The sequence below is a fragment of the Akkermansia muciniphila genome (assembly GCF_040616545.1).
Classification (GTDB): domain Bacteria; phylum Verrucomicrobiota; class Verrucomicrobiia; order Verrucomicrobiales; family Akkermansiaceae; genus Akkermansia; species Akkermansia muciniphila_E.
The window spans coordinates 230,545-691,917 of record NZ_CP156688.1 but is presented as its reverse complement, the minus strand read 5'-3'; the positions used below and the strand labels follow the sequence as shown (position 1 = coordinate 691,917).

Here is a 461,373-nt window from a genome sequence, read left to right as displayed (position 1 = left end):
AATCAGGTACGCGGCCAGCGCGTTCAGGCCGATGATGCGGAGGGGGAAGGCCCATGAGCCGCCCTTCCACACGTCCACGGCCAGGTGGAACAGGGACAGGGCGATCAGGGAAGCCCCGGCGGCGGCCAGAATGAAGGTGCCTGTCCACATGTTTTTGATGATGGGATAAACGCCGTCCAGCGCCAGGGCGGCGTAGAACAGCAGGCTGCCCGCGGCCAGCGTCAGAAGGCAGAAGCGCACGGGCCGTTCCCGGTTTTTCCGGAGCAGGCTGCCCGCCAGCCAGCCAGCCAGGCACAGCGCGGCGGCGGAGATGATGCAGAGCGGCCCTTCCGGATCAAAGGTTCCCCCGTGCAGGCGGCCGGGGAGCCAGTGTGTGTCCACCCATGAATTGACGGAGCCCCCTGGCGTGAAATTGCCGCCCGTGAATTGGAGAACGGCCACCAGGGCAAGCAGGGCGGCTCCCGCGGCGGCCACGGAGCCCTGCCGCCGGAGCAGCAGAATGCAGGTGCCCGCGATGGCGCAGGAAAAACCGATCAGCCCCAGCACGGAAGCATACCGCATGTCCTCCGTCCACGTGAGCGTTCCGTTGACCAGCATCCCCAGCAGGGCCAGGATGAGGGCGCGTTTCCATATCTTGAGCAGTCCCGGAGCGGCGGGGGCGTTCCCGTCCGTATGCCTCGCCAGGGAGAAGGACATGGAAACGCCGGAGATGAACACGAAGACGGGGAACACCAGGTCATACAGCCGCAGCCCGCCCCAGGCGGCGTGGGTCATCTGGTGTCCGGCTTCCTGAAGGAAGGCGCTTTCCGGGTTTCTGGAGGCCAGCAACAGGACCAGGGCGTCCAGTCCCAGGATGATGAGCATGTCCAGACCGCGCAGGGCGTCCAGGGAATGCAGCCTGGGGGGGTGGATGGGAGCTGAAGAAGGGGAATTCATGGTGGTGCGGAAGTAGAACGGCAAGAAGTACGGCAGGAAAAGGCCAGGTTTATCAGGATTCCTGAAAACATGCCGGAACGGAGGGGAATCGTGCTTGATTTCCACGGGGGAAGAAGGTAAAGCAGGCCGCATGCCGCGCGCCCCTCTCGCTTTTCTTCTTTTCCTCTGCGTCTCCCTGCTGCTGGCCGCCTGTTCCTCCACGCCGAAGACCCCGCATGGCAAGCCGCTGATGAAGGATGGCAGGTACGTTTCTTCCTATGACGCCTTTGTGGCGGACCCCCAGTACCGCTTTACGCGTGACATCTGGTACCATGACGGGCGCATCCGGCAGGCGCAGACGAAAAACAGCAAAATCGTGGTTCATCTGAAGGACCAGCGCGGCGTGCTGTGGGTGAACGGTGAACCCGCCATGAATTTTCCCGTGTGCACGGGCAAATCCACCCATGAAACGCCCCGCGGCAGGTTCTCCATCATCCAGAAGGATGCGGACTACCGCTCCCGGTCCTACGGCAGCGTGTTTGATGCAAGCGGCGTGTGCGTGAATTCGGACGCCACTTCTTCTTCCCGCGTTCCGTCCGGCGGCAAATTCATTGGCGCCAAGATGCCGCTGTGGATGCGCATTCACGGGGGAATAGGGCTGCATGTGGGCACCGTGTACCGGGACGCCAACTCCCACGGGTGCATCCGGGTGCCGGTGGAGGCATGCCGCATTTTGTTTGACAAATGCGGCATGGGAACAACCGTAATAATTCAGGAATAAGCGCGAGCGTGAATAATCGTTGATTCCTTACGGCGCATCTGTCACACTCCTGCAAGCTGATGAAAATGAAGGTTCTGATACGTTCCCTGGTATTGCTGGCCGGGTTGGCCGCGTGGACGGCGGATACGGCCTGGGGGCAGTCCTCGGCCCGCCATTCGTCTTCCCGTGGGGGGACGCCCGTGCGCCAGGCCGCCGGGGAACAGCGCGCAGAGGATGACGCCGTGGAAACGGTGGACCTGGGGGATAAGAAGAGGGAACCCGGCACGGCTTCCGGTGAACGTGAAGGCGTGGCCGACGCCCCGGAAATGCCCAGGGAGACGGACAAGGAGCAGAACGGCCTGGACTCCCTGTCCCTGATACCTTCCCTGAATGGAGGCCGGCTGGACGCGGCGCGGGAGGCGCATACCAGCACCCGGCCTTCCGCCCGGACCATGGCCCTGCTGATTCCGGCCCCGCGCGGCCCCATCCTGGACCGCCATGGAGAGCCACTGGCCGTGACCACTGTGGCCTACCAGCTGGCCCTGCGGTTTGAAATCTTTGAAGATCCCGACCGCTCCCGGGTGGTGGAGTTCGGACGCAACTGCCTGGAACAGGCCAAGAAAATTGCCGGAAAGGCGTGGTCCTTTTCCGATGACCAGCTCTGGAAGCACTATGAGCACCGTCGCTGGCTGCCTCTTCCCCTCACCAACGTCATTCGCGCGGAAGAAGCTGAAAAAATGAAGGACAAGGTGAAAGGGGTGCGCGGCCTCCAACTGCTGCCTATCTACATCCGTTCCTACCCGGAAAAGGCGATTGCCGGGCACATCATCGGTTATGTGGGGTCCAAGGGGAAACTACCCACCGGCCCCATCAACCACATGGACCCCCTCTGGGAACAGGTGGAAGGCCGTGCGGGGCTGGAAAAGGAATTCAACAAGGACCTTACAGGAACGCCTGGCGTGTGGCGCCTGATGTTTGACGAGGACGGCAACAAGATTCTGGACGAACTGCAAATACGGCCCAAGCCCGGCGGCGCGATCGTCACTACCCTGAACCTGAAATGGCAGCAGGACGCGGAACGCATTCTTTCCCGCGGCAAGAGGCGCGGCGCCATGGTGGTGCTGGACTGCGTGACGGGTGAAGTGCTGGTGATGGCCTCCACGCCGTCCTATGACCCGAACATGTTCATCCCGAACATTTCCCAGAAGGATTACGACGCCCTGCGCAACGACCCCGCCGGGCCCCTGGGCGCCCGTGCCTTCCAGGGGCGCTACCCCCCCGCCTCCACCTTCAAGGTGATGACCGTGGCCAGCGCGCTGAAGAACAACAAAATTACGGAAAATACGCAGATTTACTGCCCGGCGGCCATCACGATCGGTAACCACGTCTTCAACAACTGGAGCAAGACGCCTCTGGGGGACATCAACTGCATCCGCGCCCTGGCGATGTCCAACAACCCGTTCATGTACCAGATGGGCCTGAAGCTGGGGGCGGAAGCCCTGATGGATACGGCCCGCGCCTTCGGCCTGGGGGAACGGACGGGCCTCCCCATTCCGGATGATCCCGGCCTGGTGCCCACCAGTGAATACATGATCCGCAACTACAAGCGTGATTTCATGTCCGGAGACGCCGCCAACCTGTCCATCGGCCAGGGAACCCTGCTGGTCACGCCGCTCCAGGTGGCGCACATGATGTCCGGCGTGGCGAACGGCTACCTGCCCCGGCTCCAGCTCATCAAGCAGATTCAGGACGGCAACGCCAACGTCATATACGCCCCCAAGCCCCAGGAGGTCCAGCGCCCCCTGCCAGCTTATGAACGCGCCCTGGCCAGCGTGCGCAAGGGCATGAGGGAAGTGATTGAAAACGGCACGGGGGGCCGCGCGCGCCTGTCCTATTCCAGCATTGCCGGGAAGTCCGGAACGGCCCAGTGGGGGCCGGAACGGGAAGACAAGCGCCTGGCCTGGTTTGCCGGATTCATGCCTTGTGACAATCCCCGTTTCGCCTATGTGGTGCTGTATGAAGGCCGCGCCCACGAGCGGCTGGGCGGCGGCGCTGCCGCGGCTCCCATCGTGAAGGAATTTTTTGAGACGGAAAAGAAGGACATCAAGGCCATCATTGATCCTCCCAAGGATGACATTCCTGTAGCGGAACCGGTGGAGGAAACCCCTGAAACGGCCGCTGCGGCTCTCCGGGAACGCGGGGAATCCCCCGCCGTGGTGCCGGACAACCTGCCTCCCGGCCTGTATGATCCGGAAGGAATGGAGCCCATCAAGGTTCATGAAATACCCGCAGACCTGGATGATTCTTCCGATGCGGAAATCAAGGCTACTCCGGTAGGCGGTTCCCGCTCCGCCGCGCCGTCTGCGCCTCCCCTTTCGGAAGAACCTTCCGCCGCTCCCCTGAGGCCCCGCCGCGGTGATTCAGACTACATTCCGGGCCTTCCCCGGCAAATCCCCCGCAGTCTCAACCATTCTTCCCCTGTGACCGCCCCGGCGCCGAGGGCCCCCATGCCGGAGGATGACATCCCCATGGCGGAGCCGCTTTAAGACGGCTTCCGCTGGGAGCGCCTGCTCGGGAAGGGCGTTTTTCGTACGGTGTTTCCCGGGATGCCGCGGCGTCCCATGTCATTGCTGTTCTTCATTATGCTTGCGTGGTTGGGGAGAACTGCCTATATATGCGGATGATGCACGTCGATGAGACTGCTTCCGCAAGGAACGGCGCTTTTTGCCGGATGGCATCATGACCCCCCACGTTTCAAGATAATGAAAAAGCATTATTTCTACTCCATACCCTGTTTTGCGCTGACTTGCGCTCTTGCCGCCTGCTCTGACGACAATAAATCCTCTTCCGCCAAGGCCGGACAGGACGCCGCCGGCTTAACCCCCGCCGCCGCGCTTGATCCCTGCGCCCCCGTTGCCTCCGATCTGGTGGCGAAACGTGCCGAACGGCTCGGGCTGGCTGCCCTGTTCCCCAGGGACATGGGCATGGTGGCCGGTGTTTACGACATTCCCGGCATCATTAAAAGCGTTCAGAATCTGAACATGGTCAAAACCTGGGGGAATTGCTCCGCGGAACAGAACGCTGATGAATCCGTTGCCATTCCGGGAGAGGACGCTCCCAAGCCCGTCCGGGCCAAGTGCTCCGTCAACAGCCCCGTCATTGACGCGATGATCGGTTTCGGTCCGGAATGGGCTCCGTGGATGGACAGCGCCCAGTCCGCTTTTACAGGCATGGGCCTGAACCAGATGCAGGGGATGCTGTCAGCCTACAAACTTTACCAGGCCTCAGCGGATGGAGCCAAGAAAGACAATAGTGCGGAAATGGAGGCTATGGTCAACAGGTATGCTGAAATGCTTGTGCAGTGGGTTGACTCCATCGACTTGCGCCCCTCCCAGGCTGCGACGGCTCCCGTGATGGTAGCCGCCAAATTGACGCCGGAAGCCGTTGCCCAGGCGAAGGCTACCCTGAAGGATGCCAACCTCCCGGAGGACATGGAGCTGCACGGCATTGTTTCCCTGTATGACAAGACCTACAACGGCCTGGCCTGCAAGGTGGCGGAAGTAGACTGCAAAAAACTGCGGGCGAAGCTGGAGGAAGAACTGGAGAAAGCAAAAGACAATATTAAGGTTTCCCCGGAAAACATGAACCGCCTCAAGGCTGCTCTCCAGCGTCTGGACGAATCCAAGCTTTATGTAGCCGTTGGCTTTGTGGACGACACCCTGGTGGGCTTTGTGACCACCAATCCTGAAAAGCAGGTCCGTCTGGCCGCTTCCCCCCAGGACTCCGTTCTGGCGCGTCCGGATTTCTCCATGGCTGACGCCCAGCTCCAATATCCTGCCTATGGCCTGATATTTGCGGACAAGGCTTGCGCCAAGGGCCTTATTAACCTGGACATCGCCTACTACAAGGGCATGTTTACCGGGTTGAAGGACCTGATGCAGACGGTAGGCACTGACTGGAAGATTGCCGATCTGGCCCCTTCCATGGCCGCGCTTGATTCCATGAAGGGCAGCCTCCTCGGGCTGTATGAAAAGGTGGCGCAGAATGCCACGCCCGTTTCCTACTACGCGTGGCAGGACCAGGGGGTGCATGTGGAAGCCTGCACGTATCCGCTTGAATTCTACCTGCTGGATGCCCCCTCCTCCATGAACTCCGTCCGTCCCGGTGCGGATACGGTGCTGTATTCCTCCTTCCGCATCAATCCGCAGATTGTTGACATGGGCTGCACCCTGTATGAGAACATCGCGCAGATCGTCTGGGATTACGGCAATGCGTACATTTCCAACCCGAAGCATGACGTAAGCGACCAGATCCGCATGGTTGCCCCCATGCTCCAGATGGCCCGGCCCACCATTGAAGAACTCTGGAAGGCGTACAAGACCGCTCTTTCCGGCATCACGGACTCCGGCGCTTACATTGTGGACATGAAGGGCGCTCCCAGCCCCATGCTTAAGAATGTTCCGGCTCCGCGCTTCTCCCTGGTATATGAAGTGAAGAACCGCGCCGCTCTGGGTGAGGCCTGGCAGAAAGTGTCTGATGCCGCCAAGACCATCGTTACCCTGGCCAGCCAGGGCAAGATGACGGAACTCCCCGCTCCCAAATCCTCCGTGGAAGGGGATGTCACCACGTATGATTACGAGTGCCCGCTGGGCGCCGACCTGAATCCGGTGGTGGCCGTGACCGACACCCGCTGGGCCGTCAGCATGCCCAAGGCCTTCGGCATGGAAGTCATCAAGGAATCCATGAAAGCCCCGGGGCAGGTGGCTCCGCTGGAATTCCAGCTTAACCTGGTTCCGGTCCGGGACGCCCTGAAGACTGCCGCGGAAGGCAACAAGGATATTCAGAAAGCCGTGAAGACGCTGGACGTGATCACTTCCGACGTCACGGGCATGCACGCCACCGGCCGCAAGGGTGCGGACGGCAGGGACGTGTACCACATCCACGTGATTTCCGCCAAGTAACAGAGGCATCAAATTGAACTGACGGGCTTCCGGGAAGAAATTCCCGGAAGCCTTTTTGTTGGCTGGCTGGGCGTTCGTGCCGTTCCGGAACCCGGGCTTGAAAATTCCCTGGTGGCTGGAAGAAAATGCGAGGAGTGTCCTGGGAGCCCTTTAAGATTGTATACAAATGTTCATAATTTGCATGCGTGCCAAGTTTTGGACTTGCCAAGGGAACGGGGAGAGTACACAATTAACACCGTCAAATAAAGGGAAGTTTCCCCTTTTCCCGTATTTACAGGAGTTGGCGCGAGTAATGGTGAAAGACAGACGATGAGCAGATTTTTCCAGTTCCTGTGGTTGGCGGCGTTGGCGGTGCCCGGCATGATGGGCGGCAGCGCCTGTGCGGCGGAGGAAGGCGCGGGGCACGGACTGGAGCAGGCTGCCCCCCAGTTGTTTTCCATCCCGCTTCCCGGCGGCATTGAACTGCCGGTGTCCAACTCCATGCTGATGCTCTTTCTGGCGGTGCTCCTGATAGGCATTGTGGTATGGTCCGCCACCCGCGCCATGCGTATCCTGCCCTCCCGGCTGCAAAATGCGGTGGAATACTTTTTTGAGACCCTGTACAACTTTGTGGAGTCCCTGCTGGGGCCGCGCCTGACGCGCAAGTACTTCTGGTACTTCGGAACCATTTTCACCATCATCCTGGTCAGCAACTACATGGGGCTTCTCCCCGGGGTGGGCACCATTACCTACAACGGGGTGCTGCTCTTCCGCGGCGCGAACGCGGACATGAACGTGACGATGTTCCTGGGAATCTTTTATGCGCTGATGTGGCTTTACTGGTGCATCCGGGAGCAGGGGGTGAAAGGCTTCTTCATCCACTTGTTCGGGCCCAAGGGCAGGCTGCCCGGTTTCATGGGGTTTGTGCTGGTGCTTATCTTCCTGTTTGTGGGCCTGGTGGAGGTCCTGAGTATCACGATCCGCCCGATTGCCCTGGGCGCCCGTCTTTACGGCAACATTTACGCCGGGGAAACGATCATTGAGACCATGGCCAACATGTTCGGCCCCGTGCTCAGCTCCCTGTGCGTGCTGCCGTTCCTGGCCATTGAACTGCTGGTGGGCTTCATCCAGGCGCTGGTGTTCCTGCTCCTGACGGCCATTTTCCTGAAACTCCAGGTGGGGGACGGCGACTCCCACAGCCATGCGGACAAGAATGAACAAAAGGAGCCGCCTGTACCGGACAGCCTGCCGCCCGGAAAGACTTCATGAGCAGCACCGCCAACTTTCCGTTCCGGACCATGGGCAACCTGTGGGGGAACGTTCAACAAAAACATAAAACCATACAATAACATGATTGATCCTACTGCAATGACCTCCCTGGCCGAACTGTCCGGCAACGTGGGCTTTGGCCTCGTCACCATCGGCGCCGGCATCGGCATAGGCCTCATCGGCGCGAAAGCCGCGGAAGCCACCGGGCGCAACCCCGGCGCCTCCTCCCCCATCATGGTGATTGCCATTACGCTGGCCGCCCTGATTGAAGGCGTGGCCCTGATCTCCATCTTTGTGAAATAATCCGGACGCTCCGTTCCCGGAGGGAACTCCTTCCGCTCCGGGGCGGCGCAGCCGTTCCTGCCGGTCCGGAAAACTTCCGGCATGTTTCAACCCGTTCATTTTATGCTGAATCTCATAGCCGACCAGTCCTGGAATCCCTTTGCGCCCTTCGGGGTGACAAGCTGGGAGCCCTTTCTTGCCAACCTGATCGCCTTCATCCTGATGGTGGTGATCCTGCGCTACCTGGCGTTCAAGCCTATCCAGAACGTTCTGGAAAAAAGGCGCCAGCGCATTGAAGAAGGGGAGGAAATGCGTGAGGAAAGCGAACGCCAGCTTGCTTCCGTAAAGGAGCAGACGCATGAAATGCTGGTGGAGGCCGGGGAAAAGGGGCAGGAAAAAATAGAAGCCGCCAAGGAAGCCGCCTCCCGCCTGCTGGAGGAACAGGAAGCGGAGGCTGCCCGGAAGGCGGAGGAAATTGTCAAAAAAGCCCGGGAGCTTGCGGAACTGGAACAGCAGAAGGAACGCGACGCGCTGAAAGAGCAGTTCGGCCAGCTGGTGGCCTTGGCTACGGCCCAGGTCACCGGGAAAGTGCTGACGGAAGAAGACCAGCGGAGAATCAACCGGGAAGCAATCGACAGCCTGGATTCCTGAAATAATTTATGAAAATCGGAAAGGACACGCAAAATGCCGCCCGCAGGCTGTTCCGGCTCTGCCTGGACGGGAATGCCGTGGCGGAGGACCGCGTGCGCCTGATCGCCCGGAAAATTGCAGAGCGCAAGCCGCGCAATTACGAGGCCCTGCTGACAGCCTTCTCCCGCATGGTGGAATATGCGGTGAAAAGCCGTACGGCCACCATTCAAAGCGCCGTGCCGCTGACGGAGGAGGAACGCTCCCGGATTCAGACGAAACTGGCGGCCAAATACGGCGACGGACTTTACTACAACTGGGAAGTGGAGCCTGGCCTGCTGGGAGGCGTCCGCATCCAGGTGGGCGACGACGTGAAGGACGGCTCCGTGCGTTCCAAAATTGACCGCCTGGCCGACCTGGCCCGCACCCTTTCCAATTAACCAACGAACTTTTTTTCCATGAGCAACATACTTCAAGAACTCGAAGCAGAAATTAAAAAAGCCACGGCTACCGTCAGTCAGGAAAACGTGGGCGTCATTCGTTCCGTGGGGGACGGCGTCGCCAAGATCGAAGGGCTGAGCGACGTGATGCTCAATGAAATGATTGAATTCCCCGGCGGCGTGATGGGCCTGGCGATGAACCTGGAAGAACATGAGGTGGGCGCTGTGATTCTGGGGGATGATTCCAACTTGAAGGAAGGGGACCTGGTCAAATGCACGGGCCGCCTCCTCTCCGTGCCTGTGGGCCGTTCCCTGCTGGGCCGCGTGGTGAACACGCTGGGGGAACCGATTGACGGCAAGGGGCCGATCAAGGCGGAAGCCTACTACCCCGTGGAAAAGATCGCCTCCGGCATTATTTCCCGCCAGCCCGTCACCGTTCCCGTGCAGACGGGCATCCTCCCCATTGACGCCATGATCCCCATCGGCCGCGGCCAGCGTGAGCTCATCATCGGGGACCGCGCCACCGGGAAAACCGCCATTGCCATGGACACCATGATTGCCCAGGCGGAGCAGAACCGCATGGCGGAGGAAGGCAGGCTGCCGGACCACCGGCCGCTGTACAACATTTACGTGGCCATCGGCCAGAAGCGCGCTAACATCAGCCGCCTGGTGGCCAAGCTGGAGGAAACCGGGGCCATGAAATACTCCATCGTGGTGGCGGCTTCCGCCTCGGACCCCGCCGCCATGCTCTACCTGGCCCCGTATGCCGGCTGCGCCATGGGGGAATACTTCATGGACAAGGGGGAGGACGCCCTGATCGTTTACGATGACCTCTCCAAGCATGCCGTGGCCTACCGCCAGATTTCCCTGATTCTGCGCCGTCCGTCCGGGCGTGAGGCATACCCGGGGGACGTCTTTTACCTGCACAGCCGCCTGCTGGAACGCGCCGCGCGCATCAACAAGGAACACGGCGGCGGCTCCCTGACGGCCCTCCCCATCATTGAAACGCAGGCCGGGGACGTTTCCGCCTACATTCCCACCAACGTCATTTCCATCACGGACGGCCAGATCTTCCTGGAAACGGACCTGTTCTACCAGGGGGTGCGCCCCGCCATCAACGTGGGCATCTCCGTCTCCCGCGTGGGTTCCTCCGCCCAGACGAAAATCATCAAGAAGCTGGCCGGCTCCATCAAGCTGGACCTGGCCCAGTTCACGGAATTGCAGGCCTTCGCCCAGTTCGGGTCTGACCTGGATCCCAGCACCAAGGCCAAGCTGGCCCGCGGGGAGCGCATCGTGGAGCTTTTCAAACAGAACCAGTATGAGCCCAAGCTGCTGGGGCTGGAAGCCGCGGACCTGTACGCCATGCAGAAAGGCTACTTTGACGACGTTCCGGTGGACAGGATCAAGGAATGCCAGAATGCCTGGGAAGCCTACATGCAGGACCAGCATCCGGACCTGCTGGAAAGCATCCTGAAGGAAAAGGACCTGACGCCGGAAATAGACGCTGGGCTTAAAGCCGCCATTGAATCCTTCAAGCTCAGCTGGAACTAACCACTACGGGAGCACTGAACCATGGGCAACCTGAGAGACATCAGACGCCGGATCAAGTCCGTCAAAAACACGTCCCAGATCACCAGGGCGATGCAGATGGTGGCCTCCGCCAAGATGCGCCGTGCCCAGGACCAGGCCGTGAAGGGGCGCCCCTACATCCGCGCCCTGGCGGAAGTGCTCTACCACCTTCAGGATGAAATTGACACCAGCACCAGCCCGCTGATGCAGACCCACGGCGGCGCGGACCTGGTGCTGCTGGTGAATACGGACCGCGGCCTGTGCGGCGGCCTGAACGCCAACCTGATCAAAATGGTCAGGGAACACGCGCCGGAAAACGCCCACTACGTCACCATTGGCCGCAAGCTGAACGCCGCGCTGGCCAAATGGAATGAGCGGCTGGAAGCCACCTGGAGCCTGACGGACCCGCTCTCCTTGCTGGAATTGAAGCCGGTGTTCGACTTCATTGTGCAGAAATTCAAGGCGGAGGAATACGGGCGCGTCTTCATTGCCTTCTCCGGCTTTGTGAACACGATGGTGCAGAAACCCATCTTCCGCCAGCTCCTCCCCATTAAAGCGGAGCCGCTGATGAAAATGGCGAAAGCCGGAGGCGCGGCCCTGGACGGGGAAAACGCCCACAAGCAATTCCTGCTGGAACCCAGCCCCTCCGCCCTGTTGGATACCATCCTGCCCCTTTACGTCTTCCACGGCCTGGTCCAGATCGTGCTGGAAGCCCGCGCGTCCGAACACTCCGCCCGCATGGTGGCCATGAAGGGCGCCACGGAAAACGCCAAGAACATCATTGACGACCTCACCCTGGACTACAACAAGGCGCGCCAGACGCAGATCACCAATGAACTGCTGGAAATCACCACGGCCATGCGCGCCATGGAATAACGCCGGACTCCGCTTCTTCACCCACCTTTCAAACAGAACCCTCACCTCTTCTATTTCAACACCAAGTTTTTCTCATGATGAATAACACAGGCACTCTCGTTCAGATCATCGGCGCCGTGGTCGATGCGGATTTTTCCCGGGCTGAAACGCTTCCGGCCCTGCTCAATGCGCTGGAAGTGGACTATGAAGTTGACGGAAAGCGCAAAACCCTGGTGCTGGAAGTCCAGCAGCACATTGGTGACGGCTGGGTGCGCGCCGTGGCCATGAGCTCCACGGACGGCCTGCGCCGCGGCATGCCCGTGCGGGATATGGGGCACCCCATTGAAGTGCCGGTGGGGCAGTGCGTCTTGGGCCGCATCTTCAATGTGCTGGGTGACGCCGTGGACGAACGCGGCGCGCTTGACTGCGCCGGAAAAAAGAGCATCCACCGCAGCGCCCCCCCGCTGGAGGAACAATCCACCAGCACGGAAGTGCTTGAGACGGGCATCAAGGTGATCGACCTTATCTGCCCCTTCCTGAAAGGCGGCAAAATCGGCGCCTTCGGCGGTGCGGGGGTGGGCAAGACCGTGCTCATCATGGAACTCATCAACAACATTGCCAAGGCGCGCAGCGGCCTCTCCGTCTTTGCCGGGGTGGGGGAACGCACCCGTGAAGGGAACGACTTGTACAATGAAATGATAGAATCCGGCGTGATCAACCTGGAAAAACCGGAGGAATCCAAGGTGGCCCTGGTGTACGGCCAGATGAACGAGCCTCCCGGCGCCCGTCTGCGCGTGGCTTTGTCCGCCCTGACCATGGCGGAATACTTCCGCGACGAGGAGCACAAGGACGTCCTTCTCTTCATTGACAACATTTTCCGCTTCTCCCAGGCGGGGTCGGAAGTGTCCGCCCTGCTGGGCCGCACGCCGTCCGCCGTGGGCTACCAGCCGAACCTGGCGGAAGAAATGGCGGACCTTCAGGAACGCATCACTTCCACCAAGCACGGTTCCATCACCTCCATGCAGGCCGTCTACGTTCCTGCGGACGACCTGACGGACCCGGCCCCGGCTACCACCTTTGCCCACCTGGACTCCACGGTGGTGCTGGAACGTTCCCTGGCCGCCCAGGGCCTGTTCCCTGCGGTGGAGCCGTTGTCCTCCACCTCCAAGGCCCTGGCCCCGGAAATCGTGGGGAATGAGCACTATGAAGTGGCGCGCGGCGTGCAGATGGTGCTGCAGCGCTACAAGGACCTTCAGGACATGATTGCCATTCTGGGCATGGACGAGCTTTCGGAAGAAGACAAGCTCATCGTGAGCCGCGCCCGCAAGATCCAGCGCTTCCTGACGCAGCCTTTCCACGTGGCGGAAGTCTTCTCCAGCATTCCCGGCGCTTACGTGCCCGTCTCGGAAACCGTCCGCGGCTTCAAGGAAATCCTGGAAGGCAAGCTGGACATGGTTCCGGAAGACGCCTTCTTCATGCGCGGCGGCATAGATGACGTCCTCAAGGAGGCGAAGGATGCCAAATAACCCCTTTTCCCGCAGTTCCACACCATGAGCATGGAGTTCAAAGTCATTACCCCGGATGAAGTGGCCGTTGCCGCCACGGTGGAATACGTGTATCTGCCCGGCAGCCTCGGGGAGATGGGTGTGCTGGAACACCATACGGCCCTGATTACCTCCCTGGAACCGGGGGAACTCCGCTACAAGCCCCTGGACGGCCCGGAGGAAAGCATGGTGGTGGGAACGGGTTTTGTCCAGGTCAATGACGACCACGTCCTGATGGTGACGGACCTGGCCCTCAACTCCTCCCAGATTGATGAAGGCAGCGTGGAACGGGCCATTCAGGAAGCGCAGGAAGTGCTGAAGGCCCGCTCGGAAATGTCCCGCGAGGAACAGGCCCGGTTTGAGGCGAACCTGACCAAGCAGATCATGATGCTGAACTTCAAGCGCAAACACAAATCCCCCGGCAGATGATGGCGGAAGACTGGAACGACACGTTTTACGACCTTTTCCGCGAGGCGGTGGGGCGCTACCATGAAGGCCACAGGAATGTGGACGGCTTCTTTACGGACCAGGAAATCATCTTCCTGTCCTCCATCGGTTGCCGAACGCGGGAACTGTTTGACTTTGTGGAACTCTATGCCCGCACGGGAGAACCTTCCCCCACCACGGTGCTGTTGATAGCCGCGGCGCGCAGGGACTTCTTCCTGACCATCCAGCATGGGCAATTTTACCAAGGCAAGCCCGTCATCGGGTATGACCTGCCGGGCTTCGGGGATGAACTCAGCGGCCTTCCGTACCTTCCGCGCCTGATTGCCAAGGCGCGGGCCAAGTTGGTCGGCTCCATGGGGGATGACGTCATCTACTGCTGTGAGAACGACCGCCGCTTCCTCCGGGAACACGGTAACATCCATCCCGCCGATTTCCTGCGGGTAGTATGGGCCGCGGGCGACAGTGACCCCAAGGTGTACGACTACGTGCGCCAGTGCACGCTGAGTTCCACGGCCAAGCCGCTCGATGGTGAATGATGTTTCTGCATCGTGACTCCCTTTGGTGGGAGAAGGCTTGATGAAGCAGAGCGTCTGTAGAACTGGCGTTTGGTTAGACGGTGCTTCCAGGGAAATCTTATAGGAGGAAAGAAAGTTCGCTGACCGGCGGTATCTAGCGTCGTGGATAGGGATGATCAGATGTCTTGTGCTTTATTGGTACTTTAAAGCTGGTCGCTGGAAAAATCTGTATTGTCGCCTTGATTAATCAAGAGAATCAGAAGAAGCATTATGTATTTTATGAAATACCTATGTTGATAATATTATTGTGTATTTGAATATCATAACGTTCGCGGCGTGTTTACACTGGTAGTTTTTGTTTCATGGTAGGGGCAACCATTGAACCAACATCATTTCATTACCATGAACAACACTTTCAACATCGGTGCCATGGACACCGTCTACCCCTTCATTCCCATGTATCCCAACGGCCAGCCCCAGGGCAACTTCCTGGTCAACGGCCTCACCGCTCCCGTTCTCGTTCCCAAACGGATCGCTTCCTCCCCTACCCGCCACGAATGGTTCGGATACCTCAAGGTCATGGCTCCCGCCACCTGGTTTCTCCACCTTCACGCCCGCTCCTCCATTTCCCTTTCCATCCCCGCCAAGGAGCTGGAACTTGCCACGGAGGCCGGCTCTTCCACGCCTCTCTGCCGCCAGCTTCATTTCGAACAGGGCTATTACTGGTGCCACATCGTCCATCAATACCAGCCTTCCTTGGGGTCGGAAGAGGAGTTCTGCATTGCCTTAATGTGCGACAAGCAAGGAGAGCCCGACCTGGATTATTACCTGCTGGCGGAAAACACGCCTGCCGGCAAGGAAGGAGAAACCGTCCTGACGCTGGTCAACCTGTACCAGGAGGTGGAAGAAGGGGATTCGTCGAGCAGTTCGGCAGGGGGAGGAGATTCGTTTGAGTTTGATCCCAAGCCAAGCAGCAGTTCAAGCTCTTCCTCCTCGAGCAGTTCGTCTTCCAGTTTCCACAGCAGTTCCTTGGTGCCTGAGACTCCAACGTCCTCCAGCAGCGCTCCGTCTTCCAGCTCTTCCTCGAGCAGCTCCAGCAGTTCTTCTTCCAGCAGCTCGTCGTCGAGTTCCTCAAGTAGTTCCAGCTCCAGTTCCTCTTCCAGCAGTAGTTCCAGTTCCCTCTCTTCTTCCTCCAGCGAGCCGGAGGAAGGAGGTTGTCCATGCCCCTGTTCCTGTGATTGCGACGAAGACATCGAACAGTCCGATTGCAGCAAGAACACCTCCCATTTCTTCGGCGGCTATCCGGAAGGGGCTGACGACTGCGAAGGCTTACTGGAAGTAGGAACCGGAGACTCAGGAGGGGGAGGAGGAAATAATTCCCCCGTTCCCCGCACTCTTGCCGAACCTTCCTCCCCATGGCCCATCACTCTGCGCTACAAGCATCCCCTCGAATGGACCGCCTCCTGCAATCCCGCAACCGGACAGATCTCCGTTAAACGGCCCACGGGCAGTTCCATCTCCTTCCAGAGTTCTGACGGCCATGCCGGAGCCTCCGTCTCCGGAAGTTCGCGCAAGTTGAACTACAAGGTTCAGAAGCTGAATGCCGACAAGTCTCCCTGCACCGGCGGCTCTCCCGCCTATCTGGACATGGTCCAGAGCAATGGACGCACCCTGCGCTTCTCGGCAGCCACCGGAAAGGTCGTCTCCCTGGTCTCCGCCTCCGGCGTGGAAACCACGGCGGAAGATTATTCCCGGCAGATGAAGGTGAACCGCCATCCTTCCACGGGAGCTATCGAGAGCATTTGGTCCAAGTCCCAGGGTCTGCTGCAGGCGGTTCCGGAAGGCAGCAAGCTTACCCTGGAATGGTATGCTCCCTGCCAGGTGAGCAAGAATGCGCGCGGCTTTGCCGGCACGGGAACTCCCTACAAGACGGCCGTCTATGAACTGAGCTCCGACCAGGGCGTGCAGGTGATGAACATCACCGAGCAGAGGGAAGGAATGCCTGCCTTCCGGACGCAGCGAAGGACGGAAGGCAACAAGGTGACGACCATCCAGGGAGAGGGAGACGAGCGCACCGTGCGAACGGTAGAGAAAAACGTGCTGCCCGGTTCCAAGTGGGAGCGCATTGAAACTATTCAGGGCATCAACGAGGAAGAGCCTTCTTCCTGCACGCGTACAGTCAAGAAGTACACCGACGGGGGCTGGCTGACCATCAGCCGGACGGAGGGGTACAAGACCTCTCTGGCCAGGACCACCCTCTATACCTATAACGACCAGTTCCGGGTGTCCCTGGAGATCAAGCCCGACGGCGGTTACACGCGCTACGAGTACGACGAGCAGGGGCGGGTCATCTTGCAAGCCACTCCCTGGGCCGGAGGAGGTGAAAAGGGGACACGCACGACTTACGCCGACTTGCGCTTTAACGACTTCAGGCCAGCCACGGAAACTAAGGTGGTCATTGCCGAGAATGGAGAAGAAACCCAACTTCTCAAGCGCACTTACACGTATGAAGACAGTCCGCAGGTCAGCCGCACCACGGTGAAGGAAACCGCACTGGGCTCCGACCAGGTCCACACCAGTGTAGAGGAGACTTATGGAGAAATGGCGGAGTATCCCTACGCCCGGGGCAGGCGGAAGATGAGCCAGGGCGTCAATGGCGTTCAGACGGTCTATTCCTATGAAGCAGCCGCGGAATACGGGGCCGTCCACAAGGAGGCGGAGACCGTGCAGGCCAACGGAAGCATTGTTCCCGGACAAAGCACCCGAAACGTGGAATACATCGCTGAAAACGGCACCACCACTAGGAAAGAACAATACGTTCACACCGGAGAAGGCTGGTCGCTGATTGCCTCGGAGGACTACGAGTACGACGAGGAGCAAAGGCTCATCAAGACGACGAAGGGCAACGGGCGCACCAGCACGACGGAATGGATGTGTTGTGGCCCGTTGAGGGAAACCGACGAAGACGGCATCACCACCAGCTACGGCTACAACACGGCCAAGCAGCTGGTGGAAACCATCCGCTCGGCGACAGAAACCACACCAGAAACGATTACCTCCTACAGCTATGATGCTGCGGGAAGGACGATCGCCGTGCGGCGGGACGTGGGTCCCATGACGACGACGGAAAGCACGGAGTATGACGATCAGGGACGGGTCGTTTCCTCTACGGACATCCTGGGACGGGTCACCAGGAAGGAATACAGTGATGACGGACTCACCACCACCGTCACCACTCCTGCAGGGGCTACCCTGGTCACTCGAACCTACTACGACGGCACAACCACCTTACAAGGAGGAACGGGGCAAAGAGAGATGGAGACCCGGCTGGAACTAACCGAAGAAGGCATTCTGACCACGACCTTGTCCAAGGGAGTTGTGCTGTCGCGGTCTCTGGAAAACGGCTTTGGTCAAACCGTCCGGCAGGAACAGCCCAATACTCTGGGTAGCTTTATCGTTACCAGGAACACTTATAATGACAAAGGGCTACTCGCGCGTTCCCAGACGGAGGACCTTGCCCCTACCGTCACGGACTACAACGAACTGGGGCAAGTCGTAAAGCAAACTGTCCTGCTGGAGGAACTTCATCCCAATGACACTACCAGAAACAGGATATCGGAACACTCCTCCCGCTACCGGCTCCGAGAAGACGGCGTCTACCAGGTGCAGACTTCCACCGCCTACAATGCCGACGGTCTCCCCCTCACCCAGGCCACGGAGAGCCTGGTTTCCGAACTCAGTCCTGTATTGGAAAGCAAGTCGATTTCTCTAGACGTCTATGGTCAGGAAAGTATGCAGTGGACGGAGTACATTGCACCAACCAAGCGCACCCAGTTCAGCCGGATTCCCACTTCAAACATCGTAGCCGAGTCTCTTATTGTCGACGGCTTTACCGTAAGCCAGACCGACCACTCCGGAATCTGTTCCATCCAGCGGCATTCCTGCACCTCTACAGGGGTGATTCTGGAAAAAACCGATGGTCGCGGCAATACCACTATTGAAGAAACGGATCTTGCAGGACGCCCAGTTAAGACTACTGATCCTGCGGGCCATGTCACCACCACCAGCTACTCGTCCTGCTATGACAATCCTGCCTGCATCACCGACGCTTTGGGAGGAACAACCTGTTATTCCTATGACATCCGCGGCAGAAAGACGGCCGAGTACGGCACTGCCACCCAGCCGGCCTGCTTCGCCTACGACGAAGCCGATCGTATGGTCTCCCTGACTACCTTCCGGGCGGATGAGGGAGACATCACTTCCGATCCTTCCAACCGAACCGATGGAGACACCACCACCTGGCTCTACGATCCAGCCACCGGTCTGGAACTGAAAAAAGCCTATGCCGACGGTTCTTGTGTCTCCAAGACCTACGACGAGCTCAACCGTCTGGAGACATTGACCAAGGCTAGAGGGATCGTCACCAGCTATATCTACGCTCCATTGACCGGAGAACTTGTCTCCATTTCTCACAGTGATCAAACCATACCCTGGCTCTATTCTTATAACCATCTAGGTCAAGTGGTCTCTATCTCCGATGCCTCCGGCATCAGGGAATTTTCCTACGATTCCTATGGCCGCATGATCCAGGACACTTCCTTTGGAGGTGTGGAGAGCTGCATCCAGGAACAATACGATGCCTTGGGACGTTCTGAAGGCTACCGCCTGATGCTTGGAACCCGTACCGTGCAGCACTCCCATCTTGACTATGACCAGCAGAGTGGCATGATTGGGATGAATCTGGAAGGTTTAGCATCTTCCTTCACGTGGGAATACGATCCAGCCAGCGGCTTCATCAACTATCTCACCTACCCCAACGGCATGGTCCGCTGCAATACCTACCATTCCACACTGAACCTAGTAACTGCCATCGGTTACAGGAAGGGAGCGGACGGCGAATTGGCAGCCGGCCACGAATACGACTACGACGCTCTGGGGCGTCCCATTCAGCGACGGGACTCCTGGGATGTCGCCACTCCTGCCACGCTAAGAGATTTTACCTATAATGGCCGCAGCGAGCTGGTCGAAGACCGGATCAGCCGGGGAGGAAGCTTTATCTATTCCTACGACAACATCGGCAACCGCAAAACCGCCCGGGAACTGGAAGAAGAAGTATCCTACGATGCCAACTGTCTTAACCAGTACGCGGAGATTGCCGGGAGAGAAGAACATTTTACCCCCGCCTACGACGCCGACGGCAACCAGACCCGCATCATGACCTCAACGGGCATCTGGGAGGTGAGCTACGACGCCAACGACCGCCCCGTGATCTTCACTCAGGAAGACGGAAGAACCGTGATTACCTGCTCCTACGACTACCAGGGAAGGCGCTTCGAGAAGAAGGCCACCGTCAATGGGGCAGTATCCAGCCATTCTTGGTTCCTGTACCGGGACTATTTGCAGGTAGCCGAATTGGATTTGACGCATCCTGAACCCTTGCTGGTAAAGAGTTATTTGTGGGATCCAACGGAACCGACGGCAACGCGCGTCCTGATGATGACATGCTGGCAGGAAAACGGAATGAAAGTAAAAGAGCATCTCTACTTTATGCACGATGCCTTGAAGAACGTCACTTCCATCTTCGACGGTCAGCAGAAACAACAAGCACGCTACGAGTATGCTCCCTTCGGAAGTCCTATCACGGAAGAAGGGGGCATGGCCCGGGAGAACAAGTTCAGGTTTTCCTGCGAGTTCTCGGACGACGAACTGGGGCTTGTCTACTATAATTATCGGCACCTCAATCCCGCAACCGGCAGGTGGATTAACAGAGATCCCATTCAGGAACAGAGTGGATGGAATTTGTATTCTTATATCTATAATTCACCTACAATATCTAATGATATTATTGGATTATACACCGTCTCCTATGAAGTCAATCTAGGGATCATTGGTGCTCCATTTTATGCAAGAGTACAAGGAGAAATACAAACTGATCCCTACTTCAAAGTTTCAGGCGAATTTTATGCAGCTTGGCAGTGGACAATACCAAGCGTTAAAAAAATTGATAAACTTGCCTCCAAATATTTGGGTGTACATGTTGATGCAGGACTTAGGGTAGGAGGCAAAGCTAAAATTTCTCACGATAAATGTAAAAAATTATCTAATATTAAAGTATGTGTATCCGTAGAAGCCTTTGCTGTTGCAGAACACAGACGCAGCGGCTATAGAAATAAATCAACGGGACAGTTTAATCGACAACGTTTTGGTGCAAATGCTTCAGGCTCTGGAGATTTATGTCTTAATTTATGTAATGGTGATATTTCACTTCAGGCAAACATTTCATGGAGCGCCTATATCAATATAGGGGTCTTAGGATTCAATAAGACAATTTCCGCAGGAGGAAACTATAGTTATCCTGAAAAAAATCTTGCAACAGCTTCTTCATTGGCTATACTAAAAAAATACTGTAACTCATGATATTAATCATTAAAAAATAAGATGATTCAAGGACTTAATTTAAATGAAAATCTCATTAATAAAATAAATTACTCGCTTTCCTTTTCGTTAAATAATGGAATCCTATCAGTACAAAGAGTATCCTACGAACCCCTGTGGAGAAAAATAGTTCTTACAGGATTGTTTTTCATCCCTGCCACCGGGTTTTTATTGACAACGTTGTATTGTATTTATGCAATCACTGTAGATACGCAGTACGCGAACAATTGCTCGGAGGCACTTCCCTTTCTGATTCTCATCACTGTTATCTGTTTTACAGCAATACCATCTATAAATACCTTGTATTCCAGCAAGAGTAGCCTGGATAGCTCTCAATACTCCTTTATTGGATTTTTTGTCTCAAAAAGAATTCAATTGGAAAATAGAAAGCCCATTCTTACTCTCGAAATATACGATTCCACAATCGGAGGACTTTTGGAAGGTAAAATCAGAATACCAAGAAAAAGAAAGTTACTGCCTTGGGACATTCACGTTTTTTTGTTTCAGACAATAACATACCCATCTAAAGAAATAGCTTGTAACAATGCTTATATGATAAAAGAATATATTTCTAAAAACTCAAATTCACTATTTGCAGAAATAAAAATTGAAGACTAAAGAATCCATTTCCTTTCCTCTCAAAAAATATAATAAAAAAATTGTATTTCTCATGAAAAAATAAAAAATTATTTAAATACAATCTGACAATTATTTATTTCATCATCCGGCATGCTGTTTGCATGCCGGATGTTTTTTAGGACTACTAATCTCAATAACATCTGTTTTCTATTACTTATCCGTGAACGCACTGCTGTCATATCTGGTCTCTGTAGCTCTATCTGATGCACTGCGGTCTTTTACATGAGACTGGCGAAGATAGAATCCTGAAATTGCAAGACTATAACAGATCCTGTAAAAGTTAAAGGGAACCATTTGCTATATGATATAGCCCAGACACCATCTTGTCCCAAACGTTGAACAACGGCTTCGGGCAGACCGTCGTCCAGCCCCTCCGACGACCGTAGGATTCCTCTACTACCGCAGAGATCATAACGTCGGCACGCAACACGACACGGACAACAGCAGTTCTTCTGTCTCCATGGTGCCTACGTTCTATGAATACAACACCTTTGGTAACGTCACTAGGCAGACTCTTGCTCTGGCAGACTAACCTGCTCCGAAAAACATAATTATGTATTGTGGGAAGTCATTAAGGAAACAACTCCTACCTCTTATAGCTTGACTAGATTTATAATTAAGGTAGTATCTGAAGGGCAAACAACCTTATACCAAATAAATAATATGGGGCAAATAAGCCCGATTCTGGACCTAGAAATACCATCAGGACGATACAAATAATAAACCACAGCATCAATATCTGTAATTTATTGTTATTAATGGTATTAAAAATAATAAATAAATCCGTTAATTTTAATAATATTAAATTATTTTTTGATTATAATATTTATAGTTTTTATATCGATGGCTTCAGGCGCATGGTATAACTGAACATCATTGCTTATATTAATTTCATTATTTATTTTAAATATGTTATGTTTTTTATAAGTATTTATTATATGATGAGGAAAATCAAAATTTGAGTAAATATTATAGCTTGCACTCTTCTATTATTTTCATGATTATAGCATCTTCAATGTGCTGGGTGAAGCCGTGGACGAACGCGGCACGCTTGACTGCTCCGGCATGAAAAGCATTCACCGCAGCGCTCCCCCGCTGGAGGAACAATCCACCAGCACGGAAGTGCTGGAAACGGGCATCAAAGTAATCGATCTTATCTGCCCCTTCCTGAAAGGCGGTAAAATCGGCGCCTTTGGCGGTGCGGGGGTGGGCAAGACCGTGTTTATCATGGAGCTCATCCACAACATTGCCAAGGCGCGCAGCGGCCTCTCCGTCTTTGCCGGGGTGGGGGAACGCACCCGTGAAGGGACGACTTGTACAATGAAATGTTAGAATCCGGCGTGATTAATCTGGAAAAGCCGGAGGAATCCAAGGTGGACCTGGTCATTGATGGTTTTACAGTGAGCCAGACGAACCATGCGGGCATTCATTCCTCGCAGGAACGCTCCTATACCTCTGCAGGCATGATTCTGCATCAGACGGATGCCCAGGACAATGTCACAACGATTGGAACTGACTTAGACGGATGACCAGTCAAAACCACGGATGCAGCCGGCAACGTAACCACCACCAGCTACCTTCCCTGCTGCGATGCTGTGGCTTCCATCACCGATTCCATGGGAGGTACTACTTGCTATTCCTACGACATCCAGGGAAGAAAGATAGCCGAATACGGCACGTCCCTCCAGCCCGCATGCTTCGCCTACGACGAGGCCGATCATATGGTGACCCTGACCACCTTCAGGGTGGACGAAGGGGACATCACCACTGCTCCTTTTGGCCACGCCGACGGGGACACTACCACCTGGCTCTACGACGAGGCCACGGGAATGGAACTGAAGAAAACCTATGCCGACGGCTCCTGCGTTCTCAGAACCTACGACCAGTTCAATCGTCCGGAAACCGTCACCAAGGCCAGAGGCGTTGTCACGACGTACGCCTATGCTCCATTGACAAGAGAATTTGTCTCCGTCTCCCACAGCGACGATACTCCGGGATGGGAGTTCTCCTGCAACCATCTCGGGCAGATGACTTTTATCCGGGACGCCTCCGGCCTCCGGGAACTTTCCCATGACAGTTACGGCAGAATGGTTCGGGACACTTCCTTTGGAACGGTGGAAAGCAGCCTTCAGGAAGACTTCGACACGTTCGGACGTTCCGCCGGCTACCGCCTCATGACCGGGACCCGCACGGTGCAGCACTCCCATCTTGACTACGATCGGAAAGGTGGCATGAATGGGATGAATCTGGATGATTTGGCCTCTTCCTTCACTTGGGAATACGATGAAACCAGCGGCTTCCTCAACCGGCTCACCTACCCCAACGGCATGGTTCGCAGCAACATCTACCATCTCAGGCTCAACCTCGTGGCTTCCATTGGCTATGAGAAGCAGGGAAATGGAGGCATGGTCGCCGGCCGTGAATACCAGTATGATGCCCTGACGCGTCCAGTTCAACGCCGGGACTCCTGGGACGCTGCCATTCCTGCCATGGTAAGAGATTTTACCTCCAACAGCCGCAGTGAATTGACTGGAGATCAACTCAGGGAGAGAGGCATCTACAGCTACCAGTACGACAACATCGGCAACCGCAAGACTGCACGGGAACTGGAGGAAGAAGTATCCTACAATGCCAACCGGCTCAACCAGTACACGGACATTACCAGAAATACGGAACCATTCATTCCCACTTACGATGCAGACGGCAATCAGACCAGAATCAAGACTTCTACCGGCATTTGGAAAGTGAGCTGTGATGCCAATGACCGCCCTGTAATTTTTACCAGCAAAGACGGACGGACTGTCCTTACCTGCGGCTACGACTACCAGGGAAGACGCTTCAGCAAGAAGATCACCGTCAACGGCTTAACAGCCAGCCATTGCTGGTTCCTTTACCGGGGCTATTTGCAGGTGGCCCAACTGGATTTGATGAGCCCTTCTTTCAGGCTTGTGAAAACCTACCTGTGGGATCCGACGGAACCGATGGCCTCGCGTATCCTGATGATGACCAAATGGAAGGATAATAGTACGGGGATAAAGGAACATTTTTGCTTCATGCACGATGCTCTGAAGAACGTCACTTCCATCTTCGACTGTAAGCAGACGCGAAGGGCGCGCTATGAGTATGCTCCCCTTGGAGCCCTAATCACGGCGCAGGCGACAGGGCACAGGAAAACAAGTTCAGGTTTTCCTTCGAGTTCATGGACGACGAGCTTGGCCTGATCTACTACAATTACCGCCACCTGAATCCTACAGACGGCAGATGGATTAACAGGGATCCTATTGATGAACAGGGGGGAGCAAATTTATATGCATTTTCAGGAAATGCTGTGATAAATAAATTAGACTTATTAGGATTAAAGCCTGCTTTGGTGGATGATTATGATAATGAAACAAAATTCTTGAAAGAAGAAGTATCTAAGCATATTTTATGCTGCACTAAGTAAAATTATTAAAAAAGCAAATTTTAAGATGTTAAGTGGCAGGCAAACTGTCGAGCATGGAGGAGCTTTATTTAGAAAAAAACAGCTAATTCCTATTCATATAAAGTAAGTAATCACGAAGCAGAGAGTACAACATATCACCGCCAACCAGAAGTAGCTCCAAAAAATTATTGTGAAGTAGCGATTTGGCATTCTCACAATATCGTATTCAAACACGATGGTATAAATGAAAAAACAGGATTCGTTCTAGACGGAAGGTTGGAAGGCGTATTTGGACCTGGTTCCCTTTTTCCAGAAGATGAACGTACTGGATATGGATTTGTATGGGCTAATGGACATAGAGTTCCTAAAATGGACAATCCTGAAAGTGTCCCTGCATATGTTATTCAAAGTACTCCGAAACCAGCTCGTAAAACTCTCAGAATAAAAAAGTTGGATCAAGATATAAAAACACAATTCTCAGAAGAAGATTTCACAGCTATCTTGGTAGCGCGACAGATCGATGACACCCAATCAAATAAAGAAGCAAATATTGTTATTTTAGATGAACACGGAAAACCTTTACTACCGAAGCCACGTCTTCCGAAATCTGGGAAGACTAGGTACTAATATCTTAATAATATATTTATGTTTAGGTTCTTTTTCGTGGGGGGATGATCACCTGCGAGAGTCTTCTGTAAACTTAGATAATATATTTGTATCTTCTACAGATTCCAGCAGCAAGAGTCTTAACGATAGTGATATACAGATTTTTTACTTGGTGAGTGATCCATGCTGGGGAAATTTGGAAAAAGATAAGAACAACTTGTTGGAAGCAGAATTGCGGAAAATCTATCCTGAACCAGGTTCTCTCTCATGGCTGGAATTTCCCATATCACCGGATTTGCCCAGTAACCCGTATGGCATTAAGACATGGAGGATATGTCGCCAGCGACTCCTGTATCGGCATTATTACCCGTTCACGCATTTCTGGTATGAATACCTAAGTTTAATGCCCTGCTGGATGTACAGTTTGACTGATTATATCAATGCTCCTGAACTGCAAGCCATACAACTATTGCCATGTCTTTTGAAACAGCTTTCAGATACCATGAGTCTATTTCAACATTCACCGAGAAGACTTGGAATGGAGTGGGTAGATATAGGTTCCTTGAATATGCAGGAATACGGAGGAACCCTTTCCATGATCCAATACCAAAATATGCCATGGGTTGCCTTATGTTCATATTTCACCGGCAGAACTGATTTGAAAGACAAATCATGGCTTGTGTGGTGCAGCAAGTATATTAGTCGCGTAGTCAGAAAATATCAGTATTTATATAGATTGATTTATAATACGTCTGAGTTTGCTCATCTTGGGGTATACGAGCAATTATGGATTGCCCATCAATTCAAATCAAATAATGAATTAAAAAATAAAGATAATCATAATTATTTGGCTGATCAGTTTGATTCGAAGCGGTTATGGAATATATTATTCCCGAAAGATTATCCCGACAGCATCCGGATTTTATTTTTGGATTTCCAATATACAGCAGGGTTGTCAATTCGTGGGAAGTATATTTATTACGCCATGATCAAAAATGATAAAATGCACTTGTTCAATGATTTATTTTTTCATAAGACATTGCCGGTTCCAGCAGGTTACGAGCAACTGGAACATCAATATGGGATGCGTAAATTATCTCAACAAGAGTATTGGGAAATGGCTCTTAGTTTGGATGGTGTCACAAGAGGACTTATCATTTCAAATGATCTGTTTTCAAAAATGAAAACCTTGTTTTCCCAATTACGTTTTCAACGGAAAAAAGAAATATCGGATTCCGAACTATTTTATATCCGAATGCCCAATGATCTGGAATGGAAAAAAAGTTCGTCCATTGTGAATGATGAAAATTTGACCAAATTCCAGGATATGATCATGAATATTGCTCTTATTCTGCATTCGGAGTTTTTACATCAATTTGTGTATCCTGTTATATCGGATGAAAAGCCTGAAGTACAATAGATACTTTAAAGTAAAAGTAATGAAGAAATAATGTCTGTGGATAGAGGCGGCAAACCGCATGTGACAAGATCGGGGTTTTTCTTTTACCGGCTCTCCTATCCCAACGCCCTGCTTCGCAGTAATATCTACCATTCCAACTCAATCTTGTGACTGCCATCGGCAACGGTCAGGATGGAATGGTCAAACAATGGCCACATACGAATGCCGGTACAACTCCCTGATGACCCGCTGGAAGAATGCAGAAGGTGAGCTTTTATGATAATGACGTATCCTGTTTTTCGCTGGGAATCAATTCCAGTTGCCCCAGCGTGTCGGGGCGGCCTTTCAGGGCCATGCGCTTGAGGTGTTTGGCGAAGGCGGGACGGCGGTGGTACTTTCCCACAACCTCTCCCGTCGTTTTCAAGCGCAGGAGGTATTTGTACGTGGTGACGCGGATGGCGTCCGGTTTGGCAGCAGCGCACGGGACGGCCCCTATTTCCCGGCATATTTGTTTCCACCGCGCGCCGTGGGTGCGTTCTCCGTGCCGGGTCCATGCCAGGGCGTGGGCTATCTCATGCAGGATGGTGTCACGGATTTCATGGGGGACTTCCAGATTGGCGCGGACAAAGTGGACGGAGAGGGAGATGCTTTTTTCCAGAAGGCGGCATACGCCCAGCCGCCTGCGGGCACGGTCCCAGCCGAATTTCCAGTCATGGAGGCCCAGTTCATCCATTTTCAGCCGGGCGTAGATTTCAATGTCCCGGAAGCTGTCGCGGTTGCCGGATTGGAGGTTCCCGATGGTCATGCTGTGGGGGAAGCATAGCACGGAACGCAAGGAAGGAAATACGGAGAAGGACATCATGACGGAGTTGCCGCGGAGGGTATGGTTTTTTACGGAAACAGCCGTTTTTTTTGCAGGATCGTGGAAAAAGAAAGCGTGCGGAAAGGTTGGAGGGCAGGGCTCCGTAATAGGGGATATCGCCATGAGTTCAGCTTCCGGTACCAAGCCGCAGAGGATTGCGGCCATTGACGCCCTGCGGGGTTTTGACATGTTTTTCCTGACGGGAGGGCTGGCCCTGGTAGTGGCCGGCATTAATCTTTTTTATGACCAGAGCCCCGCATGGCTGTTGAAGCACAGCACGCACGTGAACTGGGAAGGGTTTGCGGCCTGGGACCTGGTGATGCCCCTCTTCCTGTTTATTGTGGGTACGGCCATGCCGTTTTCCTTTTCCAGGCGCATCGGCACGGAACCCATGTGGAAGATTTACCTGAAGGTGGCCAAGCGGGTGGTGGTGCTGTTTTTGCTGGGCATGGTGGTGCAGGGCAACCTGTTGAGTTTTGAACCGTCCAAAATGTCCTTGTACTGCAATACGCTCCAGGCCATCGCCTCCGGCTACCTGATAGCGGCCGTCTGCCTGCTTCATCTGTCCATCCGGTGGCAGGTGGTGGTCACGGGGCTGCTGCTGGCCGTTTACTGGCTGGTCATGAAGTTTGTTCCCTTTTCCGACCCCGTAGTGGGTTCATGTCCGGCGGGGATGCTGGAACCGGGGCGTAACCTGGCCCTGCTGCTGGACAAGTACCTGATGGGGGACTGGCAGGATGGAACGAATTATGCGTGGATTCTGGCCCAGTTCGGCTTTGGGGCCATGACCATGCTCGGGCTGCTGGGCGGCCAGATATTGAAACGGGTGGAGGGGCACGGGAAAAAACTGCTCTGGCTTCTGGGTTCAGGCGCGGGGTGCCTGGCTCTGGGATATGTCTGGAGCCTGGATTTTCCGATCATCAAGCATCTGTTTACCAGCTCCATGGTGCTGTGGGCGGCGGGCTGGTGCTATTTCCTGCTGGCCCTGTTCTACCTGCTGACGGACGTGCTGAAGCTGAACTGGCTGACGTTCTTTTTCTCCGTGATCGGGAGCAACGCCATTTTCGTCTACATCTGGGCGGAGTTGTGCCCCCCCACGCGCAATTTCTCCCGCGTGCTGTTCACCGGGTTCAGCGAGTGCTTCGGGGATGCGAACCGGTTTGTCTTTTATTTGTGCAATTACGCCCTGATTTGGGGTGTGCTGTATTACATGTACAAAAACCGGACCTTCATCAAGGTCTAGGCTTGTTTTCAGCACTCCGTTCATAGTAGGGTCTTTCGCATGCGGACGGCGTTGCTGCGGGAACGTTCTCCGCAGGACCGGCATGCCCGCGCCGGGCGTTCATCATGAGCCGGTCCTTTCTGGAAGCCATGGAGATTCCCTTCAACCAACCTCACAAACACGGTCCCGAACTGGATTATATCCGGGACGCCATCCAGCGTGCCCATTTATGCGGAGACGGCTATTATACGAAAAAATGCCATGAACTGCTCGTGGAGCGCACCGGAGCCGGGAAGGCCCTGCTGGTCCATTCCGGAACCGCGGCTCTGGAAATGGCCGCCCTGCTGATCGGCTGCCAGCCGGGGGACGAGATTATCATGCCTTCCTACACGTTCGTTTCCACGGCGAACGCGTTCGTCCTGCGCGGCGCCGTTCCCGTTTTCGTGGACATCAGGCCGGATACCCAGAACATTGATGAGACACTGATTGAAGCGGCCATTACGGACCGCACCCGCGCCATCTGCGTGGTTCATTACGCGGGAGTGGCGTGCGATATGGACGCCGTCATGGATATAGCCCGGCGGCACCGCCTGTACGTGATTGAAGATGCGGCCCAGGGCGTAGGTTCCTGCTATAAGGGGCGCAGGCTCGGTTCCATCGGCCATTTGGGGTGCTACAGCTTCCATGAGACCAAGAATGTTATTTCAGGTGAAGGGGGCGCCCTGCTGGTGAATGATCCGGAATTGATGGAACGTGCGGAGATTATCCGGGAAAAAGGGACCAACCGGGCCAAGTTTTTCCGCGGGCAGGTGGACAAGTACACCTGGGTGGACGTAGGCTCTTCCTATCTTCCCGGGGAAATGACGGCCGCCTATCTGTACGCCCAGCTTGAACACGGGCAGGAGATCAACGGGGAAAGGCTGAAGTGGTGGAACATGTACCACCGCGCGCTGGAACCTCTGGAAAAACGGGGCGTCCTGCGGCGTCCGTGCGTTCCGGAACACTGCTCGCACAACGCGCACATGTATTACATCCTGCTCAATTCTCTCGAGGAGCGCACCAGCCTGATTGGCAAGCTGGCGGAATGCGGAATCAAGGCCGTGTTCCATTACATTCCCCTTCATTCCTCCCCCGCCGGGGTGAGGTTCGGGCGTTGTGCCGGACCCATGCCGCATACGGACCGCACCAGTGAAACGCTGCTGAGGCTTCCCCTGTATTATGACCTGGGGGAAGAGGGCTGCCGGGAAGTGTTGCGGGCCGGGTTTGGCCTGGAAGAGATTGAAGCATGATGAAGATTCACCTGGTTAACGTGTCCGATGTGGACGAGTCCATGCGCATGCAGCTCCGCATGTGGCGCAATTCCGACGCGGTCAGCCCTTTTTTTCTGCTGGACCAGGTAACGGAGGACCAGCACGGGGCATGGCTGGAAAGGAATATCCGCGGGGATGATGCCCTTGCCTGCGTGATTTACGCGGACCGGATCCCGCTGGGGCTGGTGTACCTGCCGTGGTTTGACCGCGCCGCGCGCCGCGGGGAGATAGGCATTTACCTGTATGACCGGGGATTCAGGGAACTGCGTCCGGCTTCCGCCGCGTATGCGCGGATGATGGAGCTGGCCGCGGAGGAACTGGGGCTGGAAAAGCTGTGCGCCCGGATTCTGGATGACAACGCCGCGTCCATCCGCTTTCATGAGCGCATGGGGTTTGCCCATGCTCCGGAAGAGGATGGGGAATGCTGGAAAAACGGAGAGAAAAAACGCGTTCTGATGTACGTAAAAACGTTATGACTGATCCACAGGTTCAACTGTCCATCGTGGCTACCGTGTACTGCACGGGCTCCTATCTGGCGGAGTTCTGTTCCCGCAGCTTCGCCGCCGCGCTTGAGGCGGGTTACGATCCCTCCCGCACGGAGATAGTACTGGTCAATGACGGCTGCCCGCGGGGAGGACTGGAAGAAGCCCTGAAGGAACGGGAGAAGGATAGCCGCGTGCGCGTGGTGGATTTGTCCCGTAACTTTGGCCACCATCTGGCCATGTACGTGGCGTGCGAGGAAGCGCGTGGAGAACGCGTGTTCCTGATTGACAGTGATTTGGAGGAAGCTCCCGAATGGCTGGGGGATTTTTCCCGGGAAATGGTCGGCACCGGTGCGGATGTAGTTTACGGCGTGCAGGAGAAGAGGAAGGGCGGCTTGTTTGAAGCCGTCTCCGGAGAGTTGTTTTATACGGTGTTCAACCTGCTTTCCGACCAGCAGATTACAAAGAACATGGTCACGGCGCGGCTGATGAGCGCGCGTTTCCTGCGGGAAATGCTGAAGTTCCAGGACCGGGAACCGTTCTTTTTCGGCCTGTGCGTTTCCGCCGGCTTCCGGCAGGTGCCGTGCATGGTGAAGAAGGCCTCCACCTCCCCCACCACGTATACGTTCCGCAAGAAGATGGCGCTGGCGGTGAATTCCGTGGTCTCCTACAGCGCCAGGCCGCTGGTGTACATTTCGTACTTCGGCATGGGGGTGACGCTGGTGGCCATGCTGTACGTCGCGTGGGTGCTTGTCCGTCAGTTCCTTTATAACGTGGCCCCTCCGGGGTGGGCCTCCTCCGTGGCCTCCATCTGGCTGGTGGGCGGGTTGATCCTGATGTGCCTGGGGGTCATCGGCATTTATATCTCCAAGATTTACAATGAAACCAAGCACAGGCCCGCCGTGGTAGTGGCGCGCCGGTATGAGTGAGTTTCTCCCGGCTCTTTTCCCCTATGATCAACTACCTTGTCCTTCACCTTCTGTTCGTCGTTTACGCCCTGAATACCGTCCTGGGGCGCATGGCGGCCCCCTATGGCTGGACGGACTGGCGCAAGTACGCTTTTCTGGCCGGCGTGCTTTTCCTGCTGGGCATTTATGCGGCGGGGTGGCAGGTGATGCTGAAAAAATTCAATCTGGGCGTGGCTTACGCCAACCGTTCCGCCGTCGTCCTCTGGGGCATCCTGCTGGCGTGGCTCTGCCTGGGGGAAGCCCTCTCCTGGACACTGGCGGCAGGGGCGGTGTTGATCATCGGCGGCATTATTCTGGTTTCCACGGAGGAGGATGCGCATGAATGAGGAATTCTACATCGGCCTGAACCTGTTTTCCGTTTTCCTGGCGTCGTGCACGCAGGTGATTCTGAAAAAATCCGCCATGAACGAACGGCTGACGGGCATTTCCTACTTCGTGAATCCGGCCACCGTGACGGCCTATTCCATTTTCCTGGGCTGCTGCCTTCTGACGTTTTACTGCCTGTCCCACCTGCCGATGATTACGGTGAACGTGCTGGAGTGTTCCGCGTACGTGTACATCCTTTTCTTTGACCGGATTTTTTTCGGCAAGCCGATTACCTGGCGCAAGATAGGGGGAAACCTGATGATTATTGCGGGCATCATTATCTGCCTGAACCGCTGAGGCGGGTGTAATGGCCTTTTGACTTTCCCGCCGTGTGCGCCGGGATCGGCTCTTGACTTTCATTTTCCCCGTTTCTAGTATGCGGGCCCGGACAGGGAGAATAGCCCCCAAAGTCAGGGAATTTGCTTATGTTGAAACAGGTTTGGAGATGGACATCGCTTTTTCCGCTGCTCCATCCCGTATGGTTCAACCTCCTGCTGCTGGTACTGGCCTGGAGCATTGTGGGCGTGGCGTACCAATCCAATGATGATCTGGTGATTGCGTCCGTGCTTGACGGCTGGGGCGATCCTTCCTACGCGGATGCCCACGTCATTTTCGTCAATCCCCTGCTGACCGGGCTGCTGCTGAAAGCGGCCCCCGTGCTGGGCGGCCTGTCCGTTTGGCCCGTGTTTCTGGCGTTTGCCACGCTGTCCAGCGGCGCGGGCATTTTCACGATGTTGACGGCGCATGCCCGCAAGGCGCGCAAGTATGATTTCAATACGCTGGTCCTGCTGCTGGTGTGGCTGCTGATCATGCCCGGGTTTTACGCCGCCCTTCAATTCAGCCATGCCGCTTTTCTGGTAGGGTTCACCGGGGTGCTGATGTGCCTGAAATACGGTGTCTCCTCATGGAGGAAGCTATGCCTGGGGGGCTTCCTGTGCGTGCTGGGCAGCATGATCCGGCTGGACGCCGCCCTGGTGTGCGACGCCTTCTGGGGAGCCATCCTGCTGGCGGGAAGCCTGGACGGGTTTAAACCGTCCCGGGAGAAGTTGCTTGCCCGCGGGCGTCTCTGGCTTGCGCTGGCCTGCGTGCTGGCCGTCTCCTTCGGGCTGAATGAGTATAACAAGTACGCCCACCGGAATGTGCTGGAGGGGTGTGACGTGGCGGCATGGAACCAGGCCCGCGCGCAGCTCTCGGATACATGCCCCATCAGGCAGGAGAGCGAGTACCAGTGCGAGAAGTACGGCGTGTTTGCCAATGATATCAAAATGGTGCGGATGTTCACCAACTGCGATATGGGGGTGTTCAATACGGATTATCTGGAAAGGCTCCTGCTGGCGCGGGACGGCGCTGAATTCTGGCCCAGGATGTGGGCCCGTGCGGAAAAGGCCCTTCATCTGTTTTCCTGGAATTCCATCATGGACCTCCTTCCGTGCTGGATTCTGTTCGGCCTGGCCTGCCGCGTGTCTTTCCGGCGCGGGGATGCTCCTGCGCTGCGGTGGTGCGTGGGCGGCCTGCTGGTGCTGATCCTGATGTACATGTCCAGCATAGACCGCCTGTATTTCCGCGTGGTGTATCCCACCTTCCTGATTGCGGGGCTGTGCCTGCTGTGGTCTGAGAAGTACCGCCCCATCCGCGTCAAGTGGACGGGGCGCGGGGCTCTGGCGGGCGGCGTTCCCATGTTCTGCGCGTTTGCCGTCTCCCTGTCACAGGCGTGCGCCGCCGTGTGGGAGGCCAACCTGGAATCCTTTTCCCCGGATGCAGGGCGTTTGCTGTGTGAGCGGGTGGACCGTGAACCGGACTCCCTGTTCTGCGTCCAGATGTCCGGAGGCACCATTGATGACCTGGCTCCGGGGCAGTCCGTCTTCCGCAAGGCATGGAGCTGTTCCCGGAAGAACGTCGTGACGCTGGGCGGCTGGAATTTCCCCTTGAAGCCCGTGCAGCGGAAGCTGAAGGAAATGGGCTGGGAGGGCCAGTCTTCCCTGAACCTGTGCAGGGATAACGTTTACATCGTCTGCCTGACTCCGCAGGGAGACGATTCCGACATGGACAGCAAGTTCATGAGGATGCTCAGCCGCCATATCTGGGAGCAGCACGGCATACGTACGGCGTGGCATCTGGATGAAAACATCCATGGGCTGCGGGTTTACCGCCTGCGCAAGACGTGGTTCCAGCCCGGCAGGTAGGAGCCGCCTTTTTCCCGGCAATCACGCCGTTCCATAAAACAGCATCCCCGGTGCGCACGGCACACCGGGGATGGAAAGGAACATCGCTATTCAGGTTCCGTTAAAAACGCGGGCCGCGTCTGTTGTTCGTGCGTTCTTCCCGGAGTTTTGCCTGTTCCGCCGGGGTAAGGAGCAGGAATTCCAAGTCACGGATGGCGCGCTGCTTTTCCGCGGGGTCCTTGATGCCGGAAATCAGGCTCTTCATCTTTTCAAGAGCCGCCACCTGGTCGCCGAGCTCAAAGCAGGCTTTTTCCCGTTCCCACTGTCTCTTGATCAGGAAATTGTTTTTTTCCACTTCCGCCGTTTTTTTGTCGCTGGCGGAATTGTTCTGCAGCAGGGTGGCTTCCAGGCCAATGCGCTTGTTCCAGAGCTTCCGGAAGTTTTCCACATCCTTCTTCTCCTTGTAGGGGGCCAGCAGCACGCGGTCAAAAATGGTGTTGAGGTCCATCATGTTGTCCGGGAGCGTTTCCGAGCGGTAGTCGCTGATGTTCAGATAGGAACGGATCACCTCGCTGGCTCCGCCCACCATGGGGAGCTGTTCGCCCACATCCTTGGCGTTGGCGGCCATCTCATCCAGCATGGACAGGACGCTGGGTGAAACGTTGAATTCACGTTCGTTCTTCTCCGCATCCGCCTTTTTCAGACACAGGAGCATCCATTTGCACTGCATCTGAAGGGCCTTTTTAAAACCGGGGGCCACGTTGTTCCCCGTATTCTGCTTGCGCCAGTTGGAAAAGGCGGTGCTGGGGCTGTCGGGCTTGCTGTTGCCGCCGTTGTTGCCTCCCCTGCCTCCGGAACCCGGCATGCGCATCATCCGGAAGCCCCCGCCGCCGCCCCGGTTCAGCATGTGGGACATCATGCTGGTGGGGTTCAGGAAGCGGTCCTTCATGGCGTCCACGTAAAGTTTCATGGCGGCGTTTTCCGTGCTGATGGCCGTGGTGAGGGCGGACACGGCCTTCTGGATACGGGCGGAGCTGGTGTTCAGGTAGCCTGCTTTGACTTCCTTAAGCCACTCGGAGGCTTCCTTCCTTGCGGAGTCGGTAAGCATTTCCTGGGCCTGGCAGAAGCCGGAGCCCAGAATGAGGAGCATCAGCGCGGAAAGCGCCGGACGTTTGCGGAACGGGGTTAAATGTATCATGACGGTATGAGGTTACAGGGTATTTTTACAAACCCCTCCCGCGAAGAAAAGTTGCAGCTTTTCTTCAAAAAAAGGAACGGACATATTGTTGCGGGGGTATAAATGTTTACCCCAGCACCTTGCGGATGCAGGCCGCGCAGATGTCCACGGCCTCCTGCATTTCCTCTAGGGAGATGACGAGAGGCGGATTGAAGTACAGGACATCTCCCAGCGGACGCAGCAGAAGACCTTGTTTAAGCGCTTCCTTGTAAATCTGGTAGCCCAGCCGCCGTCCGGACGGGAAACTCTTTTTGGTCTCCCTGTCCTCCACCAGTTCAATGGCGTTCACCAGGCCCAGGCTGCGGATTTCCCCCACGTGGGGATGGTCCCCCAGGGCGTCCGCGATCATCCGGTGAAACACGGGTGCCTTTTCCTGCGCCCGGGGAATAATTTGTTCCTCATCCAGCACCTTCAGCACGGCCAGGGCGGCGGAGCATCCCAGGGGATTGCCGGAATAGGTATGGCTGTGCATGAAGGCCTTCCCCTCCCGGTAGTCCGCATAAAAGGCGTCGTAAATCTTCTGCGTGGTAACGGCGATGGACATGGGCATGTAACCGCCCGTCAGCCCCTTGGAGAGACACATGATGTCCGGGGAGATGCCGGCCTGGTCACAGGCGAACATGGTGCCCGTGCGGCCGAAGCCGGTGGCGATTTCATCCGCAATGAGATGCACGTTATAGGCGTCGCACAGGGAGTGGAGTTTCGCCAGATAGGCGGGGGGGTACATCCGCATGCCCGCGGAACCCTGGAGCAGGGGCTCCACCAGCAGGGCGGCGCATTCGTCCCCATGGCGCGCAAAGGCCTCCTGGGCCGCGTCAATGCATTCCGCCCGGCAGCATCCGCGTTTTTTTCCCCTGGGGCAGCGGTAGCAGTCCGGAGCGGGAATGCGCACGATGTCCAGCAGCAGGGGCTTGTAAAGTTCCGAGTAAAGGTCCAGCCCTCCCATGGAAAGGGCCCCCAGGGTTTCCCCGTGGTAGCCGTCGCTCAGGGACATAAAGCGCACCTTCTGGCGGTTTCCGGTCTGGTAATGGTACTGGAAGCTCATCTTCATGGAGGATTCGATGGCCCCCGAGCCGTTGTCGGAAAAATTGAACTTGCAGAGCCCCTGCGGCATCTTCTTCATCAGCTCCTCGCACAGGGTGATGGCAGGCTTGTGGGAGAAGTTGGCGAAGATGACGTGCTCCAGGGAATCAAGCTGGTTCTTGATGGCCTGGTTGATTCCGGGGTGGGAGTGCCCCAGCAGGTTGCACCACCAGGAACTGACCACGTCCAGATAGCGTTTCCCGTCCACGTCGTACAGGTTGATTCCCTGCCCGCGCTCAATCACGATGGGGGGCAGCGTTTCATAATCCTTCATCTGGGAACACGGGTGCCAGATGTATTCCAGATCTTTTTTTGACCAGTCTGAGTGATTCATGGTGAAAGGCGGCGGAAGCGGGACGGCCCTTACTTCATGCGGACTTCATAGCCCAGTTCCGCAAGCATGGCCAGATCTTCCCGGATGGTGACTCCGGAGGTGGTGAGCATATCCCCGGAGATGGCCGCATTGGCCCCGGACATGAAGATTTTCCTGCCGTGGTCCTTCATGGTGTTGCGCCCTGCGGCGATGCGGACGAAGCCGTCCGGCATGATGAACCGCACCAGGGCCACGATGCGCAGCTGGTCTTCCTCCCCCAGCGGGACCATGTCCGCATACGGCGTGCCGGGGATGGGCGTCAGGAAATTGATGGGGGCGGACTTGATGCCCAGCGCGGCGATGTCCATATACATGTCTATCCGGTCCTCCAGGGTTTCCCCCAGTCCCATGATGCCGCCGCTGCACACTTCCAGCCCGGCTTCCATGGCCCACTTGATGGTCTGTATCTTGTCGTCGTACGTATGGGTGGTGCACACGTTCGGGAAGTTGCGGCGGGAGGTTTCCAGGTTGTTGTGGTAGCGGGAGACGCCCGCGGCCTTCAACTGTTCGCAGTGCTTTTTGGAGATAAGCCCGTGGGAGGCGCAGAGGGAAATGCCGCACCGTTCCGCAATGTGCCTGTAGCTGGCGCAAAGCTGCTCCACGTCCGCATCCGTCAGCCTCTTGCCGGAGGTGACGATGGAATAGCGCAGGATGCCCCGTTCGTCATTATACCTGGCTCCCGCCAGCAGGGCTTCGCCGCTTAAAAGGGGGTACTCCTCCACGGCAGTGGAGTAGTGGGCGGACTGGGCGCAGTACTTGCAGTTTTCCGAACATTTGCCGCTGCGCCCGTTGATGATGGTGCAGAGGTCGAAGACATTTCCGCAGAAGTGCTCCCGGATGGCGTTGGCCGCCTGGCACAGTTCCTCCAGCGGCTCCCGGCTGAGGGCTATCAGTTCTTCTCTGGTGCAGGACGCCCCATGGAGCACCCTGGAAAGGAGGGAAGAGGTCAGACTCATGCGTGAAAGACTACCCCCGGCGCGCTTCACGTCAAGGGCAGAATGACGGGGTGCGCGGATCGCGGGGGCTCCATCTGTTTTTGGCCATTTGGCCGTCTGTTCGGGAGCCTTGTAGCGCAGGGCCGGGAAGCCGGGCGCGGGCTTGTATTCCGTGTCCAGGATAGCGATGGCCCTGTCAATGAGGTCGCTGTTTCCGGCGGAGATGTCGTTTTTCTCCGCAGGATCCTTCATGATGTCGTACACCTCCCAGTTGTCCGGCTTTTTACCGGGAAACAGGTTGCGGCGGATGACTTTCTTCGTGTCAAAGCGCACGGCCACCTGGCCGCCGTAGCCGCCTCCGGCCCAGACCAGGGGTTTCCGGTCTTTCAGGGCGGATTTTTTACCCAGCAGGACGGGAGAGAGGTCAACCCCCAGCGGGGTGCCGGCGTCCGCTCCCGCCAGGGCGCACAGCGTGGGCATCACGTCCGCATGAAAGGCCGGCTGTGAGATGGTTTTCCCCGGAGCGATTTTTCCGGGCCAGCGGATGATGCCGGGCACGCGGATGCCCCCTTCATAAAGCTGGCCTTTCAGCCCTTTCAGGTTGGCTACGGAATTGAAAAAGTTGTGGTCCACCCCGCCTACGTCGTGCGTGGTGCCGTTGTCGCTGGTGAAGATGACGATGGTGTTCTTTTCCAGACCGCAGGCTTTCAGCGTGTCCAGCAGGCGGCCCACATTGTAATCCATCTGGGAGATCATGCCGGCATACGCGGCGCGGGGGCGCGGATGGGGCAGGTAGCCCTGGTTGCCGCGGTAGGGCCGCTTGTCCCATTCACGGGGATAGCGGTCAATCCATTCCTGGAGGGGCTGCATGGCCACGTGGGGTTCCAGGGGCGCGTAATACAGGAAAAACGGCTTCTTCCCGTGGGCCTTTTCCTTTACGAATTCCAGCATTTTGTCTGCAATAAGATCGGAACTGTGCTGCTCGGCCCGGTAGGTATCCGCCAGCACTTCCCCTTCCGGCTGGGAGCCGTGTCCGATGGTGGCGGGAGTGAGCGAGGTGTTCAGGACTTCCTTCTTCCCGTCGTTCCAGAGGTGGGGCGGATAATAGGTGTGGCAGGCTTTCTGGTCCGTGTAGCCGTAGAACCTGTCCACTCCGTGCTTGTCGGGCGCTCCGGTGGAGCCGAAATCGCCGATGCCCCATTTGCCGAAAACCGCCGTGGCGTAACCGGCCTTTTTCATGGCTTCCGGCAGGGTGTAGGTTTCCTCCCGGATGGGCCAGTCTCCCTTGAGGTTGCGCCAGTTCTCGCCGGCGTCCACGCGCTTCAGGTCCTGCACGTCGCAGTTGCCTGTATGCTTGCCGGTCATCAGCACGTTGCGGGAGGGGGAGCAGACCGGGGCGCCGGAATAGAAATAAACCCACCGCTGCCCTTCGGAGGCCAGCTTGTCGATATTGGGGGTTTTAATCTTCTTCTGCCCGTAGCAGCCTACTTCCGCCCAGCCCAGGTCATCCGCATTGATCAGAACCACATTGGGCGGCGCAGCCTGTGCCGCATGAAGCGAGGCAACGGAAAGGACACAGTAAAAAACGCTTTTAAAAAATCTCATCCTATATAAAAACGCGGGCCGCTCCTTCAATATTTCAGGGAATGCGGCTTTCCGTCCATTTCATGAAAAGTTTCCTGGAATGGAAAGGAATATGAAGGCTGCGGATTCCGTGATTCCGGCGGAATGCGGGGGTGCGCCGCCCTGTGACGCCGCGTTTTTCAATGTGGGGCGGTAGGCTCCTTTTTCATGCGGCGCCACAGGTAGGCGCCGCAGATCAGAAGCAGCGTGGCGAGGATGATGCCGTAGTAGGTATTCTGGCGGTGGTCCCTGTACTGGAGGAAGACATGAACGGGTGCGTCCGTGGCGGCCAGCGGAACGGTGATGCCGTAGTTTTCCGAGCATTCCACGGGAAGGGGCTTTCCCCCGTTGATGCGTGCCGTCCAGCCGTCCGAGTAGCTTTCCAGAATATCCAGGGACGTGGTTCCCGGCGGAACGGTGAAATCCATTTGATTGTACGTCATCCGGTTGGGCTGCACGGGAACGCGTTCACCCGTGGCCTGGTTCGCGGCAAAGTACCTTCCCTTGTAATGGGGATTGGCCAGAAGGATGTACTGGGGGGTATTCTCCACCAGGTTCCAGCCCTTAACCTGCGGCGGGCTCTGGCGCGGATTGACGATGATATGGGAAATGCCGGCCCTGGCGGCGGCTTCCGGATGGGCCAGTTTGTCCTGGAGGGAGTGAAGCCGTCTGGGAGCGACGGTTTCATAGCCTTCAGCCAGCTTGATTCCGAAGGTGGAAAGATGGTTGGCGTGAAGGTAATCCTTGTCTCCCTGAGCGGAGTAAAAGGAGACGGAACCGTCACCCACCTGCTGTTTCAGGCGCGGCATCCATTCAGGTTCCTTGTACAGTCCGGAGGATTCAGGCTTGTCCGCATATTGCACCCAGGTGGCCTGCACCAGAAGCAGTTCCCCCAGGGAGCAGAGAATGACCAGGGAGGCCAGCAGCAGCTTGTGCCGTGCGTGGACGTGGATGCGGGAGGCGGCCCAGAGACCGCCCCACAGCAGCGCCAGCAGGGCAAGCGTGCGCGGGTACCAGATGCAGCTTTGCTCCAGCAGCCGTTCCGTCCGGAGCAGGTACCAGCTTTCCCTCCCCGCTTCAGCGGCGGAAAGGCGGGAAACCAGGTTCTTCTGGAGTATGGAGAGGATGTCCTGGTGGAAGATTTGAATCAGGACGGAGCAGAAAAGCCAGCCCAGCGTCAGAACCCCCAGGGCTATGAAGATTTTCTTCCAGACGGTTCTTGCAGGTTCCTGCGTGAGGGCGTGGAGCTGCCACGCCGCCAGCCAGGAAGCGCCCAGGGCATACACCGCGGTGGACCGGGAGTAAAAGTAGGTGATGAGAGGGGTGAAGACCAGCGCCAGGCTGATGACCATCAGGAATTTGGCCGTCAGCGGGGCTTTCCTGTTGAAGAGCCCCATCACGGAAAGGACAAAAATGACACCGCCGGTGAATTTCAGGTCAAAGAGGTCCTGCCCCATGAGCTTGAACAGGTCAATGGTTTCCGGAACGCCCAGAAGGGTGGGGAACAGGACGGTGACCAGGGAGGGCAGGTGGGTGACGCCCGTCAGGAAGGGAAGCTCTTTGACCCCTGCCATCAGAGGCGGAATGGTCTGGGCCAGCACGTCTATGGAGAGCAGGGCCCCTCCGATGCCGGATACCAGGTAGGGCAGGGAGACGCGCCAGAGGGTTTTAAGGCTCCAGCGTGAAGGGGAAGACCACCAGTCCGCCAGCCACACGCAGCCCGTAAGCAGGACGATGAACAGGCACGCCTGGAGGTGGCCGCCCCGGAACCCCAGGGCAATGAAGAGGATGGAGGGAAGGTCAATGATTCTCTTTTCCCTGTTGCGCATCAGCGCCCAGAGTATCCAGGGGGCCCAGCACATGGTTCCCAGCACCCAGCGGTGGTAGATCCACATGACGAATTGGGAGTAAAAACCATAGCCCGCCGCTCCCAGCAGGCAGTAGGGAGCCGGAACCTTCCTGTTCCGCAGGAGGACGATCATGCCCAGGCCCGCGATAAGGAATTGCAGGATGATGCCCGTGTCCCATGCCGTCCAGAAGGGCAGGAAAAAGTAAAGGGCGTGGTGCCAGTCTCCGGGGCACAGCATGGTGTTCTCCGCAATGGGGGTGCCGTTATGGGCGTATGGATTCCAGCCCATGTAGCCGTCCTGCCGGACGCTTTCCGCTACGGAATAGTTGTAGGGCAGGTACTGGGAAATGGCGTCCACCGTGAAGTGGTTGTGGACGTTTTCCATGGGCTGCGTGGCATACGGGGAGATGAGGCAGTCCATGATGTCCATGGGGGCCAGCACCTTCCCCCCGAAGATGGCCGGAGCAAAAAACGCGGCCACCATGGCGGTCCAGAGAAGGCAGCAGAACCAGAAAGAGCGCCTGGAGAGGGAGTCAGTGTTTTTCATGCTTAAGGTGGCGTTCGTCCCAGTGCATGAGGGAAAGGACATGGTCATACCGCTGGGAAGTGCGCAGGCCGTGGAGGATGAAGGCGATGGTCAGGGCAAGCGCGGACACGGTGAACAGCCCCATGGACAGGACGGCAAGGGGAAGATGGAAGACGTACTCATACCGGAAATAGTCCAGAACCGCCGGAAGGCCCGCCAGGATGGCGAGGATGAGCAGGATGGCGCTGATGATGGAGAAGAAGAACAGGGGACGGTGGTTCATCAGGACGGAAAAGATGGTCTTGATGACTTTCACCCCGTCCGACACCGTGGAAAGCTTGGAAACGGACCCTTCCGGACGGTCCATGTAGTTCGTGGGCACTTCCACGATGGAATAGCCGTTGTCCAGGGCGTGGATGCTGATTTCCGTTTCCAGTTCAAAGCCCGTGGAAAGAATGGGGAAGTTTTTGACGAACCGTTTGGAGAAGACGCGGTACCCCGTCAGGATGTCATGCAGGTTGCCCTGGAACAGCTTGTTGATGAGCATGCGGACGGCCTTGTTCCCCGTATCGTGCATGGGCCGCTTGTTTTCACGGCTGTAAATGCCGGCGTCATGGCGGTCTCCGCACACCATGTCCGCGTCTCCGCGGAGGACCGGTTCCAGCAGGCGGTTGAGGTCGGCGGCCGGATAGGTCAGGTCCGCGTCCACCATCACGTACACGTCCGCATCCACTTCCCGGAATGCCTTTTTAACGGCCATGGCTTTTCCCTTCCGCTTTTCTTGAAGCAACGTGCCGGAACAGCCTAAATCTTCATAAGTTTTTCTGGCTATTTCCGCAGTTTTATCGGAAGAATTATTGTCAATGACATAAATGGCGGCTTCCGGACAGTGGTTATAAAAATCTTCCATTACCTCCTTGATAGTCAATTCTTCATTGTAGGCAGGAATAATAATGGCGATAGAATTCATGTCAGATATCTCTAACGACGGCTCGAAAAAGAATACGGATTATAAATCCGGGAGTCAATGTATTTTTCTCATCTGAAGAGATTAACGATTTTTTTAATGGTAGAGATAAGAAGAATAAGAGATAAATAATAATTTTTGTTTATTTTTGATATTCAGATAGATAACAAGATTTATTTAACCAAAAACACACTGGCCGGATTTATAATCCGCTATATTTTTTATGTGCTGCATTTGTTTGTTTAACTGCACGGTTGAGCTATAGGCAACTTCATATGAAAATGGATTTCAAAAATTCGGATAAAACTTTACTATGCATTAACATAGCCGTTTGGGTAATATGTGTCGTGTTGTTTTTCAGCCCAGCTATCTTTGGAGGAAAAGTATTGGCTCCCTTGGACTGTTTGGAGTGTGTATTTAGACCTTTTGCTACGCACCCGATCGAACAAGTTCATAACCAGTACAATGTGGATGGGGCTTCCCAATATTTGCCTTATAGTTGGGCTATGCAGCAATCCTGGAAAGAGGATGGCTACATGGGCTGGAATCCTTATACGCATAATGGAACATCTTTGCCGGAAAATACCATGTTAAGCCCGGGAGACTGGCATCATTGGTTGTTTGCTTTTCTTCCATTTTGGACAGCGTGGGATACGGGAATAATTCTACAGTTTTTCCTAGCGGGACTTGGAATGATTATTTTATTAAGGAGTAGAAATGTTCCCTTTCTGTACACTCTGTTAGGTGCCGTCAGTTTCAGTTTTTATTCCCAGTTCATTATGTGGATGTATGATCGGTGGCTGGGTGCCATGATTTGGGCCCCGTGGATTGTCTGGGCCTTGTTGCGAGGAAGGGAGAAAAGGAGAGTGATTGACGTCCCTTCCGTCATTTTTATTTCTCTTGGATTCAGGGGGGGACACCTCCAATCCTGTACTTTTATTTTCCTGCTGGTGCTGTGCGTTTTTCTGGCGGACTGGTGGCGTCGTGAAAATCGATGGTCATGGAAGATTTTTGTCAATTCTGCCTGGCCTTATTTTATTTCCGGTGTACTGGCAGTCCTGCTGTCCTTGGATGTTTTTGTGGATACATTGCCGCGTATGGAAGGATGCAAATCATTGAGTTTTATTTGGAGTATAGGACATTTACCATCCTTGATTACTTCCATTATTCCTACTGTTTTAGGTGTTCCGCAGACAATTAGCCTGTTCAGGGTGATGGACGCTGATTTGTTCGACATTAAATTTGGGGGAGGAATCGTTTTTATTTTAGCGATTCTGGGACTTTTTAATTCTCGGGCTCCATTGACGGCTAAGTTCTGTTTTGTTATTAGTTTGGTAGCGTCTTTTTCCCCACTTGCCTCTTTTTTATATTCGCGATCTACGACTGTGATGGCTTTAGGGATGGCGTGGCTGGCTGCATGGCAGTTATATGATCTAAGTCTGCATTCGCAAAGACCCATCTGGCGCAAGATTACCTGGTGGGGAGTTTGGATATTGCTTGTTTGGTTTTTAGGATCTGTCGTTGTCCAACTTTTCCATGAACCATTGTTGGCGAAATTACAGGGCTTAATGGAACACAACATTATGACGGCTCAACAGGAAGGTCGCCGTTCCTGGTATTATATGAGGGTAGAGAAGTTGCTTGCTCAACTGATGATTTGGGATTGGCGCAACATGGCTTTTATTGTACTAATTGGCGCAGGTTTGTGGGCTTGTTCCCATTTAAATGTGTCCAGCCGCCAGCCTTGGGTATGGGCGGGATTAGTAGCACTATGTACGTTTGGAGAGCAATTGGTATTTTCATCTTCCTGGCTTGCCTATGCCGACAAGCCAGCCACCGTTTATCTTTATCCCGAACCGGAATGGTTGCCGGAACTCCGCCAGAATGTAAAAGACGGTTCTGTAGAGATCGTTAATCCGCATGGGGATTTGGATTTTTTATGTACAAATCATTTATCCACTTATGGCATCAGATTGGCCGGGGGCTATGAGACTGTTCAGCCAAAGTGGTTGAAACCTTTGGGGCAGGGGTATGATCCGGAAGATTATGCCAAGGCGGGAATTTCCCATTTATTGTATGATGCCCAAGCAAGAATCCCCATTCTTAAAGGATGGCGTCTAGTACAAAAAACATCAGGTTTCTATTTGCTGGCTAACACGGAATACCGAGGCCGCTATTTTATTCAAAGTGGGGCTGATGACGTATTCCGGAGTGTTAATTTGGATTGGCGCACGTGCAATAAGATGCATTTTACTGTCCCTGCCGGAACCAGGAAATTAATCGTATTAGAAAGTTATTCCAGAGGATGGAGCGCCAGGATGAAAGGAGGAGGGAAAATTCCCGTAGAACGCACGGAACGGAACGGTCTTCAGATTCCCGTGCCGGATACGGGACGAGAGACAGGCATTTTGCTGCAATACCATACTCCCTACCGTGCCTGGTATTATGGAATCATGGGAGGTACGGCGATTTTTCTGATTTTAACGATTCTTTATCAACGGTGGAAACGATACAGACAGGAATGTTGACCAATTTACATCATGAATCGTGTAAGAAAAATTAAGGTAAGATGATTCCTTCTACAGCGGTGCGGAGGGGCTCGTCACTGAATTGCTCCAGGGCATGCTTCAGGAAGCCCTGCGCAATCATTCTGCGCGCCGTCTGTTCCGGAATGCCGCGTGAAAGCAGGTAGAAGATTTCTTCCGGAGAGATGGAGGAGGTGGCGGACCCGTGTGAGCACTGCACCCTGTCCGCCAGGATTTCCAGGCCGGGAATGGAGTTGGCTTCCGCGCGGGGACTGAGGATCAGATTGCGGTTGCTCTGGTAGGCGCTGGTATCATGCGCCCCTTCCGCCACCAGGATCATGCCGCTGAAGATGCTGGTGGATTCATCATCCAGCACATTGGCGTAAAGCAGGTTGCTGGAGGCTCCGCGGTAGAGGTGCTTCTGGTAGGTTCTCTGGTCCAGTTCCTTGTTTTCCTTCAGGTGGTTGGCGGAAAGCAGGCGTACGTTCGCGCCGTCCCCGTTCAGGAGGCAGACCGTTTCCTGCCTGGCCCACGCCGCGCCGGGGTGGCTGGCCAGGTGTTCCATTTCCGCGGAATCGTCCGCCATGATGTGGCAGAGTTCCACCGCTCGGGAACGGCTGTTGAGCTCCTGGACCAGGGCGTATTTGACGGAGGAAGAGGAGGAAAGATGGTGCTGTTGCAGCGCCCCGCAGAATTGGCTGCCGTGGTCCGCGCTGATGTGTCGTTCCAGAATATGCAGGCGGCTTCCGGTTTCCGCAATGACTAGCGTGGCGGGGAAGACGGCCACCTTGTCCCCGGAGATGAAGTGGAAAATTTCCAGCGGCCGGGAGATTTCCTTTTCCGCCATAATGACCAGTCCGTTGTGCTGGAGGGCGGTATTCAGCGCGGCCAGCTTTTCAGACCCAAGCGTTTCCGGCGTTGTTTCCAGATGTTTGCGGGCGGCGTCCGGGTATTGCAGCACGAAGTCTTCCAGGTCCATCACGGAGAGCCCTTCCGGCAGTTCCTCCGGAATGGAGACGGGAAGCCCGTTGGCGTAAATGATGCGGATGGCGTCCGGCATGGAGGCGTGCTCCGTGATGATGGAGGCCAGGGCCTCCGGGGCGACGGGGTATGCCGCTTCAAAATCTTCCAGGGATTCGTTGCCGGGGGCACCGAAACGCCAGGATTCCATGCGGCGGGAGGGTTCCGGGAGCTGGTCCGCCTGTTCCAGGGCGCGGCGGTGCCTGGCTTCAAACCATGCGGGAAGGAAGCCTGCGGGGAATTGTTCTTCGTTGAGCAAGTGGTTCATCATTTCCTTCCTTATCCGATGCTGTCTTCCATTTCCAGGTCAATGAGCCTGCGCAGCTCCACGGAATATTCCATGGGGAATTCCTGGACGAGATCATTAATGAATCCATTGACGGCCAGGGACATGGCGGCCGCCTTCGGGATGCCGCGCTGCTGCATGTAAAAGAGCATTTCTTCAGAGACCTGGGAGACGGACGCTTCATGCTGCACCGTGTTTTTGTCCCCCTTCACCGTGATGGCGGGGTAGGTGTCCGTGCGGCTGTTGGCCGCCAGCAGGAGGGCGTCGCATTCCGTATTGTTCTTGCAGCCCTTGAGGCCTTTCCCCATGACCACCTGGCCCCGGTAGCTGGCGCGCCCTTCACCGATGCTGATGGATTTGGAGACGATGTTGGACGTGGTGTCGTCCGCCGCGTGAATCATTTTAGCCCCGGTATCCTGGTGCTGGCCCGTGTTCGCCAGGGCGATGGAGATGACCTCTCCCCTGGCGCGCCTGCCCTTGAGCACCACCGCCGGGTATTTCATGGTGAGGCCGGAGCCGATGTTGCAGTCTATCCAGCGGATTTCCGCATCTTCCATGGCAAGGCCGCGCTTGGTGACCATGTTGAAGACGTTGGAGGACCAGTTTTGAACGGTGACGTACTGGATTTTGGCGCCTTTCAGGGCTACCAGCTCCACCACGGCGGAGTGGAGGGTGGACGTTTCAAACTGGGGCGCGGTGCACCCTTCCATGTACATGAGTTCAGCCCCTTCATCCGCAATGATGAGGGTGCGTTCAAACTGGCCGAAGTTTTCCGAGTTGATGCGGAAGTACGCCTGAAGCGGGTGCTTGAGCTTCACGCCCTTGGGCACGTAAATAAAGGAGCCGCCGGAGAATACGGCGCTGTTCAGGGCGGAGAATTTGTTGTCTCCCGTGGGGATGACCTTTCCGAACCACGGGCGGAAGACGTCTTCATGGTATTTCAGGCCTTCCGCGGAGTTTACGAAGATGACGCCCTGGCTGCGGAGTTCCTCCTTCATGTTGGAGTAGGCGGACTCTGAATCATACTGGGCTTCCACGCCTGCCAGGAACTGGCGTTCCTGTTCCGGAACGCCCAGGCGTTCAAAGGTGCGCTTTACGTCTTCCGGCACGTCATCCCAGCTTCGCTTGGGTCGTTCCCCGTCGGAAAGATAGTAGCGTATCTTGGAGAAATCTATTTTTTCAATTTCCGGAGAAGCCCAGTGTGTGGGCATGGGCTTGCTTTCAAAAACGGCAAGGGCGTTCTTGCGGAACCGGCGCACCCATTCCGGATCGTCCTTGACGTCGCAAATATAGTCAATGGTGGCCTCCGTCAGGCCGTAGCCGGCGTCGAATTTATGGCGTTCCGGGAAGGAGAAGTCCCCCTTGCTCCGGTCAAAGTCAAACAGGTTCTGTGTGTTCCCGTCTTCTGACGTGTCAGGTTTATCGCTCATGAGATGACTGCCGGATTGGCGGCGTTAGGCCTCTTCCTTTTCTTCCGTTTCCTTCAGGAATTCATATCCCCTGCTTTCCAGCTCATCCACCAGCTCTCCTCCGCCGCTACGGACGATTTTGCCGTCCGCCAGCACGTGGACCACGTCCGGCCTGATGTAGTCCAGCAGACGCTTGTAGTGGGTAATGACCAGGAAACTGCGGAACGGGGAACGCATGGAGTTGACCCCTTCCGAGACGATGCGGAGGGCGTCTATGTCCAGGCCGGAGTCCGTTTCATCCAGAATGGCGTAAAGCGGGTCCAAAAGAAGCATTTGCAATACTTCATTACGCTTTTTCTCACCGCCGGAAAAGCCCTCGTTCACCGCGCGGGAGGTGAATTTGCGGGACATGCCGAGCTGGTCCATTTTTGCATACAGCGTCTTGTAGAACGTGACCGCATCCAGTTCCTCCCCTTGGGGCATGCGGGCCTGCATGGCCGCGCGCAGGAAGTTGGCGTTGGACACGCCGGGAACCTCCATGGGGTACTGGAACGCCAGGAACAGGCCTGCGCGGCTGCGCTCGTCAATGCTCATGTCCAGCAGGTTCTGTCCGTCCAGCCAGACTTCCCCTTCCGTCACCTCATAGTCCGGATGGCCGCAGAGGACTTTGGAGAGGGTGCTTTTTCCGGAGCCGTTGGGCCCCATGATCGCATGCACCTCTCCCTTGGGGATTTCAAGGTTGATGCCTTTAAGTATTTCCGTGCCTTGCACCTTGGCGTGCAAATTTTTAATGACCAGGCTCATGATGATAAAAAGGGGATTAGCCCTGCGGCGTGATGATGGAGCCTCTCAGGGTGATTTGGGCTTCCTCCACGCATACGTCGTCAGGCAGGTTGATGAATTCCTTCAGATCCACGCCCTCCTTGATGGTGATGTCATAAATGCAGCCGGTCCGGGTGTCCTGAAAGTGTCCGTGATCAACGAGGTTGGGACAGAAGCGGGAAGAACTGCGTTCAAAGTTGACCTGATTGACCAGGCCGTGTTCCACGAGCGCCTCCAGGCAGTTGTAAACGGTGGCCAGAGAGATGCTGGGCAGCTTTTTGCGCACCCGGTGGTACACTTCATTTGCCGTGGGGTGATCCCTCTGTTCCAGAAGCACCTGGTATACTTCCTGCCTTTGCTTGGTGAGCCTCAGACCGGAAATCACCGGGAGGGTGGAGGTGCTTCTAACGGCTTGCTTGGAATCTGTTTTGGGATTCATATCTTATTTTTCATGCTCTGCGTGGATAGTGGGGGAGGGGTAATTGTTTTGCAAGAACAATTCCGGTTATTTATTTGGGTAGCTGGGGAGGGGTAAAAGAAGGGCGGTCATCCCTGTGGATGGCCGCCCCTGCAGGGAGATGGAGTTTATCCGTAATTTAGTTGGCGGCGTCGGAAGCTTCCGGAGCCACGTTAACGCGGCGGCCTTCGCGGTCAAAGAACACGCGGCCGTCCACGAGGGAGAAGATGGTGTAGTCACGGCCCATGCCCACGCCCTTGCCGGGGTGCCACTTGGTGCCGCGCTGGCGGATGATGATGTTGCCCGCGATCACTTCCTGCCCGCCGAATTTTTTAACGCCGAGGCGCTTGCTGCGGGAGTCGCGACCGTTCTTGACAGAACCTTGACCTTTCTTGTGAGCCATAAGATGGAGATAAAATTAAGGGTTGAAATTAGGCGTTGATAGCGGTGATTTCCAGCTTCGTCAGGGAGCGGCGGGAACCTTTCTTCTTGTGGAAGCCCTTGCGGCGCTTGAATTTGAAAGCGATGATCTTCTTGTCGCGGAATTGGCTGACGACCTTGGCGGAAACCGTAGCGCCTGCCACCGTGGGGGTGCCGAGGGTCACGTTTCCGTCATTTTCCACCATAAGCACCTGATCAAAGCTTGCTTCAGCACCCTCTTCGAGGGTATTGATGCATTCAACGTCGATCACGTCGCCCGCCTGAACGCGGTACTGCTTGCCACCTGTTTTGAAAATTGCGTATGCCATTGCTATCACTGTTAAGGTTCACCCGCGGATGCGGGAGCCGCAATAAACCATATCACCTCCTTTTAGACAAGCAAAATTTCATGAAAAAATGAGCGAATGGCATAAAATTTTTAAAAATGGCCCCGTTTTAACTCATTCTCCGGAGGAAATGCGGGAACTGGGACGCCGGATAGGTAAAATTTTAATGCCGGGGGAAGTGCTGGGCGTGGTGGGAGAGCTGGGCGCAGGAAAGACGCACCTGACCCAGGGCGTCATGGAGGGGCTGGGAAGTTCCGATGCGGCGGCCAGCCCGACGTTTTCCCTGGTGCACGAGCATGCGGACGGGCGCCTGAGGGCGTGCCATTTTGATTTCTATCGGCTGAGGGATGAGTCCGAGCTCCTCGGCATCGGCTGGGACGAGTACCTGGACGGTGATGCGGTACTCATTGTGGAATGGGCCAACCTGTTTCCGGACGCCCTGCCGGAGGAAACCTCCTGGCTGCTGCTGGAGCATGAGGGGGAATGCCTGCGCCGGGTGTCCCTGGCTCCCGCGCATGGAGCGGATCAGTAGCTGATGCTTTTGGAAAACGCCTGGTCAAAGCCCGGGCTGAGCCAGATGGTATTATGCATGGCGCCGGGGAATTCCCGGTAGTTGACCGGCGTGGAGAAGCAGTCCCGGAGCCGTTTGGCGTGGTCCGGGGGAATGACTTCGTCCGCTCCCGCCGCCAGGATGCTCACGGGACAGGAGACCTTGGGCGCCGCCAGGTCAGACCGGAAGTGATCCGGCAGAAGAAGTTTCACGGGAAGGTAGGGGAAGAGCCCGCGGGCGGCTTCCAGCAGGCTGTCAAAGGGAACCAGCAGGACCAGTTTTTTCACGTTCCTGACGGAAGCGATCTGGGTGGCCACCCCGGAGCCGAGGCTTTGCCCCACCAGGATGACGTCATCCGGCGTTCTTCCGGTTTCCTTCAGCACGGAATCCAGAATCGCCAGGGAGTCCCCCATGATGTCCTGTTCCGTGGGGGAGCCTGTGCTGAGCCCGTAGCCGCGGTAGTTGACCAGGAGCTTGGCGTGGGGGAAGCGGTCCAGATACGGCAGCATCATTGAGATGTCCATGGCGTTCCCCCCGTAGTACACCAGCAGGGGCTGCCCCTTCTTTTCAATGAGCCAGCCGCTGAGTTTGGCCCCGTTATGGTGGAAGGTGCGCCGGTGCGGTTCCCAGGCGGCGCGTTTTTCCAGATAGGCGGTTTTGTCCTTGGGCTGCGGAGGCAGGTAAACCAGGGAACGGACGGAACATTGGGAACATGCCAGGGCCAGCGCTCCGGCCAGCAGGAGGGCTGCCCTTATTTTCCATTTTCCCGGTTTCAGCATCTGCATGAAGTTCATTGGTCGGGAGTTTCCGTGGTCATGGTTCCGGCTGTCCCGGTGCGGGGCAGGGGCGTTTTCCGGTCCTGGCAGCGCCAGTTGTCCAGGGAGGCTGTTTTGCCCTCCGTGTCCAGATGGCGCACGCCGTTGAGGATGATTTCACGCGTGGAAGTTTTAAAATGCAGCGCAGCGGCGGAGCTTCCCTTTTGGCTGGTCACGGCTGCCGTTTCAGGGAACGCTCCGTTGACTGACAGGGTTCCCCTGCCGTCCCCCAGGGAATGGTATAAGAGAGTCATGCCGGAAGCCCCGCGCTGGATTTCCCGTGCGGGGGCAGGTTCCGTTTCACCCTCCAGGACGATGGAGGTGCGGCTGCCGTTGGGGAACCACTCCGCCTGGACGTTATCCGTTTCAAGCGTGGCGCCCCCGCGCCCGCAGGCGGAAAGCGTCAGCAGAATGCCGGGCAGGAGGAGGAAAGCTGGTCGCATGGAAATAGTTTCCCTGAATTCGGGGGAGAAGGCAATCTCTCTTTTCCCTGGCGTGCGGCTTTCGGGAGCGTTGGTAATTTTCTGATAGAAGAAAAACGTAAAAAAGGTATAATAGAGGATATGTTCAACCGGATGTTTTCATGGAGTTTTGTGGCCGCAGCATGCGTTGCGGGGTCATTCCCGGCGCAATCCCGGGGGCAGGAAAGCGCGGGAAAGCCCGGAGCCGTGCCCGTGGAGGTGTCTGCCTCCAGTCTGCTGATGGCCCGCCAGGAGACGGGTGAAACCCGGCTGAACCGGTCTTTCAAGAATGAGGAATTGAGTGTGGGCGGTAAAAAATACGCCACGGGCATCGGCACCCACGCCACCTCCATGATTCCTCTCCCCGTGCCGGAGCGGAAGGGCGCAAGAGTGGTGAGCCTGGAAGGAGCGTGCGGCATTGACGACGGTACGGACGGGGACGGCAGCGTGGAATTCCGCGTGATGAGCGGCTCCGGAGTCCTGTGGAGCTCCGGCGTGATGAAGCGGGGCATGCCGGCGAAGAAGTTTTCCGTTCCGGTGGCGGAAAACGGCATACGGCATCTTTACCTGATGGCTGACCGGGTGGAAAATAATTCCTATGACCACGCGGACTGGGTGGACCTGGCCTGGAAGATGGGCGCGGAACAGCCGGGCATGAAGGGCGCTGTAGTGAATGCCGCCAAATTCGGCATGGTTCCCGGCGTCAGGAAAGATCAGGGTCCGGCGTTGCGGGCCGCTATCTCCGCGCTGCGGAAGCAGGGAGGGGGCGTTTTGAACATCCCCAGGGGGGTGTACCATTTTTATGCGGAGGGCGCCTTGAACATGAGCTTTAATATTTCCAACCATGACCAGCCCCTGATTCATCCGGTATGCGTGCCCCTGACTGATTTGAGGAATGTCCGCCTTGAAGGGAACGGTTCCCTGTTCCTGTTCCACGGCAGAACGATTCCCCTGCTGATTATGGACAGCGAGAATGTTTCCATCAACCGGCTGGCGGTTGATTACGAGCGGTCCATCTGTACGGAAGCCCGCGTGACAGGCGTGGACGACAAGTTTACGGACGTGGAGATTGACAAGAAGTCCTATCCCTATGAACTCAGGAATGGCAAGTTCGTTTTCCTGGGTGAAGGCTGGGAGGAAGGCATGGCCGGCTGCATGGCTTTTGAAAAGGGTACCGGACGTATCATTGCCAATACGGCGGACATAGGCTGGAACGGCCGCGTGCAGCCTATGGGCGGCAATAAACTGCGCCTGGAATGGGCGCTCAAGAACAAGGGAATCAAGCCGGGGGATACGCTGGTGCTCCGGAACTACCACCGTCCCCATCCGGGGTGCGTGGTGTACCGGGCGCAGAAAACGCGCCTGGAAGACGTGGCCGTGCACCAGAGCAGCGGCATGGCCCTGTTGGTTCAACGGTCTGAGGATTTTCTCATGAAGGGCGGCGGCGTGTTCATCAGGAAAGGCACGGGGAGAGTGCATACCGCCGGGGCGGATGCCACCCATTTTTCCAATACACGGGGTGAAATCATCGTGGAAAAGGCCCTGTTTGAAGGGATGATGGACGACGCCATCAACGTGCATTCCACCTGCCTGGGCATTACGGAAGTGGTGGACAGCCATACGATCAAATGCAGGTACATGCATCCCCAGGCTGTGGGATTTGAAGTGTTCCTTCCCGGAGAGACGGTGCGCTTTATCAACGGGCCTACGCTGGAGCCGGGGAGCACAGGCAAGGTGAAAAACGCCGTGAAAAAGAGCACGACGGAACTGGTAATCACGCTGGAAGAACCGCTGCCCGATTCCGTGAAGGCCGGAGATGCCATTGAGAATGCGGATTTTTATCCCTCCGTGGTGTTCCGAAACAACATCGTCCGCAACAACCGCGCCCGCGGCTCCCTGTTCACCACGCCCGAAAGAGTGCTGGTGGAAGGCAATCTGTTTGACCATTCCTCCGGCGCCGCCATTCTGCTGGCCGGGGACGCCCAGGGGTGGTATGAGAGCGGCGCCTGCCATGAAGTGGTAATCCGCAAGAATACGTTCATCAATAACCTGACCTCCCGCTACCAGTTCACGAACGCCATCATTTCCATTTACCCGGAAGTCAAGCAATTGAACAGGCAGAAAGATTATTATCACCGTAATGTGCTGATAGAAAACAACGTGTTCAAGACGTTCGATGTGCCGCTGTTGTTCGCCATTTCCACGGATAATCTGAAATTCATTAATAACAAAGTCATTTACAATGATGATTTCAAGGGCTGGGGACAGAAGCCCTTCCAGTTCAGGAGGTGCGCCAACATCCTGATAAAGAATAACAAGGTAGAGCCCCCCCGTACGTGGACCATCGCGGACTGCAAGCTGGAAAATACTCCGGCGGACCAGGTGCGCGTGGAGAATTGATGTCTGTGTCCGCACCGCGGTTTTACCGGAAACCCCGGTCTTTGCAGAAATTCCGTTCCGCAAAGACCGGGTAATACGGTGTGAAACAGTCTTCCCCGGAGGGAGGATGGCCCGGAGTTTTTTGCGGTTGTTTCAACGTATTGACGCAGAGCGGTGTCATTACCGGAATGATGGATATTCCCGCTGATCTGGTCAAACGCTGCAAAAAATTCATTGAGCCGTACCGGGTGACGGACGGAGAGGGCTTCAAGCTGTCCCATTACGACCCGGGCGACCTCGGCAAGCTGGACAAGGACAGCAAGAAAGAGGCCGTTGACAAGCTGGAGAAGGGAATCCAACTGCTGGAACAGCTTCAGGAGGTGTTGTATGCCAGTGAATCCTATGCGCTGCTGGTGGTTCTTCAGGCCATGGACAGTGCGGGCAAGGACGGCATCGTGAAGCATGTGATGGGGGGCATTAATCCCCAGGGCTGCGTGGTCAGCAGCTTCAAGCAGCCCACCACCCTGGAACGGGGCCATGACTTTCTGTGGCGGTGCGTGTGCCGTCTTCCCCGGCGCGGGATGATCGGCATTTTCAACCGTTCCTACTATGAGGAGGTGCTGAGCGTGCGCGTGCATCCGGAATTTCTGGACGGGGAGGGGTTTGAGCCCGCCCATGCCAAGCGGTCGTTCTGGAAGGAGAGATTCAAATCCATCAACAACCTGGAGCGCCACCTGCTTGCCAACAAGACGCGGATCGTGAAAATATTTCTTCACATTTCCCCGGAGGAGCAGAGGAAGCGCCTGCTGGCGCGGCTGGATACCCCGGACAAGAACTGGAAATTTTCAGAGGGGGACATCCATGAACGCGAGTTCTGGGACGAGTACCAGAAGGCTTACCAGGAAATGATACGGCACACGTCCTCCCCGGAAGCCCCGTGGTATGTGGTGCCGGCGGACAATAAATGGTTTTCCCGCCTTGTCTGCATGTGCGCCATGGTGGAAGCCCTGGCGGAAATGAAGCTGGAATATCCGAAGGTGCCCGGGGAATTGAAGGAGTTCTTCCCCACGTTCCGGAAGGAACTGGAACGCCCGCTGTCCAAGGGCAGGGATTAGGCGGCGGTCTTCCTGAACGGAGGTGGGGGAAAGCAAGTCATGAAACGGGAAAAGCGGCGCATCATGCGGGAACGGTCCCATGCGCTGCGCTGCCGTTCCGTGCCCGGCAAGGGCTTTGCCGCTTTTCCTTCCGGGGTCAGCGCCTGCGTTCCCAGGATTTCACCTTGCCATTGATGAACAGCACGTAGCCGGTATTCACCGGAACATAGGTGACGTCATTGTAATACGGGTAATAGGGGCTGTAGAACCCCGGTCCCCAATAGGGGCCGCCCCAGTACGGGCCGGCCCAGAAAGCGGGCGGCGGGGAGTAAACCGGCTGGAGGGAAGAATAAATCCAGCGGGTGGCGGGCTTCCCGTCAAGGTTGCCTTCAGCTACGGCGGAGGGATCCCCCCAGGCCAGGAAAACGGCGGGCGGAGACATGCCTTCAGCAATTTGCCCGGCTTCCACCAGCGTCTTCTGCGAGGATGGCAGGGAATTGAAAAGAACCGGATTTTTCTGGATGCGGGATGCGGGGGTGGACACGCAGGAAGCAAGGCTCAGAGCGGCGGCCAGAGTAGTGAAAAGTAACTTCCAATTCATGATGTACATACGGATAACACTCACTTTGACTCTTGCCAAGGGTCTTTTGTTGAGTAAAATGCACATATACGTTATGAAAGCGCTCCGCAATCTGGCTTTAATACTGATGGTCCCCGCTCTGGTTTCTTCCCTGTACGCAGCAGAAAAGCCGGAAATTATTGATGAATATCTTCCGGTAGGCAAAATGGTGGAGGCCTCCGCTGTCAGCGTTGTGCTTGATGAAAGCCTCCAGCCGTTCATGGAGAAAATTGACGGCGTTTTTGCCGCTTTGCCAGACAAGGACAAAAAAGAACTGGTCAGCCAAATCATTCCCGGACAGCCCGTCCCTTATGACGAACGCCTGGGCTGGACCAAGGATGAATATGCCAAGTACCTGGAATGCTGGAAGCTCAAGCAGGTGCAGGAAGTGGCCCCGGTGGCTCTGGGCGTTTTCCCCTCCGGGGAACGCGGCATCTGGAATTTGGCCGCCCTGGCCCAGCAGGGGCCGCTGCCCATGAGCACGCTGAAGTATGACTCCAATAACAAGACCTGGATTTCCCCCAACGGCGTCCTGACCCTGAAGGGGGATGTGTCCTATGATGACCTGAACGTATACGGCGCTTGGAGCGGCAAGGAATGGACCATGGAAAAGAAGACCATCCTTTCCACCCTTACGGAAACCATCATTGCGGGCAAGACCAAGGACGGCAAGTACGCCTATTTCGTCTACAACATGTCCGAGAAGAATCCGGATAATATTGCCATTGCCAACCAGTCCATCGTGCTGCGCGTTCCCATCACCCGCGTCACGGGAGACCCCCTGCTGGAAAAGGCCAAGGCCAAGGCCCGCCAGTAGGGCATGACGTTCCTTTCATTTCCGGTAAGAACATGCGTATCATCAGCGGAAAGGCCGGCGGCATAGCCCTGTCTGTCCCCAAGGGGGAAGTACGGCCCACGACCGACCGGGTCAGGGAAGCCCTTTTTTCCATCCTGCACCCGTTGATTGAGCATGCCGAGGTGCTGGATTTATTCACCGGTTCCGGGGCGTTCGGCCTGGAGGCCCTGAGCCGCGGGGCCAGAAGCTCCCGCATGGTGGACTTTTCCCGTCTCTCCTGCGCCACGGCCAAAGCCAACCTTGCCAAAACCGGGCTGGAAGGCGGAACCGTCATCCAGGGGGACGCCGTCCAGTTTGTGAAGAGGGAACTGCTGGCCGGCAGGAAGTACGACGTCATTTTTGCGGATCCCCCCTACTGCAAGGGCCCGGCGGACCGTGATTTTATTGTGGAGCTGGCGCAGGCCGGAATTTCCGGACTGCTGAAGGAGGGCGGCCTGTTTATCGCGGAAGTGCAGGAAGGCTGGGGAACCGGCAGGGAAGGCGCCGCGGAGTTTGACGGCCTGGAACTGGTGGATACGCGCCGGTACGGGAAAAATATGCTGCTGTTTTATCAATTGCCTGAAGAAGTAAAATGAAAGCCTTCCTGTTCTCTCTCTGTTACAACGTCCTGTACACCGTCGGGTGGCTGGTGACGCTTCCCTCCTACCTGCTCAAGCAGAAAAGGCGCGGCGGATTCGGCACGGGGCTGTTGGAACGCTTCGGCCTGTACCGGGTCTCCTACAACCGGGAACCCAAGGGAGTGCTGTACGTCCATGCCGTGAGCGTGGGTGAAGTGGTGCTGGCCCTCAAATTTCTCCGGGCGTGGCTCCGGGAGCGCGGCGGTTCCGCCGTGCTGGCCACGAGCACGGCTACGGGGCATGACACGGCGGTGAATGCCCAGGTGCCCGGTGTGCGCGTGATTTATGCGCCCTTTGACCTGCTGGGGCTGCCGGGGCGGTGCTTTGACCGTTTTGAACCGGAGGCCATCGTGCTTGTGGAAGCGGAACTATGGCCCAATTTTGCCCGTGCGGCCAAGGTGCGCGGCATCCCCATGGCGATGATTAATGCCCGCATGTCCGCGCGGTCTGAAAGCCGCTACCGCGCCTTCAAATGGATATCACGGTATTACTTCTCCGCGCTGGACGCCATGGGCGTGCAGGACAAGGGGGATGTGCGGCGCTTTGAATCCGTGGGGGTGCCCCCTTCCATCATTCATGTAACGGGCAGCATCAAGTTTGACCAGCAGATGGCGGACCGGAGGGAACCCAACCCGGAGTTTTCCGCCATTCTGGAAAAGCTGAAGCGCGGCAAGCCCGTGGTGCTGGCCGCCAGTACCCATGAGGGAGAGGAAGTCCTGATTGCGGAGGCGGTGCGCAAGGCGGGAGGCTTTCCCCTGATCGTCCCCCGGCATGCGGAACGCCGCCATGCGGTGGTGCGTGACCTGGAGGCCCATGGCTGGCAGTGCGTGCTGCGGACGGACGGCGAGCTTCCGGAAACCCTGAAGGAGCAGGTTTGCTACATTGCGGATACCACCGGGGAGCTGAGGGACTGGACCGCCCTGGCGGACGTGGCCGTGATCGGCAAGAGCTTTCTGGCGGACGGCGGCCAGAACCCGGCGGAGGCCGTGGCCTGCGGCGTGCCCGTGCTGACGGGGCCGCACATGGAGAATTTTGACGCGCTGGTCCAGTTGCTTGAAGGCGTGGACGGCATCACGCGGTGTGAGGAAGATCGCCTGGCGGACGTGCTTAAGGAGATGCTGGACAATCCGCTTCTGGCCCATGCCCAGTCCTCGCGCGCCCAGGTGGCGCTGAAGGCCCATTTCGGCGCTACGGCGCGCACCATCCGCATGATCTGCATCATGCTCAAGATTCCCGTTTGACGGCGGGAGCCTTTTTCCCGCGAGGCTCCGGTTTGGAGTGGGGAGGCAGGGCGAAGACTTCCCCCTGCGGAGCGTCAATGATGATGTCAAAGTGCTTGAGGGTATCCACGCCGATCTGGCATCTGCCGCCTGTTCCGGTCACGGCGAAGGAGAGTCCTTCCAACTGGAAGTCCGGCCCCATGCGGAGCGTGGAGGGAACGCCAAGTTTCATGACGTTGCGGTCTCCGCTGTGCCCGTTGATGTCGGACGCCTTCGCCGTAAGCTGGCTTCCGTCCGGGTTGGCGGGCCACTCTTCCAGCGGGGCCAGGGAAAGGGAGGAGCCGGAGTCCAGGGCCAGCAGGAAGGAATCTCCGCCGCGGGAGCAGCGGACATAGAAAATTCCGGAGGCATGGCGTTCCACGTCCAGGGGCTTCATGCGCTGAACCGGAAAACTGGAGCGTTCCAGGAATTGCAGGGAGGCATCCTTTACGGACAGCAGGAACGGGGAGAAGCCCAGGTAATTGATTCCCAGAATGCCGTCCACCTGTACCTGCATATCCTTTTGAAGGGGAGTCAGGTCCAGGGCGAAGCCGAAGAAGTTTTTAATCTGAAGCCCTCCGATGGAGAAAGACTGCACGGGAAACAGCTGGGGGACGGTATTGACGTTGGAGCCGGGGGCGATTTGAGCGTTCTGAAGAGGCAGGCCGGGAAAATTCTTCTTGATGAATTTAACGTCAAAGGTGGTGTGTGACGCCGCCGTATCTACAATGAGGCTGCATGGAACGCCGTTCACGGTGCACTGGGCCACCAGAAGATTGCTGTGGGCGTCCCGCGCCAGCCGGACAGGGGCCAGGCTGGTGATGGAAACCACGGGTTTGGCCTGGGCGGGGTCGGCTGGTTCCGCTGCGGAAAGAGGGAGCGCGCCAAGCGCCAGAACGGCGGCGGAAATACGGAAAATGCGGAGCGGCAGAGGCATCCCTTACAGGTAGGCGAACCCCTGTGGTTTGACAAGTCAATTTGACTTGGAATCAGTCATGGCTGCGGTGATTGGGCTTGTGGCGGCGTTCCAGGTCCACGCGGTCCTCGTAATTGCGGGCCTGCACCTTCCGGTCCCTCTTTCCGGCCCGTTCCACGTTCATCTGCCTCTTTTTCTGGCGTTTGGCCAGCCGGGCTATTTCATCTTCCAGATTCAGGAAGTTGAGATACCGCTCCTTGTCCAGCCGCCCTTCATCCACGGCTTTCCGGATGGCGCAGCCGGAATCCGTGCCATGGCTGCAATCCGCGAATTTGCACTCATGGGCCAGCTCCGTCAGATCCGCAAAGCTTTCCCGGAGGGTGTGTTCATCCGTCCACATCTGGATTTCCCGGATGCCGGGATTGTCAATCAGCAGGCCGCCGTGCTTGAGCAGCACCAGTTCCCGCGCCACGGTGGTGTGGCGTCCCTTGCCGGTTACCTCGTTCACTTCCCCCGTCCAGAGCCATTCATCCCCCAGCAGGGTGTTGACCAGCGTGGATTTCCCCACACCGGAGGAACCGACGATGGAGATGGTCTGCCCCTTGGAGAGGCATTTGCGGAATTCCTTGATTCCCTTATTGTGCAGGGCGCTGATGCTGATGATGGTGCATTCCGGGGACAGCTCCCGGAGGGTTTGCATGGCTTCCTTCACTTCCTCCTTGGAAAAAAGGTCCGCTTTGTTAAGCAGAATGAGGGGGGTGGCGCCGCTGCGCCGGATGAGGGTAAAATAGCGCTCCATGCGCCTGGGGTTGAAATCCGTGCCGGGTTCCGTCACCACGGCCACAATGTCTACGTTTGTTCCCAGTACCTGTTCTGCGCTGCTTTTCCCCGGCGCTTTACGGGAAAAACAGGTCTGGCGGGGAAGAATGGCGCGTATGACGGCTTCATCTCCGGCTTCTCCCGGATCAATCGCCACCCAGTCTCCCACGGCGGGAAGTTCCGCATCCGTGGCCGCGTCATGCCAGAGTTTTCCGCTGACGACGGCATCCACGTCTTCCCCCCCGTCCAGCAGGGCGGTAAAATTGATTTTCGTTTCCCGGATGAGGCGTCCCGGAATCCAGCCGGGCTTGGCGACGGCGTTGAAAGCGCGTTGAAAGTGGTCGTTCCAGCCTAAATCCTGAAGAGTGACGGGCATGAAAGGTAAAGCTGCGGTTCTGGGGAGGGGGGGGAAGGGCGTCCTGAGACGGTTAGTGCTTCATCATGGAAAAAACTCCGGCACGGTTCAAGCACGGAACGGGTATGCCGGTCAGCATGACGCCCCTTTTTCCTGCGCAAGACGGGAGGCACGTTCAATGATCCGGAGGGCGATCTGTGTTTTAGGCGCTTTTTCCAGCAGTTCCGTCCGGTCCGGATAGACGAGCATGACTTCATTTTCCGAGGAATCAAAGCCGATGTCACTGCGGGAAACGTCGTTGGCTACAACCATGTCGCACCGTTTGCGTTCCAGCTTGCCGCGGGCGTAATCCTCCACGTCGTGGGTTTCCGCCGCAAAGCCAATCAGGACGCCGCTGAAGCCGAATTCCGTGCGCATGGAGCCCAGGATGTCTCCGGTGCGTTCCAGCTCCAGAACCATGCGTTCCCCCGTTTTCTTGATCTTGCGATCCGGAACGAAGACGGGGCGGTAGTCCGCCACGGCGGCGCTGAGAATGGCGGCGTCCGCGTAGGGCGCCTGGTTCTTCACGGCGTCATACATTTCCTGCGCGCTCTCCACCGGCAGGAAGTCCACGCCGTGCGGAATATCCAGGGAGGTGGGGCCGGAAACCAGCAGGACGCTGTGGCCTTCATGCACTGCCGCTTCCGCCAGGCAATACCCCATTTTCCCGGAGGAACGGTTGGTGAGGTATCTGACGGGGTCAATCGCTTCCCTGGTGGGGCCTGCCGTGATGAGAAAACGCATGGGCGGCATTATGCGGAATCACGGGTAAAAGTGAAGAGTGATGTTGTGCAGCCGGGCATAATGTTCCGGCTTGACTCCTTCCCGCGATTGGGGGAGTTATGAAGGCATGATTTACTGGGACAACAACGCCACCACTCCGATGGACCCGGAGGTTTACGCGGCCATGGAGCCGTTTTTAAAGGAACGGTTTTTCAACCCTTCCGCCGGTTACGGCTGTGCCAGGCTGGTGCGTGAGGCGGTGGAAGAGGCCCGTGCGGACGTGGCCGCCCTCCTGGGGGCGTTTCCCTCGGAAATCGTGTTCACCTCCGGCGGCACGGAGGCTACCAATGCGGCCTTTCGCCAGATGGCCGGGGAGCGGGGCCGGGGCATAGGCGTGCTTTCTACGGATCATGACGCTTCCCTGAAAACGGCTCTGGCGCTGGGCCATGGCCGTGTTTGCCCCGTGGACCGGGAAGGCCGCGCCGTTCCGGAGGAGTGGGAGGCCGTTTGCGCGGATGGTGCGGCCGGGGTCTCCTTTGCCTGGGCCAATAACGAAACGGGCGCATTGCAGGATGCGGCGGCCCTGTGCTCCGCAGCACGGCGGCATGCTGTCCCCGTGCATCTGGACATGGTGCAGTGCGTGGGGAAAATTCCCGTGAACCTGCACGGGATGGAGGTGGATTACGCCTCCGTCTCCGCTCACAAGTTTCACGGCCCCAAGGGGGCGGGCTGCCTGTACAGGCGTTCCGGCTCTCCGCTAGCTCCCTCCCTGTTTGGCGGGGGGCAGGAGCACGGCGTGAGGTCGGGGACGGAGAATGTTCCGGGGATCATCGGCTTTGGCGCGGCGGCGCGCGCGGCGTTGCGGCATTTGGAGGCGGACGCCGGGCGTCTGGCCCGGATGCGGGATTCCTTTGAATCCCGCCTGAAGGCGGAGATCCCCGGCGTGACCGTGCACTCCGGCGGGATGGAGCGCATCCCGAATACCTCCAATCTGGCATTTGACGGCTGTACGGCGGAAGCGCTGATGCTCTTGCTGGAGCCTGCCGGGCTGCTCTGTTCCGCGGGGTCCGCCTGTCACACCCTCCAGCCCATGCCGTCCCACGTCCTGACGGCGATGGGGCTTTCTGACGCGGAGGTACGCGCCTCCCTGCGTTTTTCCCTGTCCTTCATGACCACGGAGGAGGAAGTGGCGCAGGCGGCGGCTCTGGTGGCCTCCGCCGTCCGGAAGGTGCGCGGCGTGCAGTCTTCCCGGACTGGCCCGGTGCTTGTTTACAAGCCGTAATGCGTACCCGTCTCCGGAAGGGGCGTTCGGCTGGAACGGGGGGCTCCGCATGGGCTCTTTTTCTGCCTGGAGACAGTATTTTCCTTCTTGAATCTGTAGGGTTCTTTTGTTAGCCTGTACAAACTGCGAAGGAATGTGCAGCGCACCTGTTTAAAATGTATGAAGATAGAACATTACCAGAGCAAGGATGAAACGGAGGTCCTGAATATTTGGATGAAAGCGTCCGAGCAGGCCCATGCTTTTGCAGGGGTGGGGTTCTGGTGCGGCCTGGTGGAGGAGATGAAACAGGTGTACCTGCCCAGGGCGCGCACGTGGGTATGCCGGGACGGAGGAGGCGTGGCCGGATTTGCCTGCCTGGTGGGGGAAGGGGAGCTGGCCGCCCTGTTTGTGGCTCCGGAGCGCCAGTGTGAGGGAATAGGCACGGCGCTGCTGGACTGGGTGAAAGAGCACAGCAAGGGAATGCTGACGGTGGGAGTATATGAGGAAAATCCCCGTGCCCGCGCGTTCTATGAACGCAGCGGCTTTGTGGAGATCGGCTCCAGGGATGATGAGCTGACAGGAAGCCGGGAGTACCGGATGGAATGGAAAAGAGACAGTAATCAATAGAAACAAAAAAGGCGGAGGTTCCAGTGAACCTCCGCCCCGGTGAAGCAGATAAGCGTCAGGCAAGTTCCACCTTGACGCCGCTCTTCTCAATCTGGTCAGCCATTTCAGGAGAAAGGGCTTCATCAGTGATGAGCATGGAAATCTGGGAGGGCGCAACGGTATAGAATGCCGGGTTGTTCGCCACGCTGGTGGAAGGCGTAGCGATGATCACCTTGGCATCCGGAGGGATAACGCTCTTGATGAATTCGGATTGCAGCATGTTCTTGTATCCGGCTCCATGCTTGGGGGAGTAGCAGTCCGGCGTCAGCACCACCATGTCAATGCTCAGGGAACCGGCGGCCTTGGCGGCTTCCTGTCCCACATAGACCAGGGCTTCACGGTCAAACCGTCCGCCTGTGCAGTAGAAGCTCAGGTTCGGAATGCCTTCAAGCCGGGTCAGCAGCGTGGGGTTGTTGGAAACCACATGCGTATCCCGGGAATTGATATGGTTGCAGATCTGGTAGCCCATGGTGCTGCTGTCAATGAACATGACCACGGAAGCGGGGATGTTCTGGACCGCTTTTTTTGCAATTCTTATGGAAACATCGTCCTGAGTGACTATGTCTTCATGGAGGGACTTATGGGTAAGCGCCAGGGCGCCGCCGTGGACACGCTTGAGAAAGCCGCGTTTTTCAAGGTTGATTAAATCATTGCGGACGGTTTCGTCCGTGACCTTCATCTGTTTGGCCAAGGCGATAGTTCTTGCGGCTCCATGCTCGGCCAGGGTTTTCAGAATGAACTCTTTACGTTGGGATGCTAAATACATTGCGTTCTGTTTTTCTATGTAGAATATTTACACATTCTATGTGTTAAGTCGTTTTCTAACAATTTTTCACTATATCAGTCAAGCGTTAGAAATTCTAAGTTTTGATTGTTATTGTGAATAATGCCGATTTTGTAATGATGGGACAATTGAATACCGAGAAATGTACAAAAATAATTTTATGATGCACAAACTAGTTATCGGTATGACAGAGTTTATCAATCGGGAATGGTGATGGAGGCCGGATCGAAGTTGGGAGTGGGGAACGTGAGCTGGAGATGGCGGAGTTTTTCCACCATCAGGCGGGCGACGACGAGGTTCCGGTACCATTTCCGGTCTGCCGGGATGATGTACCAGGGAGCGTCCGGAGTGGACGTTTTTTCAATGAGATCCTGGTAGGCCGTCTGGAATTCTTCCCAGCGGTTCCGGTCATCCAGGTCGTCCATGCAGAACTTCCAAAGTTTATCCGGGTCCTGGAGCCTGGATTCCAGCCTTCTTTTCTGTTCCGCCTTGGAGATATTCAGGAACAGTTTAATGATGACGGTGCCTTCTTCCGCGAGCATGGATTCAAAATCCAGAACGTGCTTGTAGCGGCGCTTCCAGACGGGGTCCGGAAAGATCTTTTTCACGCGCACGGCGATGATATCTTCATAATGGGAGCGGTTGAAGACGGCGATCTGCCCCTTGGACGGCACCTCCTTATGCACGCGCCACAGGAAGTCATGGTCCAGTTCTTCCATGGTGGGTTTTTTGAACGGGACTACGTGCAGCCCCTGCGGGTCCACACGGGAAAAGACGTGCTTGACGCAGCCGTCCTTGCCGCCCGCGTCCATGGCCTGGAGGATAAGCAGGACCCTGTGCTTGTGCTGGGCAAAGAGTTTTTTCTGCAATTCCTGCAATTCCTCCCTCAGCTTGTCGAATTCGATCATGGATTCCTCCTTGGTTCCGGAGAAGAGAGATTTGTCATCCGGGGAGTAATCCTTTAAACGCAGTTTTTTGCCCGGAGGCACCAGGTAACGGTTCATTGTATGCGAAGTTAATGTTGGAGAGGCGGTAGAGGCTGGGGAAGATGTTTTCACGGCGGAGGGTTTGGTTGACGGATCTAGGCCGAAGAATTGTTCAAGGGCGCCCTTAATGACTTTCCTTTTGAATTTGGGGAACATCTCCAGCTTGATATTCTGGAGCGGAATCCATTTCGTTTTGGAAAATTCAGGGCTGCGGTGCAGGTCCGTCTTGGGGCGGCGGGTCTTGCAGCGCACGAGGAAGTAGGTTTGTTCCTGGCCTACCCAGCGCGTGACTTTCCGGTTGCTGGACGGGTATTTGTAACGCAGTCCGGAGAGGCTGCTCACAATGGTGTAGTCAGAGGGGCGCAGGCCCACTTCCTCCCATACCTCCCGGGCCAGGGCGTGTTCAATACTTTCATTTTTAATGACGCCCCCCTGCGGGAAGTGCCAGTATGGGTTGCGGCCGCTGTCCTTGCCCAGCAGTACGTAGCCGTCCGTGTCCATGATGATGGCGGCGGCGTTGATTCTCCAGGTTTTGTCTGTGGGGGGAGTGTCCATGGCGGGAGGGAAAGGGGCTTACCTGCCTGTTTGCTCCGGCGTTTCCGGCTTGACGGCTTCCGGGGCGTCTTTTTCCGGATCATCCTGCCAGATAAAGTGTTCCAACTGGATGCGGCGCGCATAAGCCGCCGCCTCCCTGGCCCGGGGGCCGGACGTCTGCGCCAGTTTTTTAGCCAGCGCCAGCGCGCCGTCCCAGTCCTGGAGCTGGCCCATCAGGCGGATGGAGGCGAAGCCGGCATTGTAGAACCAGTGCCAGTCCCGGCGTTTGTTGGCGGAGCTGCCGCTGGGCGTGTGGGCCAGGATGGAGGCGTAGTCATCCAGCGCCTTTTTCTGCTCGTTCATCCGTTCATGGAACTGGGCGCGCTGGGTAAGGGCCTTGAATTTCCAGGCCAGGCCCAGGTTGGGCGTATCCAGGATTTCCGTGCACAGGTTGATGGCCTTGCGGAGGGTGTCCGAGTTGGTGTCCTCCTTCGTCACCCATGCGTCCGCCTGGATGGAGAGGGCCAGCAGGCGCATGTACCGCGGGAGCGGAGTGGAAAGCAGGTTTTCCAGGGTGGCGATGCTCTGGTCCGCCTTTCCCATGCGCAGCAGGACGGAAGCTTCTTCTATTCTGGCCGGCTGGGCGAACGGGGTGTCCCCTTCCCCCAGCGTTTTGAAAATATTCAGGGCCGCTTGAAGCGTGTTTCCGGTATTGCTCTGCTGGGCGGCTTTCCCGGCCAGGAAAAGGGCGGCGGCTTGCAGCGGGCTGTCCGGATACTTGGAGGGGAAGGGCTGGAGGACAAGCTGGGCTTCATGGAAGTCCCCGTTTTTATACAGGAGTTCCCCCAGCTTGAGATAAAGCAGGTCCGCCTGTTTGCCTTCCGCATCCAGGGAGATGGCCTGGCGGCAGGCCTGGATGGCGCTGGCCCATTCCTGCCGGTTTTCCGCTTCCAGGATTTTCAGCCGTGCAAGCTGCATGGTCTGGTCCGGCGTGAGCTGTTCCTTTTCCAGTAAGGGAAGAAGGGTCTGCACGGTTTCCAGGTCCGGAGGATTGAGGTTCAGGGCCACCTCCGCCTGGTCCAGCCGGGCCTGGGTTTTCAGGGCCGGATCTTCCGCCAGGGCCACGAAGCGGGCCAGCAGTTCGGGCGCCTGGGGGGCCATTCTTTTGGCAGCGTAATGGGCCTGTTCAAAGAGGATGTGCTCCCGGAGCCGTGCGGAGCCGGCGGCTTCCTTGGCCAGCGCGGCGGCCCCTGCGGCGTCATTGGCATTCAGCGCAGCCAGGTTTTCATTAAACAGGGCGTTCTCCGCCGTCTTTTCCGGGGCGCGGCGGGCCGCTTCATGGAACAGGCTCTGCGCGAGCTGGTAGTCTCCCTTGCGGAAGGCCAGGGCGCCCTGCTGGAAGACAAGGTCCGGGGCGGTGCCCGGATATTTGGAAATGAGGCGTTCCGCATCCTCCACGCGGTTATTGCCCAGCAGGGCCGTGATGGTATTCAGGCAAAGAGTCTGGACGGGAAGGCTCTGCGGGTATTTGGAAAGGCCCTCCTCCGCAATTTTTACGGCTCCGGACAGGTCATCCTTTGCCAGAAGCAGGCTGCCCATGGCGTACATGGCGGCCGGCTGGCGCGCGGCGTCCCGCGCATTTACCCAGCCGGTGAGTTTTTCCAGCGCCTGGGGATTGGTGCGGAAGGTGTCCTCCTCCAGCAGCATATTGAAGGCGTCCATCAGCAGGGAGGATTCCGATTTGCCGCCAATGAACGCCAGCAGGCGCTCCTCCGCCGTTCCGGCCGTGTGCGGCGCTTCCTCTGCTTGGGGCTGGGCGCGCGTTTCCTCTTCCGCCTGTTCCGGGTTGTTTTTCTCCCGGGTGATTTCCGTCCTGGCAAGGGCCAGGCGCCCAAGGTCCCGGATTTTTTCCGGATACGCCTTGTTATCCATCACGGAGGCAAAGATCTTCATGGCTTGTTCCGGATTTCCCTGTTTGTCCGCCAGTTTGCCTTCCACCAGCTCTGCGTACGAACGCATGGGCAGGTCTTTAGCCGCGTTGTCATCCATTCCCTCCTTGAGCTGTTTCAGAATGACGGAGGCTTCCGGGTAGCGTTCCGTGTTTGCCAGGGTATCGGCCAGCAGAACCTGCGCTGTCCGGGAAATGGCGGGCGAATCCGCCTGCTCCAGCCGGGAGAGGGCTTCCACCAGGAGCTGCCGGTCCTGAAGCTGGCGCGCCAGCTGGGCTTTCAACTGGAACCCGTAGAGAAAAAGGGGGTCCGCTTCCGGAATGGAGGATATCTTTTCCAGGGCCTTCGTGAAGGAGCCCTTGTTGAAGAGGCCCGTTGCCATCCAGTAGGCTTTCATGGGAGAATCCGGCAGTTCCTCCCAGGCTTTCAGCCCTTCTTCCGTTTTATTGGCGCGGATGAGCGCTTCCGCCAGGAAGGGGCGGATGATGGCTTTCTGGGCTTCCGGCAGGTTTTTGGAATTCAGGCATTCCTGAAAATGCTTGCTGGCCTCCAGGGGGAGGCGGTCTTCCAGGGCCTTCAGCCCCTGCTGGTATTTTTTATTTTTCAGGAGGGCCTGGCGTTCCGGTGAAAGGGCAGGCGCAGGGGGGGGAGTTGCCGCGGCTCCGGCGCCCGGGGACAGCAGGAAGACCGTGCAGGAGGCGAGGACGGCGTGAAGAAAACGGGAGGCGCTGGAAAAGGTTGGCATCATGTTAGGATTACGGTTCGGGCCCCATGAAGATGAGCCGGATGTAGCGTTTGCCGGAGGCGGTCAGCTTCGGCTCCTTGCTGGAACCGGAAACGCGGTTGCATGTCCTGTACAGTTGGGAGAACGGGTGCGGGACGGCCCGGATGACGGTGGGTTCCGTGCATGGCTGGCCGGAAGGCGTCACGGAAACGGGAACTCCCGTTCCCGTAAAGCTGATTTCCCAGGATTGGGGGTTGGCCGGGCCCGGTTTCAACATGAAGGGGTAGCGTGTGACAAGGTTGGGCGGGCTTCCCGTGGATGGTACGCGCACGACGTACTGGACGGGCAGGCTGGAGATGTGGCGGGAGAGGGAGAATTCCGCGCCGTCCTTGCACTGGATGAGAACGGGGGCCGGATCAAACCCGGCCAGGTTGAGGCCATTGTAGGCGCCGTGGCGGTTGGGAGTGCCCAGTTTCAGGCTGGAATACCAGGTTTCAAAATCGTCCTGGAGCTTGAGGCAGAGTTCCAGATGCACATGGGCGCGTGTTTTGTTCAGGCCCACGCCGGAGTATCCCAGCCTGCCGATGACGTTTCCCGTTCCTACCTGGTCCCCTTCCTTGCAGGAGACGGACGCCAGATGGGCGTACAGGCTGTAAAACGGGCCGTCCGCCGGACGGTGTTCAATGACCACGTAGCGGCCGTAATTGCTGTGCGTGGGGTTGGAGGAGGCGTGGACCACGGTTCCCCCGGCCACGGGGTGCACATCGTCCAGCGGTGTGCCGGAGGCATCCCGTTTGAGAGGCTTGATGTCAATGCCTTCATGGAATTTGACCGCCACGGGGCCGGCCTGGGTTCTGACGAGGGTCCGGGTGAAGCCGTAGGCTCCCGCCTGCCAGGGCTGTGATTTTACCCCTTCAAAGTTCCGGTCCACGTACATGTAAAAGTCCTGCGGGCGGTTGTCCAGCAGGGCCGTGTTTTCCGTGGGGAAGCGCACGACGGTATCCGCCATCAGGAATGGCATGCTCCAGGAGAGCAGGAGAATGCCGATCAGGAAAGGGAAGAACTTGCCGTGCATGCTCATACAGGGAGTGCTGGATCAGATCCGTCCCCGGCGGGTGCTGACCACGGTGCGGTCCTTATGTTCTTCAGGCTCCTTGACTTCCTTCTTTTCCTGCGTGGGGTCCTTGGCGGGAAGAAGGGGCTTGGTGACGGGGGCCAGCTTGTTGATGGGTTCCTCCCTCTTGGGGTCCGCCGGGGGGATGAATTCCGCCATGGCGGCCAGGTCCGCCGGGGAAAAGCCGCCCATGACGGCCAGCTTGCCGGAGGTGACGGGCTTGTTGTAAAGGCGCAGGGGTTGCATGGTGTGCCCGTTGACTACGGGAAGAATTTGCCTGCCCAGGTTCTGGGCCGTCATTCCTTCCACCCGGCTTTCAAGGCCTTTCTTGACGTTGACCACAATGCCGTAGGTATTGTCCTGCGCCGGGAAGGAATAATAGGATTCAATGTCTTTCTGGGAGATGAAGGGGGCCTTGCTGTAGTAATGCCCGTCATGCATGAAGGCGAATTTTTTGCTGTCCGTTGATCCCGTCTCCATGTGGAAGCTGACGGGGTATCTGTCCGGCCCGCAGGAACAGAGCATGAGAGTCCCAAGGAAGTAGAGGAGCATTTTCATAATGTCCATGATAAAAGATTTACTTCTCCCGGGGCAAACCAATAAACAGGCATGGAGGTAATTTTTGCGCAGCCGTTACGGCAGGAGGGAGAGCGTTTCTTGAACAATCCGGTCCACCGGCATCAGTTTTCCCGCTCCTTCCGCGCCGCAGGCCAGAACGCCGGACTCACAGGGGCCCAGGATGTGGTGGCCTTTCCGTTGCTTCAGGATGGCCGCATTCTGCTGCGTGGCCGTGTGTTCCCACATGTGGACGTTCATGGCCGGGCAGATGAGCACGGGAGCCTGGCAGGCCAGGTAAAGGGAACTGAGCATGTCTGGCGCGAAGCCGCGGGCGAGGTTGGCCATGGTGTTTGCCGTGGCGGGAGCCACCACCAGGAGGTCCGCCCGCTGGGCGAGCTGGATGTGGGGGGGGATCCATTCTCCCTTTTCATCCTCAAAGGAGGAGAAAACAGGGTTGCGGGAGATGGTGTGCAGCGTGAGGGCCGTGACGAATTCCAGGGCCTTGGCCGTACAGACGCAGTGTACCTCATGCCCGGCTTTAACCAGGGCGGAAGCGATGTCCGCCGCCTTGTACGCGGCAATGGAGCCGGTGATGCCCAGGATGATGCAGGCCATGGGGTCGGAATGGTCAGGATTTGGAGGCGTTTTTGCCTTCGTCAATGAGTTTCCAGAAGTGTTTGGACTGGCTCAGGATTTCGTCTTCCCCCGCAGAAGGGGAAATGTTGGTGCGGAACAGGAAATCATTCAGGCTGTTGGCGTGCAGGACTCGGTGGACGACTACCTTGCCCTCAATGACTTCAAAATAAATACGGTAGTCCCTGGCTACGTAACGGTAAAGAATTTTGCCGTCTTTTTCCATCTTGCCGAAGCGGGCGTCATCCAGGGTTTGCAGGGTGGATTCGGAAACCTGGAAGTCTCCGAGCAGGTCCAGTTGTTCCAAAGTGGGGATGCTGGATACTTCCGCAGCGCTGATTTTATTGAAGACGATTTGAAGCACGCCCTTTTTTAAGTGCGCCGGCGTCCGAGTTCAAGCCTGAAACAAGCCACGGACCGATTTTGAACCGGGCCGAGCGGGTTCCGCGGCATTTCCCCGGGAGGCGGGTTTCCGCATCACCGGGCATCCTGTGTGGGGATGATGCCCTTGCTTTTTACCACCTGGGTGCCGCGGATGACTTCAACAGTCAGGGGCTTGTCTCCCGTAAGGTAATAGGTGGCGTCCAGCATGTCGCCGTAGTTGCGGATGGGGGAGCCGTTGATGCTGATGAGGATGTCTCCGGTCTGGATGCCTCCCCGTGCCAGAGGGCCTCCGCTAATGAGGCCTTCAATGACGGGGGTGGAGGCATTGATGTCCAGAAGGCATCCCAGCCGCACCCTTTTGGCTTTCGGATGGTCCGCCAGGAAGGAGATGGCCTGGGCGGGCAGCAGGTGGCACGTTCCCCTGCGGGAAACTCCCAGCACGATGCCGACCAGGCGGTTTTCAGCATCATAGCAGGGCTGGCCGATGGGCGGAGCCGCCAGCTTGGGGAATTGGGCGCGGACAAGGCGCAGCGGGAAGCTGGTATCTCCTATGGAGTGCTCCATGCCCACATAAATTCCCAGCGTGGGTTCATTACGGTTGCTGGTAAAGGCAAGCCGCGCGCCGCGCCTGAGAGTGCCGGCGGGCACCAGGATGGCGGGATCTCCGCTGATCCGGGCGGCGTCCACCTTGAAGATGGTCAGGCCCGTGAGTTTTTCCTGGGCCCATACCTGCAGGGGCGGGGTGTCCTTGTCGCCAAGATAGTAGGCCACCTCTCCGTTTTTAAAAACCCTGTACGGAATCAGGGAGGCGATCAGGTCTTTTCCGACCTGTGCCGCCATGGCAGTGTACGGCACTCCTTCCGCCTGTTGCGGAATGGCTTCCACCTTAAAAGGGGCAGGCACGGCCGCCGCTTGATAAATCAAGCCTGCAACGGCTATGCCCGCCAATATCGGAGCCAGGTTCATCATGGATTGTTACATCTCAATGAGAACGCGGGATACCGGTTTTTTATCGGTATTGGAATCAGTGTTCAGCTGATTGTCTTTAGCCGATGTTTCATGTGAAGACGCTCCGGTGGTAAACTCAGGTTGTCCGGCGGAGACGGCTTCGGTTGAAGGTTGTTCAATAATTTCGTTACTTACGGGAACGGCTTTTTCCTTCAAGAGAATCTCTTCCTTCTCCTTGATGGAGGAAGCATAAGAATCAGCAGGTTCGTCCATATTCCCGGATGCGATGATAACGCCCACCGCAGCCAATGTCACGATGGACATGGAAGCGTAGACCCACTGCCAACCACGAAAGTTTTGCAGATAGTTGTCCAGGCGTTCGAGTAGCAATTTCCAAGCAGAATGGGTAGCCGGATCGGTTTCCTTTCTTAAATGAAAATTACGGAGGAAATCTTCCTCAAAGTTGTCATGGTAACAGGCTTCCTTGCGAAAAGATGCCAGCATGGCGACCAGAGTTTCCTCATTATGTTCTGTGGATTTTTTATCCATCGTCGTTGATTTTAAGTGTAATAAAGGTTTGGGGCTTTAGTCCTAAACCTAGGACTATGCATTTTGACATGGTCCGGGGAACCGTTGTTCAATATTTTTTTCACCGTTAACTCAGATATTCTGCCAGCAGTCCCTGCAGTTCTTTGTGGGCATAATGCAGACGTGATCTGAGCGTTCCTTCGGAGATACCCAGCAGGGCGGATATTTCCGTATGGTTAAGGCCCTTCACATCATGAAGGACAACGACTTCCCTGTGCTTGGTGGAAAGTTTTTTCAGAGCTTCATTGATCTTGAGCTGAAGTTCGTTCAAATGGGTGCGGCGTTCCGGGTCCGCTCCATCCGTTTCATCAGCCATGTTCATGTCCTTTTCCGTATGGTCGCCGTACTCGTCGTCGTCCAGGCTGTAGGTCATCCTGCGGTTCCTCTTTTTCAGGAAGTTCCTGGCGTGGTTGACGGCGATGGAATGCAGCCAGGTATAAAAGGCGCTTTGGCCGTTGAAATAGCGCAAGGCCCGGTAGGCTTTGGAAAACGCTTCCTGAGCGATGTCGTAAGCATCGTCATAGTTGTCCGTCATCTGGTATAAGGTGGCGTGGAGTTTGCGGCTGTGACGAATGACTAGTTCGTCAAAAGCACGCGAATCTCCTTCCCGCGCCCTGGCGACCAGTTCAGTGTCCTCCAGGGTCGTATATGCAATGGGTCCCGACATATTAGTAGCAGAATACCCAAAAATAGGTACCCCCTACAAGGGCAAATCGTATGCACGGCCCGCTTTACCCTCAAACCAGCGCATGTATGCCACATTAACTGTGGTGTATCCGCCCGGAGTCGGGTAGTCCCCGGTGAAATACCAGTCACCGCACGGGCCTTCTATGGAGGCGTGCAGGTTTTCAATGGTCTGGAAAATGACTTCCACGGGGCATGGAGCGTCGTGCGGAGTGACCAGGCGCGTGATTTCACGGGAGATTTCCGCTTCCGTGAGACCCTCGTAAATGGCCTTGACGCAGTTGCGGCGTTCTTCCCTGGGCTTGGTCAGTTCTTCCTTGCATGCCTTGTACACATCTTCCAGCAGCCGGGCCTGTCCGTGCTGCTTGAGCAGGGAGACCGCCGCCTGGAAGGCAATGAAGTTCCCCAGCTCGGACATGTCAATGCCGTAGCAGTCCGGATACCGGATTTGCGGAGCGGTGGAGGCGACGACGATTTTCCGGGGGTTGGTGCGTCCCAGGATGCGGAGGATGGACCTTCTCAGCGTGGTGCCGCGGACGATGGAGTCATCTATGGCGACGAGCACGTCTTCCGGACCCACGGCGCCGTAGGTGAGGTCGTACACGTGGGAGACCAGTTGGGCGCGGCTCTTCTCCTGCGTGATGAAGGTGCGCATCTTGATGTCCTTGTGGGCGATTTTTTCACCGCGCGGCCACCGTTTCAGGATGGCGCTGTCCAGCATCTTTTCATCAAGGGTTCCGTTTCTCAGGGCGTCCAGAAGCTGGGCGTGCACGCGCTTGCGGCGGTAGACGCGCAGGCCTTCCAGCAGGCCGTAGTAGGCGGTTTCCGCCGTGTTGGGGATGTAGGTGATGGCGGATTTGTCAAAGCGGTCTTCCAGGGAATCCACGATTTGCGGGGTCAGCGCCGCGCCCAGGGTCTTGCGCTCCCGGTACACGATGGGATCGTTCCCGCGGGAGAAGTAGATTTTTTCAAAGGAGCACGGCGTGGGCTTCAGCGGAGTGGTGAATTCCGTGATGTTATGCGTGCCGTCCGCCTTGATGGAGAGCATGTGGGCCGGGGGCAGTTCCTGCACCTGTTCGCTTTCCGCTTCAAAGACGGTCATCAGCGGAACGCGTTCGGAGGCCACGGCAATGTATTCATCCGTGATGAGGTAGTGGCAGGGGCGGATGCCGTGGGGGTCCCGCAGGCAGAAGTAGTCCCCGTTGCCGATGGCGCCCATGATGGCGTAGCCGCCGTCCCATTGTTTGGCGGAGTTATGAATGATTTCCTGGACATTGAGCCGGGAGGAGATGGCGTGGGGGATTTCCGGTCCGGGCATGCCGCCGTCACGCAGGGCGCGGTAAAGGTCCGTGTGGGCTTCATCCAGATGGTAGCCTATTTCTTCAAGGACGGTCTGCGTGTCCGTGCCGAAGACGGGGTGCTGCCCGCGCTCAATCATGCGCTGGTTCAGCTCCGGCGTGTTGGTCATGTTGAAGTTCCCCAGCACCATGAGGGTGCGCGTCGGCCAGTTGGTGCGGCGCAGGTAGGGATGGCAGGAGCCTTCGTCAAAGAGGCCGGAGGTGCCGTAGCGGAGGTGGCCCATCAGGATTTCCCCGCCGTAGTCAAAATTGTTCTTGATGTCTTCCGCGTCTTTCAGGTTGACCTGGCCGCGGCGGACTTTTTTGTTGAGCTTCTTGATTTGCCCGTTGAAGATGGTAGTCAGGGCGTCCTTGCTGGCGTCCCTGGTGCGGAACAGGTAGGGCTGCCCCAGGGGCATGTTCAGTTTAACGCAGCCGATACCCGCGCCGTCCTGCCCGCGGTTGTACTGCTTTTCCATCAGGATGAGCAGCTTGTTGAACGCCCAGAGGGTGGAGCCGTATTTGTCCTGAAAATAAGAGAGAGGCTTAAGCAGACGAATGGCGGCTACGCCGCACTCGTGTTTAAGAAAATCGCTCATGGGATTGTGATGAAAAGATTGTCCTGTGAAGTGTGGTGTATCCGCTGCAAGGAAATGGCTCCGTCTCTATTCGCCCTGTACCTTGACATGAATGCCGCGGCCTTCTCTCAGCGTGCCGATGACCGTGCCGCCGGGGCCTGCCTTCAACGCGGCTTCCACGTCCTCCGGCTTCACGATGGCTACCCAGCCGATGCCCATGTTGAAAGTGTTGAAGCGGTCCTGGGGGTCCGCGTGCTTCAGGATTTTCTGGGCTGCGGGGTTATCCCAGAAGGGGATGGTGAGGTCCGCGCCGTAGTCGCCCAGGAAACGTTCCAGGTTTTCCGGAAGGCCGCCCCCGGTGATGTGGGCGTAGGCCTTGGGGATGACGTTGGAGCTGCGCATGTCCGCCACCACGTCATGGTACAGGCGGGTGGGCTGCAGCAGGGAACGGAGTTCTTCTTCATCCACTACGTCCGGGTTTTCCTCCAGAATGCGGCGGATGAGGCTCCAGCCGTTGGCATGGAAGCTGTCGGATTTGTAGCCGATGAATACGTCCCCGGGCCGGACGGTCCTGGGATCAATCAGCTTGCTTTTTTCACAGCAGCCGATGCAGAAGCCGGAAAGCTCCACGATGGATTCCGGAACCACGCCGGGCATTTCAGCCGTTTCCCCGCCTGCCAGAATGCAGTTGCAGGATTCCAGATAGTCGCACATGCCGGCCACCAGGCGGGTGATGCGGGTGCGTTCCTGTTCCAGATTGGAGATGCCCAGGTAGTCCAGGAAGAGGAGGGGATCCCCGCCCGTGGTAAGGATGTCGTTGACGTTCATGGCCACCAGGTCCTTGCCGGCGGTTTCCACCATGTCCAGTTCAAACAGGATTTCCGTCTTGGTGCCTACGCCGTCGCATCCGGTGACGATAACCGGTTCCTTGTAGGAGCTGAGGTCATAAGCGGCGGCAAAAAGACCGAAGGCCTGGTGCAGGGAGCGCTGCTTTTGCGTTCTTTTAACGTGAGAGCTGATGTCGGATACGAAAGCGGCTGCTTCTTTGGTATCGACCCCCGATTGCTTGTAGGTTAATTTGCCGGACATTGAACGGATGGACTGGGTGTGCCAGCATCCTAGAGGAAGGCTCCTGCCGCGGCGAGTGAAAAAAGAAGTATTTTTGCCATAGGCCGGGCGGGAGGAGGCCTTTTTATTCCACTTCTATTTTGCAGTCGCGCCAGAGCCACCAGGCATCCAGGGAGAATTTGCCCGGGCCCGTGTAGAAGAGGGTCAGGTAAATCAGCAGGTAGATGGACGCGAGTTCCTGGGCGCCCCAGCCGGAGAGGCCCAGGACGAGGAAGAGCGCCACGCACATGTTAATGATCAGGATGAGGGCGGTCAGGCGGGTGAAGAGGCCCAGGAAGATCAGGATGGAACATCCGAATTCCGCGCCCACGCACAGGAGCAGGGACAGAAAGTTGCCGATTCCGAGCGGGTCCTGGAAAGCGGCCCAGTTTCCGCTGATGAGCATGCTCAGCTTGGGAATGCCGTGCACAAGCATCATTGCGCCTACGCCCAGGCGCAGCAGCAGGACGCCGAAGTCCATGCTGGTATTGGTGGCGAAAGAGCCAAGCAGGCAGCATGCGGGTGATTTGCATTTATTCTGTTCCATGCACTGTAGACCGTTCATGCGTCGGAATTGCTCAAATAAAATGGGATGAACTGGAATATCCGGGATGAAGGGGGCTGGACGGTCCGGCGAATCCGCCGTCTGAAGGGAAGCGGCAGGCTTTCCGGAGTCCCGGAACCGGCTGTCTGCCGCCGCCGTCCAGGGTGGGAAAAGGAGGGGGAATTTTTTAATTGAAGATGTTGAAAGCTAATATCTTCAATTGGAAAATCCAAAAATCGCGCTAACGGTTCCTTGGGGGAATCAGGCGGAAGGCGGCGGGGGATTTGGCGGATTTGATCTCCAGGGGCTTGGTCGGGTCCTTTTGGGTTTCCGTGCCGATGGTGATGATAAGCCGGTCCCCGGGATGAATGACGGTGGCGTTTTCAAAGACGAGCGTGCTGGACCCGTCCGTCAGCTTCCAGCCGTCCAGCAGGATGCCGGATTCTCCCGTGTTGTTGATAATCACGTTTCCGGTGCCCGGTTCCAGCTTGGGAGCAGGCTGCTTGAGCTTCATGCTTTTTGCCAGCTTGGCGAAGGTGATTTCCGCAATGCGGCGGGCTCCCGGTTCCGTGGGATGCAGGCCGTCCACATACCATTCCGGATGATCGGAGAGGGGATGGAGCGCGTCAAAAAGGCCTGCCTTGTGCTTGCGCGCCACGGTGGCGATCAGCTTTTCCGCTTCCGGGCGGTTGGCCGCGGAGCCGTTGTCGGAGCCCGAGTACTTGCGCACGTACGGGTAGCAGTTGCCGGGGAATGCCTTTTTGTTCAGCGGGCCGCGGTAGTCGGGGCCCAGCAGGCCCCAGGCGAAGAACCGGGCCTTGGGGCTGGCGGATTTCCAGGCGGTGAACAGGTCGTCATAACCCTTTAAGAACAGCTTGGGGTCCCACCAGCGGCCCGTATCATTGATGCCCAGGTTGCAGATGTAAACGTCTGCCTTGAAGTCCAGGGATTGCTTGAATTCCTTGGTGCTGCCGTACCAGCGGCCTACCTGGCCCGGATAGTCTCCGGCCGTTTTTCCGGGATTGCCGAAGCCCCTGACGTCAAAGTCCGGACCCATCAGCGTGGCAAGCACCTGGGGATAGCGGGCATCCCCGGGTTTGAGCCCGGAGCCGAAGGTGATGCTGTCCCCCACGCAGGCTATTTTAGCGGGGGCGCCCTGGGCCGCCATGCCCAGGGATAGGGTTGCGGCCAGGGAAGCGAAGAGAAGACGAAGGTTCATGGAATGGTGGAGTGGTGAGAGTTATTTTTTAGGAGCGGGCGCATCCGTCCGGAAGGGCCGGGCCGGGAGCTGGTCTCCGTTGACCAGGTTGGGGGTCACGAAGCGGTTCCAGCAGTACCGCGCGTTCTTGGGGGATTTGACCTCCGGGGAGGTGAGGCGGATGACGGCGGTGCTCCCTTTTTTGTTCACGATTTCCGCTGTGGCGGGATGGTAAACCCCGTCCGCTCCGGCAATTTCAAACTGGGCCGGTTCCTTGCCGTCCGTCGTGGCCAGTCCGGCGGCATGCTCCATCTGGACCAGGAGGCCGGAGCCGGAGGGCTTGAAGGCCTTGAAGGCGGGGCCTTCACAGGGAACCTTCTTGCCGTAGACCTTGTTCAGGGCGGTATTGCCCGCCCGTTCCCCCACGGGACGCTTGAACGGCGGGTGCACGTTGGAGTTCGTGGAACCCAGGTCGATCGTATTGACGCTGTAGGCATGGGGAACGGTTTTGGCCGTCATGTCCTGCATTTCACGGAATTCGGGCCAGCCTTCCCGGATTTTGGAAGGATCGTTGATGCGGGGGAGCTGAATCATTACGAACGGCATGTCCGGATTCCGGAAGGCTTTCCTCCAGGAGGCAATCATGGTTTTCAACTGCATTCCGTTCTGTTCATTGTTAATAATCTCCGCATCGGATTCCCCCTGGTACCAGAGGACGCCCGTGATGGGGAGGTCCGTCATCCACGCGATGCCGGATTCATACAGGAACGCCGGTTTGTAGGGGTGGTCGGGGGAGCCCTGGTTCAGCCGCGGAGAGATATTCTTTTTGGCGCGGCCCCTCACCCAGTCGGAAATGAGGGGGGAATCCAGCCAGCGGTTGCCGCGCAGGGAGCTGAAGCTCTTGTTGGTGTTGATGACCTGCTGGGGTATCCACGCCGCTATTTCCGAACCGCCGAGCGAGGAGTGGATGATGCCCACGGGCATGTCCAGGCCTTCCCGGAGCTTCTTGCCGAAGTAGTAGCCTACCGCCGTCATAGGGCCGGAGGTGGAAGGGGAGCTGACCTGCCACTGCCCCTTGTAGAAATTATCCGTGGTGACGGAGGTGAAGTCCTTGTCCGAATAGGGGGCGTTGTTGGTGTGGGCCTGGGGAACGTTGTTGAGCAGGCGCAGCTGTTCATCCCCGGAGGCCGCTATGTCCTCCCTGGCGGTATTGGTCTGGTTCAGGCGGAACAGCATGTTGGATTGTCCGGAGGCCAGCCACACCTCACCCACCAGAACATCTTCCAGCTTGGAGGAATCGCCATTCTGGGTGGCCGTCAGCGTCTGTCCCGTGCCGTTGGGCTGCATGGGGGGGAGCATGACGCGCCACTTGCCCCTGGCGTCTGCCCTGGTGTTCAGGGTAGAGCTTCCGAAGGTGACGGATACCTCCTTGTTGGGGTCCGCCGTTCCGGAGACGGGCACGTTTTTCCCGTGGGGAAGGACCATGTGGGAACCGTAAATTCGGTCGAATTGGGGAGCCGCCGCCCAAGCTGCGTTCAGGGCGACTGCGGCAATCAGGATGAATGGAGTATGGAGGTGCATGGTTTGAGCGGATTATCTGAGAAGGAGTTCATCCCGGGTGAGTCCGGTGAGCTGGCCGAGGCGTTTGATCAGGCGCAGCATGATGAAGACCAGGGCTGCCAGGATGGGGACGCCGATGATCAGGAAGCCCCACCAGGTGATGCTGCCGATGGCTACGTTGTAAGCCACCTGCTGTTCCGCCTCCGGCTGGCGCATGACGGAAGACATGAAGGAGAGGCTCAGGAAAAAGTTGCCGATGGAAGAGGCCACGAGCGTGCCCGCCAGCACCCAGGATGAGCTGGCCAGCAGCCGCTGGTAGGCCTGCTCTGCGTCGTTGGCGGCCACCTTCTGCTCTATTCTGGATATGTCAAACAGCTCCGGCGTATAAATGAACATGTTGAGCAGGGGGGAGCCCGTGGAACGGGAGACGATGACCGCGGCGGCCAGGATGAGGGGGATGAGGGCTTCCTTTCCGGCGAACAGCCAGGGCGTGGCGCTGTGGATGCGGCCTTCCGGCCCGATGACGAAGATGCTGATGACGCCGGTAAGCAGCACGCCGGCCATGCCCACGCCGGACATCAGGTCAAATTTCCGGGTGACGATCAGGGAGCGGACTCCGTAGACAAGAGGCAGGGAAAGGGCGATGACGAGCGCCCATACGGGCCCGAGGTGCCAGAAGCTTTCCCCTTCCGGGCGTTCCAGGGGATTGGCCGGACCCGCGCTGCAATAGTCCAGAATCAATACCGGCAGGAGGATGTTGATGAAAATTCCCAGGAGTGAGGAACGTGATGTGTTTGGCTTCTTGTCCATGAATTTGGAGGCAGGTACTTGTATCATACGCGGATATGCCACCGCAAGTTGCAACCCCGTGTGTGAATGTAAAGACCAGAAGCAGGAGAGAGGCGTTTTTTTCTCCGCCGGCAAGCCCTGTGGAAATCGTGGCATCCCACGGCATCTTCTGTTCTTTTGGCTGGACACAGGTGTGAATAATGTTCAGCTTCTCCCGTGACTTTGACAGATCATTTTTCCCCCATGACTCAAACATCTTCTTTTTCGACCCTTGGCATTTCGCCGGAGATTCTGGAAGCCGTTGAAGTGCTCGGCTTCGATACTCCCTCCGCCATTCAGGAACAGGCGATTCCCGCCGCCATCGGAGGGTCGGATATCGTTGGTCTGTCCCATACGGGTTCCGGCAAGACCCTTGCCTTTGCCATTCCGGCCCTGGAATGCATTGATCCGGATGAACGCAGCGTCCAGGTGCTGGCCCTGTGCCCCACACGGGAACTGGCCGTCCAGATTTGCCGGGAGGTGGACAAGCTGGCCCTGTTCATGGACGGCGTTTCCGCGGTACCCATTTACGGAGGCTCCTCCTTCCGCCCCCAGCTTGACGCCCTGCGCCGCGGCGTGCAGTTTGTGGTGGGGACGCCCGGACGCGTCATGGACCTGATGGAATCCGGAGCGCTGAAGCTGGACAATCTCCGCATGCTGATTCTGGATGAAGCGGACGAGATGCTGGATATGGGTTTCCTGGAAGATATTGAGCGCATTGCGGAGTCCATGCCTGAAACGAAGCAGACCCTGTTTTTCTCCGCCACCATGTCTCCGGAAATCAACCGCCTGGTGAGCCGGTTCATGAAGGATCCCGTCCAGATCACCATTGAGCGGCCTACGCTGACGGTGCCCACCATTGAACAGTCTTATTACGAGGTGTTGTTCTCTTCCCGGATTGAGGTGCTCAGCCGCCTGCTGGATACTGGAAAAATCAAGATGGGCCTGGTATTCGCCAATACCAAGAAAGTGGTGGATGACGTTGTGGACGGCCTGACGGCCCGGGGCTATCCCGTGGACCGCCTTCACGGGGATATGCCGCAAATCATGCGGGAACGCGTGATGGATTCCTTCCGCAAGGGAAGCCTGCGCCTGCTGGTAGCCACGGATATTGCCGCCCGCGGCCTGGACGTGGATGATGTGGATGCCGTAGTTAACTTTGAACTGCCCCGTGATCCGGAGGATTACGTGCACCGCATCGGCCGCACGGCGCGCGCCGGGCGCAAGGGGAAGGCCATCACCTTTGTAGGCCGCCGTGATTTTTCCCTGATGAGCCGCATTGAACGCTTCATCGGCGTCAAGCTGACTCCGGAACCCGTGCTGACCGCCGTGCAGGTGGACCAGCTCCGGACGGAATCCCTGGTGGATGACATTCTGGAACGCCTCAAGCCGGATGCCGTGCTGCCGGAAGAACTGAAGGACGTGGAGGCTGCCCCGGAATTCCTGGCCGCCGCCCTGTTTGATTTGCTCCGGGAACGCACCCACCGGGAAGTGCAGCCCATTCCGGAAGACAAGCCGGCCCGCAAATCCCGCCATGTGGCCCAGCCCGGAGAAGAAACGGAAAGCCCGCAGAAGGGGGATTCCTGGCAGCATAACGGTGATACGGTCACGCTGTTCATGAACGGTGGCCGGATGATCGGCCTGAGGCCCAAGGACATCGCCGGACTGTTCTACAATACGGTGGAAATGGAGAAGGGCGCCGTGGGGGACATCAGGATTTTCCCCAAGCATTCCCTCATTGAAGTGGACGCTTCCGTGGCCCCCCAGCTTCTGGAAGCCCTGGCTAACGCCACCGTCTGCGGGTATGAGGTCAATGTGCGCGAGGACAAGGGTACGCCGGAATATTCCGACGGGCCGCGTCCGCCCCGCCGCAGCGGAGGATTCCGCGGCGGTTACCGTGGAGACCGGGACCGCGGCGATCGCGGCGGATTCAGAGGCAGCCGCGGGGGATTCCGCAGTGACCGCGGTGAGCGCTGGGGCGACCGTCCCCGCAGGGACGACAGGAAGAAGCGGTTCTGACGTTTCTGCGGCTCGGGACACGTTGTTTGCGTTGCTCCGGAAATGGCTCTTGCCATGGGAGCAGCAGCTTTACTGCAGTTTTAGCTCCATGGAAATGGGCTTCAGATTCAGGAGGATCCTTTCCGGTAGGCGGCTCCCGCTTCCTCGCCGCCATTTTTGTACTGCTTCCGCAATGTATCCCGGTTGTCTGGGCTGGGGTGCGTAAGGAATCGGCGTGGCATTTTTGTGGCGTGTGTGGTTCTGAAAGCTTGGTAAATGACGCCGGAGGGCGTTGTCAGCACGCATAAAGTAGCTTTTTCCGGGAGTTCGCCGGACCACTTGACAGGGAGTTCTTCCGGTTTGGCGGTTCCGGGGACTGTGATATTAAAGGGGGAAAATACGTCGGCGGGAGATAGTCTGCCGGGTATTCCTGCTCCGCCAGGATAAAGCAGGATTGTGCCGCCTTTTTAAATAAATCAGAGGCGAGCAGGCGTTCCGGCACGCCGTATGCGTCCGGATTCCATGCGCTCTCCTTGTAAATGATGAACAGATTTTTGTTCTCTTTTCAGTTTATGCGGCGGCTTTTTTCAGGTCTGTCATCCGGACGTCCAGCCCGTAAAGCGTGCCTGACGGGAGGAGCAGGGCACATGCAATCAATAGAATATGGGGCAGTTCTATAGTTTCTTCACTATAGGTCTGACGAATCAGTCGTCAATTTCCTTTCCGTTTAATTCTCTTGAGAGATGGGAAAATTCATGTAAGATCACGCTCTGTTTTAACGTTCTCTTTAAAGTTTATTTTCACCTGAATCATGAAATTGGTATCTTTCCTATCCGTTCTTCTGACTGTCCTGGTTCCGTGCATGAGCGCTTCCGGGCAGGCTGCGAAGCCCGCTGCCAGTGCCGTCAAGAATGCAAAGCCCAATGTTATTTTCATTCTGGTGGACGATATGGGCTGGGGGGACCTGGATGCCAATTGGAGCCAGCAGAAGCTGAACGGACGGACGGTGGACAGGAAGAATGAGTTCAAGACTCCGGCCCTGTCCGCCATGGCCCGGGAGGGGATTCAGCTGCGCCGGCATTATTCCGCCGCTCCGGTCTGCGCTCCGGCGCGCGCCTCCCTGCTGCTAGGGGTGCACCAGGGGCATTCCCGCGTGGTGAGGAACAACCGCTTTGACTATCCCATTGAAGATTCCCATACGCTGGGCACCGTGATGCGGGATGCCGGATATGATACCGCCGCCATCGGCAAGTGGGGCGTGGGCGGCGGCGGGGAAAGCCATGGCCCGGTGACGGGCGGCCCCCACCAGCGCGGCTTCAATTACTTTTATGGAATCCTGGACCATCTGGCCGGGCATTTCCATTACCCTTCCGAATCCCGCAATATTTTTGAATATAACGGTTACGCCCCCAATCCCGAATGGAAGAATATCAAGGACCAGGTTCCGCAGACGGCCTATTCCACGGATTTGTTTGCCGCCCGCGCCAAGCAGTGGATTGTGGACCAGCGCAAGTCCGCCCGCAAGACCGGCAAGCCGTTTTTCCTGTACCTGGCTTTTCCGGCTCCTCATGGCAACCTGGTGGTTCCGGGAACGCCCTATCCTGCCGGAGGCGGTTTGAAGGGAGGCCTGCAATGGGTGAAGAAGAACGGAACGGAGTCCGTAAATACTGCTTTTGACGCCAAGGCTGAAAAAGACAAGGATACTTATATTCATCCGGACAATGCCCGTTTCCCCAATGACGTGGCCAAGCGGCATTCCACGATGATCCGCCGCGTGGACGACGCTGTGGCGGATTTGATCCATCTGCTGAAGGATTTGAAGATCGACAATGATACGATGATTGTCTTTACATCCGACAATGGCCCACACAATGAAGGAGGCGCCGATCCCAAGCACAGGCATGGAGCGCAGAATCCGCAGTTTTTCAAGAGTTACGGCATGATGGACGGCATCAAGCGCGACTGCTGGGAAGGCGGCATGCGCGTTCCCACGCTGGTACGCTGGCCCGCCCGCATTCCCAAGGGGCAGATCAGCCTGCACCCCGGCCAGTTCCATGACTGGCTGGCTACGCTGGCGGATGCCGCCGGAGTGCCGGTTCCCGCCCGCAGCGACGGCGTTTCCCTGCTGCCGACGCTGACAGGCCATGCGGACCAGCAGAAGCCGGGAGTTATTTACTCAGAATACAATGTTGCCGGCAAGACGCCTGGCTACAAGGATTTCCTGGGAGAACACAAGGGCGCGGAGCGGGGCCAGCAGCAGATTGTCTTTGTGGACGGTCTGAAAGGCTTGCGCATGGGCGTGAAGGATGCTGACAAGGATTTCATGATTTTTGATACCCTGAATGACCCGCAGGAGAGCAAGGACCTTGCTTCCTCCAAGCCGGAGCTCCAGGCCCGCATGAAGGCCGCCGCCCTGTCCAACCGCCGTGCCTTCCTTCCTGCCAAGACGGTGTTTGATACGGAGCTGGTCCCGGCAGTGGAGGTGACGGGGGCTGCCTCCCCCGGCTTGAAGTGGTCCGTTTATGAAGGTGAGTTCCCGTGGGTTCCGGATTTCCGCCAGCTGAAGAAGCAGCCTGCCGCGCACGGCGTGGTTCCGTCACCGTCCGTCAAGATGAACGGTCCCCGGAAGCGTGGGGTGGAGCTGGCCGGGTATGTAAAAATTCCGGCTGACGGAGAGTATACTTTTTACCTGTCCACGGACGCGAACAAGGGGAGCAAGGCGTTTGTCCGCCTGCACGGCATGGAACTGATTGACGCGGACAAGACTTACGAGCCGGGCACCGAAATTTCTTCCGATTTGGGCGACCGGAAGAATCCCGTTTATTTGAAGGCCGGGCTGCATCCCATCCGCATCAGCTACGTGGGTAATGCCGGTCCCGCCTCCAGGCTGACGTTGAAGTGGGAAGGCCCCGGCCTGCCCAAGCAGGAGATTCCCGCGTCCGCGTTCAGCCATGACGGAGCGGCCAAGTAAGAGCCTCCGATGAGTGATCTTTACGAGTACCAGGCGATTGACGGTTCCTCCAAGGGACCCGTCTCCCTGGTGCTTCTGATTCAGGCCCGCAACCATGGGCGGCTGTCCAACCGTACCCTGGTGAGGAAGCTTCCCGGCGGGGGCTGGCAGCCGCTGGCTTCCTTCATTCCCTCCATGACCGTCATGGATGACGATGGAGAGGCGTTTGAGATGCCGGGGCCTGGAGAGGAGTTCACGAGCGCCGTGCCTGTCTGGACCAGGAAGAAGTACTGGATGCGCATCATCAAGGCATGGTGCAGTTTTAAAGGCCGCGCCGGAAAGGGGGAGATGCGCGAGGTTTATGCCAGCGTGGGTATCGCATGGCTTGCTGCCGCCGGGTTTCCCTCTCTCGTGAAAAGCGGCTTTTTTTCTTCCCTCTCTCCATGGGTGGATCTGTTGTCTCCCGTATTTTACGTGGCTCTTATCGTGCTGTCTCTTCCCATGGCGGTCACCATGGTACGGCGCCTGCATGATGTGGGGAGGAGCGGCCTGTGCCTGGTGTGGCTGGCAGTACCCGTCCTGGGGTGGTGGCTGCTGTGGTATTTACGCTACGGGGAGAGCCAGCTGGGAGAGAATCAATATGGTGATCCTCCCTGGAATTGAAGGAACTGCAGGGCTGCCGCCGGGGATTCACAGTATTTGCACGCCGTTACCGCCATGATCAGGATAAACAGACTTTTTGCTGGTGTGGATTCTTGCTCAAGGGATCACCACCGGATTTTTCCAGACTGAGTTTTCCACTTGCAACCAGATTGGGGCGGTCAGGACGGAGGGACCACCCATAGTGGGATTGGGTGAGAAGGGGGAAACTGCATGAGTTGATTAACCGGCGTTTCCTTGCTGTCATCCAGTAATTCACGGATGACTGGTCGTACGCCTGTGGCGCATACGTTCCGGCTTCCGGGAATGAAAAGGGCTGCTCCATTCATATGGAACAGCCCTTTTCAGGTTAAGGTTGCGGAAGATTACGCTTCCACGGCTTTGGCGAATTCCTCCACCGTGTCACAGGTGCAGACCAGGTTGCGGTCTCCGTACACATTGTCCACGCGGCCGACGTACGGCCAGAATTTGTGGATGCGCAGGCCGGATACCGGATAGGCCGCCTCACTGCGGGAGTAGGGATGCCGCCATTCGTCGGCGGAGACCATTTCCGCGGTATGGGGGGAATTTTTCAGGACGTTGTCTTCCTTGTCCGCCGTGCCGTTGATGACGGCCGTGATTTCCGCATGGATGCGCTCCATGGCTTCAATGAAGCGGTCCAGCTCCTCCTTGGGTTCGGATTCCGTGGGTTCCACCATCAGGGTTCCCGGGACGGGGAAGGACATGGTGGGGCCGTGGAAGCCGTAGTCCATGAGGCGCTTGGCGATGTCATCCACGGTAAGGCCGGCGTCATGGGTGAGCTGGCGCGGGTCCAGAATGCATTCATGCGCCACGAGTCCCTTGTTGCCGGAGTAGAGAACCGGGAAGAGGTGGCCGAGCTTTCTGGCGATGTAGTTGGCGTTCAGGATGGCCATTTCCGTGGCTTCCTTGAGGCCTTCCGGGCCCATCATGGACAGGTACATCCAGCAGATGGCGGCGATGGAGGCACTGCCCCATGGCGCTGAGGCTACGGCTCCTTCTTCATGGCCCAGCGTGAGGTGGCCCGGCAGGAAGGGCACGAGGTGTTCCGCTACGCCGATGGGGCCGATGCCGGGGCCGCCGCCGCCGTGGGGCATGGCAAAGGTTTTGTGCAGGTTCAGGTGGCAGACGTCGGCGCCGATGCGGCCGGGGCAGGTCAGCCCCACCTGGGCGTTCATGTTGGCGCCGTCCATGTACACCTGGCCGCCGTTGGCATGGATGATGTCACAGAGTTCCCTGATGGTCTGTTCATACACCCCGTGCGTGGAGGGGTAGGTGACCATGATGCAGGAGAGGTTGTCCCGGTGGGCTTCCGCCTGGGTTTTCAGGTCCTCCATGTCAATATTGCCGCCTTCGTCGCATTTGACGGGTACCACCTTGAGTCCGGCCATGGCGGAGGAAGCGGGGTTCGTTCCGTGGGCGGAGGTGGGGATGAGGCACACGTCCCGGTGGCCTTCTCCGGCGTGCTTCTGGTAGCGGCGGATGGCCAGCAGGCCCGCGTATTCCCCTGCCGCGCCCGCATTGGGCTGGAGGGAGACGGCGGCGAAGCACGTGATTTTCGCCAGGCGGTCAGCCAGGATGGTGAGCATTTCCCGGATGCCTTCCGACTGGTCTGCCGGAACAAAGGGGTGCAGGGAGCTGGTTTCCGGCCACGTGATGGGGATCATCTCGGAGGCGGCGTTCAGCTTCATCGTGCAGGAGCCCAGCGGGATCATGGCCTCATTCAGGGCCAGGTCACGGGATTCCAGACGGCGGATGTAGCGCATCATTTCCGTTTCGGAATGGTAGGAGTTGAAGGCCGTTTCCGTGCAGAAGGGGGTTTGACGCGTATGGACGGGAGCCCATGCGGGGGCTTCGCAGCAGCAGGTGACGGAGGTTTCCGCTCCGGTGAGGGCGGAGGCCAGGGCCGCCACGTCTGCGCAGGTGGCAGTTTCATCCAGGGAGATGGTGACGTGGTCGGCATCCACCTTGCGGATGTTGTAGCCCGCTTCCAGGGCCTTCCGGACCATGGCGTCCGCCTGCCCGGGGACGTTCAGCAGCAGGGTGTCAAAGAAGTCCCTGCTTTCAATGGTGATTCCGGCGTCTGTCAGGGCTTTGAACAGGCTTTCCGTTTTCCGGTGGATTTCCGTGCCGATGCGCTTGAGGCCTTCCTGCCCGTGGTATACGGCGTAGAAGGCGGCCAGCACGGCCAGAAGCACCTGGGCGGTGCAGATGTTGGAGGTGGCCTTGTCACGGCGGATATGCTGTTCCCGCGTTTGCAGGGCCAGGCGGTAGGCCGGGCGTCCCTGGGTGTCTATGGACATGCCGATGAGGCGGCCGGGCATGCGGCGCTTCAGGGCATCCGTGCAGGACATGTAGGCGGCGTGGGGGCCTCCGAAGCCCATCGGAACGCCGAACCGCTGCGTGTTGCCGATGCAGATGTCAGCGCCGAAGGCGCCGGGTTCCCGGATGACGGTGAGGGCCATGAGGTCCGCCGCCACGACGCAGAGCGCGCCTGCGGCGTGCACGCGGGAGAAAAAGTCCGTGTAGTCGCAGATGTGGCCGAGCGTGTCCGGATATTGGACAAGCACCCCGGCCAGGTCCGCGCCGACGGATGCGGGGTCAAAGGTGGTCCAGTCCCCCACCAGGATGTTGACGCCCTGGAAGGCGGCGCGGGTGCGGATGACGCTGATGGTCTGGGGATGGCAGGTGACCGCCACAAAGAAGGTGTTTGCCTTGGGCCGGGCATTCCGGCACATGGTGACGGCTTCCGCCGCCGCGGTGCCTTCATCCAGCAGGGAGGCGTTTGCCACCGGGAGCCCCGTCAGGGAGGAAACCATGGTCTGGAAGTTCATGAGCATTTCCAGGCGCCCCTGGGCGATTTCCGGCTGATAGGGGGTGTAGGCCGTGTACCAGCCGGGGTTTTCCAGAACATTGCGCAGGATGACGGACGGCGTGATGGTGCCGTAGTACCCCTGGCCGATGAAGGTTTTCAGCAGTTTGTTTTTCCGGAGGATGGCACGGAGTTCCGCCAGGGCGTCCGTTTCCGATTTGGCCGCGGGCAGGTCCAGTGGGGCCTGCATCCGGATGTCTGCGGGAACGATGTCCGCAATGAGTTCGTCAAGCGTCTGGTACCCGAGGGCGTTGAGCATCTCGCGGCGTTCTTCCCCTTGGGGGCCGATGTGCCGGCTGGCAAAGTCTGAGTTGGTTTTCATGTGGTGTCTGGCAGGTATGGACCCGGCCGCGGAGGGCCGGGTTAAATCAAAAATGCCCCGGGATGGAATCACCGGGGCGGGGGAGGGAGGAATGGGTCAGGAGCAGTATTCCTCGTAGTCCGTGGCGTTCATCATGTCTTCCGTTTCCGTGGGAACGTCCAGGCGGATTTTGTACAGCCAGCCTGCGCCGTAGGGATCGGAGTTGATGAGGGAAGGATCATTGGAGAGTTCCTCATTCACTTCCAGAATCTCACCGGAGACGGGAGTGTATACGTCGCTGGCGGCCTTGACGGATTCCACAACGGCGACGGGGTCGCCGGCGGCAACGGTGGCGCCTACTTCGGGAAGGTCTACAAAGACTACATCGGAGAGTTCGGCCTGAGCATGGTCTGAAATACCGATGGTGCCGATGTCTCCGTCAATTTCAACCCATTCATGGTCTTTGGAATACAGCAGGTTTTCTGGTACGTCGTGCATAAGATGTAATTGTTTGAGATGAGAGTGTAGTAAAATACGGTGTTTGTCAGTTTATTTCTGCGCAGTAGTGTCAGCCTTTCTTATAGAAGGGTTTTTTAACTACCACGGCGGGGAATTTTCTTCCCCTTACGTCAATTTCCAGCTCCGTGCCGACCTTGGCATGGGCGACAGGCAGGTAGGCCAGGGCAATGCCCTTCATCAATGAAGGAGAGAGCACGCCGCTGGTAAGTTCTCCGATGGCTTCTCCTCCGGGAACGTGAACAGCATAGTGGGCGCGGGGGGGGGCTCCCTTGCCGGTGTATTCAATGGCCACCAGGCGCTTGCTGAGGCCATTGGCTTTTTGTTCACGAAGAATGCCGGCGCCGATGAAGTCCGTATCCAGCGCGCAGAAGAAGCCGAGCCCGGCTTCCAGGGGCGTCTTGTCCGGAGCGAGGTCGGAACCGTTCAGGGGGTAGCACATTTCCAGGCGCAGGCTGTCGCGCGCGCCCAGGCCGCAGGGCTTGGCTCCTGCGTCAAGAAAGGCTTCAAACCATTTGACACCTTCACTGGCCGGGCAGAAGAATTCAAAGCCGTCTTCCCCGGTATAGCCGGTGCGGCAGACGATAAGGTCCGTTCCGTCCACCGTGATGCGGGAGATGCCGTTGCGGGGGGGAAGTTCCACGCCGGGAATGACGCGGGAGAAGACTTCCCCGCATTTGGGACCCTGGACGGCCAGGCCCACGAACTCGTCGGAATGGTTTTCCAGAATCACGTCCGCGGGCTTGTGGGCGGAAAGCCACGCAAAGTCTTCATCAATCTTGGAGGCGTTCACCACCACGAAGAAGGTTTCCGGCTCCATCCGGTACAGGATGAGGTCATCAATGACGCCCGCCTGCTCATTGAGCATGATGGAATATTGCCCCTGGCTGATGTCCAGCTTGTTGATGTCATTGGTCAGCATGGAGTTCAGCCATGCCGCCGCGGCGGGACCGGCCACGGTGAACTGTCCCATGTGGGAGATGTCAAAGATGCCGCAGGCTTCGCGCACGGCTTTGTGTTCGTCCAGGATGCCGGTGTATTGAACCGGCATGTTCCAGCCGGCGAAGGGGACCATTCTGGCACCCAGTTCAACGTGCTTGGCGGCCAAAGGTGTGGATTTGACGTCGGAATCAGTCATGAGGCGATGTGAAGGTTATGAGCAATCTGCTCTCTGCATGATGAAAAGTCAATGGAATTCCGGGAAAGCTTTGGGCTAAACATTGAAGCGGAATTCGACCACGTCCCCGTCCTTGACGACGTATTCCTTTCCTTCAATGCGCAGCTTGCCGTGTTCCCTGGCCCCGGACTTGCCGCCGCAGGCTACCAGGTCGTCGTAATGCACCACTTCCGCGGCGATGAAGCCGCGTTCAAAGTCCGTGTGGATGACGCCCGCCGCCTGGGGGGCCTTGGCCCCGGCCGGGATCGTCCAGGCGCGCGTTTCCTTGACGCCGGTGGTGAGGTACGTGCGCAGTCCCAGCAAATGGTACACGGCGCGGATGAGGTCGGAAACGCCGGAGTCCTGCACGCCGAGGGATTCCAGGAATTCATGGGCTTCCTCCTCCGAGACGTCGATAAGTTCTTCTTCAATCCGGGCGGAGATGACAATGGCCTCCGCATTGTGGTGTTCCGCCACGTATTTTTTCACCTGGGAGACGTAGGGGTGCGCGTCCGGGTTGTTGATGGCGTCCGCCAGTTCGTCTTCATTCACGTTGCAGGCGAAAATGCTTTTTTTGCCGGAAAGGAGCTGGAAGGTCTGGAGAAGCTTGCGTTCGTCGTCATCCAGCTGGGTTTCAAAGGTGAGGGCCGGATTGCCTTCGTTCAGGTGGGGAAGCAGCTTGGTGATGAGGGCTACTTCCGCCTTGGCCTCCTTGTCCCCGCTGCGGGCCTTGCGTTCCCGGGAGGAGAGCCTCTTGTCCATGGTGGCGATGTCCGCCAGGATGAGTTCCGAGTTGATGATTTCAATGTCGCGCAGGGGATCCACGGAGCCGAGTTCGTGGATGATGTCGTCATTGTCAAAGCAGCGCACCACCTGCACGATAGCGTCCACTTCACGGATGTTCGCCAGGAACTGGTTGCCCAGGCCCGCGCCTTCCGAGGCGCCCTTCACGAGGCCGGCAATGTCCACGAATTCAATGAGCGTGGGAATAATCTTTTCAGAGCCGGACATGTTGGAGAGCACCTGCAGGCGCGCGTCCGGCACGGTCACCATGCCCACGTTCGGGTCAATGGTGCAGAAGGGGTAATTGGCCGCCTGGGCCTTGCGGGTCCTGGTGACCGCATTGAAGAGAGTGGATTTGCCGACGTTGGGGAGACCTACAATACCTGCCTGTAACATAGGCAGGACTGATAGCGGGTCACGCCGTGAAAGTCAAATACCAATTGCCGCCGGGTGCTTATGCGGCGTCCCCCAGGGCCCATTTAAGCAGGTTTTCCGATTCCGTCCAGATGCGGGATGGATGGCAGCCGAGGACCACGACGATGACATGGCGCCCATTGAAGCCGGCGGAGGATACCAGGCAGCGCCCTGCGGCGTTTGTGTAACCTGTTTTCATGCCGGTGACCCAGGGGTGCTGGGAGAGCAGTTTGTTGGTATTCCTCAGGAGAAGCGTCTTGCCGTTGGCGCGAGTAAAGGCGTACTGGCGTTTGCAGATGATGCTGCGAAGTTCCGGATTGCGGTAGACGTAATAGGCGCAGCGGGCCATGTCAATGGCGGTGGAGTACTGGTCTGCGGGAAGGCCGTTAGGGTTGACGAAGCGGGAATTGTACATGCCCATCTGGCGTGCCTTGGCGTTCATCAACTGGGCAAAACGCGGGACGGAACCGGCCGTGTCGCGGGCCAGGGCCACCGCTACGTCATTGAAACTGCGGACCATCAGGGCATTGAGCAGTTCCCGGCGTGAATAGACTTCTCCGGCGCGGAAGCCCAGCTTGGTGGGGTCTGCCTTGGTATCGGAAGGCTGGATGACCACTTTGCTGTCCAGGCTGCCGTGCTCCAGTACGACCATGGCCGTTACCAGTTTCTGGGTGCTGGCTACCTGGCGGTGCTGGAGGCCGTTGTGGGAAAAAAGCACCTTTCCGGTAAGGGCATCCATCACGCAGGCGCTGGCGCAGCGCGGTGTGCGCGGGGCGCTGGGCGGGATGGCCACGGGGCGTGTGGGGAAATTGGCGGGGCGGGGAAGAGCGTGGGCGACAGGCTGGGAAAGCTGTGGGGGGACAGGCGTTGCCAGGGGGATGTAATCACTTGAGTCCCCATACGATTGGCAGCTCGTTGAGCTCAGGCAAAGGGTGAATCCTGCGAGAAGGGCGAACAAACGCATGTCTTGTTGCTACAGTAAGAAGTTTCATTCATCAAGCCCAAACTCCGCATTTGAAAGGAGGATTGGGCAAAAAAAGGCCGCGGGTTGTTTGATCCGCGGCCTTTTCTCTCTATTAACTACCTATGGAACCAAAAACCACCCTGGACGGATTTTGAGTTACTTTTCCCACCCGTCGGATAGATCTTGTAAAGGATAAGACTTTCTCCCGTGAAAAGACGTTCAAAATATGTCCGGGAACAGTAATTTTTTTAGGAAGCATTCTGAAGTATTGTTATTTATGTATGAATATAAGTATGTTACATGTTTTCTTTGTGGACGTTTTGCCTGTTTGGCACATGAAGGCGCCCGGAAGGGCTCGGTTTCTTCCCTTTATGGTCTTCTTATTTCTGGAATAATAATTGTTAGGAATAGTAACAGCGGCTGTTTTGCGATGTTTAAGGGTGTTTGTTTTGCGTCAGGAACCGAATGTTTTCCGTGCCGGAAAGAACCTGGAACCAAAGAAAAAAGTCATTGCGGAACATGGGTGATTATGATTGTTTACCATAAATTCGCTTCATGATGAAAGTTCCTGTTTTACTCCTGTCTCTGGTGGCCGCCTGCGTGGCCGGCGCCGAAATTCTCCCGTTCAGTACGCCGTGTTTTGATACCAGGAGATGCGCAGACAAGGCCAAGTCTTCCTTGTCCATGGAGCAGAAGGAAACGTGCGTGGGGGTAAAGCTGGCGGACGGGAAAGAAAGCATGGATATCATGATTCCCTTCCGGGACAAGAATAATTACAGCAACCTGGCTGTCTTTGAAAAGGCGTTCGCCAAGGAGAACATTGCCAAGAAGCTTGATATCCTGAAGAAGGCGGAGCCCAGGCTGGTCAAGACCATCATCAGGGGCAAGGAAGTGAAATGCCCGGTGGTGCCGCTGGTTTCTCCCCTCAAGGGGGAGGATGGCCTGATGCTGGCGCTTTTCCTGGCGTCCTATGAGAAGATAGATTTCAAGGCGCAGCAGGAGGGGCGTTTCCAGAAGAAAAGGAATCCGGATGACATCAAATTTGTGTACGGAGTGATTTTTGAAGTTTCCGACCCTGTGTCCAAGAAGAAGGTGGCCTCCCCGATCAAGTGGGAGCAGGCGGAGACGGTATCCGCCTGGATTGACGCCGTGCGCAAGGAGGTCAAGCAGTAGGGGAACCTTACGGTTTTCAGGCTATTTTAACGCGGGCCGCCTCCGGAGGGGGATGGCCCGCGTGCTGTTTAGCGTTCCTTGCAGTTGATGGAAAAATATCCCCCGGCGTCCGGCGTGATTTGCCCTGTAATTTGCATTCTGGCCAGCAGCGGAGTGATGGCGCATGCCGGTTCCCCCAGGGAGGCGCAGAGGGTGTCAATGGTGTTGAAGCCCAGCCTTATGGCATGGAGGACTTTCTCTTCCTCCGGTGTGGGAGGGGACGGACGTGTAGCGGGGGAAGGCGGGTGCGGGGAGAAAAGGGGCAGGCCCTGTTCCGGAGCGGTCCATTTCATGTCATGCAGAATGTCGCAGGCGTTGGAGGCCAGTGTGGCGCCGTCCCGGATGAGGGCATGGCAGCCGTCGGAAGAATGGCGGTCCACCGGGCCGGGAATGCAGAAGACGTCCCGCCCCTGTTCGCCTGCCATCCGTGCCGTGATCAGGGCTCCGCTGCGTCCGGAGGCCTCCACTACCAGCGTGGCCCGGCTCCAGCCGCTCACGATGCGGTTGCGCATGGGAAAGGTGGTGCGGGAGGGGGGCGTATCCATGGGGAATTCAGAAACTACCGCTCCATGGTCTTCCGCGATGCGCCGTGCCAGGTTCCCGTTTTCCCGGGGATAGAGCCTGTTGAGGCCTGCTCCAATGACGGCGATGGTGCGGCCCCCTGCATCCAGGGCGCCCAAATGGGCCTCCGTATCCACGCCGCGCGCCAGGCCGGAGATGATAGTTACTCCGGCTTCCGCCAGGTCATGGGAGATGGTTTTGGCGCATAGCCTGCCGTAGTGGGTAGCCATCCGGGAGCCTACGACGGCAATGGAACGCTCCGAGTCCTTACCGGCCCAGGCTCCCCATGAGTAAAGGACAATGGGAGCGTCCGGAAGGTCGCGCAGGGCGGAGGGATAGGCGGCGTCAAAGACCGTGGTGACAGAGGCTCCCGCTTTGTCCGCCAGTTCCAGTTCCCGGTATGGATTGACCATGCTGCGCCAGGAGGAAATGAGGCGCGCCAGTTGCGGCCCAATCCCGGGAATTCCCTCCAGCATGGAGGCAGGGGCCTCCAGAATCAGTTCAGGAGATGCGAATACCTGCATGAGGCGCATGACCCTGACAGGGCCCAGCCCCGGGATCAGGTTCAGGGCGATGGCGGCTTCCTGCGGCGTCATGAATGGGGAGCCAGTTCCTTGTAAACGTCAAGATGACCCTGAATCATATCCTCTATATTATAAGGGGAGGGAATTTGCCGGGGCAGGGGCGGGGGCTGGGCATGCCACCGGGCCAGCAGGCCGGCCATGGCGGAGGTGTCCCCCACGCTGATGTTCCCTTCCGGCAGAAAGGCGTCCAGTTGTTCCTTGACGCCGCCGTGGGCGTATCCGGCTACGGGTTTTCCCAGGGCGAGGGCTTCCAGGGTTGATTTGCCGAAGGCCTCCGGGCTCTGGGTCAGGGAAAGGGTGGCGGAGCAGGCGGAAATGATGTCCCGCAGATCCTGGCGGTGTCCCGTCCACGTAAAGGCGTGGGAGACGCCGGCACGCTCAATTTCCCGGAGAACCTCGTTTTTATACTCTTCCTTCCCCTTTTTGGTTTCTCCCACGATGACGGCGTGGGCCGGGATCCCCTGTTCCAGAAGTTTTCTGATGATGGGAATCAGGTCCAGCTGGCCTTTCAGACGCGTGATGCGGCCCGGCAGGCAGAGGGTAAATTTTCCTTTGAGTTCCGGATAAGCCATGTACCAGCCCGTGAGCCATTCGCGGGAGGGGGAGTAGCCCGGATAGTGTTGCTCCGGAGAAATGGCGTTGGGGATGATTCTGATACGGTCCTCAGGGGTGGACGGGTAGTGAGTGAGAATATAGTCCCTGATGCAGTTGGAAACGGCAATCACCCGTTCCCCGCGGCTCATGATGGCGGAATACCTGTTGACGGAGTAGAAGCCATGCACGCTGGTGACGAGGCCGGGGCGGTCTTCCGGCGGCAGTTTTTTCCACGCCAGGTACCCCACCCAGGCGGGAACGCGGGAATGGAGATGCAGGATGTCCGGCCTGATGGCCTGGAGCAGGGCGCGGAGTGCGCCGATGCGGAAGAAGGTGGCGAGGCTTTTTTTGCCGATGGGCATCAGGATGTGGCGGGAGCCTTCCTTTTCCAATTGGGGAACCAGGCGGCCGCCTGCGGAGACGACGATGTTTTCCACGCCCCGCGCGGCGAGGCCGCTGCCCAGTTCCATGACGACTTGCTCCACGCCTCCGGATTCCATGGAGGGGACGAGATGCACTATTTTCATAAGGCGCGGTATTGGGGGAAGAATCTGGTGAGGATGTAGTCTGCGGCGCGGTCCGCCTCCAGGAGGGGGGCGCCGGGCGTTGCCAGGCGGAAGCCGTTCTTTTTCCATTCCCGGTATCCGGTGACCAGGCCCTCCTTTTCCAGCATTTCCAGACCGGACAGGATGCGGGATTTACGTTTGCCGCTGCGGCGCGGAACAGCCAGGACGCCTACGGGGGCGCCTGCGCCCAGCGCTTCATACACCATGGAGACGCTATCTTGGCTGACCCAGGTGGCGGAGGCGTGCGCCAGATGCCGCGCCACCCAGCCCGGCTGCGTTTCCTCCACGGGAACGACGGTGATTTCCGGAACGGCCGTCTGGATTTTTTCCGCAAAGCCCTCCGGCGTCCGACGCGAGGTGGTCAGCACGATGTTGCCCGGCGTCCGGATGCTGATGTCTGAAAGCTGGTTGAGCATGGCCTCGTCATCCCAGTCAAAATCCTTGCTTGGCCCTCCGATGAGGATCAGCGTAATATCCTTCGGGATGGAAGGGTCCGGCCTCATGGGGTGAAGCGCTCCCTGGGTAGGGAAGATGCCCGTGTCCGTATAGTCGCGTCCGGGGCGCAGGTCATGGCGCGGAATGAGGCAGAGGTCAAAAAAGGTGCAGGGAAGCGTGGGTTTCATGCACAGGACGGCCCGTGTCTTGAAATGGTGGCGGGCGCAGATAAGCGGGATGTGCGTGCCGTGCCCGGCGGAGATGAACAGGTCCGGCCGCGGCGTGTCGCTGCCGGAGACGGCTTTCCGGATTTTCCCCAGAAGGGAAAGGCCTTGCAGGTCCACCGTTTCCACGGTGCCCCCCGCCTTGGCGATCAGGGCCTGGGCCAGCCCCAGGGACTGGTTGAGGTGGCCCTGTTTCCCATCGCTCAGAATCCGGATGTTCATATAGGTTTATTATGAGACGGAGGAAGTGTGCAGGCAATCCAATTTCCACCGGGATGAAGAAAATTCTTGGTGGAAGGGGCGCTCTTGTCCATGATGCGGGGGTGCTGACGCCGGAACCCGCCGTGATTAAAGATTCCCTGTGCGCCGTATCCCGGCTGCTGGGGTTTTCCGGCTGCCGCGTGGCCCGTGCCGGAAAGAGCCCTCACGCGGAAAAATTATTCCAGTGGCTGGAACGCGGGTGGCATGCGGGAATGGAATGGATGGCGCGCTCCCCGGAAAGGCGGGCGGACCCTGCGGAAGTGCTTTCCGGCTGCCGTTCCGTCATTTGCCTGTCCTATGATTACGACAGCCCCCGGGGGCGGCCGGAGGGGCAGGGAAGCATCTGCCTGTACGCGCACGGAAAGGATTACCACGGCATCCTGGAAGAGAAGCTGGCGGATTTGCTGGAACTGCTTTCCATTTACGGCGGGGAGCACAAGGGGTATGTGGACGCGGGCCCGGTCATGGAACGGGACCATGCGGAGGCTTGCGGAGTGGGGTGGCGCGGGAGAAGCGGCCTCATCGTGCGCAGGAAGGGCGGCTCCCGTTTTTTTATCGCCACCGTGCTGACCACGCTGGAACTGGAGCCGGACGCTCCGGTCTCCCACGGGTGCGGAAGCTGCCGCCGCTGCGCGGACCTGTGTCCTGCGGGCGCGATTATGGAAAACGGGCAGGTGGATGCCGGGAGGTGCCTTTCCTACTGGACGATCGAACACCGGGGTTCCATTCCGGAGGAAATGCGCCCCCTGATAGGCTCGCGCCTGTACGGATGCGACACCTGCGTGACGGTCTGCCCCTGGAACGGAAAGCCCCTGCCGGATGCGGATGAACGGTTCCGCATGTCCCGCCGCCTGGCCTCCATACCTCTGCGCGACCTGCTTTCCCTGGATGCCGATGGTTTTGCGGCCCTGTTCCGGAATTCCCCCCTGAAAAGAATCAAAAGGGAGGGACTGCTGCGCAACGGATGCATTGTGCTGGGGAATACCGGGACGCCGGAGGACATTGATTTTTTAAAGGCGCTTTCCGGGGAGTCTCCCCTAGTGGCGGAACACGCCTCCTGGGCCGTGGAGCGCATCCTCCGCCGCCATGGGCCGGGCGCAGGATCAAGCGGCGCAAGAGATTAAAAATAGAAAAAATGACGTTTTGCTCTTGTCAAAACCTCAATTTATGGTATCCATCTTGCCCCAAGCAATAGCTCTGCGCGAGGCAGAGAAAAATAACAGCTAGCAAATCCAATCCATTATGGCACGCCTTTTCGGTACAGAAATACCCAACGAGAAGCGCATCGAGGCTTCCCTTCCGTACATTTACGGGATCGGTAGCTCGACTTCTAAGAGAATCCTGGAACAAGCAGGCATCAATCCCGACATCCGCACGGGACAGCTTACCGACGAACAACTCACGAAGATTGTTCAAGTGATCACCACCGACGGCATCCTGATTGAAGGTGACCTTCGTCGTGAAAAGCAATCCATTCTCAAGCGTCTGACTTCCATCAACTGCTATCGCGGTCAGCGCCACCGCCGCGGCCTTCCGGTCCGTGGACAGCGTACCCGCACGAATGCCCGCACCCGTAAAGGCAAGAAGAAGACTGTTGGCGCGCAGGCCAAGAAGAAGTAATCCGCCAACCTGAATTTTACTATATAGCTTTACTATGGCTAGCGAAGAAATCACCAACGAAACCGCTGAACAGCCCGTGGAAACGGCAGCTCCCGCTCCCGCCCCGGTCGCTGAAGCTCCGGCCGCCGCTGCTTCCGCTCCTGAAGAAACCCCCAAGAAGCCTGAACCCCGCAAGGACATTTTTGCGGAACTGGGCCTTGGCGGCGATGACGACAAGCCCAAAATCCTGAAGGCCAAGGGCAGCAAGAACGTTTCCTCCGGCGTGGTTCATGTTTCCTCCACGTTCAACAACACCGTCGTCACCGTGACCGACCAGCGCGGCAACGTGATCGGCTGGTCCTCCGCCGGCAAGATGGGCTTCAAGGGCTCCCGCAAGAGCACGGCTTACGCCGGCCAGGTGGTTTGCCAGGACGCTTGCCGCCAGGCCATGGGCCATGGCCTGCGTGAAGTTGAAGTGCGCGTGAAGGGACCGGGCTCCGGTCGTGAATCCGCCGTGCGTGCCGTGCAGACGATTGGCATTGAAATCACCTCCATCAAGGATGTGACCCCCATTCCCCACAACGGCTGCCGTCCTCCGAAGGCCCGCCGCGTCTAATTGAATCCTTTTACCTATAGATCTAATATATCATGGCTCGTTATACCGGTCCCCGCGATAAAGTGTCCCGCCGTTTTGGCGTTGCTCTTTTCGGTTCCACCAAGGCTCTTGAAAAGCGCCCCTTCCCCCCCGGCCAGCATGGCATGCGCGCCGGCCGCAAGAAGAAGTCTGACTATGGCGTGATGCTTGCAGAAAAGCAGAAGCTGCGTTTCCAGTACGGTGTGCTTGAAGGCCAGTTCCGCAAGTATTATGCAGAAGCTGCCCGCCGCCGCGGCATTACCGGCGACATCCTGCTTCAGCTCCTTGAACTCCGTCTGGACAATGTTGTGTACCGCCTCGGCTTCAGCAACACCCGCGCTGGAGCCCGCCAGCTCGTTTCCCACGGTCATATCACCGTGAACGGCAAGAAGACGAACGTTGCTTCCTACTCCTGCCGCCCCGGCGACGTGATCGCCGTTGGAGGCAAGGCCTCCTCCCAGCAGCTTGCCACCCGTTCCCTTGACCTGACCCAGGCCACGGTGGTTCCGGACTGGCTGGAATGCGACCGTGACAAGCTCACGGGCAAGGTTGCCCGCGTACCTTCCAAGGAAGAGATTGCTCCTATCGTCAACGAGCAGCTCATCGTGGAATTCTACTCCCGTTAATCTTATCTCCTTCTGGATTTGCTTCAAAACCCCGGTTGCCTTTTGGCGGCCGGGGTTTTGGGCGTTTAAGGGGAGAGTTGAGAGTTGAGAGTTGAGAGTTGAGAGTTGAGAGTTGAGAGTTGAGAGTTGAGAGTGTAGGATGGGCGGCATGATGGATGATTTGAACGGGAGGGGCGTGGCCCTCTTTGATATGGACGGAACGCTGCTGCCGTGGGATACGCAGTATGTTTTTTCCTGTTTCGTGGTAAGGCGCCATCCATGGCGTCGCCTGCTGGTATTGCTTTTCCTGGCCTGTATCCCTCTTTACATCCTGGGAATATGGGATGAGAACCGGATGAAGAGGGCTTACCTCATTTACCTGTGGGGACTGCCCGGGGAAACGGTAGCGCAGTATGGAAGGGAATTCGGGCTTCTGGCGCAGGAATGGATTTATCCGGAATTGAAGGAACGGCTGCAAGAACATCAGAGGAATGGAGACCTGTGCCTCATGGTTTCCGCCTCCCCCTCGTTTTATGCGGAACCCCTGGGGGATTTGCTGGGATTTGACGGCGTTCTGGGAACGGATGTCCTGCTGGAGGGCCGCATGCCGGCGATGCCGGAACTGCCTAACGGCAACAACAAGGGATATGTCAAGGTGGAGCGTTTGTGTGCGCAGGGCGTTCTGCCGGAACGCGGTGTGCTGCAAAACGCTGCCGCCTACAGTGACAGTTCCGCGGATATGCCCATGCTGCTTTCCTGCGGGCGGCGCGTGCTGGTGAATCCGTCTCCTTCCCTGAAGGGGGACGCCCGGCTGGCCGGGGCGGAATGCCTTTATCCTCCCACTCCATGGAATGGGAAGTGTGACAAGATATGGAAAATCTTTCTTTTTGTCATCGGGATGAATAATATAAGTGCTTGTAATAAAGGTGATAACTAAACATGCGGGAGAAAAGGCTTTACTTTTGTGACGGAAATGTTTCACTTTCCTTAACAAGGGGGAAAAAGGCATTTTTCTTTCCTTGTTAGCAAATCAACAATTAATACCCTAACCAAGTAATAGTCATGCAAACCAAGAACATCATCACTGTAGCAGCAGCTGTGGCATCTTTTGCCGGCGCTGCCTTTGCGGGTACTCCCGTTACGGTTGTTACCCCCACTCCGGTGCCGACTGTCAATCCGTGGTCCGGCGATATCTATGCCGGTTACGCTTCCAATTACACCAGCCGCGGCATCGTGGCTTCCCACGCTTTGGTGGGAGGGGATAGTGTTATCCCTGCCGGTGTAAATCTGAATTACAAGCTGAGCGACGCCAACTCCATTGTCGGCGCTGCTTCCTACACCTCCCTGACCTCCGGTCACGAGCTGCTTGGCAACAAGGATATTGCGTTCCACAATGAAACCAATTTCAACCTTGGCTGGAAGAACCAGGACGGCCTGCTGAAGAATCTGTCCACCACCCTTGGCTGGAATCTGATTCATGGAGGCCTGCTCGGCAACTTTGCCAAGTATGACTACAGCAACGTTCTTGCCAATGGCGCCGTTGGCCAGCGTCACGCTCATTCCGTAGCTCAGGAATTCTATCTGAACCTGAACTATGACTTGTGCAACAGCTGGTTCGCCGGTGTGACCACGAGCTATGGCTTCCAGGGCATGACCGGATGGTGGTTCCAGCCGTATGTTGGCTGGAAGGCTACCATCTGCCCCGCCACGGACATCGTGATCACTGGCGGCATGTCTGCTACCGCCGGTTACTTTGACAGCAAGTCTGCTTTCATGTCCAATGGCGCTCAGGCCTGGTGGGTGAAGGCTGAATTGCCGATCAAGCTGGGCGTGCAGAACCTGGCCGTCGTTCCCTTCATCAGCTGCAACTGGGCCGGCAGCGGCGCTCTGAAGGCTAATAAGGGTGTGGACGCTGGTTCCAAGCCTTACAAGAACTTCGGCGTGGTGGCTGGTGCCAACCTCGTTTATTCCTTCTAAGCCATCCGGCTTACGATTGAATCATGTTTCAGGAGCGGCGGAGCAATCCGCCGCTCTTTTTGTTCTGCGTTGGGTCCCGCAAGGAAGGATACAGGCAAATCCTGTAGGTATTCCGGCGTTGCAGCCGGTTCGGCCCTGTTTATTTCTTCCGGGATGAATGGCTCTTAGCTGGATGAAGTTCCTGATGCGGAGAATAATGTTCCCGCTTCTTTTTTTGCTTGTTGCCAGCGGGAGCATTTTTATTCAGAATGTTGCAGCACCGTAGTTCCGAGTTTATGCATTTTCCCTTTTTTTCTGCTCTTGGGGCGGTTCTGGCCGTTTCCATTTCAATTTCCCTGGCGGAGTCACGCATTCCGGATACGCCTTCCGATCCACCCCTGAGACCCGTGAGCGGCAGTTTGAAGGCGGGTTATTCCACCAACTACGAGTTCCGCGGATTGATTCCCGGAGGGTGCAATCCCACGGCCCCCCTGCGCCTGGACTGGAGGAGCGACCTGAATGACCGGTATTCCCTGATTCTGGCCCTGAAGGAGGAAATATTCCTGGGACATCCGGCGGTGGACATGGAGAATGAAACGGTGGCTGACCTCGGGATCCAGCGGAAGTTTGGAAAAGCCACTTACGCCGCGTTATCCCTGCGCATGACTGACGGCGGGATGGCGGGATTTGCTTCCGAACGCCTGTTCGGCAACGGCGGGACGACGTATGAGTCAGCTCTGATTCTGCGCCATGACCTGGGCTTCCTGCCCGGTTTTTATGCGCAGGGCAGCGCGGCTTATTCCTTTTACGGCATCACGGGATGGTGGTTTGACATGTGCACGGGATCGGATTTCCGGATGACGGAGAATCTTTACATGGGGTTCAAGTTCGGCGCGGTGCTGAGTGCCTCCTACTGGCCTTCCAGCGGCAATGGCTGGCAGTCCCTGTACGTCCGGGTGACGGCGAATTACCGTTTGTTCGGGAACGTTTTTGTGGAGCCGTTTGTGGGGCTTCACTGGCTTGGCAAGGGGGCCCACGGGGTGAACCGGGTATACGGAAGAACGCTGGTGAAAGGCAATAGCTGGGTGACGGGAGTCAGCCTGGTTTATTCCTTCTGAGCAGGAGGGGGCAGGGACAGCTCCGCACGCATGCAGATCATGTCAATGCACTGCACGCCGTTGTCCCACACGGGTTCCGGATAGTTCTCCGTAAAGTGGTTTTTGATGACGCCTGCCATCCGGAAACCGCAGCTTTCATACAGGGCCATGGGGCCGGGGGAGGCATCGGACGTCCCCAGTTCCGCGTAACGGGCTCCCTTGTCCCTGATGACGTTCAGCGCGTGCAGCACCAGCGCGGTTCCGCAGCCCTGCCTTCTATATTCAGGGGAGACGGAGCAGTTCATGATTTCCCAGGTGTCATCCGCCGTGGGGCGGATGACGACGGCTCCGGCGAGAGAGCCGCGGTTCCGTGCAACGTATAGTTCGCCGTGGGCCAGGTGGTCCGCCACCTGGCGTTCATCCGGATCAGCATCCAGCAGAAGTTCCATCAGGGGAGCGGGAAGGGGCCACGCGGCTGGTTCCTGTACCACGCGGAAGCGGGGAGATGTTTTCATCAAAGGGGCAGTTGGATGGAATTCGCAGGGAGAGGTAGTTCCGGATGTTTCCCGGCAGGGGATCATGGGAAGGCGGGAAGGGGGACAATTTCCACGGTCAGTGGAAACCCTTCAGGGAATGCCGCAGGCTTCTGCAGCTCCTGAAGGGACAGGAAGCCAAGACCTTTCTTCTTATTCCGCACGCATGAAGATGATGGAGTCCGCCAGCAGTTCCCCCTGGAGGCTGTCCCCCTGGATGACGACGGGCTGCCCGGAGATGATCAGCCCTTTTTCCTTCAGCAGGTCCAGTGCGGTGGAGATCATGCGCGCGGGGTCTTTCAGGAAGGGGGATTCAAAGGCGGTGACGTCGCGGGCCAGCGCCAGTTGACGGACGACGACGGGATCATTGCTGAATGCGAAGATTGCCGCCCGTTCCGGTCTGAGAACGGCCGCCTGCGTGGCGGCCAGGCCGCGGCGGGTAAAGATGACCATGCAGGCGTTTTCCACGGAGTCCGCCAGGGAGATGGCCGCCTTGGTGGCTTTCTGGCGGTCCCCGCTCAGGATGGCGGACGCGGCAAAGTTGAGATTGCCGGAACGTTCCATGCGGTGGGCGATGGAGTCCAGCACTTCCACGCAGCGCACGGGATAATTGCCCACGGAGGTTTCGCCGGAGAGCATGACGGCGTCCGCCTGTTCAAAGATGGCGTTGGATACGTCCGTTACTTCCGCACGGGTGGGGGTGGGCTGGGTGATCATGGATTCCAGCATGTGCGTGGCTACGATGCAGCGGCGGCCCAGCCTGTGGCAGTGGCGGATGATGCGGCGCTGGATGATGGGAAGTTCTTCAATGCTGACTTCAATGCCCAGGTCGCCGCGCGCGACCATGATGACGTCTGCGGCCAGAATGATGTCGTCAATATGGCGGATGGCCTGCTGGTCTTCGATTTTGGCGACAATCTGGGCCCTTCCGCCCAGGGTGTCAATGTGCTCCCGGAGCTGGGCGATGTGGGCGGCGTCCCGGACGAAGGACATGGCTACGTAGTCCGTCTCGCATTCTACGGCTACGGCCAGGTCCGCCAGGTCTTTTTCCGTAAGGGCCGGGAGGCGTAGCGCCACGCCGGGGAGGTTGATGTGGCGGCGGGAGCCGAAGACGCCTTCCGTAAGCACCTTGCAGATGAGCCTGTCCGGGCGCACTTCCTCAATGCGCATGAGGATGCCGCCGTTGTCCACCACCATGGTGTGTCCCACCTGGACGTCCTGCAGGAGCCCGTCATAGTTCACTGTGGTGGAGAAGGGAATTTCCGGCTTGGCGGTGCTCAGGCGGATTTCCAGCGTATCCCCCTTTTTCAGGTGATAGGGTTCAGCCAGGTCGCCGGTGCGGATGGAGGGGCCCTGGAGGTCAAAGAGGATGGCTACGTTCGCCTGAAGTTCAGCGGCTTTCCGGCGGATGCGGAAGACGACTTCCCGGACCCAGTCGTGTTTGGAGTGGCTCATGTTGAGCCGGAAGACGTTGGCTCCGGCTTCAATAAGCTGGCCCAGCATGTCGGAAGTGTCCGTTGCTGGTCCAATGGTGCAGATGATTTTGGTGGCGCGGGGCCGGGAAGGTGTGCTCATAGTCTTTGTCAGTGCCCATACTGTATCCCAAGGCGCATTCAAATGAAGTTTTTTGTGGTACATGGCAGGATTGTTGCATGTCACGGGGCGGGTGGGGGAGCATACTGGCGGCATGAATCAGATCAGGGTTGAATTGATCAACACCGGTACGGAGATTTTGCTGGGGAGCGTTGTGAATACGAATGCAGCCTGGCTGGGCAACAGGCTGTTTGAAGCAGGGTTCCGCGTGGAGAGGCAGACGGTGGTTCCCGACGGTTATGCCATTAATGAGGCCATGAGGGAGAGCGCCCGGCGCGCGGACATCGTGATCGTGAGCGGCGGCCTGGGACCGACGAGCGACGATGTGACCCGGGAGGCTCTGTGCGATGTGTGCGGCGTGGACATGCACCGTGACGAGCATGTGGCGGAAGGGCTGAAGAGCTATTTTGAACGCAGGGGGGGGTCCATTGCGGAGTGCAATTTCAGGCAGGCCATGGTTCCGGACGGTGCCGCGGTGCTGGAGAATGCCAACGGCACGGCTCCCGGCCTGGTGATGCCTGCCGGCGGCTCCCTCCCCATGTTTATTTTATTGCCCGGGCCTCCGGGGGAGTTAAGGCCGATGGTGGAGCATTCCGTGATGCCCATGCTGGAAGATTTGGCGGAGAAGGATATTCCCCATTTGCGCGTTTTCCGCCTGGTGGGCATTGGAGAGAGCGATCTTCAGGAGCTGGTGGATGGTTCCCTGCACCAGGTGCCGGGGCTGGAGGTGGCGTATTGCGCGCGCATCGGAGAAGTGGACGTGCGCCTGGTGGGTGATGAGGCGGCTTTGAAACAGGGGGAGGCGCGCCTGCGCATCCTGGCCGGGGCGTATGTGCTGACGCCCGCGGGGGCTTCCCTGGAGAAGGCCGTCGTGCTCCATCTGGCTGCCCAGGGGTTGAAGGTGGCCACGGCGGAGAGCTGTACTGGCGGCCTGATTGCCAAGAGGATTACGGACGTGCCGGGGTCCTCCGGGGTTTTTGAATTCGGCTGGGTGACTTATGCCGACCGGGCTAAGGAAAAGATGCTGGGCGTGCCGGAGGAAGTTTTGAAACTCCATGGGGCGGTGGGCGAACCCGTGGTGAAAGCGATGGCGGAGGGCGCCCTGGACCGTTCCGGGGCGGATGTGGCTGTGGCCGTCAGTGGCATTGCGGGACCGGGAGGAGGCACGCCGGAGAAACCCGTGGGCACCGTCTGGCTTGCCTGGGCTTTCCGGGGGGGAGAAACGCGGACGGAGATGATGCTTTATCCGCGGGACCGCGATTCCTTCCGGCAGATGGTTTCCCAGAAGGCCCTGGCCGGACTTCTGGACGCCAGAAGAAGGGAGACGGTCACGGAATGAGGAACCACACGGGGAGTATTCCCGCCTCATGCAGGCCGCTGATGAATTCAAAGATGCCGATGAACCAGATGAACCACAGGGCGTCCACGATGTTGTGCGTGAACGTCGCGGGATTGACGGAATAGGTGGCGGGCGGCGGTTTTAACCGTGAGAGGGAGGGAATGAAGGAAGGTACGTTCCGGCAGTAGTTCCGGTAAGCGTCTCCAAACAGGGAGATAAGCCGTTCCTGTTCCTTTTTAATGACGGACGGGTAATAGATTCCGAAGGCCAGCGCCGTCAGCAGCGGAATGGTGAAGGTCTCCGTGGCGCAGGCCACGCCTATGCCGCCGATGAAGCTGAAGAAGTAAAGCGGATTGCGGCACATGGAGTACGGGCCTTCAATGACCAGGACGTTGTTTTTATACCCTGCAATGTACAGGGAGCACCAGATGCGGCCGAAAGCGCCTATGCCGGCCATGAAGCAGGCCAGCAACATGAGGCTTTCTTCAATGAGCGGGGACATTTCCCAGCGGGATTCCCCGAAGAGGAGGGCGCAGCCGATGGCGAGACCGAAGAAAAGGGAGATGAGCGTGCGGAGACGTTCGTTGAGTGATTTGGCGCGGGCTTCCATGATTCTGAAGGAATGTAATGGATGCATCCTATGGCCCTGGAAAATGGCATGAAGCTGTTTTTCGTGAAGCTTCCGTCACACGGGCATGCAAAAAGGGCCGTGCGCCTTGAACGCACAGCCCTTGAGTAAAAGTAAAGGAGGGTTAAGAGATCAGGCGCGCCTGCGGCGCATCATCAGCGCAGCCAGCCCCAGCAGGCTGAGCGTGGCCGTGGCGGGTTCCGGAACGGCGCCTCCCACCACGTATTGCACCTTGATGGTGTTTCCATCCTTGTAAACGTAGTATTGGCCCTGGTGGTCAGCGGCGTTCCCTTCCATTTTGGCGGAAGCTTTGGTCAGGGAACTGCCGTCCGCGGCCAGGAAGTCCCCCAGGGAAACGTCGCCCCCGTCAAAGCCGCCGGAACTGATCAGCGTGCGCGTGACAAACTGAAATTCCCCAGCGGCTATATCCGTGGAGGTGGTTGCGAGAAGCCCGGAGACGGAAAAACTGCCCGCGCCCCACATTTTCTGGTCCACGTTCAGAATGCCGCCGATGCCGAAGACGAGCCTGGCGCCGTCGCCGCCTGAATCAATGCCGCAAACGTTGAGATGAAGAGTGCCGTCCAGGGTGATCAGGCTGCTTTTAAAGTCCACCTGCCCCAGGTTCAGGGTGGAGCCCGTGCCCACGGTGACATTGCCCGTCCAGCGGGTGCCGCCCACGGTAACGTTGCTGTTGCCTGTAACGGTGATGCTGCCGCCGTCGGAGGTGTCTACCAGGCTGCCGCTGACATTGATCGTGCCGGTGTTGGCAAAGATGACGTCAGGTCCGACATTGCCGTTGCGGTTTGGAACGCCGTTACTCCAGTTTCCGGCGTTGTTCACATCATAGGTATTGCCTTCCGTAGGACCGGCTGCGCCAGTCCATGTAGTGGCCATGCTGGCAGCATGGAGCCCGGTGCACAATCCGCAGAGCAGGGCGGCAATGGATAAGGTTTTTTTCATGCTGAAAAACAGAGAGTTTTTATTTGGAAAGAGTCCGGACGAAACCGCCGGAATCGTTCCGAACCTATCGGATTAACAATCCGGGAAAGATAGCTCTGACTTGAACCCGCCGTAAAATTCAAGCAACTGCGGGGTTTAAAGAAAAATTCCTATCCCGCACATATCCAAAGATTTTCTTCATTCGGGACATGCGTATTTTATATAAACTTCTGCAACCCAAATTTTACCATTGACTCCGGATTGTTAATCCGCAGAGAAAACGGCCAGGAAAATTTTAGTCTATTCGTTTTCCTGGTCGTGCTCGTCTGCTTCACGGGTGGAGAAGCGCATGAGCTCTGCTTCAAAGTGAAGCGGCACGTCCCCTGTGGGGCCGTTGCGGTTTTTGGCCAGATGAAGGTTGGCTCGTCCGGCCATCTGCTGGCGTTTTTCCTCATCTTCCGCATAGTAGGCGGAGCGGTAGAGCAGTCCGATCATGTCTGCGTCCTGTTCAATGGAGCCGGATTCACGAAGGTCGGAGATGCGGGGCACGCCCAGGCTGGCTCCCGTACGGCTTTCCGGGCCGCGGTTGAGCTGGGCCAGGACGATGACGGGTACCTTGAGTTCCTTGGCCAGGGCCTTGAGCCCGGCGGAGATTTCCGCAACTTCTCGTTCACGGCTGTTGGCGGCCTGTTTGGAATGGGAGCGCATGAGCTGGAGGTAGTCCACGCCGATGGCTGCCAGGCCCCCCTGGTCCCGCATGACGCGGCGGGCCTTGGCCCGGAGCTCGTTGATGGAAATGGCCGCCGTATCATCAATGACAAGCTGGGAGGCCCCCACTTCCTTGACCGCCTGCTTGAAGTGCTTCATTTCCAGCTGGGTAAGGTTGCCTCTCTTGATGATTTCCCGGCTGCGGACCCCGGAGCGGGCGAAGAGAAGGCGCTCCACGATCTGGACGGCGGGCATTTCACAGGAGAAGAGCAGCGTGGGCTTTTTCTCATTCAGTGAGATGTGCTCCACGATGTTGAGCAGGAAGGAGGTTTTGCCCATGGAGGGGCGGGCGGCGATGATGAACATGTCTCCCGGCTTGAGACCGTTGCTCTTTTTGTCCAGTTCTTCAAATCCGGTGGTCAGGCCCTGGATTTGTCCCTTGCTGGCAATGAATTTTTCAAAGTTGGTGACGGCTTGCTTGAGGATGTTCGCCAGGCTTTGTTCGTCCTTGGCGCTGTTGTACCGCTCCCGTATCTGGAAGATGTGCGTTTCCACGGAGTCCAGCAGTTCCGCTACGTCATCCGGGTTGTCAAAGGCTTGCGTGGTGGACTGGGTGGCGATGTCAATGATGGAGCGGAGGATGAATTTGTCCTTCAGTACGTTGAGGTAGTGTTCAAAGTACGCTCCGGTGGTGGTGAAGGTGTAGATTTCCGCCAGTCCCGCGCTTCCGCCCACGGCTTCCAGCTGGTGCATGTCTTCCAGGGCCTGGGTGATGGAGACGATGTCAATGGGTTCGTTTTTATTGTAGCGCCCCTGGAAGAGGCGCCACAGCAGCTTATGGGCGGGCAGATAGAAGTAGTCTTCCGTCATGCCGATGGTGACGCACTGCCCTACGTAGGTGGCGGGGTCCATGGCCATGAGGGCCAGCACGCCCTTTTCCGGACCGGGGGCCTGCGGAATGTCCCGTAGGTCCAGGGCCGGGGCTTTGCGGGGGGCCTTGGTCAGTTCCAGTGGGGAGGAGGATAGGGTGTCCGTAGTGTCCATGATGCGGCGGCGGGATGGGTGGCATCCGGCGGGAAAGGAATAGCATAACCGGAGACTCCGGGCAAAATAAATACTGCCCGCAGTTCAGGAAATTCGGAGAAAGGTTCAGGCGCGGCAGCCGGGGGAGCCTTCGTTGTTTTCCTGTTCCTTCCTCAGTCTCAACTGGCCGCAGGCGGCGTTGATGTCATGGCCTTTTTCATACCGCATGGTGACGGGGATACGCGCTTTGTGGACGGCGTCCCGGAAGGCGCGGCAGCGGCCTTCCGAGGGGCGTTCCCAGGGAAGCCCCTCCACGGTGTTGTACGGGATGAGGTTCACCTTGGCATGCAGCTTTTTGGCGATGCGGACAAGGTGGGACGCATCCTTCAGGGAGTCGTTCACGTCCTTGATGAGGATGTATTCCAGCGTGGGCATCTGGTTCCTGTCCCGCCCCCATTCCTCCAGCGCGGGAATGAGCTGGGAGAGGGGCCATTTTTTGTTGACCGGCATGATCTGGTCCCTTACCTCGTCCGTGGCTCCGTGCAGGGAGACGGCCAGGCGGATTTGCCGGGGATAGGCAGCCAGTTTTTTCAGTCCGGGAACGAATCCGGAGGTGGAGATGGTGATGTGGCGCGCTCCTATTTCCAGCCCCCGGTGGGAGGTGATGATTTCCAGGGCGTCCTCCAGGTTGTCAAAGTTGGAGAGCGGTTCCCCCATGCCCATGAAGACGAGGTTGTTGACCCGTTTCCCGGCGATGGTTTCCGCAGAGAGGATCTGGCCGATGATTTCTCCCGTAGTGAGGTTGCGTTTAAGCCCCAGCAGGCCGGAGGCGCAGAATTTGCAGCCGAAGGCGCAGCCTACCTGGGAGGAGACGCACAGGGTGATGCGGTCCGATTGCTCCCCGTCTTCCGCAGCGGCGGCGGGGATAATGACGGATTCCACCAGGCTGCCGTCTTCCATTCTGGTGAGGAATTTCCGGGTGGTGTCCGCGGAACCGTGGATTTCCACGATTTCAGGAGAGTGGAAGCGGAAGTTTTCCGCCAGCAGGGTTCTGAGCCCCGGGGAAAGGTTGGTCATGGCGTCAAAGGAGGTGACGCGCTTGCGCCAGACCCAGTCCATGACCTGCTGGACGCGGAATTTGGTATGGCCGTGTTCCGTCAGGAACGCGAGCAGCTTTTCCTCCGTCTGGGCGGTGATGAGGGGGAGCGGGAGCATGGGAGCGGAGGGCCCGTTACAGCAGGGAGTCTACGTAGCGGTCCCGGTTGAAGGGTTCAAAGTCTTCTGCGCCTTCGCCCGTCCCCAGGAAGGCCGGGGAGATGCGCATTTCATCCATGATGGCTACGGCCACGCCGCCTTTTCCGGAGCCGTCCATCTTGGTGATGATGACGGAGTCCAGAGGGGTGGCCTTATGGAATTCCCTGGCCTGGGCCAGAGCGTTCGCGCCCGTGGTGGCATCCACCACCAGCAGGGTGCGGTGGGGTGCGGACGCATCCTGCTTGGCAAGGGTACGGCGGATTTTGGAGAGTTCCTCCATGAGGTTGTGGCGCGTGTGGAGACGCCCCGCCGTGTCGCAGATGAGGTATTGGAATCCTTCACGGAGGGCCTGCGTGTGGGCTTCATAGCACACGGAGGCCGGGTCCTGGTTGTGGGCTCCCTTGTAGATGGGAATGCCCAGCTTGTCCGCCCAGCTCTGGAGCTGTTCCACGGCGGCGGCGCGGAAGGTGTCCGCCGCGGCCAGGAGGACGCGGGAACCCTGTTTTTGGAGCAGGTGGGCCAGTTTGGCGGCGGAGGTGGTTTTTCCCGTTCCGTTGACGCCCACTACCAGGATGACCAGCGGCCTTCCTTCCGGAGGGGCGGGCAGGGACGGAGCGGCGGCCGGAAAGGCCTGGCGGAGAACTTCACGGGTGGCTTCCACCAGGTTTTCCGCATCCAGGCCCTTGCTTTCCCTCAGTTGGTCCGCAATGGTCATGGCGCGCCTGATGCCGATGTCCGCTGTGACCAGGTCCGCTTCCAGTTCGTCCCAGTCTATCTTGGCGCCGCGGGAGAATTTGGTGAAGAGTTTTTTGAAGAATCCAGCCATGATGCAGGGGTGGGGTTACGCCGGGCGTTCCGTTTTTGAGATGCCGGCCAGCACGCCGTTGATGAAGCGGGGGGATTCCGCGGAGGAGAAGCGTTCCGCCAGCCGGATGGCTTCCGAGATGACGATGGGCGCCGGAAGGTCCTTGCGGTGCAGGAGTTCGTAGGCTCCCAGCCGCAGGATGGCGCGGTCAATGGCGCTGACGCGTTCCGGGGTGTAGTTTTCTAGCGTGGCGTTGATGGCGGCGTCCAGTTCGTCCCGGCGGCGCAGGATTTCCTCTCCCAGGGTTTTGGCTTCGCGGTAGAGCCCGTCCGCATCCTGTCCGGCTTCCACCACTTTTTTCATTTCCGCCAGGGAGGGGCGTCCGTCCGGGTGGATGAGGCAGTTGATGCGGTCGTTGATTTCCTGGAGCTTGTTGCAGGAGGAAATGAGGGCCCCCCAGACGCTGCCGTAAGCCGGGAAGTCCTTGAGGGCGTCCAGCAGGCGGCGGCGCATCTGCATGAGGGTGGTGTTAAGTTCCTGGGCGGCGTCACAGGCGGCGGAAAGCGTGCCCCTGTCATTGGAGGGGTCTTCATGCAGGGCCTTTTTCAACTGGAGCAGGGAGGCGTTGAATTCCCCTTCCTTGACCAGAAGGTCCTGGAGCTGGTCGCGCACGGGCAGGGTGAGGGGGTCATGCTGGAGCTTGTCTGCCGTTTCCCGGGCACGGGTGACGAAGAGGCGCAGTTTGTCCGGATAGTCCCGGGTGAGGTGGCCGGAGACGGCCTTGGCCTTGAGTTTGCAGTAGTCCCCCCGGAAGGGTTCCATCAGGATGTCCCAGATGCCCTCGTCCTGTTCCTGCTCCGTTTCCGGAGCCTGGGAGGCGGCATAGAGGTATTGGATGGCTGCTTGTCTGATTTGGTTGCGTGAGAGCATGGCGGTAGAGAAGAGATGGAGAGAACGGGCCTTATTGACGGGAGAGGGAGTTGAGGAAGAGTTCCGCCATGCGGGCCGCGGTGCGGGCCGCTTCCCGCCCGCGGTTAAGCTGGGAGGCGATGCAGCGGGCAAAGGCCTGCTTTTCATCATTCAGGAGCAGGACTTCATGAATGACGGGGGTGGTAAATTCCAGCGCCACCTGCATGAGGGCCTGGGTGATGGTGGAGCCGATGAGGTCCGCATGGTCCGTGCTGCCGCGCAGGATGACCCCCAGGGCCACGACGGCGTCAGGGCGTTTTTCCGGAGAGCGGGAGAGGACGGATTTGATGGTCACCGGGATTTCAAAGGCGCCCGGAACGCGGATGATTTCCAGCCGCACGGCCGGGAGCACGGCTTCCAGCTCTTCCGAGCAGTTGTTTACCAGGGCCTGGGTGTATTGCTCATTGTATTCCGAAGCGACGATGCAGATTTTGGCGCGCGTGCCTGTGGGACGCTGGCGGGGAGGAAGTTCCGTGGACATGAAGGGATGGGCGGGGATAAGGTTACAGGATATGGCCCAGCTTGCATTTCTTGGTAGCCAGGTATTTGCTGTTTTGCTCGTTGGGAGGGATGATGAGGGGGACCTGTTCCGTTATTTTAATGCCGAAGCCTTCCAGACCCACAATTTTCCGGGGGTTGTTGGTCAGCAGGCGGAGCTGGTCCGCTCCCAGGTCATGCAGGATCTGGGCGCCGATGCCGTAGTCGCGCAGGTCGTCCGGGTAGCCGAGCTTGAGGTTGGCCTCCACGGTGTCCAGCCCCTGTTCCTGGAGCTTGTAGGCATGGAGTTTTGCCGCCAGGCCAATGCCGCGGCCCTCCTGCCGGAGGTAGAGCAGCACGCCGCCTTCCTGCGCAATGCGGCGCATGGCGGTATGGAGCTGGCTGCCGCAGTCGCAGCGGCGGGAGCCGAAGACGTCCCCGGTAAGGCATTCGCTGTGCACGCGCACCAGCGTGGGCTTGTCCGGGGAGATTTCCCCGTGCACCAGGGCCAGGTGAAGGGCTCCGTCCAGATGGGATTCGTAAAGATGGCAGGTGAATTCTCCGTAGTCCGTAGGCATTTTGACGGTTTCCACCAGGCGTATCTGCTTTTCCTTGGCCCGGCGGTATTCAATGAGCTGGGCCACGGTGCAGGCTTTCAGGCCATGTTTTTTCTGGAAGCCGCCCAGGTCCCCCGTCCGGGCCATGGTGCCGTCTTCCTTCATGATTTCACAGCACACGCCGGCAGGCTGGAGGCCCGCCATGCGCACAAGGTCAATGGTGGCTTCCGTGTGGCCGGCGCGGCGCAGCACCCCGCCGGGAACGGCGCGCAGCGGGAAGGTGTGGCCGGGCTGCACGAAGTCGTTGACGGTGGCCCTGGGATCCGCCAGCGTGCGGATGGTCAGGGAGCGTTCCGCAGCGCTGATGCCCGTGGTGATGTCATGGGCCGCGTCTACGGAGACGGTGAAGGCCGTGGACATGTTTTCCCGGTTGACGGAGGTCATGAGCGGGAGCTGGAGAGCGTCCGCGCGTTCCGGGGAAAGCGGGGCGCAGACAAGGCCCCTGGCGTGGGTGACCATGAAGTTGATGGCTTCCGGAGTGGCGAACTCGGCGGCAATGATGAGGTCCGCTTCGTTTTCACGGCCGGGATCGTCCGTGACGATGATCATCCGTCCCTGCCGGATTTCTTCCACGGCTTCGTCAACAGTGCAGAATTGAAGTTGATTGTCCATATGAGGGAATAGAAAGGAGGTTATTTTTGCTTTTTGGCCCAGGAGTCCTTGAGGGCCACCGTGCGGTTGAAGACGGGGCGCTGGCCGGGCACGTGGTCCCTGCGGTCCGCCACAAAGTAGCCGAGGCGTTCAAACTGGCAGCGGAATTCCGGCTCCGCAGCGCCCAGGGAGGGTTCCAGCTTGGCATTTGTGATGACGGTCAGGGAGCCGGGATTCATCACGGAGAGGAAGCCTTCTTCCGCCGCATCCGGGTTTTCCTCCGTGAAGAGGCGGTCATAGATGCGGATTTCACCGTTCACGGCGTCCCTGGTGCTTACCCAGTGAATGGCCGCCCGGCACTGGATTCCTTCCGGAGGGTTGGAGCCGATGGTGCCGGGGATGTGCTCGCAGAGGATTTCCGTGATGTTGCCGTCCGCATCCTGCCTGTAGTCCGTGCAGGTAATGCAGTAGCCGCCGCGGAGGCGCACCGTGCGGCCCGGGGCCAGGCGGAAGTATTTCTTGGGAGGGTCCAGCATGAAGTCGTCCCGTTCAATCCAGACTTCCCGGGTGAGGGGAATCTGGCGGCTGCCTTCTTCCGGTTTTTCCGGGTTGTTCAGCACTTCCGCCATTTCCTCCGCGTCTTCCGGCAGGGTGGTGATAGTGACCTTGAGGGGGTTGAGGACGGCCATGCGGCGCGGCGCGTTGGCGTTCAGGTCTTCCCTGACGCTGTATTCCAGCAGGGCCACATCCGTGAAGCCGTTGAATTTGGTGATGCCTATGGTCTGGCAGAAGTTCCGGATGGCGGCGGGCGTGTAGCCCCGGCGGCGCATGCCGGAGACGGTGGGCATCCGGGGATCGTCCCAGCCGGTGACGTGGCCTTCCTGCACCAGCTGGAGCAGCTTGCGCTTGCTCATCACGGTGTAGGTGAGATTGAGCCGGGCGAATTCCGTCTGGCGCGGGCGCGCCGGCACGGGGCAGTTTTCAATCACCCAGTCGTACAGGGGGCGGTGGTTTTCAAATTCCAGCGTGCAGAGGGAGTGCGTGATGTGCTCGTAGGCGTCTTCCAGCGGGTGCGCAAAGTCGTACATGGGGTAGATGCACCAGGTGTTGCCCGTGTTGTGGTGTTCCGCAAACATGATGCGGTACAGCACGGGGTCACGCATGTTCATGTTGCTGGAGGCCATGTCTATTTTAGCGCGCAGAATGGCCTTTCCTTCCGGAATTTCCCCGTTTTTCATGGCCTGGAAGCGTTCCAGGTTTTCCTCTACGGAACGGTTGCGGTAGGGGGATTCCACGCCGGGCACGTTCACGTTGCCGCGCTGGGCGCGTATTTCCTCTACCGTCTGTTCATCCACGTAGGCCAGTCCCTTGTTGATGAGGGCCACGGCGCATTCATGGAAGAAGCCGAACATGTTGCTGGCAAAGAAGAGGTTCTTCCCCCAGTCAAAGCCCAGCCAGCGGATGTCTTCCTGGATGCTGTCCACATATTCCTGGTCTTCCTTGCTGGGGTTGGTGTCGTCAAAGCGCAGGTGGCAGCGCGCGCCCGGGAATTCCTGGGCGATGCCGAAGTTGAGGCAGATGGATTTGGCATGTCCGATATGGAGGTAACCATTGGGTTCCGGGGGGAAGCGGGTTACCGGTGCCTGATGCTTGCCGGAGGCAAGGTCATCAGAAATCATATCGCGGATGAAATCTCGGCGTTCGGCAGGCTGCAATGACATGGCGAAAATTCTACTACCAAAATCCATCTTCTGCAAGTGTGTTCACTCGGAATGACATGAGGCGGAACGGGACGGATAAAAAGTGTTTTTTATCTTTCGCCGGAGGGTTCCGGTCATAAAATTTAAATAATTTCCATGCAGGTATATTTGGGAATGTGCATTTTTCATGAAGATGGATAAAAAATCCCCAGTCTTTCGCTAGGAAAAGGCGCAAGCCCGTTCCGCGGGGTGTTTGCAGAATGCGGCGGACCGGTTTGCTCGCATGGAAAATATTGTTTTTAAGCGGCATGGCGGAAATTTAAAGTGGAGAATGCAAACGGCGGAAACCCTGCGGAGGAAGAAAGCTGTTGAAAGGGAGTTTAATGGAGCAACCTTGAAAATTTATGCAGATTATCCGGCAAAAGGAAAGTTTGGAAGAGAGGTATTGCAAAAGAATCAAAAACGTGCATATTTGGCTCACGTGAATCTGAATTGTCCACAGTGCAAACGACATATCAATGTTCCTTCCTCCGCGGAGGGTTCGATGGTGAATTGTAGCAAATGCGGCCATGAGTTTCTCTGCGACAGGGAAAAGCTGATCCCCAAAAAACCTTTCGCCAAGGCGAAGAAGGCCATTTCCGTCAGTACCCCGAGGGACCGGCGGGAAGTTATTCAGAGCGCGTTGATGGAGACGGGGCTGATTCAGCTGATGTGCCTTTGCGCGTCCCTGGTCATTGCCGCCGGCTGTCTCTGGCTTTTTTACAATGCGTCTTCCGAGATGGACGGAACCTCATTCCTTTCCATGCTGCAGCAGCCCCAGCAGAAGGCGTTCGCCCTGTTTTTCGCCTGTCTGGCCGGGGGGCTGATGGCATGTGCCGGGCGGAGGCACAAGATTGTTTTCATCCTGCTGGGCTTTCTGGTCGCCGGGGGCATCGCTTCCCTGCCTTTCGCTTATCCGGTGAAACTGAACCCCTCCCTGCGTACCGGCAGGGAACATATTCCCCAGCCTGAGGAGGAAGATGTTTCCGGCTTTACCGGCATGGGCTGGGAACAGGCGGCCGGTCCGGCCGCTTCCGTACAGAATTATGGGGAAGGGGACTTGAAACCGTTGTTTGCCGCCATTGACCGCAAGGAAGACCAGGGAGTGCTGGGCGCGTGGGTGGTCGGGGTGAACGGAGCCAACCGGGACATGGTGAAGGCGTATTTGAAGAGGATGACCCAGTCCGAGGACGAACCTATTTTTTACGACCGCAAGGGAACGGGAGGCGGGTTGTTCGTAATTACCCCCACTCCTATTACGTTCAAGGAGTTTGTAGATGTGGCCTCCAAGATGGGGAAAGTGACCTTGCAGGACAAGGAACGCTTTTTTGTGGAAGTGGTGCTGAACCGGGACAAGTTTGAAGCCCGGCCCGCTTCCGCCGCATTGCAGGATGAACGCCACCAGTATTTCGTGCTGGCTAATTTGAAGGAATTGTCCTGCCTGGATATCCGGCGCGTCATTGCCGCGGCCAAGCGCCTGGCGTCCGTGGAGCCTGACCGGATGAGCCCTGAAGTTTCCGCCAAGCTGGTGGAGCTTCTCCGGGAGCCGTGGGGCCGTGATGCGGAGTATGTGACCGCGCTGGCCTCCGCCCTGGTGGTGTGGGGCCGTCCGGAGGATGCGGAGGCCCAGCGTGTGGTTTATTATGTAGCCACGGAGCTGAAGAAGGCGGATTGTGATATTCCGGCTTCCCTGGTCAGGTTTTTGCTGCACGGTCCGGAAAAGAAAAACTTTGCGCTGCTTCTGGATGAGTGGAAAAAGGACCCGCAGAAGTGGGAGGAGGAGTGCAAGGCGGCAGGCCCCACGGGGGAAGCGGACATCATCCGCCTGATGAATGAGTCCGATGATTTTGTGCTGAAGCGCTCCGCCGCCCGCATTTTGGGAGAAATCGGTTCGGAAGCTTCCCTTTCCGCGCTCAAGGCCTTCACCAGGGATACGGATAATGAATTGCGCCTGTGCGCGGAGCTGTCCGTGAACCTGATTGAAAAGCGGCTGGGGATAGATTCTTCCGGCAGGGCCTCCCAATAGGGGAGCTGCTCCCTGAAGCCGGGATTCTCCGGATGAATACGGGTCAGCGTGTTTTTTATGCGCGGTCCGGTGTGTGGAAAACTCAAACGGGCCTTTTAGGTGTGCCCTTGGTGGGCGGCGGATGAAGAAGGTTTTTTCCGCTGTTTATCCATGAAAGGAAGAAGAGCTGATGGGAACTGGTTTAAATAATCGTTCTTTTTTTATCATGCCCGCCGGTTTTCCGTGTGGTATTTCCGCTGTTTGAATGCATTTCACGGGAAGAAAGTTGTTTTTGTCCCGGAAGCGTCTCTTTTTTGGTTGCGGAGAAAAGCCAATTTACTAGAATGCAACGACCATGACAGACCAAGAAAACATGAAGGCCGCCGTTCCGGATGCGGCCAGGCGATACATGCGCTACCTCCTTATCATGGCCGGTTTGGGCGGCCTTCTTTATGGTGTGGACGTCGGCGTGATTGCTGCGGCGCTCCCCTACATTGAGCAGACGGCTGGCTTTAATCCCTCCCAGCTTTCCCAGGTGGTGGCGGCCGTGCTGTTCGGCAGCGTGCTTTCTTCCCTGTTTGCCGGGTACCTGGCCGACAAGATGGGACGCAAGGCGTTGATTACCGTAGCCGCCGCCCTGTTCACGGTGAGTATTCCCGTGATCTGCCTGTCCCAGGAGGTGTTCGGCATCATGCTGCTGGGCCGTATTCTCCAGGGCGCCAGCGCCGGTATTGTAGGCGTGGTGGTTCCCCTGTACCTGGCTGAGTGTTTAAGCGCGGAGTCCCGTGGCAAAGGAACGGGGATGTTCCAGTTCCTGCTGACGGTGGGCCTGGTGTTTGCCGCTGTAGTCGGCTTGCTTGCCGCCAGTTATGTGGGCGGCGTGGAAAATTCCGGCGCGAGCGAAGAAACGCTGACTTCCGCCAAGATTTTTGCGTGGCAGGCCATTTTCTGGGTTTGCGCCGTTCCCGGCCTTTTCCTGTTCTTCGGTTCCTTCCGTTTGAGCGAATCCCCCCGTTACCTGTTCCGCCGCGGCCGCAAGGATGAAGCCATGGCCGTGCTGGTGCGCAGTTACGGAGATGTGCGCGCCAAGGAGGTATTTGATGAGATGGTCCATATTGAAGAGGAAGAGAAGCAGAAGGCTGAGGAGCTCAAGAAGCAGAGTTCTTCCGGTGAATCCCTTCTTCAGCGCAAGTATGTTTATCCCTTTGTTCTGGCAGTCCTCGTCCTGGCCTTTACGCAGGCTACGGGTATCAACTCCGTGCTGAACTACTCCGTTAAGGTGTTCCAGCAGGCTGGCCTGGAAGGCACTACCGCCAACTGGGCGGACTTCACCATCAAGGTGGTAAACTGCCTGATGACCATCGTCGCCATGGTTCTGGTGGACCGCAAGGGCCGCAAGTTCCTGCTCAAGATCGGCACCGCCGGCATTGTGGTGGGCCTTCTCGGCACCGGTTTCCTGTTCAATAATGTGGAAAAAGCCCGCAAGGACGTGACCACGGACGTGGCCGCCCTGCTGGCCGCCCAGAGCCCCTCCGTCCAGGAGGAGTTTGAACAGGGCAAGGACGTGAGCTCCATCCGCACGCTTCAGCTGGAACGCACGCCTGATTCCCCCTTCGTCAAGGACCTGCTCGCCAAGAACGACATGGGCGACAAGGACATCAACAGAATGCAGCTCATCATCACCTATGACCAGCCGGAAGCCAATCCCGCCTGGTACCAGTTCCTGATGGGGTCCTCCACTCAGCTTTCCGTGGTGGAATTTGTCGAGCTGACCAAGGATGCCAAGGACATCAAGAAGGAAGAGGACAAGGCTTCCCTGGCCCTGATCAAGGCCGTGCCGGATTCCACCAACAAGATGGTGGTGAACGGCAAGGACGGCTATGCCATGAAGCCTGTTTCCATCCTGAAGGCGGAACTGGGTGAAAAGCCGGATACCACCATGGGCTGGGGCGTGACCGCGTTCTTCATTATCTTCATTGCGTTTTACGCTACCGGTCCCGGCGTGTGCGTCTGGCTGGCCCTGTCCGAACTGATGCCCGCCCGCATCCGTTCCAACGGCATGGCGATTGCGCTGCTGATCAACCAGCTTGTTTCCACGATCATTGCCGGCTCCTTCCTTCCGTGGGTGGGAAGCTGCGGCTACTCCGGCGTGTTCTTCACGCTGGGTGGCATTACGGTGCTGTACTTCATTACGGTGACCTTCTTCCTGCCTGAAACCAAGGGGCGCTCCCTGGAAGAGATTGAAGGCTACTTCACGACAGGCAAGATGCCGGAAGATCTCAAGATGATCGGCGAAGGCATTGAAGCGGAGGAATAACGGCCTCCCGTGTTTTTCAAAGCCGCCTCCCATGGCCGGGGGCGGCTTTTTTCATGTCCCGGGATAATGGCGGCCGGTCTCCGGCGTTTCCCCTGGCGGATTATTGATGTAAGGGAACTGGCGTTTTCCCTTTTGAAGGGCGCGGGTCCGGGACGTGAATAGTGCGGTCAGCGTGCGCCGTCCGCCTTTTTCCGGTTGGCCTGCCAGTTTTTAATGGCTTCCGCAATGGGGGGATACCCGTTTTTCATGTGGAAGTCATAGGCCGTCTGCCCGTCATCGTTGCGGAGGGCGGGATTGGCGCCGTTGTCCATGAGGCAGACGGCTATTTCCGCAGAATTGCAGGCCATCAGCGGCGTCAGGCCGTCCACATCCGGCTGGTTGGGGTCCGCTCCCGCCTTAATGAGGAGTTCAATGAGGGGAATGAGGCGTTCCGCCGGTTTTTCCTTGGTGCAGACCAGGTGCAGGGGAGACTGCTTGCTTTCAAAGAAACGTTCGTTGACGTCAAATCCGGCCTTGATGAGGCGTTCATAAATGGCCGGGGAAAGACTGAGGAAGCCCACGCCGCGCGCCTGGGCGTTCAGCCTGCGCTTGAGGTCAGGGGAACCTGCGTCCAGCAGGGCCAGGGCTATTTTTTCCTGTCCGGGGTCGGAGTCATTGAGGGCGGCGGAGTACATGAACGGGGTGACTCCCCACGGTCCCGGCTGGTCCGGGTTGGCTCCGTGCTTGAGCAGGGCCTGCACCAGCGGCAGCCTGTCTTCCGCCGTGGAGTTCATGTAAAGGCCTGACAGGCATGCCCAGGTGAGGGGAGTGTCCCCCGGTTCCTTCATGCCGTCATGCATGAAGATGGATTGCGCATTGACGGGGGCCCCGGCTTCTATCATCCGGATGGCTAATGGGTTCAATCCCAGGGCAATGCAGAGATGGAGCGGGGTGTTGCGGTCCGGAGCCTGAAGCAGGAGGTTGCCCGTCTGCCGGAATTGCTCCAGCATCCGGTAGCAGTTGAGGATGGAGTGGAATTCTTCCTGCGCCTCCCCGGGGTACATGATTTCCAGGGGCCAGGAGTCATGCAGGAAACGGAGGGTGAGGCCCAGCAGGCTTTCACTCCCCGTTTTGATTTCCTGTTTTTCAGCCTCCGTGAGCTGGATGGTCCTTTCCTCCGCTTCCGCCAGGGGGGCGGCTGCGATGGCTGCTGCTGATACAAGCAGCATGGACCCCGTCATTTGTCTCATGGCATCCTTATAGGGCAAGGAAAGTGGCCTGTCACTTCAAATCAGGGGCATTATCCCAGTTTGGAGAGGCTGGCGCGGACGGCTTCCACCGTACGGTCAATGTCTTCCTCCGTATGGGCCGTGGAGATGAAGCCCGTTTCATATGGGGAGGGGGCGAAGTAGACGCCTTGTTCCAGCATGTTCCAGAAGAAGGGCTTGAAGAGTTCCTTGGAGGCCTTTTGCGCGGTGTCCAGGTCATAGACCTCTTCTTCCGTGAAGAAGAGGCAGAACATGGAGCCCGCGCGGTGGAAGGTGTAGTTTTTTCCGTGTCTCCGGAGAGCTTCCCTGATGCCTTCCTCCAGGCGCGCGCCGAGCTGTTCCAGGCGGTCATACGCGTTCCCGTTCAAGAGTTCCCGGAGCTGGGCCAGGCCCGCCGCCATGGCGACCGGGTTGCCGGAGAGGGTGCCCGCCTGGTACACCGGGCCGAGCGGGGAGAGGCAGTCCATGATTTCCGCCCTGCCGCCGAAGGCTCCCACAGGGAGGCCGCCGCCGATGACCTTCCCCATGCAGGTGAGGTCCGGCGTGATGCCGTAAAGCTGCTGTACGCCGCCGGGCGCGACGCGGAAGCCCGTCATGACTTCGTCAAAGATGAGCAGGGAGTCGTAGCGGAGCGTGATTTCCCGCAGGAAGTGGAGGAAGCCGTTCTGCGGGAAGTAAAGCCCGGCGTTGGCCGGGAAGGGCTCCAGGATGACGGCGGCGATGTCGTTCCCATGGAGCTCGAAGGCTTTCTTCACTGCTTCCCGGTCATTGTAGGGAACGGTGATGGTGAGCTGGGTCATCTCCCTGGGAACGCCTGCGCTGTCCGGCTCCCCGAAGGTGAGCGCGCCGGAGCCTGCCGCCACCAGCAGGGAGTCCACATGGCCGTGGTAGCACCCGATGAATTTGATGATTTTGCGGCGTCCGGTGTAGCCGCGCGCCAGCCTGATGGCGGACATGGTGGCTTCCGTGCCGGAGTTTACCATGCGCACTTTTTCCACGGAGGGCACCATTTCCGTGATCATTTCTGCCATATCCACTTCCGCCGGAGCGGGAATGCCGTAGCCCAGCCCCCTGTCCACGGCGGCATGGACGGCGTCCATGACGGGCTGCGGGGCGTGGCCCAGGATGGCCGGGCCCCACGTGCCGATGTAGTCAATGAGCTGGCGTCCGTCCGCGTCCGTGATGTACGCGCCTTTGGCGGACTGGACAAAGAAGGGGTCGCCGTCCACATTGCGGAAGGCTCGGACGGGGGAGTTGACGCCGCCGGGGATGACGGCGCGCGCGCGGGAGAAAAGCTGGGCGGACTGATTCATGTGCTGAGGGAAGCAAAAAGGGCAAACCTTGAGAAAGGGTTGCCCTCATTGAAATGGGTTCTATTCCCGAACCAATACTGATTTAAGCTTCAGGAGCGGAAACGGGAGTTTCAGTAGTTTCGGGAGCGGCTTCTTCGCTCCTGTTGCTGTAACGCCACTTTACTTTGTTGCGCTTGCTGGCGGAACGGGCCTTGCGGCGGCGTTCGTCCATCGGGGTTTCAAAGGCGCGGCGGCGGCGCATTTCATCCAGAATGCCTTCAACATCCAGCTTGGTTTTAAGGCGCTTGAGAGCGCGGTCGATAGGTTCACCTTTTCTTACGGTAACTTCACGCATGATTTGTTTTCCTTTTTCTATTCGTCCGGGAACGGGAGACAATACGTAGTGCTTTCCTGCTTACAGGTCAAGATTTTTATCATGGCTGACCCATTTTTTGTCTCTGAAGGAAGGGTTCCGGCGTCCGCAGCGGGGGCGGATGCCCGCATGATGCGTTTTCCTGCTCCGGAACGGGCTTCAACTGTCCTTGCCTTACGGTATGGGGCATGGTAGAAAAGAACGTCTCCCATGAACCGCCTGCACACATTGATTGACGGATTTCCCCGGGTGCGGATTCTCTGCATCGGGGACGTAATGCTGGACAAATTCCTGTACGGCAGCGTCAGCCGGATTTCCCCGGAGGCTCCGGTTCCCATCATGAAGATGGACCGGGAGACGCGCATGCTGGGCGGTGCGGGCAACGTGGTGAGCAACCTGTGCGCGCTGGGGTGCGGCACCACCTTTGTCAGCGTGGTGGGCAATGACGGCCACGGACGGCAGGTGCGGCGTTTTCTGGAAGAGACGTGCTGCGTTCCGGAGCTGGTGGAGTGCGAGGGGTATGAGACGACCGTGAAGATCCGTTTTGTGGCGGGCAAGCATCATTTGCTGCGGGCGGACCAGGAACAGCCGCTGCGGATGGTTCCTGAGCTTGCCGCCCGTTTTCTGGAACGGGTGGACGCCTGCCTGCCGGAGGCGGACCTTGTCCTTTTGTCCGATTACGGGAAGGGCCTGTTTGACGGGGAAACCACCCCCGCCGTGATTGCCCGGTGCCGGGCGGCGGGCAAGTCCGTGATCGTGGACCCGAAGGGGGCGGATTATTCCCGCTACAGGGGGGCCACGCTGGTGAAGCCGAATATGAAGGAGTTCCAGGAGGCGACGGGCGTGGCGCTGAATCCCTCCGTGCCGGGCTGGGAACAGGCGGCCATGGAAGGGGCGCAGCGGCTGTTCACGGAGTTCGGCATTGAGAACCTGCTCGTCACCCTGAGCGAGCACGGCATGATTTTCATTCCTTCCTCCCATCCCGCCGATTTTGTCTGCATTCCCACGGAGGCCCGCGAGGTGTTTGACGTGTCCGGAGCGGGGGATACCTCCCTGGCCAGCCTGGGCGCGGCGCTGGCCGCCGGGGCCACCGTGCCGGAGGCTCTGGTGGTGTCCAACGTGGCCGCCGGAATCGTGGTGGGCAAGTTCGGCACGGCCAGCGTGACCGGACCGGAACTGAAAAAGGCCCTGGAGGAGAAAGCCCGGAAGGCTCCCTCCTGGCACCACCGGAACAATATCCTGACGCCGGAGGCGGCAGCGGAGCTGGCGGACCGCTTCCGCCGGGAAAAGAAGGTGGTGGGTTTTACGAACGGCTGTTTTGACCTGCTGCATCTGGGGCACCTGCATTCCTTCATGAAGGCGCGGGAAGCGTGCGACGTGCTTTTTGTGGGGCTGAATACGGATGCTTCCATCAAGCGGCTGAAGGGGGAGGACAGGCCCATCAATAACGAGGAGATGCGTTCCCTGCTGCTGGCTTCCCTGGATTTCATTGATTACGTGGTGCCGTTTGACGAGGATACGGCCCTGCCGCTGATTGAAAAGCTGCGCCCGGACGTGATTGCCAAGGAGGGCTACCCGCTGGAACGCTGGCCGGAAGGGCAGTACGTGAAGTCTTACGGGGGGCAGGCGCTTGAATTGCCGCGCCTGGAGGGATTTTCCTCCACCAATATCATCAACCGCATGAAGAACAGTCCGGAATGAGCGAGTACATCAGGAATCAGATTTTAGGGATAGCGGATAATTTCAAGGCCCTGGCCTCCATGGCCGGGGAGATTGAACAGGTCGCCCGCGTCTGCGCGGATACCCTCAAGGCCGGGAACAAGATCATGTTCTGCGGCAACGGCGGGTCCGCGGCGGATTCCCAGCACCTGGCCGCCGAGCTGGTGGGCCGCTACAAGCTGAACCGTCCCGCCATGAATGCGCTGGCCCTGACGGTGGATACTTCCATCCTGACCGCCGTGGGGAATGATTACGGGTATGAAACGGTTTTTTCCAGGCAACTGGAGGGAGTGGGCCGTTCCGGTGATCTGCTGGTGGGGCTTTCCACGAGCGGCAACAGCCGGAACATCGTCCTGGCGATGGAGCTGGCGCGCCGCATGGGCGTCAGGACCGTGGCCCTGACGGGCCAGGGCGGCGGGGAGATGAAGGCCTGTGCGGATTTCTGCATTGCCGTTCCCTCCCACGCCACGAACAACATTCAGGAGATGCACATTGCCGTGGGCCATCTGGTTTGCGAGCTGGTGGAGCAGGAAATATATGGCGCCTAAAGCTCTGTTTCTGGACCGGGACGGCGTGGTGAACGTGGATGGCGGGTACGTTCACCGCAGGGAGGATTTCCAGCTGGTTCCCGGCATTCTGGACCTTTGCCGGAAGGCGCGGGAAAAGGGGTATCTGGTCATTGTGGTGACCAACCAGTCCGGCATAGGCCGCGGCATGTTTACGGAAGAGGATTTCTTCCGGCTGACGGAGCATATGAAAGGCGCGTTCAGCGCCGCCGGGGCGGAGATAGCGGGTGTGTTCCACTGTCCCAGCGTGGATGACGGCCATCCTGACCGGAAGCCGAATCCCGGCCTGTTTTTGAAAGCTGCCGCTGCATACGGACTGGATATGGCAGCCTGCGTATCCGTGGGCGACCGGGAGCGGGACATCCAGGCGGCCCTTTCCGCCGGGGTGGGACGGAATTTCCTGTTTTCCTCCGGGGATGCGCCGACTGGCGCCACGGCCCGCGTCAAGACCCTGGATGAAGTGGCTGCATGGCTGTAGGCGGGGATGGGCTGCTCCGGACATGACCCGTCAAGGAAGGTCCGTCCAGTTTTTTTCGTGGCTGGCCGCGTATTTATTCCCAAAGCGTTACGGCCATGCTTCATTCTTGAAAGAAAGCTTTACATGGGTGCGGATACCGTCTATAGGTCAAACAGTATGAAACCCTTGCTGCCCATCCTATCCATTGCATTGTGTTCCGGCGTATGCGCCGTTGTTCAGGCCGCAGATGCGGAATTGCCCCAGCGGCTGGAAAAAAGAGAGGCCCGTGCCCGCATTACTTATGAAGGAGGCGACGGCTCCAGCTTTGAAAAGGCCGTCGTCATTGTTGGCGCAAAGAATTCCATGGATGGAGTTCCTGCGGAGAGGAAATGGCTTGAGAAAAAATACAGGGATTATGAGAAGCTCAAGCAGGCGCTCATGGAGCATGAAGGCAAGTTCTTTGACGTGATTACGATCAAGACGAAAAAAGGCAGGGAAGTGGTCGTCTATTTCGATATTTCCGGTTTCTTCAGTAAAAATTAAAGAGAATAATATTATTCCCGTTATTTACTTATCCGGCCTTTCCGTTCCGCGGAACGCCGCCGGTTCTTTTTTCCCGCCTCAGGAATGGAGTTTTCCTGCGGCGGGTTTTATTGTCCGGAACCGGAGCGCCCATAAAAAACGGGAGAGGCAGACGGGATATCCGGAACTGTCCGGAAGGGCAGACGCCTGCGCAAACGGTTCATCAGCCGGGAGAAACCGGGGGAAGTAATTTGACATATGGGAGGGGCCCTGTTAGAAATGAAGCGATTGGTCCGTAGTTTCGTGGACTTGTCCTGCACAGGCTTTTTACTTTTGCATATATGAACCTGATTTCCTTCCGATCCATGGCGGCGGTCACAGCGCTTGGGGCCAGCCTTGCCCTTCCGGTGTTCGCCCAGTCTTCTTCCCCTGCCTCTTCCGCCGCGCCTGCGGCCTCCCGCGCCAAAAAGGCGGCCGGGATGCCGGTGTATCCCATTCCGCAGAAGATGACCCGGAGCGGCGGTTCCGTGACGGTTCCGGCCCTGAAGCTGTCGGGCGCGCGGGACGAGCCTACCGTGAATGCGCTGAAGAGCATGTTTTCCATCACTCCGAACGGGCTGCCCGTGCAGATGTCCATCATCAAGGGGGGCAAGAAGCCTGCCGGAAATGTTCCGCAGAAGGCCGGGGCCTATTCCCTGAGCGTAACCCCCCAGGGCATCCGGATGACGGGGTATGATGATGAAGGCCTGTTTTACGCGGCCCAGACGCTGCTTCAGCTGGCGGAGAAGACTCCTTCCGGCGTGACGGTGCCTGTGGTGGAGGTCCTGGACTGGCCGGACGTTCCTTTCCGCGGTACCATTGAAGGATTTTACGGGCTGCCCTGGGGGCAGGAAGGGCGCATCAGCCAGTTCAAGTTTTACGGGAAGTACAAGATGAATACGTACATCTACGGCCCGAAGGACGACGTGTTCCACGGTTTTTCCAAGCGCTGGCGCGAACCGTATCCCGCAGACATGGCCAAGGACCTGAAAGAGCTGGTGAAGGTCGCCAGGCAAAACAAGGTGAATTTTGTCTGGGCCGTGCACCCCGGCGCGGATATTCACTGGGGGGAGGCGGACCGGAAGGCCGCCGTGAAGAAGTTTGAGATGATGTATGACCTGGGGTTCCGTTCCTTTGCGGTGTTTTTTGACGACATCGGCGGGGAGGGAGCCAAGCCGGAGGGCCAGGTGGAGTTCCTGAATTACCTGAACAAGGAGTTTATTCACAAGAAGCCGGACGTGACTCCGCTGATTGTGTGCCCCACGGCGTATTCCGGCGGCGGGGGACGTTACCACGAGGTGATGGGGGAACATCTGGACAAGGACATCGGCATTATGTGGACGGGGTCCGGAATCGTGAGCGACATCAAGACTCCGGCGCTGAAAGGGATCAACAAGTACCTCCAGAGGCCCGCGTTCATCTGGTGGAATTTCCCGGTGACGGATTACGTGCGCCACGCCCTGTTCCTGGGACGCACTTATGGCGTGGACGCGGACGCGATGCCGTTCATGCAGGGGTTCGCCTCCAATCCGATGGACAAGCCGGAGGCCTCCAAGATTTCCCTGTTCAGCGTGGCGAACATGACCTGGAATGCCAAGGCGTACGATTCGGACAAGACGTGGAAGGACAGCATCCGCATCCTGTTTCCTGGCTGCGCCTCCGCCATGCAGACGTTTGCCGACCATAACAGCGACGGGGGGCCGAGCGGGCACAATTACCGCAAGGAGGAGTCCGTGGAGATCGCTCCCGTGGTGGAAGAGGTGCTGGAGCTGTGCCGCCGCGGCGGCAAGGTGTCCGAGAGCAAGGCCTTTGACCGCCTGAAGACGGAGTTTGCCAGGATGGCCCAGGCGCCGGACGTGATCCGGGCCAAGGCGAATAATGCCGCCTTCATCGCGGAAGTGGAGCCGTGGCTTGTCCAGTTTGAGTCCCTGGGGAAAGCCGGGGTGAACAGCATGCAGATGATTGAGGCCACGGAGGCGGGCAATGCCTCCGGAGCGCTGAATTACGCCATGGAGGCCGCGTGCCTGCTTGCAGAGATGCAGCGCTACAGCAAGGAGATCAGCAAGGCTATCAACAAGCACGTGACGGAGGTGACCAAGAAGAGCTCCCAGTGGCAGACTGCCGTGAAACCGTCTGAACTGGTGATGGCCCCCGCCGTGCGTGAGCTGCTGGACATGGGCTCCACTCCCGTGCTTTCCCGCGTGAGCGGGCAGTCCGTGGGCCGTGTGAAGCCGTATGTTTCCACCAAGTCCAAGGGAGGGATTGAGAAGATGCTGGATGACGATCCCGAGTCCTATTATTACTGCAAGGAGGTTCAGAAGAAGGGTGACTTTTTTGGCGTGGACCTGGGCGCGCCGCGGGAAATCCGCAACGTTTCCATTGTGATGGGCCGCAATGATTCCGATAAGGATGCGGTGAACAAGGGCCAGCTGGAGGTGTCCATGGACGGGCAGTCCTGGTCTCCCCTGATGCCGGAGTCCTCCGGGGTGCGCGTGGAGTACGAGGGCCGCGGCAAGAAAGGCCGCTTTGTGCGCTACCGTGCTACGGTGCAGGGCGTTCCGGGAGGAAAGCCTGACGTGTGGACGGCCATCCGGGATTTCAAGGTGAATGCCCCCGCCGCCCCTTCCGTGCTGACGGACGCGCCGGCGTTCAAGACCGCCGTGGTGGAAGCCGGGGACAAGGATATTTCCCTGAAGCGCATCATGGAGGTGCATCCCCTGCCGCCGAAGAAGTCCCTGGGGCTTCAAATTCCGGCGGGGGCGTCCGTGGAGTCCGCCTCCGTCAACCTGAAGACTCCGGACCTGAAGTGGGCCAGGATGTACATTTCCATGGACGGGAAGTCCTGGACGGAGGTGCCGCTGAAGGCGGACGGTTCCGCGGAGATCGGCGGCGTGATCAAGGGCATCCGGCTGGTGAACGCGGGTTCCTCCCCTCAGGAGGTGACCCTGGAAGAGTTCAAGCTGAATCTTGCCAACAAGGGCGGCAAGTCTGCGGATAACGGGGCGGCCGGGGATTTCAACCTGGCTACGTTCCTTCCGGTAGAATTGTCTCCGGAGAAGGTGGAGATTCCGTGTGATGCTCCGCGTGCGAATGCCGCCATTGTCCTGTCGGACGGGAAGGAAGCGTCCGTGCTGGCCTGCGGGGCTGACGGGCGGTGGGTGCCTGTGGGCAACCTGGGCAAGGGGAAGAAGGTGAGCACGTTCAGCCTGAAATCCGTCAAGAAGCCGGTGAAGGCCCTGGGCCTGACCGGGAAGAAGGGGAGCTCCGTCAATATCTTTGAAGTGATCTGGAAGTAACTGGTTCCGGGCGGGCCGCCGGGTATGGCGGCCTTCCGCGGGTTGATGCCCGCTGGCGCCGGGCGGCTGTTTCCTCCGTGGAATGGCCGCCTCCGGTTTTTTATGGGTCCGGGTTCAGGAGGCGCGTTTGGCCGCCAGGTGCATGCACCCCAGGATGAGGGCAATGATCACGAGCGGCCCAAGGATGTCCCCGTACCCCACCATGCCCGTGTTGACGGGGGCCAGGCACAGCAGGAACCACCATGCCAGGGCCAGCAGGCGCAGAAGGGGGGAAGAGCCGCTCCCGGAGAGGAAGACGTAAATGATGAGGGCCCAGAGCCGGGAGAAGCGCGGCAGCGTGACCAGCCATTCCCGGTGGTCCGCGCCGGGCCAGACAAGCGTGCCGTAAGAGCCGGAGGCGGGAAGGTCCCCCCACATGGTTTCTGCGGGAAGCGCCAGGTTCATCAGCAGGTTCAGGAGCAGTCCCGCGTAAACGGTAATCATCAGCGCTCTCCATTGGGCGGCCGTGCGCACGGCCAGGAGCAGGAACGCGGGAACCAGCAGGAAGGGTGTCAGCTCCAGCACGCCCATCCAGGCGGGAAGGAGGGAGCCTGTTTCCGCGTAGCGGTCCGCGCCCTGGGGGATGGCGGAGAGGATGGCCCAGTACAGGAGCAGCAGGAGGATGCAGCGGTATCTGACGGCGCGGCTCACGGGGCGTTCTTCATCCGGAGGAAGGCCCAGCCATGCTCCGGGGTGCGGCTGATTGGTGGAGTAAGGCATGGAGGGAACCGGCGCCTTTTGTAACGGGAACGTAGGGGTTTGTCAATAAAGCGCGGTTCCGGTCCGGAAAGCGGGGTTGTTTTTCAACAAAATGGACATTTCAGGTGTCCATTGTGACAAAGTTGTTGCCATCGGCTTCTTGCCGCGGGCGGTTCATTTTGATAGTCGGTGCCTGAAAGGGCGCGGAAAGTCGGCTGTGCCCAGTAACCCCTTCCTTTTGTTCATGTCCCATTCCATATTCCTGACGATTTTACCGGCCCTGTTTTTCTGCCTGCTGGCTGTTTCCTGCGGAGATAAAAGAAAGGAGGATCCGAATGTCATTGAATTGAACTTCGGCCATTTTCCGAATGTGACGCACGTGCAGGGGCTGGTGGCCCACCATTTTTCCCGGGAGGGGAAGGGGTGGTTTGAGGAACGCCTGAAGGAGGCCACGGGGAAAGACGTCAGGATCAACTGGTACGTTTATAATGCGGGGCCCAGCGCCATGGAGGCCGTGTTCGCCCAGTCCATAGAACTGGCGTACGTGGGCCCCAGCCCGGCCATCAACGCGTTTGTGCGTTCCCGCGGGGAGGACATACGCATGATAGCCGGAGCCGTGGAGGGGGGCGCCGCCCTGGTGATTCCGAAGGATTCCGTGCTGAAGGAGCCTGCGGATTTCCGCGGCAAGGTGATTGCCACTCCCCAGCTTGGCAATACGCAGGATGTTTCCGCCCGCGCGTGGTTTTCCCGCGGCGGCCTGCACGTGACGCAGCGGGGCGGGGACGTGACCATTCTGCCTACTCCCAATCCGGAACAGTTGAGCCTGTTCCGGCAGGGCAAACTGGACGGCGTATGGACGGTGGAGCCGTGGGTGAGCCGCCTGGTGATGACGGCGGGGGGGAAGGTGCTGGTGGATGAAAGGGAGTCCATCGCCACCGTGCTGGTGTGCGGGGCGGAGTTTCTTCAGGACAAGCCGGAGGTGGTGAAGGCCCTGGTGCAGGCGCATCAGGAGCTGAACGAATGGATACGCCGGAATCCGGAGGAGGCCCAGGCGATCGTGGTCAGGGAGCTGGAAGAGCTTACCCATTCCAAAATAGATCCTGCGCTGATTGCGCAGGCCTGGAAGAGCATCGTCATGAAGGACAGGGTTTCCCTTCCCAAACTCCAGCAGTTTGTGCAGGACGCCCATCACGCGGGGTTCATGAAGGAAGTGCCGGACGTGGCCGGACTGGTGGTTCCGGAAGCGGTGGAGGAACCGCTGGCTGAAGAGGAACGGCTAACCATGATGAAGGAGGCAGCCGGAAAATGATGATGGGTGAAGAACATTGCGGTCCCGGAGGGTGCAAGCTGCGCATTGTGGATGTGAGCAAGGTGTTTGAAGGGCGGCGCGGAAAGGTGGTGGCCCTGGAGGGGATCAATCTGAATATCAGGGGCGGCGAGTTCGTTTGCCTGGTGGGAGCCAGCGGGTGTGGAAAGACTTCCCTGCTGAATATCATCGCCGGGCTGGAATTCCCCTCTTCCGGGGTGGTGGAGCTGGACGGGGAACCCGTGACGGGGCCGGGCAGGGACCGCACCGTGATGTTCCAGGAGTCCGCTCTGTTTCCGTGGCTGGACGTGATGGGGAATGTGATGTTCGGCCTGAAGCTGACTCCCGGCCTGACGCGGGGGGACCGCCTCGCCATTGCGGAAAAGAATCTGGAGCTGGTGGGGCTGAAGGATTGTTCGCACTCCCATATTCATGAGCTTTCCGGAGGAATGAAGCAGCGCGTAGCGCTTGCCCGCGCCCTGGCTACCAGCCCGCGCATCCTGCTGATGGACGAGCCGTTTGCCGCTCTGGACGCCATGACCCGCGAACAGCTTTACCAGGATCTTCAGGATATTCATTTCCGCTGCGGCATGACGATCATCTTCGTCACGCACAATATGCGCGAGGCCGTTTGCCTGGGGGACCGCGTGGTGCTGTTTACTCCGCATCCCGGCCGCATCCGGGAAGAGTATTTTGTGAGCCTCCCCCATCCCAGGGACATTAATAACCGGGACCTGGCGCAGTTGTCCGCCCGCATCACCCAGGATTTGAAAGGAGCGATGGCATGAACAGGCACAAATGGTCCAAGTGGGCGGCCCATGGATGTTCGCTCGTATTCTTCATCCTCGTGATCTGGGTATGGCAGTATTTGAGCGACCAGAAGGTGTGGAAGCCCTATTTGTTTCCCTCTCCGCTTGAGGTGTGGGAGTATTTGCGCTCTTCCTTCATGGACGGGTCTCTGGAAGAGTCTTCCTGGATTACCGTGAAGAGGCTGGTCATGGGGTACGGAATAGGGCTTGTCATGGGTATTCCGCTGGGCATGCTGTGCTCCCGCTTCCAGTTGATTCAAAATACCCTGGGGCTGGTTTCTCTGGGGTTTCAGGCCCTTCCCAGCGTGTGCTGGGTTCCGCTGGCTACCCTGTGGTTCGGCCAGACGGAGGGGGCCATGCTGTTCGTGGTGATCATGGGGACGCTGTGGTCCGTGATTCTGGCGACGGCCAACGGCATGCGGAATGTGCCGCCCATTTACGCCCGGGCGGCGCGCACGATGGGCGCGGGGCCCTTTTACTGCCTGATTCACGTGACTCTGCCCGCTTCCGCCCCGTTTGTGGTGAGCGGCATGAAGCAGGGCTGGGCCTTTGCGTGGCGCTCCCTGATGGCGGCGGAAATCTTCGTGCCCATTCTGACCGGGTTCGGCCTGGGGCAGCTCCTGCATTATGGGCGTGAGCTGAACGCGATGAACCAGGTGGTGGGCATCATGTTCGTGATCGTAGTGATCGGCCTTTTATCTGACAAGATTCTGTTTTCCCCGCTGGAACGGTTCCTGCACCGCCGCTGGGGGACGGGGCAGGCGTAAAAAGGCGCGCCTTCCAGAGACGGGAGGCACGCAGGTTTTCCGGCGCCGGCAGGTCCGTTACTTGCCCGGGTTTTCCAGGCCCTTCTTGAGGGCATTGAATTCCTTGATCAGTGCCGGAAGCTTTCTGAGGCAGGCGTATTGCCGGCTGGCGTCCCTGAACGGGGATGCCGGGAAGCCCCAGTAGGTGACGTTTTCCGGAATGTCCGCGATGACTCCCGTTTTTGCGCCCATGATGGATTTTGAACCGATTTTAAGGTGGCCGGAGATGCCGACCTGTGCGGCGATGGTGGCATAGTCGCCAACCTTGGTGCTGCCCGCGATGCCTGTTTGGGCGGCAATGACGCAGTGTTTACCGACGACGACGTTGTGGCCGAGCTGGATCAGGTTGTCAATCTTGGTGCCTTCCCCCACGATGGTGCGGCCAAACCTGGCGCGGTCAATGGTGGTGTTGGCGCCTACGTCCACGTCATCCCCCAGTTCCACGATGCCCACCTGGTCAATGCCCACGTAGCGGCCATTGTCCCCCATCAGGAAGCCGAATCCGTCGGACCCGATGACGGCTCCGGGCTGGATGGTCACACGGCTGCCGAGCTTGCAGCGTTCACGGACGGTGACACGGGCGTACAGGCGGCAGTTTTCCCCCATCGTGACGCCGTCCCCGATGTCGCAGCCGTTGCCGATGTCCGTACCGTCCCCGATCACGCAGTGCGCGCCGATGCAGGTATAAGCCCCCACATGGATTTTATCCGGGTTGAAGCTGGCGGAGGGGTCAATGATGGCCGTGGGATGAATGCCGGGGGCGAACCGGTAGGCGGAGGCCATGAAGTATTTCACCAGGGCGTTGAACGCCATGGAAGGGTTGTCCACTTCCACAAAGGCGGTGTTTTCCGGGTAGGCGGGCAGACCCGGCGGCACCAGGACGATTCCTGCGGAGGTGTGCAGAAAGTCCTGGAAGTATTTCTCATTGCCGAGGAAGGAGGCTTCCTCACGGGTGGCGTCGAGAAGGGAAGCGACCCCGAACACAGCCAGTTCGGGGTCGCCTGAAAGGATTTTTCCCCCGGTAAGGGCGGCCACGGCTTCAAGTGTAAGCTTCATGGGAGTATGATTCCGCCTTCCCGGGGGTAATGTCAAGGGTTAGTTGGCCGGGGCCGCGGGAGCGGCAGGAACGGCCGGGGTCTTTTTCTTGGTGGGGTCAAAGCCCTTGGGGGCGTCCTTGTTGAGTTCCTTCATCACGGTGGGGGTGATGTCCATGCTGGGCTTCGTGTAGACGAAGACCTGGTTGGAACGGAGGGCCTGGGCGCTCTTGTCCAGAACAAGGTCATAATTTCCCTTGGTGGCGATGCCTTCCGTGATCTTGGTGATTTCACCCATGATCTTGGTGGAGCGCACCTTCATCTGTTCCTGGAGGGATTTGAGCTGGCGTTCCACGAAGCCGCGGCGTTCCTGTTCCAGCGCAATGACTTCCTGACGCTTGATCTGGGCTTTCTGTTCCAGTTCCTTTTTGTCCTTTTCATTCAGCATGGGGTCCTGAAGCTTCTTGACCATGTCATTGAAGTCCGCTTCCATCTTCTTGATGGTTTCCGCGCGGGTGTTGTTGGTTTCCTGCACGGTCTGGGCGGCCTTGTCCACTTCAGCTTGGGCTTCATGGGTTTTATAGTAATCGGCAAAGAGTTTCTGCACGTCCACCGTTGCTACTTTCAGCTCGGCGTTGGCAGTGGCGCTCAATGCCATTGCAGCGGATACACATAATGCTGTTTTGAAGAATCTCATAATTTTTAGCGTCTTCTGACTTTGCCAGTTTACATGCGGAAAAACATGCGTCAATCTTCTAGGTATATTTCAGGATTGAACTTTTGTCATCATGGGGCCACTTTAAGCGCATGCAAACATTTTCCACCAAGGCCCAGTTAAAGGGCGCCCTGCTGAAGCACCACCGCAAGCATGACCATGTGGTTCTGGTTCCCACGATGGGAGCCCTCCACGACGGGCACCGCGCCCTGCTGGAACAGGCCCGCAAGCTGGCGGGAGAAGACGGCGTGGTGGTGGCCAGCATTTTCGTCAACCCCATCCAGTTCAATAATTCCTCCGACCTCCAGACCTATCCCCGCACCCCTGAAAAGGATTTGGAAGTGTGCGAGGGCGCGGGCGTGGATTACGTGTTTTCCCCCGCTCCCGAGGAGATGTATGCCGGGGAGCGCAGCATCACCGTGGAGGAGGGCTGTTTATCCGCCACCCTGTGCGGAGCCTCCCGTCCCGGGCATTTTTCCGGCGTCTGTACGGTGCTTGCCAAGCTGTTCAACCTGGTGCAGCCTACGGATGCCATTTTCGGCAAAAAGGATTACCAGCAGCTGGCGATTATCCGCCGCATGGTGCGTGACCTGGATTTTCCGGTGCACATCCACGGGGCGGAGATCGTGAGGCACGGGAACGGCCTGGCCTATTCCTCCCGGAACGCCCGGCTGACGCCGGAGCAGAAGGAACAGGCCGTGGTGATACGGAAGGCCATGCTTCAGGCCCGGGAGGAGTTCCGCGCCGGAACGGATGTGCAAGCGGTGAAGGAGCATGCCGCCGCCATGATTGAGGCGGTGCCCGGCACGCGCATCGATTATCTGGAGATTGTGGATGCGGAGACCATGCAGCCGCTGGCGGAGAACCGGAATCCGGCCCTGATGGCCGCAGCCGTCTATTTCGGCGACGTGCGTCTTATTGACAACATAGAACTTTAATCCCGTACGGATTCCCTTATACTGCGCCCGTGATTACCGCCGCCAACCTCCACCGCAGCTATTCCATCGGCAAGAAGTCCATTGAAATTCTGCACGGGGTGGACCTGCACATCGCCGCCGGGGAAAAGGTGTTCCTGTGCGGCCCCAGCGGAGCCGGAAAGACCACGCTGATGTACACGCTGGCCGGGCTGGAAACGCCCCAGCAGGGGACCGTGACGATTGACGGCACGGATATTTACGCCTTGTCCGCCACGGCGCGGTCCGTGTTCCGGAACCGGAACATGGGGTTCATTTTCCAGAATTACCTGCTGATGCCGGAGCTGACGGCGCTGGAAAACGCTTGCCTGGCCTCCTCCATTGGCAGGAGGCCGCGCGTGGAATACGTGACGGAGCTGATGGAGCGCGTGGGCCTCTCCCACCGCCTGAACCATCTGCCCAGCGAGCTGAGCGGCGGGGAGCAGCAGCGCGTGGCAATCGCCCGCGCGCTGGCGAATGACGCCCCGATTATTTTTGCGGATGAACCTACCGGCAATCTGGACCGGAAGAACGGCGCGGAGGTGCTGGACCTGTTGTTCGGCCTGGCGGACGAGTCCCGCAAGACGCTGGTGATCGTGACGCATGACGAGCACCTGGCCCGCCGGGGAGACCGCATCATCACGATCATGGACGGAAACGCCGTTTGAGGCTGTCCGTTCCGGGGAGTTTTTTATCTCTCCGTTTTATTTGCCGTCTTGCGCCAGATGCAGCACGGCTTGGTGCACGCCCCGGACCACCTGCGCCATGCAGGCGTAGTCCAGCGTTTCCGGCAGGTCTCCGGGCTGGTGGTAGTTCGGGTTCCGGAAGAAGGAGGTGTCCGTAATCATGACGGCGGGCAGGTCTTTGGCCCAGAAGTTGCGGTGGTCGGAGAAGTCCATGCACATGCCCTTGATTTCCGGCAGGTTCAGGCGGACGGTGGGAAGGAAGGCCTGCATGTTTTTCTGGATGGTACGCGCCAGCCTGACGCTGTCCCAGTTGCCGACGATGGCGATGAAGTCCCCCTTGTCCGGATACAGGGCGCCCATGCCCGCGGCGGGGTAGGACTGGCTGTTTTCCTTGTCCGAGAAGTAGCCGATCATTTCCAGGCAGATCATGGCTTTCACCCCTATCTGCTCCGTATAGAGTTTCCGGGCGTGCTGTGCGCTGCCCATCTGTTCCGTGCCGAAGTAGGGTGGTTCCTCATTGGCATACGCGATAAGCTCAATGGTGCAGTGGGGGGAGACGCCCTTGAGCATGCGCCCCAGGGCCAGCAGGCCGGCCACGCCGCTGGCGTTGTCATCCGCTCCGGGCGTGTCTCCGCAGGTGTCGTAATGCGCGCCTACGATGATTCTTTTGGCGGATTTACCGGGGAAAACGGCGCTGACGTTGACGAAGGTGCGTTTGTCCGCCGTGAAAGGCTGGTACGTGACCGTGGCTCCCGAGCCCGCCAGGGACCGGGCGATGTATTGGACCGCCCTGGCCTGGTTCTTTTCATACCCCGCCGGGCGCGGGTGGCAGTCTTTGGACAGGTAGCGGACGTCCTTTTTCAGCTCCTGCTCCAGCCCCGGGCGGACGGCAGCGGCGGGAGCGCCGCCGTCCGCGGGGGTGGTGCAGTGGGAAATGATGCAACCCGTGGAGATGGTGAGAATGGCCAGGGCGGAAAATAGAGAGAGATAAACCCGGAGCTTCATGCTCCCTTTATAGCATTCTCCCCTGTGGTGACAACTTCAATGCGCCCGGCCGGGTTCTATTTGGTTTTGCGTCTGTCCATGAACAGGAAAGGACGCTTCTTCAACGGGCCTGGAACGATGGGCCAGCTTATGACCGGAGTTTTCGCTCAGCCGCGGCCACCAGTTCATCAATCAAACGAATTCCCTCCTCAATGTCATGCATGTCTTTTTGGGACTTAAAGAACCTGAATTCCATCCTCCGGACGTTTTCATCCGCTTCGAATAGATGTTCGATGTTGATTGCCTGATAATGCAGGGCGCAGTCAATACTGTCCAAGTAAGGGCCGAATTGTTTGCTGACGTCATGCTGGAACTGTGTCCAGGTAGGATGTTGAAATAACCATGCAGCGTGTTTCTCCCTGAATTGCTGGGGAGTCCTAACGCTGCTGCCGACATGTGAAAACCAGGAGGGGAAACGGTCTTCCATGTTGTCTTTCTTTGCCGTTGCCTCCCATGGTTTATTGGGCGTCGCTGTGGCTTGTATCCTGTTACTTGAAAGAAATGGATCCTTTTTGTCATTCCCGGAATCTATTAAAGGAGCATACCGGCTGTTGCCGTCGTGCAGCTCGCGGTACCTTTCTTCAGTTGCGATCAATGTATTGACGGCCAGCGGAAAGTTGTTGTTAAATCCCGTTTCGTAATCCACATTGATATGGCCGCCTCCGTCACCGGCCCGGAAACCGAGATCCGTCAATGCAGTGAATAAGGAGTCAAAATTATTACTCAGAGGACCGGTAATTTCCGGAAAGGTTACAGGCTGCGTCTGTATTTCAATGACTCCGGGGTCAAGGCTGGTGGTTATCCAGAAGGGAGCGGATTCATCCATAAAGTTCAACTGATAAATGGGTTCGCCGAATTTGCCGTTTTTTTCAGTTCCTTCATTCTGTAAGCCTAGACGTCCCACGAGTCCGTCTACGAAGGTCATGTATCTGCCCTTCAGCTCGTGTGTGATAGCTTCTTCGTTCTTAATGGACTGGGTCCAATTGCCATAGCTCCAGAGCTGGGGATTCCGAGGATCACATTCAAAGGTGAATTCAAATCCTATTTTAGCTGTTGTCAAAATATTGCTCATGAATATGTTTTTTTGTTTTTCCTACTCTGTTTATCTTGCGGATTTTCGGGTCCTCCGTGTTAAGCCCAGGAATGCTCCAGTTTTTGCTTCCGTAGGGCTTGCAACCTGAAGGTACCTGCGCCGTGCGGCCCTTTCCGTCTTTGCTTTCCCAAACGCCGGTATTTTTTCCCAAACGTCCTGCGCCGCATCCCCCGTGATTGTTTGCGGGAGAGGATCGGTATTGCAATCATGCGGGTTGTTGTGTAGCTTGTTGCGCATGTGGGACTGGATTATGATCAAGGATGCGCTCCGGGCGATCGTTGAAATTTTCATCCTGTGGGTATTCCTGTACCAGATTTACCGCGCTTTCCACGCGACGCGCGGCGCGCGCATCATGGTGGGGCTGTTCGCCTGCTTCCTGGCCCTGGTGGTGCTGGCCTTTTTCTTCCAGTTGAACGTGATTTCATGGATACTGACGCGCATTTTCGCCCCTGGCCTGGCGCTGGCGCTGGTGGTGATTTTCCAGCCGGAGCTGCGCGTGGGGCTGGCGAAGCTGGGCAGCCATCCGTTTTTCTCCTCCTTCGCCAAGCTCCAGCGGGTGGATTTCCTGGACAATTTCTGCAAGGCGGTGAGCAAGCTTTCCAACCAGCGGTTCGGCGCCCTGTTCGCCTTTGAGCGGAGCATCAGCATGAAGCCCATTGAAGATTCCGGCGTGAAGCTGGACGCCATTTTTTCTCCTGAACTGGCCCTGACGATTTTCCATACCAAGACGGCCCTGCACGACGGGGGCGTGGTGATTTCCGGCGACCGCATTTCCGCCGCCGCCTGCGTGTTCCCGGTCTCCCAGAAGGAGATGAGCGACCGCACCCTGGGGCTGCGCCACCGGGCGGGCGTAGGCATGTCCGAGGAGAGCGACTGCGTGGTGGTGGTGGTGTCCGAGGAAACGGGAGCCATCGCCCTGGCCGTGGGCGGCAAGCTGGAACGCAACCTGACGCCGGAACAGTTGAAGGGACGCCTTGAAGAACTGCTGAATATTTCTTCTTCCAATGAAAAAACTGCTATTGCTTAACTGGCCGGCCAAGCTGTTCTGCCTGGTGCTGGCCGTGATCATCTGGTCTTTTATCAATCACTGGGTGACCACTCCCGACGGCGTGTCCACACGGGGGCAGCTTGAGGAGATCAGAAGGTCCCATCCCTGAAATTGAATATTGATATGAGGAATTTCATTGTTACCGGAACGGATACGGAAGTAGGCAAGACTTACGTGAGCTGCCTGATTGTCAAGGCCCTGAGAGAAGCGGGAATTAATGCCGCAGGGTTCAAGCCTGTGGCCTGCGGAGACAGGCAGGATGCGCGCCTTTTGCGTGAAGCCGGACCGGAAGGCCTGACGCTGGACCAGCTGAATCCCGTTTTCCTGAAGAACGCCACGTGCCCTTATGTGGCCGCACGGCTGGAGAATACGGCGGTGGATGAGGACGCCATCCGCCGCGGCTATGAGGCCCTGGCCACGGCTCATGAGTGCGTGCTGGTGGAAGGGGTAGGCGGCTGGGAAGTCCCCATCGGCCCCGGACGTAATTTCAGCGACCTGGCGGCGGATTACAAGCTGCCCGTCCTGCTGGTGATCGGCAACAAGCTGGGGGCCATCAACCATGCCCTGCTGACGCTGAATGCGATCAAGGCGCGCGGCCTGGAATGCCTGGGCATTGTGTTCAATAACGTGAAGGATGAGTGGGATACCGCCTGCGTGACGAACAGGAGCATGGTGGAGGAGTTTTCCGATGCGCCCATTCTCGGAGAGCTGATCCATGGGCAGGATTTCATGGATATTGACGCCCTTCTGGAACGCCTGCGCTGAGGCTGTTTTACGGATGGACGGAGTTCCGGAGGCTTGACTGCGGGCCTGCCTGCCGCGGGGAGAGATTTTCCCGGAACTGGAAGATGGCCAGGGACGGGCCTCCCGCTGACCGGCTGCTCTTTTGCCGTCAATCCTCCGCGAAGGCGGAGAGAATGGCCTCATGCACATCCTGCGCGGAACGGATTTCCGGCAGGGAAGCAGGGCCGATGAATACGGGTTGCTGGTGTGCGGGCACCTTGTCCCGTCCGTGGGAGCCTTTTACCAGGTCTCCGTTGAGCGGAATGACTTTCATCAGGGCGCGGAAGCCCAGCTTTTTTTTCAGCAGGAAGGCGGCGGCATGAAGCATGGGGAAGGAGAGGGCGGGGTCAAAAAACATTTCCGCGGGGTCATAGCCCGGTTTGCGGTGGATGTCCACGCAGCGGGCGAAGTCCGGCGCCTTGGCGTCATCCTGCCAGTAGTAGTAGGTGAACCATGCGTCCGGCGCCGCGATGGCGGTGAAGTCCGGCAGGCGTTCCTGCGCCGCGGGATTCAGCCCGGAGAAGTCCGTTTCCCGGATTTCCTCCACGCCCGGGACGGCGGAGAGCAGGGCCCTTGCCTCCTCCTTCACGGAGGGATCGTTGATGTAAACCAGGGCCGTCTGGTGGTCCGCCACGGCAAAGGCGCGGGAGGCGCCGCAGTCCAGCATTTCCGTACCCATTTCCGGTTTCACGGTGATCCAGCCCCGTTCCCGGAAGAGGCGGTTGAGGGCAATGCTGCGGGAGACGTCGGAAATCCCGTATTCACTGAGGATAACGGGGGTGACGCCCTCCTGTTCCAGAAAGCCGATCAGGTCGCACAGGAGGCCGTCCATGGCCTCCGCCGCCCGTGCCGCCTGCATGGAGGAGGGACCGAATTTCTGAAGGTCATAGTCCAAATAGGGCAGGTAGATGAGGCTGAGGTGGGGGCGGTGCTTCCGTTCCACCCACCGGGCGGAGTCCGCTATCCAGCGGGAGGACTGGATGCCCGCCATCGGCCCCCAGAAGGTGGGGAAGGGGAATTCCCCCAGGTCCTTTTTAATGGTTTCCCGGAGTTCCATGGGCTGGGTGTAGATATCGAAGACCTTGCGGCCGTCCGCCGGGTACATGGGACGCGGCGTGATGGTCCAGTCTGCCGTGGAGTACATGTTGTACCACCAGAAGAGCTTGGCGCAGGTGAAGCCGGGGCCGTACCGTTCCCGTAGTTTTTCCCAGAGGCGCGGTCCCTGCACCAGCTTGTTGGACTGCTTCCAGAACTGGATTTCACTCATGTTCCGGTTGTACCATCCGTTGGCGGGAATGGCGTGCTCCCGCGGGGAAAGCCCCGTTACGTAGGTGCTCTGCGCCGTGCAGGTAAGGGCCGGGAAGGCGGGGGGGAAGGAGGAAACGCGCCGCCCCTCCGCCCACGCAGTGAGCCTGGGCATGTGTTCCATCATCTGGCGGGAAAGGGCCACCACGTCAATGACGGCCACGCGGGTGCTGGGGAGTTTCATGGAGGGGATATTAGCGGTTTGGCGCGGGAATTCCACTTTCCATTTGAAAAAACCGCCCGCATCCGTCATGATTCCGCGCATGGAACGTCAGGATAAACGACTTGTGGACCAGTTGCGCCCGATCAGCTTTGAAACGGGCATTGCCCCGAACGCCACGGCCTCCGTGCTGGTGACCTTCGGCCGCACCAAGGTGATTTGCGCCGTTACGATTGAGGAGGATGTGCCCCGCTGGATGAAGGTTCAGCGCGTGGAGGGCGGGTGGTTGACGGCGGAGTATTCCATGCTTCCCTATTCCACGCTTGACCGCAAGCGCCGTGATATTACGGCAGGGAAGCTGGACGGGCGTTCCAGCGAGATTCAGCGCCTGATCGGCCGCTCCCTGAGGGCCGCCGTGGATCTGGGCAAGATCGGCCAGCGCACGATCTGGGTGGACTGCGATGTGCTGCAGGCTGACGGCGGCACCCGAACCGCTTCCATCACCGGGGCTTCCGTGGCCCTGGCCATTGCCGTGAACAAGCTGATGGCCGCCGGGAAGCTGGCGGAATCCCCCCTGAAGAGGCTGGTTTCCGCCGTTTCCGTGGGCATGCTGGACGGGGAGGCCCTGCTGGACCTCTGCTATGTGGAGGACAAGGACGCGGAGGTGGACATGAACCTGGTGATGACGGATCACGGAGAGTTTGTGGAAGTGCAGGGTTCCGGGGAGGAGGCCGTGTTTACGGCGGACCAGATGAACCGGATGCTGGAACTGGGCCGCAAGGGCCTGGACGAGATTGCGGAGCTTCAGCGCCAGGTCATTGCCGAGGCGGACAAGCCGGAAGCCGGAGCGCTGGAGGACCTGAGCGCCTTTTTCGGCAGCGGCAGGTAGGCATGGATTTCCCATGGCGCGGGATTTTTCCGCCCCCCGGAAAACGGGGCGCGCGGAGGAAGTCCGGCGCCTTTCCAGGCCCAACATTTTTATGAGAATATGCTTGTCCTGACTGGGAAATCACGTTAATAGTAGAGACGAACATAGATAACCACGTACGGTTTTCTTAAACTGTAAACATTCCATCATATCCAACAATGAAAGTATCTTTTGCAACACGCCAGTTACGCAGGGGGTTCACCCTGATCGAACTTTTGGTTGTTATCGCCATTATCGCCCTGCTGGCTTCCGTGGCGTATGGTCCGATTCTGAACCAGATCAACAAGGGCGACCAGATGCAGGCCCTGACCAACATGAAGAACGTGGGCGTGGCGATGAACGAGTTCAAGTCCAACAGCAAGCTGGGCAACTTCCCGGATGACATCACCGCAGACCGCGTGGTGGCGCAGCACAACTACATGACAGGCCTGGGCGCTCTCCAGGGAGACACCTCCAATGACTACTTCCGCCAGCTTCTGGGCAACGAATCCGTTTCCGAAAGCAACTTCTACGCCAAGGTGCAGACTCCTTCCGGCGGTTCCACCGTCACCCCCGACGGTGAAATCTATGACGGCAAGGCCCTGACCCCCGGTGAAGTGGGCATTTCCTACGTCATGCGCAAGGGTGACAACAACAAGAAGGTGGGCATCGGCAGCTCCGTGGGTGAATACCCCCTAATGGTTACTTCCGTGCTTCCCGGTGAAGACGGCGGCACTGTCGTGGCCGGCAACGCCGTTCGCTTTGACCCGGAAAGCTTCCGCGGCAAGGTTCTGATCTTCACGACCGCCCAGAGCGCCAAGACCCTGGAACTGGACGACAACGACAACCTCCAGGACACCTTCATCCCCAAGAGAAGGGGCAAGGACGTCAGCGACCAGTTCCTGATTCTTACGCCTGATTTCAGCGGCCAGGAATAAGTTTTTCCACCAGCATGATTTGCACAGGGCGCATCCTCCGGGGTGCGCCCTTTTTAATGGAATTTTATTTGGAAACTGGCCCGCTTCCCACGGCCGGAAATCGCGGTATGACAGAGAGGGCCGGGAGGGGAAAAAGGAGAAAAAAAGTGTATACGCAGCGGTTTCCCGGAGGGAAAATATTGTTGGAGTTCTACCTTGTGATTTAACGGGAGGCTGATTGGCGCGTTTTTTGTTTTTCCGGACGCGCTTTCCCGGCGGAGCTGGGGGCCGGGTCTTCCTTCCGGGGCCAGTGTCATTTATGGGTCATCTGTTGTGCAATACGGAACCGCGGCGGTTTCAATACACTTATCATGACCAAGATTGCCATTGCCCTGTTATCATTGACCGCGCCGCTGGTGTACGCCGCCGTGCCTCCCGGTTCAAGTCCCGGAACCCCGGTTCCGGGTGATGAGGCGGTTATTAAAATGGATGCCGTGCTCCCCCTTTCCCGCGAGATGGTGAAGGCGGTTAATGACGGCGGAGCCCTGACCGTTTCTTCCCCCGCCTTTCCCTCCGGTTATTACATCCTTTACCGTTTTGTTTCTTCCCGCGGGGATGTGGTGCAAGCCTTCTCCGTGGTAGACGGAAAACCGCTTCAGGGGGTGGGAATGGCTTTGCCCGTGCAGGTGAAGGCCAGGGGGATTCTGAATGAGGATGTTTCCTGGAAGCTGGAACGGGAAATAGCGGCCATGTTTTCCTACGGCAAGTCCTATATGCCCCATAGCGAGGAGGTCATGGTCCGTGAGGCCGTGTACGGCCCCCTGTCCGGATCACTGGTATCCCGTGGCGGCGGTGGCGGTTTTTACGGCGGCCCTCCCAGAATAGCGGGTGGATTTGCCGCAGACCATGTCAAGCCTGAGGTGCCGGGAGTCAGTTCCAAACCGTCAGATGACAAGGGCAAGCCCTCTGTTCCGGATAAAAATCCGGGGGCCGGTCCTTCCGCTGATCCGGAACAGGATGAGAATGACGCCATCGTTGATTCCGGGGAGAAGGAACTTTCCCTGGAATCCCTGATCACGGGAGATGCCCTTGAGGCTCCATTCCTTGAACCCAAAAAACTTCGTCTGGCCAACAACTTGAAGGCGGAACCCGTACCGGAACCTTCTTCGGCCATGCTGGGGGCGTTTGGCATTGCCTGCCTGCTGATGCGGCGCAGGAGGAATTAACTGTTCCGTTCCGGTTGTCCGGTTCATTTTCCCATGCCCTTTATCCGGACGGTAAGGGCGGCATGGTTTCTCCCTTCTCCCATGCATGGGCAATGCAGGGTTACGGCCCGTAACAGGCAGGATCATGAAAAAGGCGTTCCGGCCTTGAAAAACCGGAACGCCTTGATGCGGAAAAGAGGCTGGATTTTATTTGCCTGCCGGAGCGCCGAAGACGTTGATTTCCGCGGCGGAAGCGCTGTTGCCGTCCAGAGAATTGGTGCCGGTGAAGCGGAAATAGCGCACGGGTTCGTTGACGTTCTTGAGGTTGACGGATTGTTCAATGGGATTGGCGCGGAGGTTGGAGAATTCCCCTTCCGCCGCCTTTGTCCAGGTTTTTCCGTCCGGGCTCACTTCAAACTGGTACTTGTCCGTCATTCCGGACGTTTTTCCGTCCTGCCTGGGCAGGTAGGAGAAGCTGGAGACCTGGTAGGGCCTGCCCATGTCCACAACAAAGGATTGAGGCGTTTCCGCTTTGGCGAACCAGGAGGTTTCCGGGTTGTCGTCAATGGCCGCCGCGGCGTTGCCGGAGGTGGCGTTTTTCACCTTCCAACCGGTTTTGCTGATGCCGAACTTGGCCTGGCTGACGGGACCCAGCTTGCCGTTGGAGAATTGGCAGCGTGCCTTGACGGTGCCGCTTTCCTCGAATTTGGCGCCCTGGCTGTAGACGGGGGAACCTGCCTTGGGTTCGCTGCCGTCCGTCGTGTACAGGATCTTGTTCTTGCCGTCCGCCAGGATGATGAGGTTGTCTCCGCGGCGGAAGATGGAGGGCCGCACCGCGCCTGCCGGCTGGCGGAAGAGGGAGAATTCAGAGATGCAGGGCGTCGCCTGGCTTCCCGTGATGCGCAGGCGCAGCTTCTGGGTGGTGATGGGGCGGTTCAAGCGGCGCATGACCTGGTTGCCGATGGTTTTCCCTTCATTGTCGATGCAGACCCATTTGCCGTTGATGAAGGCGTCAATGTTGAAGGAGTCTACACGCTGGCCCAGGCGGATTTGTTCGCGGAGGCGGATAACGTCAAAGGTGGCGGGCTTGGGCAGGGTAATGAAGGCGGTGGGCGTCAGGTTGTCGTCCTCCACGGCCCAGTAGGTCTCCATGTTGCCGTCCGTCATGTTGGAGGGGGCGAATTTCTTGTCATTGCCGCGCGTCTGGCTGGCCGTGACAGTGGCGCCCAGGGCGTAGTCCCTGGCATACAGCTTGTCGCGCAGTTCCTTGAATTCCATCAGGGATTTGACGTCCGCGGGGTCCAGCTTGCCGGTCTTGTCCGCCGCCACGTTCAGGATGAGGTTGGCTCCGCGGCCTACGGAGTCAAACCACACCTGCATGAGCTCTTCCGGGGATTTGACGCGGGACGCCTGTCCCTGGTGCCAGAACCAGCCGGAATGGTTGATGGTGGTATCCCCTTCCGCCGGCACCCAGCGTTCTCCGCCGCGCCTGCCGGTGCCTCCGCCTCCGCCGTTCAGTCCCACCGTGCTCCAGTGGGGATAGTTGACGTGGCCTTTTTCAGATCCCCCCCAGCGGGCGTCGCCGTAGTGGCCCGCGCCCCAGATGATGCAATTGGGCTGGATTTTGCGGATCATTTCCACGATTTTTTCAAAGTTGTAGTACTTTTCCGCATCGCCGATGTTGCGCTTTTCCCTGGCTCCGCCATAGTAGCCGTCCCCCCCGTTGGCTCCGTCAAACCAGATTTCAAAGACGGGGCCGTAATTGGTCAGCAGTTCGCGGATCTGCTTGTAGTAAACGTCCAGGTAGCCTTCCTTGCCGTAGTCCGCATTGTTGCGGTCCCACGGGCTGAGGTAAGTGCCGAATTTGATGCCGTTCTTCTTGCAGGCCTGGGCGAATTCCTTGACCACGTCCCCCTTGCCGTTTTTCCACGGGCTCTTGGTGATGTTGTGGTCCGTGGACTTGGTGGGCCATGCGCAGAAGCCGTCATGGTGCTTGGCCGTATAAATCATCCCCTTCATGCCGCCTTTCTTGAAGGTGGAGACGATGTCGGAGGCATTGAAGTCCGTCGGGTTGAAGATTTTCGGATTTTCGTCCCCATATCCCCATTCCCTGCCCGTGAAGGTGTTCAGGCCAAAGTGGATGAAGCCGTAGAATTCCATGCGCTGCCAGTTGACCTGTGCGGGAGTGGGCACCGCTCCGTAGGGCTTGGGAGGGTCCGCGGCCCATCCGGGCAGCATGGAAGAGGAGAGAATTGTTCCAAGGAAGAGGGAGGTAAGCTTGTTCATGCAGAAAAAAACGTGTGTTGCCAAATACGGGGAAAACTCATTCTTTCTTTCATACGGGGGGCTGGCTGTCAAGTTGAAAGGGTTTCGCGCAAAGGGGGCGGAAGGGGTTAGTAACTTCTAACTTCGACATACGGGGAATTCGGCTTGATCCGGGACTGGCGCCCGTTTAGCATACGGAGGACTTTTGCTCCTATGTCCTATTTCCGTTTTTTACTGCTGGCGCTGGTTCTTCTGACCGGGTCCGCATTTATCAGCGAGAGCGCTCCCGTCTACATGGCCCGGCGGGACAGCAAGTTCGCGCTCGTCCCCCTTTGCGACGGTTTTGATTTTCCGGTAGGCAAGCCTGACGGCAACGGCTATTACCGGTCCCGCGGCCTGCGCGTGAAAAGCCCCCGCCACATGGGCGAGGACTGGAACGGCAACAGCGGGGGCAATTCCGATCTGGGCGATCCCGTTTATTCCGTTGGCCACGGTGTGGTGACTTACGCGGCGGACGCCCGCGGCGCATGGGGGAAGGTGGTGATCGTCCGCCATGCCTTCCGGGAGCCCAAGTCCGGAAAGGTGCTCTGCTGCCAGACGCTTTACGCCCATTTGAACGATATTAACGTAGTGCTGGGCCAGCTGGTGCTGCGCGGCACGCAGGTGGGCACCATCGGCACGAACCGCGGGATGTATCCGGCCCACCTTCACATTGAATTGCATTACAATCCGGACGTGAACTGCGGCCAGCAGGGGATTCCCAAGACGGAGCGCAATTACGGGCGGCTGACGGATTTTATCACCCGTTTCCGCCGCCTGCCTCTGGAAAAGAGGATGGTGCGCGTGCCTATCGGCGGGTTCCTGCCTTACAAGGGCACGGAAGGTCTTTGATGTTTTTGATGAATGACGGACGGTGAAATTGTGCATTTTCGGCGGTTCGTTTGATCCCGTGCATGAGGGGCATGTTCGCGTGGCCGCCCATGCCCGTGACTATTGCGGGCTGGACCGCGTTCTGTTCATGCCGTGTTCCCTGTCTCCGTTGAAGGAGCAGGCTCCCGCCGTAACGGATGACCAGCGCTGCCGGATGATTGAGCTGGCGCTCCGGGGGCTGGACTGGGCTGTGCTGGACCGTACGGATTTGACTCTTCCCCCTCCCTCATGGTCGTGGAGGGTGGCTGAGTGCGCCGCGGAGCGTTATCCCGGAGCGGAGCTTTTCTGGCTTATGGGAAAGGACCAGTGGGATTCCCTGGAACAGTGGGGCCGCTGGGAGCATCTGGCCGGACTGGTAACGTTTATTGTGTACCACCGCGGCGGCGGGCCTCTCCCCAGGGAGGGGGTGCGCGCCGTTTTTATTGAGGGGGATGAACCCTCCTCCTCCACCCGCGTGCGGCATGACCTGCGCGCGGGCGTATGTCCGGTGCCTCATTTGAATCCGGAGGTGGAGGCGCTGATCCGGCGGGAGGGCCTGTACGGCGTGAAACGGAGATAGGGCTGCGGGCCGTCTTTGGCTTATTCAGGCCGGTTTTCCTGGGGTTCCGCCGGGTAGTGGACCCGCATCAGCGTGAGGCCGTCCGGCGGAGCGCAGAACGGGCTTTTATCCTGCGGGCGCGGAGAGTTGATGAGGCGCGCCAGCTCGTCCAGCGTGATTTTCCCCCTGGCCGCTTCATGGGCGGCGCCTGCCATGAGGCGCACCATCTTGTAGAGGAAGCCCGTTCCGGTGAAGGTGATGAAGACGTGGTCTCCTTTTTGCTCCACTTGCGCCTGCGTGATCGTGCGGCGGAAGTGGTCTTCCGGGATGGGGCGCGGTTCATTGCCGCGAAGGGCCGCGAAGGCCCTGAAGTCATGCGTTCCCGTAAAAAGGAGCACGGCTTGTTCCAGGGTTTCCACGCTCCAGGCCAGCGGACGGTGCCAGGCCAGCCCCGCGTCAAACGGGCTGAGGATGCGCGCGCGGGAGATGCAGTAGCGGTAGGTTTTTCCGGCGGCGCTGAACCTGGCATGGAAGCCGGGGGCTGCGTATTCCGCGTGCATGACCCGGATGGTATGGGGAAGGCGGGTGTTGAGGGCGGTGGGCCATTTGTCCGCCGGAATGCGGTGGGTATCCGGCGCGTCCACATGAAAAACCTGGCCCAGGGCATGCACGCCGGCATCCGTCCTGCCGGAACCGTGGATGCGGACTGGAGAGCCGAAGAGGGCGGAAAAGGCGCGTTCCAGGACATCCTGTACGGTACGGCCCCCCGGCTGGCTCTGCCAGCCCAGGTACGGGCGTCCATCGTACGCGGCGGTGAAACGGATGCGGGGCATGGGGCTGATTGTGTTGGAACGGTCCGGTTTTGGCAAGAGGCAAGTGCCGGACGGTAACGGTTTGGAATGGATGCCGGGCCTTCCGTCCCCTTCCTAGCTTGGAGGCCATTAAAGATGGCTATACGAATACAGGATTTTGGGATGCTGCATGTGGCGCCGGATTTGTCCGGCGTGGTTCCGTTGAACGCGTTTGAAGCGCAGGCCGCCGGAGTGCGGAACCTGGCTGCGGGCGTGATGGAACTGGCCGGAACGGCGGGAACCGCCGTGAAGGAGATGCAGGAGGTGAGGGACGCCGGACAGTGGGCGGAGGCCCGCGACGGCCTGTACCGTTTTGAACAGGACGTGATGAGGGAATTGGAGGCCGGCGGGGAGCCGGAGCACGTTCAGGAAAGATGGAAAAAGGCGCTCGCGGAGCGGCTTCCCTCCTATCTGCCCGGCAGGATGTCCGCTCCGGTACGGGAGAGGGTGGAGCTGGCGAGGGAGAATCTGGAGTCTGCCGGAAGCATTTATTTGCAGAAGATGTCCCGCCTGGGGCAGTTGGAGGAAGCGCGGCGGGCCTGGACCGGAGGGGTGGAATACGCCGTGGAGCAGGGAGAGGCCGGACTGGCTGAACGCAGGATTGAGGAAGGCCGCGGCGTTTTTGTGACCGGGGAGGAGGCCGCCCGCATGGTGGAGGATGCCCGCAGCCGCGTGGCCCTGAACCAGGCGGTGCAGGAGGTGCGGCGCGATCCGGTCCGGGCGGTTCGTCTTGTTTCCGGTGGCGGGGAACCGCCGCAGACCCCGGAGGAAAGGAAAGTGGCGCAGGAGGCCGTTACGGCGTATGGAGAGCTGAAGCGGCGTTATGCGGAATCCGTGGCGCGCACGGTGTCCGGGGGAGGCCTGCTCCGGGATGAAGGGCTGGCGAATGCGGAAAAGTACGGCTTGATCAGTTCCGGGCAATTGAGGCGTTATACGGAGTCCCGGGACCGGAGGCGGGAGGCGGAGTTTTCCGGCGTCAGCGTACCGGAGGACGATTTGCTGTTGTGCCGCATGACCTGCCTGGTTGATGAGGATTGCGGTGGGGAGGGGGATGCGGACGCCATGATTGAAGTGGCTACTTCCGGGCTGCCTGCTCCGCAGGTGGAAAGGCTCCTCCGGAGGCGGGAGGTGATGATGCAGGTTCCGCAGGAGACGCGCCGCGCGGCTTCCCGCCGCTTGTCCTCCCTGTTCCGCAGCGGAGCCTGGGGGCCATCGGAGGACGCGCGCGCCGTGGAGGAATGGAAGCGCGTCCAGATGGAATTGATGGAGGCGGTCAGAAGAGCCCCGCAGCAGCCTGAGGCGGAGCTTGAGAAAGTTTTTGAAAAGGAAAACCGGCTTCAGGATGAGGGCTGGGTGGGATTCAGGGATATGAACAAGGGAAAGGAAGGCAAGTAATGATGGAAAATGAGATGAATCGGGAAAAGGCAGGAACCCTGCCGCTGGAAGATGGAGCGCCGGAAAGGTCTCCCGTGCACAGGGAGGAAAGTTCCGCTCCGGCAGTGACCGGGCCCTCCGGAGAAGCTTACGGCACGCGGGAGAGCCCGGAGCGTGAGGCGGCGGCGCGTGAAGAATACTGGAACAGCGTGCTGACGGGGGACGTGATGACGATTCCCCTGGAAGTGAGGCGCAAGGCGGAAGCCGTGTATCCGGCGGGAACGGCTGACCGGGAGCGGGTGGCCGCGTGCGTGATGCAGTCCTGGGTGGCGGATTCAGGGGAGATTCCCCGTGAACGCATCCGGCGGGACTGGAAGGGGATCCGGGAGCAGGTGGCGCGGCAGTACGGCGCGTCCGGCAAGTCTGATGACGAGTTGTTTGTGGCCGTCTCCATGCACAACCAGGTGCGCCTTTCCCAGCGGGAAACGTTGTTTGAACTGTATCAGGAGGAGTATGACCGGACGCTGGCCGGAAACAGGGAGGCTCCGGATGAACGGCTCCGGGAGGCCGTTTCCGCCTGGCCGGAGGATTTGCAGGCCGTAGCGGAACAATTGAAGAACCGGGCCGTGTCCGATGCCCTGGATGACAGGAACCGTCTGGAAGATGCCGCCGGAATGATCCGGAAGGGGCTGGAGGGGCTGGTAGCCAATGAAGCTCCCGCCCCGGGAGATTTCCCCGCCGTGCAAGTGAACCGGAAGGTAGCCGCCGGCGTTCCGGATGTGGTGCGTGCCGTGGATTGCCTGGCGTCGCTGGAGGAGGGGGACCGGCAGAAGGTATACCGCATGATGGCTCCCAGCCTGCGCTCCCGCCCCGATTTCCGGGATGCCCTGGGAAGGGCGCTGAAGCGCGGCGCGGCGGAGATGGCGGAGAATGTGGTCCAGCTGGCCGTGAACGGTGCGGCCTGGACCCTCCCGGAAGGAAGTGAAAAGGAGACGCTGGACAGGTATTCCAGAAGCTTTGAGGAGCTGCGGAATTTTGCCAGGATGGAGTTCGCCCCCCTGCGCGGAGGAAAGGATGCCCCCTGGTTCCGGGAACTGCTGGTGGACATGGCCCAGCAGGGCGCGTCCACGGCGCTGGCGTTTGGCGGCCCGGCGGGGCTGGGCGTTCTGATGGCCGGGGAAACGGGGCGCCATATGGCGGATGCGCGCCGCATGAATCCGGAAGGCGTGTTTGACGCGCAGATGGGCGGGGCCGTGGCGTCCGGGGGGATAAATACCCTGCTTTCCTTCGGGATGACGAAGCTGGGCCAGCGTATGGTGGGGCAGGGAATGCGCGCCTTCCGGGCCGTGAGATCCGCCTCCGGCAGCATGGGGGCGGTTCTTTCCGGAACGGGCGCCATGGCGGCTGATGCCGTGAAGATGGCGGCGGAGAACAAGCTGATGGAGCTGACGCCCATGATGGTTCAGGAAGGCGTGGGCGCGGCTACAGGCAAGGAGTCCGGCGTGGATTGGGAAGGCTGGAAGGAAAGGCAGGTATCCTTGGACGACCAGTTGAGGGAGGCCGCCATGATGATGCCTTTCCTGCTGATCGGAGCCGGGAAGACTTCCCTGCATCATTTCCGCCATGCCGGAACGCTGCTGGGTGATGGCGCGCCGCTGAAGGCGTTCGGCATTCCGGATGAAGCGGCGGCCCGCATCCTGCGGGAGAAGGACGTACGCCGCGCCGGGGAACTGCTCCAAAAGTCCCTGCGTGATTCCCCCCTGTGGGGGTCCCTGTACATTTCCCGGAAGGCCATGGAATGGTCCCGTGTGCTGGATGAGGCCGGAGAACCCTTTTTAAGGACGGAGCAGGACGTGCGGGATTTTCTGGAAATGCCTTCCCCCGTCCGGACGAAGCCCTGGAAGATGAGGGATTTTCCGGAGTCGGAAGCGGTGTTGAAAAAACTCTTTCCGCACCCGGAACATGCGGAGGCCAGGACCAAATGGCTGCTGCGGGCCGGATTGCCGCGCGTGGGAGAGTCCGCCGTGGCGGACGGACGGCGCGTTTATGAGGCGGAACCCGCGCCCGGCGTGGAAATGAAGAGGACGCAGGGCCGCCATTCCGTGGAGGAGGCCCTTTCCTCCTGGTATGAGGCCCTGTGCCGTATGGAGGAGGAAGACCTGGGGCTGGCCCGGAACAGGAATGGCCGGGAAATTCCGTGGCGTTTGAGGAATGCGGCGGATTATGACGTGCATGCGGACGGCTTGCGCCGGGCGTTTGTGGAAGACAGGCTCAAGAGGCGCGCCTACCGTCCGTACAGGATGCTACTGCTGGCTTATCCGGAGGAAGCCGGCCGCGGCGTGGGCTTTTCCGGCACGGATTGGGATGCTCTTACGGTGGAGATGGACCGCCGGACGCGCGCGAATGTTTATGAGGGGGTGATGGAGCGGGTGCACGGCGCTTCCCATGAGGAGGTGTCCGCCCATGTGGCCCTTCGCTTGTGGGAGTCGTTCTGCCGTAACGGGGAGGCTTGCTCCAGGGCGCGCCGCTGGCTGGAGGAAGGCAGCGCCCTGCTGCGCGCTCCGGAGCTGCTGGAACAGGCTTCCGGACCGGACGGGCTTCCGTCCGCCCTGTCCCGGATGAGTTCCATGATGGCTTCCCTGGGGGACCGGGAGCGCCACGGGGTGAGTCCGGAACTGCGGGAAATGAACCGTTTTGTGTGGGGAACCCAGGCGGACGTGAACAGTTTGTTCCAGGTGCTTCCCAACATGAAGGAGTTTGATGTTCATGTGGGGCGCGGCTATACGCCGGTGGAGAGCTATGGCCGGCTGCTGTCCCGCTTTCTGGAAGTGGAGCCGGAGCATGTGGCCCGGTATGCCTCCGTTCTGGATGCTTCACGTCTGGATGCCGGGCCGGCGCAGGCCGCGCCGCGCGTCTATCCGGGTACGGAGAAGGCGGTGGAGAACCTGTCGCGCCTGACGCCGCGCCTGTTCCAATCATCGCGCGGAAACAGGGAAGGAGAAAGGCTGTGGAGGGTGAAATACCCCAACGGCAGGTGGTCGGACTGGCACCCTTCGCGGGAGGCCGCCGGGGCGGACCTGATGGCCCATGTCTCCATGATGTTTTCCCCGGCCTGCATGGCCAAGAGGGATTTGATCCGGAGCTGGGAGTGGCATGCCCGCAGCGGGCATCCGGAATGGGATACCAACTACCTGCGGCTGACTTCAGGGCTGGAAAACGCGCATGGGGAACGCCTCTCCTGCCTGTACGACAGCCTGTCGTCCATGGCGGTGGCGGATATGCTGAAAGCCGGTTACGGCGTGCGCGGGGCCGTGGGCTCCGGTGACCGTCTGGAGGTGACGGGCAGGGGACGCGTAGCCGCTGAAACGCTGATGAGCCCGGATGCCCTGAAGGAGCGCATGGACATTCACGGCAAGTATGTGGGCGAGGCGCAGCGGCTGGGGGTGGATGCGGACAATATGCCCGTTCCCACGGCCAAGGGGCTGGTGATGCACCGCCTGCGCCTCCATAACACGGACAACCCCCTGGCCCTGATTGAGGACAAGGCGGAGGTTGTCTGGGATCGGCTGATGCGCACGGACCAGCTCTCTCCGGAGGGCGCGTGGGAGATGCTGAAGCGCCTGGGCCGCGTGCCGCGGCGCCGGAAGCTGCCGGGAGAGACGGAACTGATTGAAGAACTGTCCCAGCTTTCCAAGGAGTATTTCTTTGCGCATCTGGATCATGACGCCGTTCCGGAAACGGTAGCTTCATGGGCGCGTTACGGGGCCGCGAGTCCGGACAGGGCTCCTGAACCCCTTGAGGGGCTGGTGCTCCGTGCCGCGGAATTGAAGGAAACGCTGAAGGAGGGGCCGGAGACTGCCGAGTTCATGGGCATGCTTCATGAAACGGTGGGGATGAACGACCGGATACGGGCGGAACGCGCCTGGAATGCCGGCGGCGCGGAGGTGCGCCTCCCCATGATGGAGAGGTATGCCCACAGCCTGATGACCGGGAGGCTTTTATCTACGGCCCCGGACCACGTGAAGGAGGACCTGGTGCGCGCCCTGGCTGCGCTGGATGGATACGGCGGCGGCTCAACGCGCCGGATGGAGCGGCTGGCGGAACACCGCATGGCGGAACTGGCCCGGGCGCTCCGGGAGTTTCCCCAGTTGAATTCATGGCGTGCGGATTCGGAGCATCCCGGCCTGTACCTCCATTTGGTGAAGCGCCCGCTCCGGGCCGGGCACGGAACTCTGCGGGCGAAAGGCGTTTCCCTGTCCGCCATGGGCGACTCCCTCCCGGAGCCTGTTCTGGATGCTCCCGCCTATGTGGAGGAGGAGTTTTCCGTCAGGCGCGGCGTGGCTGCCCCTGCCGCGTGGAGCAGCCGTCCGGACGTGGCTCGTGCGGTGGAGACGCTGGACGAGGTGAGGCGGAACTTTGCGGACCGCCCGGAAGCAGCGGAGTCCGGCATCGTCTGGCGGGGCAAAACTTACCGCATTGATTCCGCCGCGGTTCCCGAGGGGGTGCCCGCGTGGTGGAGCCGGGAGGTCCCCCTGGATGAAGCCGCCACCCTGATTGATGTCCTGGACCATCGGCAGGATGAAGTGAGGGGCGGCATGCTCCCCTTCCTGCCTGATCCGGAGGAGGCGCGCGCGATGTATGCCAATTGTGTGATTTACCGTGACCCGGACGATCCGGGGCATACCGTGCGCCTGATGCCGGGCATTCCGGAGAGCCCCGTGCGGCAGGCGCGCGCTCCGTACGTGGTGCATGCGTGGAACGGCGCCTATCTGGACAGGCACGGTCTGCCCGCGGGTGCCGGACGGGATTCCTATATTCCGCTGGAGTGCTTTACGGGGGCCGGAGAGGAGCCCACTCCGGAGACCGCGAGGGAGAGCCGGGCGCGGTCCCTGGGCCGTATTCTGGAAACGCTGGGGGATGCGGATGCGCAGGAACGCTTCTGGTGGAACAGGGAAGAGGCCGTGGGATGCTTTATGGAGGACGTCATCCGGCTGTATGAGGAGCTGGGCGTGCGGGAAAGTTATTTGCGCGGCAGGCTGGACCTGCTTGACCCCGTCATGGTGCAGGCCCTGCGCTTTGTCTCCCACGTGCTGAACGATCCTCTGGCGTACCGCCTGCCCCTGGACAAGGGGACGGAGGCCCTGAGGGGAATGACGGGCGAGGGCGCCCTGCTGAAGGAACTGGTGGACGAACATGGAAACTTCTGATCATCTGACGGAGTCCTGGAGCCTGCCGTGGCGGTCCGTGTTGTCCAGCCAGCTCTGGCGGCTGGAACACCTGTACTGGATTGAGAACAAGGCGGGGCAGCTCCAGCGTTTTTCCCTGAACAGGGCGCAGCGGCGGCTTCATGAGCGGCTGTGGTACAGGAACGACATCCTGAAGGCCCGCCAGCTTGGCATTTCCACGTATGTGGCCATGCTGATGCTGGATATGAGCCTGTTCCGGTCCAATTTCCACTGCGGCATCATTGACAAAAGCCTGCCGGACGCCCAGCAGAAGCTTGCCAAGCTGCACTTCGCCTGGGACCATCTGGATTACATTCCGCCCAATCCTTCCGCGATGGATGTGGCCCTGGCCCGGCTGGGAGAGAGAATCAAAAGCCTCTCCGGCGTGGAGAAAAAGGGGGTATGGCGTCCCTGTACGTCTGCGCGCACCCGTCTGGCTTTTGCCAACGGAAGCGATGTGCGCGTGGGAACGAACCTGCGCGGGGGCACCATGCAGTTCCTGCACGTCTCCGAGCTGGCGCACGTTTCCGTGCATGCCCCGTGGCGTGCCAGGGAAATACGTACGGGGGCGATCAATACGGTGCCCCCCGGCGGTTTTATCCTGAAGGAGAGCACCCATGAAGGGGGGCGGTACGGCGTGAATTACGAGCTGACGCGCCAGGCCATGGAGAACATGGGCAAGGGCGAATTGTCTCCGCTGGACTTCCGGTTTTTCTTTTTCAGCTGGTTTGACCAGGAGGAATACACCTTGCCCGGGCGCGGCAGGTGGAGCCGGGAGCTGGACGAGTATTTTCTTTCCCTGGAGCGGGACACCGGGGTGGTGCTGGACGCGGGGCAGAAAAGATGGTACGCCCGGATGGCCCGCGTGATGGGAGCCGCCATGAAGCAGGAGTACCCCGGAACGCCGCAGGAGGCGTTTGCTACCGGGGAGGAAGGCAGCATTTACGGCAGCCGCATCATGGCCCTCCGGGAACAGGGGCGCGTGGGGATGGAGTTTCAGGCGGACCCGGAGGCCCCCTCCTTCACGGCGTGGGACCTGGGCCTGAGCGACCATACGGCCATTTGGCTGGTGCAGGTGCTGGGGGACAGTTTCCACTGGCTGGACCATTATGCCGCCAGCCAGGAGCCCCTGGCCCATTACGTGGAAAAAATGAGGGAATGGGAGAAGCGGCACGGCGTGACGGTGACGGCCCACCTGCTGCCGCATGATGCCGCGCGGAGGGATGCCCACGGCGTTTCCTACGTGGAGAGCATGGCGCGGCTTGGATTGGCTAATGTGCGCGTCGTTCCCAGGACAACGGACGTCTGGCGCGGCATCAATACGCTGCGGGAACTGCTGGAGCGCAGTTTCTTCCATGCCCGCACCCAGGAAAGGATGCGCAACGGGCGCGGGGAAGAGGAACCGGGCGGGGTGGAGCATCTGGAGCTGTACCGGTCCAGGCCGCCCGGCGCGGGAGGCGCCGTGGCGGAAAGCCCCGTGCATGACGGACATTCCCATACGGCGGATGCCGCGCGCACCTTTGCGGAAGCGTGGTCCCACGGCCTGCTCCACGGCCCCGGGAATGGCGGCGGGCGCGGCAGACGAGCCCGGATGTGGTAGGGACGCGGAGCGGAAAAAGGAATTTTTTTGATTGATGGTTGACAGTTTTGTCAAAAAGCGGTTCTTTTTTCCGGCCCTCCGTTGTCTAACGCAGTGATGCGACTCCCCGAAATGAAGTTATCCCTTTTCCATTTGCTGGTTCCCTGCCTGTGCGTGCCCGTTCTGTTTTCTTCCTGCGGCACGACGGGCGGGGATGCCTCCCTGTCCTCCTCGTCCAGCGTTCCGGTGGAGGAACTGACCGGGTATTTTGAGGAAACGGGAACCATTCCGGGGCATCTGCTCAAGTGGGAGGATGACCCTTCACTGCCCGGAAAGCTGCTGGTTGTGGTGGATAAGAAAAAGCAGATGATGTACGTGTACCGTGGAACGCACCGCATTGGGTACGGCCCCATCAGTTCCGGCAGGAGCCCGGGCATGACGCCTGCGGGCTACTTCCGGATTTCCTCCAAGGACGCGGACCACCATTCCTATTACGGCGCTTTCATCAATGCCGCCGGAGAGCAGCGGGACGGGGATATACGGAAGGACGCCGCGCGTCCCGGAGAACGGTTTGAAGCGGCCAAGATGCCCTATTTCATGAGGGTGAACGGGGCTGTGGGCATTCATGAAGGTTACCTGCCCGGGCGCCCGTCCTCCCATGGCTGCATCCGCATCCCCCACCTGATTGCAAGGAATCTGTTTGAAGTGGCTCCCGTGGGAACCCGCGTGATTGTCCGGGACGGGAGCTGGAGCATTCATGAACTTCAGAAAAAGCCGTCCGGCATTTTCAGGACGGTGCACAGGCCGTCCCCTGCCCGGGCTGGCGCAAATTCCTCTTCCTCCGGGAAGAAGGAGCTTGTAGAGTCGGAGGCATCCGTGGGGAAGGATGCCGCGACCGTGCCGTCTGTTGAAGAACGGGAGATCATGCCGCTGCCTTCTTCCGGCGCGGATGCCGTGAACCCCTCTTCAACCAATGGCCTCGAAGGACTGGAATAACATGCTGGCCGGGCGTTTGTACAATGCCCAGGATTCCGAATTGACTGCCGGGCGCCTGAGGGCGCGCAAGCTTCTCTTCCGTTACAACCAGTCCGCTCCGGAGGAGGAAAGTCTGCGACGGGAAGTGGCGCGGGAGCTCTTCGGCCGCATGGGGGACAATTGCTATCTGGAGCCTCCCCTGCGGTGCGACTATGGAACGAATATCCGGCTGGGGGACCGCGTATATGCCAACTTCAACCTGGTGGTGCTGGACTGCGCCGCCGTCACGATCGGCAATGATGTGCTGATAGGCCCCAATGTGGGAATTTACACCGCTACGCATCCCGTGGACCCGGGGCTGAGGCGGGACGGGCTGGAATTTGCGCTGCCCGTCACCATTGAGGACGGCGTATGGATAGGCGGCCATACGGCCATTGGACCGGGCGTGCGTATCGGACGGAATTCCGTGATAGGCGCGGGAAGCGTGGTGACGAAGAACATTCCCGCCAACGTGGTGGCCGTAGGAAACCCCTGCCGCGTGATGAGGCCCGTGACGGAAAAGGACCGCGAGATATGGGGCACGGCGGGAAAAGATGATGAGGCTGCATCCTCAGGAACGGAGTCAAATTCTCCCGCATGATGAAATTTGAATTGCTTTTGGGAACGGATGGTGCATAGTTGGCGCCCTCACAGTGTCGATTAGCCGCTGCCACGAGCTAAATACATTCAAAGAAAACACTTATGAGTAACGAAATCAATTTGCAGGAATTCAAGATGCACGAAAAGGATTCCGGTAGCTCCAGCTACCAGATCGCCCACCTGACCCAGCGCATCGCCCACCTGACCGACCACCTGAGCACGAACAAGCATGATGTTTCTTCCCGCCGCGGGTTGTTGAAAATGGTGGCTCTGCGCCGCAAGCTTCTTGATTACGTCAAGCGTGAAGATCTGGCCCAGTATCAGAGCCTGATTCAGCGTCTTGGCCTTCGCCGCTAAACGGCGGAGCACGTTCCCGTTTGATACGGCCGTTGCGGTTTTCCGCAGCGGTCGTTTTTTATTCCTGCGGGAGAGTGGCTCTTCCTCCTTCATGTTCGGAAATAGGGGCTTGATCTTTAAAAAATGTCTGTTAGCCTGACAGACATCTATGGAGCAAATGACACGGGTCCAGCAGAACACGCTGAGAAAGATTGTAGAGGCGGCCATTGAGCTGATGAGCGAAAGGGGGTTCCACCGCGTCAGCGTTCAGGAGGTGGGGGCAAAGGCCGGTATTTGTGAAAAAACCGTCTTCCGCTATTTTGCCACCAAGAAGTCCCTGCTGGATGAAATCATCAGGTACCGGGAATATGCCAGTGAACTGAAAAGGGAATTCGAGAACAGGAAAACGTGGGACTTGGCGCATGACCTGAAACTGGCCGCGCGCCTGTACTTCCAGGAGACGAAGGCCAAGAGAAACGCCTTCCGTGCCTACTTGAGCGCGTTGGACTCCGTGGACACGAACGGGGATGATTTTTTGCGCGATCCGCGGGAGCTTCACTCCTTCCTGTGTGAGTACATGACCGCCATGCAGGAAAAAGGAAAAGTCAGGGAAGGGGACGTGCAGCTCATGGTGCGCGCTTTCATCAATACCCTGCACGGCTACATGCTGATGTACTGCCTGAATGATGACAGCAGGACGTGGCAGGACAAGGTAGCCTCCATGAAGCTGACCATTGGCCTGTTCATTCAGGGATTTTCCCGGCAATGCACATCCTGCGGAGCATGAGCAAACATTTGAAAGCCATTTCACTGGGCAGCATGGCCCTGGCAGCCGTGGGAGCCATCGGCTGGGGCGTCTGGCATTTCCGGGAGAACCATTCCATGAACACGGATGACTGCCGGGTGGAGGCGAGCATCGTTTCCGTGGGGTCAAAGCTGGCGGAGCGCATCATCAGCGTGGAGGTGGAGGAAGGGGACGCCGTGAGCCGTGGACAGACGCTGGCCCACCTGGACGGGCGCACCATGCAGGCGCGCCTGCTGGCCGCCCGTTCCCGTGTCAAGCTGATGCAGGCCAGGAATGATGAAATGCAGGCCGGTTTCCGCCCGCAGGAAATAGAATCCCAGAGGGCCAGGACGGCCCAGGCGTCCGCCAGCCTGGAACATGCCCGGCGGGATTATGAGCGCATTGAAAAGCTGGTGAGGGAGCAGGCGGGCATCAGCTCCGCGGACCGGGACGCCGTACGGGCCACCTACCTGGCGGCGCAGGCGGTGGAAAAGGCGGAACAGGAAACCCTGGCCCTCAGGCTGGAGGGTTACCGCGAGGAGGAAAAAAGGTCCGCACAGGCCCAGCTGGAAGCAGCTCGTGCGGAACTGGAAGAGCTGGAAGTACTGTGCGGGGAATGTGTGGTCAAGTCTCCCGTGGACGGGGTGATTGCCCGCAAGCTGGTGAATGAAGGGGAGATGGTCAGTTCCGGACAGAAGCTTTTTTCCATTGTGGACAGCAATGACATCTGGCTCAACGTCCGCGTGGAGGAAACCAAAATAGGCCGTATCCGCCAGGGGCAGGACGTGAGGTTTACCCTGGACGGTTATCACGGCAGGGTGTTCCACGGCATGGTTTATGAGATAGGGGCGGCCACTTACGCCACCTTTTCCCTGATATCCACGGAGAACGTCAGCGGTTATTTTACCAAGGTCATGCAGCGGTTCCCCGTCAAGGTGAGCCTGCCGGAGGCGGAGGAAGGCATCGTATTCCGTCCGGGGATGCAGGGAAAGGTTTCCATTGATTTTTAAGGGAAGGGCATGAGTGGTTCTGTTCAGCAAACAACGGTTCCGGCGTGGCGCCGCCGCCTGCTGGTAGGGATGGCCTGCGCCTGCACGATGCTGACGTTCCTGAATATGGGCTGCATCACGGCGGCCACGCCGGATTTGTCAGGCACGTTTGTGGTGGGCACGCTGGACGTTTCCTGGTCAGGTGGCGCATGCCCGCTGGGGACTGCCCTGTCCTTTACTGTGGCGGCGTATCTGTGGGCACGCATCGGGTTAAGAAGGTCCCTGCGCATGGCATTGCTGATGCTGCTGCTCGGGACGCTCCTTGGGCTGGCGGCCGATCATTTTTTCATGATGATTCTGGCCCGTTTCCTCCAGGGGGCCGGAGGAGGGCTGGCCCTCGTATACGGCACGGGCCTGGTGAATGCCGCCCTGCCGCCGGAGCGCCGCGGCGTGACAATGGGCGTGAAGCTTTGCTCCATTGGCCTGGCTTCCTGCGCCAGCCCGGTAGTGGGGTGCCTGCTGGTGCAATACTGGCACTGGCGGGGGCTGTTCGTCATTGTGGGCGCGGCGGCGCTTATCCTGGCTGTTCTGACGACGCTGTACGTTCCCAACCAGAAAATACCCAGGAGCGGAAAGTTTGACTGGTTTTCCTTTCTGGCGGTGGGGATGGGATGCGTGTGCCTGCTGATGGTCCTCATTTACGGGGAGACAGACGGCTGGACGGCACCCGGAGTGCTGGGGTGGATGTACGGGGGATTTTGTTCCTTTGCCCTGGCCTTCATTTCCTGCATGACTCACCGTTCCCCGCTGCTGAACGTCCGCGTGCTGGGCAACTGGCGGTTCCTGTGCGGCCTGCTGGCTTCCCTGTGCAACATCTTCTGCATTTGCTGGGTGCGCGTGGGGACGGTGCAGTTCATGCGTAATGTAATGAATTACGAGCCGGTGGGAATTGCCTATGTGTTTATGGTTCTGGTGGCGGGGTTCTGCGGCGGTGCAGTCCTTGTACTGCCCTTGATGCAGAAGGGTAAACTGGCCCTCAGGGTGGGCATGATGGCCGGGCTGCTGGCGCTGGGTTTCTCCGCTTTCCTCCTTTCCCGGCTGGATGCGGGCTGCTCCTGGCTGGATGTGGCATGGCCCCTGGGATTGTTCGGGATCGGGTATGCGTTCTGTTTGAACACGGCCACGCCGCTTGCCCTGAGAGGGGTGGAGAACCATGCCGCCGCCGCTTCCTCCCGGACGCTGAACACCGTGCGCTACATCTTCATTTCCTTGTATGTCAGCAGTGTGAGCACCGTACTGGCCCATATGAAAACAGGGTTCCGCTTCAGCATGGCGGAGCAGGTGAGGGAGGATGCACCGGGAACGGTGCATACGCTGGACCTGTGGCAGCGGCATTTTACGGAAACCGGAGGCACGGCACGGGAAATTCACGCGTCCGTGGAAGCGGTGCTCCGGAAGTCCGTGGCGCTGCAAAGCCAGATTTTTTCCGTGGATACTTTTTATCTCTGCACTGTAATCGTGGGGGCGGCGGGAGTTCTGTTTGCCCTGTTCTGCCTGAAATCCAGCCCGGAAAGGAAGTCCGCTTCATGAAACACCTCATGCTTCTTCTCATGGGCGCCCTGCTGGCGTCCTGCGGCAGTACGGCCGTATTTGAACGGCCTGTCATGGATATGCCGGAGGGAACGGCCCGGACTTCCCCCGTGGGGCACGGCTGGTGGCGCATTTTTCATGATCGCGCTCTGAACCGTCTGGAAGAAAAGGCCGTGGAGCGTAACCGCGATCTTCTCCGCGCCAGTGCCCTGGTGGACCAGGCCTCCGCCCTGGCGGCACAGGCGGGAGCAGCCCTGCTGCCCCGGGCTGAACTGAGGGCCGGAGCCAGTAGCCAGGAGCTTTCTGAGGGCGAACGCTATATGAACAACCTGCCGGACCGTTCCAGGGACTTGTGGTCCATGTCCGGCATTCTCTCCTATGAAGTGGACTTGTGGGGGAAGTTGCGGGCACGCACGGAAGCCGCCCGTTCCGAACTGCTGGCTTCTTCTGCCGCGCGGGATGCGGTTTACCTGCGCCTGACGGCGGAGGTGGCCTCCGCGTACATCAATGTGCGCACGTGGGAAGAAAAATGCCTCATCATCCGGCGCGTTCACGCCTCCTATGAGCAGACCTGCGCCATGTATGAAAAAAGGTTTGTGCAGGGGCAGTATCCGGAGCTTGCCCTGCGCCGTGTCCAGGCGGAGCGTTCCAGAACGCTGGCCCAGTTGAAACTGGCGGAAAACGAATTGTCCCGGGCAGAAAGCGTCTTGTCCGTGCTCGTGGGGGACAGCCCCCGGCAGGTGATGAAAGGCGTCCGGCCCGCCGGAGGCAATCCGGCCCTGCTGGCTTCTCCTCCATCCATTCCGGCACGGATTCCCGGTGACATGATTGAACGCCGTCCGGATATATGGGAACTGGAATCCCGCCTGAAAGCCGCTTTTTATGGAAAGGAGGCGGCGCGGAAGGACAGGTTCCCCTCACTGGTGCTGACCGGGCAGCTGGGGCAGGTCAGCACCCAGCTGAACGAACTGCTGAACCAGCTGTCCAGAAGCTATGATCTGGGAGGCGGGATGATCCAGACTTTGTTTGACGGAGGGAGGAAGCGCGCCGCCGTCCGCGCGGCGTCTGCCGAATGCGCCGCCGTGCAGGCTGCATATGAACAGGCGGTTCTGAATGCCTTCCGGGAAATCCGGGACGCCCTGGTGGAACGCCGTAAAAGTACGGAGGTTTATGAAGCCGCCCTTGACGAGGTGAAGTGCCTGCGCCGGAGCTGGGATATTGCGTCCAAACAGTATGAGGCCGGGTATCTGGGGTTGATGGATGCCCTGGACACGCACAGGCACCTCTTGAGCGGGGAGCTGGAAATGGCGGATGCCGCGCAGATGCGGCTGAATGCCGTCGTTAAATTCTGCAAGGCATTGGGCGGTGGATGGCAGGGCCGCCCCGGTTCCGCATGAGGGTGTGCGGACCTTACGGAAGGGGAAATGCGCTTCTGTCCGGCAAAACCTTCCGTGCGGGAAAGGGAGGGGCTTTATTTTTTTGTGAACGGTTTTAAAAATTCCGGAACCACTCGTCTATCAAACTATTTGCTTGCATTCTCCTTGACGGGGATTATGCTGGAATCCGACGTTCGGGGATTCGTTTCCCGGTGCGTTTCTGTCGGGCATGCCTTGAGAAATTTTCGGATTTTCACAGGCTGTCAAGCCGGTAAGACTGGGCCGGAGCGTTTGATCCATCTGGGATGTGCGCCCTGCCGCGCAGACAGTGTTCCCCTTCATTTTTGGGAAAAAGCTGCTGCGGATAACACTCTTCCTGAGGCACTGCCCGTACCTGACGCCATTCAGGCTTCCCGCCCGGAGCCGGCCTGAATGGGCTGATGAGGCTGCGGGTGACTGAAAGACAAGAAATATAATGAGCATACATTCAGTTGAATGCAACGTTGGTACGAATCCCATCACGATTGAAACCGGAAAAATGGCCCGTCTTGCAGACGGCGCGGTTGTCGTCCGCAGCGGCGACACCGTGGTTCTCGTGACCGTGGTGAGCGCCACCAAAGTAAAGGAAGGCCAGACCTTCTTCCCCCTGTCTGTGGAATACAAGGAAAAGGCCGCTGCCGCGGGCATGTTCCCCGGCGGCTACTTCAAGCGTGAAGGCCGCCCCACGGAAAAGGAAATCCTGACGTGCCGCATGACGGACCGCCCCCTGCGCCCGATGTTCCCCAAGGGTTACTTCTATGACACGCAGGTAGTAACCCTTCTGCTCTCCGCCGATGGTGAAAATGAACCGGATATTCTGAGCATCAACGGCGCTTCCGCCGCCTGCGTCGTTTCCGACCTCCCCTTTGCCGAACCCGTGGGCGCCGTCCGCGTGGGCCGTGTTGACGGCCAGTTCATCATTAACCCGACCAACTCCCAGCGTGAAAACAGCCAGCTTGACCTGGTGTTTGCCGGGACGAAGAACCAGGTAATCATGATTGAAGGTTCTGCCAATGAACTGCCGGAAGAAGACTTCATCGCCGCACTGCGCCTGGCTCAGGAAAACGTGAAGGTTCTTTGCGAAAAGCAGGAAGAACTCCGTGCCGTCTGCGGCAAGGAAAAGCGTTCCTACGAGCTCTGTCTTGCCAAGCCGGAACTGCTGGAAATCGGCTATGAAATCGCCGGTGACCGCATTGAAGACGCCATCTATGCCGCCTCCAAGGTTGAACGCCAGAAGAAGGTGGGCGCCCTGCGCGACGAAGTGGAAGCCGCCATTAAGGAACGCCATCCGGAAGCCACCGATTTTGACGTGGAGCAGGTCTTTGAATACATTCAGAAGAAGGCCTTCCGCATCTCCATCATGGACAAGGACAAGCGTGCCGACGGCCGCGCCCTCAAGGAACTGCGCCCCCTGACCGCGGAAATCAACGTGTTGCCTTCCGTGGTGCACGGCTCCGCGATATTTGCCCGCGGTGAAACGATGTCCCTCTGCCTGGCGACGCTCGCTCCGATGGAAGAACGCCAGTACATGGACAACTACACGGGCAGCGTGAATGAAAAGCGCTTCATCCTGCACTATAACTTCCCTCCCTTCTCCGTAGGTGACACCGGCCGTTTCGGCGGGCAGAACCGTCGTGAAATCGGTCATGGCGCTCTGGCGGAACGTTCCATCGCTCCCGTAGTGCCGGACGAACAGGAATTCCCGTACGCCATCCGCATTTCTTCTGAAATCATGGAATCCAACGGTTCCACCTCCATGGCCTCCGTCTGTGCGGGCACAATGTCCCTGCTGGCGGCCGGCGTGCCCCTCAAGCGCCCCGTGGCGGGCATTTCCGTGGGCCTGGTGACGGAACAGAATGACCAGCATGAAATCACTACTTACAAGACCCTTCTGGACATCATCGGTTCCGAAGACTTCTACGGTGACATGGACTTCAAGCTTTGCGGCACGTCTGAAGGCGTGACGGGCTACCAGCTGGACCTCAAGCTCCCCGGCATCCCCCTCTCCATTCTGGAAGAAGCCATCCATGTGGCCAAGACCGGCCGCACGGACGTGCTGAAGGTCATGAATGACGCCATTGCCGCTCCGGCCCAGATGAGCCCGAACGCTCCCCGCATTGAGACCACCAAGATTCCCGCCGACCGCATCGGCGAGCTGATTGGCCCCGGCGGCAAGAACATCAAGGCCATCCAGGCTGAATCCGGCGCCGACATCAACATTGAGGAAGACGGTACCGTGCACATCTACGCCGCCAAGCAGGAAGGCCTGGACCGCGCGCTGGATCTCGTCACCCGCATGTTCAAGACCATTGAAATCGGTGAACTGTACACCGGCAAGATCGTTTCCACGACCACCTTCGGCGCGTTCATGGAAGTGCTTCCCGGCAAGGATGGTCTGATTCACATCTCCGAGCTGGCCGAAGGCCGCACCGCCAAGACGGAAGACGTCGTGAGCGTGGGAGACGTGGTGACTGCCAAGTGCATCGGCATTGACGACAAGGGCCGTGTGAAGATGTCTGTCCGCGCCGCTCTGCGCGACGCCAAGGCTGCTGAAGCGGAAGCCGCCGGCATTACGGAATAACGGTTGCCCGTTGAACCCTTAAACTTCCAGCCCCGTTCCCGGTTGTTCCGGGAACGGGGCTGTTTGAATTTGGACGGGAGCTTTTACCTTGCGGTCACGGGTTCCGGTTGTGGCGGTTGTTTCTTTTCCTGCGCGGATGCGGCTTTCACTTCCGGGGAGGGAGGGGTGCACAGGAAACGGCCCAGCAGGTCCAGCGTGGCCTTTACATCCTTCAGGTCCGCCAGTTCCCGTGGGGAGTGCATGTAGCGGATGGGCGGTCCCAGGAAGGCGGCCTGGCCGCCGTAAAGCTTGACGGGGACAAAATTGGCCATGCCGGGAGGAAAGGTGGCGTCCTTTTGCAGGGGAATACCTTGTTCTTCCGCCAGCTGGAGAAGCTGCTCAGTGATGGGCTGGTAAAAGATCTTGTCATGGGTGAAAATGACGGGGCCTTTTCCCATGGCCTGGCGGGTCAGCCTTCCGTTTTCTTCACGGGATGGAAGGTCGTCGAGCTGGACGGTATCCAGCGTGCAGTCAATGACGATAGCCAGCTGGGGTCGGTTCTTCTCACAATACGCCGTGGCTCCGATGAGGCCTATCTCCTCCTGGGAGGAAGAAAGCAGCGTTACGTGGTATTTCAGGTCTTTTTGATGTTGGGACAGGAAAGAAGCCAGTTCCATCAGCATGAAGGAATTCAGGCGGCAGTCCAGGCCGTGGGCCATCAGGCGGGAACCGTGCAGCAATTCCGGCCTGGTGGCGGGAACGCCGCGCTGGCCTGTGCTCAGGCCCATGTTCCGGGCCTCCTCCGCGCTGGACGCTCCCGCGTCAAACAGGACGTATTCCTTTCCTGCCGGGAGCGGGGAGCGGTTCAACCACCAGCCGGGCACTGCGCCCGCAAAGGCGGTGACGGGACCATGGGCCCCGTCAAAGCGGTAGGGGCAGGAAAGCATGGACTGGAAATCCGGGAACCCGACAGGCTTCACCTTCAGGAACCCGTTGGGCGTGATGCCTGCAATGACCACGCCCACTTCATCCGCATGGGCGTCTATCAACAATTCCGGAGCGTCCGGGTCCGGGCTGCGGAATGTTGCCCAGGCATTTTGATGCAGGTCCGTGCCGGAGCTGTCCGCCAGGGGCGCCACGTGTTTCAGCCAGCATTGCTGGAAAGGGGTTTCCGCTCCGGAGGAGGACGGAATGCTCAGCAGGGTTGTCAGACGTTCCATGGACTGGCCGCTGAAAGGCGGCGCGTCTTCCGGCACGGAGGCCATGCAAAAGTTCAGAAAAAGCAGGGGGAACAGCAGGATGCGGATAGCGGGCATGGCCTCACCATAGCACGGGTGGGGAAGAGGAAGCAATGGTGGAAGGGACGCATGGGAAAATGTGATTTTCCGGATGGCAGGATTTTTTGTTTCCCGTTCTTGACAGGATTTTCTTGGTTCCTATGATGCGGATGCCCGTTGCGTTCTACGGACACCCCCTCCATACATGATTCTTTTTATCATTTTCGTTATTCTTTTTCTGATTCTGATCAACGCCTTTTACGTTGCCGCAGAATTTGCCGCCGTGAGCGTGCGCCGCAACATGATTCGTGAAATGGCGGAGGGCGGCAGCAAGGTGGCGGCGCATTTGCTCAAAATTCTGGAGAATACCAGGGAGCTGGACCGCTACATTGCGGCCTGCCAGTTCGGCATTACCATCTCCAGCCTGATTCTGGGCGCCTACGGGCAGGTGGAACTGTCCGCTTATCTGCTTCCTCTGTTTGAACGGTTTGGCGGCATGGATTCCGTGATGGCCAATTCCGTAGCCGCCATTGTGGTGTTGGTAGGGCTGACGGTGCTGCAGGTGATTCTGGGGGAATTGATGCCCAAGTCCCTGGCGCTGCAATTCCCCCGGCAGGCGGCTTTGTACACGTATTACCCCATGCGCTGGACGCTGACCTTCTTCGCGTGGTTCATTGACTTCCTGAACGGAAGCGGCCTGCTGCTGCTCAAACTGTTCCGCCTGCCGCCGGGAGGCCACCAGCACATCCACACCCAGCAGGAGATCAACATGCTGCTGGATGAAAGCCATCAGGGGGGCCTGCTGGAGGAGGATGAGCATGAGCGGCTGCACAGCGCGCTTTCCTTTGCGGAACGCACGGTGGAGCAGATCATGATTCCCCGCTTCCGGCTGGTTTGCCTGGATGTGGACGCTACGGAGGAGGATATTCTGAATATGATTGCGGACAGGCCCCATACTCATATTCCGGTGTATGAAGGAAACCGTGAGTCCGTGATCGGCATGCTGCATATCAAGGACATGGTGGCCGCATATGCGGAAAAGGGCGTTCTGCCTCCCCTGCGCTCCATGCTGCGGGAGGTGCCGTGCGTGATGGAGATGCAGACAGTGGAGATGCTGGTGTCCCGGCTCCGGGAGGACAAGGCCAAGGAAGCTTTTGTGCTGGATGAATACGGCAAGTTTGTGGGGCTGGTGACGCTGGAACGCCTGCTGGGTGAAATGGTGGGGGACATAGATGAGGAATTCATCCGCTCCGGGGAAAAAGTGGAAACCCTGCCGGACGGTACCGTGCGCATTCCCGGCATGATGCGCGCCCATAAGGCGGAGTGCTTGGTGCCTTTCCTGATGAACGGCGCCGCTACAGTAGGGGGCTCCGTGATCAAGCACATGTCCTGCATTCCCAAGGAGGGGGACCGCCTGATTATTGCCGGGCGCGTGCTGGTGGTGGAGAAGATGGACCACAACCGCGTCTCCTCCATTCTGCTGTTGCCTCCGGAGAAAAAGGAGAATGAACCTGCCATGGAAAGCGGGGTGGACTCATGATGACGGTTTTTATTATTCTGCTGCTGATTGTGCTGAACGGCCTGTTCGTGGCCGCGGAATTTGCATTGCTTGGCGCGCCCCGCGCGGCGCTGGAGCAAATGGGGGCGTCCGGCAATATGGTGGCGCGCCGCGTCTCCCATATCTTGAAAACGCCGCGGTTGCAGGACCGTTACATTGCCACGGCCCAGCTCGGCATTACATTCGCCAGCCTGGGGCTGGGCATGTACGGGGAGCATGCCGTGGCCGGATGGCTTCACGAATGGCTCGCCCAGTATGGGTGGGCCTCCTGGCTTGTGGCGCACGGCGCGGCCAGCGTCCTGTCCGTGGCGGTGCTGACGTACCTGCACATCGTCCTCGGGGAAATGGTGCCCAAGGCGCTTTCCCTCCAGTATGCCACGAAGCTTTGCCTCATCATCACAATGCCCATGTACGTGGTCCAGCTCTGCCTGTATCCGCTGGTGGTGGGCATGAACACCCTGGGCAACTTTTTCCTGGGGCTGCTGGGCGTGGACAGGAATGAATCCAAGTCCCACTACCATTCTGCGGAAGAACTCCAGTACATCATTGAGGAGAGTCATGAAAACGGCGCCCTGCCGCAGGAATCCGGGCGCATCATGGATGGCCTGTTTGACCTGGAGGACCTGTACGTTCACCAGGTCATGACTCCGCGCGTCCGGATAGACGCCATTCCGGAAGGAGCGGGGCATGAGAAAATACGGGAGATTGTCCGCCGCACCCGCCGCACCCGCTACCCCGTTTACCGCGGTGATCTGGACCACGTGGTCGGCATGGTGCATGCCCGCGACCTGTTCCGCATCATGTTCCGCGGGAAGGCCTTGAAGCCTGAATACATCCACGCCATTCCCAAGGTGCCCAAGACGGTCAAGTTTGACAATGTGGTGGAGATCATGAGGAAGGACAACGTGCGCCTTGCCATCATTTTGGACGAGCACGGCGGGACTTCCGGCCTGCTGACCCTGACGGACGTGTTTTCTGAGGTGATGGGCTGGGACCGCGGCCGCATCAGAGTATTGACGGAGCTGCCCCGGGACGCCGTGGGCTTCTCGTGTGATGTTTCCGGTCTGGCCCGAATTGAGGAGTTGGGGGAAGCCATGGACATGGACTTGCAGAATGAGGAGATTGACACCGTGGGCGGTCTGATTCTCAATTTGCTGGAAGCCCCGGCGGAGGAAGGTGACGCCGTGGGTTACCTGGGCCTGGAATTCAGGGTGACCCGTACGGAGAACGGCGGCGTGGAGCGCTGCACCGTGACCCGGATTACTCCGCTGATGCGGGAGGAAGCCCTGGAAGAGGAGGATTAAGCTCCGGGAGTCCGGGGAAAACCTCCGGAACGGGTCCGCTTGTGTAAAAGTTCCTTGGTGGAGCGCGTAGGATATGGCAGAATATTTCCGCCATGTCCCAGCCCGAGTCCACTGATGCTTCCGTGAACAAATCCTCCATGAAAAAATGGGTGGTTCTCCTTATTGTTCTCGGGGCGCTGATTGGGCTGGGGACGATGATGAAGGCATGGATGGACCGGCGTTCCGGCGCGGAAGCCCAGCCGGCCGTTTTCTCCGGCGGCAGTGAGCACTGGGACCAGAATGAAGTGCCCATCTCCATGCAGTGCGGCGCCTGCCATGAAAAGGAATTCCGGCAGTGGGCCGGCTCAGACCACGCCTGGGCGTTCCGCAAGCTGGGGGACCAGTGGGAGTCCGAGGCATTTCATAACATGAAGCTGGACGCCCACGGAAGCATTCTTCAATTTTCCACGGATGCCCAGGGCCGCATGGTGCATGACGGGCAGTCCAACACAGCCTGGCGCGCGGAATGGGCTACGGGGAGGATTCCACTGGTGCAGTACCTGGTTCCCGCAAAGGACGGGGGCTACCACACCCTGAGCGCCGCGTGGGATGTAAACCGCAAGGAGTGGTTTGACATTTTCGGCAAGGATGCCCGCCAGCCCGGAGACTGGGGGCACTGGACGGGACGCGGCATGAACTGGAACACGCAGTGCGCATGGTGCCACATGTCCCTGTTCCATAAGAACTATGATCCGGTCAAGGACCGTTACGCTTCCACGTGGACGGAACCCGGCGTGACCTGCATCCAGTGCCACGGTCCACTGCTGGATAAGCCCGAGGCAGGAACGGGGTGCATGATTTCCACCAAAAACAAGCTGACGCCGGAGCAAATTCACGACAACTGCGCTTCCTGCCATGCCCGGCGGGATGAATTCGATCACGATTTTGCCATAGGAGACCGTTTTGACAATCATTTCCAGCTCGTGCTTCCCGTGCAGCCCGGTGTCTTCTGGCCCAACGGCATGCAGAGGGATGAGGATTATTGTGAAACCGGCCTGCGCCTGAGCCGCATGGGAAAGGCGGGCGTCACCTGCCTGGACTGCCATGATCCGCATACGGGAACGCTGAAGCTTCCGCAGGAGGACAACACGCTCTGCCTGCGGTGCCATGGCACCGGGGAGGCTGTGAACGGGGTGAAAGCCCCTGTTATTGACATATCCAAACATACGCCGTGCCCCCAGTCCAGCATGGGCGCCCGCTGTGTGGAATGCCATATGCCGGAAAGCCTGTACATGGCCCGCGACCCCCGCCGGGACCACTCCTTCAATTCTCCTGACCCCCTCCTGAGCGTAGAGCTGGGCATTCCCAATGCCTGCACCATGTGCCACCGGGAAAAGAGCAATGAATGGGCCGCGGAAGCAGTGGAAAAATATTACGGGCCCAATCCCAAGATGGCGCAGTACCGGGACCGCACCAGAGCCGTGCAGCGTGCTTATGAAGGACGGGAGGATGTGCTGCCGCTGCTGATGGAATGCTTCAAGAGGGAGGAAGTGGGCGCCTGGCGTGCCACGCTGCTGGATTTGATGGATACCTGGGCGCATGAACCGGCTGTTCAGGAACTGGCCGCTGCGGCGGTCAAGGACCCGGATGCCCTGACGCGCGCCGCCACCGCCAAGGTAATGGGCCGCGCGGGCAATCCCGCCGCGGGCAAATTGCTCAATGACCCATTCAAGGTTGTCCGCCTGCAGGCGGAATGGGCCCTCCGGGATTCCCTGCCGCCGGACAGCCCGGCCATGAAGGAGCTGACCGCCGCCGCGCTTCATCAGGCAGACCAGCCCTCCGGGGCAATGAAGCTGGCCCAGATAGCTATCAGCCGCAAGGATGCGAAGGCCGCGGAACAATGGTTTGCCAAGGCTCTGAAATGGGATGCCACATCTTCCGTGGTACACCGGGATTATGCCGTTTTCCTGGCCTCCCAGGGGCGCAGCGGGGAAGCGGTGGAGCAGATGAAGGAGGCCGTCCGCCTGGCTCCGAAGGATGCTAACCTGTGGTATCTGCTGGGGCTGGGACAGATTGAGAACAATGATGAGCCGGGAGCTCTGGAATCCTTTAATGCGGCCCTGAAAATAGAGCCCTCTTTCATCCGTGCCCTGTTCAACCGCGCCCTGCTTAATGAAAAGGTGGGACGGCTGGAGCAAGCGCTCCAGGACTTGGAGAATTGTTCCTCCCTGGACAAGGAAAATGCGGATATTCCGTTCACGCTGGCCGTGATGCTTTACCGCAACGGCCGTTACCGTGACGCGGCGGCAGCGGCAGCAGAAGCCCTGCGCCGTGATCCGGGGCATGCCCAGGCCCGGCAAATTCTGGAATCGGCTTCTCGACATGGAAGATAGGAAAGAGTATATTAGCGTTGTGTACATGAAATTTTCCCCTTTGCATATTCTGCTGGCGTCTGCGTTCTTGCTGGGAACCCCCTTCTGTTTTGCCGGTTCTCCTGATGCGGCGGAGGATCCTTCCCTCCGTACCTGGACGAATAAAAGCACGGGAACCACGGTGGAGGCCCGTCCTATCGCCCTCAATATGAAGACGGTCAAGCTGGTGACTACGGCCAAAAAGCCCATCACGATGCCGTTGGAAAAGCTTTCAGAGGAAGACCGGGCATGGCTGGAGGAACACAAGGAGGTGATCGGAAAGCCCCTCTCGGAATGGTCCTCCGTGCCGTCTGGTCCCGTGGCTGAGGAAATGAAGGGGAAAACCTACATGCTGGACAACGGCAAGCTCAAGAAGAAGGACGGGAAATTGAATCCCCGGCATTTTATCCTGTATTTCAGCGCGAGCTGGTGCGGCCCCTGCTGCCGGAATGCCCCCCACAGCGTGGAGGCTTACAACAAGGCGGTGAAGGATAATCCGGATGTGGAGGTAATCATGTGCAATTTGGACCAGAACCTGGAAGCCGCCCAGAAATGGGCCGCCGCCAACAATATGCCGTGGCCTGTCCTGCTGAAGAAGGATTTGACGGAGCTGGCCAGAAAAGTGGCTCCCCGCGGCATTCCCACAATGATTCTGGTGGACAAGGACGGAAAGGCCATCCAGTCTTCCCAGGACATGGAACAACTGGTAAAGGCTATCGGCTCAAGCCGCTCCTCCCGCTAGGCTGAAATACCTTTGATGTTCTGCAACGATGTCCTCCACCCGCAAATCCCAGTCCGACCGTTCTGCTGAAACCAGCGGCAAGATTCTTCGCGCGGCGCAGAAACTTTTTGCTCTCAGAGGATTTGACGGAGTGACCATGAGGGCCATTGCTTCTGAAGCGGGAGTGAACCTGGCCTCCATTGTTTATTACTTTGAAAATAAGGAAGGGCTGTACCTTGCCGTATTCCGGCAGTATGCGGAACCCCTGATGGAGGCGCGCATGAAAATGCTGAAGGAAGCGGACCTTCATCCGTCCCTGCGTGCGTACGCCAGGGCGTTCATTGAACCCGCTTTCCGGCTGCTTCTGGATAAAAGCCTGGGCGGCCCGGATCACGCCCGGCTGCTGTGGCGGCTGCCTCAGGAACCGGAATATCTGGGGAGAAAGATTTACGATGAATTCTATGCTCCGCTCATCCGGGAAATGACCCAGAGGGTACGCCAGTTCTGTCCGTGGGACGACGAACTCTCCATCTCCTGGCACGTCCATATCATGAGTTCCATTTTCCATGCCACGCTGGGGAAGTACGTCACCCGGCTGGAACTTCATGACAAGGAGCCGTGGATGAAGGATCAGGACCGCGTTCTGCAAATGATCGTGAATACGGCGGTTCTCCTGATTTCCCGTCCCGCTCTTTCTCCGGAGGAAGAACAGGGGAAGCGGTGAAGGTGGAACGGTACGTCCGTAAAGGCACGGCGTTTCCTCCTATATTTCTCCCAGCGTTCTTCTAAGCGCCATTGCCGTTTCCGTGATGTCCGGGTGCGTAAGCAGCCAGGAGACGATGACAACCCTGTCCGCTCCTGCCTTCAGGACGGAGGGAAGCGTGTCCCCATTGATGCCGCCGATGCAGAAGACCGGGAATTCTTCCGGAAGCCGCTGCCGCACGCCTGCAATATCTTCCAGGCCTATGGCGGGCCTTCCCGGTTTGGTGCCCGTGGGAAACAGGGGGCCGAATCCGATGTAGTCCGCCTGCTCTTGGAACGCTGCCAGGGCCTGTTCCGGGCTGTGCGTGGAACGCCCGATGATGGCGTCCGGCCCCAGCATGGCCCGCACAGGCGCCAGGGCGCCGTCGTCCTGCCCCAGATGAACGCCGTCCGCCCCGGTACTCAGGGCTATTTCAGGATAGTCGTTGATGATGAAAAGACAGCCATGTTTGCGGCACAGGGGGGCAAGCTGGCTGCCCAGCTCCTCAATACGTTCCGGAGCACAGTTTTTCGCCCGGAGCTGGAGAATTCCCAAGTCGGCCGCCAGCAATTTTTCCGTAACGGATAGCAGTTGGTTTTCAGTAGTATAGCCCGTATCCACAATGCCATACAGACGGCATGACGAGAGGCGTTCCTTCCTGTTCATGGAAGGGAATTGTACCGGATAAAATCATCCCGGCAAGACGCTTCCCATTCTTGACCCTAATGGAGGGTGTAGTATACTCCCCGCATCGTGTCACCCGCCTTATATTCCGCCGCTAAAAGTGTATTGTTTCAAATGAATCCGGAGACCGCCCACAATGTGACTTTGTGGGGGCTGCGCCTGGCAGAAAAGATGCGCGTACTGCCTCTCCTGACGGGGGATATTCCTTCCGATCCCGTGGAAATCCTGGGAATGAAATTCCCCAACCGGGTAGGCCTTGCCGCCGGGATGGACAAGGAGGCAGACACGGTGAACGCATTCGGCCAGATTGGCTTCGGCTTTGTGGAGGTGGGCACGCTTACGCCCCGCCCGCAGCCGGGCAATGACAAGCCCCGCCTGTTTCGCCTGATTCCCCAGCGGGCCATCATCAACCGGATGGGCTTCAATAATGACGGCATTGCCGCCGGAGTGGAGAACATCCGCTCCGCCACCCGTTTTCATGGCGTCCTTGGCGTCAACATCGGGAAAAACAAGGTGACGCCCAATGAAGATGCGGCCCAGGATTACCTGACCTGCCTGCGTGCGGCATGGCCTGTGGCGGATTACATCGCCATTAACTTCTCTTCCCCCAACACGCCCGGCCTGCGCGAACTCCAGGCTGCGGAACCCGCCGCGCGCCTGCTGGCTTCCCTGAAAGCCGAGCAGTCCAACCTTGCCGCGGAAACCGGACGCAATGTGCCCATTTTCATGAAGGTGGCCCCGGATGTGACGGATGAACACATAGCGGAACTCAGCCGCGTTTTTCTGGATGAAGGACTGGATGGCCTAATCGCTACGAACACCACGCTTTCCCGTGCCGGGGTGGAAGCCAATCCGCGCCATGAAGAAGCGGGCGGCCTGTCCGGCGCGCCTCTGGCGGAGCGCTCCACGGAGGTCATCGCGGCCTTTGCTTCCGAGTTGAAGGGGCACATTCCGATTATCGGCGTGGGCGGCATCATGAGCGGTGCGGACGCCGTCGCCAAGATCAAGGCCGGAGCCAGTCTCGTCCAGCTTTACACGGGGTTCATCTACCGCGGGCCGGATCTCATCCGGGAATGTGTGGAAGCCATGAAGGCCGAATGCCCCGTTAACTCCTGATCTGACTTATTCAACGCACACAGGTTCACTCCATGGCCGGTTCCTTCGTACACCTTCACAACCATACGGAATACTCTCTGCTGGACGGCGCCGTCCACATCAAGGACCTCATTGCGGAATGCTCCCGCATGGGCATGCCTGCTGTCGCCGTCACTGACCACGGCAACCTCTTCGGAGCCATTGAGCTCGTGATGGAGGCCAACAACCTTAACAAGTCCGTAGCCGCCTGGAACAAGGAGCACCCGGAAGGGCCGCAGAAACAGCCGGTGAAGCCCATCTTCGGCTGTGAGGTCTATCTTTCCCCCACGCCCATCGGCGTGAAAAAGCAGCTTCCCGGGCGCCGTAAATACACGCACTTGCTTCTTCTGGCGGAAAATGAAACCGGCTGGCAGAACCTTGTCAAACTGGTATCCCGTTCCCATCTGGAAGGCTTTTACTACAAGCCGCGCGTGGACATGGATACCCTGCGGGAATTCCATGAAGGCCTCATCTGCTGCACGGCGTGCATCGCCGGGCCGCTGAATGAATGGCTGCTCAACGACCAGCCGGAAAAGGCAGAGGAAGCCCTGCTGGCGCTGAAGGACATCTTCGGGGAGGACAACATCTTTGTGGAGCTTCAGGACCATGGGCTGGAGGAAGAAAGAAAATGCCTGCCCGGGCTGGTGAGCATCGCCCGCAAGACCAATACTCCCATTGTGGCCACCAATGACGTGCACTTTCTTCGGAAGGAAGACCACGACATGCACGATGTGCTGATTTGCGTGGGGACCAACGAGAAACTGGCTTCTCCCAAGCGCATGCGCTACTCCACGGAAGTTTACCTGAAATCTCCCGAGGAAATGCGGGAAGTATTCCGGGACTACCCGGATGCCGTGGAAAACACGCTGAAAATCGCGGAACGGTGCAACGTCACCATCAAGCTGGACTCCGCCAGTACGGAAAAGTATCCGGAATTCGGCACTCCGGACGGCTCCACGCGTGAGGAATACCTGCGCAAGGTGTGCTATGAAGGCCTGGAGGAACGGTACGGCAAGGAACGCGTGGCTACGGACAAGGAGCTCCGCGACCGCCTGGATTATGAGCTGGGAATCATCAACCAGTTGAAATTCCCCTCCTACTTCCTGATTACGGCGGACTTCATCAACTGGGCGAAGGACCATGACATTCCTGTGGGGCCCGGCCGCGGTTCCGCCGCCGGCTCCCTGGTGGCGTATTCCATGAAGATCACGAACATTGATCCCTTGCGGTTCGGCTTGATCTTTGAACGTTTCCTGAACCCGGAGCGCGTCAGCCCGCCCGATATCGACATTGACTTTTGCCAGACCCGCCGTCCGGAAGTGATTGACTACGTGCGGCAGAAATACGGGGAACGCGCCGTATCCCACATCATCACGTACGGCACCATGGGCGCCAAATCCGTGCTCAGGGACGTGGCTCGCGTGATGGACATGTCCTATGCGGACGGCGACCGCATCTCCAAGCTGATTGAAACCGGCCCCAAGGTAACCCTCCAGTCCAGCTACAAGAACAACGAGGAACTGCGGGAGCTGATCGCGTCTGATGAAACGTACGCGGAACTCTGGGGCTATGCAACGCGCCTGGAAGGACTCATCCGCAACGTGGGCGTGCACGCCGCGGGCGTCGTGATCGGTGACCGTCCTCTGGACGAGCATGTGGCACTCACCCGTGACGACCTTTCTGACCCGCATGCCGCCGTTGTCGCCCAGTGCGACATGAGCGCCATTTATGAAGTGGGCCTCTTGAAGATGGACTTCCTGGGCCTGAAAACCCTGACCGTCATGCATGATGCGGAAGAATACGCCCGCTGGCGCGTACCGGAATTCAAGCTGGACTCCGTTCCCCTGGATGACAAGGAAACGCTGGACCTGCTGAACAGGGGGGATACGATGGGCGTGTTCCAGCTGGAATCCGGCGGCATGGTGGACACCTGCCGACGCTACGGCATCCAGAAGATTGAAGACATCATTGACCTGCTGGCCCTGTACCGTCCGGGAGCCATGCAGTTCATGGATGAAATGATTGAAGTCAAGAAGGGGCTGCGCCAGGTGGTATATGAACACCCCTTGCTGGAACAGGTCAGCGGAGAGACCTATGGCGTGATGATCTACCAGGAACAGGTGCAGGCGGCGGCCAAGCTGCTGGCGGGCTATACGCTCGGCGGCGCCGACCTGCTGCGCCGCGCCATGGGTAAGAAGGACCCCGCAAAAATGGCCAAGGAAAAGGCCCACTTTGTGGAAGGGTGCTGGAAAACCAACCAGATTGACGAGAAGACGGCTACGGCCATCTTTGACAAGATTGAGAAATTCGCCGGCTACGGCTTTAACAAATCCCACTCCGCCTGTTACGGCCATATCTCCTACTGGACGGCCTACCTCAAGGCCCACTTCCCCGTGGAATTCCTCTGCGGCTTGATGTCCAATGAAGCGAACAACGACAAAATCGGCGTGTTCATTCAAGAGGCCAACCGCATGGGCATTGAAATCCTCCCGCCCAACGTGAACAAGTCCATGCTTAAATTCACGCCTGAAAAAACGCCTTCCGGCAAGCTGGCCGTGCGCTACGGCCTGGCGGCCATCAAGAACGTGGGGGAAGGCGCCATGCAGATTCTTCTGGAAGAGCGGGAGCGGAACGGGGAATTCTCCAGCATGGAGGACATTTGCAACAGGCTGGATTCCAAATCCGTCAACAAGAAGATACTGGAATCCCTGATCCGTGCCGGAGCTCTGGACTGGACTCTGGAACCGCGCTGCGCCCTGTTTGAACGCGTGGACCTGGCCCTGAGCGGCGCTTCACAGGTGCACAAGGATAAGGCTCTGGGGCAGGGTGCCCTGTTTGACATGACTTTTGAAGCCCCCAGGGTGAAGGATGAACCTGCCGTTCCGGAATGGCCCAAGGACCAGCGCATGGGGGATGAAAAGGATCTGCTGGGCGCCTACTTCTGCGGCCATCCCCTTGACTCCATGCGCGGCGTCATTGATGCGGAAAAATACACCCGCATAGGCCTTATTGACACGCTGGAATCACATGAACTCAAGCAGAAGCACCAGATCGCCGGGATGGTGCGTTCCGTCATCCCCAAGATCAGCAAGGCCGGAAGAAAATTTGCCGTTATGACGCTGGAAGACTTCACCGGCAGCATTGAAGTGCTGCTGTGGTCGGACGTTTATGAAAAGGCTCTAGAAATGGAAGGAGGCTTGGAACCGGGCGTCTTTGTTGCCGTGCGCGCCAACATCCGGGAGGATGACCGCACTTCCGCCAAGAGCGTGGCCGCGCAGGGCGTGGAGCCGCTGGGCGGTAAACGGCGCAAATCCAGGGCCGGGGACCAGGGGCCGCTGAACATCACCGTCAGCCCTCTGCGCCACACGAGAAAGAATCTGGAACAGATACGGGACATTCTGAGAAGATACCCGGGCCGCTCCAAGGTCAACCTCACCATTAAGGACAGCCTGGGCCATAGCCAGATACTGGAACTGGACGAACAGTTCCGCGTTAACCGCTGCCGGGAGCTGGAAACGGAGCTCTCCATGTACAACTGACGCCATGCCGGAAGGAAAGATGCTGCTGCCTGAATCGGAGCGCCTGGCATTCAGGGCATGGGAAGAAAGGGACTGGCCCTTTTTTGCCGCCATGAATGCCAATCCGCAGGTGATGCGCTTCTTCCCGGCCGTGATGACGAAGGAGCAATCCCGCTCCATGTGGGACCGCATGCGTGCGGAACTGGATGAAAAAGGGTACGGGCTGTATGCCGTGGAGCTTAAAGCCTCTGGCGGCCTGATCGGATTGATGGGATTCCACTGGGCGGATTTTGCCGCAGAATTCACGCCCTGTGTGGAAATAGGCTGGCGGCTCGTCCCGGAGGCCTGGGGCCATGGCTACGCCACGGAAGGGGCTCGTGCATGCCTGGAATACGGTTTTACCCGTCTGGGCCTTGACCGTATATACTCTTTCACCGCTTGCGTGAACCTCCCCTCGGAGGCTGTGATGAAGCGTGCCGGAATGAATAAAGCCGGGGAATTCAATCATCCCGAAGTGATGCCGGATTCTATCTTATATCCCCACGTGCTTTATATGAGTGAAGCGCCGGACAGATGATTCCGGAGTATGGCTTCCATGTTTTTCTGGCGTACCCTTTCATGAAAAATCGAACGGGCTGCAATCCCGGAGGAGTGCAGCCCGTTGACTGGGTTTGGGGCGCGGGGCAGCAGGACGGAACCGTCCCGCTGCCGCCTGGCGCGACTTAGAAGGCGTAGCTTACACCGGCGTTGACCCGGTGGTAGGTTGACTGGCTTCTACCTTCGAATTCATAGCCTGCGTAGGCCGTCCATTTGGGGTTGATGACCACGGTGCTGTTATAGTTGAGGCGCACGGCGTTCCGGTCCGGGCGGGAGCCCCTCGCGGTCCAGCTGTAATCGTTCAGCAGGCGGGTGGCCCGGGTTTCCGGATTGTCTCGCATCACGTCCGGAACGTAGCTCACGGACAAGCTATTCACCCACAGCACGCCGTTGCTGAATTGCAGCGCCTTGCTGACGCCCACGCCCACCGGCAGGCTCAGGTTCTTCAGGTTTCCGCGGTCAAAGTGCCGGGCGTCGTATCCCGTTTCCGTGAAGGAATTCTGGTTCACCTGCGTGTACTCGATTCCCAGGAAGGGGGAGAGCGTCCAGCCCTTGTTCAGGCTGTGGTCCCACGTGGCCTGAAGGGTGGCGAAGCCCATCCTGTTCTGCCATTTGCCGTGGGAGGCGCCTCCGTCATAATAGGAGTCCAGCTTGTTGGTCGTCCAGCCGAAGCCGGCGGTTCCGCTGATGGTCAGCATGTCCTTGGGCGCCATCTGCTTCCTCCATGCCCCGTACAGCAGGGCAACGTAGGAGGTCTGGTCCACTTCGCTGGCCCAGGTCCGGCTCTTGTTGGTGCCGTACAGGTTGCCGAAGGCGGCGCCCAGAATGGTGTTCGGGGTGAACCTGCGGTCCGCACCCACGGCATAGCCGCCTCCATTGTAATCATAGCCGTCAATGCCGTCCCGGGTTGCATGGTAGGTGAAGTCTCCCATGCCCTTGATCCAGAAGTTGTTCTTCGGGCCCATCAGGAAGCGGGTGATGCCTACCTGCCCCAGTGCGGCATTGGAAACGGACTTCATGTTGGAAGCGGAGCTCCACATGGAGTTGCCGATGTCCGACCCGGCCAGTTCCGGAAGTATTTCTTCAATGTCGTCTGTGGGGTTCCAGACGGCATACAGATGGTCGTTGATCCCGTCATTGTCCTGGTCTTCCCATTCCTTCGTCCAGTACCCTTCGTAGGTATAGGGGGAGTTGACGGTATCGGTGCCGGTGGCGCTTGAATAAATGCCGTCAAAGTCGCCGGAGGTACCGGGAATGGCTGCATCTTCTATGGACATGGCCAGGAAGCGCTGTTTCTGCGCCCACCGCTTGTGGGCGTAGTCTTCCAGGGAGTCAGCCACCCCCATGGTTCCTCCCATCGTGTGGCTGTTTGCCTGCTCAATGGTGAGGCCGGAGCTGTAATCGTCCATGAAGGGGCGGAAGTCAAAGATAGCGCCCTTGCTGATGTCGATCGTATCCCCGCGGAAGGCGGCTCCTCTTCCGGTCCTCAAGGTCACTCCGGATTCAATGGTGATGTCCTTGCTGTTTACGGAGCTGTTCCCCGTGATTTCCAGAATGCCCTTCTTCACGGTGAAGGAGGAGTTTTTGGCAAGGTCCTTGTTGCCGTAGGTAACTCCGTCTTCCAGGATCAGCGTGCCGTCATGCAAGGTGGTCTTGCCGCTGACGTTGAAGTACTTGGATTCCGCCAGCCGGTTCTGCCAGTCGGATTCCGATTCTCCTGCTGCCTGGGTGATCAGCCTGTTCGCCTCCGCCCCGGAGAAGCGGATGGTGCCCTTGAATTCCGGAGCGGCGCCGTTATACGGGGTGGTGTCCACGCCCTCGGACTTGTTAAAGTCAAAGACGATGTTGTCATGCTCCGCTCCGTCGCCCGCGTTGCGGAAAGGGTCATAGAAAGTGACCGTTCTTCCTTCCTGCGCGCGGAGCGCCACGCTATCCATGGAAACGCTTCCGTTGGTGCCGAACACAAGGGAGTTCAGGATGGGATTCTCCCCTCCGCGTTTTTCCGTGTTGCCTTTCACGATGATGTCTCCCTGGTCCGCGGAGAAAACGGCGTCCTTGTAATAAAGAAGCATGGCTCCGGCAGTGCCGTCCACGGAGTTGTTCTCAATGAGCACGCCGCCGCGGTTATTGATGAATTCCACCCCGTTGGCTCCCTGAAGGGCGCCAACGTTCCATTTGGCGGAGTTGCCGGAAATGGTGACCTTCCCTGTATTGACGAAGGATGTTTTGCCATCTACCAGCAGGGCCCCAAATCCGTAATCCGTGGATTTGTTGTTGGAAATGGAAATGTTCCCCGTATTGGCAAAGGACAGGTTCCCGTGAAACTGTCCCACGCCGTAGTGCCAGCCCGCCGTATTATTGTCCATGGAGATGTTTCCGGTCCGGGTGAACGAGGTATCTCCGGTCACCTCAATGGCGCCGTTGTACTGGTCCGCGCTGTTTCCGGAAAGGGAAATATTCCCGGCATCCGTAACGCTGAACGTCCCGTAAAACCGCAGGGCTCCGTTGGAACCCTTGGTGGAGTTGCCTTCCACGGTGATGTTCCCGTTATTGCTGAACGTGGTATTGCCGAAGACGGCCACGCCGCCCATTTGCTTGTTGGAGCTGTTTCCTGAAATGGTGATGTCTCCCGTATTGGTGACATTCCAGTCCTTGCTGATCCAGCCCACGGCATACGTATTGTCCGCGTGGTTGTTGATGAAGGTGATGGAGGCGACGTTATTGAGGTTGAAGCTTCCGCTGACGCCGAATGCCCCGGCGCTGTTGCTGGCATGGTTGCCTTCAAAGCGCAGGTCCCCTCCGACGTTGGAGATGTCCAGGTCCTGGCCGCTGTAAACGGCGCCGAAATTGCCGTTCCATTCGGAGGCCAGTTCACCGGCATCAGCCCGGTTGTTTTTGAAAACCACGTCTCCGGTAACGCCGTTTATCTTCATGCCGCCTCCGGTATTATCATAACCGTCCACGGCGCCTGCATAGGCGTAAATGGCTCCGGCCATCCATGCGGAATTGTTTTCAAAGGTCATGCTGCCGTTGACGTTCTGGAACGTCAGCGCGTATTCCCCGGCGGGGATGTAGGCCTTGCTTGCCGTAGAGGTGGAGTCGTGCGCGCCAGCGTAAATGGCGCCCCCGATGTTGGAGTGGGCGCTCGTGGGCGAGTGTCCGGTGGAGTTCCCGCTGAACAGGATGGACTTGGTATTTTCAAAGTCGATCTTTCCCCACGTAAACAGGGCTCCCCCCAGGGCCTGCCCCTGCTGGCTGTCGTCACCCAGCATGTTGTTGGTAAAGGAGATGTTGCCCATGTGGGAGAAAGTGATGTCTCCCCTTGCGTTCACGGCTCCCCCCGCGTTCGTATCTGCATTCACGATGGACTTGCAATTGTTGAAGGAAAGGTCGCCCATGTCCGTAAAGGTGAGCGTTTCCCCGCGGATGGCGCCTCCGCCTTCGTTGTCATTGACCCATCGGTCGCTGTGAAGGGAGGAACAGTCGTCAAAGCTCATGGACATTCCCGTGCCGGTAAAGGTCATGACGGACTCGCTGGCGGGCCGGGTGTGGTCCGCCAGCTGGTTGAAGAAGACGCTCCCTGCGTAAACGGTGTCTTCCGTACGGAATCCGGAAAAGCTCAGGTCCTCCTTCAAGGTGTAGGTGATGCTGTCCTGGGTCTCCTGGCGCGTGTCAACGGTGCCCTGATAGAGGTCTTCAGCCTGCTGGGCTGCTCCCGTCTGCACCAGGGAAGCTGTCATCAGGAGAAGGATGGCGGATACTGCAAATGTTGGTTTCATTAATATGCGGTAAGGTTCTTTGTTAGGTACCAGACCTGAGCCGTCTTTTGCCTGGGCGCCCGGGTGGGGGCTTGTGCGCGCGCCGGCACTGTTGCCTGGAAACTATGAGAGTCTCCGGAGAACGTTTTTTCTCAACGAATGTCACGGTGTATGGGAAGGCTCTTCTAACATATAATTTCGCTTGGTCGTTGAATCTGAAAATGTCCGGCTCCCTCATCTGTGAAAATATGGCCTGTGTCATACATAGAGTCTTTTATGAGTGTAGGTCAGTAAATATAACAAATTCTGTAATTTAATGATTTTGAGTAATACATGGGTAATAAAATGAAGCTTGTTCCTGTATTTTTGTAGAAAAGTTATGCCGGGGCGAATGACAATAGAAATATGAACACTTTTGTCCGTGAAAGCTTCTATCCTTTATGCGGGCGGTCTTTCACGGCTGGCCCGGAAATGATGAAACAATAGATACCGTCATGTTTGATCCAAATCAAAAACCCGATACAGCCCGGGCGGAAAATTCCATTTTCGGCTCTCCGGAAGCAGACAACCTCCTGCCCAAGGACCAGTTCCCGGATTACGCCATGCGCGCAGAAGACGCCTTCCAGCTGGTGTCCGATGAATTAATGCTGGACGGCAACGCCCGCCAGAACCTCGCAACCTTCTGCCAGACATGGGATGAAAAGCAGGTCCGGATGCTGATGAATATCAGCATAAATAAAAATATGATCGACAAGGATGAATACCCCCAGACAGCCGCCATTGAAATGCGCTGCGCTGCGATCATTGCCAATCTTTGGAACGCCAGCCAGGATGAAAAGCCCATCGGTTGTTCCACCATCGGTTCCAGTGAAGCGTGCATGCTTGGCGGCATGGCTGCCCTTTGGCGCTGGAGAGCCCGCCAGAAGGCCGCCGGCAAACCCATTGACAAGCCCAACCTGGTATGCGGCCCCGTCCAGATCTGCTGGCACAAGTTCTGCCGTTACTGGGACATTGAAATGCGTGAAATCCCCATGGCTCCCGGACAGTGGAAAATGGATGTGGAAAACATGCTGCAGCAGGTTGATGAAAACACCATCGTGGTGGTTCCCACTTTCGGCGTGACCTACACGGGCGCTTATGAACTGCCTGCGGAAATTGCCAAGGCCCTGGACGATTACGAAGACAGGACTGGCATCAGCGTGGACATTCACGTGGACGGCGCCAGCGGCGGTTTCCTGGCTCCGTTCTGCGCCCCGGACATTGTTTTTGACTTCCGTATTCCCCGCGTCAAATCCATCAGCGCTTCCGGCCACAAATACGGTCTTGCTCCGCTCGGAGTGGGCTGGGTGGTATGGAGAGACATCGCCGACCTGCCTGAAGGGTTGATCTTCAACGTCAACTATCTTGGTGGTGAAATCCCCAACTTCGCCATTAACTTCTCACGGCCGGCCGGGCAGATCATCTGCCAGTACTATGACTTCATCCGTTTGGGCAAGGAAGGGTATACCAACATCCATACCCAGGCCTATGAAGTGGCCAAGTACATTTCAGATGAAGTTTCCAAGCTGGGACCGTACGAATTCATTTGCACGGGCGATCCGGAAAAGGGCATTCCCGCCGTCTGCTTCTTCATCAAGGACGGAGCCAAGACGAACTATACCCTCTTCGACCTCTCGGACAAGCTGAGAACCCGTGGCTGGCAGGTGCCCGCCTTCACCCTCCCGGCAAATTGCCAGGATACCGTGGTGATGCGCGTCATGGTCCGCCAGGGCTTCACCAAGGACCTCGCAGACCTGTTCCTGGAAGACTTCAAGCGCATGATCGACTTCTTCGAGAAGCACCCGGTCACTTCCCCGATGACGGCGGAAGAAGGCACGGCTTTCCACCACTCCTGATGGAAGCCCCGCTGAGTGATTTTTGTTGGATGAATAAGTGTGTGTAAGCGCAGCTCCGCAGTTGCCAAGGTTTGTGCGTGGACCTGGCGGCTGCGGAGTTCTTTTTTGCTCCCTTCACCTTTTTGTAAAAAGAACCGGGTTTGCTCATAGGCAGACCCGGTTTTTTTGCATGGCCCAGGACATGCGGTTCATTCCCCCGTCAGTGAGGCTGCCGGGCAGGACCCGCCGTGCTTGTAAAAAGATTTCCGGTAGGACATGCTGCGGATTTGATGATTTTGCGCAAGCTCCGCAACAGGTCGGTTTTCCGGCTGGGGTAGTGCAAGGGAACCAGTGGCGCGAAATACTTCACCGGGCTATGTTCACATGCCGGAGAAAAGAAGCAGGGCATCCTGAGGGAGGGAGCCTTCAACCCGTGTCCATCCCCGGAGCGGAGGGATGGTATGGAACTGTATTCAGCTGATGCAGCGGTAGTAATAATCCACGCGGGAGATGAACCAGGACCATTTGAAGCCGGGCTTGCCGTTGTCCAGCAGCAGGTGGGGGCAGCGTTTGCCCGTCCAGTAATAGTGAGGAACGACGTTCCGCAGGGGAATATCGTGGGCATACATGTTATAGGCGGCCAGCTTGGCGGCGCGGTCAAAGGTTTTCACGATGCTCTGTCCCCGTTTTTCACACATTTCAATGCCAATGGAGTACAGGTCCCCGGGGCCGCCGCGGTCTGCATGGCGGCCCGTTTCGTTCAGGGGAATGTGCTGCATGGCCACGTACGGGTCTACCGTGTAGTGCCAGTTGCAGTGCAGGGCGCCGTTATTCAGGGCGCGGGCGTGCTGCATGGCGTCTGCGGACGGATTTTCCGTGTTGTGCATGGTGATGAAGCGCGGCTTCATCCGGGAGGAGCGCCGGCGCAGCGGTGAAGAGCTGGGCATGAACATCGGGTGCACGTTGCATTCCGCCAACAGTTGCCGCGGGGAGCGTTTCACCAGGGGAACGCCGGAGGGTTTGAAGGAGATCATGGGCGCCATCCCGGCCTTGCCGGAGGGTTCCGAACAGCTGGTCAGGGCCAGCAGGGCGGCAGCTTCCATCAGGAAGGTACGGCGATCAATGCCCCGGACTTTTTCCAGCATGGGCTGGAGTTGTCCGGAAACGCGGCCAAGATAAGTGGCGATGGTGGAAATATTGCTCATGTGGCTGTCCGGGGGATGGGGATTTGAGGCGCTGGTGCGGGGAAAGTTTAGTTCAAGCTAAGATTCACTTTCCTTCTTTGCAACGAAAAAGTGTGAAAGCTTTAGCTTTGTGCTGAATTCTTCACGCTTTTTGTCATATTGGCCTGTTCAAACCGTTGTTAAAAGCAAAACGGTCCCCGGCTCTGCGGCGGTAACGGCGTCCGCGCCGGCCGGGGAAAGGATGAATTCCCCTTGCCGGGCCGTTTTTCCATCCCATGCTACGGAGCCGCGGAGAACCGTGAAAATGGCAAAGCGGGAAGCGTCCGGCTGGGTGAAACGCTCTCCCCTGTCCAACCGGTATTCCTCCATGGTGAAGTACGGCATTTCAGTCAGGTAACCGGGGTGACGGCTGAGTTCCCGGAATTCCGCGATGGAATCCAGCGCCTGGTCCATGTGCAGTTCCCTCCCTTTTCCTGAAGCGTCCGTCCGGTTCCAGTCGTAAAGGCGGTAAGTAGTGTCGCTATTCTGCTGGATTTCCGCAATGAGGTGGCCGGCGCCGATGGCGTGGACCAGGCCCGCGGGAATGTAAAGATGTTCCCCTTCCTTCAAATGGGTGGAGCGTATCAGTTCTTCCATCCGGCCCGTTTCCGCCGCGCGGCGGATGTCTCCGGGTGTGGCGTCTTCTTTCATCCCTCCGTAAATCAGCGCGTCCTGGTCCGCGTCCAGCACGTACCAGACTTCGTTTTTAACTTCTCCCTTCAGGGCGGCTGCCGTGCGTTCCGGGGGATGCACCTGGACGGAAAGGTTTTCACGGGCATCCAGAATTTTGCAGAGCAGGGGAAAGCGCGGAAAACGTTCATAGCCGGGGCCGAAAATTTCCTCCCTCCGTTCCTCCCACAGCCGGTGCAGGGGCGTCCCCTCCCATTCTCCTTCCCGCACCACGCTCATGGCTTCCGGACGGTCGCTGATTTCCCAGGCTTCCCCGTAGGCCGTTTCCCGGTCGGGCAATTCCCGGCCCAGCAACGTTCTCATGTGCTGGCCGCCCCAGATGCGGGGCTGGTAGATGGAATGAAAGCGGAAAGGCTGCATGATCGTGGAGGGAGCGTAGGCCATCTTTTACGGGCAGACAAGCAAAATGCCCGCAGGAGGCCTGCGGGCATGAAGGAGGTGCAATAAGGGCTTCCGGCTTATTTGATGGATTCCCAGACGATGCCGATTTCATCAAACGGCACGTATTCCTTGCTCTTGTCAGGCTTCGGTACGCCGTAATTGGTCCGGAACAGCGGGAGGATGGGCGCTCCCGTCTTGGGATCCTTGCTCATGGGGGGCACCCCCACTTCCTCCAGAAGAAGAGTCATGCCGAATTCCCCGCCGGGACCTTCGCTGACCAGGATTTCAATGGGGTATACCTTGCCTTGCTCCACCGTGAACGGCTTGCCGGCGGCTACGCCGCGCATGGTGTTGTTCCAGTGTCCGGAGGTGCCGTACTTGTAGAACGTGACGGGCGGAACGTTGATGCCGATGTCCTTGAGTTCCTTTTTCTGCGCGTCGTTGCCGGGTTTGCCTTCCATGGCATCCAGCCATTGCGCGTTGTTCGCCGTCATTTTTCCCAGGGAGGCGGATTCCCAGCCGTAGTCGAATACGTTCTGGTTGTTGAACCGCACTGCCAGATAGTCGTCCCCCAGGCCTACAAAACGGAACGTTCCGGATTTGGGAGCGCGAACCTTACCGCGGTAAATGGCAAGCCACTGGCTGGGTTTGACCTTGTCGTCGCATCCGTAGGCCTTGGGCGCGTCTTTGGCGGGGGTTCTGGGGATGTAGAACTGGGCGGCGTACAGCTGCTGGGGCGCCTTGTAAAAGCGGTTCAGTTCCGATTCATTCCAGCCCTTGTTGACAAAGCGGGAAAGAAAGGCGCGGTACTGCTCCATGTTCATATTGGTAGGGCGTCCTCCGGGCGTCTGCTTGGCATCGTAAAAGGTGCCTACCAGCGTACTGCCGGAAGGCTGGGACGTGCCGAAGGCAGAGGTGGAATCCCCCAGGTCGGGGCCGAATCCGTCTCCCATGCCCAGCGCGGTTCCTTCTTCCAGCATGACGGGTTCATCCGGAGGATCAATGTCAATCTTGGGGAGGCTGACCGGGGCGGCCGCCGCGGCCACTACTACCTTGACGGGCGTTTCCGCATGGGAGGAAGAGGAGGTTTCCCTCTGCACTTCCGGCGGGGGAGGCGTATCCGCCGGAGGGGCCTCGTCAGGCGTAATGTAGCCGACGACCTTGGGCTCTTCCGGGGGAGCGATGATGATGGTCAGGGAATAGAGAATGGCTCCGGCAAGAATGACGGAGAGAAAGGATGTCGCCAGGGCGGCAATGTAATTTTTCCGCCTTTCCTTGCGCAGCGTGTCTACTGCTTCTTCTGTAGGTTCGATATGAAGGCTCATGCATATATGATAACACAGGAGCTCCATATGTTGAGTAACATGAGGATAACAAGGATAACATGTCGGTAACAAAAAGGTGCGGCACCCCGGGGTTAAGCCCCGTTTGCCGGACGTCCGTCAGCTTTTCCTGCGCCGTCTTGCCCTTCCGGGAGCCAGGGCGATGGCGGCGATGGAGCAAACCCCCAGAATCAGGGGGTAGTACAGGTACTCCATGATCATGAGCGGGGAAACCTGGGCGATGCCCGCCGCCATCAGCATCTGGGCCCCGTAGGGGATAACGCCCTGGACCAGGCAGGAGAATGTATCCAGAATACTGGCGCTGCGTCTGGGCGGAATGTGGAATTTGTCGCTGATCTCCTTGGCGATGGGGCCTGCCGTGATAATGGCGATCGTATTGTTGGCCGTACAGAGATTGGCCATGGAGACAAGGGCCGCAATGCTGAATTCCGCCCCGCGCCGCCCCCGGATATGGGACGTGATTTTTCCGATGATGTAGGCAATGCCCCCATTGTAGCGTATCAGGGCCAGCACGCCGCCGGCCAGCAGGGTGACGATGATCAGTTCCCCCATGCCGGTCATGCCCCCGCCCATGGCGCGGAACCAGGCCATGAAGGAAAAATACCCCATGCCCACTCCCACAAGTCCCGTGGCGAGCAGTCCCAGTGTCAGGACAACCATGACATGGACTCCGGCCAGCGCCGTCGCCAGCACAAGCAGGTAGGGGAAAACCTTCATCCATTCAATGGGGGCGTCTCCCATGGGGGGAGACTGCACGTTCCAGCCCAGCAGCACATAGCAGGCCAGGGCCAGCAGAGCGGCGGGAAAAACCACCTTCACGTTGGCCCGGAACTTGTCCCTCATGGCGCATCCCTGCGTCCGGGTGGCGGCAATCGTAGTGTCTGAAATAAAGGAAAGGTTGTCTCCGAAAAACGCGCCGCCCACCACAATGGCCGTCATCATCCCCGTGCTGGCCTGCGTGGCCTCGGCCAGTCCCACGGCTACCGGAGCCAGCGCTACGATGGTGCCTACGGAGGTGCCTACGGAAAGTGAAATGAAGCAGGAGGCAATGAAGACGCTGGCAAGCAGCAGGTTGTCCGGCAGGAGGCGCAGGGTAAGCTGCACGGTGGCGTCAATGGCGCCCATGTCCCTGGCGGACTGGGCGAATGCGCCCGCCAGCACGAATATCCAGATCATCATCAGGATGTTCCTGTTGGCTACTCCGGAGGAGAACAGGTCCACCCGCTCCGCCATGCTTTTCCCGCGGGTGATGAGCACGGCCCAGACAGCCGCAGCCGTAAAGGCCACCGTCACCGGGACGGCGTAAAAATCCCGTACGGCTACGGAGATTACCAGGTAAAGCAGGAAGAAAACCAGCAGGGGGCTCAGCGCCCACAGGCTGGGTTTGGCAGGAGCCGTATCATTACTGTCTGGAAAGTGGCTCATGGGCGGTGCGGGCGGGCCGGAGGCGGCGTTAATGTCCGGCGGCTTCCGCCTGGTCCAGGTACCACCGGTAGATGCGTTCCACGCCTTCCTCCAGTTCCACCCGGTGGGTCCAGCCCAGGGAGTGCAGCTTGGAAACGTCCGTCAGCTTGCGCATGGTGCCGTCCGGCTTGTCCGCGTTGAACACCAGTTCTCCGCGGTAGTCTTCCGTAGCGGCGATGAGCCGCGCCAGATCGCCGATGGAAATTTCCTTCCCCGTGCCGATGTTGATGTGGCAGTTGCGGACTTCCCGGCCCTCTCCTTTCAGATGGCTGAAATCCACCCGTTCCATCACGTGGACGCAGGCGTCTGCCATATCCTCGCTCCACAGGAATTCGCGCAGGGGCGTACCCGTCCCCCACAGTTCCACGGAACCGGGGGTGATGCCGTACTTGCCCAGCACAGCCAGGATGGCTTCTTCCGGAGCCGTTCCGTTCACCTGTTCCACGGGGCGGGCGGCCATGTCTTTCCGCACGGCGTTCCAGTCCCCCTCCATCAGGCATTTGGCCAGATGGATTTTGCGCACCATGGCGGGCAGCACGTGGCTGTTCTCCAGATGGAAATTGTCATTGGGGCCGTACAGGTTCGTAGGCATCACGGCAATATAGTTGGTGCCGTACTGGAGGTTGAAGCTTTCGCACATCTTCAGCCCTGCGATCTTGGCGATGGCATAGGGCTCGTTGGTATATTCCAGCGGGGAAGTGAGCAGGGCGTCCTCCTTCATGGGTTGGGGGGCCTCACGCGGATAAATGCACGTGCTCCCCAGGAAAAGGAGCTTGGAGACGCCGTGGCGGAAGCTTTCCCCGATGACGTTCTGTTGAATCTGGAGGTTGCGGAAGATGAAATCCGCACGGTAGCGCGAGTTGGCGATGATGCCGCCCACAAACGCCGCCGCCAGAAAGACGTATTCCGGCTTTTCACGGTCAAAAAATTCCCGGACGGCCGCCGGGTCTTCCAGGTCCAGTTCCCGGTGCGTCCGGCCGATCAGGTTGGAATACCCTTTCTTTTCCAGGGATTTCCAGATGGCGGAACCTACCAGGCCGCGGTGCCCGGCCACAAAGATGGCGCTGTTTTTTTCCATCTCAGCCATTGACGGGATTCTTGACGTACTCCATGTCATGCTTCACCATGATGCGCACGAGCTCCTCAAACGGCGTGGAGGTGGGATTCCAGCCCAGAAGGGTTCTGGCCTTGGTAGGATCTCCCAGCAGCTGTTCCACTTCGGAAGGGCGGAAATACTTGGGGTCCACTTCCACCAGGATATTGCCCGTCTTTTTATCGCGGCCGCGTTCTTCCACGCCTTCGCCTTCCCATTCCAGCTCAATTCCGGCTTCGCGGAAGGCCAGCGTGCAGAATTCACGGACGGTGTGCATCTCCCCGGTGGCAATGACGAAGTCTTCCGGCTTGTCATGCTGGAGGATCAGCCACATGCATTCCACGTAATCCCTGGCATAGCCCCAGTCGCGCAGGGCGTTCAAATTGCCCAGATAAAGCTTGTCCTGCATGCCCTGGGCAATGCGGGCCGCCGCCAGCGTGATCTTGCGGGTGACGAAGTTTTCCCCGCGGCGTTCGCTCTCATGGTTGAACAGAATGCCGTTGACGGCAAACATGCCGTAGGATTCCCGGTAATTCTTGGTAATCCAGAACCCGTACTGCTTGGCTACGCCGTAGGGGGAGCGAGGGTAGAACGGGGTGGTTTCCTTCTGGGGGACTTCCTGCACCAGGCCGAAGAGTTCGGAGGTGGAAGCCTGGTAAATGCGGCATTTCTTCTCCATGCCCAGGATGCGGACGGCTTCCAGCATGCGGAGGGTGCCCACGGCGTCCGTTTCCGCCGTGTATTCCGGCACGTCAAAGCTGACCTTCACATGGCTCTGGGCGGCCAAGTTGTAAATTTCATCCGGCTGCACGGTCTGGATAATGCGAATCAGGGAGCTGGAATCCGTCATGTCTCCGTAGTGGAGGTTGATCAGGCGGTTCTTCTTCATGTCCCGGACCCACTCGTCCAGGTAAAGATGTTCAATGCGGCCCGTGTTGAAGGAAGAGGAGCGGCGCAGGATGCCGTGGACTTCATAACCTTTGTCGATCAGGAACTCGGCGAGAAAAGAGCCGTCCTGCCCCGTAATGCCGGAGATCAATGCGATTTTGCTCATGTGATGTATACTTCAGGTGTTTGCTGGTTGAGGAGGCCTGGAGTGAAACCCTCCGGAGGCATGATGGATACCCTCCGTCAAAAATAATGCATTCTTCCCATGATGACGAGGAAAATGCACCGGCTTTTGAAGAGGGCGGCGCGCCGGCAGGACGCTTATTGTTTGCGGGATGCAATCATTTGCTTGAACTCCCGGAACAGGTACTGGGGATCCCTGGGGCCGGGAGCGGCTTCCGGATGGTACTGCACGCTGAAAACGGGAAGCGTCTTGTGGGCAATGCCTTCCACGGTATTGTCATTCAGGTTCACCAGCGTGATCTCCACGTCGTCCGGCACGGTGTCCGGGTCCACGGCGAATCCGTGGTTCTGGGACGTGATGCTGATTTTGCCCGTGCGGAGGTCTTTCACCGGGTGGTTGGCCCCGCGGTGGCCGAATTTGAGCTTGAAGGTCTTCGCCCCCAGAGCGTGGGAAATGATCTGATGCCCCAGGCAGATGCCGAACATGGGGACCTTTCCGATCAGGGCGCCCACCTCCCGGTGGATGTCCGTCAGCGTGGCGGGGTCCCCGGGCCCGTTGGAAAGAAAGACGCCGTCCGGTTTCATGGCGAGCACTTCCTCCGCCGTGGCGTGGGCCGGAACTACGGTCACGCGGAAGCCGTTTTCACGCAGCTGGCGCAGGATGTTGTACTTGATGCCGAAGTCGAAGGCCACGAGGTCATACTCCACGGGGGGCAGTTCCCGGTCCGTCACCAGGGCGTCCACTTCCTCCGGCGTCATGGGATGGGAGCCGATCTTGTCCACGATGTTGCAGCCTTCCATGGAGGGGGCCTTTCTGGCCGCTTCCACGGCTTCCTCCGGCGTCAGTTCCGTGGTGAGGCAGGCGCGCATGGCTCCGGCGGAACGCAGGTGCTTGGCGATCTTGCGGGTGTCCACCCCCTCAATGCCGATGACGCCCTGCTTTTCCAGCCACGGACCCAGGGCCTCCGTGGCTCGCCAGTTGGAGTGGACCTTCGTCAGCTCCGCCACCACAAAACCGCTGACCTGCGCCTTGCCGGACTCGTAATCTTCCGGGTTGACGCCGTAATTGCCGATCAGGGGATAGGTCATCGTGACGATCTGGCCGCTGTAGGACGGATCCGTCAGGACTTCCTGGTAGCCGGTCATGGAGGTGTTGAAGCAGGCTTCCCCCACTTCCGTGCCCGTGGCTCCGAAGTGTGAACCGATAAAGACGCTGCCGTCTTCCAGTGCGAGAATGGCTCTCATGATATGGGTATTCTGTATGGTACGGGGTTAAAGGGTTTCAGCGTGGTATTCCTGGATGGTGCGGACCTGGAGGTCCCTGTTTTTCAGCGCCTCGATGGCATTCACGCAGGCCTGGGCGGAGGCCAGGTTCGTGCAGTAGGACGTCTTGGTGGCGATGGCGGAGGAGCGGATGATGATGTCGTCCGCACGGGCGTCATGGGAGCCGGGGGTATTGATGATGAAATTGATCTCCCCGTTCTTGATGTGGTCCACGATGTTCGGGCGGCGCTCCTCGTTCACCTTGTAGGCGCGTTCGCATTCAATGTCGTGCTGGAGCAGGTGGATCATCGTGCCGCGCGTGGCGCACAGGATGAAGCCCATGTCCGCCAGCTGGCGGGCCATGTGGAGCACCCGTTCCTTGTCACGGTCATTCACGGAGATGAACACCTTGCCCTCCGTGGGCAGCGGGTTGAAGGCGCTGATCTGGGACTTGGCGAAGGCAATGTCCGGGTCCGGGTCAATCCCCATGACTTCCCCGGTGGACTTCATTTCCGGTCCCAGCACCACGTCAATGCCCGGGAAGCGGCCCCACGGGAAGACGGCCTCCTTCACACAGTGGTATTCCGGCGTGATTTCCCGGGTGAAGCCCAGTTCCGCCAGCGTCTTTCCGGCCATAATCTGGGCCGCCAGCTTGGCGAGCGGCTTGCCGATGGCCTTGGAGACGAAGGGCACCGTGCGGGAGGCGCGCGGATTGACCTCAATCACGTAAAGCTGTTCGTCCTTCACGGCAAACTGGATGTTCATCAGCCCGCAGACGTTCAGGCGGCGCGCCAGTTCCTTGGAGGCCCGCGTGATTTCCTTGTGCATCTTCATGGAAATGCCCATGGCCGGAATCATGCTGGCGGAGTCCCCGGAGTGGATGCCCGCCGGTTCCACGTGCTGCATGATGGCGCCGATGACGGCCCGTTCCCGGTCCGCGATGACGTCCACGTCAATTTCAACGGCGTTTTCCAGAAAGCGGTCGATCAGCACGGGGCGTTCCTCGGACGCCTCCACGGCCTCCGTCATGTACCGGCGCAGTTCCTTCTCTTCATACACAATGATCATGCCGCGGCCGCCCAGGACAAAGGAGGGGCGCAGGAGCACCGGATAGCCGATGCGCGCGGCGATGGCGGCGGCATCCTCCACGTTGGTGGCCGTTCCCGCATCCGCCTGCTTCAGCCCCAGCTCCTTCAGCAGGGCGGAGAAATGCTCCCGGTCTTCCGCCAGGTCTATGGCCTTCGGGCTGGTGCCGATGATGGGCACGCCGTGGGCCTCCAGGGAGTTGGCCAGGTTCAGCGGCGTCTGGCCGCCGAACTGCACGATGACGCCGTCCGGTTTTTCCTGCGCGCAGATGTGCAGCACGTCTTCCAGCGTCAGGGGTTCAAAGAAAAGCTTGTCTGAGGAATCGTAGTCCGTGGAGACGGTTTCCGGGTTGGAATTGATGATGATGGTTTCATACCCCAGCTCCCGCAGGGCCATGGAGGCGTGCACGCAGCAGTAGTCGAACTCAATGCCCTGGCCGATGCGGTTCGGTCCGCCACCCAGAATGAGGATTTTCCTGCGGCCTGTGTCGCGCGCCTCGTTTTCATCCCCGTAAGTGGAATAAAAATAGGGCGTATACGCCTCAAACTCCGCCGCGCAGGTGTCCACCAGGCGGTAGCCGGGAATGATGCCCTGTTCCATGCGTTCCTTCCGGATATGTTCTTCCGTGGTTCCGCGGGCCAGCGCGATCTGCCTGTCTGAAAAGCCCAGTTTCTTGGCTTCCCGCAGGTCCAGCGTGTCCAGGCGGTCTCCCGCCTTCGCCAGGTCCTGCATCTGGGCCAGGAACCAGGGGTCTATCTGGGTGATCTGGTGCACCTCCTCCAGCGTAAAGCCGCTGCTGAATGCCGTCTGGATCCAGAAAATGCGTTCCGCGGTGGGAACGCCCAGTTTCCGGGTAATCTCCTCCACCGTCGCGCCGCGGGGAGCCTTGGCGTCAAAACCCCAGCCCCAGCGGCCCGTTTCCAGGGAGCGCAGGGCCTTTTGCAGGGACTCCTTGAACGTGCGGCCGATGGCCATGGCTTCCCCCACGGATTTCATGGAGGTGGTCAGGTGCTCGTCCGCCTGCTTGAACTTTTCAAACGTAAAGCGCGGAACCTTCGTGACCACGTAGTCAATGGTGGGCTCAAAGCAGGCGGGCGTTTCCCGCGTGATGTCGTTGCGCAATTCATCCAGCGTGTAGCCCACGGCCAGCTTGGCGGCCAGTTTCGCGATGGGGAAGCCGGTGGCCTTGGAGGCCAGGGCGGAGGAACGGGAAACGCGGGGATTCATCTCAATGACGATCATGCGCCCGTTGGCCGGATTAATGGCAAACTGGATGTTGGAGCCGCCCGTCTCCACGCCGATCTCCCGGATCACGGCGAAGGAGGCGTCCCGCATGACCTGGTATTCCCGGTCCGTCAGGGTCTGGATGGGGGCCACGGTAATGGAATCTCCGGTATGCACGCCCATGGGGTCGATATTCTCAATGGAGCAGATCACCACGCAATTGTCCGCGCGGTCGCGCATGACTTCCATTTCAAACTCCTTCCAGCCGATCAGGGATTCTTCAATCAGGATTTCCGAGACGGGGGAGAGGTCCAGCCCGCGGGCGCAGATTTCCTCAAACTCCGTCTTGTTGTACGCCACGCCGCCGCCCATGCCCCCCAGCGTGAAGGCGGGGCGTATGATGAGGGGGAAGGTGCCGATGTCCCGGGCCACCTGCCGGGCTTCCTCCATTGTGTGGGCAATGCCGGAGCACGGCACGTCCAGGCCGATGCGGATCATGGCCTCCTTGAACAGGCTGCGGTCCTCCCCGCGGTCAATGGCGTCCGCGTTGGCGCCGATCATGCGCACGTTCTCCCGTTCCAGCACGCCGCTGCGGAACAGTTCCATGGCGCAGTTCAGGGCCGTCTGGCCGCCCAGGGTGGGAAGAAGGGCGTCCGGCTTCTCCCGGATGATAATCTTCTCCACAAACTCCGGAGTGATCGGTTCAATGTAGGTGCGCGGGGCGGTCTCCGGATCCGTCATGATCGTGGCGGGATTGGAATTGACCAGCACCACTTCATAACCCTCTTCCCGGAGGGCTTTGCAGGCCTGGGTGCCGGAGTAGTCAAATTCGCAACCCTGGCCGATGACGATCGGGCCGGAGCCGATCACGAGAATTTTTTTGATGGAGGTATCTTTAGGCATAATGGCGATGGAAGAATCTTGCGGGTTCGGGCCGTAGATTTCCGCCGGGGGAATTAAGTGCCCGCAGGGCTCCTGAGGAAAGTTTTTTTACGGCCAATGACGCGGATTTTTCAGGGGTTGGGGCGACGCGGAAAACGGCGGGAAAAATGCGGGGCGGACCGGGGCGCGCCAAGGCTCCGGAGCCCTGCCGGACCTCCTGCGGGGAGAAGATTTCCCGCAGGAGGGCGGAGCGGCTCCGGAGCGGCGTCCGCACCCTAATAGATGAACAGCATTTCCCGGTACTTGGGGAGAGGCCAGGACCGGTCGTTCACCAGGGCTTCTGCTGCGTCGACGCTGGTTCTCAATCGGGACATCCCGGCAAGGATGTCCTCATGGCAGCTCGTGAGCGCCGTTTCCAGCGTATCCAGGTCGGACACGATGGAATCCAGGGCGTCGCCCAGCTTGTCCGCCAGCTTCCGCAGGGAGGCGGTGCCAGTGGTCTGCTTGGCGTCCAGCGCCCTGGAAAGCGCGGAAACGGTTTGCTTGTATTCATTGCGCAAGGCCGGGAGGATAATGGTGGCGGCCATTTCCCAGGACAGGCGCCCTTCAATGCGGATGCGCCTGTGGTATTCCTCCAGGAAAATCTCAAACCGGGATTCCAGCTCCCTTCTGGAAAACACGCCGTACTTCTCAAACAGGGCCACGTTCTTTTCATTAACCAGGGTATGGAGGGCGCTCATCGTATTCTTCAGGTTGGGCAGGCCGCGGCGTTCCGCCTCCTTCACCCATTCCCCGGAATAATTGTCTCCGTTGAAAATGATCCTCCTGTGTTCGGATATCCGGCGCTTGAGCGTTTCCTGGAGCTGGGCCAGGAAAGTCTCCGGTGCGAAGGAGGAAAGTTCTTCCGCCAGGGAATCGAAGGCCTCCGCCACGATGGTGTTCAGGGTAATCATGGGCCCGGCGCAGGACTGGGCGGAACCGGGCGCGCGGAACTCGAACTTGTTCCCGGTGAAGGCGAACGGGCTGGTACGGTTGCGGTCCGTGGCGTCCCTGGGCAGAACGGGCAGCGTATCCACGCCGATCTTGAGCGTGTCATCCCGCCGGCCGCATCCGGCTTCCCCGTTGATGATATTCTCAATCACCTCATTGAGCTGGTCGCCCAGGAAAATGGAAACAATAGCGGGTGGCGCCTCGTTCGCGCCCAGGCGGTGGTCGTTCCCGGCGCTGGCTACGGAAGTCCGGAGCAAGTCGCTGTGCTTGTCCACGGCTTCAATAATGGCGGTCAGCACCGTCAGGAAAATGGCATTCTGCTGCGGGTCCGTGCCGGGGTCCAGCAGGTTCTTGTCCCCGTAGGAGATGGACCAGTTATTATGCTTGCCGGAGCCGTTGACGCCCACAAAGGGCTTTTCATGGAGCAGGCATACCAGGCCGTGCCTGCTGGCCTGCTGGCGCAGGATTTCCATCACCAGCATATTGTGGTCAATCGCCAGGTTCACGTCCTCAAACAGGGGGGCCAGCTCAAACTGGGCCGGAGCCACCTCATTGTGGCGCGTCTTGGCAGGAATGCCCAGCCGCCAGAGTTCCGTTTCCACATCATTCATGAAATTCAGGATGCGGGGCTTGATGGAGCCGAAATAGTGGTCTTCCAGCTGCTGGTGCTTGGCGGGCGGCGCGCCGAACAGGGTGCGTCCCGTCTGGACCAGGTCCGGGCGGTTCAGGTAAAAATTCTTGTCAATCAGGAAATACTCCTGTTCCGCTCCCAGCGTGATGGTCACGCGGGAATCCGGCAGGTTGAAGCACTTCATCAGCCTTCTGGCGGCGTTGCTCAGCGCCTGCCGGGAACGGAGCAGGGGGGTCTTCTTGTCCAGGGCGTCTCCCGTGTAGGAACAATAGGCGGTGGGGATGCACAGGGTGGCTCCGTTGCCGTGGCGCTTGATGAACGCGGGGCTGGTGGGGTCCCAGGCGGTATAGCCGCGGGCCTCAAACGTGCAGCGCAGGCCACCGGAAGGGAAGCTGGACGCGTCCGGCTCGCTCACGATCAAGTTCTTGCCTGAAAAGCTCATGATGGCCTCCATGCCCCGGGGGTCCAGGAAGGAATCATGCTTTTCCGCCGTGGAGCCCGTCATGGGCTGGAACCAGTGGGTGTAATGGGTGGCCCCCCGTTCCAGAGCCCACTGCTTCATGGCATGGGCCACGTCCGCGGCGATGTCCGCGTTCAGAGGCAGGCCGTCCTGGATGGTAGCCAGAAGGGTCTTGGCCGTATCCTTGGGCAGGTACTGCTTCATCACCTCCGTGCTGAAAACGTCGGCGCCGTAATAATCAATGCTGACAGGGGCGCTCTCGCTCACTCCGCTCACGGGCAGGGAGGCGATGGCGCTGATGGCTTGTGTTCTGGTAGAGTCACTCATTATGGTTAACTGTTACATCTTTTATGCAGCAAGAAGCGTGCCAGCTTTTTTGACTCGCCTGGCGCGGGTGATGTGAATGAATATTAAAGTTATGGTAATCAATGTCTTTTGGTGCATTCCGGAAGAAAGTTCTCCGGGAAGGCTGCCATGGGGAGCCGGAATTTCATTACGAAAATGTAAAATCAGACGGAAAGGGTATTTACGGAAATGTAAAAAAGAGGGTTCCCGAAGCATGCCGTACGTTTCCCTGTTCACGGACAGCGGAAGGAGTCCACGGGAAAAAGCCTGTAAAACCGGGCGGTCAAGGTCCGTTCCGGTGTTCGGCGGGACCTGAAAGAAAAGTTGGCACGCTTTTTGCTATAATGAAGGCAGCTTAACCCAAACAAGAAACAGCAACCGATGAATAGTGATCAATTTGAGACAGGCATCCCCGCGCCGCAGGGATTGTATGACTTTGAACAGGAGAGGGACGCCTGCGGCGTGGGCCTGGTGGCGGACCTGAAAAACGAACCGAGCCACAAGATCATTGAAATGGGGATCACCGTTCTCAAAAGGCTCATGCACCGCGGCGCGGTGGGAAGCGATCCTGAAACCGGGGATGGCGCGGGCATCATGCTGGCCCTGCCGGATGAATTCTTCCGCCTGGCTCTTCCCAACCGGCTTCCCGCGCGGGGAAAATACGGAGTCGCCATGATATTCGGCGGCAGCGGCCATGAAAAGGAACTGGAAGCCGCCGTTACGGAAAATGGAGGCAGGGTCATTGCCTGGAGGCAGGTTCCCGTGAACCCGGACGGCATTGGCGCCAACGCCCGGCGCACCTGTCCCCTGATCCGGCAATTGTTCATTGACGGCAGCGGCTTTACGGACCAGGCGGAACTGGAGCGCAAGCTCTTCGTGATGCGCCGTGACATGGAACGGCGCGTGGAAGGCTGCTACGTATGCAGCTGTTCCAGCCGCAGCATTGTGTACAAGGGGCTGTTCCTGGGCACGCAGATTGAAGGATTTTATGAAGACCTGGCCAGCGGGCATTTCAAATCACCCCTGGCCCTGGTTCACCAGCGCTACAGCACCAACACCTTTCCCACCTGGAGCCTGGCCCATCCCTTCCGCTACCTGGCCCACAACGGGGAAATCAACACCCTGCGCGGAAACCTGAACCACCTGAAGGTGCGGGAACCGCATCTGGCCACCCCCCTGCTGGGGGACGACATGCAGAAGCTCCTGCCCCTGATTCCTCCGGGCCAGAGTGATTCCGCCTGCCTGGACAACATGGTGGAGCTGCTGGTGGCCGGCGGGCGCGACCTGCGCCACGCCATGCTCATGCTCATGCCGCAGGCCTGGGGCGCCAACTACCATCTGGGGCCGGATGTGCGCGGATTCTTTGAATACCATTCCGCCCTGATGGAACCCTGGGACGGTCCCACCGCCGTGGTCTTTTCCGACGGGATCAACGCCGGGGCCATGCTGGACCGCAACGGACTGCGCCCGGCCCGCTACACGCTGACCACGGATGACATATTCATTCTGGCCTCGGAAACGGGCGTGGTGGACATACCCGCGGAAAAAGTCGCGCGCCGCGGCCGTCTGCGTCCCGGTGAAATGATCTACTGCGACCTGGTGAACCACCGGCTGGTGTCCGATGCGGAAACCAAGAATGAAATGGCCCGGCGCAGGCCGTACCGCCGCTGGGTGGAGGAAAACAAGATTTCCGTGCGCTCCCTGTTTGATTCCATTTCCGCTTCCGCGGAAATGCCGGACCTCACCGCGCGCCAGCGGCGGTTCGGGTTCACGCAGGAGGACATAGACCTGATCATCCGGCCCATGATGATGAAAGGTGCGGAACCCATCGGCTCCATGGGGAACGATGCGCCCCTGGCCGTCCTCTCCGGGAAGGCCCCGCTCCTGTTCAATTACTTCAAGCAATTATTCGCGCAGGTGACCAACCCGCCCATTGACCCCATCCGGGAAGAGCTGGTCATGAGCCTGACCACGTACATAGGCAACCATCCCAACATTCTGGAAGAAACGCCGGAACACGCCCGGCTGGTCAAGATGGCGCGCCCCGTCATTACGGATGAAGAACTCAACCGCCTCTGCGGCATCCGGGAGGCGGGGTTCCCCTCCGCCAGACTTTCCATGCAGTTTCCGGAAGGAGGGAACGGGAAAGACCTGCGGGAGACGCTGGACAGCCTGGCGGAATCCGCCGTGGGGCTGGTCAAATCCGGCGTGCGCATCCTGGTGCTGACGGACCGCAGCATCAGCCCCGGTTATCTGCCCATCCCCAGCCTGCTGGCCTGTTCCGTGGTGCACCGCGCGCTGGCGGAGGCGGGGCTGAGATCGGAAGCCGGGCTGATTCTGGAAACGGGGGAAGCGCGGGAAACCATGCACTTTGCCCTGCTGCTGGGCTTCGGCGCCACGGCGGTGAACCCGTATCTGGCCCTGGCTACGGTCACCTCCCTGGCCGCGCCGCAGGACTGCCCGCTGGACGTGGTGAAAGCGGCCAGCAACTACATCAACGCCATTGACAAGGGGTTGCTCAAAATCATGTCCAAGATGGGCATTTCCACCCTGCGCAGCTACCGTTCCTCCCAGTTGTTCGAGGCCGTGGGCCTGAACCGGGAATTGATTGACGAATACTTTCCCGGCACCGTCAGCCGTATCGGCGGCATCGGGCTGGAGGAAATTGCCATGGAATGCGGCCAGCGCGCCGCAGGCGCCCCGGCACAGCCGGACGCCCTGGATGCGGGCGGCCAGTACAAGTACAAAAAGGGCGGGGAAAACCACCTCTGGAATCCGCAGACGCTCCAGGCCTTCCGCGCCGCCGTACGGGAAAACAACGCGGAAAAGTACCGCGAATTCGCGGAATACAGCAACCATCAGGCGCAGCACCTCTGCACCCTGCGCGGGCTGTTTGAGTTCAGCCCGGCGGACGCCGTTCCTCTGGAGGAAGTGGAAAGTGAGGACTCCATCCTGCGCCGCTTCGTCTCCGGAGCCATGTCCCTGGGGTCCCTCAGCCCGGAAGCCCATGAAGCCATTGCCATCGCGATGAACAAAATCGGCGCGAAAAGCAATTCCGGGGAAGGGGGGGAGGATGAGGCGCGCTACGAACCCAACTCCCGGGGAGAAATCCGTTCCAGCGCGGTCAAGCAGATAGCCAGCGGCCGTTTTGGCGTAACCATCAACTACCTGCGGCACGCGTCCGAATTACAGATCAAGATGGCCCAGGGCGCCAAGCCCGGGGAGGGCGGCCAGCTTCCGGCCCATAAGGTGGACCCGTACATTGCGCGGCTGCGCCACTCCATGCCGAACGTCAGCCTCATCTCCCCGCCTCCGCACCATGACATCTACTCCATTGAGGACCTGGCCCAGTTGATCTACGACCTGCGGAACTCCAACCCGGAAGCCCGCGTCTCCGTCAAGCTCGTCTCGGAAGTGGGCATTGGCGCCGTAGCCGCCGGAGTGGTGAAGGCCCATGCGGACGTGGTGGTGGTCAGCGGACATGACGGCGGCACGGGAGCCTCCCCGCTCACCAGCGTGAAGCACGCCGGGCTGCCGTGGGAACTGGGGCTGGCGGAAACGCAGCAGACCCTGGTGCTCAACAAGCTCCGCTCCCGCGTCAGGCTCCAGGTGGACGGACAGCTCCGCACCGGGAGGGACGTGGTCATGGCGGCCCTGCTGGGAGCGGAGGAATTCGGCTTCGGTACCGCCGTTCTGGTTTCCCTGGGCTGCGCGATGCTCCGCAAATGCCATGAAAACACGTGCCCGGTGGGTGTCGCCACGCAGGACCCGGCCCTGAGGGCCAAATTCAGCGGCAAGCCGGAATACGTCATCAACTACCTCCGCTTCGTAGCGCAGGAAACGCGTGAAATCCTGGCTTCCCTGGGACTCCGTTCCCTGGATGAGGCGGTAGGGCGCACGGACCTGCTCTCCATGAACAGGGCCATTGACTTCTACAAGGCGCGGCATCTGGACTTCTCCTCCATCCTGCACGCGGCGGAAGGAGACGGACGGCGGTTTGACCCCTCCCTGGAAAAGGAACCTCTGGACAATTATGACCGCCGCCATCTGCTGCCGGACCTGCGGCCCCTGCTGGAAAAGGGAGCCTCTGCCGAACTCTTCCGGGAAATCCGCAACGTGGACCGGACGGCGGGCACGGAACTCTCCGGGGAACTGGTGATGAAATTCGGCCCGCGCGGCCTGGCGGACGACACCCTGGCGGTGCGCTTCACGGGATGCGCCGGGCAGAGCTTCGGCGCCTTTCTGGCGCCCGGCATCACGTTTGAACTGGCGGGAGAGGCGAACGACTTTGTAGGCAAGGGGCTCTCCGGAGGGAAGATCGTCGTGCGGCCTCCGGAAAACATCTCCTATGCTCCGTCGGACAACGTCATTGCGGGCAACGTCATCGGCTACGGGGCCACGTCCGGAAAAATCTTCCTGCACGGGCAGGCCGGGGAACGCTTCGCCATCCGCAACAGCGGCGCCACGATGGTGGTGGAGGGCATCGGCGACCACGGCTGCGAATACATGACCGGAGGCCGCGTGGCTGTTCTCGGCAAGGTGGGCGTCAACTTTGCCGCGGGAATGACCGGAGGCCTGGCCTACGTGTACGATGCGGACAATGACTTTGACCGGAAGTGCAACCTGGGCAGCGTGGACCTGGAAACGGTCCTGCCCCATTCAGCCGATGAGGCGGAACTGCTCCAGCTCATTTATGAACACTACATGGCTACGAAGAGCCGCCGGGCCTACGACCTGCTGAACAACTGGCCGGAGGAACGCGGCAGGTTCATCAAGGTCTTCCCGGTGGAATACCGTCACGCCCTGTCCATGCATTCCTGAAAGGAGCACGCAGCAGTTTTCTGTTGTTTGGGTAAGCTGGGGCCCCCGCGGGTGCGGGGGCCCCTTTTTGTTTCTTTTAAATCTCATTGCCGGAGCATCCTTAGGCCTTTTTAACGCGATGCATTGATGCTGAAAGCAGGAATGAAGCAAATTGCTGGAATCCATCATTAAATAATAATTTACCATTTGGTTGACTTGGAATAATGCATCAACTATACAGAAAATATCATAGAATGATCATGAGTGTCCTATCTGGAAATTTATGCAGGGCTGCCGCCATGCTGCTGGCTGTTATGGGGATGTGGGTTGAGGCGGAAATTGCCTCCATCCAGGTGCCGGAACAACTGCCTGAGTGCCCGGTCCGCTTTATTCGGGGTACCCTGGTGGCGCGGGACGGAACTGTCTGGGCTGTGGGAGAGAAGGAGAGCGTTTACCGTCTCCAGGTAGGGGACCGGGCCTATGAAAAATCCTGGCTCAATATGGATTATTATTCCGGCTTTCCCAAAGGGAAGAATTTCACCTGCATTGCGGAGGACAAGGCCGGCCGCATCTGGGTGGGGACGGACGACAGCGGCGTGGCCGTCTTCAACGGAAGGGAGTGGAAGATGTATGACCGCAGCAATGCCCTGAACGGGGAACATGTTTACGCGGTGGCCGCCTCTCCCGTTTCCGGCGAGGTGGCGGTGGCCACGTCCGGCGGCGTCTCCATCTATGATCCGGGAAACGATTCCTGGAAGACGCTGGACCGGTCCACGGGGCTGGTGGAGGACCAGGCGGCTTCCGCGGCTTTTGATTCCAAAGGGAATCTGTGGCTGGCCTATGCAGTTGGCGGCATCTCGTACTCGCCGCGCAAATCGGGGTACATGCAGTGGAAGAACGTGCAGGCCCCGTGGTACTGGGACGGGAGGCAGTTTGCGCGCCAGCCGTACCAGCCGTATGGGGACGGGCTGCCCTCTAACGCCTGCAACGTTCTGGCCTGTACGGAAAAAGACCAGGTGCTGGTGGGAACGTGCTCCGGCCTGGCGTACAGCAATGGAATCAGTTCCTGGCGTTATATGAGGGGGAAGGATTATGCGCGGAAGAACATGGGCATTTATGGCTCCTCGGCGCGGAAAACCGCTGTTCCGGGAGATGGGAATTCCAAAATGCTGTCGGAAGACTTCGTTTCTTCCGTCCTCCGGAACGGAACGGATATTTACGTGGGCTACCGGACGGCGGGAGTGGATGTGCTGGATGCGGGAACGATGACGGTGCGGCAGAGAATCAGGAAGGGGCTGGAGAACGTGGATGTGTCCTCCTTGCTGGTCCTGGGGGATGGAAGCGTCTGGGCCGGGACGTACGGGAAGGGTTTTGTGGGCCTCAAAAAGGGATCCCTGGCTTATCGTGTGGACAGGAAGAAGCAGGATGATGAGATCGCGTTTCCGTCCCCTGCGGGGATGGAGGAACCTGCGGCGGTCCTGAAGAAGCTGGAAAAATTGGGGGCGGATGCGCACGCGGGGAAGAGCGTCGTGTTCCGCGGGGAAGACTGGTCCACCAAGGGAGACTGGTGCGGAAAGTACGGCCTGACGCGCGCCACGCTGTGCGCCGCGAATGCCCCCATGAATAATTCGGAGTTTAAGGCCAAGCAATTGCCTCTCCGCATGGAAACGAGTGCTGATGACCCTAAATGGAAACGAGTATATCCCTATTATTGGATTCAGGGACTGATGGGGCTCAACCGCAGCAAGGGGGATGGATTGCGTTGGTGGGTGCAAAGTTCCAATGTAGCAGGAAACCGCAACGTTCTCTTCGACCCGAGTGATTCCACAAGAACGGAGGCGGAATGGGACGACCACGGAGAAGCTTATCCGTCCTTTGTGGACGGTCCCGATATATGGGTCGCTGTGGAAGTGCCGGAAGGCGTCCATGAAATAGCCCTGTATTTCTACAATCCCAACGGATATCTTCAGAATGAATCCAGGCGGGATTACGTAGTGGAAGCCCGGAGGCATCCTTCTTCTTCCATTCAAAGCCTATTTGACAATAAAGCGGATATTGAAATTGGGAATCGCACTAAAAAAGGGAAGATGCTTGCTGCTTTTATGGAGCAGTGGCAGTCGTTCCCGGTGGAGGCTCGGGCGCGCGTTTCCAGGTTTGCGGGTGCCGGAGTTTACAAGCGCTTCATGTGCAGGAAAGGTGGCGTGTACTTGTTCCATGTTTGCCGGAACGGTTCCTTCAATACTATTTTGAATGGAGTATTCGTCAATGCGCTTCTTCCTCTGGAAATGAGAATGCCCGATGAATTGCCTTATTACGTTGATGGATTATTTGCAGGCATTATTCCTTCTCCGGAAAGAGTTCATTCTTCTGTTATTGGGCGGGAAGAGAAAGTGCGTCTCAACCAACTGCTCACTCTCCAGTATCATCCGCGGTACGCTACGCCCGCAGGATGTTCTTTCTTGAACAGATACGTTCTTTCCTCATTCCGTAAGGCGGCGGAAGGAAAGAAAAAGAGCATGTGCCTGGAAGACTGGTTCCGGTGGGAAGCCAGAATTTACTCTCCTGATGTCCGTTCTTCTTTTGACCGGACGATGGCATCGGCGTGGGAGCAGTGCCAGATTTATTATCCGGATCTTAGGTCCAGGGAATGTGTTCCAAATGCCCCGGGCACGATACCTTTTTCCGTAAATGAAGTTTATTTGATGGATAAGCTTGATATTGATTGGAGGCAATATCGGGATGATGCCGAACAGCCTCCTGCGAAATCAGTTCAAGAAATGAAGAAATACCTTGAACATGAATCCCAAAAGAAAACGACAACATGAATAATAAAATGATATTGGCCGCGGGAATCAGTCTGTTGGGCATGAATGTGCTTAACGGTGAGATTACCGGGGAGCATACCCTGTGGTCAGGAACTCATCTGAATTACGATGGGGTTTCCATTATTAATAAGCCGGCGCTTCCTCAAAAGGGAGTGGAAGCGAAAAAGGGCGTAAAAAACGCCTACAATATTATGCCGGGTAAAGTGACGGTAATCACAAGCCTCAATAAAAATCCTCAGGAAAAACAGGAATGGCTGTACAAAAAAATACATGAAGTACGGATATCCATGACTGGAGATATATATGTAGCGTTGATATTCGCCGATACGAAAAATGACGTTCCCTTCGCCTATGATCCAAGTAAATTCGGAACATCGGGAACGCTTTATTCACAAGTCTATATCACGGCCCTGCATAAAGTAACTAAAATGGAGAATAAAAATGATTTTGGGACTAGTGGAAAGGATGAAGACCCTACTTTTACTTTAGTAAAGAAAATATGACCGGCATTCCGGCTGCGTGAGGCGGAGGCTTTATTCCTTGCCTGGAAAACAGTAAAATTGCAAACAAGGGTTTCTGGATGGCAGATGCCCTTGTTTTTTAGAGCCGGATATATACCAAACAGGGGCTGTTCCGCGCCTTGCCGGTGGAACAGCCCCTGGAGTTTTGTTGTGGTTCAGGACGCTCAGGCCTTCTTTCTACGGCGCATCAGCAGGGCCGTGAGGCCCAGCAGGCTCAGCGTGGCCGTGCCGGGTTCCGGTACGGCCAGGCCGGTGAAGGTCAGGCTGCCGTTATTGTAAGTGACGCCGTCCCAGAGCAGGTTCTGGCCGTTCTGAGTGAGCGTGAGCAGTGCATCCCAGTCAATGTCGCCGGCCAGGGAAGTGCCTTCTCCCAGCGTGATCAGGTCAATCGTCAGAGGGGAAGTGAGGTCCAGCACCAGGTCGCTGCTCAGGTTAAGCGTCAGGCCGCCGGTCACGTTGAGGGTGGATGTTCCCTGCATGTTAATCAGCGCCGTGTTGAAGCTGGAGATGTTCAGCGTGGCGTTGTTCAGCGTGGCGGAGGTGGAGCCGGAAAGCGTCAGCACCTGTCCCGTGGAGATCATGGGAGCGCCGGGGGCGTTCCCCAGAACCACCGTTGAGTTGTTGATGGCGGCATTCCCCGTCAGGCCGACGGTGAGGTCCTTGGGAGCGGAAACGCTGCCCAGGTTCTGGACGGTTCCCGTCTGGAGCGTGATGGCGTTGGCCAGCGCCTGGCTGTTGGCGTTGAGCGTTCCTCCCTGTATCAGCACGGAACCCTGGCCAAGGGCGGTCGCGGAGTTTGTCTGGAGCGTTCCCTGGACGATGGAGGTGCCTCCCGTGTAAGTGTTATTGCCGGAGAAAACAACCGTGGAGCTGTTCTTGTTAACCTTCACGCTTATCTGGTGGGAAGCGTCCTTGTCGGAAATGACGGAGGAGATGGTGAAGTTGTTGCTTCCGCTGGAACCGTTGGTAACCAGCAGTTCTCCTTCACCGGTGATGGTTCCGCCCAGATTGGTGGCATTCCCGTAAAGGGAACCGGAGATGGTTACCCCGGCTCCTGCGGCGTCAACGGTAATGTTTGCATTAAGCGGGGTAGCTGCACCGAAGGCTTTGCAGTTAAGCATTTCAAACGTGGAACCGGATTTCATCAGCATGTCCGGCGTGCCGCCCAGCACGGTGCCTACCCCGTTCAAGCTCAGCTTGGAGTTCTGCCCGATGGTGATGGATTCAAACGTATAGGCAGTGTCAGCGGCAGTCAGATTGACCGTGCCGGCGTCAATGATCAGGTGCGCGATGTCGGAGGCATGGTCGGCGTTGATGGTGCCGGTGCCGTTCGTTACTTTGCGGACCGTCAGGGAGCTGTCCGCATGGGTAATGGGGATCAGCGTCCCGCTTTCAAAGGTGTATTCCACGTCCCCGGCTCCCGTCAGGGTGAGGGAGGAGGCTTTGTGCGCCCAGGAGTCATTGGCATTATAGCTGGCCGCCGCCATGGTCAGGGCACCTGTGAAGGTCCAGTTGGGGTTGGAGGCCGTGATGAAGGCGTTTTCCCCCAGCGTCAGGGAACCCGTATAGACGGAAGTGCCGTCTCCCGTGATGGAGATGGAGGCATTGTCCCCCAGGGTCAGGTTTCCGGAACCGGAAAGGCCCGTCAGGCTGTTGGTCCCGTTCATGATGACGGAGCCGGCCCCGTCAAGGGTGGCGTTTCCGGAGATGTTGGAAGACACGGTCAGCGTGGTTCCTTCCGCGGCGCGGAGAATGCCGGGGCCGGACAGGTTCAGGCTTCCGCCGGAAATGGACAGGTTGCCCCCGGTCAGGAGGATGGCGTCCGTACTGCGGGTCTGGTCATCCGCAATCGTCAGTGCGGCCGGGCCGTTGGTGACGTTGATGGAAGCATAGGTTCCTGCTCCTTCAGCAGCGTCCGTCCATGCGGCATTTCCCAGCTGGGATGCCGTCCACTCGGAGGAAGCCGTTCCATCCAGGGTGGCGGTGATTTTAACGCCGTCATAAGTATTGACGATCTGGATGCCTGCAATGCAGCCGCGGGTTCCTGTCCCGCTGGTATTGGTTGGAGAAGTGATGCTCAGGTTGGAGGAAGTCTGGCCGTCCACGTACAGGGTGTTGGTTCCTTCCACCGCTTGTCCCAAGGTTCCCGTTGCTCCCCATGCCCCGGAGCCGGGCACGGTGGAGGTGCCGTTCCACGTATAGGAAACGCCGTTGACGGTTTTGGCGGAGAAGTTTGCGTTGGCTGTGTCCGTATTGCAGTAAATGTAAACGCCGTAGGTCAGGAAATCCACTCCGCTGACATTGATGGTGATCCCATTGCCGTCATCCAGATATCCTTTGAGCATCTGGCCGTCCCCGGTGCTGGGGGTGCCCCCCCCGGTCCATGTGTTTTTGCTGGACCACGTGACAGTTGCTCCGGTGGCGTCTCCGTTGTTGTTTTTCAGGTCCTGGGCCGTGGACTGGGAAGCTCCGCTGAATTGGTTCCAGTTGGATCCAAGGACCGGGTCAAGCCCCGCAGTGGAGGAATCCGTGATAGTGCCGTTTGATTCGTTGGTGCCAAAATTGATGCTGATGCTTTCTCCGGCAGCCTGGGACTGGGAAGCGAGTGTCCCGAAGAAGGCTGCGGCCACAAGCCATGCTGTTAATTGATGAGGCAAATGAGGGTGCATGAAATTGATGCTGTTGCAGGTTAATTATTTAAACCAAATCCAAGGGGGGAGACCTCCTGTGGTACCCGGTTCTTATCGGATTCCGAATCCGAAGTCAACAGGAAAGTTTGGGTTAAAACGTGTTAGCGGAATTTGGATTTGGAAAATTTGGATGAAGGGAGATCAACGGTAAAATAATTTGAATCATAACTATTTGAACGTCTTTATTTTCATGCGCCGGATGCCCTGCAACGGATTCGGAATCCGATGCTTACGAGAGTAGAGGAAAGATTTAAACAGGATTTGCATTGTGGAAAAAGCGTTTGGCCGACGCTTTTAAACTGGGTGCCCTCATTTTTTCTGTCCGGGTATGACAGGGACTCTCCGGGGGCTTTTCCAAAACCCAAATAATCTATATAACTAACATATATTAAATGATTTATGTATCTTACTCTAAACGGATTGTGCCTATTTTTCATTGGATAAAATTGCGAATAAATTGAAAATGGGTTGACGTCGGTAAAATGCGATAATATTCTCACATAATAATCAGGAAATAATTGGTTATGTTAATTAAATTCAAACATTTCATAAGAACGGTCATGTTGGCCCTCCCATTGCTGGGTTCATGGTCTGCAGGGGAAGTAGTTTCCATCCAGGTGCCGGAACAACTGCCTGAGTGCCCGGTCCGCTTTATCCGGGGTACCCTGGTGGCGCGGGACGGAACTGTCTGGGCTGTGGGAGAGAAGGAGAGCGTTTACCGTCTCCAGGTAGGGGACCGGGCCTATGAAAAATCCTGGCTCAATATGGATTATTATTCCGGCTTTCCCAAAGGGAAGAATTTCACCTGCATTGCGGAGGACAAGGCCGGCCGCATCTGGGTGGGGACGGACGACAGCGGCGTGGCCGTCTTCAACGGAAGGGAGTGGAAGATGTATGACCGCAGCAATGCCCTGAACGGGGAACATGTTTACGCGGTGGCCGCCTCTCCCGTTTCCGGCGAGGTGGCGGTGGCCACGTCCGGCGGCGTCTCCATCTATGATCCGGGAAACGATTCCTGGAAGACGCTGGACCGGTCCACGGGGCTGGTGGAGGACCAGGCGGCTTCCGCGGCTTTTGATTCCAAAGGGAATCTGTGGCTGGCCTATGCAGTTGGCGGCATCTCGTACTCGCCGCGCAAATCGGGGTACATGCAGTGGAAGAACGTGCAGGCCCCGTGGTACTGGGACGGGAGGCAGTTTGCGCGCCAGCCGTACCAGCCGTATGGGGACGGGCTGCCCTCTAACGCCTGCAACGTTCTGGCCTGTACGGAAAAAGACCAGGTGCTGGTGGGAACGTGCTCCGGCCTGGCGTACAGCAATGGAATCAGTTCCTGGCGTTATATGAGGGGGAAGGATTATGCGCGGAAGAACATGGGCATTTATGGCTCCTCGGCGCGGAAAACCGCTGTTCCGGGAGATGGGAATTCCAAAATGCTGTCGGAGGACTTCGTTTCTTTCGTCCTCCGGAACGGAACGGATATTTACGTGGGCTACCGGACGGCGGGAGTGGATGTGCTGGATGCGGGAACGATGACGGTGCGGCAGAGAATCAGGAAGGGGCTGGAAAACGTGGATGTGTCTTCCCTGCTGGTCCTGGGGGATGGAAGCGCCTGGGCCGGAACGTATGGGCGCGGCTTTGTCAGCCTGAAAAAAGGGGCCCTGTCCTGTAAGCTGGACAGGAAGCAGCAGGATGATGAGATCGCTTTCCCATCCCCGGCGCGGATGGAAGACCCTGCCGCAGTCCTGAAAAGGCTGGAAAAGCTTGGCGCGGATGCGCATGCCGGGAAGAGCATCGTGTTCCGTGGGGAGGACTGGTCCACCAAGGGAGACTGGTGCGGAAAGTACGGCCTGACGCGCGCCACGCTGTGCGCCACGAATGCCCCCATGGGCAATTCCGAGTTTGAGGCAAAGACCGTATCTTACCGCACTCTTTCTTCCGTTCCTGGAATGCCCGGATACCAGGGGGCTTTATCTTCTTACTGGATCCAGGGAGTGATGGGGCTCAACCGCAACAAGGGGGATGCCCTGCGCTGGTGGGTGGAGAGCATCAAGGTGGAAGGCAACCGGAATGTCCTTTTCGATCCTACGGACTCCATACGGACGGAGGCGGAGTGGGACGACCATGGCGAGGTGTACCCCTCTTTTGTGGACGGTCCCGGCATCTGGGTCATTGTGGAAGTGCCGGAAGGCGTCCATGAAATAGCCCTGTATTTCTACAATCCCAACGGATATCTTCAGAATGAATCCAGGCGGGATTACATTGTGGAGGCCAGAAGGCATCCCTCCACCTCCTCCCTGGTGCTCCAGTTCAACAACCAGGGGGACCTTGAGATAGGGGAGAAAACCAAAAACGGGAACGCCCTTGCCGCCGCCATGGAGCAGTGGCAGGCGCTTCCGGTGGAAGCCCGCACCCGCGTTTCCAGGTTTGCGGGGTCCGGGGTTTACAAGAGGTTCATGTGCAGGAAAGGAGGCATCTACCTGTTCCATGTTTGCAGGAATGGTTCCTTCAATACCATTTTAAACGGCGTGTTCGTGAATGAAAAAATCCCGTGGGAAATCCGCCTTCCGAAGGAACTGCCCTATTACGTGGACGGTCAGTTGGCGGGCATTGTTCCCACTCCGGAGAGGGTGGGGGCGTCCACCCTGGGAGAAAAGGAAAAAGCCGTGTGCAAACCCCTGTACGAGCTGCAATATACCAGGAAGTACCTGACGCCGGCGGCGTGCAGCCTTCAGAACCGGTACATTCTGGCCCTGTGGCGCCAGGGGTGGGAAAAACGGGCGCAAGACGGCTGCCTGGCGGATATCCTCCAGTGGGAAGCCAGAGTTACTGACGAGCGCGTGCAGGCCTCCTTTGATGAAACCATGAAGCGCTCCTGGGACCAGAGCCAGATTTATTACATCGGCAACCGGTCCCGGGACTTCATGCCGCATGCTCCGGGCACCGTTCCTTTCTCGCTCAGGGAACTGCGCCTCATGGCCAAGCTGCACATTGACTGGCGGCAGTACCGGGACGATGCGAAGACCCCTCCTGAAAAATCCGTTCAGGAAATGAAGGAATTCCTTAAAAAGGAATTATTGAAACAACAAACCAATAAACAACGATGAACAAAATTATCTGTGCCATCATGGTTTCTCTCTCAGGGACCTGCTTCCTGAAGGGGGAAATAGCGCCGCCGGAAACGGAATGGAAAGGAGGCCGCCTTATTTATGACGGGGTTTCCATCAAGAATGAGGTGACCCTGCCTCAAAAAGGGGTCATGTACCACGATGAGGATAGATTGTCCTTCAATATTACGGATGCCACCATCACCATGTCCACCAGGCTCTCCAAAGATCCGAAATGCGGACGGGAATGGTGCTACAAGGGCATCGACCGCATTGTGGTCAAATACTGCGGGGACATTTCCGATCCGGACGACGGGGGGACCATCTATTTCCAGTCCCCCTATAATCACCACGTCTGGTTTGATTCCAGCAAATATGGACAATGGGGAATTATTTTTTCCAGGGTTTATATCGTCACCCGCATCAAGAATGCGAATATTGAGGATACAAAGGACTACGGCGTCAGCGGAGAGGATGGAAGCATCTTCTTCCAGTACGTGGAAAAGATGATGGCTGAAATGTGATCCGCGCCTGGTTCCTTCCCCGCGGTTGTGAAGATATGGCGCAGGCGCGGTGGAAGGAAACGCCGGCGGATTGATTCCGGTCATTCAGGCGCCGGGGGCCCGGTAACGGCCTCCGGCGCCTTTTTGGACGGGGGGAAAACCGGTTTGACGCGGCGCCGGGAAAAGACGCATTCGCCCGTCAGGCGGATAAGATGCGGACGGAAATGAGCGGCTTCATGTGCGGAATAATAGTTGCGGAGGCTGCTGACACAATCTTTCCGGGGAATTTGTTTTTTTGGCACTCGGTACTGAATGTTGTTTTTCCAATATTGGTCTTACCTTGGAAGGCATTTTATCCGGATGCGGGCGAATGGCCGCTTGCAGTTAAAAACGGAATGAGGCACTGTGTAAAAGGATGCACTGTTTCAGGAATCGCCTGTCCAACCATGTAATCATATGAACACGAAAACCGTAACGCAATTATTGCTGGCGGCCTGCACGGGCGTGCTGTCATGCTCCGGCGCCCGGGGCTCTGACGGGGGTTGCCGGGACCAGTCCTACTACCTGAAGACGGCGTGCCCGCACCCCCTTTCCCTGGCCGGTCCCACGGATGACCGGGTTTATCTGCGCTTCCAGACGGGGTGGGCCAGCAAGTATGAGTGCGAAGGCATTGACCTGTGGGACGGTTCCCTCTGCTCCTTTGTTCCCGAAATACAATACAAGGAGTGGGTGGGGAAGATATGGTACGGCGTTTCCACGGACCACCAGAACCATGCGGAATTGAAGTACAGGCTGGATTACATCAAGGAAATAGGGAACTGGACGATCATGCCGTGGTATGAGCACAGCTTTGTTTTTCCGGGGGACAAGGGCATTCCGCGCCCCGGCCTGAAGAGCACCTACCATTTTTCCAGCCGCTGGTTTGGCGGTACGGACCTGTACTGGCAGTACAACAATCATACGTTCCGCGGTTATTACGCCGTATTTGCTGGCATGCATGAGGAGATAGCGGATTGCGTACGGGTGGACGCGGTGGTGAGGTACGGTTACAACGGGGGGTACGTGGGACCGGTGGTGCATCACGGGTCCAACGCCCTGGATTACAACCTGAGCTTTACCTTCCGCGCCACTTCCCGGCTGACCGTGGAGCTTTTCACCAATTACAGCCAGGCGCTGACCGTGGTGAAACAGAGCGGTCTGGGGAACGATTTTTATTACGGAATCAACCTGAAATATACGTTCTAGGATACCGTGTGCTCCGGCGCAGGCCGGTCACGGACGGGCGAACTGGAAGTGCATCCAGTCGTAATTGCGTTCCCTGCCCAGGGAAAAAGCCCCCTCCTTTTCCACGATGGACCAGAAGGCGTCATATTCCGGTCCTGAAAAAGCGGCTTCCGGCGCGTTCATGTACAGGGTGTTGCGCTCCGGGTCCAGGTCCACGGCTATGCCCCAGGCGTGCAGGGACGGGCGGCTGCCTCCGCGGATGGGGCGGTTGTTGAAGCAGCCGCCGTAAATATCCAGCCGCAGTTCCCGGATGCGGTCCAGGCCGTAATGCTCCAGCGTCCGCTGGAAAATCCTGGTGAGGGGAGCGGCTATCAAACGGTGGCAGGTAATGGAAGTGAGTTCCGTATCCGGAGACCAGGAGGGCCGCAGGGGATAGGGCAGGGTAATAGTGACCAGGGACCCGGTATCTCCCGGCTGCCCGAAGATGGAATCGCCGGAGAGCACTTCACGTTCCGTGGGCCAGCCGGAGGCCGCATGCCTGCCGCCATGCATCTGGCTGCCCAGGATAACGCAGGCAGCCAGCAGGAGCGTGAGCGCCCGGAGGCGCGGAGATACCCGGCGTGCGGGGCGCTGTGTGCAGGTGGACATGGGTGCGGGGCGGGGGAACTTCCGGTGTAGCAGGTTTCAGGCGCGGTGCAAGCCCTTTGAAAGTGCGGGAGAATTTCCGGCGCAGTTTTTGCTGGCGGAATAACGGGGGCGGCCAGGTATTTTCTGCGGCATCGAACATCCGGAGGCGTTTTTTTGTCACAATGAAATAATATTGCCGCTTTGCCCATGAATTCTCCATCTCCCGCGCCTCAGAAGCCGTCCGATTCCGTTTGGTACGGGTGGATTCTAAAGCTGTTTCATCACTGGAAGGTGGGAGAAAGGCAGGTTACCTATGTTTTGGCCGTCATCGTAGGAATCGTTGGCGCCAGCATGTCCCTGTTTTTTGAGTGGACGGTGGAGGTTATCCAGTGGATTCTCACGGGCATCTGGTCGGACTCCCGCGTGGGCACCTTTTCCCAGGTGGAGCCGGAATGGCGCATGTTTGTTCCGGTGGTGGGCGGCCTGGTGGCCGGCTGCATTTTGCTGTTCCTGAAAAGGAGGATGCCGGGGCAGGCTACGGAATACATGGAGGCCATGTCCATCGGAAACGGGCTGATCAAATTCCGGGCCTCCGCCCTGAGGGTGTTTTCCGCGGCATGGAGCATCGCATCCGGCGCGGCCATCGGCAAGGAAGGGCCCATTATCCAGTCCTCCGCCCTGATTGCGTCCGCGGTGGGCCAGCGGCTGCATGTGTCCATCCCGCGGCTCAGGCTGCTGGTGGGCTGCGGCGCGGCCGCCGGGTTCACGACGGCGTTCCACGCCCCCTTTGCCGGCTGCCTGTTTGTGAGTGAAATTATCATCGGCACCGTGAGCATGGACATTCTGGCGCCTCTCCTGATTGCCTCCTGCACCGGGTTCGTGATGCTTCACATGCTGGGGGACCCTTCTCCGCTGTACAGTTCATCGTTTGAAAGTTTTGCCGTATTTTCAGAGTCCCTCTGGTGCATTGGGCTGGGGGTGGTGGCCGCCATAGCGGCCAGGGGATGGGTGAGCCTGCTGGATGTGGCCACCAGGTACCTGAACGGGCGCCAGGCCTTTCTGCCGCTGCGCCTGATGGGCGCCGGACTGGTGGTAGGCGTGTTTGCGGTTTTCTATCCGGAGGTGGTGGGCAACGGGCAGGCCCTGATTACCGGGCTGGTGAATGAGGATTACAGCACGCAGCAGGCGTTCATTCTGCTTCTGGTGAAGGTGTCCGCCGTGGCGGTGGTGTTCGGGTGCGGAACGGTAGGGGGCGCCATGACGCCCACCTTGTACGTAGGGAGCATGGTCGGGTTTATTTTCAGTACCGTTCTGACGGCCTTTGGCATGGAGGGGAACCATACCGTGGCGTATGCCATGGTGGGGATGGCCGCCTTTTTTGCCGTGGCGGCCCAGGCCCCCCTGACGGCCCTGGTGATGGTGGTGGAGTTTTCCATGAGCGGGGAAATGATTTATCCCCTGCTGATTGGCGTGGTGAGCGCCTACGGCACGGGGCGGCTGATTCGCGCGCGGTCCATGTACGCCGCCAGCCTGTCCGGCAGCCCGGCTTCCGTGGTCAGCCTGCCCATGGTCCAGGTGGATGTGCATGACCTGGCGCGCCATGTGGTGCCCCAGGTGGCGCCGGACGCCCCCCTGGACGATGTTTCCGCCCTGATGCTGCGGAATCCGGGAGACCTGATCTTTGTGGTGAAGAAGGACGGAACGTATGAAGGCGCCATTTATCCGGATGATTTTCTGTCTGTCCGCAGGAAGATGGAGGAAAAGGGGAAGGGGCCGCCTCCCACCGCCGGGGAGCTGGTCCGTCCCGGATCTCCGGTTCTGGACGCGGCCACTCATTTGACGGACGCCCTCAAGTTGTTTGAGCAGACCCATCTGGAGGCCTTTCCCGTGGTCTGGAAAAAAACCGGGAAGCTGGACGGCGTGCTGTACCGCAATGCGTTGTTCCAGGTCATTACGGAAATGATGAAAAGGGAGTCCGGCGGAGGCGTGGACATGTGAAACAGGACGGTGAAAGGCCCGTGCATTACAATTTTGTAACCCTCTTTTCAACTTCATTTATAACAACATCATCCTTCATTGATAAGATGTTATCCGCATTTTCCTTGCCCTCCTTCCGTGCTCCGTCGTCCCGGTGCAGGAAAAAGTAGTTGGTCTGGCAAGGCCGTACGGTTACTATTCGCCCAGCCCCTGATTGCATGAATGGAATAAACAAGTCCCCTGATTTGGAAATGGTCGTGCTGCGGGAAATCAGCTCCGCCATCGTCAATGAACGCAATGGCACGGCTCTGCTGCAGCATATCCTGGACGTTCTTTACCGCCGCATGAAAATGTTGCGCGGCACCTTCACCATCCGCCGCGGGAATGATCTGATGATTGAAGCGTCCCACGGGCTGGACGAGCAGGAGATGAAACGCGGCCATTACCGCGTGGGGGAGGGGATTACGGGCCATGTGGCTGAAACGGGGCTTCCCCATGTGATTGAAGACATTTCACAGGATTCCAGATTCCTGAACCGCACCCGCACGCGCAAGAGCGGGGAAAAAGTGGCGTTCATCTGCGTGCCCATTATTCATTTGCAGCAGGTGATCGGCACCCTGAGCATTGACCGCCCCGTGGACCGGAACACTGATCTGGAGCGGGACCAGAAGCTGCTGGAAATTGTGGGCAACATTGTGGGGGACGCGCTGGCGGCCAGCCTTCAGGCGCGTGAGGAACGGGCGGCCCTGATGGCGGAAAACGAGAAACTGCGCCAGCTTTTAACCACCAATCCGGGAGAGCTGATCGGCAACTGCCGCCCCATGCTCCAGGTTTATGAACAGATCCGCCAGGTGGCGCCCAGCGACGCCACAGTGCTGATCCGGGGAAGTTCCGGAACGGGGAAGGAGCTGGTGGCCCGCGCCGTGGTGAACCTGAGCGGCAGGAAGGACAAGCCCCTGGTCACGCTGAACTGTGCGGCCATGCCGGAGAACCTGCTGGAGAGCGAGCTGTTCGGCCATGAAAAGGGCTCTTTCACCGGAGCTACCGCACGCCGCATCGGCCGGGCGGAGGCGGCGGACGGAGGAACCCTGTTTCTGGATGAAATCGGGGACTTGAGCCTTCAGATGCAGGTGAAGCTGCTGCGCTTCCTCCAGGAAAAAACGTTTTCCCGCGTGGGGAGCAACCGGGAGCTTCATTCCGACGTGCGTTTCATTGCCGCCACCAGCCGCAATCTGGAAGAGCTAATGGCGGAGAACAAATTCCGGGAAGACCTGTACTACCGCCTGAACATCTTCCCCATCGTCATGCCGGACCTCGCCAAGCGCAAGGGGGACATCATGCTGCTGGCGGAGCACTTCCTTTCCAAGTTCAACCTGAAATACGGGAAGGACATCAAGCGGCTGTCCACCCCCGCCATCAACATGCTCATGGCCTACCACTGGCCCGGCAATGTGCGGGAGCTGGAAAACTGCATGGAGCGTGCCGTCATCACGGCGCAGGAGGACTGCATTTACGGCTACAACCTGCCCGCCTCCCTGCAAATGCCCAGCAATGAAGCCCCGCATGCCCGTGACGGGGAGGACCATGCGGATTTGCCCACCATGGTGGACTCCTTTGAGCGGGAGCTGATCGTCGCCGCGCTGAAACGCTCGCCGGGCAACATGTCTGCGGCGGCGCGGGAACTGGGCGTCTCCCCACGGGTGCTCCATTATAAGATGCACAGGCTGGGAATTCAAAAACCATGAAAGGCCTCCATCAGCTTCTGTCCGCCGTTTCCCGGTCCTTTTACCTGAGCATGCGCTTTCTGCCGCGGGAAATGCGCCCCGGCGTGGCCGTGGGCTATCTGCTGGCGCGCGCTACGGATACGGTGGCGGATACCGTGGACATGGATTCCGGAGAGCGCCTGGCCCTGCTGAAGATGATGGGCGAGACGGTGGCCGGGGACGCCTCCCGGGAGGCCGCCTCCACCTGCTTTGGCCGCCTGGGCGTTCTTTCCACCGTGCAGGCGCACCGGGGGGAGGCGGAACTGCTGGCCCGTTTCCCGGAATGCCTGGCGCTGCTGGAAGCCCTCCCCCCGCGTGAACAGATGCTGGTGCGGCAGGTGCTCTGCACCATCGTGGAGGGGCAGGCGTGGGATCTGGAATATTTTGAAGGGAACTCTTCCGTCTCCTGCCCGGAACAGCTTGAACATTATGCCTACATGGTGGCCGGCTGCGTGGGGGAATTCTGGACCAGGCTGGGCCTGCTGGTGCTGGGCGCGGGGTTCAGCACGCAGCCGGAAGACCAGCTCCTGCGCTGGGGCGCGCACTACGGCATGGGGCTTCAGCTTGTGAACATCCTCCGTGACCGGGAGGAGGACCTTTCCCGCGGAAGGAGCTACCTGCCTGCCGCCGATGCTGGCCCGTGGCTGGACCGCGCGGAACGCTGGCTGAAGGAAGGCGTGTTTTATGCGGAATCCCTGCGGAACGGGCGGCTGCGTTTTTCCACCGTGCTTCCCGCATGGCTGGGGCTGGATACGCTGGAACTGCTCCGGCGCCCGCAGCAGCCCGGGGCCGGAAAGGTGAAGATCACGCGCGGCGCCGTTTATTCCCGGATGTGGAAGGCCTTCCTCTTTTCCTGGAAGGAAGCCCTGTAGGCTACGGGCCGGTTTTGGAAGGAGCTGCGGAGGAGGGCGGTTCCTTAAGAGGGGCCGGAGCCGGATTTTCCGCGGGCTTGTCCGCAGGGTCATCCGTCTTCTCCTGATCCTTCGCGGGCGTTTCCGCAGCATTGCCGGTTCCGGGTTTGGGCGCGGGGGGAGCAGGCGGGGGCTTGGGGGCGAGCAGGTCTTCCCACTGGTGGAGCTTGAAGCCTTTTCCCGTGCCGCCGATGTCATTGAGCAGCTCCTGGCATTTGGCCGTAAGTTTGGCGTAGTCGGGCGGCCCGGCCTCCGGCTCCGCGGAGCCGGGGAAGATCAGGTAGCTGACCACCAGGTCAGAAACGGGGCGGCTGTACGGGCCTGCCTTGGGATTGATCTCCTTGCTCAGGCGCAGGGAGCCTTCCCCCGTCTTGTAGCGCGGTCCGGCGTCTCCCACCAGGGCCGGGTACAGTTTGTCCCCCACGATGACGACGGCGTAATCCCCGAATTGCGGGGAGAAGGAGGAGGATTGGTTGACCACGCCCAGCGGCACCACGATGAACGGATCGTATTCCGAGATCAGGAAGCTGTACCGCTTCAATTCCTCAATGACCCGTTCCGCATGGTCTATCTTGCGGCGCAGGGCCGCCTTTTCCGCCGCGGGGGCTTTTTCCAGCGTCTTCTTGTAGCCGGCCAGCCGTTGCTGCCAGGGCTTGAGGAGGGGATTGGGCTTGTCCGTGCGTTTCTTCCAGCGGTAGGAGGTGCTGGGCTGGTAGAAGGAGCTCTTCAGGATTTTATCCGGCATGGAGGACAGGCGGTCCCCGTCCGAGCCGTCTGAAACTACATCCATTTCACTCTGGAGCCAGAGAAGCTTTCTGCCCGTGTCCGGATGGGTGGTTTCCAGGATTGTTTCCGTATCGTAATAATTATGGCGGTCCAGCAATTTGAGCAGGGAGGCCAGGTTCTTGCGGATTTCCGTCTGCTTGCGCACGTAAATCTGCCCGTAATAGGGGGAGACGCGCGCCTGATTGAACAGGGTGGGGAGACCGGGAAGCATGGCCTCCAGCTTGGGGTTGATCTTCAGGATGTCCTCCTTCCTCGTCAGGGCCTTGGGCTGTTTGACGTTCAGGGTGAGGGTCATCTGGTAATTGCTCTTGGTCTCCCTGTCTTTGGAGGCCAGGGTTCCGGGGTGGAAATTGACCTGCGTTTTCAGGTTCAGCCCGCGCGCCAGCTCGTAAATATTCGTCATGGCCCCTTCCGCAGGCCTGGTGGGGAGAACGGGCGGGAAAGGGGGGTACTGCACCGGAGGCAGGGCGATGGTGCGCTCCGGCTCCCAGGAGGTGGCCAGCCGTGAATCCTCCTGATCCCTGGCGGGGGCCGGGGGAACGGAGGGGGCGGTTTCTTCCTGGCCCGGTTGTTCCGCGGGGCGCGATTCATGCGGCGGGTAGGCGTCAGAGCCCGTTTCCCGTTCCGGTTCTCCATTCAGGGCGCGGATGATCTGGGCCGGGTACGGCGTGAACAGGGAGGCCGCCATGGCGGCCAGGCAGATGCAGACTGCAAGCTTGAACCAGGTGAGGCGGGGTATTCCGCGGCGGTGGGCTTTCATGATGCTGAAGAGGGGTGGTTATTGGGGGAAGGCAGGACTTTCCGGGGACGCCTGCCCATGAAAAAGCGGATCAGCCCCAGCGGGGCGCTCCCCAGCAGCAGGGCGGCCAGCCGTATTTTCATGCCGGGGAATACACGGGCGCGCCCGTGGGACAGGGCGCGCAGACTGTCTTTCACGACGGTTTCAACGGACGTGTCAAAGGCGTTCCGGCCCGGCATCATGTTTCCCGTAAAGCCGGGACGGCGCGCCGCTTTTCCAAAACCCGTGGAAACCGGGCCGGGGCACACGGCCAGCACGCGGATGCCGTGCTCGCGCAGTTCCAGGCGCAGCGCTTCCGACAGGCTGGACACGTAAGCCTTGGTGGCCGCGTAAACGGCAAAATCCGGAATAGGGAGCAGGGCCCCCAGGGAGCTGATGTTGATGATGTCCCCGCCGTTCCGCTTCATGCCGGGAATCAGGGCATGGCACAGGCGGGTGAGGCACTCCACGTTCAGGCGTAGCAGGGCGCGTATTTTTTCCCAGCGCCCGTCTGCAAACTCCCCGTAATCCCCGGCTCCCGCGTTGTTGATCAGCAGGGTTCTGCCGGGCGGCAGGCCCTCCAGACGGGAAACGAGCGTGTCCAGGGAAGCTTCATCCGCCAGGTCGCACGGCAGTATGGAGGCGCGCAGGCCGGGATGGCGTTCTTCCAGGGCAGCGGCAAGCCGGCGCAAGGCGTCTTCCCTGCGGGCGATGAGCACCAGTTCCCCCGCATGAGGAGCCAGCGTTCCGGCAAAGGCCTCCCCGAAGCCGGACGAGGCGCCCGTGATGATAATCCTGTCGTACTGGAAGCGTGGGGTTTGCATGGTTGGCGGAGCTGTCCGTATCATGGTCAATCCCCCGGGAGACCGCAATGAAAAAGGGCGTTGCGGAACGTAAAAAAGAGGGACGGAATGCACGGCATGGAACCCGGAGGGTGGGTGCGCGTGAAGGGCGGACCACTCCCTTGTTCCCGGCAGCGCGTCCATCAGGAGGGAGGAGGGAATGAGGTATTAGCGGCGGGGTGAAGCGGCCTCCCCCCGTTTGGGAAGCTGCTTTTTCTCCCCCATTACCCCAATAAAAAACCGCCTGCCGGAATCCGGAAGGCGGTTTGATGAAAAGGAATGGACTTAAGCCTGGGGAGCTTCTTCCTGCACCTGCACCACGCGGAAAGGCACGCGGGAGGCCAGTTCGCCGTCAACCGTGAGGTCGATGGAGTAGTTACCCGGCTTTTCAAAACGCAGGCCCTGGAAGTTCATGATCAGGTTGCGGGTGAAGAAGGAAGCGCCTTCCGGGAAAGCGGGCACCGGGAAGTTGATCTTGATGGGCATGCGTTCCTTGTCCAGCGGCGTGCCGTCGGCGTCAACGATGCTCAGGCCCAGTTCGTGGGTGCCTTCGTCTTCAGGGGTGAGGCAGATGCGGAGGGCCACGGCGCAGACGGGGTGGACGACCGGGAACTGACGGGCGACCAGGGAGTCAAAACCGCCCTGGATGCAAAGCTTGCCCTGATAGTCGGCGGCGAAGTCACAAAGAGTAGAAACTAAGATATCCATGTTGTGATAATGTTATGTATTTGGCTCGCTTTCTCATGGAAAGCATGAACATTGGACAGAACTATACTTCCTCCCGACCTATTGCAAGATAAAGGTGTAGAAAATATTGTCATTTCTCCGTGAAATTCCGGTTGCGCTTGAGGTGGGCCCGGAATCCCTGTACTACTGTTCCTGCAACGCGTTCCCTGGCATGATCCGATGGTTTTTTGACATACCTTCCAAGCTGATTCACTGGAGGCTGAACCTGGTCAGGACGCTGGGCGCCTATGTGCCGTGGCTGCGCCGGGACGACGGCTCCATGAAGGTTCACGCCGGGACGCTGGTGGACCTGTTTGCCACCATTCTGAGCGGACGCCGCCATTTGAGCGCCCGTGACGCGGACGCCGCGCTGGACATTCTGCGCTATACCTTTCCGGAAGTGGAGCACCGCTGGCTTTCCAACCGTTTTGAACGGTCCATGCGGGCCAATCTGACGGTGGCGGACGTGCTGGCTTCCGCCGCCTCCGGCAGGGATGAAACGGAGCGCATGGCGATTGCGCTGGAAGTGCTCTCCCTGCTCATCAATACGGGAGATCCACGGATGATCGGGGAACTGTTTGACCAGGTGACGTACGGCCTGGAATTGCCGGGCACGGCGAACCTCTTGAGGCAGCTGCTGATGACGCCGGATGTGGAGGCCCAGGAACCGGCTTACAGCGTCGGTTTTTCCGCGGGCATTGGCGCGGAGGTTTCCCTGCCGGAGCAGGACAAGGGCATCTCCTTCCGCCTGATCCGGTGCTCCCGCCTGGTGCTGGTGGTGAATGACGGCTCCAAACCGATTGTGGTGCGCGGGCGCCATCTGGCTCCCGGCGGGGTGATGCCCCTGACCAACGGACAGGTGGTTCTTTTGCCGTCCGGCCCCCTGAGCTTTGAGGACTTTGCGTTTTTCCTGGACTGCAAGCGCTCCGGCAAGCAGGAGGCTTGTTACATTTCCCTGGACAACGGGGCGCTGCAAATCAGCCGGGTACGCTCACGGGCCAGTGAGGTGCGCGTGAACATGGGGCTGGCGTGCGAGGTGGAGGTGCTGAGACCGGAAGTGGAATTCATGGTGGATGGGAGGCGGCTGTACCCCGGTGAAAATGTGCGCATGGCCTATTATTCCTCCTTCACGCTGGACGGGGAGGGGCCTTTCTCCATGGGAGAGGTGCAGAATTCCATGTCGGACATCGGGCGGCGCTTCCGCCTGGACCCCGGAACCCGCAAGCTGCGCGTGACCAACCTGCCGGAAAAGGCGCGCAAGGGGGACATGCTGCTCACGCCGGGACTGGCCTCCGGCGTGGTGCTGGAGGTGTCCTTTTCCAGCGCTACCAATTCCGGCTGGCTGGAAGTGGTGGAGGCCTCCATGCCGCTGCTGCTTAATGGAAGGCCGGTGAGGGGGAGGGTATCCCTGCGTGACGGGGACGTGGTTCACCTGAACGCGTACCACGCGCTGCGCTGCCGTTTTTCCGCCGGGGTGCTGGATGAAGAATACCACGCCATCAGAACCCTCAGCGTGGAGGGCGTGACCAAGGAGTTCATGCGCTCCGGGCGCGTGCTGGACAACATTGACCTGACCGTGAAGCGCGGGGAGATGGTGTGCATCCTGGGCCCCAGCGGGTCCGGGAAAAGCACCCTGCTGTCCATGCTGGCCGGGCACCTGCCGCCCACGCGGGGCTGCATCCGTTACAACAACCAGCTTCTGTACAGCGCTCCGGACCTGATCCGGCCCTACATCGCCTTTATTCCGCGGGAGGACATTCTGGATGCGGCCATGAGCGTTTCCGAGCACATCGCGCAGGCTACCATCATCCGCCGGCCCCGCCTCACGCGGTCGGAACGCGTCCGCCGCGTGAACGCCATCCTGAAATTCCTGGGGCTGACGCACATCGCCTCCCGCCGCGTGGGTGAGATGAATGCGCGCACCATTTCCGACGGGGAGCGCACGCGCCTGAACCTGGGGCTGGACCTGGCGGGCATTGCGGACGTTTTCCTGCTGGACGAACCCATCAGCGGCCTTTCCACCTCCGACGCCAAGCTGGTCATGCAGACCATGCAGAACATGAGCCGTGACAAGATGGTGATAGCCACCATGCACCGGCCCAGCACGGCCATCCTGAACCAGTTCCAGAAGGTGCTGGTGCTGGACCACGGCGGCCAGATGGCCTACTGGGGGGACGTGCCGGGCATGATGCGGTATTTCCGGAAGGCGGCCGTGGACATGGCCATTGACGTTTCCGAGGAGGCGCGGACCGCCGGCGGTGCGGATTACGTGTTTGAAGTGCTGGAGGCGCCCCTTTCCTGGCATGACCGCCGCAGGCGGCAGCATCCGCGTCTGTGGCAGGAACGCTTTGAAGGCTACCGGTTCCGCAACGTGATGGGGCACCACCATGAGGGGGGCGCCCCCAGGACCCTGTATGAAGGCACGCTGGAATTTCCGCCTGCCCCCAGGCGCAGCGTGATGCAGTTGTGGCGCCTGTTCCGCATCTGGGCCGTGCGCACCTTCCTGGGCCGGGTGCGGAGCCGCATGGGGCTGTACACCATGCTGCTGGAAGGCCCGGTGCTGGCCCTGCTGATTTCCCTGACCCTGCGCGCCTCCTCCAGCCCGGAATACACCTTCGCCACCGCCCTCCACATTCCCTCCTACCTGTTCCTGGCGATCATCGTGGCGATGTTCTTCGGCCTCACGGGGGCGGCCAGCGAAGTGCTCAAGGACCGCGCCCTGCTCAAGCGCGAGGGGAACGCCAAGGTATTCGTGACCGGGTATGTGCTTGCCAAGGCGCTGGTGCTTACGGGGCTTTCCGCCGTGCAGTCCGCCCTCTTCCTGTGGGTGGGGAACGCTATCCTGGAAATCCATGAAATGTTCCTGATCTACCTGGGAACCATGACCCTGACGGCCTTCATCGGCGTGAGCCTGTCCCTGCTGGTCTCCGTCTTCGCCAAGACGGAGCGGGCGGCGCTCAACATGGTGCCGCTGCTGCTCATTCCCCAGATTCTGATGGCCGGGGCCATTGTCCGCTTTGATGAAATGAACCAGTTCATCCCGTGGTCCGCCCACCGTACGGATGAACACGGGCGCCTCAAGCCGGGCCGCGTTCCGCTGGTGGCGGAATTCTGCCCCCTGCGCTACTCCTTTGAAATGATGGTGGTGGACCAGGCCTCCAAAAATGTCTGGGAACGGGAACGTGAAACCATTCAGGAAAAGGTGGACGAGCTCAAGGCGCAGCCCCATCTCAATAACCGGGAGTTTGAGGAATTCAAGCTGCTCAAGATGGCGCTCCTCCACATTGCCGCTATTGGCGCGGATGATCCGGAACAGGCCAAGGCCGCGGTCCGCCAGGTCCGGAGAGCGGCGGTCAACGGCTATGAGAAAAACTACAGGCAGGTGATTGCCGGACTGGAACAGCAGGGGAAGGGCAAGCCCTCCGTCAAATCCTTTTACGTCAATGACCGCATTGTGATGCTGGATGAATCCGCGGAAATCCAGCGCGTCAGCCGGGATACGCTGGACCGTCCGGAAATTTTCCTGGCGCGCCGGCAGCCCCTGCCGTGGGGCAACACCGGAAAGGCTCCGGACGACCCCGGCTACAGCGCGGACGAAGGCACGGTACCCACCCCCTGGAAGGATTCCCTGATCCTGTTCCTGATGGGGGCCGTTCCCCTCTTCATTACGGGGCGCGTGCTCAAGCGGCGCCTAGAAAAAGCCAGGTAGGTCTATCATAGGGTGATACTGCCTAGGCATGGATGCTGTTGGAAAAGGCAGAAAGGGATTTCCATATTTTGCGTGTTTTGATGTGCTGAGTAAGATAGACCATGCTGTTCGTTCTTTTTCCAGGGGCTCCGGTGTGTGGAACAGTATGAAGATGTAGATCAATGCAGTTATTTTGTTGACGTTCTCCCAAGAATCACTATCTTGGAAAAAACTCATTTTCCATTATGTTTGCCCGTGTATTTAACAAGTATTCTCTCTCCTTTTTGTCTCTGGCGGTAGTGTCTGCTGGACTTCTGTCATGCGGAGGCAGCGGCGATAGTGGAGAAGGGACATGCCTTCCCTCCGGAAGCAGGCTGAATATGATAGTGCCGATTACGGATCAGGTGGACCCGAATAATTCGTCCTCTCTTATCATTCAGCTGGATGGTAATGATTCCGACCTTCCTCTGGCGAAGATTCAGGGAGCCGCTGCCGGTACTTCGATTCCCGCCACGACCCACATGGTGTACAGAAGGACGACTGCGGAAAAAGCTTCTCTGGTGGGCAATTTCGTGATTGCTCAGGGTCAGGTCACTTTGCCTGGTCCGATTGTGGTGATTTTCTACGGCTCCGTTCAGGTAAATATGGACATCACATTTAATGCTTCTACAAAGTATGAAACGGCCGAGGGTACGTGTACGGGCAACGTTTCGTTCGTAAGCGGTATTCAGAACGGAGAAGGAGAAATTGTGGCCGGGAATCCCTGGGCGGGAACAGATGGTACGGTGTTCTATTATCCTACCGGTAATTAAGTGGCTCATGAGTCACAGGTTTTATATTCAAAGTGCGGTCGTTCGTGAAGGATGGCCGCACTTTTTTTTGCAGGGAATATGTTGAAAAATTGGGGAAAATTATGCCTGGTGATATTTTCGTGCCTGCTGGCGTCTATTTTGCCGCATGGCTTCGGAACGGTGATTGCTCCGAACGTTCAAGAAGAGGTCCCGGAAACAGCCAGGGATTGCTACATCAATGTATTCAGGGCCAAGGTCGTCCCTGAGAGGATACGTTCTTTCAGCATGCCGGCAGACGGCATCGTCAGCAACTGGATTCCGGCGGATGGTCGTGTTCGGCGGGATACTATCATTGCTACAGTCAATGAGGATGAAATCGAGATGGAGCGGAGGGAACTGGAGGTCAAGATTTTAAAAGACCGTATCGCCAAGGAGGAGGAACTGTCCGAATTAGAAAAACAATTGGAAGAAATGAAATTTTATTCTTCCTTGTCGAGAGAGGAAAGACAGTATGCCAGCAAACAGCCGGAAGGCGGACAACGAGCGGAAAAATCCTTGAGGGACAAGATTGAACTGACCAAAAAGGAATTAGCCATGGTTGGGGACAAGGCCAGATTGGACTTCAGCAAGAAAGAGGAAAAATACATCCTTAAAATGCCTTTTGACGGCAAGTTGCAGTACCAGTTTTCCTTCCCACGAGACAACAGTGTATCCTTATATCTGGATGCGGCGGCGGCCATTGCAACTGTTTGTGATGATTCCGCCTATTATATTACTATTTCCATAGCGGATCCTGATTTGACCAGACTGCCGCCAGAATCATTATATTTGGCTGTCCCCATGAGTGACGGTTCCATGCTGCGGGGGAATTTTGCTTTCAAGCGTGTAGAGAAAAACACTTCCAGCGGAGGAGATTTACTGGCTTATTTTTTCCGCCTGTCTCCAAAGGACTATGACCGGGCTCACGCCATGCTGGGTTCTAATTGTACGGCCAGGCTTTATTATTCTCCTTCTGGAGAGGTGGTTCGTCTCAATAAGATTTTGCTGGCTTCCAGTCCGGAAGGAAGGAAATGTTCCTCCTGGCAGGAACTGCTTGAAAAAACGCATCCGGATATGGAGCTGATCGTAAATGGAGAAACGGAATTGATTGTACGGAAAAAATGAAATTGGCATGTGAATCCGTTTATTTCAGCTATTCGGGAAAGCAATGGATTTTTGAAAACTACAGTAGGCTTTTTTCATCTGGAATCACTATTTTAAAAGGGTATTCCGGATGCGGAAAAACCACGCTGCTGAAACTTTTGGCCGGTTATCTGAAACCCCAGCGCGGAAAGGTGCTTGCTCCCGGCAGGCGATTTCTGACTGATGCTCTTTATCGCCGGAAGGAGGTGAGTTATATGTTTCAGGGAATCAATCTGCTGCCTCTAGCTACGGTGGAGAGGAATCTTCAATTATGTGCGGAGATGGCCATGTTGCCTAAAAAACAGTGGACACAAAGAGTGGACGACCTCGTGGAGCGTTTGGGGTTGGAATCCCTGCGTCACAAGAAGGCAGGTAGCCTGTCCGGCGGACAAGCCCAGCGTGCGGCTCTGGCCCGTACGCTGATGAAGGATTCAGATATTCTGCTGTTGGACGAACCTACTTCCGGGCTGGATGACAGCAATACGGAGATCATCAAGAAATTGATCAGGGAATATCCGTCCGATAAGATATGCATTTTAAGTACGCATGATTCCCGGCTCTTCGACCTGACTCATGAAATCATTGATTTTAATCAGTCTGTATCTCTTTAAGGATACTCTGCACCGGTGGAGGGAAAGGCCCGCCAGCCCGCTTTCCCGGGTATTGGTAGCGTTTTTCCTCTCGCTGTGCGCTCTTTCATTTCTTGCGAATTACGTTCTTTCTGCAAAGATGCTGCATGATGAGATCAAAAGAAACGGTGCTGATTTGATTGTAGTCCTTGATACCGTGCGCGACGGTGAACCTTCCAAAAGGAATCTGCTTCAACATGAGTTGCCTTCCTTGTATGGCTGCGACGTTCTGGCGTTAAAAGACGCTCCCGCGGGATTCGCCCGTGTGGGAAAAGCGGTTTTCCCTATTCTGGAATACAACATGGAGTCCTGCTTTTATCTTGCTGATCTGGGGCTGGAGGAAGTGCCTGTCGTCCTTTTGTTTCACCCGGGCAGGAGTTCCCTGCATCCTGGACCGTGCAAAGTTGTCATCGGGGATTTCGACTTTTCATTGAATGCATCTCCGTTGCCGGAGAATCACCTTTTAGGAAAATTATATCCTTCCGGAGTTGTGCTGGCTCCGGAGGGAGCTTTTAATACCGGACAGGTTGCCCCTGTAAGCAACGACCGTTATGTGATCAGGGTTCATGAGATGACCGCGGATAATATCCAGAATATTGAGGAAACGCTGAATAATATGGTGCGCTATGACGGAAGCATGACGATGGTTCAGACTCATGTAGGCATGTTGAAAAGATTGGAAGTGCTGATGAGCAACCAGATGGAATGCCGGACCGGTTTTTCCGTTGGTATTGCTGTTATTGTGGGGATTCTTCTAATTGCCCTGGCTTCTATGGAATTTCGCCAGAACGAGTATGTTTATACACTAATGAAAAGTTTTGGGGTGCGCCCGGCTTTGCTGGTGTTGACATTTATTGTTGAAAATATTTTCTTGATAGGAATTTCTTATGCTGGAGCTGTATGGGCTTTCATGAAGACTCAAAAGATTGTCCTGGGAGAATTTTTCAAGCTGGGAGATGCTGTTTTAACGTATGCAGACATATGGCAGGATCTATGGCTTTTAGGCATTTCTCTTTTGATTTGTGTGTTGCTTTCTTCCGTACCAGTTGCCTTCTCTGCCTATCGTCCTATTGGGAAAGTCTTGAAATAAGCGGAGTACACGTCCGTGCTTGGACTGAATAACTGTTCTTTCTTCGTTCGGAGATGCTGTTTTGATATAAAAAGGCCTGCAGAGGAAGTCTGCAGGCCTTTAAAATCAGATAGTAAGATAGTAAATATCTCGTATTATTTATTGAATTTCGTCAGGGTACCGGGCCGATCGGTAACGGCAGGATTGGCAAAATAGGGATCAGACAGAGCGCATGTAGCGGTTCCTGTACCTTTGGTTACATTTTTAACGTCGGTCATAATCAAGTAGCAGGGGAAGGCCTCTTCACCGGCTCTGTTGGTGTACCAGTACAAAGCTATTTCAGCGGCGGTGTCATCAGCGGGAACATAACCTCTAACATGGATGGACGCGACACTGGGGTCCGCACTTTCTCCGGAATAGATGTTAGCGTTGTGTGTGGAAACAACATCAAAGGCAACTGTATATACCTGGTTGTTTTCCAAGGAGATTTCTACATTGCGAGCTGTTCCGATAGGAATATAGATTTCTTCCGTTTTACTGGAGCCTCCGCAACTTGTGAGCACGGATGTGCACAAAAAGGAGGGAAGGAGCAGAGATGCCATGATGCAAAAACGAGTATTCATATAGATGGAGGATATTGAAATTATATGAGTAAGACAGGAAGGGACGATTAGTTGCTGTAAGTAATGGTGACGTCTGCACTGACACCATTGAGAGTTTGCATTTCTTCTCCTGCCGGCTGGCGTGAAAGCGTTCCGCCTTCGCCGCCTGCGGCTGCATGGGTGGATTGGTCAAATTCCAGAGCAGGGAGGTCCATGGAATATGCTATAGTATTGTTTTTCCCCGCAATCCAACGCAGGTTCAGAGTAGCTGCATTATCGCCTGTCTTGTGATAAATCACGGTTGGGGAGCCATTCCATTCTTCAATATTCTGTCCCCTGGTCTGGAGGCTGGACTGTCCGTTAGTAGCGGTGATCAATTCAAAAATATTAGGAAAATCTGATGCCGTTATTCCCAGTCTGATGGATAATACGGTGCCGTTGAGAGTATCGGGGGCATTACCGCCGCTACTACTGCTTCCGCCGCATTGCGTCAAAAAGAGAAGTCCGAGGGAACAGCAGGCCAGGGAGATATTCTGGGAAAGAGGGAACATAACAAATAACTATAGATAATGTTTATTGAAGGAGATTGTAGTATTTCATATGATCTGTCAAGGAAGGAAATTTGGAAAATGGAACGCATTTCACAAACGAATGGAAGAGGGATTTGAGCGGGTATTGATGATCTTCCTCCTATACTCCTTTTATCGGTTCTGCTGTGTTGGTACTTGACTTTTCAGAAGCAGAAGTTATGAAACGGGCACCAGTATGCTCCTTTTCTCCTCGGTTTGCAGCTTTTTCTGGAGTCCATTCAGGGTGGCTTGGTGGAAGACTCTGTTGGGTTTCTGTATTTGCTCCGTTGCGTGTACTTCCTGTTCCGTGGATAAGCACATGGAAAGAAAAACTGTGGAGCTGATGGATAAAATGGCTGCCATTCCCGATTGGGAGGAGTTGCCCCGAAAGGAAATATCCTGGGATACGGCGATGGCTGCTATGATGGAGGGAAATTTGGATTTGAAGCGCTCGGAACAGGCTCTTCGGGCAACGGAACGTTCTGTAATCAGCGTATATACCCAAGTCATTCCAGGTGTGAATCTGGATTGGATGCTGACAAAAGAGTTGAATGAACTGACCCGAGTAACAGCACAGGATGTAGAGTATAATACCAATATTCTGTTTAATATGCCGTCCCTGACGCAGATACCTTTTGATTATTACTCAGCTAAATCTGCCGTCTATACAGCCCGGAAAACCTTGGAGATGAAAAAAAGGGAACTTGTGTCTAGGTTGTATAGGCAGGTGCTTTCCTATCAAAATGCATACACCAGCTACAAGAATCGGCTGGATGCCGTGCCTTATAACGATGATGGCGTTCAGAAAAAATTGATCCAGGATGATTGGGAGAAAAGGGTGAGTGAAATTTCTCAGGGGTTTGCTGTCCTTATGGGGAATATGGATGCTCAGTGGCTTGTCAGGCCTGAAACGATGCCCAGGGTGGACTGGGTGAAATACAGGACCGCTTCCCGGCATTTGGATTTGCTGGTAGTGACCATGGTGGCCATGGAATTGGAAGCTTCCAGACTGCAGGTTCTAAATGCCAAGATGAAGTTTTTCCCGTCCGTAGATATTAATTTTTACAGCCCTACCCTGTTTTCCAGTACGGGTGGTACTTATCAGGGGTTCTTTGCAGGAGCCGGAGACATGCAGGTGAATATGAGCCTGCGTGAAGAATTGGACACTCGGTTGACTTCCTGGTTCCAATACAAGACGGCTAAGGAAAATCATGATCTGATGCAGAAAAAGGTTGTGATGGATTTGCAACAGAGACGCATCAAAGTGGCCGCGCTGATGGAGAGCAGGAAAAGGTTTGAAATCTGGAAGAAAGTCATTTTGAAGGAAATTGAATTTAAGAAGTCCAGGATGGCCCTATCAGGCAAGGAATATCTGGCGCAGAGGAAGGATATTAAAACCATGCATGAGAATTTGGATGCGGAAGCCGCCAAGAATGCGGAGGTGGAAGCGGCGCTCATCATGGAGTACGGCTGGCTGAAATAAGGGGAAAGGCGGTGCGGCGGCGCGGTCCTGTGTGACTGCGGGGGCTTCCTTTCTTGATGCCTTCAAAGGCTTGTGTTACGGTCCGGATATGCAAAAAGTTCGGCAGCCCGTGGGCATGGCGTTGATGATTCTGGCTTTTCTGGCCGCCATTTACGGGACGTTCCCGTGGGGAATCGTCCTGGGCTCCCTGTTGTTCCTGCTGGGGGTGGCCGTGGCGGTCAGCCGTTTTTCCGCCGTTGTCTGGTCGTGGTGCCTGTTTGCGCTGGGGATTTACCTGGCCGCGCCTTTCATCTGGATGTGGAATCCGGACTATTTCTTCAGCCGTCCGTTTGACGTCCTGCTGATCAGCGGCTGCCTGGTGGGCAGCCTGGTTCTGCTCACGGTCCGTTTTGCCGTGGTTCCCGTGCTGTGGCCTAAAATCGTGCGCCATTTTGTCAAGGGAGGCCCTACGCTGGAGGATCTGGCCCCGGAAAAGGGAAAGACGGTGGCGGAACTCCGGAACGGCATTGAACACAGGCAGGTGAACTTTCTGTTCGGGCATGCGGATGAGGAACTTGTGGAGAAATGGGGGAAAATAGCCCAGGGCATCGCGGCGCTTTCCAAAAGCCGCAGGCGGCTGACGGCGTGGGTAGTGGTTGTCCTGCTGGTTTGGCCTGTGGCCGTATTCTTCCTTTCCGGGGGGATGGGCGGCGCGCTGGAACGGGACATTGACCGCATGTGGGAAACGCGTCCGTTCCGGAATAGCATGGTGGTCTCCAGCCCCGCGGCCATGAATGCGGCAAGGCGCGTGTTCAGGGATGACCGCGCCCTGCGGGGACTGACGATGGAGCAGGCGCGCGCCTGGTTGAAGACGGACCGCAGGAATGCCGCTTTCAAGCTGGGCAAGCCGCGGTATGATTTTGAAAAGGATGAAACCGTAATGGTGCTTTCAGATGGGCGGGACTCCATCCGCCTGGTGGCCGTCTTCAATGACGCCGGGCAGATTATCCATTCTTGGCCGGAAGAATACATGACCCTGATGGTCAGGGATATGGAGAAATAGTCTTTTCTGTAATATACCCCTGAAGGAGGAAAGTACTTGAGGCGCAAGACTGAGATTTGAAAGACCGGACGCCTTCAGAGTATTAGGTTACCGGTGGCAGGCGCTATCAGGGGGGGCAGTTTCTCCCGGGTTTTGAGCAGGAGTGGAAGCTTGCAAGGCTTCTGATGCGAGCATCCGCACCGTTTTTCCGTTGCGAAAGACAATGACGTATTGTCCCAACCTGCTTTTTTTCTCCATCTCTTTTTTTACCGCCCTGTGAAGAGCCCGCAACCCTCGTTTTGCCGTTTCGGACAGATGTGGATGATGGTTCATGGACAGGTTTTCTGTTGAATGCTTTTATACAGGGGTGCGTTGATGACTTCAATCTTTCCTCTTGCCATGGTGAAAATGAGGGGATGATTTACGTCTGAATTATCGTAGCACATTACTTCATTGCATATGGGGAGATAATTGAATAAATTGCGCAGGCTTTTATCATAGCGTCTTAAAATGGCCTTATGAGGAATGTCATGCCCTCCCTGAGCTACACGTTCCTGCACGCGTAAAGCGGAAAATTGTGCATCCGGTATCCAGAGATAATGAAGAATCACATGCCAGCCGTCTTTTCTCCACTGGTTGATTTTTTGCAGATAGGAAGAGCCGGAAAGAGTAGTTTCAAAACAGAAGCTCTCTTTTTGTTTCAGATGCCTTTTCAATTCTTCCAAAAACAATTTCCCTGCCTTAACCTGGACCGATTGCGGAGCAAGAGGCGAAAGGCCCTGGGCGATCATGTCCGCGTTGATAAATGCCCGGCAATTTGTTTCATGCATCAGGTAATCCAGGGCAAATGTAGTTTTTCCTGCCCCATTCGGACCTGCGACGATATGGCATTGTGGCGTCTTTTTCACCTGGTAAATGGTTCGGGGTGGAATAACGGCTTAATATTATCTTTGAACTTGATGCATGCCTCCGCATTCACAGCGTGCGCTTTTGCGGGGGCGTCAGGTCCAGCCTTCCTTCGCTGATGTGGATGCCCATGCCGCTTTCCTCAATCATGTGGATGAGCGGCAGGTAGGCCTGGAGCAGGTTTTCAAACGCGGGAAGGAGAAAGATCATGTATCCTTGGGGAACGGAAAGCCTGCCGATGGTTCCTCCCACGTGGATGCCGCCCGGCAGGGTTTCGTCATTGTAGAATTCAAAGCGCGTCTGCACCGCCATGTAGTTGTGCGGGTCCATGGACTGGAAGGGCGTCAGGAACAGGGAAATCGTCTGGCGGGAGTCGATGCCCGTGTAGCGTTCTATGATGATTTCCATGCAGCCTTCCCCAATCGTGCCGTCCGGCTGCTCCTTGCCGCCGTGAAGCCGGATGCCTACGGCGGGATTGGTGGCGAAGATGGCCAGGGCCCCGTGCTGCTGGGGGTGGACGGAGGAGGCGAGGTAGCGGTTGATGTCCTCTTCCGAGAAGGAAACGGAGGCGTCCCGGCTGATGGCCTGTTTCAGGATTTTGGGAATGTCCGGGGCATTCTCCTTCTGGCGGAAGCCGGGGAGTTCCGCCGTATTCTGCGGGCGCCAGGAGGAGTAAACCAGCCAGGAAATAGCCGCCAGAATGGCTATGGTGAACAGGAAGATAAGATTGCCGATCAGGGAGAAGGGCGTTTTTTCACGGACGGGTTTTTCTTCCCTGGCCTGTTCCTCCGGATCGTAGAAATGTTCCACGATGTTCTCATGGTCCGGCAGGTCGTGCAGGGGTTCCCTGCTGGCGGAGTCGTTCCTGGGGGCGCCTTCGTTGTCGGAGGGGGTGGGCATGGTGCGGAGAGGGTTACGGGAGCCTGGGGAATTTGGAGAAATCCGGGGCGCGCTTTTCCACGAAGGCGTTTTTGCCTTCCTTGGCTTCCTCGCTCATGTAATAGAGCAGGGTGGCGTTGCCGGCCAGGTCCAGCAGGCCCATTTGCCCGTCGCAGTCCGCGTTCAGGGAGGCCTTCAGGCAGCGGAGCGCCAAGGGGCTGTGCTGGAGCATCTGGCGGCACCAGGAGAGGGTTTCCTCTTCCAGCTTTTCCAGCGGAACCACGGTGTTGACCAGGCCCATGTCCAGCGCCTGCTGCGCATCGTACTGGCGGCACAGGTACCAGATTTCCCGCGCTTTTTTCTGCCCCACGATGCGCGCCAGGTAGGAGGAGCCGAGCCCTCCGTCAAAGGAGCCCACCTTAGGCCCGGTCTGGCCGAATTTGGCGTTGTCCGCGGCGATGGTGAGGTCACAGACGACGTGGAGGACATGGCCTCCGCCGATGGCGTAGCCGGCCACCATGGCGACGACGGGCTTGGGCATGGTGCGGATGGTGCGCTGCACGTCCAGGATGTTCAGGCGGGGTACGCCGTCTTCACCGATGTAGCCGGCGTTTCCGCGCACCTTCTGGTCGCCCCCGGAACAGAAGGCGTCCGGGCCTTCCCCGGTCAGGATGACCACGCCCACCTTGGGGTCTTCATGCGCGGCGTTGAGGGCATTGAGCATTTCATGCACGGTCTGGGGGCGGAAAGCGTTGCGGACATGGGGGCGGTTGATCGTGATTTTCGCGATGCTGCCGTCGTCCGTTGTCTCATACTTGATGTCCGTATATTCCCTGGCGGTGGTCCATGATGCGCTCATGCGGACTACTTTAATAAGGCGCCCGTCAATGGGAAGCTTAAAGTGTGCCGTGTCCGGGTCTGAACGGGGAAATGCAGGGAATGGGAGGCGAATGCTTTTTTGCCGCGTCTTCCGGGAGAAGCGCATGGCGGGCGGCGTTTTTTTTTGTGACGGAAACTGGCGGCATTTGTAATTTACGGCATGCGCTTCTGTGCTACATTGGGAACGGTATGATACATGACCTACTGGTGAGCGGCGTGACGGTGTTTCCCGGGAGCGAACATTTTGAGTTTGTCCCGGGAATCAATGTGGTGGTGGGCGGCAATGATTCCGGCAAGAGCCATCTGCTGAAGCTGTGCTATACCGTGGCCAAATGGAGCGCGGACGGGGGCAGGAAGTCCCTGCCGGAGAAGTGGGCGGAGGAGCAGAGGCTCCGGAAGGACCTGATGCGGGTGTTTGCGTCCCGCGGCCTGGCCGGGCTGACCGCCCGGAACCGCGGCAACGCCCACGCCCATGTGGAGGCCTCCATGGAAGGGGAAGGCGTGCCGGAGGGCATGGGGAACCTGGTGTTTGATTTCAAGGCCGGGCATGAGGAGGAGGGGCTGACCATTCAGGAGATGCCCCTGCGCTTCCTGAACGTGCCGGTGGTGTTCCTGGCGGCGCGGGAGGTGCTGACCATTTATCCCAGCTTCGTGCAGGTGGGAAGCAGGTTTCCCGAGTTCCTGGACGGCGGAAGCTGGGACCTCTGCCGCTACCTGGATGCGGATGCGGCGGCGCAGCCCATCAGCACGGACGCCGGGCGCGTGGTCGCCAGGCTGGAAAAGATCATCGGCGGGCAGGTGGTGAAGCGTGACGGGCGGTTTTTCCTTCAGCGCCCCGGCCAGGAGCCTATTGAGATGAGCCTGGTGGCGGAAGGCTTCAAAAGGCTGGGCACGCTGAGCTACCTGATCCGTAACGGGTCCGTGAAGAGAGGCTCCGTCCTGTTCTGGGATGAGCCGGAAATGAACCTGAACGCCTCCCATCTGCCCGTGCTGGTGAAAACCCTGACAGGGCTTGCCAAAACGGGGGTGCAGGTAATCCTGTCCTCCCACAGCCTGTTCCTGCTGCGGGAGCTGATGATCCAGTTGTCCGAGCCGCGCAACGCGATGGTGCAGAGGAAGTTTTTCGGGATGAGCGTTCCGCGGGGTGACCGCTCCGGGGTAAGGGTGTCCTGGGGGGAATCCCTGGAGGATGTGGGGCCTATCGAGTCTCTTGAAGCGGAAATCGAGCAGGCGGACAGGTACTTGAAGCTGAGCTATGAGTCATAAGCCGTCAGAAGCTCATTACGTGGAGGGAGTCCACCGTTTCTGGATCGATGAAGGCTACGTCGTGTGCCGCATTGAGTGCTCGGACTATTATTCCCGGCAGGCGCAGAATTTCTGCGGGGGGTGCAAGGAGATGGACTTCCTGCTGTACCATCCGGGGCGCCGGGACCTGTGGCTGGTGGAGGTGAAGGATTACCGCTTTGACGCCCGGCCCAAGGTGGGGGAACTGGTCTGCGCCCTGAGCCGCAAGGTCAGGGATACGCTGTTCCTGCTCCGGGCCGCTTCCGTAGCCGCTCCGGATGAAGAGCCGGCGGAGGGCGTCTCCCTGAGGGATTTTTCCATCCTGGCCTCGGAGGCGGAAACGCTTCACCTGGCTTTTCTCCTGGAAATGGGCATGGGCGGCGTCTGGACGGACGGCGGCCTGCTGGCGAACGTCAAGAACCTGCTGGTGGCCTCCATGCGTTTTCTGGATGCGGAACTGATCTGCGCGCCCATCACGTATCCACACCGCATCGGCCCCTGGCGCGTGACGTCAGCCCATGGGGAGGTAAGCAAGCGGGTGGAAATCCGCCGGGCCAGGAAATTGGCGGAGATTCAGGAACAGCGGCGCCGGGAAAGGCTGGAAGCCCAGGAAGAACACGCGTGGAGGGAAAAAGGCCGGGAGGGGAAGGGCTTTCACGCGGCCAAGGCGGAGGGGAAGGTGCCCCAGTGGAAACTGCGCCTCCAGCAGCGCATGAACGGGGAAACCGCCAATCACGAGGGACGACGCAGAAAAAGGAAACGGGACTGACTCCCGCGCTGTCTATTGCCTCATTGCCGGAAGGCCCTTCTGCGCCCGGAAGCGTCTGGCGCCTTCCTGCGCCGGCAAGATGGCATGTCTCGGAAAAAAGTTTTATTTTACAAGTACTGGCGTATCATGCCGCCCGATTCATTAACTTCTGTGTGCTAACCACATTATGTCTGACAGAAAGCCTCCCATTCCACCCCGCCCCCCTAAATTTCCCGGCTCCGGGAAGCCCGAATCCCCCAACTGGGGCGTGTGGGTCATGGTTCTGCTCATTGTAGGCGTCCTTGCGTTTGGTTTTTTCACCCCTGAATCCTTTGGACTGGGGCCCCGCAAGGAAAGCCTGGAATCCTTTGAAGCCCAGTACAAGGCGGGCCGCGTGGTCCTGAACGATCCGAAGGCCCCCGTGGAGGTGGTCCTGAATGAAAACGGTTCTGAAGGCGTGATCCACGCGCTGGTTTACAAGAAGGACATCCAGCCGAAGGTGGAAATGAAACCCTTCGTGCTGTCCTATTCCATGTCCCTGCCGGACCGTGACAAGCCCCTGCTGAATGAACTTTCCGGCTACAGGGTGGCGGAAAGCCTGGACCGGACCGTGGAAGGGAAAAATGTCTCCATCATTCCTGAAGGAGCCCAGAAGCTTTCCGTGCCGGAATTCAACCGTCTGGCCATGGAAGGACGCATTGCGGGCGGTACTGACGGCCTTGTCCTGGCGGAAGATGGCAACCAGAATGTGCTGGTTGGCCAGATTGTCACCCGCGTGTGGCCTGCGGCCACGGGGGACGCCTCCGTGGACAAGCAGCGCTTTGAGCGTGTGGAAGTCCCCTTTACCCTGGAATTCCAGGGAGAGCGCGTCAAGCAGCTGCTGGGGCCGGATACCAAGTTCAAGCGTGAATCCGGCTCCTGGGGCGGCATTCTGCTGAACCTGCTGCCCATCGTGCTGATTCTGGTGATTCTCTTCTTCATGTTCCGTGCGCAGAGCGGCGGAGCCAGGGGGGCCATGAGCTTCGGCAAGAGCCGTGCGCGCCTCATTGCGCCGGACAAGAACAAGGTGACGTTCAAGGACGTGGCCGGCGTCAGCGAGGCCAAGGAGGAAGTATGGGAACTGGTGGAATTCCTGCGCAATCCGGAAAAATTCCGTGAACTGGGCGCCACCATTCCCCGCGGCGTGCTGATGGTGGGTTCTCCCGGTACGGGCAAGACCCTGCTGGCCCGCGCCATTGCCGGGGAATCCAACGCCTCCTTTTACTCCATCAGCGGTTCCGACTTTGTGGAAATGTTCGTGGGCGTGGGCGCCAGCCGCGTGCGCGATATGTTTGAACAGGCCAAGAGAACAGCCCCAAGCCTGATTTTCATTGATGAAATTGACGCCGTGGGCCGCCAGCGCGGCTATGGCATGGGCGGCGGCAATGATGAACGGGAGCAGACGCTGAACGCCCTGCTGGTGGAGATGGACGGTTTTGAAAACAATGCCAACGTGATCGTGATTGCGGCTACCAACCGCGCGGACATCCTGGACCCGGCCCTGCTGCGTCCGGGCCGCTTTGACCGGCAGGTGGTGGTGAACCTCCCGGACGTCCGGGGGCGTGAACAAATCCTGCAAGTGCACGCCAAGAAGGTGAAAATGGCTCCGGGAGTCAGTTTTGAGAGGATTGCCCGCGGCACGTCCGGCTTCTCCGGCGCCCAGCTGGCCAACCTGATCAATGAGGCCGCCCTGCTGGCCGCCCGCAAGGGATTGAAGGAAATCACGGAAGCTGAACTGGAGGAAGCACGCGACAAGGTTAACTGGGGCCGTGAACGCCGCAGCCTGGCCATTAACGAACGCGGGCGCCGCATCACTGCCGTGCATGAGGCGGGCCATGCCATCTGCCTGCTGAAAACTCCGCACAGCGAACCCCTGCACCGGGTGACCATCGTTCCCCGCGGGGGCGCCCTGGGCATGACCATGTGGCTGCCGGCGGATGACAAGATGCACCAGCTCCGGTCGGAGATGCTTGACCAGCTTGTCGTGGCGATGGGCGGGCGCTGCGCTGAACAGATTGTGTTCGGGGACGTGACCAGCGGCGCTACGGGAGACATCAAGAGCGCCACCAGCCTGGCGCGCCGCATGGTGTGCGAATTCGGCATGAGTGAAAAACTGGGCCTGATCGAATACGGCGAGCACCAGGGAGAAGTTTACATCGCCCGCGACCTGGGCACGCGTTCCCGCAACTATTCGGAATCCACGGCGGAGCTGATTGACTCGGAAGTCCGCTTCCTGGTGGACAGCGCCTATGAACGCGCCATGACCATCCTGACGGAAAACCGGGACAAGCTGGATATTCTGACGGAAGCCCTGATGGAGTTTGAAACGCTGGAAGGCTCCCAGGTCATGGACATTCTGGAGTACGGGGAAATGAAAAATCCCCCCGCCAAGGTGGTTCCCCCTCCCATGCCTTCCGATGTGGAAGAGCAGGACGGCCCGAAGGAAGACTCCGGAAAGGAGCCCGTGAAAACCGCTGAGGAAGGGAAGAAGGAGAACAAGCCGGGGGAACAGGACCCCTTTTCCTACAATCCCGTGGAGGAGTACGGCAAGGACGGGGAAGAAAAGAAGTAAGTTAATATGGAAAAAATCAATATGGTAGCCAACGATGCGATGGAACTGGCCAGGATGTGCGCCCGCGCCGCGGATGAAGCCAAGGCTGAACATGTGAAGGTGTACGACCTGCGCGGCATGTCTTCCCTGACGGATTTCATGGTGGTGTGCACGGGCCTGTCCGTCCCCCACCTGCGCGCCGTCATCCGGGGCGTGGAGGAAGCCGTTCAGGAAAAAACGGGAGTCCTTCCCACCTATGTGGAAGACACGCCCGTGGCGCTGTGGTCCGTGGTGGACTACATTGACGTGATGGTCCACATCATGGGGCAGGAGACGCGTGAGTTCTATGGAATGGACACCCTGTGGAAGGATGCCCCCGTGGTGGAATATTAATCCATTGTGATCCGGTTTTTCCCGCCGCGCCGCTGCCTGCCAGCGGCGCGGCTTTTTTGTTTTCCGGCCGCTCCTGGATTGGTTCTAACAAGATTCCAATCTTGCCTTGGGGACGGAACCGGATTACTCTTTCACCGTCATTTATGAGTAATTCCGGACCTACCGCAACGCCGATGATGGAGCAATACCTTCGCATGAAGAAGGGTTTGCCGGAAGACGTCCTGCTGTTTTTCCGGATGGGGGACTTTTATGAGATGTTCTTTGAGGACGCCAAGGATGCGTCCTCCCTGCTGGGCCTGACGCTGACCAAGCGGCACGGCATTCCGATGTGCGGGGTTCCCCATCACAGCGCGGAAGGGTACATCGGGCGCCTGGTGAAGGATGGCAAGCGCGTAGCCATTGCGGAACAGACCACCCTGCCTCAGCCGGGCAAACTGGTGGAGCGGGAGATCACCCGCGTGATTTCCGCCGGGACCCTGGCGGACATGAACCTGCTGGACTCCTCCCGCCACAATTACATCGTGGCCCTGTACAAGGATAAAAAACACTTCGGCCTGGCGTGCGTGGACCACACCACGGGGGAATTCTCCGTGGCCCAGTTTGAGCACATGGACCTGCTTCTGGATGAACTGTCCCGCATTAATCCTTCCGAGCTCCTGGTCAGCGACGAGCAGACGGAGTGTTTTCCCGGCGCCCATCCCACGCTTTATTACGACGGGTACACGTTCCTTCCTTCCACGGCCATTCCCAATCTGCTGGGCCATTTCCGGGTTCATTCCCTGGACGGCTTCGGCTGCGCGGAGATGACCGCCGCCCTGGGCGCGTCCGGCGCAGTGCTTCATTATCTGGGCTACCAGCTCCGGCGCCCCACGGATCATTTGCGCCGCATTTCCGTGCGCGCCACGGAGAACGCCGTGCTGATTGACCAGGCCAGCCAGAGGAACCTGGACCTGGTGGATTCCCGCGGCGGCGTGAAGCTTTCCCTGCTGGGAACCCTGGACAGGACGAGCACGCCGATGGGCGCGCGCAAGCTCCGGGACTGGCTGCTCCACCCCCTGTGCGATCTGGAAAAGCTCCAGGCGCGGCAGGAGATGATCGCCGTTTTATTGGAGGAGCCGTACCTGATGAGCAAGCTCCGTGACAGCCTGAAAAACGTCCGGGACATGGAGCGGCTGACGGGCCGCATTTCCCAGGGCGCGGGGAACGCCCGGGACCTCCAGGCGCTGGCCTCCTCCCTGGGCCGCATTCCCGCGCTCAGGGACGATCTGGAATCCCTGCCCGGAGGCGGGGTGATGCTGGAAAGCATCCGTTCCCGCATGGGCTGTTTTGATGAGCTGGTGGACCTGCTCCAGCGCGCCCTGGTGGATGAACCGCCCGTCACGATCAAGGAGGGCGGCATCATCCGGGAAGGGTATCACGCCGGGCTGGATGAACTGCGCCTGGCCTCCCGCGACGGGAAGGACTGGCTGGCCCGGCTTCAGGAGAAGGAGCGCAAGCGCACGGGCATTGATTCCCTGAAAATCCGCTTCAACAACGTCTTCGGCTACTACATTGAGGTGACGAAGAGCCATTACGACAAGGTGCCCCCGGATTACCAGCGCAAGCAGACGCTGGTGAACGCGGAGCGCTTCGTCACCCCGGAACTCAAACAGATGGAGAATACCATCCTGGGGGCGGACGAGCGTTCCCGCCAGGTGGAGTATGAACAGTTTCTCCTGCTGAGGGAGGAAGTGGGGCGCCACATTGACGGCATCCAGATTACGGCGGACGCCATGGCGGACCTGGACGTGCTGCTGGGACTGGCGGAGGGAGCCCAGCAGTATCAATACTGCCGCCCCGTGCTGGACGCATCCATGACCCTGCGCATTGTCAACGGACGGCATCCCGTCATTGAACAGAATATTTCCGGCGACGCGTTCGTTCCCAATGACGCCTTTCTGGAACCGGAGGAAAGCCGCCTCATTCTGCTGACCGGGCCCAACATGGCGGGCAAGAGCACCTATATCCGCCAGGTGGCCCTGATTACCCTAATGGCCCAGATCGGGGCCTATGTTCCGGCGGAGTCCGCCCACATCGGCCTGGTGGACCGCATTTTCTGCCGCGTGGGGGCCAGCGACGACCTGGCGCGCGGGCAGTCCACCTTCATGGTGGAGATGAGTGAAACTTCCCTGATTCTGAATAACGCCACGGAACGCTCCCTGATCATTCTGGATGAAATAGGGCGCGGAACCGCCACCTTTGACGGTCTTTCCATTGCGTGGGCCGTTGCGGAGTACCTGCATGACGAGCTGAAGTCCCGCACCCTGTTCGCCACGCATTACCATGAACTGACGGATCTGGCCCGTTCCCGGGCCGGGGTGCAGAATTACAACGTGGCCGTGCGGGAATGGAAGGAAGAGATCGTGTTCCTGCGCAAGATCGTGGAGGGCGCAGCGGACAAGTCCTACGGCATCCAGGTGGCCCGCCTGGCGGGCATGCCGGCCGTCATTGTAGACCGCGCCAAGACCATCCTGTCCCATCTGGAGATGAATTCCACGCGTCCCCGGAGGAAGGAGCGCGCGCGCCTGGCGGAACCCAGGGCCAAGAATACGGACATGGATGACGACATGCCCACAGGGGAATACGCCCAGCTGGAGTTGTTCTGATATGCCGCTGACCGCAGACATGATCGGCGGCCTGCGCTTTGCCGCCATTGATTTTGAATCCGCCGGGGCGGCCCGCGGAGAGACGGACCAGCCCGTGCAGATAGGCATTGCCGCATGCGCATCCCTGGAAGGGGAGCCGGAGCTGTGGACGTCCTACATTGCTACGGACAAGCCCGTCCTGTGGTCCGCTTCCCAGGTGCACGGCATCACCACGGAGATGCTGGCGGATGCCCCGTCCTTTCCGTCCCTCTGGCCGGATATCCGTTCCCGGCTGGGGGGCGCCGTGGTGGTGGGCCATAATCCCGCCACGGAGCGCAAATTCCTGCGGCGTTTTCCGGGGCACGGCTTCGGTCCGTGGCTGGATACCCTGGCCCTGGGGAAGATGTGCGCGCCGGGCCTGCCGGATTACTCCCTCTCCACCCTGTGTGATGCCCTGGGGCTCACCTCCTCCGTGGATGCGCTGCTTCCCGGCCGCCGGTGGCATGACGCGCTGTATGATGCGCTGGGCAGCCTGCTGGTCGTCCAGTTCCTGGTGCGGGAACTGAAGCTGTCCGCCCAGCCTCTGGAAGTGCTGGGCAAGGCGGTGGGGAAATAATTTTCCATTTTTCCCGGAAAGGCTGGTGCGTCGCCCATGCGTATTACAGGGAAGATGAAAGCTCCCGTTTTTCTTGCCGCTCTCGTTTTCCTCACCCTTTCTTCCGTTTTTGCGGAGAAGGCCCCGGAAAAGGTGGTTCCGGACCCCCCGGATGTTCCCAAAATGAATACGCAGCACTGGGTTCCGGCCCGTTACAAGGTGGTGCGGGAGCAGTTGCTGGGGAAGGAATGCGGCGTCCTGTTCGTGGGGGATTCCATCACGCAGGGCTGGGAACGGGAAGGTGCGGAATATTGGAAGAAGCTGTTCCTGCCGATGAAGGCTGTCAACTTCGGCGTCAGCGGAGACAGGACGGAAAGCATGCTGTGGCGCATGGAGGATACGGGGCTGGCGGTCAGGACTCCGCCGCGTTACTGCGTTCTGCTGGCCGGGACGAACAACATCGGCCTGTGGGAGGGAAAGCAGCCTGCGGAAGAAACGGTGAAGGGCATCCGGGAGGTGGCCGTGCGCCTGCTGAAGAAATTCCCGGAAACCCGTCTGGTTCTGATGGAGGTGACGCCTTACGGCCCCGACCCTTCAGCCCCTCTGCGCAAGCGGCAGGAGGAAATCAATGAACGCCTGCGCCGTCTGAATCTGCCCCGGACTACCGTTCTTTCCATCAATGGCCGCCTGCTGAATGCGGACGGGACGTTCCGGGAAGGAATGTTCCAGGACAAGGTCCATCTGACGCCTAAAGGCTACCAGGTCTGGGCGGAAGCCCTGCTGCCTCTTCTGGACCGTAAAGACTGAACCTTTCCGTGGCCGGCATCCGCCCGCGGAGGGAGGCGTTGGTCAGCGGTTCATTTCCGTTTCCAGGAATTCCAGCAGGTAGGACGGGGACAGGAGCTCCCGGGTGACGATGGGCTTTTTGCCCGGCAGATACAGGGCGTTCACGGGAACCGCCGTGCGGCCCAGGTTTTTGAGCTCCTGGTCAATGGCCGGGTTCGTGCGGGTCTTGTCCGCCTTCATCATGACGATGCCGTATTTCTTGAAGGCGGCCAGCACTTCATCCGTGTAGGACGCCTTGTTCACCTGGCAGGTGGAGCACCACCGGGCCGTGAAGTCCACATAAACGGGCTTTCCTTCGTCCAGGGCCGCCTGCATGGCTTCCGGGCTCCACGGGGTCCACACGCTCCCTTCCGCCTGATGGGCGGGAGCTGTAGCTGCGGAGGAATCCGCCGCTCCGGCTTCCCCTCCGCGGCCGAACCAGGCGGCTCCTTCCGGAGGAAGCATGTAGTACAGGCCGGCCAGCAGGAAAATCACGGAGAAGACGCCCCCCGTGATGCGGGATTTCCGGCTGCGGTACATGGGGCACCATCTGCCGTACACCCAGAAGGCCATGGAGAACAGCACCAGGCCGAAGAACAGGAACAGGATGTCCTGCGGATGGTTGTCCGCGTCAAAGAACGCAATGTAAATCCACAGGAAATAGGCGGCGGTGCCGAACATCAGGAAGGACATGGACTGCTTGAAGGATTCCATCCACGCTCCCGGTTTGGGCAGGTATTTGGTCAGGACGGGGAAGGCGCCCAGAATGATGTAGGGCAGGGACATCCCCAGGCCCATCATGGTCAGGCAGAGCACGATGCCCAGCGGCGGCTGGAGCATGGCCGCGCCGATGGCCTGCCCCAGGAACGGAGCGCTGCACGGGGTGGAAATGACCGTAGCCAGGGCGCCGGACCAGAAGGAGCCGGCATAGCCCTTCTGGTGCTGGAGGTCGTTGCCCATGGTGGTGGCCTTCACGCCTATTTCAAAGACGCCGAACATGCTCAGCCCCATGGCGAGCATCAGGCCCAGCAGGCAGAAGTTCACCCAGGGGTTTTCAAACCAGAAGGCCCAGTTCACCACGCCTTCCGCGCCGTGGCCCAGCCAGAAGTCACTGCTGAAAATGCCGGGTCCCGCGGGCGCGCTCCAGTCAAACATGTTCGCTTTCAGGGCAATCAGGATGGCCGTGATGACCCAGAAGGAGATCAGGATGCCCAGCACGAAGGTCAGGGAGTGGGCCAGCACTTTCCTCCGTTCGCCCCCGCCCAGCTGGACGAAGCTCATGATCTTGAGGCCTATCACCGGGAAGACGCACGGCATCACGTTCAGGATAATGCCGCCGATAAACATGAAAAACATGATTTCCCCCAGCCCCATCAGCGGCGGCGCGGGAACGGGGCCGGAAGATGCGGCGGGCGTTTCCATTCCTGTCATTGCCGCCTGTGCCCCCTCGGAAAAGGGGCGGGTGTCCGCCGTGATATTGACGCCTTCCTTTCCGGCGCGCAGGATGCCGGAGAGGACGGCCAGCGGCTTTCCCTTGCCTGCGTCCGGCAGGTTGTTGGGGTACAAGCCATCCGTGGTATCATTGTACTGCATGGACAGCTCGTAATTGGAGTCGTCCAGCTTCTTGAAGGTCTGGGGCGTGGTGGGGTTGATTTCCCCTTCGTTGCAGAAAAAGTAGACGGAATCTTCCGGGAGCGGCTGTCCGTTTGTCCTGAGGTGCAGGGTGACGGTCTTCCCTTCCTGGGAAATGCGGGCTTTCAGCCCTTCCGCCCAGGCGGGAGTGGAAAGCCCCACGAGGCCGCCCGTCAGCCCGTCCGCATCGGGAGCAGCCTGGCCGTCTCCGCGTTTCAGCGTAACGCTGAAGTCTTTCGTTTCCGGAGAGGCGCACTGTTCCGCGCACATTTGCCACGTCATGGTGGTGGTGAAGGTGGCCTCCGCAGGGGCGTCCTTCTCCGGAGTCACGCGGAAGGCCATTTTTGCCGTTCCGCTGTAACCGTAAAAATCCACGATCCCTTTTCCCAGTTCCGGGACTTGCCAGAAGGGGCCCTCCACCCGGAAACCGGGCACAGGTTTAAGCGCCGCTTCCATGGGAAGGCCTACGGTTCCCGGATTCCTGTAATAAACGTGCCAGTGGTCCGGCAGCGCCAGTTCCGCCACGATGACGAAGGGAGCTTCACCATAGGACGTGACGGTAGCCTTGGAAGTTCCGGAAGCCTGGGGGGACCCGGAATCTCCCGCGCCGCCAAAGCCCATGGCCCCGAAGTCCTGTGCCGCTCCCGTACTGCAAACCCCGGCAAAAATACCCAGGGAAACGGCCGCGGCTTTCAAAAAGGTTCTCATGACAAGCAGAGAACCATAAACAAGGGGGGGATTCAATGTTTGTGTGTTGCATGGTGCGGCGGCTTGTATAAAATACGGTCATGGTAAAAACTAAAACGACGTACGAGGGCGGCCTCCGCTGCTCCATGGTTCACGAACCTTCCGGGGCCACGTTCTCCACGGATGCCCCCGTGGATAACAATGGCAAGGGGGAATCCTTCTCCCCCACGGACCTTGTGGGCGCGGCCCTGGCAGGCTGCATGAGCACGATCATGGGCATCGTGGCCGCACGCAAGGGCCTTAAGCTGGAAGGCATGACAGTGGAAGTGGGCAAGCACATGAACGCGGAACCCCGCCGCATCGGAAAGCTGGAAGTAGTGATCACCGTGCCCCTTCCTGCGGATCATCCGGACAGGAAGATGCTGGAGCAGGCCGCGCTGAGCTGCCCCGTGAAGCACAGCCTGCATCCCGACATTGAAATCCCCATCACCTGGAACTGGGTTGGTTGACGGCCATCCGTGTTTTCTTGAAACCGCCTGTGAAAACAGGCGGTTTTTTTATAAGATGAAAAAATGTTGGAAAAATGAGATAATAGTTGAGTAAACTTGACTTGTATTTTTCTGTTGTGCATTTTCCCGGGCATGAAGAAGTTTTTTTCTGTCCTGTTTTTGCTTCCTGTGCCGATGGTTGGGCTCTTGTCCGGATGCGGGGGAGGTTCGGGAAAATCCGGAGATGACGGGAATGTTTCCCTGAGCGGGCAGCAGGTGAGCCTGTTTGAGGGCGGAACCATGCTGTACAGGCTCCAGTTCGGCGCGCAGGATGCGGACGTCATCAGGATGGAGACGAGAACCGTGTATGATGGAGTTTACACGTACCGGTTCAATGAAGGCGCCAATTCCGGCGTTCTGAATATTTCCCCGGCTTCAAACAGCGTCGCCGCGTGCTCCATGAGGGATGTGAATATTTCCTTTGACGATTCCGGAAGGGAGGCGGGCGTGGTTGTTTCAGGAACCATCACGGAAACCGGGCCCGATCTGGACTTCTCCATTGACGGCGTTCCCCGCCCCATGGCCGGATGGACCTGCCGCGTGCACCGGGATTAGCCTCCCGGAGGCTCAACAGTCCAGAACAAGGGGGAAGTGCCGGCTGAGCGGGTAATCCGTGACCTGGATCAGTTCCACGCCGTAAAGGCTGGCAATGGCGGGAGCCTCTGATTTTTCATACGGCTCACAGTAATAGATGGTTTTCACGCCGTGGGCGCACAGGGCCTGCATGCATGAGGTGCAGGGCATCGTGGTGCATGCCACCACCCTGGCTTCCCCCCTCCGGAACAGGCTGCACAGGTTGATCTCCGCGTGCAGCATGTACTTCTGGCGTTCATCCCGGCTGGCCCAGAAGGTGTCCTGCGCCTTGAATCCGGGATACAGGCCGTTGTAGGCGGTGCCGATCACGCGGTTGTCCGCGTCCAGGGCGGCGGCCCCCACCTTGCGGTACGGGTCTTCCGAGCGCAGCGCGGCCGCATGCGCCAGCGTCATTACATACTGCGGGATGGGGAGGCGGGAGGGAGAGGTGCTATTGCTCATGGTTGGAGGATTGGAGTTCCGCCAGGAATCCGGATTCATCCAGATACAGGTTGGGCGGCAGGGAATAAGGGGTGGGGAGCGTTGCCCCGGCGATGACGTTGGACAGGGGGGGCTTCAGGTAGAAGCCGGGCAGCAGGCGTCCTCTGGTTCTGGCCCTCATGCCGAGCTGCACGGTGCCGTCATCCAGCTTGAAGACGCTTCTCTTCATGGACATGGCCAGGATGATGCCGCGGTCCGTGGCGAAGCAGGGGCGCCACCCGATGTTGGGAAGCACCAGGTCCCCGGAGCCGCTGAAATCATAAAACGGCGTCCGCGTCTCCGGCACCAGGCCGTACAGCCTGCGGCGCAGGAAGTCGGAGCCCGCCACCTGCTTGATGCCTTCCGGCATGCTGTGGTCCGTGTCTCCAATGAGGTACACGGGGGTGCTGGTGAGGATGGGCCACAGAACGGAAGCCACCGTCTCATGCACCTCGTCATGCCCCACGCTGGTCAGCAGCAGTTCACGGGGCTGGAGGGAGTTCACGCGTTCAAGCTGCTGGGCGTTCATCCAGAAATCGCACAGGCGGCTCTGGGAGCGGGAGCTGTCCAGCAGGTTGGCCAGCCATTTCCTGAGTTCCGGATGTTCCGCGTCCACGGTGTCGTTCATCAGGCATTCCGCAATTTCATACCCGGTGAGCCGTGCGTTTTTAGCGATGACCAGCGGCTTGTGGGCGATGCGTTCCAGATGGTTCAGGATGGTATCCCGGCCGATGCTGGCGGCAATTTCCAGGCAGGTGGAGGAAAGTTCCCGCAGGGTGTTGATGACGATGCGGGGGTTGACGGCTTCAGGCGCAATGGGTTCTCCGATGGCCGCGGTGAAGCGGTAGGGAATGCGGAGGGGGGCCTTGGAGAAAAAGCGGTTGCCGGAGTAGGAGAAGATGCTCCCCCACAGCTCGTCCATGTAAATGGGGACGATGGGGCAGCTTGATTTTTTGGCCAGCATTTCCAGGCCCTTGCGCGCCGCGCAGAGGGTGCCCGTGCGGGTGAGCTGGCCTTCCGGGAAGATGCAGATCACTTCCCCGGCCTTGAGGGCCTGGATGGCCTTGGACAGCGCTTCACGGGGGTTCCGGGAGGAAATGGGGAGGCAGTTGAAGAGTTCCAGAATCCAGCCGAGCCAGCGGATGGCTACGAACTCCTCCGCCACGATGAAGCGGATGGGGCGCGGGCAGATGAGGGAAAGGAAGAGCGCGTCCCCGTAAGTGACGTGGTTGGAAACGATGATGGCTCCCCCGTCCTCCGGGATGCGGTCCTGGTGGATGATGCGGGAGCGGTACACGATGCGCATGATCCACAGGCCCATCATGCGGATGAATTCACGGGGAATGAGGCGGAACGCCACAATCGTGATGCCCGCGCCCAGGGCCGCCAGCACCCAGAACTGGTTCTGGATGGAGAAGATGTTCCTCAGCATGAGCTGGACGCCGACGGCCACCAGGCCCATCAGGCAGTCCATCAGGTTGCCTGCGGCAATCACCGTGCTGCGGTTGGATGGGTCGCAATTATCCTGAAGGTGGGCGTTCAGCGGCACCAGGTATGCGGCGGCAAAGGCCCCCGTGATGCCGAAGCCGATGTTGCTGGGCAGGGAGCCGGGAGCGAAGAAGGACATGAAAATGCAGCCGATCGTGAACCCGATGGCGCCCAGGGGGATGAGCCCCAGTTCAATTTTCTTGCGGCAGATGATGGAGGCGATCACGCCGCCCACCACGGTGCCGCCGCTGAGCCACGCCATGAGGATGGCCGCGGACATGCTGAAGCCTGTGCCGTCAATCGGATGCTCCTGGGCGATTTGCAGGGAGATCAGCATCAGGGCTCCGGCCAGGAACCAGAAGTAGGAGACGCCTATTTCACTCAGCCGCAGGTCGCGCTGGCTCCACAGGTACTTGAGCTGCACGAAGTGCTCGTAAAATAGCTTCCATTCGAATTTCCGGGTCTGGTTGGCCGGATACCGGGGGAGGGACAGGGCCGCGATGGCTACCGGAACGGCGATGCAGGTGAGGATGAGCGTGGGGAAGGCGGCCGCTTCCCAGCCGTCATTGGAGGAGACTTGCAGGATGTCAAACCAGACGAAAATGCCGATCTGGGCCGCCAGCATGGACAGGATCAGGCTCATTTCCATCAGGCCGGAGGCATAGCCCAATTGCCGGGAGCCCACCATGTCCTTGACCACCCCCTTTTTTGCCGGGCTCAGGATGGTTGCCTGGACGGAAAAGACGCAGAACCAGAAAACGGCCATTTCAATATTCTCATACTTGTAGCACAGGAACATGGCCCCCAGCACCAGGATCTGGAGGAAGGACATGAACTGGATGATGCGTGCCTTGCAGAAGCAGTCCGCCAGCCAGCCGACGAAGGGGGAGAACAGGATATAGGGGAGTACGAAGATGCAGGCCAGAATGTACTGGAGGGAGTTGACCCAGGAATCCGGTCCGTACACGGCGCTGTTGGCGGCCAGCCAGACGCCCAGCGGAATCAGCAGGAACTGGGCGGCTTTTTCATTAAAGGCGTTCTGGGCTTGAATGAGAATCAGGGAATAAAACCCCCTCCATTCTTTTTTTGAGGGCATTTTTTTCTTAGATGTCTGTACGTCATCCATGTGGGCGGATTGTAGCAGATCACAGGGGGTAGGGAAGGATAATCTGTTTCCGCAGGGCGGGGCCGGAGCGTGCCCTGATGGGGCTGGAGAGGCCGGGAAACCACGGGATGGGAACAGGGTGGCTTCCATGAGGGACAGGATGGACAGCAAGAGGACAGCGGGGCATCATCTGCTCCCTCCGCCTGTCCGGACCGGGCTATTACGGGTTATTTCCCCGCTTTTTCCGGAGAAAAAGGCATTCCGCCGGCAGCAAGCCCCATGCGGCTTTGCGCAAATGCGCTGCCAGGGACCGGAGAATCCTTGTCATGAAGCGGTTCGGCAAACAGGCTTTATGGTTGACATGAGGGTGGGGGGCCGTAGGATGCTGGCAGAAAGCTATCACCCGAAGAGAGATCATATGAATACTTCCCAGACGATAGGCGTGCTGCTGGCCGCAGGCGCAATTCTTCTGCCTTCCTGTGAAACGGAACGCGTGAATGAACGCCCAATAGGCATTTATCCTACGGAAAATGTCTACCCGTCCGGCTCTGGCTCCCAGGGCAGCAGCCTGTTGAATGAAATTCAGCGTGAAAATTCTCTGGACCCGGCAGGGGGGCAGAATTCCGGCTTTAATCCGGATCCGGCCCAGACCAATTCCGGAACCATCGGCAACCTGGTGGGCGGCAGCAATAACATTACGCCGCCCGCGCCTGTCGTCCCGAAGCCCGTCGTTCCCAATCCCGTGGGTGATGCTTCCAGTTCCGGCATTGCCGCTCCCAGGCCCGTGGAGCCTTCCGCTCCCTCTTCCATTCCCGTGGCATGGCCTACGGCGGACCCCACCGTGGTGGTCAGCCCGTATGACCGCACCAAGAAGATCAAGATTCTGAACAGGAGCACCAACAAGCCCTATCCTTCCGGCACCGTGCTGCGCGACACCAACTTCCCGAATGAAGTCAAAAAGTTCCGCGTGCCCTGATGCCGCCGCCGCAGAACCATGATGTCCGCGCCCCTGAGCATCCCGCATGTTCCGGGGCGCTGACGTATCCGCCTGTGAAAACCATGAGCGAGCCTTCCCGCAAACAGCTTTCCTTTTCCTCCATCGCCATTCTCGGCCCCGGCCTTCTGGGCGGGTCCCTGGCGCTGGCCGTGAGGGCGCAGATGCCCCATGCCCACGTGCGCCTGTGGGGCAGGAGGGAGGAGCCATTGGAATACGCCCGGGCTTCCGGAGCGGCGCATCGCGCCTCCACCCGGGTGGAAGAGGTGGTGGAAGGTGCGGACCTGGTCATACTCGCTACCCCGGTAGGCGTGATGGCGCGCCTGGTTCCCGGCCTGCTTCCCCTGCTGAAGCCGGGCGCCCTGGTGACGGACGTGGGTTCCGTGAAAGGCTGCGTTCACCAGGCCGTGGGTTCCGCCCTGACGGAAGCCGGAGTGGCGTTCATCGGCTCCCATCCCATGGCCGGCTCTGAAAAGCAGGGCATGGAGCATGCCACCGGAGAACTTTTCCGGGACGCCACCTGCATCCTGACGAATGACGAGCACGTGCATGAGGACATGCTGCTGCTGCTTCAGCGGTTCTGGGAGCGCGTGGGCTGCCATTGCATCCGGATGAAAGCGGCGGACCATGATTCTTCCGTAGCCCGTATTTCCCACATTCCGCATGCGTTGTCCGCCCTGTGCGTCCACGCCGCCCTGGACGGGGGGGATGTGGAGCGCCTGGGGCTGATTTCCGCCGGAGGGTTCCGGGACACCACCCGTGTTTCCATGGGGGAACCGTCCATGTGGGCGGAAATCCTGACGGAAAATGCCCCTGCCGTCCTGGACCGGCTGGATGCCGCGCTGTCCCATCTGGGTGAGGTGCGGAACCGTCTGGCCTCCGGGGACAAGGAGGCGCTCCGGGAGTGGCTGAAAGCCGCGGCGGAGAGCCGTGCGCGCGCCCTTGGCCTGTAAGGGGCGCCGGGATTTTCCGCGGATGGATGTGCCTTGGCAGGAAGGGAGAAGGGTTTCCTGTTATCAAATTGTTAACAATCCGGGATGGACGGAGGTCCGTTCCTTTTTATACTTGCCCCATGCGTTTATCCAACACGAATACCCCCCGCCATCATCTCAAGGGGCGTGGACTGCACCGCGCCGCCGCCATCGGGAGCCTGCTCGTCCTTGGCCAGTCGGCCTATGCCGAGACAAAACCCGCCGCAGCAGAGGAGGGCGTTCAGGAAATGCCGGAACGTGTGATGACCATCCGTTCCAAATCCCTGCGGGCGGAGACGGTCAGTTCCGCCACCCTCACGAACATGAAGACGGAGGAGGTGCCGCAGACGGTGAACGTCATTACGCGTGACCTGATGGATTCCAAGGGTTCCGATTCCCTGGTGGAAGCCCTGCGCATGGATTCCTCCGTCAATACGGGCGGGGACATGCTGCTGTCCCGCACGGCGGACCAGTACACCATCCGCGGTTTTGCGGGCAGCGACGTGCAGATAGGCAACATGCCTCTTCCCCGCGGCATGGGGTACGGCATGGATACGTCCCTGATTGAAAATATTGAAATTGTCAAAGGTCCCATCGGGTCCATTTCCGGCGGCCAGACCAGTACGCTCGGGGCATACGGCGCCGGAGGTTCCATCAACCTGATCCTGAAGGAGCCTGATTTCGTGGAACGGACGGAATTGACGGCTTACGCCCGCCTTTCCCACCACGGGCAGAAGTACCGCGCAACGATTGACGACACCCGGTACAGGGGGGATGAAACGGAGGGGTTTGCCCTGCGCACGGTGGTAGCTGCCGAGTATGAACGTCCGTTCTGGCTGAGCAACGGAGCCAACGGGGGCCAGAAGTACACGGTTTCCCCCATTTTCCGCTGGCAGCATGATTCCCGCACCAAGACGGTGCTGACGACCAGTTTCCAGTATCAGAATTCCCCGACGACCATGGGCATCCCCGTGCTGGGCGGCCATTTTGTGGGGCCTTATGACGCCTGGTACGGCTCTCCGAGCGGAAGGCTCAATTCCAAATCCCTGCTGGCGATGCTGGACTTTGAACGCAAGCTGGAAAGAGTCTGGACGATCCGCATCGGCGGCGGCATGGGCTACAGCGATGTAGACTACAATGTCTGGGGCATTTCTTCTTCCGCCGGACGGGGGATGAGCACGGAGGATTATTACAATGAGATGATCTCTTCCGGAAAGGCCAAGTATGAAGCCGCCTGGAGCGACGAGTGGAACATCAACTGGAATTTCTATTCCAACGCCCTGGCGGAGTTCAAGACCGGGCAGGTGGAGCATGAAGCCCTGATGGGCGTCTCCTATACGGGGAGCAGCACCTATGGAGACGGTTCCAGCCTGGTGACGAACGCTACCGCGAACACGAACGGTTATTTCTCCCTGTACAATCCTCCGCCCTTTTTCCCTGCGGGGCGCGATTATTCCGGCGTCAACGCGACGGATACCGTGGTTCAGCGGGCGGGCCTGTTGCTCCAGGACGTTCTTAGTTACGGACAGTGGCGCTTCCTGGCCGGCGTGCGCGGGGACGCCCATTTCAGCCTGGACAATAATTACGCGTTTGCGTGGAGCCCCCGCTTCGGAGTTACCAGAATGTTCGGCGAACGCGTCGCGCTGTTCGCCAATGCGGCCCGGACTTCAGCCCCTAATTTCGGATACCTGGATGAAAATGGCAAGGAACTGACCGACGCCTGGCGTACGGACCAGATGGAATTCGGCTTCCGGGTCAGCCCGGTGGACAAGGTGTGGTTCTCCGCTTCCTGGTTTGACATTATCCAGAACAATACGCCCGTAGCCATAGACGGCTATACCAACCGGTACTATTCGGACGGCTCCAAGAGGGCGGAAGGCGTGGAACTTTCCCTGAACGGGGAAATCACCAAGAACTGGAGTTCCTACCTTTCCTACACCTACACGCGGACCAAGAACCGGACCTCCGGGGAAGTGTATCCCACCATCGCTCCGAATGCGCTGGCCCTGTGGCAGAAGTACCGCATTGACGGCGGCCTGATGAACGGCACCGTGCTGGGCCTGGGCTACCGCTGCAAGGATTCCTACTACGCCACGTTCCGCGGCGCAAAGATTGCGGACAATTACACCATCCCCTCCTACAGCGTGTTTGACTTCACGGTGGAAATCCCCCTGCCGGAAAAATGGCTGAAGGACGCCACCCTGAGGCTGGCCGTGTACAACATCTTTGACAAGAAGTACGTGCAGTCCACCCGCCACGCCGTGCAGTGCACGGTGGGCGAGCCCCGCACGTTTGAAGTAGGCCTGAAGACCACCTTTTAACCATTCCCTCCAGTCATGAGTTCTCCCGTCATTTCCGTCACCCGCCTCAAGCGCAGCTTCAAGTCCGGTTCCGAGGACATAGCCGTTCTGAAAGACATCAGCCTCACCGTGAACCGGGGAGAGTTCGTTGCCGTCATGGGCGCGAGCGGCTCCGGAAAAAGCACCCTGCTGAATGTGCTGGGCGGCCTGCTGCCTCCGGATGCGGGCACGGTGACGGTGGACGGGCTGGACCTCGGTTCCATGTCTGATGCCGCCCTGACGGTATACAGGCGGGACCGCGTGGGATTCATTTTCCAGATGTTCAATCTGGTGGGAACCCTGAATGTGGAGGAAAACATCCTGCTGCCCTCCCTGGCGGGGGGCAGGAAAGTGGCTCCCTCCGCGCTGGACTCCATGATTGAAAAAGTGGGGCTGTCCCATCGGCGTCACGCCATGCCGGATACGCTCAGCGGCGGGGAACAGCAGCGCGTGACGATTGCCCGCGCGCTGGTCTCCGGCCCGGCCCTGGTGCTGGCGGATGAACCCACGGGGAACCTGGATTCCGAGAATACGCGGCTCATGGGCGATCTGTTCCGGGACCTGCACCGCACGCAGGGTTGCGCCTTCGTGCTGGTGACGCATGCTCCGGACGTAGCCATGTGGGCGGACCGGGTGGTTGTGCTCAAGGACGGCCTCATTGTGGACGACAGGCCTACGGCGGAATTTGCCGGGCCTGCGGAACTGTCCTCCTTCTATGAACGCACGCTCAATGACGCCATATGACGCTGCTGCCCAAACTGATTTGGAGGGATCTGGTTGCCACCCCCGGACGGGTAGCGGTCAGCGTGTTTGCCATCCTCGTCTCCGTCAGCCTCATCGTCTGGATGATGGGGAGCTATGATACGCTGGTCAGGGAGTTTGACAACGATGCCGAGGCTTACATGGGAAGCTACGATCTTTGCCTGGTGCCGGAGGCCCCGCGCGGGCCGCTCCCTCCCGGGAAGTACCCGCAGTTCTCTGATCCGGAGCTGGCTTCCCGCCTGGCCGCCTCCCCCCTGGTGGAATCCGTCAACGCCGCGTGGCAGGTGCCCCGCCTGCAGATCGGCTGCGGGAATGAACGCGGCAGTTTTGACGAGCAGACGCGCGACCGCATGGGGATACCCCCCCAGAGCCCCATCATGGTGGGGAACCATGCCGTGGAATGCCCGTATGATCTGAAAGAGGGCGTCTGGCCGGATATGGCTTCCTCCAATGACATGGTGGGCGTGCTGGGCAGCGGAAGCGCCAAATACTTCCGCGCGGGCGTGGGAACCGTCATGAACGTACGCGTGGGAACGCATGTGTATGATGTGAAAGTCGTGGGCATCGTCAAGCAGGCGAAGGCCACTCCCGGCGTCATCATGGGGCCGGGAGGCATGTCCGGACCCGCCTTTTCCTCCCTGTTTGTGCCCGTCAAGGTGTGTGAAAAAATCACCGGTCAGGCTTTTTCCCCCAATTTGATTTACGTCCGGCTCAAGGAAGGGGTGGACAAAAAGGAATTTGCGGACAGCTTCCGGGAGGAGCTGAAACGCTCCTCCGCCGTGGTGGCGGATACGGATTCCATCATCCGGCGGCTTTCCAGCGACCGTTCCGTGCGCTCGCAGAAGGAAAGTGCGGAAATGTCCGTGTGGCTGGTTCTCTTTTCCTGCGTCTTCATCATTTTCACGACCTTGAGCATCGGCGTCAGCGAACGCACCCGCAGGCTGGCCCTGATGCGCGCGCTGGGCATGAGCCGCATGCAGGTTGCCCTGCTGATTGTGGGGGAGGGGCTGTTCCTGTGCGTTCCCGCCCTGCTGGGCGGCCTGGCCGCGGGATTCTGCCTGGTGTACCTTTTGGAAGAAGGGGCTGCTTCCATGCCCACCCTGACCTGGACGACGGTGCTGGTTGCCGCGGCGTGCGCCGTGGGCGGAGCGCTGCTGGCCTCCGTTATTCCCGCGTGGCGCGCCTCCCGCCAGTCTCCGCTGGAGGCCGCCGTTCCCTCCTCCGGGCTCATGGGAAAGGTCAGCCGCGTTCCCGTGTGGTCCGTCGCGGCGGGGCTGATATGCGTATGCCTACAGCCGGCGGCTCTGCTTCTGCCGGGCCTGGAGGTGGAAACGCGCAAGTGGATCTTTTTCTGGCTGGGGTATCCCGGCCTGGTGGCCGGGGCGCTGTTCCTGGCCCCCGCCTTTGTGCGCGTGACGGAGTGGGCCGGAGCATGGCTTACCGGACTGCTGCTGCGCGTGCCGCATGCCTTCCTGAAGGTGCAGCTCAGCCGGAATCTCAGCCGTTCCGTGGGAACGGCGGTGTCCATGTCCGTGGGGCTGTCCCTCTTTGTGGGGGTGCAGACGTGGGGCTACTCCATGCTCGTTCCCTTCTCTCCGGATGCGTCCACGCCCGGCACGCTGGTTTCCTTCCTTCATACGGAGTTCAAATCTTCCGACGTTCCCGGGCTGATGGCGCGGCCCAGCCTGCGGAATGCACGGATGTATCCCATTTACGTGGATGAGCCGGACATAGCCCCGGCGCAGATGAAAAGCCCCGGTTTTTCCGGGATGCGCAACCGTTCCATTGTGCTGGCGGGCATTCCCGTGGCGGAAATGGCGCAGGGAAGCGATCCCCTGTTCAAGCCCGTGTTCGTTTCCGGCAATCCGCAGGAAGCCTATGCCATGCTGAAATCCACCCGCTCCCTCCTGATTCCGGACACGTTTGCCCGGACGGTGGGGCTGAAGGCCGGGGATGACCTGATGCTGGTGAATCCGGCCCTTCAGGGGCGCCGCCCCGGGAATGCCCCGTCTGCTGGCGCTTCCGGCAGGGGGACGGGGCCCGGCATGCAGGGGGAACCCTGGAAAGTGGCGGGAGTGGTTTCTTTCCCCGGCTGGCACTGGCTGACCAAGACCAGCGGCATGCGCGTGCGCCGCGGCGGTTTTGTGGCCGCCCTGGCGATTACTGATGAACGCTGGCTCAAGGAGGACTACGGGCACCAGGGGTTCCAGTTCATCTGGGGGAATACCGCTCCCGGAGTGAGCCATGTGGAGCTTCAGGATGACTTGGGAGAATATGCCCTGGAGAACGTGAGCCGGAAGGAAAACGGCACGGAAGGAGTGAAGCCGCTGGTGAAGGCATTGACCCGGGAAAGCCTGGGTGGAAGCGTCACCAGCCGCGGGGACGACGTGATTTTTACCATGAGCAAGCTTCCCATCATCATGATGGTGATTGCCGTGTTGGCCGTGCTCAATACCGTGCTGGCCTCCGTCCAGTCCCGCCGCCGGGAATTCGGCCTGATGAGGGCGGTGGGCGTGCCGGGCGGCATGGTGATGCGCATGCTTTGGGCGGAAACGCTGATGATTTCCCTGTGCGCCGTTGTCATGAGCGTGGCGCTGGGCGTGCTGGGTGCCTGGTGCTCCATCCAGATTCTGGAATACGGCTACCACTTCGGCATCGTCACCCCTCCCGTCACGATGCCCTGGGCCCATCTGGGTTATGCCGTGCTGCTGGTGCTGGCGCTCTCCACACTGGCCTGTCTCCTGCCCGCATGGCGCATGAAGCGCGCTTCCGTAACGGATTTGCTTTCCGTCCGCGAGGGGTAGGAAAGAGGGAAATGGATAGAACTGGTCTTTTTTATTTATTATCATAAAAACATTGTTTTTGTAAGGGAAAAGAGTAAGGGTTACCCTAAATAGTAGGGAACTCATGATTAATTATATTTTTTCCAGTAAAACAGGCCTGAGACTGCTAAGGCTTGCAGGTCCTGCCATGGCGGCGGTGCTTTGCTGCATGGCGGGTCTGGCGCCTTCCGCATCCGGCATCCCCGGCGACGATTGGGTGGATTCCTCGGCGATTGGAGAGTCGTTTGATGATTTTCCCGTAGCGAACGTAACCACTCTGGCCGGGCGCTACGGTTCCTTTACCGCCGCTTCCGGTCATGCCGCGATTGTGGACATGAGCGGCCGTGGATTCGGGCGCAGCCTCAAGATCAACGGGGCAAGCGGTAGTTCAGGGCCACGCAGCGTTACGCTGGTTTTTCCTTCCGCCCTGGAGAAGGATACGACCTGCGCGTTCCGGGCGGAACGATGGACCAATGGAAGTCCCCTGGATTTTAAAGTTTATTATTTATCCGGTTCAGGGGAAAAATCCCTGCTGCTGGACGCCAGTTCCGCGGAGGTAAGCAACAATGGCGCCCACCCCTTTCCCTCTTCTTTCCAGGGCACTGTTCCTGAGGGAACCCGAGGCATCATTTTTGAATGCGCCAGAGGGTCCGCCGTCATGGTGGACCATTTGCTGATGGGCGCGGATGCCGATGCGGAAGTCACCATTCTGGCGAAGAACTGGCCGGTCATGAAGAATCTGGATATTAACGGCATTCTCCGGTTCAACCTCGGTGAAGCTCCCCTCTCCTATTACGGGATGGCTGTGGAGGTGGATTTGTCTTCCAGTTCCGCCGTGAATGATATTGAAAGCGTTTCCCTTTACACCCCTGGAAGCATTAATGATTCCAATGAAACGATTCTGACGGCTACACAAAGGGGAGTTTGCCTGGCGACGGCATCCCTGGATGAAGGCGGCAGAGCTGTTCTGCAGGCGGATGCGTCCCAGCTGGCAGGTGAAACCGCTTACACGTTCTGGATTTCCGTGAAGCTTAAATCTTCCGCCAGCCTGGATGACAAGATCGGCGCCAGGCTGGTCTCCGTAACAGTGGGCGGCACTCCGCTGGGTGTGCCGGAAGTTCCTGCCGCCGTCCAGCGCATCGGCCACGCGGTGGCGTGCGCAGGCGATAAAATTACGGGCGGTCCTACGGAGGGGAAGGTTTCCCATTTTTTCCGTATTCCGGGCATTGCCCGCGCGGCCAACGGGGATTTGGTTGCCGTTTATGACATCCGGTATGATTCCAGCACGGACCTTCCGAGGAATATTGACGTAGGCCGCGCTATTTCCAGGGACGGGGGGCAAACCTGGACGGATACGGCGGTGGCCATTAATTACAATCCGGATAACAACCCTGCCTATGATTACCACCGTTCCTATGGGGTGGGCGACCCGGCCATTCTGCTGGATGAATACAGCGGGACCATGTGGATTGCCGCCATTGCCGGGACGGGGTTGTCCGGTTCCTCTATCGTTCCGGATGTGACGAGCCGTTCCACGTGCCAGTACGTGCTTGCCAAAAGCGAGGACAACGGGGTGACGTGGGAGCCGTGCAAGAGCATTAATACCCAGGTGCGCAGCGCCGCATGGAAGGGCATGTTTGAGGGGCCCGGGCACGGCATAACCGTCAAGGGTGGGAAAGATGACGGCGTTCTGGTGTTCCCCTCCCAGATATGGTCAGCAGGGGGCGGTTTGGGAACGCCCCAGTCCTGCCTGATTTATTCCCGCGACCACGGGCAGACCTGGGTGAGCGAGGATTTGAAAAAAACGGACGCCCCCAACGGCACGTGGGGCATAGGTTCCAGCACCAGTGAATGCGCGGTAGCCCAGCTTTCCGACGGTTCCCTGATGCTGAATGCGAAGGACGAGGGCGGAAGCGGCTACCGCGCCGTTTTTACGACGAAGGATTTGGGCGCAACCTGGCAGCGTCATCCCACGGACCGCAAGGCCACCCGGACCCTGAGGGAACCGAGGTGCCAGGGGAGCCTGTTCTCCGTGCTGGATTCCGGGCGCATGTCTAATGTCCTGTTTTTCTCCAACCCGGATTCCGGGTCCCGGAGGTCCATGACGCTGAAAACCTCCCTGGATGACGGCATGACGTGGCCCAAATCCCGCCAGATTCAATATGACTCCCGTCTTGGAGCAGGCTATTCCGACATCTGCCAGGCGGATGACGACCACATAGGTGTTCTTTACGAAGGGCTTCAGGGCGCCGGGTATATCTTTTTTCTACGCATTCCGGTTTCCGAGGTGCTGAGCGTCCTTTCCGTGGATACGACTAATATTTCCGTTCCTGCATCCGGAGCCGTAGGCGCCCGGCTGCCCGTCACATGTGACGCGGCGTGGACGGCTGCTTCCTCCGCGGACTGGCTGACCCTTTCCGCCAGTTCCGGAGACGGGGACGGGGAAGTGGTTTATTCCGCCGCGCCCTTCACCGGGGAGGGGACGAGGGAAGCAACAATTTCCGTGGCTTCTCCCGGACTCAAGTCCGTTTCCGTCCGGGTGGTGCAGTCTGAAAGCTCTGTGGCGTTGACGGCGGCTCCGGAGGAAAAGTGACGCAGGCATCTGTTTCTTCCGTTACATTTTCCTTGCCTGTTTAATTATGAATGGCTGGCGTCCTCGGCGCCGGCCATTTTTTTCTTCCAGATGGCTACGGATGTTTTTGTGGAGCAGGGGGGGCCTCCGGGAAGGAGTGGAATTGAAATACCCTGATTTGGGAGGATCCGGCGAAGGGTTGCATCCGGCTTGTGCAGATAGAAGCGGTGGTTTATGATAGCGAATGGCCCGGCATGATTTTTATGCTTGCCGATGCTGGAGCCCGCCGTCATGCCAAACTCCTTGCTGACGGTAGTGGAAGCAAATCAACAGGTGTGGAAAAGTCCTGCCTCTAAACGATGATGAAGAAGAAAATTGAATTGGCCACGTGGCCGCGCAGGTCGCATTACGAATATTTCCAGACGTTTGACTGCCCCATGTTTTCCATTACATCTCCCGTCCGGGTGGATTCCCTGTACCGTTATGGGAAACAGGAGGGGATTTCGTTTTTCGCCCTGTGCCTGTTTGTTCTGTTGAAGGCTCTGAACGGCGTGCCGCAGTTGCGGCAGAGGGTGGAGGACGGAGACGTGTGGGAGTATGATTCCGTGGATGCCCTGGTTCCCGTACTGGCGGCGGACGGGGAATTTACGCAGATTTTGGTGGAGTACCGTGACGGGTTGCCCTCTTTTCTGGATCACGCCCTGCCGTTGATCCGGAAGGCCAAGGCGGAGCCTGCACGCGTCAATCCCTGCCACCGTACGGACATTGCCGTGTTTAGCTGTCTGCCGTGGATTCCGTTCACCCAGGTAGCGAGTGCCTACAGGGTGTTCCGCGGGCAGTACCTTCCTCTGATTCATTGGGGGAAAATGGAGCCGGACGCTTCCGGCAGGCTGATGATGCCCGTGGCCATTCAGGCAAACCACGTGCTGGTGGACGGCGTTCATGCAGGCCGTTTTTACGGGATTCTGGAGAATTTGTGCAGGGAGTATTAGTGGATATTGACGACTAAAATGAGAGTTCTATTAATATCTAAATAATTGATAGTAATAGTATTTCCCTCAATAATGGGTAATTTTTACCAAGCGATTAGAGTATTATGAATTTCTGTTTAGAAGTTTTTACAAGAATTTGATTTTCCTGGACATATCAAAAATATATCTTATATATAACCATATTATGACATCAATAGATTTTAATGCGTATTTCGAAAATATTCTTGATAAAAATGAATATGATGTTTTCAAAAATCTTGAAAACGTTTTATGCAAAACTTTATGGTCAGCGAGAATTGATGATGCGTTGCCTAATTTTACTGATCATAAATGGGAACATTCTTTAAGAGTTATTGATAGGATCAAAGAGTTAACAGAAAATGCGTCCAACTTTTCAAATGATTTCATACTGTTATCAAAAAAAGAATGGTTTGTTTTGTTAATCGCCTCCTTGTTGCATGACATTATCATGTCAGGGCATCCCCATATGAAGAAAGATTTGGGAATGATTGACTATTTTGATTCAAAGTATAAATCCTGTATCAATTATGAATCTTATCCATCGACGGCAAGAGAATATACTGAAAATCAAAAAGATGAGATTAGAAAATACCATTCTCTTTATGCTATAGCAAAAATAAAATATGCACGCACAGATAAAGAACATCCACTATATGAGTCCTTACAAAGAATAGATGATACATATATCCCTACAATTTGCTCAATAATAAAATATCATACGTTTTTTAAATTATCAGAAATAGAAGATGAAGTAGAAGATAGCAAAGAAGTTACTGATAGATTACCATTTCTCGTCTTATTGTTTAGATTTTCAGATGAACTGGATCTAGGAAAAGAAAGAGATGACTCAGCTGCAAGGAATCAAGGAATGTCTAAAAAAGCTCAATCATTTTGGGAAATAGATTATAGGACATTAGTAAATATTAGTGAATGTAATATAGTTAATATTAGATTTTGCGCACGGCGGAATGATATTTTGGATAATAGAGAATTATTGGAAAGTATAATTATAAATCATATTACTAAAAACCAAGAATTAATAGTAAAATTAAGATTATACTCTCTTGCTATTAGGTATGATACAAGCAATTTATTGGAAGTAGATGATGATTATGATGTGATTGATAAAGAAATAATTGAAGAATGGAAAAAACGATTGAACTTTAAAAGTAAGGATGAGAAAGAAAGTGATACTTTGGTTCTATATAAAAAACATATTATGGGAGGTGTTGAAATAATTAAAAACTATATGAGTGTTAAAATACCGCATGTGGGAGATAAGTATATTATATTTGTGTATAAAAAATTTAAAGTTCTTAGAAAAATTGAAGCTATAAAATGTAGGATCCATGTTAATAAAAATAGTGCAAATATAGAAGGAGGATTAAATGATACTTTATTGAATTTAAAAGTATATTTTTCTGTCAAAAATAATGATAGAAATTTATATAGACCTTTTCAGGAATGTAATTTTAGTAAATTAAGTGCAGGAGACGAATACTATTATTTTGATGTTAAATTTAAAAGAGAAGATGGAATTAGATTAAATGTAAATAAGGATGATGAAGTTGCAATTTTATATAAATATGAAATTCCTTGTTACCAATATGGAAGAGAATTGACACGAACTGAGAGTGTATTTTTTGAAGATATTGTATGTGAAATTGCGTGGTCAGCGAAACATAATTTTGAGTTATATGGATTTGGATTTACTCGACGAATTGATAACATAACGTCTAGAGAGTTGGTTGAATTGGATAATTATGATCAATACATGATTAGAGAAAATTCTAATTCAATTTTTCAGAATATACATACCGATGATGAAAATTGGCTAAGTATAATATCAGAATATTATTCATCAGATGATGAAGAAAAATATAAATTTACTAAAATTAACTTTCGAGAATGGAAAGATAATAATTCAAATAAAAATGAAAAAAGAGAATTATTTACATATACAGTAAAATGGAATTTTGTTCCATTCTTTAGCGAGCCTGAGCAATATTTATATATGGAAAGATATATAAATAACGGATCTCCTAGTGGTTTTTCCAAAATCAATACCACTAGCTCTAACACTATGCCAACTGGAAAATCAAAAGATATTAAAATTGCTGTATTTACCTTAAATATAAGTGAAGATAATATTTTCAACCTAGGAATTTGTCCAGAATGGTTAGGAGAAAGAGAGATTTATGTTCATGAAGATTACTCAACTGATAGTGATTTAAAGGAAATGTCTGAGGGAAATATTCGTGTAATTTCAGGAATTCCTACTGCGAGTTCACGAACGGTTTTTTTGAACGAGAGAAATTTATATGTCAAATTACAATATAATAAAATGCTGGGTAGAATAGAACGGTTTATTACTCCAGATAGTGCCGATAACGCTATACGAATAAGTAATCTATTGAAGAAAAAATTTGATGAAAAAATATTTCCTGCAGGTCTCTTTTTTCTACCTGAAAATTTTGCGCGCGTCGTTGATTTAGGAATTAATTCAGATCCTCGATATTGGGGAATGATCGTAAGAGATTATAACGTCTATCCTACAATATCACCACTCCTGGAAATTCGTCTGGTGCCTGCTTTTTCTTTATTTTATGAAGGAGATAAAAGCTTTGAAAAATCTATTCTAGAGTTAATCTATTTATATAGAACAGATAAAAATATTGATTTCTATACTTTTCTAAGGGATAGTATGATTTTTCCTGTTTTTAAATTATACTTTGAAATATTGATTAAATCAGGAATACAGATTGAAGCTCATGCTCAAAATATTTTGTATTTATTGGTGATTGAAGGTAGTTGTATGGAAGTAAGGGGTGTTGTTGTAAGAGACTGTGAATCGATGGATAAAGATTCTTATATATTAGAAAAACTTAAAATTAAAGATGAACTTGGATATTGGAATATAAAAACTAATTCGCCCAAATCAGAGAATTATGAACGTAGAAATAGCTTAATGTTCGATTTTAAACTTGGAGAATATTTAATTACTCCCATTATCGAGAAAAGTAAAGATCTCTTGACAAAAAATGAAATGAAAAAATTAATAAGAGACATAAAAAAACATAATTCATTTTATATTAAACAACTTCATGAAGGGTTTTTCCCTGAAAATGAATGGTGGGAATATGAAAAGGAGAAGATAGATAGAAAAGATAATAATCGACCTTGGAAAAAAGGGTATTCGCATCCGAAGTACAGATGATATATTAATATGCAAAATTAATTTTAAGCCAGGCAGCCCGGGCAGTTCTGCACCCAGTGTTCCGGGGATAGCTCCGCCAGCTCCGGTTCCCGGTCCGTGAGGCAGAGTTCCGGGTTTCCGAGGGTGTTCCTGGGGCGGAAACTGCATCCGCAGGGCTCCTGCATCATGTTGGGGGGCAGGCCCGGGATCGTATACAGGGGGGCTCCCTTGGCGTGGAGTCCGGGGATGGATTTCATCAGTGCCCTGGTGTAGGCATGGCGGGGATGTTCCAACAGTTCCTCTGCTGGAGCGCTTTCCACGATGCGGCCCGCGTACATGACGTTGATGCGGTCCGCGTACCGGCGCACTACGCCCAGGTCATGCGTGATAAGGATGACGGAGGTGCCCATGTCCCGCTGGAGTTTCCGGATGAGGTCCAGCACCTGCTTTTGCACGGTGACGTCCAGGGCGGTGGTGGGTTCATCCGCAATGAGGATTTCCGGCCTGGTGATGAGGGCCATGGCGATCATGACGCGCTGGCGCATGCCTCCGGAGAATTGATGCGGGTAGGCGTCCATGCGCTGTTCCGCGTCCGGGATTCCCACCAGGTTAAGCTGTTCCAGTGCGCGGTCACGCGCTTCTTTCCTGCCCGCCCCTTCATGGATGATGAGGGGCTCCGCCACCTGGTCTCCAATGGTCAGGTATGGATTCAGGGAAGTCATGGGGTCCTGGAAGATCATGGAGATGCGCTTGCCGCGGATGGAGCGGAGCTCCTTTTCCGGGCAGTGGAGCAGGTCTGTGCCGTCCAGCAGGGCGGAGCCGCTTTCAATGCGGCCCGGGGGCGTGGGGATGAGCCCCATCATGGAGTAGCAGGTGACGGATTTTCCGGACCCGGATTCTCCCACGATGCCGAGCGTTTCTCCGGGAGCTACGTCAAAGGATACGTTTCTCACCGCCCGGACGATTCCCGCCCTGGTGTGGAAGGAGGCGCTGAGGTTCCTGACGGAGAGCATGGGGAGAAGCGAACTGGTCAGTCATTGCGCACGCGTGAGCGGGCGGAGAAGATGACCGGGATGCCGGGGGCGGGGTACGCTTCCCGGATTTTGTTGCGCAGGTACTGGGAGTAGCTGTCCGTGAGCAGGTTCTTGTCATTGACGAAGAGGACGTAGCGCGGGACGGGAATGGTGTTGTACTTGGGGTCCACCGCCGTGGTGACGTAGTAGATTTTCAGCCTCCGGGTGGAGCCGCTGGCGGTGCCGGGAGGGTTCATCTGCTGGGCAAGCTGGACCAGGCGGTTGAGCTGGCCGGTGGTGGGCAGGTTGCGGGATTCCCGGCGGATGCGCGTGATGACCTTGAAGATGATTTCCACGCCCTCCGCTTTTTTGGCGGAGGTGGCGATGAAGGGCGCGTAGTTGATGAAGAAGAGTTCCCGGCGCACCTGCTCCTCCACTTCCGCCATGCGGTCCTTCCGCGGGGCGTTCGGGTGGAAGAGGTCAAATTTGTTCACGATGATGATGCAGGGCTTCCCTTCCTCCGCAATGATGCCGGCGATGCGGCGGTCCTGCTGCGTGATGCCCGCCGCAATGTCAATGACCAGCAGGCAGATGTCCGCCCGGCGGATGGCTTTTTCACTGCGCATGGCGGAGAAGACCTCCACGGAGGTGTCCCGGCGGGAGCGCGGGCGCATGCCGGCGGTGTCAATCAGCACGTACGGCTGGCCGTCGTGCAGGTAGGGGACGTCAATGGCGTCACGGGTGGTGCCCGCTACCTCGGAGACGATGGTGCGCCTGTCCTGGAGGATGGCGTTTACCAGGGAGGATTTGCCGGCGTTGGGGCGGCCCACCACGGCCACCTTGATGGGCGGCGCGGTTTCCTCCCCGTCTTCCGGTTCTTCCTCCATTTCCTCCTTGAGGGGGGCGCCTGCTTTTTCAAGGAAGTCGTCCAGCCGGGAGGCCAGTTCAGAAAAGCCCCTGCCGTGCGCGGCGGAGAGGAAGATGTGGTCATTGAAGCCCAGGCCGGAGAATTCTCCCAGGTTCAGGTCCTGCTTTTCATGGTCTGCCTTGTTGAGAAGGAGGATGACCGGAACGTCCGATTTGCGGAGGTGGTCCGCGATGTTCTGGTCAATGGGGGTGAGGTGGTCCCGGCAGTCCAGGACAAAAAGGATGAGGTCCGCCGTTTTCATGGCGATGTCCGCCTCCGCGGCCACCTGGTCCGCAAAGCCGTCGCCCAGGCGCGCGCCGATGCCGCCCGTATCCATGAGTTTGCAGGCGCGGTCCGTGATTTTACAGGGAGCGGAGATGCGGTCCCGGGTGACGCCGGGTTCATCATGCACGATGGCGATGCGCCTGCCAGCCATTCTGTTGAAGATGGCGGATTTCCCGACATTGGGCCTGCCTACGATGGCGATGGTGGGGACGTGCTGCATGGGCGCCATGTTACCCGAACGGCCCGGCGTGTGAAAGACAATTCCGCGCCAACGAAGGGAGCTTGCGCCGGGGGCTTATCCCTTGTGCCTGGCCCTATTGTGAAGGTAGATGGCTACGGCAGCCGTAATGACGTTGGGCAGCCACAGCAGGATATAGGGCAGCATGGTGCCGCTTTTGCGGGACAGGTCCGCGAAGATCAGGGCCACAAAGTAGAGGGAGGCGATCAGGATGCCCAGGGCGAAGCCCGTGGAGGTATCTTTCCGGCGCGTGTTGATGGCGAGGGGCACGCCGATGAGGGCAAAGACGAAACACGCCAGGGAGAAGGAGGCGCGCCGGGGCAGCTCCGTGGCGAATTCCCTGGCCTGTTTTTCATCCAGGTATCCGGGCGTATTCAGGGCTTCCCGTATTTCCCGGTTGGTGAAGCGGTTGGCCTTGATGCGGCGGGAGCGGGATTTGTCCAGGTCGATGCTCAGGGGCATTTCATCCATGGTCACGCTCTGGGAGATGGAGCCCTTTTCCTGCGTGGTGATGAGGGGATTGATGAGGTGCAGGTAGAGGGTTTTGTTTTCCGGGGAGAAGTCCGTAGTGACGCGTTCCGCGTGCATGGCTACGGCGGAGGATTTGTCGTCCGCCTTCTGGTAAATGTGCATGCCGTGGATGACGTCGTCCACGCGTTTGTCAATGTAGATTTCCAGATTGTCGAATTTGGTGATGGCCTGGCCTTCCCGGAGGAGCCCCTTGGGGTTGATGGAGGCGGCCTTGATGAGCAGCTCGGAAATGGCCTGCTTGGCGCGCGGCGCTATGTCGATGTTGATCCAGTAGCAGAGGCCGGAAAGGGCGATGCCGATGACGATGGCGGGGGCGCTCAAACGCCACAGGCTCATGCCGGACATGCGCATGGAGGTGAGTTCATTGTCCGAGGCCAGGCGCCCGTACACCAGCAGCACCGCCGTCAGGAATCCCCACGGGATGGAGAACATCAGCGAGAAGGGAATCACCTGGAAAATGAATTCCATGACGATGCTGAAGGGAGCGCCGCTTTCCACCAGGAGGGGGCGCAGCTCCTTGAACAGATTGCCCAGAAGCAGGAGGGCGCTCAGGGACATCACCCCCAGGGCCGTAACACCCAGCAGCTGGCGGGCAATGTATCTGTCAAGGATCTTCATGCAGTAAAACCGTGCCGGTTATTTTGCCCGAAGGCCGGGGACAAGTCAACCATGTGCACGGAACAATCCGCATCTGCTTGTTGGTGCGGGAGGGCCCGGCATTTTGGTCAGCTTTCTTTTTGATCCAGGCTGGCGAGCAGTTTTTCCCGCTGGGGGGGGAGTTTGCCAAAGTGGGATTTCAGGATGACGTGGGCCGGAATGCCGGGATGGGCGATGCCGTGGAGCCGGGCGAGCTCCTGTTCAAAGTGCAGGATGGCGCGGGGAGCGGGGTCCGTGTTTTCCAGATAGGCATAGGCCCGTTGCAGGAGGTCGTAAAATTCCGGAATGGGCGTGTCCGGTTCCAGCATTTGAAGGAACAGGCGCGCAAAGTAGCCGGCGGCGGCAAGCCGGGGGTAGCTCTCCCGGAGGGGGAGCCGGGGGGATACCAGGTCCACGGAGGCCAGGGAGTGCAGGTCCCCGGTTTTGGCCTGCGTCCACTGCATGCGGCACTGGTAAAAGAGGTCCACGCGTCCGGCGAAGGGGCTGTTTGGCTTTCTGGCGCTTTTGGCCGCCGTCCGGATGATGCCTTCTTCCGTGCACCAGACGACGATCAGGCCGTTTTCCCCCAGGGGATAGAGCTTCAGAACCGTCGCTTCCGCATTCATTAATGGTTTTTTTCCAGCCCTGTTTTTTCCGGCTGTGCGGTCGGGACGGTCTGGCCGTAAGGGGAGGGCAGGATGCCCGCTTCCGTCATGGCGTCCGTAAAGGCCTGCATGGCGCTGGTGCCTCCGTGAATGCGGATGGCGGAAAGGAGCTGTTCCTGGGCCGCGTCCTTGTCCCCGCCCAGGAATTTGATGATGGCCTGGGAGCAGTAGTAGTACGGGGTGTCGTCCATCGGGCCGTACAGGGATTCCAGTTCCCTGGCGAGGGCCTGGTCGTCCAGCTTGCGGGCGCAAATGTAGCGCTTGAATTGCAGCAGCGAAGTCATGCCGGGGTTGTCCTTGAAGGAGGGCAGAAGTTCCGTGAACGCTTTCATTGCCCCGGCATAGTCATGGCTGACGTAGCGGGCTTCCGCCAGATTGAACTGGATGGTGAGGTTGGAGGGGTCCAGTTTCAATGCCTTTTCAAAGTTTTCCAGGGCCTTTTCAACGTTGCGGATTTCAATGTAGCATGCGCCGCGGAGGTTGTATAAGCCCGGGTTCCCGGCGTAGATTTTTTCCAGTTCCGTCAGGGAGAAGAGGCATTCCATGGTCCTTTTCTGGGCAAAGAGCTGTTCTGCCCGGCGGAATTGGTCAATGTAGCTTTTTCTGGATGCTTCGGGCAGACTGTTGAATTCCTGTACCCACGCGGGGGCCGGGGTTGCCGGGGCGGGTTGCTGCGCGGAGGCGGGGAGAAGGGCGAGCACCAGGGCCGCCAGTAGGAAGGTATGCGCTCTCATGGATGGATCAGGAGTTCAGGTGGGGAATGATTTTTTGTAACGCGGCTTCCGCCGTGAGTCCATATTTTTTTCTGAGGATGGGTTCCGAGCCGTGTTCAATGAACTGGTCCGGCCACGCGATGGCTTCCATGGGCGTGACGACGCCCCCGGCTTCCAGGGATTCCAGTACGGCGGAGTTGAAGCCGCCGCTGACGGCGTGGTCTTCAAAGGTGCAGACCACCCGGCTGCCTGCTGCGTACCGGCGGATGCATTCGTCATCCAGGGGCTTGATGAAGCGGGCATTGATGAGGGTGGCGGAGTAGCCCTGCGCTTCCAGCAGTTTGGCCGTTTCCCGGGCGATGCCGATCATGGTGCCCAGGGAGATAAGGGTGACGTCCTTCCCGGTCTGGAGCACTTCCGCCTTGCCGATGGGGAGGATTTCCGCCGTGGCGGGGAGGGGGACTCCGGAGCCGCAGCCCCGGGGATAGCGGATGACGGTGGGGCCGTTCTGGTAGTGGTTCATGGTCCGGAGCATGTGGACGAATTCCGCTTCATCCTTGGGCTGCATGAAGACGATGTTCGGAATGCTGCGGATCATGGCGATGTCAAACAGGCCGTGGTGCGTGGGGCCGTCGTCCGGGGAGAGGCCGGCGCGGTCCATGCAGAAGCGCACGGGCAGTTTTTGCAGGGCGGCGTCATGCTGGATCATGTCAATGCAGCGCTGCATGAAGGTGGAGTAAATGGCGATGTAGGGCTTCATGCCTTCCGCCGCCAGCCCGCAGGCGAAGAGGGCGCCGTGTTCTTCTGCAATGCCCACATCAAAGTAGCGTTTGGGGAAGGCCTCCTTGAACAGGTCCAGCTTGGTGCCGCTGGCCATGGCGGCCGTGATGGCCGTGATGGAGTCATCCTCCCGCGCCATGTCCACCAGTGTGGAACCGAAGATGTGGGAGAAAGTGGGGGTGGGTGTGCCCTGCGTTTCACCGTCCCGCACGCAGTAGGAGCCCAGGCCGTGGAATTTGGTGGGGTTGTCCAGCGCGGGCTGGTAACCCTTTCCCTTCTGGGTGACCACGTGCAGGATGACGGGTTCATTGAGGTCCTTGATGTAGGAGAGGGTGCGGATCAGGGTGGGGATGTCGTGCCCGTCCAGGGGGCCGAAGTAGCGCAGGCCGAATTTGTTGAAGAGCAGGGATGGGAAGATGAGGTTTTTGGTAGTGCCTTCCAGCTTGAGGGCGAAGTCCCTGGCCTGCGTGCCGCCCAGCTTTTCAATGAAGGAGGCCGTCTTGTCCCGCAGCCAGGAGAAGGTTTCCGAGGTTTGAAGGGAGTTGAAGTATTTTGCCAGCGCGCCCACGTTTTTATCAATGGCCCATTCATTGTCATTCAGAATGGTGATGTAGCGCTTGGTCGTCTGGCTGATGTTGTTCAGCGCCTCCAGGGTGGTGCCGCAGGTGAATGCCGCATCCCCGGCCACGGTGACTACATGGTAATCTTCTCCCTTCAGGTCCCTGGCCGCGCACATGCCCAGGGCGGCGGAAAGCGCGGTGCCCGCATGGCCTGCTCCGTAGGCGTCATGGGGGGATTCCGACATTTTGGCAAAGCCGGAGAGTCCCTCATGCTGGCGGATGGTGTGGATCAGCGGGGCACGGCCCGTAAGCATTTTATGGACGTAGGCCTGGTGGGAGACGTCAAAAATGATTTTGTCCCGCGGCGTTTCAAAAACGCGGTGAAGGGCAATGGTCAGCTCCACCACGCCCAGGTTGGGGCCCAGGTGGCCCCCCGTGACGGAAAGGGAGTGGATGAGGGTGTTCCGGATTTCTTCCGCAAGGCGGGGGAGGTCCGCCTCGGGAATTTGCATCAGGTCCGCATGGCTGCGGATGCCTTTCAGCAGTTCCGGGAGTTCAGGTGAGGGAGAATTCATTGCTGTCTGGTTCATCAGTATCCGTTCCGTCCTGGACGGTTTCCGGGTTGCTGAGGGTTTGGATGCGCAGTTCCGCATCATGAAGAATGCCGCGGCAGTGGCGGATGAGCTTGTTGCCTTCTTCCACCAGGGCTATCATGTCTTCCAGCTCGGTGACGGGGGCTTCCGTCAGGCGGATGATTTCTTCCAGGCGTGCTACGGATTCTTCAAATCCGGGAGCGTTTTTCCGTTGTTTGGCCATATGGGTGGTTATTGCTGAGGGGTGGGGTCTTCTTCCTGAAGGTCTTTGTAAAGGATCATGTCCGCGCCCTGGAGGAATTGGCGGGAGTCCGGAGTGCCGAAGCGCTTTGCCAGGGGGGAGAGCGCGCGGCTGTGATCGAAGAGGTATACGGGGTTTCTGTCCTTCGTCTGGACCAGCGTCGTGCCCTCCAGAACAAGAGGGGTGAATTCACCATAGGTGGAGGCCACGGTGCGGATATCCTTGTCCAGCGTGGAGGCCGGGGTCACCAAGATGCTCCCCACCTTGCTGCCGTGGAATTTCAGGATGCGTTCCAGGACCATGAACTGGTCCACCATTTTGGGGAATCCAATGGCTTTCCTGTCTGCATACCAGCCGACGGCTGCGGGCTGGTCCGTCAGGATGAATTCCTTTTCCGAGGTCTGGGCGCGGAGGTCTACGTTGAGCCCGGGAGGGTAATAGGGCGGCCATGCCGGAATGCCGCGGCTGCTCGTCAGGATGCCCAGCCGCACTATTTGGGGAAGGCTGAGCAGAAGCGGCAGCGAGGTGAGGAGCAGGGCAACCAGCAGGACGCAGCCGCGGATGACGGGGGCCGCCTCCTTGTTGGAGTGCCTGGCGATCAGGTTGAGGACAAAGGCTGTGCCGTAAGCCGTGAAGAAGGGGGCAAAGAGGATTTGAATCTGTCCCAGGGAGAGGCCGGATTTACTGGTGGTGTAAAGGGCCATGCCGATGATGGACGGAACCCACAGGGCGAAGACGGCCCATTTGGCCTGGTTGACTTCCGGCCTTCTGAATTTGTGAAGAAGGGCCAGCAGGAATACCATGGCGAGGGGGAGGTTCCCCAGGTTCTCATAAAGAAGGTCGCCCTGCTGCATGATGTTGTTGATGATGGCGGTGACGGCTTTCTGTGCGGCAACGGGGATGTCCCCGGAGAGCAGGGAGTTCATCGCGATTTCTTCATTGCCTGTCAGCCCCGTGAAGATGGTGTAGTAAGCCGTCCCAAATAGGCTCCCGCTCAGGGAGCGGTTGATGTAAAGGGGATAGGCCAGCAGGAGGAACAGGATCACGAAGCCCGGGATGCAATACAGGCCGTGCGGCCTGAAGCGGATGCCCACGAAGATCAGGAACCCGGCCATGGGCCAGAGGCCGATCCAGCCGGCCAGGCAGACGCATGCAAAACAGATGGAGCTGTAAATGACCGGCAGCAGGAATTTGCGGTTTTCCTCCTGGTTTTGCAGGGCGCAGTACAGGAAATAGACGCCCCAGGAAAAGAAGAAGAGCATCATCATCTGCGGAAGGCCGCTGGTGGCGTATTGCAGGAAGAGATTGCTGAGAATCATCGTCAGGCAGGTAAAGCTGGCGATGGTGACGTCAAACATTTTATGCAGGATGAAGTAACAGCTCAGAACGGACAGGATGAAGAACATGCAGGAGATGCCGGCCACGATGCGGTCCGGCAGGTAAATCATGGAGCTGCCCGTCATTTTCCACAGGTCAAATTTGTGGACGCCCGCCACCTTGAATACCGCGGCTTCCACCAGGATGTTCAGGGGGGCGCTGCGTGTGTCCCGGAGGGCGTAGGGGTTGAATTTTTCCGTATTGATCAGGGATTCCCCCTGTCCGGCCAGAATGGCTGCCTGTTCATTGATCTGGGCGTCTGAAAGAAAGGGGTTGAGGCCGGAGCGGGTGCTGCCGGATACCATCTGGATGGGCCTCATCCAGTTGGTGGACATTCCCTGCCCCCTGGCTACGTTCCGGGCAATCTGGGCCTGGTCCATGGCGGCGCTGGAGGTGAGGCCGTTGAAGTTGAAGAAATACTGCACTCCCGTGATTGCCAGCAGCAGAATGAGAATGATGATAAACGGAGTGCGGGATGCCGTGGTAGGCGCGTTCATGAAGGTTGGGTATCTTGTAATTTGCGTTGAAGGGTGCGGCGGCTGATGCCCAGCAGCTGGGCTGCCGCCGTTCTGTTGCCGTTCGATTGGGCCAGCGCTTGCCGGATGGCATTCCGTTCAAGCAAGGATAAATTCAAAACCCCTGCCGGGACAAGCCCATTCTGTGTGCTGGCTTCATTGTCCGGTACGGGTTCCCGCGCCGTCCTTTCAGGCATGTCCGTCCGTTGCGGCGAGTGCAGCTGGCGGGGAAGGTGCGTGAGTTCTATTTTTCCGGAGTTGCTCATGACCACGCCGTGCTCCATGGCGGTGCGGAGCTCCCGCACGTTTCCGGGCCAGGGGTAGTTCCGTACCGCTTCCACGGCATCATGGGAAAGGGGCTTGAATTCCCGGTTGTTTTCCCTGGCGAATTCCTTCAGGAAGGCGGTGGCGAGCAGGAGCACGTCCTCCTGGCGCTCCCGGAGGGGAGGCATCTGGATGTGGACTACATTGAGGCGGAAGTAGAGGTCTTCCCGGAATTTGCCTTCCTGAACGAGTTTTTCCAGTGACTTGTTGGTGGCGGCGATGATGCGGACATTGACGGGGATGGGGGTGTTGGAGCCTACGCGTTCAATGGTCCGTTCAGACAGAACCCTCAGCAGGCGGACCTGTGTTCCGGCGTCTATCTCCCCTATTTCATCCAGGAAGATGGTGCCTCCGTCCGCCTGTTCAAAGCGGCCGATGCGGCGCTGGCCCGCTCCGGTGAAAGAGCCTTTTTCATGGCCGAACAGTTCGCTTTCCAGTAACTGGGGGGAGAGGGCCGCGCAGTTGACGGCCACGAATTTGTTTTCCGGCCTGCCGGAAAGGGAGTGGATGGCCTGGGCCACCAGTTCTTTCCCCGTACCGCTCTCCCCTTCAATCAGGACAGTTGTTCTGCTGGGCGCCACCTGCCGGATGATGGAAAAGACGTGCTCCATGGCGGTGGACCTGCCCAGCAGTTTTTGGAGGCCGGAATCCGCCTGGATGCGGGTGGTGAGCTCCTGGTTGGCCGTTTCCAGATTCCGTGTATGGAGCGCCCGCTTGAGCACCAGTTCCACGGCGTCCAGGTTCAGGGGCTTGGTGACGAAGTCGTACGCGCCCTGCTTCATGGCCGCCACGGCGGCGTCCACGGACCCGTAGGCGGTCATCATGATGCTTTTGGGGGGCTGGGGCAGGGAGGCTCCGGCTTTCAATACGTCCATGCCGCTTTCACCGCCCAGGCGCAGGTCCGTCAGGACCAGGTCCGGGGATTCCTCCTTCAGGAGGGTGACGGCCTGGGAAAGATTGGCGGCGGTATACACTTCATAGTCATCCTGAAAACCCATGCGCAGGGCGTCCCGCGTGGGTTTCTCATCATCTACGATCAGCAGAACGGGCATCTTCATGACGGGACGGAGGAGGGAAGGAGCCTGATGGTGCGTTCCACGCGCGGCAGAAAGACTGTAATGGTGGTTCCCTGACCCGGCTGGCTGGCCAGAGTGATGGAGCCGCCGTGTTCCTTCACGATGCGGCGCACGATGAGCAGGCCCAGGCCGGAGCCGGTGGACTTGGTAGTCAGGAAGGGCTCATAAATGCTGCCCATGACTTCCGGGGAAATGCCGCAGCCGGTGTCCGCCACGGTGACGAAGACGCTGTCATCCGTATAACCGCTTTTGACCAGGATGGTGCCTCCCTCCGGCGGGATGGACTGGTAGGCATTCTTGATCAGGTTGTAAAAAACCTGCCTGACCTGGACGGGGTCCAGGCTGAGCAGGGGGAGGCTGGGCTGCAGGTCCGTATTGATCTGGATGCCGCGCTGGTGGATTTCCGGTTCCAGCAGTTTCAGGACATCCATGATGATGGCGTCAATGTTGTGGGGCTCCCGGATGGGCTTGGTGGGGCGGATGGCCTGGAGAAACTGTTTCAGGATCACGTCCAGCCGGGAGGTCTCACTCTCCGCCGTTTTCAGCAGTTCTTCCATCTCCGTCCGGTATTCCGGGGGGAGTTTCTTTGCCTTCCGGGCCAGGAGCTGGAGATGAAGGCCTATGGAGTTGAGGGGGTTGCCTATTTCATGGGCCACACCCGCCGCCAGCAGCGTCAGGGCGTTCAGGCGTTCCGCCTCAATATTCTCCGCATTCTTCTTCTGCCGGGGCGTTTCATCCCGTATTAAAATCAGGTGGCCCTGGTCCCTGCTGCCGATGGGGGAGATGAAGATGTTCAGGAATTTGTGTTCCGGGTAGAAGATCTCCACGTCACGGGAAACGGCGGTCCGGCTCTGCTGGATGGTGTCCCACGTGCAGTCCCTGCCCAGGAAGATGCAGAAGTCTTCCGGCGTGACCTGGCCCGGCTCCTTGTCGAGGAGCTTGAGGGCCGCCTGGTTGACAAAGAGTATCTTTCCCCGGCTGTCCAGCAGGATCAGGCCTTCCTGGATGGCCTCAAACACTTGCTGGAAAAAGCCCTGCTGTTCCGCCAGCTTTACAAAGAAGCGCTGGAGGTCCTCCTCCTTGATGTGGTCAATGCGGCCGATCAGCTTGTCAATGGTGTCTTTCTTCATGGCGGCGGTTCCGTTTCCGTCCGGGCTTGCCCCTATATATAAAGAGAGGAATGTCACAAATCAAGCTGATGTGACATATTGTCACGCATTTGCGGCTGGACATGGTTCCAGTGAAGGGGGCAGGATGAAGGCATGCCTGAAGAACTTGCCCGCATCCCCTTTGTCAGAACGCGCCAGGTGGCCTTTCATGATACGGACGCCTCCGGCGTGGCCCACTTCACCCGGCTGCTGTGCCTGGTGGAGGAAGTGGAGCATGAGTACCTGCGTTCACAGGGGCTGGAGATTCTTTCCCCGGATTGCGGCTGGCCCCGCGTGCATGTGGATGTGGATTACTCCGGCTCCGCAGGGCTGGGGGACTGGCTGAGCATTGAATTGACCCTGGGAACGGTGGGAACCAGTTCCCTGGAATGGGAGTTTTCCGTGTTCCATTCCGAGCATCCGGTCATGAAGGGAAGGTACGTGGTTGTGCGCGTGGGGAAGGGAGGCAAACCGCAGGCTATTTCGGACTCGGAGAAGGAATGCCTGATTTCAGGCTTTTCAAAAGGGGGGGATGCCTGTAAATAAGGCGCATGTCTTCTAAAAAGCCTGTCGTTCTTGTGATTCGCGACGGCTGGGGCCGCAATCCGTTGGGGCCTGATGTCGCGAAAGAGTACGGTGACGCCACTGTTCTGGCTGATACACCCTTTACTGATTACCTGCTTGCCAACTACCCCCACAGCCTGCTGGGCGCTTCCGGGGAAGATGTGGGCCTGCCGGACGGCCAGATGGGGAATTCCGAAGTGGGCCACCTGAATCTGGGCGCGGGCCGCGTGGTTTTCCAGGATCTCTGCCGGGTGGATAACGCCATCAAGGACGGCTCCATGGGTGAAAATGCCGTGCTGAAGACTGCCTTTTCCCAGGCTGCTTCCTCCCGCCTGCATCTGCTGGGCCTGGTGAGCGACGGCGGCGTGCACAGCCATATCAACCACCTGGTTGGCATTGTCAAATACGCATATGAAGCTGGCGTGCGCGACATCTGCATCCATGCCATCACGGACGGCCGTGACTGCTCCCCCACCAGCGGAGCCGGATTCATGCGTGAACTGGAAGAAGCTATCAAGCCTTACGGCGCGAAAATCATCACGGTCATCGGCCGTTTTTACGCGATGGACCGCGACAAGCGCTGGGACCGCAACAAGCTGGCGTGGGATGCCATCGTGCTGGGGCGCGGAGAACAGTGCACCTGTTCCCCCGCCGAGTATGTGGAACAGTGCTACGCCAAGGGAGAGACGGACGAGTTCCTGAAGCCCGGCATTTTTGCGTACGGTGACGAACAGCGTGTGCGCGACAACGACGTGGTGTTCTTCTTCAATTTCCGTGCGGACCGCGCCCGCCAGATGAGCGACGCGTTCCTGTACCCGGAGTTTGACGGCTTTGACCGTGAAGTGACGCCCAAAGTGCACTACGTGACGCTGACGGAATATGACGCCAAGTATCCTTCTCCCATTGTCTTTGAACAGGAACAGCTGGACAACATCTTCGGCCAGATTGTGGCGGAAGCCGGGAAAACCCAGCTCCGCATCGCGGAAACGGAAAAGTACGCCCACGTGACCTTCTTCTTCAACGGAGGCGTGGAAACGCAATTCCCCGGTGAAGACCGTATTCTGGTCCCCTCTCCCCGTGAAGTGGCTACCTACGACCTGAAGCCCCAGATGAGCGCTGAGGAAGTGGCTGACAAGTTTGTGGATGCCGTGGACAAGTACGACGTGGTAATCATGAACTTTGCCAACGGGGACATGGTGGGCCATACCGGTTACGTGGAAGCCGGTGTAGCCGCCTGCGAAGCAGTGGACAGTGCCTTGGAAAAGTGTGTGAAGAAGGTTCTGGAACTGGGTGGCAAGCTGCTCATTACCGCCGACCATGGCAATGCCGAACACATGCGCAATGAGGACGGCTCCCCGAACACGGCCCATACCACCAACCTGGTGGACCTGATTTACGTGGGTGCGGACAAGGATGAGGTGAATCTCTCCAACGGCATTCTTGCGGACGTGGCTCCCACCCTGCTGAATCTGATGGGGCTGAAACAGCCTGCGGAAATGTCCGGACATCCCCTGGTGACGCCAAAGAAATAACGGCGCACGTAGTTTATTTAATGGAATCCGTTTCCGGCATGCATGGCCGGGAACGGATTTTTTGTGGCCGCCTGCGCTTGAAAAGGAGTGCGGATAAGCAATCCGTTTTACCGGAGATGGATGGAAAAAGGAAAAATCTTTCCCCTGCCAGGCAAGCCGCAAGGAATGCGGCGGTTACTGCGGCAGCTGAAAAGAAATTGAGAGCCAGGGCGGAAATATAAAAAGGGGCGGCTGGCGGCATATACTCGTTCAGGAGCTCTATAGAAGGCTGCCGCGCTTAGGAAGATTTTCTCTTTCTTTGGAAGGGAACGGGCATATTTGTACAAGCCTTTTCCCCTCAGGATCGGAACTTGACCCCGGATTGCTTATCCGTTAGCTTCCGGACATGCTGCCTGTCAGGAATTATGGATTGGACCTGCTGAGAATCTTGCTGTGCCTGACGGTTGTCTTTTTCCATTACAGCGGCGCGTGGAATTGCGGGGGGAGCGTGGCTGTGGACGGCTTTTTTGTCCTGAGCGGTTTTTTAGCCGTTCATTCTTCCAGAGGGGCGGCGGAAAAGGGGCTGGGAGACTATTACCGGAAAAAAGCCTGGCGTCTGCTGCCAGTGATGATAGTGGCATGGGCCATAGGCAATGCTGTTCTCTTTGTTGAAGGGCAGACGGTTCCTGCGTGGTCCGGATTCAGGCTCCTGGTGATTGCGCCCACGCTTGCAATGTCCAAGATGATGGGAAATGTGTCCGTCTGGTTCATCGGCTGCATCGTGGCCTTTCTGGCGCTCTTTCCGTGGCTGCGCCGTTGTTACGGAAAAAAGCTGTTTATATGGCTGCTGGCGGCCAGCGTTCTTTTTGCCCTGGTGCGGAGCGGAATGCGGCCTTTTGCCGTGATGGAGTCAGGCGGCCTGTATTACCAGGTGACGTTCCGCCTGTGGCAGTTCCTGCTGGGAATGTGGTGCGCGTCCTGGAACATGGAACGGTGGAATAGTTCATGGCGGTGGTTCTGGATTGGAGCGGGAGCGGTCTGGCTGCTGGCATCCTCCGTGACCGGGTGGAGGGGAATCGGGGCCCTGAATTATTCCTTCCCGGGATATGTGGTCTCTTCCGGTATTTTTGCCCTGTGCATTGCATCCCTGTGGAGCGTGCGCCTGCCTTCCCTGTCCAGGCCCGTGCTGAAATGGGTGGGGATCGGCGCCGGGATGACGTATGCCCTTTTCCTGTTTCATGTTCCGGTAAAGCTGGGAATGCTCCACATGCTGCGGAAGCTCTGGGCAGCGGACTTCAGGGAGGGGGAGTTTCCGGTTTTGTTCTGGGGAATTGCCTTGTGCGTTTCATCTGTCCTGGCTTACTTCACCTACCAGTACGTGGAAGTCCGATGGGTAGGAAGGAAGCTGAAAAAAGAATCGGAAGCCCGGAATGAAGCCCCGGAAAGAGCAGGGAAAAATGACAGGAAAGAAATATTTAGGAAAAGATGAATAAAAGACTTGTCATGGTATAAAATCACGTTATATTGGCCGTCCCCAAACGCGCCGAAAGGTGCAAGAAATACGTTTTCTATCGGGTTTGCCTCCGGAAAAAAGGCGCGCTTCCTGCTTATTGAAAGGGATGTTCGCCTTGAATATCGGGTCAAACCGACGAACCACAACCAAAGCAGGAAAACATGCCGACCATTAATCAGCTCGTCCGCAAGGGACGTATTACTCCGGAAGAGAAGTCCAAGTCACGCGCTCTTCATAGCTGCCCGCAACGCCGCGGTGTTTGTCTCCAGGTAATGACCCGTACGCCCAAGAAGCCGAACTCGGCTCTTCGTAAAGTGGCTAAAGTCCGTCTTACCAATGGTGAAGAAGTGATCGCCTACATTGGCGGTGAAGGTCATAACCTCCAGGAACACTCCATCGTGCTTGTGCGCGGCGGCCGTGTGAAGGACTTGCCGGGTGTTCGCTACCATATCGTCCGCGGCGCTCTTGACTGCCTCGGTGTTGACAAGCGCCGCCAGGGTCGTTCCAAGTATGGCGCCAAGCGCCCGAAGGCTTCTGCCAAGTAAACTTAACATCTTACCTATTAATATATTATGGCCCGCCGTAAACGCGTCTATAGAAAAATTGAACGTCGTGATCCCCGTTACGACAGCGCTCTTGTTGGCAAACTGATCAGCAAGGTTATGCTGGATGGCAAGCGCTCCCTTGCGGAACGCATCGTCTATGCCGCCATCGACATGGCTAATGAAGGCACGGACAGCATTGATCCCCTGGAAGTGATCACCCGCGCCATTGAGAACGCCAAGCCCCGTGTGGAAGTGAAGAGCCGCCGCGTTGGTGGCGCCACCTACCAGGTGCCTCTTGAAGTGGACCCGGCCCGTTCCGAATCCCTGGCCATGCGCTGGATCGTGAACTACGCCCGTAACCGCAAGGGCGTGCCGATGCATAAGGCTCTTGCCAACGAAATCAAGGAAGCCGCCAACAACCAGGGTTCCTCCGTCCGCAAGCGCGACGACGTTCACAAGATGGCCCAGGCCAACCGCGCCTTTGCCCACTTCCGCTGGTAAATCCCTTCCGCGAGCGTCAGCCGAACCACTCACTTTCGATCATTACAGATACTTTCCAGACACTATGTCCGATCACGTAAACAATCCCAATCGCAAGGCTCCCCTTGAGCGCTACCGTAACATCGGTATCTCCGCTCACATTGACGCCGGCAAAACCACTTTGTCCGAGCGTATTCTTTTCTACACCGGCATGATCCACAAGATCGGTGAAACCCACGAAGGTTCCGCCACCACGGACTGGATGGAGCAGGAACGCGAACGCGGTATCACCATCACCTCTGCCGCCGTTACCACCAACTGGAAGCAGCTTCAGAATGAAGGTATCAGCAAAGTGTTCGAAGGCGAAAACTTCCAGCTGAACATTATTGACACCCCCGGGCACGTTGACTTCACCGCTGAAGTGGAACGTTCCCTCCGTGTGCTTGACGGCGCCATCGTGGTATTCTGCGGTGTGGCCGGCGTACAGCCTCAGACGGAAACCGTGTGGCGCCAGGCCACCAAGTACAGCGTTCCCCGCATGTGCTTTGTGAACAAGATGGACCGCACCGGCGCCAACTTCAACAACGTTCTGGACGACATCCACAACAAGCTGGGTGCAAACGCCGCCGCCATCCTGATCCCCATCGGCTCCGAAGACCAGCTCCGCGGCCAGATTGACGTGGTGAACCAGAAGGCTGTCATCTATGCCGACAACGACCGTCTGGGCTCCACCTACACGATTGAAGAAATCCCCGCCGAACTCAAGGACGAAGCCGAACTGGCCTACCATGACCTGGTGAGCCGCGTGGCTGATGTGGACGATGAACTGGCTGAAAAGGTTCTCATGGAAGAACCCTTCACCGCCAAGGAACTCAAGCAGGCTATCCGCCGCGCCACCATCGCCAACAAGTTCATCCCCGTTGCAGGCGGTTCCGCTTTCAAAAACAAGGGCGTCCAGTTCCTGCTTGACGCCGTGGTGGATTACCTCCCCTCTCCGGTGGAAACCGTTCCCGCCCACGCTGAAAGCACGCTGGACTCGGAAGAAACCTTTGAGATCACCGCTACGGACGATGCCAAGCCCATGGTGCTGGCATTCAAGCTCTGGGCTGACAAGTTCGTCGGCAAGCTGGTGTTCATCCGTGTTTACTCCGGTGTGCTCAAGAAGGGTGATACGGTATACAATCCCCGCACCCGCAAATCGGAACGCGTGGGCCGCATCATTCAGATCCAGGCTAACCAGCACACGGACGTTGACGCCGTGTACTCCGGTGACATCGCCGCCATCGTGGGTCTCCGCAACGTGACCACGGGCGATACCATCACCAGCCCGGACAACGACATCTGCCTGGAACCCCCCACTTTCCCGGAAACCGTTATTTCCATGGCCGTGGAACCCAAGACCAAGGCTGACCAGGAAAAAATGTCCAACGCTCTGGGCCGTCTGTCTGAAGAAGACCCGACCTTCCGAGTGAAGACGGATGAAGAAACCGGCCAGACCCTGATCTCCGGCATGGGTGAACTTCACCTGGAAATCATCATTGACCGCCTGATGCGCGAATTCAAGGTGGAAGCCGACATCGGCAAGCCCCAGATCGCCTACCGCGAAACCATCACCACCCCCGCCCACGGCGACGGCAAGCTGGTCAAGCAGTCCGGCGGCCGCGGCCAGTACGGCCACGTGGTGATTGACGTGAAGCCGAACGAACGCGGCAAGGGCCTCACCATTGAGAACAAGATCGTGGGCGGCGCCATTCCGAAGGAATACATGAACGCCGTTTTCGCCGGTCTCAATGAAGCCATGACTACGGGCGTCATCGCCGGTTATCCGGTAGTAGACGTACACGTTGAAGTGGTGGACGGTTCCTATCACGAAGTGGACTCCAACGAAAACGCATTCAAGATGGCCGCCATCTTCGCCATGAAGGACGCCTTCAAGAAGGCCAAGCCCATCATGCTGGAACCCATCATGTCCGTGGAAGCCTCTACTCCGACCGACTACCAGGGCGACATCATGGGTGACCTGAACCGCCGCCGCGGCCAGATCAGCAACATGGAAAACAAGGCTAACGCCTGTATCCTGAAGGCCATGGTTCCCTTGTCCGAAATGTTCGGTTACTCCACCGCTATCCGTACCCTCTCCAGTGGCCGTGCCTCCTACTCCATGGAGCCCTCCCACTTTGAACAGGTGCCTCAGAACCTCGTTGACCAGATCGTCAGCGACAGGGCTAAATAAACAAACCTTTGAAGTATAACCAATAGACCGCACGTCCATGCAAAGTCCAAAAATCCGCATTCGACTCCGCGCATTTGACTCTCGCGCCATCGACCGCTCCTCCCTGGAGATCGTTGAAACCGCCAAGCGCACCGGAGCCAAAGTTCACGGCCCGATCCCGTTGCCGACCCGCATTGAGAAATTCTCCGTGAACCGTTCCGTTCACGTCAACAAAAAGTCGGCTGAACAATTTGAAATCCGCACCCACAAGCGCCTGCTCGACATCGTCGATCCGACAGCCCGCACGATTGATGAGCTCAAGAAGCTCAATCTCCCGGCCGGTGTGGACATCACGATCCGCATCTAGTTTGGTACCCGGATAAGTAATTAAAAAACAGAAAGACACACTACAATGGCTCTAGGACTTATCGGAAAAAAGGTCGGCATGACCCGCCTGTTTGACCAGGAATCCGGCGCTATGGTGCCCGTGACCGTCATCGACGTCAAGGGCAACACCTTCGCCCAGATCAAAACGGAAGACAAGGATGGCTACAACGCTATTCAGGTTGCCTTTGATGCGCAGAAGGAAAGCCGCGTGGCCAAGCCTCAGGTCGGCCACTTCAAAAAACTGGGCATCCAGCCCACCAAGCTCCTCAAGGAATTCCGCGTGGAAGCTTCCGAACTGCCTGCCGAAGGCGCAGAAGACCCCGGCGTGGACCTCTTTTCCGCCGGCCAGTGGGTTGACGTGATCGGCACTTCCAAGGGCAAGGGCTTCCAGGGCGCGATGCGCCGCCACAACTTCCACGGCTCTCCCGCCGCGCACGGTTCCATGATGCACCGCCGTACCGGTGGTGTGGGTGGCTGCTCCACCCCCGGCCGCGTCTGGAAGAACCAGAAAATGCCCGGACAGATGGGCAATGCCAGGCGCACAGTACAGAACCTGAAGGTTGTGGCAGTACGTCCGGAAGACAACGTCATTCTTATCTCCGGCGCTGTTCCCGGTGCACGCGGTTCCTACCTCGTGATCCGCCCCGCCAAGAAGAAGTAGGCTTTAGTTAACCTCACATTGATTATAGGAAAACCTATCTATGTCCGCAAATACCTTTACATTAGAAGCCGCCGCTGCCGCCAACATCCAGCTCGCTGGCAGTGACAAGGGCTCCCAGGCCGTGCATGACCTCATCGTGGCTTACCAGGCAAACCGCCGTACGGGTTCCGCCAACTCCAAGACCCGCGCTGAAGTCAGCGGCAACAACAAGAAGATCTTCCGCCAGAAGGGCACCGGTAACGCCCGCCACGGCGACAAGCGCGCCCCCATCTTTGTGGGCGGCGGCGTGGTCTTCGGTCCCCGCCCCTGCGACTACACCAAGAAGGTGAACAAGAGCACCCGCCGCCTGGCCCTGCGCCGCGTTCTGGGTGACCTGATCGCCGGTTCCAAGGTCAGCACCGTTTCCGAATTCTCCGTGGCCGACGGCAAGACCAAGTCCTTCATCAAGGCCGTCAAGGAACTGACGGACGCCAAGAAGGTGCTCATCGTGGCTGCCTCCTTTGACGAATCCACCTATCTTGCCGGCCGCAACGTTCAGGAAGTCCTCCTGATGACCGCCGCAGAAGTGAACATTGAACAGCTCATGAACGCTGGTGCAGTGATCCTCGTTGACAACGCTTTAGAAACCCTCGCCAGCCGTACTGCTTAAGAAGCCATGAAAGACATTTACCAAGTCATCAAGAAGGTGCGCATCAGCGAAAAGGCCACCATGCTCCAGGAAACCACTGGTGAGCTGGTCCTTGAAGTTGACCGTGACGCCAACAAAATCGAAATCAAAAAGGCTGTCGAAGTTGCTTTCGGCAAGAAGGTCGCTTCCGTGCGCACCGCCAACTATGACGGCAAGCTCAAGCGTCAGCGCCGCGCTGATGCAGGTCGCACCGCCCATTGGAAAAAAGCTTACATCAAGCTTGCCAACGGTGAAACCCTTGACCTCGTTTAACGCCCCCTATTAGGAAGGAAAGCTATCATGTCCCTCAAGTCATTCAAGCCAGTTACTCCCTCTAACCGCTACAAGGTGTGGCCGTCCTTTGACGAAATCACCACCTCCACCCCGGAAAAGAGTCTCTGCAGACCCCTCAAGAAATCCGGCGGCCGCAACAACAACGGCCGCATCACCACCCGCCACATCGGCGGTGGCCACAAGCGCAAGTATCGCTTGGTGGACTTCAAGCGCAACAAGTTTGACGTGCCCGCCACCGTGCTTACGATTGAATATGATCCCAACCGCACCTGCCGCATCGCCCTGATTGAATACAAGGACGGTGAAAAGTCCTACATCCTGGCCCCCACGGGTCTCCAGGTGGGCATGAAGGTGGAAAGCGGCCAGAAGGTTGCTCCCAAGGTAGGCAATGCCATGCCCCTGAAGAACGTTCCCCTGGGTACCTCCGTTCACAACATTGAAATCCGTCCGGGTTCCGGCGGCAAGGTTGCCCGCGCAGCCGGTCAGCAGGCCATCGTTTCCAACCGTGAAGCCGGCTATGCCCTGATCAAGATGCCCTCCGGTGAAATCCGCCGTTTCAATGAGGATTGCTACTGCACCATCGGTCAGGTAGGCAATACCCAGCACATGAACGAAATGTCCGGCAAGGCCGGCCGCACCCGCTGGATGGGCGTTCGTCCCACCGTGCGCGGTATGACGATGAACCCCGTCGACCACCCGAACGGTGGTGGTGAAGGTAAGTCCAAGTCCGGTGGTGGCCGCCAGCACCTCAAGTCCCCGTGGGGTCACGTCAAGGGCCAGAAGACTCGCCGTCTCCGCAAGCCCAGCGACTCCGTCATCGTACAGCGCCGCAACGCCAAGTAACCAATACACAATAACTTTAACTAGGATCATATAACATGGGACGTTCTCTCAAAAAAGGCCCTTTTGTCAGTCAGAAGCTTCTCACCAAGGTTGACGCTCAGCTTGAATCCGGTGACCGCAAGCCGATCAAGACCTGGAGCCGCGCATCCATGATTACGCCTGACTTCGTCGGTCTGACCTTCCTGGTGCACGCCGGCAAGAACTTTGCCACCGTGTACGTCACGGAAAACATGGTAGGCCACAAGCTTGGTGAATTTGCCCCGACTCGTGTCTTCAAACAGCACGGCGGTATCGGTAAGAAGTAATCAGTAAGTTAACAATCAACATGTCGAACTCTTCTTCCATCCTTGCGTACTCCCTCACCACCCTTGTGGGGCTGGGCGGAATGCTGCAGGGAGCGGAAGAGGATACGGCGGCACTGACGCGCAGAATCGAGCGTCTCGAAAAGCAGAATGCGGCTCTTAAGGCATCTTATGTCCAGGCCCGCAGCGACGCCGACAAGGCGGCCGCCCAGCTGGTGGACATCCGTTCCCGGCTGGAAGCTTTGGGAGGCGCAGCGCTAGGTAATAGTGAGGAGCGCCTGATTCAGGCGATGGCAGACATCGAAGTTCTCAATGACCGCATCCAGCGGTTGGAACAGGCGTCCGTCAAGCTCTCCGGAGCCATCCTCGCCTACATGAAACAAGCCATATCCGAGGATGCAAACTCCAGGACCGCGGTGGAAAGCTCCCTGCGCCTGCTGGACTCCGTTCTGGGATACAGGCAACAGCCCGTGCGAGATGGCGCGGGGACCCTGGCGGAAGCCAAGGTGCTCAGCATTGACTCCGAATCCGGAGTGGTGGTGCTGAACGCCGGCAAGACGGCGGGGATGCAAGTCGGGATGCCTGTACAGGTGACCCGGGGAGCGCAAACCATCGGAGAAGCCGTGGTCACGGACGTCCGCAAGGAAGTATGTGGCGCGCTTGTTCAGAAACTTGTGGCGCCAGCCGATCCGGTGCGCGTCGGAGATTCTGCCTCAGTAAAAACCAACGACTAAATCATCTTCATCAATAACCTGCACTACGAGGAAAAACCCATGGAAGTGAAAGCTGTTTACAAATACGCCCGCATCTCTGCCAAGAAGATGCGCGATATTGCTCAAGAAATCCAAGGCTTGTCCGTCTCCCAGGCGACCGACATCCTGTCCTACACCCCCAAGAAGGGTGCCTACCTGCTGAATAAGACGCTCAAGTCCGCTTTGGCCAATGCCGAAAACAATGCGGAACTGTCCGTTGATACGCTGGTGGTCAAATCCGTCATGGTCGATGAAGGCCCCACCATGCGCCGCACGATGCCCCGCGCCCGTGGATCCGCCAACATGATCCGCAAGCGCACATCCCATATCACCGTTATCCTGGCCGATCAAGAAGGCTAGGCCATACCAATCTAACACACATATAGCTGAACTAATATCATGGGTCAGAAAGTAAATCCAATCGGGTTCCGCCTCGCCGTCAACAAGGACTGGCGCTCCAAGTGGTACGCCACGGGCCAGGATTACGCCACCAAGCTGCATGAAGACTTGGTGATGCGCAAGTACATCAAGGAACAGTTGATGTCCGCCGCCGTCTCCAGCATCGTGATTGAACGCGCCTGGAACAGCGTCCGCATTACCGTCCATACTGCCCGTCCGGGTCTTGTCATCGGCCGCAAGGGTGAAGAAATTGAAAAGATCCGCCAGTACCTCCAGGGCCTGTGCGGCGCTTCCACCCAGGTCAACATTGACATTGTGGAAATCCGCTCCCCTGAAACGGACGCCCAGCTCATTGCTGAGAACGTGGCCGTTCAGCTGGAACGCCGCGTTTCCTTCCGCCGCGCCATGAAGCGCGCCGTGCAGGTAGCCATGGAACGTGGCGCCGACGGCATCCGCATCCGCTGCGCCGGCCGTCTCGGCGGCGCCGACATCGCCCGTGCCGAATGGTACCGCGAAGGCAAAGTGCCGTTGCAGACGCTCCGCACCCCGATTGACTACGGTTTCGCCGAAGCCCGCACCCTTTACGGCATCATTGGCGTGAAGTGCTGGGTCAACAAGCGCGATGAAGTCGTCAACAACCAGCAGAATTCCCGCCCGTCCGGCCCCCGCGGTCCCCGTCGTCCGCGTGCCTAATCAAGCCGCCATCACATTGTTCATCACACTTAACACAAGGAGGAATAAGATATGCCTTTAATGCCCAAAAGAGTGAAGCACCGCAAGATGCACCGCGGCAGCCGTTCCGGCAATGCCACGAGCGGTACCTATGTTGCCTTTGGTGACTTCGGCCTTCAGGTGCTCGACCGCGGTTGGATCACCAACAACCAGATTGAAGCCTGCCGTATTGCGATCAACCGTTACCTGAAACGTAAAGGTAAGGTGTTCATCCGCATTTTCCCGCAGAAGTCCTTCACGTCCCGTCCCCCGGATACCCGTATGGGTAAGGGCAAGGGCGCCGTGGAAGGCTGGGTGGCCGTTGTCCGCCCCGGCAACATTCTGTTTGAAGTTGGCGGCGTGACCGAATCCCAGGCCCGTGAAGCCCTTCGTCTGGCTTCCAACAAGCTGGGCGTGCCTACCCGCTTTGTCTACCGTCAAGGCGTTCAACACTAAAGCTACTCATCACCATGTCCGACAAGAACTCTCCCAAAGAACTTCGTGCTATGTCCGCCAAGGAGCTTTCCGCTCTGGTGCGCAGCCTTCGTGAAGAACTCTTCAATCTCCGTCTCCAGCAGGCCACCGGCCAGCTGGAAAACAACCAGAGAATCCGCACTGTCCGCAAGGACCTTGCCCGTGCCCTTACCATTAAGGGTGAAACCGGGGAAGCGTAAGCTGAGGATTTCCGGTAACAACAGAACATTCTAACACTTTTAGAATCCAATGTCCGAACAAACCGAAACAACCAAGAAGCCCGGCCTTCGCAAGACGCGCATCGGCGTGGTGACCTCCACCAAGATGGACAAGACCATCGTTGTGGAATACGTTGCCCGCGTTCCGCACCCCAAGTTCAAGAAGATCGTCAAGAAGAGCAAGAAGTTCTACGCCCATGACGAAAACTCCACGGCCAAGGTAGGCGATAAGGTACGTATCGTTGAAACCCGCCCGCTTTCCAAGCTCAAGTGCTGGGAGCTGGTGGAAGTGCTGACCCACTAATCAGGAATCAACCATTAAATAAAGGAGATTTGATACCATGATCCAGATGGAATCCCTAGTCCAGGTGGCCGACAATACCGGCGCCCGCTCCGCCAAGATGATTGGCGTCATCGGCAAGCGCACCCGTCAGGCCCACATTGGCGACATTATTACCTGCCACATCCGCGAATCCATTCCGACCGCTTCCGTGAAGAAGGGTACCGTGGTGAAGGCCGTGGTGGTGCGCACCGCCGCCCCGATCCGCCGTGATGACGGCTCCGTGCTGCGCTTTGACGGTAACGCCGTCGTCATCATTGACAAGGACAACAACCCGCGCGGCACCCGTATCTTCGGGCCGGTCGCCCGTGAACTCCGTGAAAAGAAGTTCATGAAGATTGTTTCCCTTGCTCCGGAAGTGCTCTAATTAAGACACCTCAGGATTTTGGAACGCCGTCCTCTGAAAAAGAGGGCGGCGTTTTTTGTTGCTCCGTTTTTCCCCCATGCGCAAGGATTAGAAGAGCCTGGCCTGTTGCTGAAGTTTCAGGCGGGAGCGCGCCGCAGGCTGCCGGCAGGCCGCACGTGCTGCCTCTGGAAGGAGTGTGCGAAGATGTATCCGGAAAGACAGCCTGTGCTTCTGAATCCGGATATGGCAGGATGGATGCGGAAAAGAAGACTCCGGAGAGAGGGCGTTAAACTGGCGCTCATGGCGCCTGTTGCAGCACTGTGAAGGGAGGAGGAGGCTGCTTGCAGTTATTCCGCGCGGGAAGGGATCTGGGCAGTCCCGGAAAACCGTGCGACAGGAACAGGCCCAGTGCTCAGCGCTTGCTTTGTTCAGCACGTGTTTTTTCCAGTTGCTGGGAGGAACCGCAGGCCGGGCACCGGAACCAGCGGAAGAGGAACACGTGCAGGGCCGTGGCAAATACATAGCCGAAGAGGGGGAGGTAATGCGCCGCCTTGTTGCGGGTGTATTTTTTAAAGGAGAAGACGTGCGCCCGGCATACGCTGCATTTCCGGGGAAGGGCCAGGGAGAGGTACAGAATGAGCGCCAGGAACAGAGGGCCAAAGCAGAGGCTGATGATTTGCCAGCCGCGTTCCCCGTTGAGAAGCACCAAGGTAGTCACCGCAACGGAGAAGAGGATGGAGACGAAGAGCAGAAGAACGGAGGCCGCCCCCAGCCACGTCCGGAAGGGGGTCATGTGTCTGACACCTTTTTTGCGCAGGTAGGTTTTCGGCTCCTGAGGAGCATGGGCAGGCTTGGCGGGCTGGTAGCTTTGTTCTTCCTGAAGCCTCGCCTTGGTGGAGAGGTGTTTTGCAGGGCTGTCAGACGGCCGCTGCCGTTTTTCCCGGGCCGGAACGGGGTTCCGTGGGGCTGCCGGCGGCGTGGCTGGTTCCGCAATGGGAACGGCAAGGGGGAGTGGAGCCTGGGCGCCGGGCAGGTCTGCCGGTTCCGGCGCAGTGGGGGATGAAAGCGCCTGCTCCACCCATGCCCTGAATAGAGGGGCCGGGGGAATTGCAGTGTTCAGCTTAAGCATCCGTTTTGCCTGATGGAGTTCAGGCAAAACGGTGAGGGGATCCACGGAAGCGAATTGTTCAAGAGTCCCTATGCCGACCGCTTCCAGCAATTCAATGAATTGCTCATGGCCGGCAAAGTACTGTTGAAGGTCATTCATTCCCGGAAGAATAGATGATTAGGAAAGGGAATCAAGCATGCCTTTCAGTTGGGCCTGTTTTGCTTCCCAATCCGCCAGGCGGGCTTTTTCCTGCTCCACGACTTCTGCCGGAGCTCTTTCCACAAAGCCCGCATTGCCCAGCTTGGCGGAGGATTTGGCGATTTCCCTGGCAATTTTATCCAGTTCCTTGCCCAGGCGTTCCTTTTCCGCTTCCACGTCAATGAGCCCGTCCAGGGGGAGGAAGAGTTCTCCCAGCGGCGTCAGGGCCGCAGGCGTTCCCTTGGGCGCCGCGTAGCCCGCATTCCGGGTGACGGATTTGGCATTCGCCAGGATGGAGAGGCGGGAGAGGATGTCCTGCGGGACGTCATGCGCGGTTTTCAGGATGAAGCTGACGTTTTTGTTGTTGGAGAGGTCATATTCCGCCTTTAGGTTGCGCGCCTTGTTGGCCGTTTCATAGAGGGCGGCTGCCTGGGTGTTCGCTAGCGTGATGCGGTTTTCATCCAGTCCGGCCAGCAGGGTGTCTGCGGAGGGAAGGGGAGTGCGCATGAGCGGTAGGCCGCCGTTGGAGTCCGCAAAGCCCAGGGAGGACCAGAGTTCTTCCGTGATGTGCGGCATGACGGGATGGAGCAGGGCCAGGTAGTGCCTGAGCACCGTGTCCATGGTGGTAAGCGTGGCCGCCCGCGCGGCAGGGTCCGCGCCGTCCCTCAGGTCGCCCTTGACGGCTTCCAGGAAGCGGTCGCAGTATTCGTTCCAGAAGAATTGGTACAGGGCCTGGATGAGGGCGTTGAATTCATAGTCCGCCAGCGCTTTTTCCACATCCGCATGAAGCTGTTTGAGCTTGGAGATGATGGCGATGTGCACGGGGGAGTAGTGCGGTGCCGCTCCTTCTTCCGCCGCGCCCTGCATCAGGCGGAAGCGGGTGGCGTTGTAGAGCTTGTTGGCAAAGTTCCTGCCTTCGCCGATCTGGCTTTCGTCAAAGCGCACGTCCGTGCCCGTGGGGGCGATGCGCATGAGGCCAAAGCGGAGGCCGTCCGCGCCGTAGTTGGCAATCAGGTCCAGCGGGTCCGGGGAGTTGCCCAGGGATTTGCTCATTTTGCGCCCGATCTTGTCGCGGATGATGGACGTGAAGAAGACGTTGCTGAACGGCTTGTCATGCTGGAAGCGGTAACCGGCCATGATCATGCGGGCCACCCAGAAGAAGATGATGTCCGGTCCCGTGACGAGGTCCGAGGTGGGGTAGAATTTGGCGCGGGTTTCGTCATCCATGGTGGAGAAGGGCCACAGCCAGGAGGAGAACCACGTGTCCATGACGTCGCTGTCCTGAATCCAGTTTTCCGGATCCGCCGGCGGCTCGGTTCCCACGTAAAGGCTGCCCTGTTCCAGGGCGGAGGCGTCCAGGGCCGGAGCGTTCCTGAGTTCCTCCGCCTTGTCCTTCCTGTACCAGACCGGGATACGGTGGCCCCACCAGAGCTGGCGGGAGATGCACCAGTCCTGGATGTTTTCCAGCCAGTGGGCATAGGTTTTCGCCCAGCGGGCCGGGCGGAAGGTGATGTCTCCGCCAGCCACGGCGTCCGCCGCCTCCTTCACGCAGGGGTATTTGAGGAACCACTGCATGGAGAGGCGCGGTTCAATGGGGACGTTGGCGCGTTCGGAGAAACCCACCTTGTTGTCATAGTCTTCAATCTTGACCATGAGACCGGCAGCTTCCAGCATTTCCACGGATTTCCGGCGCGCGTCAAAGCGGTCCATGCCGTGCAGTTCCGGCACTTCCGGGCAGTTGACATGGCCGTCCGGGGTAAGGATGTCGATGATTTCCAGATTGAATTTCCGGCCTATTTCAAAGTCCGCCTTGTCATGGGCCGGAGTGATTTTCAGGGCGCCGGTGCCGAATTCTATTTCCACGTATTCATCCCCGATGACGGGAATGGGGGCGGCGTTGAGCGGGCGCATGACGTTTTTGCCGATGAGATGGGCGTACCGCGGGTCCTTGGGGTTCACAGCCACGGCCACGTCCGCCATGATGGTTTCCGGGCGTGTCGTGGCCACATGCAGAGCTCCGGAACCGTCTTCCAGCTTGTACAGGACAGTGTAGAGCTTGCTTTTCTGCTCCGTCATGATGACTTCCTCATCGGAGAGCGCGGTAAGGGAAACGGGGCACCAGTTGACCATGCGGCGCCCGCGGTAGATGAGGCCTTCCCTGAAGAGGTCAATGAAGACCTGCCCGACGGCTTTGGTGTATTTCTCATCCATCGTGAAGCGTTCACGGTCCCAGTCACAGGAACAGCCCAGCTTGTGGAGCTGGTTGATGATGATGCCGCCGTGCTTTTCCTTCCATTCCCAGACTTTTTCCAGAAAGGCTTCCCGGCCCAGGTCATGGCGGCTCTGGCCCGTCGTCTGCTTGAGGTCTTTTTCCACCCGCACCTGGGTGGCGATGCCCGCGTGGTCCGTACCGGGCAGCCACAGGGCTTCATATCCCTTCTGGCGCGCGCGGCGCACCAGGATGTCCTGGATGGTGTTGTTCAGCACATGGCCCAGGTGGAGCACTCCCGTGACGTTGGGAGGGGGAATGACGATGGAGTAGGCAGGCTTTTCAGAAGCCGGGTCAGCCTTGAAACAACCTTCTTCAATCCAGCGGGATTGCCATTTTTCTTCCACCAGGGAGGGATCATATGCTTTGGGCAGATCAGACATGGGCAACAGGGTACCATAAAGTTTTTTTCTTTCAATCCCTACCTGTCCGGTAAATGGGGGAAAACGGGCCTTTTCCGTTCCGGAGGCGGGCGCATGAAAAAGCCGCCGGTTCCCTGGCGGGAACCGGCGGCCGTAGTAGATGCCCCGTATCTGGTTTATTTAACCGTCACGGTCGTCTGGGCCGGCTTGAGGCCGTTGGAGATGACCTGGAGCGTCACTTTTCCGGATTCACCCTTGCGGGAGCGCAGAACAACCTGGGCCAGGCCGTTGAAGGCCTTGATTTTCATGATGTTCTTGTTTTCCGGATTGGCCATGGTGGTGAAGTCCGTGGGGTCTCCGTTGCAGATGCCGGCGATGTCCGCCGGACCGCTTACCTTGAAGGTGAGCTGGTTTTTGCTGCGGGGCACCATGCGGCCCTGCGCGTCACGGACGGCCACGGTGACGTAGGAGAGGTCATAGCCGTCTCCCTTGATTTCACTACGGTCCGGCTTGAGGGTGAGCGCCGCCGGTTTTCCGGTGGTGGTTACCGTATCCGTAGCCCAGGGCTTCCCGTCCTTTTTGACGACTACCTTGAGGGTGCCGGGCGTGTATTTCACGTCTTCCCACACGAGGCGGTAGCGGTCCTTTTCTCCGGTGCCCTTTTTGCGGACGCCCTGGGATTTTCCGTTCAGGAAGAGTTCCGCTTCATCCCCGCTGGTGTAGACGTGCACGGGCGTTACTTCCCCCTTGCGTTCCGGCCAGTTCCAGTGCGGCAGGATGTGGGCCATCTTGACGTCCGGCCTCCAGTGGGCCTGGTAGATGTAGAAGCGGTCTTTCTTGAAGCCGCACAGGTCCACGATGCCGAAGTAGGAGCTGCGGGAGGGAGCGCGGTTGCCCATTTTCTTGAGTTCCGCCATCAGTTTTTCGCGTTCCGGCCCTTCCGGCACGTTCAGGGCGTTGGTGGCGTCCAGGTTGTACGGGGTGGGTTCGCCCAGGTAGTCGAAGCCCGTCCACACGTATTCGCCCGCGCTGTTGGGGTTGTCGTCCTGAGCGGCGAATTCCACGTCCGGGCGGTAGGCCCAGCCGGGGGCGTACAGGTCGTAGGAACTGACCTGGTAGAGGAAGAAGCCTTTGCCCTTGTTCCAGTCCACGGGGAAGAAGTATTCTCCGCGCGTGCTGACGCAGGAGGAGGTTTCACTGGCATAGAAGGGCTGGTCCGGACGGTCCTTGGAGAAGGCCTTGTACGCCCAGGGCTTGTAGTTGTAGCCGTAAACGTCCATGGTATCGCCAAAGCCGTTCCGGGCGGCGTTGGCGTCATTGCAGCCTGCCGTCACCTTGCGGGTGGGGTCTTCCCGGTGGAAGAGGTCCGTGAGGGTCTGGGAGACGTGGTGCAGGTTTTTATTGCCCTGTTCCGGCACTTCATTGCCCGTGCTCCAGGCGATGACGCTGGGATGGTTGCGGTCCCGGTGGCAGAAGTTGACCAGGTCGCGTTCATGCCATTCGTCAAAGTAGTTGTGGTAGTCCTGCCCCTTTTTGGCGCTGTGCCACATGTCAAAGAGTTCGTCAATGACCAGGATGCCCATCTTGTCGCACAGGTCCAGCACTTCCGGCGCGGGGGGGTTGTGGGAGGTACGGATGGAGTTGACGCCGAATTCCTTCAGGATTTCAATCTGGCGTTCATAGCCGCGCGTATGGGCGGCTCCGCCCAGCGGCCCCAGGTCATGGTGCTGGCAGACGCCCTTGAGCTGAACGCGTTCTCCGTTGAGGTAGAAGCCCGTAGGTTTCCATTCAATCGTGCGTACGCCAAAGTTCGTGAGCTTCTGGTCAATGATTTTGTCACCCAGCTTGACGGTGGTCTTCATCTTGTACAGATGGGGGGCCTGGAGCGTCCACAGGATGGGGTTTTTAAGGGACAGCGTGCTGGTGACCTTGCCCTTTTCCCCGGCGGGAATGGCTTCCCCCTTGGTGGTGGCCGCAGCCACTACCTTGTCACCGTCCAGGATTTCTTCCGTAACGGTGGGAATGACGGGCTTGTCCGTGGTGTTTTTCACTGTAGTGTCCACTTCCACCTTGGCGGCGGATTTGGTGACTTCCGGAGTTTTGACGAAGACGCCCCAGTGTTCAATGTGCACGGGGTTGGATTCCGTGAGCCAGACGTGGCGGTGGATGCCGCCGCCCGGATACCAGCGGGAGGAGTTGGGGGGATTGTCCACCCTGACGGCAATGGTGTTTTTCTGGCCGAATTTCAGGAAGGGCGTGATGTCCACGCGGAAGGAGCCGTAACCGTATTTCCATTCTCCGGCCAGGTCCCCGTTCACATAGATTTTCGGGCGGGACATGATGCCGTCAAAGTCCAGATAGAATTGGTTGCCCTTGGCGTCCGCGGGAACTTCCAGCGTCTTGCGGTACCAGCCGATGCCGTCCCAAGGGAGCTTGCCGGTTTCATTGGGCAGGTCCATGCGGTACGGTCCCTCCACACCCCAGTCATGCGGCAGGTTCAGGGAACGCCAGTTTTTGTCGTTGAAGCCCGGGCTGGAGGGGTGGTCAGCCTTGCTGGCTCCGGTAGCGGCCTGAGGGCGGATGATTTCCCCCTTGCCGTCTTTAAAGGTGATTTCACGGATGCTGGCCCAGTTCCCCTGGTTGTTGCCCGTGCAGGTAATGCGGAAGTAGCGGGGCTTGCCGCCCTTGTTTTCCACCGTGTCTTCCTTGGAGTTGTTTTGTCCGGAAGTTTTGTCTTCAATGGTCGTCCAGCGTTTCCCGTCACCGGAGCCTTCCAGCTTGAAAAGATGGTTGTTCTGTTTTTCCCAAAGGATGTTGATGGTTTTCACATCCACGGGACGGCCCATGTCCACGGTGATTTTTTCCCCGCTTTTGCCGCCGTCGGCACACCAGCGGGTGGATTTGTCCCCATCCACGGCATTGTCCGCCGGATTACCGGATTCCTCACTGGTGGCAGTGGCGAATCCCATGGCTTTCCCGGGCTCCGGCTGTGTGCTGCCATCCGGCATTTTTCCGAAACGGGCAAATTTCCAGTTCCAGTCCAGGCTCTCCGTTTTGGTTACGTCCAGGGGAGCCGCCATGAGGCTGGCGATGCTGAACGCAGTGATGCAGAGGGTCGTGCGTGTAATGTTGGTGAACATATCTGTGATATTACGACTGGAAATCCGCGATCTTGCAAGATTTTTATTCCGCAGGACACGGTTTCTGACCAGGTTTTTTCATCCGGCCCTCACGTGTCAGGCGTGATGACCCGGGGACGCCGGTCCTGTATGAATGGACCCGTCTTCCGGAAAGTGCCTTGGCCCGGAAGGCCCCCCTGGAAGTGAGAGTGGCGCGGAAGGTTCGGTTGGTGGACAAGAGCCGAGGGGGGATGAAAAGAAAATGCCGGACCGGCTTCGTTGAATGGCCGGTCCGGCAATGGGGGAGAAGTGGGGATGGGGAGGAATCAGATGTACACCTTGACGATGGCTTTTTTACGGAGGCGCTCCACCCATTTTTTGTAGCGTTCGTTGCTGCGCTTGTTGCGCGCCATCATGTCAATCTGCTCCTTGATGGCGGAGAGCGGGGGGGCCGGGGCCAGTTCCTTCTTTTCCACCAGCACGATGGTGAAGCCGGTGGCGTCTACAAGCGGCCCGATGATTTCTCCGGTCCGGGCTCCAAAGATGATGGCGGCGGATTCCGGGGAGAGCGTGGAGCGTTCCGTGACGGGCCAGTCGCCGCCCTTTTCCGCATACAGGTCCTTGGAGTAGCGCTTGGCCATGTCTTCAAAGGAGGCGTTTTTGGATTTGATTTCCTTGGCGATGAGTTCCGCCAAGTTGAGCTGCACTTCCGGCGTGGAGGCGGAGTCGTCCCCCAGCATGGGGATGAAGATTTTCTTGAATTTGATCTTGTCCTTGGTCAGGTCCCGGTATTGTTCCTTGGTCGCCTCGTATTCCTGCCGTATTTCTTCCGGGGTGGGCGGGATTTCCTGGTCGTACTTGGAGGCGCGCATGATCTGGACCTGGAGCTGTTTTTTCGTCATTTCCCGGAAAGCGCGGATGGTCATGCCGGACAGGTTCAGATTTTTCAGGAAGGCGGAGCGGTCGCCGTTGAAGGTGGTGAGGATGGTGCGGTTGATTTCCTGGTCGATCAGGGAATCGCGGATGACGCCGCCCATGCCTTCGAATTCATTGCGGAGGAGTTCGCGCTCCACTAGGTCTTCAATGATGTTTTTCTTCGCCAGGGCTAGCTGCTTGTAGAATTCTGGCCCCTGCTTGGGGTACTGGGCCGCCAGCTGGGCGCCGATGGGCATGAGCCGCACGCTGACTTCATTGGCCGTGATGGGGCGTCCGTTCACGGTAGCCGCTATCCGGTTGACGATGCGCTGGGGCTGGATGCGGGAGGCCGGGGCCTCATTCGGGGAAATGCGCTTGGATTCGTCCGGGAGCACCGTTTCCCTTCCGTCATCCCCGTGAAGCTGGACGGCCCGGGGGAGGGAGGAGTGCGGGTCCGTGATGCTTTGCCCCTGTGCAGATACGGCCATGGTACAGATGAGAAGCGCCTGGAAGTGGGTCCTGATATTCATGAAGGGGTAAGGAAAAGCTTTAATGTCTCAGGATGATAGGGGACGGACCTGCAAAGACAATCTATTTTTTGGTATGTATGGCTGGAGTCCCTCATGGAAGGTAGGGCTTTCCCCGCGCTTCTGCTGACTGTGGATGTGCTTGGTATATGCCGTTTTTCCCTATACAGTGCGCGGTGATGCACAATTGCCGTTTATTGCAGGGAGTGGTCCGTTCCTCCCGTCCGGCCAATATTCCCACGCTGTTGACCAATGCGGCGGCGGCCTGGGCCGCTGTCCGCGGGGCGGAGCTGCCGCCTGCCGGATTGTACGTCGGCGCGGTGCTGATGGGGCTGTGTTTTTATTTGTACGGCATGTGGGAGAATGACCGTGTGGACGCCCGGTGGGACGCGTCCCGTTATCCGGACCGTCCGGTGCCGTGCGGAGCCGTGAGCGTGTCCGTGCTGAGGCTTCTGGCCCTGGCGGCCGGGTTGTCCGGCTTGGTGCTGAATATGGTGCTGGGCGGGGAGTTTGCGCTGGGGGCCCTGCTGCTGATCGTGATTTCCCTGTATAATATGTTCCACAAGCTGTGGAGCGGGTCCATTTTCCTGATGGGGCTGTGCCGCGGGTTGTGGGTTCTGGCGGCGGGGCTGGTGTTTGTCCATGCGGCGGGGGAGCCTTCTCTGCCTCCGGCGCTGGCCTGGTATGCCTTCGGCCTGTTTGCGTTTACGTGCGTGATTTCCCTGGTGGCCCGGCGTGAGGCGGGCAGGCCCCGCGTTCAGGCGGCGGTTGGCCTGCTGCTTTCCGGCATGTGCCTGTTTGATGCGGTGTGGCTGTTGTTTTTCGGTTCATGGCTGTGGATTGGCGCCGTTTTGCTGTGGGCCGGAACGCGGTTGCTGCAGAAGTTCGGGTGCCGGGCTACATAGGTTTGGATTGAATTTTCACGAAAAGTGTGCATGATTTAACGCGAGAAAGAGGGTTATGAATGAATTGATCATCAAGATAGGGCCGTTGTTCTGGGTTTTGAGCGTTCTGGCCGTGTATGCGCTGGCGGTCGTGGCGGAGCGGATTTTATATTTCCACAGGATTCAGATTAATACCGGGGATTTTTTAAGGGGCATTTCCAAACTGGTGAACGCCGGCAGCGTGGATGAAGCCCGGCATGAGGCTTCCATTCTTCCGGGGCCTGCTCCCCGCGTGGTTTCCTCCGTGCTGGCTCATTCCGGCCTGCCGCGCGAGGAGCTGCGCGCCGTGGCGGAGGATTCCGTGCAGATGGAGGTGTTCCAGATTGAGAAGAATATCCGCGGCCTGCTGGTGGTGGCTACCGTCAGCCCGCTGATCGGCGTGCTGGGGACCATTCAGGGGCTGGTGGGCTTTTACTCCCAGCCGGGACTGCTGGAAGGGAAGGCTCCCACCCTCGCCATGTCGGACGCCGTTTACCAGGCCCTGCTGAGTTCCGCGCTGGGGCTGAGCATTGCGATTCCGGCGTATCTGTTTTATTCCTACCTGGCTTCCCGTTCCCGCCAGATCGTGCATTCCCTGGAACGGGCCGGCACGGAGGCTGTCTGCCTGGTGTGCGACGCACGCCGGAGGCGCGAGGAGGGGGAGAGCATGACGGGACGCGGAGTATAAGGTAACCCAGGAAGGAGGAAGCGCGTGCAGATCAAGACCCGTTCAACGTTGCCTACCGGGGCGTTTTTCATGCAGGTGGTCGTCCTGCTGGATCTCGTTGTCCTGGTTTGTGTGCTGACGATCATGACTTCCCGCGTGGGAATGGCGTACGGGTATGAGGTGAAGGCTCCGTCTTCACGGTTCCTGATGAACATTGTGGGGGATGCGGAGTTTATTTCCGTTACGGCCGGGGACCAGCCGGCTTTTTACATCGGGAACCGCCTGATTGAGGGTGGCCTGCCCGGGGTTTCCGCGGAGCTGGACCGTATTTCCCGGGAGCATGAGGGGAACGGAAGCGGGCGCATGAGTATTGCGCTGAGGCTGGATTCCGCTGTTTCCCGCGCTCTGGAACAGGAGCTGGTGGACATGGTGCTTGCCAAGGGAATGACGTGCTATATTGCCGCGGAGCCGGCGGATTGATTTTTTCCCTTTTTTCCGCATGAAGCTGAACAAAAAGAGCCGGGCCAAGATTTTCGACCTTCATCTGGGGTTGACGTTTGACTGGCGGGATACCGGCATTTTGCGCTGGCGTATTTTGCTGTGGATGCTTGTGTTCGGCGTCTGCCTGTTCATTGCCGCCCTGTTTGTCCATGTGGATGTTCCGGGAGCGCGCAAGACGGGGGAGCAGCCGGGCGCCGTTGTGCTGCTGCCCGCGGATAATCCGCGCCTGCACCAGTATGTGCTGCGCAATACGCCCCTGCCCGTGAGGGGGCCTGTCTGGGCGGATCCGGTGACGGCGGGGCCAATCGGGGAAACGGGCATCACGCTGCCCTCCCTGCGTTCAGAGGACACTCCTCTGGCGCCCCTCCCGCCCGTCTCCGTGCCCACGGTGACGGACCAGGTCTGGCGCATGTGGCAGCATCCGGATTTTCATATCCGCGCCATGTTGAATCCTTCCCTGGATGTTTCCGGCACGTGCATCCCGTACCTGTCTTTTTGTTCTCCGGGGCTGGACGGGCAGATTGTCACCGCCGGGCCCCTGTCCGGTTTTTCCAGAAGCGAGGACCATACGGGGTTGAGGAGCGAGTTTTTTGTGGTGGTGGACGTCTGGGGCGTGCCCTCCCAGGTGCTGCTGATGGAGTCTTCCGGGAGTTCCGGGGCGGATGAGTCCGCCATGCGGTTTGCCCGGTCCCTGCGCTGGACCCCGTCCAGGGAGCCGCGCAGCGGCACCATGTCCATTGAATGGAAGGAGGAAGAGCCGTGAGCATGTCCCTCCGGGAGTTTTTGCTGCATCTGTTCCTGATGGGAGCGGGCGCTTTTTGTGCCGTGGTGTTCGCCTGCCTGGTGACGGCCTGGGTGCGGTCTTTCCTGGACCGCAGGCACAAGGTCCGGTGCCGCATTTGCGGGTTCCGGTTTTATGTACGGGACGGGAATCCGCGTGCGGAGTGCCCGCATTGCGGCGCGGCTAACAGGAAAGGTTAAAAAATCCCCCGTGCGGAAGACCGCGCGGGGGGAATAGTGAAAGGGCCGGCCGGATTAATAAATCCGGAGGGATTCTTCATCAATGGGCAGGGAATCCATGCCCAGGTCCTCCGCTCCGTGCGTTCCCATTTCCTCCCGCACATGGATGACGTCCACCCGGCTGCTCTTGCCTTCCCCGGAACGGTAGCGGATGCGCGGTTCCCTGATGACGACGGTGTTGCCGCCCATGGCCGCCGCTTCCTTGGTGAAGTAGTTAATCAGTTCCTTGTCTTCCATGGATACATGGACAATACGCCCTTCCGGACCGTTAAAGTGCCCCACATTCGTGTATTCCCCCATGGGATATTCATCAATGACCAGAACTTCGTTCTGCGGGATGGGCGCGCGCGGCGGACCGGAAGTGACCGGCGTCCACGCATTGGGGCCGGAGGGGGAGGAGCAGGCTGCAATCAGGCTTGTGATCAGGCAAAAGGCCGGACTGATAAAAGGCGCGTTCATGGTTGTCCTGCCGTCAATAATCGGCAGGCGGTACAAAAATGCAACGGTAAACTTCGTTGCCGTCATGAAAGATTTGAACCATGACACGTTCAGGCGTTCTTTTGACGCAGTAGGAGTCGTGTTCCTCCGGGATGGGAGGCGCGTAACGGCGCGTGCTGCGGCGGGCAAAGACATGCTGGCGGAATACTCCCACGACGGCATGATTGCTCATTTTGACAATGGTATAGTAGTCGCTGGTAGGCAGGGTGATGGAAGGAGGAACGTCTTTGGCACTCACGGGCTGGATTATAGATGGCGGCTGAAAACAATGTCGAACCTGAAATGTGGCATGGGACCACGTCCGGAACGGTGTGGACCTAGTCCGTCCGCCCCATCATTTCCCGGGTTTCCTGGATGGTGCGCGCCTGGGCCTGCCGTGCGCTCATGATGGAGGGCTGTTCAAAGCTTTGCCGCCTGGCTTCAATGTCCTTGTTGACGGTGCGGCCCAGGTGTTTGTCCGCGTCTTTCCAGGAACGGCCCTCAAAGTCGGATTTCTGGGTGGCGTATTGTTTGGACGCATCCTGCCAGGAATGGGTATTCACCCCCTTGGCGTGGGCGATGAAGTCAGGGGTATCTACTTTGCCATCCGTGAAGGATTTGACGCCGTCCCATTTTTTGGTTTCAAATTTGGTGGCGGCTCCGTCAAATTTCTTTTTTTCAAAGGCGGTGGTTTCAAAAGCCTTTTTTTCAATCTGGGACGTGTCTCCGTTGTAACGGAGCCCTTCAAAGGAGCTCCGCTTCTGGGAGACCATGGTGGTGTTGCCCTCCTTGTCCGCCTGCTGGCCGAAGCCGCCGGCGAATTTTGCTTCCAGCGCGTCCATCAGCTCCGCATCCGTTTTTGGGGAATCCGGACGCTGTTTGGGCTGCATGCTCGTCGTCACCGTACGTTCGGTAGCGCAGGAGCAGAGCCCGGCGGCGGCGATCAGGAGAATGTGCTGTATCCGGAACATGCTCACGGTTTCCTATTTTCACGATTGCCGCGCAAATTGCAAACAAAAAGGCGCCTCCATTGCTGAATGGAGGCGCCCGGAGTAATTTGTCTGGTTCCTGCCGGGGAAGGTTACTTGGAAGCGGTCAGCTTGGCGACCTGGTCCTTCAGTTCCTTGCCTACCTTGAACTTGACGACGGAACGGGCGGGAATCGGCACGTCCTGGTCAGGATTCTTGGGATTGCGGCCTACTTTGGGCTTCACTTCCTTCACCTGGAAGGTGCCGAAGTTGCGAATCACCACACGGTCACCTTCCGCAAGTGTGCTGGAGATAATGTCCACGGCACGTTGTACGATGTCGAACACTTCAATCTGGGTGAAGTTGGTTTCGGCGCTGATCTTGTTAACGAGGTCTCGTTTTGTTAATGTTTTAGCCATATGGAGTGCAGAATGATATGAATGTATGAGTTTTATAGTTCAGCGTCCGTGATTTGTCTCCTAAAAAATCATATAATCCGTGGCATGCTTGATTTTTGCGTCCGCAACCGCGCGATGCGAGGATTTTGCTTGACCGGAGCGGTTTGAATGCTTCCATTATTCGCCGCCGGACGCTCCGGCGCCGGGAGGGAGGATATGCGCACCACATTTACAACCATGCTGACTGACGCTCAGGCCGGAAGGCTTGAGTCCATTCTGGAGGGAAAGGGGTTTGAGAAAAGGGAGGTGCCTTACGCGCGCTTTTCCTTTGCAGGACCCTCCCTGCTGGCGACGGTTTACGAGAAGAAGAACAAGCTCCTTCTTCAGGGGAAGGGAACGGACGAGTTTATAGAGTTTACCCTGGAGCCGCAGGTGACGGGCATTCTGTCCCTCCCTGCGGAAGCGGAGGAGGAGGGAGGAAAAACGGGAGCCCATTTCGGCATTGATGAGAGCGGCAAGGGGGATTACTTCGGTCCGCTGGTGGTGGCCGGAGTTTATGTGGACGGCCGCATCAGCGCCGCGCTGCGCAAGCTGGGCGTCTGCGACAGCAAGCTGGTGGGCTCCTCCGCCAGAATCCGTTCCCTGGCGGAAGGGATACGCAAGGTTCCGGGCATCCGGTTCCATCTGGTAAGCATAGGCCCGGAACGCTACAACCAGCTTTACCCGGAGTTCAGGAATTTGAACCGTTTTCTGGCCTGGGGCCATGCCACGGTGATTGAAGGGCTGGCGGCCAAGGTGCCGGACTGCCCCATGGCGCTGAGCGACCAGTTTGCCAATCCGTTTGTCCTGAAAAGGGCGCTGGCGGCCAAAAAACTGTCCATCCGGCTGGAACAGCGCGTCCGGGCGGAAAGTGACGTGGCGGTGGCTGCTGCGTCCATTCTGGCGCGTGAACGTTTTGTGAACTGGATGGACGCGGCCGGCGAGGCCGCAGGCATGAAGCTGCCGCTGGGTGCCTCCGGCCAAGTGGTGAAGGCCGCCCGCCAGCTGGTGGCCGTGCACGGGGAGGAGATGCTGCCGAAGGTGGCCAAGATGCATTTCAAGACCACGCAGAACGTGCTGAAGTGAGTCAGGCCGGCGTGGCGTAGGGCGGCGCTTCCCGCTTCCATTTGCCGTCTCCCACGGAAAGAACGGTGATTCTGACGCGGTCCAGCCCGTGGTGTTTCATGTCCAGCCGTTCCGCGGCTTTTTCACTCAGGTCAATAAGGCGGTTTTTGATGAAGGGGCCGCGGTCGTTGACGCGGACTTTCACGGTTTTCCCCGTGCGCAGGGATTGGACGAGCACCTCGCAGGGGAGGGGCAGGGTGGGGTGCGCCGCGTGCAGGTGCCAGGGGCGCACGTTTTCTCCAATGGCCGTTTCCCCGCTGACGAGTCCCCACAGGGCGCATTCGTTATAGTGGGAGGCAATGCCGGTTTGTTCATAGGACAGGGCCTGCTCCACGCTCATGGGGTGGTAGCGGTGGCCCCGGATGGTGTAGGGACGGGTCATGTAGCCGGGGTAGTCCCGGCTTTTGGGGGAGGAGGAGCAGGCTGCCAGCCATAACAGCCCGGCCAGCATGGCCGCTCCGCTGATGATGCCCGTGCGCATAGGTTATATATGGACGGGAATACGGCGGATTGCAAGACGCTGACGCGTTTTCCCTTCCGGGGAAAAGGCTTCTCCGGAGGGCCGGAGCGGCACGCCGCGGACTTTCCGGATCAGGTTTTGATTTTGGTTGACTTGACTGGGCCGCTTGCGTAGCGTTGGTGCGATTCTGGGAACTTACTACAATAATATAGATAACATAATGAGCAGACAGGCATTTTATCCGCATCTCTCAGTGGATTGTGTGTTGATCGGGTTCGATGAGGAAGGGCTGAAGGTCCTTCTGGTTGAAAAGACGCATGTCGAACCGGGCCATACCGGCGCTATTTCCAAGCTGCCCGGCGATTTGATTTATGAGGATGAAGAGCTGGACGCCGCGGCACGCCGCATCCTGTTTGACATGACGGGCATGTCTTCTCCCCATTTGGAGCAGTTTCATACCTTCGGTGCTCCGGCGCGCATCAAGAACCCGGCGGACCGGGAATGGGTGGAGGCCGTCTCCGGCCAGAAGATCGGCCGTCTGGTGACGGTGGCGTATATGGCCATGCTGAGGATTTCCACCAAGCTGCGCAAGTTGATGGAGAGCCACAAGACCCGCTGGGTGCCGGTGGACGGGCTTCCGGAACTGGCGTTTGACCACCGGGACATTATTGACCTGGCCCTGGAGAGGATACGCTCTTCCGTGAAGAAGGAGCCCGCGCTGATTTACGACATGCTGCCCGCCAAGTTTACGGCGCTCCAGCTCAGGAGGCTGAATGAGGAGATTCACGGCAAACCGATGGACGTGCGCAATTTCCATAAGAAGATCGCCTCCCGGCCCTACATCGTCCCCCTGGATGAGAAGGAGGAGGGGGTGGCCCACCGGGCGGCGCGCTATTACCGTTTTGACCGCAAGATTTACAACCGCCTTTATTACCGGAGCTGAGGCTGTCCCGGCGCGGTGATTCCGTCTCTCCGGGCCTCTTCCCGCCATGTTTGCGGGGAGGGGCTCTTCTCATTTGACAGAGTCCGTTTTGTAACGCATCTTATGCGCACGTTGATTCCCATGACAGATCCGGCCTTTATCCCAGACGATTTTTTCAAGGTGCTGGCGCCCTCCGATATTTTTGGCGCGGCCGGACCGTTTGAGGTGGATTTGGGCTGCGGGGACGGAGGGTTCCTGCTCCAGATGGCGGCCCATTATCCGGAACGCCGTTTTCTGGGCATTGAGCGGCTGCTGGGCCGGGTGCGGGGCGTCTGCTCCCGCGCGGCAGTCCGGGAACTGGAAAACGTGAAGGTGCTCCGGGTGGAGAGCCGCTATTTTCTGGAGTGGCTGATGCGGCCGGGGTGCATTTCCAGGCTGCATTACCTGTGCCCGGACCCATGGCCCAAGGAAAGGCACCATAAGAACCGCCTGGTACAGGATGATTTTCTGCCCGTGCTGCACCGCTCCCTGGCTGACGGCGGGGAGTTCCTGTTCAAGACGGACCATGAAGAGTATTTCCAGTGGGTGCTGGACCATGTGGAGCGCAGCGGCCTGTTCAGCCGCGCAGGCTGGGATGAAGACGAGTTTTTTTACCCCAAAACGGATTTCCAGCTTCAATGGGAGTCCATGGGAAAACCGATTTACCGCGCCCGTTTCATTAAATTGCAGAAAGCCTGATTACCATGCCTTTTACACTTCACCAGAAAGACTCCACCACAGCCGCACGCCTGGGCACGCTTGATTTGCCCCATGGACAGGTGCCCACCCCTATTTTCATGCCGGTGGGTACGCAGGGTTCCGTCAAGACCATGCATCCGCAGGATCTGGAATCCCTGGGAGCGAAGATCATCCTGGGGAATACCTACCATTTGTCCCTGCGTCCCGGGTCCTCCCTGATCCGGGAGATGGGAGGCCTGCACCGGTTTTCCTCCTGGAACCGCCCCATTCTGACGGATTCCGGCGGCTTCCAGGTCTGGTCCCTTGCCAAACTCCGCAAGATTACGGAGGAAGGGGTGCGGTTCCAGAACCATTTGGACGGCGCGTACATGATGCTGAGCCCGGAGCGTTCCATGGAGATTCAGGCGGACCTGGGCAGTGACATCGCCATGCTGTTTGACGAGTGCCCCCCCTATCCCTGCGACAGGAAGTACGCGGAGGCTTCCCTGGGCTACACGCTCCGTTGGGCGCGCCGCTGCAAGGACTGGGTGCGGGAACACGAGCCCCGTTCCGGGGAGGGGCGCCAGCACCATTTCGGCATTGTGCAGGGGTCCGTTTATGCGGATTTGAGGAAAAGGTGCGCGGAGGAACTGGCTGCCATGGACTTTGACGGTTATGCCATCGGCGGGGTTTCCGTGGGCGAGCCTGAGGAGGAGATGCTGCGCGCCATTGACCATTCCGCCCCCTGGCTGCCGGAGGACAAGCCGCGTTACGCCATGGGGCTGGGCACGCCCCCTCAGCTTCTGGAGATGATCGCCCGCGGCGTGGACATGTTCGACTGCGTAATGCCCACGCGCCTGGCGCGCCACGGCGTGGCCCTGACTCCGGACGGTCCCATGCATATCAAGAACCAGCGCTGGGCTGCGGATTCCCGCCCGATCGACCCGGAAGGGCATCCGCATGTCACACAATTCTCCCGTGCTTACGTGCGCCATCTGTTTAAAGCCGGTGAAATACTCGCTTTAAGATTGCTTTCTTTCCAGAATCTGGAATTCTATCTGCGGCTGATGGCTCAGGCGCGTGAGGCCATAGCCGCCGGCATGTTCGGCTCCTTCAAGGATTCATTCATCGCGCGATACAAAGCAAATAACATTTTATGAATATCTTCATGTTAGCACAGGCCCAGGATGCCGCCGCCGGACAGGAATCTGGAAATATGTTCCAGCAGATCCTCAGCAGCCCCATGTTCATGTTTGTGATTATCATCGTCCTGTTCTGGGTGATGCTGATCCGTCCGCAGCGGAAAGCCCAGAAGGAACAGCAGGCGCGCATCGCCGCCCTGCAGCGCGGGGACCAGGTGATCACGAACGCGGGCCTGCACGGTTTTGTGGAAAAAGTGAATGACCGCACCGTTTCCCTCAAGATTGCGGAAGGCGTGGTGGTTGAAATGGAAAAGAATGCCATCGTTCAGGTGGAGAAATAAGGTCTTCACCCTTTCCATACGTTTTCAGCATCCGCCCGTGTCGCCCGACGGCAGGGGCGGATGTTTATTTTTGAAACCGTCTTTTTCCGGCGGGGTTAATAAGAATGACCATGAGATTGCCCCACACTTTTATTATATCGTGCTCCGCTGCGCTGGCGTTCGGTTTTCCGCCGCTTGCGGCAGGGCAGTCCGTGGCTTCCGGAGACCGCCAGGAGGCTGAGGCGGTGCCCAGGCCCGGTCTGGAATTCCTGCAGGTAACCCTTCTGGTCCGCCAGATGGTCCTGGACCGGTATGACGGTACCGGAACCGGCATCCTTTCCGGGCAGGACAAGGCCCGGCTGGTGGAGGATGCGCGCGCTGCGCGCAGGGAGGCCAGGAAGGAATTCGTGATGCAGTTTGACAAGGACGGGGACGGAAAGCTTTCCCCGGAGGAATATAAGGCCTTCCGGGAGCATGTGGAAAAACGCCGCGGCGCCCGCAAGCCGGATGCCGGAACGGGTAAGCGGAGCGAGCTTCCTCCGCCACCGCCTCCCGGCAGTGAGCCGGGAACGCCCATGATGGAAGTCGTTCCCCTGGTGGAAATCCGGACTCCGGGGCAGAAGCGCTTCATGGTGGCTCCCGGCCTGTTTCTGCTGACCAGGAACATGCTGCTGGAGAAGTATGACGCTAACGGAAACGGCCGCATTGATCCGGAGGAGCACGCGGCCGTCATGAAGGATGCGGCAGCCCTGTACCGGGCTAAAATGAAGGAAATGATGGACCTTTACGATCTGGACCAGGATGGAGTGCTCAGCCCGGTGGAGAGGGAGCAGGCCCTGGCGGACAGCCATCAGGACAATCCCCTGTATGCCATGGAGGAACCGGACGACATTGACTTGTTCATCCGGGCGAATATCAGTGAAGTGCTGCTGAGGGAGGCTCCGGTGGATACCGGGGAGGAGAAGGATAAAAGCACGGAATAACTTGATTCTTCATCATGGAGCAGCCTCTGGAACCGGAACAGGCCTTCCTGCAATATCTGGAGGTGGAGAAGCAGGCTTCTCCCCACACGGTGGAGGTGTATGCCCGCGCGCTGCGCCAGTTCCGGACCTGGGCGGACGGTTCGTTCACGGGGTGGGAAAGCTGCACGCCGGACCAGATGAGGGACTGGCTGTTCCAGGAGCTGAAGGATGAGGCCGCCACGGCCACCATCCGCCTGCGCTTTGCCGCCCTGCGCAGTTTTTACCGGTTCATGATGCGCCGCCACGGATTGGAAGCCAGCCCGATGACGGGCGTCTCCCTCCCCAGGAAAAAGAAGAACCTGCCCGTTTTCCTGACGCTTAACCAGATGCTGGAATTGCTGGAGCTTCCGTACAAGGTGCCCGTGCCCCCCAATGCCCCCGCCTGGCTCCCCTACCGCGACGCGGCCATTCTGGAACTTTTTTATTCCTGCGGCATGCGCCTGAGCGAGTTGGTGGGGCTGGACGTGAACAGCGTGGACCACCGCTTCCGGGGAGTGCGGGTGATGGGGAAGGGGCGCAAGGAACGCATCCTGCCTGTGGGCGCGCCCGCACTGGCGGCTCTGGAAACCTATGCTTCCATGGCTTGCCTGCCGAAGGATTCCCCCCTGTTTGTTTCCCGCATAGGCACCAGGCTCAGCGCGCGCGCCGTGCAGATGATGCTGGACAAGTACGTGAAGCTCTCCTCCATTCCCTTTACCATTTCCCCCCACAAGATCAGGCATACGTTCGCCACGCATATCCTGGATGCCGGGGCTGACCTGCGCTCCGTGCAGGAACTGCTGGGGCATGCCTCCCTCTCCACCACGCAGATTTACACCCACGTGACGCGGGCCCGGATGGCGGAGGTTTACAGGCAGGCGCATCCCAGGGCGTAAGGACCGCTTTATCCCATGACGGAAGAACTCATATTTGCAGGCATCCTGCTGCTCTCCCAGGCGTCTCCCGGCCCGGACCAGGCCTTTGTCACCCGGAGCACGCTGGCCTACGGCTTCGGCGCCGGAGTCATGGCCGCTCTGGGCATAGGGACGGGAGTGATCGCCCATGCGGCATTGGCGTGCACGGTGGGGGCATCCGTTTTTCACAGTTCCCTGGGGCTGGTGCTGTTCTGCGCCGCCTCCTGCTGGATGCTGTATCTGGCGTGGAAGATATGGCCGCGGGGAGGGAAGGGGGCCATCACCGCGGGGGAAGACGTTCCCGCGGCCTCCGGCATTTACCGGGATGCCCTGGTGACCAATCTGATGAATCCCAAGGCCACGTTCTTTTTCGTGGCGCTGTCCGCCCCGCTGCTGGAAAAAAATCATGACCCTTCGTATGCCCTGTTGATCGGAGCGTTGATCGTAGTGACGGGAACGGCGGGATGGATTCTGTGGGCGCTTATTTTCCGGTGGCGGCCCATCCGCTCCTTTTATGACCGGCATGCGGGAAAGGTGGATGGCGTGCTGTCTCTTGTGCTGGCGGGCTTCGGCCTCAGCATGCTTTACTCCTTCGGGCGCATGGCGGTGGAAAGTTTTTCCTGACCGGGGGATGGGCGGAACGGCTTTTTTACCGGAAAAACAACTCTGGTGTTGACAATGACTCCATTATATCGCATACATCTGCACCCGCTATGGGAAGCTGAACGCGCACGCATGCGAGTGACAAGGCGCGCAAGTTCCCCATTAACACCTTTTACTTATAATTGATATGGCAGTAGCAATCAGACTCAACCGTCAGGGTTCCAAGGACCGTCCTTACTATAAAATCGTAGTTGTCGACAGCCGTGCTCGTCGTGACGGCCGTTACATCGAACAAGTGGGTTCCTATGATCCCATGAAGGAAGGCGTGAACTACACCATCGACCTGGAAAAGGTTGACAAGTGGCTTTCCAATGGCGCCCAGCCCTCCGAAACGGTGAATTCCATGATCCGCAAGGCCCGCAAGGCCTGAGTCCGGTTCCTTACCAGTTTTTCCTGAAGGCGTTCCTCTGGCGGGGACCGCCTTTTGTTGTTTCTTGCGCGGCGGGCAGCGGTAGCCTAGGGAGCAGAGCGCGGATAGGGAAGGCCTGGGCAGGGACAAGCTGCGCGTGTCCGCCGAAAAAGCGGAGTGCGCTATCTTTGGCGGGAACGGAATACTCTGGCAGATTCCAGAATGCCGAAGGCTATCTCATGAATGTGGAGATTGGCCGTATCAATGGTCAGGTGCGCCGTCTGCTGGTAAAAGTCACGCCGCTCTTCCATGAGGCGGGCCAGTACGGCCTTCGGGTTGGGCTGCTGGAGCAGGGGGCGGTTGGTGCAGCGGGAAATGCGCTGGTACAGCGTATTCACGTCCGTATGAAGCCAGACGACGAAGCCCAGCTTTTTCAGCAGGTTCCGGTTTTCCGGCCTGATGGTGATGCCGCCCCCGGTGGAGATGATGCGGCTCTGCCTGGTTGCAGTCTGCATCTGGCGGAGGACTCCGGTTTCCAAATCACGGAAATGTGATTCTCCGTGAGTTTTGAAGATCTGCGGGATGCTCATCCCCGTCTGCCGCTCGATCACTTGGTCCGTATCCGTGAAACGGAGGCTCGTCTCCCGGTGAAGTTCCTTCCCGATGGTTGTTTTGCCGCACCCCATCAGCCCGATCAGGATGATGTTTGGCAAGGATGTTGGCGCGGCCTCCTTCATGGCTTGATTGTACTCAATCCGGGTGCTTGAGAAAACAACTTTTTAGCCGTATGGCCTTTTCCGGTTTGGGGTGAAAGAGGAATGGAGCCTTTTGGAGGAGCGTGGACCGGCGCGCGGGCCCGTAATGCCGCGCTTCCGCATCATTTGGCAGGCTTCCGCCTTCGGGAAACCATGTCTTACTTGACGCAGGAGCTTCCTTCAGGCAAGGATAAGGCCATGCAAACCGAATTGTTCGAGGTAGACCCCCTGTCAGACAACCGCAAACTTTATGTCCGTGTGGCGGAAGCTCTGGCGGCGGGAGCACTGGTGGGAATTCCCACGGAGACCGTATACGGCCTGGGAGCTGATGCCTTGAACCCGGAAGCGGTGGCCAGGATTTTTGAAGCCAAGGGGCGCCCTTCTTTTGATCCGCTGATCATCCACGTGCATCATGGGAAGGAAGTGGATAAATATACCGCCATTCCGGAAGAATTGAAGGAGCTGGTGCATACGCTGGCGTCCAAATTCTGGCCGGGGCCGCTGACGATGGTATTGCCGAAGGCGGATATCATCCCGGACATTGTGACCAGCGGCCTTCCGACGGTGGCCGTGCGCGTGAGCGCGCATCCCGCCATGCGCGGAGTGGCTAAGGCGCTGGGGCGTCCCGTGGCTGCGCCCAGCGCCAACCGCTTCGGGCATATCAGCCCTACCTCCGCCTCTGCCGTGCAGAAGGAGCTGGACGGGCGCATAGAAATGATTCTGGATGCCGGCGCCTGCTCCGAAGGGCTGGAAAGCACCATTGTGCGTCCCATGCTTGACGAGAAGGGAAAGCCTGCGCTGGAACTGCTGCGTGAAGGGCCCGTGACCCGGGAACAGTTCCGGAACCTGGTAAAGGTGGTGCGCCGCAAGCCTGCCGCCCGCCCTGTTTCGGAAGAAGCCCCGGCGGATGCTCCGGGACAGCTTAGCAGCCACTATGCGCCGCGCAAGCCCATGATGCTGCTGGAGCCCGGCGACGAATTCGTGCCCGCGGAAGGGGTGCGGTACGGGTTGCTCTCCTATGAGGGGACGTCTGAACTGGCCCAGGAAGGGAATTGGGCGGAGGTGGTGGCCATGAGCCCCGGCAGCGGACGCCTGGCGGAGGCCGCCGTGCGCCTGTTTGCCCTGATGAGGCAAATGGATGAAAATGAGGGCATTGACGTCATTGTGGCGGAGGCCGTTCCGGAAGCGGGACTGGGCCGCGCCATCATGGACCGCCTGCGCCGCGCCTCCGCCGCCAGGGAATGACTTGCCCCTTGCTCCCGGAATATGCTAAAACCATTCCGAACCTTTCTTTGATTTATGGCCGCCACGCTATTTGAAAAAATCTGTTCCGGGGACATCCCCGCGGATATTGTTTACCAGGATGAACAGTGCGTCTGTTTCCGGGACATCAGTCCCCAGGCGCCGGAACATCTCCTGCTGGTTCCGCGCAAGCCCATTCCCCGGCTTTCCGAGGCAGGGGAGGAAGACGGCGCCCTGCTGGGCCACATGATGCTGGCCGCCGGGCGCATTGCCAGGAGCCTGGGCCTGGACGGGAACGGCTTCCGCCTGGTCATCAACAACGGGCCGGACGCCGGGGAAGCGGTGCCCCATCTGCACATGCACCTGCTGGCGGGCCGCAAGCTGGAATGGCCTCCCGGTTAGGCCCGGGCCGGATTGGAAGAGGCGCGGGGAAAGGGGCTGTGTCATCCCTCCCCCTTTCCGTGAATGGTGCCGCCCTGTCTGCTTGTCAGGCGCGGGGTGTGCCTGTAAGATGCGGTCATGAAAAGATTGCTGGTAGAGCTTGAGAACTTGCCGGAAGCGGGGAAGAAATACAGCGGTGAGCTGGATTCCGAAATCTTCGGCATCGATGATGAAGAGGTCAATTCCATTGGGCCTCTTGCTTTTGACCTGTACGTGCAGAGGTTTGAGAACGAATTATTCGTGAGGGGCAATATTTCCGCCCCGTTCAAATTCCGCTGCGTGCGGTGCCTGGGCTACTTTGACTACGTGGTGGAGGTAAATGAATTTGCCGCTTCTTTTGAAATTGATTCACAGAGTGTTGTGGACGTTTCAGACTCCATGCGCGAGGAAATAGTCCTGGATTTTCCGGCGTACCCGAAATGTGCGGACGGGGGCATGGAAAACGACTGTATGGCGAAAACTCCATATTTTGGGGTGGACAAAGAGGGGGTAACGGGTGTAAACAGTTCTGCCCCGAGCAAGAATAGTGGCGTGTGGGACGCCCTCAATGAGCTGGGGGATCATCATTAATCACCTTTTTACCAACTAAAATTATGGCAGCACCTAAGCGCAGAACGTCCAAGATGAAGCAGCGTACCCGCCTTGCCGCGCAGGCATGGCGCGCTCCGAAGCTCCGCAAGTGCCAGAATTGCGGCAGCAGCACCCCCGGTCATACCGCCTGCCCCAATTGCGGTACGTATACGACCCGTTCCGGCAAGGAAATCGTGGTGAAGGCGGAAGCGTAAGCTCCGCAGGCGCCGCATTTGCCTTGAAAAGTATCGCCGTAATCCGGCGTTATCATATTGACTCTCCAGCCGCTTTTGCTCCGCAAAGCGGCTGAACTTGCTTGAAGCGGGCTGTTTTTTCTGTTAACACACTTCTCCAACAGATACTATGAAGATTGCACTGGATGTGATGGGCGGCGACAATGCGCCTGATATTAACCTGGACGGGGCAAAGCGTGCCCTGCAGGATTTTCCTCTCATTGAAAAAATCTACCTGGTGGGGAGGGAAGACGTGGTGCGTGATTCCTGTGACCGCTGGGGCCTTTCCGGTCCGCGTGTGGAAATCGTTCCCGCTGCGGAAGTGGTGGAAATGAATGAATCCGGCCTGCTGGCGGTGAGGCAGAAGAAAAACTCCTCCATGTCCGTCTCCGTGGACCTGGTCAAATCCGGAGACGCGGACGCCGTGGTCAGCGCGGGCAACACGGGCGCGGCCGTAGCGGCGGCCACCATCAAGCTCAGGCTGCTCAACGGTGTGGAACGCGCGGGAATCGTGACCCAGCTTCCCAATGAATTCGGCGTTTGCAATGTGACGGATACCGGCGCCAACCCGGAGGCCAAGCCCCGGCATCTGGTGGGCTACGCCGTCATGGCCAGTATCCTGGCCCGTTCCGTTTACGGCAAGCCGGTGCCCAAGGTAGGGGTCATGAGCAATGGCTCCGAGGATGAAAAAGGAACGGACTTTACCAAGGGAACTTTCTGTCTCTTGAAGCATCTGGAGGAGCGCGGCGCGCTCCCTTTCAAATTTGTGGGCAATGTGGAGGGCCACGATCTTTTTGAGCATGAAATAGACGTGGCGCTGACGGACGGTTTTACCGGAAACGTGCTGCTGAAAACCTGCGAGGCCACCGCCAAGGCGTTCAGCAAGTGGCTGAAGGAGGAACTTCAGGCGAATCCGCTCCGCATGATGGGAGCCGCCTGCGCTTCCGGCGCATTCCGCGCCATGAAAGCGCGCCTTTCCGCCGACTCCGTGGGGGGCAGTCCCCTGCTGGGCGTCCGGGGCGTGACCATCATCGCCCACGGGAGCTCCTCTCCCGCCGCCATCCGCAATGCCTTGAGAGTCTCCATGGAGATGGTGCAGCAGGGTGTCAATCCCCTCATTGAAGAGGAGATGGCCAGGCTGGGCCCCATTCCGGAGGTCTCCGAAGTGTACCCTAAATAATCAACCATGTTTCATTTTCTGAAAAAACATGCCGCAGCAGCGGTAAAAGACGGAAAAACCGCGGAAGAGGCTTCTTCCGCGCCACGCTCTCCGGGAGACCGCCTGGACTCCAACGTGGCAGTATCCGCGGGCTTGTGCATTCTGGTCTTCATCATCCTGCAGTGGATGGGCAGTTACAGCCCCCATTGGGGAAAATCCCTGTGGCACAATGTATCTGAAGCCTTCCTGCTCTTCTCCGTAACGCTGGCGCTGATGCCCATGTACTGGCTCTGCGCCGGATCCCTGCGGAAAAAGAACAAAACCTTTGTCGTCACCTGGGGGGCCATTCTGCTTCAGCTCCTCTTCTTTGGCCTCATCCGCCATGTGACGGCCAACATTACGTCGGACATAGGCAACGAACTCCTGTACCTGCCTTACATGATGGCCCCGCTGATTGTGACGGTGCTGCTGGGGCCGCTGCTGGGCATGTTCGCCACCATCGCCATCTGCATGCTTGGCGGATTCTTCATTCTGCCGGCGCAATACGTGCCGGAAAAACAGGTCCAGTTCTGGATATTGAGCTCCCTGTCCGGCATGCTCACGGTGCTGCTCACCCATAATCTGAGAAACCGGGCGCAATTGCTGCGGGCCGGCTTCTTTGTGGGGCTCCTGATCATGGTTCTGTGCTGCATCATGGGGGTCATCAACCTCCAGGCCTGGGACTACAACCTGGTGGGCGTGCTGGTGTGCCTGGCTGTGGCGTTTGGCGTGAGCATGCTGACCAGTGTGCTGATCAGCGGCGTGCTGCCCATCATTGAGGGCGTCTTTAAAATCATCACGCCCATTTCCTGGCTGGAAATGGCGGACATGAACCGCCCGCTCATGAAGCGGCTGCAAATGGAAGCTCCGGGAACCTTCCACCACTGCCTGATGGTCGCCCAGCTGGCGGAAGCAGCGGCGGAAGCCATCGGCGCCAACCCCATTGAATGCAGGGTGGCCGCCTACTACCATGACATCGGCAAGATGCAGAACCCCCTTTACTTCATTGAAAACATCATGGACGGCCCCAATCCCCATGATGAGCTGACGCCCAGCATGAGCGCCCGCATCATCATTGACCACGTCCATGACGGGGTGGAACTGGCCAGGGCGAACAACCTTCCGCGGCCGCTGGTGGACGTCATTGAACAGCACCACGGCACGTCCCTGGCCTACTTCTTCTACAGGAAGGCCCTTCAATACCGGGATGAAATCCTGGGCAGGGTGGAAAGCGGGCTGGCCTCTCCGGATGATGTGCCGGAAGTGGTGGAATCCAACTTCCGCTACAAGGGCCCCAATCCCCAAAGCAAGGAAACGGGAATCGTCAGCCTGGCGGACATTGTGGAAAGCGCCACGCGCTCCATGGGGAAAATCTCCTGTGAGGAAATGCAGAAGAGGGTGGATGAACTCCTGAAGCAGCGGGTGGTGGACGGCCATCTGGACGACTGCGGGCTCACCTTCGGGGACCTCAAGAAAATCCGCAACAGCTTCATTCAGACGCTGAAAAGCATTCATCACAACCGCATTGCCTATCCTTCCCACAATCCGGAGGCAAAAATTGAAAAACCTGTGCTTCCCCCGGTGGAAGCAAAGGAAGAAGACCGGAAACCGGAGAAGGAGGAACAGGAAAGCAAAGCGGTTCCTGAAATCATGGAACTGCCTGATACCGGTGCCGGAAATCCGGAGAAGCCCGGAAAAGCGGATGAAAAGGACGGGACGGATACGGAGAAAAATGAAACCGCATCTTGAACTCTATGACCATCTGGAAGAGGGGCGCCTCAGCCCGTCCGTAACGGAAGCCCTGTACAGCGCCCTGGAGGCCAGCCTCCCCGCCGTGCTGGCGCTGCCTGAAGGCCCCGTGCCCGTCCTCTCCGGCCTGCACGAGGTGGAAATAAGCGTAGTGGGCGATGAAGCCATCCGGGACGTGCATGCCCGTTTTCTGAATGATCCCACGGTGACGGACGTCATCACCTTCCCCCACGGAGACGGGATGGGTGAAATCATCGTCAGCTATGATACCGCCATCCGGCAGGCGGCGGAATTCAAGGAGCCGGTATACAGGGAGCTATTCCGGTACATGGTGCACGGCCTGCTCCACCTGCACGGCTACATTGACACGGAGCCGGAGGAAAGGGAACGCATGTTCTCCCGGCAGGAACCACTGGTGCATGAATTCGGGGCTGCCCTGGCTGGCATGTCTACCCCGGACAACCATTGACACGGCGGCTGAAAGAGTTCTTTTAAAAGATACGGGCTTGCCAAGCCGAGATATTCTTTGTTAATCTCTTCCCGCATCATGCGTCCATAGCTCAGTTGGATAGAGCAACTGCCTTCTAAGCAGTGGGTCACTGGTTCGAATCCAGTTGGACGTGCCATTTTCCGGAACCCCGTATTCCTTCAGGAATAACGGGGTTCTTTCATGTGGCGAAGCCTATATTTCATCCGGAGAAGGATTCCTGGAGAAACGCTGGAACGCGTCCGGGCAGTGGGGAATGGCCGGATGAACGCCGTGCGGGGATGGAAACGGAGCAGGCGTCAGGACAACAGCTCCCCGGAAATGCGCCGGTCATCCTGCCGGTGCATTTCTGATGGGCATGTATCCGGAAGAGGGGACTTGACGGCTGGAAGACTCCCCTATTCGGCCTGCCGGGCGCAGGCCTCTCCCGTTCTGGTGAATCCGGGAAGCGGGGCAGGCCGAACATATTCATCCTGAACGAGGACATTGACGCACAGTTCCAGAATTTTATGCATGCCGTACTGGGGAAGGTCAATGTCCGGATGGCGTTTCTGGAACTTGTGGACAATGGACATTTCCGTCTCGGAGAAGCTCACGGGAATGGTATTGGAGAGCTGGATATTCCAGGGCTGCTCTTCACTCATCAACTTGTCGATGAAAAGGGACTGGGTGACGGGAATGCTGCCGCGCGCGGCAAACCAGGTGTGCACGGTACGGATGGAAACCCGGCACTGTTCCGCCAGCCATTGGCGCGTCTTGCCATGCGCCCGGAGCCATTCCTTGATTTTAAGCTTTTTCGGATCGCATTCCTCCGCAGCGGCAGGAGCGTTCAAATCCGGGTCGGAAACCAGGTCCGGGATGATATGGGCAAGCGCTTTTTTAGTATTGGCCGATATCTTGCGGACGCTCATTTGTGCGTAAAACGTCTGGGGCCGGATTCCTATCTCCTCCGCCAGCTGGTAGGACTTGCGGTTCTGGCATTGCAGCCATTCCTTGACCATGGTGCGTATATCGTCGTCAGACATGAATTTGTGCAGGTTGAATAATGAAGAAAAGATAGGGGAAAGGCGCTTGGAACGCCATATTCTCTTTCCTTGGGACTGTTCCGGGATGTGGAATCCTGCTTTTCAGCTTCTGCTCTTGATGCTGGATAGCGCATCCAGGGCTTCACTGGCCCATTCCGGAACGGTCAAACCGTGGCGTTCGGCTTCATTTCTGAACTTTTCATACTTCTGAGGAGTAACCGGAACATAAATGCTGTTGGTATTCTTCATCTGCGCCAGACGTGACTGCTTGGCGTATTCCTCTTTCATGATCCTGATGATGAGACGTTGTCGTGCTGGAGGGATAGGAACGGTGGAGAGCCATTTATCAACCTGGCTCTTGCTGACGCCGCAAAGATCGGCAAACTCGTCTCGGGTCATTTTCGTAAGGGAGAGAAACTTTCTGATGCTGGACTTCATTTCATCCATGAGCGCATTTTTCGCATTCAGAAAAATCTAGCAAGCCATTTTTGGCATATTTTCTATTTTAGAAAATAATATTGTCTTTACGTATCCTAAAAGGTAAATGGTTTTTCCTAAATCCAATGAAACTCAAAAAAGAATGAATGTTAGAAACCCATGTTTTCTTATTCTATACAAAAAACTTAATGCTTAATATTTTTCTTTCTCCATGGCCTTTTCACGGTTGTTGCCGGAAAAGAAAGTACGGTTGATCGAGGCGTTTCCGGCCTATCTTCCTCTATTGGCTTGACTCAGCACGATTCAGGCGTACGGTATTATCATGTTAAATTCCTCTTTATTTGCCTTGGGGTGTTCCGCGCTTTTTGTGATGTCTGCGGGGATGCCTTTGCTGGCTGCTTCTCCTGAAAAAAAAGAAAATAAAACAGCCGCTCCGGCGGAAGCCCTTCCCACGCTTTCCCTGGAAGGATTGCCGGAGGTATGGCTGCAGGGAACGCCCGTAAAGGAGTGGGAAAAAGACAAGGTGTATATCTTCGAATTCTGGGCTACGTGGTGCGGGCCGTGTCTCGCGGCGATGCCCCATATGGAACAGCTCCATCAGGCATTCAAAGATAATCCGCTCATCCAGATAATCGGGGTCAATGTCATGGACAGGAAGACCCCGGAGGCGCTGAAGGAATTCATCAAGAACCGTCCTACTCCCTTGAACTATACCATGGCGGTGGACGTGGATGGGAAGAAAACCAGGGAGAAATGGCTGGAACCACGGAAGGTAAACGGCATCCCCCACGCCTTTGCCGTTAAAAATGGCCGGCTCATCTGGCGCGGACATCCCGCACAGCTTTCAGAAAAAACCATGCAGGCCATGCTGAAACCGGATTTTTCCGCAGCTTCCCTTCCGGCAAAAGGGCCGGATGCGGGCGCCCATGAGTGGCAGCGTTACCGTGAAACGTCGCAAAAGGTGCGTGAGCTTGTGGAAAAGGACGGGAAACAGGGAGCCCAGGCGTTGTTGAAGCAGGTTCAGGATTCCGGAAAATTCCCGCAGGACCAGGTAATTCAACTGAAAATGATTCCGTTCCTCGTGCTCGCGGGACAGGGCAAATTTGAGGAAGCCCAGTCGGTACTGAATGATGTAAGCAAGGAATACCCGGACGATTACCGTGTGCAGATTGATATAGCCGGAACCCTGATGGAGGGAAAATCAGTGCCTGCCGGCAAGATGGATGCCGCTCTGGTGGAGCGGTGCCTGAACCGCTGTATTGAAATCTCAAGGAAATCCAACAAGGAAGCGTCCCTGCCATGGCGTATGATGGCGGAACTCCGGGAGCGGCAGGGAAACATGAAAGAAGCGCTTCAGGATATGGAGAAAGCGCTTTCCCTGACCTCCATCAGCAGGGCGTGGACGAAGTTGCAAAAGCTTTCCGGCACTACGGAAACATTCCAATCCCTGGTGGACCAGGCTGCTGCGGAAATGAAGCCGGAACCTCCCCGGAAGAAGCAGGAGCTGGGCCCGGTGCAGGAAGACGAGCAATACACGCCCCTTTTCAGCAAGCTGGACTGGGTCAACCATCCCGCACTGGCCGGGCTGCCTTCCGGCAAAACCGTATTCATCAGCTTCTGGAGATGGTCTCCGGCGCAGGGCGGCCTGTGGAGCGACGGGGCTCCGGGGAGAGCGCTTGATGTAGTCCTGAAAAAATACGGTCTTCTGGATCATCCGGGGGTTAAGGCCGTGGTGCTGGACGTGATCCCGTCGGACAAAAAGCAGGTAAAGGAATACCTGGACAGTCCGGAAGGGTGGACCGCCTATCCCGTCGGTGTTCCGTCGGATCGTTCGGTGGCGGAGCTTTTTGAATCCCTCAAGCTTGACTCGTTCCCGGCGGCTGCCGTCATCCGTGACGGAACGCTGCTGTGGGCTGGTGAAATTAAAAGGATGCCCGAGTGGGTGGCGGAAACGGCCCGGAGGGACTCTTTTGACAAAAATCAATTTGCGGAAGAGGAGGCGAAGCGCAAGGCCCGGCAGCAGGCCATGCAGGCGGTTATCAAAAAATCCTTTGAACTGCGCCGAGAAAAGAAATTTGATGAATACAAAAAGCTGATTGAGGAAAACGCCGAGAGATTTGTCGACGACGGATGGTTTGCATCTACAGTGGCGGAAGTGCAGGCGGGAAAAGCCTGGAGGGAGAAGGACTACCAAAAGGTGGCGGATATCTTTGACCAGGTGCTGGAGCGTTTTCCGAAGGAAGACTCCGTGGCCTCCTATCTTCTGAAAATCCTGAACGGGTCGGATGAAATGCGGGGATACAACTATAAAGCAGCCCGCCATGCTCTCCAGATCATGAAAGACTCCAATACGCGGGATGACGGCGGTTATAACGCGGCTTGCTATGAAGTCATGATGAACATGGCGATGGAGAAAAAGGACTACGCCCAGGCGAAAAAGGACGCTTTGAATGCACTCCGGGAATTGCCCCTCATGCGTCAATACGCGGCCATGAAGAAAAAACAGGCGGAAGCTTAAGACTTCTGAAACGTTTGGGCCCCTTTCGTTGTGAAAGGGGCCTTTTTCGTGAAAAAAGAGAAAAATGTAATACGTTAAGAATCAGCAATATTTAGAATGTTGAAAAAATCTTTGAAAAAACGACTCGAAAAAAATTGACACTTGGGGTGATTTTGATAGACTTCTCGGCACGCCAACACGGCGACGGGATGAAAAGCCCGGCAGCGGAAGGCCTGGAAAACAGGAGCTGAAGCGGCTGGGGCCGGCCACCCGGAAGAGGGCTTGAAAGAGAGCTCCGATAAGAAGATTTCAAGGGAATGACTACCGAACCCGCCGAGGGTTTTCCGGAGGTCGTCGAGAGACGGTCGAAGGAGAAAAAACCCGAAGGAGCGACCTTGCTCCGAGAGGGGCGGATTGGTAGAAGCAAGGGAAAGAAAAAAGGTCGTGACGCGCGCCGTGCTTGGCAGAGCGAAGATGTCCTCGAGAGACACAACTTGAGGGAAGAGCTGACTGAAGCATGGCGCAGATGAAATCGAAAGATTCCATTTGGTCCAGCAATTTCAAAAATTATTTTGATGGAGAGTTTGATTCTGGCTCAGAACGAACGCTGGCGGCGTGGATAAGACATGCAAGTCGAACGAGAGGATTAGTAGCTTGCTAATAATTCTCTAGTGGCGCACGGGTGAGTAACACGTGAGTAACCTGCCCCCAAGAGTGGGATAGCCCCGGGAAACTGGGATTAATACCGCATAAGATCGCAAGATTAAAGCAGCAATGCGCTTGGGGATGGGCTCGCGTCCTATTAGTTAGTTGGTGAGGTAACGGCTCACCAAGGCGATGACGGGTAGCCGGTCTGAGAGGATGTCCGGCCACACTGGAACTGAGACACGGTCCAGACACCTACGGGTGGCAGCAGTCGAGAATCATTCACAATGGGGGCAACCCTGATGGTGCGACGCCGCGTGGGGGAATGAAGGTCTTCGGATTGTAAACCCCTGTCATGTGGGAGCAAATTAAAAAGATAGTACCACAAGAGGAAGAGACGGCTAACTCTGTGCCAGCAGCCGCGGTAATACAGAGGTCTCAAGCGTTGTTCGGAATCACTGGGCGTAAAGCGTGCGTAGGCGGTTTCGTAAGTCGTGTGTGAAAGGCGGGGGCTCAACCCCCGGACTGCACATGATACTGCGAGACTAGAGTAATGGAGGGGGAACCGGAATTCTCGGTGTAGCAGTGAAATGCGTAGATATCGAGAGGAACACTCGTGGCGAAGGCGGGTTCCTGGACATTAACTGACGCTGAGGCACGAAGGCCAGGGGAGCGAAAGGGATTAGATACCCCTGTAGTCCTGGCAGTAAACGGTGCACGCTTGGTGTGCGGGGAATCGACCCCCTGCGTGCCGGAGCTAACGCGTTAAGCGTGCCGCCTGGGGAGTACGGTCGCAAGATTAAAACTCAAAGAAATTGACGGGGACCCGCACAAGCGGTGGAGTATGTGGCTTAATTCGATGCAACGCGAAGAACCTTACCTGGGCTTGACATGTAATGAAAAACATGTGAAAGCATGCGACTCTTCGGAGGCGTTACACAGGTGCTGCATGGCCGTCGTCAGCTCGTGTCGTGAGATGTTTGGTTAAGTCCAGCAACGAGCGCAACCCCTGTTGCCAGTTACCAGCACATAATGGTGGGGACTCTGGCGAGACTGCCCAGATCAACTGGGAGGAAGGTGGGGACGACGTCAGGTCAGTATGGCCCTTATGCCCAGGGCTGCACACGTACTACAATGCCCAGTACAGAGGGGGCCGAAGCCGCGAGGCGGAGGAAATCCTAAAAACTGGGCCCAGTTCGGACTGTAGGCTGCAACCCGCCTACACGAAGCCGGAATCGCTAGTAATGGCGCATCAGCTACGGCGCCGTGAATACGTTCCCGGGTCTTGTACACACCGCCCGTCACATCATGGAAGCCGGTCGCACCCGAAGTATCTGAAGCCAACCGCAAGGAGGCAGGGTCCTAAGGTGAGACTGGTAACTGGGATGAAGTCGTAACAAGGTAGCCGTAGGGGAACCTGCGGCTGGATCACCTCCTTTCTATGGAGTAAGTGCATTAGAAGTGCACAGGTCGGATCTCTTCCTGAGGGAAGAGGGAGCGGAACCCGTGAGGGCCCGCAACGAACCAAAGATGTGTAAACAGCCAGTTCGCTTGGAGCGAAACTAGGCACGACGTGCGTGACGACCTTTTTTCAAACCGAACCGCAACTGGGGGTATAGCTCAGTTGGTAGAGCGCCAGCTTTGCAAGCTGGATGTCCGGGGTTCGAGTCCCCGTGCCTCCACCAGTTTCGGTAAGAGGGCGGCCAGGGCGCCAGGTAAAAACTATTAACTATTACCTGTTCGCTGTTAACTGCCTCTGCGAGACCCAAAGCCGGGCCTGTAGCTCAGTTGGTTAGAGCACGCGCTTGATAAGCGCGGGGTCACAGGTTCAAGTCCTGTCAGGCCCACCAAAAGCAAATCGATTATTGAGGGAAGAACGAAAATTGACATCTGCGTGGCAAAGAAAACAATTGCTGAGAAGCAATTGCTTTCCAACAAAGTGGGTAGTTGAAAAACAACTACAATACACAATTTAAAACATGCATACCAAGAAATAAGACAATACAGTAAGTCACGAAAGGGCTTTGTGGTATTGTGGAAGTGGTAAAAAACTTTTGCAATATGATGAAGTAAGTAAGGGCGTACGGTGAATGCCTTGGTGCCAACAGGCGAAGAAGGACGCGGCAAGCTGCGAAAATCCTCGGGAAGCTGCAAGCAAGCGATGATCCGGGGGTATCCGAATGGGGTAACCTGATCGAGTTAATACTCGATCGTTCATACCTGAATACATAGGGTATGAAACGCGAAACCCGCTGAAGTGAAACATCTCAGTAAGCGGAGGAAAAGAAAGAGAAATCGATTCCGTAAGTAGTGGCGAGCGAAAGCGGATGGAGCCCAAACCGAAGGTACTCCTTCGGGGTTGTAGGACCACGACATATTCGACCATACTGGATAGTAGAACAGCCTGGAAAGGCTGGCCGTAGAAGGTGAAAGCCCTGTAAACGAAATCCAGCGTGGGAATTAGTGGTATCCTGAGTAATACATCACACGTGGAACGATGTATGAATCAGCGCGGACCACCGCGCAAGGCTAAATACTAGTTGGCGACCGATAGTGAACAAGTACCGCGAGGGAAAGGTGAAAAGAACCGCTGTGAGCGGAGTGAAATAGAACCTGAAACCGTATGTCTACAAAGTGTCAGAGCAGAGCGATCTGCGATGGCGTGCCTTTTGTTTAATGAGTCTGCGAGTCAGTGTTTGTGGCAAGACTAAGGGCTTCCGGCCCGGAGTCGTAGCGAAAGCAAGTCCGAATAGGGCGAATTAAGTCGCAGGTACTGGACCCGAAGCGGAGGTGACCTACCCTTGGCCAGGTTGAAGCATGGGTAAAACCATGTGGAGGACCGAACAGGTGAACGTTGAAAAGTTCTCTGATGAGCTGAGGGTAGGAGTGAAAGGCTAATCAAACCCCGTGATAGCTGGTTCTCTTCGAAATGCATTTAGGTGCAGCGTCACGTGCTGATGCGCGGGGGTAGAGCACTGACAAGGCTAGGGGGCACACCCGCTTACCAAACCTTATCAAACTCCGAATACCGTGCAATGGAACGTGGCAGTGAGACAGTGGGGGATAAGCTTCATTGTCGAGAGGGAAACAACCCAGACCAGCAGCTAAGGTGCCTAAATAACGCTCAGTGGAAAGGATGTGGGATTACACAGACAGTGAGGATGTTGGCTTAGAAGCAGCCACCATTTAAAAAATGCGTAATAGCTTACTCATCGAGTGATCCTGCGCCGAAAATGATTGGCGATCAAGCGTTATACCGAAGCTCTGGACTTTACCTTATGGTAGAGTGGTAGAAGAGCGTTGCATACGCGTTGAAGGGTGATGGCGACTGACCCTGGAGCGTATGCAAGTGAGTATGCAGACATGAGTAACGTAAAGCCGGGTGAAATCCCCGGCCGCCGTAAACCCGAGGTTTCCAGGGCAACGTGTTTCGTCCCTGGGTTAGCCGGGACCTAAGCCGAGGCCGAGAGGCGTAGGCGATGGACATCAGGTTAATAATCCTGAGCTCGCGACCCTTAAACTGGGAGGACGCATGAGAAAAGATGACTAGGTTATTGAATTCCGAGTTGAGTCTACGGACTCAGCGCATCATTGGATCGAGTGCCAAGAAAAGCCCCAGCATATGCTAAGCGACCCGTACCGCAAACCGACACAGGTGGGTGGGTAGAATATACCAAGGCGTAAGAGTGAAACCTGGTTAAGGAACTCGGCAAATTAGCCCCGTAACTTCGGAAGAAGGGGTGCCTGCAGCGATGCAGGCCGCAGAGAAATGGCCCAACCGACTGTTTATCAAAAACACAGCACTCTGCAAAGACGCAAGTCGAAGTATAGGGTGTGACACGTGACCAATGCCGAAAGATTAAGGCAAGGGGTTAGCCGCAAGGCGAAGCTCTGAACCCAAGTCCCGGTGAATGTCGGCCGTAACTATAACGGTCCTAAGGTAGCGAAATTCCTTGTCGGGTAAGTTCCGACCTGCACGAATCGTGAAACGAGTTGGGCACTGTCTCAACCAGGCGCTCAGTGAAATTGTAGTGGCGGTGAAGATGCCGCCTACCCGCAGAAGGACGGAAAGACCCTATAGACCTTAACTGTAAGCTGTCATTGTTTCTTCGGTTTTAATGCTCAGAGTAAGTGGGAGACGCTGAAGACACCCTTTAGGGGGTGTCCGAGTCATCAATGAGACACCACCCTTTGAAACTGGAGGATCTAACCCTGAGCCGTGAATCCGGCCAGAGGACCGTGTCAGCCGGTCAGTTTTACTGGGGCGGTATCCTCCCAAAGAGTAACGGAGGAGCGCGAAGGTGGGCTCAGCCCGGTTGGCAACCGGGTGTCGAGTGCATGGGCATAAGCCCGCCTAACTGTGAGACCTACAAGTCGAGCAGATGCGAAAGCAGGCCCAAGTGATCCGGCGGTAGAAAGTGGAATTGCCGTCGCTCAACGGATAAAAGGTACCTTAGGGATAACAGGCTGATCACGCCCAAGAGTTCATATCGACGGCGTGGTTTGGCACCTCGATGTCGGCTCGTCGCATCCTGGGGCTGGAGAAGGTCCCAAGGGTCCGGCTGTTCGCCGGTTAAAGCGGCACGCGAGCTGGGTTCAGAACGTCGCGAGACAGTTCGGTCCTCTATCCTCTGTGGGCGTTGGAAAATTGAGGGGTTCAGACCTTAGTACGAGAGGACCGGGTCTGACGCACCACTGGTGCATCGGTTGTACTGTCAAGTGCATGGCCGAGTAGCTAAGTGCGGACGGGATAAGCGCTGAAAGCATCTAAGCGCCAAGCCCATCCCAAGATGAGTTTTCCCTATAGGTTCGTGGAAGACCACCACGTTGATAGGTCGCAGGTGTAAGTGCAGCAATGTATTGAGCCAAGCGATACTAATTACCAATAGACTTCATCATATTACATCACTCCCGTTCGTGAATAACAACTTACCGTTGTCCTGTTCATACGATGTATGTTAAAAAAAAGTAACACCACCAGCCACGCAGATGTCAGTTTACGCTGACTTTCCTCAAGAGGCCACTCCTCTTTTAGAAATCTTCTTAAAGCCACACAAAACACATACAAAAAATCCCCCCCTCAAAGCCCCCAAGGGCTCCCGGGCAGGCAGGATGAAGAGAAACCCTCTTCCCCCTGAAGCCCGGTGGCCAGAGCGCAGTGGTCCCACCCGGTCCCGTTCCGAACCCGGAAGTGAAACGCTGCCGCGCCAATGGTAGTCGGACGATAGGTCCCGCAAGAGTAGGTCGCCGCCGGGATTTTTTTCATCAAGCCCCGCCAGTTCAAAAACTGACGGGGCTTGCTCTTTTCTTGATATGAACCATTAAGAGTTCCAGGGGGTAAAACAAAAGAAACAAGCAAGGATTGATCGCCTCCTCCTGCTTCTCAGAAGAAAGGTGCATTATAATATTTCCTTAACTATTCCTCATTCTTTCTTAACGGTTTAAGAGTGTGTTGGATGTTGACGGAATTCGTTCTTTCTTCAGAATGGCGGCGTATGAAATCTCCTATTATTCAGAAACCTGTTGCCGTCATTCTGGGGAACGCCGGCAACATAGGATATCTGGCGGCCAGGGCATTTGCCTGCCAGGGAATTGCGGTTGCCATGCTGCATGAGTCCGGTGAAGAGTCCTCCCGAGTGGTCGGCTGTCTTCCGGGAGCCAATCACTTCGCCATGTCCGGGCGGCTGGACCATTCACCCGATCTGGCTTCCTTTGCTGGACTGGTGCACACCTTGTATGGGCGCGTGGATTATCTGCTTACCTGTGAAGATGCTGCTGTTAAGGTGAAGGGATTGAATTATTCCGCACGCGGCCGCCTGACCGTTTTGCTGGAGCATGCTTTTGTTTCCGGCGCCATGGTCGTTCATATGGTTTCCCGTTCCGGAAGGAAGGTGAGATGGAAGGAGGCTGAGGCCGGAATGGAAGATAGCCTGAACCGGAGTGATGTCAGAATGAACCAGGTGGTGATTCACCGCCCGGTATTTCGGCATGTCTCGAATTCCAGGCTGGCGTCCTCCGCCTGTGCGGCGGTGCTGTTCCTGTGCGGCAGTGAAGGAAGGCATATCCACCGCGAATACATTGTAGTCAATGGGAGAAGGGCCGCCTGGAGGCAGGGTGCCCGTCCGGAAACGTCCCTCTCCTTTCTCAAGTCCTACCTGGAATTTTGTTCCGCCTGTTCACGGACGGTGTTTCTGGATGCCTGACAGGCGTGCCATATTTCTGTATTCTGTCGTGACAAAAAGTGTCTGTTAAGATAGTATGCTTCCAAGTAAAGTTATGAAGTTTCAAGGTCTTTATACAGCAATTGTGACTCCTTTTATCGGCGGCCGTGTCGATGAAGAGGCTTTTAGAATGCTTGTGGAAGCCCAGGTTGCTGCCGGCGTGGCCGGCATTGTGGCCGTCGGCACCACGGGAGAATCCCCCACCTTGACTGTAAAAGAGCACTTGAGGGTGATTGAACTGGCCGTCAAGTATGCTGCGGGCCGCATCCAGGTGATCGCCGGCACGGGGGCCAATGCTACTGCAGAGGCCATCCACATGACGCAGGAGGCGGAAAAGATGGGCGTGGACGGCACTCTTCAGGTATGCCCTTATTACAACAAGCCTTCCCAGGATGGCGTTTATGCCCACTTCAAGGCCATTGCGGACGCCACCAGGCTCCCGATCATGCTTTACAGCATTCCGGGCCGCTGCGGCATTGAGATCAGTGTGGAGACGGTTGGCCGCCTGGCCAGGGACTGCCCCCATATCATTTGCGTGAAGGAGGCAGGCGGCAGCGTGGACCGCGTGAACCAGCTCATGCAGGTGGTTCCTGAAGATTTTACCGTTCTTTGCGGTGATGACGGCCTGACGGTGCCCTTTATGGCCTGCGGAGCCAGCGGTCTGGTTTCCGTGGCCTCCAACCTGGTTCCCGGCATCATGAATTCCATCGTGAAGGCCGGACTGGACCGGAATATGGGAGAAATGCTTTCCCTCCAGAAGACGTTTTATCCCCTCATGAAGGGATTGATGACGCTGGACAGCAACCCGGTCCCGATCAAGGCGGCCCTGGCGCTGAGAGGCGATATTCAGCCCGGCGTGCGCCTCCCCCTGGTTCCTTTGCCGGAAGAGAAGGAGGCCCAGCTTTCCGCTCTTCTTCAACGTTTCAACGTTCTTTAATATCTCAATTATATGATTTCCATTCTTGTTACAGGTATTTCCGGCCGCATGGGCCAGGCCGTCCAGGAGGCGGTGACGCAGAATCCGGACACTTGCGTAGGCGCTACGCATGACCAGGGCCAGGAGCTCTATCCGGCCCTCGCTAAATGCGACGTCGTCATTGATTTTTCCCACCATGCCTTCACCAGCACCCTGCTGGCTGAAGCCGTGGTCAATAACAAGCCCCTGGTGATCGGCACCACGGGCCATACGGCTCTGGAACGGCAGGAAATTATGGATGCAGCCGCATCCATCCCGATCGTTTTTGCCTCCAATTATTCCGCAGGGGTGAACGCCCTGTTCTGGCTGACGCGCAAGGCGGCCCAGATTCTGGGGGGCAGCTGTGACATTGAAGTGATGGAAATGCACCATCGCCACAAGATAGACTCTCCTTCCGGCACGGCCCGGACCCTGGCTGAAATTTTGTCCGGCGCCATTGGCCGGAATTATGAGGACAGCGTGGTCTTTGGCCGTGAAGGCCTCGTAGGCCCCCGTCCGGACAAGGAGATAGGCATGCATTCCCTGCGTGGGGGTGATGTGGTGGGTGACCATACCGTGGTGTTTGCCTCTGACGGCGAACGCCTGGAACTGACCCATAAGGCATCCAGCCGCATGACGTTTGCTGCCGGAGCGGTTCGCGCCGCCCTCTGGCTCCAGGGAAAGGAACCGGGACTGTACACCATGGAAGATGTCCTGGGCCTGTCTGAACTGTAATTTTTCCGGCGTCATGGCCGTTCTTCTTTCCCGGAGCGGCCATGGCGCTTTTTTTGCGTGATGAAGAGAGCCGGAATCGCACTGGGTTCCAATCTTGGGGACAAGAACAGCCTGATGGTCCAGGCCCGGGACCATTTGCTGCAGATGAGCCTGTCCGACGATCCTTTTTTACAATCCTCCCTGTATGCTACCAGTCCCCAGGGCTGCCCGCACGGCGCGGATGATTATTTGAATGCCGTGGTGGAGTTTACCTGGCCGGGCACGGTGGAAGAGCTGCTGGTGCACTGCCAGGGTATAGAACGTGCATTGGGACGCGTCCGCTCCGGCATCCGCTGCGAGCCCCGTACTGCGGACGTGGACATCATTTATGTGGGAGACATGGTGGTGAATGATTCCCCGCGCCTGATCCTTCCCCATCCCAGGGCCCATCTCAGAAAGTTTGTCCTGAAACCTCTTTCCGATATCAGGCCGGACCTCATTCTGCCGCGGCAGGATAAGACGGTTGCCGAGCTGCTGGCGGAGCTGGATACGGATGAGGCTGATCCTCTCCTGGTTTCGGAACGCTGGTAACTGCTTGTTTACTGAACATCATGAATCAATCTCTTGAAAAAGCGGAACGCATCCGCGCCTGCAAGAACAGGCGGCACGTGACGCTGGTAACCGGTTATGACTATCCTACGGGGCGCCTCCTGGACGAAGCCGGCGTGGACATTGTCCTGGTAGGGGATTCCGTGGGAATGGTGCTTCTGGGGTTCCCGGATACCACCCACGTGACGCTGGACCATATGCTCCACCACGTGGAAGCTGCGGCTCGCGGCGTAAAGAACGCTCTGCTGGTGGGGGATATGCCCATTCATACCTATGATACGGTGGAGGAGGCCGTGCAATCCGCCAGGCGGCTGTTTCAGGCCGGAGCGGACGCCGTCAAACTGGAAGGTGGGGCATCCCAGGCGGAGAAGATCCGCGCCATTGTGGATTCCGGCATTCCCGTGGTGGGGCACATCGGCCTTTTGCCGCAGAAGGTACTGGAGGAAGGCGGTTACAAGATCAAGGGGAAATCCTCCGCGGAGGCGGAAGCCCTGGTGAGGGACGTAAAAGCCGTGGCGGAGGCGGGAGCCTGCGCCGTGGTCGTGGAAGGAGTAACGCCCCATGCGGCCCGTCAGATTACCGTCCATTCCCCCATCCCCACGCTGGGCATCGGATCCGGCGCCCATACGTGTGACGGGGACGTGGTGGTGATTCATGATCTGGTGGGCGCATTCCCGTGGTTTGTTCCCGCTTTCGTTAAACCCCGCGCGGACGTGGCCGGCAGCATGACTGCCGCCGTCAAGGAGTGGATGAAGGATTCCTATACGGAGCCGGGTTCCATCAAATCATCATAATTTATTTTAACCCATGCTGGTATTTTCTACATGCTGGAATTCCCACCGTCACCAGGACGGGGAAGAGATGATTGATGAAATCCTCTCCCTGGGATTTGACCATGTGGAGCTTTCCCACGGCATCAAGCTGTCCCTCCTGCCGGGTATCATGAAGGCGGTGGAAGCAGGGAAGGTGCAGGTGGTCGGCGTTCATAATTATTTCCCCGCTCCGATTGACGAGGTGGGGGACGCACCGGACAGCAGGCCGTTTACGGCGGATCTGCCCCAGGTGCGCAGCAAGGCGGTTGAACTGACGAAAAAATCCATGGAACAGGGCGCGGCCCTGGGGGCCGGATACATTGTCCTGCACATGGGTACGGTGGAGCCTCTGGTGAAGCGTACGGATACGGCTCATTTGCAGAGCCTGGCGCGGCAGGGAATGGTGGGAACGGAGTCTTTTGCCGGAACCAAGGGGGAGTTTGTGCGCCGCCGCAACCGGCTGGCTCCCGTTTACCTGGAGCGCGCCCGTGAAGCCATCCGGCAGCTTCTTCCCGGCGCCGCGGAACTTGGCGTAAAACTGGGCATAGAGGGGCGCAGCCATTATGAGCAGGTTCCCAGTGAGGATGAAATGGCCCTGCTGATGCAGGAGTTTGGAGAAAATCCCTTCATTGGTTACTGGCATGACTTCGGCCATATTCAGAGAAAGCACAATCTGCTCATCCTGAATCATGAGCAGTTTCTTCGCAAAATGTCCTCCCATTTGATAGGGGGCCATGTGAACGACGTCAAGTGGCCGGCCCGGGACCATCAGGTCCCCCTGCTGGGCGGCGGGGTGCCGTTTGAACGCCTGCTGCCCTTTTTCCCGCGTGGAGTCCCGCTGGTCTGGGAACTTTCAGGCCGCGCCTCCGCGGAAGACATCCGCGCGGCGCGCGTGCTGTGGGCTGAAAAATTCCCGCAGACGCTGGACTGACCATCTTGAGGTTGTAAATCCGGCGGAGTGGATATAAAGTCGGGACGATGATAGACAAGACGACATCCCGCGTCATCCTGGGCCTTCTGGGAACGGCCTGTGTCCTGATAACGGCGTTTGCCTGGTACAAGGCCAGCCACGCCGCCTCTCCGGAGGCAGGAATGCGCCATAATATTTATGATGAGGATGTACCCTTGTCCGCTCCCGTCCCTGTAGATTACAGGATGATTTTATTTACTCCCCAGGAGTTGGCCAAGGCCCCGCTGGCAGATGTGTTTACGTCCCCGCTGGGAGATGAGAATGGCGCGTTTACCTACGTTGCCCAGGGACTGGGAGACATGAATGTCCCGCGCGGCGGACGGCATACCGGACAGGATTTGAATGGAATTGGCGGGGAGAACACGGATGAAGGCCTTCCGGTTCGCGCCGCCGGGCGCGGCCTGCTTGTTTACGCGGGCGAACCTTCTCCTGACTGGGGCAACGTGGTGGTACTGCTCCACCGCCTGCCGGACGGCCGTTTTGTGCAGAGCCTGTATGCCCATTTGAAAACCGTCAGTGATATTCCCCTGGGTTCCCTGGTGGGCCGCGGTGAGCAGATCGGCACCGTAGGCACGGCGCATGGAAATTATCTGGCCCATCTGCATTTTGAAATGATTGAATCCATTGCCCATGAAGCGGGGATGCCGGGTTATGGAAAGACAACATTCAACCGGATCAACCCGGATGAAGTGCTGAAACAGTACGCCCCCCCTCCTGGCATGGTGATGCCTGATCCCATTATTGCCCTGAAACAGGTCCAAATGGCGGCGGGATGGGAAAAACTGCTGGAAAACCTGTACAGGGACAACAGCATGGAAGCTCTGGACAAGATCCTGCCGGATGGCCAGCCGGACACGGGGAAGAAGGAAGGGCGCTGAACGGAGGATGTCCGGCGGTCAGGGCCGCGTGTCCGTATTTTTGGAAACCAGCTCCTGCTGTTTCCGGCTGATTTGCAGGACGCAGACCAGCCATAGCACGGTGGCCGCCGTCATCAGGGAGCCAATTACCAGGAATGCCGCCAGGTAATGTTCCGCCCCAAAGGGGAAAAGGGCGCACAGGGTCAGTGCCGTGGTAACAAGCAGGTACAAGCGCAGGGAGCGGGACGGAGTTTGCAGCATCCACTCCGCCGGATTTTTGGATGCCCGGTACAGCTCCTGAAGAATCAGGGCATTCAGCACCATGCCTACTACGGGCATGCAGCTCAGGAGAACGCTCAGGAAAGGCGTGAACCGGAGCCCCTGGATGTGGAAGCCATGAACATTGGCGCACGCCCGGTACAGCCAGATCAATTGAATCAGCAGGGAAGGAATGAACAGAATGCTGAAGAGGAAGACCATCGGCGCTACAGAGGAAGGAAGCTGGGCCATGCTCTGCTGAATAGCCGCCTGGATTTCCTCATAGCTGGCGGTATTGTTGGAAAAGACAATCCAACTGCTCCAGAGCATGCAGGGGAGCAGGACGATGCATGCCAGGATGGATAATCTGGCAAGTCCCGCCAGGGGATACCGCAAACGGTATGGCTGGTCTTTCGGGAGGCTTTCCTCTTCTTCATCCCGGATTTTTTCCGGGGCGGGGGACATGGCTGGCAGAACCTGTTCCACGGGCAGCCATCCAGCCATGCCCTGTTTCCAGGTGAGCGTTGTTGAGTCGATCACTCCCTGTCCCAGAAATTCGCGGACCTCATATTCGGAATAGGCTCTCGGCTGGGAATCACCGGGGAGTTTCAGGTAGTATTCACTCATTACCTATATTTTAGGGAAAAAAGCGGGCGCGGGGCAATGGGAAATTTGACGGATGACTGATTTAATCAGTCAACAAAAAAGCCGCCCGGAGGCGGCTTTTAAAAAGTGGTCCAGCTGACAGGATTCGAACCTGCGACTTCTTCGTCCCGAACGAAGAGAATTCAATTTTTGGCTATTGATAGTCAATGGTTGTGTTTCTTGTACCCTTTTCATACCCTTTATTTTCCGCTTGATTATCGTGTCGTTTGGTGAATGAGGGGTGAACTACGCGTTAAGCGTGTTGATATGTTCAATGGAACATCGGCAGGATACTAGAAGACTGATGGTTCAGTCTTTCCAAAAATAAACAACACTTAATAAAATGAATAATTATATTCCTTTCAATAAGGCTATTGGTCCGAAGGTTCTCTGTGACGGTTATGAAGCCCTCATTCCGCAGAAACTCGGTGTTGATGAAATGAGCTTCACTTTTGATGGAGGCTCGTGCGAACATGCCTCCTGTGCCGGAGCACCGGAAATGTTCATCAAGGTGGAAGAAGAGGCGCTGTATCATTTTGGCGTGGAAGCTGATGATATTGGTCAACTTTTCATTGGAGAGTTCTGCGTATGTGACAAACAGGCTCCTGAAAAACACGGACGTTTGGAACTGGCTACTGGAAAACAGTATTTGAAACCCGGATTCTACAAAGTCAGGATTTCATATACCAATAACGCCTATAAACCTGTCAGCGGCAATGCCGTCGCCTTGAATGTGACGATGGATAAAGAACCCATCAAGGAAGGCGACTACTCTGCAGCATCAACCATGAAACGCTCTTTTTCTCCTTCGCCAAAAATCAAACTTTGGACGATTGAAAAGGAAGAAGGAATTACATGCGAACCTTCTCAAAATGTAGAGATTAAATGGGAGAAAAATTCTGTAACGCAAGATGAAGGAATAGATGATTGCCTGTGTATCCCTCTATTGGTCGATGTTCGTACGACTGCCTGCAAGGATACCCAGAACAATGTGTGGAGATTGCGCGTCCAGATGGTATCCAGCGGATGTGACATTGAAATACATACAGGCGCCTACAGAAATGCTCTTACCAAACCACCGATCGCTGAAGCCGAGGCTATTGAGGCTGTCAATTGTATGAACGAATATCAAAGCCGAGGCCGAACTTTTAGATGGCATACTCCTGAGGCATCTTTGGCCCATGAGGAGCACCACAAGCAACAGTGGAGGGACACATGTAATTTTTACTGGACCAACTTGAAGGTGCAGGAAGAATTGGAAAAGATCCAGGTGTCCTGTGAGCAGTTTCCTGAAATGGATGATGCTCTAAAAGAGATGAAAATGAAGATAGCAGCTACTATGGAAAAATTCCATAAGGAAGCAGATAAATATTTCCTGAGTTTGCCGGATGAAAAAAATACCAGGCCCTATCACGCCGGGCAGAAAAAATTGAATGAAGCCACGGAGTTTGTCATCAATCTGGCAAATCAGAATGGTTGGAGCAACGTTCCGCGTCAAATTACCGAACCTGGAGTCATTGAACCAGTGTGTTATCTGCCTCCTGTCAATGGGGAAAGTGCCAAGGCTGCCAGAACAAGGACTGTGACTCCTCTACAGTTGTTCATTGCGGATACTGCGGACTTGCTGAGAGGAAGAATAAGGGTTGGCTTGAAAAATATCAGCGGAGATGTGGTCAAACTTCCTGATGTGATTGACGATCGTACGTCGGATTTCTTTTTCTATACAAGTTTACAGGCAGGGAGGACCTACCGATTGAATTCCAAGGTAGGGAAAATCACCTTCTCTCAAGAGTTGCCATGTCTTGAGCTGTCTCCAGGAGAAGAATACAGGCTTGACATCCCTGTCGATATTTCCCAAATTTCAGGAAAATTGATGAAAGGGCAATCCGCTGAATTGGAAATGCTCTTCTGCAACTGGCATGGAACGGGATGTTTCCATGGCGTTCTGGAAACAACCGCATCCGTACTTTTATGAAAAAACTTCTTCTTCTCTGCCTGATCCTGTTGACCTGCCTCCCGTCTTTTGGCGGCGGATTCAACTTTTGGCCGGAGAGCAAGGAGGTGGAATGTTCCATTATTCTGTTATCCGAACCTGTCGAGGCGGGCAAGCTTTTTCCGGATTTTACGCTGATCTTTACCAATAAAAGCCGGAAAGAAGTGCGCCTGCTGGACAGCTTCTATCCTTCAAAGACCCTGAAACCGGACATTTTTCTGGAGATATGGGATGGAGAAGCCAGAGAAATGGCTTATTACTGGGCGCGTTACCGTGTTGAACGCAGTGTAGAGAACACGAAGTTCACCGTCTTGAAGCCCGGGATTCCCTTCCAGGTTACCATCCGGAATTTTGCGGAACATATCATCTACCTCCATCCCTTGGAAAAGGGGAAGAAGTATTTGATGAAAGTGACTTATCGGGACGGTTACGGAACACCGGGCCGTTCGGTAGGATACGTGGCAAGGAAGGAATTTGTGGCAAAATAACTTTTCTGAAAAATCCACCCGCTCATGAAATATGAGCGGGGCTTTTTTGTGGAGAAGGTTCATTCTCCTGCTTTGGGATTTTGGATGTCGTAGAGTGCTCCTGTGTCGGTATTGATTTTGCATTCCAGAGAGTTGAGGCCTTCGGTTCCAAGGGCGTTCTTTCCTCTGAATTTGTAAATTGGCTTTGCCGTCTGTCCGTTCAGACTCGGCTTTTAGGGGTTTGCTCCTATGAATTCGGCCCTATCAAGGGGTTAAATTTCATCAGTATGGCGCGATTTATTCACCTTAGTGCAAGATGATAGAAGAATAGGGCTGCCAAGGTGTAAAATTGATAGAGATTCGATATTTAAACAATAAAAAGCCGCCCGGAGGCGGCTTTTAAAAAGTGGTCGAGCTGACAGGATTCGAACCTGCGACCTCTTCGTCCCGAACGAAGCGCGCTACCAGCCTGCGCTACAGCTCGTTGTTGTGGTGCGGCGAAGTCTACGGGTGAAAGGAGGGTTTGTCCAGTTTTTTTTATTCGCGCCAGAACTTGGTTGTGATAGGGTGCCGGGGTTATGATGGATATGCTGGTACGGCTGTATGATTTGCCCGGTATTGAAGAAGAGCTTCGGAAGCTTGGAAAGGAAGGCATTCTGATCCGGCGGCCGGGGGCTTATGAACGCCATCTGGTGGCTGACTGGGTGGGGAGGAATTTTTCTCCCAAGTGGGTGAGTGAGGCAAAGACCGCCTTTAGCCGCCAGCCTGTTTCCTGTTATATTGCTACACGGGAAAAGAAGATTCTCGGCTTTGCGTGCTATGACGTGACGGCGCGCGGCTTTCTCGGTCCCATGGGGGTTGCAGAGGAGGCCCGCAAGAGCGGCGTGGGCAAGGTTTTGCTGGTTTCCGCATTGAACGCGCTCCGGGAGATGGGGCATGCCTACGGGATTATCGGCGGGGTGGGGCCTGCGGAGTTTTATGCCCGGACGGTGGGCGCGATGCCCATTGAAGGGAGCTCTCCCGGCATTTACGTGGATATTCTGCCGGAGCCCTGATTCTACCGGTTACGGAATTCCCTCCCGGTTCCGGGTGGCCCTTCTCCCGGACCATCCGGCAGACGGAACCGGAAGTTGTTATTTTTTATACCCTACGGGATGGCAGAGCATGGGCGTTTGAGGGGAGACTAGTTTCAGGGCCTTTGCCAGGGCATCCTTGTTCATGCTGGCCCGGGGGTAGGTGGCCAGCCCCGTTCCGGAGCAGAAGATGGAGATGTTCTGGGAGACGATGCCCGCATCCATGGCCGCCCATGGTTCCGCCGTGTCCGTCACAAGGACGAGGCACACGGGGGCGTCCGCCGGACGCGCATCCCCATCGCTGACGGGAACCATGGCGTGAGCCTTGTGGTCATACAGGTAGGAGGCGTCTTGCGTGCATACGTAAATTTTGACGTCCTGGCGGTTCATGGCGGATGGGGCAGTACGTTTCCCGGATTCCTGCCGGTTGACGCCGTTGGCGGCCCAGAGCAGGTCTGACAGATCCTTTTGGGAGAGCATTTTTTCAGAGAAGCTCCGGATGGATTGACGGTCGGACAGGGCTTTCATAACGGGCGCTCCCCGTTCCAGGTCCGGCTTGTCCAGTTTGACGGTTTCCGCGGCGTGAAGAAGGGCTGTGGAGGACAGCCCGGCGGCGATCAGGGCAAGGATGATTTTTTTCATGGCGTTGCGGCAGGGATGGTTGATGAATGCGGAGGTTCCGCATTTTTTCATTAACCGGAATTTAACATGGGAAGGGAGGTCTACAAGGTTTTTGTACGCTCGTTTTCGTCGTTGTCCGGCGGGGCGCCGCAGGGGCGGGAAAAAATCGGAAGGAGTTTTCAAGAAAAGCCTTGAGTTCTTGCCTGGAACTGGTATTGAAGGCAACCGATTTTTCGCCCGGCGGGGGAAGGCGCCCCGATTGCCCGCCGGCCAATAAGGGGCCATGAGAAAAATCGGCAATACTAACTCATCAACCATTTAAATGAGCACAACTGAACTGGCGGAACTTATTGACAGCAAGTTCCGCGAATTGCGTGAAGGTTCCATCGTTACCGGAACCATCCAGGAAATCCGTCCCCAAGTCGTTTTGGTGGACATCGGCTACAAGTCCGAAGGCGCTATTTCCATTTCCGAGTTTGAAGACGAGGAGATTGAAGTGGGGGACCAGATCGAGGTCCTTCTGGAACGCCTCGAAAACGACGAAGGCATCGTCGTCCTTTCCAAGGAAAAGGCCGCCCATAAGCAGAACTGGGATAAGATCGTGGGCGTGTACCGCGATGGCGGCCTGGTCAAGGGTAAAGTGAAGAGCGTCGTCAAGGGCGGCCTTATGGTCAACGTTGGCGTGGAAGCCTTCCTCCCCGGTTCCCAGGTGGATATCATTCCTCCGCGCGACCTGAACGAATACGTGGGCAAGGTTTACGAGTTCAAGATCGTCAAGGTGAACGACGACCGCAAGAACATCGTCCTTTCCCGCCGCGAAGTGATCGAAGCCGAACGCGCCGACCAGCGCCAGCGCTTCCTTGAAACCGTCAAGGAAGGCGACAAGGTGGAAGGCCTCGTGAAGAACATCACGGACTTCGGCGCCTTTGTGGACCTCCGTGGCATGGACGGCCTGCTTCATATCACGGATATGAGCTGGGGCCGCGTGAACCACCCGAGCGAAATGCTCCACATCGGCCAGTCCCTGGAAGTCGTGATTCTGGAAGTGGACCGTGAAAAGGAACGCGTTTCCCTGGGCCTGAAGCAGATGACGGACAACCCCTGGGCGGACATCGAACGCAAGTACCCGATCAATTCCCATGTCAAGGGCCGCGTGACCAAGCTCCTGCCTTACGGCGCTTTCGTGGAGCTGGAAAAGGGCGTGGAAGGCCTGGTGCACGTTTCCGAACTGTCCTGGGTCAAGAGAATCACCCGTCCGAGCGACGTGCTGAAGCTGGACCAGGAAATCGAAGCCGTGGTGCTTTCCATTTCCGTGAAGGAACAGAAAATCTCCCTCGGCGTCCGCCAGCTGGAAGACAATCCCTGGGCGGATATCGAATCCCGCTTCCCGATCGGCACCGTTATCAAGGGCCAGGTCCGCAACCTTACTCCCTACGGCGCCTTTGTGGGCCTGGAAGAAGGCATCGACGGCATGATCCACGTGTCCGACATGAGCTGGACCCGCAAGATCAACCACCCCTCCGAAGTCCTCAAGAAGGGCGACGAAGTGGAAGCCATCGTTCTGGAAATCAAGAAGGAAGACCAGCGTGTCTCCCTTGGCATCAAGCAGCTTGAGTCCGATCCGTGGGAATCCATCAATGACCGCTTCAAGGTGGGCGACATGGTGACCGGGCAGGTGGCCAAGATCGCCAGCTTCGGCGCCTTTGTGAACCTGAACGGGGACATTGACGGCCTGATTCACATCTCCCAGCTTAGCGAAGACCACGTGGAACGCGTGAAGGACGTGATCAAGGTTGGTGATGAAATCACCGCCCGCGTGATCAAGGTGGACAGCATCGAACGCCGCATCGGCCTTTCCATCAAGGCCGTCAATTACGACACCGAACAGCTCCGCCGTGAAACCGCCTCCTTTGAAGCTCTCCGCCCGAGCAGTGACATGGTGGGCCTGGAACACGCCTTCAACCTGGCTACCCGTGAAAACGAGGAATGGAGCCCTTCTGAAGAGAAGTAAGCTTATCTCCGTAATTCACTGATTGATTTAACCGCCGCGAATAGTGATATTCGCGGCGGTTTTTTTTCTCATTCCAAATTTGAATGGAAAAAGTCTTGAGTTAGTTTCGCCTAAGGGATTAACTGTTCTCTTATACCATGTTGGAGCTGACCAAGAGCAATGAGGATTATCTGGAGGCCATCGGGCTGCTGTCTGAAAAGAGCGGAACGGCCCAGGTGCGGGATATTGCAGAGATGCTTAAGGTAAAGATGCCTTCCGTGACGTCTGCCGTGAAGCAGCTGGCGGACATGGGATTGGTGGAATATACGCAGTACGCCCCGGTCAAGCTGACCCCCCAGGGACGCCGGATCGCCGGAAAAATCATTGTCAGCCATGGCATCCTGTTTGATTTTCTGCGGGAGGAGCTTGCCCTTCCGGAAGAACGCGCTAATGAGGTTGCCTGCCAGATTGAGCATATCATGACTTTTGAGGAGATTGAAAAGCTCAAGTCCTGCCGGATACGGCCTTTTGAAGGCGCCGGGGAGGATTCCGCCCGGTAAGTGTTTAGTTCCGGTGGCAGCGGGATTTGAATTAAGCCTCCGCTGTGCTTTGGAGGCTGTTAATTGATGAAGGCCGGAAACCGGAAAAGCCCGGTTGGGGCGCAAGCTTTGCAGCCCGTTTTTCCGGTCCTGGAAGAAACCCTCCGAAGTTCTCCACAGGAAATTTCCCCATGAAAACGCATGACCGCGGGAATTGGTATTTTGCCCTTTTCCGTTCAGCCGTTTCGTGGTAGGTTCCCGCGCATGGATCCCCATATCGCTGCAGATCTCTCGGCGCTCGACACGGCTGCTTTGCACAGCCGTCTTTCCGAGCTCGGGAGCTATCTTTGACCTGGCCGGCATTCAACAACGAGTGGCCGAGTTGGACGAACGCATGAGCGCACCGGATTTCTGGGATGACCAGAATGCCGCCCGGGCGCTGATGGCGGAAGTGAACCCCTTGAAACACAGAATGGAGGCCTTTTCCAGGCTGAAGTCCAGGCTGGAGGATATTGACGCCACCATTGAACTGGCCCAGGAGGCGGATGACGACGACCTGGGCCGGGAGGCCGTGGAGGAGTTTGCCAAATGGCAGAAATCCCTGGCGGATTTTGAGCTGCTGACTTTGCTGAACAGTCCGCAGGACCAGGCTTCCTGTTACGTGACCATCCACGCCGGAGCCGGCGGCACGGAAGCCTGTGACTGGGCGTCCATGCTGCTGCGCATGTATATCCGCTGGTGTGAGCGCCGCGGTTTTTCCGTGACTTATCTGGAAAGTACGGACGGGGATGACGCTGGCATCCGTTCCGTGACCTTGAAGGTGGATGGAGAGTACGCCTACGGTTATTTGAAGAATGAGCGCGGCATTCACCGCCTGGTGCGCATTTCTCCCTTTGATTCCGCAGGGAAGCGGCACACTTCCTTCGCTTCCCTGGATGCCACGCCGGAAGTTTCCGATTCCATCAATATTGAGATTCTGGATAAGGATTTGAAGGTGGACACCTACCGTTCCGGCGGCAAGGGCGGCCAGAACGTGAACAAGGTGGAAACCGCCGTGCGCATCACGCACATTCCCTCCGGAGTGATTGTGGCCTGCCAGAACGAGCGCAGCCAGCTCCGGAACAAGGAGGAGGCCATGAACATGCTGCGCGCCAAGCTGTACCAGATTGAGGAAGACAAGAAGCAGGCTGAAGCCGACCGCCAGTATAGTGAGAAGGGGGACATCGGCTGGGGCAACCAGATCCGTTCCTATGTCTTCCAGCCTTACCAAATGGTCAAGGATTTGCGCACGGGCGTGGAGTCCGGCAATATTCAGGACGTGATGGACGGCAACCTGGACCCCTTCATTGAGGCCATGCTGCGCGGCCACAAGCGCGAACGCTGACGGTTTCCCTTATGGCCGCTGAACTGATTATTGATGTTCTGTCCCTGTTCCCGGAGATGGTGGAAGCCCCCCTGGGCGGCAGTATCCTGGGGAAGGCCCGTGAAAAGGGGCTGGTGGAGGTGCGCTGCCATAACATCCGTGACTGGACGGTGGACAAACACCGCAAGACGGACGACTACCTTTGCGGAGGCGGGCAGGGCATGCTGCTGAAACCGGAACCCATTTTTGCCGCCGTGGAGGAACTCCGCAGGCCGGAAACGCGCGTGGTGCTGATGACTCCGCAGGGCCGCACCTTCAATCAGTCCCTGGCCGGGGAGCTGGCCGCATCCGGCGGCCACCTCATCATCCTCTGCGGGCATTATGAGGGGGTGGACCACCGCGTGGTGGAAGAACTGGTGGATGTGGAGCTGTCCATCGGAGATTATATTCTCACGAACGGGGCGATTGCCGCCGTGGTGGTGATTGATGCCGTGGCGCGCCTGATTCCCGGCGTGCTGGGGGATGAACGCTCTTCCGTGGAGGAGTCTTTTTCCAACGGCCTTCTGGAGGCTCCCGCCTATACCAAGCCGAACGTGTTCCGCGGGCTGGCCGTTCCGGACATCCTCCTGGGCGGCAACCACCCCGCCATTGAAAAGTGGAAGCACGGGAAGTCCCTGGAGCGTACGCGGCTGAACCGTCCGGATTTATGGAGGGAGTGGCTGAAGACGCATCCGGAGGATGCCATGGAATGAGATATTTGACCGGCGCGTCAAATTTCTCTTGCCAAGACCAGGGCCTTCCGTTATAAGACCTCGCCTGCCACCGCGAGGGTGGTGTAAAGCACCTTTCTGAACCTTTTACAAAACACAAGATCATGTCCAAGCATTCCAGCCTCAAAGCAACCGGTACCGTAGGCGGCAAGCGTTCCGTCCTGAAGCGTTTTGAACGCGTCAAGCTTCTCAAGGAACGCGGCGAATGGAAGAAGGGCCAAAGCCCCCTCGGCCTGCCGAAGACCAAGCATGAAGCTTAAGCCTGCTTTTACCCCCTCCGGAGAGTTTCCCGGCGGAGTTATGCACGGCAAGTCATTTTCCTAATACAGGAAGCCTCTCGGATGTCTATGAACCGAGAGGCTTTTTTCTTCCGGCAAAGAAGGCCTTCCCTCTTTTTTTGGGGGCGCAAATTGCCGTAATACAAACAATACAAAACCATCCGCTGAGATAGCGGACATTATACCAATATGAGTGAAGAACAACATGGCTCCGAAGAAAACGGAGGTATCCGCATTAATAAATTCCTCGCATCCTGCGGCATTGATTCCCGCCGGGTGGCCGACAGACTGATTGAGGAAGGACGCGTGGAAGTGAACGGGAAGGTTATTGATACGCCCGGAATGAGGGTGACGGAGAAAGATTTCGTGAAAGTGGACGGCCGCCACATGACCCCCATGGAGGAAGTCGTGGTGCTGTTGAACAAGCCCCGCGGGTACGTATGCAGCCGTGAAGCCCAGGGGGCCATAGGCACTGTTTACGACCTGCTGCCGCCGCGCCTGCGCCATTTGAATTACGTGGGACGGCTGGATGCCGATTCCGAAGGCCTCCTGATCATGACGAACAAGGGGGAACTGACCCAGACCCTTTCCCACCCCACCGGCGGGATTGAGAAGGAATACTGGGTGACGGTAGATCAGAATTTTGACAATTCCGTGCTGATGCAGTTTCTGCGCGGAGTCCGCATTCCGGAAGGCAATGCCAAGGCCAAGTACGTCTGCCGCGCTTCCGCGCGCCGCGCCTGCATTGTTCTGGAACAGGGGCTGAAGCGCCAGGTGCGCCAGATGTTCCAGTGCCTGGGCCTCCGAGTCCGCAAGCTGGTGCGCGTGCGCATCGGTTCCCTGTGGGGGGGCGATCTGGAACCCGGAAGCTGGAGATTCCTGGATGATGCGGACGTAGCCCTTCTGCTGAAGAATCCTCCCCGCCAGCGCAAGTACCTGGGCGCTTCCCAGCTTGTCGCCGGGACTTCCGCCAAGGGAGAACAGGGCGGGAAGAGCGCTGATTCCGATGAAGGTTATGTATTTAATCCGGAAGATTTTGAAGCCGGGGATTCTTATGAACCTACTCCGGAAATGAAGACCCGCTTTGCGGATACGGAGGACGAGGATGAAATCAAGGAAGGTGAAGACCTTCGGGATGATTCCGGGTTCCGTCCCCGTGAACGCGGATTCGGTGGAAATCGTCGTGAGGGAGGCTTCCAGCGCCGCGAAGGCGGATTCAGAGGAGACCGCCGCGAGGGAGGCTTCCAGCGCCGTGAAGGCGGATTTGGTGGAGATCGCCGTGAGGGTGGGTTCCAGCGCCGCGAAGGCGGATTCGGTGGAGATCGCCGTGAGGGTGGGTTCCAGCGCCGCGAAGGCGGATTCGGTGGTGACCGTCGCGAAGGAGGCTTCAAACGCCGTGAAGGCGGATTTGGTGGAGATCGCCGTGAGGGTGGGTTCCAGCGCCGCGAAGGCGGATTCGGAGGAGACCGTCGTGAGGGTGGGTTCCAGCGCCGCGAAGGCGGATTCGGTGGAGATCGCCGTGAGGGTGGGTTCCAGCGCCGCGAAGGCGGATTTGGAGGAGACCGCCGCGAGGGAGGCTTCAAACGCCGTGAAGGCGGATTCGGTGGTGACCGTCGTGAGGGAGGCTTCCAGCGCCGTGAAGGCGGATTCGGTGGAGACCGCCGCGAGGGAGGTTTCCAGCGCCGTGAAGGCGGATTTGGAGGAGACCGCCGCGAGGGTGGCTTCCAGCGCCGTGAAGGCGGGTTCGGAGGAGACCGTCGCGAAGGAGGCTTCAAACGCCGTGAAGGCGGATTTGGTGGAGATCGCCGTGAGGGTGGGTTCCAGCGCCGCGAAGGCGGATTTGGTGGTGACCGCCGTGAAGGAGGTTTTCGCAAACCGGGCTTTGGCGGCAGGTCCTCCGGCGGGTTCTCCCGCGGAAACAGAGGCCGTTAATGATTGACTTGTTCCGGTATGAAGAAGCATTGCAAATGGTGGCTCCTTGCCGGATTGTGGGGGCTGTGCCTCGTTCAGCCTCCGCTTCATGCATCTCAGGATGCTCCCTCCCCGGCGTCAGCCGGTGAGGGAGATTTTGGGGCTTATCTGTCCGGCCTCCGGGAGAAAGCCCTGAACGGGGATAAGGCTGCCGCGCGGGAGCTGGCGGTGCACTATGATGTGGAGGGAAATGCCCCGGAGACGTCCAAATGGATGTCTGAATACGTTTCCCTGGTAGAGAAGGAGGCCAATGGCGGTGACGTGGATTCCATGCTGGATTTGGGCAAGCTGTTTTATACAGGCAGCCGCCTGTATCCCAAAAATCTGGAAAAGGCCCGGTATTGGTTTGCCCGCGCCGCTGACAGCGGCAATGCCGCGGCACAGTACCAGGTGGCTGTAATGGCCTCCAAGGGAACGGGCGGTCCGAAGGATGAGGAAACGGCAGACCGCTATTATGAAAAAGCCCTCCAAACGTGGAGGAAAGAGGCGGACGCCGGTGACTCCAAGGCGGCGTTGTGGGCGGCCCTTGTTTATGAACGGAAGCTGGTTCCGGACAGCTCTCCGGAAAAGTCGGTTCCGTACCTTCTCCGCGCGGCGGAAAGCGGCAACCTGACGGCGCAGGGGCTTCTGGCGTTCAAGTACCGGGATGGCCTGGGCGTCCCGCAGGACGCGGCCAAGGCCGTGGAATGGTTTGAAAAGGCGGCCAGCCGGAAGGATCTGGGCGCCGTAATGGAACTGGGCATGATGTACCGGGACGGCAGGCATATGCCCCCTGACCGGGAAAAAGCCCTCAACTGGTTTGAAAAAGGCGCGGAATGGAAAGACCCCTACAGCATGGCGGCCCTGGCTGATATGCTGATGGAAGGAACTCCTTCCGCAGAACAGGCGGCGCGTGCGCTGGCCCTGTACCGTGAAGCCGCCGCCATCGGTTACCCCCCTGCCGCCCTGAAGGCCGCGGAATTGCTCCAGAACGGGAAAGGCGGGGAACTGGATGCAGATGAAGCCTACAGGCTGCTGCGGCGCGCGGCAGACGCTACGGGGGACCCCAAGGCCATGTACATGCTGGCCCAGGTGTATTATACACGGGGCGATGACGCGCAGGGGGATTCCCTGATGAAAGCCTCCGCCCAGGCGGCCTATCTGCCGGCCATGAACCGCATGGCGCGGCTCCATCTTCTGCCCGGCAGTTCTCTGTCCTGGAATCCGGTGCTGTCCTATTATTATTGGAACCAGGCTGGAGAACTGGGGGATGAAGGGGCGGCCTCCGCCGCGTTCGGGCTGCTGTGGGGCAGCATGGCTGCGCTTTCCCTGGTAATCTTCCTGGTCGTTTGGCGTTTCCACCGTTTTGCCGTCAGAAGGCTTGCGGAGCAGCAAAAACAGGAACAGGAATCCTCCGATGACGCATGAAGCGTATTATGAGGTATCCGGCATGAAAAAAATCTGTTAAAAAGACCGTAGCACTCCATGATGAACACGTTAGCAATTTTTGGACTGGGAACGCCGGAGATTATCGCCATTCTGGTGATTGTCTTCCTGCTGTTCGGCGCTAAGAAACTCCCGGAATTCGCCCGCGGCCTGGGCAAGAGCCTGGGAGAATTCAAGAAGGCCAAGTCCGAGTTTGAAGAAGAACTGCTGAAGACGGAGAAGGAAACCATGAGCGATGCTCCCGCCTCCAAGCCGGAGTCCCGTCCCTCTCCCGAGCTTTCCCAGCCCATTGACGTGGAAGTGGAGAAGCCCCTGGAAACCAAGCCGGAAGATAAATAACTTCCATCGCGCCGCGGCAATCATAACCTGGCGGGATTTTCCCATCCTTTTTCCGCGGATTTCCTTGAAGCATCCCGCCGGGCTGGCGGATGTGAAGGTGAAATCATATGATCCTGCATTAGCCTCATGGGCGGCTGCGTTGATTTTTTGTGGAACGGGCATGGAAGTCCGGTTTTAAGGCTTTCCGGAATGAATGGATTTGAACAGCTTGTCTGAATTGGCCATCATTCTCTTTGGGATGACGGCAGGCGGTCTATTTCCGGTTCGCCGTGGGGAGTATGAGGAATTGAATTATTGAAAATAGAAAGAAGAGTGGATTTCATTGCAGCTCTTTCTCCGTCTATTTCATGATTTCTTCCATTTCTGGCCGTTTTTACGTTTGGCCTTTCTTGAAGGGCAACCAGCTTTTTGCTTTTCCCGGTTCAGGGCCCCCTCTGCGGGGTAAGAATTTTTTAAGGAAAACGTGCAGCGTGGGCATGAAGAATTGTGATGGGTGAGAGTCAATGCCGGGAACTTGAAATTGTGAGCACGGGCATATGAAATTCATCATCCCGGAAGGCACTGATTTCTTGCGTTGACCGGAGGCATGTTGTACACATGTATTAATGAAAATTCATTTTTGCGGCGCGGCAGGTACGACGACGGGGTCCCAGCATTTGCTGGAGGTGAATGGGAGCAGGATTCTTCTGGATTGCGGCATGTATCAGGGGCGGCGTGAGGAGGCCTGGCACATCAACAAGGATTTTCCCTATTTTTCTCCGGCGGAGGTGGATGCGGTTATTCTTTCCCATGCGCACATTGACCATTCCGGCAATCTTCCCAATCTGGTGAAGCAGGGGTTTCAGGGGAATATTTACAGTACGTTTGCTACCCGGGACCTTTGCCAGATCATGCTGGCGGATGCCGCCCGCATCCAGGAGCACGACTGCGCGTTTATCAATAAGATGAATAAGCGCCGGGGCATTCAGCAGCCGGAAGTTTATCCTACTTATTCCGAACAGGACGCGGAACGGTGCATGCGCCAGTTCGTGAATATCGGGTATGAACGTTCCATCCCCGTCGTTCCGGGCGTGACGCTCACGTTTTATGATGCGGGCCATATTCTGGGGGCCGCGCAGGTGTGCCTGGATATTGAGGACCGGGAAGACGGGCGGAAGAAGCGCTTCCTGTTTTCCGGAGACGTGGGGAGAGGGGATAATGAACTCCTGCGTGATCCCGTGCCCGTTCCGGATGTGAACATCCTGCTGATGGAGAGTACTTACGGAGGCCGTTTCCATGAAGCCCCCTCCCGTGATGACGAGGCCTTTTGCAGGGTGATCCGGGAGGCTCTGGACCTGGGCGGCCGCATTTACATTCCCGCCTTTGCAGTGGAGCGCACCCAGCAGCTCCTTTACCTGTTCAACCGGGCGTACCATGAAGGCAGGCTTCCCCCCCTGAATGTATATGTGGACAGTCCCATGGCCGTGAGCGCCACGGAGATTTTCCGTATTCACCCGGAGTGCTTCAACAAGGAGGTGTATGATTTCCTGTTCCGGGAAAAGGAGCCGTTCTGCTTTGAACAGTTGCGGCTCATCCGCTCCGTGGGGGAATCCCAGAAACTGAACAAGATGAGTGAGCAGGCCATCATCATTTCCGCCTCCGGCATGTGTGAGGCGGGGCGCATCCTGCACCATCTGGCGAATAACATCGGCAATCCGAAGAATACGGTCCTTTTTGTGGGCTATTGCGCGGAACATACCCTGGGCCGCAAGATCATGGACGGGTGGAAGGAGGTTCCCATTCTGGGCAAGCAGTACACCGTCCGGGCCAGGATACGGGAGATGGATTCCTTCTCCGGCCATGCGGACCATGGGGAACTGCTGGAATATTTTGACAGGACGGGAGGGCCCAAAAGGAATATCATTCTGGCGCACGGGGAGGAGAAGGCCTCCCGCGCCCTGGCTGAGGCGCTCAGGGAACGGCAGCCCAATCCCGTTTCCATCGCGCAACTGGGAAGCGCCATGGTGCTTTGACGTTCCGGAGCGCCGGGGCCTTCCTGCGGCGGTTTCTTTCAGGGGTCGCCATTTTCATGGCGGAGGCGCCCGGCGTGCTCCAATCAAGTCATGACGGCAGGATGGCTGTGCTGGCCGCTTGACCCGGTGTGTTTGCGGGGCTAGCGTGCAGGTATGTCTTCCTTGTTTATTGAATATCCCAAGTGCACGACTTGCCAGAAAGCCAAAAAATGGCTTGATGAGCAGGGCGTTTCCTATGAGGACCGCCACATTGTGGAGCAGAACCCCACGGCGGAGGAACTCCGGACCTGGATTGAAGAGAGCGGCCTGCCGTCCAAGAAGTTTTTCAATACCAACGGACTGCTTTACAAGAGCATGAGTTTGAAGGACAAGCTTCCCGGCATGAGCCTGGATGACCAGATAGCGCTGCTGTCTACCAACGGCATGCTGGTCAAACGCCCCATTCTGATCACCAACGGGAGGATTTGCGTCGGTTTCAAGGCTGACGAGTGGAAGGCCGCCCTTCATTCCTGATTCCCGCCATGCCCCTGATTACCCGCACCAAGCAAGGAGCAGCCAATTTCGGCCCCTGGGAGAACATCGTCAGGGTGCTGATCCTGGTATGGTTCATGCTGTACACGCTGAATGCCATTCCGGACGTTCACCCGCTGGTAGGCCGCATTGCGGCCAAGGTGAATTACTGGATCAGCTATTTCTTTGTGTTTGAGTATATCCTGCGGGTGCTGTGCGCCAAGCCGCGGAAGACTTATATTTTCAGCGGCATGGGCATTCTGGATTTTATTGTCTGCGTGCCGTTCCTGGGCATGTTTTTCGGGCTGGACTGGCAGATTCTTTATTCCCTGCGGATTGTCCGCGTGCTGGCCATCTTCAAGCTGGCCCGGTTTAACCAGACCGCGGCCAGCTTTAAAAAGGCCTTTTACCTGATCCGGGATGAGTTCTTCCTGTTCTTCTCCGTGATCCTGTTCATGCTGTACGTCACGTCCCTGGGTATTTACATTGCGGAGCACGACGCCCAGCCGGAGAAGTTCCGCTCCTTTTTTGACGCCCTGTGGTTTGCCGTGGAGACCCTGAGTACGGTGGGCTACGGCGACCTGGTGCCTATTACGCCCATGGGGCGCATTTTTACCGGGGTGATCATGTTTATAGCCGTGTCCATCATTGCCATTTCCACGGGGTTGATCACGTCCGCCTTTTCCCGCGTGTGGCAGCAGGAGAATATTTTTGCGCACCGCCGCAAACACCCTGCGGACAAGTCTGCGGCTGACGCCGGCGGTGAAGAAGAGGAGCCCAAATAGCCCGCGCCTTATTGAGGGACTTTCAGCTCCGTTCCCAGGATTTTTGAAACAGGCCTGAACAGGAACGGCCGCCTTTCCACAGGGAAGGGCGGCCGTTGCATGAAAGCGGGAAAAGAGTTTTCCTAGCTGTTGTACATTTCCGTGTAGTACTGGTCCGCCATGCGGTCGGAGTCGAATTCGGGATAGATGTCCGTCATCGCATTGAAGACAATGTCCATCCACTTGTCGTTGTGATCGTAGTAGAGCGGGAGAATCTTGTCGTCCAGGATGTTGTAGAAGTTGTCGCGGTCGGAGCGGTCGCGGGCTTCCGGGGAGAGGTGGGGGGCCGCTTCCGGAATGACGAAGCAGTTTTCCCCGTCCTTGGCGAATTCGCAGATCCAGCCGTCATTGGTGGAGACGGAGATGGAGCCGTTCATGGCGGCGGACATGCCGGAGGTGCCGGAGGCTTCTCGCGTGACCACGGGATTGTTCAGCCACACGTCGGACCCGTTCTTCAGGTAGCGGCTCAGACCCAGTTCATAGCCGGTAAGGACGGCGGAACGGGGATATTTGGCCGTCATGTCATTCAGGCGGTTGAAGATTTCAATGGCGCCGTGGTCCATCGGGTAGGGTTTGCCGGCCCAGATGAATTGCACCGGGTAGTTGGTGCGCTGGAGCATGCGTTCAAACATGGTGGGATTGCCGGTGACCAGGTCCGGACGCTTGTAGGCCGCAAAGCGGCGCGCCCAGACGATGGTGAGGCAGTTCGGGTCAAAGACGCGGCCCGTCTGTTCCCCCACCATGCGGAAGAGGGCTTTCTTCAGGGCGCGCTTGCGGCGGATGAAGGCTTCCTTGTTGCGGGCCTGGAAGGCTTCCGCCAGTTCCGGGTCCTGCCAGTATTTTTGGTTCTGGGCGTTCGTAATGTGGATGATGGGGCATACGCCTTCATAGTCCTTCCACATCTGGCGGGAAACTTCGCCGTGGAGCTTGGAAACGCCGTTGGCAATGTGGGAAAGGCGCAGGGCGGCCAGCGTGTAGTTGAACGTGTTGTCCGTCAGGCCTACGGCGGCGCGCACCTGTTCCATGGAGAGTCCGTCGAAGAAGGAGAACGTGTTCATGGTGTTCACGTCCATCTTTTCATTGCCGGCTTCCTCCGGGGTGTGCGTGGTGAAGACAAAGCGCTTGCGCACTTCCTCCACGCTGCCGGTCTTGGCAAGCACGTGGAAGGCGGCGGCCAGGCCGTGGGCTTCATTCAGATGGTAGATTTCCGGTTCAATGCCCAGCTCGTCAAAGAGGCGGGCGCCACCCTTGCCGAGCAGCACATACTGGGCAATGCGGGTGAAGCCGTTGGCGTCATACAGGCGGCGGGAGATGTTGCGGCTTTCCTCGTCGTTTTCCTCCAGGTCCGTGGAAAGGAAGAACATGGGGGCGGTGCCGAAGGTTTCCGGATTCAGGAAGTAGGCCTTTACCCAGACGGGCGCGCCGCAGACGTGGATGAGGAATTTGATATTGTGGTCTTCCAGGAACGGGTAGTTCTTGCGCATGTACTGCGTGGCCATGGAGCCGTCTTCCGCCCGGATCTGGTTATAATAGCCGTAGCTCCACAGGATGCCGACGCCTACGAGGTTCTGGCGCAGGTCATGGGCGCTGCGCATGTGGGAGCCGGACAGGTAGCCCAGGCCGCCGGAATAGATTTTGAATGAATTGTCAATGGCGTATTCCATGGAGAAGTACGCTACGCTTTTTCCGTATTTGGGGTCGATTTCATACGGATGTTCGAAAATGGTGGGTAAGAATGATTTCGCCATGATTCTGTAAATGGAGTAAGCGTTCAACGGGTGAACCTGTATGCCTTGGTATCATGGTTCGGCAATATTGGAAAGGGCAAAATGCGTGTGTGTCTGAATTGTTGATTGAACAGGAATGCCTTTCCGGAGAATCCTTTCCGTAGTTTTTCCGTACTGGAGCGGCACGGGCGGGGAAGGGCGTTCCGCCACGTTCCGGCACTTGTTTTCCGGCGCTCCGGAAATGAATTTTGAGCTTGCCGCCGCAGGGGAAAAAGAGCATGAATGAGGGGCATGAAAGCTCTTGTAAAAACGCAGGCAGGCCCCGGTTTGGAACTGATGGATGTTCCCATGCCGGAAGTCGGCCCGAACGATGTTCTGATTAAAATTCATAAAACAGCCATTTGCGGCACGGACCTTCATATCTGGAACTGGGACAAGTGGGCCCAGCAGACCATTCCCGTGGGAATGCACGTGGGCCATGAGTTCTGCGGCGTGATTGAAGCCGTAGGCTCTTCCGTGACGGAATACAAGCCCGGGGAGATCGTTTCCGGGGAAGGCCACATCGTCTGCGGCCACTGCCGGAGCTGCCGTTCCGGCCAGAAGCACCTGTGCCCGAACACGAAGGGCGTGGGCGTGAACAGGCCCGGCTGCTTTGCGGAGTATCTTTCCATTCCCCAGGACAACGTGGTGCGCATCCACAAGAGCATTCCGATGGAAATCGCCTCCATCTTCGACCCCCTGGGCAACGCCGTCCATACGGCCCTCTCCTGGGACATGGTGGGCGAGGACGTCCTGATTACGGGTGCGGGCGTCATCGGCTGCATGGCCGCCGCCGTCTGCAAGAAGGCCGGCGCCAAAACGGTAGTCATTACGGACATCAATGATTTCCGCCTGAGCCTGGCCAAGACGCTGGGCGCGGACCGCACCGTAAACGTGACCCGTGAAAAACTGGAGGACGTGATGAAGGAGCTGGAAATGACGGAAGGGTTTGACGTGTGCCTGGAAATGAGCGGCGCTCCGTCCTGCCTGAAAGACATTATCGATAGTTCCCGCAACGGGGCCAACATCTCCCTGCTGGGCATCCAGCCGGACGGTTCCAGCATCGAGTGGAACAAGTTTATCTGGAAGGGGCTGAAGATGAAGGGCATTTATGGCCGTGAAATCTTTGAAACCTGGCACAAGATGGATTCCATGATCCGCAGCGGCCTGAACATAGCGCCCATCATCACGCACCGCCTGCCTTACACGGAATTCCGGGAAGGCTTTGAAGCCATGAATTCCGGCAAGTCCGGCAAGGTGGTTCTGGACTGGATTGTCTGATCTGCCCGGCCTTTTTTACCATGTTAACGAAAGCCCCGGTTTTTCCATGTGGAAAGCCGGGGCATTTTTTTGGGTGGCGGAATAAGGCGGAACGTCAGGCCGTTTTTCTGGGCGGGAGCGGCGTATGGGCCTCACGGGCCTGGGCGCGGCGCTCCTCCTTCATGCGGCGCGCGTAGCTGTCATCGTCTTCCTCAAAGGCGTCCGGGTGGGTCAGCTTGAGCCTGCGCACTACCTTGTCATGGTCCTGGGGGGAAACCAGGTCCGTGAACAGGCCGCCATGGAGGTGGTCCGCCTCATGCTGCAGGCAGCGGGCCAGCAGCCCGTTGCATTTGATGGTCACGGTACGCCCGTCCATCAGCGTCAGAACGGCCTTCACGCAGGAACGGCGCATAATGTCCGCGTAAACCTTGGTGATGCTCAGGCAGCCTTCCCGGTACGGCACTTTTTTGCCGAAGGGGTGCAGAACGGGATTGATGAAATTCAGGGGCATGATTTGTTCCAGCGTAGCCGGGCGCCCGTCTACCTCCAGCCAGGTAGTGGTGGTATCCGTGGCGGGGATATTGATGGTAACCATCTGGATGGGCTTTCCCACCTGCGGAGCGGCCAGGCCTATGCCTCCCTGGGCCAGGGTTTCCTGCATGTCGTCCAGAAGAGAAATAACGTCGCTGCTGATATGGATTACCGGGCTGCATTCCTCCCGCAGAAGAGGATGCCCGTACTGAAGAATGTTAAGAATCACGGCAGGTATGATGGAGTGGGTAATAAGGTGAGACCTCCTCTTTCAGAAGAGTGTTCATGATATTAAAAAAACATTTCCGCAGGCTTGAAGCGCGGAAATGTTTTTTCCGGATGAAGTGAAAAGGCCTTGCACTTTGGGGCCGCTTTCTTACGGTAATTCTGTTGCCCGATGCGGGTGGGGGGCAGAATCCCCTCGTCAACGCCACTTTCCTATGAAGCTCAGTCCCCGTTTTTCCCTGTTTTTAAGTTTAACGCTGTCGGGGGGGGCGTGCCTGCTGGCGTTGTCTTCCTGCGGGGATAAGGAGGATAAGCCGGAATACGTTGAAGAAGGCGACCCCGGAAAGCTTTCCCCGGTGGAATCTTATGAAGAGCTCCTTTCCCTGCGCCTGAAGGATGTGGAGCAGATGACGGATCTGGTCGCCTCCATTCAGGACCGCGCCATGGGGGAAGCCGCGATGGAGGAGCTGGGGCGCCTGACGGAAAGGCTGAAGCTTTACGACATGAACTGCGGGCGGCTGATGATCCTGAACCCGCGTGTGCATGAAGAGTCCCGGAAGGAGCATCCCGCCTTTCATTCCATTCTTCAGGAGCGTGTGGACCAGGCCCACGAGCGGATGATGGAGGGATTGCTGAAGATTCATCAACTCGGGTATTATGATTCCGGCCTGATCCGGGAGGGGCTGGAAAAATACGGGCTCAACCTGACGGAGGAGCGGATGGCCCAGTATTTGAACGACAGGATTCTGCCGTTCCTGAAAGCTTACCTAGACCAGTATTCCGCCATGGTGGACATGCTGGAAGGGATTGATAATAAAGTGGCGGCGGAAGCCTATGCCGTGTCCGTAGTCCTCCAGGGCCGCATGGTCAAGGAGCAGGTGGGCAATATCAGCCGGCTGGAAAAGGAGTACAGGACATGGATTCCCGGATTTGAACGGTACTACCATAACGGGCTGGAGAAGATGAGGAGGAAGGCGGATGAAGACCGCAAACGGGCGTTCCGGGTCCTGCTGAAGCTGGCGACTGTCAGGATGTACGATTCCCCCGCCATGCAGAAAGCGGTGGTAAGCCTTGAAATGGAACAGCCCAGGCTGATGGATTTTCAGGAATTCTGGGCGGACCCCATCATGACCATGGAGGAATTCTGCCTGTGCCTGGAGAGAGTCCAGTTTCTCCTGAGGGGCATCAAGGACCCCGCGACGGCGGACCAGCGCGCCATGGAGGTGGTGGAAGTGGTGGCCAAACTGAAAAGGCTGCGCTACGTTGTTGATATTTTTCAGAAATCCGGACGGATGAACATGGTGAAAACCAAAGATATGGAGCGAATCAGCCGCCGGGCGGAGGATGCGGAAATGGCTGTTTCCAGCACTATGGCCCATCTCATTGTGGAGACGGACGTGGTGAGCCGTTCTCCGCTTCTTTCCCGCGCCATGGGCTTTTACCGCTACGTGATGTACACGCAGTAAGAGCGGCATGCCGGAGAGAGCCTATTGACATCCACCGGCGGAACAGGAAAATCGGTCCATGACGGATATTGATTTTTCCGGCCGCGTTGTGGTCGTGACGGGCGGCGCTTCCGGCATCGGCCGCGCTATCGCGAAGGCGTATGCCGCGGCAGACGCACGGCTGGCAGTGCTGGATGTCAGGCATGAGGAAACGGCCGCCCTGCTGGAGGAACTGCCGGGAGAGGGCCATCTCTGCGTGACGGGGGATGCGGGAGCGGAAGAGGACGTGCGTTTTTTCGCGGAAAAGGTATTGGACCACTTCGCTCATGTGGATGTCCTGGTGAACAATGCCTGCATCACGCGCCGCGGCATTCTTTCCGGCTGCTCTTATGAGGACTTTAATGAAGTTCTGCGCGTGGGCGTCTCCGCCCCCTACCTGCTCAGCCTTCTGTTCCGTGATCATTTTTCCCGCGGCGCTTCCATTATCAACATCGCCTCCACCCGCGCCTCCATGTCCCAGAAGGACACGGAAAGCTACAGTGCGGCCAAGGGCGCTCTCGTCTCTCTGACCCACGCCCTCGCGATGAGCCTGGCTCCCTTCGGCGTCCGGGTGAACAGCATCAGCCCAGGCTGGATTGATACGGGGGCATTCGGGCCCCTGTCACGGGAAGACGCGCTCCAGCATCCTGCCGGGCGCGCCGGAACGCCGGAGGATATTGTCCAGGCTGTCTTCTTCCTCTGCCGTTCCGGCTTCGTCAATGCGGAAAACCTGGTCATTGACGGCGGCATGACCCGCATGATGGTGTATCACGGGGATGAGGGCTGGACGTTCCGCCCGGAGCCGCCGGACGGTGTTTCCTCATGACGGCAGGCATGCCGGGGGAACAACATGCCAGTGCAGGAAAATGCTGCCCGCGTGCGGAGGAATTCCAGGCGGGAATGGAAGGCCGCTTGTTTCTTCCCGGGAATATCCTCGGCTCACTATTTCCCGGAGCACAGATTATAGATGCCCAAGCAGGGAGTGACGACAATGCCGACCGGAATAAGGAGGACATTGGCAATCACGGTACCGGGGGCGTCAATCACGCAGCTCTGGGCTCCCGCCAGAATTCTCCGGCCCGTGGAGGGAGCGCTGACGATCTTTACGGCTGCTACGGTGGGAGAAGCATTTTCTTTTCTGTTCCAGTGCAGGCGGGGCACGGTAATTTGATGCGCTCCATGCGGAGAAAACCGGGGAAGAACGGTGAAATTCTCCTCAAGTACCATGCTCCGGAGGTCTTTGTATTCTATGGGATCGTGAAGGTCCTTCTTGCTAAGTTGCAAAAAGACGGTTTTTTCCGTTCCTGGAATATCCTCCATTCGTGAAATGAAGTCTGACTGGGCCATGGGCGGCCCGATGACTGGAGTTTCCTTGCGCTGGTCGCATTGCACGGCTTTGATGTAAACAAAGCCGTTTTTCACGTAGGCGCGGTCATTCAGCTCCCAGTTGCGGTAAACGGTCCCGGCGTTCAGCGTCTGGGCTGCCGTATTGACGGAAATGCAGGAACACGGCAGCAGGCATGCCGTCGGCAGGAGGAGGAAACGTTTCATAGGGTACTGCCGCAGATAGCAATATATTGACTGACAGTCAATGTAAAATAAGAAGAGCCGCTCCCTTCCGGAGCGGCTCCAATATTCCCTTCACGGGAGCAGGATGATAAAAGTTAGCGAATGGTGACGCGGGGATCGTTCGCCAGAACCTCGGCCAATTCATCCCAGCCGTCTTCCGTCTGGAGCTGGAACATCTGAAGGTATACGGACGCTACGCCGGGAGAGTACTTTTCAAACAATTCGTCCACGGCCTTGGAAAGCTTTTCCTTGTCCAGCGTTTCCGGCAATTCGTTGACAATGCCGTTGCCGTCATGGGGGATGCCCAGCGTGTTCAGGAAGGTAACCAGCATGTCCTGGTGCTTGCGCAGGAGCCAGACCTGGAGCAGGTGGTCGCCTATTTCATTGCTGGGCTTCCATCCCAGCATTTTCTGGATGAAGGAAAACTGTTCCTTCAGGGGCTTGCGCTGGATGAACTCCGGGCGCAGCTTTTTCAGGGCGCCCAGTTCACGCACGGCGGCGCGGTAAATGGCGCGTTCCTGGTTGCGCATCCAGTCCAGAATGTCGCTGATGGTCTGTTCGTCCGCCTGCTGGAAAATGTAATATGCCTTCATGATAAGTAAGGAAAGTAAAGCTCTTTGAGGACATGAACTCCACCATGTTTCCTCCTCCTATGCAAGCTCTTCTACTGTCAACTGCCGCGCTTGTCTCCAATTCCGGATTCAAGGCGCAAAAAAACGGCCTTATTGCAAAAAAGACTTGCTAAAAGGGGGCTGTTATGGTTACTTACCTCCGCGCTTCTCGCGATGCCACTGTAGCTCAGGGGTAGAGCAACGCATTCGTAATGCGTGGGTCGTCGGTTCAATTCCGACCAGTGGCTCCATCTTCAGAGTTGGAACACATCGTGGGGAACTGCCGGATACATGCCTCGTTAGCTCAGTTGGTAGAGCAGCTGACTCTTAATCAGTTTGTCCACGGTTCGAGCCCGTGACGGGGTACCATCCGGTTGTTCCGGCAAGGAACGCCACTGCATTCAAGTGCCTCGTTAGCTCAGTTGGTAGAGCAGCTGACTCTTAATCAGTTTGTCCACGGTTCGAGCCCGTGACGGGGTACCACTTCTTTTTTAAGTCCGGCTTTGCCCTCAGCAAGCCGGACTTTGTTTGAAAAAACGGTTTGTTCCGTCAATTCGGATGTTTGCAGCCGTTTATTCCTGTATCCCCGCGCTGCCGGTTACGGGTTTTCCCCGTACATGGGGAAAGGGTCATTTTGATCCACGCATGACATCTCAAGAAAATACTGGTTGGAATACGGCTCGTTGAAAATATGGCCATTGTAATAATGGGAAATGGCAAACATGTCGGCCAGGATGTTGCCGTCTTTAATAACTCTGCCGGGCAGCCCCCATTGTTGAGAACCGTCTAAAGACCTGAGATAGCCTTTATACCCCTGGTAAATCATATGGCCGTCATGGCGAATGGTTATTTGATCCGCGTCCCTAATGTCATTTCCCGCCAGGAATTCCTTGATGTTGTCAGAAGAGAAGTTTAAAAAATACGGGTTTTGAGTCACTGCTACATCTCCGGAAAAAACAGTCTCTCCAGACGTTAGTTCAATTTGAATGTGGACGCGGTTGTTTTTTGTAAACAGAATAATTGAGATCGGGATTAAAATAATTAATGCAATCAGGAAAAATCTTTTGAATAGGTTTTTTTTCATGGGGTTGGTGATTCTGTTGCCGGGGATTGGCCGGTACCGTCAATATTGTGCCGAGAATACATGATAACAGCCCATTTTCCAGATTAATAAAACAAGGCCGGTACCTGAAGCAGCTCCCCGCCGGGATTTTGGGATACCGTCCCTTTTGATTGCGTGGAAGAGTTGGGTGGTGTAGGAATACGGCAGTGAAGGAGCGCAGCGTTCAGGAGTGTTTCATGGCCCGGTGTTTCCTGCCGGAGAAAGGCGGCGGGAGCCGTCCTGAAGTATGGGAGCGGTTGAAAGCGGCGCTCATGGGAAAATTGTTAAAGCGGTGCGCCGGGGATGAATGCCTTCTCCCGGAAGGGTTTGCGTTTTCCCTGCGGGAGGAAGATGATTTCCGCGCTGTCACCCCGTCCGTACTGGGGAGTTTGCTGGAACGCTCCCTGGCGGATGCCCCCCGTTCCGGGACCGTGTATACTCCGGCATTCCTGGTACGCCGGATGGTGCGGGCGGCGGTGTCCCTCTGGCTGGATTCCATATTGCCGCACTACGGGAGTGGTGAAGAAGCCGTGTTGCTGAAAAATATCCGGGTTCTGGATTTATCCACCGGAGCCGGGGCATTTGCCATGGGAATGCTTCAGGAGCTTGTACGCCGCAGGAAACGCTTGGAGCCGGAATGTCCGGAAGCGGATTTAATCCGCTCCATTCTGGAAGAGAATATTTACGGGGTGGATATTTCTCCGGAGGCGCTGGACGTGGCGCGTTTCCGTTTTCAATGCGCGCTGCTGGCCGCGGGTGGGGAAGGCGTTTTCCGGGACCATCTCCTGTGCGGGGACAGCCTGGATTTGACCGCGGGCGGCGTCTGGCGGCAGGGGCTTGCCGCGGTGATGGAGGGCGGGGGCTTTGACCTTGTCATCGGAAATCCCCCCTTTGTCGGGGAAAAGGGAAACAGGGAGCTGTTTGCCCGGCTGAAATCCTCTCCTCTGGCCTCCTTCTGTTCTTCCCGCATGGATTACTGGTACGTGTTCGCCTGTGTGGGACTGGATGCCCTGAGGCCCGGGGGAGTAATGCACCTGGTTGTCCCCAACAAGTGGATGGCGAATGCCGGGGCGGCCCCCCTGCGCCGCAAGCTGCTGGCGGATTGCAGTTTGCTGCGCCTGTCGGATTTCGGGGCCTGCCGGGTGTTTGAAAACGCGCGGGTCCATACCATGACCATTCTGGCGGAAAGGAAGGGAGGCGGAGCCGGTCCGCTGGTTCCGGAATACCGGCGCTTTTGCGGTCCCATGGAAGAAGTGGACGCATTTCTGAAACATGAGCCTTACCGTCAGTTTCCTCTGCCGGAAGATGCCGGGGCGTGCGTGGAGGAGGGACTGTCTTTCTGCTCTGCCGCCCAATGGGCCGTTCTGGAAAAGATGGAGGCAGCCGGGAATTTCAGGCTGGATGGCCGTAAGGAAATCACCCAGGGGATTGTACCGAATCCGGACGTTGTTTCCTCCCGTGCGCTGGAGAGCCTGGAGCCGGAAGTGGCGCGCCGCTCCGGAATCCGGAGGGGGGATGGGGTATTTGTGGTTCCGCGGGATTACTTCCATGGGCTGCCGGAACGGGAACGGCGTTTTCTCAAACCCCTGTATGAGCCTGTCTTGGCAGGCAGGTATTCCCTGAAGGAGCCGGAGAAGGTTTTGCTGTACCTGACCCCGGATAATGGCTCGGACCAGGCAGTGACGCTGATTCGCCATTTGGAAAGGTTCCGCCCCCTGATGGAGCGCCGCAGGGAAACGAGGATGGGCCGCATGAAGTATTACCATGTGCACTGGCCCAGAAGAGAGGAGTTCTTTTTATCCGGACCCAAAATTCTCGCCGCCCGCAAATGTGCGCGGCCCATGTTTACCTACACGGAACGGGAAGCATACGTGATGATGTCATTTAACGTAATCCGCACGGAGCGCGTGAGCATGAAGTACCTGGCGGCCCTGTTGAATTCCAGGCTGATGCAGTTCTGGTTCCGCCTGCGGGGAAAAATGCAGGGGGATGCGTTCCAGATGGATACGGCGCCCATCCTCCGGGCCCCCGTCCGCGTGCCCCTCCCGGACATGCTTGAGGAGGCGGAAAGGCTGTCCGGGTTCCTGCATGCCTCCTACTGTCCGGAGGACGATGAACGGATGAACAGGCTGGTGGAAGATATTTACGGCCTTTCCCCGCAGGAGCGGGAAGTGGTTATTCAGGCGTGTCTTCCGCAGCAGGCCGGGAGGGGAAGCATGCCAGAATGATGAGCAGCAGCCAGTAGGCGGAGGAAATGATGCCCAGGAACTGCGTCACGGGACCGCCCTCATATTGGAAGCGGTCCAGAATTGCCCAGTTAAGCAGGCCGATGATGCCCAGCGCAATGTAGCCGTACCCCCATGCCGTGCTGAACCCCGCGTCCCTGAGCCTTCTGATGGTGACGCCCCAGATGGGCAGGTAGAAGGCCATCATGATGATTTGCACGACGAGGACGAAGGAGGCGATGTGCGGAAAGAGCATGGCCTGCATTTGGGCCTGGTCGTGTACTCCTTTCAGTTCCCCCCACGGCAGCGCCGCCGCAAAGAGGACTGCGGCGGCTATGCCGAAAATCAGGGAGAAGATGTACAGAAAGAGGTAGAAGCCCCAGAATTCGCGCCGCGGGGCCGTTCCGGAGAAGGAGCAGTAATTCCTGGTGAGGCACAGGATAAAGTATTTCCAGAGAGAAGGGCGCGTTTGGGTATTCATGTCTGCCCGTTTTCATACCACGGCCCGCGGGAAAACTGCAATGGCAAAAGAAACATCCGGGCTTGATTTTCAGGAACGCCCCCTTAAGGTGTCCGTCCTGCAACCTGTTGTTGATGCTGTGATGAAGTCTCTTTTTCTGAGAAACGGCCTGTTTGCCGCCTGCTGGTGCGCCATTGTTTCCGCAGCGGAGGCCGGCATGGGAATAACGCAGCCCCAGCCGGTGCCGGGCGCGCCACTTCCGTCCCTGTGCCGTGTGCTGGACCGCGGCCCCGTTCTGTACCGGAGTGATTCTTCCTGGATTAGAAAAGTGAAGCTGACCTTGATCGGCCAGTACCAGACGGCCGCCGTCAGTCCCAACGGGGCCAACAAGTTCTGCCCCTCCTCCGGCGGCCATAACAGCGAGTGGCGGCGCGCCTACCTGGGCGGGGATGTTGTGATGGGGGACGGCTCCTGGCGCCTGTCCAACCTGACGAACGTGGGGGATCTGGAGGGCCGCCACCGTGAAGTGCGCGGGGAATGGACCGGCAGCCGCACGGAGTGGTCCCTGTATGAACTTTATCTGGAAAAGACCGTGCCCGGCGTCAAGTTCAGGGCCGGGAAGCTGACTCCGCACCTGACGTCCGAATACTGCCTGGCATCCTCCCGGATCAAGACGGTGGAGAGGTCCGCCCTGTGCAATGAATTGATTCCCATCTCCAACTGGGGATTGGAGGCCAATTTCCAGAAGGACGCCAGGAGCCTGTACCACTCCTACGGCATTTATCTGAATGCGAACGGTACGGACCTGAAGGATGAAATACAGTTTCATTCCGCAGACAACGTGTTTGCCCTGAACGCCATGAAATGGAAGGTGGCGTCCCCCGCGTGGGACAGCCAGACCCTGGGTTACCAGTATGCGCATAATTTTACGGAATGGCGGGGAAGAAAGATTCCTTCCACTTCCGATTACTGCGGAACGGGAGCCCAGGACGTTATTTCCCTGAGCTGGGATGCCAGCCGGGGGGCTTTTTCCGTGATGGGAAACCTGCTGGCGGGCGTGGGGATTGTGGGCCAGCCGGGCGCCAAGAATGTGTACGGCCTGGTTCTTCAGCCCGTTTACCGGATTTCACCCCATTTGGAAGGCGTATTCCAGTACCAGTGTTCGTTCGGCAACCGTTCCGTGAAACTGAACACCCGGTACGCTCCCAGCGTCACCCATTATGCCGGGTGGGTGGACAGCATGCATTCCTTTTACCTGGGGCTGAACTGCTACCTGTGCCCGGAAGCGGTCAATGCGGTGAAGCTGATGCTGGCGGTGGAGTACGTCACCAGCCGGGTGGATTCCGCAACGGCCAAGGCGTTCAACGGCTGGAGCGTATTCGGCGCCGTCCGTTTCAAGTTCTGATTTTCCGTCCGGCCCCTACTGTAATTTTCTCAGTACGGTGGGCTGGTAGGCGGGGAGCGCCGGAATGGGCACATAGCCCGGAGGCAGTTGGTCCCACACGGGATGCATGGGCTGCGCGTCCGCTTCAAAAACGGCTCCGTTGAAGGATTTGATGATGGTGCGGATGGCCCCGGACGGAGCCGGCTGGATTACGAAGGGACGCGGGGCGGACTCCTGAAGGTTCATGTTCAGGTTGACCTCCGCTTCGTTCCAGGCGGGCCAGACGTCGGACGGCGAGGATATTTCACGGATTTCCGTGTTGGTGGCGGAACGGGGTGTGTGGAAAAAGGGGCTGTCCGGATCGCCGTCGTTCAGCCAGATTTCCTCATCCGGCGGTTCGGTGGTGATGACCGTTTCCTTCCGGTCGTCCGTGTGGTGGAATTCATAGCCGGACAGGGCGTTGCCGTCCCTTTCCATCCTGTCGTCATTCATGTGGATATCAATGGCGGGGCTGCTTTTGGGAGCCGTGTGCCTTATTTGTGAATGGAACAGGGCTGCCTGCCGTTTGAGGGCTTCCGGAGAGGTGCCGCGCGCGTATTTGGGGAAGAAAACGCTCTTGGTGTCTATTTTGCCGGGACGGACCTTTACCGGCTCGTCCGACAGTTCAAAAATGTACTTTACGGGCAGTTCCGTCGCGGAAGCTCCGCCGCAGAACCAACCCAGGCACGTCAGGAGATACAGGCGCGGTACAAATTTCATTAGTGGTTGAACTGGATTCAGTAAAACAAAAAGAGGGAAATATTCAATGATAAAAGAGAAAATCCCGTTTCTGCGGCGCATGACGGCGTTTTGCGCGTTTTCATGTGCCGGAGGCGGTATTTCCGTCATTTCTCTTCTTGGCACGCCCGTGCGCCTGTCCTATGGTGATGGGCATGATGAAAAAAATAGTTGCCGGGTGTGTGGCCGCCTCCGTATCCCTTCTCTGGTGCGGGTGTGACCGCAAGGCCGCCTCCGGGGAAAAACAGGGGGCCCCTGCCGGGGAGCGGGAAGAACCTGCCGCGGAAAAGGCGGAAAAAGGGGAGGCCGGAAGATGGAAGGACCGTCTGGACGCCGCCTCCGCCGCATCCCATAAGAAGGGTAATGACAAGGAGCAGGTGAAGGCGCTCAATGATGTGGCCGCCCTGTACGCGGAGGGATTGCAGAACGGCTGGGCGCACCCGCTGGATGTGCGCGCCTGGTGTGACTCCGTGGCGGAGGCCGGGTCCGGATATTCCGGGGAAACGGTCATCGGCGCCATGTACCTGTATGGAACCGGCATCAAGCGTGACGCCGCGGCGGCCAGGGAATGGTTTGAATACGGGCTGGCACGCCCCGGCAGCCAGCGGGGAAATGCCCTGTACATGCTGGGCATGATGTATTTCAAGGGAGATGGGGTGAACCGGGACCCGAACAAGGCGCTGGAGCTGTGGCACAAGGCATCGGATGAGGAGCACCCTGCGGCCATGGGGCTGCTGGGCCGGGCTTACATGGAAGGGAAAATGGGCTTTGACAAGGATGCCGCCTCCGGACTGGTGCTGCTGGAAAAGGCCGCCAACGGGGGCAATACGCCTTCCTCCGTGTACCTGGGGAACCTTTATGCCAGGGGGGAGGGCGTGCCGCAGGACATGGAGCGCGCCATGAAATGGTATGAACAGGCGGCTTCCGCCGGGGACGCCCATGCCCAGTACATCGTGGGCCTGGCGTACCTGGATGGTTCCGGCGTCCCCGTGGACGAGGGAAAGGCATTCAACTGGCTCCGGCTGGCCGCCGGGCAGGACCACGTCAACGCCATGCTGATGCTTTCCGTCTGCTACAGCACCGGAAAGGGAACCAGGCAGGATGCGGACATGGCGGAAGTCTGGAAAAAGAAGGCGCTCCAGTTGAATGCGGAGCGGGAGGGATCCTCCGCGCCGCGGACGGAGGAACGCTAGTCTTCCGCAATGCCTTCCCGTATCTCCCTGTTCAGGAAATCCAGGGCCTGCTTCCGTTCCAGAATAATGTTCCCCCGGCCGTCCGGGATGACCAGCAGGCCGTCCCGGTGTTCCAGAATGGCGTGGATCATGGCGAAAACGTGGCCCAGGGCGCATTCATCCTCCAGGATGAAGCGCAGCATTTTGGTGCGGCTCCCTATTTGCTGGAGGGCTGCGCGGTCCTTTTTGAACGCCTGCCGGGCGTCGTCCGTCTCCATGACCCAGAACACGTCCAGTTGGGATTCTCCCTCTTCGTCCAGGTATTCTCCTTCCAGCACATGCTCCGGAGCATGTTCCGGAGCGCCGGAAAGGTTCAGACGGAAGCAGGCGTCCAGGCGGAACATGTTCTTCTGCAATTCCTCCGCCGCGGGCAGGGGCTCATTCTGAATAAAAAGCCAGAATTCCTGCTCTTCCGGGGCTGGGGCGGCGTGGGTCATGGGCGGATTGTGGCATTCCGGCGGCATTTTCCCACCCGGATTTGTGACATTGAGGCGGTGTGCGCGGATTTTTGGATGTTCAATGCCGCTCCTCCCGATTAAAAACAGGGGCATGAGTATTCCCGTAATGATGACGATTGCCGGTTCAGACTGTTCCGCCGGGGCCGGACTTCAGGCGGACCTGAAGGCGGCCCATGCCATGGGGGCGTTTGCGCTGACGGCGGTCACTTGCGTCGTTTCCGAGGTGCCGGGGCTGGTGCGCGGCATTCAGGAGGTGGACCCGGCCTTGGTCGCGGACCAGGTGAGGATTAATCTGGAGCATTTCCCCGTAACCGCCGTAAAAACGGGCATGCTGTATTCTCCGGCCATTGTCCGTGCGGTGCATGAGGTGCTTTCCGGCACGGATATTCCCGTGGTGGTGGACCCTGTCATGATCGCCACGGCGGGGGACCGCCTGATGCGGGAAGAGGCCGTAGCCGTTTATGAAGAGCTTCTGCTGCCGGGCGCGGCCCTGCTGACCCCCAATCTGGATGAAGCCGCCGTCCTGCTCCGGAGTTCCGCCAATCCCGGGAGGGATGAACTGCCGGAGTGCGCCGCGCGGCTGGCCCTCAGGTACGGGTGCCCGGTTCTTTTAAAAGGAGGCCATCTGGAAGGAGACTGCCGGGACGTGCTGGCCGGGCCGGACGGCCGCATTCTGGGGGAATGGAACCGTCCGCGCGTGCAGGATGTGAGCACCCATGGAACGGGCTGCTCCCTCTCCGCCGCCATTGCGGCGCGGCTGGCCGCCGGGGACGGGCTGGCGACGGCCGTGGAACGCGGCCTGGACTTCATTGCCGCCGCCATCCGGGACCACCTGCGGTGGGAACAGCCGGTACGGGTGGACGCGCTGAAATTGTGGTAGAATGCCGTCTCCTTTCCGCGTTGCTTCCTTCCGTTCCGTTTACCGGGGCCCGGTTGGGAAAAGCAGGGAGTGCCGAGGTCTTTCTGTGCCTTAATAATGCTTTGTGCTTGCGTATGGCATGCGGGGTTGGTAGTTGTATCCACGCCCATGTGCCACATGGAGCTCTTAAAAATTAGTAAATATCATAGCAATTATCACTATGGGACAGCAAATCCGCAAAGTCACCAAGCGCCGCAGACGTGTTGAATACATCAAGCGTAAGAAGGAACAGTCCAAGTTGAATTCCAATACGCCTATTCGTCTGGCCGTTCCCGTTGCCAAGGACGCCAAGCCTGCCGCCAAGGAAGCTCCCGCCAAAAAGACCGCGGCCAAGGCCCCCGCCAAGAAGGCTGAAACCAAGGCCCCCGCAGCCAAGAAGGCCCCCGCCAAAAAGCCGGCTGCCAAGAAGGCCGCCGAACCCGCCGCTGAATAATTGCCCGGGCGGAGGTTTCTCCCTCCGTGCGTCAATCAAACAGTTTTCACAAGCCGCCGCGTATTTGCGTGGCGGCTTTTTGCATACCCGGAACCCTCCTGCCTTCAAAAGGGTCAAGGGCAGGGGAGGGGGAATGGCGTCTTTTTCCCCGGTTCATGACATGTGAACGAGGCTTCTTCTGGGGTCTTCCGGAATGATATTGACTCTATCGCCCGGAGGCGTACAAAAAGAAATAACACCATCTTGTTTTCTCAAATATGCGCCATCGTACTACAGACACCGCCAAGGGGCACCGCAATTACATCATCATTGCATGTGACGTGCTTCTTTTCCTGGCCATGCTCAAGTGGCTCCCCGTGGAGCCGGAAGTAGCCAGGGGGCTGGCCATACTCACCTTCATCGGCATCCTATGGCTGACGGAGGCCCTGCACGTGACCGTAACCGCCCTGCTGGTGCCGGTGCTCGCCATGTTCATGGGCATTCTTCCGGGAGCCAGGGCGCTGGCAGGTTTTGCTGATCCCACCATCTTTCTGTTCTTTGGCGGTTTTGCCATGGCCGGTGCCCTTCATGAACAGAAAATTGACATCTGGCTGGCGGGGAAAATTCTTCAAATGGCACGGGGAAGCCTGGGCATGGCGCTGGTGCTGATCTTCCTGGCTACGGCCTTCCTCTCCATGTGGATGTCCAACACGGCCACGGCGGCCATGATGCTCCCCCTTGTGATCGGCCTGCTGGACCGCATTCCTCCGGAAAAACTCAAGACCACGGCTCCCTTTGCCGTGCTGGGAGTGGCGTACAGCGCTTCCATTGGCGGCATGGGAACGCTGGTAGGCTCCCCGCCCAATGCCATTGCGGCGCATGAGCTCGGCATGGGATTTGCGGAATGGTTCCGGATTGCCATGCCGCTTGTCCTGGTGTTCGGGGTAATTGTCTTCTTCCTGATGTACCTGTTCTTCCGGCCGAGGCTGGGCCTGCATGTGGGCATGACCCCGGAAGACAGTGAGGAATCTGCAGCACGGTTGAATGCCAAACAGGTGCGCGTGCTGGTCCTATTCGTGCTGGTGGCGGGGAGCTGGATGTGTAGCAGCTTCCTTTCCGCCGCGCTGGGTGGCATTCCGGCCATGGATACGCTCATTGCGCTGTGCGCCGCGGTGCTCCTGCCCCTGTGCGGAGTCATCAACTGGGGCGGCATTGCCAAAAATACGGACTGGGGCGTTCTGCTCCTGTTCGGCGGCGGCATCACGCTCAGCAGTATTCTCGTCCAGACAGGCGCGGCCGGATTTCTTGCGGACCAGGTATCCGCCATTGCCATGGGGCAGAATCCCCTTGTCATTCTGCTCATTATCAGCGTCTTCATCTCGTCACTCACGGAATTTTGCTCCAATACGGCCAGTGCTGCCCTGGTGGCCCCCCTGATGGTGACGGTGGCGGCCGCCATGGGAATGTCCGCCACGCCGCTGGTGCTTCTGGTGGGCATAGGCGCTTCCTGCGCCTTCATGCTCCCGGTGTCCACCCCGCCCAACGCCCTGGCCTATGCCACGGGGAAATTCCCCCAGATGACCATGGTCAAGGTAGGCCTGCTGATTGACGGAGTGCTTATCTTCGTCAAGGCCTTCTGGGCGTGGATCTTCTGGATGTAGGGTGGAGAGTGCCGCGGGGTGGCGTTTTATTTTGCCGGAGCGGATGCGCCCTGCGCCTTTTCCTGGAGCTCCCGCGCCGCTTTCTTATCCAGCTTGGCTAGTTTGGCAATCAGGTAGAAGAAGGAGGGAATGAAGAACACGCCGATGAAGACGGCCGTAATCATCCCGCCGATCACCCCCACGCCCACCACCTGCCGCGCCGCCGCTCCCGCGCCCGTAGCCAGGGCCAGCGGAAGGCAGCCCATGATGAACGCAAAGCAGGTCATCAGGATGGGGCGCAGGCGGATTCTGGCCGCGTCCAGCGTGGCCGTGAGCAGGTCCGTGCCCTGCCGGAGTTCCAGCACGGCAAATTCTACAATGAGGATGGCGTTCTTGGCCGCCAGCGCAATCAGGACGATGAGGCCGATTTCCGAGTAAATGTTCAGGTCCAGCCCGAATATCCACAGGGCCAGGAAAGCGCCCAGGATGGCGATGGGAGCGGTCATGAAGATGGCCACGGGCAGTGACCAGCTTTCATACAGGGAGGCCAGGATCAGGAACACGAACACGGCGGAGGCAATGAAGATCATGCCGATGGTGATGCCCTTCTGCGCCTGTTGTTCCTGGTAGCTCATGCCGGAATAGTCATAGCCCATGCTTGCCGGCATGGTCTGGGCAAAGACTTCCTCCAGCGCGCCCATCACCTGCCCGGAGGAATAGCCGGGCGCCGGAGTGACGTTAAGCTGGGAGCTGTTGAACATGTTCTGGCGGATCAGGAATTCCGGGGCCCAGCCATGCGTGACGTTGATGACGGAATCCAGCGGGACCGGGTCTCCATCATTGTTGCGTACGTAGAACATGGAAAGCTTGTCGATGTTGTTCCGGTACGGAGCGTCCGCCTGCATGTACACCTGCCATTCCTGGCCGTAAATGTTGAAGTTGTTCAGGAAGGTGCTCCCCATGTACGCCTGGATGGTCGCGTAAATCTCATCCACGTTCATGTTCTGGAGGGTAGCCTGTTCCGTGTTTACGTTCAGATTGTACTGAAGGTTGGAGGGAGACATGAAATTGCTGATGCCCGCGATTTCTGGCCGTTTCCCGGCGGCCGCGATGAATTTGGCCGTATTGGCGGCCAGGAATTTCTCGCCGATGCCCTGGCGGTCTTCCAGCAGGAAGGTGACGTCCCCGGACGTGCCCACGCCCGGCAGGGGCGGCGGCGGCACCACATACGCCATGCCGGAGGAAATCTCCGCGTTCAGCTTGCTCTTCAGCCTGGCGGCGATGCCGTCCGCCGTCATCCCGGGAGCCTTCCGTTCGGACCACGGTTTCAGGGAAATGAAGAAGAAGGCGTTGGAGGAGCTCTGGACGGAGCTGATCAGGTTGAAGCCGTTCACGGTAGTGACCACCTCCACGCCGGGGTCCTCCCGGATGATCCGTTCAATCCGTGCGGAGGTGGCCTCCGTGACGTTCAGGGAGGTATTGTCCGGCATTTCCACGCCGCCGAACAGGTAGCCCTGGTCTTCATTGGGCAGGAAACCTGTGGGAATGAGCTTGGCCAGGGGGAAGAGCGCGGCCGTCATGGCGGCCAGCAGCAGGATGGAAAGCCACATGCGGCGGATGAGCCACGCGCAGGCGTTCACGTACCAGTCCCGCGCTTTGCCGAAGCCGTTGTTGAAAGCCTTGAATAACGGTCCCAGCAGAGGAATGGTATCTGATTGGCCCGATTTCAGCAGCCCGGCGGACAGGGTGGGGCTGAGGGACAGGGCGCAGAACGCGGAAATGAGGATGGCCGTGCCGATGGTGACGGCAAATTGCTCAAACAGCTTGCCCGTAACGCCGGGCAGCAGCATGGTGGGAACGAACACGCAGGCGATCACCAGAGCCGTGCTCACCACGGGGCCGGAAACCTCCCGCATGGCGGCGATGGTGGCCTGCATGGGCTTTTCCCCGTGGGAAATATGGTTCTTCACCGCCTCCACCACCACGATGGCGTCATCCACCACCAGGCCGATGGCGAGCACCAGCCCCATCAGGCAGATGGTGTTGATGGAGAAACCGAAGAACGGGAAGGCGATGAAAGCGCCGATGATGGAGACCGGAACGGCAAAGGCCGGAATCAGCGTGCCGCGCCAGCCTTGCAGGAAGATGAACACCACCAGCACCACGAGGCCCAGGGCCGTGACCAGCGTGTTGACGATGTCGTCAATGCCGGCGCGGACGGCCAGGGTGGAATCCAGGGACACCAGGTAGTCCATTCCGGGAGGCAAATTGCTCTTTTCCAGCAGGGCCTTGATATTGTCCACCATCTGGAGGGCATTACCTCCGGGCGCTTCATAAATGCCGATGGAGGCGGCAGGCATGCCGTTCACGGAAGAACTCAGGCTGTACGTCTCCGATCCCAGTTCCACGCGGGCGACGTCGCTCACCCGCACAATGGAGCTGCCCTGTCCGCGCACCACGATGTTCTCAAACTCCTTCACGCTGGTCAGGCGTCCGGGAGCCTTCACGGTAAAGGAAAGCTGCTGGTCCGGCGGCGCGGGCTGCGCGCCTATCTTGCCCGCGGGGTTCACGGCGTTCTGGGCCTGCACGGCCAGCATCACGTCACGGGCCGTGATGTTCAGGGCCGCCATCTTTTCCGGATTCAGCCAGATGCGCATGGCATAACGGCCGGCTCCGAACACCTGCACGTCGCCCACGCCGGGCACGCGCTTGATGGCGTCCACCATGTTGATATAGGCGTAATTCGCCAGCCAGAGGCCGTCGTAGGTTCCCTGGGGGGAATAGAAGCTGACCACCAGGGCGGGCAGCCCGCTGGTCTTGCGCAGGGAGACGCCCAGCTCGCTCACTTCCGGCGGAAGCTGGGAGGTGGCTTGCCCGTAGCGCAGGTAGGAAAGCACCTGGTCCATATTCGCCTCCGTTCCGGTTTCGAAGAGGATCATCATGCTCATCTGCCCGTTGTTGGTATTGACGGAAGTCATGTAGGACATGCCGTCCACGCCGGACATCTGCTGCTCAATGGGGGAGGCGATGGACTTGACCACGGTCTCGCAGTCCGCGCCCGGATAGGTGGCCGTCACCTGGATGGAGGGAGGGATGATATCCGGATACTCGGAGATGGGAAGCCGCAGAATGGCAAAGCTCCCCAGCAGCACAAGGATGATGGAGAGGCAGATGGAAAGAATGGGGCGCTTGATGAAGAAATCAGCCATGGGGAGAGGAGCTTACGGGTTGCTGGCGGGGACTGCCTTCAGATGTGCGGCCGGGTTTCTGGAGGCCATTTCCGCCTGGAGAAGGCCGTCCACCACCACCTTGCTCTGCGGCGTGAGGGAATCCGGTTGAAGCGGGATGACCTGCTGGCGCTCCCCTACCTGGGTTCCGGCCTGTACGGGGATGATGGAAGGGTGGTTGTGTTCATCCAGCGTGATGACGAAAAAGCGGCCCTGGGTGGAAAGAAGGGCCTTGGCCGGAACGGTCAGCGCGTTCTTGACGGTAGCCAGCTTTGCCGTGGCGGTGATGAACATGCCGGGGCGCAGCAGGTAATTCCCGTTGGGAAGGTCCGCCTGCACGCGGATGGTGCCCGTCTGGGGGTTGAACGCCCGGTCAATGGCTACCACGGTAGCCTGTTCCGGGTACTTGGTGCCGTCCTTCAGCGTAATGTCCAGCTTGCTGCCCGTCTGGACGCCTTCATCCCCGTTCTTGCCCGCCTGCTGGATCCATTCCTGCTGGGTGACGGCAAAATTGACGCGGATGGGGTTGACGGAGGAAACGATGGCGAGGGGGCCGCTCTCCGGGCTGACCAGGTCGCCGATGTTCGTCTTGGAAATGCCGGCAATCCCGTCAAAGGGGGCATAAAGCACCGTATAGGAAAGATTCTTCTCCGCCAGGGCCAGGGCCGCGGTGGCCTGCTGCACCTGCGCCTGAGCGGCAATGGCGGACAGGCGCGTGTCCTCATACTTTTGCTTGGAAATGGCGTTCTCCGCGGCCAGCGGCTTGTAAATCTCCGCGTCGTAATTCAACTGCTGGAGCTGGGCCCGGGCCTGTTCCAGCGTGGCTTTGGCCCTGGATACCTGGTCCTTGAAGGTGGAATCGTCAATGCGGAAGAGTACCTTCCCCTTTTTCACCGGGGCACCGTTGGAATAATTCTGCGTCAGCAGGTAGCCCGTGATCTGGGGAACGATGGAGGCGTTGTCCACCCCGTCCAGGTGGCCCACCCAGCTTCCCTCCACCGGAATGTCCATGGTAACCGGTTGTTCGTAAATGAGCGTGGGTGTCTCATGCGGAATCTGTTCCGTCTTTTTGCACCCGGAGAAAACGAGGGAGAACAGGAAGAGGAGAACGGCGGAACCGGAGATAGAGCCCGTCAGGCGTGTCAAGTCCATGCTGTGAATGACACGCCTGCGGGCTCCTTTGTTGAAAGAAGGAGCCCCGGACGGGAACGCCGTCCGTGTCATGCAGGCGCATTCCGCCGCATGAGATTGTCCGGAAGGCTTACGGGCGGCGGAGGGATTTGTCCGGCGTGAACGCCCGCACCAGCTCCCCGATCCACAGGACGATGGAAGTACCCGCGAAAATGAGGCCCCAGTCCGTCCACCTCAGCGGCACCACGTTGAACATCTTGCCGCCGAAGGTGACGATGAGGTACTGCCCGGCCAGGATGAGCAGGGCCACCAGTCCAAATCCGCCGATGCTGGCCCCCATGCGGGCAAAGGCGCTCTGGTGCGTGTTGAAGGCCTTGGCATTGAACATATTCCAGAATTGGAGGAGAACAAAGATGGTGAAGAACAGGGACAGTTCATAGCCCGTCAGTTCATGTTCCGGGGAGGAGAAATCCAGGTAGCTGCCGAAGTAGCCGCTGAGGCTGAACTGCGTCAGGCTGGTGATGTCCGCATGCTTGAAGTACTGGAGCAGGCCGAACAGGAAGGCCACGAACAGGATACCCACGCCCAGGATGTTCCGGCCCATGGGGCGGGTGATGATATGGTCCGTGGTCTTGCGCGGCGGGTCCTGCATCACGCGTTCGTCCGGCGGAAGGGAAGCCAGCGCCAGCGCGGCGAAGGTATCCATGATGAGGTTAACCCAGAGCATCTGCGTGACCGTGAGGGGGGATTCCGTGCCCAGGAACGCGCCGATGAGCACGATGAGGCAGGCCGCCACGTTGATGGTCATCTGGAAGACGATGAAGCGCTGGATGTTCCGGTACAGGGAGCGCCCCCACATGACGGCGCGGGAAATGCTCATGAAGGAGTTGTCCAGAATGGTGATGGCGCTGGCTTCCTTGGCCACGGTGGTACCGTCCCCCATGGAAAGGCCCACCTGCGCGGCGTTCAGGGCGGGAGCGTCGTTCGTGCCGTCCCCGGTCACGGCCACCACCTGGTCCTTCTTCTGGAGCAGTTTCACCAGGCGTTCCTTGTCCATGGGCCTGGCGCGGCACATGATTTTCAGGTCCATCACGCGGTTCAGCAATTCTTCGTCCGGCGTCTGCTCAAACTCCACGCCCGTCATCAGGCGGTCCGGCGTGTCCGCCTCCGTCCACAGGCCGATCTGGCGGCCTATTTCCCGCGCGGTGCCGGGCGTGTCCCCGGTGACGATCTTAATGCTGATGCCCGCGTCCATGCAGTCCTTCACGGCCTGGGGCACGTCGTCCCGCACAGGGTCTGAAATGGCGGCGATGCCCAGGTAAACCAGGTCCGTGCGGATGACGCGGCCGTCCTCGAACACCGGGGCGTCATCATCCAGGATGCGGTACGCGAAGCCCAGCGTGCGCATGGCCTGGTTCTGGTAGGCCAGCAGCTGTTCCTCAATGGCGGGGCGCATGTCTGCGGCAGGCACCCGGCCTTCCGGAGTCAGGACCGTGGAGCACAGGCCCAGCACGATCTCCGGAGCGCCCTTCACGTAAAGGACTTTTTTACCCAGCAGGGGGGATTCCACCACGGTAGCCATGTACTTGCGCTCCGTGGAGAAGGTAAGCTGTTCCAGCACGCGGGCGTTTTCCCGCAGGTCCAGGTAATTCACGCCCTGGCCGTGCAGCCACAGCAGGAGCGCTCCTTCCGTGGGATTGCCCAGGGCCTTGATGTGGTCCGGGTCCGCATAATCCAGAAAGGCGGTGGAGTTCACGGAAATGCCCTCCCGGATCAGGCCGCCCAGCTCGTTGTCCGCCGGGGCGGCATTACCCAGACCGTAGAAATCCGCCTTGTACACGTTCATCTGGTTGCGTGTCAGGGTGCCCGTCTTGTCCGTGCAGATGACGGTGGCCGCCCCCATGGTTTCGCAAGCGTGCATCTTGCGCACCAGGTTGTTGTTGGCCAGCATGCTCTTCATGCTCAGGGCCAGGCTCAGGGTGACGCTCATGGGCAGCCCTTCCGGCACCGTGACCACGATGACGGTCACGGCGATCATGACCGTATTCAGAATGTAGGTTCCCGCGCTCAGCCATTCCACGGGGCCGGGCAGGTGGGAGAAGTACAGGGTGAGGCGGCCGATGATGATGAGGGCCGCAATGGCGTAGCTGGCCCAGGTGATGAGGTCGCCCAGCCGGGAAAGCTGGCGGTTGAGGGGCGTCTGCACCTTGTTGTCAATCTGGGAGCCTTCATAGACCTTCCCGTATTCCGTCTTGTCCCCCACGGAAGTCACTTCCATGATGCCGTGGCCGTCCACCACGGTGGTTCCCTTCAGGACGTGGTTGGAGGGGTAGGTGGCGTCCTTCTTGAATTCCGCCTCCACCGTGGTCTTGCCGATGAGGGGTTCCCCCGTCAGCGTGGACTCGTTCACCTGGAGGGAAACGGCTTCCAGCAGCACGCCGTCCGCCGGGACTTCCTCCCCGGTATTCAGGATGACGATGTCTCCCACGACTACGTCGCGGCGGGGCAGTTCGCAGATGTTGCCGCCGCGGATGACCTGGACCATGGTGTCGTCATTGACCTGGTTCAGGATTTCAAATTTCTTGTTGGCGCTCACTTCAAAGGCGAAGCCCACGCAGGTGGCCAGAAGGATAGCTACCAGAATGCCCACGGGTTCCAGGAAGACGCTGGCCGGTTCCGCCCCGGTGAAGAACTGGTAGCAGGCTACGCCTACGGACAGGAGCAGGGCAACCAGCAGAATCTTGATGATGGGGTCTGAGAATTTCTCCAGGAACTGCTTCCACAGGGGTTCCTTTTCCGGGGGCGTCAGGATGTTGACCCCGTATTTGGTCCGGTTTTCCAGAACCTGCTGTTCAGAAAGTCCCTGGTGATGTGCTGCACTCTTCATTGTTGAGATGTTTCTTTACCTGATTGGACTGCGTGAGGAAAGTGCGGAGGAGGATTTGCGGGGATGATGACGGGAGTTTTTGGGAAAGCTGCGCCGCCGCGCTCCCTCCGTGCCGTAAAGTCCGGCATTGTTGCCTTGACTTTGACGGAGTTCCGGCGATTCTGGAGCACCTATGTGGAATGATCTTTCTCATGGCCTTTCCGTACTGGCGGACGCTCTTTCCTTCCTCTCCCGCTCCTGGGGGTTCTGGATCTGCGTGGGCAGCGTGGCCGGACTGGCCGCCGTTTATGCCTGGTGGAGAAAGAGGCTCGCCCTGTGGGCCTTTGTCCTGTCCTTCCTTTCCCTCCTGGCGGTGGTGGGGCTGGCGTGCCAGCGGATGATGCATAAAAACACCTTCCTGTGGATTCAGGAACCGGCGCTCCAGGCCGTGTCCGGAACGTATGAGGTGGAATCCACTCCCCGGGTGCGGTTATTTTACCGTCCCCAGGAGCTGAAGCGCTTTTTCCAGATCAGTTCCTCCACGATTCTCCTGCATGAAGACGGCACGTGTGAGATTTCCTCCTTCCCGCGCCCGGAGGCATGGGGCCGGTGGATTTCCCATCCGGAGGACAGGGACGACCTTTCCGTGCTGGAAGAGGACCTCGTTTCCTCCTGCCGGGGCACCTGGTCCCTGGTGAAAAAAGAGGGGTATTACGGCGTCTCCATCGTCTATTCGGCCGGAACCAGCCTCACCCTTTACCTGGGAGGGGAGAATATGGAATGCCTGGTGATGCCCGTGAACCCTTCCGACCCGCTGGAAGCGGTGACGTTTGAGAAAAGGTTCTGAACCGTGGCCGCTCCTGCGGTCCGGGGGTGCAGTAAATTCAGGGAAGGCCGGAAAACCAGCCTCCCTGAAAGGGGGGCTATTTGACCTTTCCCCCTTCGTACACCAGTACTTCAAAGGGTTTCAGCGTGAACGTCAGCTCCTTGTCGACGTCCACAGTCTTGCCGGAGAAGCCGTCCAGAGGGCGCTGGTCATCATAGGAATCCTTGAAGGTGATAGAGCCCTTCACCTCCGCGGGAATGTCCAGGAGGCTGCGGAGGGTGCCGGTCAGGCTCTTTTCCTGGTCGGAGGAGTTGCGGAGGGCCAGGGTGGCCTTGTTCTTGTTCCACGCGGCCCAGCCGTACACGGCGCCTTCACTGGTCTCCTTGTTCCACGGATTGCCGCCCACCCAGTGCACGTCGTCCAGCACGTCCGCATTGCGGCGGATCCACTTGATGCCCTTGGCCAGCTCGTCCCACAGCACGCCTCCGCTGGCGTTCATCAGGTCCCGGTCCACGTAAAGTTCCTGGAGGGAGGTACCGCAGGCCGTGGCGCAGCGAAGTTCCTTCTTCACGTTTTCAGGATCGCGGGGCATGCACGCGGGCGGACCGAACTTGGTGACCATCAGGCCGTGGGTCATCATGGAATTGATGGGCATCAGCGGGGAGCCCTGCACAAAAACCTCGTGAACCAGGCGGTCGCGGTAGGTAATCCACTTGTCCCGGTTGTCACCCACGCCGATGGTGCCGAAGTCGTTTTCCTGCCTCCATACGGAATCCGCGTAGCGGAACCAGAAGGGAGAGGCCCACGTACCCACGGTACAATTGATGTAAAGGTCTCCCTTCTTCTGGCGCAGGGCGTTCAGCACGCGGATGATGCCTTCCGCATCCTCTTCATTGCCGGGGCCCTTGGCGTGGAAGTGGGTGCTGATGCCGTCGAATTTGAAGTACTTCATATTGTAGTCCTTCACCATCTGGGAGCAGCGGCCTACAAAGGCGTCAAAGTATTCCTTGTTGGAAAGCTGGAAATTGCCGATCTTGTTGTCCGGATGCTTCACATTCCAGTGGGCCAGGCGCTTGCCCTTGGAGGCCCCGTAGCCGCCCACCGGGCCCAGCCAGGTGCCGATTCCGGCCTTCTGCCTGCCCGCGGCGGCGTCAATGCGCTTGAAGCCCTGCGGGAACATCTTGTGAAAATCCCACAGGCTGTTGAACTCGTCCCAGCCGTCGTCCCAGACAAAGGCGTCAATGGTCATGCCGCGTTTCTGGAAAAACTGTTCCTGCCAGTCCTTCAGCACGGCCAGGCACTGCTCTTCCGTCATGCGCTTGGCGGGGTCTGAATCATTATTCCGGTTGATGTTCAGTTCATACCAGGAGTTATAATGGATGAACGGGCGGTAGGGCATCACGCGTTCCCGCTCCATATAAGCCAGGAAGGAGCGGCGCTGCTGGCCGGGGGCGAAGATGCCGAGGACGGAGGACACCTCCCACACTTCCCTGGGCTGCATGGTGGTTTTACGGCTCCAGACGCCCTGGGCAAGCTGGGAATCGTCCGCCTGGGCGTCTTCCTTTTCCTCCAGCGTGCGCACGGGCAGGGAGAAGGTGATTTCCCCCTTGCTGGCGATTGGTTCGCTCTTGGTCTGGGCCCAGTAGCGCAGCAGGTAGTTCCCCTTGGCGGGAATCTTCACCGTGTAGGTATTGTTGCTGCTTGCGTCTCCGGTGCTCCCGGCGTGGAAGTCGGAGTCAAGGACGGCGCCCTTGGCGGAAAGGAGCTGCACGCCGGCGATGTTCAGCTTGTTGTTCCCTTTGTCGCCCCCCTTGTACCGGAACGTGACGGTGCACGGGCCCTTGCCGTCAATGGTGACGGGGCCTTCCGCGCAGGCTACCTGCTCCCCGTACTGCTTTTTCAGCTCCTGCGGAATATTGAAATTGCCCGTCCATGAAGCCGTGGTCCATTTGTCCGCGTTCCAGGCGGCGGATTCCCCGCCTTGCGCGTTTCCGGCGCCTCCCACGGTATTGATGCCCATGGGCGTTTCCAGGGCGGTGAAGGCCAGATCGTTCACGATGAGCGCCCCCCTGGCGTTGCCGGAAACGGAGGGGGCGCCCGCCTTCCCTTCCACCAGGTCATACTGCATGGCCACGATGCTCTTCATCTGGATGGGCTTCGTGCTCACCAGGCGGAGTTCCTGGCGCAGGTAATGGGAATTGTCCCGGAGCACGGCGCGCCAGGAGAGCAGCAGGGAGCCGTTCAGCGCCTGGAAGGTGGCTGTCACGGCTTTTCCGGGGAAGCGGTCCGCCAGCTTGAACGCCTTGGGATTGGCCTGGAGGGTGACGAGCTTGACGTCAGCCGCCTTCAGGTCTGAGGACTTGATGCTCCTGCCGTCCTGAAGATTGATGATGAACAGTTCCTCCCCTGCCTTGGCTACCGGTCCCAATTTGGACGTCATGCCTCCAAAGGAAAGCTTGCCGCCGCGGTTGAGGAATTTGGCCGTCAGAATATTGTTGGAAAGGGTATAGCCGGAAGCAGCCTGCTCCGCATGGGCCGCGCCGGGCGTGGGGCCGGGAAAAACAACTGCTGCGGAAGCGGTGGCGAGGCTTCCCAGAACGGTGGCCAGCACAAGAGCCTGAGTAAGGAATTTCATGATGTGGTAAAGAAAAATGGAGCTAGGGTGCCAACATAGCGCGCGCCGTATTTTCTGCAAGAAAAAAGGCTGTGGGCGGGATGGCGGCTGTTTGAAACTCCGTCATGGTTCTCCGGACGGAAAGGATTCCCTGCGCCTATGACACAGAAGCATTGATTTTTTTAACCCCGTTTTGGTCTAATCTGCATGTATACGGTAGCTGATCAACTTGTTGAAATTTTGGAAAAAGCCGGGGTAAAGCGCATTTACGGCATTGTGGGTGACAGTTTGAACCCCATTACGGACGCCCTCCGCAGGAAGAAAACCATTGAATGGATTCACATGAGGCATGAGGAAGTGGGCGCCTTCGCCGCCAGTGCGGAAGCACAGCTTACCGGCAATCTGGCCGTATGCTGCGGCAGCAGCGGCCCGGGCAACCTCCATTTGATCAACGGCCTGTTTGATGCCCACCGGAACCATGCCCCAGTGCTCGCCATCGCTTCCCATATTCCGCAGAGCCAGATAGGCGTGGAATATTTCCAGGCCACGCATCCGGAACAGCTTTTCAGGGAATGCAGCTCCTACGCGGAGCTGATCTCCGAAGGGTCCCAGGCTCCGCGCATCGTGATGACCGCCATCCAGCATGCCTGGGCCAGGCGCGACGTAGGCGTGATCGTATTGCCCGGGGACATTGCGGACGCTCCCGCTGAGGCCGGGGACCTGGTGCATCCCCCCGCCTTCACCCGGGAAACCGTGGTGCCGGACCATGAGTCCGAGGCGCGTCTGGCCCAGATGCTCGCTTCACACGACCGCATCACCTTCTTCTGCGGGGGCGGCTGCGCCGGAGCGGAACGCAAGGTGGTGCAGATCGCCGCACGGGTGAAGGCCCCGATCGCCTACACCTGGCGCGGAAAAGACTATTTTGAACATGACAACCCCCTGGGAGTGGGCATGACCGGCCTGCTGGGCTGGGGGGACGCCTACAAGGCCATGCATGAAAGCGACCTCATTGTGATGTGGGGAACGGACTTCCCCTACTTCAACTTCCTCCCCACCAAGCCCGCCATCGTCCAGATCGACCGCCGCGGGGAAGTGCTGGGGCGCCGCTGCCGCCTGGACCTGGGAATCTGCGGGGACGTGGGCGCCGTGGCAGACGCCCTGCTGGGAATGCTGGAGGAGAAAAAGGATTCGGAGCACCTGGACGCCTCCCTGAAGCGCCATGCCAAGGATGTGAAAGACATGAACGCCTACATGGACGGGAATGACAAGGAATCCCCCATCCGGCCCGAACAAGTGACCACGGCCCTGAACAAGTACGCGGCTCCGGATGCCGTATTTACCGTGGACACGGGCACCCCCTGCATCTGGAGCGCCCGGTTCCTGTGCGCCACGCTGGGAAGGCGCACGCTGGCCTCCTTCAACCACGGCTCCATGGCCAATGCCATGCCGATGGCGATCGGGGCCCAGAAGGCTTATCCCAACCGCCAGGTGATTGCCCTGTGCGGGGACGGCGGCCTGTCCATGCTGCTGGGGGATCTGATTACGATCGTCCAGTACAGGCTTCCGGTGAAACTGGTGGTGTACAATAACGACTGCCTGGACTTCATCCAGTTGGAAATGCAGGCCGCGGGCCTGATTCCGTGGCAGATTAACCTGGACAACCCTTCCTTTGCCGCCGTGGCGGACGCCGTGGGCATCAAGGGCTTTGTGCTGGACAAGTCAAGCCAGGTGGACGAGATGGTGCAGGCCTTCCTGAAATATCCGGGAGCGGCCCTGCTGGACGCCCGTGTGGACCGTGACGCCATCGCGCTGCCTCCGTACATCAGCCTGGGACAGGCGGCGGACTTCTCCCTGGCGATGGTCAAGCAGACGCTGACCGGGGAAGTAAAGCAGGTGTGGAACACCCTGGCCGGGAACCGGAAGCTGTTCAAGCCCTGAGGGCCCGCAGGGAGTGTTTAGTGAACAGAGATGAGAGTTTGGAGTAAAAATAGCGGCCTGCGGCCGTTAAGGAAATCCAATCCTTAATCTCTGGTATCTAATCACTGCCCTGAAAGAGCTTTTTTCAGCGCTTCCGTCACAATCTTCGGGTTGGCCTTGCCCTTGGCGGCTTTCATGACCTGGCCGGTGAGCCAGTTCAGGAGCTTGTCATTGCCTGCCTGGATTTCAGCCACCTTGGCCGGATTGGCGGAAATAACTTCCTGCACGATGGCGTCCAGGAAGGAGGAATCCGCCTTTTCAAAGCCCAGCAGCTTGGCGGCCTGCGCCGCGGTGAGGGACGGCTCCTCCCACATCCTGGTGAAGACGTCCTTGGCCTGGTTGTTGGAAACGGTGCCGTCGTCAATAATGGCGATCAGGTCCCGGATGGCTTCCGGCTTCACCGGGCATTCTGACGGGCGCATGCCTTTTTCATTCAGCACGGCGGAAATATTGTTGATGACCCAGTTGGCGATCTTCTTGCCGCTGGCCGTTCCCCGTGCCGCCTCTTCAAAGAAGCGGGCCAGTTCCAGGTCCCCCACCAGCACATTGGCGTCATATTCGCTCAGGCCGTACTCCTCCATGAAGCGCTTCTGGCGTTCCTGGGGCAGTTCCGGAATCTGGCTGCGCACCTTCTCCACCAGCGGGGCGGTGTGCACGGGCACCAGGTCAGGGCACGGGAAATAGCGGTAGTCGTGCGCGTCCTCCTTGGTGCGCATGATGACGCTTTCCCCGCGTTCGTCATCCCAGCGGCGGGTGGACTGGATCTGCGCCATGCCCATGTCCAGTTCTTCCGCCTGGCGCTGGATTTCATAATGAAGGGCGCGGCGCACGGCGGACATGGAATTGAGGTTCTTCATCTCCACCTTGGCGCCCAGTTCCTTCTGGCCGTGGGGGCGCAGGGAAATGTTCACGTCGCAGCGCATCTGGCCCTTCTCCATGTCGGCGTCGGAAATATCCCCGTAATTCAGAATCTGCTGGAGGGACTTGAGGTAGGCGTAGGCTTCCTCCGGAGTGTCTATGTCCGGATCGGAGACGATCTCCATCAGGGCGGACCCGGCGCGGTTGTAGTCAATCAGGGAATAATTGGCGTGGTGGGTGATCTTCGCCGCGTCTTCTTCCAGATGAATGCGGGTCAGCTTCACGGTGCGGAAGGGGGGTACGCCAGCCTTGATCACGTCGTTCGGGTAGGACCAGGGGTACAGGGGCACCTCCCCGCCCAGGCACAGCGGCAGGTCCAGCTGGGAGGTCTGGTAATTCTTCGCCATGTCCGGGTAAAAGTAATTCTTGCGGTCCCACTGGGAAACCTCCGGGCTGGAACACCCCAGCATCAGCCCTGTCAGCAGCGTGCGCTCAATGGCAAACTCATTCAGCACGGGCAGGGCGCCCGGCAGCCCCAGGCAGGTGGGGCACACGCGCGTATTGGGTTCAAAGCCAAAGCCGGTCTCGCAGGAGCAGAACATTTTGCTCTTCGTCTTGATCTGGCAGTGGACTTCCAGGCCAATGGTCACGATGTAATCTGAAATTGCCATAAAATTCGGAACGCTTGAATATCGCGGGAACTGTACGGAACCCTCTTCTTCCTGTCCAGTAAAAAGGCCTGGGCGGGAGAGTGGAGCCGGGGAAATAGTTGACAGAATGGACTTGATGGACAAAATGAACACCTTTCTCTTCTCTTTTGTCCATGGAGTCCACTTGGTCTATTCCGTCTTCCTTCTCCGGGAGACCCTTCATCAACGCAACAGGGCCGTTCCGGCTCTTGTTCGGAACGGCCCCCCTGAGGAAATGGAGTGCGGTGCGTCTCCGTTCCACTCTCCACTCTAAACCCTCCACTCTCTATAAAATGCCCAGTTCCTTAAGCTGCTGGATGGGGCGTTCCGGCCAGAGCTTGTTGGCAATGGGGCTGGCGGGGCTGGGGTGGAGCAGGGTGCCGATGGTGAAGCTTTTTCCGGGGAGCCGTGCGGCGGCGTCCCGCAGCTTCTGCGTGGCGTACGCCCCCACGCCCACCAAGGTGTGCGGGTTCAGGATGGTGATGAGGGAAACCAGGTGCTCCATGCACACCTCGTCCACGGCGGCGCGCTGTTCCGCGGGCAATTTGTCCGGCGTGATGTTGGCTCCGGTGGCGCCCATCCAGATCAGCGGGCAATAGTTGGCGACGTAGTTGTGCCGGAAAAAGTTTTCCGCCGTGCCGAAGGTTTCCGCAAAAAGCCCCCACAGCCGCCGTCCGCTGACTTCCGACCGGGGGCAGTTGAACCCCTCCACCGGGCGTTTGGGGTGGGTATGCTCCGGCCTGCCTACTTCCCCCCGGATGTGCAGCCAGTTGACGACCGCGTCCACTTCTCCGAAGGGGACGCCCGTCTGGGCCATGCCGAAGGGGCCGGGATTCATGCCCAGGAAGAAGTGGCTCTTTTCCCCGTTTCCGTAGGTGCGCACGTATTGTTCATGCGGCGCCCACGCATAGGTGAGCGGATTGTAGGTAAAGTGGACCGGGTCTCCGAACCGGAGCCGGGCAGTGCCGTCCCGGAGGGCGGCCGTGGCGTTCAGAATGGCTGCTGCGGTGTCCTTCATGCCCCTCTATCATGGGGCGTTGCCGTTTATTGCGCCAGTAAAAACTCCGCGCTTGCATTATTTGCCCGGCTCGGTACCATTCCGCCCCGGACAAGTTAACCTTATTACTTATGAGTGGAATAGCCATTATGACATCAGGCGGTGACGCCGCCGGAATGAATCCGGCGATCAGGGCGGCTGTGGATCATGCCCGCCAGCTTGGAATGAACCCCTACGTTGTCTATGACGGCCTGGAAGGCCTGATCGATGGAAAAATCAAGGAAGCCACCCGGGAACTGACCAGCGACATGATCTACAGGGGCGGGACTCTCCTCCGCTCCTCCAGGTCCAAGCGTTTCTTTGACTACGAATTCCGCAAGCAGGCCTATGAACACCTGAAGGCCCGCGACATTGACAAGCTCATCATCATGGGCGGCGACGGCTCCTTCCGCGCCCTGAACGACTTTTTCAACGATTTTGAAGTTCCCTTCGCCGGCATTCCGGCCACGATTGACAATGACATCGCCGGAACTGACTACTGCCTGGGCGTGGATACGGCCCAGAACGTGATTCTGGACTGCATTGACTCCGTCCGCGACACGGCCCGCTCCCATCACCGCGCTTTTGTGGTGGAAACCATGGGCCGCGACTGCGGCTACCTGGCCATGACCACCGCCCTTTGCAGCGCGGCGGACATCTGCATTGTCCCTGAAATCCCTTACGACCTGGAATCCATTTACAAGCGCCTCCAGCCCGTCATCAATGAAGAAGGAAGCTGCATCATCGCCGTGGTGGCGGAAGGCACCCGCGTGGCCCAGTACCTGACCCGCTGGCTGACGGAACGCGCCGGAATGGACACCCGCCTGACCGTGCTTGGCCATGTGCAGCGCGGCGGCTCGCCCACCGCCCGTGACCGCCTGATGGGCACCCGCTTTGCCACGCGCGCCGTGGAAGCCCTGAACAACGGAGACATCAACCAGATCATGGTATACCAGGACGGCCAGTACGGCTATGCCTCCCTGGATGCCGTGGCCGGGCAGCAGTATTCCGTAAATCCGGACATCATCAACCTCTGCCGTGAACTGAGCTGCTAGCCAGTTCCGCGGTAATGAGCGCCGCTTTTTTCCGCCCATGCCCCCCGTTCCGGCGGCATGGGCGGATTTGTTTTGTAAAACCATGCCGCTGCTGTATGATGGAGCCGCATCTTTCCCTGAAAACAGAGTTATGAAAGTTATCGTTACGGGCGGAGCCGGCTTCATCGGCTCCAATCTGGTCAGGCTGCTGCTGGAGCGCGGCCATGAAGTCCTGAACATTGACGCCCTGACCTATGCGGGCAACATCCGTTCCCTGGATGATGCGGCGGCTTCTCCGGCTTACCGTTTCCTTCAGGCCGACGTGCGGGATGCGGAACTGATGCGGCGCACCCTGCGGGAGTACGGGCCGGACTGGGTGATGCACCTGGCGGCGGAATCCCACGTGGACCGGTCCATTGACAATCCCGGGGATTTCATGACGACCAACGTGATGGGCACCTTTTCCATGCTTCAGGCCACCCTGGAATATTACCGCTCCCTGGAGGGGGAGAAAAAGGCGGCCTTCCGCTTCCACCACATTTCCACGGACGAGGTGTACGGTTCCCTGGGGGAGGACGGCCTGTTTACGGAATCCACGCCGTACCGCCCCCATTCCCCGTATTCCGCCAGCAAGGCATCCAGCGACCACCTGGCGCGCGCGTGGCATGATACGTACGGGCTCCCCATTTTGATTACCAACTGTTCCAACAATTACGGCCCCTGCCAGTTCCCGGAGAAGCTGATTCCCGTGGTTATCCTGAAAGCGCTTGCCGGGGAGCCCATCCCCGTGTACGGCAAGGGGGAAAACGTGAGGGACTGGCTGTACGTGGGGGACCACTGCGAAGCCCTGCTCACTGTCGTTTCCGCCGGAAAACCCGGAGAAACGTACAACATAGGCGGCAATAACGAAAAGACGAACCTGGAACTGGTGGAGCTGCTGTGCTCCCATCTGGATGAATTGCGCCCCCGCGCGGACGGCCGCAGCTACCGGGAGCAGATCACCTTTGTGCAGGACAGGCCGGGCCATGACCTGCGCTATGCGATTGACGCGTCCAAAATCCGGAAGGAGCTGGGCTGGAGCCCGCGCCAGGACCATTCCTCCGGATTCAGGAAGACCATTCAGTGGTATCTGGACCATGAAGACTGGTGGAGGGGGATCCTCTCCGGGGAATACCGCCTGGAACGTTTGGGAACCAACAGCTAGGAGATCAAGATGAAAGGTATTGTTCTGGCAGGGGGAAGCGGCACGCGCCTGCATCCCGTTACGCTTTCCGTCAGCAAGCAACTGCTGCCCATTTACGACAAGCCGATGGTGTATTATCCCATTTCCGTGCTGATGCTGGCCGGAATCCGGGAGATACTCATCATCTCCACCCCGCGGGACCTGCCCCTGTACCGGGACCTGCTGGGGGACGGCAGCAGGTTCGGCGTCTCCTTTGAATACCGGGAACAACCCAGCCCGGAGGGGCTGGCCCAGGCCTTCATCATTGGTGAGGAATTCATCGGAAAGGACACGGTGGCCCTGGTGCTGGGGGACAATATTTTTTACGGGCGCGGCCTGACGGAAAAACTGCGCCGCGCCGCGGAACTGACGTGCGGGGCGACCATCTTCGGCTACCAGGTGCACGACCCGCACCGTTTCGGCGTGGTGGAATTCAATGAAGAGGGGAAGGCCGTCTCCATTGAGGAAAAGCCGCTCAAGCCCAAGTCCGACATGGCAGTGACGGGCCTGTATTTTTACGACAACCAGGTGGTGGAGATCGCCAAAAGGATTCCCAAGTCCCCCCGGGGGGAACTGGAAATCACGTCCGTGAACCAGGAATACCTGAAAATGGGCCTTCTGAATGTGGAAAAGCTGGCGCGCGGTTACACGTGGCTGGACACCGGCACGCATGACACCCTGCTGGAGGCCTCCATGTTTGTCCGCACCCTGGAGCACCACCAGGGCTTCAAGGTGGCCTGCCTGGAGGAGATTGCCTTTAACAACGGGTGGATTTCCCGGGAGACGCTTCAGGACCAGGCGGGAGCCATGAAAAATAACGGCTACGGCTGTTATCTGGATGAACTGGTGAAATAGGGAAATCCCCCTTCTTTCAGGACTTTCCCGCGGGGGCCTGTGTCCCGCTTCCATCTGGTGTGCTTTTCCCGGCTGATGGGGCTGTGCCCTTTTTTGCGGCTTCCACCGTGCCGGAAAGGGGATAATCCGGGGAAAGGGTGGCCTCCGTTCCGTCATGAAATTCCAGATGGTACTCCCGGTTCTGTTCCGGGTCTCCCGTAGCCACGGAAATGCGGTACCTGTCTCCCAGGTCGCGGACCATGATGAAACCGGGCCTGTCCACGCTCTTCAGCGGTTCCGGAAGATCGGAACAGGGGGCAAAAACCACGTATCCCGTAGTTCCCGTGGCACGGTGCGCTACGGCATGCACCGCGGCGTCCTTCCTGAGTATTTCCACCGGAGGCCGTTTGGATGAGATGGCGGCGGCGAATTCCCTTTCCTGCGCGGGAGCGGGGGAGATGCACATGGTGTAGCAGCAGGAGGCCGCCACCGGGTCCGTGCCGTGGTCCAGATAAGCCAGGGCGAAGGTGCCGCGGGTGGGGGTGTAATACGCGGCATTCGCGGACAGGGGGGATTCACGGAACCGCTTTTTCCTGATATCCAGGCAAGGATTGTTCCGTGGATCTTTAAGATCCTGCGTATTGAAATAAGTCCACTCCTGTTCCCGGATGCGGCAGATGACCGGGGCGCCGGGATGAATATAATAGCAATTTCCCATCAGATCGCGCAAAAGGGTGGGGGAGCTTCCGTCCTGACGAGAATGTGCGGACGGCTTTCCGTTGACCAGGAGTTCCGTTTTACGCGCCTCCGTGGATTGCTGGAACAGGGTTGTGACGATGTTACTGCCGTCAGGCCGGGCCGGGCTGATATCCGTGGTGATGACGGTGATGAGGTCATCAAAAAAGAACGCGCTTTTTTTGAAGGCAATGTCCCGGCAATTGAAATCATTCCCCCAGATGCCGTTCCCGTCCATCTCCACGCCTCCGGCCATATTGTTGCGGTTGTTGAACAGGGCGTATCCTTCAAAAAGCTCATGGCTCTCCCTGACGGGATTGGTCCCGGCAGGCCAGTGGTTCCAGTTCCAGCCGGAGCGGCGCCAGCCCGTTTCCCGGCCCATGGTGAGGAATATGGTGCCGTTCCTGCTGTAGCGTCCGTAATTGTTGGACTCCGTCCAGCCGTAAATCTCCAGCCCCCTGTGCTTTTGAAGCATTCCGACGGCTGCCGCCTGCCAGTCATCCCGGCGGTGGAGCCCCGTCGCCGCCAGGTTCAGGCTCATGTGGCTTTCCGGCAGGATGGGCGTAATGCCCATGGAACGGTACGTTTTCGCCTCCGGCGTCTGTTCCCGGTCCAGCGCGGCCAGGTAAATTCCGGCCATCTCCCGGTCCGGGGAAGAGGGCTGGTCTGGACTGCCCAGCCGGGCCATCAGGAGGGCGGCGGGCGCAATGCTCAGGGACATGGGCGCTCCGCTGCGGAGGTAAAGATTGGGCGCTAGCTGGCCGTGCATGATCTGGAAGGCGCATGCCCGCACATAGGCGCGCAGTTTTTCCTGGGCCTCCGGGGAAATGCGGAACTCCGTATCCCGGAAGGGCAGAATCTGGGTGTGAAGCAGGGCGGGGGGCGTGTAGCCGCCGTAGGACAAATGGTGCCCGGTATGGTGGTGGGCCGTTCCGTCCCTGCCGAAGGGCAGTCCGTTTGTTCCGATGACGAGGTCAAGATAGCGCTTGTAGGCGCGGAGCCGCTGGTAGCGTTCCGCTTCATCCGGAATCATCAGGATGGCCGCCGGAAGATGGGAGGAATAATTGTAAAACTGGTCGCAGGAGCTGTACGGACGCTCGCCCAGCATGGCATGGCCCATATTGAGGAAGGCGACGCTTTTGGCCATCCGGTCAAGAATCCCGGCACGGGAAAGCAAATCCCGGTGGGCGAAAACGGCCGGTGAAAAATGGCGGTAATCGTACCCGTTGCCGATCCAGCCGAAGTTGCCGTTCCCCTCCTGGAACCCCTGGTCCAGAAAATGGCGGCACATGAGAATGTACATTTGTTCCGCCTTGCGCCGGTTATCCCCTTCTTCCCGCTGTACGGCGGCGGCCAGGTTTCTGAACAGGGGCAGGAACGTCTTCTTGAAATCAACGGAACCGGGAACCGTATGGAAACCGTCGCCGGAAAGGGCCAGCGGTTTTCCCGTTACCGCATCTCCGTTTTCACGGATATCCAGCAGGTTGAAATCCTGTTCCAATTCAGAAAAAGACCTGTAATTCGTGCCTCCGTGGCCTCTCCCCTGAAAAAAATGGCGTTCCAGCCGCTCGATGTCGGCCCTGCTTTTGGCCCCGATGCGCTCCGCCGGAAGGAAGGGAGGCAGCCAGGGACGGTTGAGGCGGATGTCATGCCCGCTGTACCGGGTTTGGGAAGGGGGCGCCTGGAGCAGTAATGGCTGATCCGCCCAGGGCTGCTGGTCGTCCGGCTGGACCGGGCGGGAAAGGAGGGCGGGGCAGACTGAATCCACGCAGAGGGTTCCTGAGGGGAAGGCGGGGCGGAAGACGGCTCTGTCAAATTCAGTCCCCGGCGGGATGCCAAGCCGCTCCAGATTGATGCCCAGCGGCCTCCATCCCCGGTAGTCCATGTTGAACCAGCAGGAGGCGATGAGGGCGTCCCCATGATAAAGATCCACGTAAAGGCGTTCCTCCTGCTCATGTTCCAGATACGCCCAGAAGGCGAAGTGGGTGGACGCTGTCCGGGTCCGTACCGTTTTGCACGGGGCAAACGTATGGGAGAGGGAGGAGCCCGGCGCGTTCCATGTCCATTGGAGGGAATGTGTTCCTTCCTTGTAATGCCGGTTCGTCCGGTTGAGGGAACTGCCGGGAGAGGCGGCCCAGCCGTCCGCGTTCTGTTCAAAACCGGAGAAGGGCTCTCCTCCCCAGGCGCAGGCAAGCAGGAGAAGGAATGCCGTCCAGTGAATGGTAAAGGGCATAATCAAGTTACTCCTTTCCGGCTCCCCTTCTTTCAAACGCCGCAGTGGAATAGGGAATTCCGCCTGCCTGTTACCGGCTTCCGGGCATTTCCGGGTTTTGCACATCCGGCAGGGAGGCTATTCCCGCCACGTCCCGGTACAGGGCCCGGGCCAGCATGGCGGAGAAAACGGCCAGGGCCGCATCCAGCCCGCAGGAAAGCAGGAGGGCTGCATAGGGCAGCGCGGAGGCTGCGGATGGGGAAGGGCCGGACAGCACGTTCCATAACAGGAGGAACAGGAAAAACAGCAGGCTCTGCAATCCGTTGCAGGCGGCCAGGACAGCCCAGGCCAGAAACCTTTTTCTGGCGCGTGGGGGATAGCCGCGGGTATAGGGAAAGGCAAAGAAGGCGGTGACTGCGGCCAGAAGAAGGAACATCTCCCAGGTTCTTTCCATCTCCCCATACTGGAAGGCGGCGGGCAGCCCGGTGAACGGGATGAGCAGGGCGTACAGGGACGGAAGAACCGCCAGCATGCTCAGCACGCGGGTGACGCGGCTGCCGCGGGAGGCCAGCAGAACCCTGCTTCCCCACATGGAGATGCACGCCAGGGAAAGGATGCTGAGAAGGGCGGCCCAGGTTCCCGCGCGCAGCCATCCGGGCATCTGCTCCGGATAAGCGGCCAGGAAGGGGAGGGCCATGTGGATGAGCGCCGTCAGGATGGACCCCGCGCCGAAGAGGAAGGCGCAGGCTTTGATCAATGCCTTGGCTGCGGGATAAATCATCCAGTTCATGGGGGAGGGGCGGGCAATGGTGAAGGCCGGGAAAAAGGAAAAGGACCGCCCCCTGTGCGGGAGCGGTCCTGTAGGGTTAACGTGGAGTCATGGGCGTCAATGCGAATGACGGCAGGCAGGAGTTACTGGTACTGGGCCCAGTCCACATTCTTCATGTCTCCGCTTCTGGCCAGCTCGGCATGCATGCCCAGGGCGGCACGGATGGACTGCGGGGTCTGGGCCTTGCCGCCGGACAGTTTCAGGTAATCCCAGAGGATGTTCTTGTAATCCGGATGCACGCAGTTCTCAATAATGGTCTGGGCCCGTTCTTTCGGGCTCTTGCCGCGAAGGTCCGCGACACCCTGTTCGGTAATGATGATGTTGACGTCATGTTCCGTATGGTCATGGTGGGAGACCATGGGGACGATGGCGCTGATCTTGCCGTCCTTGGCGACGGACGGGCAGGTGAAGATGGAGATATAAGCGTTGCGCGTGAAGTCACCGGAACCGCCGATGCCGTTCATCATCTTCGTGCCGCCGATGTGCGTGGAGTTGACGTTCCCGTAAAGGTCGGCTTCAATGGCGGTGTTGATGGAGATGACGCCGAGGCGGCGGATCACTTCCGGGCTGTTGGATATTTCCGAGGGCCGGAGCACCAGCTTGTCGCGGAAGAAGTCCATATCCCTGTAAATGCCTTCCAGGCAGTCATTCGTAACAGTCAGGGAACAGGCGCTCCCGAATTTCACGCGGCCTTCCCGGATCAGGCCGATGACGGAGTTCTGGATGACTTCCGTGTACATTTCAAAGGCGGGGATCGTCTTGTCGCGGCCCAGGGCGCCCAGCACGGCGTTTGCGATGTTGCCCACGCCGGACTGAAGCGGGAGGAAGGTGGAGGGGATAATGCCCCGCTTCATATCGGCGGCCAGGAAGTCGGCCACGTTCTGCCCGATTTTATCGGTCAGGGGGTCAGCCGCGGCAAAGGAGCGGGCTTCGTCCGGCCAGTTGGTTTCCACAATGCCCACGATCTTCTTCGGGTCAACCTGGATGTATGGTTTCCCGATACGGTCGCTGGGTTTGTAAATGGGGATTTCACGGCGGTTGGGGGGATCCAGGGGTTCGTAAACGTCATGCAGTCCCATGGCGTTTTTGCTGTGGGCGGCGTTCAATTCCACGACGATCTTGTCGGCAAGGCGGCAAATGGTGGGAGCGATCCCGCCGGCGGCCGTCAGATAAATTTTACCGTCGGCCGTGACCTCGCAGGCTTCGATGATGGCCATGTCTACTTTACCCATGAATCCGTAACGGATTTCCTGGGCCATCTGGGACAGGTGGATGTCGTTGTAGGCGATTTCCCCATTGTTCACCGCCTTGCGGAAATCAACGTTGGTGGTGTAGGGGGCGCGGTAGCGAATAGCCTTGGCGCGGGAAAGAACCCCGTCGCAGGAATCGCCCGTGGAAGCTCCGGTGAAAACGCTCACCTGGAAGGGGTTCCCCTTCGCGTGTTCCGCTTCTGCAATTTTTGCCAATTCAGCCGTCACAGCCTTGGCCGTCCCTGCGGGAGTGAACCCGCTCAGGCCAATGTTATGGCCGTGTTTAATCAGGCTTGCTGCTTCTTCTGGTGTTAGTTCCTTGTAACTCATGTCAGTGATTTTTGTTGGATGAAAGAGAAAGAAACTCCGTGTAAACGGAGCGGTCAGGCTTATTCTTCAACAAGCCTGTTGATCAGGTGTGCCGGAACGGTCCGGAGGGAACCGGCCGGAAGGGATACCACAGGATTGCCCTGATCGTCAATCCCCGTAAAAATTCCCCGGATGGTTTCGTCATCCGTAAGGATGGAAACCGGCCTTTCCCCGGCCCATGCCTGCGCCAGTCCCTCCTGAAGGGCCGGGATGCCGCCATGGGCAAAGGTTGAAAAAACCTGGTCCAAATGCCTGCCGAGGGAAGCCATGACGTCATGCAGGGAGGGGCAGTCCTGAACAAGATCCGCGAGCCTTGCGGGAGGGTCCTTGATTTCTCCGGCTATGGAGGCCACGTCATTGAAGACGTTGACGCCTATGCCGATGACGGCCATGTTCTCTGCCGGGCGTTCCACCAGTATTCCCGCCAATTTGGACTTGTCCGCCAAAAGGTCGTTCGGCCAGCGCAGGCGCGCGGAGGTTACTCCCATGCCATGGAGCATGTTCAGCAGGGCGAGGCCTGCAACCAGGGGCAGATGCCCCCAGCAGACGGCCGGGGAAGACTCCGGGGTGTCCAAAGGGACGGTAAAGGAGGCCCACAGGCCGCCTTCGCCGCCAATCCATTTGCGGTTGAACCTGCCGCGGCCGCCTGTCTGCACGCGGCAGACGGCAATGTGCCCGGGGGGCAGGGAACGGGCCAGGTCATTGGTGGAAAAAGCCTCGGCCCATTCATGATAGGTCCAGTCGCCGCATGGTCCTTCCTCCTCTGGAGGAGTGGGGAATGGGGCGGTGGAATTCATGGGATGGGCCGAGGCCTGGAATAATTTCAAATCAGGTTACCTCGCCAGGGTGGCGATGTAGTAACCTGCGATGACTGCGGTGCCGATCACGCCCGCAACGTTCGGTCCCATGGCGTGCATGAGAAGGTAGTTGGAGGGATCGTACTTCTGGCCCACATTGTGGGAGACGCGCGCCGCCATCGGGACGGCGGAAACGCCTGCGGAGCCGATCAGGGGGTTGACCGGATTCTTGCGCCAGATAAGGTTCATGAGCTTGGCGGCAATCACGCCGCCCGCGGTGGCTACGCCGAAGGCGACAATGCCCAGCAGAATGATCAGCATCGTTTCCTTCTGCAGGAAGCGGTCCCCCTGCATCGTCAGGCCCACGGAGGTGCCCAGGAAGATGGTGACGATGTTGATGATTTCATTCTGGGAGGCCTGCACCAGGCGTTCCGTCACCTTGCACTCGCGCAGGAAGTTGCCCAGCATCAGCATGCCGATCAGCGGAGAGGCGTCCGGAATCAGCAGGATGGTGACAATGGTGACCAGCACGGCGAAGAACAGTTTTTCACTCTTGCTCACCGTTCGCAGGGATTTCATGCGGATGACGCGCTCCTTCTTCGTAGTCAGCAGCGCCATGATGGGCGGCTGTATCAGCGGCACCAGGGCCATGTACGTGTACGCGGCCACGGCCACGGCGCCCAGCAGGTGCGGAGCCAGCTTCATCGTCAGGAAGATGGAGGTGGGACCGTCAGCGCCGCCGATGATGCCGATGGAGGCGGATTCGTTCGGCGTGAAGCCCATGAACAGGGCCATGAAGAACGTGGCTGCCACGCCCACCTGGGCCGCTGCGCCCAGAAGAAGGGTGCGCGGTGCGGCGAGCAGCGGGCCGAAGTCCGTCAGGGCTCCCACGCCCAGGAAGATGATGGGCGGGAAGATTTCAGCCTTGATGCCGAGGCCGATCCAGTCATACAGGCCCCCGTGGATGGAGGTGACCAGCAGTTCCTGGGTATGCTGGCCCACGGCCACGTACTTGCCTGCGGCGGATACCACCAGGGGTTCCAGCTTCTGCGTTTCCAGATTCACCGGGACCTGGTTGCCTTCCGTGTCAAAGTAGTTGACTCCCTTCTGGCGCAGAACGGTGGTTGTTCCTCCGTTGGTGAGCAGGTAGACCGGATCGTTGCCGTCGGCTTCCGTCACGTTGTGGAAGTCCTTCAGGTTGGGATCCACCGTCAGGCTGTCGTCCCCCAGAAGGGCGGCGTCTGCCTTGGCTTTTTCCTGGGATTCCCGCACGGGCTTGATCTGGGAAACGGTCAGCGGGCTGCCGGGATAAACCTGCATGGGCTGCTGCATGTTTGCCAGATACTGGGCGCGCGCTTCAGGCGTGGTCAGGTTGGCCGGCACCTTGACGGGCGCCTGCTGGAGCGGGGCCACATGAACGCGCAGGTAGCCCACGTTGTTCAGGGACGTGGCCGTTACTTCCCCCGCTTTATTGGAGGAGATGACCTGCTGGTTCAACTGGGTGATGAGCATTCCGTTGTCCGGAATGTTGGCGATGAGGGCGCCAAAGGCAATCGGAACCATCAGCAGAGGTTCGTATTGCTTGGCCACACCCAGGTACAGGAGAAGAACGGCAATGCCCCACATCCCTACCATTTGCCATGATAGGGAGAAGATGCCCATCCCCTGTAAAAAGGTGATTAATGAATCAAAAAGACTCATATGGAATAATTCTTGTAGCGGTTTTTAGTCTGAGTCGGAGTCCGGACCCGTGTTAGGGGGGCCGGGCGGCTGCCGCCGGGATTAACCAATCTTGGCCAGCGCCTGTCCTTCCTGAACCGTGTCGCCCGCGCTTACGCAGAAAGCGGTGAGTGTACCGGCGGAGGGAGCATAGATGATGGTGTTCATCTTCATGGCTTCCAGCGTCAGGATCTGGTCACCGGCCTTCACGGCGGCGCCGGGGGCAACGTCCAGGGAGACGACCTTGCCGGCAAGCGGGCTGGGAACGTCGCCTGCGCCTGCGGCGGCCGGAGCGGCGGCGGGTGCGGGAGCCGGAGCGGGCGCCGCAACAGGGGCGGAAGCTACGGGAGCCGGGGCTGCAACGGGGGCCGGAGCCGGGGCCGCGGTGGTGGAGGAGACCTGGTCCAGGAGTTCTACGGATACGTCAAATACCTTGCCGTCAACGGTGATGCGAAGTTTCTTCATAATAATGTATGGTATGGAATGTTAAGTTAATGGTTCCCGCCGGAGGGGGCGGGGGTAGGGGTGAATAATGGAGTGGTTCAGTGGGATGGCCGGATGCGGTGGGAGGCAAAGATTTCCGCCCTGCCTGCGGCCGCATAGCCGGAGCCGGGGGATTGCTTGATTTCCACGATGCGGTGGCTCATGCCGTCCAGGCCTGCGTCCACGGCTGCGGAGATGACGGCCACCATTTCCGGCGTGAGCTCCGTCATGGCGGAGTCCACGGCTGCGGAGAGGATGGCGAGCATTTCCGGAGTCATGCCCGGCTTTCCTGCGGCCGCGGGAGCGGCGGCAGGTGCGGGAGCGGAAACAGACGCTGCGGCCTTGGCTTTGGCCTTGTTCTGGATGGAGGCGGCAATGGAGCCGCTGATGGTCAGAATGACGGCCAGGCCACCCAGGCACATCATGACCACCAGAATGCCGACGATCTGGTAGTCCAGATTCTCCATGATGTTGGCCATGCCCTGTGCAAAGGCTAGTGCTGTGAGTAACATATGAATCCGTTAAAATGGATGTTAGAGCGGAATGTTGCCGTGCTTCTTGGCCGGGCGCACTTCCTTCTTGTTCATCAGGGTGCGCAGGGCAAAGGCGATCTTGGCGCGGGTTTCTTCCGGATTGATGACTTCCGTGATCTGGCCCATGCCGGCCGCCACGTACGGGTTGTAGAAGGCGTCCCGGTATTCTTCCAGAAGCTCTCCCTGGCGCTTGGCTTTTTCCGCAGGGTCTTCCACGGCTTTCAGTTCGCGGCCGTAAAGCACCGGAACGGCGCCTTCCGCGCCCATCACGGCGATTTCCGCGCCGGGCCAGGCAAAGACGGCGTCAGCGCCCAGGTCCTTGCAGCACATGGCGATGTAGGCGCCGCCATAGGCCTTGCGCATGATCAGCGTGACCTTGGGCACCGTGGCCTGGGAATAGGCGAAGATGAGCTTGGCCCCGTGGCGGATGATGCCGCCGCGTTCCTGATTCTTGCCGGGCAGGAAGCCGGGCACGTCCACCAGGTTCACCAACGGAATGTTGAAGGCGTTGCAGAAGCGGATGAAGCGGGCAGCCTTGTCCGAGGAGTCAATGTCCAGGCAGCCGGCTTTCACGTTGGGCTGGTTGGCGATGATGCCCACCACCACGCCGCAGATGCGGCCGAAGCCGACGACGACGTTCTTGGCGAAGTCCTTGTGCACTTCCAGGAAGTCCCCGTCATCCACCAGGCGGCTGATGATGGGCTGCACGTCCAGGGGGGTGCGGTTGTCTGCGGGGATCAGGTCGCTCATGCCTTCGTCCGCGCTCAGGTCAAGCGGGGTGTCCAGCTTGTGGGGCGGTTCTTCCGCGTTGTTGGAGGGGAGGAAGGAGAGGAGCTTCTTCAGGATGTCCATGGCGTGCGCGTCGCTGTCCGCCACAAAGTGGACGTTGCCGGACACGGTGGCGTGGATGGCCGCGGAGCCGATGTCGTCCATCGTGCACTTTTCATACGTGACCTGTTCAATCACCTTGGGACCGGTGATGTACATGCCGGCGTTGCCGGAATTGCGCATGATGATGAAGTCTGTCAGGGCGGGGGAATACGCCGCGCCGCCTGCGCACGGGCCCAGGATCATGGAGATCTGCGGAACCACGCCGGAAGCCAGCACGTTGTTGTAGAACACCTGGGCATAGCCGGACAGGGCCGCCACGCCTTCCTGGAGGCGCGCGCCGCCGGAATCGTTCACCGTCACCATCGGGATGCCGGCCTTCAGGGCGTACTTCTGGGCGTCCGCAATCTTCATGGCGTGCATGTAGCCGAGGGAACCGCCCTGGGCCAGGAAGTCGGAAGCCGCGCAGGCTACCGGACGTCCGTCCACCAGGCCGAAGCCGGAAACGACGCCGTCGCCGGGGATTTCCTTCTTGCCCATGCCGAAGTTGTGGCAGTTGTGGCGCACGTGCATGCCGATTTCCGAGAAGGTGCCGTCTTCAAAGAGGTACCCCATGCGGTCGCGGGCGGTCATCTCGCCCTTTTCATGCCTTTTGTCGATCTTTTCCTGACCGCCGCTGAGGATGACCTTCTTGCGGCGGCTGTTCAGATCGTCAATCAATTTGGGATCAATAGCCATTTGGTATAGTGGTATGGTGAATTCGGGAAAATGCTTACTTGCCGCATCCGCAGGAGCCGGGATGCTGGCAGAATTCGGTCAGAACGCCGAAGGTGCACTTGGGATGCAGGAAGGTGACCTGCGTGTTGTGCGCGCCGGGGACGGGCGGGTCGTTCAGCACGGTGAGGCCTGCATCCTTGGCCTTGGAGATATTGTCGGCAATGTCGTTGGTCTTGAAAGCGATGTGGTGGATGCCCTCCCCTTTTTTCTCAATGGCCTTGGCAATGGCGCTTTCCGGAGAGGTGGGTTCAAGCAGTTCAATGTGGACTCCGGCAACGTCAAACATGGCGACGCGCACCTTTTGCGTGGGCACTTCCTCAATGTGGGGCTCTCCGAATCCGAGCGCATCACGGTAATAGGGAACGGTGGCGTCAAGGCTCTTGACGGCGATGCCGATATGGTCAATTTGTTGAATCATATGCGTATGATGGTTGTAGGGAATGCAGGTGAAAGCCTGCAATACATCAGGAGCCATTAAAGCGGATTTTTTTTAGAAGTGAAGCGAAAAGCGGAAAAATGGCGAAATCACGGATGGCTCCGGTTCGCCTGCTTGATTGCCCCGCAGGATCAGGTATGGTAGGGGGTATGCTGAAGAGGGGATTAGCCGTATTGTTCTTTCTGGCGGCGTGGTTTTCCGCCGTCCGGGCGTATGAACTCCAGCCCGCGCATGTGGCCGTGGTTTACAACGGAAAATCGGAGCTGAGCCGGCGCATGGCCGCGGAATATGCTCGGGTGCGCGGCGTGCCGGAAAGGAACCTCATTTCCCTGGATTGTCCCGCGGCCAATGAGATTTCCCGGAAGGAGTACGAGGACCTCATCCGCGCGCCCCTCCTGCGTGCGGCCCGGGAACAGCGCTGGTGGGTGCCTTCCGGCATTGCCTCTGCCCCCATGATGGACCGGAAGATTTTCGCACTGGTGCTGATGGCGGACCTGCCGATGAAGATACGGCATGAAAATCCCGTGCCCCCTCCCGGGAAGGACGTGAACCAGATGCAGACGGACCGCGCCGCCGTGGATTCAGAACTGGCGCTGCTGGCTGTGGACGGATATGAAAAAAAATCCTGGCTGCCGAATCCCTATTATAATTCCAGGGAGGATTTTGTAGGCGCCGGACTTCCCACGTTCCTGGTGTGCCGCCTGGACGGCCTGACGGCGGAGACCTGCATGCGGCTGGTGAAAGAACCCGCGGAGGTGGAGAAAAACGGCCTGTGGGGGTGGGCGGTAGTGGACCGTGGCGGCCCCTACGCCCAGGGGGACGCGTGGCTGGACGCCGTGTTCCGGAGCGTGCGGGAGGCAGGCATGCCCGCCTACCTGGACGACTGGCCCCAGACGCTTCCGGAGAAGTTCCCGCTGAGCCGGGACACGGCGCTTTACTGCGGGTGGTACACGGGTACGGCAAACGGTCCGTTCACGGACCCCTCCTTCCGTTTCCGTCCCGGTGCGGTGGCCATGCACCTGCATTCCTTCAGCGCCTCGGATTTCAAGGTTCCCGGCACGGGGTGGAGCTCCGCCCTGCTGGAAAAGGGGGCGGCCGTGACGGTGGGGAACGTGTATGAACCGTTCCTGGGCGCGTGCCACCGCTTTGACATTTTTGTGGACCGGCTGCTGGACGGCTATTCCGTGGCGGAAGCCTCCTGGATGAGCATGCCCGTGCTGTCCTGGCAGGGGGTGGTGTTCGGAGACCCCCTCTACCGCCCGTATGCCCGCATGAAAAGCATGGATGTGAAGCCCACGGAAGAGGACCGCTACTTCCAGGGCTGGTGGGCTTCCCGGGTGCAGTTCGGGGACCGCTGGCCGGAGCGCTCCGCCCGGCTGCTGGAGACCGCCCGGAAGGCTCCCTCCTCCTGCCTTTATGAAGCGCTGGCCCTGGAATACCTGTACCGGAAGGATCCGGTGCAGGCCGGAAAGCTGGTTTTCTCTGCGCTGGACGGCGCGCCGGATGCCCGCACCCGCGCCCGCCTTCTGCTGGAATCCCTGCTGGTGGAGCGCGCCCAGGGAGGAGAAAAAGCGTGCCTGATGCGCATGGACAGCGTTCACGCGCTCATGTCTTCCTCCGCCTTTCTTCCGGCGCTGGAGGAATGGCGCGGCAGGATGGCCCCGCCTCCGGTCCCGGTTAAAAAATAAAATTGAGGCCGTACGGCAAATTTGGATTGCCTTTTAGGGGATTATGGCCCATATTCTGCGTCCCGTAAGTTTTCCTTTTACTGATATTCACCAGCAATAGATAACACAAGATGAACATTATCAACAAAATCGAGCAGGAGCAACTCAAGGCGGACGTGACCGCATTTAACGTAGGTGATACCATCAAGGTTCACACTCGTGTTATTGAAGGCGGCAAGGAACGTATTCAGATTTTCCAGGGCATCGTGATCGCCAAGCGCGGTTCCGGCGTCAATGAAGCTTTTACGGTGCGCAAGATTTCCTACGGTGAAGGCGTGGAACGCGTGTTCCCCCTGCACACCCCCCGCATCGCCAAGATTGAAGTCGTAAACCGCGGCAAAGTCCGCCGCGCCAAGCTTCACTATCTCCGCGGCCGCATCGGCAAGGACGCCATGACGGTGAAAGCCGCCAAGCGCTAACCGGAGGAATTGCTATTTTTGCTGGCCCGGCCCGCCGTGAGGCGTGGCCGGGTTTTTTATGCCCGGAAGGAGGTCTCCCATGAGGGTGCGGGGACGGATGGAAAGGGCCCCGGGCCTCTGTCTCAAAAAGCTTCCGTGAAGCATTGAGAATAGCCGGATACGGGAAAAAGCGGGAGGCTCCCGGCGGGAGCCTGCGGTAGAGGCGGGATTGTCCGGGGGAAGGGTCAGCGTACTGCCAGCCGCCTTTGCAGGGAATGGAAGTGGAGCATCATCAGCACGGAAACCAGCAGGCATGCAATAAAGGCCATGCCGTTGTACATGATGACGGGCCGCACCATGCCGTTCATCAGGGCTTCCAGTTCCCGGTCCAGCGCAAACGCGTTCCCCGGGTCTTCTTCCGCCCAGGCGCGGAAGGTCTGGAAGAAGCTGGCCAGGGGCTGGCACAACGTATACAGGAAGACGAGCAGGGAGCCCGGCACGCTGACGGCCCAGGCCGTCCATATCCAGCCCTTTCCGCGTGAAGGGCCGGGGGAGGACAGGGCCTTGTTGATGTCCAGCATGGCTTGAAGGGGCATCCATATGTTGCCCACAGGCAGGAAGAAGGAAAAGACGCAGAGAAGGGGCGTGCAGCGCAGCGCCCCCTTCTTCACCGTTTCCGCGTTCTGCGCCAGGCGGTAAACCAGCATCAGCCAGCAAATGACCAGCCCGGCGGTGCACAGGTAGAAAAGGCTGCCGTCCATGGTGAAGGGCGCCGTGCCTCCTGCATTCACATGGGTGAGGGAGACGGAGGCGCTTCCGCCCTCCTGAAGCTCCTTCACGGACTGGGCCACCGTTTCCGCGATGGACTGCTGAATCAGGGGAAGGTCATGAAAAACCAGGTACAGGGTGCCCCCTGCCAGCGCCAGCGCAAACAGGCACAGGAGGAAAAGGAGAACGCCGGTTTTCCGCAGGGGCGGGAACCCGGCTGGAGGCGGTTGCTCAGGCATTATTCTTCCTCAGGGGCGGGAGCGGGCGCGTCCGGCTCTTCTTCAGGGCCGTAGGCCTCCACCTCCGTCAGCGCCAGCGGGCGGGCGGGATTGGTGGATTCCACGCGCAGGGCGCGCGCCTTGACCGGAGCGTCCAGTTTCCAGGTGGTGACGTTGGTGGATTTTTCAGAGGGGGTGGTGGTGAAGGTCTTTTCCGCCAGCACGTTCTTGTCATTGTCGTACAGCAGCACCTTGAACTCCTCCATCGTGCCCAGCAGGGTCAGGTTGGCAGGAGTGTAAATGACCACTTTTTCCACGGTGCGGTTGGTCCCCGCGCCGAAGTCGATGCCGAACCAGGCATTTTTCCCTTCCACCACGCCGGTGGCGCTGATGGAGACATCCGCAAGTTCGGAACTGGTATTGCCGTCAACGGCCTTTTCCGGACCATAGGCGTCCAGCATGTTGCGGTTGGAGCTCTGGCGCACCTTCACGCCGGGCTGGAGGCTCCAGTTGACCTTGCCGGGTTCTCCGGAAGGTTTGGGGGCTGCCGGTGCGGGAGCGGGGGGCGCGGCGGGAGCCGGTACCGCAGGGACCGGAGCCGGAACGGCGTTATCCGTCATGGCCGGGACGGCGGGGGCAGGAATTGCCAGGGCGTGGCGGCGCGCCTCCCGGTTCGCCTTTCGCGCGGCGTCCGCCTTCGCGTTATTGTTCTTCTGCACCTGCTCGTTGTAGTCATTGCGCATTCTGGCCACATCCTTCTTGTACAGGATGCAGGTGTAAGTCAGCACAATGCCCACGATCAGGGCCGGGATAAGGTAATAGTAAATATTGGACTGCCCCTTCTGCGTATTCAGGGAGGGGACCGCCGGGGCGGCGCCCGTGACCGGAAGGGCGGCGGCGCTCCTGCCCGTGGGATTGGCAATCGCCTTGTCCAGGTCCGTGATGAAATCCCCCAGGTTCCGGTAGCGTTCCCGGGTATCCGGATTGATGGCGCGGGAAACCACCGCGTCCACGGCGTCGCTGCATTTGACCAGGGTGGAAGGCATGGCGAAGCCCGCTTCCATGGGCGTCTTGCGGGTCAGCAGAATGTAGAGCGTCAGCCCCAGGGCGTAAATGTCCATGCCCGGCGTGAACGTGGCCTCCGCTCCGGTGACCCATTCGGGGGAAGCGTAATCCCCCATGTCCACGGGGGGCTGGGCCGGATAAATGTTGATGGGCAGCAGCAGGGCGTCACCGCCGTCCGCCCTCAGGCAGATCAGCTTGGGCGTGATGCCTCCGTGAAAGATGCCCTTGCGGTGCAGCGTCAGCAGCCCTTCCGCCATGTTCCGGACCAGGTTGAGCGCCACCTGGGGGGGGATTTGGGGAAGCTGCTCCAGGTCCGCCAGGCGCGGATAGGGGGAATGCTCGGAAATGATGAAGGTGAACGGCCCTGCCTGCCCCACTTCATAAACCCGCAGAAGGCCCTGGTGCGCCTGTTCCACGATGGTGAGGGAGCGCACGATGAATTCCGGGTCCCAGCCGAAAACGCCGGCTTCTTCCGTGGGGACCACCCGCAGCATGACGGGCGCAAAGTTGGATTTCAGGGTGGCCGTAAAAATCTGCTGGGGGCCTTTGGTTCCGGTGAGCCGGATGTTTTCCAGCTGGGGGAAGAGAGCGGAAATCTGGTCCATGGAAAGGGAGTCGTCGTCGGGCATGGAGGAGGGGGAATAGTATTGGCAAATACTCTAGCTTGAATCCTCTGCCGGAAGCAACTCTATAAGGGGGCATATTGCCGGAGGGAGGAATTTTTCTTCTTCCTCCCGGCCGCGGCACGTCCGTTCCCGGCAGAAGCGGAGGAATGTTTTTCCGGCAGTGAAGGCGGCATAAAAGGTGCGGAAGAGCGCAGAACGGAGGCGCCCGGAAAGAAACAAGGCAGTTGCTCCGTGCTCCGGGGCAGGGGAACGCCCGCTTTACGGCCTCTTCAGGATGACGGGCGGCGCGGGATTGGTCTGCCACACCGGGGTGGCGGCCCTGGCGTCTGCTTCCTCCAGCGCCTGGCGGCCCTTGACCCTGGCCAGGTGTTCGCGGAGGATGCGCCGCAGTTCTACGGCGGCGGCGGGGTCATCCTGCACGCTGTGCCCGGACGGGACGATTTTTTCACTCTCGCTCCAGTCCAGATGGGAGGAACGGTATTTCACCACCCCGTCGGAGGAGTGGGGCGTGTCATTCCTGCCCCTGTCGCCAATGATGGAATGAACCGGAACGGAGGGGGAGCCGCGCAGCTCGGACATGTACTTGACCAGGGAGGAGTTGGGGGAAAGCTGGCGGATGCTGGTGAGCTCGTCCTTCAGCTGGAGGGGATTCAGCAGGAACATGCCGCGGCTGAGGGTGGCGATGCGGGTGACTTCTTCCAGCATGTCCGCGGGGAGGTCGATCAGGCGCTGGCCCAGCCGCCCTATCCAGTTGTCCGCAAAGGTGGAGCCGCGGTGGGGCGTGGCCATGTACACGATGCGCGTGACGCCCCGGGCTGGGGAGAAGATGAAATTGTTCTGGAGCTGTTCCAGCGTGTGCTCGTCGCAGTGCAGGGGTTCCAGCCCGGTTTTCCAGTTCTCCAGCGTCATGTCCGCAAAGGTCTCCGGGGGCAGTTCAAACAGGCCCTTCATCAGCGTCCACGGCTTGGTGGAATTGTTGAACCGGGTGATGAGGCCGCCCATGGAGTGCCCCACCATGACGATGTTGTTCATTTCTTTGGAGGCGCCGCGGGGGTTGTACTCCTTCATCAGTTCCTCCAGCGCCTCCCGCTGCCTGCTGGCCGGAATGGTCCAGGCCAGCCCGGACGGATAGCCGAAGAACCAGAACTGGTAGTTTTCCCGGATGACGGGGTCCACCAGCAGGCGGTTGGTCAGGTTGGCAAAGGTGGCGGGGCCGGACATCAGGCCGTGGGTGAACAGCACGGGAATTTTCTTGGGATCGTACGGTTCGGAAAAATACAGCCCCATCGTATTGATGGCCTTCTTGGGGCGGAACGCGCCCAGCAGTTCCGTGCCGTCCGCGTCGGAAAGCTTCCAGAACAGGGCGATGGGTACGGAGAAGTTGGCCGCCAGAGGGTGCCGCACCTTGTTCTTGCCGATGAAGATGTGCTCATTCATGAGGCGCGGGATGGTGCGCAACGCCGGTTTGCCGTCCACCACGCGGTCAAAATCCAGAATGGCCGTCAGCGTGTGCACGTTGCCGTTGTCCTTCAATACGTTGGCATGGGGCCGGGAAACGCCCTGGGGCGCCAGGCCCGCCAGAGGAATGCCCATGCCTTCCACGGTTACGCTTTCACGCAGGCGGAAGGTGGGGTCCACCTCGTCGGACATGTAGATGGCTTCATAGAACCACGGATTGCTGTCCTTGGCGTAAGGGGCTTTTTCAATGATGAAGGGGAGGCTCCGGCGCGTCCTCTCATTCATGCCGCCCTCGCGTTTGGCCTCTTTCAGGTGCGCGGCCAGTTCCCGGATGCACGCGTTGTATTTCTTCCTGGCTTCCGGCCATTCCCTGCTGCGGCGCGGGTCCGCAAGGATGAGCCATGCGGCGTGCGCCTCCCGGATGGCCGCCGCGTCATCCTGGTAATGGGTGTACGCCGTCCCCTGCTGCTGGTGCAGGGAGCAGCCGGAAAGGCCCAGAACAAGGCCTAAAAGAAGGGCGGAAGCCGTTTTCATGGTAGGAGAGGGGGGAGGGCCGTTGCGGGCGCGGGGGTCAGGAGAGCATTTCCAGAGACCTGCTCATGGACTTGAGGAAGGCCTGCACTTCCTCCTCCGTGTTGTACAGGGCGAAGGAGGCGCGGGTGGTCCCGGTGGTGCCCAGGGCGCACATGAGCGGCTGGCAACAGTGGTGCCCGGTGCGCACGGCAATGCCCATCTGGTCCAGCAGGGTGCCCAGGTCATAGTGGTGGATGCCGTCCGCCAGGACAGAGACCACGGAGCTGTGCGGCACGTCCGGAGCCAGCACGGTCAGGCCCGGCATGGCCTTGAGGCCTTCCACGGCCATGTCCGTCAGCTTCTGTTCATGGGCGGCGATGTTGTCCAGCCCCAGCCCGGAGACGTAGCGGATGGCGGCGGCCAGCCCAACGGCCCCCCCGACGTTGGGCGTTCCCGCCTCATACTTGAAGGGAATGTCGTTGTAAACGGTTTTGTCAAAGGTGACCTCCTTGATCATCTCTCCGCCGCCCATCCACGGCGGCAGTTTTTCCAGCAGCTCCCTTTTTCCCCACAGAACGCCGGTGCCTGTGGGGGCGTACAGCTTGTGCCCGGAGAACGCGTACAGGTCACAGCCCAGCTCCTGCACGTCCACCTTCATGTGGGAGACGGCCTGCGCGCCGTCAATCAGCACGATGGTGTCAGGCCTGTTCTCTTTGGCCAGCGCGGTGATCTCCCGCACGGGATTGACGGTGCCCAGCGTATTGGAAACGTGCCCCACGGCCACGATGCGCGTGCGGGGGGAAAGCAGTTTTTTATAAGCCTCCATGTCCAGCGTCTGGCCCGGCGTCAGGGGAACGACCTTGAGGACGGCTCCCGTGCGTTCGCAGAGCATCTGCCAGGGAACGATGTTGGAGTGGTGCTCGGAGGCGGTCAGGATGACCTCGTCCCCCGGCCGGATCATGCCGGATTTGGCGATGGTGTCCGCCGCCAGATTGATACCCATGGTGCACCCGGAGGTGAACAGGACTTCCGCCGTTTCCGGCGCGTTGATGAACCGTGCCGCCGTTTCCCGTGATTCTTCATGCGCTTCCGTAGCCAGCTGGCTCAGGTAGTGGGAGCCGCGGTGCACGTTGGCGTTCCGGGTCTCGTAATAATTCCGGGTGGCGTCCAGGACGGCCAGGGGCTTCTGCGTGGTGGCCGCGTTGTCCAGGTAAATGAGCGGTTTGCCGTGCACGCTGGTCTCCAGGATGGGAAACTGCGGGCGGATGATTGCTGTGTCAAGCATGGCTTATGGTACAAGTGAGGGTTCTTTGCGCAGTTCGTCCCATCCGCCTTCCAGGATGAAGATGGGCGCGCGGATGCCGTATTCCGGCTTTTTCAGTTCATTGGCTACGGCTGCGCTGGAGGTGCAGTCCCTGCTGCAAAAGATGACGATGCAGTAGCCCCGGTCTTCCGCCGTCATCAGGGCTTCCATGGCGTTCGCCAGAAGCTCCTGGTAATTGGCGTCCGCCGGGCGCACGGGGTAGACGGGGGCCTGCGTGACGGTGTGGCGTTCAAAGTCGTCCTGCTTTCTGGCGTCTATCCAGATGACCTTTCCCGGCCATTCCTTCATCACCTGGGACAGGCACACGTGCCCTTCCTCCAGCGTCTCCGGGTTGCAGGGCGGCGTGCGGAACGGCTGGAAGACGCGCAGGTCCAGCGCGGCAATGCCCACCGCCAGCAGGAATACGGCCAGCAGGAGCTTCAGGGCGGTGGAAAGGGCGTCTCTCATGGCGGAATGGGGCGGGCGGTCAGTCTTCCTTGATGGTCAGGAACCCCATCTGGCGCTTGTAGCGCGGCACGGTGGAATCCGTGCGCACCCAGATGGTGTTGAAGGCGGGCTTGTCCGTGGACTTGGGGGTGACGATGATCTTGTATTCCCGGCCTTTTTTGACGGTGACGGGCTCATAATTGAAGGCGTCCCCGGTCAGGTCCACCGTGGTCAGGTTGACGGGCAGTTCCTTGGAAATGGTGATCCTGATGGTCTTGGGGGCGGGGGCCTCCCCCCTGGTCCATTCCAGCTTGCGGGGCTCCATGCGGATGATGTCCGGGATTTGCGCCCGTATCACCAGCTTGTACGCGGAGCCGTTGGCGTGGACGGTCATGTCCTTGTCCACCGTGCCGGAAAAATTGCCGGTCTTCATCACGGCGCTGATGACGCCTGACTCCCCCGGAGCGTACGTCAGCTTGTTGTCCTTCGCCCCGGCGGTCGTGCAGTCGCAGGAGACGTGGATCTTGCTGATGGTGACGGGTGCGCCGGAGGTGTTGGTGAAGGGGAAGGAGGCCGTAATGCTGTCCTGGTCCGGAGCCACTTTCACCGGAACCACCGTTTCCTTGAAGGACAGTTCATCCTTGCCGGAGGCGGTGCCCCCGCACAACAGCAGCCCTGACAGAATGGCGGTCCGTATGGTCATGGTCGTTTCAGGATGGTTTTTCCTCTTTCTTCCTGGCGGAGAAGATGCTGGCGATGAAGAAGATGATCGCCGCCACGAAGATGCAGGAGTCCGCCACGTTGAAGGCGGGCCAGCGGTAATTGAAGACGGGGATGGTCACGTCAATAAAGTCCACCACGTAGCCGTTCATGAGCTTCGTGAAAAAGCTGTGCGTCTGTTCGTAGGGAATCAGGAAGCCCTGGATGAGGCGGTCCGTCAGGTTGCCCGCCACGCCCGCCAGCAGCAGCACGTAAGACAGCTTGAGCCATACCGTGTGGAAGAAGTTTTTCCGGTAAAGCACGATGAGGGCCACGATGGCGAGCACGGGGATGGCCAGGAACAGGTAGCTGGACCACACCGTTCCGTTCCCCATGCCGAAGGCCACGCCCGTGTTGTGCACGCGGGTGATGTTCACCGTTCCGTCCAGGAAGGAGATGGGCTCCAGCTCCCTCAGCTTGTTCAGGGCGTCCACCGTATGCGGGTTCAGGTCCGGGAACTGCGCCAGGTCCGCCGCCGGAACGCGCGCGTTCGTGGCGAAGTCAAGCGTTCCGTCCGCGTTGACATGGTGGAAGCCCGGGAAATCAGGCAGGTACGCGTACTTCTGGGCTTTCTCGTTCAGGTAATTCAGCGGGAAGCGATGGATGATCCACAGCTTGCTGGCCTGGTCCAGGGCATAAAGCCCCAGCCCCAGCAGGCTCCACCAGAGCCAGCCGGGAAGCGTTTTCTTACGGGGTGCGGTTTCCTTTTCCGTCTGGGAGTCCATAAAAGGTCGGGGGATGGGAGGTTGCCGTTCTCAGGAGAGGACTTCCGCGCAGCGTTCGCACACCTCGCAGCCGTCTTCCACGGGTTCATACCGGCGGCAGCGCGGGCACATGGCGTGTTCCGTTTTGGCGGCGGCGGCCGCCAGTTCCGGACCGCTCTTCAAGTCCAGGTCCGCAATGATGAAGAACTCCGTGGCAAAGGCCCGGTCTTCCAGCAGCGCCACCACGTCCTCGCTTTCGTTTGCCGGGACGGTGAGGGAGATGGAAGCCTCGTTGTTCTTGGAGAAGGCCTTGGCCTTCACCTGTTCTTCAATGGCCACCTGGATGACGGACTTGATTTCCTGAAGGCGGGAGATGGCGGAGGAAGCCTCCTGCGTGTCGTACTCCGGCATCGGGGCGGGGAAGTCCTGCTCGTGCACGCTGCCTTCATACCCGGCGTATTCCCAGGCTTCATCCGCCGTGAAGGCCAGGATGGGGGCCAGCAGGCGGCACAGGGCCTTGAAAATGATCGTCATGGCCGTCTGCGTGGCGCGGCGGCGCACGGAAGTGACGTCGTCGCAGTACAGGCGGTCCTTGGTGGTATCCACGTACAGGGCGGAAAGGTCGCTGGAGCAGAACTGGTTGATGACGCTGAACGCCTTGCGGAAATCATAAGCTTCATAGGCCTTCAGCGTTTCCTTGATGACGGCGTTCAGGCGTTCCAGAATCCAGCGGTCCAGGATGGGCATGTGTTCCGGGGCGACGGCCTGCGTGGCGAAGTCAAACCCGCTGATGTTGCCCAGCAGGATGCGCAGGGTATTGCGCAGGCGGCGGTAGGGCTCCGTGACCTGCTTGAAGAGGTCTTCCCCGAAGGGGACTTCATTTTGCCAGTCCACGGAGGCGGCCCACAGGCGCACGATGTCCGCGCCGTACTTGTCGTAATAATAAGCCGCGTCAATGGGCTTGCCGCTCTTGGCGTCTGACTTGGAGGTCTTCTTCCCGGTGTCCTTGTCCACCACGAAGCCGTGGGTCATCACGGCCTTGTACGGGGCCTTGCCGCGCCAGGCGACGGAAAGCATCAGGGAGCTCTGGAACCAGCCGCGGTGCTGGTCCGTGGCTTCCAGGTACAGGTCCGCCGGGGCGTCCAGTCCGGGGCGGGAATCCATGACGGCCATGTGGGAGCAGCCGGAATCAATCCAGACGTCCAGCGTATCCTTCCCCTTCTTCCAGCCCTTCGGCAGACCGAGGCGTTCGCACAGGTCTTCGTCGGAAAGTTCAAACCAGATATTGGAGCCGTGGGCCTCCACCATGTCCGCGATCTTGCGGACCACGGCGGCGTCCAGGACGGCCTTCCCGTTTTCGTCAAAGAAGACGGGCAGGGGTACGCCCCAGGTGCGCTGGCGGGAGATGCACCAGTCCGGGCGCGCCTCCACGGTGCCGTAAATGCGGTTGCGGCCCCAGGCAGGCAGCCACTGCACCTTGTCGATTTCTTCCAGGGCCTGCGGACGCAGTTTGTCCATGGAAATGAAGAACTGTTCCACGGCGCGGAAAATGATGGGCGTCTTGGAACGCCAGCAGTGGGGATACTGGTGGCGGTATTCCTCTACGCCGAAGAGGTTGTTATCCTTCTCCAGCATGGCGATGACGTCCTTGTTGGCGTCAAACACGTGCTTGCCCACGAGGGCCGGAACGCCTACTTCTTCCGTGTACTTGCCGTCGTCATCCACGGGGGAGAGGACGGGCAGGCCGTACTGGCGGCCCACGTTATAGTCGTCAGAGCCGTGGCCGGGCGCGATGTGGACGGCCCCCGTGCCGGTGTCCGTGGTCACGAAGTCCGCCAGGATGATTTTTGACGTGCGGGAAAGGAAGGGGTGCTGCGCTTCGCAGTTCTCCAGTTCGGCGCCCTTGAACTCGCGGATGGTTTCCGCCAGGGCCCAGCCCGTCTTCTGGGCGAAGGCGTCCAGCAGGTCTTTCAGGATGATGAGGGTTTCCGTCTGGCCGTCCTTCATGAACTTGCCGGCCACGTACGTGAAGCGGGGATGCAGGGCAATCCCCACGTTGGCGGGCAAGGTCCACGGTGTGGTGGTCCAGATCACCATGGAGGCCTCCAGGCCAAGCGGGTTGTCAAGTAGCGGGAACCGCACGAACACGGAGGGGCTCACCTTCTCCTTGTAATCAATCTCCGCTTCCGCCAGCGCCGTGTAGGCCCCATAGGACCACTGCACGGGCTTGCGGCTCTGGTAAACCGCGCCGTCTTCCACCAGCTTGGCAAACACGCGCAGGATGTTGGCCTCATACGCCGGCTTCATGGTCAGGTAGGGATGCTCCCAGTCACCGAAAACGCCCAGGCGGCGGAAGGAAGTCCGTTGAATGTCAATAAAGCCCCTGGCGAATTCCGCGCAGCGGCGGCGGATTTCAGCCGCATCCAGGTCACGGGCCTTCTGCACCACCTTGAACTCAATGGGGAGGCCGTGGCAGTCCCAGCCGGGAACGTAGGGCGCGGCATAGCCGGCCATGGTCTTGGATTTCAGGACCAGGTCCTTGAGAATCTTGTTCAGGGCCGTGCCCATGTGCACGTCGCCGTTGGCGAAGGGGGGGCCGTCATGAAGCAGGAACCGGGGTGCGCCCTGTTCCATCCTGCGGGACAAAATTCGTTCGTACAGTCCAGTGTCTTCCCACTTTTTCAGGCGTACGGGTTCGTTTTTTGTCAAATCCCCCTTCATGGGGAAGCCGGTCTCCGGCAACAGGATGGTGTCTTTATAATTCTTTTCGGGCGCACTCATGCGCGTGAAAAGTTAGCATCCGTCTTGACAGAGGTCAATACCCCGGTATGGCACATTCAGGTGCTTGGGTTGACAAAAATGATCTCAGAAAAGGAACAATGCTACAATAAAAACATATCTATGCCGCATAGAACAAATTCTATAAAATTCAGCGAGAGACATGAATTTTATGGTGATGGGAAAGGTAGAGTGAATTTTCTATCATAGAAGAGATTCCGGCGAAAAATTAGGGATCTACACATTTGAAACAGTATGTTCCATCGTCATCCTTAACAAAAAATTGAATTTCTTGAGAAGCCCATTTTATTTGAATTGCATTTTCAGTGAAGTGTAAAATATCTCCTTCTTGTCCATTTCCAAGTAAATAAGCTTTCCCTGAAAAAATCCTCATTGTGTCATCCCAGTAAGGATGATGAATTTCCAAGAGATATTCATTTTTGTCTATATCGGTACAGACAGAATGATTCTTACTTCTAAAATGCTGTTCAAGAAATTGCCCTCGTGTTACAGAGATGTTCGATTTTTGGCATATAATATGATTTCTTATATTGTTTTCTTTTAAAAATTTATAGATATTCCGACATCCAATGTCCTGCATGATAAGAAACATGAGATGATCTTCTCCAAATCCTATTTCTGAGCAGCCCCTCTCTATTGTGCAGCGTTTTATCATGGTGCTCATGTAAGAGGGATCGGATTCGCAACGAAACAATTGTTCAATCACTGCCGGACTCATCGAGAAAGCCGCGCCGAAAGATGCGTTAGAGCATTCCATCAGACAGGGAAAATTCTGGCGGGAAAAAAGAACAGTACCTTCACCTGCTAGACAATAACTTGAAAAGTTTTTGGGAAGGTGTTGATGAAATTGATTAATGGTTTTTATATAATCATGGCTATAGAAATCATCATCATCAATCTTTAAAAATAAATCATAATCCGTTTTTTTTATAGTTCTTATCGTATCTAGAAAATTGGATAATTGGTTCTTATTAGGAAATATTCCTAATGTTAATTTTTTTTGATTGATGAATTGCTTGAAATGAGGCTCAATCAGAGTTTTTACGCAATATTCTGTTAATCCTTTAATTGCAACAAATAAATGTACATCACTGTAGGATTGATGGAGTATTGTAAAAATTTGCCGTATTAAGTCACTTGGACGTTTATATGAACTTAAGCAGGCGGCTATTTTTAAATCTTTCTCCATATTTAATTAAATATAATAAAAAATATTCTGAGAATATATTTATTGCATATTAATTGATGTCTTAACATAAACGCCTATGGCATTTTTTTCAAATTCTTCTTTTCCCTTTTCTCCCCAGTCAATGATGAGTTTTTTATCGTTGAAAAGAATAACATCTGCCTCCTCATTAGGTATATGAAGTCGATATGCATGAGATTGGAAAATCCGTATAACGTAATGAGATTCGGAGCATTCTATTTCAACAATATGTTCTTCCAAATCTTCTATTGTATGAATATTGGTATTCTGCTCTCGAAAACAGCGTTCGAGAAATCCTCCTCGTGTAACGGAATTATTTCCCTTTTGGATAATTAAATAAAGAGAAATATCTTGTCTCTTTACAAAATCATAGATATTATAACTTCCTTTCTTCATCATAATACTATGAAACAATGAGTCTTCTCGAAATCCGAAATCATGAATATTTTCCGGTAAATCTATAATTTCTTGTATCAAATCAGGATTTAGTTCGCATTTTATAATTATGTCCATGCATTCTTTAGTTAAGACAAGAGAACTTCCAAACATTTCAAGTTCTTCTTCTTCAAGGCATGGAAATCCTTTATATGAGTGGCACGTTAAAGCGCGCCCACAATAATAACTTCCACAATTTTGTGGGATGATAGTATGAAAGTTATTTATTGTTTCAAGATAAGACGGGCCATAAAAATCATCATCATCTATTTTTGCAAATAAATCGTATGAAGAAATATCGATATTTCTGACTGTATCAATGAAATTAGATAATTGATTCTTATTTGGATATAGACGTAGAGTAAGCCTCCCTTCTTGCTGATAGGTTTTACACTCAGGTATAAGTATTTTTTTAAAAAAGTATTCACTAATTCCCTTGACGGCAACAAATAAGTGAAAAGAAGTATAGGATTGATGCATGAAGGAATGTATCTGACGCAACAAATCTCCGATTCTCTTGTAGGAGGAGAGGCATAAAGCAATTTTTCGTTTTCGAAAGCTATATGAATTTTCAGAGTAATGTAGGTTTTTTCTTGGTTTTTGATAAAAACAATCAAAACTACTAATCATAATTTTTATTTTTCCCCGTGAATGAGCAAATTCTAAGGCAGTGTCGGTTGGTAATGTATAAGTCAGGAATATATTTGCAATTTTTTTGCGACTTTTTGAAGGAATAACCATTGCGTGAGTGCCCCATACGTAAGGAGAATTTCTACTCCATTGTTTTGTTTGGAATGGAATAAAATTTATTTCTTTAAATGGCGTCGATGGTGTTGTTTTATGAGAATAAAAGAGTCTAAAAATATCGGTATCTGGATATTCCGCAATATATTTTTCTAAAGTAGTTTTTAGTAAATGTGCCGAAACAACAGGAGTTGCATCACTTTCTCCAAAAATGATTAGGTCGTCATTTTTGAATTTTGGATCCAAAAGCATCTTAACGAAAGATATTCTTAATGATCGTATGCATGGTTTATTGCAAGCTTGGGGATCAAATCCTAAAAATTCAAAGAAATCGTTATATTCATAATTTGTATCTTTTAATTCATGCACAGCTTGACTTGTAGAATAGGGTATGACGTCATAGCCCAATTCCAGCATTTCTTCAATACCCTCCAGGACTTCTCCTGGAGATTGCAGTAGAATACATTTCATGCAACTAGTCTGCTTCATGTGTTTTTAATGTCAGATAATCATTTCTATATTGTTTACCTTGTTTATTTAAAATATCAGAAGACCATGAAAACCAATCTAATTTTAACGAATCAGCAAAAAAATGATAAATTCCAGCGCATCCTGTGCTGACTCTCCGGAAGAAGTTTCGAGGATATAATTGTATGATATCTGGTTGGCTCCAGTTTAAATGTTCTGCTGTATATGTAATCAACGGATCAGAGTGATTGAATAAGTGGATGGCGCGAAGATTATCGGGACTACACCAGTGAGCGCTGGCTAGATTATTGTCTGGCATTGGATATGGAACGCAAGTCATGCACAATCTTTCGCTAGAGTAAATAATTCCTCCAAAATGTTGGCAAAGTTTGCCATAGATTACATCTTCGAATCCTTTAGAAGGAATATTGTCAAAGCTGACTATTTTCTCTATTATGGAACGTGAAAGGAAATATCCAGCTCCTCCACTGGGATATCCTTGAGTCTGCAAAGATGTGTTTCCTATAAGATCCGCTCCTGGTTGAAGCAAGGAATGAAGCCGTTCCGTTTTTACATACGTATCATCATCACATTTGAAAAACCACTCAAAATCATAATTCAGCAGTGCATATTTAAAAAATGTCAGGATTTTTTTCGGCAAGTGTTCGTAATTATCGCAAACTGGAAGATAAACAACATGCTCTTTTTCAAAGGAATATAGATATTTCCCTCCTACGAATATTTTGCATTGTATATTCCAAGGTAAATTCTTCATCCAGGTTTCTCGTACAGCCTGTTGACGTTCATTGGCGTGTAGACAGGAACAAATACCGATTAAGATGCGAGAACATGGTTCACGAATGAATTTTACATTCTTCATTTCATCTAAATGTCCATATTATTGAGGACAGTAAAAATTTCTTTCCAGCTTTCCAAGGAAGATTCTTTATTACTGAGCAAAAGACCTCGTTCTCGTGCGGCTGCCGCCATATCGTATCTTTGGTTAGGTTCATAAGCCATTTTGCTTGCATAATAGATAAAATCTCTTTCATTGTTACATAACCATCCTGTTTTACCATGTTCAATCATTTGTTGCCATCCTCCTGCGTTATCTACGATCAATACGCTCCCACTGGACATGGCTTCAAAACCTATACGCGGCCAATTTTCAACTGTATTGCTTGGTTGTAAGATAATCTCACAATGCTGATAAAATTCCTGCTGTGATACTTCTTCTTGATTAAGAGCTGTCCGTATCCACGGTGGGGGAGGACCTGTTTTTTCTTCGCTTCTTTTTCCGAATCCGAGAAAGAGTCCCCATTTGGGAATTGGGGATACAAAAGACTCATAAATGAAGAGAGTATCTTTAGCAAATTTATCGGCTTCCTGTCGAGAAATCCGCCCACATCCAAAATATTCGTTCCTACGTTTTTCGATAAAGGGAAAATCTTCACGATGAAAATATGGAATGAATTTTTTAAATTGTATTTTAGGATTCTTGTTAAAAGCTTTTAACTTGATTTTGTTTTCCTGCATAACTCTTTCGTTTTGATAAAGAAACATGGCAATCTCACCTTTTCTCATAGCCTCTTTTTCTTGGGGGAAAAGCCAACTCATACAATTTACAAAAACAGTTTTCTTAGTGTAAGTGCGTATCTGAGGAAGCAGTTCTAAAAATTCCCCATTGCAGAAGCTAAAAATAGGATCTTCTTCTGTTAAGGAAGAATAGTCATTAACCGGATGTATATGCACTCCACGGGAAAGCATTTCTGGATAAAGTGGATTTCTTTCTACTCTCCATGGAGGGATTAAGTGAACCTCCATTCCCATGAATTGCCAGATCAGGATCTGATGATATAACTCAGTTCCGGCACCTCCGTAAAGTTCTGGAAATCCAAAAACAAATAAACGTTGCATTTGTATGTTAGCTGGTTCCCTAATGTGTGAAAGTAATACTCAAGAGGGTTATAATACACTGCGTTATGTCGGTGATGTTCGGAAGTCTCCGAGAATAATAGAAACAAAAAATATTAGTATATTCTAAAATAATACGGTATAAGTTTTGAGATTTTTTCAATCTCTTCTTTGTCAGAAGGATGTCCCGTTATGATAATCAATTGATTGTTATGTATGCTTCCTTTCATGATTATAGGTGGTCCTTTTCCTGCGTCTGCGTTCGTCCAATCGTTCTCTTGAAGTTTCTCCTGAATTTTTTGTGCATCTATATTATTTAGTTTAGCGATTATTACAGTATATTTTGAATTATACTTTGATTTTTCTGGAGGATGATAGGAAATGCGAAAACAGATAATATGAGCGTTTCTTTCGATAAGTATTTTTTTTGATTTTTTAAAATAATCAAATTGTTTTAAACCAAATTCCTGAAGTGTTCCAATGTTTTCTAAAATTAATTGTGATACTACTTGGGGTGAATTGATACAATTAATTTTGGTGTTTGTAATTGAATGGTTAAAAGTATTAGTCCAAAATGATCCAATACTTGTTGCAAAAAGTATTGTTATAATATTCATGATTTTAAAACTTCTATTTAAAATATTGATTAAAATGTACCAGCAGGGTACCCAGGAGGAGGAGCAACAGGCGTAACGGGGGGTTTGACTGCTGCTTCAATGCTGAGTTTGATATATCCATCTTCTGCTAAACGAGTTAGTACTTCATCTGTTGTCCCTCCAGCCTGAGCTCCGCATAAATTGATGATAGTTAACACAAAAGATGCAAAATCAAATACTTCGATACATCCAAGCCCTCCCATTGCATAATGAGTGAATTGTGATGGCCCTGCATGTACAAGAAAATTACCATAAATCAAAAATGCTCCATTTTCAAGATTTTGCATACTATGAGGATTATAATTTGGGTCGTAAGTAGTCAGTACATAATTTTGTGCGTCTGCGAGACCTGACATAAATACATTTTCATTTGCTGTGGTTTTGGAGGGCATGAATCTCAATGCATAAAATATAGAATCAACACCGGGAAATTTTGTGCTAGTTAGCACCACTTTGTAGATAGGGACTTCGTATGCGAATCCTGTCTTTATAGGATAGCATTTGGCTAAATATTTGAATTCTGCTCCTTCTGATTCATATTTTGTTGAGGTTACTTTAATGGTAACAGTCCCCAACCCAGAGCCACTTGGATTCGGATTGAATGTCCTGGAATTTGAAGAATTGATACCAGAATGGAATTTTGTTAATTCACGCATAATATATTGATGTTTTACGTTATAAATGAATATGGGTAGAGCTTTTTTTCTACTGTTTGATACGATAACGAAATGTGAATATAAAAGTCAAGAAAAAATAATGATTTATCGGAAATTTTTCATTTTCTCTACTCTATACATTCAGAATGTTGGGGTGTATGAAGAATATTCACCAATAATATGGATTTTAGTTTATTTTGAAATAAAAAGGATTTACATTTAATGCAATTCAGCATTCGAATACCTTAGATGGCGCTATTTTTATGAATTCTATTGTTTCCATTGTTAGACAACTAGGAAAATTTGTCTATCAACCTAATTTTGGTAATGTCGGAGATGCATTAATTGATGTGGCAACAAGGAAATTTTTTTTGAAATATAATTTACCTTTTTTATCAGTTTGCTCTGTAAGTTCAAATATTCTTCCATATAACTTTGTCTACGGTGGAGGGGGGGCTTGCATACAGGATTGGGGATGTATTCCCTATCTTGTGCAGCTTTTTTCTTCTCTACGAATGAACCGTGTTATTATTCTTCCCAGCAGTTTTTATAATTGTGACTCGTTACTTGAGATTTTTGATGAACGTTTTACTGTTTTTTGCCGAGATAAAACCAGTTTTAACTATTGCTTTCACATGAATAAAAAAGCTCAGTTTTTACTGGCCGATGATATGACTTTGAAATTGAATGCCTTCACCTTTCTTAGTGAAGAAACATGGGATGAGAGTGTTCTGAGTACGAATATGTTTTCTTTGATGAAGGAATGGACACGAAAGTCTATGTATGAGTTGCAGGATGGACGGAAAGTACTATTAATCTTACGAAATGATCGGGAAAGTTGTTTAGGAAATGACCATCCTGTTCGTCGTCAATACCGGATAGTGGATTTGTCTGTTATGCATTGTGATGATTGGTGTGATGCACGAGTATCATCGGCTTGGAGTTATTTGTTTTTGACCTGTTTGAACAATGCAGATATTATTTTAACCGATCGGCTTCATGTAGCTATCGGAGGATATTTACTTGATAAAGAGGTGTATATTTTGGACAACACTTATCGTAAGCTTTCTAGCGTTTATCATTATTCTTTGTATGGAAGTTCCAATGTTAAAATGATGTCTTCCTTGGATGAATTTCCTTATTGGCGTTGTTTGATTTGAGTAAATATTGATTTTTTAAAGGGGTTTTGGAGTGTTCATAATCCCTCATTGTAATTCTACACGGTTTACCCGTCCTTACCTACAAGAGAAGCAAGCTGGGCAATGAATTTGTACTCTTCGTATGTGGATAAGGAACTATTGGATGAGGAATTTGATCAAACTTCCCTCATTACGTGTAGATGGCGGAATATAGGTTCGAAGAATGAAAGAATTGTTTAACAGGATATAAGTTGTAGTATAATTAATTTATTATTAACGTGTTTCGAATGCGTTGTTTTCTTGTTCCCCCAGCCATTTTTCAGCGTCTTTTGGCCACTGGTCGGTCGGATTGCCGCGCTTCTCCATGCCGTAGCCGTGCCCTCCCTTGGAATAAAGGCGCAGGGTCACGGGAACGCCTTTTTTCCGGCAGGCCTGTTCCATCAGCCTGCTGTTGGCGCTGGCTACGCCGTCGTCAAGCGCGTGGACGAGGAACACGGGGGGCGTCTGCGCCGTCACCTGCCGTTCCGCGGAGCACAGCTCCGCCAGGGCCGGAGTCGGGTCGGGCCCCAGGATTTTGCTGCGGGTGCCTCCGTGGGTGGTCCCGGGGGCCATGGTGATGACGGGATAGATAAGCATGGCAAAATCGGGCCGCGCGGAAACGCTTTTCAGCGGATTATCCTCTTCTTCCGGCAGGGTGCGGTTCCAGAGCGTGGCGGCCATGGCTGCCAGATGGCCCCCTGCGGAAAACCCAATGACGCCGATGCGGCGCGGGTCAACCCCCAGCGCGGAGGCATGCCGGCGCGTTACGCGCAGGGCCTGGCGGGCGTCCAGCAGAGGGCCCGGAAACATGCCGATGGCATTGTTTTCCCCGGAAACGCGGTATTTCACGACGACGCCCACCATGCCGTGCTCCGCCGCCCAGCGGGCAATGCGGACGCCTTCCTTTTCAATGGCCTGAAGGGCGTAGCCCCCGCCCGGAAAGATGCACAGGGCCGCGCGCTTGTCCTGCGGCCCCCATCCGGCGGGGAAATAAAGCTGTATTTGCGCCTCCCCCACGTCCGTAATGTGTCCGGGAGACACCTGTTTTTCCTTCAGGTCCGCCGCTTTAAGGCCCAGGGAAATCCATCCGGAATGAAAGGCTCCGTGTTCCGCGGGCGGCTGGAGGGCCGCCAGCGCGGACGGATCAAACGGGGCCCCTCCGGCGGGGGCGTGAGCGAATGCCAGTAAAAGGGCGGGAAGAAAAAAGGCAAGCTTCATGTTCATGGCTTATTGGCGAGTGAGATGACCAGTTTGGAAAGACCCTGCACTACCTCCGCAAACTGGGGGTAATCCAGCTTTTCAGCCGTATCGCTGGTTTCATGGTAATCATCGCAGCGCAGGAAGGCGGTGTCCGTGGCGGCGAAGGAGGGGATGTCCTCCTTCATGTAAGCCCAGTCATCTGACCAGGAAACGCCTTTGGTATAATAGGGAAAGACGGCGGAGCGCACCGGAAAGCGGTTCAGCCGGGAGAACTCCTCCGCACAGGAGCGGGCCAGCTTGCGGCCCGTGTTGGTGGACATGAAGGCCACGTAGTCGCACCGGTCCGGGAGCCCGGCCAGCCCGGCGGCCATGGCGGATTTACGCTTCTTGTTCACCCGTGGGGAGTAACAGCCCAGTGTTTCCAGCGCAATCATGCCGATGATGCGTTCCTTCCCCGGATGGAGGGCTGCGGATTTGGCGTGCACCACGCTGCCCATGGAGGGAGTCTGGTAAAAGGGAGGTTCCTCATTGGCATAAGCCACCAGGCACACGTCGTGCAGGGTGGGAACTGCAGCCAGGGCGCGCGCCGTTTCCAGCAGGGCGGCTACGCCGGAAGCGTTGTCATTGGCTCCCGGCGTTCCGGTGCGGGCCGGTCTGGCGGGGCCGTGGTCATGCCAGTTGTCCATGCCCACCTTGGTATCGTAATGCGCGCCTATGATAAGCGTTTTGGGCCGAGGGGAGGTTCCCTTTTTGGTGGCGACGAGGTTGTACACCGTCCTGTCCTTCACGGCGCGGAAGTCCGGAGAAACCGGGATGTCCACGGCCTGGCGCGTGACGGTGTAGCCCATGCCCTCCAGGGTTTGTTCAATGTAGCGGGCGGAACGCTCCATGGTGCCGGGCTTGTAGGCATTCCGTTCTCCGATGGCGTCCGCCAGATGGGTCACGTGCGCTTTCAGGAATGTTTCCGTCTGGTCCGTCTCCGGAACTTCCCCGCTTCCGCAGGGTGAAAAGAGCTTGGAACAGGAACCCAGGGCGAGGCAGGCCGCGGCGGTGGCCAGCCCGCATTTGATCACAGGGGAGGAGAGTTTCATGAGGGGAAGTTGGGGAAGGCCGGTTTTAGAGTGTATTGGCGGTGGGAGGAGGAAAATCAATCCTCTCCGTCTGGCCCTTTTTCATCACCAGGTCTTTCCTGCGGTCCCGGTGCATGAAACGGAATTTGCCGGGGCGGCTGGCTGTGGCGGTGGCCTGGACCCGGCCGTTTTCCCAGCGCAGGTCCACCTTCAGCCCGCCCCGGGTGCGCAGGCCCGTGGCGGAACCCTTCTTCCAGCCGTCCGCCAGGGCCGGGGCCAGCAGGATGACCTGAAAACCGTCCTGCATGATTTGGCTCTGCACCAGGCATTGGGCCACGCCGGAGGTAAAGCCGAAGTTGCCGTCAATCTGGAACGGGGGATGAAAGTCAAACAGGTTGGAATTGATGTAATGTTTCAGCATCGTGTACATGCGGTCCTCCGCGGAGTTTCCGTCCCCCAGAGATGCGTAAAGGTTGATGAGCCAGGCGGTGCTCCACCCGGTGCGGATGCCGTTGTTCCCCATGTCCGCGTATTTGCGCCGGAAATCCGCTGACTTGCGTACGGCCTCCGCGTATTCCGGCATGGTGAGCACGTTCCATTCCGTGCCGGGAAACAGGCCGTAAAGGTGGCTGATGTGGCGGTGGCCCTTCTGCATTTCCTCAAAGGGCTGCTGCCATTCCTGCACGCGGCCGTCAGGGCCAATGGCGGGCTGGGGAATCTTCGGGAGAAAGTTCAGCGCGTTAACCAGGGTGGGAGTCCGGACATTCAGCTCACGGCAGGCGTAAATGTAGTTGCGGAGCGCCTCGCGCCCCAGAAGCTGGTCGTGGGAATTACCGTTGGAAACGTAGGAAAGCACGTTGGGTCCCGTGCCGTCCGGCGCGTAAAACCCGGTTTCAGGGGAGACGCCCGGGCCGGAAAGGCAGCGGCCCTGGCCGTCGTCCTCAAACCAGGACATGATGAAGCGCGCGCTGGATTCCAGAATGGGCAGGGACTTCTTCAGATCTTCCCTGTCTCCGGTGAAGCGGTAGCTGTCCACCAGGTGGGCGCAGGCCCACGCTCCGTTCATGAGGCTGGCGGCCCATTCCGGATTGTTGCCTGAAAAATAGGTATGCTTCCAGCAGTCCGTATAATGGCCGAAGCAGAAGCCGTCCCGGCGGATGAAGCGTGCGAATTCCTCCCCGTACGGAAGCAGGCTCCGGACAAAATCAAGATAAGGCTGCTGGAATTCCCCCAGCCCGGTGGCGTGGGACGGCCACTGGTTCATCTGGCTGTTGATGTTCAGGAAATAACAGCCCATCCACGCCGCCCGCAGTTCCGGATTCCACAGTCCCTGCAAGCCGCAGGGGAGCTGGCCCGGCCTGGTATGGACAATCGTGCAGAAGCGGCCGAACTGGAAAAGCTGTTCCAGCAGGTCAGGATCCTTCCCACCCTGTTTGACGCGTTCCAGCCTTTGGGGGGTGGTCATGGCGGAAACCTCCGGCGGGGAATCCCCCAGGTCCACCTGGCAGCGCAGCATCAGGCGGGAAAAATAATCTTCCGTCTCCCGGGCAAGTTTTTTCCACCCCATTTTTTCCGCCTTCTTCAGGAGACGGCTGTTCCTGTCTGACAGGCTTCCCGTCAGCGGGGCCTCCGGCTTCCGGAGGTTGTAATCCGTGGAGGTGGAGGAAAGCACCAGCACCTCCCGGGCGGAATCCAGGATAATCTCCTTCCCCCGGGGGGAGATGGCGGCGCCGGGCGCCAGAATGACCACCCGGTTTTCAAACCGGGTTCCGCCATTGCTCCCCTGTCCCGCCAGCACCCAGCCGTCCGGCTGCGCGGTAATGCGGGCTGACGGGTCCGGATGCTGCAAATTCAGGGAAATGCGGCACCCGGACGGAATGGTGCAGGTAATGTGGTAGGCGGCGCAGTCCGCGGACGGAGCCGCCAGAATCTCCGTGACCAGTTCTCCCGTGCCGAATTGAACGCGGGTGGAGGCCTTTCCCCTCTGCATGTCCAGCGTGCGCCGGAAAGAGGCGGGGGAGGGCAGCCCCTGGAACTCCGCCTGAAGCAGGCCGCCCTGCTGGTAATCTCCCGCGATGCTTCCGGAGGGCAGAATATCCTTCCGGAACACCTGGTCCGCGCTCCGGTATTTTCCCTCCCGGCAAAGCTGGCGCGCCTTGTCCAGCGCCTGGGCGGCGCCTTCCTTCATCTGGAAATTCTTCTTCGCGAAGATGCTTCCTTCATTGAGGACGACGGTTTCCTTAGGAAAAACGCCAAAAGAGAGGATGCCCAGCCTGCCGTTGCCCGTGCCGTATCCCTCCGTCCATTTCCGGGCGGGTTCGGTGGAGGTGACCTGCATGGGGGCGGGAGATGCCTGAAGCGGAGCCGCGCCCAGAAGAAGAAGGCAGAAGAAAGAGAGAGATTTCATGGTTATATGAGTGGTTATTTCCTGAACCGGGAGGCTGTATTGGCGTAAATGACGGCAAACGCCAGGCTTCCTACCAGGAAAAACAGGGAGACGGACAGAAGCACGGCGTTCTGGAGAATAATGCTGGCGAGCCAAATCAGCATGCTGAAGGCGAGGCAGTACATGATCTTTCCCATGAACCGGCATAGCGCGCGTTCATCGTACTGTTTTTTCCGTTCCTTGCTCATGGTGTTATACCCGGCAATAAGGAAGGAACATTTTCCCATGGAAAGAATGACTCCAAGAATGATAAAGCCTGCCATCATGGCGACGGGTATCGGAATAGGTGCATCCATAAGCCGGAAAATGGGGAAAGTGAAAGTCTGAGACAGCTCGCCCGGACAAGTATGTAGAGTGGTCTTTGAGGGAATACGTTAGGGAAATGGTCTTTTTTTCAGCAGAAGAAAAAGCGTCTGTTTTTTCTTCCGGAAGGCGCCATGGGACACGGCCGGAGACTGTTATTGAGGATTTTTACCACGTTGTATTTTCTTTCTTCATCTTTGTCGGGCAGTCTGGCGCCCCTAACTTTCATGGTTGTTTTTTCCCGGAGGCGAGCTCACAAATAACGGACTTCTTGTGCAGACAATACAGGCCGGCGGTCAAAAATGAACAAAGTATATCCGTTCTTTAAAATTAAGGAACTAATCCGGTATCGGTCATACGCCAGTCCCTCTTTTTCTTTCCAGTCGGTGATTTCCCACCACGCTTCTATATCATCCGGATAAATTACGGGATAATTCAAAGACTGGTAGACGGAATTGATTCTTTTGAGAATACGGCTGATCTGTTCTTTGGAATGTTGATCTCCTTGTGGATTTGTTTTTAAAGGAATACCTCTTCCTGGGGGCATGATGCGGATAGTGGAATGAGCAAAAACTCCTCTCACTTTCTCCTGGACTTCGGGATGCTTGCTCCGTATGGAATATCCGAGTCGGCTTGAATGGATGTTATGTTCTTCCAGAGATGTTAGTTCCTTATCAATCCAAATTTGGGAGGACATGGGAAAACCGTGGAGCTCCGGATGTCTGCTTAGCGTTGTTTCCTTCTCAGAAATGTACTTGGAACGTTTCTCCAGGTTAGCCGGCAAATCCTCATTGCGTTCATGGAATGTGATGATAAAAAAGCTTATAGCCAAGAGAGGTATAAATATTTGCATTTTTTATTATTTCCTCACGATGACAGGGGCTCGTTCTTTGCTGCGCTCTTCTGAATCCGGTCCGGCCGGGGGCTCATGGACGACGTTAAAAAAGGAAGTAGCAGGAGCAGAACCAGGCGATGATGAGCAGGCCGCAGGTGAATTCCAGCAGAAGCCCGGTGAGCATCCCCAGCGCCGCTCCGGAACCGGCCTTGAACGCGGCCAGGATGTCCTTTCTGGCAAAGACGAGTTCCGCCAGCAGCGCTCCCAGGAACGGCATGAACAGAAGCCCCACGATGGGGGTGAACAGGACGGCGCCCACCACGGCGCCGATGATGGCCCCCCAGATGCCTGCGGCGGTGCTGCCGAATTTTTTGGCCCCCATGCCGCCGGAAAGCTTGTCAATGACCAGGCCGCCTGCCACCAGCAGCGCCAGCACGGTCCAGCCCCACCACTCCAGGCGCCCGGTGCCCATCACGCCCTGCCAGATGCAGCCTGCCGCAATGATGATGATGCCGGGAAGCATGGGAATGAGCGTGCCTATCAGGCCCATGCCGAACAGAAGCAGGGTGACGCACCAGACGAGGGTTTCCGAAAGGACGGGGGACATGCCTTCTTTCTTATCAGGAAGGGCGCCCGGAGGCAAGGCTCCTGCCCGGCTTGCGGATGACGGAAAAAAAGGGGGCCGGTTCTTGGATTGCTGTTGCGGTTGTTGCGGGTTCGGTATGCAATGGCGGCCATGACTTTTTCCGGTTCTTTTTTCCGCGGCTGCGTGGCATGTTCCTGCGCCATTTCCCTGGGGGTTCTCCCCGTGCTGGGCGCCGCTCCCGCGGCTGATTCCGCTGCCGTGCAGAAGCTGGCGCATTCCCTGAAAGCCCGCGTGGGCATGGCTGCGGTGATGCTGGACACGGGGGAAACCGTATCCATAGGGGATGAAGCGGCCTATCCCATGCAGAGCGTCTTCAAATTCATCCTTGCCCTGTCCGTGTTGAAGCGGGTGGATGAAGGGAAACTGAATCTGGAGCAGATCATCCGTATACGCCCGGAACAACTGGTGAAAGACACCTGGAGCCCGCTGCGGGAGCGCTTTCCGCAGGGCGGTGATTTTTCTTTAAAGGAACTGCTGCGCGTGACCGTTCAGGAGAGCGACAACAACGCCTGCGACTTCCTGTTCGCCCTCATCGGCGGTACGGAAGCCGTACAGAAGGATTTGAAGGAATGGGGCATCAGCGGCATCAACGTCCGGTTTACGGAAAACGAGATGCTGCGGAACCACGACTTGCAGTATGTCAACTCAAGCCGTCCTTCAGCCATGAATGCCCTGCTGCGCGCGTTTGACGAGGGGAAAATCCTGGACAAGGACACGCAGCGCTTCCTCTGGGACATGATGGCCGGCTGCGCTACGGGAGCCACGCGCCTGAAAGGAAAGCTGCCGCAGGATTACGTGGTGGCGCACAAGACCGGATCGGGCTTTACGTCCCCGGAGGGCGTGATTACCGCCGTTAATGACGTGGGCATCATCGTTCTTCCCAATGGCCGGAAAATGGCGGTCTCCGTATTCGTCATGGATTCGAAGGACTCCGCCCCCGCCTGCGAGAAGGTGATCGCCTCCATGGCCCGGTGGCTGTGCACGGAATGGCAGCCCGCCGCCGCCAAGTAGCGGGCGGCCCTGCACGGAACATGTTTTAAGCTTGGAAAGGGGACGGCGTTCAGGCAAGGTGTGCCGCGTTATTCATGAAGAACCTATTGAGCCGGTACATCAGCCTGAGCCTGGCGCTGCGGTATCTGAACCCGCTGCGGACTTTCTTTTCCATCATCACCCTGATCTGCCTGCTGGGCGTGTCGCTTGGGGTGATGGTGCTCATTGTCGTGCTGTCCGTGATGGGCGGCCTCCAGAAGGAAATCCAGGGGAACTTGTTTGCGCATTCCCCGCACGTCCAGGTGTGTTACAGGAATGACTTCGGCGTGAGGGAGGTGATTCCGGACTGGATGGAGCTGAGCGGGAAGCTTAAACACGTTCCCGGCGTCCAGTCCACCTATGCCCTGATAGAAGACTATGCGCTGGTGGACGTGCAGGGACGGCAGAGGCCGTGTTTTTTCCGGGCCATTGATACGGAAAACGCTGCCCAGCTGGACGATTTAAAGCACCTGGTGGTGGCGGGCAATGCGGACCTGGACATGGGGGAAAAGGCCGTGGTCTCTTCCATTGTGGCGGAAAACATGGGGCTGAACGTGGGAGATGTGATCCGGGTGTACACCACCCGCAATTTCCAGGAAATTTCCCACGCCTACCAGCAGACGGAACTGCCCGTACTGGCGGAGAAAAACGCCCGGGAACTCAACGATTTGAAGGAATGGGGCAAGTCCCTGAAAACGGAGCAGGGGCGCGAAGCGGCTAAGAAGGCCTCCGTGGACAACGTGTTCAACCTGCTCAACGGCCTGCTCTCCGTTCCCCGCAGGGACGCGGAGCGCTCCGGCCTGATGGATTTGCTGGCCGTGCTGAATGACGGGGAAGCCCTGGACAACGGCACCGTGGCCTTCCCGGAAGGCACCCGCAAGGAATGGGAAACCATTCTGGGCGGCTTCAAGGCCGGACAGCGGAATGAGGCGGACATGGAGTGCTTCCGCAAAATCAGGGAACTGGTCATGCCGAAGGACCTGGAGGTGATCGGCATTTACCGGGCCTCCCAGCATACGCCCAGCCCGGACCTGTTCATTCCGCTGGTCATCGGCCAGGAACTGCTGGGTTATGAGGATGACGTGGTGCAGGCCGTGGCCCTGCGCGTGGATGATCCCTACCATGTGGAAACCATGCTGGCTCCCGTGATGCAGGCCCTGGAAAAGGAAAAGCCGTCCTCCGCGTGGACGCTGGAAACCTGGCATGACCGTTTTAACGCATGGTTTGAACTCATGCAAAAGGAGCGCATGATGATGAGCTTCGTGCTTTCCTTCATCTCCCTGATCTCCGCCTTCTGCATCATGGCGGTGATGTTCACCGTCTCCATCCAGCGGAAGAGGGAAATCGCCGTGATGAAGGCCCTGGGGGCTACGCCGTTCCAGGTGGTGCGCGTTTTCCTGTGGCAGGGGGTCATCATCGGCTTTATAGGGGCGCTCCTGGGCGTGGGGCTGGGGCTGCTGGTGCTGGAATACCGCATGCAGATCCAGGGCTTCTTGGCGGGAATAGGCTTTGATCCGTTCCCCGTGGCGTTCCACGGCACGGCGAATATTCCGGTGGTGATTGACTGGACGGAGCTGGCGTGGCAGGGCGTGAAGGCCTTTGTCATGGTTGTGGTGGCCTCCATCATTCCGGCCCTCATCACGGCGCGCCAGGACCCGGCCCGCTCCCTGCGCAGCATGTAACAGGAACCGCCTCATGGATATTTACTGGATTCAGGATCATGAAAAGAAGGGGCCTCTGCCGGAGGTGGAAGTCATCTCCATGCTGGAGGCGGGCCTCATACCGGAAAACGCCCGGGCATGGCATGCCGGATGCGCGGAATGGGTGCGCATCCATGACCTCCCGGTGCTAAAGGAAATGTTTGCCGTCCGGGAGGAAGAAGAGGAACGGCGGAAGGCCGGGGAAGAAGCTCCGGAGGATGCTGCTGCGGAAATCTCCGTGGCGGAACCCGCGGACGGGGAATCCTTGCCGGAGGAAGAAGCGGAAAAGGCCCCGGAGGAGGACGTGGTGCTGGTGGTTCCGTACCCGTACGTGCGTTTTCTGGGAAGAATGGCGGATGTGATGATGCACATGACGCTGTACCTGGCCGTGCTCAGGGTACTGGGCCTGGGCTTCAGCCCGGACTTTCTCCCCGGCTCCTATGAAGCCCTGCTTTACCTCTGCCTGCCGCTCGTGCTCATTGAAGCCGCCTTTGTGGCGGCGCTGGGCACCACGCCGGGAAAAGCCATGCTGGGCGTCTCCGTCAGGGACTACCGCGGGAACCGCCTCTCCTTCTCCACGGCGTTCAGGCGCTCCCTGTTCGTCATGGTGCTGGGCCTGGGCTGCTTTGCCCCCTCCCTGATGCTGCTGGCCCTGTTCTTCTCCTGGTGGTGGGTGCGCCGTTTCGGCTTTACCCCGTGGGACCGGAAGCTGGGCACCACGGATGTGCTGAATGACTCCCTTAGCCTCCGCAAGGTGGTGATGACGCTGGTGCTGATCATCCTGTGCCTTCAGATCATGTACGTGCTGCTCATTCCCTGGCTTCCGGAGATGGAGGCGTATGTCAGCTCCTCCGGACAAATGTGACAAAAAGGCATTCCGAGCGGGATTTAGCCTTTTAATCACCTGAATTTGTTTCATACTTGCCCCAGCCATGCCAGAAATACACCCAACGGCAGTAGTGCATCCTACTGCGGAAATAGCGGATGATGTTAAAATCGGTCCCTTTTGCGTTGTCGGAGAACATGTAAAGCTGGGCCCCGGCTGCGTGCTGCACAGCCATGTGGTCATTGACGGCCCTTCCTCCTTCGGCAGCGGCAACGAGTTCTTCCCGTTTTCCGTCATAGGCCTGAAAAGCCAGGATTTGAAATACCAGGGGGAACCGACCTACCTGGAAGTGGGGGACAACAACGTCTTCCGTGAAAACGCCACCATCAACCGCGCTACGGACATAGGCGGCGCCACGCGGATAGGCAGCAACAACCTGTTCCTGGTCTCCTGCCATGCCGGACACGACTGCCAGATAGGCAACCATGTGATTTTCTCCGGCTTCGCCACCGCTGCGGGCCATGTCACGGTGGGGGATTACGCCATCCTGGCGGGCTGCTGCGCCGTGCACCAGTTCGTCAGCATCGGGGAGCACTCCATGGTGGGAGCCATGGCCCGCGTGGCCCAGGACGTACTGCCGTACACCATTGTGGAAGGCCATCCGGCCGTGACGCGCTCCGTCAACTCCATCGGCATGCAGAGGCGCGGATTTTCCGAGGAAGACCTGAGGGCCGTGCGCATGTGCTACAAAAAACTCTTCGTCAACAAGAAGCTGACCGTTCATGAGGCCCTGGAGGAACTCCGGAACTCGGACTATGCGGAAAATCCCTGCCTGAAGAGAATCATTGAGTTCGTGGAAACTTCCGAACGCGGATTCTGCCATTGAGGCCATGAAAACGGGTTTTGTCTTTGACCTGGACGGAACGCTGGTGGACTCCATTCCCGGCATCGCCCGCGGGCTGAACCTGGCCTTGAAGGCTCTGGGGTATCCGGAGCATTCCGTGGATGCCATCCGGGGAATGGTGAGCCGGGGCGCGCGGGAGCTCTGCCTGGCTTCCCTGCGGGAATACTTTCACGGGGAGGTGCCTGAAGAGGCCTTTGAAGCGGTGCACAAGGGGTTCATGAAGGAATATCCCCATACCTGGCAGGACGGCACGGCGCCGTACCCCGGCATCCGTGAAATGCTGCTGGAACTGGCCGCGGAGGGGCATCCCCTGGGCGTCCTGTCCAACAAGCCGCATGTGGTCACGGGTCCGCTGGTGCGCCATATCCTTCCGGAGGTGCCTTTCCAGGTGGTGATGGGCTTTTCAGACCGTTTCCCGCGCAAGCCGGAGCCTGGTTCCCTGCTGTCCATCGTCCATGCCTGGGGCATGGAACCGGGGCAGGTGTGTATGGTGGGGGATTCCGCCCACGACGGCAACACTGCCGTGAATGCCGGAACGCGCCTGGTACTGGTGGGGTGGGGCTACAGTTCCCGCGCCGCGCTGGACGCCTTTCACGTGCCGGTGTGCGCCTCCGCGGCGGAACTGTCCGCCCGGTTGCGGGAGGAAGACAGCTTGTTGTTCCCGATCAGATAATAAAGACAGGGAAAGGAGAAGTTCCTCGATATGCACCAGTACACCCAACAGAAAGAAGAGGAAATATCCGCGCTGGAATCCCGGTTGGAAAGGCTCAAACAAGACTTTGAGCCGTACAAGGCGCAGGAAGACATCAATCTGCTGCTGGCTATCTTGCCGACACTCGGCGAGAACCTGCGTATGGCGCAGTTATGCAAGGGTGTAGGATTGACGGTAGAGGCTATTAAGAAGTTTTTAGAGGCGAAACACTCTCCGTTACGGGCAAACTCCATTCGACCGAACATAATCGGTCATTCGGCGTGCAGGATGCCAAGCTGCAAATCTTAAAGGAGCAACGCGAGCCGAACAACCCCGATAAGTACCGTCTATCTATTGACACGCAGAATATCATCGGCTGGTTCAGGGAGCAATACCAACGAGTGAAACAGTCCGTTAGACTCCATATCAAACCTATCCCACCACAGCCAAAGAAAGGAAGAGGAATATAATCGCATAAAATACATAACTCAATAAAAATAAATAATTTAAGATATAATGCGGGCTGTTTGACAGAGATTTCGTATTTTTGCGAGTGTAGAGTGCTATATTTATTCTTTCTGCGCATTGTGTATTTTGAATAATTATTGAGCCAACACAAGAATTATGGGCAAGTGGATGGAAGCACCATACAAGATATGAAAAATGTAAAAATATACAGTAAATGAAGAAAGCAATAATTATTGGTGCAACCTCAGGAATTGGAAAAGCATTGGCGAAAACGCTAATAAATGATAACTATGAGGTTGGAATAACAGGCAGGCGTACAGAACTCCTTAATGAATTAAAAGCAGAAAATACAGAAAAATATTATATCCAAACACTTGATGTTGCAGATACCGAAAGAGCGATAGAAGCTATAGAAAAATTGGTTGAAGAACTCGGTGGATTGGATTTACTTATTATCAGTTCAGGAACGGGTGATATAAATAAAACGTTAGATTTTCAAATAGAAAAAAGAACAATAGATGTGAATGTAACAGGATTTACAAGTATTGCAGATTGGACATTTAATTTCTTCGAGAAGCAAAAATATGGACATTTAGTTGTTATCAGTTCCGTTGCAGGGCTTCGAGGAGAATGGCAAGCTCCTTCGTATAATGCTACGAAAGCATATCAAATAAATTATGCGGAAGCATTAAGAAAGAAAGCAAAAAAAGTAAAATCGCAAATATTTGTTACGGATATACGACCAGGGTTCGTTAATACAGATATGGCAAAAGGTGAAGGTCTGTTTTGGGTTGCAAATGTTGATAAAGCTGTAAAGCAAATTTATAGTGCTATCAGGCGAAAAAAAGGAGTTGCATATATCACTAAACGCTGGTGTTTCGTTGCTATGATTCTAAAACGACTGCCAAATTTCATTTATGATAAAATGTGATTAAATTACTGATAGACGAATACCTGCCCGTACCACGTGGTTTTGGCGTTAGTCGGGCTAATGAAAGGGCAATCCTTTATTTATCTGAACACAAAGGTATATTCCAAGAGCGGAACGTCAACACCGAGCCGCAAGCGGTTTTTAGAAATTTCTTCCTTTTTGCTTCACAAAAAGAGTAAATCTCTAAAAAGTGTTGCCTTATTTGCTCTTTCCATAGGAGGAGTGTTTACCAGATAAAAAAAGGGAAATACATGCTTGAAGTGCCAAAGAAATTCCGTGTCTTTATCCCCGAGTTATTTGACAGTACAGCACCGCAAATCGCTGGAATACGCACGGTTACTAACTCGTTACCTCTGAAATTCAAAAACTCTGCTAAAATTTTATTTCTCAATCGGTTATGTCAAACCGATGAAAATCTGAAATAAATATTTGTTGGTTTAAAGAGGGGGAGAAATGTCCGCGGATTTTGCCTGTAAGGTGATGTCTTCCAGATTGCCGGGCAAATCCTTGGTGGACGTGACGCCCAGGTTTTTCAGCCTCTGCGCCCGGGGAATGAAGCGGTGCTCAAAGGAGGAGACGGTCTTGTTATACTGGGCCACCGCTTGGTTCAGGCTCTTGCCCAGGGAGGAAAAGTGGCCCGTGAGGATGGAGCAGGTGTTGAACAGGTCCGCTCCCGCCTCCGAGATTTTCTTGGCGTTGTCCGCCAGTTGTTCCTGCTTCCACCCGTACGCGACGGTTTTCAACAGGGCGATCAGGGTGGAAGGAGTGGAGAGGATAACCTTGTTCTCCGCGCCGAACTCAATCAGGGAGGGGTCCGCTTCCAGCGCCGCCTGGAAAAAGGCCTCCCCCGGAAGGAACATGATCACGAATTCCGGGCACGGGGAAAACTGGGCAAAGTAATTCTTGGCGCTCAACTGCTGGAGGTGCCTTTTCACGTCTGCGGCATGGCGGCTCATCAACTGGCGGCGCTCCTCCTGCCTGTCCGTCTGTCCCGCGCTGAGGTAGGAGGTCATGGGCGCCTTCGCGTCAATGATGATGGAACGGCCTCCCGGCAGGTGGACTACCATGTCCGGGCGCACCCGGTCCTCTTCCCTGGAACGGGTTTCCTGCGTGGTGAAATCACAGTACTCCACCATTCCGGCCAGTTCCACCACGCGGCGCAATTGGAGTTCCCCCCACTGGCCGCGCGCGCTGTTGTGGTGGAGGGCCTGGGAAAGCCTGGCGGTTTCATTCTTCAGGGCCTCGTTCCCGGAAAGGATATAGCGGATCTGCGTTCTCAGGTCCGTATAGGCGCCCACGCGCTCCTTCTCCATCTCTCCCAGCCGGGACTGGACGAGTTTCAGGGACTCGCTCACCGGCTTCAGCATGGACTCAATGGCCTGCTTGCGGGATTCCAGTTCATGGTTGGCCTGCTGGCGCTGGTTCTGAAGCCGGGTTTCCGCCAGGTTCAGGAATTGTTTTTCCGAATTGCGCAGGACCTCCGCGCTGATGCCCGCGAAGGAATCCTTGAGCACCTCCTCCGCCCGGTGGAGCATCTGGGTTCTGTCCTCCGCCCGTTCCTGCCAGGAGCGGGCTTCCGCCTCCAGGCGGACGGAGCGGTCACGGTAGCGCAGCAGGAAAACCAGCAGCACCGCGCAGGCGGCCAGCAGCAGAAGGGCCGCAATCCAGGGGATCAGGGGGGAATTCATGATAGGGAAAAGGTAGTTCAGATGGGGGTGGCGTAGGGGATGCCGTCCGTCTCTTCCACGGGCTCGGCCAGGGGGATATTATCATCACTGCCGTCAAGCGGCTCCGCAAAGGGAATATTCTCCTCCGTATCCGGCTCCGCCATGGGGATGTGCTTTTCACACATTTTGGTGGGGGCATGGTAGCCTGCGGAAGTTTCAAAATAAGCCGTTTTGGCATACTGGCAGCCGGAATGGGCCAGTTGGTTGGACTCCCGGCAGACGAGCACGGCCTGGCCTTCCGAACCGGGGCTGGTTCGGATGGCGTTGGCGGGGTAGCCCTCCTTCTGGGCCGCCAGCATGATGTCCACCCAGACGGGCAGGGCCAATGTGCCGCCGTACCCTTTTTCCAGAATCTTGGTGGAGGAGTCAAAGCCCACCCAGACGCTGCACGTGAGGTTGGAAGTATATCCGGCGAACCACGCGTTCGTGTAATTGTTCGTGGTCCCGGTCTTGCCGCCGCAGGGGGGCTTGAAGCCCAGGGTGGTGATCCTGCCTGCCGTGCCTCCGGGTTTGCAGACCTGCTGGAGGATGGAGGAAGTGATATTGGCCGCCCGCTGGGTGTATACGGTGCGCTTGCTCCTGGTGATGGCAAAGCGCGGCTGCCCCCTGGAATCCGTAATGTGGTCAATGATATACGGCGTGGGGCGTACGCCGCCGTTGGCAAAAACGCTGTAAGCGCTGGCGATGTCCAGCGGAGAGGCTTCCCACGTGCCCAGGTAAAGGGCCGGAGTGCGGGAAATATTCCCGTGGAAGCCCGCCAGCTGGGCGGACTGGATGACGTTGGACAATCCGGCCCGGTTGCCGATGCGTACGGACATGGTGTTGCGGGAAAGAATGAGGCCGAAGGAGGCCGGCTTCATGCCCCGGTACGTGCCGTCCGAGTTGCGGGGGGACCAGTTGGCGGCTCCGCGTATCTCCCCATAGCCGATGCGGTCGTCGGAAATGCGGGTATCCGCGGAATTGCCCTGCTGGAAAAAGGTGGCGTAAATGAACGGCTTGAACAGGGAGCCGGTCTGCCTGCGTGACTGGATGGCGCGGTTCAGCTTGGATTCCTCCGCATCCCGGCCGCCGACGACGGCGAGAAGCGCCCCGGTGGCGTTGTCCATGACTACGGCGGCGGACTGGATGTAATTGGGCATGGGAGGCTGCGTCCCTTCCTTCCGTTCCGGGGGGAGCGCCTTCCAGGCGGCCAGGGCCGCTTCATATTCCGCCTTGGTGGTCAGCTTGTTCTTGAGGATTCCCTTCTTCTCCCGCCTGGCTTGCAGGGAAGCCAGGTGCTTCCTGAAATCCTTGCGCGCTTCCAGCGCTTCCATGTGCTTGTTGATGGCGTCCAGCGTGGCGTTCTGCAGGTCAAGGTCCAGCGTGGTGTGGACCACCAGGCCGCCCAGGCGGATATCTTCTTCCTCCAGAATGGCGTCCAGCTCCCGGCGCACCAGGCCCATGGCGTAATTCTCCTCTGACCGGGACTGGGGCATCCGGGTAACGATTGGTTCCGCCAGAGCCGCCTCATACTGCACCCGGGTGATCTTCCCCTCCTTTTCCAGCAGGCCCAGGACGATGTCCCGCACCTTCTTGGCTTCCTCCGGATGCTTGATGGGGGAGAAATCGTTCGGGCCGTAAATAATGCCGGCCAGGGTGGCGCACTCCGACAGGGAAAGGTCCCGCGGCTCCTTGTCGTAATACCCGCGCGCCGCAGCCGCAATCCCCAGGAAGGTATGGCCCCAGAAAATGCGGTTGATATAGGTCTCCAGAATCTCGTCTTTCGTGTAAGTGGCTTCAATGCGTTTTGCCAGCGCCACTTCCGTCAGCTTGGCGTGCAGGTTGCGCTCCTGGTGGTTGTACGTGATTTTGGCAAGCTGCATGGTGAGGGTGGACGCCCCCTGCGTGGCCCGCTTGTGCTTGAGCACCTGCGCGAAGGCGCGGCCAACGCCTATCCAGTCCACGCCGCCGTGGTCGTAAAAGCGGTTATCTTCACGCAGGATCAGGGCGTCAATGAAAATGGGGGGAACCTCTTGGAGGGAGACGCGCTTGCGGTTTTCCCCGTGCAGGGTGCCGATGGTGCGGTTCTTGCGGTCCAGAATCACCGTGCGTTCCGGAATATTGCTCTTGACCTCGGAAATGTCATAGCGGTTGGAAATGGTGCCGTACAGGAATACCAGGATGGAGCCTATCACGATGCCCGCAAAGCAGCACCCCAGCAGGATGCGCAGGGGCCATCTGACGAACCACTGGATATTCCGCGTCAGGGAGCCGATAAAGCGGAACGGCATCAACAGGACGAAGAGCAGGGCTCCGAAAATCGTAAAACGCGGCTTGCGCGGCCTTCCCGGGCGTGCGGAGCGGGGGGCCTCTCCGGGTTCATCGTAGTCATCATACTCCTCCGGCGGTGCGGGCCGGGAAATGCGGCGCGGACGGGGCGGCGGCGCATCATTCCGGGAAGAACCGCCGCGGGATTTCCCGGTTCTGCGGGTGGGCCCGGGAATCACGGCCGGACCGGGGGCCTCTGGCGGCAGGCCGGGATAGGACGGGCGGGGGGCAGACCTCTTCCTGCGTTCCGTTGGGGGACGGGAAGCCGCTTCATCGTCCTGGATGCGTTCCCGCCAGGAGCCGGCATTTCGTTTCCGTGATTTGTCGTTTAAACCCATCCGTGGGAGGAATTTATCATAAACAACCGGGATGGTCTAAGCAAAAGATAGGGCCCCATGTCGCAATTGTTAGACAAATTTGTATCGGTTTAAACGTTTATCTGGTAGGATATGTCCTATCATACGATTATCGGTAATTTCATGATATCAGCATTCAGGATGACGAGTTTTTATTACTTGGTCGTTGGGGGGCTTATGTCCCTGTTTTTAGGGGGAATGAGCCTGGCGGGAAATGTCTCTTCCATGGCGGATTTGCAGAAGCATGTGCATGAGGTGGCTTCCAGGGCCACGGCTACCACGGTGGCTCTGGTTTCCGACGGAGGGGAGACGGGTAGCGGGGTGATCGTCACGCCGCAGGGCCTTATTTTAACGGCGGCCCACGTGGTGGGCGGTGATGAAATCATGCGCGTGGTCTTTGCGGACGGGCGCGTGGTCAAGGGCCGCGTGCTGGGCGCCAACTTTACGCGGGACGCCGCCATGGTGCAAATCATCGGAGGCGGAAACTATCCCCATGTGGAGCTGGGGGAATCAGACGGGCTGCATGTAGGTGACTTTGTGGTGGCGCTGGGCCATTCCAAGGGATTTGACCCGGAGCGCCGTGCTCCCATCCGCATGGGACGGTTGTGCACGGACGGAAAGCAGCGTTTCCTTATTTCGGAATGCACGCTGATCGGCGGGGACTCCGGCGGCCCCCTCTTTGACTTGTCCGGCAAGCTGGTGGGCATTCATTCCTCCATAGGCCCCATGTTGAAAATCAACAACCATGTTCCCGTCTCCGTGTTCCGGAAGGACTGGGACAGCCTGCTTGCCGGGAAACACTGGGGCCAGCTTGGCCTTCACCCCATGGCTGACCCGGAATCTCCCGTTCTGGGATTTGCCATGATGGACGTGCTGGGCGTGGACGGCGTGGTAGTGCAGGACGTGGTGGTGAACTCCCCGGCGGATACCGCGGGCATCAAGCCCGGTGATGTCATTACCCACATGGACAGCCGGAGCCTGCGTTCCGTGCGGGACATGCTCCGTGAGCTGGGCAGGCACCGCCCCGGGGAAACTGTTCCGGTGGTGGTGGTGAGGAAAGGAACTGCCTACAAGGCGGACCTTACATTCGGCAGGCGCGGAGATTTGATGTCCGGCCTGAAACATGAAGAAGAGACTCAGGGATGATGATGAAATATTTATGGGCGGCTTTGGCGGCGTCCGCCGCCTGTGGCCAGGAAATAGCCTCCCCACTTCCCCCGGAGCAGATGATTGCCCCGGAGGACAGGGCGGTGCTTGACAACCAGGCCAAGGAAATCTTCCAGGAATGGGACAAGGTGGCCGGTCCGGTGGGCCGGTCCGTGGTGGCGCTGGTAGCCGGCAACACCCAGGTGGCCCTGGGAACGGTGGTGGGGAAGGGAAAAGTGCTTACCAAGCTGAGCGACCTTCAGAAGGAGCGGCGCCCGGTTATGCTGGTGGACTCCTCCGGACGGGTTTACGACGCCAAGGTACTCTTTGCCCTTCCGGAACACGACCTGCTGATGATGGATGTGCCGGGGCTTCCTGCTCCTCCCATTGACCTGAACTCCTATGTCCAGGCGGAGGAAGGGGATGTCATTGCAGCCGTATCCCCTACGGGGCATGTCAGTGACTTCGGCGTGGTCTCCGTGGCGCAGCGCAGCTTGCGGGCGGACGACCAGCCCTATCTGGGCATCGTTTCCGATCCCCGCTGGGATGGGGAGGGGGTAATGATCGGCGGTGTGGAAGCCGGAAGCGGCGCGCACCGCAGCGGCCTGCTGGCCGGAGACCTGCTGATGAAACTGAACGGAAAGCCGGTGGACGGCATGTACTCCATCCGCGCCGCCATGGTCGGGGTGAGCCCCGGTGAAACGGTTCCCGTGGAGGTAAGGCGGCAAAATCAGGTGATTGAAGGAAAACTCCTCACCGGCCCCCGGCCCAAGGTGATGAAATTTCCCCAGAAACGCCTGGACATGATGAACTCCATGGGCAACCGCATGAGCCTGAAGCGTGATGAATTCCCGCTGGTCATCCAGTCGGACATGACCCTGTTCCCGGAGCGTGCCGGATGCCCGGTCATTGACGTCAACGGAAAATTTGTAGGGCTGGCCCTCAGCCGCGCCGGACGTACGGAAACCTACATTCTGCCCTCCTGGATATGCCGGGAACTGGTGGAAGGGGTGCTTCCGCAGGTACAGCAGTACCAGGCCGGGCGCGGAGAGGACATTCCGGAAGCCCAGCCGGTGGATGATACCTATGACGCGCGCCGTCTGGAAGAAAACCGCCGCAAGGTGGAAGACAAGATGAGCCGCCAGGGACTGGTGCCCAAGGTCTATTAGGTTGGAGTGGCTCCCTGTGGATGAAGCTTCCGGGCGCTCCTGAGCGTCAAGGCTTCTTTCCGCCGTCATCCGGTGGACGGAAAAGGCCTGATTCTTTCATGCCGTGCTCCTGTTCCCGCAGGAATATGGCCGTTTTACCCGGAACGGAAAGCGGCCGGGCGGCTTTGCCGGAGGCGCATCAGCATTCACTCCCCGCCGGGGAGCGTCCCGGTCTTTTACGCTCGGATTCCGGAGAATGGTTGGAGGAGTGCATAAAAAACGGGCTGTGACGCCCGTTTTCCGACTGGTCCGGGATGCTCTCGGACTCTTGAATGATTATTCATCCCGGCCTTCCGCATCTGGGGAAAAACCGGGAGGGAAAAAGACCTGCTCCGCTACTTGGCGGAAGAGGCGGAAACCGGCTTTTCCTTGAAAATCATCAGCTCCGTCAGAACGACGGTGCGTCCGGAGGAATCCGGGGAAATAATCATGACCACTTTCCGTCCCGGATAGGTGATCAGCATCATGCCTCTGTCCTTCACCTTGACGACTTTGCCGTTCTTCAAGCGGGTCATGTACGTCAGATTGGCGGGAGTAGTGCGGGAATCCTTGCTGTCAGCGGAATCCTTGCCGAAAATGTAAGTGGATTTGCTGGGCAGTTCAATGGCGCTCTTTTCGCCCTGCGGCGGTTTGGGAAGCTCCAGGGTGAAAGTACGGCCGGTCAGGTTCTGGATGTAAATGCAGTTCAGCGGCAGCTCCGCCTCATTGATGAAATCCAGCGTGAACTCTCCGGTGCTGTTCTTTCCTACCAGCGCCAGGGTTTTGGGGCCCAGGTCGGTCGGCAGGGGTTTGCTGACGAGCTTGTTGGTCGGCATGCCCTTCTGGTCCAGGCCGCCGAACAGGGTGATGATCCTGCTTTTGGGGTATACGCTGCGGCGTCCGGGAAGGGCGGCGCGGATTTCCACCTTTTCCAGCCTTTTGGGATCAATGGGCATGTAAATGGGGGATGGCAGGGACATGGGCGCCTTAAGGACGAACCGGATGCCGTTGACGGAGGCGGGAGGAAGGGACTTGTCCACGGTATCGGCTGCCGGAGCATTCGGTTCCGGTTTGGCAGGCTCCGGCTTGGCGGGGGTGCGGGTTTGTCCGTGGACGAAAGACACGCTTCCGAGAAGGCAGGTAATGGTCAGGACAGGTAAAAGGCGCATATATTCGGGGGAGTGAAAATAAAAGGAAGGGGCTTTTGTCCGGCTGCATGGACCCTTGACAAACAATCGTGCGGGAGAACATGCGGCAGGCTGAATCCACCGGAAAGCCCGGATGGGTTTTATATCCCTTGTGAAGTACAGGAATGAGGAAGGCCGTGCAAGCTCAAAGTAGGGATGTTGGAGATAAAAAATAGAAAATTCCAGCGGTCATTAGACCATTTTCCCAGCCCGGAACCCTATGAATTCAGTATCTCCGTTATCTATGGTCCCGTCTGCACAGGGTAAAATGATACCTGATGGGGGGCCGGATGAACAAAAAGGTTGATGCGCGCGGACATGGAGCGCTGATATAATAAGCCGTCCGGCATTTCACAGGATGATATTTTCATGTAAAGGAGATGAAATCTTGTTTGTTCCCCCTGGTCGGATAAGGTGCGTTTGCGAGAAGGCTCTCTTAACGGAGAAAATGAGGCGTGGCAAAGGGAGATGTGGATGAATATTATCCATAAAAACATAGATGGAGGAAAAGCCTTTGGCTGGGGCACGGCTTCGGCAGACTATGCCCTGTTCCGCGATATTTACCCACAGGAATTCTACGATAAAATCATTAACCGCAACCTATGCGTAAGCGGTCAAAATGTACTTGATACGGGCACGGGAACAGGAGTTCTTCCGAGACACATGCACCGTTACGGAGCAAAATGGACAGGTACGGATATTTCGGGAAACCAGATTGAACAGGCAAAAATTCTTTCAGCCGGCATGGATATTGACTATCACGCCGCATCCGCTGAAAACATGGATTTTCCCGATTGTTCATTTGATGTAATTACCGCCTGTCAGTGCTTCTTTTACTTTAACCATGAGCAGGCTATGCCCGGGTTTTTCCGCATGCTTAAACCGGAAGGGCGTATTCTTGTATTATACATGGCGTGGCTCCCCTTTGGGGATAACATAGCAGGAGCCAGTGAAAAACTGGTGCTGAAATACAATCCTGCGTGGAGCGGCGCGGGAGAAACGGTGCATCCGGTAGTTATACCCGGGTGCTATCATGAACTGTTTGAGCTCGTTTACCACGAGGAATATCCTTTAAGCATACACTTTACCCGTGAAAGCTGGAATGGAAGAATGAAAGCCTGCCGGGGCATCGGCGCTTCCCTTGCAGAAAAAGAAATTGCCGCGTGGGAACAGGAGCATATGAAACTGCTTGCTGAAATTGTCCCTCCGGAATTTGACATCCCGCATTACGGAGCTATTGCTGAACTTAAAAGAAAATAAGCGCCGGATTCAGTTCATGAAACTGGTTTAATAACTTTCTGTTTTCCCGCCTTCTCCCCCGTCTACAGGGTTGATGATGTCCATTGCCTCCGCCAGTAGAGCTGCGTGTAAAGCCCATCCCATCCATCCACCTCACTCTTCCCTCCTTGCGCCTGGGCGCAAAAAAGCGCCGCTCCCCCCTCTCTGTCCGGGAAAGCGGCGCTGGTCAGACTCTTCTTCTCTCTCTTCTGTTCTTCCTCTCTCCTACACCTCCTCGGGAGACAGCCAACGGAAGGACACGATGTTGAACTTCCTCCCAAACGCCTTGTTCACCGCGCTCAGCTCCGTCTCCTCCAGGGCGCCGCTCTTCATGTTGATCTTCTTGACCGGTGTTTCCGGGCTGTTGACCGGGTCCACGTAGTTGATCCCCCTCTGCACCACCGCCTCGCACCACGCGCGCGACAGCACCACCCCCTCGCGGCTGGTCAGCTCCCCGTAGGCCCGGATCGTAAACGTATCGTCACGCGTCGTCAGAATGTTGCCTAGTACTGCCAGCACGTCGGACTGGATCAGGTAGCCGGGAGCCGCCGTATACACCGACCCCTTGGCCGCGTCCTGGTTCGGGTACCCTCCCTTGGGCGTGATGACCATGTCGGAGAGTTCGTCAAACGTGCTGTTGATGGAGCTTTCGTCAATAGCCGCCTGAAGCGCCCCCTTCACCCCCATCTCCCCGCTCTGCAGGCGGCGGTTGACAAAGTCGGACATGTTCAGGAAGGGCCCCCTCTTCTTGACCTCCTTGACCATGTTCTGGGCCAGGGACTTGATCTGGGAGTCGCTGAGCGTTCTGAGGTCCGACCACGCCATGGCCTCCCCGTCCGGGATGCCCTGCGTGACCCCCACCGAGCCGTAGTCGTCCACGTGGGACTTGTCGCTGCTGGCCACCCCGAAGCGGGAGAAGGCCGTCTGGCTGTTGCTGAGCACGGAGGGCATGCCGCTCCTGGAGTAGAGGAGCTTTCTCTTTTTCAGCCCCAGCAGGGTGGCCTCCCAGGCGCGCTGGGAGGTGGAGTTGACGTTGAAGCCTCCGGCCACGGTGAGGTACTTGCCGGCCTGCTTGTAGCCCTCGTCGGCCCTGGAGAGTTCGTCCACGACGGCTTCGGCGGGCTTGCCCTGGAGGTCCGGGACGAAGCGCCTGTTGGCAATGCCTGCGGCCTTGTTGGAGGAGGCGTCCGTGGAGAAGGCTTCCTTCAGGACGGTTTTGAGTTCTTCCTTGCCCGTGCCGCCGATGCTGGAGGGGCGGGAGGCCAGGGAGGAGGCAAACCAGGAGTCCCAGAGGGCGTCGTTGATCATCAGGCCGTGGTCCCAGAAGTCCCCCAGGGAGGCGTCTCCCATGATTTCATTGTGGGAGAAGACCTTGTCCGGGGGGAGCATGGGGTCGGCAAAGGCGTTGCCGATACCCACGCCCGGAACGCCGGACTGGTAGGCGAAGCGCTTGGCGATGGCCGCCTTGGAGTCGGTCTTGTACCATCCCGGGGTGAGGCGGCATCCGGCAAAGCCCGCCAGGCTGGAGGGCTGCTGGAAGGGGAGTTCAGCGGCCACGATCTTGTTGACCTGCTCGGCGCCCGGTCCGCCGAAGGGGGAGAGCCTGGTGCCGTCGTTGGAGAGGATGTTGGAGATGGTGATGGGGAAGAAGTCGCTGTTGGCGTTCTTGACTTCAAACTGGTAGGGGCTGTAGAGGCGTCCGAGCTCGGATGCGGTGGGCATCTGCCCGCCCCAGAAGAGGGGGCTGGAGTGCTGCCAGGTCTTGGCGCGGTAGTCCTTGCCTTCGGGGTAGGCCCCAATGACCGGAGGCTTGCCCCATTTGATCGATACCCCGTAGTAGGCTATGAACGTGGAATCCTGGGAAGGCGTTCCATATTCACCGGATTTTTTAGCTTCTTCATTGGGCCCTTCATTATCCTGCCACAAGTCCGCGGGGAACCTTACCTGGTCAATCAGAGGTTTTTCCCACGCACCCCAGTTGAGGTTCAGGATAGTGGGCATCGTCTTAGAGAAAATGTCAATTTCTGGCGTACTCGTGCCGTTGCGGGAGGATTTGGAATTCATTTTCCTGGGCTCCATCAGCCCGGCCGTCGCCATGAACGTGCCCAGATTGGAATTTGATGAATTCTCGCTGTATTTCATGGCAAGAACGTGGTTTTTGGGGGTTTCCGTAAGCTGGCTGGTATTTTCCGCAAAGATGACGGAAGCCTTGGCCGTGCCATTCTGTTCATAGCCGCTTCCTTCCAGCAATTCATAACGCAAGCCGTCCGTCAGGTTAACGGCATAGGAGCTCACCTGTCCCGGGCTCTGGTCCCAGCCTTCCTTGAGGGGGAATCTGTCCGGAGCGAAGTCTCTGTCCTGGTTTTTAGCCTGGTAAACTTCGTTGCCGTGAACGATGTTGGAAACAACGGGCTGGGCGAAGACAACGATTTCACCCGCCTTGAGCGTGGAGGAACCGCTCTTGTCCGGAGAGCCGTCACCCTTAAGTTTGGCTGTGGTATTGAAGGAAGCCCCGAAGTCGGCTACCTGGCGGTTGCTGTAGGAAACGTTTTTCGTGTAGGGAACCAGCATGGATTCGGAGTGGTTGGCCAACAGTCCGTCATCCAGGGAATTCCAGGCAAATTTAATGTTGTGGGAAAGCAGCAAGGGCATGAAGCGGTGTTCGCCGAAATAGCCACCCCAGGGTTCTCCGGACGGCCCCTGGAATTTCATGTCCACGTTGTACGGGTTCCACCAGACGTACACCGGGATCACGGAAATACGCAAGTCAATCCAGCCGCCGCGGTTGGGATGCTTGTTGCCGTGCTTGATGTATTGAATCCCTACGAAAGAGTAGAAGCGCAGCAGGATGGGATGGCGCATGTACGTGTAGCGGTTGTCCATCATCTCCATATTCGCGGCGGAATCGGAGGCGATCAGCGTGCTCGGCGTGCGGCCGTCCCATTGCAGGGCCGCGGAGGCGTCCTGGCCTTCTCTCCTGGTGGAGGAATCCCAAACGTTGGCCCACAGGTAGAGCTGGTTCCAGGAGCCAATTGGGCGAGTTTGCTCCGTGGGGTTGCCGTCCTCGGAGGTATATGGCCGCAGGCCGATGTCCGCATTGTCTCCGCGGAATTCTTCCGGCAATTTGTCTTGGGAAAACATAATGTTCAGGTCTTTTTTAAGACCCCCGAATTTAGAATTCGATTTTTCATGTAAATACAATAATATGAGATTTTAAGAGCTGTATTTCCTGAAAATGTATAATTCCTGGTTTTTCCTTTCTCCATGGCGCTCCTCCCTCCATTTACCGTGTCCCCGGCATGCTTGGGTTGAACCAATTTTGAGCTTGCATGCACTAGCCCTTTTTTGTATTGACTAGAGTTAAGAATTGGCTCTTTGCATCTTCGTGACAGTGGGGGTTATCTCCTCAAACTTGAGCGGAAAAGTGCACGCCGGAATACACTATTTCTCATGAAGACTAAACTTTTCACCAAACGTCCTATCAGGCATGTCAGCAAGGGGTTTGCCCTGATTGCCACCATCACCCTGATGATGCTTCTGGCCCTCCTCAGCGTTGGCCTTCTTACCATTGCGTCCTCACAGGTCCGCATTTCCGAGAAGCAGCTTTTCGCCGCGGAAGCCAAATCCCTAGCCAAGCTTTCCCTGGAAGTGGCCCTGGGCCAGCTCCAGTGTGAGCTGGGGCCCGACCAGCGTGTTTCCGCCAACTCCGGCATCCTTTCCTCCGGAACCAGTGAAGGAAGCGCTCCCTACATCCTGGGCGTCTGGAACAGCTGGGATACCTGGCTCAACAAAAACAACTCCCAGGGCATGACCATTTCTTCCACTTATGATACGGGAAGAAAGGCCATGTTCCGCCGCTGGCTTATTTCCGACCCTGACCTGCGCAGGCTCAGCTCACTGGAAGCCGGAAAGAACCTGCTGGGCAAGCGTTCCCTCACCAATCAGAATCTCCGCAGTGTCCCCTTGGTGAATCATGGCACGGTGGGAACGCCCGTTGGTTCTAAAAACCAGGACAATAAGGAAATCTACGCCCGGCTCGTGCGCGTGGATGACTACTCCAAAAACCTGGGGCTGAAAAAGAACGCCAATTCACGCAAGTACATTGCCTGGTGGGTAACGGGGGAAAACCAGAAGGCGCGCATCAACCTGATGCCGCACGCCTCTGAAGAAAGCACGGATGCCTTGACGGTGCTGCGCTCCACATGGGACACGCCCGGGCCGGATTTGGAACCCCTCAACCTTTCTTCCGTGATGGCCTCGGGCTCCGGAAACGACATGTCCGCCGTCAGAAAGCTCATCTCTCTTGATTCCCTGTTAGCTAGTAACAAAAACGGCCGCTTAAAGGATTTGGGAGAGGTTTATCATGACATTTCCCTGGTTTCTTCCAGCTTGCTCACGGATTCTAAATTCGGTGGATTGAAGAAGGACTTGAATATCATGTTCTCCCAGGAAAAACTGCCTGGGGAATTCCGGGGTGAGACCTCGGACGTCGGTCTGCGTCCGTACACGTCCGAGGACGGGAGCCCGACCGAGCAGAACCGCCCGATCGGCTCCTGGAACCAGCTCTACCTGTGGGCCAACGTTTGGGATTCCTCCACCAGGAGAGAAGGTCAGGACGCCTCCGCGGCCCTGCAATGGGACGGCCGCACGCCGAGCACGCTGATCGCCTCCGATTCCGCCGCGAACATGGAGATGATGGACAACCGCTACACATACATGCGCCATCCCATCCTGCTGCGCTTCTACTCCTTTGTCGGCGTCCAATACGCCAGATTCGGCGGAACCAACGGCCAGAACCCCTCCGTAAACGGGGGATTCATCAACCTGGCCTTTTCCGTCATCCCCGTTTATGTGTGGTGGAACCCGTACAATGTGGACATGAAATTCCAGGGGGCCAACGGAGAAGTGTGGGGAGCCTACTTTGGCGAGCACCGCTTCATGCCTATGATGTTTTCCCACAACATTAAAAACGGCGGCGGCGTAGGCGCCATGGGCAATTATACGGAACATCCCCTTACCCCTTACGTCCAGAATACCGTGGACAGAAACGACCGTCAGGTAGCGGACTTCGGCGCATCCTTCAGGGACAAGGTTACCTACCAGTCCGACGGGTCAACCACCAAGGGGAACCCCTCCACCCTGAAAGCCGGGGAAATCGTCATTTTCGCCCAGCCCATCCCGCTAATTGACGACATGTCCAACCCCTTCAAGAACAATTCCGTCTATCGCTCCAAGAGCAATAAGAACGACATTAAAACGGACAACTTCGCCATGAAGGAAGGCTGGTCTCTGGATTCCGCCCAAACCACCGGCTACTCCGTCAACATGTATTCCGGTCTGAAATACCAGAATTTTGACGGAAACAAATATCTGAACGGCGACCCGTTCATGGCGTCCGCCATTTTCGCCCAAAACTATGACGACCTGAAAGGCTGGTCCGGCACGACCTCTGACCGTACTCCTGCCGACCACATTCTCAGCCATAAATATACGGACGAGTTTAGTACCAGCTCCAAGAAGCTTGGCACCTTCGCCATGGGGGCGGGCCTGATGAGCGCGCAGCAGATCGGCCAATCCACGACGCTGAACGGTTCCAACACGGCGGATCCCGCCATCTTCTCCAAGACGATGCCCGCTGTGCTGAATCTCAACTGGGGAGCATGGGAAAAGCCCCTGCTGGACAACATCAAGTTCCCCGCCGACATGTGGAAAAATAACACCGGACCGGAAGAAAACAAGGAAAGGCAGGGTTATTATGGGGAAGCGGATCCGGACGCCCTTTTTATAGCCTACTACGGGGTATCCATCAAATGGGGCAAGCCTCCGGTCATTGGGGCCTACCCCGAAGGCAAGGACTACCGCGCCAAGACCTGGCAGCACTCCAGCCCCCTCTTCTGGGGCGGGCAGATGCCCACCGCATCCGAGCTCGGACGCCTCTACAGCCCCTACCAGTTTGAAGTCAAGAACGCCAACAGCGACTTCTTCCCCATCACCATCTCCAACATCCTCTCCAACGACGGCACCAGGCTCTCCCCCTTCGGCGGACCGGGCGCCGAGCAGGTCAACAAGATCGTGGCCGCTGAACTCCCCTTCCAGCAGCCCTCCAGCCTGGCGGGCTTTGCCGGATGCCGCCTCACCCCGGGATGGTACAAGACCGACTCCAAGGCGGCCATCGCCAAGCGCTTCGCCTACCAGTCCGGCGTTCCGGGCGTGGGTATCGGCAACGCCTTTGCCGACCCCATGCTCCCCCCGGACAAGGTCTTCTCCCACAATGAAATCATGGGAGACGCCTCCCTGGGGGACTTCTGGGACCACGGCCTGATGATCAACGACGCCCTCTGGGACTCCTGGTTTGCCTCCTCCCTGGCCTCCCGCCCCTCCAGCATCGGCGGCACGGGCAAGGAAGAACTCAAAACCGTCCTGAAGGAAGCCTTCTCCACGGACGCCTCCTCCAACAAGGCCGCAGGCATTGCCAACAGGCGCTTCGTCCCGGACCTCCAGGGCAAGCCCGCCGAAGCCGTCGTGGACGAACTCTCCAGGGCCGACGAGGGCTACAAGCAGGCCGGCAAGTACCTCACCGTGGCCGGAGGCTTCAACGTCAACTCCACCTCCCAGCGCGCCTGGGAGGCCACCCTGCTGGGGCTGAAAAAGAGAAAGCTCCTCTACTCCAGGAGCGGCATGCCCTCCGTGCTCAGCAACAGCCAGACGGCCTTCTCCCGCTTCGGGGTGGCCAGCAGCGACAAGTCCCACGTGGACGACTACGGCTCGGTGGGGGTCACGCAGGGCATCCCGGACGGGGAGGCCATGGCGTGGTCGGACCTCAGAACGCTCAGCGACTCCCAGATCAAGTCCCTGGCCCAGAACATGGTCAAGGAGGTCAAGAAGAGGGGGCCCTTCCTGAACATGTCCGACTTTGTCAACCGCCGCCTGCAGAGCGGGGAGATGGGGGTGAAGGGGGCGCTTCAGGCGGCTATTGACGAAAGCTCCATCAACAGCACGTTTGACGAACTCTCCGACATGGTCATCACGCCCAAGGGAGGGTACCCGAACCAGGACGCGGCCAAGGGGTCGGTGTATACGGCGGCTCCCGGCTACCTGATCCAGTCCGACGTGCTGGCAGTACTAGGCAACATTCTGACGACGCGTGACGATACGTTTACGATCCGGGCCTACGGGGAGCTGACCAGCCGCGAGGGGGTGGTGCTGTCGCGCGCGTGGTGCGAGGCGGTGGTGCAGAGGGGGATCAACTACGTGGACCCGGTCAACAGCCCGGAAACACCGGTCAAGAAGATCAACATGAAGAGCGGCGCCCTGGAGGAGACGGAGCTGAGCGCGGTGAACAAGGCGTTTGGGAGGAAGTTCAACATCGTGTCCTTCCGTTGGCTGTCTCCCGAGGAGGTGTAGGAGAGAGGAAGAACAGAAGAGAGAGAAGAAGAGTCTGACCAGCGCCGCTTTCCCGGACAGAGAGGGGGGAGCGGCGCTTTTTTGCGCCCAGGCGCAAGGAGGGAAGAGTGAGGTGGATGGATGGGATGGGCTTTACACGCAGCTCTACTGGCGGAGGCAGTAGGCTTAGGGGGCCCTTTGGGATACTTCCCGCAGGGGAAGGAGGAAGTTCCATTCAGCGTGCGGAGAGGTGCCGGCTTCTGAAGACGAAACCAACGGCAAAGGTAACCAGGGTGCCGATCGTCACGCGCCAGGGAAACGCTATTTCCGGAATATATTGTTTCCAACCGGCGGGGAGGGGGATGAGCTCCGTCAGGAGGGCGATGACCAGGAAGCCCGCTGCCATGGCAATGATGTTTCCCCTGTCGTTTCCCCTGGTGCGCGTGAGCATTCCCAGCAGGAAAATGCCGAGCAGGGAGCCGTAGGTGTAGCCGAAGATGCCCAGGGCTATTTGAATGATGCGGACGTCCGGATGGTGCACCACGTACCAAGCCGTGATGGACCCCACCAGAATGAGCAGCAGGGAGAAGCCCGCCGTTCCCCAGCGTACGCACCGGAGAAGTTCCCGTTCCGTGGCTTCCGGTTTGAATACCCCCTGGTACCAGTCCTTGGTGGCGGTGGTCGCCAGAGAGTTGAGAGCCGTGGAGAGGGAGCCCATGGCGGTTGCCAGCAATCCGGCGATCAGCAGCCCGCGGATGCCGTTGGGAAGTTCATGGATGATGAAATAGGGGAAGACGTGAAGCTGGGGCGTGTCCGCGGGGAGGGCTGCGGGCGTGGTTTGGTAAAAGACATAAAGGAGTATGCCCGTGAACAGGAAGACGATGACGATGGGGAAGTCCAGCAAACCGGAAACGATGACGGCCCGCGTGCCGCCTTTTTCTGTTTTTGCCGCCAGCATGCGCTGCACCATGTCCTGGTCCGTTCCATGCGTAGCCATGGTGATGAAGGTGGCCCCCAGGAAAGCCGCCCATACCGTGTATTCCTGGCCCAGGATATGGGTACACTGCTGCAGGAAGTCCAGGCCTTCCTTCGTTCCCCAGGAGAAGAATTTCCAGTCGTCAGCGCCGTTCATGGAGGCGGAGATGGAGGCCCATCCTCCGGGGATGTGGGAGAAGAGGACCCACAGGGCGGAGAGCATGGAGACGCCGAGTACGACGGCCTGGAGTACGTCCGTCCAGACGACGGCTTTCAAACCGCCTATGGCCGTGTAAATGGTAGTGGCAATGGAGATGGCGACCAGCGCCCCGATGTAGAGCAGGACAATTTGATTGGAGTCCGCCGTGGCGCCCGTCATGAATTGATAGGCAATGACCAGGAGAATGCCCGCAAAGTATAGCCTGGTTCCGCTGGCCAGCACGCGGCTGACCAGGAAGACCATGGAGGCCGTGCGGCGGGTCAGGAGCCCGAACCGTTTCTCCAGGTATTCATAGATGGAGACCACCTTGTAGTCATAGTAGGGTTTCAGAAAGAGCTTGCCTACGATGATGCGGCCCAGAATGGTGCCGATACAGAGCTGGGCATACGTGAAGTTGCGCGTATGGTAGCCTTCTCCCGGAGCGCCCAGGAAGGTAGCCGCGCTGATTTCCGCCGCCAGGATGGAGGCCAGGATGGCCCACCAGGGCAGGGAGCGGTTCCCCAGGGCATAATCCGTCAGGGAGTTCTGCTTTCGTCCCGCATAGATGCCGATGCAGAAGATAGCCAGAAAGTAGACGGCGATGACGAGGAGGTCCGTGAACATGCCTGGAGAGAGAAGGCCTTTTCCGGAATGATCATTCCGGAAAAGGCCCTGGGATCAATGAACGGTCAGGAGTGGCTTTTGTGTTCCAGCGCGGCGGAAACCAGGCCGGAGAAGAGCGGGTGGGCCCGGTTGGGTGCGGACTGGAATTCCGGGTGGTACTGGCAGGCAATGAAGAAGGGGTGGGCGGGCAGTTCCACAACTTCAACCAGCCCGTGTTCATCATTGACGGCGCTGACGACCAGGCCTGCGTTTTCCAGTTCTCCACGGTAGGCCGGGTTGAATTCGTAACGGTGGCGGTGGCGTTCCGTGACGCTGTCCTTGCCGTACAGCTTGTGCGCCAGAGTTCCGGGCTGGATCAGAGCTTTGTAGGCGCCCAGGCGCATGGTTGCGCCCATGGCCTTAATGCCTTTCTGTTCTTCCTGGAGGCTGATGACGGGATGGGTGGATTTCTGGTCGAATTCCGTGGAGTTGGCATCGTCCATGCCGCAGATGTGGCGCGCGTATTCAATGACGGCCACCTGCATGCCCAGGCAGATGCCCAGGAACGGGATGCCCTTGGTGCGCGCGTATTCCACCGTTTGTATTTTTCCTTCAATGCCCCGGTCTCCAAAGCCGCCCGGCACCAGAATGCCGTCCACGGAGCCGATCAGCGCTTCTGCGCCTTTTTCTTCAATTTCTTCCGCATCTATCCTGAGGATTTCCACGCGGGCGTCATTTTCCGCGCCGGCATGGGTGAAGGATTCGTAAATGGATTTATAGGCGTCCTGAAGGGCGATGTATTTGCCCACCACAGCAATTTTTATAGAGTGGCTGGGGCTGATGACGCGGCCCACGTAACGTTGCCAGTCCGCCAGGTTGGGCGCAGGAACGTCCAGGCCCAGACGCTTGGTGACGATGCGGTCTATCTTGTCCTGGCTGAGGTCCAGGGGGCATTCGTAAATGGTGTTTTTAACGTCGCGGAAGGCGATGACGTTTTTGGCCTCCACATTGCAGAACATGGCGATTTTGCGCCGTTCGTCCTCGCTCATGTCGTATTCCGTACGGCAGATGATCACGTCCGGCTGGATGCCGATTTCCCGGAGCTTGGCGACGGATTGCTGGGTGGGCTTGGTTTTCATTTCCCCGGCGGCCTTGATGTAGGGGAGCAGGGTGACGTGGATGAAGCAGACGTTGTCACGGCCCACTTCCAGAGCGAATTGCCGCAGGGCTTCCAGGAAGATGTGGCCTTCCATGTCCCCTACCGTGCCGCCTATTTCCGTGATGATGATGTCCACGTCAGATTTTTCCGTGACTTCATAAAGACGGTTTTTGATTTCATCCGTGACGTGCGGAATGTATTGAACCGTTTTTCCCAGGTAGTCTCCCCGGCGTTCCTTCCGGAGCACGCTTTCAAAGACCTGGCCGGAGGTGAGGTTGTTGAGGCGGGAGAGGCTGCAATGGACAAAGCGTTCGTAGTGGCCCAGGTCCAGGTCCGTTTCAGCCCCGTCATTCAGGACGTACACTTCCCCGTGCTGGAACGGGCTCATGGTGCCGGGGTCCACATTGAGGTAGGGGTCAAATTTTTGAAGGGTGACCTTGAGACCGCAGCGCTCCAGCAGGGTACCGATGGATGCCGCTGCCAGCCCTTTGCCAAGAGAGGAGACGACGCCACCTGTGACGAAGATGTATTTCATGTTTATGGTTCCTAATGTGTGTTTAATAAGATCTGTTCCACCTGGGCCGCCTGTTCCGGCGTATCCACGCCCACGCTGACGTGGTCCGTCAGGATGACTCTGATTCTGGCGCCGTTTTCCAGCGCGCGCAGTTGTTCCAGAGATTCCGTTTGTTCAAGGGGTGTAGGTTCCCAGCGCACGTAGTTTTCAAGGAAGTCCCGGCGGTAGGCGTAAATGCCCAGATGGCGGAGGGGTGGCGTGATGCGGGGATGGCGGGCGTAGGGGATGACGGAGCGGGAAAAGTACAGGGCGTCTCCGTTGCGGGCCAGGGCCACTTTGACGATGTTCGGGTTGTCCAGGTCTTCCTGCCCGCTGATGGGGCAGGCCACGGTAGCCATGGACAGGGCTTCATCAGAGACCAGGGCGTCCGCCAGACTGTCAATCAGGGCAGGGTCAATGAGGGGTTCGTCCCCCTGGATGTTGACCACATGGGTAGCGCCGGGGAAGGACTGCACGGCTTCCGCCAGGCGGTCGCTGCCGCTGGGATGGTCGGGGGAGGTCATGATTGCCTTGGCGCCAAAGGCCGTGACCGTATCAAAGATGCGCTGGTCATCCGTGGCGATGGCAATGTCATCAAGGCGTGAACACCGTGAAACGCGTTCCCATACGTGCTGGACAAGGGGCTTGCCTGCAATGAGGTGAAGCGGTTTGCCCGGAAATCTGGAAGATCCCCAGCGTGACGGGATAAGGCCGATGATGTGATGAAGAGAGTCTGATGCCATGGAAAGAGGAAACGCCCCGAAAGGTAGCAATTCCCCCTGAATTAGTCCAGCCTCAAGCATCAGGGGCGCCCGTTTTTCCGGAGGGGCGGCGCCGTGGTCAGCCGGAAATGGCGGGAGTTCCCGCTATTTGAGGTTTTTCCACCGTCTTCCGGATGATAAGCGGCATGTATTCCCTGCGTACGTGGAGGGGTACGTAGAGCCCTTCCTTTTTGGCGCAAGAGAATAATACCTTGATGATGCCCAGAGAAATGATGTCCTGCGCAATGGTGACACTGTCCCCGAAGAGAAAGAAGAAGGTAAGCGGCTTGATGATGTAGAGGGTTGAAACGTACAGGATTCCCAGTTTGTACTGGTGGTCGCGGTAGATTCTGCTGACAATCCATGCATAGGTCATGCCGATGACGGACAGGATGGTATATAAGGTCAGCCCCACGTAACCGAGCGTTTGAATGGTAGAGATGGGCCCGCTGTGCCATATACCGTTCCAGGCAAAGGACGTCTGGTCCTGCGAGAGGTTGTAGGCCTCTTCATAAATGTTGGCTTTTACGATGCTGATATCCCGTGAGAATCCGTCTCCGAATACTTTGTCCTGGATGAAGTGTTCGCGATCGTCGAGCGCCCATTGCCACATTTCAAGACGCCAGTTCGTGGAACCCTCCGCATCCATGCGGGCTTGTACGTTGACGTCCAGGAAAGGCAAGGCGGAGAGGGTGCGTTGAATGCCGAAGGGAAGGGAATGAAGAGCTCCTGCCGAGGACATAATCAGAAGAATGACCAGTCCAAAAATGGGGATCAGAATGCAGGATACCCATCTCCTGTAAATCAGGGAGACGAGGAAGAACAGGAGCAGTAACTGGGCCATCATGTTGCGGAAGCCGCTGAGCATGGCTCCGGCCAGCCCCAGCAGGAGGAGGCCCGCACGCCAGGGACGCTTGACCATCTGCCATATGGAGTAGTTGATGATGACCAGTTGGACCACCAGCTGGGAAATGAGAAGGAAGGTGCCCTGCCGGGTGTCTTCCTGGCCGGAACTGGCAGTGGCAGCGGCTACCGCCGGATCCGCTCCGGCGGAATCGGGGGAGAGAATATTCCGGGCCGTCGCGATCAGCGTAAAAAGAACCGTCAGGAAAACAGCCCATTGCAGCACCCTGCCGAATTCATGGCTGGTGGTCTTCAAGGAGGAAAGGCAGAGGTAGGCAATCAGGGCCTGAAGGAACAGGATGTATCCCTTGCCTCCGTAATAGTCTTCCAGCACATTCAGCCCCAGCCCGAAGGGATGGCTCAGGAAGATATAGGCCACGTGCATGAAGATCACAAGAATGACAGCATCCTGCAGAGCAATGGAATTCCATGTCAGGGATGAACGCTTGATCATAACATTCCACAGATAGAAGGGAATGGTGATGGTGTATATAAAGAGAGGGGCGTAGTCCCCCATCTGCCCTACAGGCAGGAAAAGAATGGGCAGCCATATCCACAGGTACCACACTTTTTCCTTCATCAGGTACAGCCCGGCCAGGACGAAGGGGGAAACCGCCAGGGCAATGGAAAAGGGGTCTCCGTCAGCCGACATGACGCCACCTATAATGGCAAGGAGAATGGCAACGACTGAAATCAGTACAATTTTAAATAAATTACCATTCATAGGGCTGCCCGTGATTCCCGCATATGAAGCAATGGCGGGAAAAAGAGATGGATGGTGGAGTATAGGGGATTCGAACCCCTGACCTTCTCATTGCGAACGAGACGCTCTACCAACTGAGCTAATACCCCATGGGAAATACCGGAGGGAATCTAGTCGATCTCTTTTCCAAAAGCAAGCGTAATTCTTAACGTGTGGCGAATAAGCCGGGAATCAAATTTGCTGACTGGCCTGTTTTTACATTTTTTCACGGATGATTATAAATGCGAGCAGGCATGAAGAAGATTTTTTACTCCGGATAAGTTCATGGAGGAGTACAGGATGGGGTTTCAGCAGGTTCTCTGAAAAACATCAATACCGGGGAATATTTTTATAGTTCCGGAGGAGGGAGAATGACCGTTTCAGTCTTGAAGAGAGCCATTTGCCGCATGGCTGTTCAATGCCGTAATGCAGGATGATTCCAACCACGATCAACAACAGGCACGAGAGGAGCCAGAAGAGTGGGGAATATGTCCCATAGCGGTATTGCGTCCAAATATACTGCATGAAGTTCAGAACGGGGATATGCAGCAGAAAAATGGCGTAGGTCAGAAGGCTTGCCTGATTAACCAGATGAATGACGCCGGACGGGATTTTTATGAACCGCGGCGCGTTAAATTTTTCCATGGAACATGCACTGGAAATGGTCAGGACGGCTATCAGCGTGTCCGGCAGGAGAAAACCCATGGATATATTTTCTTCTCCAATCAAGAATGTCCCGATGAATGTCTGATAGAGAAGATACAGTGTTCCGCAAGCAAATATGACCGGGCTCCACGAAAAGAAACGCGCGTGTTTTTTATAAAGCTGTGCTGCATAGCAACCTGCAAGAAACTGCCATAGACGGTAGGGAAAATAGGCATAAAGCTGTTTACCCGGTTCCTGAAAGAAAATGCAGGCCAGCGCGGCTGCAAAACTCAGCGCCAGCATCAGGAGGAGGTATTTCCGTCCATATGCCACCAGGGGGAAACAAAGCACCATGAGGATTTCAATCTTCATGTACCATAAAGGATAATTGTCGCCCGTGTATTGGTATACGAATTGATTGCCGCCGAATGAGGCGATAAGGACGCTGACCAGGTTATTGAAGTTAAAATGGCTTTTGCAGGACAGGAGGGCCGATAAGAGGAAGGCTGTGAACAATAACGGCCACAGGCGGGCAAATTTGGAGATATAGAAGGAGGAGATGCTGAATTTTTCCTTCTTCAGCGTGAACATCATTAAAAAACCGGACAGGATAATGAACCAGTCCACACCCACGCCGCCTCCCGCGGGAGACCGCCATGTCCAGTGGAAAAGGCAGATCATCAGGCACAGGATGATTCGGATAAGTGAGATGCCCGGAATAAAGGCAGGGGGTTTCATGAAAATAAGGTATTAATTCCCCTCTTTGTTCCGAATACGGTTCCTGAGGTGGCCTTCTTCAAGCAGGCCGTCCATGTACAGGCCCACGGCCTGTGCTTTTCTGAGACTTTGGGCCGCATTTTTCAGGGCCGGGAGAGCTTCTTCATAGGGGGGAATGGCTCCTTTTTTGACGGGGGATGCTTCCACGATGTGCCATCCCCACCTGCTTTTAATAAGCACGGGCTTATCATCAGGAACGCCCGCCAGGTCCAGCCCCAGTGTCTCCGCCGCGCGGGCCGGGTTCACCCAGCCCAGCTCTCCGCCTGCGGGGGCGGAACGCTCGTCTTCACTGAATTCCCTGGCAAGCCGGGAGAAGGCTTCTCCTGATTGCAGGCGCGCCAGCAGCGTTTCCGCCGCTTGTTTGACCTGGGCACCGTCCTTGTGCAGGGTCGCCAGGAAGATGTGCCGGGTTTTGCGGAGGTCAGGGGCTTTAAGCTGGTCCCGGATCAGGCCGTAATACGCCTTCAGGTCTTCGTCCGGAGGATCCGCCGCCTGGGCCGTTGCCCGGTAGAGCTGTTCCGTCTGCTTGAGCCGCGCCGCTATTTTTTCCTGAAGCTGTTCCTGCGTCATTTTCTGGTCGTGCAGGGTTTTCAGGTATTGTTCCGTGTTTCCGTCAAAGCGGGAACGTATCTGTTCCACGGCGCGCGCGGCCTCCGCGTTGCGGTTGGGGAGCTGAAGGTCGTTCACCCTGGTTTTCAGCCGCAGGAGGGAGGAGGAAATCAGGTCGTACCGGGCCCGCGGGGTAAGGTCGCCTGCTGTATCCAGCTCATGGGTAAGCCTGATGCCGCCGTCCATGTCCAGCACGGGAGGCTGGCGCAGGAGCCGGAGTTCCGTCACTCTTCTGGAGAGCTGGTTGGCCGTGAGGGGCTCACCGTATACTTCCGCAATCCGGGCGGAGTTGTCTCCGGGCGGTCCCGGCATGGGTTTCAGGTAGGCGTCCATCCTGCCGGCCAGGAAGCCGTGCCAGAGAAACAGATCCCCCACCAGATAGAGCAGGAACACTCCATAGATCACGAGCTTGAACGTGAATTTTCCAGTGGGGGACATGGGTGGAACAGGGAAGGGGGGGCCGGCCTAGTTTCCGCCGCCGGAGTCTGCCAGACGGACGGATTCCGGAGGAAGGAAGTTGCGGAACCTCTTCTTTTCAATGCACTTCATGTAGGCCTCCTCCGGAGAGACGATGCCCTGCTGGAGTTTTTGCCAGATGGCGTCATCCATGAATTGCATGCCCATGGATTTTCCGCCCACGATGACGTCCGGGATTTTCTGCGTGGCGCCTTCACGGATGATGCTCGCCACGGCGGGCGTGGCAAAGAGGATTTCATTGACGGCTACGCGTCCCGGCTTGTCGCTGCGCTTCATCAGGAGCTGGGCCACCACGCCGCGGATGGAACCCGCAAGCATGGTGCGCACCTGGGATTGCTGGTCGGACGGGAAGACGTCAATAATACGGTCAATCGTCTTACTGGCGTTGTTGGTGTGCAGGGTGCCGAACACCAGAAGGCCGGTTTCCGCCGCCGTAAGGGCCAGGGAGATGGTTTCCAGGTCGCGCATTTCACCCACCAGCACAATGTCCGAGTCTTCACGAAGGGAAGCCCGCAGACCGTCCGCGAAGGAGGGCGTCTGGAGGGGCACCTCCCTCTGGGTAACGATGGATTTTTTATTGGGGTGGACGAATTCGATAGGTTCCTCCACGGTGATGATGTGCCGTGACTGATTGCTGTTGATATAGTCAATGATGGCGGCCAGGGTAGTGGATTTACCGGAACCCGTGGGGCCCGTGACCAGCACCAGGCCGGACCTCATGTGGGCGAATTCCTTCACCACGGTGGGCACGCCCAGTTCTTCCAGCGTGGCGATCTTGGTGGGAATGAGACGGAAAACGGCTCCCAGGCCGTGCTGCTGCCTGAAGTAGTTGCAGCGGAAGCGGGAGGTTTCATCCATTTCATAGGCAAAGTCCAGGTC

General features: G+C 57.8%; 380 protein-coding genes, 8 tRNA genes, 3 rRNA genes and 2 pseudogenes (2 of these 393 cut by a window edge). 220 read left to right on the top strand and 173 right to left on the bottom strand.

Annotated elements, in window-relative coordinates; translation table 11 throughout:
- On the bottom strand, positions 1-936 hold the 5' portion of the coding sequence (locus ABGM91_RS02875; RefSeq protein WP_354833522.1) for an acyltransferase family protein. 162 nt of this gene lie to the left of the window's left edge; the window shows 936 of its 1,098 coding nt (coding positions 1-936); its start codon is at positions 934-936; its stop codon lies off the left edge, out of view.
- 130 nt (positions 937-1,066) lie between these two features.
- Between ABGM91_RS02875 and ABGM91_RS02870 the strand changes: the two genes are divergently transcribed.
- From ABGM91_RS02870 to ABGM91_RS02775, 20 genes and pseudogenes are all read left to right on the top strand, one after another.
- A complete protein-coding gene (locus tag ABGM91_RS02870; RefSeq protein ID WP_290566079.1) occupies positions 1,067-1,696 on the top strand; it encodes a L,D-transpeptidase in 630 nt (209 codons plus the stop codon).
- Positions 1,697-1,755: 59 nt separating this feature from the next.
- Complete coding sequence (locus ABGM91_RS02865; RefSeq protein ID WP_354833520.1) at positions 1,756-4,221, top strand: penicillin-binding transpeptidase domain-containing protein; 2,466 nt, start codon at positions 1,756-1,758, stop codon at positions 4,219-4,221.
- Between the two features lie 216 nt (positions 4,222-4,437).
- Positions 4,438-6,636, top strand: a complete 2,199-nt coding sequence (locus ABGM91_RS02860) for a hypothetical protein (RefSeq protein ID WP_354833518.1) — start codon at positions 4,438-4,440, stop codon at positions 6,634-6,636.
- Between the two features lie 309 nt (positions 6,637-6,945).
- The gene (gene atpB / locus ABGM91_RS02855) at positions 6,946-7,884 is read left to right on the top strand and encodes a F0F1 ATP synthase subunit A (protein WP_290566082.1); all 939 of its coding nucleotides are present in this window, start codon (positions 6,946-6,948) and stop codon (positions 7,882-7,884) included.
- A gap of 81 nt (positions 7,885-7,965) precedes the next feature.
- The gene (locus ABGM91_RS02850) at positions 7,966-8,187 is read left to right on the top strand and encodes an ATPase (RefSeq protein WP_102712081.1); all 222 of its coding nucleotides are present in this window, start codon (positions 7,966-7,968) and stop codon (positions 8,185-8,187) included.
- 102 nt (positions 8,188-8,289) lie between these two features.
- Entirely contained in the window at positions 8,290-8,817 is a 528-nt protein-coding gene (locus ABGM91_RS02845; RefSeq protein WP_180972286.1) for an ATP synthase F0 subunit B, read from the top strand.
- Between the two features lie 8 nt (positions 8,818-8,825).
- Positions 8,826-9,233, top strand: a complete 408-nt coding sequence (locus tag ABGM91_RS02840) for a F0F1 ATP synthase subunit delta (protein WP_290566083.1) — start codon at positions 8,826-8,828, stop codon at positions 9,231-9,233.
- A gap of 18 nt (positions 9,234-9,251) precedes the next feature.
- Positions 9,252-10,784 carry a F0F1 ATP synthase subunit alpha gene (gene atpA / locus ABGM91_RS02835; RefSeq protein WP_290566084.1) on the top strand — a complete coding sequence of 511 codons (1,533 nt, stop codon included), beginning with the start codon at positions 9,252-9,254 and terminating at the stop codon, positions 10,782-10,784.
- 21 nt (positions 10,785-10,805) lie between these two features.
- Positions 10,806-11,678: an ATP synthase F1 subunit gamma gene (gene atpG / locus ABGM91_RS02830; protein WP_354833515.1), complete on the top strand. Its 873-nt coding sequence runs from the start codon at positions 10,806-10,808 to the stop codon at positions 11,676-11,678.
- 77 nt (positions 11,679-11,755) lie between these two features.
- Positions 11,756-13,183, top strand: coding sequence for a F0F1 ATP synthase subunit beta (gene atpD, locus ABGM91_RS02825; protein WP_354834788.1), 1,428 nt, complete (start codon positions 11,756-11,758; stop codon positions 13,181-13,183).
- 24 nt (positions 13,184-13,207) lie between these two features.
- Positions 13,208-13,630, top strand: a complete 423-nt coding sequence (atpC, locus tag ABGM91_RS02820; RefSeq protein WP_102712071.1) for an ATP synthase F1 subunit epsilon — start codon at positions 13,208-13,210, stop codon at positions 13,628-13,630.
- Positions 13,627-14,184, top strand: a complete 558-nt coding sequence (locus ABGM91_RS02815) for a DUF5069 domain-containing protein (protein WP_354833513.1) — start codon at positions 13,627-13,629, stop codon at positions 14,182-14,184. Before atpC ends, ABGM91_RS02815 begins: the two co-directional genes overlap by 4 nt.
- Positions 14,185-14,565: 381 nt before the next feature.
- Complete coding sequence (locus tag ABGM91_RS02810) at positions 14,566-20,580, top strand: RHS repeat-associated core domain-containing protein (RefSeq protein WP_354833511.1); 6,015 nt, start codon at positions 14,566-14,568, stop codon at positions 20,578-20,580.
- A 21-nt stretch (positions 20,581-20,601) separates the two neighbouring features.
- Complete coding sequence (locus ABGM91_RS02805; protein ID WP_354833509.1) at positions 20,602-21,216, top strand: hypothetical protein; 615 nt, start codon at positions 20,602-20,604, stop codon at positions 21,214-21,216.
- A 1,029-nt stretch (positions 21,217-22,245) separates the two neighbouring features.
- A pseudogene (locus ABGM91_RS02800) lies at positions 22,246-22,586 on the top strand (F0F1 ATP synthase subunit beta); the annotation flags it as partial.
- Entirely contained in the window at positions 22,563-22,766 is a 204-nt protein-coding gene (locus ABGM91_RS02795; RefSeq protein WP_354834882.1) for a hypothetical protein, read from the top strand. The pseudogene ABGM91_RS02800 and the gene ABGM91_RS02795, both read left to right, overlap by 24 nt.
- An 87-nt stretch (positions 22,767-22,853) precedes the next feature.
- Positions 22,854-24,458, top strand: coding sequence for a hypothetical protein (locus tag ABGM91_RS02790; RefSeq protein WP_354833507.1), 1,605 nt, complete (start codon positions 22,854-22,856; stop codon positions 24,456-24,458).
- Entirely contained in the window at positions 24,437-24,682 is a 246-nt protein-coding gene (locus ABGM91_RS02785) for an RHS repeat-associated core domain-containing protein (protein ID WP_354833505.1), read from the top strand. Before ABGM91_RS02790 ends, ABGM91_RS02785 begins: the two co-directional genes overlap by 22 nt.
- 255 nt (positions 24,683-24,937) lie before the next feature.
- Positions 24,938-25,288, top strand: coding sequence for a hypothetical protein (locus ABGM91_RS02780; protein WP_354833503.1), 351 nt, complete (start codon positions 24,938-24,940; stop codon positions 25,286-25,288).
- A 151-nt stretch (positions 25,289-25,439) separates the two neighbouring features.
- Positions 25,440-26,687, top strand: a complete 1,248-nt coding sequence (locus tag ABGM91_RS02775) for a hypothetical protein (protein WP_354833501.1) — start codon at positions 25,440-25,442, stop codon at positions 26,685-26,687.
- A 253-nt stretch (positions 26,688-26,940) separates the two neighbouring features.
- Here ABGM91_RS02775 and ABGM91_RS02770 read toward each other — a convergent pair whose 3' ends face one another.
- Positions 26,941-27,471, bottom strand: coding sequence for a SprT-like domain-containing protein (locus tag ABGM91_RS02770; RefSeq protein ID WP_354833499.1), 531 nt, complete (start codon positions 27,469-27,471; stop codon positions 26,941-26,943).
- Positions 27,472-27,649: 178 nt separating this feature from the next.
- Here ABGM91_RS02770 and ABGM91_RS02765 point away from each other — a divergent pair, with 178 nt between their 5' ends.
- From ABGM91_RS02765 to ABGM91_RS02735, 7 genes are all read left to right on the top strand, one after another.
- Positions 27,650-28,771, top strand: coding sequence for a DUF5009 domain-containing protein (locus ABGM91_RS02765; protein ID WP_354833497.1), 1,122 nt, complete (start codon positions 27,650-27,652; stop codon positions 28,769-28,771).
- A gap of 128 nt (positions 28,772-28,899) precedes the next feature.
- Positions 28,900-30,039, top strand: a complete 1,140-nt coding sequence (rffA, locus tag ABGM91_RS02760) for a dTDP-4-amino-4,6-dideoxygalactose transaminase (RefSeq protein ID WP_354834785.1) — start codon at positions 28,900-28,902, stop codon at positions 30,037-30,039.
- Entirely contained in the window at positions 30,036-30,536 is a 501-nt protein-coding gene (locus tag ABGM91_RS02755) for a GNAT family N-acetyltransferase (protein WP_354833495.1), read from the top strand. Before rffA ends, ABGM91_RS02755 begins: the two co-directional genes overlap by 4 nt.
- Positions 30,533-31,471, top strand: a complete 939-nt coding sequence (locus ABGM91_RS02750) for a glycosyltransferase family 2 protein (protein ID WP_354833493.1) — start codon at positions 30,533-30,535, stop codon at positions 31,469-31,471. Before ABGM91_RS02755 ends, ABGM91_RS02750 begins: the two co-directional genes overlap by 4 nt.
- Positions 31,472-31,494: 23 nt before the next feature.
- Positions 31,495-31,836, top strand: coding sequence for an EamA family transporter (locus ABGM91_RS02745; RefSeq protein WP_215427326.1), 342 nt, complete (start codon positions 31,495-31,497; stop codon positions 31,834-31,836).
- The gene (locus tag ABGM91_RS02740) at positions 31,829-32,173 is read left to right on the top strand and encodes an EamA family transporter (protein ID WP_215427324.1); all 345 of its coding nucleotides are present in this window, start codon (positions 31,829-31,831) and stop codon (positions 32,171-32,173) included. The genes ABGM91_RS02745 and ABGM91_RS02740 overlap by 8 nt, the downstream gene beginning before the upstream one ends.
- 128 nt (positions 32,174-32,301) lie before the next feature.
- Complete coding sequence (locus ABGM91_RS02735) at positions 32,302-34,059, top strand: hypothetical protein (RefSeq protein ID WP_354833490.1); 1,758 nt, start codon at positions 32,302-32,304, stop codon at positions 34,057-34,059.
- A 100-nt stretch (positions 34,060-34,159) separates the two neighbouring features.
- Here the strand turns inward: ABGM91_RS02735 and ABGM91_RS02730 are convergent, their stop codons facing one another.
- The 6 genes and pseudogenes from ABGM91_RS02730 to ABGM91_RS02705 form a co-directional block, all read right to left on the bottom strand.
- The gene (locus tag ABGM91_RS02730) at positions 34,160-35,236 is read right to left on the bottom strand and encodes a hypothetical protein (protein WP_354833488.1); all 1,077 of its coding nucleotides are present in this window, start codon (positions 35,234-35,236) and stop codon (positions 34,160-34,162) included.
- A 106-nt stretch (positions 35,237-35,342) separates the two neighbouring features.
- Positions 35,343-36,692, bottom strand: coding sequence for an adenosylmethionine--8-amino-7-oxononanoate transaminase (gene bioA / locus ABGM91_RS02725; RefSeq protein WP_354833486.1), 1,350 nt, complete (start codon positions 36,690-36,692; stop codon positions 35,343-35,345).
- Between the two features lie 29 nt (positions 36,693-36,721).
- Positions 36,722-37,687: a biotin synthase BioB gene (gene bioB / locus ABGM91_RS02720; protein WP_290565565.1), complete on the bottom strand. Its 966-nt coding sequence runs from the start codon at positions 37,685-37,687 to the stop codon at positions 36,722-36,724.
- Between the two features lie 210 nt (positions 37,688-37,897).
- Positions 37,898-39,271: pseudogene (locus ABGM91_RS02715) on the bottom strand (arylsulfatase); the annotation flags it as partial.
- A gap of 158 nt (positions 39,272-39,429) precedes the next feature.
- On the bottom strand, positions 39,430-41,685 hold the full coding sequence (locus tag ABGM91_RS02710; RefSeq protein WP_354833484.1) for a hypothetical protein: 2,256 nt from the start codon (positions 41,683-41,685) through the stop codon (positions 39,430-39,432).
- Positions 41,672-42,634, bottom strand: a complete 963-nt coding sequence (locus tag ABGM91_RS02705; protein WP_354833482.1) for a glycosyltransferase family 2 protein — start codon at positions 42,632-42,634, stop codon at positions 41,672-41,674. Before ABGM91_RS02705 ends, ABGM91_RS02710 begins: the two co-directional genes overlap by 14 nt.
- A 272-nt stretch (positions 42,635-42,906) precedes the next feature.
- Between ABGM91_RS02705 and ABGM91_RS02700 the strand changes: the two genes are divergently transcribed.
- On the top strand, positions 42,907-45,159 hold the full coding sequence (locus ABGM91_RS02700; RefSeq protein ID WP_354833480.1) for a hypothetical protein: 2,253 nt from the start codon (positions 42,907-42,909) through the stop codon (positions 45,157-45,159).
- 31 nt (positions 45,160-45,190) lie between these two features.
- Here ABGM91_RS02700 and ABGM91_RS02695 read toward each other — a convergent pair whose 3' ends face one another.
- The 6 genes from ABGM91_RS02695 to rplU form a co-directional block, all read right to left on the bottom strand.
- Positions 45,191-46,447 (bottom strand): SufD family Fe-S cluster assembly protein, encoded by a 1,257-nt coding sequence (locus tag ABGM91_RS02695; protein WP_354833478.1) that lies wholly within the window; start codon positions 46,445-46,447, stop codon positions 45,191-45,193.
- An 8-nt stretch (positions 46,448-46,455) separates the two neighbouring features.
- The gene (gene sufB, locus ABGM91_RS02690; RefSeq protein ID WP_251841386.1) at positions 46,456-47,892 is read right to left on the bottom strand and encodes a Fe-S cluster assembly protein SufB; all 1,437 of its coding nucleotides are present in this window, start codon (positions 47,890-47,892) and stop codon (positions 46,456-46,458) included.
- 24 nt (positions 47,893-47,916) lie between these two features.
- Positions 47,917-48,675 carry a Fe-S cluster assembly ATPase SufC gene (gene sufC / locus ABGM91_RS02685; protein WP_354833476.1) on the bottom strand — a complete coding sequence of 253 codons (759 nt, stop codon included), beginning with the start codon at positions 48,673-48,675 and terminating at the stop codon, positions 47,917-47,919.
- Between the two features lie 16 nt (positions 48,676-48,691).
- A complete protein-coding gene (locus ABGM91_RS02680; RefSeq protein WP_102712035.1) occupies positions 48,692-49,132 on the bottom strand; it encodes a transcriptional repressor in 441 nt (146 codons plus the stop codon).
- Between the two features lie 157 nt (positions 49,133-49,289).
- Positions 49,290-49,553 (bottom strand): 50S ribosomal protein L27, encoded by a 264-nt coding sequence (rpmA, locus tag ABGM91_RS02675; protein ID WP_102712033.1) that lies wholly within the window; start codon positions 49,551-49,553, stop codon positions 49,290-49,292.
- Positions 49,554-49,581: 28 nt separating this feature from the next.
- On the bottom strand, positions 49,582-49,899 hold the full coding sequence (gene rplU / locus ABGM91_RS02670; RefSeq protein WP_102712031.1) for a 50S ribosomal protein L21: 318 nt from the start codon (positions 49,897-49,899) through the stop codon (positions 49,582-49,584).
- 88 nt (positions 49,900-49,987) lie between these two features.
- On the opposite strand from rplU, the gene tsaE reads away from it, so the two are divergent.
- A complete protein-coding gene (gene tsaE / locus ABGM91_RS02665) occupies positions 49,988-50,449 on the top strand; it encodes a tRNA (adenosine(37)-N6)-threonylcarbamoyltransferase complex ATPase subunit type 1 TsaE (protein WP_354833473.1) in 462 nt (153 codons plus the stop codon).
- On the opposite strand, the gene ABGM91_RS02660 is transcribed toward tsaE, so the two are convergent.
- Both ABGM91_RS02660 and ABGM91_RS02655 read right to left on the bottom strand, forming a co-directional pair.
- A complete protein-coding gene (locus ABGM91_RS02660; protein WP_290565557.1) occupies positions 50,443-51,252 on the bottom strand; it encodes an alpha/beta fold hydrolase in 810 nt (269 codons plus the stop codon). The genes tsaE and ABGM91_RS02660 overlap by 7 nt on opposite strands.
- A 5-nt stretch (positions 51,253-51,257) precedes the next feature.
- Entirely contained in the window at positions 51,258-51,725 is a 468-nt protein-coding gene (locus ABGM91_RS02655) for a hypothetical protein (RefSeq protein WP_354833470.1), read from the bottom strand.
- A gap of 150 nt (positions 51,726-51,875) precedes the next feature.
- Here ABGM91_RS02655 and ABGM91_RS02650 point away from each other — a divergent pair, with 150 nt between their 5' ends.
- Both ABGM91_RS02650 and ABGM91_RS02645 read left to right on the top strand, forming a co-directional pair.
- A complete protein-coding gene (locus ABGM91_RS02650) occupies positions 51,876-54,143 on the top strand; it encodes an NPCBM/NEW2 domain-containing protein (protein WP_354833468.1) in 2,268 nt (755 codons plus the stop codon).
- 167 nt (positions 54,144-54,310) lie between these two features.
- A complete protein-coding gene (locus tag ABGM91_RS02645) occupies positions 54,311-55,237 on the top strand; it encodes a polyphosphate kinase 2 family protein (RefSeq protein ID WP_354833466.1) in 927 nt (308 codons plus the stop codon).
- 136 nt (positions 55,238-55,373) lie between these two features.
- On the opposite strand, the gene ABGM91_RS02640 is transcribed toward ABGM91_RS02645, so the two are convergent.
- Complete coding sequence (locus ABGM91_RS02640) at positions 55,374-55,817, bottom strand: hypothetical protein (RefSeq protein ID WP_146016559.1); 444 nt, start codon at positions 55,815-55,817, stop codon at positions 55,374-55,376.
- 73 nt (positions 55,818-55,890) lie between these two features.
- Here ABGM91_RS02640 and ABGM91_RS02635 point away from each other — a divergent pair, with 73 nt between their 5' ends.
- The 3 genes from ABGM91_RS02635 to ABGM91_RS02625 are packed head-to-tail and all read left to right on the top strand — an operon-like array spanning position 55,891 to position 58,549.
- Positions 55,891-56,652 (top strand): hypothetical protein, encoded by a 762-nt coding sequence (locus tag ABGM91_RS02635; RefSeq protein WP_215427296.1) that lies wholly within the window; start codon positions 55,891-55,893, stop codon positions 56,650-56,652.
- 32 nt (positions 56,653-56,684) lie between these two features.
- Positions 56,685-57,266: a 16S rRNA (guanine(966)-N(2))-methyltransferase RsmD gene (gene rsmD / locus ABGM91_RS02630; protein WP_354833464.1), complete on the top strand. Its 582-nt coding sequence runs from the start codon at positions 56,685-56,687 to the stop codon at positions 57,264-57,266.
- Positions 57,263-58,549, top strand: a complete 1,287-nt coding sequence (locus tag ABGM91_RS02625; RefSeq protein ID WP_290565551.1) for a glycosyltransferase N-terminal domain-containing protein — start codon at positions 57,263-57,265, stop codon at positions 58,547-58,549. Before rsmD ends, ABGM91_RS02625 begins: the two co-directional genes overlap by 4 nt.
- Here ABGM91_RS02625 and ABGM91_RS02620 read toward each other — a convergent pair.
- From ABGM91_RS02620 to ABGM91_RS02610, 3 genes are all read right to left on the bottom strand, one after another.
- Entirely contained in the window at positions 58,533-59,504 is a 972-nt protein-coding gene (locus ABGM91_RS02620; protein WP_354833461.1) for a retropepsin-like aspartic protease, read from the bottom strand. The genes ABGM91_RS02625 and ABGM91_RS02620 overlap by 17 nt on opposite strands.
- A gap of 52 nt (positions 59,505-59,556) precedes the next feature.
- Positions 59,557-60,678 carry a ribosome small subunit-dependent GTPase A gene (gene rsgA / locus ABGM91_RS02615; protein WP_290565549.1) on the bottom strand — a complete coding sequence of 374 codons (1,122 nt, stop codon included), beginning with the start codon at positions 60,676-60,678 and terminating at the stop codon, positions 59,557-59,559.
- A gap of 111 nt (positions 60,679-60,789) precedes the next feature.
- The gene (locus ABGM91_RS02610; RefSeq protein ID WP_251841384.1) at positions 60,790-61,440 is read right to left on the bottom strand and encodes a phosphopantothenoylcysteine decarboxylase; all 651 of its coding nucleotides are present in this window, start codon (positions 61,438-61,440) and stop codon (positions 60,790-60,792) included.
- Between the two features lie 106 nt (positions 61,441-61,546).
- Here ABGM91_RS02610 and ABGM91_RS02605 point away from each other — a divergent pair, with 106 nt between their 5' ends.
- Together ABGM91_RS02605 and ABGM91_RS02600 are read left to right on the top strand one after the other, a co-directional pair.
- Complete coding sequence (locus ABGM91_RS02605) at positions 61,547-62,701, top strand: cysteine desulfurase family protein (RefSeq protein WP_354833458.1); 1,155 nt, start codon at positions 61,547-61,549, stop codon at positions 62,699-62,701.
- 159 nt (positions 62,702-62,860) lie between these two features.
- Complete coding sequence (locus ABGM91_RS02600) at positions 62,861-63,307, top strand: GNAT family N-acetyltransferase (RefSeq protein ID WP_354833456.1); 447 nt, start codon at positions 62,861-62,863, stop codon at positions 63,305-63,307.
- A 55-nt stretch (positions 63,308-63,362) separates the two neighbouring features.
- Here ABGM91_RS02600 and ABGM91_RS02595 read toward each other — a convergent pair whose 3' ends face one another.
- The 16 genes from ABGM91_RS02595 to ABGM91_RS02520 all read right to left on the bottom strand — a co-directional run bounded on the left by ABGM91_RS02595 (position 63,363) and on the right by ABGM91_RS02520 (position 80,393).
- Entirely contained in the window at positions 63,363-64,112 is a 750-nt protein-coding gene (locus ABGM91_RS02595) for a DeoR/GlpR family DNA-binding transcription regulator (RefSeq protein WP_102712004.1), read from the bottom strand.
- A 215-nt stretch (positions 64,113-64,327) separates the two neighbouring features.
- A complete protein-coding gene (locus ABGM91_RS02590; RefSeq protein WP_354833454.1) occupies positions 64,328-65,671 on the bottom strand; it encodes a PPK2 family polyphosphate kinase in 1,344 nt (447 codons plus the stop codon).
- Positions 65,672-65,689: 18 nt separating this feature from the next.
- Complete coding sequence (locus tag ABGM91_RS02585; RefSeq protein WP_354833452.1) at positions 65,690-68,347, bottom strand: tetratricopeptide repeat protein; 2,658 nt, start codon at positions 68,345-68,347, stop codon at positions 65,690-65,692.
- Positions 68,348-68,354: 7 nt separating this feature from the next.
- Positions 68,355-69,404: a M23 family metallopeptidase gene (locus ABGM91_RS02580; RefSeq protein WP_354833450.1), complete on the bottom strand. Its 1,050-nt coding sequence runs from the start codon at positions 69,402-69,404 to the stop codon at positions 68,355-68,357.
- Positions 69,405-69,419: 15 nt separating this feature from the next.
- The gene (locus ABGM91_RS02575) at positions 69,420-69,995 is read right to left on the bottom strand and encodes a hypothetical protein (RefSeq protein WP_146016557.1); all 576 of its coding nucleotides are present in this window, start codon (positions 69,993-69,995) and stop codon (positions 69,420-69,422) included.
- Positions 69,996-70,070: 75 nt separating this feature from the next.
- The gene (locus ABGM91_RS02570; protein WP_354833448.1) at positions 70,071-70,610 is read right to left on the bottom strand and encodes a flavoprotein; all 540 of its coding nucleotides are present in this window, start codon (positions 70,608-70,610) and stop codon (positions 70,071-70,073) included.
- A 13-nt stretch (positions 70,611-70,623) separates the two neighbouring features.
- Positions 70,624-70,992 carry a hypothetical protein gene (locus tag ABGM91_RS02565; protein ID WP_102711992.1) on the bottom strand — a complete coding sequence of 123 codons (369 nt, stop codon included), beginning with the start codon at positions 70,990-70,992 and terminating at the stop codon, positions 70,624-70,626.
- Between the two features lie 113 nt (positions 70,993-71,105).
- A complete protein-coding gene (locus tag ABGM91_RS02560; RefSeq protein ID WP_354833446.1) occupies positions 71,106-71,915 on the bottom strand; it encodes a PDZ domain-containing protein in 810 nt (269 codons plus the stop codon).
- Positions 71,916-71,987: 72 nt separating this feature from the next.
- A complete protein-coding gene (locus ABGM91_RS02555) occupies positions 71,988-72,509 on the bottom strand; it encodes a hypothetical protein (protein ID WP_290565539.1) in 522 nt (173 codons plus the stop codon).
- A gap of 106 nt (positions 72,510-72,615) precedes the next feature.
- Entirely contained in the window at positions 72,616-73,215 is a 600-nt protein-coding gene (locus tag ABGM91_RS02550) for a sigma-70 family RNA polymerase sigma factor (RefSeq protein ID WP_022396486.1), read from the bottom strand.
- Positions 73,216-73,248: 33 nt separating this feature from the next.
- A complete protein-coding gene (locus ABGM91_RS02545) occupies positions 73,249-75,168 on the bottom strand; it encodes an amidophosphoribosyltransferase (protein WP_354833443.1) in 1,920 nt (639 codons plus the stop codon).
- A gap of 66 nt (positions 75,169-75,234) precedes the next feature.
- The gene (purM, locus tag ABGM91_RS02540; RefSeq protein WP_290565537.1) at positions 75,235-76,236 is read right to left on the bottom strand and encodes a phosphoribosylformylglycinamidine cyclo-ligase; all 1,002 of its coding nucleotides are present in this window, start codon (positions 76,234-76,236) and stop codon (positions 75,235-75,237) included.
- A gap of 103 nt (positions 76,237-76,339) precedes the next feature.
- Complete coding sequence (locus tag ABGM91_RS02535; RefSeq protein ID WP_354833441.1) at positions 76,340-76,801, bottom strand: DoxX family protein; 462 nt, start codon at positions 76,799-76,801, stop codon at positions 76,340-76,342.
- A 238-nt stretch (positions 76,802-77,039) separates the two neighbouring features.
- Positions 77,040-78,017 (bottom strand): GDSL-type esterase/lipase family protein, encoded by a 978-nt coding sequence (locus ABGM91_RS02530; protein ID WP_354833439.1) that lies wholly within the window; start codon positions 78,015-78,017, stop codon positions 77,040-77,042.
- 21 nt (positions 78,018-78,038) lie between these two features.
- Entirely contained in the window at positions 78,039-79,577 is a 1,539-nt protein-coding gene (locus tag ABGM91_RS02525) for a sialate O-acetylesterase (protein WP_354833437.1), read from the bottom strand.
- Between the two features lie 12 nt (positions 79,578-79,589).
- Positions 79,590-80,393, bottom strand: coding sequence for a VC0807 family protein (locus tag ABGM91_RS02520; protein ID WP_354833435.1), 804 nt, complete (start codon positions 80,391-80,393; stop codon positions 79,590-79,592).
- Between the two features lie 195 nt (positions 80,394-80,588).
- Here ABGM91_RS02520 and ABGM91_RS02515 point away from each other — a divergent pair, with 195 nt between their 5' ends.
- The 3 genes from ABGM91_RS02515 (at position 80,589) to ABGM91_RS02505 (ending at position 85,995) form a co-directional block, all read left to right on the top strand.
- Complete coding sequence (locus ABGM91_RS02515) at positions 80,589-82,403, top strand: DEAD/DEAH box helicase (RefSeq protein WP_354833433.1); 1,815 nt, start codon at positions 80,589-80,591, stop codon at positions 82,401-82,403.
- Positions 82,404-83,193: 790 nt separating this feature from the next.
- Complete coding sequence (locus ABGM91_RS02510; RefSeq protein ID WP_354833431.1) at positions 83,194-85,353, top strand: sulfatase-like hydrolase/transferase; 2,160 nt, start codon at positions 83,194-83,196, stop codon at positions 85,351-85,353.
- A gap of 9 nt (positions 85,354-85,362) precedes the next feature.
- Positions 85,363-85,995 carry a DUF805 domain-containing protein gene (locus ABGM91_RS02505; RefSeq protein WP_354833429.1) on the top strand — a complete coding sequence of 211 codons (633 nt, stop codon included), beginning with the start codon at positions 85,363-85,365 and terminating at the stop codon, positions 85,993-85,995.
- 362 nt (positions 85,996-86,357) lie between these two features.
- Here the strand turns inward: ABGM91_RS02505 and gcvP are convergent, their stop codons facing one another.
- From gcvP to ABGM91_RS02480, 5 genes are all read right to left on the bottom strand, one after another.
- Positions 86,358-89,204, bottom strand: coding sequence for an aminomethyl-transferring glycine dehydrogenase (gcvP, locus tag ABGM91_RS02500; RefSeq protein ID WP_354833427.1), 2,847 nt, complete (start codon positions 89,202-89,204; stop codon positions 86,358-86,360).
- A gap of 96 nt (positions 89,205-89,300) precedes the next feature.
- On the bottom strand, positions 89,301-89,681 hold the full coding sequence (gcvH, locus tag ABGM91_RS02495; RefSeq protein WP_102711966.1) for a glycine cleavage system protein GcvH: 381 nt from the start codon (positions 89,679-89,681) through the stop codon (positions 89,301-89,303).
- 70 nt (positions 89,682-89,751) lie between these two features.
- Positions 89,752-90,837, bottom strand: a complete 1,086-nt coding sequence (gcvT, locus tag ABGM91_RS02490) for a glycine cleavage system aminomethyltransferase GcvT (protein ID WP_290565528.1) — start codon at positions 90,835-90,837, stop codon at positions 89,752-89,754.
- 75 nt (positions 90,838-90,912) lie between these two features.
- Entirely contained in the window at positions 90,913-92,034 is a 1,122-nt protein-coding gene (gene ychF / locus ABGM91_RS02485) for a redox-regulated ATPase YchF (protein WP_354833424.1), read from the bottom strand.
- A gap of 58 nt (positions 92,035-92,092) precedes the next feature.
- Positions 92,093-93,016: a D-alanyl-D-alanine carboxypeptidase family protein gene (locus ABGM91_RS02480; protein ID WP_354833422.1), complete on the bottom strand. Its 924-nt coding sequence runs from the start codon at positions 93,014-93,016 to the stop codon at positions 92,093-92,095.
- Positions 93,017-93,571: 555 nt separating this feature from the next.
- Between ABGM91_RS02480 and ABGM91_RS02475 the strand changes: the two genes are divergently transcribed.
- Entirely contained in the window at positions 93,572-94,189 is a 618-nt protein-coding gene (locus ABGM91_RS02475; protein WP_354833420.1) for a hypothetical protein, read from the top strand.
- A gap of 68 nt (positions 94,190-94,257) precedes the next feature.
- On the opposite strand, the gene dprA is transcribed toward ABGM91_RS02475, so the two are convergent.
- Genes dprA through ABGM91_RS02460 form a run of 3 tightly spaced genes read right to left on the bottom strand, consistent with a single transcriptional unit; the run spans position 94,258 to position 97,414 of the window.
- The gene (gene dprA / locus ABGM91_RS02470) at positions 94,258-95,385 is read right to left on the bottom strand and encodes a DNA-processing protein DprA (RefSeq protein WP_354833418.1); all 1,128 of its coding nucleotides are present in this window, start codon (positions 95,383-95,385) and stop codon (positions 94,258-94,260) included.
- Complete coding sequence (locus ABGM91_RS02465; protein ID WP_354833416.1) at positions 95,382-96,494, bottom strand: glycosyltransferase family 4 protein; 1,113 nt, start codon at positions 96,492-96,494, stop codon at positions 95,382-95,384. The genes dprA and ABGM91_RS02465 overlap by 4 nt, the downstream gene beginning before the upstream one ends.
- The gene (locus tag ABGM91_RS02460) at positions 96,491-97,414 is read right to left on the bottom strand and encodes an ELM1/GtrOC1 family putative glycosyltransferase (RefSeq protein WP_354833414.1); all 924 of its coding nucleotides are present in this window, start codon (positions 97,412-97,414) and stop codon (positions 96,491-96,493) included. Before ABGM91_RS02460 ends, ABGM91_RS02465 begins: the two co-directional genes overlap by 4 nt.
- 53 nt (positions 97,415-97,467) lie before the next feature.
- On the opposite strand from ABGM91_RS02460, the gene queG reads away from it, so the two are divergent.
- From queG to ABGM91_RS02425, 7 genes are all read left to right on the top strand, one after another.
- Entirely contained in the window at positions 97,468-98,577 is a 1,110-nt protein-coding gene (queG, locus tag ABGM91_RS02455) for a tRNA epoxyqueuosine(34) reductase QueG (protein ID WP_354833412.1), read from the top strand.
- A 118-nt stretch (positions 98,578-98,695) separates the two neighbouring features.
- Positions 98,696-99,073, top strand: coding sequence for a 30S ribosomal protein S13 (rpsM, locus tag ABGM91_RS02450; RefSeq protein ID WP_102711948.1), 378 nt, complete (start codon positions 98,696-98,698; stop codon positions 99,071-99,073).
- 34 nt (positions 99,074-99,107) lie between these two features.
- A complete protein-coding gene (gene rpsK / locus ABGM91_RS02445; protein WP_343206589.1) occupies positions 99,108-99,668 on the top strand; it encodes a 30S ribosomal protein S11 in 561 nt (186 codons plus the stop codon).
- A 32-nt stretch (positions 99,669-99,700) separates the two neighbouring features.
- Positions 99,701-100,312 carry a 30S ribosomal protein S4 gene (gene rpsD / locus ABGM91_RS02440; RefSeq protein WP_215427230.1) on the top strand — a complete coding sequence of 204 codons (612 nt, stop codon included), beginning with the start codon at positions 99,701-99,703 and terminating at the stop codon, positions 100,310-100,312.
- A gap of 148 nt (positions 100,313-100,460) precedes the next feature.
- Entirely contained in the window at positions 100,461-101,228 is a 768-nt protein-coding gene (locus ABGM91_RS02435) for an HAD family hydrolase (protein ID WP_354833409.1), read from the top strand.
- Positions 101,229-101,353: 125 nt separating this feature from the next.
- Positions 101,354-102,268, top strand: a complete 915-nt coding sequence (locus tag ABGM91_RS02430; RefSeq protein WP_215427226.1) for a hypothetical protein — start codon at positions 101,354-101,356, stop codon at positions 102,266-102,268.
- A gap of 386 nt (positions 102,269-102,654) precedes the next feature.
- Positions 102,655-103,365, top strand: a complete 711-nt coding sequence (locus tag ABGM91_RS02425) for a hypothetical protein (protein ID WP_354833407.1) — start codon at positions 102,655-102,657, stop codon at positions 103,363-103,365.
- Here the strand turns inward: ABGM91_RS02425 and ABGM91_RS02420 are convergent.
- The gene (locus tag ABGM91_RS02420) at positions 103,353-103,859 is read right to left on the bottom strand and encodes a GNAT family N-acetyltransferase (protein WP_354833405.1); all 507 of its coding nucleotides are present in this window, start codon (positions 103,857-103,859) and stop codon (positions 103,353-103,355) included. The two genes, ABGM91_RS02425 and ABGM91_RS02420, sit on opposite strands and share 13 nt — an antisense overlap.
- A 171-nt stretch (positions 103,860-104,030) precedes the next feature.
- Positions 104,031-105,452 carry a pyruvate kinase gene (gene pyk, locus ABGM91_RS02415; protein ID WP_215427220.1) on the bottom strand — a complete coding sequence of 474 codons (1,422 nt, stop codon included), beginning with the start codon at positions 105,450-105,452 and terminating at the stop codon, positions 104,031-104,033.
- 112 nt (positions 105,453-105,564) lie between these two features.
- On the opposite strand from pyk, the gene ABGM91_RS02410 reads away from it, so the two are divergent.
- Complete coding sequence (locus ABGM91_RS02410; protein WP_354833402.1) at positions 105,565-106,809, top strand: competence/damage-inducible protein A; 1,245 nt, start codon at positions 105,565-105,567, stop codon at positions 106,807-106,809.
- On the opposite strand, the gene ABGM91_RS02405 is transcribed toward ABGM91_RS02410, so the two are convergent.
- The 10 genes from ABGM91_RS02405 to ABGM91_RS02360 form a co-directional block, all read right to left on the bottom strand.
- On the bottom strand, positions 106,799-107,446 hold the full coding sequence (locus tag ABGM91_RS02405; protein WP_354833400.1) for an isoprenylcysteine carboxylmethyltransferase family protein: 648 nt from the start codon (positions 107,444-107,446) through the stop codon (positions 106,799-106,801). The genes ABGM91_RS02410 and ABGM91_RS02405 overlap by 11 nt on opposite strands.
- A 123-nt stretch (positions 107,447-107,569) precedes the next feature.
- The gene (locus ABGM91_RS02400) at positions 107,570-108,397 is read right to left on the bottom strand and encodes a PEP-CTERM sorting domain-containing protein (RefSeq protein ID WP_354833398.1); all 828 of its coding nucleotides are present in this window, start codon (positions 108,395-108,397) and stop codon (positions 107,570-107,572) included.
- A gap of 279 nt (positions 108,398-108,676) precedes the next feature.
- On the bottom strand, positions 108,677-110,128 hold the full coding sequence (gene dnaB, locus ABGM91_RS02395) for a replicative DNA helicase (RefSeq protein WP_215427212.1): 1,452 nt from the start codon (positions 110,126-110,128) through the stop codon (positions 108,677-108,679).
- 105 nt (positions 110,129-110,233) lie between these two features.
- Positions 110,234-111,322, bottom strand: coding sequence for a 23S rRNA (adenine(2503)-C(2))-methyltransferase RlmN (gene rlmN, locus ABGM91_RS02390; protein WP_354833396.1), 1,089 nt, complete (start codon positions 111,320-111,322; stop codon positions 110,234-110,236).
- A 16-nt stretch (positions 111,323-111,338) separates the two neighbouring features.
- Positions 111,339-112,187, bottom strand: coding sequence for a signal recognition particle-docking protein FtsY (gene ftsY / locus ABGM91_RS02385; protein ID WP_354833394.1), 849 nt, complete (start codon positions 112,185-112,187; stop codon positions 111,339-111,341).
- A 15-nt stretch (positions 112,188-112,202) separates the two neighbouring features.
- On the bottom strand, positions 112,203-113,096 hold the full coding sequence (gene nusB / locus ABGM91_RS02380) for a transcription antitermination factor NusB (protein ID WP_215427207.1): 894 nt from the start codon (positions 113,094-113,096) through the stop codon (positions 112,203-112,205).
- A 31-nt stretch (positions 113,097-113,127) separates the two neighbouring features.
- Positions 113,128-113,616: a 6,7-dimethyl-8-ribityllumazine synthase gene (gene ribH, locus ABGM91_RS02375; RefSeq protein ID WP_215427205.1), complete on the bottom strand. Its 489-nt coding sequence runs from the start codon at positions 113,614-113,616 to the stop codon at positions 113,128-113,130.
- 22 nt (positions 113,617-113,638) lie between these two features.
- Positions 113,639-114,841 carry a bifunctional 3,4-dihydroxy-2-butanone-4-phosphate synthase/GTP cyclohydrolase II gene (locus ABGM91_RS02370; protein ID WP_215427202.1) on the bottom strand — a complete coding sequence of 401 codons (1,203 nt, stop codon included), beginning with the start codon at positions 114,839-114,841 and terminating at the stop codon, positions 113,639-113,641.
- 20 nt (positions 114,842-114,861) lie between these two features.
- Positions 114,862-116,541, bottom strand: a complete 1,680-nt coding sequence (locus tag ABGM91_RS02365) for a glutamine--tRNA ligase/YqeY domain fusion protein (RefSeq protein WP_354833391.1) — start codon at positions 116,539-116,541, stop codon at positions 114,862-114,864.
- A 13-nt stretch (positions 116,542-116,554) separates the two neighbouring features.
- Complete coding sequence (locus tag ABGM91_RS02360) at positions 116,555-116,830, bottom strand: hypothetical protein (protein WP_354833389.1); 276 nt, start codon at positions 116,828-116,830, stop codon at positions 116,555-116,557.
- 234 nt (positions 116,831-117,064) lie between these two features.
- Here ABGM91_RS02360 and ABGM91_RS02355 point away from each other — a divergent pair, with 234 nt between their 5' ends.
- Complete coding sequence (locus tag ABGM91_RS02355) at positions 117,065-118,585, top strand: HEAT repeat domain-containing protein (protein WP_354833387.1); 1,521 nt, start codon at positions 117,065-117,067, stop codon at positions 118,583-118,585.
- A 334-nt stretch (positions 118,586-118,919) separates the two neighbouring features.
- The gene (locus ABGM91_RS02350; RefSeq protein WP_354833385.1) at positions 118,920-120,881 is read left to right on the top strand and encodes an MFS transporter; all 1,962 of its coding nucleotides are present in this window, start codon (positions 118,920-118,922) and stop codon (positions 120,879-120,881) included.
- Between the two features lie 167 nt (positions 120,882-121,048).
- On the opposite strand, the gene ABGM91_RS02345 is transcribed toward ABGM91_RS02350, so the two are convergent.
- From ABGM91_RS02345 to rpsU, 3 genes are all read right to left on the bottom strand, one after another.
- Positions 121,049-122,110 carry an ankyrin repeat domain-containing protein gene (locus tag ABGM91_RS02345; RefSeq protein WP_290565034.1) on the bottom strand — a complete coding sequence of 354 codons (1,062 nt, stop codon included), beginning with the start codon at positions 122,108-122,110 and terminating at the stop codon, positions 121,049-121,051.
- A 50-nt stretch (positions 122,111-122,160) separates the two neighbouring features.
- The gene (gene hemL, locus ABGM91_RS02340; RefSeq protein ID WP_354833383.1) at positions 122,161-123,441 is read right to left on the bottom strand and encodes a glutamate-1-semialdehyde 2,1-aminomutase; all 1,281 of its coding nucleotides are present in this window, start codon (positions 123,439-123,441) and stop codon (positions 122,161-122,163) included.
- Positions 123,442-123,523: 82 nt separating this feature from the next.
- Positions 123,524-123,775 carry a 30S ribosomal protein S21 gene (gene rpsU / locus ABGM91_RS02335; protein ID WP_215427189.1) on the bottom strand — a complete coding sequence of 84 codons (252 nt, stop codon included), beginning with the start codon at positions 123,773-123,775 and terminating at the stop codon, positions 123,524-123,526.
- A 228-nt stretch (positions 123,776-124,003) separates the two neighbouring features.
- Between rpsU and ABGM91_RS02330 the strand changes: the two genes are divergently transcribed.
- The 5 genes from ABGM91_RS02330 (at position 124,004) to ABGM91_RS02310 (ending at position 130,392) form a co-directional block, all read left to right on the top strand.
- On the top strand, positions 124,004-125,494 hold the full coding sequence (locus ABGM91_RS02330) for a bifunctional heptose 7-phosphate kinase/heptose 1-phosphate adenyltransferase (RefSeq protein WP_215427187.1): 1,491 nt from the start codon (positions 124,004-124,006) through the stop codon (positions 125,492-125,494).
- Positions 125,491-126,060 carry a D-sedoheptulose 7-phosphate isomerase gene (gene gmhA, locus ABGM91_RS02325; protein WP_354833380.1) on the top strand — a complete coding sequence of 190 codons (570 nt, stop codon included), beginning with the start codon at positions 125,491-125,493 and terminating at the stop codon, positions 126,058-126,060. Before ABGM91_RS02330 ends, gmhA begins: the two co-directional genes overlap by 4 nt.
- Entirely contained in the window at positions 126,050-126,556 is a 507-nt protein-coding gene (locus ABGM91_RS02320; protein WP_354833378.1) for an HAD family hydrolase, read from the top strand. The genes gmhA and ABGM91_RS02320 overlap by 11 nt, the downstream gene beginning before the upstream one ends.
- A gap of 156 nt (positions 126,557-126,712) precedes the next feature.
- Complete coding sequence (locus tag ABGM91_RS02315) at positions 126,713-127,078, top strand: hypothetical protein (protein WP_354833376.1); 366 nt, start codon at positions 126,713-126,715, stop codon at positions 127,076-127,078.
- A gap of 320 nt (positions 127,079-127,398) precedes the next feature.
- The gene (locus ABGM91_RS02310; protein ID WP_354833374.1) at positions 127,399-130,392 is read left to right on the top strand and encodes a beta-N-acetylglucosaminidase domain-containing protein; all 2,994 of its coding nucleotides are present in this window, start codon (positions 127,399-127,401) and stop codon (positions 130,390-130,392) included.
- A 114-nt stretch (positions 130,393-130,506) separates the two neighbouring features.
- Here ABGM91_RS02310 and ABGM91_RS02305 read toward each other — a convergent pair whose 3' ends face one another.
- Positions 130,507-131,151: a hypothetical protein gene (locus ABGM91_RS02305; protein WP_215427177.1), complete on the bottom strand. Its 645-nt coding sequence runs from the start codon at positions 131,149-131,151 to the stop codon at positions 130,507-130,509.
- A 223-nt stretch (positions 131,152-131,374) separates the two neighbouring features.
- Here ABGM91_RS02305 and ABGM91_RS02300 point away from each other — a divergent pair, with 223 nt between their 5' ends.
- From ABGM91_RS02300 to ABGM91_RS02290, 3 genes are read left to right on the top strand one after another with little or no spacing between them, the layout of a single operon-like run.
- Positions 131,375-132,439 carry an ABC transporter substrate-binding protein gene (locus ABGM91_RS02300; protein WP_354833371.1) on the top strand — a complete coding sequence of 355 codons (1,065 nt, stop codon included), beginning with the start codon at positions 131,375-131,377 and terminating at the stop codon, positions 132,437-132,439.
- Positions 132,436-133,224 (top strand): ABC transporter ATP-binding protein, encoded by a 789-nt coding sequence (locus tag ABGM91_RS02295; protein ID WP_354833369.1) that lies wholly within the window; start codon positions 132,436-132,438, stop codon positions 133,222-133,224. Before ABGM91_RS02300 ends, ABGM91_RS02295 begins: the two co-directional genes overlap by 4 nt.
- On the top strand, positions 133,221-134,012 hold the full coding sequence (locus ABGM91_RS02290; RefSeq protein ID WP_215427171.1) for an ABC transporter permease: 792 nt from the start codon (positions 133,221-133,223) through the stop codon (positions 134,010-134,012). The genes ABGM91_RS02295 and ABGM91_RS02290 overlap by 4 nt, the downstream gene beginning before the upstream one ends.
- 57 nt (positions 134,013-134,069) lie before the next feature.
- Here the strand turns inward: ABGM91_RS02290 and lpxD are convergent, their stop codons facing one another.
- Both lpxD and ABGM91_RS02280 read right to left on the bottom strand, forming a co-directional pair.
- Positions 134,070-135,107, bottom strand: a complete 1,038-nt coding sequence (lpxD, locus tag ABGM91_RS02285) for a UDP-3-O-(3-hydroxymyristoyl)glucosamine N-acyltransferase (protein WP_354833367.1) — start codon at positions 135,105-135,107, stop codon at positions 134,070-134,072.
- Positions 135,108-135,146: 39 nt separating this feature from the next.
- The gene (locus ABGM91_RS02280; RefSeq protein WP_215427167.1) at positions 135,147-135,743 is read right to left on the bottom strand and encodes an OmpH family outer membrane protein; all 597 of its coding nucleotides are present in this window, start codon (positions 135,741-135,743) and stop codon (positions 135,147-135,149) included.
- 149 nt (positions 135,744-135,892) lie between these two features.
- Here ABGM91_RS02280 and panC point away from each other — a divergent pair, with 149 nt between their 5' ends.
- Positions 135,893-136,738: a pantoate--beta-alanine ligase gene (gene panC / locus ABGM91_RS02275; protein WP_290565022.1), complete on the top strand. Its 846-nt coding sequence runs from the start codon at positions 135,893-135,895 to the stop codon at positions 136,736-136,738.
- Between the two features lie 29 nt (positions 136,739-136,767).
- Positions 136,768-137,421, top strand: coding sequence for an ABC transporter ATP-binding protein (locus ABGM91_RS02270; RefSeq protein ID WP_102725557.1), 654 nt, complete (start codon positions 136,768-136,770; stop codon positions 137,419-137,421).
- Positions 137,422-137,457: 36 nt separating this feature from the next.
- On the opposite strand, the gene ABGM91_RS02265 is transcribed toward ABGM91_RS02270, so the two are convergent.
- Both ABGM91_RS02265 and ABGM91_RS02260 read right to left on the bottom strand, forming a co-directional pair.
- Positions 137,458-138,444 (bottom strand): M28 family peptidase, encoded by a 987-nt coding sequence (locus ABGM91_RS02265; protein ID WP_354833364.1) that lies wholly within the window; start codon positions 138,442-138,444, stop codon positions 137,458-137,460.
- A 127-nt stretch (positions 138,445-138,571) separates the two neighbouring features.
- Positions 138,572-139,555: a hypothetical protein gene (locus ABGM91_RS02260; protein WP_354833362.1), complete on the bottom strand. Its 984-nt coding sequence runs from the start codon at positions 139,553-139,555 to the stop codon at positions 138,572-138,574.
- A gap of 256 nt (positions 139,556-139,811) precedes the next feature.
- On the opposite strand from ABGM91_RS02260, the gene cdaA reads away from it, so the two are divergent.
- The 3 genes from cdaA to bioD are packed head-to-tail and all read left to right on the top strand — an operon-like array spanning position 139,812 to position 141,389.
- A complete protein-coding gene (gene cdaA / locus ABGM91_RS02255) occupies positions 139,812-140,603 on the top strand; it encodes a diadenylate cyclase CdaA (RefSeq protein ID WP_257996465.1) in 792 nt (263 codons plus the stop codon).
- Entirely contained in the window at positions 140,581-140,733 is a 153-nt protein-coding gene (locus tag ABGM91_RS02250; RefSeq protein WP_180972273.1) for a hypothetical protein, read from the top strand. The genes cdaA and ABGM91_RS02250 overlap by 23 nt, the downstream gene beginning before the upstream one ends.
- Positions 140,734-140,747: 14 nt before the next feature.
- Positions 140,748-141,389, top strand: a complete 642-nt coding sequence (gene bioD, locus ABGM91_RS02245) for a dethiobiotin synthase (protein WP_354833359.1) — start codon at positions 140,748-140,750, stop codon at positions 141,387-141,389.
- Between the two features lie 127 nt (positions 141,390-141,516).
- Here bioD and ABGM91_RS02240 read toward each other — a convergent pair whose 3' ends face one another.
- Positions 141,517-142,896 carry a nucleotide pyrophosphatase/phosphodiesterase family protein gene (locus tag ABGM91_RS02240; RefSeq protein ID WP_354833357.1) on the bottom strand — a complete coding sequence of 460 codons (1,380 nt, stop codon included), beginning with the start codon at positions 142,894-142,896 and terminating at the stop codon, positions 141,517-141,519.
- Between the two features lie 79 nt (positions 142,897-142,975).
- On the opposite strand from ABGM91_RS02240, the gene rph reads away from it, so the two are divergent.
- From rph to ABGM91_RS02225, 3 genes are all read left to right on the top strand, one after another.
- A complete protein-coding gene (rph, locus tag ABGM91_RS02235; RefSeq protein WP_290565017.1) occupies positions 142,976-143,761 on the top strand; it encodes a ribonuclease PH in 786 nt (261 codons plus the stop codon).
- 197 nt (positions 143,762-143,958) lie between these two features.
- The gene (locus ABGM91_RS02230; RefSeq protein ID WP_215427151.1) at positions 143,959-144,717 is read left to right on the top strand and encodes a type II secretion system protein; all 759 of its coding nucleotides are present in this window, start codon (positions 143,959-143,961) and stop codon (positions 144,715-144,717) included.
- Positions 144,718-145,067: 350 nt separating this feature from the next.
- Positions 145,068-145,922: a PEP-CTERM sorting domain-containing protein gene (locus ABGM91_RS02225; protein ID WP_354833355.1), complete on the top strand. Its 855-nt coding sequence runs from the start codon at positions 145,068-145,070 to the stop codon at positions 145,920-145,922.
- A 186-nt stretch (positions 145,923-146,108) separates the two neighbouring features.
- Here the strand turns inward: ABGM91_RS02225 and ABGM91_RS02220 are convergent, their stop codons facing one another.
- Positions 146,109-148,187, bottom strand: a complete 2,079-nt coding sequence (locus tag ABGM91_RS02220; protein WP_354833353.1) for an alpha-L-fucosidase — start codon at positions 148,185-148,187, stop codon at positions 146,109-146,111.
- 192 nt (positions 148,188-148,379) lie between these two features.
- On the opposite strand from ABGM91_RS02220, the gene ABGM91_RS02215 reads away from it, so the two are divergent.
- Both ABGM91_RS02215 and nadD read left to right on the top strand, forming a co-directional pair.
- Positions 148,380-149,057 carry a M23 family metallopeptidase gene (locus tag ABGM91_RS02215; RefSeq protein WP_022396555.1) on the top strand — a complete coding sequence of 226 codons (678 nt, stop codon included), beginning with the start codon at positions 148,380-148,382 and terminating at the stop codon, positions 149,055-149,057.
- 22 nt (positions 149,058-149,079) lie between these two features.
- Positions 149,080-149,655, top strand: a complete 576-nt coding sequence (nadD, locus tag ABGM91_RS02210) for a nicotinate (nicotinamide) nucleotide adenylyltransferase (protein ID WP_354833351.1) — start codon at positions 149,080-149,082, stop codon at positions 149,653-149,655.
- Positions 149,656-149,675: 20 nt separating this feature from the next.
- Here nadD and truA read toward each other — a convergent pair whose 3' ends face one another.
- Complete coding sequence (gene truA / locus ABGM91_RS02205) at positions 149,676-150,467, bottom strand: tRNA pseudouridine(38-40) synthase TruA (RefSeq protein WP_354833349.1); 792 nt, start codon at positions 150,465-150,467, stop codon at positions 149,676-149,678.
- Positions 150,468-150,581: 114 nt separating this feature from the next.
- Here truA and ABGM91_RS02200 point away from each other — a divergent pair, with 114 nt between their 5' ends.
- The 11 genes from ABGM91_RS02200 (at position 150,582) to ABGM91_RS02150 (ending at position 167,972) form a co-directional block, all read left to right on the top strand.
- A complete protein-coding gene (locus tag ABGM91_RS02200) occupies positions 150,582-151,880 on the top strand; it encodes a hypothetical protein (RefSeq protein ID WP_354833347.1) in 1,299 nt (432 codons plus the stop codon).
- A 14-nt stretch (positions 151,881-151,894) separates the two neighbouring features.
- Positions 151,895-157,066 carry a hypothetical protein gene (locus tag ABGM91_RS02195; protein ID WP_354833345.1) on the top strand — a complete coding sequence of 1,724 codons (5,172 nt, stop codon included), beginning with the start codon at positions 151,895-151,897 and terminating at the stop codon, positions 157,064-157,066.
- Positions 157,053-158,684, top strand: a complete 1,632-nt coding sequence (locus ABGM91_RS02190; protein ID WP_354833343.1) for a hypothetical protein — start codon at positions 157,053-157,055, stop codon at positions 158,682-158,684. Before ABGM91_RS02195 ends, ABGM91_RS02190 begins: the two co-directional genes overlap by 14 nt.
- Before the next feature lie 111 nt (positions 158,685-158,795).
- Positions 158,796-159,659, top strand: a complete 864-nt coding sequence (locus ABGM91_RS02185) for a L,D-transpeptidase family protein (RefSeq protein ID WP_215427138.1) — start codon at positions 158,796-158,798, stop codon at positions 159,657-159,659.
- Complete coding sequence (locus tag ABGM91_RS02180) at positions 159,637-160,278, top strand: sugar O-acetyltransferase (protein WP_354833341.1); 642 nt, start codon at positions 159,637-159,639, stop codon at positions 160,276-160,278. Before ABGM91_RS02185 ends, ABGM91_RS02180 begins: the two co-directional genes overlap by 23 nt.
- Positions 160,279-160,379: 101 nt before the next feature.
- Positions 160,380-160,634 (top strand): 30S ribosomal protein S15, encoded by a 255-nt coding sequence (rpsO, locus tag ABGM91_RS02175; protein WP_022396563.1) that lies wholly within the window; start codon positions 160,380-160,382, stop codon positions 160,632-160,634.
- A gap of 148 nt (positions 160,635-160,782) precedes the next feature.
- On the top strand, positions 160,783-161,400 hold the full coding sequence (locus ABGM91_RS02170) for a TetR/AcrR family transcriptional regulator (RefSeq protein ID WP_354833338.1): 618 nt from the start codon (positions 160,783-160,785) through the stop codon (positions 161,398-161,400).
- Positions 161,397-162,407: an HlyD family secretion protein gene (locus ABGM91_RS02165; protein ID WP_290565005.1), complete on the top strand. Its 1,011-nt coding sequence runs from the start codon at positions 161,397-161,399 to the stop codon at positions 162,405-162,407. Before ABGM91_RS02170 ends, ABGM91_RS02165 begins: the two co-directional genes overlap by 4 nt.
- Before the next feature lie 9 nt (positions 162,408-162,416).
- A complete protein-coding gene (locus ABGM91_RS02160; protein WP_354833336.1) occupies positions 162,417-163,976 on the top strand; it encodes an MFS transporter in 1,560 nt (519 codons plus the stop codon).
- The gene (locus ABGM91_RS02155) at positions 163,973-165,373 is read left to right on the top strand and encodes an efflux transporter outer membrane subunit (protein WP_354833334.1); all 1,401 of its coding nucleotides are present in this window, start codon (positions 163,973-163,975) and stop codon (positions 165,371-165,373) included. The genes ABGM91_RS02160 and ABGM91_RS02155 overlap by 4 nt, the downstream gene beginning before the upstream one ends.
- Before the next feature lie 454 nt (positions 165,374-165,827).
- Positions 165,828-167,972 (top strand): polyribonucleotide nucleotidyltransferase, encoded by a 2,145-nt coding sequence (locus ABGM91_RS02150; RefSeq protein ID WP_290565002.1) that lies wholly within the window; start codon positions 165,828-165,830, stop codon positions 167,970-167,972.
- 83 nt (positions 167,973-168,055) lie between these two features.
- On the opposite strand, the gene ABGM91_RS02145 is transcribed toward ABGM91_RS02150, so the two are convergent.
- Positions 168,056-169,267, bottom strand: a complete 1,212-nt coding sequence (locus ABGM91_RS02145; protein WP_354833332.1) for a M28 family peptidase — start codon at positions 169,265-169,267, stop codon at positions 168,056-168,058.
- Between the two features lie 166 nt (positions 169,268-169,433).
- Here ABGM91_RS02145 and ABGM91_RS02140 point away from each other — a divergent pair, with 166 nt between their 5' ends.
- From ABGM91_RS02140 to ABGM91_RS02120, 5 genes are all read left to right on the top strand, one after another.
- A complete protein-coding gene (locus ABGM91_RS02140; RefSeq protein ID WP_290565000.1) occupies positions 169,434-170,768 on the top strand; it encodes a hemolysin family protein in 1,335 nt (444 codons plus the stop codon).
- The gene (locus tag ABGM91_RS02135) at positions 170,765-172,090 is read left to right on the top strand and encodes a hemolysin family protein (RefSeq protein WP_354833330.1); all 1,326 of its coding nucleotides are present in this window, start codon (positions 170,765-170,767) and stop codon (positions 172,088-172,090) included. Before ABGM91_RS02140 ends, ABGM91_RS02135 begins: the two co-directional genes overlap by 4 nt.
- A 92-nt stretch (positions 172,091-172,182) precedes the next feature.
- The gene (locus tag ABGM91_RS02130) at positions 172,183-174,462 is read left to right on the top strand and encodes a tetratricopeptide repeat protein (protein WP_354833328.1); all 2,280 of its coding nucleotides are present in this window, start codon (positions 172,183-172,185) and stop codon (positions 174,460-174,462) included.
- A gap of 25 nt (positions 174,463-174,487) precedes the next feature.
- Positions 174,488-175,222: a thioredoxin-like domain-containing protein gene (locus ABGM91_RS02125; RefSeq protein WP_354833326.1), complete on the top strand. Its 735-nt coding sequence runs from the start codon at positions 174,488-174,490 to the stop codon at positions 175,220-175,222.
- A 28-nt stretch (positions 175,223-175,250) separates the two neighbouring features.
- Positions 175,251-175,925: a TetR/AcrR family transcriptional regulator gene (locus ABGM91_RS02120; RefSeq protein WP_215427130.1), complete on the top strand. Its 675-nt coding sequence runs from the start codon at positions 175,251-175,253 to the stop codon at positions 175,923-175,925.
- Positions 175,926-175,964: 39 nt separating this feature from the next.
- Here the strand turns inward: ABGM91_RS02120 and thiE are convergent, their stop codons facing one another.
- Entirely contained in the window at positions 175,965-176,609 is a 645-nt protein-coding gene (thiE, locus tag ABGM91_RS02115; protein ID WP_354833324.1) for a thiamine phosphate synthase, read from the bottom strand.
- Between the two features lie 87 nt (positions 176,610-176,696).
- Between thiE and ABGM91_RS02110 the strand changes: the two genes are divergently transcribed.
- Genes ABGM91_RS02110 through ABGM91_RS02100 form a run of 3 tightly spaced genes read left to right on the top strand, consistent with a single transcriptional unit; the run spans position 176,697 to position 181,856 of the window.
- Positions 176,697-177,743, top strand: coding sequence for a quinone-dependent dihydroorotate dehydrogenase (locus ABGM91_RS02110; protein WP_354833322.1), 1,047 nt, complete (start codon positions 176,697-176,699; stop codon positions 177,741-177,743).
- A gap of 32 nt (positions 177,744-177,775) precedes the next feature.
- Positions 177,776-181,300 (top strand): DNA polymerase III subunit alpha, encoded by a 3,525-nt coding sequence (dnaE, locus tag ABGM91_RS02105; RefSeq protein ID WP_354833320.1) that lies wholly within the window; start codon positions 177,776-177,778, stop codon positions 181,298-181,300.
- 4 nt (positions 181,301-181,304) lie between these two features.
- Positions 181,305-181,856, top strand: coding sequence for a GNAT family N-acetyltransferase (locus tag ABGM91_RS02100; protein ID WP_354833318.1), 552 nt, complete (start codon positions 181,305-181,307; stop codon positions 181,854-181,856).
- Between the two features lie 145 nt (positions 181,857-182,001).
- On the opposite strand, the gene ABGM91_RS02095 is transcribed toward ABGM91_RS02100, so the two are convergent.
- Positions 182,002-185,655 carry an autotransporter outer membrane beta-barrel domain-containing protein gene (locus tag ABGM91_RS02095; RefSeq protein WP_354833316.1) on the bottom strand — a complete coding sequence of 1,218 codons (3,654 nt, stop codon included), beginning with the start codon at positions 185,653-185,655 and terminating at the stop codon, positions 182,002-182,004.
- 473 nt (positions 185,656-186,128) lie between these two features.
- Here ABGM91_RS02095 and ABGM91_RS02090 point away from each other — a divergent pair, with 473 nt between their 5' ends.
- Positions 186,129-187,529: a glutamate decarboxylase gene (locus ABGM91_RS02090; RefSeq protein ID WP_354833314.1), complete on the top strand. Its 1,401-nt coding sequence runs from the start codon at positions 186,129-186,131 to the stop codon at positions 187,527-187,529.
- A 452-nt stretch (positions 187,530-187,981) separates the two neighbouring features.
- Here the strand turns inward: ABGM91_RS02090 and ABGM91_RS02085 are convergent, their stop codons facing one another.
- From ABGM91_RS02085 to ABGM91_RS02045, 9 genes are all read right to left on the bottom strand, one after another.
- Positions 187,982-188,713, bottom strand: a complete 732-nt coding sequence (locus ABGM91_RS02085) for an N-acetylmuramoyl-L-alanine amidase (protein ID WP_215427123.1) — start codon at positions 188,711-188,713, stop codon at positions 187,982-187,984.
- 147 nt (positions 188,714-188,860) lie between these two features.
- Positions 188,861-189,805 carry a type I phosphomannose isomerase catalytic subunit gene (locus ABGM91_RS02080; protein WP_354833311.1) on the bottom strand — a complete coding sequence of 315 codons (945 nt, stop codon included), beginning with the start codon at positions 189,803-189,805 and terminating at the stop codon, positions 188,861-188,863.
- A 74-nt stretch (positions 189,806-189,879) separates the two neighbouring features.
- Positions 189,880-191,127 (bottom strand): hypothetical protein, encoded by a 1,248-nt coding sequence (locus ABGM91_RS02075; RefSeq protein WP_215427121.1) that lies wholly within the window; start codon positions 191,125-191,127, stop codon positions 189,880-189,882.
- Between the two features lie 117 nt (positions 191,128-191,244).
- Entirely contained in the window at positions 191,245-192,570 is a 1,326-nt protein-coding gene (locus ABGM91_RS02070) for a Na+/H+ antiporter NhaC family protein (RefSeq protein WP_354833309.1), read from the bottom strand.
- A gap of 28 nt (positions 192,571-192,598) precedes the next feature.
- On the bottom strand, positions 192,599-193,687 hold the full coding sequence (locus tag ABGM91_RS02065) for a GDP-L-fucose synthase (protein ID WP_354834782.1): 1,089 nt from the start codon (positions 193,685-193,687) through the stop codon (positions 192,599-192,601).
- 1 nt (position 193,688) lies between these two features.
- Positions 193,689-194,756 carry a GDP-mannose 4,6-dehydratase gene (gmd, locus tag ABGM91_RS02060; protein WP_354833307.1) on the bottom strand — a complete coding sequence of 356 codons (1,068 nt, stop codon included), beginning with the start codon at positions 194,754-194,756 and terminating at the stop codon, positions 193,689-193,691.
- Positions 194,757-194,911: 155 nt separating this feature from the next.
- Positions 194,912-196,018, bottom strand: coding sequence for a glutamine-hydrolyzing carbamoyl-phosphate synthase small subunit (gene carA / locus ABGM91_RS02055; RefSeq protein WP_354833305.1), 1,107 nt, complete (start codon positions 196,016-196,018; stop codon positions 194,912-194,914).
- A gap of 27 nt (positions 196,019-196,045) precedes the next feature.
- Positions 196,046-199,249 carry a carbamoyl-phosphate synthase large subunit gene (carB, locus tag ABGM91_RS02050; RefSeq protein WP_354833303.1) on the bottom strand — a complete coding sequence of 1,068 codons (3,204 nt, stop codon included), beginning with the start codon at positions 199,247-199,249 and terminating at the stop codon, positions 196,046-196,048.
- Between the two features lie 254 nt (positions 199,250-199,503).
- On the bottom strand, positions 199,504-201,636 hold the full coding sequence (locus tag ABGM91_RS02045; RefSeq protein WP_354833301.1) for a glutamine synthetase III: 2,133 nt from the start codon (positions 201,634-201,636) through the stop codon (positions 199,504-199,506).
- Between the two features lie 399 nt (positions 201,637-202,035).
- On the opposite strand from ABGM91_RS02045, the gene gltB reads away from it, so the two are divergent.
- The 3 genes from gltB to ABGM91_RS02030 all read left to right on the top strand — a co-directional run bounded on the left by gltB (position 202,036) and on the right by ABGM91_RS02030 (position 209,782).
- Positions 202,036-206,475 (top strand): glutamate synthase large subunit, encoded by a 4,440-nt coding sequence (gene gltB / locus ABGM91_RS02040; protein WP_354833299.1) that lies wholly within the window; start codon positions 202,036-202,038, stop codon positions 206,473-206,475.
- A gap of 278 nt (positions 206,476-206,753) precedes the next feature.
- Entirely contained in the window at positions 206,754-209,279 is a 2,526-nt protein-coding gene (locus tag ABGM91_RS02035; protein ID WP_354833297.1) for a two-component regulator propeller domain-containing protein, read from the top strand.
- Positions 209,276-209,782, top strand: a complete 507-nt coding sequence (locus ABGM91_RS02030; protein ID WP_354833295.1) for a hypothetical protein — start codon at positions 209,276-209,278, stop codon at positions 209,780-209,782. Before ABGM91_RS02035 ends, ABGM91_RS02030 begins: the two co-directional genes overlap by 4 nt.
- Before the next feature lie 182 nt (positions 209,783-209,964).
- On the opposite strand, the gene ABGM91_RS02025 is transcribed toward ABGM91_RS02030, so the two are convergent.
- Positions 209,965-212,469 carry an autotransporter-associated beta strand repeat-containing protein gene (locus ABGM91_RS02025; protein WP_354833293.1) on the bottom strand — a complete coding sequence of 835 codons (2,505 nt, stop codon included), beginning with the start codon at positions 212,467-212,469 and terminating at the stop codon, positions 209,965-209,967.
- A 581-nt stretch (positions 212,470-213,050) separates the two neighbouring features.
- Here ABGM91_RS02025 and ABGM91_RS02020 point away from each other — a divergent pair.
- The 3 genes from ABGM91_RS02020 to ABGM91_RS02010 all read left to right on the top strand — a co-directional run bounded on the left by ABGM91_RS02020 (position 213,051) and on the right by ABGM91_RS02010 (position 217,342).
- Complete coding sequence (locus ABGM91_RS02020; RefSeq protein ID WP_354833291.1) at positions 213,051-215,594, top strand: two-component regulator propeller domain-containing protein; 2,544 nt, start codon at positions 213,051-213,053, stop codon at positions 215,592-215,594.
- 20 nt (positions 215,595-215,614) lie between these two features.
- On the top strand, positions 215,615-216,118 hold the full coding sequence (locus ABGM91_RS02015; protein WP_290564980.1) for a hypothetical protein: 504 nt from the start codon (positions 215,615-215,617) through the stop codon (positions 216,116-216,118).
- Positions 216,119-216,553: 435 nt separating this feature from the next.
- Positions 216,554-217,342 carry a hypothetical protein gene (locus tag ABGM91_RS02010; protein ID WP_146016544.1) on the top strand — a complete coding sequence of 263 codons (789 nt, stop codon included), beginning with the start codon at positions 216,554-216,556 and terminating at the stop codon, positions 217,340-217,342.
- Positions 217,343-217,369: 27 nt separating this feature from the next.
- Here the strand turns inward: ABGM91_RS02010 and ABGM91_RS02005 are convergent, their stop codons facing one another.
- Positions 217,370-217,969 (bottom strand): M15 family metallopeptidase, encoded by a 600-nt coding sequence (locus ABGM91_RS02005; RefSeq protein ID WP_354833288.1) that lies wholly within the window; start codon positions 217,967-217,969, stop codon positions 217,370-217,372.
- A 186-nt stretch (positions 217,970-218,155) separates the two neighbouring features.
- Between ABGM91_RS02005 and ABGM91_RS02000 the strand changes: the two genes are divergently transcribed.
- The 3 genes from ABGM91_RS02000 (at position 218,156) to ABGM91_RS01990 (ending at position 222,560) form a co-directional block, all read left to right on the top strand.
- A complete protein-coding gene (locus ABGM91_RS02000) occupies positions 218,156-219,946 on the top strand; it encodes a chloride channel protein (RefSeq protein WP_354833286.1) in 1,791 nt (596 codons plus the stop codon).
- A 197-nt stretch (positions 219,947-220,143) separates the two neighbouring features.
- Entirely contained in the window at positions 220,144-221,670 is a 1,527-nt protein-coding gene (locus tag ABGM91_RS01995; protein WP_215427107.1) for a sigma 54-interacting transcriptional regulator, read from the top strand.
- The gene (locus tag ABGM91_RS01990) at positions 221,667-222,560 is read left to right on the top strand and encodes a squalene/phytoene synthase family protein (protein WP_354833284.1); all 894 of its coding nucleotides are present in this window, start codon (positions 221,667-221,669) and stop codon (positions 222,558-222,560) included. The genes ABGM91_RS01995 and ABGM91_RS01990 overlap by 4 nt, the downstream gene beginning before the upstream one ends.
- 1 nt (position 222,561) lies before the next feature.
- Here the strand turns inward: ABGM91_RS01990 and ABGM91_RS01985 are convergent, their stop codons facing one another.
- From ABGM91_RS01985 to ABGM91_RS01975, 3 genes are all read right to left on the bottom strand, one after another.
- Positions 222,562-224,145 carry a glycoside hydrolase family 75 protein gene (locus tag ABGM91_RS01985; protein WP_354833282.1) on the bottom strand — a complete coding sequence of 528 codons (1,584 nt, stop codon included), beginning with the start codon at positions 224,143-224,145 and terminating at the stop codon, positions 222,562-222,564.
- A complete protein-coding gene (locus ABGM91_RS01980; RefSeq protein ID WP_354833280.1) occupies positions 224,142-224,987 on the bottom strand; it encodes an SDR family oxidoreductase in 846 nt (281 codons plus the stop codon). The genes ABGM91_RS01985 and ABGM91_RS01980 overlap by 4 nt, the downstream gene beginning before the upstream one ends.
- A gap of 303 nt (positions 224,988-225,290) precedes the next feature.
- A complete protein-coding gene (locus tag ABGM91_RS01975; protein ID WP_022397736.1) occupies positions 225,291-225,713 on the bottom strand; it encodes a hypothetical protein in 423 nt (140 codons plus the stop codon).
- A 190-nt stretch (positions 225,714-225,903) separates the two neighbouring features.
- On the opposite strand from ABGM91_RS01975, the gene ABGM91_RS01970 reads away from it, so the two are divergent.
- The 5 genes from ABGM91_RS01970 (at position 225,904) to ABGM91_RS01950 (ending at position 233,111) form a co-directional block, all read left to right on the top strand.
- Complete coding sequence (locus ABGM91_RS01970; RefSeq protein ID WP_354833278.1) at positions 225,904-229,440, top strand: ATP-binding cassette domain-containing protein; 3,537 nt, start codon at positions 225,904-225,906, stop codon at positions 229,438-229,440.
- A gap of 359 nt (positions 229,441-229,799) precedes the next feature.
- Positions 229,800-230,231: a hypothetical protein gene (locus ABGM91_RS01965; RefSeq protein ID WP_354833276.1), complete on the top strand. Its 432-nt coding sequence runs from the start codon at positions 229,800-229,802 to the stop codon at positions 230,229-230,231.
- A 51-nt stretch (positions 230,232-230,282) separates the two neighbouring features.
- Positions 230,283-231,374, top strand: a complete 1,092-nt coding sequence (locus ABGM91_RS01960) for a hypothetical protein (protein ID WP_354833274.1) — start codon at positions 230,283-230,285, stop codon at positions 231,372-231,374.
- Positions 231,371-232,003 (top strand): ABC transporter ATP-binding protein, encoded by a 633-nt coding sequence (locus ABGM91_RS01955; RefSeq protein ID WP_354833272.1) that lies wholly within the window; start codon positions 231,371-231,373, stop codon positions 232,001-232,003. The genes ABGM91_RS01960 and ABGM91_RS01955 overlap by 4 nt, the downstream gene beginning before the upstream one ends.
- Positions 231,966-233,111: a hypothetical protein gene (locus ABGM91_RS01950; protein WP_354833270.1), complete on the top strand. Its 1,146-nt coding sequence runs from the start codon at positions 231,966-231,968 to the stop codon at positions 233,109-233,111. The genes ABGM91_RS01955 and ABGM91_RS01950 overlap by 38 nt, the downstream gene beginning before the upstream one ends.
- A gap of 134 nt (positions 233,112-233,245) precedes the next feature.
- Here ABGM91_RS01950 and ABGM91_RS01945 read toward each other — a convergent pair whose 3' ends face one another.
- Both ABGM91_RS01945 and ABGM91_RS01940 read right to left on the bottom strand, forming a co-directional pair.
- On the bottom strand, positions 233,246-233,713 hold the full coding sequence (locus ABGM91_RS01945) for a hypothetical protein (protein ID WP_354833268.1): 468 nt from the start codon (positions 233,711-233,713) through the stop codon (positions 233,246-233,248).
- Positions 233,714-233,760: 47 nt separating this feature from the next.
- Entirely contained in the window at positions 233,761-234,243 is a 483-nt protein-coding gene (locus ABGM91_RS01940; RefSeq protein WP_354833266.1) for a hypothetical protein, read from the bottom strand.
- A gap of 337 nt (positions 234,244-234,580) precedes the next feature.
- Between ABGM91_RS01940 and ABGM91_RS01935 the strand changes: the two genes are divergently transcribed.
- Both ABGM91_RS01935 and ABGM91_RS01930 read left to right on the top strand, forming a co-directional pair.
- Positions 234,581-235,744, top strand: coding sequence for a hypothetical protein (locus ABGM91_RS01935; protein ID WP_354833264.1), 1,164 nt, complete (start codon positions 234,581-234,583; stop codon positions 235,742-235,744).
- Positions 235,745-235,832: 88 nt separating this feature from the next.
- Positions 235,833-236,786 carry a hypothetical protein gene (locus ABGM91_RS01930; protein ID WP_354833262.1) on the top strand — a complete coding sequence of 318 codons (954 nt, stop codon included), beginning with the start codon at positions 235,833-235,835 and terminating at the stop codon, positions 236,784-236,786.
- A gap of 87 nt (positions 236,787-236,873) precedes the next feature.
- Here the strand turns inward: ABGM91_RS01930 and ABGM91_RS01925 are convergent, their stop codons facing one another.
- From ABGM91_RS01925 to menB, 4 genes are all read right to left on the bottom strand, one after another.
- Positions 236,874-237,098, bottom strand: coding sequence for a hypothetical protein (locus ABGM91_RS01925; RefSeq protein WP_215427096.1), 225 nt, complete (start codon positions 237,096-237,098; stop codon positions 236,874-236,876).
- The gene (locus ABGM91_RS01920) at positions 237,095-237,673 is read right to left on the bottom strand and encodes a zeta toxin family protein (protein ID WP_354833260.1); all 579 of its coding nucleotides are present in this window, start codon (positions 237,671-237,673) and stop codon (positions 237,095-237,097) included. Before ABGM91_RS01920 ends, ABGM91_RS01925 begins: the two co-directional genes overlap by 4 nt.
- 67 nt (positions 237,674-237,740) lie before the next feature.
- Entirely contained in the window at positions 237,741-238,571 is an 831-nt protein-coding gene (locus ABGM91_RS01915; RefSeq protein ID WP_215427094.1) for a hypothetical protein, read from the bottom strand.
- A 13-nt stretch (positions 238,572-238,584) separates the two neighbouring features.
- Positions 238,585-239,409 (bottom strand): 1,4-dihydroxy-2-naphthoyl-CoA synthase, encoded by an 825-nt coding sequence (menB, locus tag ABGM91_RS01910; RefSeq protein WP_215427093.1) that lies wholly within the window; start codon positions 239,407-239,409, stop codon positions 238,585-238,587.
- Positions 239,410-239,618: 209 nt separating this feature from the next.
- On the opposite strand from menB, the gene ABGM91_RS01905 reads away from it, so the two are divergent.
- From ABGM91_RS01905 to ABGM91_RS01875, 7 genes are all read left to right on the top strand, one after another.
- Positions 239,619-240,695, top strand: a complete 1,077-nt coding sequence (locus ABGM91_RS01905; protein WP_215427092.1) for an AAA family ATPase — start codon at positions 239,619-239,621, stop codon at positions 240,693-240,695.
- Positions 240,685-241,482, top strand: a complete 798-nt coding sequence (locus ABGM91_RS01900) for a hypothetical protein (protein WP_290565302.1) — start codon at positions 240,685-240,687, stop codon at positions 241,480-241,482. Before ABGM91_RS01905 ends, ABGM91_RS01900 begins: the two co-directional genes overlap by 11 nt.
- Positions 241,483-241,648: 166 nt before the next feature.
- Positions 241,649-244,072: an ATP-dependent zinc metalloprotease FtsH gene (gene ftsH / locus ABGM91_RS01895; RefSeq protein ID WP_354833257.1), complete on the top strand. Its 2,424-nt coding sequence runs from the start codon at positions 241,649-241,651 to the stop codon at positions 244,070-244,072.
- Positions 244,073-244,078: 6 nt separating this feature from the next.
- Positions 244,079-244,444 carry a ribosome silencing factor gene (rsfS, locus tag ABGM91_RS01890; RefSeq protein WP_290565304.1) on the top strand — a complete coding sequence of 122 codons (366 nt, stop codon included), beginning with the start codon at positions 244,079-244,081 and terminating at the stop codon, positions 244,442-244,444.
- A gap of 143 nt (positions 244,445-244,587) precedes the next feature.
- Positions 244,588-247,089 carry a DNA mismatch repair protein MutS gene (mutS, locus tag ABGM91_RS01885; protein WP_354833254.1) on the top strand — a complete coding sequence of 834 codons (2,502 nt, stop codon included), beginning with the start codon at positions 244,588-244,590 and terminating at the stop codon, positions 247,087-247,089.
- Between the two features lies 1 nt (position 247,090).
- Complete coding sequence (locus ABGM91_RS01880) at positions 247,091-247,684, top strand: 3'-5' exonuclease (protein ID WP_354833252.1); 594 nt, start codon at positions 247,091-247,093, stop codon at positions 247,682-247,684.
- Positions 247,685-247,738: 54 nt separating this feature from the next.
- On the top strand, positions 247,739-248,470 hold the full coding sequence (locus ABGM91_RS01875; protein ID WP_354833250.1) for a GDSL-type esterase/lipase family protein: 732 nt from the start codon (positions 247,739-247,741) through the stop codon (positions 248,468-248,470).
- 42 nt (positions 248,471-248,512) lie between these two features.
- Here ABGM91_RS01875 and ABGM91_RS01870 read toward each other — a convergent pair whose 3' ends face one another.
- On the bottom strand, positions 248,513-250,828 hold the full coding sequence (locus ABGM91_RS01870) for a thioredoxin family protein (protein ID WP_354833248.1): 2,316 nt from the start codon (positions 250,826-250,828) through the stop codon (positions 248,513-248,515).
- An 80-nt stretch (positions 250,829-250,908) separates the two neighbouring features.
- On the opposite strand from ABGM91_RS01870, the gene ABGM91_RS01865 reads away from it, so the two are divergent.
- Both ABGM91_RS01865 and ABGM91_RS01860 read left to right on the top strand, forming a co-directional pair.
- On the top strand, positions 250,909-251,316 hold the full coding sequence (locus ABGM91_RS01865; protein ID WP_215427087.1) for an OsmC family protein: 408 nt from the start codon (positions 250,909-250,911) through the stop codon (positions 251,314-251,316).
- A gap of 174 nt (positions 251,317-251,490) precedes the next feature.
- Complete coding sequence (locus ABGM91_RS01860) at positions 251,491-251,910, top strand: hypothetical protein (RefSeq protein ID WP_354833246.1); 420 nt, start codon at positions 251,491-251,493, stop codon at positions 251,908-251,910.
- A gap of 12 nt (positions 251,911-251,922) precedes the next feature.
- Here the strand turns inward: ABGM91_RS01860 and ABGM91_RS01855 are convergent, their stop codons facing one another.
- On the bottom strand, positions 251,923-252,390 hold the full coding sequence (locus tag ABGM91_RS01855) for a deoxycytidylate deaminase (RefSeq protein ID WP_215427085.1): 468 nt from the start codon (positions 252,388-252,390) through the stop codon (positions 251,923-251,925).
- A complete protein-coding gene (locus ABGM91_RS01850) occupies positions 252,380-254,992 on the bottom strand; it encodes an MFS transporter (RefSeq protein ID WP_354833244.1) in 2,613 nt (870 codons plus the stop codon). The genes ABGM91_RS01855 and ABGM91_RS01850 overlap by 11 nt, the downstream gene beginning before the upstream one ends.
- 427 nt (positions 254,993-255,419) lie before the next feature.
- On the opposite strand from ABGM91_RS01850, the gene ABGM91_RS01845 reads away from it, so the two are divergent.
- The 8 genes from ABGM91_RS01845 to ABGM91_RS01810 all read left to right on the top strand — a co-directional run bounded on the left by ABGM91_RS01845 (position 255,420) and on the right by ABGM91_RS01810 (position 269,691).
- The gene (locus ABGM91_RS01845) at positions 255,420-255,977 is read left to right on the top strand and encodes a hypothetical protein (RefSeq protein ID WP_354833242.1); all 558 of its coding nucleotides are present in this window, start codon (positions 255,420-255,422) and stop codon (positions 255,975-255,977) included.
- Between the two features lie 83 nt (positions 255,978-256,060).
- The gene (locus tag ABGM91_RS01840; protein ID WP_354833240.1) at positions 256,061-256,948 is read left to right on the top strand and encodes a prephenate dehydrogenase/arogenate dehydrogenase family protein; all 888 of its coding nucleotides are present in this window, start codon (positions 256,061-256,063) and stop codon (positions 256,946-256,948) included.
- 119 nt (positions 256,949-257,067) lie between these two features.
- Positions 257,068-259,287, top strand: a complete 2,220-nt coding sequence (locus tag ABGM91_RS01835; RefSeq protein ID WP_354833238.1) for a TonB-dependent receptor — start codon at positions 257,068-257,070, stop codon at positions 259,285-259,287.
- Positions 259,288-259,302: 15 nt separating this feature from the next.
- Positions 259,303-260,049, top strand: a complete 747-nt coding sequence (locus tag ABGM91_RS01830) for an ABC transporter ATP-binding protein (RefSeq protein WP_354833236.1) — start codon at positions 259,303-259,305, stop codon at positions 260,047-260,049.
- Positions 260,046-262,871: an ABC transporter permease gene (locus ABGM91_RS01825; protein WP_354833234.1), complete on the top strand. Its 2,826-nt coding sequence runs from the start codon at positions 260,046-260,048 to the stop codon at positions 262,869-262,871. The genes ABGM91_RS01830 and ABGM91_RS01825 overlap by 4 nt, the downstream gene beginning before the upstream one ends.
- 166 nt (positions 262,872-263,037) lie before the next feature.
- On the top strand, positions 263,038-265,482 hold the full coding sequence (locus tag ABGM91_RS01820) for an exo-alpha-sialidase (protein WP_354833232.1): 2,445 nt from the start codon (positions 263,038-263,040) through the stop codon (positions 265,480-265,482).
- A 338-nt stretch (positions 265,483-265,820) separates the two neighbouring features.
- Positions 265,821-266,453 carry a CatA-like O-acetyltransferase gene (locus tag ABGM91_RS01815; protein ID WP_354833230.1) on the top strand — a complete coding sequence of 211 codons (633 nt, stop codon included), beginning with the start codon at positions 265,821-265,823 and terminating at the stop codon, positions 266,451-266,453.
- 184 nt (positions 266,454-266,637) lie between these two features.
- A complete protein-coding gene (locus ABGM91_RS01810; RefSeq protein ID WP_354833228.1) occupies positions 266,638-269,691 on the top strand; it encodes an HD domain-containing protein in 3,054 nt (1,017 codons plus the stop codon).
- A 23-nt stretch (positions 269,692-269,714) separates the two neighbouring features.
- On the opposite strand, the gene ABGM91_RS01805 is transcribed toward ABGM91_RS01810, so the two are convergent.
- The 10 genes from ABGM91_RS01805 to ABGM91_RS01760 form a co-directional block, all read right to left on the bottom strand.
- Entirely contained in the window at positions 269,715-270,683 is a 969-nt protein-coding gene (locus ABGM91_RS01805; protein ID WP_354833226.1) for an ABC transporter ATP-binding protein, read from the bottom strand.
- A gap of 17 nt (positions 270,684-270,700) precedes the next feature.
- Entirely contained in the window at positions 270,701-272,095 is a 1,395-nt protein-coding gene (gene der, locus ABGM91_RS01800) for a ribosome biogenesis GTPase Der (protein ID WP_215427074.1), read from the bottom strand.
- 75 nt (positions 272,096-272,170) lie between these two features.
- Positions 272,171-273,262: an LptF/LptG family permease gene (locus ABGM91_RS01795; protein ID WP_354833224.1), complete on the bottom strand. Its 1,092-nt coding sequence runs from the start codon at positions 273,260-273,262 to the stop codon at positions 272,171-272,173.
- A gap of 107 nt (positions 273,263-273,369) precedes the next feature.
- Entirely contained in the window at positions 273,370-273,906 is a 537-nt protein-coding gene (locus ABGM91_RS01790; protein WP_290565322.1) for a recombination protein O N-terminal domain-containing protein, read from the bottom strand.
- Complete coding sequence (locus ABGM91_RS01785) at positions 273,906-274,679, bottom strand: tetratricopeptide repeat protein (RefSeq protein WP_354833222.1); 774 nt, start codon at positions 274,677-274,679, stop codon at positions 273,906-273,908. The genes ABGM91_RS01790 and ABGM91_RS01785 overlap by 1 nt, the downstream gene beginning before the upstream one ends.
- A 7-nt stretch (positions 274,680-274,686) precedes the next feature.
- The gene (dxs, locus tag ABGM91_RS01780; RefSeq protein WP_354833220.1) at positions 274,687-276,573 is read right to left on the bottom strand and encodes a 1-deoxy-D-xylulose-5-phosphate synthase; all 1,887 of its coding nucleotides are present in this window, start codon (positions 276,571-276,573) and stop codon (positions 274,687-274,689) included.
- On the bottom strand, positions 276,554-276,814 hold the full coding sequence (xseB, locus tag ABGM91_RS01775) for an exodeoxyribonuclease VII small subunit (protein ID WP_215427070.1): 261 nt from the start codon (positions 276,812-276,814) through the stop codon (positions 276,554-276,556). Before xseB ends, dxs begins: the two co-directional genes overlap by 20 nt.
- Before the next feature lie 8 nt (positions 276,815-276,822).
- The gene (locus ABGM91_RS01770; RefSeq protein ID WP_354833218.1) at positions 276,823-278,706 is read right to left on the bottom strand and encodes a hypothetical protein; all 1,884 of its coding nucleotides are present in this window, start codon (positions 278,704-278,706) and stop codon (positions 276,823-276,825) included.
- A complete protein-coding gene (locus tag ABGM91_RS01765; RefSeq protein WP_354833216.1) occupies positions 278,703-280,106 on the bottom strand; it encodes a sigma-54 dependent transcriptional regulator in 1,404 nt (467 codons plus the stop codon). Before ABGM91_RS01765 ends, ABGM91_RS01770 begins: the two co-directional genes overlap by 4 nt.
- The gene (locus ABGM91_RS01760) at positions 280,103-281,254 is read right to left on the bottom strand and encodes an ATP-binding protein (RefSeq protein WP_290565328.1); all 1,152 of its coding nucleotides are present in this window, start codon (positions 281,252-281,254) and stop codon (positions 280,103-280,105) included. The genes ABGM91_RS01765 and ABGM91_RS01760 overlap by 4 nt, the downstream gene beginning before the upstream one ends.
- 132 nt (positions 281,255-281,386) lie before the next feature.
- Here ABGM91_RS01760 and ABGM91_RS01755 point away from each other — a divergent pair, with 132 nt between their 5' ends.
- The 19 genes from ABGM91_RS01755 to rplN all read left to right on the top strand — a co-directional run bounded on the left by ABGM91_RS01755 (position 281,387) and on the right by rplN (position 294,512).
- On the top strand, positions 281,387-281,818 hold the full coding sequence (locus ABGM91_RS01755; RefSeq protein ID WP_354833214.1) for a thioesterase family protein: 432 nt from the start codon (positions 281,387-281,389) through the stop codon (positions 281,816-281,818).
- A 5-nt stretch (positions 281,819-281,823) separates the two neighbouring features.
- Entirely contained in the window at positions 281,824-283,368 is a 1,545-nt protein-coding gene (gpmI, locus tag ABGM91_RS01750) for a 2,3-bisphosphoglycerate-independent phosphoglycerate mutase (protein ID WP_354833212.1), read from the top strand.
- A gap of 385 nt (positions 283,369-283,753) precedes the next feature.
- On the top strand, positions 283,754-284,836 hold the full coding sequence (locus tag ABGM91_RS01745) for an acyltransferase (protein ID WP_354833210.1): 1,083 nt from the start codon (positions 283,754-283,756) through the stop codon (positions 284,834-284,836).
- Positions 284,837-285,021: 185 nt separating this feature from the next.
- Positions 285,022-285,405: a 30S ribosomal protein S12 gene (rpsL, locus tag ABGM91_RS01740; RefSeq protein ID WP_102712288.1), complete on the top strand. Its 384-nt coding sequence runs from the start codon at positions 285,022-285,024 to the stop codon at positions 285,403-285,405.
- A 27-nt stretch (positions 285,406-285,432) separates the two neighbouring features.
- Positions 285,433-285,906: a 30S ribosomal protein S7 gene (gene rpsG, locus ABGM91_RS01735; protein WP_012419364.1), complete on the top strand. Its 474-nt coding sequence runs from the start codon at positions 285,433-285,435 to the stop codon at positions 285,904-285,906.
- Between the two features lie 64 nt (positions 285,907-285,970).
- Positions 285,971-288,118 carry an elongation factor G gene (fusA, locus tag ABGM91_RS01730; RefSeq protein ID WP_290565332.1) on the top strand — a complete coding sequence of 716 codons (2,148 nt, stop codon included), beginning with the start codon at positions 285,971-285,973 and terminating at the stop codon, positions 288,116-288,118.
- A gap of 37 nt (positions 288,119-288,155) precedes the next feature.
- Positions 288,156-288,464, top strand: coding sequence for a 30S ribosomal protein S10 (gene rpsJ, locus ABGM91_RS01725; RefSeq protein ID WP_102712292.1), 309 nt, complete (start codon positions 288,156-288,158; stop codon positions 288,462-288,464).
- A gap of 45 nt (positions 288,465-288,509) precedes the next feature.
- A complete protein-coding gene (rplC, locus tag ABGM91_RS01720; RefSeq protein ID WP_354833206.1) occupies positions 288,510-289,145 on the top strand; it encodes a 50S ribosomal protein L3 in 636 nt (211 codons plus the stop codon).
- 40 nt (positions 289,146-289,185) lie between these two features.
- Positions 289,186-289,794 (top strand): 50S ribosomal protein L4, encoded by a 609-nt coding sequence (gene rplD, locus ABGM91_RS01715; protein ID WP_215427062.1) that lies wholly within the window; start codon positions 289,186-289,188, stop codon positions 289,792-289,794.
- 6 nt (positions 289,795-289,800) lie between these two features.
- The gene (gene rplW / locus ABGM91_RS01710; protein ID WP_022397790.1) at positions 289,801-290,085 is read left to right on the top strand and encodes a 50S ribosomal protein L23; all 285 of its coding nucleotides are present in this window, start codon (positions 289,801-289,803) and stop codon (positions 290,083-290,085) included.
- Between the two features lie 27 nt (positions 290,086-290,112).
- On the top strand, positions 290,113-290,949 hold the full coding sequence (rplB, locus tag ABGM91_RS01705; RefSeq protein WP_012419358.1) for a 50S ribosomal protein L2: 837 nt from the start codon (positions 290,113-290,115) through the stop codon (positions 290,947-290,949).
- 35 nt (positions 290,950-290,984) lie between these two features.
- Positions 290,985-291,254, top strand: a complete 270-nt coding sequence (gene rpsS, locus ABGM91_RS01700) for a 30S ribosomal protein S19 (RefSeq protein ID WP_102712296.1) — start codon at positions 290,985-290,987, stop codon at positions 291,252-291,254.
- 20 nt (positions 291,255-291,274) lie between these two features.
- Entirely contained in the window at positions 291,275-291,985 is a 711-nt protein-coding gene (locus tag ABGM91_RS01695) for a hypothetical protein (protein ID WP_290565333.1), read from the top strand.
- 39 nt (positions 291,986-292,024) lie between these two features.
- Positions 292,025-292,363, top strand: a complete 339-nt coding sequence (gene rplV / locus ABGM91_RS01690; RefSeq protein ID WP_102712300.1) for a 50S ribosomal protein L22 — start codon at positions 292,025-292,027, stop codon at positions 292,361-292,363.
- 39 nt (positions 292,364-292,402) lie between these two features.
- A complete protein-coding gene (rpsC, locus tag ABGM91_RS01685; RefSeq protein WP_215427060.1) occupies positions 292,403-293,095 on the top strand; it encodes a 30S ribosomal protein S3 in 693 nt (230 codons plus the stop codon).
- A gap of 51 nt (positions 293,096-293,146) precedes the next feature.
- Positions 293,147-293,569: a 50S ribosomal protein L16 gene (gene rplP, locus ABGM91_RS01680; RefSeq protein WP_022397796.1), complete on the top strand. Its 423-nt coding sequence runs from the start codon at positions 293,147-293,149 to the stop codon at positions 293,567-293,569.
- A gap of 14 nt (positions 293,570-293,583) precedes the next feature.
- Positions 293,584-293,787 carry a 50S ribosomal protein L29 gene (gene rpmC, locus ABGM91_RS01675; RefSeq protein WP_022397797.1) on the top strand — a complete coding sequence of 68 codons (204 nt, stop codon included), beginning with the start codon at positions 293,584-293,586 and terminating at the stop codon, positions 293,785-293,787.
- 49 nt (positions 293,788-293,836) lie between these two features.
- On the top strand, positions 293,837-294,109 hold the full coding sequence (gene rpsQ, locus ABGM91_RS01670) for a 30S ribosomal protein S17 (RefSeq protein ID WP_102712302.1): 273 nt from the start codon (positions 293,837-293,839) through the stop codon (positions 294,107-294,109).
- A gap of 37 nt (positions 294,110-294,146) precedes the next feature.
- Complete coding sequence (gene rplN, locus ABGM91_RS01665; RefSeq protein ID WP_012419350.1) at positions 294,147-294,512, top strand: 50S ribosomal protein L14; 366 nt, start codon at positions 294,147-294,149, stop codon at positions 294,510-294,512.
- A gap of 391 nt (positions 294,513-294,903) precedes the next feature.
- Here the strand turns inward: rplN and ABGM91_RS01660 are convergent, their stop codons facing one another.
- The 4 genes from ABGM91_RS01660 to ABGM91_RS01645 form a co-directional block, all read right to left on the bottom strand.
- Positions 294,904-295,758 carry a hypothetical protein gene (locus ABGM91_RS01660; RefSeq protein ID WP_354833199.1) on the bottom strand — a complete coding sequence of 285 codons (855 nt, stop codon included), beginning with the start codon at positions 295,756-295,758 and terminating at the stop codon, positions 294,904-294,906.
- 18 nt (positions 295,759-295,776) lie between these two features.
- On the bottom strand, positions 295,777-298,449 hold the full coding sequence (locus ABGM91_RS01655; RefSeq protein ID WP_354833197.1) for a valine--tRNA ligase: 2,673 nt from the start codon (positions 298,447-298,449) through the stop codon (positions 295,777-295,779).
- A gap of 155 nt (positions 298,450-298,604) precedes the next feature.
- Complete coding sequence (gene galB, locus ABGM91_RS01650; RefSeq protein ID WP_354833195.1) at positions 298,605-301,568, bottom strand: beta-galactosidase GalB; 2,964 nt, start codon at positions 301,566-301,568, stop codon at positions 298,605-298,607.
- A gap of 305 nt (positions 301,569-301,873) precedes the next feature.
- Positions 301,874-302,992, bottom strand: coding sequence for a peptidylprolyl isomerase (locus ABGM91_RS01645; RefSeq protein ID WP_354833193.1), 1,119 nt, complete (start codon positions 302,990-302,992; stop codon positions 301,874-301,876).
- Positions 302,993-303,168: 176 nt separating this feature from the next.
- Here ABGM91_RS01645 and ABGM91_RS01640 point away from each other — a divergent pair, with 176 nt between their 5' ends.
- The 5 genes from ABGM91_RS01640 to ABGM91_RS01620 are packed head-to-tail and all read left to right on the top strand — an operon-like array spanning position 303,169 to position 306,061.
- Complete coding sequence (locus ABGM91_RS01640; protein WP_354833191.1) at positions 303,169-303,894, top strand: UbiA family prenyltransferase; 726 nt, start codon at positions 303,169-303,171, stop codon at positions 303,892-303,894.
- A 55-nt stretch (positions 303,895-303,949) separates the two neighbouring features.
- The gene (locus tag ABGM91_RS01635; RefSeq protein ID WP_102712316.1) at positions 303,950-304,600 is read left to right on the top strand and encodes a MotA/TolQ/ExbB proton channel family protein; all 651 of its coding nucleotides are present in this window, start codon (positions 303,950-303,952) and stop codon (positions 304,598-304,600) included.
- Between the two features lie 24 nt (positions 304,601-304,624).
- Complete coding sequence (locus ABGM91_RS01630; protein ID WP_215427054.1) at positions 304,625-305,059, top strand: hypothetical protein; 435 nt, start codon at positions 304,625-304,627, stop codon at positions 305,057-305,059.
- Between the two features lie 19 nt (positions 305,060-305,078).
- Complete coding sequence (locus tag ABGM91_RS01625) at positions 305,079-305,843, top strand: hypothetical protein (protein WP_354833188.1); 765 nt, start codon at positions 305,079-305,081, stop codon at positions 305,841-305,843.
- Positions 305,840-306,061, top strand: a complete 222-nt coding sequence (locus ABGM91_RS01620; protein WP_354833186.1) for a hypothetical protein — start codon at positions 305,840-305,842, stop codon at positions 306,059-306,061. Before ABGM91_RS01625 ends, ABGM91_RS01620 begins: the two co-directional genes overlap by 4 nt.
- A gap of 54 nt (positions 306,062-306,115) precedes the next feature.
- Here the strand turns inward: ABGM91_RS01620 and ABGM91_RS01615 are convergent, their stop codons facing one another.
- The 4 genes from ABGM91_RS01615 to ABGM91_RS01600 all read right to left on the bottom strand — a co-directional run bounded on the left by ABGM91_RS01615 (position 306,116) and on the right by ABGM91_RS01600 (position 307,991).
- Positions 306,116-306,559: a hypothetical protein gene (locus tag ABGM91_RS01615; protein WP_215427051.1), complete on the bottom strand. Its 444-nt coding sequence runs from the start codon at positions 306,557-306,559 to the stop codon at positions 306,116-306,118.
- Positions 306,560-306,572: 13 nt separating this feature from the next.
- On the bottom strand, positions 306,573-306,836 hold the full coding sequence (locus ABGM91_RS01610) for a hypothetical protein (protein WP_012419340.1): 264 nt from the start codon (positions 306,834-306,836) through the stop codon (positions 306,573-306,575).
- Positions 306,837-306,915: 79 nt separating this feature from the next.
- On the bottom strand, positions 306,916-307,548 hold the full coding sequence (locus ABGM91_RS01605; RefSeq protein WP_354833183.1) for a hypothetical protein: 633 nt from the start codon (positions 307,546-307,548) through the stop codon (positions 306,916-306,918).
- Positions 307,549-307,658: 110 nt separating this feature from the next.
- Complete coding sequence (locus ABGM91_RS01600) at positions 307,659-307,991, bottom strand: HU family DNA-binding protein (protein ID WP_256150996.1); 333 nt, start codon at positions 307,989-307,991, stop codon at positions 307,659-307,661.
- Positions 307,992-308,180: 189 nt separating this feature from the next.
- On the opposite strand from ABGM91_RS01600, the gene rnhC reads away from it, so the two are divergent.
- The gene (gene rnhC, locus ABGM91_RS01595) at positions 308,181-309,068 is read left to right on the top strand and encodes a ribonuclease HIII (protein ID WP_354833181.1); all 888 of its coding nucleotides are present in this window, start codon (positions 308,181-308,183) and stop codon (positions 309,066-309,068) included.
- Position 309,069: 1 nt separating this feature from the next.
- Here rnhC and ABGM91_RS01590 read toward each other — a convergent pair whose 3' ends face one another.
- On the bottom strand, positions 309,070-309,588 hold the full coding sequence (locus ABGM91_RS01590; protein ID WP_215427048.1) for a septal ring lytic transglycosylase RlpA family protein: 519 nt from the start codon (positions 309,586-309,588) through the stop codon (positions 309,070-309,072).
- A gap of 199 nt (positions 309,589-309,787) precedes the next feature.
- Here ABGM91_RS01590 and ABGM91_RS01585 point away from each other — a divergent pair, with 199 nt between their 5' ends.
- From ABGM91_RS01585 to rpsP, 8 genes are all read left to right on the top strand, one after another.
- A complete protein-coding gene (locus tag ABGM91_RS01585) occupies positions 309,788-310,510 on the top strand; it encodes an NUDIX domain-containing protein (protein WP_215427047.1) in 723 nt (240 codons plus the stop codon).
- Positions 310,511-310,630: 120 nt separating this feature from the next.
- Positions 310,631-311,227 carry a tRNA (guanosine(46)-N7)-methyltransferase TrmB gene (trmB, locus tag ABGM91_RS01580; protein ID WP_290565345.1) on the top strand — a complete coding sequence of 199 codons (597 nt, stop codon included), beginning with the start codon at positions 310,631-310,633 and terminating at the stop codon, positions 311,225-311,227.
- A 5-nt stretch (positions 311,228-311,232) separates the two neighbouring features.
- The gene (gene tgt / locus ABGM91_RS01575) at positions 311,233-312,366 is read left to right on the top strand and encodes a tRNA guanosine(34) transglycosylase Tgt (RefSeq protein ID WP_290565346.1); all 1,134 of its coding nucleotides are present in this window, start codon (positions 311,233-311,235) and stop codon (positions 312,364-312,366) included.
- Positions 312,367-312,374: 8 nt separating this feature from the next.
- Positions 312,375-312,689 carry a preprotein translocase subunit YajC gene (gene yajC, locus ABGM91_RS01570; RefSeq protein WP_290565347.1) on the top strand — a complete coding sequence of 105 codons (315 nt, stop codon included), beginning with the start codon at positions 312,375-312,377 and terminating at the stop codon, positions 312,687-312,689.
- A 104-nt stretch (positions 312,690-312,793) separates the two neighbouring features.
- A complete protein-coding gene (locus ABGM91_RS01565) occupies positions 312,794-313,651 on the top strand; it encodes an EF-hand domain-containing protein (protein ID WP_290565348.1) in 858 nt (285 codons plus the stop codon).
- Between the two features lie 14 nt (positions 313,652-313,665).
- The gene (locus ABGM91_RS01560) at positions 313,666-314,565 is read left to right on the top strand and encodes a tyrosine recombinase XerC (RefSeq protein ID WP_290565349.1); all 900 of its coding nucleotides are present in this window, start codon (positions 313,666-313,668) and stop codon (positions 314,563-314,565) included.
- A 15-nt stretch (positions 314,566-314,580) separates the two neighbouring features.
- Entirely contained in the window at positions 314,581-315,207 is a 627-nt protein-coding gene (locus tag ABGM91_RS01555; protein ID WP_290565350.1) for a LysE family translocator, read from the top strand.
- A 166-nt stretch (positions 315,208-315,373) separates the two neighbouring features.
- Entirely contained in the window at positions 315,374-315,616 is a 243-nt protein-coding gene (rpsP, locus tag ABGM91_RS01550) for a 30S ribosomal protein S16 (RefSeq protein ID WP_102712343.1), read from the top strand.
- Between the two features lie 161 nt (positions 315,617-315,777).
- On the opposite strand, the gene ABGM91_RS01545 is transcribed toward rpsP, so the two are convergent.
- Positions 315,778-316,332, bottom strand: a complete 555-nt coding sequence (locus ABGM91_RS01545; protein WP_290565351.1) for a shikimate kinase — start codon at positions 316,330-316,332, stop codon at positions 315,778-315,780.
- Between the two features lie 171 nt (positions 316,333-316,503).
- Here ABGM91_RS01545 and ABGM91_RS01540 point away from each other — a divergent pair, with 171 nt between their 5' ends.
- The 8 genes from ABGM91_RS01540 (at position 316,504) to ABGM91_RS01505 (ending at position 322,409) form a co-directional block, all read left to right on the top strand.
- Positions 316,504-317,595 carry an L-threonylcarbamoyladenylate synthase gene (locus ABGM91_RS01540; protein ID WP_354833175.1) on the top strand — a complete coding sequence of 364 codons (1,092 nt, stop codon included), beginning with the start codon at positions 316,504-316,506 and terminating at the stop codon, positions 317,593-317,595.
- 54 nt (positions 317,596-317,649) lie between these two features.
- The gene (locus ABGM91_RS01535; protein WP_215427040.1) at positions 317,650-317,994 is read left to right on the top strand and encodes a histidine triad nucleotide-binding protein; all 345 of its coding nucleotides are present in this window, start codon (positions 317,650-317,652) and stop codon (positions 317,992-317,994) included.
- A gap of 117 nt (positions 317,995-318,111) precedes the next feature.
- Positions 318,112-318,603 carry a DUF177 domain-containing protein gene (locus ABGM91_RS01530; RefSeq protein ID WP_146016576.1) on the top strand — a complete coding sequence of 164 codons (492 nt, stop codon included), beginning with the start codon at positions 318,112-318,114 and terminating at the stop codon, positions 318,601-318,603.
- 23 nt (positions 318,604-318,626) lie between these two features.
- Positions 318,627-318,818 (top strand): 50S ribosomal protein L32, encoded by a 192-nt coding sequence (gene rpmF, locus ABGM91_RS01525; RefSeq protein WP_012419324.1) that lies wholly within the window; start codon positions 318,627-318,629, stop codon positions 318,816-318,818.
- Between the two features lie 148 nt (positions 318,819-318,966).
- Entirely contained in the window at positions 318,967-320,016 is a 1,050-nt protein-coding gene (gene plsX, locus ABGM91_RS01520; protein WP_354833170.1) for a phosphate acyltransferase PlsX, read from the top strand.
- Between the two features lie 6 nt (positions 320,017-320,022).
- Positions 320,023-321,783, top strand: a complete 1,761-nt coding sequence (locus tag ABGM91_RS01515; protein ID WP_354833168.1) for an HDIG domain-containing metalloprotein — start codon at positions 320,023-320,025, stop codon at positions 321,781-321,783.
- Positions 321,767-322,252 carry an rRNA maturation RNase YbeY gene (gene ybeY / locus ABGM91_RS01510; protein WP_354833166.1) on the top strand — a complete coding sequence of 162 codons (486 nt, stop codon included), beginning with the start codon at positions 321,767-321,769 and terminating at the stop codon, positions 322,250-322,252. The genes ABGM91_RS01515 and ybeY overlap by 17 nt, the downstream gene beginning before the upstream one ends.
- 80 nt (positions 322,253-322,332) lie before the next feature.
- Positions 322,333-322,409 (top strand) — tRNA-Arg (locus ABGM91_RS01505).
- Between the two features lie 259 nt (positions 322,410-322,668).
- On the opposite strand, the gene ABGM91_RS01500 is transcribed toward ABGM91_RS01505, so the two are convergent.
- Together ABGM91_RS01500 and ABGM91_RS01495 are read right to left on the bottom strand one after the other, a co-directional pair.
- Positions 322,669-323,295, bottom strand: coding sequence for a hypothetical protein (locus tag ABGM91_RS01500; RefSeq protein WP_354833164.1), 627 nt, complete (start codon positions 323,293-323,295; stop codon positions 322,669-322,671).
- Positions 323,296-323,397: 102 nt separating this feature from the next.
- Complete coding sequence (locus ABGM91_RS01495; RefSeq protein ID WP_354833162.1) at positions 323,398-323,742, bottom strand: hypothetical protein; 345 nt, start codon at positions 323,740-323,742, stop codon at positions 323,398-323,400.
- 373 nt (positions 323,743-324,115) lie between these two features.
- On the opposite strand from ABGM91_RS01495, the gene ABGM91_RS01490 reads away from it, so the two are divergent.
- From ABGM91_RS01490 to ABGM91_RS01430, 13 genes are all read left to right on the top strand, one after another.
- On the top strand, positions 324,116-326,251 hold the full coding sequence (locus ABGM91_RS01490; RefSeq protein ID WP_354833160.1) for a thioredoxin-like domain-containing protein: 2,136 nt from the start codon (positions 324,116-324,118) through the stop codon (positions 326,249-326,251).
- Positions 326,252-326,802: 551 nt separating this feature from the next.
- A 16S ribosomal RNA gene (locus ABGM91_RS01485) occupies positions 326,803-328,314 on the top strand.
- A gap of 170 nt (positions 328,315-328,484) precedes the next feature.
- Positions 328,485-328,560, top strand: a tRNA-Ala gene (locus ABGM91_RS01480).
- An 88-nt stretch (positions 328,561-328,648) separates the two neighbouring features.
- A tRNA-Ile gene (locus tag ABGM91_RS01475) sits at positions 328,649-328,725 on the top strand.
- Between the two features lie 213 nt (positions 328,726-328,938).
- Positions 328,939-331,774, top strand: a 23S ribosomal RNA gene (locus ABGM91_RS01470).
- A gap of 241 nt (positions 331,775-332,015) precedes the next feature.
- Positions 332,016-332,131 (top strand): 5S ribosomal RNA (gene rrf, locus ABGM91_RS01465).
- The 16S, 23S and 5S rRNA genes sit together here with 2 tRNA genes alongside, the layout of an rRNA operon.
- Before the next feature lie 239 nt (positions 332,132-332,370).
- A complete protein-coding gene (locus ABGM91_RS01460; RefSeq protein ID WP_354833158.1) occupies positions 332,371-333,078 on the top strand; it encodes a hypothetical protein in 708 nt (235 codons plus the stop codon).
- Positions 333,079-333,133: 55 nt separating this feature from the next.
- The gene (dapA, locus tag ABGM91_RS01455; RefSeq protein ID WP_354833156.1) at positions 333,134-334,033 is read left to right on the top strand and encodes a 4-hydroxy-tetrahydrodipicolinate synthase; all 900 of its coding nucleotides are present in this window, start codon (positions 333,134-333,136) and stop codon (positions 334,031-334,033) included.
- Positions 334,034-334,045: 12 nt separating this feature from the next.
- Positions 334,046-334,786, top strand: a complete 741-nt coding sequence (gene dapB / locus ABGM91_RS01450) for a 4-hydroxy-tetrahydrodipicolinate reductase (protein WP_354833154.1) — start codon at positions 334,046-334,048, stop codon at positions 334,784-334,786.
- Between the two features lie 60 nt (positions 334,787-334,846).
- On the top strand, positions 334,847-335,356 hold the full coding sequence (gene folK / locus ABGM91_RS01445; protein ID WP_102725401.1) for a 2-amino-4-hydroxy-6-hydroxymethyldihydropteridine diphosphokinase: 510 nt from the start codon (positions 334,847-334,849) through the stop codon (positions 335,354-335,356).
- A 20-nt stretch (positions 335,357-335,376) separates the two neighbouring features.
- Complete coding sequence (gene panB, locus ABGM91_RS01440; RefSeq protein ID WP_354833151.1) at positions 335,377-336,168, top strand: 3-methyl-2-oxobutanoate hydroxymethyltransferase; 792 nt, start codon at positions 335,377-335,379, stop codon at positions 336,166-336,168.
- Between the two features lie 13 nt (positions 336,169-336,181).
- A complete protein-coding gene (locus ABGM91_RS01435) occupies positions 336,182-337,117 on the top strand; it encodes a TIM barrel protein (RefSeq protein ID WP_354833149.1) in 936 nt (311 codons plus the stop codon).
- Between the two features lie 47 nt (positions 337,118-337,164).
- Complete coding sequence (locus ABGM91_RS01430) at positions 337,165-338,034, top strand: M23 family metallopeptidase (protein WP_354833147.1); 870 nt, start codon at positions 337,165-337,167, stop codon at positions 338,032-338,034.
- Positions 338,035-338,052: 18 nt separating this feature from the next.
- Here the strand turns inward: ABGM91_RS01430 and ABGM91_RS01425 are convergent, their stop codons facing one another.
- Positions 338,053-338,898, bottom strand: a complete 846-nt coding sequence (locus ABGM91_RS01425; protein WP_215428936.1) for a GYF domain-containing protein — start codon at positions 338,896-338,898, stop codon at positions 338,053-338,055.
- Between the two features lie 361 nt (positions 338,899-339,259).
- Between ABGM91_RS01425 and ABGM91_RS01420 the strand changes: the two genes are divergently transcribed.
- Together ABGM91_RS01420 and ABGM91_RS01415 are read left to right on the top strand one after the other, a co-directional pair.
- Positions 339,260-340,891 (top strand): hypothetical protein, encoded by a 1,632-nt coding sequence (locus ABGM91_RS01420; RefSeq protein ID WP_354833145.1) that lies wholly within the window; start codon positions 339,260-339,262, stop codon positions 340,889-340,891.
- Positions 340,888-341,397 carry a hypothetical protein gene (locus ABGM91_RS01415; protein ID WP_354833143.1) on the top strand — a complete coding sequence of 170 codons (510 nt, stop codon included), beginning with the start codon at positions 340,888-340,890 and terminating at the stop codon, positions 341,395-341,397. Before ABGM91_RS01420 ends, ABGM91_RS01415 begins: the two co-directional genes overlap by 4 nt.
- A gap of 386 nt (positions 341,398-341,783) precedes the next feature.
- Here ABGM91_RS01415 and ABGM91_RS01410 read toward each other — a convergent pair.
- Positions 341,784-341,860 (bottom strand) — tRNA-Pro (locus ABGM91_RS01410).
- 94 nt (positions 341,861-341,954) lie between these two features.
- Here ABGM91_RS01410 and ABGM91_RS01405 point away from each other — a divergent pair.
- Entirely contained in the window at positions 341,955-342,431 is a 477-nt protein-coding gene (locus ABGM91_RS01405) for a GNAT family N-acetyltransferase (protein WP_354833142.1), read from the top strand.
- Positions 342,432-342,509: 78 nt separating this feature from the next.
- On the opposite strand, the gene ABGM91_RS01400 is transcribed toward ABGM91_RS01405, so the two are convergent.
- Positions 342,510-343,091 carry a SagB/ThcOx family dehydrogenase gene (locus ABGM91_RS01400; RefSeq protein ID WP_215428943.1) on the bottom strand — a complete coding sequence of 194 codons (582 nt, stop codon included), beginning with the start codon at positions 343,089-343,091 and terminating at the stop codon, positions 342,510-342,512.
- A 301-nt stretch (positions 343,092-343,392) separates the two neighbouring features.
- Between ABGM91_RS01400 and ABGM91_RS01395 the strand changes: the two genes are divergently transcribed.
- From ABGM91_RS01395 to ABGM91_RS01345, 11 genes are all read left to right on the top strand, one after another.
- A complete protein-coding gene (locus tag ABGM91_RS01395; RefSeq protein ID WP_102712389.1) occupies positions 343,393-345,081 on the top strand; it encodes a 30S ribosomal protein S1 in 1,689 nt (562 codons plus the stop codon).
- A gap of 137 nt (positions 345,082-345,218) precedes the next feature.
- Entirely contained in the window at positions 345,219-345,620 is a 402-nt protein-coding gene (locus tag ABGM91_RS01390) for a metal-dependent transcriptional regulator (protein ID WP_215428932.1), read from the top strand.
- 243 nt (positions 345,621-345,863) lie between these two features.
- A protein-coding gene (gene prfB, locus ABGM91_RS01385; protein WP_343206612.1) for a peptide chain release factor 2 occupies positions 345,864-346,983 on the top strand; the annotation gives its coding sequence in 2 pieces (ribosomal slippage) (positions 345,864-345,947 and positions 345,949-346,983; 1,119 coding nt in all).
- A gap of 11 nt (positions 346,984-346,994) precedes the next feature.
- Positions 346,995-347,714, top strand: coding sequence for a tRNA (guanosine(37)-N1)-methyltransferase TrmD (gene trmD, locus ABGM91_RS01380; RefSeq protein WP_215428930.1), 720 nt, complete (start codon positions 346,995-346,997; stop codon positions 347,712-347,714).
- 122 nt (positions 347,715-347,836) lie between these two features.
- A complete protein-coding gene (locus tag ABGM91_RS01375) occupies positions 347,837-347,992 on the top strand; it encodes a small basic protein (protein ID WP_012419301.1) in 156 nt (51 codons plus the stop codon).
- 207 nt (positions 347,993-348,199) lie between these two features.
- Positions 348,200-349,942 carry a pseudouridine synthase gene (locus ABGM91_RS01370; protein ID WP_354833138.1) on the top strand — a complete coding sequence of 581 codons (1,743 nt, stop codon included), beginning with the start codon at positions 348,200-348,202 and terminating at the stop codon, positions 349,940-349,942.
- Between the two features lie 18 nt (positions 349,943-349,960).
- Positions 349,961-351,388 carry a hypothetical protein gene (locus ABGM91_RS01365; protein WP_354833136.1) on the top strand — a complete coding sequence of 476 codons (1,428 nt, stop codon included), beginning with the start codon at positions 349,961-349,963 and terminating at the stop codon, positions 351,386-351,388.
- A gap of 75 nt (positions 351,389-351,463) precedes the next feature.
- Positions 351,464-351,745: a twin-arginine translocase TatA/TatE family subunit gene (locus ABGM91_RS01360; protein ID WP_343206615.1), complete on the top strand. Its 282-nt coding sequence runs from the start codon at positions 351,464-351,466 to the stop codon at positions 351,743-351,745.
- A 605-nt stretch (positions 351,746-352,350) separates the two neighbouring features.
- On the top strand, positions 352,351-353,757 hold the full coding sequence (locus ABGM91_RS01355; RefSeq protein ID WP_354833134.1) for an MBL fold metallo-hydrolase: 1,407 nt from the start codon (positions 352,351-352,353) through the stop codon (positions 353,755-353,757).
- 153 nt (positions 353,758-353,910) lie between these two features.
- The gene (locus ABGM91_RS01350; protein ID WP_354833132.1) at positions 353,911-354,270 is read left to right on the top strand and encodes an arsenate reductase family protein; all 360 of its coding nucleotides are present in this window, start codon (positions 353,911-353,913) and stop codon (positions 354,268-354,270) included.
- An 8-nt stretch (positions 354,271-354,278) separates the two neighbouring features.
- Positions 354,279-355,052, top strand: a complete 774-nt coding sequence (locus ABGM91_RS01345) for an ion transporter (RefSeq protein WP_290565758.1) — start codon at positions 354,279-354,281, stop codon at positions 355,050-355,052.
- Positions 355,053-355,174: 122 nt separating this feature from the next.
- On the opposite strand, the gene glgP is transcribed toward ABGM91_RS01345, so the two are convergent.
- A complete protein-coding gene (glgP, locus tag ABGM91_RS01340) occupies positions 355,175-356,839 on the bottom strand; it encodes an alpha-glucan family phosphorylase (protein ID WP_022396089.1) in 1,665 nt (554 codons plus the stop codon).
- A 261-nt stretch (positions 356,840-357,100) separates the two neighbouring features.
- Here glgP and tdh point away from each other — a divergent pair, with 261 nt between their 5' ends.
- Positions 357,101-358,138 (top strand): L-threonine 3-dehydrogenase, encoded by a 1,038-nt coding sequence (gene tdh, locus ABGM91_RS01335; RefSeq protein WP_354833129.1) that lies wholly within the window; start codon positions 357,101-357,103, stop codon positions 358,136-358,138.
- A 94-nt stretch (positions 358,139-358,232) separates the two neighbouring features.
- Here the strand turns inward: tdh and def are convergent, their stop codons facing one another.
- Positions 358,233-358,877, bottom strand: a complete 645-nt coding sequence (gene def, locus ABGM91_RS01330) for a peptide deformylase (protein ID WP_354833127.1) — start codon at positions 358,875-358,877, stop codon at positions 358,233-358,235.
- A gap of 211 nt (positions 358,878-359,088) precedes the next feature.
- On the opposite strand from def, the gene ABGM91_RS01325 reads away from it, so the two are divergent.
- On the top strand, positions 359,089-360,339 hold the full coding sequence (locus ABGM91_RS01325) for a hypothetical protein (RefSeq protein WP_354833125.1): 1,251 nt from the start codon (positions 359,089-359,091) through the stop codon (positions 360,337-360,339).
- A gap of 58 nt (positions 360,340-360,397) precedes the next feature.
- Positions 360,398-361,183: an SDR family oxidoreductase gene (locus ABGM91_RS01320; protein ID WP_354833123.1), complete on the top strand. Its 786-nt coding sequence runs from the start codon at positions 360,398-360,400 to the stop codon at positions 361,181-361,183.
- Positions 361,184-361,299: 116 nt separating this feature from the next.
- Here ABGM91_RS01320 and ABGM91_RS01315 read toward each other — a convergent pair whose 3' ends face one another.
- Together ABGM91_RS01315 and ABGM91_RS01310 are read right to left on the bottom strand one after the other, a co-directional pair.
- The gene (locus ABGM91_RS01315; protein ID WP_354833121.1) at positions 361,300-361,908 is read right to left on the bottom strand and encodes a hypothetical protein; all 609 of its coding nucleotides are present in this window, start codon (positions 361,906-361,908) and stop codon (positions 361,300-361,302) included.
- 113 nt (positions 361,909-362,021) lie between these two features.
- Positions 362,022-362,519 (bottom strand): hypothetical protein, encoded by a 498-nt coding sequence (locus ABGM91_RS01310; protein ID WP_215428919.1) that lies wholly within the window; start codon positions 362,517-362,519, stop codon positions 362,022-362,024.
- Positions 362,520-362,713: 194 nt separating this feature from the next.
- On the opposite strand from ABGM91_RS01310, the gene ABGM91_RS01305 reads away from it, so the two are divergent.
- From ABGM91_RS01305 to ABGM91_RS01295, 3 genes are all read left to right on the top strand, one after another.
- A tRNA-Thr gene (locus tag ABGM91_RS01305) sits at positions 362,714-362,788 on the top strand.
- A 42-nt stretch (positions 362,789-362,830) separates the two neighbouring features.
- A tRNA-Lys gene (locus ABGM91_RS01300) sits at positions 362,831-362,906 on the top strand.
- Between the two features lie 38 nt (positions 362,907-362,944).
- Positions 362,945-363,020, top strand: a tRNA-Lys gene (locus ABGM91_RS01295).
- A gap of 115 nt (positions 363,021-363,135) precedes the next feature.
- Here ABGM91_RS01295 and ABGM91_RS01290 read toward each other — a convergent pair.
- On the bottom strand, positions 363,136-363,621 hold the full coding sequence (locus ABGM91_RS01290) for a hypothetical protein (protein WP_354833119.1): 486 nt from the start codon (positions 363,619-363,621) through the stop codon (positions 363,136-363,138).
- Positions 363,622-363,911: 290 nt separating this feature from the next.
- Between ABGM91_RS01290 and ABGM91_RS01285 the strand changes: the two genes are divergently transcribed.
- Positions 363,912-365,867 (top strand): TaqI-like C-terminal specificity domain-containing protein, encoded by a 1,956-nt coding sequence (locus ABGM91_RS01285; RefSeq protein ID WP_354833117.1) that lies wholly within the window; start codon positions 363,912-363,914, stop codon positions 365,865-365,867.
- On the opposite strand, the gene ABGM91_RS01280 is transcribed toward ABGM91_RS01285, so the two are convergent.
- Entirely contained in the window at positions 365,815-366,345 is a 531-nt protein-coding gene (locus tag ABGM91_RS01280) for a DUF805 domain-containing protein (protein WP_354833115.1), read from the bottom strand. The two genes, ABGM91_RS01285 and ABGM91_RS01280, sit on opposite strands and share 53 nt — an antisense overlap.
- Positions 366,346-366,466: 121 nt before the next feature.
- On the opposite strand from ABGM91_RS01280, the gene ABGM91_RS01275 reads away from it, so the two are divergent.
- Positions 366,467-367,729: a hypothetical protein gene (locus tag ABGM91_RS01275; RefSeq protein ID WP_354833113.1), complete on the top strand. Its 1,263-nt coding sequence runs from the start codon at positions 366,467-366,469 to the stop codon at positions 367,727-367,729.
- A gap of 15 nt (positions 367,730-367,744) precedes the next feature.
- Here the strand turns inward: ABGM91_RS01275 and ABGM91_RS01270 are convergent, their stop codons facing one another.
- Positions 367,745-368,467 carry a hypothetical protein gene (locus ABGM91_RS01270; protein WP_290565768.1) on the bottom strand — a complete coding sequence of 241 codons (723 nt, stop codon included), beginning with the start codon at positions 368,465-368,467 and terminating at the stop codon, positions 367,745-367,747.
- Positions 368,468-368,640: 173 nt separating this feature from the next.
- Between ABGM91_RS01270 and ABGM91_RS01265 the strand changes: the two genes are divergently transcribed.
- Positions 368,641-369,678: a tetratricopeptide repeat protein gene (locus ABGM91_RS01265; protein ID WP_354833111.1), complete on the top strand. Its 1,038-nt coding sequence runs from the start codon at positions 368,641-368,643 to the stop codon at positions 369,676-369,678.
- Here the strand turns inward: ABGM91_RS01265 and ABGM91_RS01260 are convergent.
- Positions 369,675-370,154: a hypothetical protein gene (locus tag ABGM91_RS01260; protein WP_290565770.1), complete on the bottom strand. Its 480-nt coding sequence runs from the start codon at positions 370,152-370,154 to the stop codon at positions 369,675-369,677. The two genes, ABGM91_RS01265 and ABGM91_RS01260, sit on opposite strands and share 4 nt — an antisense overlap.
- A 112-nt stretch (positions 370,155-370,266) precedes the next feature.
- On the opposite strand from ABGM91_RS01260, the gene thiD reads away from it, so the two are divergent.
- The 3 genes from thiD to ABGM91_RS01245 all read left to right on the top strand — a co-directional run bounded on the left by thiD (position 370,267) and on the right by ABGM91_RS01245 (position 373,167).
- On the top strand, positions 370,267-371,055 hold the full coding sequence (thiD, locus tag ABGM91_RS01255; protein WP_354833109.1) for a bifunctional hydroxymethylpyrimidine kinase/phosphomethylpyrimidine kinase: 789 nt from the start codon (positions 370,267-370,269) through the stop codon (positions 371,053-371,055).
- 199 nt (positions 371,056-371,254) lie between these two features.
- The gene (locus tag ABGM91_RS01250; protein WP_180972225.1) at positions 371,255-371,527 is read left to right on the top strand and encodes a hypothetical protein; all 273 of its coding nucleotides are present in this window, start codon (positions 371,255-371,257) and stop codon (positions 371,525-371,527) included.
- 257 nt (positions 371,528-371,784) lie between these two features.
- Positions 371,785-373,167, top strand: a complete 1,383-nt coding sequence (locus ABGM91_RS01245; RefSeq protein ID WP_354833107.1) for a DASS family sodium-coupled anion symporter — start codon at positions 371,785-371,787, stop codon at positions 373,165-373,167.
- Between the two features lie 26 nt (positions 373,168-373,193).
- Here ABGM91_RS01245 and ABGM91_RS01240 read toward each other — a convergent pair whose 3' ends face one another.
- The 3 genes from ABGM91_RS01240 to ABGM91_RS01230 form a co-directional block, all read right to left on the bottom strand.
- Entirely contained in the window at positions 373,194-376,355 is a 3,162-nt protein-coding gene (locus ABGM91_RS01240; RefSeq protein WP_354833105.1) for an efflux RND transporter permease subunit, read from the bottom strand.
- Between the two features lie 12 nt (positions 376,356-376,367).
- Complete coding sequence (locus ABGM91_RS01235; protein WP_354833103.1) at positions 376,368-377,525, bottom strand: efflux RND transporter periplasmic adaptor subunit; 1,158 nt, start codon at positions 377,523-377,525, stop codon at positions 376,368-376,370.
- Positions 377,526-377,634: 109 nt separating this feature from the next.
- Positions 377,635-380,391: a calcium-translocating P-type ATPase, PMCA-type gene (locus ABGM91_RS01230; RefSeq protein ID WP_354833101.1), complete on the bottom strand. Its 2,757-nt coding sequence runs from the start codon at positions 380,389-380,391 to the stop codon at positions 377,635-377,637.
- A gap of 172 nt (positions 380,392-380,563) precedes the next feature.
- Here ABGM91_RS01230 and ABGM91_RS01225 point away from each other — a divergent pair, with 172 nt between their 5' ends.
- Entirely contained in the window at positions 380,564-381,217 is a 654-nt protein-coding gene (locus tag ABGM91_RS01225; RefSeq protein WP_354833099.1) for a hypothetical protein, read from the top strand.
- A 76-nt stretch (positions 381,218-381,293) separates the two neighbouring features.
- On the opposite strand, the gene ABGM91_RS01220 is transcribed toward ABGM91_RS01225, so the two are convergent.
- A complete protein-coding gene (locus tag ABGM91_RS01220; RefSeq protein WP_354833097.1) occupies positions 381,294-383,831 on the bottom strand; it encodes a hypothetical protein in 2,538 nt (845 codons plus the stop codon).
- Between the two features lie 186 nt (positions 383,832-384,017).
- Here ABGM91_RS01220 and ABGM91_RS01215 point away from each other — a divergent pair, with 186 nt between their 5' ends.
- On the top strand, positions 384,018-385,748 hold the full coding sequence (locus ABGM91_RS01215) for a thiamine pyrophosphate-binding protein (protein ID WP_354833095.1): 1,731 nt from the start codon (positions 384,018-384,020) through the stop codon (positions 385,746-385,748).
- Between the two features lie 101 nt (positions 385,749-385,849).
- Here the strand turns inward: ABGM91_RS01215 and gatB are convergent, their stop codons facing one another.
- Positions 385,850-387,316 carry an Asp-tRNA(Asn)/Glu-tRNA(Gln) amidotransferase subunit GatB gene (gene gatB, locus ABGM91_RS01210; RefSeq protein WP_290565779.1) on the bottom strand — a complete coding sequence of 489 codons (1,467 nt, stop codon included), beginning with the start codon at positions 387,314-387,316 and terminating at the stop codon, positions 385,850-385,852.
- Between the two features lie 304 nt (positions 387,317-387,620).
- Positions 387,621-388,352, bottom strand: a complete 732-nt coding sequence (locus ABGM91_RS01205; RefSeq protein WP_215428902.1) for a uracil-DNA glycosylase family protein — start codon at positions 388,350-388,352, stop codon at positions 387,621-387,623.
- Positions 388,353-388,462: 110 nt separating this feature from the next.
- On the opposite strand from ABGM91_RS01205, the gene ABGM91_RS01200 reads away from it, so the two are divergent.
- From ABGM91_RS01200 to rfbA, 3 genes are all read left to right on the top strand, one after another.
- Positions 388,463-389,425 (top strand): 6-phosphofructokinase, encoded by a 963-nt coding sequence (locus ABGM91_RS01200; protein ID WP_215428901.1) that lies wholly within the window; start codon positions 388,463-388,465, stop codon positions 389,423-389,425.
- A 130-nt stretch (positions 389,426-389,555) separates the two neighbouring features.
- Positions 389,556-390,608: a dTDP-glucose 4,6-dehydratase gene (gene rfbB / locus ABGM91_RS01195; protein ID WP_354833092.1), complete on the top strand. Its 1,053-nt coding sequence runs from the start codon at positions 389,556-389,558 to the stop codon at positions 390,606-390,608.
- 9 nt (positions 390,609-390,617) lie between these two features.
- Positions 390,618-391,481: a glucose-1-phosphate thymidylyltransferase RfbA gene (rfbA, locus tag ABGM91_RS01190; protein ID WP_354833090.1), complete on the top strand. Its 864-nt coding sequence runs from the start codon at positions 390,618-390,620 to the stop codon at positions 391,479-391,481.
- Positions 391,482-391,497: 16 nt separating this feature from the next.
- Here rfbA and ABGM91_RS01185 read toward each other — a convergent pair whose 3' ends face one another.
- From ABGM91_RS01185 to mce, 9 genes are all read right to left on the bottom strand, one after another.
- Positions 391,498-394,428 (bottom strand): chondroitinase family polysaccharide lyase, encoded by a 2,931-nt coding sequence (locus tag ABGM91_RS01185; protein ID WP_354833088.1) that lies wholly within the window; start codon positions 394,426-394,428, stop codon positions 391,498-391,500.
- A gap of 70 nt (positions 394,429-394,498) precedes the next feature.
- Positions 394,499-395,197 (bottom strand): hypothetical protein, encoded by a 699-nt coding sequence (locus ABGM91_RS01180; RefSeq protein WP_354833086.1) that lies wholly within the window; start codon positions 395,195-395,197, stop codon positions 394,499-394,501.
- Between the two features lie 122 nt (positions 395,198-395,319).
- Complete coding sequence (locus ABGM91_RS01175; RefSeq protein ID WP_354833084.1) at positions 395,320-396,816, bottom strand: acetyl-CoA hydrolase/transferase family protein; 1,497 nt, start codon at positions 396,814-396,816, stop codon at positions 395,320-395,322.
- 59 nt (positions 396,817-396,875) lie between these two features.
- The gene (locus tag ABGM91_RS01170; RefSeq protein WP_354833082.1) at positions 396,876-397,652 is read right to left on the bottom strand and encodes a biotin--[acetyl-CoA-carboxylase] ligase; all 777 of its coding nucleotides are present in this window, start codon (positions 397,650-397,652) and stop codon (positions 396,876-396,878) included.
- Positions 397,653-397,688: 36 nt separating this feature from the next.
- Positions 397,689-399,278: a sodium ion-translocating decarboxylase subunit beta gene (locus tag ABGM91_RS01165; RefSeq protein ID WP_354834777.1), complete on the bottom strand. Its 1,590-nt coding sequence runs from the start codon at positions 399,276-399,278 to the stop codon at positions 397,689-397,691.
- Positions 399,279-399,434: 156 nt separating this feature from the next.
- Positions 399,435-399,836 (bottom strand): biotin/lipoyl-containing protein, encoded by a 402-nt coding sequence (locus tag ABGM91_RS01160; protein WP_354833080.1) that lies wholly within the window; start codon positions 399,834-399,836, stop codon positions 399,435-399,437.
- A 77-nt stretch (positions 399,837-399,913) separates the two neighbouring features.
- Positions 399,914-400,366, bottom strand: a complete 453-nt coding sequence (locus tag ABGM91_RS01155; RefSeq protein ID WP_354833078.1) for an OadG family transporter subunit — start codon at positions 400,364-400,366, stop codon at positions 399,914-399,916.
- A 21-nt stretch (positions 400,367-400,387) separates the two neighbouring features.
- The gene (locus tag ABGM91_RS01150) at positions 400,388-401,953 is read right to left on the bottom strand and encodes an acyl-CoA carboxylase subunit beta (RefSeq protein ID WP_215428891.1); all 1,566 of its coding nucleotides are present in this window, start codon (positions 401,951-401,953) and stop codon (positions 400,388-400,390) included.
- A gap of 34 nt (positions 401,954-401,987) precedes the next feature.
- Positions 401,988-402,410 carry a methylmalonyl-CoA epimerase gene (gene mce, locus ABGM91_RS01145; RefSeq protein ID WP_102713951.1) on the bottom strand — a complete coding sequence of 141 codons (423 nt, stop codon included), beginning with the start codon at positions 402,408-402,410 and terminating at the stop codon, positions 401,988-401,990.
- Positions 402,411-402,577: 167 nt separating this feature from the next.
- Here mce and ABGM91_RS01140 point away from each other — a divergent pair, with 167 nt between their 5' ends.
- Positions 402,578-404,116 carry a TIGR03790 family protein gene (locus ABGM91_RS01140; protein WP_354833075.1) on the top strand — a complete coding sequence of 513 codons (1,539 nt, stop codon included), beginning with the start codon at positions 402,578-402,580 and terminating at the stop codon, positions 404,114-404,116.
- 110 nt (positions 404,117-404,226) lie between these two features.
- Positions 404,227-404,574 carry a 50S ribosomal protein L19 gene (rplS, locus tag ABGM91_RS01135; RefSeq protein ID WP_102713861.1) on the top strand — a complete coding sequence of 116 codons (348 nt, stop codon included), beginning with the start codon at positions 404,227-404,229 and terminating at the stop codon, positions 404,572-404,574.
- A 224-nt stretch (positions 404,575-404,798) separates the two neighbouring features.
- On the opposite strand, the gene ABGM91_RS01130 is transcribed toward rplS, so the two are convergent.
- From ABGM91_RS01130 to ABGM91_RS01065, 14 genes are all read right to left on the bottom strand, one after another.
- Entirely contained in the window at positions 404,799-405,560 is a 762-nt protein-coding gene (locus ABGM91_RS01130) for a DUF4328 domain-containing protein (protein ID WP_354833073.1), read from the bottom strand.
- Positions 405,560-407,233, bottom strand: a complete 1,674-nt coding sequence (locus ABGM91_RS01125; RefSeq protein ID WP_354833071.1) for a discoidin domain-containing protein — start codon at positions 407,231-407,233, stop codon at positions 405,560-405,562. The genes ABGM91_RS01130 and ABGM91_RS01125 overlap by 1 nt, the downstream gene beginning before the upstream one ends.
- 255 nt (positions 407,234-407,488) lie before the next feature.
- Complete coding sequence (locus tag ABGM91_RS01120) at positions 407,489-409,222, bottom strand: alpha/beta hydrolase (protein ID WP_354833069.1); 1,734 nt, start codon at positions 409,220-409,222, stop codon at positions 407,489-407,491.
- 37 nt (positions 409,223-409,259) lie between these two features.
- Positions 409,260-410,486 (bottom strand): cysteine desulfurase, encoded by a 1,227-nt coding sequence (locus ABGM91_RS01115; protein ID WP_215428885.1) that lies wholly within the window; start codon positions 410,484-410,486, stop codon positions 409,260-409,262.
- A gap of 3 nt (positions 410,487-410,489) precedes the next feature.
- Positions 410,490-410,972: a rhodanese-like domain-containing protein gene (locus ABGM91_RS01110; protein ID WP_215428884.1), complete on the bottom strand. Its 483-nt coding sequence runs from the start codon at positions 410,970-410,972 to the stop codon at positions 410,490-410,492.
- Positions 410,973-410,991: 19 nt separating this feature from the next.
- Complete coding sequence (locus tag ABGM91_RS01105; RefSeq protein WP_354833067.1) at positions 410,992-411,654, bottom strand: DUF1573 domain-containing protein; 663 nt, start codon at positions 411,652-411,654, stop codon at positions 410,992-410,994.
- 7 nt (positions 411,655-411,661) lie between these two features.
- On the bottom strand, positions 411,662-412,435 hold the full coding sequence (locus ABGM91_RS01100; protein WP_354833065.1) for a signal peptidase II: 774 nt from the start codon (positions 412,433-412,435) through the stop codon (positions 411,662-411,664).
- A gap of 30 nt (positions 412,436-412,465) precedes the next feature.
- Positions 412,466-415,195 carry an isoleucine--tRNA ligase gene (gene ileS, locus ABGM91_RS01095; RefSeq protein WP_354833063.1) on the bottom strand — a complete coding sequence of 910 codons (2,730 nt, stop codon included), beginning with the start codon at positions 415,193-415,195 and terminating at the stop codon, positions 412,466-412,468.
- Between the two features lie 226 nt (positions 415,196-415,421).
- A complete protein-coding gene (locus ABGM91_RS01090; RefSeq protein WP_354833061.1) occupies positions 415,422-416,402 on the bottom strand; it encodes a hypothetical protein in 981 nt (326 codons plus the stop codon).
- 39 nt (positions 416,403-416,441) lie between these two features.
- On the bottom strand, positions 416,442-418,070 hold the full coding sequence (locus tag ABGM91_RS01085) for a hypothetical protein (protein WP_354833059.1): 1,629 nt from the start codon (positions 418,068-418,070) through the stop codon (positions 416,442-416,444).
- A gap of 4 nt (positions 418,071-418,074) precedes the next feature.
- Positions 418,075-418,947, bottom strand: coding sequence for a hypothetical protein (locus ABGM91_RS01080; RefSeq protein ID WP_354833057.1), 873 nt, complete (start codon positions 418,945-418,947; stop codon positions 418,075-418,077).
- A 5-nt stretch (positions 418,948-418,952) separates the two neighbouring features.
- Complete coding sequence (locus ABGM91_RS01075; protein WP_354833055.1) at positions 418,953-419,984, bottom strand: glycosyltransferase; 1,032 nt, start codon at positions 419,982-419,984, stop codon at positions 418,953-418,955.
- Between the two features lie 113 nt (positions 419,985-420,097).
- On the bottom strand, positions 420,098-420,598 hold the full coding sequence (locus ABGM91_RS01070; RefSeq protein WP_354833053.1) for a hypothetical protein: 501 nt from the start codon (positions 420,596-420,598) through the stop codon (positions 420,098-420,100).
- 29 nt (positions 420,599-420,627) lie between these two features.
- On the bottom strand, positions 420,628-421,293 hold the full coding sequence (locus ABGM91_RS01065; RefSeq protein WP_354833051.1) for a hypothetical protein: 666 nt from the start codon (positions 421,291-421,293) through the stop codon (positions 420,628-420,630).
- Between the two features lie 263 nt (positions 421,294-421,556).
- On the opposite strand from ABGM91_RS01065, the gene ABGM91_RS01060 reads away from it, so the two are divergent.
- A complete protein-coding gene (locus ABGM91_RS01060; RefSeq protein WP_354833049.1) occupies positions 421,557-422,453 on the top strand; it encodes a polysaccharide pyruvyl transferase family protein in 897 nt (298 codons plus the stop codon).
- Between the two features lie 252 nt (positions 422,454-422,705).
- On the opposite strand, the gene ABGM91_RS01055 is transcribed toward ABGM91_RS01060, so the two are convergent.
- From ABGM91_RS01055 to ABGM91_RS01030, 6 genes are all read right to left on the bottom strand, one after another.
- Positions 422,706-423,695, bottom strand: coding sequence for an alpha/beta hydrolase (locus ABGM91_RS01055; protein ID WP_354833047.1), 990 nt, complete (start codon positions 423,693-423,695; stop codon positions 422,706-422,708).
- Complete coding sequence (locus ABGM91_RS01050) at positions 423,692-424,762, bottom strand: M28 family peptidase (protein WP_354833045.1); 1,071 nt, start codon at positions 424,760-424,762, stop codon at positions 423,692-423,694. The genes ABGM91_RS01055 and ABGM91_RS01050 overlap by 4 nt, the downstream gene beginning before the upstream one ends.
- A gap of 25 nt (positions 424,763-424,787) precedes the next feature.
- Complete coding sequence (locus ABGM91_RS01045) at positions 424,788-427,148, bottom strand: glycoside hydrolase N-terminal domain-containing protein (protein ID WP_354833043.1); 2,361 nt, start codon at positions 427,146-427,148, stop codon at positions 424,788-424,790.
- Between the two features lie 14 nt (positions 427,149-427,162).
- Complete coding sequence (locus ABGM91_RS01040) at positions 427,163-427,483, bottom strand: DUF3784 domain-containing protein (RefSeq protein WP_290566239.1); 321 nt, start codon at positions 427,481-427,483, stop codon at positions 427,163-427,165.
- A 260-nt stretch (positions 427,484-427,743) separates the two neighbouring features.
- Entirely contained in the window at positions 427,744-428,343 is a 600-nt protein-coding gene (locus ABGM91_RS01035) for a hypothetical protein (RefSeq protein WP_354833041.1), read from the bottom strand.
- 85 nt (positions 428,344-428,428) lie between these two features.
- Positions 428,429-428,932: a DUF456 domain-containing protein gene (locus tag ABGM91_RS01030; protein ID WP_354833039.1), complete on the bottom strand. Its 504-nt coding sequence runs from the start codon at positions 428,930-428,932 to the stop codon at positions 428,429-428,431.
- A gap of 129 nt (positions 428,933-429,061) precedes the next feature.
- Here ABGM91_RS01030 and bla point away from each other — a divergent pair, with 129 nt between their 5' ends.
- The 7 genes from bla to ABGM91_RS00995 all read left to right on the top strand — a co-directional run bounded on the left by bla (position 429,062) and on the right by ABGM91_RS00995 (position 435,520).
- On the top strand, positions 429,062-429,982 hold the full coding sequence (gene bla, locus ABGM91_RS01025) for a class A beta-lactamase (RefSeq protein WP_354833037.1): 921 nt from the start codon (positions 429,062-429,064) through the stop codon (positions 429,980-429,982).
- Between the two features lie 74 nt (positions 429,983-430,056).
- The gene (locus tag ABGM91_RS01020; RefSeq protein WP_354833035.1) at positions 430,057-431,682 is read left to right on the top strand and encodes an FtsX-like permease family protein; all 1,626 of its coding nucleotides are present in this window, start codon (positions 430,057-430,059) and stop codon (positions 431,680-431,682) included.
- A 13-nt stretch (positions 431,683-431,695) separates the two neighbouring features.
- A complete protein-coding gene (locus ABGM91_RS01015; RefSeq protein WP_354833033.1) occupies positions 431,696-432,565 on the top strand; it encodes an RDD family protein in 870 nt (289 codons plus the stop codon).
- A gap of 67 nt (positions 432,566-432,632) precedes the next feature.
- Entirely contained in the window at positions 432,633-433,412 is a 780-nt protein-coding gene (lpxA, locus tag ABGM91_RS01010) for an acyl-ACP--UDP-N-acetylglucosamine O-acyltransferase (RefSeq protein WP_354833031.1), read from the top strand.
- Positions 433,413-433,416: 4 nt separating this feature from the next.
- Positions 433,417-434,103 (top strand): HAD family hydrolase, encoded by a 687-nt coding sequence (locus ABGM91_RS01005; RefSeq protein ID WP_354833029.1) that lies wholly within the window; start codon positions 433,417-433,419, stop codon positions 434,101-434,103.
- Between the two features lie 30 nt (positions 434,104-434,133).
- Positions 434,134-434,430 carry a hypothetical protein gene (locus tag ABGM91_RS01000; protein ID WP_354833027.1) on the top strand — a complete coding sequence of 99 codons (297 nt, stop codon included), beginning with the start codon at positions 434,134-434,136 and terminating at the stop codon, positions 434,428-434,430.
- A 373-nt stretch (positions 434,431-434,803) separates the two neighbouring features.
- Complete coding sequence (locus ABGM91_RS00995; RefSeq protein WP_354833025.1) at positions 434,804-435,520, top strand: SDR family NAD(P)-dependent oxidoreductase; 717 nt, start codon at positions 434,804-434,806, stop codon at positions 435,518-435,520.
- Positions 435,521-435,957: 437 nt separating this feature from the next.
- Here the strand turns inward: ABGM91_RS00995 and ABGM91_RS00990 are convergent, their stop codons facing one another.
- A complete protein-coding gene (locus ABGM91_RS00990) occupies positions 435,958-437,208 on the bottom strand; it encodes a DNA recombination protein RmuC (RefSeq protein ID WP_354833023.1) in 1,251 nt (416 codons plus the stop codon).
- Between the two features lie 17 nt (positions 437,209-437,225).
- A complete protein-coding gene (locus tag ABGM91_RS00985; protein WP_354833021.1) occupies positions 437,226-439,892 on the bottom strand; it encodes a transglycosylase domain-containing protein in 2,667 nt (888 codons plus the stop codon).
- A 195-nt stretch (positions 439,893-440,087) separates the two neighbouring features.
- Between ABGM91_RS00985 and ABGM91_RS00980 the strand changes: the two genes are divergently transcribed.
- Entirely contained in the window at positions 440,088-441,056 is a 969-nt protein-coding gene (locus ABGM91_RS00980; RefSeq protein ID WP_354833019.1) for a trypsin-like peptidase domain-containing protein, read from the top strand.
- Positions 441,053-442,225: a PDZ domain-containing protein gene (locus ABGM91_RS00975; protein ID WP_354833017.1), complete on the top strand. Its 1,173-nt coding sequence runs from the start codon at positions 441,053-441,055 to the stop codon at positions 442,223-442,225. The genes ABGM91_RS00980 and ABGM91_RS00975 overlap by 4 nt, the downstream gene beginning before the upstream one ends.
- Before the next feature lie 374 nt (positions 442,226-442,599).
- Here ABGM91_RS00975 and ABGM91_RS00970 read toward each other — a convergent pair whose 3' ends face one another.
- Positions 442,600-443,412 carry a hypothetical protein gene (locus tag ABGM91_RS00970; RefSeq protein ID WP_354833015.1) on the bottom strand — a complete coding sequence of 271 codons (813 nt, stop codon included), beginning with the start codon at positions 443,410-443,412 and terminating at the stop codon, positions 442,600-442,602.
- A gap of 492 nt (positions 443,413-443,904) precedes the next feature.
- On the opposite strand from ABGM91_RS00970, the gene ABGM91_RS00965 reads away from it, so the two are divergent.
- Complete coding sequence (locus ABGM91_RS00965) at positions 443,905-444,690, top strand: class I SAM-dependent methyltransferase (protein ID WP_354833013.1); 786 nt, start codon at positions 443,905-443,907, stop codon at positions 444,688-444,690.
- 243 nt (positions 444,691-444,933) lie between these two features.
- Here the strand turns inward: ABGM91_RS00965 and ABGM91_RS00960 are convergent, their stop codons facing one another.
- The gene (locus ABGM91_RS00960) at positions 444,934-447,849 is read right to left on the bottom strand and encodes a hypothetical protein (protein ID WP_354833011.1); all 2,916 of its coding nucleotides are present in this window, start codon (positions 447,847-447,849) and stop codon (positions 444,934-444,936) included.
- 309 nt (positions 447,850-448,158) lie between these two features.
- Here ABGM91_RS00960 and ABGM91_RS00955 point away from each other — a divergent pair, with 309 nt between their 5' ends.
- Positions 448,159-452,112: a hypothetical protein gene (locus ABGM91_RS00955; protein WP_354833009.1), complete on the top strand. Its 3,954-nt coding sequence runs from the start codon at positions 448,159-448,161 to the stop codon at positions 452,110-452,112.
- Between the two features lie 214 nt (positions 452,113-452,326).
- Here the strand turns inward: ABGM91_RS00955 and ABGM91_RS00950 are convergent, their stop codons facing one another.
- The 8 genes from ABGM91_RS00950 to ABGM91_RS00915 all read right to left on the bottom strand — a co-directional run.
- The gene (locus ABGM91_RS00950; protein WP_354833007.1) at positions 452,327-453,889 is read right to left on the bottom strand and encodes a sodium:solute symporter; all 1,563 of its coding nucleotides are present in this window, start codon (positions 453,887-453,889) and stop codon (positions 452,327-452,329) included.
- A gap of 65 nt (positions 453,890-453,954) precedes the next feature.
- A complete protein-coding gene (locus tag ABGM91_RS00945; protein WP_354833005.1) occupies positions 453,955-455,562 on the bottom strand; it encodes a CTP synthase in 1,608 nt (535 codons plus the stop codon).
- A gap of 11 nt (positions 455,563-455,573) precedes the next feature.
- Positions 455,574-456,323 carry a 3-deoxy-manno-octulosonate cytidylyltransferase gene (gene kdsB / locus ABGM91_RS00940; protein ID WP_354833003.1) on the bottom strand — a complete coding sequence of 250 codons (750 nt, stop codon included), beginning with the start codon at positions 456,321-456,323 and terminating at the stop codon, positions 455,574-455,576.
- Positions 456,324-456,420: 97 nt separating this feature from the next.
- Positions 456,421-457,896 (bottom strand): O-antigen ligase family protein, encoded by a 1,476-nt coding sequence (locus tag ABGM91_RS00935; protein ID WP_354833001.1) that lies wholly within the window; start codon positions 457,894-457,896, stop codon positions 456,421-456,423.
- Positions 457,897-458,020: 124 nt separating this feature from the next.
- A tRNA-Ala gene (locus ABGM91_RS00930) sits at positions 458,021-458,096 on the bottom strand.
- A gap of 220 nt (positions 458,097-458,316) precedes the next feature.
- Positions 458,317-459,369, bottom strand: coding sequence for an acyltransferase (locus tag ABGM91_RS00925; RefSeq protein ID WP_354832999.1), 1,053 nt, complete (start codon positions 459,367-459,369; stop codon positions 458,317-458,319).
- 12 nt (positions 459,370-459,381) lie between these two features.
- A complete protein-coding gene (locus ABGM91_RS00920; protein ID WP_354832997.1) occupies positions 459,382-460,455 on the bottom strand; it encodes a peptidylprolyl isomerase in 1,074 nt (357 codons plus the stop codon).
- A 27-nt stretch (positions 460,456-460,482) separates the two neighbouring features.
- Positions 460,483-461,373, bottom strand: partial view of a type IV pilus twitching motility protein PilT gene (locus ABGM91_RS00915; RefSeq protein WP_215429014.1) — the 3' portion only. The gene runs 204 nt beyond the window's last position; 891 of the gene's 1,095 nt are visible here — the last part of the coding sequence; the start codon falls outside the window, past its right edge; it ends in the stop codon at positions 460,483-460,485.

What these genes read in the sequence shown, in the direction of transcription:
- ABGM91_RS00985 (WP_354833021.1), bottom strand. Translation starts at nt 439,892, where the DNA reads ATGGGTTTAAACGACAAATCACGGAAACGAAATGCCGGCTCCTGGCGG.
- ABGM91_RS02365 (WP_354833391.1), bottom strand. Translation starts at nt 116,541, where the DNA reads ATGTCATTGCAGCCTGCCGAACGCCGAGATTTCATCCGCGATATGATT.
- ABGM91_RS01985 (WP_354833282.1), bottom strand. Translation starts at nt 224,145, where the DNA reads ATGAAAGCCCACCGCCGCGGAATACCCCGCCTCACCTGGTTCAAGCTT.
- ABGM91_RS02070 (WP_354833309.1), bottom strand. Translation starts at nt 192,570, where the DNA reads ATGAGCCACTTTCCAGACAGTAATGATACGGCTCCTGCCAAACCCAGC.
- ABGM91_RS01030 (WP_354833039.1), bottom strand. Translation starts at nt 428,932, where the DNA reads ATGTCCCCCGTCCTTTCGGAAACCCTCGTCTGGTGCGTCACCCTGCTT.
- ABGM91_RS01640 (WP_354833191.1), top strand. Translation starts at nt 303,169, where the DNA reads ATGCACAATTGCCGTTTATTGCAGGGAGTGGTCCGTTCCTCCCGTCCG.
- ABGM91_RS01965 (WP_354833276.1), top strand. Translation starts at nt 229,800, where the DNA reads ATGATAGTGCCGATTACGGATCAGGTGGACCCGAATAATTCGTCCTCT.
- ABGM91_RS02635 (WP_215427296.1), top strand. Translation starts at nt 55,891, where the DNA reads ATGAAAGCGCTCCGCAATCTGGCTTTAATACTGATGGTCCCCGCTCTG.
- rph (WP_290565017.1), top strand. Translation starts at nt 142,976, where the DNA reads ATGGAACGTCAGGATAAACGACTTGTGGACCAGTTGCGCCCGATCAGC.
- ABGM91_RS01130 (WP_354833073.1), bottom strand. Translation starts at nt 405,560, where the DNA reads ATGCCTGAGCAACCGCCTCCAGCCGGGTTCCCGCCCCTGCGGAAAACC.
- ABGM91_RS01115 (WP_215428885.1), bottom strand. Translation starts at nt 410,486, where the DNA reads ATGCTTGACACAGCAATCATCCGCCCGCAGTTTCCCATCCTGGAGACC.
- ABGM91_RS01000 (WP_354833027.1), top strand. Translation starts at nt 434,134, where the DNA reads ATGCACCAGTACACCCAACAGAAAGAAGAGGAAATATCCGCGCTGGAA.
- ABGM91_RS02735 (WP_354833490.1), top strand. Translation starts at nt 32,302, where the DNA reads ATGTTGAAACAGGTTTGGAGATGGACATCGCTTTTTCCGCTGCTCCAT.
- purM (WP_290565537.1), bottom strand. Translation starts at nt 76,236, where the DNA reads ATGTCCGGCAAATTAACCTACAAGCAATCGGGGGTCGATACCAAAGAA.
- lpxA (WP_354833031.1), top strand. Translation starts at nt 432,633, where the DNA reads ATGCCAGAAATACACCCAACGGCAGTAGTGCATCCTACTGCGGAAATA.
- ABGM91_RS01110 (WP_215428884.1), bottom strand. Translation starts at nt 410,972, where the DNA reads ATGAGAGACGCCCTTTCCACCGCCCTGAAGCTCCTGCTGGCCGTATTC.
- ABGM91_RS01275 (WP_354833113.1), top strand. Translation starts at nt 366,467, where the DNA reads ATGAAGTCTCTTTTTCTGAGAAACGGCCTGTTTGCCGCCTGCTGGTGC.
- ABGM91_RS02030 (WP_354833295.1), top strand. Translation starts at nt 209,276, where the DNA reads ATGAATAATAAAATGATATTGGCCGCGGGAATCAGTCTGTTGGGCATG.
- trmB (WP_290565345.1), top strand. Translation starts at nt 310,631, where the DNA reads ATGACAGATCCGGCCTTTATCCCAGACGATTTTTTCAAGGTGCTGGCG.
- ABGM91_RS02625 (WP_290565551.1), top strand. Translation starts at nt 57,263, where the DNA reads ATGAAAGCCTTCCTGTTCTCTCTCTGTTACAACGTCCTGTACACCGTC.
- rplP (WP_022397796.1), top strand. Translation starts at nt 293,147, where the DNA reads ATGCCTTTAATGCCCAAAAGAGTGAAGCACCGCAAGATGCACCGCGGC.
- ABGM91_RS02155 (WP_354833334.1), top strand. Translation starts at nt 163,973, where the DNA reads ATGAAACACCTCATGCTTCTTCTCATGGGCGCCCTGCTGGCGTCCTGC.
- ABGM91_RS01265 (WP_354833111.1), top strand. Translation starts at nt 368,641, where the DNA reads ATGATGAAAAAAATAGTTGCCGGGTGTGTGGCCGCCTCCGTATCCCTT.
- ABGM91_RS01955 (WP_354833272.1), top strand. Translation starts at nt 231,371, where the DNA reads ATGAAATTGGCATGTGAATCCGTTTATTTCAGCTATTCGGGAAAGCAA.
- ABGM91_RS02585 (WP_354833452.1), bottom strand. Translation starts at nt 68,347, where the DNA reads ATGATGCCAACCTTTTCCAGCGCCTCCCGTTTTCTTCACGCCGTCCTC.
- ABGM91_RS02080 (WP_354833311.1), bottom strand. Translation starts at nt 189,805, where the DNA reads ATGGCCTACGCTCCCTCCACGATCATGCAGCCTTTCCGCTTTCATTCC.
- ABGM91_RS02750 (WP_354833493.1), top strand. Translation starts at nt 30,533, where the DNA reads ATGACTGATCCACAGGTTCAACTGTCCATCGTGGCTACCGTGTACTGC.
- ABGM91_RS02330 (WP_215427187.1), top strand. Translation starts at nt 124,004, where the DNA reads ATGAACCGCCTGCACACATTGATTGACGGATTTCCCCGGGTGCGGATT.
- ABGM91_RS01185 (WP_354833088.1), bottom strand. Translation starts at nt 394,428, where the DNA reads ATGCCCTTTACCATTCACTGGACGGCATTCCTTCTCCTGCTTGCCTGC.
- ABGM91_RS01645 (WP_354833193.1), bottom strand. Translation starts at nt 302,992, where the DNA reads ATGAATATCAGGACCCACTTCCAGGCGCTTCTCATCTGTACCATGGCC.
- ABGM91_RS02815 (WP_354833513.1), top strand. Translation starts at nt 13,627, where the DNA reads ATGATGGCGGAAGACTGGAACGACACGTTTTACGACCTTTTCCGCGAG.
- ABGM91_RS01490 (WP_354833160.1), top strand. Translation starts at nt 324,116, where the DNA reads ATGCCTTTGCTGGCTGCTTCTCCTGAAAAAAAAGAAAATAAAACAGCC.
- ABGM91_RS02840 (WP_290566083.1), top strand. Translation starts at nt 8,826, where the DNA reads ATGAAAATCGGAAAGGACACGCAAAATGCCGCCCGCAGGCTGTTCCGG.
- ABGM91_RS01515 (WP_354833168.1), top strand. Translation starts at nt 320,023, where the DNA reads ATGTTTCATTTTCTGAAAAAACATGCCGCAGCAGCGGTAAAAGACGGA.
- ABGM91_RS02575 (WP_146016557.1), bottom strand. Translation starts at nt 69,995, where the DNA reads ATGAAAATGCTCCTCTACTTCCTTGGGACTCTCATGCTCTGTTCCTGC.
- lpxD (WP_354833367.1), bottom strand. Translation starts at nt 135,107, where the DNA reads ATGAAGCTTACACTTGAAGCCGTGGCCGCCCTTACCGGGGGAAAAATC.
- ABGM91_RS01540 (WP_354833175.1), top strand. Translation starts at nt 316,504, where the DNA reads ATGTCTTACTTGACGCAGGAGCTTCCTTCAGGCAAGGATAAGGCCATG.
- ABGM91_RS01320 (WP_354833123.1), top strand. Translation starts at nt 360,398, where the DNA reads ATGACGGATATTGATTTTTCCGGCCGCGTTGTGGTCGTGACGGGCGGC.
- ABGM91_RS02550 (WP_022396486.1), bottom strand. Translation starts at nt 73,215, where the DNA reads ATGTCGGGACCCATTGCATATACGACCCTGGAGGACACTGAACTGGTC.
- bioD (WP_354833359.1), top strand. Translation starts at nt 140,748, where the DNA reads ATGAGGAATTTCATTGTTACCGGAACGGATACGGAAGTAGGCAAGACT.
- panB (WP_354833151.1), top strand. Translation starts at nt 335,377, where the DNA reads ATGAATCAATCTCTTGAAAAAGCGGAACGCATCCGCGCCTGCAAGAAC.
- rpsQ (WP_102712302.1), top strand. Translation starts at nt 293,837, where the DNA reads ATGTCCGAACAAACCGAAACAACCAAGAAGCCCGGCCTTCGCAAGACG.
- ABGM91_RS02860 (WP_354833518.1), top strand. Translation starts at nt 4,438, where the DNA reads ATGAAAAAGCATTATTTCTACTCCATACCCTGTTTTGCGCTGACTTGC.
- tdh (WP_354833129.1), top strand. Translation starts at nt 357,101, where the DNA reads ATGAGGGGCATGAAAGCTCTTGTAAAAACGCAGGCAGGCCCCGGTTTG.
- ABGM91_RS00945 (WP_354833005.1), bottom strand. Translation starts at nt 455,562, where the DNA reads ATGAAATACATCTTCGTCACAGGTGGCGTCGTCTCCTCTCTTGGCAAA.
- panC (WP_290565022.1), top strand. Translation starts at nt 135,893, where the DNA reads ATGCAAACATTTTCCACCAAGGCCCAGTTAAAGGGCGCCCTGCTGAAG.
- ABGM91_RS02000 (WP_354833286.1), top strand. Translation starts at nt 218,156, where the DNA reads ATGAATTCTCCATCTCCCGCGCCTCAGAAGCCGTCCGATTCCGTTTGG.
- ABGM91_RS02870 (WP_290566079.1), top strand. Translation starts at nt 1,067, where the DNA reads ATGCCGCGCGCCCCTCTCGCTTTTCTTCTTTTCCTCTGCGTCTCCCTG.
- rsfS (WP_290565304.1), top strand. Translation starts at nt 244,079, where the DNA reads ATGGAAAAAATCAATATGGTAGCCAACGATGCGATGGAACTGGCCAGG.
- ABGM91_RS01425 (WP_215428936.1), bottom strand. Translation starts at nt 338,898, where the DNA reads ATGAGTGAATACTACCTGAAACTCCCCGGTGATTCCCAGCCGAGAGCC.
- rpsD (WP_215427230.1), top strand. Translation starts at nt 99,701, where the DNA reads ATGGCTCGTTATACCGGTCCCCGCGATAAAGTGTCCCGCCGTTTTGGC.
- ABGM91_RS02655 (WP_354833470.1), bottom strand. Translation starts at nt 51,725, where the DNA reads ATGCGACCAGCTTTCCTCCTCCTGCCCGGCATTCTGCTGACGCTTTCC.
- ABGM91_RS01695 (WP_290565333.1), top strand. Translation starts at nt 291,275, where the DNA reads ATGTCGAACTCTTCTTCCATCCTTGCGTACTCCCTCACCACCCTTGTG.
- ABGM91_RS01075 (WP_354833055.1), bottom strand. Translation starts at nt 419,984, where the DNA reads ATGCAACGTTTATTTGTTTTTGGATTTCCAGAACTTTACGGAGGTGCC.
- ABGM91_RS01460 (WP_354833158.1), top strand. Translation starts at nt 332,371, where the DNA reads ATGAAATCTCCTATTATTCAGAAACCTGTTGCCGTCATTCTGGGGAAC.
- dprA (WP_354833418.1), bottom strand. Translation starts at nt 95,385, where the DNA reads ATGACGCCGCAGGAAGCCGCCATCGCCCTGAACCTGATCCCGGGGCTG.
- ABGM91_RS02025 (WP_354833293.1), bottom strand. Translation starts at nt 212,469, where the DNA reads ATGCACCCTCATTTGCCTCATCAATTAACAGCATGGCTTGTGGCCGCA.
- ABGM91_RS02280 (WP_215427167.1), bottom strand. Translation starts at nt 135,743, where the DNA reads ATGGCATTGAGCGCCACTGCCAACGCCGAGCTGAAAGTAGCAACGGTG.
- ABGM91_RS01150 (WP_215428891.1), bottom strand. Translation starts at nt 401,953, where the DNA reads ATGGCTATTGATCCCAAATTGATTGACGATCTGAACAGCCGCCGCAAG.
- ABGM91_RS01830 (WP_354833236.1), top strand. Translation starts at nt 259,303, where the DNA reads ATGAGTTCTCCCGTCATTTCCGTCACCCGCCTCAAGCGCAGCTTCAAG.
- ABGM91_RS01050 (WP_354833045.1), bottom strand. Translation starts at nt 424,762, where the DNA reads ATGAAACTCTCCTCCCCTGTGATCAAATGCGGGCTGGCCACCGCCGCG.
- ABGM91_RS01990 (WP_354833284.1), top strand. Translation starts at nt 221,667, where the DNA reads ATGAAAGGCCTCCATCAGCTTCTGTCCGCCGTTTCCCGGTCCTTTTAC.
- ABGM91_RS01785 (WP_354833222.1), bottom strand. Translation starts at nt 274,679, where the DNA reads ATGAGAGCGCATACCTTCCTACTGGCGGCCCTGGTGCTCGCCCTTCTC.
- ABGM91_RS00920 (WP_354832997.1), bottom strand. Translation starts at nt 460,455, where the DNA reads ATGTCCCCCACTGGAAAATTCACGTTCAAGCTCGTGATCTATGGAGTG.
- ABGM91_RS01810 (WP_354833228.1), top strand. Translation starts at nt 266,638, where the DNA reads ATGACATCAATAGATTTTAATGCGTATTTCGAAAATATTCTTGATAAA.
- ABGM91_RS01555 (WP_290565350.1), top strand. Translation starts at nt 314,581, where the DNA reads ATGACGGAAGAACTCATATTTGCAGGCATCCTGCTGCTCTCCCAGGCG.
- ABGM91_RS02095 (WP_354833316.1), bottom strand. Translation starts at nt 185,655, where the DNA reads ATGAAACCAACATTTGCAGTATCCGCCATCCTTCTCCTGATGACAGCT.
- ABGM91_RS01375 (WP_012419301.1), top strand. Translation starts at nt 347,837, where the DNA reads ATGTCCAAGCATTCCAGCCTCAAAGCAACCGGTACCGTAGGCGGCAAG.
- ABGM91_RS02605 (WP_354833458.1), top strand. Translation starts at nt 61,547, where the DNA reads ATGATTTACTGGGACAACAACGCCACCACTCCGATGGACCCGGAGGTT.
- ABGM91_RS02250 (WP_180972273.1), top strand. Translation starts at nt 140,581, where the DNA reads ATGAAAAAACTGCTATTGCTTAACTGGCCGGCCAAGCTGTTCTGCCTG.
- queG (WP_354833412.1), top strand. Translation starts at nt 97,468, where the DNA reads ATGAAGAAAATTCTTGGTGGAAGGGGCGCTCTTGTCCATGATGCGGGG.
- ABGM91_RS02595 (WP_102712004.1), bottom strand. Translation starts at nt 64,112, where the DNA reads ATGTATTTAGCATCCCAACGTAAAGAGTTCATTCTGAAAACCCTGGCC.
- ABGM91_RS01960 (WP_354833274.1), top strand. Translation starts at nt 230,283, where the DNA reads ATGGCCGCACTTTTTTTTGCAGGGAATATGTTGAAAAATTGGGGAAAA.
- ABGM91_RS01040 (WP_290566239.1), bottom strand. Translation starts at nt 427,483, where the DNA reads ATGGATGCACCTATTCCGATACCCGTCGCCATGATGGCAGGCTTTATC.
- ABGM91_RS01060 (WP_354833049.1), top strand. Translation starts at nt 421,557, where the DNA reads ATGAATTCTATTGTTTCCATTGTTAGACAACTAGGAAAATTTGTCTAT.
- ABGM91_RS01020 (WP_354833035.1), top strand. Translation starts at nt 430,057, where the DNA reads ATGAAGAACCTATTGAGCCGGTACATCAGCCTGAGCCTGGCGCTGCGG.
- ABGM91_RS02045 (WP_354833301.1), bottom strand. Translation starts at nt 201,636, where the DNA reads ATGAGTGACTCTACCAGAACACAAGCCATCAGCGCCATCGCCTCCCTG.
- ABGM91_RS02260 (WP_354833362.1), bottom strand. Translation starts at nt 139,555, where the DNA reads ATGAGCAATATTTTGACAACAGCTAAAATAGGATTTGAATTCACCTTT.
- ABGM91_RS01165 (WP_354834777.1), bottom strand. Translation starts at nt 399,278, where the DNA reads ATGTGGGGCATTGCCGTTCTTCTCCTGTACCTGGGTGTGGCCAAGCAA.
- dapB (WP_354833154.1), top strand. Translation starts at nt 334,046, where the DNA reads ATGATTTCCATTCTTGTTACAGGTATTTCCGGCCGCATGGGCCAGGCC.
- ABGM91_RS01935 (WP_354833264.1), top strand. Translation starts at nt 234,581, where the DNA reads ATGGAAAGAAAAACTGTGGAGCTGATGGATAAAATGGCTGCCATTCCC.
- ABGM91_RS02295 (WP_354833369.1), top strand. Translation starts at nt 132,436, where the DNA reads ATGATGATGGGTGAAGAACATTGCGGTCCCGGAGGGTGCAAGCTGCGC.
- ABGM91_RS02680 (WP_102712035.1), bottom strand. Translation starts at nt 49,132, where the DNA reads ATGAATCCCAAAACAGATTCCAAGCAAGCCGTTAGAAGCACCTCCACC.
- carB (WP_354833303.1), bottom strand. Translation starts at nt 199,249, where the DNA reads ATGCCTAAAGATACCTCCATCAAAAAAATTCTCGTGATCGGCTCCGGC.
- gcvT (WP_290565528.1), bottom strand. Translation starts at nt 90,837, where the DNA reads ATGACTGATTCCGACGTCAAATCCACACCTTTGGCCGCCAAGCACGTT.
- rlmN (WP_354833396.1), bottom strand. Translation starts at nt 111,322, where the DNA reads ATGCTCCCGCTCCCCCTCATCACCGCCCAGACGGAGGAAAAGCTGCTC.
- ABGM91_RS01805 (WP_354833226.1), bottom strand. Translation starts at nt 270,683, where the DNA reads ATGCTCTCCGTCAGGAACCTCAGCGCCTCCTTCCACACCAGGGCGGGA.
- ABGM91_RS01975 (WP_022397736.1), bottom strand. Translation starts at nt 225,713, where the DNA reads ATGGATATCTTAGTTTCTACTCTTTGTGACTTCGCCGCCGACTATCAG.
- ABGM91_RS01170 (WP_354833082.1), bottom strand. Translation starts at nt 397,652, where the DNA reads ATGAATTCCACCGCCCCATTCCCCACTCCTCCAGAGGAGGAAGGACCA.
- ABGM91_RS02765 (WP_354833497.1), top strand. Translation starts at nt 27,650, where the DNA reads ATGAGTTCAGCTTCCGGTACCAAGCCGCAGAGGATTGCGGCCATTGAC.
- ABGM91_RS00960 (WP_354833011.1), bottom strand. Translation starts at nt 447,849, where the DNA reads ATGTTTTCCCAAGACAAATTGCCGGAAGAATTCCGCGGAGACAATGCG.
- rpsJ (WP_102712292.1), top strand. Translation starts at nt 288,156, where the DNA reads ATGCAAAGTCCAAAAATCCGCATTCGACTCCGCGCATTTGACTCTCGC.
- ABGM91_RS02265 (WP_354833364.1), bottom strand. Translation starts at nt 138,444, where the DNA reads ATGAAGCTCCGGGTTTATCTCTCTCTATTTTCCGCCCTGGCCATTCTC.
- ABGM91_RS02315 (WP_354833376.1), top strand. Translation starts at nt 126,713, where the DNA reads ATGAAACCCTTGCTGCCCATCCTATCCATTGCATTGTGTTCCGGCGTA.
- rpmA (WP_102712033.1), bottom strand. Translation starts at nt 49,553, where the DNA reads ATGGCTCACAAGAAAGGTCAAGGTTCTGTCAAGAACGGTCGCGACTCC.
- hemL (WP_354833383.1), bottom strand. Translation starts at nt 123,441, where the DNA reads ATGAATCAGTCCGCCCAGCTTTTCTCCCGCGCGCGCGCCGTCATCCCC.
- ABGM91_RS01260 (WP_290565770.1), bottom strand. Translation starts at nt 370,154, where the DNA reads ATGACCCACGCCGCCCCAGCCCCGGAAGAGCAGGAATTCTGGCTTTTT.
- ABGM91_RS01835 (WP_354833238.1), top strand. Translation starts at nt 257,068, where the DNA reads ATGCGTTTATCCAACACGAATACCCCCCGCCATCATCTCAAGGGGCGT.
- ABGM91_RS02710 (WP_354833484.1), bottom strand. Translation starts at nt 41,685, where the DNA reads ATGAAAAACACTGACTCCCTCTCCAGGCGCTCTTTCTGGTTCTGCTGC.
- ABGM91_RS01900 (WP_290565302.1), top strand. Translation starts at nt 240,685, where the DNA reads ATGAGTCATAAGCCGTCAGAAGCTCATTACGTGGAGGGAGTCCACCGT.
- ABGM91_RS02355 (WP_354833387.1), top strand. Translation starts at nt 117,065, where the DNA reads ATGGTGAATTGTAGCAAATGCGGCCATGAGTTTCTCTGCGACAGGGAA.
- nusB (WP_215427207.1), bottom strand. Translation starts at nt 113,096, where the DNA reads ATGCTCTCACGCAACCAAATCAGACAAGCAGCCATCCAATACCTCTAT.
- ABGM91_RS02160 (WP_354833336.1), top strand. Translation starts at nt 162,417, where the DNA reads ATGAGTGGTTCTGTTCAGCAAACAACGGTTCCGGCGTGGCGCCGCCGC.
- menB (WP_215427093.1), bottom strand. Translation starts at nt 239,409, where the DNA reads ATGAGCGCATCATGGACCACCGCCAGGGAATATACGGACATCAAGTAT.
- sufB (WP_251841386.1), bottom strand. Translation starts at nt 47,892, where the DNA reads ATGAGCGATAAACCTGACACGTCAGAAGACGGGAACACACAGAACCTG.
- glgP (WP_022396089.1), bottom strand. Translation starts at nt 356,839, where the DNA reads ATGGCGAAATCATTCTTACCCACCATTTTCGAACATCCGTATGAAATC.
- ABGM91_RS01070 (WP_354833053.1), bottom strand. Translation starts at nt 420,598, where the DNA reads ATGAATATTATAACAATACTTTTTGCAACAAGTATTGGATCATTTTGG.
- trmD (WP_215428930.1), top strand. Translation starts at nt 346,995, where the DNA reads ATGGCCGCTGAACTGATTATTGATGTTCTGTCCCTGTTCCCGGAGATG.
- ABGM91_RS00970 (WP_354833015.1), bottom strand. Translation starts at nt 443,412, where the DNA reads ATGCGCCTTTTACCTGTCCTGACCATTACCTGCCTTCTCGGAAGCGTG.
- ABGM91_RS02405 (WP_354833400.1), bottom strand. Translation starts at nt 107,446, where the DNA reads ATGCATCCATTACATTCCTTCAGAATCATGGAAGCCCGCGCCAAATCA.
- ABGM91_RS01285 (WP_354833117.1), top strand. Translation starts at nt 363,912, where the DNA reads ATGGGAAAATTGTTAAAGCGGTGCGCCGGGGATGAATGCCTTCTCCCG.
- rfbA (WP_354833090.1), top strand. Translation starts at nt 390,618, where the DNA reads ATGAAAGGTATTGTTCTGGCAGGGGGAAGCGGCACGCGCCTGCATCCC.
- ABGM91_RS02370 (WP_215427202.1), bottom strand. Translation starts at nt 114,841, where the DNA reads ATGGACAATCAACTTCAATTCTGCACTGTTGACGAAGCCGTGGAAGAA.
- rnhC (WP_354833181.1), top strand. Translation starts at nt 308,181, where the DNA reads ATGCTGACTGACGCTCAGGCCGGAAGGCTTGAGTCCATTCTGGAGGGA.
- ABGM91_RS02480 (WP_354833422.1), bottom strand. Translation starts at nt 93,016, where the DNA reads ATGCGTTTGTTCGCCCTTCTCGCAGGATTCACCCTTTGCCTGAGCTCA.
- dxs (WP_354833220.1), bottom strand. Translation starts at nt 276,573, where the DNA reads ATGAATTCTCCCTCACCTGAACTCCCGGAACTGCTGAAAGGCATCCGC.
- ABGM91_RS02740 (WP_215427324.1), top strand. Translation starts at nt 31,829, where the DNA reads ATGAATGAGGAATTCTACATCGGCCTGAACCTGTTTTCCGTTTTCCTG.
- ABGM91_RS01860 (WP_354833246.1), top strand. Translation starts at nt 251,491, where the DNA reads ATGGTTGGGCTCTTGTCCGGATGCGGGGGAGGTTCGGGAAAATCCGGA.
- rplW (WP_022397790.1), top strand. Translation starts at nt 289,801, where the DNA reads ATGAAAGACATTTACCAAGTCATCAAGAAGGTGCGCATCAGCGAAAAG.
- ABGM91_RS01315 (WP_354833121.1), bottom strand. Translation starts at nt 361,908, where the DNA reads ATGAAACGTTTCCTCCTCCTGCCGACGGCATGCCTGCTGCCGTGTTCC.
- ABGM91_RS02695 (WP_354833478.1), bottom strand. Translation starts at nt 46,447, where the DNA reads ATGATGAACCACTTGCTCAACGAAGAACAATTCCCCGCAGGCTTCCTT.
- ABGM91_RS01940 (WP_354833266.1), bottom strand. Translation starts at nt 234,243, where the DNA reads ATGTTCCCTCTTTCCCAGAATATCTCCCTGGCCTGCTGTTCCCTCGGA.
- tsaE (WP_354833473.1), top strand. Translation starts at nt 49,988, where the DNA reads ATGAGCGAATGGCATAAAATTTTTAAAAATGGCCCCGTTTTAACTCAT.
- ABGM91_RS01355 (WP_354833134.1), top strand. Translation starts at nt 352,351, where the DNA reads ATGAAAATTCATTTTTGCGGCGCGGCAGGTACGACGACGGGGTCCCAG.
- ABGM91_RS02310 (WP_354833374.1), top strand. Translation starts at nt 127,399, where the DNA reads ATGAACCTGATTTCCTTCCGATCCATGGCGGCGGTCACAGCGCTTGGG.
- gcvP (WP_354833427.1), bottom strand. Translation starts at nt 89,204, where the DNA reads ATGAAAACCAACTCAGACTTTGCCAGCCGGCACATCGGCCCCCAAGGG.
- ABGM91_RS01245 (WP_354833107.1), top strand. Translation starts at nt 371,785, where the DNA reads ATGCGCCATCGTACTACAGACACCGCCAAGGGGCACCGCAATTACATC.
- ABGM91_RS01625 (WP_354833188.1), top strand. Translation starts at nt 305,079, where the DNA reads ATGAAGCTGAACAAAAAGAGCCGGGCCAAGATTTTCGACCTTCATCTG.
- ABGM91_RS01155 (WP_354833078.1), bottom strand. Translation starts at nt 400,366, where the DNA reads ATGTTACTCACAGCACTAGCCTTTGCACAGGGCATGGCCAACATCATG.
- ABGM91_RS02590 (WP_354833454.1), bottom strand. Translation starts at nt 65,671, where the DNA reads ATGGACACTCCCCCCACAGACAAAACCTGGAGAATCAACGCCGCCGCC.
- ABGM91_RS01945 (WP_354833268.1), bottom strand. Translation starts at nt 233,713, where the DNA reads ATGAATACTCGTTTTTGCATCATGGCATCTCTGCTCCTTCCCTCCTTT.
- thiE (WP_354833324.1), bottom strand. Translation starts at nt 176,609, where the DNA reads ATGAACAGGAAGGAACGCCTCTCGTCATGCCGTCTGTATGGCATTGTG.
- ABGM91_RS02165 (WP_290565005.1), top strand. Translation starts at nt 161,397, where the DNA reads ATGAGCAAACATTTGAAAGCCATTTCACTGGGCAGCATGGCCCTGGCA.
- ABGM91_RS02600 (WP_354833456.1), top strand. Translation starts at nt 62,861, where the DNA reads ATGAAGATAGAACATTACCAGAGCAAGGATGAAACGGAGGTCCTGAAT.
- rplU (WP_102712031.1), bottom strand. Translation starts at nt 49,899, where the DNA reads ATGGCATACGCAATTTTCAAAACAGGTGGCAAGCAGTACCGCGTTCAG.
- ABGM91_RS00935 (WP_354833001.1), bottom strand. Translation starts at nt 457,896, where the DNA reads ATGTCGGCTGACGGAGACCCCTTTTCCATTGCCCTGGCGGTTTCCCCC.
- ABGM91_RS01035 (WP_354833041.1), bottom strand. Translation starts at nt 428,343, where the DNA reads ATGCAAATATTTATACCTCTCTTGGCTATAAGCTTTTTTATCATCACA.
- der (WP_215427074.1), bottom strand. Translation starts at nt 272,095, where the DNA reads ATGCAGCACGTCCCCACCATCGCCATCGTAGGCAGGCCCAATGTCGGG.
- atpC (WP_102712071.1), top strand. Translation starts at nt 13,208, where the DNA reads ATGAGCATGGAGTTCAAAGTCATTACCCCGGATGAAGTGGCCGTTGCC.
- ABGM91_RS01915 (WP_215427094.1), bottom strand. Translation starts at nt 238,571, where the DNA reads ATGCCCACCCCCTCCGACAACGAAGGCGCCCCCAGGAACGACTCCGCC.
- ABGM91_RS01565 (WP_290565348.1), top strand. Translation starts at nt 312,794, where the DNA reads ATGACCATGAGATTGCCCCACACTTTTATTATATCGTGCTCCGCTGCG.
- ABGM91_RS01250 (WP_180972225.1), top strand. Translation starts at nt 371,255, where the DNA reads ATGGGACAGCAAATCCGCAAAGTCACCAAGCGCCGCAGACGTGTTGAA.
- ybeY (WP_354833166.1), top strand. Translation starts at nt 321,767, where the DNA reads ATGAAACCGCATCTTGAACTCTATGACCATCTGGAAGAGGGGCGCCTC.
- ABGM91_RS02555 (WP_290565539.1), bottom strand. Translation starts at nt 72,509, where the DNA reads ATGGATAAAAAATCCACAGAACATAATGAGGAAACTCTGGTCGCCATG.
- xseB (WP_215427070.1), bottom strand. Translation starts at nt 276,814, where the DNA reads ATGGCCAAACAACGGAAAAACGCTCCCGGATTTGAAGAATCCGTAGCA.
- ABGM91_RS02300 (WP_354833371.1), top strand. Translation starts at nt 131,375, where the DNA reads ATGTCCCATTCCATATTCCTGACGATTTTACCGGCCCTGTTTTTCTGC.
- ABGM91_RS00980 (WP_354833019.1), top strand. Translation starts at nt 440,088, where the DNA reads ATGTCCCTGTTTTTAGGGGGAATGAGCCTGGCGGGAAATGTCTCTTCC.
- ABGM91_RS01405 (WP_354833142.1), top strand. Translation starts at nt 341,955, where the DNA reads ATGATGGATATGCTGGTACGGCTGTATGATTTGCCCGGTATTGAAGAA.
- ABGM91_RS02075 (WP_215427121.1), bottom strand. Translation starts at nt 191,127, where the DNA reads ATGAGCCTTCATATCGAACCTACAGAAGAAGCAGTAGACACGCTGCGC.
- ABGM91_RS02520 (WP_354833435.1), bottom strand. Translation starts at nt 80,393, where the DNA reads ATGATACAAGTACCTGCCTCCAAATTCATGGACAAGAAGCCAAACACA.
- ABGM91_RS01865 (WP_215427087.1), top strand. Translation starts at nt 250,909, where the DNA reads ATGGTAAAAACTAAAACGACGTACGAGGGCGGCCTCCGCTGCTCCATG.
- ABGM91_RS01815 (WP_354833230.1), top strand. Translation starts at nt 265,821, where the DNA reads ATGATGAAGAAGAAAATTGAATTGGCCACGTGGCCGCGCAGGTCGCAT.
- rpsC (WP_215427060.1), top strand. Translation starts at nt 292,403, where the DNA reads ATGGGTCAGAAAGTAAATCCAATCGGGTTCCGCCTCGCCGTCAACAAG.
- ABGM91_RS01290 (WP_354833119.1), bottom strand. Translation starts at nt 363,621, where the DNA reads ATGAAAAAAAACCTATTCAAAAGATTTTTCCTGATTGCATTAATTATT.
- ABGM91_RS01760 (WP_290565328.1), bottom strand. Translation starts at nt 281,254, where the DNA reads ATGAAGAAAGACACCATTGACAAGCTGATCGGCCGCATTGACCACATC.
- ABGM91_RS02430 (WP_215427226.1), top strand. Translation starts at nt 101,354, where the DNA reads ATGCAAACCAAGAACATCATCACTGTAGCAGCAGCTGTGGCATCTTTT.
- ABGM91_RS02660 (WP_290565557.1), bottom strand. Translation starts at nt 51,252, where the DNA reads ATGCAGATGCTGAAACCGGGAAAATGGAAAATAAGGGCAGCCCTCCTG.
- mce (WP_102713951.1), bottom strand. Translation starts at nt 402,410, where the DNA reads ATGATTCAACAAATTGACCATATCGGCATCGCCGTCAAGAGCCTTGAC.
- ABGM91_RS01765 (WP_354833216.1), bottom strand. Translation starts at nt 280,106, where the DNA reads ATGAAGATGCCCGTTCTGCTGATCGTAGATGATGAGAAACCCACGCGG.
- rpsG (WP_012419364.1), top strand. Translation starts at nt 285,433, where the DNA reads ATGGCCCGCCGTAAACGCGTCTATAGAAAAATTGAACGTCGTGATCCC.
- ABGM91_RS01850 (WP_354833244.1), bottom strand. Translation starts at nt 254,992, where the DNA reads ATGCCCTCAAAAAAAGAATGGAGGGGGTTTTATTCCCTGATTCTCATT.
- ABGM91_RS02865 (WP_354833520.1), top strand. Translation starts at nt 1,756, where the DNA reads ATGAAAATGAAGGTTCTGATACGTTCCCTGGTATTGCTGGCCGGGTTG.
- galB (WP_354833195.1), bottom strand. Translation starts at nt 301,568, where the DNA reads ATGTTCACCAACATTACACGCACGACCCTCTGCATCACTGCGTTCAGC.
- ABGM91_RS02180 (WP_354833341.1), top strand. Translation starts at nt 159,637, where the DNA reads ATGGCCTCGAAGGACTGGAATAACATGCTGGCCGGGCGTTTGTACAAT.
- ABGM91_RS01855 (WP_215427085.1), bottom strand. Translation starts at nt 252,390, where the DNA reads ATGAGCAATAGCACCTCTCCCTCCCGCCTCCCCATCCCGCAGTATGTA.
- truA (WP_354833349.1), bottom strand. Translation starts at nt 150,467, where the DNA reads ATGCCCCGCATCCGTTTCACCGCCGCGTACGATGGACGCCCGTACCTG.
- ABGM91_RS01395 (WP_102712389.1), top strand. Translation starts at nt 343,393, where the DNA reads ATGAGCACAACTGAACTGGCGGAACTTATTGACAGCAAGTTCCGCGAA.
- ABGM91_RS01420 (WP_354833145.1), top strand. Translation starts at nt 339,260, where the DNA reads ATGAATAATTATATTCCTTTCAATAAGGCTATTGGTCCGAAGGTTCTC.
- ABGM91_RS02085 (WP_215427123.1), bottom strand. Translation starts at nt 188,713, where the DNA reads ATGAGCAATATTTCCACCATCGCCACTTATCTTGGCCGCGTTTCCGGA.
- rplC (WP_354833206.1), top strand. Translation starts at nt 288,510, where the DNA reads ATGGCTCTAGGACTTATCGGAAAAAAGGTCGGCATGACCCGCCTGTTT.
- ABGM91_RS02185 (WP_215427138.1), top strand. Translation starts at nt 158,796, where the DNA reads ATGAAGTTATCCCTTTTCCATTTGCTGGTTCCCTGCCTGTGCGTGCCC.
- ABGM91_RS02015 (WP_290564980.1), top strand. Translation starts at nt 215,615, where the DNA reads ATGGTTTCTCTCTCAGGGACCTGCTTCCTGAAGGGGGAAATAGCGCCG.
- ABGM91_RS01215 (WP_354833095.1), top strand. Translation starts at nt 384,018, where the DNA reads ATGTATACGGTAGCTGATCAACTTGTTGAAATTTTGGAAAAAGCCGGG.
- ileS (WP_354833063.1), bottom strand. Translation starts at nt 415,195, where the DNA reads ATGAGTGCGCCCGAAAAGAATTATAAAGACACCATCCTGTTGCCGGAG.
- ABGM91_RS01015 (WP_354833033.1), top strand. Translation starts at nt 431,696, where the DNA reads ATGGATATTTACTGGATTCAGGATCATGAAAAGAAGGGGCCTCTGCCG.
- ABGM91_RS01180 (WP_354833086.1), bottom strand. Translation starts at nt 395,197, where the DNA reads ATGAACTGGATGATTTATCCCGCAGCCAAGGCATTGATCAAAGCCTGC.
- ABGM91_RS01200 (WP_215428901.1), top strand. Translation starts at nt 388,463, where the DNA reads ATGAGTGGAATAGCCATTATGACATCAGGCGGTGACGCCGCCGGAATG.
- rplV (WP_102712300.1), top strand. Translation starts at nt 292,025, where the DNA reads ATGGAAGTGAAAGCTGTTTACAAATACGCCCGCATCTCTGCCAAGAAG.
- ABGM91_RS01390 (WP_215428932.1), top strand. Translation starts at nt 345,219, where the DNA reads ATGTTGGAGCTGACCAAGAGCAATGAGGATTATCTGGAGGCCATCGGG.
- ABGM91_RS02790 (WP_354833507.1), top strand. Translation starts at nt 22,854, where the DNA reads ATGGGAGGTACTACTTGCTATTCCTACGACATCCAGGGAAGAAAGATA.
- ABGM91_RS01500 (WP_354833164.1), bottom strand. Translation starts at nt 323,295, where the DNA reads ATGTCTGACGACGATATACGCACCATGGTCAAGGAATGGCTGCAATGC.
- atpD (WP_354834788.1), top strand. Translation starts at nt 11,756, where the DNA reads ATGAATAACACAGGCACTCTCGTTCAGATCATCGGCGCCGTGGTCGAT.
- ychF (WP_354833424.1), bottom strand. Translation starts at nt 92,034, where the DNA reads ATGTTACAGGCAGGTATTGTAGGTCTCCCCAACGTCGGCAAATCCACT.
- ftsH (WP_354833257.1), top strand. Translation starts at nt 241,649, where the DNA reads ATGTCTGACAGAAAGCCTCCCATTCCACCCCGCCCCCCTAAATTTCCC.
- ABGM91_RS01090 (WP_354833061.1), bottom strand. Translation starts at nt 416,402, where the DNA reads ATGGAGAAAGATTTAAAAATAGCCGCCTGCTTAAGTTCATATAAACGT.
- ABGM91_RS01225 (WP_354833099.1), top strand. Translation starts at nt 380,564, where the DNA reads ATGTGGAATGATCTTTCTCATGGCCTTTCCGTACTGGCGGACGCTCTT.
- rpsS (WP_102712296.1), top strand. Translation starts at nt 290,985, where the DNA reads ATGGGACGTTCTCTCAAAAAAGGCCCTTTTGTCAGTCAGAAGCTTCTC.
- ABGM91_RS01880 (WP_354833252.1), top strand. Translation starts at nt 247,091, where the DNA reads ATGCCGCTGACCGCAGACATGATCGGCGGCCTGCGCTTTGCCGCCATT.
- ABGM91_RS02705 (WP_354833482.1), bottom strand. Translation starts at nt 42,634, where the DNA reads ATGAATTCTATCGCCATTATTATTCCTGCCTACAATGAAGAATTGACT.
- ABGM91_RS02700 (WP_354833480.1), top strand. Translation starts at nt 42,907, where the DNA reads ATGAAAATGGATTTCAAAAATTCGGATAAAACTTTACTATGCATTAAC.
- ABGM91_RS02195 (WP_354833345.1), top strand. Translation starts at nt 151,895, where the DNA reads ATGAATCGGGAAAAGGCAGGAACCCTGCCGCTGGAAGATGGAGCGCCG.
- ABGM91_RS01325 (WP_354833125.1), top strand. Translation starts at nt 359,089, where the DNA reads ATGAAGCTCAGTCCCCGTTTTTCCCTGTTTTTAAGTTTAACGCTGTCG.
- ABGM91_RS02785 (WP_354833505.1), top strand. Translation starts at nt 24,437, where the DNA reads ATGGACGACGAGCTTGGCCTGATCTACTACAATTACCGCCACCTGAAT.
- ABGM91_RS01140 (WP_354833075.1), top strand. Translation starts at nt 402,578, where the DNA reads ATGCTGAAGAGGGGATTAGCCGTATTGTTCTTTCTGGCGGCGTGGTTT.
- dapA (WP_354833156.1), top strand. Translation starts at nt 333,134, where the DNA reads ATGCTTCCAAGTAAAGTTATGAAGTTTCAAGGTCTTTATACAGCAATT.
- carA (WP_354833305.1), bottom strand. Translation starts at nt 196,018, where the DNA reads ATGAGAGCCATTCTCGCACTGGAAGACGGCAGCGTCTTTATCGGTTCA.
- ABGM91_RS01870 (WP_354833248.1), bottom strand. Translation starts at nt 250,828, where the DNA reads ATGAGAACCTTTTTGAAAGCCGCGGCCGTTTCCCTGGGTATTTTTGCC.
- ABGM91_RS01970 (WP_354833278.1), top strand. Translation starts at nt 225,904, where the DNA reads ATGATCCGATGGTTTTTTGACATACCTTCCAAGCTGATTCACTGGAGG.
- ABGM91_RS01345 (WP_290565758.1), top strand. Translation starts at nt 354,279, where the DNA reads ATGCCCCTGATTACCCGCACCAAGCAAGGAGCAGCCAATTTCGGCCCC.
- ABGM91_RS02510 (WP_354833431.1), top strand. Translation starts at nt 83,194, where the DNA reads ATGAAATTGGTATCTTTCCTATCCGTTCTTCTGACTGTCCTGGTTCCG.
- ABGM91_RS02810 (WP_354833511.1), top strand. Translation starts at nt 14,566, where the DNA reads ATGAACAACACTTTCAACATCGGTGCCATGGACACCGTCTACCCCTTC.
- ABGM91_RS01755 (WP_354833214.1), top strand. Translation starts at nt 281,387, where the DNA reads ATGCCTGAAGAACTTGCCCGCATCCCCTTTGTCAGAACGCGCCAGGTG.
- ABGM91_RS02745 (WP_215427326.1), top strand. Translation starts at nt 31,495, where the DNA reads ATGATCAACTACCTTGTCCTTCACCTTCTGTTCGTCGTTTACGCCCTG.
- ABGM91_RS02410 (WP_354833402.1), top strand. Translation starts at nt 105,565, where the DNA reads ATGAATCAGATCAGGGTTGAATTGATCAACACCGGTACGGAGATTTTG.
- ABGM91_RS02610 (WP_251841384.1), bottom strand. Translation starts at nt 61,440, where the DNA reads ATGCGTTTTCTCATCACGGCAGGCCCCACCAGGGAAGCGATTGACCCC.
- bioA (WP_354833486.1), bottom strand. Translation starts at nt 36,692, where the DNA reads ATGAATCACTCAGACTGGTCAAAAAAAGATCTGGAATACATCTGGCAC.
- gpmI (WP_354833212.1), top strand. Translation starts at nt 281,824, where the DNA reads ATGTCTTCTAAAAAGCCTGTCGTTCTTGTGATTCGCGACGGCTGGGGC.
- ftsY (WP_354833394.1), bottom strand. Translation starts at nt 112,187, where the DNA reads ATGGCTGGATTCTTCAAAAAACTCTTCACCAAATTCTCCCGCGGCGCC.
- rpmF (WP_012419324.1), top strand. Translation starts at nt 318,627, where the DNA reads ATGGCAGCACCTAAGCGCAGAACGTCCAAGATGAAGCAGCGTACCCGC.
- ABGM91_RS02515 (WP_354833433.1), top strand. Translation starts at nt 80,589, where the DNA reads ATGACTCAAACATCTTCTTTTTCGACCCTTGGCATTTCGCCGGAGATT.
- ABGM91_RS01825 (WP_354833234.1), top strand. Translation starts at nt 260,046, where the DNA reads ATGACGCTGCTGCCCAAACTGATTTGGAGGGATCTGGTTGCCACCCCC.
- gmhA (WP_354833380.1), top strand. Translation starts at nt 125,491, where the DNA reads ATGAGCGAGTACATCAGGAATCAGATTTTAGGGATAGCGGATAATTTC.
- mutS (WP_354833254.1), top strand. Translation starts at nt 244,588, where the DNA reads ATGAGTAATTCCGGACCTACCGCAACGCCGATGATGGAGCAATACCTT.
- ABGM91_RS01655 (WP_354833197.1), bottom strand. Translation starts at nt 298,449, where the DNA reads ATGTCTGATCTGCCCAAAGCATATGATCCCTCCCTGGTGGAAGAAAAA.
- gatB (WP_290565779.1), bottom strand. Translation starts at nt 387,316, where the DNA reads ATGGCAATTTCAGATTACATCGTGACCATTGGCCTGGAAGTCCACTGC.
- ABGM91_RS02465 (WP_354833416.1), bottom strand. Translation starts at nt 96,494, where the DNA reads ATGAAAATAGTGCATCTCGTCCCCTCCATGGAATCCGGAGGCGTGGAG.
- sufC (WP_354833476.1), bottom strand. Translation starts at nt 48,675, where the DNA reads ATGAGCCTGGTCATTAAAAATTTGCACGCCAAGGTGCAAGGCACGGAA.
- atpB (WP_290566082.1), top strand. Translation starts at nt 6,946, where the DNA reads ATGAGCAGATTTTTCCAGTTCCTGTGGTTGGCGGCGTTGGCGGTGCCC.
- ABGM91_RS00950 (WP_354833007.1), bottom strand. Translation starts at nt 453,889, where the DNA reads ATGTTCACGGACCTCCTCGTCATCGCCGTCTACTTTCTGGCTATCTTC.
- ABGM91_RS01820 (WP_354833232.1), top strand. Translation starts at nt 263,038, where the DNA reads ATGGCGGCGGTGCTTTGCTGCATGGCGGGTCTGGCGCCTTCCGCATCC.
- ABGM91_RS01065 (WP_354833051.1), bottom strand. Translation starts at nt 421,293, where the DNA reads ATGCGTGAATTAACAAAATTCCATTCTGGTATCAATTCTTCAAATTCC.
- gmd (WP_354833307.1), bottom strand. Translation starts at nt 194,756, where the DNA reads ATGAGCAAAATCGCATTGATCTCCGGCATTACGGGGCAGGACGGCTCT.
- ABGM91_RS02220 (WP_354833353.1), bottom strand. Translation starts at nt 148,187, where the DNA reads ATGAACAAGCTTACCTCCCTCTTCCTTGGAACAATTCTCTCCTCTTCC.
- dnaE (WP_354833320.1), top strand. Translation starts at nt 177,776, where the DNA reads ATGGCCGGTTCCTTCGTACACCTTCACAACCATACGGAATACTCTCTG.
- ABGM91_RS01105 (WP_354833067.1), bottom strand. Translation starts at nt 411,654, where the DNA reads ATGACCATACGGACCGCCATTCTGTCAGGGCTGCTGTTGTGCGGGGGC.
- ABGM91_RS01905 (WP_215427092.1), top strand. Translation starts at nt 239,619, where the DNA reads ATGATACATGACCTACTGGTGAGCGGCGTGACGGTGTTTCCCGGGAGC.
- ABGM91_RS01980 (WP_354833280.1), bottom strand. Translation starts at nt 224,987, where the DNA reads ATGCAAACCCCACGCTTCCAGTACGACAGGATTATCATCACGGGCGCC.
- ABGM91_RS01220 (WP_354833097.1), bottom strand. Translation starts at nt 383,831, where the DNA reads ATGAAATTCCTTACTCAGGCTCTTGTGCTGGCCACCGTTCTGGGAAGC.
- ABGM91_RS01120 (WP_354833069.1), bottom strand. Translation starts at nt 409,222, where the DNA reads ATGAAAACGGCTTCCGCCCTTCTTTTAGGCCTTGTTCTGGGCCTTTCC.
- ABGM91_RS02290 (WP_215427171.1), top strand. Translation starts at nt 133,221, where the DNA reads ATGAACAGGCACAAATGGTCCAAGTGGGCGGCCCATGGATGTTCGCTC.
- ABGM91_RS02530 (WP_354833439.1), bottom strand. Translation starts at nt 78,017, where the DNA reads ATGAACCTTCGTCTTCTCTTCGCTTCCCTGGCCGCAACCCTATCCCTG.
- ABGM91_RS02020 (WP_354833291.1), top strand. Translation starts at nt 213,051, where the DNA reads ATGTTGGCCCTCCCATTGCTGGGTTCATGGTCTGCAGGGGAAGTAGTT.
- ABGM91_RS01545 (WP_290565351.1), bottom strand. Translation starts at nt 316,332, where the DNA reads ATGAAGGAGGCCGCGCCAACATCCTTGCCAAACATCATCCTGATCGGG.
- ABGM91_RS01560 (WP_290565349.1), top strand. Translation starts at nt 313,666, where the DNA reads ATGGAGCAGCCTCTGGAACCGGAACAGGCCTTCCTGCAATATCTGGAG.
- ABGM91_RS02350 (WP_354833385.1), top strand. Translation starts at nt 118,920, where the DNA reads ATGACAGACCAAGAAAACATGAAGGCCGCCGTTCCGGATGCGGCCAGG.
- ABGM91_RS01615 (WP_215427051.1), bottom strand. Translation starts at nt 306,559, where the DNA reads ATGAACGCGCCTTTTATCAGTCCGGCCTTTTGCCTGATCACAAGCCTG.
- ABGM91_RS02130 (WP_354833328.1), top strand. Translation starts at nt 172,183, where the DNA reads ATGTCCCAGCCCGAGTCCACTGATGCTTCCGTGAACAAATCCTCCATG.
- ABGM91_RS01790 (WP_290565322.1), bottom strand. Translation starts at nt 273,906, where the DNA reads ATGAATGCGGAAGCGACGGTTCTGAAGCTCTATCCCCTGGGGGAAAAC.
- gltB (WP_354833299.1), top strand. Translation starts at nt 202,036, where the DNA reads ATGAATAGTGATCAATTTGAGACAGGCATCCCCGCGCCGCAGGGATTG.
- ABGM91_RS02215 (WP_022396555.1), top strand. Translation starts at nt 148,380, where the DNA reads ATGTCCTATTTCCGTTTTTTACTGCTGGCGCTGGTTCTTCTGACCGGG.
- ABGM91_RS02305 (WP_215427177.1), bottom strand. Translation starts at nt 131,151, where the DNA reads ATGCCTTACTCCACCAATCAGCCGCACCCCGGAGCATGGCTGGGCCTT.
- ABGM91_RS01055 (WP_354833047.1), bottom strand. Translation starts at nt 423,695, where the DNA reads ATGAACATGAAGCTTGCCTTTTTTCTTCCCGCCCTTTTACTGGCATTC.
- thiD (WP_354833109.1), top strand. Translation starts at nt 370,267, where the DNA reads ATGAGTATTCCCGTAATGATGACGATTGCCGGTTCAGACTGTTCCGCC.
- ABGM91_RS01840 (WP_354833240.1), top strand. Translation starts at nt 256,061, where the DNA reads ATGAGCGAGCCTTCCCGCAAACAGCTTTCCTTTTCCTCCATCGCCATT.
- ABGM91_RS02535 (WP_354833441.1), bottom strand. Translation starts at nt 76,801, where the DNA reads ATGGAACAGAATAAATGCAAATCACCCGCATGCTGCCTGCTTGGCTCT.
- ABGM91_RS01770 (WP_354833218.1), bottom strand. Translation starts at nt 278,706, where the DNA reads ATGAACGCGCCTACCACGGCATCCCGCACTCCGTTTATCATCATTCTC.
- ABGM91_RS01530 (WP_146016576.1), top strand. Translation starts at nt 318,112, where the DNA reads ATGAAAAGATTGCTGGTAGAGCTTGAGAACTTGCCGGAAGCGGGGAAG.
- ABGM91_RS01585 (WP_215427047.1), top strand. Translation starts at nt 309,788, where the DNA reads ATGAGCAGACAGGCATTTTATCCGCATCTCTCAGTGGATTGTGTGTTG.
- ABGM91_RS01005 (WP_354833029.1), top strand. Translation starts at nt 433,417, where the DNA reads ATGAAAACGGGTTTTGTCTTTGACCTGGACGGAACGCTGGTGGACTCC.
- ABGM91_RS01125 (WP_354833071.1), bottom strand. Translation starts at nt 407,233, where the DNA reads ATGCCCGACGACGACTCCCTTTCCATGGACCAGATTTCCGCTCTCTTC.
- ABGM91_RS01495 (WP_354833162.1), bottom strand. Translation starts at nt 323,742, where the DNA reads ATGGATGAAATGAAGTCCAGCATCAGAAAGTTTCTCTCCCTTACGAAA.
- ABGM91_RS01160 (WP_354833080.1), bottom strand. Translation starts at nt 399,836, where the DNA reads ATGAAGAAACTTCGCATCACCGTTGACGGCAAGGTATTTGACGTATCC.
- ABGM91_RS02190 (WP_354833343.1), top strand. Translation starts at nt 157,053, where the DNA reads ATGGAAACTTCTGATCATCTGACGGAGTCCTGGAGCCTGCCGTGGCGG.
- bioB (WP_290565565.1), bottom strand. Translation starts at nt 37,687, where the DNA reads ATGAGTCTGACCTCTTCCCTCCTTTCCAGGGTGCTCCATGGGGCGTCC.
- ABGM91_RS01795 (WP_354833224.1), bottom strand. Translation starts at nt 273,262, where the DNA reads ATGAAGATCCTTGACAGATACATTGCCCGCCAGCTGCTGGGTGTTACG.
- ABGM91_RS02035 (WP_354833297.1), top strand. Translation starts at nt 206,754, where the DNA reads ATGCTGCTGGCTGTTATGGGGATGTGGGTTGAGGCGGAAATTGCCTCC.
- rpsL (WP_102712288.1), top strand. Translation starts at nt 285,022, where the DNA reads ATGCCGACCATTAATCAGCTCGTCCGCAAGGGACGTATTACTCCGGAA.
- ABGM91_RS02850 (WP_102712081.1), top strand. Translation starts at nt 7,966, where the DNA reads ATGATTGATCCTACTGCAATGACCTCCCTGGCCGAACTGTCCGGCAAC.
- ABGM91_RS02200 (WP_354833347.1), top strand. Translation starts at nt 150,582, where the DNA reads ATGGCTATACGAATACAGGATTTTGGGATGCTGCATGTGGCGCCGGAT.
- ABGM91_RS01085 (WP_354833059.1), bottom strand. Translation starts at nt 418,070, where the DNA reads ATGAAATGTATTCTACTGCAATCTCCAGGAGAAGTCCTGGAGGGTATT.
- tgt (WP_290565346.1), top strand. Translation starts at nt 311,233, where the DNA reads ATGCCTTTTACACTTCACCAGAAAGACTCCACCACAGCCGCACGCCTG.
- ABGM91_RS00995 (WP_354833025.1), top strand. Translation starts at nt 434,804, where the DNA reads ATGAAGAAAGCAATAATTATTGGTGCAACCTCAGGAATTGGAAAAGCA.
- ABGM91_RS01925 (WP_215427096.1), bottom strand. Translation starts at nt 237,098, where the DNA reads ATGAACCATCATCCACATCTGTCCGAAACGGCAAAACGAGGGTTGCGG.
- rplD (WP_215427062.1), top strand. Translation starts at nt 289,186, where the DNA reads ATGTCCGCAAATACCTTTACATTAGAAGCCGCCGCTGCCGCCAACATC.
- ABGM91_RS01535 (WP_215427040.1), top strand. Translation starts at nt 317,650, where the DNA reads ATGGCCGCCACGCTATTTGAAAAAATCTGTTCCGGGGACATCCCCGCG.
- rffA (WP_354834785.1), top strand. Translation starts at nt 28,900, where the DNA reads ATGGAGATTCCCTTCAACCAACCTCACAAACACGGTCCCGAACTGGAT.
- ABGM91_RS02525 (WP_354833437.1), bottom strand. Translation starts at nt 79,577, where the DNA reads ATGCACCTCCATACTCCATTCATCCTGATTGCCGCAGTCGCCCTGAAC.
- ABGM91_RS01365 (WP_354833136.1), top strand. Translation starts at nt 349,961, where the DNA reads ATGAAGAAGCATTGCAAATGGTGGCTCCTTGCCGGATTGTGGGGGCTG.
- ABGM91_RS02100 (WP_354833318.1), top strand. Translation starts at nt 181,305, where the DNA reads ATGCCGGAAGGAAAGATGCTGCTGCCTGAATCGGAGCGCCTGGCATTC.
- ABGM91_RS02150 (WP_290565002.1), top strand. Translation starts at nt 165,828, where the DNA reads ATGAGCATACATTCAGTTGAATGCAACGTTGGTACGAATCCCATCACG.
- rpsO (WP_022396563.1), top strand. Translation starts at nt 160,380, where the DNA reads ATGAGTAACGAAATCAATTTGCAGGAATTCAAGATGCACGAAAAGGAT.
- ABGM91_RS02420 (WP_354833405.1), bottom strand. Translation starts at nt 103,859, where the DNA reads ATGAAAACATCTCCCCGCTTCCGCGTGGTACAGGAACCAGCCGCGTGG.
- ABGM91_RS01370 (WP_354833138.1), top strand. Translation starts at nt 348,200, where the DNA reads ATGAGTGAAGAACAACATGGCTCCGAAGAAAACGGAGGTATCCGCATT.
- ABGM91_RS01605 (WP_354833183.1), bottom strand. Translation starts at nt 307,548, where the DNA reads ATGTTCCGGATACAGCACATTCTCCTGATCGCCGCCGCCGGGCTCTGC.
- fusA (WP_290565332.1), top strand. Translation starts at nt 285,971, where the DNA reads ATGTCCGATCACGTAAACAATCCCAATCGCAAGGCTCCCCTTGAGCGC.
- ABGM91_RS01235 (WP_354833103.1), bottom strand. Translation starts at nt 377,525, where the DNA reads ATGGACTTGACACGCCTGACGGGCTCTATCTCCGGTTCCGCCGTTCTC.
- ABGM91_RS01435 (WP_354833149.1), top strand. Translation starts at nt 336,182, where the DNA reads ATGCTGGTATTTTCTACATGCTGGAATTCCCACCGTCACCAGGACGGG.
- kdsB (WP_354833003.1), bottom strand. Translation starts at nt 456,323, where the DNA reads ATGGCATCAGACTCTCTTCATCACATCATCGGCCTTATCCCGTCACGC.
- ABGM91_RS02170 (WP_354833338.1), top strand. Translation starts at nt 160,783, where the DNA reads ATGGAGCAAATGACACGGGTCCAGCAGAACACGCTGAGAAAGATTGTA.
- pyk (WP_215427220.1), bottom strand. Translation starts at nt 105,452, where the DNA reads ATGAGCACACCTTCCCGGCCCCGCGCCACCAAAATCATCTGCACCATT.
- ABGM91_RS01745 (WP_354833210.1), top strand. Translation starts at nt 283,754, where the DNA reads ATGCTGCCTGTCAGGAATTATGGATTGGACCTGCTGAGAATCTTGCTG.
- ABGM91_RS02145 (WP_354833332.1), bottom strand. Translation starts at nt 169,267, where the DNA reads ATGCCCGCTATCCGCATCCTGCTGTTCCCCCTGCTTTTTCTGAACTTT.
- ABGM91_RS01205 (WP_215428902.1), bottom strand. Translation starts at nt 388,352, where the DNA reads ATGAAGGACACCGCAGCAGCCATTCTGAACGCCACGGCCGCCCTCCGG.
- ABGM91_RS02230 (WP_215427151.1), top strand. Translation starts at nt 143,959, where the DNA reads ATGAAAGTATCTTTTGCAACACGCCAGTTACGCAGGGGGTTCACCCTG.
- ABGM91_RS01350 (WP_354833132.1), top strand. Translation starts at nt 353,911, where the DNA reads ATGTCTTCCTTGTTTATTGAATATCCCAAGTGCACGACTTGCCAGAAA.
- ABGM91_RS01080 (WP_354833057.1), bottom strand. Translation starts at nt 418,947, where the DNA reads ATGAAGAATGTAAAATTCATTCGTGAACCATGTTCTCGCATCTTAATC.
- ABGM91_RS01280 (WP_354833115.1), bottom strand. Translation starts at nt 366,345, where the DNA reads ATGAATACCCAAACGCGCCCTTCTCTCTGGAAATACTTTATCCTGTGC.
- ABGM91_RS02435 (WP_354833409.1), top strand. Translation starts at nt 100,461, where the DNA reads ATGATGGATGATTTGAACGGGAGGGGCGTGGCCCTCTTTGATATGGAC.
- ABGM91_RS02240 (WP_354833357.1), bottom strand. Translation starts at nt 142,896, where the DNA reads ATGAAACTCCCCAGCACCCGCGTGGCCGTCATTGACGTGGTGGCCCTT.
- ABGM91_RS02090 (WP_354833314.1), top strand. Translation starts at nt 186,129, where the DNA reads ATGTTTGATCCAAATCAAAAACCCGATACAGCCCGGGCGGAAAATTCC.
- ABGM91_RS02125 (WP_354833326.1), top strand. Translation starts at nt 174,488, where the DNA reads ATGAAATTTTCCCCTTTGCATATTCTGCTGGCGTCTGCGTTCTTGCTG.
- ABGM91_RS02580 (WP_354833450.1), bottom strand. Translation starts at nt 69,404, where the DNA reads ATGAGCATGCACGGCAAGTTCTTCCCTTTCCTGATCGGCATTCTCCTG.
- ABGM91_RS01950 (WP_354833270.1), top strand. Translation starts at nt 231,966, where the DNA reads ATGAAATCATTGATTTTAATCAGTCTGTATCTCTTTAAGGATACTCTG.
- rplB (WP_012419358.1), top strand. Translation starts at nt 290,113, where the DNA reads ATGTCCCTCAAGTCATTCAAGCCAGTTACTCCCTCTAACCGCTACAAG.
- ABGM91_RS01045 (WP_354833043.1), bottom strand. Translation starts at nt 427,148, where the DNA reads ATGAAATCTCTCTCTTTCTTCTGCCTTCTTCTTCTGGGCGCGGCTCCG.
- ABGM91_RS02545 (WP_354833443.1), bottom strand. Translation starts at nt 75,168, where the DNA reads ATGAGCGATTTTCTTAAACACGAGTGCGGCGTAGCCGCCATTCGTCTG.
- ABGM91_RS01270 (WP_290565768.1), bottom strand. Translation starts at nt 368,467, where the DNA reads ATGAAATTTGTACCGCGCCTGTATCTCCTGACGTGCCTGGGTTGGTTC.
- rpsM (WP_102711948.1), top strand. Translation starts at nt 98,696, where the DNA reads ATGGCACGCCTTTTCGGTACAGAAATACCCAACGAGAAGCGCATCGAG.
- ABGM91_RS00955 (WP_354833009.1), top strand. Translation starts at nt 448,159, where the DNA reads ATGAAGACTAAACTTTTCACCAAACGTCCTATCAGGCATGTCAGCAAG.
- ABGM91_RS02005 (WP_354833288.1), bottom strand. Translation starts at nt 217,969, where the DNA reads ATGTCCACCTGCACACAGCGCCCCGCACGCCGGGTATCTCCGCGCCTC.
- ABGM91_RS02645 (WP_354833466.1), top strand. Translation starts at nt 54,311, where the DNA reads ATGATGGATATTCCCGCTGATCTGGTCAAACGCTGCAAAAAATTCATT.
- ABGM91_RS01400 (WP_215428943.1), bottom strand. Translation starts at nt 343,091, where the DNA reads ATGAAAAAAATCATCCTTGCCCTGATCGCCGCCGGGCTGTCCTCCACA.
- ribH (WP_215427205.1), bottom strand. Translation starts at nt 113,616, where the DNA reads ATGTCCACGGAACTTCCTCCCCGCCAGCGTCCCACAGGCACGCGCGCC.
- cdaA (WP_257996465.1), top strand. Translation starts at nt 139,812, where the DNA reads ATGTGGGACTGGATTATGATCAAGGATGCGCTCCGGGCGATCGTTGAA.
- rfbB (WP_354833092.1), top strand. Translation starts at nt 389,556, where the DNA reads ATGAAAGTTATCGTTACGGGCGGAGCCGGCTTCATCGGCTCCAATCTG.
- ABGM91_RS02795 (WP_354834882.1), top strand. Translation starts at nt 22,563, where the DNA reads ATGTTAGAATCCGGCGTGATTAATCTGGAAAAGCCGGAGGAATCCAAG.
- plsX (WP_354833170.1), top strand. Translation starts at nt 318,967, where the DNA reads ATGAAGATTGCACTGGATGTGATGGGCGGCGACAATGCGCCTGATATT.
- ABGM91_RS02345 (WP_290565034.1), bottom strand. Translation starts at nt 122,110, where the DNA reads ATGAGACAAATGACGGGGTCCATGCTGCTTGTATCAGCAGCAGCCATC.
- ABGM91_RS02360 (WP_354833389.1), bottom strand. Translation starts at nt 116,830, where the DNA reads ATGCCGCTTAAAAACAATATTTTCCATGCGAGCAAACCGGTCCGCCGC.
- ABGM91_RS01100 (WP_354833065.1), bottom strand. Translation starts at nt 412,435, where the DNA reads ATGGACTCCCAGACGGAAAAGGAAACCGCACCCCGTAAGAAAACGCTT.
- rpsK (WP_343206589.1), top strand. Translation starts at nt 99,108, where the DNA reads ATGGCTAGCGAAGAAATCACCAACGAAACCGCTGAACAGCCCGTGGAA.
- ABGM91_RS00975 (WP_354833017.1), top strand. Translation starts at nt 441,053, where the DNA reads ATGATGATGAAATATTTATGGGCGGCTTTGGCGGCGTCCGCCGCCTGT.
- ABGM91_RS01590 (WP_215427048.1), bottom strand. Translation starts at nt 309,588, where the DNA reads ATGCGCACGGGCATCATCAGCGGAGCGGCCATGCTGGCCGGGCTGTTA.
- ABGM91_RS02320 (WP_354833378.1), top strand. Translation starts at nt 126,050, where the DNA reads ATGGCGCCTAAAGCTCTGTTTCTGGACCGGGACGGCGTGGTGAACGTG.
- ABGM91_RS02845 (WP_180972286.1), top strand. Translation starts at nt 8,290, where the DNA reads ATGCTGAATCTCATAGCCGACCAGTCCTGGAATCCCTTTGCGCCCTTC.
- ABGM91_RS02400 (WP_354833398.1), bottom strand. Translation starts at nt 108,397, where the DNA reads ATGAAAAAAACCTTATCCATTGCCGCCCTGCTCTGCGGATTGTGCACC.
- folK (WP_102725401.1), top strand. Translation starts at nt 334,847, where the DNA reads ATGAAGAGAGCCGGAATCGCACTGGGTTCCAATCTTGGGGACAAGAAC.
- ABGM91_RS01845 (WP_354833242.1), top strand. Translation starts at nt 255,420, where the DNA reads ATGAATACTTCCCAGACGATAGGCGTGCTGCTGGCCGCAGGCGCAATT.
- ABGM91_RS02755 (WP_354833495.1), top strand. Translation starts at nt 30,036, where the DNA reads ATGATGAAGATTCACCTGGTTAACGTGTCCGATGTGGACGAGTCCATG.
- ABGM91_RS02135 (WP_354833330.1), top strand. Translation starts at nt 170,765, where the DNA reads ATGATGACGGTTTTTATTATTCTGCTGCTGATTGTGCTGAACGGCCTG.
- ABGM91_RS01175 (WP_354833084.1), bottom strand. Translation starts at nt 396,816, where the DNA reads ATGAGTTACAAGGAACTAACACCAGAAGAAGCAGCAAGCCTGATTAAA.
- ABGM91_RS01430 (WP_354833147.1), top strand. Translation starts at nt 337,165, where the DNA reads ATGATAGACAAGACGACATCCCGCGTCATCCTGGGCCTTCTGGGAACG.
- gcvH (WP_102711966.1), bottom strand. Translation starts at nt 89,681, where the DNA reads ATGCACGACGTACCAGAAAACCTGCTGTATTCCAAAGACCATGAATGG.
- rplS (WP_102713861.1), top strand. Translation starts at nt 404,227, where the DNA reads ATGAACATTATCAACAAAATCGAGCAGGAGCAACTCAAGGCGGACGTG.
- ABGM91_RS02640 (WP_146016559.1), bottom strand. Translation starts at nt 55,817, where the DNA reads ATGAATTGGAAGTTACTTTTCACTACTCTGGCCGCCGCTCTGAGCCTT.
- ABGM91_RS01310 (WP_215428919.1), bottom strand. Translation starts at nt 362,519, where the DNA reads ATGAAGGCATATTACATTTTCCAGCAGGCGGACGAACAGACCATCAGC.
- ABGM91_RS00965 (WP_354833013.1), top strand. Translation starts at nt 443,905, where the DNA reads ATGAATATTATCCATAAAAACATAGATGGAGGAAAAGCCTTTGGCTGG.
- ABGM91_RS02475 (WP_354833420.1), top strand. Translation starts at nt 93,572, where the DNA reads ATGATGAAAGTTCCTGTTTTACTCCTGTCTCTGGTGGCCGCCTGCGTG.
- ABGM91_RS01230 (WP_354833101.1), bottom strand. Translation starts at nt 380,391, where the DNA reads ATGAAGAGTGCAGCACATCACCAGGGACTTTCTGAACAGCAGGTTCTG.
- ABGM91_RS02730 (WP_354833488.1), bottom strand. Translation starts at nt 35,236, where the DNA reads ATGATACATTTAACCCCGTTCCGCAAACGTCCGGCGCTTTCCGCGCTG.
- ABGM91_RS01875 (WP_354833250.1), top strand. Translation starts at nt 247,739, where the DNA reads ATGAAAGCTCCCGTTTTTCTTGCCGCTCTCGTTTTCCTCACCCTTTCT.
- ABGM91_RS00925 (WP_354832999.1), bottom strand. Translation starts at nt 459,369, where the DNA reads ATGAAACCCCCTGCCTTTATTCCGGGCATCTCACTTATCCGAATCATC.
- atpA (WP_290566084.1), top strand. Translation starts at nt 9,252, where the DNA reads ATGAGCAACATACTTCAAGAACTCGAAGCAGAAATTAAAAAAGCCACG.
- bla (WP_354833037.1), top strand. Translation starts at nt 429,062, where the DNA reads ATGACTTTTTCCGGTTCTTTTTTCCGCGGCTGCGTGGCATGTTCCTGC.
- ABGM91_RS02770 (WP_354833499.1), bottom strand. Translation starts at nt 27,471, where the DNA reads ATGACCATCGGGAACCTCCAATCCGGCAACCGCGACAGCTTCCGGGAC.
- ABGM91_RS02065 (WP_354834782.1), bottom strand. Translation starts at nt 193,687, where the DNA reads ATGGAAAAAAACAGCGCCATCTTTGTGGCCGGGCACCGCGGCCTGGTA.
- ABGM91_RS02570 (WP_354833448.1), bottom strand. Translation starts at nt 70,610, where the DNA reads ATGGCCTGCATCATCCTGGGCATCACCGGCTCCATTGCCGCGTACAAG.
- ABGM91_RS02805 (WP_354833509.1), top strand. Translation starts at nt 20,602, where the DNA reads ATGATTCAAGGACTTAATTTAAATGAAAATCTCATTAATAAAATAAAT.
- rpsP (WP_102712343.1), top strand. Translation starts at nt 315,374, where the DNA reads ATGGCAGTAGCAATCAGACTCAACCGTCAGGGTTCCAAGGACCGTCCT.
- ABGM91_RS00990 (WP_354833023.1), bottom strand. Translation starts at nt 437,208, where the DNA reads ATGAATTCCCCCCTGATCCCCTGGATTGCGGCCCTTCTGCTGCTGGCC.
- rpsU (WP_215427189.1), bottom strand. Translation starts at nt 123,775, where the DNA reads ATGCGTGAAGTTACCGTAAGAAAAGGTGAACCTATCGACCGCGCTCTC.
- rsgA (WP_290565549.1), bottom strand. Translation starts at nt 60,678, where the DNA reads ATGCCCGTCACTCTTCAGGATTTAGGCTGGAACGACCACTTTCAACGC.
- ABGM91_RS01995 (WP_215427107.1), top strand. Translation starts at nt 220,144, where the DNA reads ATGAATGGAATAAACAAGTCCCCTGATTTGGAAATGGTCGTGCTGCGG.
- ABGM91_RS01240 (WP_354833105.1), bottom strand. Translation starts at nt 376,355, where the DNA reads ATGGCTGATTTCTTCATCAAGCGCCCCATTCTTTCCATCTGCCTCTCC.
- ABGM91_RS02620 (WP_354833461.1), bottom strand. Translation starts at nt 59,504, where the DNA reads ATGCCTCTGCCGCTCCGCATTTTCCGTATTTCCGCCGCCGTTCTGGCG.
- rplN (WP_012419350.1), top strand. Translation starts at nt 294,147, where the DNA reads ATGATCCAGATGGAATCCCTAGTCCAGGTGGCCGACAATACCGGCGCC.
- ABGM91_RS02140 (WP_290565000.1), top strand. Translation starts at nt 169,434, where the DNA reads ATGATTCTTTTTATCATTTTCGTTATTCTTTTTCTGATTCTGATCAAC.
- atpG (WP_354833515.1), top strand. Translation starts at nt 10,806, where the DNA reads ATGGGCAACCTGAGAGACATCAGACGCCGGATCAAGTCCGTCAAAAAC.
- ABGM91_RS02225 (WP_354833355.1), top strand. Translation starts at nt 145,068, where the DNA reads ATGACCAAGATTGCCATTGCCCTGTTATCATTGACCGCGCCGCTGGTG.
- rsmD (WP_354833464.1), top strand. Translation starts at nt 56,685, where the DNA reads ATGCGTATCATCAGCGGAAAGGCCGGCGGCATAGCCCTGTCTGTCCCC.
- ABGM91_RS02120 (WP_215427130.1), top strand. Translation starts at nt 175,251, where the DNA reads ATGTCCTCCACCCGCAAATCCCAGTCCGACCGTTCTGCTGAAACCAGC.
- ABGM91_RS01660 (WP_354833199.1), bottom strand. Translation starts at nt 295,758, where the DNA reads ATGAATGACCTTCAACAGTACTTTGCCGGCCATGAGCAATTCATTGAA.
- rpmC (WP_022397797.1), top strand. Translation starts at nt 293,584, where the DNA reads ATGTCCGACAAGAACTCTCCCAAAGAACTTCGTGCTATGTCCGCCAAG.
- ABGM91_RS02460 (WP_354833414.1), bottom strand. Translation starts at nt 97,414, where the DNA reads ATGAACATCCGGATTCTGAGCGATGGGAAACAGGGCCACCTCAACCAG.
- ABGM91_RS02505 (WP_354833429.1), top strand. Translation starts at nt 85,363, where the DNA reads ATGAGTGATCTTTACGAGTACCAGGCGATTGACGGTTCCTCCAAGGGA.
- ABGM91_RS01635 (WP_102712316.1), top strand. Translation starts at nt 303,950, where the DNA reads ATGAATGAATTGATCATCAAGATAGGGCCGTTGTTCTGGGTTTTGAGC.
- dnaB (WP_215427212.1), bottom strand. Translation starts at nt 110,128, where the DNA reads ATGGACACTACGGACACCCTATCCTCCTCCCCACTGGAACTGACCAAG.
- ABGM91_RS01415 (WP_354833143.1), top strand. Translation starts at nt 340,888, where the DNA reads ATGAAAAAACTTCTTCTTCTCTGCCTGATCCTGTTGACCTGCCTCCCG.
- ABGM91_RS02010 (WP_146016544.1), top strand. Translation starts at nt 216,554, where the DNA reads ATGAACACGAAAACCGTAACGCAATTATTGCTGGCGGCCTGCACGGGC.
- yajC (WP_290565347.1), top strand. Translation starts at nt 312,375, where the DNA reads ATGTTAGCACAGGCCCAGGATGCCGCCGCCGGACAGGAATCTGGAAAT.
- ABGM91_RS01930 (WP_354833262.1), top strand. Translation starts at nt 235,833, where the DNA reads ATGCAAAAAGTTCGGCAGCCCGTGGGCATGGCGTTGATGATTCTGGCT.